390 protein-coding genes and 3 tRNA genes are annotated in these 417,235 nt (G+C 69.6%); 165 read left to right on the top strand and 228 right to left on the bottom strand.

The features are described 5' to 3' along the window. Positions 1-259 precede the first annotated feature (259 nt). The 14 genes from VO99_RS02520 to VO99_RS30725 all read left to right on the top strand — a co-directional run bounded on the left by VO99_RS02520 (position 260) and on the right by VO99_RS30725 (position 13,229). Positions 260-853 carry a YqiA/YcfP family alpha/beta fold hydrolase gene (locus VO99_RS02520; protein ID WP_046111179.1) on the top strand — a complete coding sequence of 198 codons (594 nt, stop codon included), beginning with the start codon at positions 260-262 and terminating at the stop codon, positions 851-853. A gap of 7 nt (positions 854-860) precedes the next feature. Further along, positions 861-1,601: a 3-oxoacyl-[acyl-carrier-protein] reductase gene (fabG, locus tag VO99_RS02515; RefSeq protein ID WP_046111178.1), complete on the top strand. Its 741-nt coding sequence runs from the start codon at positions 861-863 to the stop codon at positions 1,599-1,601. 122 nt (positions 1,602-1,723) lie between these two features. After that, positions 1,724-3,778, top strand: coding sequence for a ribonuclease catalytic domain-containing protein (locus tag VO99_RS02510; RefSeq protein WP_046111177.1), 2,055 nt, complete (start codon positions 1,724-1,726; stop codon positions 3,776-3,778). A 5-nt stretch (positions 3,779-3,783) separates the two neighbouring features. After that, positions 3,784-4,713 carry an energy transducer TonB gene (locus VO99_RS02505; protein WP_083440290.1) on the top strand — a complete coding sequence of 310 codons (930 nt, stop codon included), beginning with the start codon at positions 3,784-3,786 and terminating at the stop codon, positions 4,711-4,713. Next, positions 4,710-5,573 carry a shikimate dehydrogenase gene (gene aroE / locus VO99_RS02500; RefSeq protein WP_046111176.1) on the top strand — a complete coding sequence of 288 codons (864 nt, stop codon included), beginning with the start codon at positions 4,710-4,712 and terminating at the stop codon, positions 5,571-5,573. The genes VO99_RS02505 and aroE overlap by 4 nt, the downstream gene beginning before the upstream one ends. Continuing rightward, positions 5,570-6,340, top strand: coding sequence for a transglycosylase domain-containing protein (locus VO99_RS02495; RefSeq protein WP_046111175.1), 771 nt, complete (start codon positions 5,570-5,572; stop codon positions 6,338-6,340). The genes aroE and VO99_RS02495 overlap by 4 nt, the downstream gene beginning before the upstream one ends. 29 nt (positions 6,341-6,369) lie before the next feature. After that, positions 6,370-6,978: a hypothetical protein gene (locus tag VO99_RS02490; protein ID WP_232315240.1), complete on the top strand. Its 609-nt coding sequence runs from the start codon at positions 6,370-6,372 to the stop codon at positions 6,976-6,978. Next, complete coding sequence (locus VO99_RS02485) at positions 6,975-7,499, top strand: TlpA family protein disulfide reductase (protein WP_046111173.1); 525 nt, start codon at positions 6,975-6,977, stop codon at positions 7,497-7,499. Before VO99_RS02490 ends, VO99_RS02485 begins: the two co-directional genes overlap by 4 nt. Before the next feature lie 221 nt (positions 7,500-7,720). Beyond that, a complete protein-coding gene (gene accB, locus VO99_RS02480) occupies positions 7,721-8,182 on the top strand; it encodes an acetyl-CoA carboxylase biotin carboxyl carrier protein (RefSeq protein WP_046111172.1) in 462 nt (153 codons plus the stop codon). 10 nt (positions 8,183-8,192) lie between these two features. Next, positions 8,193-9,542, top strand: coding sequence for an acetyl-CoA carboxylase biotin carboxylase subunit (gene accC / locus VO99_RS02475; protein ID WP_046111171.1), 1,350 nt, complete (start codon positions 8,193-8,195; stop codon positions 9,540-9,542). Positions 9,543-9,617: 75 nt separating this feature from the next. Beyond that, entirely contained in the window at positions 9,618-10,520 is a 903-nt protein-coding gene (gene prmA, locus VO99_RS02470) for a 50S ribosomal protein L11 methyltransferase (protein WP_046111170.1), read from the top strand. Continuing rightward, positions 10,517-11,620, top strand: a complete 1,104-nt coding sequence (locus VO99_RS02465; RefSeq protein ID WP_046111169.1) for a zinc-ribbon and DUF3426 domain-containing protein — start codon at positions 10,517-10,519, stop codon at positions 11,618-11,620. Before prmA ends, VO99_RS02465 begins: the two co-directional genes overlap by 4 nt. Before the next feature lie 31 nt (positions 11,621-11,651). After that, positions 11,652-12,557, top strand: a complete 906-nt coding sequence (locus VO99_RS02460) for a carbohydrate kinase family protein (RefSeq protein ID WP_046111168.1) — start codon at positions 11,652-11,654, stop codon at positions 12,555-12,557. Positions 12,558-12,599: 42 nt separating this feature from the next. Beyond that, a complete protein-coding gene (locus VO99_RS30725) occupies positions 12,600-13,229 on the top strand; it encodes a hypothetical protein (protein ID WP_198156837.1) in 630 nt (209 codons plus the stop codon). Positions 13,230-13,334: 105 nt separating this feature from the next. Here VO99_RS30725 and VO99_RS02450 read toward each other — a convergent pair whose 3' ends face one another. From VO99_RS02450 to VO99_RS02420, 7 genes are all read right to left on the bottom strand, one after another. Beyond that, the gene (locus tag VO99_RS02450) at positions 13,335-14,561 is read right to left on the bottom strand and encodes a ribonucleotide-diphosphate reductase subunit beta (RefSeq protein ID WP_232315239.1); all 1,227 of its coding nucleotides are present in this window, start codon (positions 14,559-14,561) and stop codon (positions 13,335-13,337) included. Between the two features lie 122 nt (positions 14,562-14,683). Beyond that, positions 14,684-17,614: a ribonucleoside-diphosphate reductase subunit alpha gene (locus tag VO99_RS02445; RefSeq protein ID WP_083440288.1), complete on the bottom strand. Its 2,931-nt coding sequence runs from the start codon at positions 17,612-17,614 to the stop codon at positions 14,684-14,686. Positions 17,615-17,844: 230 nt separating this feature from the next. After that, positions 17,845-18,468, bottom strand: coding sequence for a 1,6-anhydro-N-acetylmuramyl-L-alanine amidase AmpD (gene ampD / locus VO99_RS02440; protein WP_046111165.1), 624 nt, complete (start codon positions 18,466-18,468; stop codon positions 17,845-17,847). After that, positions 18,461-20,059, bottom strand: a complete 1,599-nt coding sequence (locus tag VO99_RS02435) for a sigma-54-dependent transcriptional regulator (protein ID WP_046111164.1) — start codon at positions 20,057-20,059, stop codon at positions 18,461-18,463. Before VO99_RS02435 ends, ampD begins: the two co-directional genes overlap by 8 nt. Further along, positions 20,056-21,915 carry a sensor histidine kinase gene (locus tag VO99_RS02430; protein ID WP_046111163.1) on the bottom strand — a complete coding sequence of 620 codons (1,860 nt, stop codon included), beginning with the start codon at positions 21,913-21,915 and terminating at the stop codon, positions 20,056-20,058. Before VO99_RS02430 ends, VO99_RS02435 begins: the two co-directional genes overlap by 4 nt. After that, the gene (locus VO99_RS02425; protein ID WP_046111162.1) at positions 21,912-22,145 is read right to left on the bottom strand and encodes a PP0621 family protein; all 234 of its coding nucleotides are present in this window, start codon (positions 22,143-22,145) and stop codon (positions 21,912-21,914) included. Before VO99_RS02425 ends, VO99_RS02430 begins: the two co-directional genes overlap by 4 nt. Continuing rightward, the gene (locus tag VO99_RS02420) at positions 22,142-22,996 is read right to left on the bottom strand and encodes a cytochrome C assembly family protein (RefSeq protein ID WP_046111161.1); all 855 of its coding nucleotides are present in this window, start codon (positions 22,994-22,996) and stop codon (positions 22,142-22,144) included. Before VO99_RS02420 ends, VO99_RS02425 begins: the two co-directional genes overlap by 4 nt. Before the next feature lie 128 nt (positions 22,997-23,124). On the opposite strand from VO99_RS02420, the gene ffh reads away from it, so the two are divergent. After that, positions 23,125-24,519: a signal recognition particle protein gene (ffh, locus tag VO99_RS02415; RefSeq protein WP_046111160.1), complete on the top strand. Its 1,395-nt coding sequence runs from the start codon at positions 23,125-23,127 to the stop codon at positions 24,517-24,519. An 82-nt stretch (positions 24,520-24,601) separates the two neighbouring features. Continuing rightward, the gene (locus tag VO99_RS02410; protein WP_046111159.1) at positions 24,602-25,354 is read left to right on the top strand and encodes a DUF2726 domain-containing protein; all 753 of its coding nucleotides are present in this window, start codon (positions 24,602-24,604) and stop codon (positions 25,352-25,354) included. Here the strand turns inward: VO99_RS02410 and ftsY are convergent. After that, the gene (ftsY, locus tag VO99_RS02405) at positions 25,351-26,718 is read right to left on the bottom strand and encodes a signal recognition particle-docking protein FtsY (protein WP_046111158.1); all 1,368 of its coding nucleotides are present in this window, start codon (positions 26,716-26,718) and stop codon (positions 25,351-25,353) included. The two genes, VO99_RS02410 and ftsY, sit on opposite strands and share 4 nt — an antisense overlap. A gap of 65 nt (positions 26,719-26,783) precedes the next feature. Between ftsY and VO99_RS02400 the strand changes: the two genes are divergently transcribed. The 3 genes from VO99_RS02400 (at position 26,784) to miaB (ending at position 28,748) form a co-directional block, all read left to right on the top strand. Continuing rightward, positions 26,784-26,860 (top strand) — tRNA-Met (locus VO99_RS02400). Positions 26,861-26,994: 134 nt separating this feature from the next. Then, entirely contained in the window at positions 26,995-27,378 is a 384-nt protein-coding gene (locus tag VO99_RS02395; RefSeq protein WP_046111157.1) for a hypothetical protein, read from the top strand. Next, positions 27,375-28,748, top strand: a complete 1,374-nt coding sequence (gene miaB / locus VO99_RS02390; RefSeq protein ID WP_046111156.1) for a tRNA (N6-isopentenyl adenosine(37)-C2)-methylthiotransferase MiaB — start codon at positions 27,375-27,377, stop codon at positions 28,746-28,748. The genes VO99_RS02395 and miaB overlap by 4 nt, the downstream gene beginning before the upstream one ends. A 9-nt stretch (positions 28,749-28,757) precedes the next feature. Here the strand turns inward: miaB and VO99_RS02385 are convergent, their stop codons facing one another. Next, the gene (locus tag VO99_RS02385; RefSeq protein WP_046111155.1) at positions 28,758-29,036 is read right to left on the bottom strand and encodes a hypothetical protein; all 279 of its coding nucleotides are present in this window, start codon (positions 29,034-29,036) and stop codon (positions 28,758-28,760) included. 117 nt (positions 29,037-29,153) lie between these two features. On the opposite strand from VO99_RS02385, the gene hemA reads away from it, so the two are divergent. The 6 genes from hemA to VO99_RS02355 all read left to right on the top strand — a co-directional run bounded on the left by hemA (position 29,154) and on the right by VO99_RS02355 (position 34,158). Beyond that, entirely contained in the window at positions 29,154-30,452 is a 1,299-nt protein-coding gene (hemA, locus tag VO99_RS02380) for a glutamyl-tRNA reductase (RefSeq protein WP_046111154.1), read from the top strand. An 88-nt stretch (positions 30,453-30,540) separates the two neighbouring features. Further along, the gene (gene prfA / locus VO99_RS02375) at positions 30,541-31,635 is read left to right on the top strand and encodes a peptide chain release factor 1 (protein WP_046111153.1); all 1,095 of its coding nucleotides are present in this window, start codon (positions 30,541-30,543) and stop codon (positions 31,633-31,635) included. Further along, complete coding sequence (gene prmC, locus VO99_RS02370; protein WP_046111152.1) at positions 31,628-32,473, top strand: peptide chain release factor N(5)-glutamine methyltransferase; 846 nt, start codon at positions 31,628-31,630, stop codon at positions 32,471-32,473. Before prfA ends, prmC begins: the two co-directional genes overlap by 8 nt. A 93-nt stretch (positions 32,474-32,566) precedes the next feature. After that, the gene (locus VO99_RS02365) at positions 32,567-33,151 is read left to right on the top strand and encodes a hypothetical protein (RefSeq protein ID WP_046111151.1); all 585 of its coding nucleotides are present in this window, start codon (positions 32,567-32,569) and stop codon (positions 33,149-33,151) included. A 102-nt stretch (positions 33,152-33,253) separates the two neighbouring features. Next, entirely contained in the window at positions 33,254-33,571 is a 318-nt protein-coding gene (gene grxD / locus VO99_RS02360) for a Grx4 family monothiol glutaredoxin (protein WP_046111150.1), read from the top strand. Continuing rightward, positions 33,571-34,158 carry a UbiX family flavin prenyltransferase gene (locus tag VO99_RS02355; RefSeq protein ID WP_046111149.1) on the top strand — a complete coding sequence of 196 codons (588 nt, stop codon included), beginning with the start codon at positions 33,571-33,573 and terminating at the stop codon, positions 34,156-34,158. Before grxD ends, VO99_RS02355 begins: the two co-directional genes overlap by 1 nt. Positions 34,159-34,179: 21 nt before the next feature. Here VO99_RS02355 and VO99_RS02350 read toward each other — a convergent pair whose 3' ends face one another. From VO99_RS02350 to VO99_RS02340, 3 genes are read right to left on the bottom strand one after another with little or no spacing between them, the layout of a single operon-like run. Next, entirely contained in the window at positions 34,180-34,821 is a 642-nt protein-coding gene (locus VO99_RS02350; RefSeq protein WP_046111148.1) for a lytic transglycosylase domain-containing protein, read from the bottom strand. After that, complete coding sequence (locus VO99_RS02345; protein WP_046111147.1) at positions 34,818-35,912, bottom strand: DUF418 domain-containing protein; 1,095 nt, start codon at positions 35,910-35,912, stop codon at positions 34,818-34,820. The genes VO99_RS02350 and VO99_RS02345 overlap by 4 nt, the downstream gene beginning before the upstream one ends. Beyond that, on the bottom strand, positions 35,909-37,669 hold the full coding sequence (locus VO99_RS02340; RefSeq protein ID WP_046111146.1) for a proline--tRNA ligase: 1,761 nt from the start codon (positions 37,667-37,669) through the stop codon (positions 35,909-35,911). The genes VO99_RS02345 and VO99_RS02340 overlap by 4 nt, the downstream gene beginning before the upstream one ends. 138 nt (positions 37,670-37,807) lie before the next feature. On the opposite strand from VO99_RS02340, the gene VO99_RS02335 reads away from it, so the two are divergent. Continuing rightward, positions 37,808-38,398, top strand: a complete 591-nt coding sequence (locus VO99_RS02335) for an RNA pyrophosphohydrolase (RefSeq protein ID WP_046111145.1) — start codon at positions 37,808-37,810, stop codon at positions 38,396-38,398. Positions 38,399-38,429: 31 nt separating this feature from the next. Here the strand turns inward: VO99_RS02335 and proB are convergent, their stop codons facing one another. From proB to rplU, 4 genes are all read right to left on the bottom strand, one after another. Beyond that, positions 38,430-39,548 (bottom strand): glutamate 5-kinase, encoded by a 1,119-nt coding sequence (gene proB / locus VO99_RS02330; RefSeq protein ID WP_046111144.1) that lies wholly within the window; start codon positions 39,546-39,548, stop codon positions 38,430-38,432. Next, positions 39,541-40,611: an Obg family GTPase CgtA gene (gene cgtA / locus VO99_RS02325; RefSeq protein WP_046111143.1), complete on the bottom strand. Its 1,071-nt coding sequence runs from the start codon at positions 40,609-40,611 to the stop codon at positions 39,541-39,543. Before cgtA ends, proB begins: the two co-directional genes overlap by 8 nt. A gap of 86 nt (positions 40,612-40,697) precedes the next feature. Continuing rightward, positions 40,698-40,955 (bottom strand): 50S ribosomal protein L27, encoded by a 258-nt coding sequence (gene rpmA, locus VO99_RS02320; RefSeq protein WP_046111142.1) that lies wholly within the window; start codon positions 40,953-40,955, stop codon positions 40,698-40,700. Between the two features lie 29 nt (positions 40,956-40,984). Beyond that, positions 40,985-41,296 (bottom strand): 50S ribosomal protein L21, encoded by a 312-nt coding sequence (gene rplU / locus VO99_RS02315; protein ID WP_046111141.1) that lies wholly within the window; start codon positions 41,294-41,296, stop codon positions 40,985-40,987. Positions 41,297-41,442: 146 nt separating this feature from the next. On the opposite strand from rplU, the gene ispB reads away from it, so the two are divergent. From ispB to VO99_RS02275, 8 genes are all read left to right on the top strand, one after another. Beyond that, complete coding sequence (gene ispB / locus VO99_RS02310) at positions 41,443-42,453, top strand: octaprenyl diphosphate synthase (RefSeq protein ID WP_083440286.1); 1,011 nt, start codon at positions 41,443-41,445, stop codon at positions 42,451-42,453. Positions 42,454-42,478: 25 nt separating this feature from the next. Next, positions 42,479-42,555: transfer RNA gene (locus VO99_RS02305), tRNA-Pro, on the top strand. Between the two features lie 139 nt (positions 42,556-42,694). Then, positions 42,695-44,413: a type IV-A pilus assembly ATPase PilB gene (gene pilB / locus VO99_RS02300; protein ID WP_046111139.1), complete on the top strand. Its 1,719-nt coding sequence runs from the start codon at positions 42,695-42,697 to the stop codon at positions 44,411-44,413. A gap of 20 nt (positions 44,414-44,433) precedes the next feature. Further along, positions 44,434-45,654 carry a type II secretion system F family protein gene (locus VO99_RS02295; RefSeq protein ID WP_046111138.1) on the top strand — a complete coding sequence of 407 codons (1,221 nt, stop codon included), beginning with the start codon at positions 44,434-44,436 and terminating at the stop codon, positions 45,652-45,654. Positions 45,655-45,658: 4 nt separating this feature from the next. Beyond that, entirely contained in the window at positions 45,659-46,594 is a 936-nt protein-coding gene (locus VO99_RS02290; RefSeq protein ID WP_046111137.1) for a prepilin peptidase, read from the top strand. Positions 46,595-46,601: 7 nt separating this feature from the next. Next, on the top strand, positions 46,602-47,216 hold the full coding sequence (gene coaE / locus VO99_RS02285) for a dephospho-CoA kinase (RefSeq protein WP_046111136.1): 615 nt from the start codon (positions 46,602-46,604) through the stop codon (positions 47,214-47,216). A 27-nt stretch (positions 47,217-47,243) separates the two neighbouring features. After that, the gene (gene zapD, locus VO99_RS02280; protein ID WP_046111135.1) at positions 47,244-47,999 is read left to right on the top strand and encodes a cell division protein ZapD; all 756 of its coding nucleotides are present in this window, start codon (positions 47,244-47,246) and stop codon (positions 47,997-47,999) included. 22 nt (positions 48,000-48,021) lie between these two features. Continuing rightward, entirely contained in the window at positions 48,022-48,249 is a 228-nt protein-coding gene (locus tag VO99_RS02275; protein ID WP_046111134.1) for a DNA gyrase inhibitor YacG, read from the top strand. A 28-nt stretch (positions 48,250-48,277) separates the two neighbouring features. Here the strand turns inward: VO99_RS02275 and rpoN are convergent, their stop codons facing one another. Beyond that, on the bottom strand, positions 48,278-49,711 hold the full coding sequence (gene rpoN, locus VO99_RS02270; RefSeq protein ID WP_046111133.1) for an RNA polymerase factor sigma-54: 1,434 nt from the start codon (positions 49,709-49,711) through the stop codon (positions 48,278-48,280). Positions 49,712-49,962: 251 nt separating this feature from the next. Between rpoN and VO99_RS02265 the strand changes: the two genes are divergently transcribed. Next, positions 49,963-51,078: a DNA topoisomerase IB gene (locus VO99_RS02265; protein WP_046111132.1), complete on the top strand. Its 1,116-nt coding sequence runs from the start codon at positions 49,963-49,965 to the stop codon at positions 51,076-51,078. Here VO99_RS02265 and VO99_RS02260 read toward each other — a convergent pair. Then, positions 51,008-51,439 (bottom strand): PRC-barrel domain-containing protein, encoded by a 432-nt coding sequence (locus VO99_RS02260; RefSeq protein ID WP_046111131.1) that lies wholly within the window; start codon positions 51,437-51,439, stop codon positions 51,008-51,010. The two genes, VO99_RS02265 and VO99_RS02260, sit on opposite strands and share 71 nt — an antisense overlap. Before the next feature lie 125 nt (positions 51,440-51,564). Between VO99_RS02260 and VO99_RS02255 the strand changes: the two genes are divergently transcribed. Next, on the top strand, positions 51,565-52,932 hold the full coding sequence (locus VO99_RS02255; protein ID WP_046111130.1) for a sigma-54-dependent transcriptional regulator: 1,368 nt from the start codon (positions 51,565-51,567) through the stop codon (positions 52,930-52,932). On the opposite strand, the gene VO99_RS02250 is transcribed toward VO99_RS02255, so the two are convergent. Continuing rightward, a complete protein-coding gene (locus VO99_RS02250) occupies positions 52,910-53,830 on the bottom strand; it encodes a LysR family transcriptional regulator (RefSeq protein WP_046111129.1) in 921 nt (306 codons plus the stop codon). The two genes, VO99_RS02255 and VO99_RS02250, sit on opposite strands and share 23 nt — an antisense overlap. A gap of 94 nt (positions 53,831-53,924) precedes the next feature. On the opposite strand from VO99_RS02250, the gene VO99_RS02245 reads away from it, so the two are divergent. Beyond that, positions 53,925-54,953 carry a bile acid:sodium symporter family protein gene (locus tag VO99_RS02245; RefSeq protein WP_046111248.1) on the top strand — a complete coding sequence of 343 codons (1,029 nt, stop codon included), beginning with the start codon at positions 53,925-53,927 and terminating at the stop codon, positions 54,951-54,953. Between the two features lie 9 nt (positions 54,954-54,962). Here VO99_RS02245 and VO99_RS30060 read toward each other — a convergent pair whose 3' ends face one another. The 7 genes from VO99_RS30060 to VO99_RS02215 all read right to left on the bottom strand — a co-directional run bounded on the left by VO99_RS30060 (position 54,963) and on the right by VO99_RS02215 (position 60,064). Continuing rightward, on the bottom strand, positions 54,963-55,112 hold the full coding sequence (locus VO99_RS30060) for a hypothetical protein (RefSeq protein ID WP_157039401.1): 150 nt from the start codon (positions 55,110-55,112) through the stop codon (positions 54,963-54,965). A 62-nt stretch (positions 55,113-55,174) separates the two neighbouring features. After that, positions 55,175-55,516: a hypothetical protein gene (locus VO99_RS02240; protein ID WP_046111128.1), complete on the bottom strand. Its 342-nt coding sequence runs from the start codon at positions 55,514-55,516 to the stop codon at positions 55,175-55,177. Between the two features lie 36 nt (positions 55,517-55,552). Beyond that, a complete protein-coding gene (locus VO99_RS02235) occupies positions 55,553-56,797 on the bottom strand; it encodes an ROK family transcriptional regulator (RefSeq protein ID WP_046111127.1) in 1,245 nt (414 codons plus the stop codon). Next, a complete protein-coding gene (locus VO99_RS02230; RefSeq protein WP_046111126.1) occupies positions 56,797-57,252 on the bottom strand; it encodes an RbsD/FucU family protein in 456 nt (151 codons plus the stop codon). Before VO99_RS02230 ends, VO99_RS02235 begins: the two co-directional genes overlap by 1 nt. A gap of 16 nt (positions 57,253-57,268) precedes the next feature. After that, entirely contained in the window at positions 57,269-58,075 is an 807-nt protein-coding gene (locus VO99_RS02225) for an ATP-binding cassette domain-containing protein (RefSeq protein WP_232315238.1), read from the bottom strand. A 16-nt stretch (positions 58,076-58,091) separates the two neighbouring features. Continuing rightward, positions 58,092-59,045, bottom strand: a complete 954-nt coding sequence (locus VO99_RS02220; protein ID WP_046111125.1) for an ABC transporter permease — start codon at positions 59,043-59,045, stop codon at positions 58,092-58,094. Further along, the gene (locus tag VO99_RS02215; protein WP_046111124.1) at positions 59,045-60,064 is read right to left on the bottom strand and encodes a sugar ABC transporter substrate-binding protein; all 1,020 of its coding nucleotides are present in this window, start codon (positions 60,062-60,064) and stop codon (positions 59,045-59,047) included. Before VO99_RS02215 ends, VO99_RS02220 begins: the two co-directional genes overlap by 1 nt. 166 nt (positions 60,065-60,230) lie before the next feature. On the opposite strand from VO99_RS02215, the gene VO99_RS02210 reads away from it, so the two are divergent. From VO99_RS02210 to VO99_RS02190, 5 genes are all read left to right on the top strand, one after another. Continuing rightward, positions 60,231-61,160, top strand: coding sequence for a carbohydrate kinase family protein (locus VO99_RS02210; protein WP_046111123.1), 930 nt, complete (start codon positions 60,231-60,233; stop codon positions 61,158-61,160). A gap of 138 nt (positions 61,161-61,298) precedes the next feature. Next, entirely contained in the window at positions 61,299-61,943 is a 645-nt protein-coding gene (locus tag VO99_RS28550) for a biliverdin-producing heme oxygenase (RefSeq protein ID WP_052736037.1), read from the top strand. After that, positions 61,940-64,156 carry an ATP-binding protein gene (locus VO99_RS02200; RefSeq protein WP_198156836.1) on the top strand — a complete coding sequence of 739 codons (2,217 nt, stop codon included), beginning with the start codon at positions 61,940-61,942 and terminating at the stop codon, positions 64,154-64,156. Before VO99_RS28550 ends, VO99_RS02200 begins: the two co-directional genes overlap by 4 nt. Continuing rightward, on the top strand, positions 64,153-64,689 hold the full coding sequence (locus VO99_RS02195; RefSeq protein WP_083440285.1) for a response regulator: 537 nt from the start codon (positions 64,153-64,155) through the stop codon (positions 64,687-64,689). Before VO99_RS02200 ends, VO99_RS02195 begins: the two co-directional genes overlap by 4 nt. Then, on the top strand, positions 64,686-67,145 hold the full coding sequence (locus VO99_RS02190) for a response regulator (protein ID WP_046111121.1): 2,460 nt from the start codon (positions 64,686-64,688) through the stop codon (positions 67,143-67,145). Before VO99_RS02195 ends, VO99_RS02190 begins: the two co-directional genes overlap by 4 nt. A gap of 85 nt (positions 67,146-67,230) precedes the next feature. Here VO99_RS02190 and VO99_RS02185 read toward each other — a convergent pair whose 3' ends face one another. Continuing rightward, the gene (locus tag VO99_RS02185; protein WP_046111120.1) at positions 67,231-68,898 is read right to left on the bottom strand and encodes a Na/Pi cotransporter family protein; all 1,668 of its coding nucleotides are present in this window, start codon (positions 68,896-68,898) and stop codon (positions 67,231-67,233) included. A 248-nt stretch (positions 68,899-69,146) separates the two neighbouring features. Here VO99_RS02185 and VO99_RS02180 point away from each other — a divergent pair, with 248 nt between their 5' ends. Beyond that, positions 69,147-69,872 carry a gamma-glutamyl-gamma-aminobutyrate hydrolase family protein gene (locus tag VO99_RS02180; RefSeq protein WP_232315237.1) on the top strand — a complete coding sequence of 242 codons (726 nt, stop codon included), beginning with the start codon at positions 69,147-69,149 and terminating at the stop codon, positions 69,870-69,872. Positions 69,873-69,932: 60 nt separating this feature from the next. After that, positions 69,933-71,348: a CoA transferase gene (locus tag VO99_RS02175; protein WP_046111118.1), complete on the top strand. Its 1,416-nt coding sequence runs from the start codon at positions 69,933-69,935 to the stop codon at positions 71,346-71,348. Positions 71,349-71,361: 13 nt separating this feature from the next. On the opposite strand, the gene VO99_RS02170 is transcribed toward VO99_RS02175, so the two are convergent. The 3 genes from VO99_RS02170 to VO99_RS02160 are packed head-to-tail and all read right to left on the bottom strand — an operon-like array spanning position 71,362 to position 75,002. Next, entirely contained in the window at positions 71,362-73,071 is a 1,710-nt protein-coding gene (locus VO99_RS02170) for an ATP-dependent DNA ligase (protein ID WP_046111117.1), read from the bottom strand. 46 nt (positions 73,072-73,117) lie between these two features. Then, complete coding sequence (locus VO99_RS02165) at positions 73,118-73,894, bottom strand: hypothetical protein (protein WP_046111116.1); 777 nt, start codon at positions 73,892-73,894, stop codon at positions 73,118-73,120. Positions 73,895-73,910: 16 nt separating this feature from the next. Then, positions 73,911-75,002 (bottom strand): ligase-associated DNA damage response exonuclease, encoded by a 1,092-nt coding sequence (locus tag VO99_RS02160; RefSeq protein ID WP_046111115.1) that lies wholly within the window; start codon positions 75,000-75,002, stop codon positions 73,911-73,913. Between the two features lie 72 nt (positions 75,003-75,074). On the opposite strand from VO99_RS02160, the gene VO99_RS02155 reads away from it, so the two are divergent. Further along, positions 75,075-75,476, top strand: coding sequence for a DUF805 domain-containing protein (locus VO99_RS02155; protein ID WP_052736036.1), 402 nt, complete (start codon positions 75,075-75,077; stop codon positions 75,474-75,476). Positions 75,477-75,503: 27 nt separating this feature from the next. On the opposite strand, the gene clsB is transcribed toward VO99_RS02155, so the two are convergent. From clsB to VO99_RS02115, 8 genes are all read right to left on the bottom strand, one after another. Then, on the bottom strand, positions 75,504-76,793 hold the full coding sequence (clsB, locus tag VO99_RS02150; RefSeq protein WP_052736035.1) for a cardiolipin synthase ClsB: 1,290 nt from the start codon (positions 76,791-76,793) through the stop codon (positions 75,504-75,506). Next, positions 76,786-77,592, bottom strand: coding sequence for an endonuclease/exonuclease/phosphatase family protein (locus tag VO99_RS02145; protein ID WP_046111113.1), 807 nt, complete (start codon positions 77,590-77,592; stop codon positions 76,786-76,788). Before VO99_RS02145 ends, clsB begins: the two co-directional genes overlap by 8 nt. 3 nt (positions 77,593-77,595) lie before the next feature. Beyond that, a complete protein-coding gene (gene nudB, locus VO99_RS02140; RefSeq protein WP_046111112.1) occupies positions 77,596-78,078 on the bottom strand; it encodes a dihydroneopterin triphosphate diphosphatase in 483 nt (160 codons plus the stop codon). A 58-nt stretch (positions 78,079-78,136) separates the two neighbouring features. Then, entirely contained in the window at positions 78,137-79,930 is a 1,794-nt protein-coding gene (gene aspS, locus VO99_RS02135; protein ID WP_046111111.1) for an aspartate--tRNA ligase, read from the bottom strand. A gap of 110 nt (positions 79,931-80,040) precedes the next feature. After that, a complete protein-coding gene (locus VO99_RS02130) occupies positions 80,041-80,769 on the bottom strand; it encodes a DUF502 domain-containing protein (RefSeq protein WP_083440284.1) in 729 nt (242 codons plus the stop codon). Between the two features lie 23 nt (positions 80,770-80,792). Further along, complete coding sequence (locus tag VO99_RS02125; protein WP_046111110.1) at positions 80,793-81,137, bottom strand: FmdB family zinc ribbon protein; 345 nt, start codon at positions 81,135-81,137, stop codon at positions 80,793-80,795. Between the two features lie 75 nt (positions 81,138-81,212). After that, on the bottom strand, positions 81,213-82,760 hold the full coding sequence (gene ubiB, locus VO99_RS02120; protein WP_046111109.1) for a ubiquinone biosynthesis regulatory protein kinase UbiB: 1,548 nt from the start codon (positions 82,758-82,760) through the stop codon (positions 81,213-81,215). A 13-nt stretch (positions 82,761-82,773) separates the two neighbouring features. Continuing rightward, positions 82,774-83,307 (bottom strand): hypothetical protein, encoded by a 534-nt coding sequence (locus tag VO99_RS02115; RefSeq protein ID WP_046111108.1) that lies wholly within the window; start codon positions 83,305-83,307, stop codon positions 82,774-82,776. A 186-nt stretch (positions 83,308-83,493) separates the two neighbouring features. Here VO99_RS02115 and VO99_RS02110 point away from each other — a divergent pair, with 186 nt between their 5' ends. The 4 genes from VO99_RS02110 to VO99_RS02095 are packed head-to-tail and all read left to right on the top strand — an operon-like array spanning position 83,494 to position 88,618. Beyond that, positions 83,494-84,888 (top strand): undecaprenyl-phosphate glucose phosphotransferase, encoded by a 1,395-nt coding sequence (locus VO99_RS02110; RefSeq protein WP_083440283.1) that lies wholly within the window; start codon positions 83,494-83,496, stop codon positions 84,886-84,888. 34 nt (positions 84,889-84,922) lie between these two features. Beyond that, a complete protein-coding gene (locus VO99_RS02105) occupies positions 84,923-86,116 on the top strand; it encodes a porin family protein (protein WP_046111107.1) in 1,194 nt (397 codons plus the stop codon). A 16-nt stretch (positions 86,117-86,132) separates the two neighbouring features. Continuing rightward, entirely contained in the window at positions 86,133-87,164 is a 1,032-nt protein-coding gene (gene galE, locus VO99_RS02100) for a UDP-glucose 4-epimerase GalE (RefSeq protein WP_046111106.1), read from the top strand. Beyond that, positions 87,161-88,618: a mannose-1-phosphate guanylyltransferase/mannose-6-phosphate isomerase gene (locus tag VO99_RS02095; RefSeq protein WP_232315236.1), complete on the top strand. Its 1,458-nt coding sequence runs from the start codon at positions 87,161-87,163 to the stop codon at positions 88,616-88,618. The genes galE and VO99_RS02095 overlap by 4 nt, the downstream gene beginning before the upstream one ends. Positions 88,619-88,633: 15 nt before the next feature. Here VO99_RS02095 and VO99_RS02090 read toward each other — a convergent pair whose 3' ends face one another. From VO99_RS02090 to VO99_RS01985, 22 genes are all read right to left on the bottom strand, one after another. Further along, positions 88,634-90,070, bottom strand: coding sequence for a DUF1501 domain-containing protein (locus VO99_RS02090; RefSeq protein WP_046111105.1), 1,437 nt, complete (start codon positions 90,068-90,070; stop codon positions 88,634-88,636). After that, positions 90,067-92,187 (bottom strand): DUF1800 family protein, encoded by a 2,121-nt coding sequence (locus tag VO99_RS02085; RefSeq protein WP_052736032.1) that lies wholly within the window; start codon positions 92,185-92,187, stop codon positions 90,067-90,069. The genes VO99_RS02090 and VO99_RS02085 overlap by 4 nt, the downstream gene beginning before the upstream one ends. A 244-nt stretch (positions 92,188-92,431) precedes the next feature. Beyond that, entirely contained in the window at positions 92,432-92,905 is a 474-nt protein-coding gene (locus tag VO99_RS02080; RefSeq protein WP_046111104.1) for a glycosyltransferase, read from the bottom strand. After that, on the bottom strand, positions 92,902-93,351 hold the full coding sequence (locus VO99_RS02075; RefSeq protein ID WP_046111103.1) for a glycosyltransferase family protein: 450 nt from the start codon (positions 93,349-93,351) through the stop codon (positions 92,902-92,904). The genes VO99_RS02080 and VO99_RS02075 overlap by 4 nt, the downstream gene beginning before the upstream one ends. Continuing rightward, the gene (locus tag VO99_RS30055) at positions 93,348-94,421 is read right to left on the bottom strand and encodes a glycosyltransferase family 4 protein (RefSeq protein ID WP_198156835.1); all 1,074 of its coding nucleotides are present in this window, start codon (positions 94,419-94,421) and stop codon (positions 93,348-93,350) included. Before VO99_RS30055 ends, VO99_RS02075 begins: the two co-directional genes overlap by 4 nt. After that, entirely contained in the window at positions 94,418-95,953 is a 1,536-nt protein-coding gene (locus VO99_RS30050) for a hypothetical protein (RefSeq protein ID WP_046111101.1), read from the bottom strand. The genes VO99_RS30055 and VO99_RS30050 overlap by 4 nt, the downstream gene beginning before the upstream one ends. 13 nt (positions 95,954-95,966) lie before the next feature. Next, positions 95,967-96,764, bottom strand: a complete 798-nt coding sequence (locus tag VO99_RS02060) for a heparin lyase I family protein (protein WP_083440281.1) — start codon at positions 96,762-96,764, stop codon at positions 95,967-95,969. Next, positions 96,761-97,381: an LbetaH domain-containing protein gene (locus tag VO99_RS02055; protein ID WP_052736030.1), complete on the bottom strand. Its 621-nt coding sequence runs from the start codon at positions 97,379-97,381 to the stop codon at positions 96,761-96,763. The genes VO99_RS02060 and VO99_RS02055 overlap by 4 nt, the downstream gene beginning before the upstream one ends. Next, complete coding sequence (locus VO99_RS02050; protein WP_046111099.1) at positions 97,378-98,379, bottom strand: glycosyltransferase family 2 protein; 1,002 nt, start codon at positions 98,377-98,379, stop codon at positions 97,378-97,380. Before VO99_RS02050 ends, VO99_RS02055 begins: the two co-directional genes overlap by 4 nt. A gap of 13 nt (positions 98,380-98,392) precedes the next feature. Next, the gene (locus VO99_RS02045; RefSeq protein ID WP_046111098.1) at positions 98,393-99,622 is read right to left on the bottom strand and encodes a polysaccharide pyruvyl transferase family protein; all 1,230 of its coding nucleotides are present in this window, start codon (positions 99,620-99,622) and stop codon (positions 98,393-98,395) included. A 31-nt stretch (positions 99,623-99,653) separates the two neighbouring features. Beyond that, the gene (locus tag VO99_RS02040) at positions 99,654-101,087 is read right to left on the bottom strand and encodes a Coenzyme F420 hydrogenase/dehydrogenase, beta subunit C-terminal domain (RefSeq protein ID WP_046111097.1); all 1,434 of its coding nucleotides are present in this window, start codon (positions 101,085-101,087) and stop codon (positions 99,654-99,656) included. Then, positions 101,071-102,576, bottom strand: coding sequence for a lipopolysaccharide biosynthesis protein (locus VO99_RS30045; RefSeq protein WP_046111096.1), 1,506 nt, complete (start codon positions 102,574-102,576; stop codon positions 101,071-101,073). Before VO99_RS30045 ends, VO99_RS02040 begins: the two co-directional genes overlap by 17 nt. A 52-nt stretch (positions 102,577-102,628) precedes the next feature. Next, positions 102,629-103,312 (bottom strand): exosortase-associated protein EpsI, B-type, encoded by a 684-nt coding sequence (gene epsI, locus VO99_RS02030; RefSeq protein ID WP_198156834.1) that lies wholly within the window; start codon positions 103,310-103,312, stop codon positions 102,629-102,631. Beyond that, complete coding sequence (gene xrtB, locus VO99_RS02025) at positions 103,309-104,208, bottom strand: exosortase B (RefSeq protein ID WP_232315235.1); 900 nt, start codon at positions 104,206-104,208, stop codon at positions 103,309-103,311. The genes epsI and xrtB overlap by 4 nt, the downstream gene beginning before the upstream one ends. Positions 104,209-104,224: 16 nt before the next feature. Then, on the bottom strand, positions 104,225-105,121 hold the full coding sequence (locus VO99_RS02020) for a polysaccharide biosynthesis tyrosine autokinase (protein WP_046111095.1): 897 nt from the start codon (positions 105,119-105,121) through the stop codon (positions 104,225-104,227). A 13-nt stretch (positions 105,122-105,134) separates the two neighbouring features. Then, complete coding sequence (gene epsF, locus VO99_RS02015; RefSeq protein ID WP_046111094.1) at positions 105,135-106,562, bottom strand: chain length determinant protein EpsF; 1,428 nt, start codon at positions 106,560-106,562, stop codon at positions 105,135-105,137. Positions 106,563-106,596: 34 nt separating this feature from the next. Then, positions 106,597-107,457: a polysaccharide export protein EpsE gene (gene epsE, locus VO99_RS02010; RefSeq protein ID WP_310733639.1), complete on the bottom strand. Its 861-nt coding sequence runs from the start codon at positions 107,455-107,457 to the stop codon at positions 106,597-106,599. Continuing rightward, positions 107,457-108,443 (bottom strand): EpsD family peptidyl-prolyl cis-trans isomerase, encoded by a 987-nt coding sequence (locus tag VO99_RS02005; RefSeq protein ID WP_052736028.1) that lies wholly within the window; start codon positions 108,441-108,443, stop codon positions 107,457-107,459. The genes epsE and VO99_RS02005 overlap by 1 nt, the downstream gene beginning before the upstream one ends. Before the next feature lie 200 nt (positions 108,444-108,643). Beyond that, positions 108,644-109,375, bottom strand: coding sequence for a bifunctional demethylmenaquinone methyltransferase/2-methoxy-6-polyprenyl-1,4-benzoquinol methylase UbiE (ubiE, locus tag VO99_RS02000; protein WP_046111092.1), 732 nt, complete (start codon positions 109,373-109,375; stop codon positions 108,644-108,646). A 16-nt stretch (positions 109,376-109,391) separates the two neighbouring features. After that, the gene (locus VO99_RS01995; RefSeq protein WP_046111091.1) at positions 109,392-109,793 is read right to left on the bottom strand and encodes a gamma-butyrobetaine hydroxylase family protein; all 402 of its coding nucleotides are present in this window, start codon (positions 109,791-109,793) and stop codon (positions 109,392-109,394) included. Then, positions 109,790-110,233 carry an HIT family protein gene (locus VO99_RS01990; RefSeq protein ID WP_046111090.1) on the bottom strand — a complete coding sequence of 148 codons (444 nt, stop codon included), beginning with the start codon at positions 110,231-110,233 and terminating at the stop codon, positions 109,790-109,792. Before VO99_RS01990 ends, VO99_RS01995 begins: the two co-directional genes overlap by 4 nt. Then, on the bottom strand, positions 110,230-114,165 hold the full coding sequence (locus VO99_RS01985; RefSeq protein WP_046111089.1) for a DUF3683 domain-containing protein: 3,936 nt from the start codon (positions 114,163-114,165) through the stop codon (positions 110,230-110,232). The genes VO99_RS01990 and VO99_RS01985 overlap by 4 nt, the downstream gene beginning before the upstream one ends. Before the next feature lie 216 nt (positions 114,166-114,381). Here VO99_RS01985 and ugpB point away from each other — a divergent pair, with 216 nt between their 5' ends. The 5 genes from ugpB to ugpQ all read left to right on the top strand — a co-directional run bounded on the left by ugpB (position 114,382) and on the right by ugpQ (position 119,407). Beyond that, entirely contained in the window at positions 114,382-115,689 is a 1,308-nt protein-coding gene (gene ugpB, locus VO99_RS01980; RefSeq protein ID WP_046111088.1) for a sn-glycerol-3-phosphate ABC transporter substrate-binding protein UgpB, read from the top strand. A gap of 98 nt (positions 115,690-115,787) precedes the next feature. Continuing rightward, positions 115,788-116,669 (top strand): sn-glycerol-3-phosphate ABC transporter permease UgpA, encoded by an 882-nt coding sequence (gene ugpA / locus VO99_RS01975; RefSeq protein ID WP_046111087.1) that lies wholly within the window; start codon positions 115,788-115,790, stop codon positions 116,667-116,669. Continuing rightward, positions 116,669-117,520, top strand: coding sequence for a sn-glycerol-3-phosphate ABC transporter permease UgpE (gene ugpE, locus VO99_RS01970; RefSeq protein ID WP_046111086.1), 852 nt, complete (start codon positions 116,669-116,671; stop codon positions 117,518-117,520). Before ugpA ends, ugpE begins: the two co-directional genes overlap by 1 nt. A 9-nt stretch (positions 117,521-117,529) precedes the next feature. After that, complete coding sequence (ugpC, locus tag VO99_RS01965) at positions 117,530-118,618, top strand: sn-glycerol-3-phosphate ABC transporter ATP-binding protein UgpC (protein ID WP_046111085.1); 1,089 nt, start codon at positions 117,530-117,532, stop codon at positions 118,616-118,618. Positions 118,619-118,630: 12 nt separating this feature from the next. Then, entirely contained in the window at positions 118,631-119,407 is a 777-nt protein-coding gene (gene ugpQ, locus VO99_RS01960; protein ID WP_046111084.1) for a glycerophosphodiester phosphodiesterase, read from the top strand. Positions 119,408-119,450: 43 nt separating this feature from the next. Here ugpQ and VO99_RS01955 read toward each other — a convergent pair whose 3' ends face one another. From VO99_RS01955 to secA, 3 genes are all read right to left on the bottom strand, one after another. Next, a complete protein-coding gene (locus VO99_RS01955) occupies positions 119,451-120,791 on the bottom strand; it encodes an MFS transporter (RefSeq protein ID WP_046111083.1) in 1,341 nt (446 codons plus the stop codon). A 111-nt stretch (positions 120,792-120,902) separates the two neighbouring features. After that, positions 120,903-122,132: a bifunctional glutamate N-acetyltransferase/amino-acid acetyltransferase ArgJ gene (argJ, locus tag VO99_RS01950; protein ID WP_046111082.1), complete on the bottom strand. Its 1,230-nt coding sequence runs from the start codon at positions 122,130-122,132 to the stop codon at positions 120,903-120,905. Positions 122,133-122,182: 50 nt separating this feature from the next. Continuing rightward, positions 122,183-124,927 carry a preprotein translocase subunit SecA gene (secA, locus tag VO99_RS01945; RefSeq protein WP_046111081.1) on the bottom strand — a complete coding sequence of 915 codons (2,745 nt, stop codon included), beginning with the start codon at positions 124,925-124,927 and terminating at the stop codon, positions 122,183-122,185. 214 nt (positions 124,928-125,141) lie between these two features. On the opposite strand from secA, the gene VO99_RS01940 reads away from it, so the two are divergent. Continuing rightward, entirely contained in the window at positions 125,142-125,462 is a 321-nt protein-coding gene (locus tag VO99_RS01940) for a DciA family protein (protein ID WP_052736027.1), read from the top strand. Positions 125,463-125,481: 19 nt separating this feature from the next. Here the strand turns inward: VO99_RS01940 and VO99_RS01935 are convergent. The 6 genes from VO99_RS01935 to petA form a co-directional block, all read right to left on the bottom strand. Continuing rightward, a tRNA-Thr gene (locus tag VO99_RS01935) sits at positions 125,482-125,557 on the bottom strand. A gap of 30 nt (positions 125,558-125,587) precedes the next feature. Beyond that, positions 125,588-126,136, bottom strand: a complete 549-nt coding sequence (locus tag VO99_RS01930) for a ClpXP protease specificity-enhancing factor (RefSeq protein ID WP_046111079.1) — start codon at positions 126,134-126,136, stop codon at positions 125,588-125,590. A 6-nt stretch (positions 126,137-126,142) separates the two neighbouring features. Then, on the bottom strand, positions 126,143-126,754 hold the full coding sequence (locus VO99_RS01925; protein WP_046111078.1) for a glutathione S-transferase N-terminal domain-containing protein: 612 nt from the start codon (positions 126,752-126,754) through the stop codon (positions 126,143-126,145). Between the two features lie 132 nt (positions 126,755-126,886). Then, entirely contained in the window at positions 126,887-127,657 is a 771-nt protein-coding gene (locus tag VO99_RS01920) for a cytochrome c1 (RefSeq protein ID WP_046111077.1), read from the bottom strand. 25 nt (positions 127,658-127,682) lie between these two features. Further along, complete coding sequence (locus tag VO99_RS01915) at positions 127,683-129,083, bottom strand: cytochrome b (protein WP_046111076.1); 1,401 nt, start codon at positions 129,081-129,083, stop codon at positions 127,683-127,685. A gap of 27 nt (positions 129,084-129,110) precedes the next feature. Continuing rightward, positions 129,111-129,713: a ubiquinol-cytochrome c reductase iron-sulfur subunit gene (petA, locus tag VO99_RS01910; RefSeq protein WP_046111075.1), complete on the bottom strand. Its 603-nt coding sequence runs from the start codon at positions 129,711-129,713 to the stop codon at positions 129,111-129,113. A 192-nt stretch (positions 129,714-129,905) separates the two neighbouring features. Between petA and mscL the strand changes: the two genes are divergently transcribed. Together mscL and VO99_RS01900 are read left to right on the top strand one after the other, a co-directional pair. Next, the gene (mscL, locus tag VO99_RS01905; RefSeq protein WP_046111074.1) at positions 129,906-130,340 is read left to right on the top strand and encodes a large conductance mechanosensitive channel protein MscL; all 435 of its coding nucleotides are present in this window, start codon (positions 129,906-129,908) and stop codon (positions 130,338-130,340) included. A gap of 104 nt (positions 130,341-130,444) precedes the next feature. Continuing rightward, entirely contained in the window at positions 130,445-132,796 is a 2,352-nt protein-coding gene (locus VO99_RS01900) for a DUF1631 family protein (RefSeq protein WP_046111235.1), read from the top strand. A gap of 12 nt (positions 132,797-132,808) precedes the next feature. Here VO99_RS01900 and pdxA read toward each other — a convergent pair whose 3' ends face one another. Beyond that, positions 132,809-133,819, bottom strand: coding sequence for a 4-hydroxythreonine-4-phosphate dehydrogenase PdxA (pdxA, locus tag VO99_RS01895; RefSeq protein ID WP_046111073.1), 1,011 nt, complete (start codon positions 133,817-133,819; stop codon positions 132,809-132,811). Between the two features lie 123 nt (positions 133,820-133,942). Between pdxA and VO99_RS01890 the strand changes: the two genes are divergently transcribed. Beyond that, the gene (locus VO99_RS01890) at positions 133,943-134,479 is read left to right on the top strand and encodes an outer membrane beta-barrel protein (RefSeq protein WP_046111072.1); all 537 of its coding nucleotides are present in this window, start codon (positions 133,943-133,945) and stop codon (positions 134,477-134,479) included. Positions 134,480-134,500: 21 nt separating this feature from the next. Here VO99_RS01890 and VO99_RS01885 read toward each other — a convergent pair whose 3' ends face one another. Beyond that, complete coding sequence (locus VO99_RS01885; RefSeq protein ID WP_046111071.1) at positions 134,501-135,250, bottom strand: Nif3-like dinuclear metal center hexameric protein; 750 nt, start codon at positions 135,248-135,250, stop codon at positions 134,501-134,503. A 29-nt stretch (positions 135,251-135,279) separates the two neighbouring features. Here VO99_RS01885 and VO99_RS01880 point away from each other — a divergent pair, with 29 nt between their 5' ends. Further along, complete coding sequence (locus tag VO99_RS01880) at positions 135,280-136,449, top strand: trypsin-like peptidase domain-containing protein (RefSeq protein ID WP_046111070.1); 1,170 nt, start codon at positions 135,280-135,282, stop codon at positions 136,447-136,449. A gap of 24 nt (positions 136,450-136,473) precedes the next feature. On the opposite strand, the gene tatC is transcribed toward VO99_RS01880, so the two are convergent. The 15 genes from tatC to VO99_RS01805 all read right to left on the bottom strand — a co-directional run bounded on the left by tatC (position 136,474) and on the right by VO99_RS01805 (position 145,165). Next, complete coding sequence (gene tatC, locus VO99_RS01875; RefSeq protein ID WP_046111069.1) at positions 136,474-137,265, bottom strand: twin-arginine translocase subunit TatC; 792 nt, start codon at positions 137,263-137,265, stop codon at positions 136,474-136,476. After that, a complete protein-coding gene (gene tatB / locus VO99_RS01870) occupies positions 137,262-137,744 on the bottom strand; it encodes a Sec-independent protein translocase protein TatB (protein WP_046111068.1) in 483 nt (160 codons plus the stop codon). The genes tatC and tatB overlap by 4 nt, the downstream gene beginning before the upstream one ends. A gap of 37 nt (positions 137,745-137,781) precedes the next feature. Beyond that, positions 137,782-138,024 (bottom strand): Sec-independent protein translocase subunit TatA, encoded by a 243-nt coding sequence (gene tatA / locus VO99_RS01865; RefSeq protein WP_046111067.1) that lies wholly within the window; start codon positions 138,022-138,024, stop codon positions 137,782-137,784. 66 nt (positions 138,025-138,090) lie between these two features. Next, positions 138,091-138,438, bottom strand: a complete 348-nt coding sequence (locus VO99_RS01860; RefSeq protein WP_046111066.1) for a histidine triad nucleotide-binding protein — start codon at positions 138,436-138,438, stop codon at positions 138,091-138,093. Between the two features lie 31 nt (positions 138,439-138,469). After that, complete coding sequence (locus VO99_RS01855; protein WP_232315234.1) at positions 138,470-138,856, bottom strand: DUF4870 family protein; 387 nt, start codon at positions 138,854-138,856, stop codon at positions 138,470-138,472. 21 nt (positions 138,857-138,877) lie between these two features. Next, complete coding sequence (locus VO99_RS01850; protein ID WP_046111065.1) at positions 138,878-139,225, bottom strand: phosphoribosyl-ATP diphosphatase; 348 nt, start codon at positions 139,223-139,225, stop codon at positions 138,878-138,880. Next, positions 139,222-139,611 carry a phosphoribosyl-AMP cyclohydrolase gene (gene hisI / locus VO99_RS01845; RefSeq protein ID WP_046111064.1) on the bottom strand — a complete coding sequence of 130 codons (390 nt, stop codon included), beginning with the start codon at positions 139,609-139,611 and terminating at the stop codon, positions 139,222-139,224. The genes VO99_RS01850 and hisI overlap by 4 nt, the downstream gene beginning before the upstream one ends. 9 nt (positions 139,612-139,620) lie before the next feature. After that, complete coding sequence (locus tag VO99_RS01840; protein WP_046111063.1) at positions 139,621-140,070, bottom strand: NUDIX domain-containing protein; 450 nt, start codon at positions 140,068-140,070, stop codon at positions 139,621-139,623. Beyond that, a complete protein-coding gene (locus VO99_RS01835) occupies positions 140,063-140,932 on the bottom strand; it encodes an ATP-binding protein (RefSeq protein WP_046111062.1) in 870 nt (289 codons plus the stop codon). Before VO99_RS01835 ends, VO99_RS01840 begins: the two co-directional genes overlap by 8 nt. Positions 140,933-140,975: 43 nt before the next feature. Beyond that, on the bottom strand, positions 140,976-141,641 hold the full coding sequence (pdeM, locus tag VO99_RS01830) for a ligase-associated DNA damage response endonuclease PdeM (protein WP_046111061.1): 666 nt from the start codon (positions 141,639-141,641) through the stop codon (positions 140,976-140,978). A gap of 34 nt (positions 141,642-141,675) precedes the next feature. After that, entirely contained in the window at positions 141,676-142,320 is a 645-nt protein-coding gene (gene slmA / locus VO99_RS01825) for a nucleoid occlusion factor SlmA (protein WP_046111060.1), read from the bottom strand. 75 nt (positions 142,321-142,395) lie between these two features. Further along, a complete protein-coding gene (locus VO99_RS01820; RefSeq protein ID WP_046111059.1) occupies positions 142,396-143,118 on the bottom strand; it encodes a pyrimidine 5'-nucleotidase in 723 nt (240 codons plus the stop codon). 52 nt (positions 143,119-143,170) lie between these two features. Beyond that, positions 143,171-143,557: a hypothetical protein gene (locus tag VO99_RS01815; protein ID WP_046111058.1), complete on the bottom strand. Its 387-nt coding sequence runs from the start codon at positions 143,555-143,557 to the stop codon at positions 143,171-143,173. Between the two features lie 207 nt (positions 143,558-143,764). Beyond that, positions 143,765-144,670, bottom strand: a complete 906-nt coding sequence (gene argB, locus VO99_RS01810; protein ID WP_046111057.1) for an acetylglutamate kinase — start codon at positions 144,668-144,670, stop codon at positions 143,765-143,767. Between the two features lie 60 nt (positions 144,671-144,730). Beyond that, positions 144,731-145,165, bottom strand: a complete 435-nt coding sequence (locus tag VO99_RS01805) for a Cd(II)/Pb(II)-responsive transcriptional regulator (RefSeq protein ID WP_046111056.1) — start codon at positions 145,163-145,165, stop codon at positions 144,731-144,733. A gap of 72 nt (positions 145,166-145,237) precedes the next feature. Between VO99_RS01805 and VO99_RS01800 the strand changes: the two genes are divergently transcribed. After that, positions 145,238-147,547, top strand: coding sequence for a heavy metal translocating P-type ATPase (locus VO99_RS01800; RefSeq protein ID WP_083440278.1), 2,310 nt, complete (start codon positions 145,238-145,240; stop codon positions 147,545-147,547). A gap of 22 nt (positions 147,548-147,569) precedes the next feature. Here VO99_RS01800 and VO99_RS01795 read toward each other — a convergent pair whose 3' ends face one another. Continuing rightward, on the bottom strand, positions 147,570-149,063 hold the full coding sequence (locus VO99_RS01795) for a carboxypeptidase M32 (RefSeq protein WP_046111055.1): 1,494 nt from the start codon (positions 149,061-149,063) through the stop codon (positions 147,570-147,572). A gap of 20 nt (positions 149,064-149,083) precedes the next feature. After that, complete coding sequence (locus VO99_RS01790) at positions 149,084-149,578, bottom strand: YqaA family protein (protein WP_046111054.1); 495 nt, start codon at positions 149,576-149,578, stop codon at positions 149,084-149,086. Positions 149,579-149,685: 107 nt separating this feature from the next. On the opposite strand from VO99_RS01790, the gene dusB reads away from it, so the two are divergent. The 7 genes from dusB to VO99_RS01755 are packed head-to-tail and all read left to right on the top strand — an operon-like array spanning position 149,686 to position 155,211. After that, the gene (gene dusB, locus VO99_RS01785) at positions 149,686-150,711 is read left to right on the top strand and encodes a tRNA dihydrouridine synthase DusB (protein ID WP_046111053.1); all 1,026 of its coding nucleotides are present in this window, start codon (positions 149,686-149,688) and stop codon (positions 150,709-150,711) included. 18 nt (positions 150,712-150,729) lie between these two features. Further along, positions 150,730-150,966, top strand: a complete 237-nt coding sequence (locus tag VO99_RS01780) for a Fis family transcriptional regulator (protein WP_046111052.1) — start codon at positions 150,730-150,732, stop codon at positions 150,964-150,966. Positions 150,967-150,974: 8 nt separating this feature from the next. Then, on the top strand, positions 150,975-152,546 hold the full coding sequence (gene purH / locus VO99_RS01775) for a bifunctional phosphoribosylaminoimidazolecarboxamide formyltransferase/IMP cyclohydrolase (RefSeq protein WP_046111051.1): 1,572 nt from the start codon (positions 150,975-150,977) through the stop codon (positions 152,544-152,546). Further along, entirely contained in the window at positions 152,543-153,169 is a 627-nt protein-coding gene (locus VO99_RS01770) for a lysophospholipid acyltransferase family protein (RefSeq protein ID WP_046111050.1), read from the top strand. Before purH ends, VO99_RS01770 begins: the two co-directional genes overlap by 4 nt. Before the next feature lie 10 nt (positions 153,170-153,179). Continuing rightward, positions 153,180-154,145: a phosphatidate cytidylyltransferase gene (locus tag VO99_RS01765; RefSeq protein WP_046111049.1), complete on the top strand. Its 966-nt coding sequence runs from the start codon at positions 153,180-153,182 to the stop codon at positions 154,143-154,145. Then, a complete protein-coding gene (ruvC, locus tag VO99_RS01760) occupies positions 154,142-154,696 on the top strand; it encodes a crossover junction endodeoxyribonuclease RuvC (RefSeq protein WP_046111048.1) in 555 nt (184 codons plus the stop codon). The genes VO99_RS01765 and ruvC overlap by 4 nt, the downstream gene beginning before the upstream one ends. Positions 154,697-154,722: 26 nt before the next feature. Beyond that, the gene (locus tag VO99_RS01755) at positions 154,723-155,211 is read left to right on the top strand and encodes an MgtC/SapB family protein (protein WP_046111047.1); all 489 of its coding nucleotides are present in this window, start codon (positions 154,723-154,725) and stop codon (positions 155,209-155,211) included. A gap of 15 nt (positions 155,212-155,226) precedes the next feature. Here VO99_RS01755 and VO99_RS01750 read toward each other — a convergent pair whose 3' ends face one another. Continuing rightward, a complete protein-coding gene (locus tag VO99_RS01750) occupies positions 155,227-156,213 on the bottom strand; it encodes a tripartite tricarboxylate transporter substrate binding protein (protein ID WP_046111046.1) in 987 nt (328 codons plus the stop codon). Between the two features lie 238 nt (positions 156,214-156,451). Here VO99_RS01750 and aqpZ point away from each other — a divergent pair, with 238 nt between their 5' ends. Beyond that, positions 156,452-157,138 (top strand): aquaporin Z, encoded by a 687-nt coding sequence (gene aqpZ / locus VO99_RS01745; RefSeq protein WP_046111045.1) that lies wholly within the window; start codon positions 156,452-156,454, stop codon positions 157,136-157,138. Here aqpZ and VO99_RS01740 read toward each other — a convergent pair. The 19 genes from VO99_RS01740 to VO99_RS01650 form a co-directional block, all read right to left on the bottom strand. After that, positions 157,108-157,335: a hypothetical protein gene (locus VO99_RS01740; protein ID WP_046111044.1), complete on the bottom strand. Its 228-nt coding sequence runs from the start codon at positions 157,333-157,335 to the stop codon at positions 157,108-157,110. The genes aqpZ and VO99_RS01740 overlap by 31 nt on opposite strands. Before the next feature lie 17 nt (positions 157,336-157,352). Next, positions 157,353-158,288, bottom strand: coding sequence for a UDP-3-O-acyl-N-acetylglucosamine deacetylase (gene lpxC, locus VO99_RS01735; protein WP_046111232.1), 936 nt, complete (start codon positions 158,286-158,288; stop codon positions 157,353-157,355). Between the two features lie 62 nt (positions 158,289-158,350). After that, complete coding sequence (locus VO99_RS01730) at positions 158,351-159,586, bottom strand: cystathionine gamma-synthase family protein (protein ID WP_046111043.1); 1,236 nt, start codon at positions 159,584-159,586, stop codon at positions 158,351-158,353. 149 nt (positions 159,587-159,735) lie between these two features. Next, complete coding sequence (ftsZ, locus tag VO99_RS01725) at positions 159,736-160,959, bottom strand: cell division protein FtsZ (protein ID WP_046111042.1); 1,224 nt, start codon at positions 160,957-160,959, stop codon at positions 159,736-159,738. An 89-nt stretch (positions 160,960-161,048) separates the two neighbouring features. After that, on the bottom strand, positions 161,049-162,278 hold the full coding sequence (gene ftsA / locus VO99_RS01720) for a cell division protein FtsA (RefSeq protein ID WP_046111041.1): 1,230 nt from the start codon (positions 162,276-162,278) through the stop codon (positions 161,049-161,051). Between the two features lie 18 nt (positions 162,279-162,296). Continuing rightward, entirely contained in the window at positions 162,297-163,112 is an 816-nt protein-coding gene (locus tag VO99_RS01715; protein ID WP_046111040.1) for a cell division protein FtsQ/DivIB, read from the bottom strand. Positions 163,113-163,116: 4 nt separating this feature from the next. Further along, positions 163,117-164,103 (bottom strand): D-alanine--D-alanine ligase, encoded by a 987-nt coding sequence (locus VO99_RS01710; RefSeq protein WP_046111039.1) that lies wholly within the window; start codon positions 164,101-164,103, stop codon positions 163,117-163,119. Further along, the gene (gene murC, locus VO99_RS01705; RefSeq protein WP_046111038.1) at positions 164,100-165,509 is read right to left on the bottom strand and encodes a UDP-N-acetylmuramate--L-alanine ligase; all 1,410 of its coding nucleotides are present in this window, start codon (positions 165,507-165,509) and stop codon (positions 164,100-164,102) included. The genes VO99_RS01710 and murC overlap by 4 nt, the downstream gene beginning before the upstream one ends. Further along, a complete protein-coding gene (gene murG / locus VO99_RS01700) occupies positions 165,506-166,579 on the bottom strand; it encodes an undecaprenyldiphospho-muramoylpentapeptide beta-N-acetylglucosaminyltransferase (RefSeq protein WP_046111037.1) in 1,074 nt (357 codons plus the stop codon). The genes murC and murG overlap by 4 nt, the downstream gene beginning before the upstream one ends. Continuing rightward, a complete protein-coding gene (ftsW, locus tag VO99_RS01695) occupies positions 166,576-167,835 on the bottom strand; it encodes a putative lipid II flippase FtsW (protein ID WP_375136376.1) in 1,260 nt (419 codons plus the stop codon). Before ftsW ends, murG begins: the two co-directional genes overlap by 4 nt. A 26-nt stretch (positions 167,836-167,861) precedes the next feature. Then, the gene (locus VO99_RS01690; RefSeq protein WP_046111230.1) at positions 167,862-169,667 is read right to left on the bottom strand and encodes a Mur ligase family protein; all 1,806 of its coding nucleotides are present in this window, start codon (positions 169,665-169,667) and stop codon (positions 167,862-167,864) included. Positions 169,668-169,675: 8 nt separating this feature from the next. Continuing rightward, positions 169,676-170,857: a phospho-N-acetylmuramoyl-pentapeptide-transferase gene (gene mraY, locus VO99_RS01685; RefSeq protein ID WP_046111036.1), complete on the bottom strand. Its 1,182-nt coding sequence runs from the start codon at positions 170,855-170,857 to the stop codon at positions 169,676-169,678. Further along, a complete protein-coding gene (locus tag VO99_RS01680) occupies positions 170,847-172,247 on the bottom strand; it encodes a UDP-N-acetylmuramoyl-tripeptide--D-alanyl-D-alanine ligase (RefSeq protein ID WP_046111035.1) in 1,401 nt (466 codons plus the stop codon). Before VO99_RS01680 ends, mraY begins: the two co-directional genes overlap by 11 nt. Beyond that, complete coding sequence (locus tag VO99_RS01675) at positions 172,244-173,821, bottom strand: UDP-N-acetylmuramoyl-L-alanyl-D-glutamate--2,6-diaminopimelate ligase (RefSeq protein ID WP_046111034.1); 1,578 nt, start codon at positions 173,819-173,821, stop codon at positions 172,244-172,246. The genes VO99_RS01680 and VO99_RS01675 overlap by 4 nt, the downstream gene beginning before the upstream one ends. After that, positions 173,822-175,570, bottom strand: a complete 1,749-nt coding sequence (locus VO99_RS01670) for a peptidoglycan D,D-transpeptidase FtsI family protein (RefSeq protein WP_046111229.1) — start codon at positions 175,568-175,570, stop codon at positions 173,822-173,824. 89 nt (positions 175,571-175,659) lie between these two features. Further along, the gene (ftsL, locus tag VO99_RS01665; RefSeq protein ID WP_046111033.1) at positions 175,660-175,971 is read right to left on the bottom strand and encodes a cell division protein FtsL; all 312 of its coding nucleotides are present in this window, start codon (positions 175,969-175,971) and stop codon (positions 175,660-175,662) included. Next, positions 175,968-176,945: a 16S rRNA (cytosine(1402)-N(4))-methyltransferase RsmH gene (gene rsmH / locus VO99_RS01660; protein WP_046111032.1), complete on the bottom strand. Its 978-nt coding sequence runs from the start codon at positions 176,943-176,945 to the stop codon at positions 175,968-175,970. Before rsmH ends, ftsL begins: the two co-directional genes overlap by 4 nt. After that, on the bottom strand, positions 176,945-177,376 hold the full coding sequence (mraZ, locus tag VO99_RS01655; RefSeq protein ID WP_046111031.1) for a division/cell wall cluster transcriptional repressor MraZ: 432 nt from the start codon (positions 177,374-177,376) through the stop codon (positions 176,945-176,947). Before mraZ ends, rsmH begins: the two co-directional genes overlap by 1 nt. Before the next feature lie 251 nt (positions 177,377-177,627). After that, a complete protein-coding gene (locus VO99_RS01650) occupies positions 177,628-178,533 on the bottom strand; it encodes a LysR family transcriptional regulator (RefSeq protein ID WP_046111030.1) in 906 nt (301 codons plus the stop codon). 99 nt (positions 178,534-178,632) lie between these two features. Between VO99_RS01650 and VO99_RS01645 the strand changes: the two genes are divergently transcribed. Continuing rightward, positions 178,633-179,814, top strand: coding sequence for an MFS transporter (locus VO99_RS01645; protein ID WP_046111029.1), 1,182 nt, complete (start codon positions 178,633-178,635; stop codon positions 179,812-179,814). 23 nt (positions 179,815-179,837) lie between these two features. Continuing rightward, positions 179,838-180,653 (top strand): 2,5-didehydrogluconate reductase DkgB, encoded by an 816-nt coding sequence (gene dkgB / locus VO99_RS01640; RefSeq protein ID WP_046111228.1) that lies wholly within the window; start codon positions 179,838-179,840, stop codon positions 180,651-180,653. Here dkgB and VO99_RS01635 read toward each other — a convergent pair. The 19 genes from VO99_RS01635 to VO99_RS01545 form a co-directional block, all read right to left on the bottom strand. Continuing rightward, positions 180,650-181,624 carry a PDR/VanB family oxidoreductase gene (locus tag VO99_RS01635; RefSeq protein WP_046111028.1) on the bottom strand — a complete coding sequence of 325 codons (975 nt, stop codon included), beginning with the start codon at positions 181,622-181,624 and terminating at the stop codon, positions 180,650-180,652. The two genes, dkgB and VO99_RS01635, sit on opposite strands and share 4 nt — an antisense overlap. Before the next feature lie 48 nt (positions 181,625-181,672). Next, the gene (locus VO99_RS01630; protein WP_232315232.1) at positions 181,673-182,152 is read right to left on the bottom strand and encodes a Rid family hydrolase; all 480 of its coding nucleotides are present in this window, start codon (positions 182,150-182,152) and stop codon (positions 181,673-181,675) included. A gap of 2 nt (positions 182,153-182,154) precedes the next feature. Next, on the bottom strand, positions 182,155-183,201 hold the full coding sequence (locus tag VO99_RS01625) for a Rieske 2Fe-2S domain-containing protein (RefSeq protein ID WP_046111027.1): 1,047 nt from the start codon (positions 183,199-183,201) through the stop codon (positions 182,155-182,157). A gap of 32 nt (positions 183,202-183,233) precedes the next feature. Beyond that, the gene (locus VO99_RS01620) at positions 183,234-183,458 is read right to left on the bottom strand and encodes a recombinase-like helix-turn-helix domain-containing protein (protein ID WP_046111026.1); all 225 of its coding nucleotides are present in this window, start codon (positions 183,456-183,458) and stop codon (positions 183,234-183,236) included. Positions 183,459-183,500: 42 nt separating this feature from the next. After that, positions 183,501-183,827, bottom strand: coding sequence for a hypothetical protein (locus tag VO99_RS01615; RefSeq protein ID WP_046111025.1), 327 nt, complete (start codon positions 183,825-183,827; stop codon positions 183,501-183,503). 8 nt (positions 183,828-183,835) lie between these two features. Beyond that, the gene (locus tag VO99_RS01610) at positions 183,836-184,822 is read right to left on the bottom strand and encodes a Bug family tripartite tricarboxylate transporter substrate binding protein (protein ID WP_046111226.1); all 987 of its coding nucleotides are present in this window, start codon (positions 184,820-184,822) and stop codon (positions 183,836-183,838) included. Positions 184,823-184,827: 5 nt separating this feature from the next. After that, positions 184,828-185,799: a VOC family protein gene (locus tag VO99_RS01605; RefSeq protein WP_046111024.1), complete on the bottom strand. Its 972-nt coding sequence runs from the start codon at positions 185,797-185,799 to the stop codon at positions 184,828-184,830. A 26-nt stretch (positions 185,800-185,825) separates the two neighbouring features. Then, positions 185,826-187,301, bottom strand: coding sequence for an aldehyde dehydrogenase (locus VO99_RS01600; protein ID WP_046111023.1), 1,476 nt, complete (start codon positions 187,299-187,301; stop codon positions 185,826-185,828). 32 nt (positions 187,302-187,333) lie between these two features. Next, positions 187,334-188,140, bottom strand: coding sequence for an aspartate dehydrogenase (locus VO99_RS01595; protein ID WP_046111022.1), 807 nt, complete (start codon positions 188,138-188,140; stop codon positions 187,334-187,336). A 3-nt stretch (positions 188,141-188,143) separates the two neighbouring features. After that, the gene (locus VO99_RS01590; RefSeq protein WP_046111021.1) at positions 188,144-189,838 is read right to left on the bottom strand and encodes a thiamine pyrophosphate-binding protein; all 1,695 of its coding nucleotides are present in this window, start codon (positions 189,836-189,838) and stop codon (positions 188,144-188,146) included. Beyond that, positions 189,831-190,655 (bottom strand): SDR family oxidoreductase, encoded by an 825-nt coding sequence (locus VO99_RS01585; RefSeq protein ID WP_046111020.1) that lies wholly within the window; start codon positions 190,653-190,655, stop codon positions 189,831-189,833. The genes VO99_RS01590 and VO99_RS01585 overlap by 8 nt, the downstream gene beginning before the upstream one ends. After that, positions 190,652-191,485: an IclR family transcriptional regulator gene (locus VO99_RS01580; RefSeq protein WP_046111019.1), complete on the bottom strand. Its 834-nt coding sequence runs from the start codon at positions 191,483-191,485 to the stop codon at positions 190,652-190,654. Before VO99_RS01580 ends, VO99_RS01585 begins: the two co-directional genes overlap by 4 nt. 18 nt (positions 191,486-191,503) lie before the next feature. Next, the gene (locus VO99_RS01575; protein ID WP_046111018.1) at positions 191,504-192,379 is read right to left on the bottom strand and encodes an alpha/beta fold hydrolase; all 876 of its coding nucleotides are present in this window, start codon (positions 192,377-192,379) and stop codon (positions 191,504-191,506) included. Between the two features lie 75 nt (positions 192,380-192,454). After that, positions 192,455-193,000, bottom strand: coding sequence for a cupin domain-containing protein (locus VO99_RS01570; protein WP_046111017.1), 546 nt, complete (start codon positions 192,998-193,000; stop codon positions 192,455-192,457). Positions 193,001-193,009: 9 nt separating this feature from the next. Then, positions 193,010-193,756: an SDR family oxidoreductase gene (locus VO99_RS01565; RefSeq protein WP_232315244.1), complete on the bottom strand. Its 747-nt coding sequence runs from the start codon at positions 193,754-193,756 to the stop codon at positions 193,010-193,012. A gap of 82 nt (positions 193,757-193,838) precedes the next feature. After that, positions 193,839-194,615, bottom strand: coding sequence for an ABC transporter permease (locus tag VO99_RS01560; RefSeq protein ID WP_046111015.1), 777 nt, complete (start codon positions 194,613-194,615; stop codon positions 193,839-193,841). 19 nt (positions 194,616-194,634) lie between these two features. Beyond that, on the bottom strand, positions 194,635-195,651 hold the full coding sequence (locus VO99_RS01555; protein WP_046111014.1) for an ABC transporter substrate-binding protein: 1,017 nt from the start codon (positions 195,649-195,651) through the stop codon (positions 194,635-194,637). Between the two features lie 56 nt (positions 195,652-195,707). Beyond that, positions 195,708-196,490, bottom strand: coding sequence for an ABC transporter ATP-binding protein (locus tag VO99_RS01550; protein WP_046111013.1), 783 nt, complete (start codon positions 196,488-196,490; stop codon positions 195,708-195,710). A 114-nt stretch (positions 196,491-196,604) separates the two neighbouring features. After that, complete coding sequence (locus tag VO99_RS01545) at positions 196,605-197,636, bottom strand: porin (protein WP_046111225.1); 1,032 nt, start codon at positions 197,634-197,636, stop codon at positions 196,605-196,607. Positions 197,637-197,933: 297 nt separating this feature from the next. Between VO99_RS01545 and VO99_RS01540 the strand changes: the two genes are divergently transcribed. Beyond that, positions 197,934-198,989, top strand: coding sequence for an MBL fold metallo-hydrolase (locus tag VO99_RS01540; RefSeq protein ID WP_052736025.1), 1,056 nt, complete (start codon positions 197,934-197,936; stop codon positions 198,987-198,989). Here the strand turns inward: VO99_RS01540 and VO99_RS01535 are convergent. From VO99_RS01535 to VO99_RS01515, 5 genes are all read right to left on the bottom strand, one after another. Next, positions 198,980-199,672 carry a GntR family transcriptional regulator gene (locus VO99_RS01535; RefSeq protein ID WP_232315231.1) on the bottom strand — a complete coding sequence of 231 codons (693 nt, stop codon included), beginning with the start codon at positions 199,670-199,672 and terminating at the stop codon, positions 198,980-198,982. The genes VO99_RS01540 and VO99_RS01535 overlap by 10 nt on opposite strands. A gap of 8 nt (positions 199,673-199,680) precedes the next feature. Beyond that, positions 199,681-200,559 carry an ABC transporter permease gene (locus tag VO99_RS01530; protein ID WP_046111011.1) on the bottom strand — a complete coding sequence of 293 codons (879 nt, stop codon included), beginning with the start codon at positions 200,557-200,559 and terminating at the stop codon, positions 199,681-199,683. Continuing rightward, entirely contained in the window at positions 200,559-201,443 is an 885-nt protein-coding gene (locus VO99_RS01525) for an ABC transporter permease (protein WP_375136375.1), read from the bottom strand. Before VO99_RS01525 ends, VO99_RS01530 begins: the two co-directional genes overlap by 1 nt. Positions 201,444-201,460: 17 nt before the next feature. Next, complete coding sequence (locus tag VO99_RS01520; RefSeq protein WP_046111010.1) at positions 201,461-202,741, bottom strand: ABC transporter substrate-binding protein; 1,281 nt, start codon at positions 202,739-202,741, stop codon at positions 201,461-201,463. Between the two features lie 82 nt (positions 202,742-202,823). Further along, a complete protein-coding gene (locus VO99_RS01515; RefSeq protein ID WP_046111009.1) occupies positions 202,824-203,837 on the bottom strand; it encodes an ABC transporter ATP-binding protein in 1,014 nt (337 codons plus the stop codon). A gap of 164 nt (positions 203,838-204,001) precedes the next feature. Between VO99_RS01515 and VO99_RS01510 the strand changes: the two genes are divergently transcribed. Then, the gene (locus VO99_RS01510) at positions 204,002-204,736 is read left to right on the top strand and encodes an aspartate/glutamate racemase family protein (RefSeq protein WP_046111008.1); all 735 of its coding nucleotides are present in this window, start codon (positions 204,002-204,004) and stop codon (positions 204,734-204,736) included. A 58-nt stretch (positions 204,737-204,794) separates the two neighbouring features. Here VO99_RS01510 and VO99_RS31140 read toward each other — a convergent pair whose 3' ends face one another. From VO99_RS31140 to VO99_RS01445, 13 genes are all read right to left on the bottom strand, one after another. Further along, positions 204,795-205,430 carry a PEP-CTERM sorting domain-containing protein gene (locus VO99_RS31140; protein WP_046111007.1) on the bottom strand — a complete coding sequence of 212 codons (636 nt, stop codon included), beginning with the start codon at positions 205,428-205,430 and terminating at the stop codon, positions 204,795-204,797. A 90-nt stretch (positions 205,431-205,520) separates the two neighbouring features. Continuing rightward, positions 205,521-209,870 (bottom strand): SdrD B-like domain-containing protein, encoded by a 4,350-nt coding sequence (locus VO99_RS28545; protein WP_052736024.1) that lies wholly within the window; start codon positions 209,868-209,870, stop codon positions 205,521-205,523. A gap of 324 nt (positions 209,871-210,194) precedes the next feature. After that, on the bottom strand, positions 210,195-211,640 hold the full coding sequence (locus VO99_RS01495; RefSeq protein ID WP_046111006.1) for a TolC family protein: 1,446 nt from the start codon (positions 211,638-211,640) through the stop codon (positions 210,195-210,197). Next, positions 211,640-212,953, bottom strand: coding sequence for an HlyD family type I secretion periplasmic adaptor subunit (locus VO99_RS01490; RefSeq protein WP_046111005.1), 1,314 nt, complete (start codon positions 212,951-212,953; stop codon positions 211,640-211,642). The genes VO99_RS01495 and VO99_RS01490 overlap by 1 nt, the downstream gene beginning before the upstream one ends. Then, positions 212,950-215,127 (bottom strand): type I secretion system permease/ATPase, encoded by a 2,178-nt coding sequence (locus tag VO99_RS01485; protein WP_083440275.1) that lies wholly within the window; start codon positions 215,125-215,127, stop codon positions 212,950-212,952. Before VO99_RS01485 ends, VO99_RS01490 begins: the two co-directional genes overlap by 4 nt. Positions 215,128-215,225: 98 nt before the next feature. After that, entirely contained in the window at positions 215,226-220,928 is a 5,703-nt protein-coding gene (locus tag VO99_RS01480; protein ID WP_046111004.1) for an SdrD B-like domain-containing protein, read from the bottom strand. A gap of 251 nt (positions 220,929-221,179) precedes the next feature. After that, positions 221,180-222,019 (bottom strand): M48 family metallopeptidase, encoded by an 840-nt coding sequence (locus tag VO99_RS01475; RefSeq protein ID WP_046111003.1) that lies wholly within the window; start codon positions 222,017-222,019, stop codon positions 221,180-221,182. Continuing rightward, positions 222,016-222,768, bottom strand: coding sequence for a lysophospholipid acyltransferase family protein (locus VO99_RS01470; RefSeq protein WP_157039403.1), 753 nt, complete (start codon positions 222,766-222,768; stop codon positions 222,016-222,018). The genes VO99_RS01475 and VO99_RS01470 overlap by 4 nt, the downstream gene beginning before the upstream one ends. 2 nt (positions 222,769-222,770) lie before the next feature. Then, positions 222,771-223,376: a D-glycero-beta-D-manno-heptose 1,7-bisphosphate 7-phosphatase gene (gene gmhB, locus VO99_RS01465; protein ID WP_046111001.1), complete on the bottom strand. Its 606-nt coding sequence runs from the start codon at positions 223,374-223,376 to the stop codon at positions 222,771-222,773. Between the two features lie 46 nt (positions 223,377-223,422). Further along, positions 223,423-225,567 carry a glycine--tRNA ligase subunit beta gene (gene glyS / locus VO99_RS01460; RefSeq protein WP_046111000.1) on the bottom strand — a complete coding sequence of 715 codons (2,145 nt, stop codon included), beginning with the start codon at positions 225,565-225,567 and terminating at the stop codon, positions 223,423-223,425. Then, entirely contained in the window at positions 225,567-226,502 is a 936-nt protein-coding gene (gene glyQ, locus VO99_RS01455; RefSeq protein ID WP_046110999.1) for a glycine--tRNA ligase subunit alpha, read from the bottom strand. Before glyQ ends, glyS begins: the two co-directional genes overlap by 1 nt. Before the next feature lie 32 nt (positions 226,503-226,534). Continuing rightward, the gene (gene lnt, locus VO99_RS01450; RefSeq protein WP_232315230.1) at positions 226,535-228,097 is read right to left on the bottom strand and encodes an apolipoprotein N-acyltransferase; all 1,563 of its coding nucleotides are present in this window, start codon (positions 228,095-228,097) and stop codon (positions 226,535-226,537) included. Next, complete coding sequence (locus tag VO99_RS01445; RefSeq protein WP_046110998.1) at positions 228,094-228,945, bottom strand: CorC family transporter; 852 nt, start codon at positions 228,943-228,945, stop codon at positions 228,094-228,096. Before VO99_RS01445 ends, lnt begins: the two co-directional genes overlap by 4 nt. Positions 228,946-229,096: 151 nt before the next feature. On the opposite strand from VO99_RS01445, the gene VO99_RS01440 reads away from it, so the two are divergent. The 5 genes from VO99_RS01440 to hslU all read left to right on the top strand — a co-directional run bounded on the left by VO99_RS01440 (position 229,097) and on the right by hslU (position 234,698). Beyond that, a complete protein-coding gene (locus VO99_RS01440) occupies positions 229,097-230,140 on the top strand; it encodes a CobW family GTP-binding protein (protein WP_046110997.1) in 1,044 nt (347 codons plus the stop codon). A gap of 110 nt (positions 230,141-230,250) precedes the next feature. After that, entirely contained in the window at positions 230,251-230,910 is a 660-nt protein-coding gene (gene dksA, locus VO99_RS01435; RefSeq protein WP_232315229.1) for an RNA polymerase-binding protein DksA, read from the top strand. 23 nt (positions 230,911-230,933) lie between these two features. Next, positions 230,934-232,736: an STAS domain-containing protein gene (locus VO99_RS01430; protein ID WP_046110995.1), complete on the top strand. Its 1,803-nt coding sequence runs from the start codon at positions 230,934-230,936 to the stop codon at positions 232,734-232,736. A gap of 73 nt (positions 232,737-232,809) precedes the next feature. After that, entirely contained in the window at positions 232,810-233,358 is a 549-nt protein-coding gene (hslV, locus tag VO99_RS01425) for an ATP-dependent protease subunit HslV (protein WP_046110994.1), read from the top strand. After that, positions 233,355-234,698, top strand: a complete 1,344-nt coding sequence (gene hslU, locus VO99_RS01420; RefSeq protein ID WP_083440273.1) for an ATP-dependent protease ATPase subunit HslU — start codon at positions 233,355-233,357, stop codon at positions 234,696-234,698. The genes hslV and hslU overlap by 4 nt, the downstream gene beginning before the upstream one ends. Positions 234,699-234,713: 15 nt before the next feature. On the opposite strand, the gene VO99_RS01415 is transcribed toward hslU, so the two are convergent. Together VO99_RS01415 and VO99_RS01410 are read right to left on the bottom strand one after the other, a co-directional pair. Next, positions 234,714-235,481, bottom strand: a complete 768-nt coding sequence (locus VO99_RS01415; protein WP_046110992.1) for a type III pantothenate kinase — start codon at positions 235,479-235,481, stop codon at positions 234,714-234,716. A 70-nt stretch (positions 235,482-235,551) separates the two neighbouring features. Further along, positions 235,552-237,432: an ABCB family ABC transporter ATP-binding protein/permease gene (locus VO99_RS01410; RefSeq protein ID WP_046110991.1), complete on the bottom strand. Its 1,881-nt coding sequence runs from the start codon at positions 237,430-237,432 to the stop codon at positions 235,552-235,554. A 40-nt stretch (positions 237,433-237,472) separates the two neighbouring features. Between VO99_RS01410 and VO99_RS01405 the strand changes: the two genes are divergently transcribed. Both VO99_RS01405 and VO99_RS01400 read left to right on the top strand, forming a co-directional pair. Then, the gene (locus VO99_RS01405) at positions 237,473-237,910 is read left to right on the top strand and encodes an acyl-CoA thioesterase (RefSeq protein WP_046111219.1); all 438 of its coding nucleotides are present in this window, start codon (positions 237,473-237,475) and stop codon (positions 237,908-237,910) included. A gap of 17 nt (positions 237,911-237,927) precedes the next feature. Beyond that, positions 237,928-239,004: a hypothetical protein gene (locus tag VO99_RS01400; protein WP_046110990.1), complete on the top strand. Its 1,077-nt coding sequence runs from the start codon at positions 237,928-237,930 to the stop codon at positions 239,002-239,004. On the opposite strand, the gene otsA is transcribed toward VO99_RS01400, so the two are convergent. The 12 genes from otsA to VO99_RS01340 all read right to left on the bottom strand — a co-directional run bounded on the left by otsA (position 239,005) and on the right by VO99_RS01340 (position 254,124). After that, entirely contained in the window at positions 239,005-240,399 is a 1,395-nt protein-coding gene (gene otsA / locus VO99_RS01395) for an alpha,alpha-trehalose-phosphate synthase (UDP-forming) (protein ID WP_046110989.1), read from the bottom strand. A 21-nt stretch (positions 240,400-240,420) separates the two neighbouring features. Further along, entirely contained in the window at positions 240,421-242,217 is a 1,797-nt protein-coding gene (locus VO99_RS01390; protein WP_046110988.1) for a glycoside hydrolase family 15 protein, read from the bottom strand. After that, positions 242,214-243,029: a trehalose-phosphatase gene (gene otsB / locus VO99_RS01385; RefSeq protein WP_046110987.1), complete on the bottom strand. Its 816-nt coding sequence runs from the start codon at positions 243,027-243,029 to the stop codon at positions 242,214-242,216. The genes VO99_RS01390 and otsB overlap by 4 nt, the downstream gene beginning before the upstream one ends. Continuing rightward, positions 243,026-244,156: a mechanosensitive ion channel family protein gene (locus tag VO99_RS01380; RefSeq protein WP_046110986.1), complete on the bottom strand. Its 1,131-nt coding sequence runs from the start codon at positions 244,154-244,156 to the stop codon at positions 243,026-243,028. Before VO99_RS01380 ends, otsB begins: the two co-directional genes overlap by 4 nt. Before the next feature lie 99 nt (positions 244,157-244,255). Then, positions 244,256-245,017 carry an enoyl-CoA hydratase gene (locus VO99_RS01375; RefSeq protein WP_046110985.1) on the bottom strand — a complete coding sequence of 254 codons (762 nt, stop codon included), beginning with the start codon at positions 245,015-245,017 and terminating at the stop codon, positions 244,256-244,258. Positions 245,018-245,028: 11 nt separating this feature from the next. Beyond that, positions 245,029-246,228, bottom strand: a complete 1,200-nt coding sequence (locus tag VO99_RS01370) for an acetyl-CoA C-acyltransferase (protein ID WP_046110984.1) — start codon at positions 246,226-246,228, stop codon at positions 245,029-245,031. A 15-nt stretch (positions 246,229-246,243) separates the two neighbouring features. Continuing rightward, positions 246,244-248,637, bottom strand: coding sequence for a 3-hydroxyacyl-CoA dehydrogenase NAD-binding domain-containing protein (locus VO99_RS01365; protein WP_046110983.1), 2,394 nt, complete (start codon positions 248,635-248,637; stop codon positions 246,244-246,246). Between the two features lie 15 nt (positions 248,638-248,652). Then, positions 248,653-249,090, bottom strand: coding sequence for a DUF2147 domain-containing protein (locus VO99_RS01360; RefSeq protein ID WP_046110982.1), 438 nt, complete (start codon positions 249,088-249,090; stop codon positions 248,653-248,655). An 11-nt stretch (positions 249,091-249,101) separates the two neighbouring features. Continuing rightward, on the bottom strand, positions 249,102-250,892 hold the full coding sequence (locus VO99_RS01355) for an acyl-CoA dehydrogenase C-terminal domain-containing protein (RefSeq protein ID WP_046110981.1): 1,791 nt from the start codon (positions 250,890-250,892) through the stop codon (positions 249,102-249,104). Between the two features lie 82 nt (positions 250,893-250,974). Further along, a complete protein-coding gene (locus VO99_RS01350; RefSeq protein WP_046111218.1) occupies positions 250,975-251,646 on the bottom strand; it encodes a TetR/AcrR family transcriptional regulator in 672 nt (223 codons plus the stop codon). A gap of 124 nt (positions 251,647-251,770) precedes the next feature. Next, positions 251,771-252,787 (bottom strand): FHA domain-containing protein, encoded by a 1,017-nt coding sequence (locus VO99_RS01345; protein ID WP_046110980.1) that lies wholly within the window; start codon positions 252,785-252,787, stop codon positions 251,771-251,773. After that, the gene (locus VO99_RS01340; protein ID WP_046110979.1) at positions 252,757-254,124 is read right to left on the bottom strand and encodes a S1 family peptidase; all 1,368 of its coding nucleotides are present in this window, start codon (positions 254,122-254,124) and stop codon (positions 252,757-252,759) included. Before VO99_RS01340 ends, VO99_RS01345 begins: the two co-directional genes overlap by 31 nt. 128 nt (positions 254,125-254,252) lie before the next feature. Here VO99_RS01340 and VO99_RS01335 point away from each other — a divergent pair, with 128 nt between their 5' ends. The 4 genes from VO99_RS01335 to VO99_RS01320 all read left to right on the top strand — a co-directional run bounded on the left by VO99_RS01335 (position 254,253) and on the right by VO99_RS01320 (position 257,611). Further along, positions 254,253-254,810 (top strand): HNH endonuclease, encoded by a 558-nt coding sequence (locus tag VO99_RS01335; protein WP_046110978.1) that lies wholly within the window; start codon positions 254,253-254,255, stop codon positions 254,808-254,810. 103 nt (positions 254,811-254,913) lie between these two features. Beyond that, complete coding sequence (locus VO99_RS01330; protein WP_232315228.1) at positions 254,914-255,525, top strand: outer membrane lipoprotein; 612 nt, start codon at positions 254,914-254,916, stop codon at positions 255,523-255,525. 59 nt (positions 255,526-255,584) lie between these two features. Further along, complete coding sequence (locus VO99_RS01325; RefSeq protein WP_046110977.1) at positions 255,585-256,304, top strand: c-type cytochrome; 720 nt, start codon at positions 255,585-255,587, stop codon at positions 256,302-256,304. Continuing rightward, a complete protein-coding gene (locus VO99_RS01320) occupies positions 256,301-257,611 on the top strand; it encodes a c-type cytochrome (protein WP_046110976.1) in 1,311 nt (436 codons plus the stop codon). Before VO99_RS01325 ends, VO99_RS01320 begins: the two co-directional genes overlap by 4 nt. A 10-nt stretch (positions 257,612-257,621) precedes the next feature. Here VO99_RS01320 and VO99_RS01315 read toward each other — a convergent pair whose 3' ends face one another. Beyond that, positions 257,622-257,861: a hypothetical protein gene (locus tag VO99_RS01315; RefSeq protein ID WP_046110975.1), complete on the bottom strand. Its 240-nt coding sequence runs from the start codon at positions 257,859-257,861 to the stop codon at positions 257,622-257,624. 152 nt (positions 257,862-258,013) lie between these two features. Between VO99_RS01315 and VO99_RS01310 the strand changes: the two genes are divergently transcribed. The 3 genes from VO99_RS01310 to VO99_RS01300 all read left to right on the top strand — a co-directional run bounded on the left by VO99_RS01310 (position 258,014) and on the right by VO99_RS01300 (position 262,505). Then, a complete protein-coding gene (locus VO99_RS01310) occupies positions 258,014-259,546 on the top strand; it encodes a methyl-accepting chemotaxis protein (RefSeq protein ID WP_046110974.1) in 1,533 nt (510 codons plus the stop codon). A gap of 92 nt (positions 259,547-259,638) precedes the next feature. Beyond that, the gene (locus VO99_RS01305; protein ID WP_046110973.1) at positions 259,639-261,171 is read left to right on the top strand and encodes a methyl-accepting chemotaxis protein; all 1,533 of its coding nucleotides are present in this window, start codon (positions 259,639-259,641) and stop codon (positions 261,169-261,171) included. Positions 261,172-261,350: 179 nt separating this feature from the next. Next, a complete protein-coding gene (locus tag VO99_RS01300; protein WP_046110972.1) occupies positions 261,351-262,505 on the top strand; it encodes a hypothetical protein in 1,155 nt (384 codons plus the stop codon). Here the strand turns inward: VO99_RS01300 and VO99_RS01295 are convergent, their stop codons facing one another. Further along, positions 262,506-263,180, bottom strand: coding sequence for a DUF4197 domain-containing protein (locus VO99_RS01295; protein WP_052736020.1), 675 nt, complete (start codon positions 263,178-263,180; stop codon positions 262,506-262,508). 10 nt (positions 263,181-263,190) lie between these two features. Between VO99_RS01295 and VO99_RS01290 the strand changes: the two genes are divergently transcribed. The 10 genes from VO99_RS01290 to VO99_RS29325 all read left to right on the top strand — a co-directional run bounded on the left by VO99_RS01290 (position 263,191) and on the right by VO99_RS29325 (position 275,688). Continuing rightward, entirely contained in the window at positions 263,191-263,703 is a 513-nt protein-coding gene (locus VO99_RS01290; protein WP_046110970.1) for a TlpA family protein disulfide reductase, read from the top strand. A gap of 120 nt (positions 263,704-263,823) precedes the next feature. Then, a complete protein-coding gene (locus tag VO99_RS01285; RefSeq protein ID WP_046110969.1) occupies positions 263,824-265,131 on the top strand; it encodes an MdtA/MuxA family multidrug efflux RND transporter periplasmic adaptor subunit in 1,308 nt (435 codons plus the stop codon). Between the two features lie 16 nt (positions 265,132-265,147). Beyond that, on the top strand, positions 265,148-268,351 hold the full coding sequence (locus tag VO99_RS01280) for an efflux RND transporter permease subunit (protein ID WP_046111216.1): 3,204 nt from the start codon (positions 265,148-265,150) through the stop codon (positions 268,349-268,351). Further along, positions 268,348-271,584, top strand: a complete 3,237-nt coding sequence (locus tag VO99_RS01275; RefSeq protein WP_046110968.1) for an efflux RND transporter permease subunit — start codon at positions 268,348-268,350, stop codon at positions 271,582-271,584. The genes VO99_RS01280 and VO99_RS01275 overlap by 4 nt, the downstream gene beginning before the upstream one ends. Then, a complete protein-coding gene (locus tag VO99_RS01270; protein ID WP_046110967.1) occupies positions 271,581-273,017 on the top strand; it encodes an efflux transporter outer membrane subunit in 1,437 nt (478 codons plus the stop codon). Before VO99_RS01275 ends, VO99_RS01270 begins: the two co-directional genes overlap by 4 nt. A gap of 22 nt (positions 273,018-273,039) precedes the next feature. After that, positions 273,040-273,888, top strand: coding sequence for an archaetidylserine decarboxylase (gene asd, locus VO99_RS01265; protein WP_046110966.1), 849 nt, complete (start codon positions 273,040-273,042; stop codon positions 273,886-273,888). Beyond that, positions 273,885-274,631: a class II aldolase/adducin family protein gene (locus tag VO99_RS01260; RefSeq protein WP_046110965.1), complete on the top strand. Its 747-nt coding sequence runs from the start codon at positions 273,885-273,887 to the stop codon at positions 274,629-274,631. The genes asd and VO99_RS01260 overlap by 4 nt, the downstream gene beginning before the upstream one ends. Before the next feature lie 32 nt (positions 274,632-274,663). Then, a complete protein-coding gene (locus VO99_RS01255; protein ID WP_046110964.1) occupies positions 274,664-274,894 on the top strand; it encodes a 4-oxalocrotonate tautomerase in 231 nt (76 codons plus the stop codon). 24 nt (positions 274,895-274,918) lie between these two features. Further along, entirely contained in the window at positions 274,919-275,176 is a 258-nt protein-coding gene (locus tag VO99_RS01250; protein ID WP_046110963.1) for a hypothetical protein, read from the top strand. Beyond that, entirely contained in the window at positions 275,173-275,688 is a 516-nt protein-coding gene (locus tag VO99_RS29325) for a putative toxin-antitoxin system toxin component, PIN family (RefSeq protein ID WP_198156832.1), read from the top strand. The genes VO99_RS01250 and VO99_RS29325 overlap by 4 nt, the downstream gene beginning before the upstream one ends. On the opposite strand, the gene lipA is transcribed toward VO99_RS29325, so the two are convergent. Both lipA and lipB read right to left on the bottom strand, forming a co-directional pair. Further along, entirely contained in the window at positions 275,634-276,629 is a 996-nt protein-coding gene (gene lipA / locus VO99_RS01240; protein WP_046110961.1) for a lipoyl synthase, read from the bottom strand. The two genes, VO99_RS29325 and lipA, sit on opposite strands and share 55 nt — an antisense overlap. Then, complete coding sequence (lipB, locus tag VO99_RS01235) at positions 276,626-277,294, bottom strand: lipoyl(octanoyl) transferase LipB (protein WP_157039398.1); 669 nt, start codon at positions 277,292-277,294, stop codon at positions 276,626-276,628. Before lipB ends, lipA begins: the two co-directional genes overlap by 4 nt. A gap of 38 nt (positions 277,295-277,332) precedes the next feature. Between lipB and VO99_RS01230 the strand changes: the two genes are divergently transcribed. Further along, entirely contained in the window at positions 277,333-278,049 is a 717-nt protein-coding gene (locus tag VO99_RS01230; RefSeq protein WP_052736019.1) for a tetratricopeptide repeat protein, read from the top strand. Here VO99_RS01230 and VO99_RS01225 read toward each other — a convergent pair. Genes VO99_RS01225 through VO99_RS01205 form a run of 5 tightly spaced genes read right to left on the bottom strand, consistent with a single transcriptional unit; the run spans position 278,033 to position 281,383 of the window. Beyond that, positions 278,033-278,308 (bottom strand): DUF493 family protein, encoded by a 276-nt coding sequence (locus VO99_RS01225; protein WP_046111213.1) that lies wholly within the window; start codon positions 278,306-278,308, stop codon positions 278,033-278,035. The genes VO99_RS01230 and VO99_RS01225 overlap by 17 nt on opposite strands. Before the next feature lie 17 nt (positions 278,309-278,325). Further along, positions 278,326-279,201 (bottom strand): D-amino acid aminotransferase, encoded by an 876-nt coding sequence (locus VO99_RS01220; protein ID WP_046110960.1) that lies wholly within the window; start codon positions 279,199-279,201, stop codon positions 278,326-278,328. A gap of 32 nt (positions 279,202-279,233) precedes the next feature. Next, the gene (locus VO99_RS01215; RefSeq protein ID WP_046110959.1) at positions 279,234-280,382 is read right to left on the bottom strand and encodes a D-alanyl-D-alanine carboxypeptidase family protein; all 1,149 of its coding nucleotides are present in this window, start codon (positions 280,380-280,382) and stop codon (positions 279,234-279,236) included. 40 nt (positions 280,383-280,422) lie between these two features. Beyond that, a complete protein-coding gene (locus VO99_RS01210; RefSeq protein WP_046110958.1) occupies positions 280,423-281,040 on the bottom strand; it encodes an alpha/beta hydrolase in 618 nt (205 codons plus the stop codon). Between the two features lie 16 nt (positions 281,041-281,056). Beyond that, positions 281,057-281,383, bottom strand: coding sequence for a (2Fe-2S) ferredoxin domain-containing protein (locus VO99_RS01205; RefSeq protein WP_046110957.1), 327 nt, complete (start codon positions 281,381-281,383; stop codon positions 281,057-281,059). Between the two features lie 71 nt (positions 281,384-281,454). Here VO99_RS01205 and VO99_RS01200 point away from each other — a divergent pair, with 71 nt between their 5' ends. The 8 genes from VO99_RS01200 (at position 281,455) to VO99_RS01170 (ending at position 287,977) form a co-directional block, all read left to right on the top strand. After that, entirely contained in the window at positions 281,455-282,630 is a 1,176-nt protein-coding gene (locus VO99_RS01200; RefSeq protein ID WP_046110956.1) for an imelysin family protein, read from the top strand. Further along, positions 282,627-284,066, top strand: a complete 1,440-nt coding sequence (locus tag VO99_RS01195) for a di-heme oxidoreductase family protein (RefSeq protein WP_046110955.1) — start codon at positions 282,627-282,629, stop codon at positions 284,064-284,066. The genes VO99_RS01200 and VO99_RS01195 overlap by 4 nt, the downstream gene beginning before the upstream one ends. A 77-nt stretch (positions 284,067-284,143) precedes the next feature. Beyond that, positions 284,144-285,121, top strand: coding sequence for an imelysin family protein (locus VO99_RS01190; protein WP_083440295.1), 978 nt, complete (start codon positions 284,144-284,146; stop codon positions 285,119-285,121). After that, positions 285,105-286,238 carry a DUF1513 domain-containing protein gene (locus VO99_RS01185; RefSeq protein WP_052736018.1) on the top strand — a complete coding sequence of 378 codons (1,134 nt, stop codon included), beginning with the start codon at positions 285,105-285,107 and terminating at the stop codon, positions 286,236-286,238. The genes VO99_RS01190 and VO99_RS01185 overlap by 17 nt, the downstream gene beginning before the upstream one ends. A 73-nt stretch (positions 286,239-286,311) precedes the next feature. After that, positions 286,312-286,518, top strand: coding sequence for a hemin uptake protein HemP (hemP, locus tag VO99_RS01180; RefSeq protein ID WP_046110953.1), 207 nt, complete (start codon positions 286,312-286,314; stop codon positions 286,516-286,518). A gap of 77 nt (positions 286,519-286,595) precedes the next feature. Continuing rightward, on the top strand, positions 286,596-286,901 hold the full coding sequence (locus tag VO99_RS01175) for a hypothetical protein (protein WP_046110952.1): 306 nt from the start codon (positions 286,596-286,598) through the stop codon (positions 286,899-286,901). A 54-nt stretch (positions 286,902-286,955) separates the two neighbouring features. After that, a complete protein-coding gene (locus tag VO99_RS30040; RefSeq protein WP_157039396.1) occupies positions 286,956-287,123 on the top strand; it encodes an ATP-binding cassette domain-containing protein in 168 nt (55 codons plus the stop codon). After that, a complete protein-coding gene (locus tag VO99_RS01170) occupies positions 287,120-287,977 on the top strand; it encodes a ChaN family lipoprotein (RefSeq protein ID WP_046110951.1) in 858 nt (285 codons plus the stop codon). The genes VO99_RS30040 and VO99_RS01170 overlap by 4 nt, the downstream gene beginning before the upstream one ends. 9 nt (positions 287,978-287,986) lie before the next feature. Here VO99_RS01170 and VO99_RS01165 read toward each other — a convergent pair whose 3' ends face one another. The 4 genes from VO99_RS01165 to VO99_RS01150 form a co-directional block, all read right to left on the bottom strand. Beyond that, positions 287,987-291,244: a response regulator gene (locus VO99_RS01165; protein ID WP_198156830.1), complete on the bottom strand. Its 3,258-nt coding sequence runs from the start codon at positions 291,242-291,244 to the stop codon at positions 287,987-287,989. 202 nt (positions 291,245-291,446) lie between these two features. Then, on the bottom strand, positions 291,447-292,823 hold the full coding sequence (locus tag VO99_RS01160; RefSeq protein WP_046110950.1) for a class II fumarate hydratase: 1,377 nt from the start codon (positions 292,821-292,823) through the stop codon (positions 291,447-291,449). A gap of 68 nt (positions 292,824-292,891) precedes the next feature. Beyond that, complete coding sequence (locus VO99_RS01155) at positions 292,892-294,013, bottom strand: VanZ family protein (protein ID WP_046110949.1); 1,122 nt, start codon at positions 294,011-294,013, stop codon at positions 292,892-292,894. A 4-nt stretch (positions 294,014-294,017) separates the two neighbouring features. After that, positions 294,018-294,446, bottom strand: coding sequence for a CopD family protein (locus VO99_RS01150; protein WP_046110948.1), 429 nt, complete (start codon positions 294,444-294,446; stop codon positions 294,018-294,020). Between the two features lie 370 nt (positions 294,447-294,816). Here VO99_RS01150 and hemB point away from each other — a divergent pair, with 370 nt between their 5' ends. Beyond that, the gene (gene hemB / locus VO99_RS01145; protein ID WP_375136374.1) at positions 294,817-295,836 is read left to right on the top strand and encodes a porphobilinogen synthase; all 1,020 of its coding nucleotides are present in this window, start codon (positions 294,817-294,819) and stop codon (positions 295,834-295,836) included. A 27-nt stretch (positions 295,837-295,863) separates the two neighbouring features. Here hemB and ybeY read toward each other — a convergent pair whose 3' ends face one another. Then, on the bottom strand, positions 295,864-296,307 hold the full coding sequence (gene ybeY, locus VO99_RS01140; protein ID WP_046111209.1) for an rRNA maturation RNase YbeY: 444 nt from the start codon (positions 296,305-296,307) through the stop codon (positions 295,864-295,866). A 2-nt stretch (positions 296,308-296,309) separates the two neighbouring features. Continuing rightward, positions 296,310-297,329 (bottom strand): PhoH family protein, encoded by a 1,020-nt coding sequence (locus tag VO99_RS01135; protein ID WP_046110947.1) that lies wholly within the window; start codon positions 297,327-297,329, stop codon positions 296,310-296,312. A gap of 94 nt (positions 297,330-297,423) precedes the next feature. Here VO99_RS01135 and VO99_RS01130 point away from each other — a divergent pair, with 94 nt between their 5' ends. From VO99_RS01130 to ruvA, 3 genes are all read left to right on the top strand, one after another. Continuing rightward, positions 297,424-299,331 carry a sensor histidine kinase gene (locus VO99_RS01130; RefSeq protein WP_046110946.1) on the top strand — a complete coding sequence of 636 codons (1,908 nt, stop codon included), beginning with the start codon at positions 297,424-297,426 and terminating at the stop codon, positions 299,329-299,331. A gap of 45 nt (positions 299,332-299,376) precedes the next feature. Next, complete coding sequence (gene embR / locus VO99_RS01125; RefSeq protein ID WP_046110945.1) at positions 299,377-300,027, top strand: response regulator transcription factor EmbR; 651 nt, start codon at positions 299,377-299,379, stop codon at positions 300,025-300,027. A 112-nt stretch (positions 300,028-300,139) separates the two neighbouring features. Continuing rightward, positions 300,140-300,712, top strand: coding sequence for a Holliday junction branch migration protein RuvA (gene ruvA, locus VO99_RS01120; RefSeq protein ID WP_046110944.1), 573 nt, complete (start codon positions 300,140-300,142; stop codon positions 300,710-300,712). On the opposite strand, the gene VO99_RS01115 is transcribed toward ruvA, so the two are convergent. Then, a complete protein-coding gene (locus VO99_RS01115) occupies positions 300,684-301,595 on the bottom strand; it encodes a LysR family transcriptional regulator (RefSeq protein ID WP_046110943.1) in 912 nt (303 codons plus the stop codon). The two genes, ruvA and VO99_RS01115, sit on opposite strands and share 29 nt — an antisense overlap. Before the next feature lie 66 nt (positions 301,596-301,661). Here VO99_RS01115 and VO99_RS01110 point away from each other — a divergent pair, with 66 nt between their 5' ends. Continuing rightward, on the top strand, positions 301,662-302,108 hold the full coding sequence (locus VO99_RS01110; protein WP_046111208.1) for a PACE efflux transporter: 447 nt from the start codon (positions 301,662-301,664) through the stop codon (positions 302,106-302,108). Between the two features lie 15 nt (positions 302,109-302,123). Here VO99_RS01110 and VO99_RS01105 read toward each other — a convergent pair whose 3' ends face one another. The 4 genes from VO99_RS01105 to VO99_RS01090 form a co-directional block, all read right to left on the bottom strand. Then, positions 302,124-302,600: a copper chaperone PCu(A)C gene (locus tag VO99_RS01105; RefSeq protein ID WP_046110942.1), complete on the bottom strand. Its 477-nt coding sequence runs from the start codon at positions 302,598-302,600 to the stop codon at positions 302,124-302,126. A 37-nt stretch (positions 302,601-302,637) separates the two neighbouring features. Further along, positions 302,638-303,165, bottom strand: a complete 528-nt coding sequence (locus tag VO99_RS01100) for a YcnI family copper-binding membrane protein (RefSeq protein ID WP_052736016.1) — start codon at positions 303,163-303,165, stop codon at positions 302,638-302,640. 10 nt (positions 303,166-303,175) lie between these two features. Further along, positions 303,176-305,431, bottom strand: coding sequence for a TonB-dependent receptor (locus VO99_RS01095; RefSeq protein WP_232315227.1), 2,256 nt, complete (start codon positions 305,429-305,431; stop codon positions 303,176-303,178). A gap of 115 nt (positions 305,432-305,546) precedes the next feature. Further along, entirely contained in the window at positions 305,547-305,927 is a 381-nt protein-coding gene (locus VO99_RS01090) for a DUF2946 domain-containing protein (RefSeq protein WP_052736015.1), read from the bottom strand. A gap of 42 nt (positions 305,928-305,969) precedes the next feature. Here VO99_RS01090 and ruvB point away from each other — a divergent pair, with 42 nt between their 5' ends. The 7 genes from ruvB to VO99_RS01055 all read left to right on the top strand — a co-directional run bounded on the left by ruvB (position 305,970) and on the right by VO99_RS01055 (position 313,555). Then, positions 305,970-307,040, top strand: a complete 1,071-nt coding sequence (gene ruvB / locus VO99_RS01085) for a Holliday junction branch migration DNA helicase RuvB (RefSeq protein WP_046110941.1) — start codon at positions 305,970-305,972, stop codon at positions 307,038-307,040. Between the two features lie 216 nt (positions 307,041-307,256). Then, the gene (locus VO99_RS01080) at positions 307,257-307,679 is read left to right on the top strand and encodes a type IV pilin protein (protein WP_046110940.1); all 423 of its coding nucleotides are present in this window, start codon (positions 307,257-307,259) and stop codon (positions 307,677-307,679) included. Then, entirely contained in the window at positions 307,667-308,173 is a 507-nt protein-coding gene (locus VO99_RS01075) for a GspH/FimT family pseudopilin (protein ID WP_046110939.1), read from the top strand. Before VO99_RS01080 ends, VO99_RS01075 begins: the two co-directional genes overlap by 13 nt. After that, positions 308,143-308,628, top strand: coding sequence for a type IV pilus modification PilV family protein (locus tag VO99_RS28540; RefSeq protein ID WP_157039395.1), 486 nt, complete (start codon positions 308,143-308,145; stop codon positions 308,626-308,628). The genes VO99_RS01075 and VO99_RS28540 overlap by 31 nt, the downstream gene beginning before the upstream one ends. After that, positions 308,606-309,712, top strand: coding sequence for a PilW family protein (locus VO99_RS01065; protein ID WP_046110938.1), 1,107 nt, complete (start codon positions 308,606-308,608; stop codon positions 309,710-309,712). The genes VO99_RS28540 and VO99_RS01065 overlap by 23 nt, the downstream gene beginning before the upstream one ends. Then, positions 309,709-310,299 carry a PilX N-terminal domain-containing pilus assembly protein gene (locus VO99_RS01060; RefSeq protein ID WP_046110937.1) on the top strand — a complete coding sequence of 197 codons (591 nt, stop codon included), beginning with the start codon at positions 309,709-309,711 and terminating at the stop codon, positions 310,297-310,299. Before VO99_RS01065 ends, VO99_RS01060 begins: the two co-directional genes overlap by 4 nt. A gap of 7 nt (positions 310,300-310,306) precedes the next feature. After that, complete coding sequence (locus tag VO99_RS01055; protein ID WP_046110936.1) at positions 310,307-313,555, top strand: pilus assembly protein; 3,249 nt, start codon at positions 310,307-310,309, stop codon at positions 313,553-313,555. On the opposite strand, the gene VO99_RS01050 is transcribed toward VO99_RS01055, so the two are convergent. The 7 genes from VO99_RS01050 to VO99_RS01020 form a co-directional block, all read right to left on the bottom strand. Continuing rightward, positions 313,552-314,193, bottom strand: a complete 642-nt coding sequence (locus tag VO99_RS01050) for a histidine phosphatase family protein (protein WP_046110935.1) — start codon at positions 314,191-314,193, stop codon at positions 313,552-313,554. The two genes, VO99_RS01055 and VO99_RS01050, sit on opposite strands and share 4 nt — an antisense overlap. Further along, positions 314,190-314,822 (bottom strand): YbhB/YbcL family Raf kinase inhibitor-like protein, encoded by a 633-nt coding sequence (locus VO99_RS01045; RefSeq protein ID WP_046110934.1) that lies wholly within the window; start codon positions 314,820-314,822, stop codon positions 314,190-314,192. The genes VO99_RS01050 and VO99_RS01045 overlap by 4 nt, the downstream gene beginning before the upstream one ends. A gap of 28 nt (positions 314,823-314,850) precedes the next feature. Further along, positions 314,851-315,180 carry a DUF1840 domain-containing protein gene (locus VO99_RS01040; RefSeq protein ID WP_046110933.1) on the bottom strand — a complete coding sequence of 110 codons (330 nt, stop codon included), beginning with the start codon at positions 315,178-315,180 and terminating at the stop codon, positions 314,851-314,853. After that, positions 315,177-316,433, bottom strand: a complete 1,257-nt coding sequence (locus VO99_RS01035) for a class I SAM-dependent methyltransferase (RefSeq protein ID WP_046110932.1) — start codon at positions 316,431-316,433, stop codon at positions 315,177-315,179. Before VO99_RS01035 ends, VO99_RS01040 begins: the two co-directional genes overlap by 4 nt. Positions 316,434-316,521: 88 nt before the next feature. Then, entirely contained in the window at positions 316,522-318,585 is a 2,064-nt protein-coding gene (locus tag VO99_RS01030) for a putative bifunctional diguanylate cyclase/phosphodiesterase (protein WP_046111203.1), read from the bottom strand. Positions 318,586-318,602: 17 nt separating this feature from the next. Continuing rightward, the gene (locus VO99_RS01025; protein WP_046110931.1) at positions 318,603-319,901 is read right to left on the bottom strand and encodes a cyclic di-GMP phosphodiesterase; all 1,299 of its coding nucleotides are present in this window, start codon (positions 319,899-319,901) and stop codon (positions 318,603-318,605) included. A 74-nt stretch (positions 319,902-319,975) separates the two neighbouring features. Then, positions 319,976-320,419 carry an Lrp/AsnC family transcriptional regulator gene (locus tag VO99_RS01020; protein ID WP_046110930.1) on the bottom strand — a complete coding sequence of 148 codons (444 nt, stop codon included), beginning with the start codon at positions 320,417-320,419 and terminating at the stop codon, positions 319,976-319,978. Between the two features lie 117 nt (positions 320,420-320,536). Here VO99_RS01020 and VO99_RS01015 point away from each other — a divergent pair, with 117 nt between their 5' ends. The 9 genes from VO99_RS01015 to VO99_RS00975 all read left to right on the top strand — a co-directional run bounded on the left by VO99_RS01015 (position 320,537) and on the right by VO99_RS00975 (position 329,072). Further along, positions 320,537-321,649 carry a saccharopine dehydrogenase family protein gene (locus tag VO99_RS01015; protein WP_046110929.1) on the top strand — a complete coding sequence of 371 codons (1,113 nt, stop codon included), beginning with the start codon at positions 320,537-320,539 and terminating at the stop codon, positions 321,647-321,649. A gap of 149 nt (positions 321,650-321,798) precedes the next feature. Further along, positions 321,799-322,500: a 3-oxoacid CoA-transferase subunit A gene (locus VO99_RS01010; RefSeq protein ID WP_046110928.1), complete on the top strand. Its 702-nt coding sequence runs from the start codon at positions 321,799-321,801 to the stop codon at positions 322,498-322,500. Beyond that, complete coding sequence (locus VO99_RS01005) at positions 322,500-323,492, top strand: Bug family tripartite tricarboxylate transporter substrate binding protein (protein ID WP_046110927.1); 993 nt, start codon at positions 322,500-322,502, stop codon at positions 323,490-323,492. Before VO99_RS01010 ends, VO99_RS01005 begins: the two co-directional genes overlap by 1 nt. Positions 323,493-323,520: 28 nt before the next feature. Continuing rightward, positions 323,521-324,180: a 3-oxoacid CoA-transferase subunit B gene (locus VO99_RS01000; RefSeq protein WP_046110926.1), complete on the top strand. Its 660-nt coding sequence runs from the start codon at positions 323,521-323,523 to the stop codon at positions 324,178-324,180. A gap of 27 nt (positions 324,181-324,207) precedes the next feature. Next, positions 324,208-325,209: a Bug family tripartite tricarboxylate transporter substrate binding protein gene (locus VO99_RS00995; protein ID WP_046110925.1), complete on the top strand. Its 1,002-nt coding sequence runs from the start codon at positions 324,208-324,210 to the stop codon at positions 325,207-325,209. 41 nt (positions 325,210-325,250) lie between these two features. After that, positions 325,251-326,459 carry a 3-oxoadipyl-CoA thiolase gene (gene pcaF, locus VO99_RS00990; RefSeq protein ID WP_046110924.1) on the top strand — a complete coding sequence of 403 codons (1,209 nt, stop codon included), beginning with the start codon at positions 325,251-325,253 and terminating at the stop codon, positions 326,457-326,459. A 199-nt stretch (positions 326,460-326,658) separates the two neighbouring features. Then, the gene (locus VO99_RS00985) at positions 326,659-327,486 is read left to right on the top strand and encodes an IclR family transcriptional regulator domain-containing protein (protein WP_083440269.1); all 828 of its coding nucleotides are present in this window, start codon (positions 326,659-326,661) and stop codon (positions 327,484-327,486) included. Positions 327,487-327,522: 36 nt separating this feature from the next. Next, positions 327,523-328,704, top strand: coding sequence for a 4-hydroxybenzoate 3-monooxygenase (gene pobA, locus VO99_RS00980; RefSeq protein WP_046110923.1), 1,182 nt, complete (start codon positions 327,523-327,525; stop codon positions 328,702-328,704). Positions 328,705-328,760: 56 nt separating this feature from the next. Then, complete coding sequence (locus VO99_RS00975; protein ID WP_046110922.1) at positions 328,761-329,072, top strand: antibiotic biosynthesis monooxygenase family protein; 312 nt, start codon at positions 328,761-328,763, stop codon at positions 329,070-329,072. A 34-nt stretch (positions 329,073-329,106) separates the two neighbouring features. Here the strand turns inward: VO99_RS00975 and VO99_RS00970 are convergent, their stop codons facing one another. Both VO99_RS00970 and VO99_RS00965 read right to left on the bottom strand, forming a co-directional pair. Then, positions 329,107-329,991, bottom strand: coding sequence for a ferritin family protein (locus VO99_RS00970; RefSeq protein ID WP_046110921.1), 885 nt, complete (start codon positions 329,989-329,991; stop codon positions 329,107-329,109). An 8-nt stretch (positions 329,992-329,999) separates the two neighbouring features. Then, on the bottom strand, positions 330,000-330,977 hold the full coding sequence (locus VO99_RS00965; RefSeq protein ID WP_046110920.1) for a MerR family transcriptional regulator: 978 nt from the start codon (positions 330,975-330,977) through the stop codon (positions 330,000-330,002). An 80-nt stretch (positions 330,978-331,057) separates the two neighbouring features. Here VO99_RS00965 and VO99_RS00960 point away from each other — a divergent pair, with 80 nt between their 5' ends. From VO99_RS00960 to VO99_RS00945, 4 genes are all read left to right on the top strand, one after another. Beyond that, positions 331,058-331,639 (top strand): glutathione peroxidase, encoded by a 582-nt coding sequence (locus VO99_RS00960; RefSeq protein WP_046110919.1) that lies wholly within the window; start codon positions 331,058-331,060, stop codon positions 331,637-331,639. 266 nt (positions 331,640-331,905) lie between these two features. Beyond that, positions 331,906-333,207 (top strand): NAD(P)/FAD-dependent oxidoreductase, encoded by a 1,302-nt coding sequence (locus VO99_RS00955; RefSeq protein ID WP_046110918.1) that lies wholly within the window; start codon positions 331,906-331,908, stop codon positions 333,205-333,207. After that, the gene (locus VO99_RS00950) at positions 333,204-333,998 is read left to right on the top strand and encodes a DUF1365 domain-containing protein (protein ID WP_046110917.1); all 795 of its coding nucleotides are present in this window, start codon (positions 333,204-333,206) and stop codon (positions 333,996-333,998) included. The genes VO99_RS00955 and VO99_RS00950 overlap by 4 nt, the downstream gene beginning before the upstream one ends. 5 nt (positions 333,999-334,003) lie before the next feature. Beyond that, positions 334,004-335,242, top strand: coding sequence for an SAM-dependent methyltransferase (locus VO99_RS00945; RefSeq protein WP_046110916.1), 1,239 nt, complete (start codon positions 334,004-334,006; stop codon positions 335,240-335,242). A 3-nt stretch (positions 335,243-335,245) separates the two neighbouring features. Here VO99_RS00945 and corA read toward each other — a convergent pair whose 3' ends face one another. Then, positions 335,246-336,208 carry a magnesium/cobalt transporter CorA gene (gene corA / locus VO99_RS00940; RefSeq protein WP_046110915.1) on the bottom strand — a complete coding sequence of 321 codons (963 nt, stop codon included), beginning with the start codon at positions 336,206-336,208 and terminating at the stop codon, positions 335,246-335,248. 402 nt (positions 336,209-336,610) lie between these two features. On the opposite strand from corA, the gene hpf reads away from it, so the two are divergent. The 3 genes from hpf to hprK all read left to right on the top strand — a co-directional run bounded on the left by hpf (position 336,611) and on the right by hprK (position 338,594). Next, the gene (gene hpf, locus VO99_RS00935) at positions 336,611-336,949 is read left to right on the top strand and encodes a ribosome hibernation-promoting factor, HPF/YfiA family (RefSeq protein WP_046110914.1); all 339 of its coding nucleotides are present in this window, start codon (positions 336,611-336,613) and stop codon (positions 336,947-336,949) included. Between the two features lie 207 nt (positions 336,950-337,156). Further along, positions 337,157-337,627 (top strand): PTS sugar transporter subunit IIA, encoded by a 471-nt coding sequence (locus VO99_RS00930; protein ID WP_046110913.1) that lies wholly within the window; start codon positions 337,157-337,159, stop codon positions 337,625-337,627. Positions 337,628-337,637: 10 nt separating this feature from the next. Next, positions 337,638-338,594: an HPr(Ser) kinase/phosphatase gene (gene hprK / locus VO99_RS00925; RefSeq protein ID WP_046110912.1), complete on the top strand. Its 957-nt coding sequence runs from the start codon at positions 337,638-337,640 to the stop codon at positions 338,592-338,594. Positions 338,595-338,600: 6 nt separating this feature from the next. Here hprK and fur read toward each other — a convergent pair whose 3' ends face one another. Further along, positions 338,601-339,029 (bottom strand): ferric iron uptake transcriptional regulator, encoded by a 429-nt coding sequence (gene fur, locus VO99_RS00920; protein ID WP_046110911.1) that lies wholly within the window; start codon positions 339,027-339,029, stop codon positions 338,601-338,603. 64 nt (positions 339,030-339,093) lie between these two features. Between fur and VO99_RS00915 the strand changes: the two genes are divergently transcribed. The 7 genes from VO99_RS00915 to holA are packed head-to-tail and all read left to right on the top strand — an operon-like array spanning position 339,094 to position 345,800. Further along, on the top strand, positions 339,094-339,636 hold the full coding sequence (locus tag VO99_RS00915; RefSeq protein ID WP_046110910.1) for an outer membrane protein assembly factor BamE: 543 nt from the start codon (positions 339,094-339,096) through the stop codon (positions 339,634-339,636). Then, the gene (gene dapB / locus VO99_RS00910; RefSeq protein WP_046110909.1) at positions 339,633-340,445 is read left to right on the top strand and encodes a 4-hydroxy-tetrahydrodipicolinate reductase; all 813 of its coding nucleotides are present in this window, start codon (positions 339,633-339,635) and stop codon (positions 340,443-340,445) included. Before VO99_RS00915 ends, dapB begins: the two co-directional genes overlap by 4 nt. 8 nt (positions 340,446-340,453) lie before the next feature. Continuing rightward, positions 340,454-341,113: a MotA/TolQ/ExbB proton channel family protein gene (locus VO99_RS00905; RefSeq protein WP_046110908.1), complete on the top strand. Its 660-nt coding sequence runs from the start codon at positions 340,454-340,456 to the stop codon at positions 341,111-341,113. Positions 341,114-341,125: 12 nt separating this feature from the next. After that, entirely contained in the window at positions 341,126-341,545 is a 420-nt protein-coding gene (locus tag VO99_RS00900) for an ExbD/TolR family protein (protein WP_046110907.1), read from the top strand. 40 nt (positions 341,546-341,585) lie between these two features. Beyond that, entirely contained in the window at positions 341,586-344,210 is a 2,625-nt protein-coding gene (leuS, locus tag VO99_RS00895) for a leucine--tRNA ligase (RefSeq protein ID WP_046110906.1), read from the top strand. Next, a complete protein-coding gene (locus VO99_RS00890; protein WP_046110905.1) occupies positions 344,210-344,707 on the top strand; it encodes an LPS-assembly lipoprotein LptE in 498 nt (165 codons plus the stop codon). The genes leuS and VO99_RS00890 overlap by 1 nt, the downstream gene beginning before the upstream one ends. 7 nt (positions 344,708-344,714) lie before the next feature. Then, positions 344,715-345,800 carry a DNA polymerase III subunit delta gene (gene holA / locus VO99_RS00885; RefSeq protein WP_046110904.1) on the top strand — a complete coding sequence of 362 codons (1,086 nt, stop codon included), beginning with the start codon at positions 344,715-344,717 and terminating at the stop codon, positions 345,798-345,800. A 25-nt stretch (positions 345,801-345,825) separates the two neighbouring features. Here holA and VO99_RS00880 read toward each other — a convergent pair whose 3' ends face one another. The 6 genes from VO99_RS00880 to VO99_RS00855 are packed head-to-tail and all read right to left on the bottom strand — an operon-like array spanning position 345,826 to position 351,619. Continuing rightward, positions 345,826-346,731 carry a 2-hydroxyacid dehydrogenase gene (locus VO99_RS00880; protein WP_046111201.1) on the bottom strand — a complete coding sequence of 302 codons (906 nt, stop codon included), beginning with the start codon at positions 346,729-346,731 and terminating at the stop codon, positions 345,826-345,828. A 53-nt stretch (positions 346,732-346,784) separates the two neighbouring features. Then, on the bottom strand, positions 346,785-347,276 hold the full coding sequence (locus tag VO99_RS00875; protein WP_046110903.1) for a CinA family protein: 492 nt from the start codon (positions 347,274-347,276) through the stop codon (positions 346,785-346,787). Further along, entirely contained in the window at positions 347,267-347,833 is a 567-nt protein-coding gene (locus tag VO99_RS00870) for a phosphatidylglycerophosphatase A family protein (RefSeq protein ID WP_046110902.1), read from the bottom strand. Before VO99_RS00870 ends, VO99_RS00875 begins: the two co-directional genes overlap by 10 nt. Further along, a complete protein-coding gene (thiL, locus tag VO99_RS00865) occupies positions 347,830-348,789 on the bottom strand; it encodes a thiamine-phosphate kinase (RefSeq protein ID WP_046110901.1) in 960 nt (319 codons plus the stop codon). The genes VO99_RS00870 and thiL overlap by 4 nt, the downstream gene beginning before the upstream one ends. 6 nt (positions 348,790-348,795) lie before the next feature. Further along, entirely contained in the window at positions 348,796-349,488 is a 693-nt protein-coding gene (locus VO99_RS00860) for a response regulator transcription factor (protein WP_046110900.1), read from the bottom strand. A gap of 55 nt (positions 349,489-349,543) precedes the next feature. Next, a complete protein-coding gene (locus tag VO99_RS00855; protein WP_046110899.1) occupies positions 349,544-351,619 on the bottom strand; it encodes a PAS domain-containing sensor histidine kinase in 2,076 nt (691 codons plus the stop codon). A gap of 140 nt (positions 351,620-351,759) precedes the next feature. Here VO99_RS00855 and VO99_RS00850 point away from each other — a divergent pair, with 140 nt between their 5' ends. From VO99_RS00850 to VO99_RS30035, 4 genes are all read left to right on the top strand, one after another. Continuing rightward, the gene (locus tag VO99_RS00850; RefSeq protein WP_046110898.1) at positions 351,760-354,054 is read left to right on the top strand and encodes an NADP-dependent malic enzyme; all 2,295 of its coding nucleotides are present in this window, start codon (positions 351,760-351,762) and stop codon (positions 354,052-354,054) included. 283 nt (positions 354,055-354,337) lie between these two features. Next, complete coding sequence (locus tag VO99_RS00845) at positions 354,338-354,667, top strand: guanyl-specific ribonuclease (protein ID WP_232315226.1); 330 nt, start codon at positions 354,338-354,340, stop codon at positions 354,665-354,667. Positions 354,668-354,706: 39 nt separating this feature from the next. After that, a complete protein-coding gene (locus VO99_RS00840) occupies positions 354,707-355,102 on the top strand; it encodes a barstar family protein (RefSeq protein WP_046110896.1) in 396 nt (131 codons plus the stop codon). Continuing rightward, positions 355,081-355,272, top strand: a complete 192-nt coding sequence (locus tag VO99_RS30035; RefSeq protein ID WP_157039394.1) for a hypothetical protein — start codon at positions 355,081-355,083, stop codon at positions 355,270-355,272. The genes VO99_RS00840 and VO99_RS30035 overlap by 22 nt, the downstream gene beginning before the upstream one ends. 67 nt (positions 355,273-355,339) lie before the next feature. On the opposite strand, the gene rsmA is transcribed toward VO99_RS30035, so the two are convergent. From rsmA to VO99_RS00825, 3 genes are read right to left on the bottom strand one after another with little or no spacing between them, the layout of a single operon-like run. After that, positions 355,340-356,098 carry a 16S rRNA (adenine(1518)-N(6)/adenine(1519)-N(6))-dimethyltransferase RsmA gene (rsmA, locus tag VO99_RS00835; RefSeq protein ID WP_046110895.1) on the bottom strand — a complete coding sequence of 253 codons (759 nt, stop codon included), beginning with the start codon at positions 356,096-356,098 and terminating at the stop codon, positions 355,340-355,342. Next, entirely contained in the window at positions 356,095-357,426 is a 1,332-nt protein-coding gene (locus VO99_RS00830) for a peptidylprolyl isomerase (protein ID WP_046110894.1), read from the bottom strand. The genes rsmA and VO99_RS00830 overlap by 4 nt, the downstream gene beginning before the upstream one ends. 35 nt (positions 357,427-357,461) lie before the next feature. Then, positions 357,462-359,819: an LPS-assembly protein LptD gene (locus VO99_RS00825; protein WP_046110893.1), complete on the bottom strand. Its 2,358-nt coding sequence runs from the start codon at positions 359,817-359,819 to the stop codon at positions 357,462-357,464. A 158-nt stretch (positions 359,820-359,977) separates the two neighbouring features. On the opposite strand from VO99_RS00825, the gene VO99_RS00820 reads away from it, so the two are divergent. Next, a complete protein-coding gene (locus tag VO99_RS00820) occupies positions 359,978-361,033 on the top strand; it encodes an aminoglycoside phosphotransferase family protein (RefSeq protein WP_046110892.1) in 1,056 nt (351 codons plus the stop codon). On the opposite strand, the gene VO99_RS00815 is transcribed toward VO99_RS00820, so the two are convergent. The 11 genes from VO99_RS00815 to VO99_RS00765 form a co-directional block, all read right to left on the bottom strand. Further along, on the bottom strand, positions 360,995-362,011 hold the full coding sequence (locus tag VO99_RS00815) for a LysR family transcriptional regulator (protein ID WP_046110891.1): 1,017 nt from the start codon (positions 362,009-362,011) through the stop codon (positions 360,995-360,997). The genes VO99_RS00820 and VO99_RS00815 overlap by 39 nt on opposite strands. 85 nt (positions 362,012-362,096) lie before the next feature. Then, entirely contained in the window at positions 362,097-363,134 is a 1,038-nt protein-coding gene (locus VO99_RS00810) for a glycerophosphodiester phosphodiesterase family protein (RefSeq protein ID WP_052736013.1), read from the bottom strand. Positions 363,135-363,210: 76 nt separating this feature from the next. Further along, on the bottom strand, positions 363,211-364,248 hold the full coding sequence (locus tag VO99_RS00805; protein ID WP_046110890.1) for a DctP family TRAP transporter solute-binding subunit: 1,038 nt from the start codon (positions 364,246-364,248) through the stop codon (positions 363,211-363,213). Between the two features lie 31 nt (positions 364,249-364,279). Then, the gene (locus tag VO99_RS00800) at positions 364,280-365,578 is read right to left on the bottom strand and encodes a TRAP transporter large permease (RefSeq protein ID WP_046110889.1); all 1,299 of its coding nucleotides are present in this window, start codon (positions 365,576-365,578) and stop codon (positions 364,280-364,282) included. Further along, entirely contained in the window at positions 365,575-366,081 is a 507-nt protein-coding gene (locus tag VO99_RS00795; RefSeq protein ID WP_046110888.1) for a TRAP transporter small permease, read from the bottom strand. Before VO99_RS00795 ends, VO99_RS00800 begins: the two co-directional genes overlap by 4 nt. A gap of 164 nt (positions 366,082-366,245) precedes the next feature. Next, a complete protein-coding gene (locus tag VO99_RS00790) occupies positions 366,246-367,721 on the bottom strand; it encodes a M20 family metallopeptidase (protein WP_046110887.1) in 1,476 nt (491 codons plus the stop codon). Positions 367,722-367,767: 46 nt separating this feature from the next. Then, positions 367,768-368,640, bottom strand: a complete 873-nt coding sequence (locus VO99_RS00785; RefSeq protein ID WP_083440266.1) for an alpha/beta hydrolase — start codon at positions 368,638-368,640, stop codon at positions 367,768-367,770. Between the two features lie 71 nt (positions 368,641-368,711). Continuing rightward, positions 368,712-370,346 (bottom strand): diguanylate cyclase domain-containing protein, encoded by a 1,635-nt coding sequence (locus VO99_RS00780; protein ID WP_052736012.1) that lies wholly within the window; start codon positions 370,344-370,346, stop codon positions 368,712-368,714. Then, a complete protein-coding gene (locus tag VO99_RS00775; RefSeq protein WP_052736011.1) occupies positions 370,343-370,801 on the bottom strand; it encodes a type 2 periplasmic-binding domain-containing protein in 459 nt (152 codons plus the stop codon). Before VO99_RS00775 ends, VO99_RS00780 begins: the two co-directional genes overlap by 4 nt. Before the next feature lie 13 nt (positions 370,802-370,814). Continuing rightward, complete coding sequence (locus VO99_RS00770; RefSeq protein ID WP_046110886.1) at positions 370,815-372,104, bottom strand: hypothetical protein; 1,290 nt, start codon at positions 372,102-372,104, stop codon at positions 370,815-370,817. Positions 372,105-372,176: 72 nt separating this feature from the next. Beyond that, entirely contained in the window at positions 372,177-373,622 is a 1,446-nt protein-coding gene (locus VO99_RS00765; protein ID WP_046110885.1) for a short-chain fatty acyl-CoA regulator family protein, read from the bottom strand. Between the two features lie 144 nt (positions 373,623-373,766). On the opposite strand from VO99_RS00765, the gene VO99_RS00760 reads away from it, so the two are divergent. Genes VO99_RS00760 through mmsB form a run of 5 tightly spaced genes read left to right on the top strand, consistent with a single transcriptional unit; the run spans position 373,767 to position 379,348 of the window. Beyond that, complete coding sequence (locus VO99_RS00760) at positions 373,767-375,284, top strand: CoA-acylating methylmalonate-semialdehyde dehydrogenase (RefSeq protein ID WP_046110884.1); 1,518 nt, start codon at positions 373,767-373,769, stop codon at positions 375,282-375,284. A 16-nt stretch (positions 375,285-375,300) separates the two neighbouring features. Beyond that, positions 375,301-376,461 (top strand): acyl-CoA dehydrogenase family protein, encoded by a 1,161-nt coding sequence (locus VO99_RS00755; RefSeq protein ID WP_046110883.1) that lies wholly within the window; start codon positions 375,301-375,303, stop codon positions 376,459-376,461. Between the two features lie 15 nt (positions 376,462-376,476). Beyond that, positions 376,477-377,265 (top strand): enoyl-CoA hydratase, encoded by a 789-nt coding sequence (locus VO99_RS00750; protein WP_232315225.1) that lies wholly within the window; start codon positions 376,477-376,479, stop codon positions 377,263-377,265. Next, the gene (locus VO99_RS00745; RefSeq protein WP_232315224.1) at positions 377,258-378,406 is read left to right on the top strand and encodes an enoyl-CoA hydratase/isomerase family protein; all 1,149 of its coding nucleotides are present in this window, start codon (positions 377,258-377,260) and stop codon (positions 378,404-378,406) included. Before VO99_RS00750 ends, VO99_RS00745 begins: the two co-directional genes overlap by 8 nt. Positions 378,407-378,436: 30 nt before the next feature. Next, positions 378,437-379,348, top strand: a complete 912-nt coding sequence (mmsB, locus tag VO99_RS00740; RefSeq protein ID WP_046110880.1) for a 3-hydroxyisobutyrate dehydrogenase — start codon at positions 378,437-378,439, stop codon at positions 379,346-379,348. Here the strand turns inward: mmsB and VO99_RS00735 are convergent. Both VO99_RS00735 and VO99_RS00730 read right to left on the bottom strand, forming a co-directional pair. Next, on the bottom strand, positions 379,345-380,052 hold the full coding sequence (locus VO99_RS00735) for a hypothetical protein (RefSeq protein ID WP_046110879.1): 708 nt from the start codon (positions 380,050-380,052) through the stop codon (positions 379,345-379,347). The two genes, mmsB and VO99_RS00735, sit on opposite strands and share 4 nt — an antisense overlap. Positions 380,053-380,119: 67 nt before the next feature. After that, a complete protein-coding gene (locus tag VO99_RS00730) occupies positions 380,120-381,100 on the bottom strand; it encodes a GlxA family transcriptional regulator (RefSeq protein ID WP_046110878.1) in 981 nt (326 codons plus the stop codon). An 81-nt stretch (positions 381,101-381,181) separates the two neighbouring features. On the opposite strand from VO99_RS00730, the gene VO99_RS00725 reads away from it, so the two are divergent. Beyond that, complete coding sequence (locus tag VO99_RS00725; protein WP_046110877.1) at positions 381,182-382,405, top strand: MFS transporter; 1,224 nt, start codon at positions 381,182-381,184, stop codon at positions 382,403-382,405. Positions 382,406-382,421: 16 nt separating this feature from the next. Here the strand turns inward: VO99_RS00725 and VO99_RS00720 are convergent, their stop codons facing one another. Continuing rightward, positions 382,422-383,135 (bottom strand): head GIN domain-containing protein, encoded by a 714-nt coding sequence (locus tag VO99_RS00720; protein ID WP_046110876.1) that lies wholly within the window; start codon positions 383,133-383,135, stop codon positions 382,422-382,424. Positions 383,136-383,148: 13 nt separating this feature from the next. Continuing rightward, positions 383,149-384,843, bottom strand: a complete 1,695-nt coding sequence (locus tag VO99_RS00715) for a putative bifunctional diguanylate cyclase/phosphodiesterase (RefSeq protein WP_046110875.1) — start codon at positions 384,841-384,843, stop codon at positions 383,149-383,151. A 251-nt stretch (positions 384,844-385,094) separates the two neighbouring features. Between VO99_RS00715 and VO99_RS00710 the strand changes: the two genes are divergently transcribed. Next, on the top strand, positions 385,095-386,270 hold the full coding sequence (locus VO99_RS00710) for a sensor domain-containing diguanylate cyclase (protein ID WP_198156829.1): 1,176 nt from the start codon (positions 385,095-385,097) through the stop codon (positions 386,268-386,270). Here the strand turns inward: VO99_RS00710 and VO99_RS00705 are convergent. Together VO99_RS00705 and VO99_RS00700 are read right to left on the bottom strand one after the other, a co-directional pair. Next, positions 386,216-387,946 carry a cation acetate symporter gene (locus VO99_RS00705; protein WP_046110874.1) on the bottom strand — a complete coding sequence of 577 codons (1,731 nt, stop codon included), beginning with the start codon at positions 387,944-387,946 and terminating at the stop codon, positions 386,216-386,218. The two genes, VO99_RS00710 and VO99_RS00705, sit on opposite strands and share 55 nt — an antisense overlap. After that, positions 387,943-388,251: a DUF485 domain-containing protein gene (locus VO99_RS00700; RefSeq protein ID WP_046110873.1), complete on the bottom strand. Its 309-nt coding sequence runs from the start codon at positions 388,249-388,251 to the stop codon at positions 387,943-387,945. Before VO99_RS00700 ends, VO99_RS00705 begins: the two co-directional genes overlap by 4 nt. Before the next feature lie 113 nt (positions 388,252-388,364). On the opposite strand from VO99_RS00700, the gene VO99_RS00695 reads away from it, so the two are divergent. Beyond that, positions 388,365-389,366 (top strand): 2-hydroxyacid dehydrogenase, encoded by a 1,002-nt coding sequence (locus VO99_RS00695; RefSeq protein ID WP_046110872.1) that lies wholly within the window; start codon positions 388,365-388,367, stop codon positions 389,364-389,366. A 158-nt stretch (positions 389,367-389,524) separates the two neighbouring features. Here VO99_RS00695 and VO99_RS00690 read toward each other — a convergent pair whose 3' ends face one another. Together VO99_RS00690 and VO99_RS00685 are read right to left on the bottom strand one after the other, a co-directional pair. After that, the gene (locus VO99_RS00690) at positions 389,525-390,292 is read right to left on the bottom strand and encodes a hypothetical protein (protein ID WP_046110871.1); all 768 of its coding nucleotides are present in this window, start codon (positions 390,290-390,292) and stop codon (positions 389,525-389,527) included. A 7-nt stretch (positions 390,293-390,299) separates the two neighbouring features. Continuing rightward, positions 390,300-390,857 (bottom strand): DUF924 family protein, encoded by a 558-nt coding sequence (locus tag VO99_RS00685; RefSeq protein ID WP_046110870.1) that lies wholly within the window; start codon positions 390,855-390,857, stop codon positions 390,300-390,302. Positions 390,858-390,983: 126 nt separating this feature from the next. On the opposite strand from VO99_RS00685, the gene VO99_RS00680 reads away from it, so the two are divergent. The 4 genes from VO99_RS00680 to VO99_RS00665 all read left to right on the top strand — a co-directional run bounded on the left by VO99_RS00680 (position 390,984) and on the right by VO99_RS00665 (position 394,982). Then, positions 390,984-391,805 carry a DUF2189 domain-containing protein gene (locus VO99_RS00680; RefSeq protein WP_046110869.1) on the top strand — a complete coding sequence of 274 codons (822 nt, stop codon included), beginning with the start codon at positions 390,984-390,986 and terminating at the stop codon, positions 391,803-391,805. Between the two features lie 80 nt (positions 391,806-391,885). Further along, positions 391,886-394,072, top strand: coding sequence for a 3-hydroxybutyrate oligomer hydrolase family protein (locus tag VO99_RS00675; protein ID WP_046110868.1), 2,187 nt, complete (start codon positions 391,886-391,888; stop codon positions 394,070-394,072). 101 nt (positions 394,073-394,173) lie between these two features. Further along, the gene (locus VO99_RS00670; protein ID WP_046111195.1) at positions 394,174-394,443 is read left to right on the top strand and encodes a PepSY domain-containing protein; all 270 of its coding nucleotides are present in this window, start codon (positions 394,174-394,176) and stop codon (positions 394,441-394,443) included. Continuing rightward, the gene (locus VO99_RS00665) at positions 394,440-394,982 is read left to right on the top strand and encodes a cytochrome b/b6 domain-containing protein (protein ID WP_232315223.1); all 543 of its coding nucleotides are present in this window, start codon (positions 394,440-394,442) and stop codon (positions 394,980-394,982) included. Before VO99_RS00670 ends, VO99_RS00665 begins: the two co-directional genes overlap by 4 nt. Here VO99_RS00665 and VO99_RS00660 read toward each other — a convergent pair. Next, positions 394,966-396,861 (bottom strand): diguanylate cyclase, encoded by a 1,896-nt coding sequence (locus VO99_RS00660; RefSeq protein WP_052736009.1) that lies wholly within the window; start codon positions 396,859-396,861, stop codon positions 394,966-394,968. The two genes, VO99_RS00665 and VO99_RS00660, sit on opposite strands and share 17 nt — an antisense overlap. Before the next feature lie 231 nt (positions 396,862-397,092). Here VO99_RS00660 and VO99_RS00655 point away from each other — a divergent pair, with 231 nt between their 5' ends. The 5 genes from VO99_RS00655 to VO99_RS00635 all read left to right on the top strand — a co-directional run bounded on the left by VO99_RS00655 (position 397,093) and on the right by VO99_RS00635 (position 401,309). Beyond that, entirely contained in the window at positions 397,093-398,172 is a 1,080-nt protein-coding gene (locus VO99_RS00655) for a flavodoxin family protein (RefSeq protein ID WP_046110867.1), read from the top strand. Positions 398,173-398,207: 35 nt separating this feature from the next. Then, entirely contained in the window at positions 398,208-398,675 is a 468-nt protein-coding gene (locus VO99_RS00650) for an OsmC family protein (protein ID WP_046110866.1), read from the top strand. 69 nt (positions 398,676-398,744) lie between these two features. Beyond that, complete coding sequence (locus VO99_RS00645; protein WP_046110865.1) at positions 398,745-399,644, top strand: aldo/keto reductase; 900 nt, start codon at positions 398,745-398,747, stop codon at positions 399,642-399,644. Beyond that, a complete protein-coding gene (locus VO99_RS00640; RefSeq protein ID WP_052736008.1) occupies positions 399,644-400,795 on the top strand; it encodes a serine/threonine-protein kinase in 1,152 nt (383 codons plus the stop codon). The genes VO99_RS00645 and VO99_RS00640 overlap by 1 nt, the downstream gene beginning before the upstream one ends. A gap of 43 nt (positions 400,796-400,838) precedes the next feature. Further along, positions 400,839-401,309, top strand: a complete 471-nt coding sequence (locus VO99_RS00635; protein WP_046110864.1) for a CopD family protein — start codon at positions 400,839-400,841, stop codon at positions 401,307-401,309. Here VO99_RS00635 and VO99_RS00630 read toward each other — a convergent pair. The 3 genes from VO99_RS00630 to VO99_RS00620 all read right to left on the bottom strand — a co-directional run bounded on the left by VO99_RS00630 (position 401,306) and on the right by VO99_RS00620 (position 402,675). Continuing rightward, positions 401,306-401,674: a VOC family protein gene (locus VO99_RS00630; RefSeq protein WP_046110863.1), complete on the bottom strand. Its 369-nt coding sequence runs from the start codon at positions 401,672-401,674 to the stop codon at positions 401,306-401,308. The two genes, VO99_RS00635 and VO99_RS00630, sit on opposite strands and share 4 nt — an antisense overlap. Positions 401,675-401,765: 91 nt before the next feature. Beyond that, on the bottom strand, positions 401,766-402,461 hold the full coding sequence (locus tag VO99_RS00625) for a helix-turn-helix transcriptional regulator (protein ID WP_046110862.1): 696 nt from the start codon (positions 402,459-402,461) through the stop codon (positions 401,766-401,768). A 7-nt stretch (positions 402,462-402,468) separates the two neighbouring features. Further along, positions 402,469-402,675: a hypothetical protein gene (locus tag VO99_RS00620; RefSeq protein ID WP_046110861.1), complete on the bottom strand. Its 207-nt coding sequence runs from the start codon at positions 402,673-402,675 to the stop codon at positions 402,469-402,471. 150 nt (positions 402,676-402,825) lie between these two features. On the opposite strand from VO99_RS00620, the gene VO99_RS00615 reads away from it, so the two are divergent. Then, entirely contained in the window at positions 402,826-403,446 is a 621-nt protein-coding gene (locus VO99_RS00615; RefSeq protein ID WP_046110860.1) for a GAF domain-containing protein, read from the top strand. Positions 403,447-403,528: 82 nt separating this feature from the next. Here VO99_RS00615 and VO99_RS29320 read toward each other — a convergent pair whose 3' ends face one another. The 5 genes from VO99_RS29320 to VO99_RS00595 form a co-directional block, all read right to left on the bottom strand. Next, on the bottom strand, positions 403,529-405,103 hold the full coding sequence (locus tag VO99_RS29320) for a TnsD family Tn7-like transposition protein (protein WP_198156828.1): 1,575 nt from the start codon (positions 405,101-405,103) through the stop codon (positions 403,529-403,531). Positions 405,104-406,723: 1,620 nt separating this feature from the next. After that, a complete protein-coding gene (locus VO99_RS00610) occupies positions 406,724-408,196 on the bottom strand; it encodes a hypothetical protein (RefSeq protein WP_046110859.1) in 1,473 nt (490 codons plus the stop codon). A 102-nt stretch (positions 408,197-408,298) separates the two neighbouring features. Beyond that, complete coding sequence (locus VO99_RS00605) at positions 408,299-410,584, bottom strand: TnsB C-terminal domain-containing protein (protein ID WP_046110858.1); 2,286 nt, start codon at positions 410,582-410,584, stop codon at positions 408,299-408,301. Position 410,585: 1 nt separating this feature from the next. Continuing rightward, entirely contained in the window at positions 410,586-411,332 is a 747-nt protein-coding gene (locus tag VO99_RS00600; protein ID WP_232315222.1) for a PDDEXK family nuclease, read from the bottom strand. 1,515 nt (positions 411,333-412,847) lie between these two features. Next, positions 412,848-413,806 (bottom strand): IS5 family transposase gene (locus VO99_RS00595; RefSeq protein WP_157039391.1). Its coding sequence is split into 2 segments (ribosomal slippage): positions 412,848-412,906 and positions 412,906-413,806, totalling 960 coding nucleotides; the frame shifts between segments, so codons are not numbered across the junction. A 655-nt stretch (positions 413,807-414,461) separates the two neighbouring features. Between VO99_RS00595 and VO99_RS00590 the strand changes: the two genes are divergently transcribed. Beyond that, on the top strand, positions 414,462-415,046 hold the full coding sequence (locus VO99_RS00590) for a hypothetical protein (protein WP_046110856.1): 585 nt from the start codon (positions 414,462-414,464) through the stop codon (positions 415,044-415,046). A 263-nt stretch (positions 415,047-415,309) separates the two neighbouring features. Next, positions 415,310-416,386 (top strand): CAP domain-containing protein, encoded by a 1,077-nt coding sequence (locus VO99_RS00585; protein WP_157039390.1) that lies wholly within the window; start codon positions 415,310-415,312, stop codon positions 416,384-416,386. A 384-nt stretch (positions 416,387-416,770) separates the two neighbouring features. Here VO99_RS00585 and VO99_RS00580 read toward each other — a convergent pair whose 3' ends face one another. Next, a complete protein-coding gene (locus tag VO99_RS00580) occupies positions 416,771-417,052 on the bottom strand; it encodes a hypothetical protein (RefSeq protein WP_046110854.1) in 282 nt (93 codons plus the stop codon). Positions 417,053-417,235: the final 183 nt, after the last annotated feature.

Here is a 417,235-nt window from a genome sequence, read left to right as displayed (position 1 = left end):
CGGCCATGGTGGCGGCACCGCCGCCCACGGCGGCAGGCGGCCTGGCCGGCGCGGGGCTGCCGGACGCGGCAGCCGGGCCGGCGGCCGGCCGCTGCAGCGCGGCGCAGCCGGACAGGATCAACAAGGCCGCTGCAACGGCACTCAGGCGGACGGGTCGGACGGATGAACGCATGTCGGCTTTCAACGGGTTCGCAGCAGGAGCGCCTATGTTCCCACGCTGCGCAAGCCAGCGTTCAGGGGTGGCCGATAGACTGGCTGCGTGAACCAAGCGCCCACCCACCTGCTGTACCTGCACGGCTTCCGGTCGTCACCGCAATCCTTCAAGGCCCGCCACATGGGCGCCTGGATCCAGGCCCACCGGCCCGGTGTGCAGTGGTGGTGCCCCCAGCTGCCGCCCTCGCCCCGCGCGGCGATGCAGCTGCTGACCGAAGGCATCGCCGGCTGGCCGGCCGATCACATGGCGGTGGTGGGCAGCTCGCTGGGTGGCTTCTACGCCACCGCGGTGGCCGAGCGCACCGGCTGCCCCGCCGTGCTGCTGAACCCGGCGGTGAACCCGGCGCGCGACCTGGAAAAGTACATCGGCGAGCAGACCGCCTTCCACGACCCCGGGCAGCACTTCTTCTTCCGGCCCGAGTTCATCGACGAGCTGCGGGCGCTGACGGTGCCGGCGATCACCCGGCCCGAGCGGTATGCCGCCGTCATCTGCCAGGGCGACGAGGTGCTGGACTGGCGCGAGATGAGCGGCCGCTATGCCGGCGCCAATGTGCGCCTGCTGGAAGGCGGCGACCACGCCATCTCCGATTTCGACGTGCACCTGCCCTTCGTGCTCGATTTCCTCCACCTGACACCCTGAAGCAACCATGAGATTGAAAGACAAGATCTGCATCGTCACCGGCGCGGCCCAGGGCATCGGCCTGGCCACCGCCGCCAAGTTCGCGGCCGAGGGCGCGGTGGTGATCGTGTGCGACGTGAAGCCCGCGGCCATCGATGCCGCGGTGACGCACTGCGTGCAGGCCGGTGGCCGCGCCGAAGGCCATGTGGTGGACGTGACCGACCGCGCCCAGGTGGATGCGATGGTGGCCGCGGTGAAGGCCCGCCACGGCCGCATCGACGTGCTGGTGAACAACGCCGGCATCACCAAGGACGCCCGCCTGGTGAAGATGACCGAGGCGCAGTTCGACGCCGTGATCGACGTCAACCTGCGCGGCGTGTTCCATTGCGCGCAGGCGGTGGCCGAGACCATGAGCGCGCAGGGCGGCGGCGTGATCCTGAACGCATCGTCGGTGGTGGGCATCTACGGCAACTTCGGCCAGACCAACTACGCGGCCAGCAAGTTCGGCGTCATCGGCTTCACCAAGACCTGGAGCCGCGAGCTGGGCCCCAAGGGCGTGCGGGTGAACGCGGTGGCGCCCGGCTTCGTTGAAACGCCCATCCTGTCCACCATTCCCGAGAAGGTGCTGGACCACATGCGCGAGCAGGTGCCGCTGCATCGGCTTGGCAAGGCGGAAGAGATCGCCAACGTGTATGCGTTCCTGGCCAGCGACGAGGCGAGCTATGTGAACGGCGCCGTGATCGAGGTGTCTGGCGGCATGACCGTCTGAATCGCGCACCCGGTGCGGTGAGTACACGGCCCCACCCGCCAAGCGGTTAACGCGGCCGCCTTCGGGGCGGCCGGGCGGCGGCCGCGAGAGGCTCCGCTTGATCAGGGTGTGACAATTGGCCGATGTATGCACTGTTCGATGAATCCGGCAAGTTCCTGGCCGGCCGCGTGATGTCCGAGGCCGAGAGCTCGATGCAGATCGAGCTCGACTCGGGCAAGCGCGTCAAGGTCAAGGCGGCCAACGTCCTGCTCAAGTTCGACAAGCCCGCCCCGGCGGAGCTGATCGCCGAAGGGCAGCGCCTGGCACCCGAGATCGACCTCGACCTGGCTTGGGAATTCGCCCCCGAAGGGGAGTTCGGCTTCGCCGACCTGGCGCGCGACTACTTCGATGCCAAGGCCGGGCTGGCGCAGCAGGCCGCCGCCCTCTTCCGCCTCTACGAAGCACCGCATTACTTCCGCCGCGTCGGCAAGGGCCTGTTCAAGAAGGCGCCGGAGGAGACCGTCAAGGCCGCGCTGCTGGGCATCGAGCGCAAGAAGCAGCAGGCCGCGCAGATCGAGTCCTGGGCCACCGAGCTGGCCGAGGGTCGCTGCCCCGAGCCGGTGCAGGAGCAGCTCTACAAGATCCTGTTCAAGCCCGACAAGAACGCGCCCGAGTACAAGGCCGTGGTGGAGGCGGCCAAGCGCTCGCAGCGCGCGCCGCTGGACCTGCTGAAGGCCGCGGGCGCCATCCGCAGCCCGTACCAGTTCCACTGGAAGCGCTTCCTGTTCGAGCAGTTCCCGAAGGGCACGGGCTTTCCGGCGCTGCAGGCGCCCGACATTGCCGAGCCGCTGCCGCTGGCGCCGGTGCAGGCCTTCTCGATCGACGATTCGCAGACCACCGAGATCGACGATGCGCTGTCGGTGCAGGGCCTGGGCACCGGCACCGTGGTGTTCGGCATCCACATCGCCGCGCCCGGCCTGGCCTTTGCGCCGGGCAGCGCCATCGACAAGGTGGCCGGCGAGCGCCTGTCCACCGTCTACATGCCCGGCTGGAAGCTGACGATGCTGCCCGACGAGGTGGTGCAGCGCTACACGCTGGCCGAAGGCCAGGACTGCCCGGCCGTCAGCCTGTACGTGACGATGGACGAGGCCACGCTGGAAGTGCGCGCCAGCGAGACGAAGCTGGAGCGTGTGCCCATCGCCGCCAACCTGCGCCACGACCGGCTGGACGACGTGGTGACCGAGGCCACGCTCACCGGCGCGGCGCCGGCGGACTATGCCTTCGCGCCCGAGCTGGCCTTTGCCTTCCGGCTGGCGCAGCACCTGAAGGCCCGGCGCGAGGTGGTGCGCGGCAAGCCGGAGAACTTCAATCGGCCCGACTACAACTTCCGGCTGGAAGGGAATACCGGCGTGCCCGAGGGCGACGAGACGGTGCAGATCAGCACCCGCCGCCGCGGCGCACCGCTGGACCTGATCGTGGCCGAGGCGATGATCCTGGCCAACAGCACCTGGGGCGGCTGGCTGGCCGAATGCGGCCTGCCCGGCATCTACCGCAGCCAGGCCAGCCTGGCACCCGGCATCAAGGTGCGCATGGGCACCAAGGCGCTGCCGCATGCGGGCATGGGCGTGGCGCAGTACACCTGGGCCACCTCGCCGCTGCGCCGCTACGTCGACCTGGTCAACCAGTGGCAGATCATCGCCTGCGCGCGCCACGGCCGCACCGCCGCGCTGGCCGCGCCCTTCAAGCCGAAGGATGCGCAGCTGTTCTCCATCATCTCGGCCTTCGACGCCGCCTACGGCGCCTACAACGACTTCCAGCACGGCATCGAGCGCTACTGGACGCTGCGCTGGCTGGAGCAGAACGGCGTGACCGAGCTGGAAGCCGCGGTGATGAAGGACGGCCTGGTGCGCGCCGACACGCTGCCGCTGGTGTTCCGTGCCAACGGCTGCGAGCAGCTGCCGCGCGGCGCGCACGTGCGCGTGCGCATCACCGGCATGGACCTGCTGACGCTGGACCTGCATGCGCAGCTCGTCACCCGCCTGGACGACGCGGTGGCCGAGGTGGCTGCCGAGACCGATGCCGAGGTGGACGAGGAGGTGCAGGAAGCCGCGCCGCTGTCGCTGGCCATCGACCTGGGCGATGCGCCCGAGGCGGGCGCCGCCGCACCGCAGGAGGGTGCCGCCCCCGCGGCGGCCTGACGCCGATGGCCGCGGCGCAGCGCCTGGCACGCGGTGGCGGGGGCCGGCCGGCCGGCCGCCCCGCCCTGCTGCGGCGCCTGCGCGGCTGGGGCACGCTGCAGTGGGCGCTGCTGGCCTCGGTGGGCGTGCATGCCGGCCTGTTGACGATGCAGGTGGCCTCGCCTGCCGGGCTGCTGCAGCGCATGGGCGAATCGCCGCTGGAAGTCATCCTGGTGAACGCCCGCGGCGCGGAGCCGCCACCGCAGGCCCAGGCGCTGGCCCAGGCCGCGCTGGCTGGTGGCGGCGAAGCCACGCAGGGCCGCGCCACCTCACCGCTGCCGCCCACGCTGGAAGTGCGCAGCGGCGAGGACGCCGACAGCCGCCAGCGCCGCATCGAGCAGATGCAGACCCAGCAGCAGCAGTTGCTGGCCCAGGTGCGGCGCGAGCTGGCGCTGCTGCCGCCGCCCGATCCCCGGCGCGACACCGGCGCGGCCGACGGCGACGCGCAGGAGGAAAAGCGCCGCCAGATGCTGCGCCTGCTGGCCGAGATCGAAACCCGCATCAACCAGCAGAACGCCGAGCCGCGGCGCCGCTACATCAGCCCGGCCACCCGCGAGGTGACCTACGCCACCTACTACGACCGCCTGCGCCGCCGCATCGAGGAACGCGGCACCCGCGACTTTCCGCGCTTCCAGGGCCGCAAGCTGTACGGCGAGCTGACGATGAACGTCACCGTGGATGCGCTCGGCCAGGTGGTGGAGGCCGAGGTGCTGCGCTCCTCCGGCAACCGCCACCTGGACCAGCGCGCCGTGGCCATCGTGCATGCGGCCTCGCCCTTCGGCCGCTTCAATGCGGCCATGCAACAGGAGGCCGACCAGATCGTGGTCACCTCCCGCTTCAGATTCACCCGCGACGACGGGCTGGAAACCAGCCTGTCCGCCACCTCCCGACGATGAGCACCTCCGCAACCGCCTCCGCGCCCGCCGACGAGCTGTATGCCGTGATCGGCAACCCGATCCAGCACAGCCAGTCGCCTTTCATCCACGCCGCCTTCGCCCGCCAGACCGGCGAGCCGGTGCGCTACAGCCGGGTGCTCAGCCCCTTCGACGGCTTTGCCGACACGCTGCGGCAGTTCATCGCCGAAGGCGGCAAGGGCTGCAACGTCACCGTGCCCTTCAAGCTCGAAGCCCCCGGCCTGGCCGCCCGCGTCAGCGAGCGCGCCGCGCTGGCCGGCGCGGCCAATGTGCTGGACCTGCGGCCCGACGGCTGGGTGGCCGACAACACCGACGGCATCGGCCTGGCGCGCGACATCGCCAACGCCGGCGTGCCGCTGGACGGCACCCGGGTGCTGCTGGTGGGCGCAGGCGGGGCGGCCGCCGGCGCACTGGGGCCGCTGATCGAAGGCCGGCCGCGTGAGATCGTGGTGGCCAACCGCACGCCAGCCAAGGCCCAGGCCCTGGTGGACCGCCACGCCGACTGGGCCCGGCGCCACGGCGTGCGGCTGCAGGCCGGCGGGCTGGACCTGCCCGAAGGCCCGTTCGACGTGGTGCTCAACAGCAGCGCCACCAGCCTGCAAGGCGCGGCCGTGCCCGTGCCGGCCTCGGTGCTGCGGCCGGGCACGCTGGCCATCGACCTGATGTACGGCCCGGCGGCCGAGCCCTTCCTGCAGTGGGCGCGGGCCCATGGCGCCGTGGCCCGCGACGGCCTGGGCATGCTGGTGGAGCAGGCGGCCGAGGCCTTCTTCCTCTGGCGCGGCGTGCGGCCGCAGACGGCGCCGGTGCTGGCTGCGCTGCGCGAGGCGCTGGCCCGGCCATGAAGCAGCTGGGCCGTTGGATCGCTCTGGCGGTGCTGTGCTTCCTGGCACTGCAGCTGTACTTCGGCCTGCGCGTGGCGCTGATGGTGGTGGTCGACCCGCAATCCACCGCCTTCCAGCGCAGCGAGGCGCGGCGGCTGCTGGGCAGCCAGGCCGGGCGCCAGGCCGGCTGGAGCCAGCAGTGGGTGCCCTATGAGCGCATCGCGCCCAGCCTGAAGCGCGCGGTGATCGCCAGCGAGGACGCCAGCTTCGTGGACCACGGCGGCGTGGACTGGGAAGCCATCGAGAAGGCCTGGGACCGCAACCTGCGCGCCGAGGCCCAGGCCGAGAAACGCAACCAGCTGCTGGCCCAGCGCCAGGGCAAGGCCGCGGCCAAGGCACCGCCCGTGCCGGCGCAGCCGCGCATCGTGGGCGGCTCCACCATCACCCAGCAGCTGGCCAAGAACCTGTTTCTCTCGTCCGAGCGCACCACGGTGCGCAAGGGGCAGGAACTGGTCATCACCTACATGCTGGAGACCCTGCTGGGCAAGCAGCGCATCCTGGAGATCTACCTGAACAACGTGGAATGGGGCGAAGGCGTGTTCGGCGCCCAGGCCGCCGCGCGGCACTACTTCCGGGTCGATGCGGCGCAGCTCGGCACGGCGCAGGCCGCCCGGCTGGCGGTGATGCTGCCGGCGCCCAAGCGCTTCGAGCGGCGGCCGGGCTCGCCCTACATCGTGGGCCGCGCCGGCACCGTCGCCGCCCGCATGGGCGCGGTGGAACTGCCCTGATCCGTATCATCCCCGGCATGAGTGAATCGATGAGTGCCGACATCGCCGCCACCGCCGCCCGCCTGGTAGTGGAAGAAGGCATGGAGTACGGCCCGGCCAAGCGCAAGGCCGCCCGTTCGCTCGGCCGCTCGCGCCCGGCCGACCTGCCTGGCAACGACGCGGTGGAGGACGCGGTGCGCGAGTACATCAGCGTGTTCTGCGCCGATACCCAGCCGGCCGAACTGGCCGCGCTGCGCGGCCTGGCGCTGCGCTGGATGGAGCGGCTGGCCGAGTTCCGGCCGCACCTGTCGGGCGCCGCCTGGCGCGGCACCGCCACCCGGCTGTCGGCCCTGCACCTGGACCTGTATTGCGACGACACCAAGTCGGCCGAGATCGAGCTGATCAACCAGGGCGTCGACTACGACGTCGGCAGCCTGCCGTCCCCGCGCGGCGGCGAGCCGGTGGACATGCTCTCGCTGGCCAGCTGGTGCCCCGAGCTGGACGATCACGTGACGCTGTTCCTCGCCATCCGCGACCTGGACGACCTGCGCGGCGCCCTCAAGCCCGATGCCACCGGCCGCACCCTGCGCGGCGACCTGGGCGCCTTGCGGCGCCGCATGGCCGAGGATGCGGCCGACCCCGAGGCTTCCGACACATGAAAAGACGCAGCACCTTGTTCGCCGGCGTGGGCGCCCTGGCCGCGGTAGCTGGCGCCGGCCTGGCGTGGTGGCGGCTGTCGCCCGGCCCGGTGGATGACGAGGCCGCGGCGGCGCTGTGGTCGCTCAGCTTCACCCAGCCGGACGGCGGCGAGCTCCAGATGGCCGGCCTGCGCGGCCAGCCGCTGGTGCTCAACTTCTGGGCCACCTGGTGCCCGCCATGCGTGAAGGAGCTGCCGCAGATCGACCGCTTCCACACCGACTTCCGGGTCGCCGGCTGGCGCGTGGTGGGCCTGGCGGTGGATGGGCCCACCCCCGTGCGCGAGTTCCTGCGCAAGCAGCCGCTGGGGTTCCCCATCGGACTGGCGGGGCTGGAAGGCACCGACCTGTCCAAGCGGCTGGGCAACACGGCCGGTGCGCTGCCGTTCACCGTGGTGTTCGGCCGCGATGGCCGGCCGCTTCATCGCAAGCTGGGCGAGACGAGCTACGAGGAATTGGCCTCCTGGGCCCGCTCCGCGGGCTGAAGCCCTAACAGCCTTCTAATTTTTGTCAACACCGGGTAACGGCGGATAAACCGCGTAGAGTTCGCTCCCCGCGCCCTGCTCGCAATTATTCGCGGACCTGTTGTTCCGCTGCGACGCCAGGGTGGACGAAACGCCGGTGATGCCGGCCACTTCGCCGCAAAACTTGACTTGATCGCGCGTGATGCCGGGTGCTGCCCGCTTCGTGTGCAGGAGAACGAACAATGGATCTGCGCAAGCTCAAAACGCTCATCGACCTCGTGTCGGAATCGAACATCTCCGAGCTCGAGATCACCGAGGCCGATGGCAAGGTGCGCATCGTCAAGGCCGATCCGCAGGCCGCGCCGCAGGCCTATGCACCGGCTCCCGCGCCGCTGCAGCAGGCACCGGCGCCGCTGGCCGCTGCCGCCCCGGCAGCCGCGCCGGCGGTGGAGGCACCGGCCGAGCCCAGCGGCCACATCGTCAAGTCGCCGATGGTGGGCACGTTCTATGCGGCGTCCAGCCCGGGTGCCAAGCCGCTGGCCGAGGTGGGCCAGGCCGTCAAGGAAGGCGAGCCGCTGTGCATCATCGAGGCGATGAAGATCATGAACGAGATCGAAGCCGACAAGAGCGGCACCGTCACCAAGATCCTGGTGGACAACGGCCAGGCGGTCGAATTCGGCCAGCCGCTGTTCATCATCGAGTGAGGCCGGCCTCGTGTTCAAGAAACTGCTGATCGCCAACCGCGGCGAGATCGCCCTGCGCATCCAGCGCGCCTGCCGCGAGATGGGCGTCAAGTCGGTCGTGGTGTATTCCGAGGCCGACCGCGACGCCAAGTACGTGAAGCTGGCCGACGAGGCGGTGTGCATCGGCCCGGCGCCGTCGGCGCAGAGCTACCTCAACATGCCGGCCATCATCTCCACCGCGGAGGTGACCGACGCCGAGGCCATCCACCCCGGCTACGGCTTCCTGTCCGAGAACGCCGACTTCGCCGAGCGCGTGGAGAAGAGCGGCTTCGTCTTCATCGGGCCGACGCCCGAATCCATCCGCATCATGGGCGACAAGGTCTCGGCCAAGCAGGCCATGATCAAGTCGGGCGTGCCCTGCGTGCCGGGCTCGGAGGGCGCGCTGCCCGACGACCCGAAGGAGATCATCCGCACCGCCCGCGCCATCGGCTACCCGGTGATCATCAAGGCCGCCGGCGGCGGCGGTGGCCGCGGCATGCGCGTGGTGCACACCGAGGCAGCGCTGCTGCATGCGGTGCAGACCACCAAGGCCGAGGCCGGTGCCGCCTTCGGCAACCCGGCGGTGTACATGGAGAAGTTCCTCCAGAACCCGCGCCACATCGAGATCCAGGTGATGGCCGACTCGCACCGCAATGCGGTGTGGCTGGGCGAGCGCGACTGCTCCATGCAGCGCCGCCACCAGAAGATCATCGAGGAAGCGCCGGCGCCGGGCATCCCGCGCCGGGTGATCGAACGCATCGGCGACCGCTGCGCCGCCGCCTGCAAGAAGATCGGCTACCGCGGTGCCGGCACCTTCGAGTTCCTGTACGAGAACGGCGAGTTCTACTTCATCGAGATGAACACCCGGGTGCAGGTGGAGCATCCGGTGACCGAGATGGTCAGCGGCATCGACATCGTGCAGATGCAGATCCGCGTGGCCGCCGGCGAGAAGCTGCCCTTCGCGCAGCGCCAGATCCAGCAGCGCGGCCATGCGATCGAGGTGCGGGTGAATGCCGAGAACCCGTACACCTTCGTGCCCTCGCCGGGCCGCATCACGATGTGGCATCCGCCGGGCGGCCCGGGCGTGCGGGTGGACTCGCACATCTACTCGAACTACTTCGTGCCGCCGAACTACGACTCGATGGTGGGCAAGATCATCGTGCACGGTGACACCCGCGAGCAGGCCCTGGCCCGCATGCGCACCGCGCTGGACGAGACGGTGGTCGAAGGCATCCAGACCAACATCCCGCTGCACCGCGAGCTGATGGTGGACGCCAAGTTCATCGAAGGCGGCACCAGCATCCATTACCTCGAAGGCTGGCTCGCCCAACACAAGAGATGATGTCCGCCCCCACGCTCACGGCTTCGCCGCTTCGCTGCCCCGCGAGGCGGCTCGGCATCGGCTGCGGAGGCCCGCATGTTTGAGCTGGTGCTGCGCGCGCCGGAGCCGCTGGTCGAGGCGGTGTCCGATGCCTTGATGCTCGAGCTGGACGCGCTGTCGGTCTCGGTGGAAGACGCCGACGCAGACAGCGACGCCGAGCAGGCGCTGTTCGGCGAACCGGGCATGCCGGCTCCCAAGGCCGGCTGGCAGCGCTCCACGCTGCGCGCGCTGTTCGCCGAAGAGGCACAGGCCACCGAGGCCGCCACGCTGCTGCTGGCCCAGGACTGGGCCGCCGACGTGGCGATGCAGGGCCTGCAGCTGGTGCCGGAGCAGGACTGGGTGCGGCTGACGCAATCGCAGTTCGCGCCGGTGGAGATCACGCCCGACTTCTGGATCGTGCCCACCTGGCATGAGCCGCCCGCCGCCGCCCGGCAGGTCATCCGGCTCGACCCTGGCCTGGCCTTCGGCACCGGCACGCATCCCACCACCCGCATGTGCCTGCGCTGGATCGCCCGCCAGGCGGCCGGGCGCGGCGCCGGCTGGTCGCGGGTGCTGGACTACGGCTGCGGCTCCGGCATCCTGGCCATCGGCGCGGCGCTGCACGGCGGCCGGGCCATCGACGCGGTGGACATCGACCCCGCGGCCGTCACTTCCACCCTGGCCAATGCCCAGGCCAACGGCGTCACGCTGCACGCTGGGCTGCCCGACGCGGCCGGCGGGCACTACCCGCTGGTGCTGGCCAACATCCTGGCCACGCCGCTGAAGCTGCTGGCGCCGCTGCTGTGCGGCCATGTGGCCCCGGGCGGCGACCTGGTGCTGGCCGGCATCCTGGAACGCCAGGCCGAGGAACTGACGGCCGCCTACGCACCCTGGTGCGAGCTGGCGGTGCACGACCGCGAGGACGGCTGGGTGCTCATGACCGCCCGCTTCGCACCATGAGCCTGGCCACCCGCTGCGCCCAGTGCGGCACGGTGTTCCGCGTGGTCGAGGATCAGCTCAAGGTCTCCGAGGGCTGGGTGCGCTGCGGCCGCTGCGAGGCGGTGTTCAATGCGCTGGAGTCGCTGTTCGACCTCGAACAGGAGACGCCCCCGCCCTGGCCGGGCGCGCCCGATGGTGAACCGCCTGCCCCGCAGGCGCCGCAAGAGCCCCTGCCGGCGCCGCGTGCCGGCGCGCTGGGCCCCCTGGAGCCGCCGCCCTTCGAGCCGTCCGACCTGCCCGGCGACGACCTGCCCGCTTCCGCCCGGCTGGACCACCGTCCGCTGCTGCACCAGCCCGACGACGAACCCGACGACGGCCACCGCCTGGACCCGCGCTTCCAGCCCACGCAGGCGCCGCAGGAATTCTCGGACGACGAGCCGGACGACGAGCCCTTCCGTGCCCGCTCGGCCCCGCTGCCGATGCGCGAATCGCCGCCCGACCTGGTGCCGCCGCCGCCGGCCGCCCGACCCGCCGCCGCCTGGGCCGATCCGGCGCCGGTGCCGCCGGCGGCCGCCGCCGCGGCCCCGGCCCGGCCTGCCACGCCCGAGTTCATGCGCCGCCCATCGCCGCGACAGGCCGGCCTGTGGCAGCGCCCCGGCGTGCGCGGGCTGCTGGTGCTGGCCGCGGTGCTGCTGGCGCTGCTGCTGCTGGCCCAGATCGGCCTGCGCTGGCGCGATGCGCTGGCCGCCCGCTGGCCGGAATCGGCGCCGGTGCTGCACGCACTGTGCGGCCTGGCCGGCTGCCAGGTGGAGCCGCTGCGCCGGGTGGACAGCCTGGCCGTGGACAGCAGCGGCCTGGTCAAGCTGGAAGGCCATGCCAACAGCTACGAGTTCAACGCCACGCTGCGCAACAACGACCGCGTGCCGGTGATGCTGCCCGCCTTCGAGCTCACGCTCACCGATGCGCAGGGCCAGGTGGTCAGCCGCAAGGTGCTGAGCGCTGCCGCCATGGGCGCCAGCGGCAACACCCTGGCGGCCGGCGGCACGCTCAAGCTGCAGGGCGTGCTGGCTGGCGGCGAACGCAAGCTCACCGGCTACACCGTCGAGATCTTCTACCCCTGATCCCTTCGCCCTCTCTTCTCCAGGAGCCTCCATGGCCGCCCTCATCTGCGGATCGCTTGCGTTCGACACGATCACCAACTTCCCGGGCCGCTTTGCGCAGCAGATCCTGCCGGAGCAGGTCCACATCCTGAACGTCAGCTTCCTGGTGCCCACGCTGCGCAAGGAGTACGGCGGCTGCGCCGGCAACATCGGCTACACCCTGCGGGCGCTGGGTGGCGACGCTGTGGTGATGGCCGCGGTGGGCAGCGACGGCAAGGACTATGTGGAGCGGCTGCAAGGCCTGGGCATCGACGTGTCCTGCATCCACACCGACGCCGGCAGCTACACCGCGCAGGGCATGTGCATCACCGACCAGGACAACAACCAGATCTGGGCCTTTCACCCCGGTGCGATGAGCCTGGCCCACCTGACCGAAGTGCCTGCGCGCAGCGACCTGAAGATCGGCATCATCGCCCCCGACGGCCGCGACGCCATGTTGGTGCATGCGCAGCAGATGCATGCGGCCGGCATCCCCTTCGTGTTCGACCCGGGCCAGGGCCTGCCGATGTTCGACGGCGCCGAGCTGCGCCGCTTCGTCGAGCAGGCCACCTGGGTGACCGTCAACGACTATGAAGCCCGCATGCTGTGCGAACGCATGGGCACCGACATCGAGGCGCTCTCGCGCTCGCACCTGAAGGGCGTGGTGGTCACGCTGGCCGACCAGGGCTGCGAGGTGTGGCAGCAGGGCCAGCGCACGCTGGTGCCCGGCGTGAAGGCCAGCGACGTGCTCGACCCCACCGGCTGCGGCGACGCCTTCCGCGGCGGCCTGCTGTACGGCCTGGAACGAGGCTGGGAGCTGTCCCGCTGCGCGGCGCTGGGCAACCGCCTGGGTGCGCTGAAGATCGCCAGCCGCGGCGGCCAGAACCACCAGGTGGATCCGGCCATCCTGGAGGGCTGAAGCGCCCCACAAAAAGAAAAGCCCGGCACCAGGCCGGGCTTCATGTCGTCAGAAGACGATCAGGGCTTGTTGCCGGTCGGGAAGGGCCAGGCTGCCGCCGGGCTCAACGCCGTCTTCGCCGCAGGGGCCGCAGGGGCACTGGGGGTCGGCGCCTTCTTCGCGGCCTTCTTCGCAGCAGCCTTCTTGGCCGGGGCAGCGGCCGCCTTCTTGGCCGGCGTGGACGACGAGGTCTTCTTCGCAGCCGCCTTCTTGGCCGGTGCGGAAGCCTTCTTCGCCGGCGCGGCGGCCTTCTTGGCAGCCGCCTTCTTCGCCGGAGCCGCCGCCTTCTTGGCCGGTGCCGCCGACTTCTTCGCCGCGGCCTTCTTCGCCGGAGCTGCCGCCTTCTTGGCCGGCGCCGCTGCCTTCTTGGCGGCAGCCTTCTTCGCCGGTGCAGCGGCCTTCTTCGCCGGCGCCGCCTTCTTGGCCGGTGCCGCCTTCTTCGCGGGCGCCGCCTTCTTGGCCGGTGCCGCGGCCTTCTTCGCCGGGGCCTTCTTGGCCGGTGCGGCCTTCTTCGCAGTTGCCATTTCAATCTCCTTGATCAAGTTGCAAACAGCACCCTGCCGCTCGAGTTACAGCAAGGTGGCCCACCGTCCGTGGTCTTCCGGCGTAGCGCCGGCTGCCTCGGTACGGTGAACGGGGTGGCGACCCGGGAGCCCGGCTTCTATGGCCTGGCTTCTCGTGCCGCGGATCTTGATCTCTTCACACCAGGGAGCTGTCTGCTGCTCGTCAAAGCGGCGTTCAGTCCCAGCTCAGTGCGCCACCGGATTGGTACTCGATGACGCGGGTTTCGAAAAAGTTGCGCTCCTTCTTCAGGTCGATCATCTCGCTCATCCACGGGAACGGGTTCTCCTCGTTCGGGAAGAGCGGGTCGAGGCCGATCTGCGTGGCCCGCCGGTTGGCGATGTAGCGCAGGTAGCCCTTGAACATGGACGCGTTCAGACCCAGCACGCCACGCGGCATGGTGTCTTCGGCATAGCGGTATTCGAGGTCGACGGCCTTCAGGAACAGCGCCGTGATCTCGGCCTTGAACTCCGCCGTCCAGAGGTGCGGGTTCTCGAGCTTGAGCTGGTTGATGAGGTCGATGCCGAAGTTGCAGTGCATCGACTCGTCGCGAAGGATGTACTGGTACTGCTCGGCCGCGCCCGTCATCTTGTTCTGCCGGCCCAGCGCAAGGATCTGCGTGAAGCCGACGTAGAAGAACAGGCCCTCCATCAGGCAGGCGAAGACGATCAGGCTCTTGAGCAGGGTCTGGTCGTCCTCGGGCGTGCCGGTGTGGAAGTTGGGGTCCATGATCGCGCCGATGAAGGGGATCAGGAACTCGTCCTTGTCGCGGATCGACTTCACCTCGTTGTAGGCGTTGAAGATCTCGCTCTCGTCGAGCCCGAGCGACTCGACGATGTACTGATAGGCGTGCGTGTGGATCGCTTCCTCGAACGCCTGGCGCAGCAGGAACTGGCGGCACTCGGGCGCCGTGATATGGCGATAGGTGCCCAGCACGATGTTGTTGGCGGCCAGCGAATCGGCCGTCACGAAGAAGCCGAGGTTGCGCTTGATGATGCGGCGCTCGTCGTCCGTCAGGCCGTTGGGGTCCTTCCAGGTCGCGATGTCGCGCGACATGTTCACCTCTTGCGGCATCCAGTGGTTGGCACAGGTGGCGAGGTACTTCTCCCAAGCCCACTTGTACTTGAACGGGACGAGCTGGTTGACATCCGTCTGGCCATTGATGATCCGCTTGTCGGCCACGTTGACGCGGCGCGTGTTGTGTTGAACAGCGGCGGCAATCGATGTGCCTGCGGGGACGGTGGCAGCCGCGACGGCGGGGGCTGCAGCGGGCATGGACTGCGCGGTTTGCAGGGCCGGTGAAGCCGTCGTCGCGCGAGTCGTTTGGGGCTTCGCGTCAACAGTGTGGGGGGCTCTTTCAGGAGCCTTGGCTTCGACCGGTTTGTCTTCTTCCCAGACCAGCATGTATGTACATCCTCAGGTGTTGAAATTATCCGAGTGTTGTGTTCAAACACCAAGCACTTATTGACATCAATGCGATGTCGATGTTGCCGCATTGCATCGACAACATCGCATCGCAGACGGCATCACTGGCAGGCTTCGCAGCCGGGGTCGTCGATGCTGCAGAACTTGATGTCGGTGGCCGGCTCGGCGGCCGCTTGTGCGGCACGGGCCTGGGCTGCAGCGGCATCGATGGCCGACATGCCGCCACCGCTCACATGCGCACCATGCGAGCTGTTGGCACCCGAGCTCACCGAGTTCATCGCACCGGCCTTGACCGTCGACTTCTCCGCATGCGTGGCACCCATGGTGCGCAGGTAGTAGGTGGTCTTGAGGCCGCGGATCCAAGCGAGCTTGTAGGTCTCGTCGAGCTTCTTGCCCGAGGCACCGGCCATGTAGATGTTGAGGCTCTGCGCCTGGTCGATCCACTTCTGGCGGCGGGCCGCGGCTTCCACCAGCCACTGCGTCTCCACCTCGAAGGCGGTGGCGTACAGCTGCTTCAGGTCTTCAGGCACGCGGTCGATGCGGCGCAGCGAACCATCGAAGTGCTTGAGGTCCATCACCATCACGTCGTCCCACAGGCCCAGCTTCTTCAGGTCCTGCACGAGGTACTCGTTGATGACGGTGAACTCGCCCGACAGGTTGGACTTGACCGACAGGTTGCCGAAGCAGGGCTCGATCGATGCATCCACGCCCACGATGTTGGAGATGGTGGCCGTGGGCGCGATGGCCACGCAGTTGCTGTTGCGCATGCCGTGCTCGGCGATGCGGGCACGCAGCGCGTCCCAGTCCAGCGTGGCGGCGGTGTCGGCTTCCACGTAGCCGCCACGCTCCTCGGCCAGCAGCTTCAGCGAATCGAGCGGCAGCACGCCACGGTCCCACAGCGAGCCGCGGTAGCTGGAGTAGCGGCCGCGCTCGGCGGCCAGGTCGGTCGAGGCCCAGTAGGCGTGGTAGCACACGGCTTCCATCGAACGGTCGGCGAACTCCACCGCGGCCTGGCTGGCGTAGGGCGTGCGCAGCTGGTACAGCGCGTCCTGGAAGCCCATGATGCCCAGGCCCACCGGACGATGCCGCAGGTTGGAGTCACGCGCCTTCTTGACGGCGTAGTAGTTGATGTCGATCACGTTGTCGAGCATGCGCATCGCGGTGGACACGGTGCGCTTCAACTTGTCGTGGTCGATCGCGCCGTCCTTCAGGTGCTGCGCCAGGTTCACCGAGCCGAGGTTGCACACGGCGATCTCGGAGTCGCTGGTGTTCAGCGTGATCTCGGTGCACAGGTTGGACGAGTGCACCACGCCCACGTGCTGCTGCGGCGAGCGCACGTTGCAGGCGTCCTTGAAGGTGATCCAGGGGTGGCCGGTCTCGAACAGCATCGAGAGCATCTTGCGCCACAGGTCCTTGGCGGGCATGCGGCGGAACAGCTTGATCTCGCCGCGGTCGGCCTTGGCCTCGTAGGCGACATAGGCCTCCTCGAACGCCTTGCCGATCTTGTCGTGCAGGTCGGGGCAGGTGGAGGGCGAGAACAGCGTCCACTCGCCGCCTTCCATCACGCGCTTCATGAACAGGTCGGGAATCCAGTTCGCCGTGTTCATGTCGTGGGTGCGGCGGCGGTCGTCGCCGGTGTTCTTGCGCAGCTCCAGGAATTCCTCGATGTCGAGGTGCCAGGTCTCCAGGTAGGCGCACACCGCGCCCTTGCGCTTGCCGCCCTGGTTCACCGCCACCGCGGTGTCGTTGACCACCTTCAGGAACGGCACCACGCCCTGGCTCTTGCCGTTGGTGCCCTTGATGTAGGAGCCCAGCGCACGCACGTTGGTCCAGTCGTTGCCCAGGCCGCCGGCGAACTTGCTCAGCAACGCGTTTTCCTTCAGCGCCTCGTAGATGCCGTCGAGGTCGTCGGCCACGGTCGTGAGGTAGCAACTCGACAGCTGCGAGCGGCGGGTGCCGGCATTGAACAGCGTGGGCGTGCTCGACATGAAGTCGAAGGTCGACAGCACGTTGTAGAACTCGATCGCACGCGCCTCGCGGTCGATCTCGCCCAGCGACAGGCCCATGGCCACGCGCATGAAGAAGGCCTGCGGCAGCTCGATGCGGGTCTCGTTGACATGCAGGAAGTAGCGGTCGTACAGCGTCTGCAGGCCGAGGTAGTCGAACTGCAGGTCGCGGTCGGCGTTCAGCGCCGCACCCAGGCGGGCCAGGTCGAACTGCATCAGCTTCTCGTCCAGCAGCTCGGCCTGCACGCCCTTCTTGATGAAGGTGGGGAAGTACTCGGCGTACTGCGTGGCCATGTCGGCATGCATCGCCTCGAAGCCCAGCACTTCCTTGCGGATGGTGTGCAGCAGCAGGCGGGCGGTGGCGCGGGTGTAGCCGGGGTCCTTCTCGATCAGCGTGCGGGCGGCCAGGATGGCGGCCTTGTGCACCTCTTCGATCGGCACGCCGTCGTACAGGTTGCGGCGCGTCTCGGCCAGGATGGGCTCGGGGCGGATGTCAGCGCCCAGGTTGGCGCAGGCCGATTCGATCAGCAGCTGCAGGCGGGCATCGTCCAGCGGCGTGCGCACGCCGTTCTCGGTCACGAAGAACTGGTGCGGCGAGGCGGCCTCGGCCGGCGCCACCTGGCGCGCACGCTCCTGCGAACGGCGCTCGCGGTACAGCACGTAGGCCCGCGCCACTTCATGGTGGCCGCCGCGCATCAGGCCCAGCTCGACCTGGTCCTGCACGTCCTCGATGTGGAAGGTGCCGCCACCCGGACGCGAGCGCAGCAGCGCGCGCACCACGTTCTCGGTCAGGCCGTCGACCGTCTCGCGCACGCTGGCCGAGGCTGCGCCCTGGGTGCCGTGCACGGCCAGGAAGGCCTTCATCAGCGCCACCGCGATCTTGTTGGGCTCGAAGGACACGACGGCGCCGTTGCGCCGCAGGATCTGGTAGCCCTGGTAGGCCGGCGCGGCGGCGCTGGCGGCGGTGGGGCGGGAGGTCGTCGGCAACACCGGGGACGACGCCGGAGTACTGGCTGTAGCGTGCATGGAGCGCTTCTCCTGACTGGGTGTTAGAAAGAATCGGTGCAGAAAAATCGGGCAAAAAGGCTGCCGGGCCAGGCGCTGGAAGAGCCTTGCCGGCGGACCGTTGTGCGGAGGAAATAGCTGCTGGAAAGAGGCTGCGCGAAGCGGCGACCGGGCGGCTTGACGGGCCGCGGATCAACCGTGCAGTGGCTCTAGGATAGCACTAGATCTAGTGTTTGCCAGCGCCGCGAACACTAGCCGTGGGGCTGTTGCATCTCGAGCGAAAGTGGGGGTGGCCAGTGGAGTTTCACCCCTTGACTGCGCACCGTTTCCTCGGCCAGGGTCCAGTCGAAGGCGGCGCCGGGGTCGTGCTTGCGGCCCGGGGCCACGTGCTCATGGCCGGCCACGTCCACCAGCGGATAGGCCGCGGCCAGCGCCGCCACCAGCGGCCCCAGCGCCGCGTACTGCGCGGGCTCGAACGCCGTGCCTTCCAGGCCTTCGAACTCGATGCCGATGGAGAAGTCGTTGCAGTTGGCCCGGCCGCGCCAGGCCGATTGGCCGGCATGCCACGCGCGCCGGTCGCAGGACACGAACTGCAGCACCTCGCCACCGCGCCGGATGACGAAATGCGCCGAAACCTGTGCCCCGCGGATCTGCTCGAAGTACGGATGCGCGGCCCAATCCAGGGTGTTGGTGAACAGGCGCTCGATCTCGTCGCCGCCATACACCCCCGGCGGCAGGCTGATGGAATGCAGCACCAGCAGCGTGACGGCCGCCCCATCCGGCCGCGGCCCGTGGTTGGGCGACGCCACGGGCCGGGCGGCGGGCCACCAGCCGGCGGCCAGCGGCTGCCGGTCGACAGGCAGGGGCTCAGGCATCGGCCGTGGCATCGCCGCTGCCATCGCCCACATGCACGCCCAGCCGCGCCATGCGGTAGCGCATCTGCCGCAGCGACAGGCCCAGGCTGGCGCCCGCGGCGGTGCGGTTGTAGCGGTGGCGCTCCAGCGCACGGGCCAGGATGTCGCGCTCTATGTCGTCCAGGTAGGCGGCCAGGTCGGTGGGCAGCGGCGCATCGGTGCGCAGGCCGCCGGCCGGCGCGGCCGGCGCGGCCGGCGGGCCGTCGAGCGAATGGTCGGCCGATTCGGTCTCGGCGAAGGCGGCATCGGGCAGGCCGAGGTCCAGCCGGCCGATGAGGTCGCTGCCCGACATGGCCACCGCACGCTGCAGCAGGTTCTCCAGCTCCCGCACGTTGCCGGGGAAGGCATAGCGCGCCAGGTGCTCGAAGGCATCGTCGCTGAGCTGCGGCGGTGGCGTCACGCCCGCATCGCGCGCGATGCGCTCCAGCACCGCGGCGCAGATGGGACGCAGGTCGTCCAGCCGCTCGCGCAGCGGCGGCACGCGGATCTGGATCACGTTCAGGCGATAGAACAGGTCCTGGCGGAAGCGGCCGCCCTGCACCTCGGCCGCCAGGTCCTTGTGGGTGGCGCTGACGATGCGCACGTTGACCTGTGCCTCGTTCACCGCACCCACCGGCCGCACCGCACGCTCCTGGATCACGCGCAGCAGCTTGCTCTGCATCGACAGCGGCAGGTCGCCGATCTCGTCGAGGAACAGCGTGCCGCCATGCGCGGCCTGGAAGAAGCCTTCGCGGTCCTCGGCGGCGCCGGTGAACGCGCCCTTGCGGTAGCCGAAGAACTCGGCCTCCAGCAGTTGCTCCGGGATGGCGCCGCAGTTCACCGCGATGAACGGGCCCTCGGCACGCGAGCTCACCTTGTGGATGGCCCGGGCCACCAGTTCCTTGCCGGTGCCCGACTCGCCCTGCACCAGCACCGGCGCCATGCTGCGCGACACCTTCTCGATCAGCGAGCGCACCTGCTGCATCGCGCCCGAGGTGCCCACCAGCCGTGCCAGCGCGGCCGACACCGGTGCCGGCTCGGCCGGCGGTATCGGCATGACCGCCCCACGCGCGGACATCGGCGCCGACGAAGGCGCGGGCGCGGGGGCTGGCCGCAACCGCGGCGGCGCACTGGCGGCCGGCGGCTCGAACGCGGCCGAGGGCAGGCTGGAAGGCACCACCGTGGGCAGCGGCTGGCCGCTGCGGCCCAGCGCCGAGGCCACCACGGCACGGAACTGCCGCAGGTCCACCGGCTTGGTCAGGTAGTCGTAGGCGCCGGCCTTCAGGGCCTCCACCGCGTTCTCGGCGGAACCATAGGCGGTGATCACGATGGCCTTCTCCGGCCGGCCCTGCTGCTCGATGTGGCGCAGCAGATCGAGCCCGCTGCCGTCGGGCAGCCGCATGTCGGTGATCACCGCGCTGTAGCGGCGGCCGGCCAGCAGGGCCAGCGCGTCGTCGACCGAACCGGCGGTCTCCACGTCGTAGCCCTCGCGGATGAGCGTGAGCTCGTACAGCGTGCGCAGGTCGGGCTCGTCATCGACGACGAGCAGGCTGAAAGGCGTAGCGGTCGTCATGGCAGCGGCGCGGTGGGGGTGACGGCAGCGAGCGGGATGGTCACCGAGAACTCGTTGCGCAAGGGCTGGTCGGCGGGCCGCAGCTGGTAGTCGATGCTGGCGCCGTACCGCTCGCACAGCTCGCGGCAAATATACAAGCCGAGGCCGGTGCCCCGGCTGCGGGTGGAGAAGAAGGGCTCGAAGAGATGGCGCTCCACGTCCGGCGGGATGGGCGGGCCGTCGCTGGCCACGTGCAGCCGCGCGTGGCCGGATGCTTCGCGGGCCAGCACCACGCGGATGGCGCCCGGCGCGGCGCTGGCATGGCGGTGCGCGTTGTCCAGCAGGTTGACCAGCACGCGGCGCAGGTGGTCGGGGTCGAAGCGCACGAACATCGGCTCCGGCGTGTCCAGCATCGGCGCGGCCAGCTGCACCTGCAGCCGGCTGCTGGGGCCGAACTCCAGCTGCTCTGCACGCGCCCATTCGGCGATCACCGAGGCCACCTCGCCGCCGAGGTCGATCAGCCGGGCGCTCGGTGCGGCGCCGGGGGCCACCTCCAGCACGTCGTCCACGATGCGCTTGAGCCGCTCCACGTTGTCGGACACGATGCGTGTGAGCCGCTGCTGGTCGGGCGCCTCGGCATCCTCCTCCATCAGCGCATTGGCCTGCGCGATGGCCGCCAGCGGATTGCGGATCTCGTGTGCGATGCCGGCCGACACCCGGCCCATCGCGGCCAGCTTCTCCTGCCGGGTGCGGGCCTGCACGCTGCGCAGGTCTTCCAGGAACAGCACGCACAGTTCCTCGCCGGCGCCGCGGCCGGGGACGGCCAGGCGGTCCTCGGCGCGGCGGCCGGTGAAGCGCGCGCGCAGGCGCAGCTGGCGCTGGCCGCCAGGGCCGAAGTCGAGGACGGCCTCGCGCTGCCCGTCGCCCCAGCCCCCGGCCTCGAAGGCGTCGGACACCGCTGCCGCCAGCGCCTGCCAGGCCGGCACCTGCAGCAGCTCGAACGGCGCAGCCGGTGCCAGGCCTTCGTCGGCCAGCAGCCGGCGCGCGGCCGGGTTGGCGGCACGCACCCGCATGCGGCGGTCGATCACCAGCACGCCATCGGCCATCTGCTCGATCACCAGCCGGTTGAGCTGCGCCTGCTGGCGCGCCAGCTCCAGGCTGCCGCGGGCGGCGGCTTCCTCGCGCGCCAGGCGGCTGGCCAGTTCGCCGGCCAGCAGCGCGATGACGAACAGGCCGATGCCGGCCAGGCCGGCCTGCATCATCAGCACCGCCAGGTCGCCGCCGGCCAGCGTGCCGCGCCAGGCACCGGCCAGCAGCACCAGGGCCGCGGCCGCAGCGGTGGCCAGCGAGGTGAGCCGCGGCGTGAGCACCGCGGCCATCAGCACCGGCAGCACCAGCAGGGCCACGTAGTTGAAGCCCGACGCCGGGTCCAGCAGGTGCAGGCTGGAGAACACCACCACGTCCACCACGATGGTGGCCGCCACCGCCGGCGTGGACAGCGACGGCCCGGCGCCCGCATCGCGGAAGCGCGGCAGCAGCCACAGCAGCAGCGCCTGCGCGGCATAGGCCAGCGCCAGGCTCAGGGCCGGCAGCAGCGCCCGCAGGCCCAGCACGCTGCCGGCGCCCTGCGCCAGCAGCAGCGCCAGCCCGATGACCGCACGCGCGCCCAGGAACAGGCGGTAGAAGCGCTGGAACGCAGGCTGCGCGGTGCCGGCGTCGGCACGGCGTCCCGGGCCGCTGCGCGCAGCGGGTTCGGGCGCCGCAGCAAAGCTGCCCAGCCAGGCCTGGGTGGGCTCGGCGCCGCGGTCGGTCACGCGGCGGCCGCTGCGCCTGCGCTCGGCGGCCTGCGGCTCGGCGTGGCCGGGCGCCGGCGTCACCCGGGCGGTCCCGCGTCGCGGTGCGCGGGGCTGCAGAACAGCTCGCCGCCGGGCCCGGGCAGGGCCTCGCTGCGCGGCAGGTGCAGGCCGCAGCGCTCGCAGGCCACGATGCCTTCGATGCGCGGCGCCGGCGGCGGCTTGGCAGGCGGCGGCGGTGGCGGCGCGGCGCGCTTGCGCGACATCACATAGAGCACCAGCGCCACGATGAGCAACAGCACCACGTACTTCATGACAGCCGGCCCAGCAGCACTTCCAGCACGAAGCGCGATCCGATGTAGGCCAGCAGCAGCAGCGCCGCGCCCACGTAGAGCCAGCGGGTGGCGTGTCGGCCGCGCCAGCCGCGCAGGTGGCGGCCGACCATCAGCACCGCCACCGTGCCCCAGCCCAGCAGCGAGAACACTGTCTTGTGGTCCCAGCGCCAGGGCGCCGGGCCCTGCAGCGTGCTGCCGATGCCCAGCAGCAGCGCGGCACTGAGCACCACGAAGCCGGCATCGACGAAGCGGAAGGTCAGCCGCTCCAGCCGCATCAACGGCAGGCCCAGCGGCGCCGGCAGCACGCCGCCCGGGGCCGGCGGCGGGCGGCCGGCACGCGGGCGCATCTGGCGCTCGGCCGCGTCCAGCAGCGTGGCATGCAGCACCGCCGCACCGAACAGGCCGTACGAGGCCACGCCCAGCAGCCAGTGCAGCGGCACCCAGGGCGAGCCCACATGCACCTGCACGTCGCCCGGGAACACCAGCGTCAGCAGCACCACCGCGCTGCCGGCCACCGCCAACAGGCGCCGCACGCCCGGCAGCGGCACGAAGCGGCTCTCCACCGCATGCATGGCCAGCACCAGCCACACCGTCACCGAGAGTGCGGGCGCGAAGCCGAAGCGGGTGCCGCGCTGAGCCTCGCCCAGGCCGCCGATGTCCACCACCAGCGCCAGGCCGTGCGCCACCCAGGCCGCGGCCAGGGCACCGGCAGGCCAGCGCGAGCGGGCTTCGATGGGCCAGGTGGCCGCCGCATAGCCCACGAGCGCCAGCAGCCCGAGCACCCATGCGACCAGGGTCGCCATGTCGGTGGAACCTGACAGGGAATTCATGATGGAAAGTGTACGTTCGCCCCACGGCACCGCCGGGCGGGGCGCTCCAGGCGCGCGTACACCGCCTGCTAGGATTTGCGCCCCCTTGCCGCGCCCGCGGCCCTGCCTCCTTCGACCCCGGAATTTCCATGGCCTCCACACTCGCCGATCGCCTGTCACAGCTCGTCAAGACGATGCGCGGCCAGGCCCGCATCACCGAAGACAACGTGAAGGACATGCTGCGCGAGGTGCGCATGGCCCTGCTGGAAGCCGACGTGGCGCTGCCCGTGGTGCGCGACTTCATCGAGCGGGTGAAGACCAAGGCGCTGGGGGCCGAGGTGGCCGGCTCGCTGAACCCGGGGCAGACGCTGGTGGGCATCGTCCACAAGGAGCTGGCCGCGACGATGGGCGAAGGCGTGTCCGACCTGGACCTGGCCACGCAGCCGCCCGCCATCATCCTGATGGCCGGCCTGCAGGGCGCCGGCAAGACCACCACCACCGCCAAGCTGGCCAAGCACCTGATCGAGAAGCGCAAGAAGAAGGTGCTGACCGTCTCCGCCGACGTGTACCGCCCTGCGGCCATCGAGCAGCTGAAGACGGTGACGCGCCAGGCCGGCGCCGAGTGGTTCGCCAGCACGCCCGACCAGAAGCCGCACGACATCGCGCTGGCCGCGCTGGACTACGCCCGCAAGCACTACTTCGACGTGCTGCTGGTGGACACCGCCGGCCGGCTGGCCATCGACGAGGCCTTGATGGCCGAGATCCGCGACCTGCATGCCACGCTCAAGCCCGTGGAGACGCTGTTCGTGGTGGACGCGATGCAGGGCCAGGACGCGATCAACACCGCCAAGGCCTTCAAGGAAGCGCTGCCGCTGACCGGCATCGTGCTGACCAAGCTGGACGGCGATTCGCGCGGCGGCGCGGCGCTGTCGGTGCGGCAGATCACCGGCGCGCCGATCAAGTTCGCCGGCGTGTCCGAGAAGATCGACGGGCTGGAGGTGTTCGACGCCGAACGCCATGCCGGCCGCGTGCTGGGCATGGGCGACATCGTCGCGCTGGTCGAGGAAGTGCAGAAGGGCGTGGACATCCAGGCCGCCCAGAAGCTGGCCACCAAGCTCAAGAGCGGCGACAACTTCGACCTCAACGACTTCCTGTCGCAGATCACCCAGATGAAGAAGATGGGCGGCCTGTCCAGCCTGATGGACAAGCTGCCCGCTCAGATGACCGCCAAGGCCGGCCAGCCCGACATGGACAAGGCCGAGCGCGAGGTGCGCCGCATGGAAGGCATCATCAACTCGATGACGCCGCTGGAGCGCCGCAAGCCCGAGCTGCTCAAGGCGAGCCGCAAGCGCCGCATCGCCGCCGGCTCGGGCGTGCACGTCCAGGAGGTCAACCGCCTGCTCAACCAGTTCGAGCAGATGCAGGGGATGATGAAGAAGATGAAGGGCGGCGGCCTCATGAAGATGATGAAGCGCATGGGCGGCATGAAGGGCATGGGCGGCCTGGGCGGCGGCGGCTTCGGGGGGCTGGGCGGCCCCCGGTGAAACGCTTGGTCACCTTTGCGCGGTTGCCCCTGGCGGGAGGGGGCGCTACGGTCCCGCCCTGTTGTAGTGGCTGCGCGAAGGCATGGACGACCCCTGGATCTGGCTGGCTGTTGGCATCGCGGGCACCCTTGCCGCTCTGGCGCCGCTGTGGCTGCGCGCGCGGCAGCGTTCCAAGGCGGCGCGCGCGCTGGACCAGCTCGACACCCTGAGCACCTGGCCGCCCGAGCCGATGCGGGTGCTGGACGTGCATGAGCGGCTGGCGCTGCAGGCGCTGAACCGTGCGCTGCCGCACCACCTGATCCTGGCGGCGGTGCCGCTGGCCGGTTTCCTCAACGTGCCGCGCCGCCACTCGTACACCGAATGGCTCAAGCGCGTGGGCCACCTCGCCGTGGACCTGATGGTGTGCGACAGCTCGTCGCAGGTGGTGGCCGTGGTGTTGCTGCGCAAGCCGAACGACACGGCCAAGCGGCTGCGCCGGGCCGAGCGCATCGTGCGGGTGCTGGAAGCGGCCCGCGTGCGGGTGCTGGTGTGGCCGGCGGCCGCCCTGCCCTCGCCGGACGAGATCCGCGAATCGCTGCGGCCGGCGCCGCGGGCCGCCCCGCTGCCGGGCAGCCCGGCCAGCGCCCCCCCGGAGAGCTCGGCGGGGCGGGACATCACGCTCAACACCCCCACCCGCCACGGCCCCGCGCATGGGCTGGGCCTGCCGGTGCCGCTGGTGGTGGAGCGCCATCCCAACACCACGCCCACCCCGGGCCGCGAGACGCCGCCGTCGACCTGGTTCGACGACCTGGACCCGGCGCAGGATGGCGGGCCGCTGCGGCCCGGTTCGGTCTAGTTCAGCAGCGCCTGCGCGAACTCGCGGGCATTGAAGGTCTCCAGGTCGGCGAGCTGCTCGCCCACGCCGATGAAGTACACCACCAGCGGCCGCAGCGCCGGCTGCTTGGCGCTGCGCTCGCGCGCCCACAGCGCGATGGCCGCCAGCACGCCGCCCTTGGCCGTGCCGTCGAGCTTGGTGATGATGAGGCCGCTGACCTGCAGCGCCTCGTCGAACGCCTTGACCTGGGCCAGCGCGTTCTGGCCTGTGTTGCCGTCCACCACCAGCAGCACCTCGTGCGGCGCATCGGGCTGGGCCTTGGCGATCACGCGGCGGATCTTCTTCAGCTCCTCCATCAGGTGCAGCTGCGTGGGCAGGCGGCCGGCGGTGTCGGCGATGACCACGTCGCATTCACGCGCACGGCCGGCCACCACGGCGTCGAAGGTGACGGCGGCCGGGTCGCCGCCTTCCTGGCTGACCACCTCCACCCGGTTGCGGCCGGCCCACACCGTGAGCTGCTCGCGCGCGGCGGCGCGGAAGGTGTCGGCCGCGGCCAGCAGCACCTTCTGGTCGGCATCGGCCAGGTGGCGGGTGAGCTTGCCGATGCTGGTCGTCTTGCCGGCGCCATTGACGCCCACCACCATCATCACCGTGGGCGTGGCCTCGCCGATGACGAGCGGACGCTCCAGCGGCTGCAGCAGCGCGGTGATGGCGTCGGCCAGCAGCGCCTTCACGGCCGAGGGCTCGGTGACCCCCGCTTCCTTCACCCGGCGCTTGAGATCGTCCAGCAGCCACTGCGTGGCCTTGACGCCTGCATCGGCCATCAGCAGCGCGCTTTCCAGTTCCTCGTACAGCGCATCGTCGATCTTGGTGCCCGAGAACACCATCGCGATGCTGGAGCCGGTCTTGCGCAGGCCCTGGCTGAGCTTGCTGACCCACTCGGTGCGCTCCATCGGCGCGTCGATGTTCGCCATCGCGCCGCGCAGGTCGGCATACACCGGCGGCGCACCGGCCGGTGCCGGAGCCGGGCCCGGCCGCGGCGGTGCCACGGGTGCGGCCGGCGGCGTGGCAGTGAAGGCGCTGGCGGCCGGCGCGGCAGGGACCTGCGGGACGACCGCAGGCCGCGGGGCGGGTGCAGGCACCGGTGCCGGCGGCGGCCGCAGCGTGCGGATGTCCACGCCCGGGGGTGCCCACACGGGCGGTGCGGCGGGCGCCGGAGCGGGCGGCGCGGGCCGCGGGGCCGGGGCAGCCACCGGTGATGCGGCCGGCGCGGGGAGCGGGGCCGGCGCCTGCACGGGCGCGGGGGCCGGAGGCAGCGTTCGCAGGTCGACCGCGGGCGGCCCGGGCGGCGGCGGCGGCGGCTTTTTCTTGAAGAAACTGAACATCCGCAGATTGTGGCGCGGGATGCTGGACACCCCAGAAATTTTGTCGCTATACTGCGCGGCTCTGAGGCGCTTTAGCTCAGCCGGTTAGAGCGACGGAATCATAATCCGCAGGTCCGGGGTTCGAATCCCTGAAGCGCCACCAAACTCGAGAAGCCCGCTACCGCAAGGTCAGCGGGCTTTTTCTTGACCTCGCCGCCTTCGGCCCGCAGGCGATAATCGCGGGCTCCACGCACGGCGCGCAATCCCGCCCGCCGGCACAGCCCCTGGATCCACACCATGACCCGCTGTGTTGCCGTCGGCCTGCTGGCCGCGGCCTTGGCACTGCCCGCCTTCGGCCAGGCGGTGCAGCGCAAGTTCCCCGCCAATGCGCTGCGTGGCGAGCTGCAGATCACGCAGCCGCCCGAGGTGCTGCTGAACGGCCGCGCTGCCACGCTGGCGCCGGGCGCCCGCATCCGCGGCGACAACAACATGATCCAGCTCTCGGGCAGCCTGATCGGCCCGAAGTACATCGTGAACTACACGCGCGACGGCCTGGGCATGGTCAAGGACGTGTGGATCCTCACCGCCGAAGAACGCGCGATGAAGCCGTGGCCGGTCAACGACCAGCAACTGGCCACCTGGTTCTTCAATCCCGACGCGCAAACCTGGACCAAGTCATGACGACCGACAACCCCTCGGACAGCACTGCCGCCAAGAAGAAAGTGTTCATCCGCACCTTCGGCTGCCAGATGAACGAGTACGACTCCGACAAGATGGCCGACGTGCTGCAGGCCGCGCAGGGCTACGAGCCCACGCAGGACGTGGAGCAGGCCGACCTGATCCTGTTCAACACCTGCTCCATCCGCGAGAAGGCGCAGGAGAAGGTGTTCAGCGACCTCGGCCGCGTGAAGCACCTGAAGAGCAAGGGCGTGCTGATCGGCGTGGGCGGCTGCGTGGCCAGCCAGGAAGGCGCGGCCATCATCGAGCGCGCGCCCTACGTCGACATGGTCTTCGGCCCGCAGACGCTGCACCGCCTGCCGCAGATGATCGAGGCCCGCACTCGCGAGCGCCGGCCACAGGTGGACATCAGCTTCCCCGAGATCGAGAAGTTCGACCACCTGCCGCCCGCGCGCACCGAAGGCGCCACCGCCTTCGTCTCGATCATGGAAGGCTGCTCCAAGTACTGCAGCTACTGCGTGGTGCCGTACACCCGCGGCGAGGAGGTGAGCCGCCCCTTCGACGACGTGCTGACCGAAGTGGCGGAGCTGGCCGCGCAGGGCGTGAAGGAAGTGACGCTGCTGGGCCAGAACGTCAATGCCTACCGCGGCCGCATGGGCGACACGGCGGAGATCGCGGACTTCGCGCTGCTGATCGAGTACGTGGCCGAGATGCCTGGCATCGAGCGCATCCGCTACACCACCAGCCACCCGAACGAGTTCACCCAGCGGCTGGTCGACGTCTATGCCCGCGTGCCGCAGCTGGTCAACCACCTGCATCTGCCGGTGCAGCACGGCAGCGACCGCATCCTGGGCGCGATGAAGCGCGGCTACACGGTGCTGGAGTACAAGAGCACGATCCGCAAGCTGCGCGCCATCCGGCCCGACATCAGCCTGTCGACCGACTTCATCGTAGGCTTTCCGGGCGAGACGGACGAGGACCACGCCAGGACCATGAAGCTGGTGGACGACATCGGCTACGACGCATCCTTCAGCTTCATCTTCAGCGCCCGCCCGGGCACGCCGGCCGCCGCGCTGCATGACGACACGGCGCATGCCGTCAAGCTGCAGCGGCTGCAGCAGCTGCAGGCCGCGCTGGAAGCCAACGTGCGCCGCATCAGCGACAGCCGCGTGGGCACGGTGCAGCGCATCCTGGTGGAAGGGCCGTCACGGCGCGACGCCAACGAACTGATGGGCCGCACCGAGTGCAACCGCATCGTCAACTTCGCCGGCCCGCAGCGGCTGGCCGGCCAGTTGATCGACGTACGCATCACCGAGGCCTATCCGCACTCGCTGCGCGCCGAGGTGGTCACCGCCGAAGCGACGGTGGCCTGAGCGGCCGCTTCAGCGGGCGCGGCCGAAGCCGGCCCACCACAGCGCGCTGGCGCAGGCCAGCACCATCGCGCCGTAGGTGAGCATGCGGCCGTCCTGCCCCAGCACCACCAGCCCCGCCAGCAGCACCGCGGCCCCGGCCACGAAGCTCCACAGCACCAACCGCAGGTAGCTGGCCTTGGCGAGCTCCTTGCGCCACAGCAGCTTGGCGGCGGCCGCCGCGATCAGGCCCACGCCCAGCGCTGGCGCAAAGAGGTTCAACACATGCCAGAAGGCGTCGAGGAAATCCATCGGCGAGGGCGTGAAGGCGCAAAGGTTGATGCAGCGCAAGCGCGATGCAGTGGGACGAGGGTGGCGATGCACCTTGCGGGACGCCGGGATAGCTGGTCAATTTTATAATTCCCCCTTATGAGCGTGTTTGCCCTCGGCCTGAACCACAACACCGCCCCGCTGGACCTGCGTGGCCGGTTTGCGTTCGCGCCCGAGCAGCTGCCGCCCGCGCTGCGTGGTTTCCGCGAGCGGGTGCAGCGCAGCGGGGCCGAGGCGGCGCTGCTGTCCACCTGCAATCGCACCGAGCTGTACGTGGCCGCCGAGCCCGCCGGCGTGCGCGAGCTGGTGCGCCCGGCGATCGACTGGCTGGCGTCGCAGGGTGGCGTCAGCGGGGCCGATCTGATGTCGCACACCTACGTCGAGGAAGACCGCGCCGCCGCGCGCCATGCGTTCCGCGTGGCTTCGGGGCTCGACTCCATGGTGCTCGGCGAGCCGCAGATCCTCGGCCAGATGAAGCAGGCTGTGCGCGAGGCGGATGCCGCCGGCACGCTGGGCACCACGCTGCACCAGCTGTTCCAGCGCTCATTCTCCGTGGCCAAGGAAGTGCGCAGCTCCACCGAGATCGGCTCGCACTCCATCAGCATGGCCGCCGCCTCGGTGCGGCTGGCGGCGCAGCTGTTCGAGGACCTGAAGGACATCCGCGTGCTCTTTGTCGGTGCGGGCGAGATGATCGAGCTGGTCGCCACGCACTTCGCTGCCCGCACCCCGCGCGCGATGGCGCTGGCTAACCGCACGCTGGAGCGTGGCGAGAAGCTGGCCTCGCGCTTCGGCGCCCAGGCCCTGCGCCTGGCCGACCTGCCGCAATGCCTGCACGAGTTTGATGCGGTGATCTCGTGCACCGCCAGCTCGCTGCCCATCATCGGCCTGGGCGCGGTGGAGCGGGCGGTCAAGCAGCGCAAGCACCGCCCGATGTTCATGGTCGACCTGGCCGTGCCGCGCGACATTGAGCCCGAGGTGGCGCGGCTGGACGACGTCTACCTTTACACCGTGGACGACCTGTCGGCTCTGGTGCAGACCGCCGGCGAAAAGCGCCAGGCCGCGGTGCAGCAGGCCGAGGTCATCATCGACGCCGGCGTGCAGAGCTTCGCCCACTGGCTGGACCAGCGCGCCAGCGTGCCGCTGATCCAGGCGCTCAACCGCCAGGCCGACGACTGGCGCGCCGCCGAGCTGGCCCGCGCCCGCAAGCTGCTGGCGCGGGGCGAGGACGTGGAGGCGGTGATGGACGCCCTGTCCCGCGGCCTGACGCAGAAGATGTTGCACGGCGCGCTGGCCGAGCTGAATGCGTCCGACACCGACCAGCGCGAGCAGACGGCGCAGACCATCTCGCGCCTGTTCCTGCGCCAGAGCGCCCGCACCCCCGGCGGCAGCGCGCGTTAGCGGCGCTCACCGCCCGCTTCGCCCTTCCGACGCGCCGTCCTGGCGCGCCCGCCGGCTCCCCGCCGGCCGCCCAGTTCCCCGCCCCCCGATGAAAGACACGCTCCGTCACTCGCTCGACCGTCTCGTGATGCGCCTGGCCGAGCTCGATGCCAACCTGGCCGACCCGCGCGTGGCGTCGGACATGAAGCGCTACCGCACGCTGTCGCGCGAGCAGGCCGAAGTCGCCGGCGTGGTGGCCCGCTTCCAGCAGTACCAGCAGCGCGAGCGCGACCTGGCCGCCGCGCAGGAGATGCTGGCCGATGCCGAGATGGCCGAGATGGCCCGCGAAGAGATCACCGGCGCGCAGGCCGACCTCGAACGCCTGCTGACCGAGCTGCAGACCGCCCTGCTGCCGCGCGACCCCGACGACGCGCGCAACGCCTTCCTGGAGATCCGCGCCGGCACCGGCGGCGACGAGTCGGCGCTGTTCGCCGGCGACCTGGCGCGCATGTACCTGCGCTGGTGCGAGCGCCAGGGCCTGCGCACCGAGCTGATGAGCGAGAGTGAATCCGAGCTGGGCGGCTACAAGGAAGTGGTCATCCGCGTGGAAGGCGAGCGGGTGTACGAGCGGCTGAAGTTCGAATCCGGCGGCCACCGCGTGCAGCGCGTGCCCGTGACCGAAAGCCAGGGCCGCATCCACACCAGCGCCTGCACCGTGGCCGTGATGCCCGAGCCCGACGAAGCCGAGGAAGTGCAGCTCAACCCGGCCGACCTGCGCATCGACACCTTCCGCGCCAGCGGCGCGGGCGGCCAGCACATCAACAAGACCGACAGCGCCATCCGCATCACCCACCTGCCCACCGGGATCGTGGCGGAATGCCAGGACGACCGCTCGCAGCACCGCAACAAGGCCAAGGCGATGGCGGTGCTGGTGGCGCGCCTGCGCGACAAGGAACAGGGCGAACGCGCCGCCAAGGAAGCCGCCACGCGCAAGAGCCTGGTGGGCACCGGCGACCGCTCCGACCGCATCCGCACCTACAACTTCCCGCAGGGTCGCATCACCGACCACCGCATCAACCTCACGCTGTACAAGCTGGGTGCCGTGATGGACGGCGACCTGGACGACGTGATCGCCGCGCTGCAGGCCGCGCAGGCCGCCGAGCAGCTGGCCGCGCTGGAAAGCGGCCAGGCCGCGCATGGCTGACGACACCGGCCGCACGGTGGCCCAGGCCCTGGCCGACGCCCGCGCCGACGGCATCGACCGGCTGGACGCCCAGCTGCTGCTGGCGCATCGCCTGGGTCAGCCGCGCACCTGGCTGCTGTCGCACGACACCGATGCGCTGCCGGCCGCCATCGACGCCGCCTTCGCCGCCGACTGTCGGGCCCGGGTCGACGCGGTGCCGCTGGCCTACCTCACCGGCCAGCATGAGTTCCATGGCCTGCTGCTGGAAGTAACGCCCGACGTGCTGGACCCGCGGCCCGACACCGAGACCCTGGTGGACTGGGCGCTGGCGGTGCTGGCCGGCCGCCCGGCCGATGCCCCGCCGCCCCGGGTGATCGACCTGGGCACCGGCTCCGGCGCCATCGCGCTGGCGCTGCGGCACGGCTGGCCGGCGGCCGAGGTGTGGGCGCTGGACGCCAGCCCGGCGGCCCTGGCCGTGGCGCAACGCAATGCCCGCCGCCTGGGCCTGCCGGTCCGCTTCGCGGCGTCCGACTGGTGGGCGCACTGCCCTCCCGGCCGCTTCCACCTGGTGGTGAGCAACCCGCCCTACATCGCGGGCGACGATCCGCACCTGCCCGCGCTGCGGCACGAGCCGCGCATCGCCCTGACACCGGAGGGCGACGGCCTGGCCGCGCTGCGACAGATCGTGGCCGGTGCGCCGCCGCGGCTGCATGCGGGTGGCTGGCTGCTGCTGGAGCACGGCCATGACCAGGCCGGCGACGTGGCCGCCTTGCTGCAGGCGTCTGGTTTTGACCACATCCAGCACCGACCCGACCTGGCCGGCCACCTGCGCTGCACCGGCGGCCGCTGGCCCAGCTGACGAACAGGCCAGGCTCCGCCGGCTGATCGCCGTGCACGCAAGGCGCTGGGGCAGTAGCATCAACTCACTTTCAGGGCAGGAAGGGAGCACACGATGACCCGGACCATCCCCCTCCAGCACGGCTTGGCGCTGTGCCTGGCACTGGCCACGACGGCCGCCGCAGCCGACCAGGGCCTGCGGGTGAGCGACGCGGAGGACACCTGGCCGCGCTGGCATGCCCGCATCGGCATCAACGCGCCCTCCACCCGCACCGATCTGTCCCTGGCCGCCGCGCTGCCGCGCACCCACGGCGCCCAGGTGCTGGGCGACTACTACTTCGCCGGCACCGGCTTCGAGGCCCACCGCATCACCGGCGGATTCCGCGCCACCAGCGGCCTGCTGCTGGGCAGCCGCAGCGCCGCGCTCAGCACCACGGCGATGCCTTCGGCCGGCGGGCTGTCCTTCACCCGCTCGACGCTGGACGCCTCGGGCGAAGCGGCGAGCACCGTTCCGTACCTGGGCGTGGGCTACACCGGGCTGTCGGTGCGGGGCGGCTGGGGCTTCACCGCCGACGTCGGCCTGATGGCACTCGGCGGCGGCCTGCGGGTGGGTCGCTCCCTCGGTCCGAGCCCCGACGACCTGGCGCGCGACCTGCGCCTGATGCCGGTGCTGCAACTCGGCGTGTCGTACTCGTTCTAAGCAGGTGCGGCACGGGCTTGCCCGCGCCGCCCGGCAGCACGCCGGCCGATGCCGTATAACCCCGGCTTCGTCAATCCAAACTGCCTCCTGCGGAACCACACCATGAGCGACGTCCAACAACGCATCGACAGCCTCGTCAAGGGCAACCGCGTCGTGCTCTTCATGAAAGGCACGTCCCAGTTCCCGATGTGCGGCTTCTCGGGCCGCGCCATCCAGATCCTCAAGGCCTGCGGTGTCACCGACCTGACCACCGTCAACGTGCTGGAAGACGAGCAGGTGCGCCAGGGCATCAAGGAATACGCCAACTGGCCCACCATCCCGCAGCTCTACGTCAACGGTGAATTCGTCGGGGGCTCGGACATCATGATGGAGATGTACCAGAGCGGCGAGCTGCAGCAGACGCTGACGGCCTCGGCCTGATGTCCACCCCGGCCACCCCAGGCCGCCTGCCGCGGCTGGTGGTCGGCATCACCGGCGCCAGCGGCGCCGTCTATGGCGTGCGACTGCTGCAGCGCGCCCGCGCCCTCGGCATCGAGACGCACCTGGTCGCCACACCGGCCGGCGTGCTGAATGTGCACCACGAGCTCGGCCTCGGCCGCCAGGCGCTGGAAGCGCTGGCTTCCCATGCCCATGCGCCCGGCGACATCGGCGCCTGCATTGCCAGCGGCAGCTTCGACACCGCGGCCATGGCCGTGGCGCCCTGCTCCATGAAGACACTGGCCGCCATCGCCCACGGCTTCGGCGACAACCTGCTCACGCGCGCGGCCGACGTCACGCTGAAGGAGCGCCGCCGCCTGCTGCTGATGGTGCGCGAGACGCCTTTCAACCTGGCGCACCTGCGCAACATGACGGCCGCCACCGAGATGGGCGCCATCATCTACCCGCCGCTGCCGGCCTTCTACCACCGGCCCGAGACCATCGACGCGCTGGTGGACGACACGGTGGAACGGGCCCTGGCCCTGCTGGGACTGGATGCGGCACGCCCGCGGGAGTGGACCGGGCTCTAGGCCCAGCCGGCCCGCCGGCGCTCAGGCTGCGGGCGAGGCCGTGAACTGCCAGCGCCGACGCGCGGCGAACACCGCATTCGGATATTCCGCCCGGCCGCGGCTGCCGTTGTAGCGGCCCAGCGCCAGGAACAGGTCGCCCCGCTCCCGGTCCAGGTAGTGCCGCAGGATCACGCAGCCGAAGCGCAGGTTGGTCTGCATGTGGAACAGCTGGCTGGGGTCGCCGTCACCGATCAGCCGCGACCAGAACGGCATCACCTGCATGTAGCCGCGCGCACCGGCCGAGCTGATGGCGTACTTGCGGAAAGCGCTTTCCACCTGGATCAGGCCCAGCACCAGCGCCGGCTCCAGGCCGGCGCGCGTGCTCTCGTACCAGGTGGCCTCGAGGAACTCCAACCGCGTGCGGCGTTCGGTCTTCTGCCGTTGCAGTCGCTCGCTCATGGCGCCCAGCCAGCGCAGGTAGGCCAGGCGGGCCTCCACCGTCGGGAAGCTCGGCTGCGGAGGCGCCTCGGCGGCGATGGCGGCCGACATCGCCGACCGCACGGCGTTGGCCAGCGGCTCCTCCGCCTGCGTGCCCGCGCGCGCGCCCACGCCGGGCAGGCCCCAGAGCGCACCCGCACCCAGCGCCAGGCAGGCACGCCGACGCAACATCCCGGGGCGTTTCATCGGCGGCCCATCCACGCCTCGAACGGGCCGCGCCAGCCCTGCCGCGCCATCGCCCGGGCGGCCGGTATCGCCAGCCACCACAGGCCCATTGCCCACGTCCAGGCGGCCAGCGGCGGCAGCGGCCAGCCCAGCCCCGCGCCGCTGAACAGCGCCAGGCAACCCAGCGAATGCAGCAGGTACAGGCTCAGCGTGCGCTGGCCCAGCGGCGCCAGGGCCTGCGGCCAGCGGCGGGCATGCAGCACCACCAGACCGACCAGTGGCACGGTCAGCATCCAGCCGATGCCGGGGGCCACGGCCGTCCACAGCGACAAGGCGCTGTCACCGCGTGCCGCGGCATCGGTGATGCTGAAGGCATAAGCCGCATTGGCCAGCAACCCCACCGGCAGCAGCCGGCGCACCCAGCGCTGCCACACCGGCCGCCAACGGCGGTGGGTGAGCAGGCGCAGCCGCGCCGCCAGCATGCCGGCGAGCATCGCCGCCCGCAGCACCGGCAGGAACAACACCAGCCCCAGCACCTGCAGCATCAGGTAGGCATTCAGGTTGAGCACGAACTGGTCGCGCCAGGAGGCGGTGGCGCCGAAGCCCTCGGACGCATCGGCCTGCGCGCTGCCGCCGGCCAGCAGCGTCAGCATCACGCTGAGCGCCACCGAGCCCAGCGCCCAGCCGCAAGCACGCAACCAGCGGGCATGCAGGCGCGACAGACGCTCACGCGCATGCGCCACCACGGTGAAGCCGCACAGCGCATACATCGTCAGGATGTCGCCGGCATAGACCAGGGCGCCGTGCAGCACGCCCAGGCCCAACAGGCGCCACAGCCGGCGGCGCCGGTCCTGCAGCGTGGCGCGGCGGCTGGCCAGCACCAGACCAGCGCCAAAGAGGAAGGCCAGCATCGGATAGGCCTTGCCATGCAGCAGCAGCGCAGTGAGCGACTGCAGCCCCAGGGACAGCATGCTGGCCGGATCGGCCTCGCCCAACGGCGCACCCCAGGGCCCCACGGTGTACGAGATGGCGTTGACCACCAGCACACCCACCATCGCCAGCGCCCGCAGCGCATCCAGCAGCGGGTCTCGGCGATGCGTGGGCGAGGTCACTCGGCGGCAGCCGGGGCCTTCAGGCGGGCCTGCAGATGCGAGACCAGCTCGGCCAGCGCCAGCTTGGTGGCGGCGGCGTCACGCCGACCCTGGTACTCGACCTGGCCTTCCTTCAAGCCGCGGTCCGACAGCACGACGCGGTGGGGCACGCCGATCAGCTCCCAGTCAGCGAACATGGCGCCCGGGCGTTCGCCGCGATCGTCCAGCATCACGTCGATGCCCAGCCGCTGCAGGTCATCGTGCAGCTGGTCGGCCGCCGCCTTGACCTCGGCGCTGCGGTCGTAGCCGATGGGGCACAGCACCACGGTGAAGGGTGCGATGCTGTCCGGCCAGACGATGCCGCGCTCGTCATGGCTTTGCTCGATGGCCGCGCCCAAGATGCGCGTGACGCCGATGCCGTAGCAGCCCATCTCGAAGAACTGCGGCTTGCCCGCCTCGTCCAGGAAGGTGGCGTTCATCGCCTTCGAGTACTTGGTGCCGAGGTAGAACACATGGCCCACCTCGATGCCGCGCTGGATGGCCAGCACGCCCCGGCCGTCAGGCGAAGGATCGCCGGCCTGCGCATTGCGGATGTCAGCCACCTCGTCGGGCTCGGGCAGATCGCGGCCCCAGTTCACGCCGGTGAAGTGGAAATCGGCCTCGTTGGCGCCGCAGACGAAGTCGCTCATGTTCGCCACGGTGCGGTCGGCAATCACCTTCACCGGCTTCTTCAGGCCGATGGGACCGAGGTAGCCCGGCTTGCAGCCGAAGTGCTCCTCGATCTCGGCCACGGTCGCGAAGCGGTAGCCATTCTTCAGCCCGGCCAGCTTGCCGGCTTTGATCTCGTTGAGCGCATGGTCGCCGCGCACCAGCAGCAGCCACACCGTGGCCTTGACGATGTCGCCGGCTTCGTTGCGCTCGTCGGTGGCCAGCACCAGCGACTTCACCGTGCGCTCCAGCGGCAGGCCCAGCAGCGCGGCCACGTCCTCGCAGGTGGCCTTGCCGGGCGTGGGCGTCTTCTCCAGCGCCTGTGCCGGCGCGGCACGCTCGGCGAGCAGCGCGACGGATTCGGCCAGCTCGATGTTGGCGGCGTAGTCGCTGGTCGGGCAGTACACCAGCGCATCCTCCCCGGTGTCGGCGATCACCTGAAACTCATGCGAACGGTCGCCGCCGATGGCGCCGGTGTCGGCCGCCACCGCGCGGTACTGCAGGCCCAGGCGGTCGAACACCGCGCAATAGGCGGCATACATTGCGTCGTAGCTCTTGCCGGCGGCGGCCACGTCGCGGTCGAAGGAATAGGCGTCCTTCATCGTGAACTCGCGCCCGCGCATCACGCCGAAGCGCGGCCGGCGCTCGTCGCGGAACTTGGTCTGAATGTGGTAGAAATTTTTCGGCAGCTGCTTGTAGCTGCGCAGCTCCTGGCGGGCGATGTCGGTCACCGCCTCCTCGCTGGTGGGCTGGATGATGAAGTCCCGTTCATGCCGGTCCTTGACCCGCAGCAGCTCCGGGCCCATCTTGTCGAAGCGGCCGGTCTCCTGCCACAGCTCGGCCGGCTGCACCACCGGCATCAGCAGCTCGACGGCGCCGGCGCGGTTCATCTCCTCGCGGATGATGGCTTCCACCTTGCGGATGACCCGCAGCCCCATCGGCATGTAGTTGTAGATGCCAGCGCCCAGGCGCTTGATGAATCCGGCGCGAAGCATCAGCTTGTGGCTGACGATCTCGGCGTCCGCGGGCGCTTCCTTCAGCGTCGAAATGAAGAACTGGCTGCTTTTCATGGGAGGTCTGAATCATGCAAGGCGAGCGCGGGGAGCGCTGCCATGTCCAGGGCGCTGACGATGCGGGAAAGCGAGACATCGCATGCCGCACCGGCCCGGTGCAATAATGATTTCAACTTATAGATTCGAGGTTTGATTATGCTCGACCGTGAAGGCTTCAGGCCGAACGTCGGCATCATCCTGCTCAACGCCCGGAACCAGGTCTTCTGGGGCAAGCGTCTGCGGACGCACTCCTGGCAATTTCCCCAGGGGGGCATCAAGCATGGCGAGACGCCCGAACAGGCCATGTTCCGCGAGCTTCACGAGGAAGTGGGGCTGCATCCGGAGCAGGTGAGGATACTGGCGCGCACCCGCGATTGGCTTCGATACGAGGTACCCGAGCACTACATCCGCCGCGATGCGCGGGGCCACTACCGCGGCCAGAAGCAGATCTGGTTCCTGTTGCGGCTCATGGGCCGCGACAGCGACATGAACCTGCGTGCCACCGACCACCCGGAGTTCGACGCCTGGCGCTGGAACGAGTATTGGGTGCCGCTGGATGTGGTGATCGAGTTCAAGCGCGACGTCTACCAGATGGCGCTCACCGAGCTCGCGCGCTTCCTGCCGCGCCCCAACCACCACAACCGCTACCTGCGCTCGGGCATGCGCCCGCATCGGCAGGACGACGGCGGCCAGCGGTCGTCGGCCCTGTCGCTGGACGGTAACCCGCAGACGACGACACCTGAATGACAGCCCGGGCCTCGCGGCCCAGGCGCTGTCATCAGGTCAGCACGAGGTTCGTGCGGTGGATCATCTCGGGCTCGTTCATGTAGCCCAACAGGCCTTCGATCTGCGATGACGGCTTGCGCACGATGAGCCGGGCCTCGGCGCTGGAGTAGTTGGCCAGGCCGCGCGCGATCTCGCGCCCTTCCTGCGTGCGCACCGCGATCACGTCACCGCGGTGGAACTCGCCCTGCACCTCGCTCATGCCAATGGGCAGCAGGCTCTTGCCGTCGCCCAGCAGCGCCTGCGCCGCACCCGCGTCCACCACCACCGCGCCGCGCAGCTGCAGGTGGTCAGCCATCCACTGCTTGCGCGCCGCGCGCTTGGCGGTGCTGGCCACCAGCAGCGTGCCGATCGCCTCGCCCTGCACCAGGCGCAGCAGCACGTCGGCTTCGCGACCCCAGGCGATTACGGTGCTGGCGCCGCTGCGGGCGGCCCGCGTGGCGGCCAGGATCTTCGTGATCATGCCGCCGCGGCCGATGCTGGAACCGGCGCCACCGGCCATGCGCTCCAGCTCCGGATCGCCGGCCTGGGCCACATCGACGAAGCGGGCGTCGGGGTTGTTGCGCGGGTCGGCGGTGTACAGGCCCCGCTGGTCCGTCAAGATCACCAATGCATCGGCTTCCACCAGGTTGGCCACCAGGGCGCCCAGGGTGTCGTTGTCGCCAAACTTGATCTCGTCGTTGACGACGGTGTCGTTCTCGTTGATGACCGGAATGACCTTCAGGCCCAGCAGCGTCAGCAGCGTGGAGCGGGCGTTCAGGTAACGCTCGCGGTCCGCCAGGTCGGCATGCGTGAGCAGCACCTGCGCACTGCCCATGCCGTGCTCCGACAGCTTGCTCTCGTACATCTGCGCCAAGCCCATCTGGCCGACGGCCGCGGCGGCCTGCAGCTCGTGCAGCTCCTTCGGCCGCGTGGTCCAGCCCAGGCGCTTCATGCCCTCGGCAATGGCGCCACTGGACACCATCACCACCTCGCGGCCGCCCTCGGCCAGGGCCGCGAGCTGGCGGCACCAGTTGCCGATGGCCTCGGCATCGACGCCGCGGCCTTCGTTGGTGACCAGGCTGGAACCGACCTTGACGACGATGCGCCGGGCGGTCTTCAGTTCGTCATTCATCTTGCGCAACAGGGGCGTCGAAACGCGGGTCCGGGTCGGGCATCGGCGCGTTCTTCTCGGCGGCCACATGGTCGTACACCGCATGGATGAGCGGCTCCAGGCCCTCCCGGGTGAGCGCGGAGATCTCGAAGACCGGGCCCTTCCACTTCATGCGCTTGACGAAGTCCTTGATGCGCGCGGCCCGCTCCTCGGCCGGCACCATGTCCAGCTTGTTGAGCACCAGCCAGCGCGGCTTGTCGTGCAGGGATTCGTCGTAGCGCTTGAGCTCCTTGATGATGCCCTTGGCCTGCGCCACCGGGTCCACGGCCTCGTCGAACGGCGCCATGTCCACGAGATGCAGCAGCAGGCGGGTGCGCTGAAGGTGCCGCAGGAAGCGGTGGCCGAGGCCGGCGCCATCGGCCGCACCTTCGATCAGGCCCGGCACGTCGGCGACGACGAAGCTCTTTTCCGGCGCTACGCGCACCACGCCTAGGTTGGGATGCAGCGTGGTGAACGGGTAGTCGGCGATCTTCGGCCGGGCATTCGAGATGGCCGCGATCAGCGTGCTCTTGCCGGCGTTGGGCATGCCCAGCAGGCCCACGTCGGCCAGCACGCGCAGCTCGAGCTTGAGCTTCTTCGCCTCGCCGGGCCAGCCGGGCGTCTTCTGCCGCGGCGCGCGGTTGGTGCTGCTCTTGAAATGCAGGTTGCCGAAGCCGCCGTCGCCGCCCTTGCAGATCAGCACCGGCTCGCCGGGCACCAGCAGCTCGGCGATGACTTCGTTCTTGTCGATGTCGGTGATGATGGTGCCCACCGGCATGCGCAGCACGATGTCCTCGGCGGCCGCCCCGAACTGGTCGGAGCCGCGACCGGCCTCGCCGTTCTTTGCCTCGTGGCGGCGCGCGTAGCGGTAGTCGATCAGCGTGTTGAGGTTGCGGTCGGCCACCGCGTACACGCTGCCGCCGCGCCCGCCGTCACCGCCGTTGGGGCCGCCGAAGGGGATGAACTTCTCTCGCCGGAAGCTCGCGCAGCCGGCGCCGCCGTCACCGGCGGCTGCATCAATGGTGGCTTCGTCAACGAACTTCATGGTCGGGAGATCTTAGAAGCAAAAAGACAAAGGCCCCGGCAAGCCGGGGCCTCGCAGCGGTGCCGGCTGCCTGGGCAGCCGGACCGTCACACGGGGGTGACGAACACCGTCTGGCGGTTGCGCTCGCCCTTGATGGCGAACGAGACCTGGCCATCGACCAGCGCGAACAGCGTGTGGTCCTTGCCGATGCCGACGTTGGTGCCGGCATGGAACTTGGTGCCACGCTGGCGCACGATGATCGAGCCGGCCGAGACGGCCTGACCACCGAACGCCTTCACGCCCAGCATCTTCGGTTTGGAGTCGCGGCCGTTCCGGGTGGAACCGCCGCCTTTTTTCTGTGCCATGGATCAATGCTCCTGAATTAGCGACGACGTCAGAGCGTCACGGCACCGATCTCGAGCTCGGTGTAGGTCTGACGATGACCACCGTGCTTCTGATAGTGCTTGCGACGGCGCATCTTGAAGATGCGGACCTTGTCGTGCTTGCCTTGCGCCACAACGGTGGCCTTCACGCTGGCGCCGGCAACCAGGGGCGTGCCGACCGTGAGCTCTGCGCCGTTTCCGACGGCGAGCACCTGGTCAATCACGATTTCCTGGCCAACGTCCGCAGCAATCTGTTCTACCTTGATCTTCTCGCCGGAAGCAACCTTGTATTGCTTGCCACCGGTTTTTATGACCGCGTACATGTCAACCCTTTCAATCATCCGCACCCCAAGGACGACCCTTGGCGCGCGGAACCCGGCATTATAGCCTGATCCGCGGGCTTGGCAACAAGCGGGGCAGCCAGCCGGCGGAGCGTCACGGCGATGTTCCTATAATCGCGGGCTACCCAATGTCGTCCACTTCCCCTAACGCCAACGTGACTTCGCCTGCCCCCTCCACCCCTCTCGCCGTCGATCCGATGGCGCACGAGATGCAGGCAGTGGACGCCGCCATCACCGAGCGCCTGCGCTCCGAAGTGGTGCTGATCAACCAGATCTCGCACTACATCGTCAGCGCCGGCGGCAAGCGCATCCGCCCGCGGCTGGTGCTGCTGTTTGCCAATGCCCTCGGTTTCACCGGCCCGGAGCGCTTCACGCTGGCCGCCACGGTGGAATTCATCCACACCGCCACGCTGCTGCACGACGACGTGGTGGACGAGTCGTCACTGCGCCGCGGTCGCCAGACGGCCAATGCCATGTTCGGCAACGCCGCCAGCGTGCTGGTGGGCGACTTCCTGTACTCCCGTGCCTTCCAGCTGATGGTGTCGGTCGACCGCATGCGCGTGCTCGACGTGCTGGCCGACGCCACCAACGTCATCGCCGAGGGCGAGGTGCTGCAGCTGATGAACATGCACGACCCCGACCTGGCGGTCGACGACTACCTGCGCGTGATCCGCTACAAGACGGCCAAGCTGTTCGAGGCCAGCGCGCGCCTGGGCGCAGTGCTGGCCGATGCGCCGCGCGAGCTGGAAGACCGTTGCGCCGACTATGGCCGCTCGCTGGGTACCGCCTTCCAGCTGGTGGACGACCTGCTGGACTACCAGGGTGCCACCGCCGAGCTGGGCAAGAACGTAGGCGACGACCTGCGCGAGGGCAAGCCCACGCTGCCGCTGCTGGTGGCGATGGAGCGCGGTACCGCCGCGCAGCGCCAGCTGATCCGCCACGCCATCGAGCAGGGCGAGGTCGAGCGGCTGGACGAGATCGTGCAGATCGTGCGCAGCACCGGTGCGCTGGAAGCCACGCGGGAGGCCGCACGCCAAGAGGCCGACAAGGCGCGTGACTGCCTCAGCGCGATACCCCCTTCCCAATTCAAGGAAGCGCTGCTAGACTTATGCGTTCAGTCAGTTGATCGCTCGTACTAGCTAGTTGGGCACAACAAAAAGAAATCGGGGTGTAGCTTAGCCTGGTAGAGCGCTACGTTCGGGACGTAGAGGCCGGAGGTTCGAATCCTCTCACCCCGACCAGGACACACGAAAAAGGCCGCAGCAATGCGGCCTTTTTCATTGGCGCCACGATTTGAATGTAGGTGCTACAGCGGCCCCTGTTCCGGGGCTTGCGGCTGCCGGCGCGAACTACACTGCGGCCGAAGTCAAAAGTTGCCCTGTGGATACTGTCGCCGACGCCGCCCAATCGAGCCTGTCCGGAGTCGCCCGTGTGCTGGTGCATGCGGGCCGGTTGCAGCCGCGCCAGGCGGAAGCACTGGCGGCCCAGGCGCGTGAAAGACGGGTGAGCTTCGTCTCGGCGCTGGTGGCCGCCGGCACGGTGTCCGCCTCGGACCTGGCGCACACGCTGTCCAATGCCCTGGCGGTGCCGCTGCTGGACCTGAAGGCGGTGGACGTGGAGCGGCTGCCGCGCAACGTCATTGACAACAAGCTGGCCAGCCAGTACCAGGTGGTGGTACTGGGCCGGCGCGGCAACCGCCTGTTCATCGGCGGCGCCGATCCCACCGACCAGGAAGCGATCGAGCGCATCAAGTTCGCCACCCAGCTGTCGCCCGAGTGGGTGCTGGTGGAGTACGACAAGCTGGCCGCGCTGATGGAGGCGCTGGGCGCCACCGTCAACGAGGCACTGGAAAGCCTCGCCGGCGGGGACTTCGACTTCGACGTCAACGACGAGGCCGCTGCCGACGAACAGGCCAACGAGGTGGTGTCGGAGGTGGAAGACGCGCCGGTGGTGCGCTTCCTGCAGAAGATGCTGATCGACGCCATCAACGCACGTGCGTCCGACCTGCACTTCGAGCCCTACGAGTACCACTACCGCGTGCGCTTCCGCATCGACGGCGAGCTGCGCGAGATCACGCAGCCGCCGGTGGCCATCAAGGACAAGCTGGCCTCGCGCATCAAGGTCATCAGCCGGCTGGACATCTCCGAGAAGCGCGTGCCGCAGGACGGCCGCATGAAGCTGAAGTTCGGCAACAAGGCGATCGACTTCCGCGTGAGCACGCTGCCGACCCTGTTCGGCGAGAAGATCGTGATCCGGATCCTGGATCCGTCGTCGGCCAAGCTGGGCATCGAGGCACTGGGCTACGAGAAGATCGAGAAGGATCGGCTGATGGCCGCGATCCAGCGGCCCTACGGGATGATCCTGGTCACCGGACCCACCGGCTCGGGCAAGACGGTGTCGCTGTACACCTGCCTGAACATGCTCAACCAGCCGGGCGTCAACATCGCCACGGTGGAAGACCCGGCGGAAATCAACCTGCCCGGCATCAACCAGGTGAACGTGAACGACAAGGCCGGCATGACCTTCGCGGTCGCGCTGAAGTCGTTCCTGCGGCAGGACCCGGACATCATCATGGTGGGCGAGATCCGCGACCTGGACACCGCCGACATCGCGATCAAGGCCGCGCAGACCGGCCACCTGGTGATGTCCACGCTGCACACCAACGACGCGCCCACCACCCTCACCCGCCTGATGAACATGGGCGTGGCACCGTTCAACATCGCGGCCAGCGTGCTGCTGATCACCGCCCAGCGGCTGGCGCGCCGGCTGTGCGAGAACTGCAAGGCGCCGGCCGAATACCCGCGCGAAGCCCTCAAGCGCGCGGGCTTTCGTGACGAAGACCTGGATGGCACCTGGAAGCCGTACCGGGCGATCGGGTGCTCGGCCTGCAACAACGGCTACAAGGGCCGCGTGGGTCTGTACCAGGTGATGCCGATCACCGAGGCCATCCAGCGCATCATCCTGTCGGAGGGCACGGCCCTGGACATCGCCAAGCAGGCGCAGATCGAGGGCGTGCGAGACCTTCGGCAGTCGGGCCTGGTGAAGGTGCGGGCAGGCGTGACCACGCTGGAAGAAGTGATCACGGTCACCAACGAATAGACGTTCGGGGAAGGTCTGGAATGGCGACTGCTGCAGCCGCGAAGAACATCAAGGAATTTGTCTTCGAGTGGGAAGGCAAGGACAAGAACGGCAAGACCGTTCGTGGTGAGATCCGCTCCGGTGGCGAGGCCGCGGTGAGCGCCATGCTGCGCCGCCAGGGCGTGATGATCACCAAGGTGAAGAAGCGCCGGATGTCGGGTGGCAAGTCCATCAAGCAGAAGGACATCGCCATCTTCACCCGCCAGCTGGCCACGATGATGAAGGCCGGCGTGCCGCTGCTGCAGTCCTTCGACATCGTGGCGCGCGGCAGCACCAACCCCAAGCTCACCCGGCTGCTCAACGACATCCGCTCCGACGTGGAGACCGGCACCAGCCTGTCGGCCGCCTTCCGCAAGCATCCGCTGCACTTCAATGCGCTGTACGCCAACCTGGTGGAAGCCGGCGAGGCGGGCGGCATCCTGGAGCAGCTGCTGGAACGGCTGGCGCTGTACGAGGAAAAGACGCTGGCGCTGAAGTCGAAGATCAAGTCGGCGCTGATGTACCCGGTGGCGGTGATGGTGGTGGCCTTCGTGGTGCTGACGGTGATCATGCTGTTCGTGATCCCGGCCTTCAAGGATGTGTTCAGCTCCTTCGGCGCCGACCTGCCGGCGCCCACGCTGTTCGTGATCGCGCTGTCGGAGTTCTTCGTCGGCTACTGGTGGGTGATCTTCGGCGTGCTGTTCGGCGGCGGCTACTTCTTCATGCAAAGCTGGCGCCGCTCCGAGAAGATGCAGATCGCGATGGACCGGCTGCTGCTGCGCATCCCGGTGTTCGGCGAGCTGATCAACAAGAGCGTGATCGCACGCTGGACGCGCACCCTGTCCACGATGTTTGCCGCCGGCGTGCCGCTGGTGGAGGCGCTGGATTCGGTGGGCGGGGCTTCCGGCAACGCGGTGTACGCGATGGCCACCGAGAAGATCCAGAAGGACGTGTCCACCGGCTCGGCGCTGACCACCGCGATGCAGTCCACCGGCGTGTTCCCCACGATGGTGCTGCAGATGGCCTCCATCGGCGAGGAATCCGGCTCCCTGGACCACATGCTGGGCAAGGCGGCCGAGTTCTACGAGGACGAGGTGGACGAGATGGTCAAGGGCCTGTCCAGCCTGATGGAGCCGTTCATCATCGTCATCCTGGGCACGCTGATCGGCGGCATCGTGGTGTCGATGTACCTGCCCATCTTCAAGCTCGGCTCGGTCGTCTAGACAAGTGCCGGCCGACCTACCGCTCGACCTGCTGCTGTCGCCCTGGGTCCTGGCCCTGGTGGGCCTGTGCATCGGCAGCTTCCTCAACGTGGTGATCCACCGCCTGCCGCTGATGATCGAGCGGCAGTGGTGGGGCGACGTGTCGCACCAGCTGGGCGATGGCGACTCCTGGCGGCGCGTGTTCGCGGACAAGGGCGAGATGCCCGGCGCCCAGCAGCAGACCGCCCGCCAGCTGAGCACCGCGCTGGAAGCCCTGCCGCACCTGGGCATCGCCGCGCCGCGCTCCCGCTGCCCTTCCTGCGGCCATGCGATCCGCTGGCACGAGAACCTGCCGCTGCTGGGCTGGCTGCGGCTCAAGGGCCGCTGCTCGGCCTGCGGCAGCCGCATCTCGGCGCGCTATCCGCTGATCGAGCTGGCCACGGCGGTGCTGTTCGGGGCCATCGGCTGGCGCTTCGGTGCGCAGCCGGTGACCGTACTGTGGTGTGCGGTGGCCGCGGTGCTGGTGGCGCTGGCCGCCATCGACTGGGACACCACGGTGCTGCCCGACGCCCTGAACTTCCCGCTGCTGTGGGGCGGCCTGGTGGCCGCGGCGCTCGGCTGGACGCTGCCGCTGTCCACAGCGCTGTGGGGCGCGGTGGCGGGCTACCTGTCGCTGTGGTCGGTGTACTGGCTGTTCAAGCTGACCACCGGCAAGGAAGGCATGGGCTATGGCGACTTCAAGCTGCTGGCCGCGCTGGGGGCGTGGCTGGGCTGGCAGGCCATCGTGCCCATCCTGCTGATGTCGTCGGTGATCGGTGCGGTGGTGGGCATCGGCATGAAGATGCGCTCGTCGCTGCGCGAAGGCCGCTATGTGCCCTTCGGCCCCTTCCTGGCGGGCGCCGGGCTGGTGGTGATGCTGGCCGGCACGTCCACGGTGCTGGGCTGGATCGGCTGGGCCTGACGCGACGATGGACCGCGGCCTGCACATCGGCCTGACCGGCGGCATCGGCAGCGGCAAGAGCACCGTGGCCGCACGGCTAGTGGCCCGCGGCGCGGTGCTGGTGGACACCGATGCGATCTCGCGCGCCCTCACCGCCAGCGGCGGCGCGGCGCTGCCGGCCATCGCCGCGGCCTTCGGCGATGCGGCCATCGCCGCCGATGGCGCACTGGACCGCGACCACATGCGCCAGCGGGTGTTCGCCGACCCCGCGGCGCGCCACCGGCTGGAAGCCATCCTGCATCCGATGATCGGCGCCGAGACGCAGCGCCAGGCCGCGCTGGCCGCGGGCCGCACCATCGTCTTCGACGTGCCGCTGCTGACCGAGTCGGCCCACTGGCGCGCGCGGGTGCACAAGGTGCTGGTGGTGGACTGCAGCGAGGCCACCCAGGTGGCCCGCGTGATGCGCCGCTCGGGCTGGACGCAGGCCACGGTGGAGCGTGTGATCGGCCAGCAGGCCACGCGCCAGGCACGCCGGGCCATCGCCGATGCGGTGCTGTTCAACGAGGGGCTGACCTTGGAACAGCTCGATACCCAGGTACAGCGCCTGTGGCAGTACTGGAGCGTGGACCCTGTGAAACAATAAGCAGAGCCATCCTTACGGGCCTGCATCTTGGTTCTCTACGAATACCCGTTCAACGAAGGCATCCGCACGATGCTGCGGCTGGAGCATCTGTTCAACAGGCTCGGCCAACTGGTGGCGCGTGACGCAACCGTGGACCACCACTTCGCGCTGGCCACCCTGTTCGAGATCATGGACGTCGCCTCGCGCGCCGATCTCAAGTCCGACCTGCTGAAGGAGCTGGACCGCCACCGTGCGCAGCTCGAAGCCTACCGGGGCAACCCGGCCATCTCCGAAGCTGCGCTCAACGTCGTCACCTCGCGGCTGGACCATGCGTTCAACGGCCTGAACGAGATGGACGGCAAGGCCGGCCACCAGCTCAATGGCAACGAATGGCTGATGAGCATCCGCAGCCGCATCGGCATCCCGGGTGGCACCTGCGAATTCGACCTGCCTGCCTACCACGCCTGGCAGCAGCACGGGGCGGAGCGTCGGCGTGCCGACCTGATGGGCTGGATCGGCAGCATGAGCCCACTGGCCGACGCGCTGCATGTGCTGCTGGGCCTGCTGCGCGACAGCGGCGTGCCGCACAAGGTGGTGGCCACCGGCGGCCAGTTCCAGCGCAGCCTGCCGCAGGGCAAGACCTACCACCTGCTGCGTGTGAAGCTGCCCGACGATCCCGAACTGGTGCCGGAGATCACCGGCCATCGGCTGATGGTGTCGGTGCGGCTGATGCGCAGCGATGCGGAAGGCCGCGTGCGGCCGGTGACCGAGGACTGCAGCTTCGAGCTGACCCTCTGCGCCTGAATTCCCAAGCTGCCTGACGACGATGACACGCACCGTGAAGTGCCCGGGCTGTGGAGGTTCCAGCCTGTATGCGCCGGAGAACCGCTGGCGCCCCTTCTGCAGCGAGCGCTGCCGCACCGCCGACCTGGGCGCCTGGGCCGAGGATCGTTACCGGTTGCCGGCGGAATCGCAGGAGGCCGACGGCCTGCCGGGCGACACGCCCGCGCCCGCAGCGCCCGACGACGGCGGGCGCCCGCGCGGCGACTTCTGAACCGCCGGCCCGCCCGGGCCGGCTGCCGTCACACCCGTGCTTCGGCGGCGGCCGAGGCGGTGGCACCCACCGGCGGACGCTGGCGGCGCATTTCCACCGCGGGCAGCTTGAGCTGCTGGCGGTACTTGGTGACGGTGCGCCGGGCCACGTGGAATCCCTGGCGCTTGAGCATGGCGGCCAGTTGCACGTCCGACAGCGGCTCGCCCGGCGCCTCTTCCTCGATCAGCTCGCGGATCACGCCGCGGATGGCGGTGGTGGAGGCCTGGCCGCCGCTGTGCGTGGGCAAGGAGCGCGAGAAGAAGTACTTCAGCTCGAACACGCCCGATGGCGTGGCCATGTACTTGTTGTTGGTCACGCGACAGACGGTGGACTCGTGCAGGCCCACCTCCTGCGCGATGTCGCGCAGTGCCAGCGGCTTCATCGCCATGGGGCCGTACTCGAAGAAGTGGTGCTGGTGGCGCACGATGGCATTGGCCACGTCCAGGATGGTGGCAAAGCGCTGCTCCACGTTGCGCAGCGTCCAGCGGGCTTCGCGCAGGTGAGCGGCCAGGTCGGTCTGTCCGGTGTCGCGGTGGCGCTGGAACAGGTCGGCATACAGCCGGTTCAGGCGCACGCGGGGCACCACCTCGGGGTTCAGCGTGGTGATCCAGTTCGAGCCACGGCCGCGGCGCACGATGACGTCGGGCGTGACATAGGGTGTGCGCGCCGAATCGAAGCGCGAGCCCGGACGCGGGTTGAACTGGCGGATGCGCTCGCACACGGCTTCCACCTCGGCGGGCGTGGCATCCACCAGGGCGGCCAGCTTGTGGAACTCGCGCATGGCCAGGCGCTGCAGCGGCTGCGCCAGCACCTTGCGGGCCAGCGCGCGCTGCTTCTCGTCCTCGATCAGCACCGTCTGCAGGTGCAGGCATTCGGCCAGGTCGCGGGCGCCGATGCCCAGCGGGTCCAGGCCCTGCACACGGCACAGGGCCACGCGCACTTCGTCCAGGCCGGTGGGCGGGTCCAGCTCGGCCAGCGTGCACAGCTCCTCCAGCGGCTGGCGCAGGTAGCCGTCGTCGTCCAGCGACTCGATCACCATCGCGCCCAGTGCGCGGTCGCGCTCGGTCAGCGGCATCACGTTGAGCTGGGTGTGCAGGTGCTGGCGCAGCGAGATGCTCTGCGGCAGCAGGTCGATCAGCGATACGTCGCCGTCGGACGCCGGACCGTGGCCACCGCCGGCCGACATCGTCCAGGCCTGGGCCTCCCAGGGCGCTGCGGACACATCGGCGCCATCGTCCAGATCGGTGCTGCCCGCGGTGTCGTCGCCCTCTTCCTCCAGGAAGGGGTTGCCGTCGAGGGCTTGCTGCACCTCCTGGGCGAAATCCATCGACGACAGCTGGAGCAGGCGCACCGCATGCTGGAGGCGGGGCGTGACGGTCTGGGTCTGGCGGCGCTCGATGCGCATGTGCAGTGCGGCGGTCATGCAATCTCCTGGGGCCGGGGTAGGCGTTGCAAACAGTGTCGCGGCCGCTCTTCGCCTCGCGCCTAGGCGGATGCGGGCGCTTCATGTAGGCATGCTCCGACAGTGATCTCCAGTACCCGGACGGCCCCCTCGGCATACCGCGGCCTACCCGCCACAGGCAGGCGCTTGCCGCAAAAAATTCTGCGCCGCAGCCCCGCGCGGCCGCGGTGCCCGCGCCGCCCCGGGCACGCCGGCTGCGAAGGTGCCGCACCATGCCCACCACACCCCCCGACGCCCTGCCGCCCGCCCTGGTCTATGTGAGCGACGAGATGCCGGGTTGGCGCCGCGTCAAGCGCGGGCGCAGCTTCGGTTATGTCGACGAGCAGGGGCAGCCGGTGAAGGACGAATCCGCGCTGGCCCGCATCCGCTCGCTGGCCATTCCGCCGGCCTACACCGACGTGTGGATCTGCCCCCGCGCCACTGGCCACCTGCAGGCCACCGGCCGCGACGCACGCGGGCGCAAGCAGTACCGCTACCACGCGCTGTGGCATGAGCACCAGGGCCAGTCGAAGTTCGAGCGGCTGCAGCAGTTTGGCCGCGTGCTGCCGGCCATCCGCCGGCGGGTGCAGCGGGACCTGGACCAGCCCGGCCTGCCCCGCACCAAGGTGCTGGCGGCGCTGGTGCGGCTGCTGGACACCACCTACCTGCGCATCGGCAATGACGAGTACGCCAAGCAGAACGGCTCCTTCGGCCTGACCACGCTGCGGCGCAAGCATGCGGCGGTGCGCGGCAGCGTGCTCAAGCTGTCCTTCCGCGGCAAGAGCGGCGTGGAGCAGGAGGTGGCGGTGGAGGACGCCCGGCTGGCGCGCATCGTGCGCCGCTGCCAGGAGCTGCCGGGCCAGGCGCTGTTCCATTACCTGGACGACGACGGCCAGGTGCACGGCATCGATTCCACCGACGTCAACGAATACCTGCGTGCAGTGGCCGGCGACGACTTCAGCGCCAAGGACTTCCGCACCTGGCATGCCAGCGCGCTGGCGCTGGAGCGGCTGCTGCCCTGCGAGCTGCCGCATACCAAGCGCGAGCTGACGGTGCTCACCCGGCAGGTGATCGGCGAGGTGGCGCAACACCTGGGCCACACCATCGCGGTGTGCCGCAAGTCGTATGTGCACCATGCGGTGCTGCGCAGCTTCGAGCGCGGCTGCCTTGAGCAGCTGTGCCGCGTGAAGGAGCGCGGCGCACGCGGCCTGCTGGCGCGTGAACGCAGCCTGCTGGCGCTGATGGCCGCGGAGCAGGCGGCCGAACGCAAGGCAGGCGCTACTTCTCCCAGTACACGGGCGTCTGGTAGTAGTCGTGCACGTCCCGGTGCCAGGCCTCGCCCCCATTGAGCTGCGTGGGCCAGTGGGTGGACTCGAAGCCCGGCGCATTGTCGAAGTGGGACTTCTGCACATCCAGCACGAAGGCGCGGCGCTCGCTGTCCAGCCGCAGCGCCCGCCACGGGATGGCGAACAGCTTCTCGCCAATGCCCAGGAAGCCACCGCTGGACATCACCGCATAGGCCACGGTGCCATGCGCCAGGTCGATCATGAGTTCCTCGACGTCGCCCAGCGTCTCGCCGGCGAGGTTGACGATGTTGAAGCCCGTGAGGGTGGAGGCGCTCATCAGCGCGGCACCGGGCCCCGTGGCTTCGGTGAGCGACTGAACGCTGTCGATGCGGGTGGCGGTGTCGTCGGCAGGCAGGGTGGCCATGATCAGTCTCCTGGCGAGGGCAAAGCCCGATGGTGGAGCCAGAAGGCAACGCCTGTGCCTGACTGCAGCCGCGCCGACCCATAATCAGCCTTTTGCAGCGCGGCCAGGTCGCGCGTCGGGTAGTTATGGGACATGCTTTGATCGTCGAGGACGACCCGGACGTCGCCGAGACCATGGCGGCTCTGATCGCCGCCGAAGGGTTCACGGCCGTGACGGCACGTACGTTGAAGGACGCGCGCAGGCAACTGGCCACGCGGGCGCCCGATCTCGTCCTGCTCGATCTGCAGCTGCCGGACGGCCAGGGGCTGGACCTGCTGAAGGACACCGACCAGCTGGCCAACACCGAGGTGGTGCTGGTCACCGGCCACGCGAGCATCGAGACCTCCATCCAGGCACTGCGGCTGGGCGTGGCCGACTACCTGGTCAAGCCCTTCAACATCAAGCAGCTGCAGGGCATCCTGTCGCGCCTGATGCAGCCCTCCACGCTGAAGGCCGAGCTGGAGGACCTGCGCGCCGAGCTGGACCGCACCGGCCGCTTCGGCCACATGGTGGGCCGCTCCGCGCCGATGCGCCAGGTGTACGAGCAGATCGCGAGGGTGGCCGGCTCGGCCGTCACCGTGCTCATCACGGGTGAGAGCGGCAGCGGCAAGGAAGTGGCGGCGCGCACCATCCACGACCTTAGCCGCCGGCGCCACCAGCCCTTCCTGGCGGTGAACTGCGGCGCCATCTCGCCGCACCTGATCGAAAGCGAGATCTTCGGCCACGAGAAGGGCAGCTTCACCGGCGCCGACCGCCAGCACCTGGGCTTCTTCGAACGGGCGCACGGCGGCACGCTGTTCCTGGATGAAGTGACCGAGATGCCGCCGGAGCTGCAGGTCAAGCTGCTGCGCGTGCTGGAGACCGGCAGCTTCATGCGCGTGGGCAGCACCACGCCGGTGGAAACCGACGTGCGCGTGATCGCCGCCACCAACCGCGTGCCCACCGAGGCGGTGGCCAGCGGCAAGCTGCGCGAAGACCTGATGTACCGGCTGGACGTGTTCCCGATCCGCATGCCTTCGCTGCACGAGCGGCCGGACGACATCCCGATGCTGGCCGAGCACTTCCTGCAGGACATCGGCCGCCGCGAGGGCGTGAACAAGCGCTTCCTGCCCACCGCCATCGCGGCGCTGTGCCGCCACCGCTGGCAGGGCAACGTGCGCGACCTGCGCAACGCGGTGCAGCGCATCTACCTGATGGCCGACGGCCGCGACATCGACGACGAATGGCTGCAGCCCGGCCTGGGCGCCGGCACCAAGGCCCGCCCGCCGACGGTGACCGTGGACGACCCCGACACGCTGACGGTGCGCATCGGCCAGCCGCTGGCAGAGATCGAGCGGGCGGTGATCCTGGCCACGCTCAAGCGCTTCGACCACCACAAGGAACGCACCGCCGCGGCCCTGGGCGTGAGCCTGAAGACGCTCTACAACCGCCTCAAGGAATACGCGGAGAAGTAGCCGCCGGGCGCGTGGCCGACGCCAGTTCGGCCACCAGCGCCCAGATGTGCTGGGCCACCGGCGACAGCGAGCGGTTGCGCCGCCGCACCAGCACGATGCGCCGGCGCAGCGGGGGCTTCAGTGCCACCGCGCGCAGCGCCTGTCCATCCGGCAGCGGCAGCGACAGCGCCGGCAGGATGGACAGGCCCAGCCCCTCGGCCACCATGCGGAAGGCGGTGGTGGCATTGCCCACGTCCTGCACCACGCGGGCGCGCGGGCCGTGCCGGCGCAAGGCCTCGTCGATCAACGGCCGGCTGCCCGAGGTGTGGTCCAGCAGCACCAGCGGCTGGTCGGCCAGCGCGGCCAGCGACACGCTGCTGCGCCGGGCGAAGGCATGGCCGGCCGGGCACACCAGCACGAAGGCCTCCTCGAACACCGGCTGCTGCTCCAGGTCGTCCATGCGGTCGCCGCCCACCACCACCGCGAAATCCACCGCGCCGGCGCGCACGCTTTCCAGTGCCAGGCGCTGGGCCTGGTCGGTCAGCAGCACCTGGATGTCCGGGTGGCGCTGCTGGGCAGCCGACAGGCAGCGCGGCATCAAGCCGGCCGAGACGGTGGGCGCGCTGGCCACCCGCACCACCCCGCGCGCCTGGGCGCCCAGCGCCTGGGTGCGGGCCAGCAACTCCTGCAACTCGCCCAGCACGCGGCGCAGCGGGCCCACCAGCGTCTGGCCGGCGGGGGTGAGCAGCACCTCCCGCGTGGTGCGGTCCAGCAGCTTCAGGCCGAGCTCCGATTCCAGCGCCCGCATGCTCTGGCTGACCGCCGGCTGCGACAGGCCGATGGCCGCGCCGGCGCGGGCAAAGCCGCCCTCGTCGGCGATGGCCAGCAGCACCTGCAGCTGACGCAGGCTGACATTCATAAGCGCAGCGAATCAACCGATCCCATCAATCCATTTTACAAACGGGGCTGCGGCCCGTGTAATCACGGCCCTGCCCTTGCCCATCGAGCCTGCCATGCGACGACCTGCCTTCCTGCCCGACAACTTCGTGCTGCTGCTGCTGGCCGTGCTGGGCGTGGCCACGGTGCTGCCGGTGCACGGGGTGGGTGCCCAGGGCGTGAAGTGGCTCACCAATGCCTGCGTGGCGGGCCTGTTCTTCCTGCACGGGGCCAAGCTGTCGCGGGAGGCGGTGGTGGCGGGCCTGCTGCACTGGCGGCTGCACCTCACGGTGATCAGCGCCACCTTCATCCTGTTTCCGATCCTCGGCCTGGCGCTGCGGCCCCTCTTCGAGCCGCTGATCGGCCCCACGCTGTACCTGGGCGTGCTGTTCGTGTGCGCGCTGCCTTCCACGGTGCAGTCGTCCATCGCCTTCACCTCCATCGGCAAGGGCAACGTGCCGGCGGCCATGTGCAGCGCCAGCACCTCCAACATCGCCGGCATCGCGCTCACGCCGCTGCTGATCGCGGCCATGGCCTCCACCAGCTCGGCCAGCAGCGGCGCGGCGGGGGTGATGAGCTGGCAGTCGGCGGCCGGCATCGTGGGCCTGCTGCTGCTGCCCTTCGTGGCCGGGCAGATCGCGCAGCGCTGGATCGGCGCCTGGGTGGCGCGCCACCGCGGCATGCTGAAGTGGTTCGACCAGGGCTCCATCCTGCTGGTGGTGTATTCCGCCTTCAGCGAGGCCACGGTGCAGGGCCTCTACCAACAGGTCAGCCTGGGCACCCTGGGCATCCTGGTGGGCATCAGCGCGCTGCTGCTGTTCGTGGTGATGGGGCTGCTGGTGCTGTTCAGCCGGCGCATGGGCTTCAGCCGCGAGGACGAGGTGGCCATCGTGTTCTGCGGCTCCAAGAAGACGCTGGCCAGCGGCGTGCCGATGGCACAGATCCTGTTCGCCGGGCAGGCCGTGGGCCTGATCGTGCTGCCCATCATGGTGTTCCACCAGCTGCAGCTGATGGTGTGCGCCTCCATTGCCCAGCGCTATGCCCGGCGGGCGGCGCAGGAGCAGGCCGCACCCGCGGTGGCCGTGGCCCCCGCGGCGCGGCGCTGAACGCACCGCCTACTGGAGCGTCTCGTCCGGCCGCGGCTGGTGCGGCAGGTCGGGCTCGCGCACCGGCGGCGTGGTGCTGGGCGGGTCGCCGTCGGGGGTGACCGGCAGCACGTCGGGCGGGGGCGGCGGAGGTGGCTGGGGCACGCTGTGCAGGTTCATCGGCATCTCCTTTTCAAGAGCGACCGATGCGGCACGTGGCGTGCCCGGCGCACGCCCCGGTGTCAGCGCTTGCCGGTCTTCTTGGCCGCGGCGGCGCGAGCGCTGTCGGTGAACAGCTTGGCGGCGCGGCCCTTCAGCTCCAGCAGCTCGCTGGCGGTGACCGAGTACTTGCGGCCGGCGGCGTCCACTTCCACGCGGAACTCCACCTCGTGGCCGTTGTTGGACAGCATGCCGCTGGTGAAGTCGTAGTCGGGGTCCTCGGCAGGCAGGCCGCGCTGGGCCACGTCGTAGTCGATGTACTTCACCTCGCGGATCTCGCCGCTGGCCAGGTCGAGCATGCCGGTGGACTCGATCACCTCCTCGAGGAGTTCGTCGAAGATCTTGATCGGTACTTGCAGGTCCACGGGCGTCCTTGTTTACGAAGTCGAAGGGCAGGCATTCTAGAGAGGCCGCTCGAGCTTGAGGAACAAGTCCCGGTCGGGCGCGAAGTTGGCATGCAGCGGCAGCAGCGCGCCGCCCAGTGCCCGGGCATCGGGGCCGATGGTGCCGGGCATCAGCAGCGGCCGGCGCACGCCTTCCCAGCTGAGGTCGGCGCAGGCGGCTTCCACCGCCTCCAGCAGCGCGGCCAGCAGCTCGCGGCTGAACTGTCCATCCACGATTACCCCTTCCAGGTCGAGCAGGCAGGCTGCGTCATGCAGGGCCAGGGCAATCGCCGGGCCGGCCTCGGCCAGCCAGGCGTCGGTGCAGGCGCGCCAGGGCGGCTGCAGTGCGCGGGCGTCGGTGGTGGCGCCCAGGTCCAGGCCCGCGGCGGCATACAGCGTTTCCAGCGTGAACAGCGAGGCGATGCTCAGCAGCTGCGGCGGATGCGCCTCGCCGCGCCGGCCGCGGCCCATGGCCAGCGAGCCCACCGCGCCGGCATTGCCGCTGAGGCCGCCGCGCAGGTGGCTGTCCAGCACCAGGCCGCCGCCGATGAAGGTATCGACGAACACGTACAGGAAGCTGCGCACGCTGCGGCCGCGGCCGGCCACCAGCTCGGCCACGCAGGCCGCGGCGGTGTCCTTGACGAAGGTGACCGGCAGGCCGCTCATGCCGGCCACGCGGTCGGGCAGGTCGATGCGGTCCCAGGCGCGCGCACGTTCGCTGTCCACGCCCAGCAGCGTCTGCCACCCGCCCAGCGACAGCGGCGCGGCGATGCCGATGCCCTGCAGCCGCTCGCGCCGGCCGGGGCCCAGCCATTCGCGCATGCCCTGCAGGTGCTGGTCGATGGCGGCGCACACCGCCTCCGGCTCGGGATAGTCGTAGCTGACCGACGAGCGCTGGCAGGCCGCACCGGTGAAGTCCACCAGCAGCACGTCCAGGCTGCGCCGGCCCACCTTCACGCCGATGGCATAGGCGCCATCGGGCGCCAGCGCCAGCGGCACCGAGGGCTGGCCCACCTTGCCGCGCAGCGGCGTGCCCTTGACCAGCAGGCCATCGTCCAGCAGCCGCTTGGTGATCTGCGAGACCGTCTGCGCGGTGAGCTGCGTCAGCCGCGCGATTTCCGCCGCCGGCAGCGCGCCGTTCAGGCGGATGGCCTGCAGCACCACCCGTTCGTTGTACTGCCGCAGGCCACCCTGGCTGGAGCCGCGCGGGCGCAGCCGCCCGGCTTCGGGCGGGTGGGAGGCGGCGGGTGCGGCGGATGGCATCAGGGCTCCAGCGGCTGGGCGATCACGCCCTTCTTGAACAGGAAGTTGGCATACGGCTGCAGCTCGCCGGTCTGCACGATGGCGAAGGCCTGGCGGGCCCGATCGTAGAAGGCGAAGCGCTCGGTGGCCTGGCACTGCGCCGGCCGGGCGTCGCCGCGATCGGCCAGCGCCTGCACCACGCGGCGCTGCAGCGCCGAAAGATAGCCCGGCGCGCTGCCGCCCACCTGCATGCAGGCCACCGGCTGGGCCACCGCCTCGTCCAGCGGCAGCACCGAGAGCACTGCCTCGCAGGCTTCTTCCATCGACACGCCCGGCCAGTGCAGCACCGGCCGCCGCGTGGCCAGCGTGTGGGCGGTGAAGTTGGCGTCGGCCAGCACGATCTCGTCGCCGTGGCCCATTTCGGCCAGCACCTTCAGCAGCTCGGGCGTCAGCAGCGGATGGATGTGCTTGAGCATCTGGAGCCGCCCCGCTTCAGGCCAGGCACTCGGCCGGGATGTCCTGCGGCTGCATGGCGCCGGTCATCACCGCCACGGTGTCGCTCATGGTGATCTTCTTCGGGTCGAGCACCGCGGCACGGCGGCCCAGGCGGGCCACGTGGATGCGGTCGGCCACCTCGAACACATGCGGCATGTTGTGCGAGATGAGCACCACCGACAGGCCCTTGTCACGCACCCGGCGGATCAGCTCCAGCACCATGTTGCCCTCCTTCACGCCGAGGGCGGCTGTGGGCTCGTCCATGATGACCACATGCCGCGCGAAGGCTGCGGCGCGGCCCACGGCCACGCACTGCCGCTGGCCGCCGGACAGCGTCTCCACTGCCTGCGTCATCGAGCGGATGCCGACCTTCAGGTCGTTCATGCGGGCGATGCTCTCTTCCAGCATGCGCTTCTTGTCCAGCATGCGGAACACGCTGCCCAGCACGCCGGGCCGGCGCACCTCGCGGCCGAGGAACAGGTTCTCGGCGATGGACATGGCGGGCGCCACCGCCAGGTCCTGGTACACCGTCTCGATGCCGGCGCGGCGGGCATCGATGGGGCTCTTGAAGTGGATGGGCTGGCCGTCGAGCTGGATCTCGCCGGCATCGGGCACGGTGGCGCCCGACAGCGCCTTGATCAGCGACGACTTGCCCGCGCCGTTGTCGCCGATCACCGCCAGGATCTCGCCGGCGCGCAGCTCGAAGTCGGCGCCGTCCAGGGCGGTCACCTGGCCATAGCGCTTCACCAGGCCGGTGGCCTTCATCACGATTGGCGGCCGGGCCGCGAGGTTGTGCATGCTCATGGAGGTTCCTTCCGGCTCAGCGGGCCGACTTGCGCGACATCTGGTCGGCCGCCACCGCCAGGATGACGAGGATGCCGGTGACCAGCACCTGGTAGACCGACGACACGCCCATCAGCGTCAGCCCGTTGCGGAAGACGCCGACGATCAGCGCGCCCACCAGGGTGCCGAGGATCACGCCGCGGCCGCCGAACAGGCTGGTGCCGCCCAGCACCACCGCGGTGATGGCGTCCAGGTTCTCGGTCTGGCCGGCATTGGGGTCGCCCACCCCGGTGCGCGAGACGGACAGCAGCGAGGCAATGCCGTAGAACACGCCCGCCATCACGTACACGCCCAGCAGCACCCGCTGCGTCGGAATGCCGGTCAGCCGCGTGGCCTCGGGGTTGTTGCCCACCGCGTACACATGGCGGCCCGACTGGGTTTCACGCAGCGCGAACCAGGCCGCGAAGTACAGCAGCAGCATCAGCACCGCGCCATAGGCCACGTTGGTGCCGCCCAGGCCGAAGGTGCTGCCCAGCCAGGTCATGGCGTCGGGCAGGTCGGTGACGGTCTGCGACTGCGAGTACAGCTGCGTGATCGCAAAGGCGATGTTCAGCGTGCCCAGCGTGACGATGAAGGGCGGCAGCTTCAGCCGCGTGACCAGCAGGCCGTTGACCAGCCCGAACAGCGTGGTCACGCCGATGCCGCAGGCGATGGCCACCGGCGTGGGCAGGCCGAGGTCGGCGGCGAACTTGGTCATCACGATGCTGCCCAGCGCCATCACCATGCCGCAGGACAGGTCGATGCCGGCGGTGAGGATGATCAGCGTCTGCCCGATGGCGATCACGCCCACCACCATCACCTGCTGCAGGATCAGCGAGAAGTTCTCGCCGCTGAGGAAGCGGTCGGTCTGCGTGGCGAAGAACAGGCACGCCACCAGCAAGGCGATGAACGGCCCCAGCACGCCCAGCGGCGGCAGCTTGTCCTTCCACATCACTTCTTCCCCCAGCACAGCTCGGTGCCGGCCTGCACGTCCTTGCTGTCGATGCCGGGCAGCGGCTTGTCGGTGATCAGCGTCACGCCGGTATCCACGTAGCCGCTGGCCTTCTTGCCGCTGGTGGCGTATTCGATCGCCGCGTCCACGCCCATCGAGGCCATCTTCAGCGGGTACTGCTGGGAGGTGGCGGCGATCTTGCCGGCCTTGACGTCGCGGATGCCCTGGCAGCCGCCGTCCACCGACACGATGACCACGCCCTTCTCCTTGCCGGCCTTCTTCAGCGCGTTGTAGGCACCGGCGGCGGCGGGCTCGTTGATGGTGTAGACGACGTTGACGTCGGGGCTCTTCTGCAGGCAGTTCTCCATCGCCGTCTGGCCCTTGGCCTGGTCGCCGTAGCTGTCGGCCTGGCAGACGATGGCGGGGTCGCTGCCCAGCTCGTTGCTCTTGGCCTCCGGCGCCGGCAGCCCGAAGCCCTTCAGGAAGCCGTTGTGCCGCTGCGCGCCCACCGGGTGGCCCGGGAACAGGTCCAGCGTGACGATCCTGGCCGGCTTGCCGCCCAGCGCGGCCTTGGCGTACTGGCCGATCAGCACGCCGGCGGTGTAGTTGTTGGTAGCGAACAGCGCATCGGTGGCGTCGGCCGGGTCGGCCGGGCTGTCCAGCGCGATCACCATCACGCCGCGATCGCGGGCCTTCTTGATGGCCGGCACGATGGCCTTGGCGTCACTCGGCGTGATGAGGATGGTCTTGGCGCCGGCCGCGATCATGTTCTCCATCGCCGTCACCTGGCCGGCGTTGTCGCCGTCGGCCTTGCCGGCACCGGCGATCAGGCGGGCCTTCTTGGCCTTGGCCGCCTCGGTGGCGCCCTCCTTCATCTTCACGAAGAAGGGATTGGTGTCGGTCTTGGTGATCAGGCCGATGACCGGCTCGGCCGCATTTGCCGTGGCGGCTGCACCCAGCATGGCGGCAGCGGCCAGGGCGGTGGCGGCGATGGAAAGGACGGGGCGCTGTGCGGGCATGGGGGTTGTCTCCGGTGTTGGTCTGAAAACGACATCGGGGTGATCCGATGGATGTACTTTGGTAGAGTCCGGTTAATAAATCAAGCTGATTGATTAATGGAAAACCCGATGTTCGCAGCAGCATGCGCGGGGCATGCTGCGCACCTGTAACTCCCTGGAGAAACCCATGTTTGTGGTCTGCGGCGAAGCGCTGTTCGATGTATTTGCAGCTGGCGATACCTCTACCGGCCTGATGCTCGACGCGCGCGTCGGCGGCTCCCCTTTCAATGTGGCCGTGGGCCTGGCGCGGCTGGGCCAACCGGTCGGCTTCTTCGGCGGCGTGTCCACCGGCTTCCTCGGCGAGCGGCTGATGCGCGCGCTGACCGACGAAGGCGTGGACACCCGCTGCACGCCGCGCAGCCCGGCCCGTACCACGCTCAGCCTGGTGGGCGTGGACACCGCCGGCGTGCCCTCCTATTCCTTCTATGGCGAAGGCGCGGCCGACCGCGGCGTGGCCCAGGTGTCGCTGGGCGCCATTCCGCCGGAGGCGCGCGCCTTTCACGTGGGCTCCTATGCCACGGTGGTGGAGCCGGTGGCCGCCACGCAGCGGGCGCTGATCGAGCGCGAGCACCGCCGCAGCCTGATCAGCTACGACCCCAACATCCGCCTGAACGTGGAGCCCGACCTGGGCCGCTGGCATGCGCTGCTGGACTGGATGCTGCCGCGCACCCACCTGCTGAAAGTGAGCGACGAGGACCTGGGCCTGCTGTTCCCCGGCAAGTCGCCCGACGTGCTGGCCGCGCAGTGGCTGGCCCGTGGCGTGGCCATGGTGGTGGTGACACGCGGCGGCGAAGGCGCGCTGGCCTGGACCGCTGCGGCACAGGCCCAGGCCGCGCCGGTGAAGGTGGACGTGGTGGACACCGTGGGCGCCGGCGACACCTTCCAGGCCGCGCTGCTCACCTGGCTGGCCGAGCACGACGCACTGTCGCCGATGGCGCTGCGCACGCTGCCGGCCACGCAGCTCAAGGCGGCGCTGGATTTCGCGGCGCAGGCCGCCGCCATCACCTGCTCGCGCCGCGGCGCCGACCTGCCGCGCCGGGCCGAACTGCCGGTGTGAGGACAGTGCCTATCAGCCTCCGCTGACAAGCCGCCCGGCACGACGGTGTTAAAACATGCACCCGTGCCCGGTTTGGCCCTTGCATCGCCCGCTGACAGCAAGCGCCGCCGGACTGCAGTCCACCTTCCGGCCTTGTCCATGCTGTCCACGCCCGCCGCTTCCCTCTCGCTCCACGCACGGCTGCGCGAGGCCACGGCCGATGCACATGCGCAGCTGGAATCCCTGCTGGGGCTGCTCGACAGCCCGATGAGCTACACGCGCTTCGTGGCGGTGCTGATGCGCTTCCACGGCTTCCACCGCGCGTGGGAACCGGCACTGGCCCGTGCGCTGCAGGACGAAGCCTTCACTGCGCCGCGCCAGCGGCTGGCGCTGATCGAGCACGACCTGCGCGCACTGGACATCGACGACCTGGACATCGAGGCGCTGCCCGTGGTGCCCGAAGCCGCGCAGCTGTGCCGCACGCTGGAAGGCGCGCTCGGCTCGCTGTACGTGATGGAGGGCTCCACCCTCGGCGGCCGCGTGATCACCCGCCGCCTGCTGGCCGATGCCGACTGGTGCCCGGCCGAGGGGCTGCTGTATTTCCATCCCTATGGCGACCTGACCGGCGAGCGCTGGCGGCAGACGCTGGCCCTGCTGTCCACCGTGCCGCCGCAACGCCAGCAGGCGGTGGTGGACGGCGCGCTGGCCACCTTCGCGCTGCTGCTGCAGTGGCTGGAGCCGGCGGTGGTGGTGCCGGACCATGGCGAGGACGATCCTTCCAGCGAATGGGGGGTGGCGCTGTGAACGCCGCCGCCGCCGACGCCTGCGCCCGCGAACCCATCCACATTCCCGGGAGCATCCAGCCGCATGGCGCATTGCTGGTGGTGGCCCCCGACGGCCGCCGGGTGCTGCAGGCCAGCGGCAATGCCGCCGCGCTGCTGGGCCTGCCCGAGGCACCCACCAGCACCGCGCAGATCGACGGCGCCCTGCCGGCGCTGCTGCAGTCCTGGGCCGAAGCCAGCGACGGCGTGCTGCAGCAGGCCCAGGCCTGCGGGGCCCGGCTGCTGCAGATGACGGTGCATGCCACGCCGCAGGGCCTGATCGTCGAGCTGGAGCCGCTGGACGCCACCGAGCTGCAGACGCTGGATTCGCTCTACCCGCGCCTGCGCAGCTTCCTCGACGACGTGGAGGGCGAGGACGACATGGCCGTGCTGGGTGAGCATGCCGCGCGCGAGGTGCGCCAGCTCACCGGCTTCGACCGCGTGATGGTCTACCGCTTCGACGAGGAATGGCACGGCACCGTGATCGCGGAGGACGGCAACGGCCGCCTGCCCAGCTACCTGGACCTGCGCTTCCCGGCTTCCGACATCCCGGCCCAGGCGCGCGAGCTGTACCGCCGCCACCGGCTGCGGCTGATCCCTGACGCGATGTACACCCCGGTGCCGGTGCTGCCTGCGGCCAGCCCGCTGGACGGCCAGCCGCTGGACCTCTCCGGTGCCGCGCTGCGCAGCGTCTCGCCGGTGCATCTGCAGTACATGATGAACATGGGCACCGCGGCGTCGATGTCGGTGTCCATCGTGATCGACGGCCAGCTGTGGGGCCTGATCGCCTGCCACCATGCGCAGCCGCTGCGGGTGGGCGCCCCCACCCGCGCGGCCTGCGACTTCCTCGGCCAGATCCTGGCGCTGAAGATCGGCGCGCGGGAACGCGGCCAGGAAGCCGCGCTGCGCTGGGCCGCCAAGGAGCTGGAACACGACCTGGTGGCCCGCATGGCCGAGGCCGGGGACGCGCCCGATGCCGTGACCGGCCGCCTGGCCAAGAGCCCCGAGGCCTGGCTGCGACTGACGCGCGCCAGCGGTGCCGCGGTGCTGCGCGGCGACACGGTGCACAGCGTGGGCCAGGCGCCGTCCCCGGCCCAGCTCAAGGCCCTGGCCACCTGGCTGCACCAGCGGCAGGACCGCGGCGAGCTGTTCGCCACCCATGCCCTGCCGGCCGTCTACCCGCCGGCCGCCGAGTTCGCCGACACCGCCTGCGGCCTGATCGCCGCGCCCATCTCGGTCATCCATCCGCACTACGTGATGTGGTTCCGCCCCGAGCGCATCCACACCGTCACCTGGGGCGGCCGGCCGGAGAAGGCCACCACGGCGGACGGCAGCCTCACGCCGCGGGCCTCCTTCGCCGCCTGGACGCAGGAGGTGCGCGGCACCGCCCAGCGCTGGACGCCGGTGGAAGTGGATGCCGCACGCTCCTTCTGCCAGGCCATGGTCACGCTGGTGCTCAAGCAGGCCGAGCAGCGCGCCGCGCTGACCGACCGGCTGGAGACCAGCAACCGCGAGCTGGAGGCGTTCTCGTACTCCGTCTCGCACGACCTGCGCGCGCCGTTCCGCCACATCGTCGGCTTCGCCCAGCTGCTGGGCGAAAGCGAGCCGCAGCTCGCCAGCCGCTCGCGCCACTACCTGGACACCATCATCGAGTCGGCGCTGTCGGCCGGCCGCCTGGTCGACGACCTGCTGAACTTCTCCCAGCTCGGCCGGGCCAGCCTGGAGATGGCGCCGGTGGACATGGCCAAGCTGGTGGAGGAGGTGCGCCGCTCCATGCGCATCGACCAGGGCACCCGCCAGGTCACCTGGGAGATCGGTCCGCTGCCGCCGGCCTGGGGCGATGCCTCGCTGCTGCGCCAGGCCTGGGCCAACCTGGTGGACAACGCCATCAAGTACACCCGCCGCAAGCCGGTGGCCGTGATCCGCATCAGCGGCGAACAACGCGCGCACGAGACCGTGTACACCGTCTCCGACAACGGGGTCGGCTTCGACATGGCCTACCAGGGCAAGCTGTTCGGCGTGTTCCAGCGCCTGCACCGTGTCGAGGATTTCGAGGGCAGCGGCATTGGCCTGGCACTCACCCGCCGCATCATCGACCGCCACGGCGGTTGGATCGCGGCCGAAGGCGCACCCGACGAGGGCGCCACCTTCCGATTCGGCGTACCGCGCCCGGCCCAGAAACAAGGCGAATCATGACGAAGATTCCTCACGCGGAAGGCGGTCCGAGCCCGGACGCCTCCCTGCACAAGACCATCGAGCTGCTGGCTTCGGCCAGCCGTTCGGCCGAGCTGCGGCCCATCCTGCTGGTGGAGGACAGCCCCAACGACCTGGAGCTGGCCCTGGCCGCGCTGGAACGCTGCCAGCTGGCCAACCCGGTGCATGTGGCCCGTGACGGCGTGGAAGCACTGGACTACCTGCATGCCCGCGGCGCCTGGGCCGGCCGCGACAGCGGCGACCCCGCGGTGGTGCTGCTGGACCTGAAGCTGCCCCGGCTGGACGGCCTGGAAGTGCTGGAGCGGGTGAAGAAGGACCCGCTGCTGCGCGCCGTGCCCATCGTGATGCTCACCTCCTCCCGCGAGGAACGCGACCTGGTGCGCAGCTACGAACTGGGCGTGAATGCCTTCGTCGTCAAGCCGGTGGATTTCCGCGCCTTCCTGCAGGCGATCCAGGAACTGGGCATGTTCTGGGCCGTGCTGAACCAACCGCCGCCCCGCCTGCCGATCCGATGAACGGCCCCGCTCGCGTCCTGCTCCTCGAAGACAGCGACATCGACACCGAGCTGATCTGCACCTACCTCCAGCGGGCCCAGATGCCCATCGAGGTGGTGCGGGCGGCGCGCCGCAGCGAGTTCCTGGCTGCGCTGCAGCGCAGCGACATCGACCTGGTGCTGGCCGACTACTCGCTGCCCGACTTCGACGGCATTGCCGCGCTGCGGCAGGCGCTGGAGAAGCTGCCGGACGTGCCCTTTGTCTTCGTGTCCGGCGTAGTGGGCGAGGACGTGGCCACCGACGCGCTGCGCCAGGGCGCCACCGACTACGTGCTCAAGCGCAACCTGGCGCGGCTGCCCAAGGCGGTGGAACGGGCGCTGGCCGAGGCCCGCGAGCGCATGCGCCGCCGCGACGCCGAAGCGGCGCTGGGCGCCAGCGAGGCCACCGCCCGGCTCGCGCTGGAGCGCCAGCGCCAGGCCGAGGTGCTGTTCCGCCTGGCGGCCGAGGCGGCCAACATCGGCGTCTGGGAGTTCGATCCCACCGGCCCGCGGCTGTGGATCGACGACGGCCTGCGCCGCATCGCCGACATCCTGCCCGGCGCGCAGGTCGATTACGCGTACTTCGTGTCGCAGGTGGTGCACCCGGACGACCGCGTGCTGTTCGAGCAGTCGCTGGCCGCCGCGCTGGTGCCCGACGGCCGGCCGGAGCTGGAGTTCGAGCACCGCGTGATCACCCTGTCCGACCAGCGGGTGCGCTGGCTGGCCATCGCCGGCCGCCGCTTCGACAGCGACGACGGCGGCCCGCGGCTGGTGGGCACCGCGCGGGACGTGACCGGCCAGCGCCGCAAGGGCGAGGCCCTGCGCCGGCTGAACGAAGCGCTGGGCGAGCGGGTGGAGCAGCGCACCCGCGAGCGCGACCGCATCTGGAACCTGTCGGCCGACCTGATGGCGGTGTGGCGGCCCGACGGCACGCCCGAGGCGCTCAATCCCGCCTGGGAAAGCCTGCTGGGCTGGCCGGCCGCCGAGGTGATGAGCCAGGCCATCGTGGAGCTGCTGCACCCGGCCGACGTGGCGGTGACCCGCACCGCAATGGACACCCTGGGCGCCGGCGCCGGCACCGCGCGCTTCGACAGCCGCGTGCGCACGCGCTACGGCAGCTACCGCTGGATCCGCTGGGCGGTGCGGCCCGATGCCGGTTACTTCTACGCCATCGGCCGCGACGTGACCGAGGAGCGGGCTGCCGCCGACGAACTGGCCGCCACCAACCAGGAGCTGAAGGAACAGATCGCCGAACGCGGCCGGGTGGAAGCCACGCTGCAGCAGATGCAGCGGCTGGAGGCCGTGGGCCAGCTCACCTCGGGCGTGGCGCACGACTTCAACAACCTGCTCACGGTGGTGCTGTCCAACATCAGCCTGATCCGCCGGCTGCTCAACCAGGGCGGCGCGCCGGACGAACGGGTGCTCAAGCGGCTCGATTCGATGCAGAGCGCGGCCGAACGCGGCGCCAAGCTCACCGCGCAGATGCTGGCCTTCTCGCGCCGGCAGCGGCTGGAGCCGCAGGTCATCGACCTGAACGACACCGTGCTGGCGCTGCGCGACCTGCTGCAGTCCACCATGGGCGGCAGCGTGCGCCTGGCCACCGAGCTGACCAAGCCGCTGTGGCCCGCGCTGGTGGACGTGACGCAGATGGAACTCATCGTGCTCAACCTGGCCATCAACGCCCGCGACGCGATGGAGGTGGGCGGCAGCCTGACCGTGCGCACCGCCAACGTCACGCTGGGCCCGCCGCAGCGGCCGGAAGAACCCGAGGCCGGCGACTATGTGCGGCTCACAGTCAGCGACACCGGCAGCGGCATGACCCCCGAGGTGCTGGCCAAGGCCTTCGAGCCCTTCTTCACCACCAAGGAGGTGGGCAAGGGGTCGGGCCTGGGGCTGGCGCAGGTGTACGGCTTCGCCAAGCAGTCGGGCGGCGGCGTGCGCATCGACACCCAGCCGGGCAAGGGCACCTCGGTGCATGTGTTCATGCCACGCGCGATGGGCGAGGTGCGCCAGCGCGAGCCGGAGGTGACCCAGCACGGCCTGCTGGACGGCAGCGAGCCCAGCCACACGCTGCTGCTGGTGGACGACGACCCGGCGGTGCGCGATGCCACCTCGTCGATGCTGCGCGCCATCGGCTACCGCGTGATCGAGGCAGGCAGCGGCGGTGCCGCGCTGGAGCTGCTGGCGCGGCGCAAGGACATCGAGCTGGTGCTGGCCGACTTCGCGATGCCGGGCATGAACGGCGCGGAGCTGGTGCGGCTGCTCAAGCTGTCGCATCCGCACCTGAAGACGATGTTCCTCACCGGTTTCGTCGACCTGGCGGCGCTGAAGGACATTCCGGAAGAGCAGGTGCTGCAGAAGCCGCTGCGCGACGAGGAGCTGGCCCGCCGGCTGCGCCGTGCGCTGCGCGGCGGCAGTGGCAGCCGCACGCTGAACTAGCTGAGATCACCCGCCCGCCGGGCCGCCCCAAGGGCGGGTGCGCCCCCTCGGGGGGCAGCGAGCGCCAGCGAGCTTGGGGGCTCCATCAGCTTTCGTCGGTAAGCGGCGCGAGCTGCGAGTGCCGGATGCGGGTGCTGGCCAACGCGCCGGCCGATTCCAGGATCGGGTAGGCGATCGAGCACAGGTGCGAGTTGATGCGCTTGAGGTCGCTGATCAGGTCCAGGTGCAGCGAGCTGGTCTCGATGCTCTGCGCCGTGTTGTCGCGCAACCGGGTGATGTGGCTGGCGGCGTACTCGTGCTCCAGGTCGCGGAAGCGGGCCTTCTCCTCCAGCAGCCGCTGCGCGTCGCGCACATGGCCGTCGAGGAAGACGCTCATCGCCAGCCGCAGGTTGGCCAGCAGGCGCTCATGCAGGTGGCAGATCTCGGCCATGCCGGCGTCGGAGAAGCTGCGGTTCTTGCGGATCTTCTTGTCCTCCACGTCCTGCAGCACCCGCTCGATGATGTCGCCGATCTGCTCCATGTTGATGGTGAAGCTGACGATGTCGGTCCAGCGCCGGCCCTCCCGCTCGGACAGCGCCTCGCGCGAGATCTGCGTCAGGTAGAACTTGATGGCCGAGTACAGCTCGTCCACCGTGTCGTCCATCTTGCGCAGCTGCTCGGCCAGGCGCAGGTCGTTGTGGCGGATCACCGGCAGGATGCCGCGCAGCATGGTCTCCACCACGTCGGCCTGGTGCAGCGCCTCGCGTGCGGCGCAGCTGATGGCCAGCGAAGGCGTGGCCAGCGCCACGGGATCGAGGTGCCGCGGGCGCTCGCCCGGGCCGCCGCGGGTGGGGTCGGGCAGCCAGCTGACCACCCAGCGGCCCACCACACCGGTGAAGCCGATGAACAGCAGCGCCAGCGTGATGTTGAAGCCGAGGTGGAACAGCACGATCTGCTGGTGCACCACCGGTATCTGCTGCTGCAGCAGCACATGCACATGGCCCAGCAGCGGCATCGCCAGCACCGCACCGGTGGCCTTGAAGATGAAGTTGCCGATGGGCAGGCGGCGCACCTGCGGCGCGGCGCCGCTGGTGGCGAGGATGGCCAGCACGCCGCTGCCCAGGTTGGCGCCGATCACCAGCCCCAGCGCCACGTTCGTGGGCAGCAGGCCCTGCGAGGCCAGCGTGGCGGTGAGCAGCACGATGGCCAGGCTGGAATAGGCCGCCACCGTGAGCACCGCGCCCACCAGCACGTCCAGCAGGATCTCGTTGGGCAGCGACACCAGCAGCGTGCGCACCACCGGCGACCGGGTCATCGGCTCGGTGGCCTGCACGATGAGCTGCAGCGCCAGCGTGATGAGCCCCAGCCCGATGAGCACTCGCCCCACCCGGCCACCCACGGTGTTCTGGCGCGAGACGAACATCACCACGCCGACGAAGATCAGCAGCGGCGACAGCCACGACAGGTCGAAGGAAAACACCACCGCCATCAGCGCCGTGCCCATGTCCGCGCCCAGCATCACCGCCAGCGCGGCGCTGGTGCTCACCAGCCCCTTGCCCACGAACGAGGCCACGATCAGGCAGGTGGCGGTGCTCGACTGCACGAGGCTGGTGACGCCCAGCCCCGCCAGCATCGCCGGCACCCGCCGGCTGAAGCTGGAGGCCAGCACCGTACGGAGGTTTTCACCGAACACCTGCAGCACGCCGGTACGAACGATGTGGGTGCCCCAGACCAGCAGGGCGATGGCGGCCAGCAGATTCAGCAGGTGGATCATCGAATGCAGCTTACGTAGTTTTTTGACGGCCGGTGCGGCGCAGGGCCCGGGTGCGCCGATACAGTGGGCGCATCACGCAGGACCCGGGCCAGGGCATGGCGATTGCCTTTCACCCGCCTGCCCCAACGCGCTTCACGCCTTCCATGCCTGACGTCCCCTCCGCCCCGGTTGCCAGCACCAAGCCCCTGCTTATCGGGCTTTCCGCGCGCATCTACCATCCGACGACACCCGTCCCCAGCCTGGGTGGCGTGTTTACCCGCACGCTGCATTACCTGGAGCAGTCGGTGGCGCACTGGGTGATGTCGCGCGAGGTGCTGGGCGTGATGATTCCCGCGGTGGAAAGCGAGAGCCTGGTCCGGCGCAGCGACATGAGCCTGCGCCACTACGCCGACATGCTGGACGGCCTGGTGCTGCAAGGCGGCACCGACGTCTCACCCGAGACCTATGGCGAAACCCCGATGAAGCCGGCCTGGGCCGGCGACCGGGTGCGCGACCTCTATGAGATGGAACTGCTGGACGCCTTCATCTCCGCCGGCAAGCCGGTGCTGGGCATCTGCCGCGGCTGCCAGCTGCTGAACGTGGCCTTCGGCGGCTCGCTGTACCAGGACATTCCCACCCAGCTGCCCGGCGCGCTGCGCCACCACGACGAGAACACCTACGAACGCCAGTTCCACCGCGTGAGCCTGGTGCGCGGCACCCGGCTGGCCGGGCTGTACCCCGACCGCAGCACCGGCGCCATCAACTCCATCCACCACCAGTCGGTGAAGACGCTGGGCCACGACCTGGAGGTGGAGGCGCTGGCCATCCCCGACGGCGTGGTGGAAGCCATCCGCTGGAAAGGCCCGAGCTATGTGTTCGGCATGCAGTGGCACCCCGAGTTCATGGCACTGAACCGCTGGCATGACGACCAGCTCGACGGCTCGCCCATCCTCGACGACTTCCTATCGGCGGTGCGCGCCCGCAAGGCGCAGTAGCACGCGCCGCCATCCACCGCAGGCCCGGCCGTGCGCGCAGAACCCGCTTCCGCCCCGCCCATGACGGCCGCCGACGCGCTGGCCGCGTTGTGGCAGCAGGCCGGCCTGCCGGCGGCGGCCCTGGCCCAGGCCACGCTGGCCGGCGACGCGCCGGTGCTGCCCTCCTCCTTCGCGGTGGCCACCGCGGCCCAGGCCTCGCTCGGCGCCGCGGCGCTGGCCGCGGCCGAGCTGTGGCACTGGCGCGGCGGCGGGCAGGCACGCCAGCAGGTCGACGTGGACCGGGTGCATGCCGCGCTGGACAGCTGCGCGCACTTCCTGGTCGATGGCGTGCAGCCACCGCTGTGGGACAAGATCTCCGGCCTGTATGCCTGTGGCCCCGATGGCGAAGCCGGCTGGGTCCGCATCCATGCCAACTTCGCGCACCACCGCGACGGCGCGCTGCGACTGCTGGGCCTGCCGCCGGGCGAGGCCACCGGCCGCGAGGCAGTGCAGCAGGCGCTGCGCCACTGGAATGCAGAAGGCTTCGAGGCCGCAGCGGCCGATGCCGGACTGGTGGTGGCCGCGGCGCGCAGCTTCGAGCAATGGGACAGCCATCCGCAAGGCGTGGCGGTGGCCGCGCAGCCGGTGGTGCGCATCAACCGCATCGAGCCGGCCGGCCAGGCGGGCGGGCCGCTGGCCTGGCCGGCCCTGGCCAGCGACGACGCGCCGCCGCTGTCCGGGCTGCGGGTGCTGGACCTCACCCGCATCCTCGCCGGGCCGGTGGCCGGCCGCACGCTGGCCGCGTATGGCGCGGACGTGATGCTGGTGAACTCGCCCTCGCTGCCCAACATCGCCGCCATCGCCGACACCAGCCGCGGCAAGCGCTCGGTGCTGATCGACCTGATGGACGAGCCCGGCCGGGCCACCTTGCGCGGCCTGGCGGCGCAGGCCCATGTGTTCCTGCAGGGTTACCGGCCGGGTGCGCTGGCCGGCTTCGGCTTCTCGGCCGAGGCGCTGGCGCGGCTGCGGCCGGGCATCGTGGTGGTGTCGCTCAGCGCCTATGGCGCCGAAGGCCCGTGGGCCGGCCGCCGCGGCTTCGATTCCCTGGTGCAGACGGCCACCGGCTTCAACCTGGCCGAAGCCCTGGCCGCCGGCAGCCACACGCCGCGCGCCCTGCCGCTGCAGATCCTGGACTACGCCGCCGGCTACCTGCTGGCCTTCGGCGCGCAGGCCGCGCTGTGGCGCCAGCAGCACGAAGGCGGCAGCTGGCATGTGCAGGTGTCGCTGGCCGGCGTGGGCGCCTGGCTGCGCAGCCTGGGGCGGCTGCCGGGCGGGCTGCAGGTGGTGCCGCCTTCTTTCGACCCGTACCTGGTGCAGGAAGCCAGCGGCTTCGGGGCGCTGACGGTGCTGCGCCATCCGGTGCGCTTTTCCCGAACGCCGCCGGCCTGGCAGCGGCCTTCGATGCCGCCGGGCAGCCATCCGCCGCGCTGGGACTGAAGGCTGCCGCGCCTCAGCCGTGGATCAGCGCTTCCAGCGTCTGCAGCGTGTCGGCTTCCCACAGCGGCTTGTCGTGCCGGATGCGCAGCATGCGCGGAAAACGGGTGGCGATGCCGCTCTTGTGCCGCGGGCTGCGCTGGATGCCCTCGAAGCCCAGCTCGAACACCAGCGTGGGCTTGACGCTGCGCACCGGGCCGAACTTCTCCAGCGTGTTGGCGCGGATCACGCGGTCCACCTCGGCGAACTCGGCATCCGTCAGGCCCGAGTACGCCTTGGCGAACGGCACCAGCTGCAGCGCGCCGGGCTGGGCCGGCTCGCGCCGGGCGATGGCATCGAGCACCGCCTGCGCCTCGGCGGCATCGGCCGGCTGGCGGTTCCACACCGCGAAGGTGTAGTCGGTGTAGACGCTGGCCCGCCGGCCGTGGCCGCGCTGGGCATACACCAGCACGCCATCGGCGGTCATCGGCTCGATCTTCCACTTCCACCAGGTGCCGCTGGACTTGGTGCGGCCGGTGCCATAGGCGGCATCGCGCTGCTTGAGCATGAAGCCCTCCACGCCCCGCTCGCGCGACTCGATGCGCAGCTCGGCCAGGGCCGGCCAGTCCGCCGCCTGCACCATGGGCGAGAGCTGCATGCGGCTGTCGGCCAGCACCTGCTCCAGCTGCTGGCGGCGCGCGGTATGCGGCTGGGCCCGCCAGTCCACGCCCTGCCACTCCAGCAGGTCGTAGGCGATGAAGTTGACCGGCGCGTCGCCCAGCACCTTCTTGGTGAGCTTGAGGCGGCCGATGCGCTGCTGCAGCAGCGCGAACGGCGCCGGCCGCTCGTCCTGCCACACCACCAGCTCGCCATCCAGCACCGTGCCGTCGGGCAGCGGCTGCGCCAGCGCGACGATCTCGGGAAAGCGTTCGGTGATCAGGTCCTCGCCGCGCGACCAGATCCACACCCGCCCGGCGCGCTTGACGATCTGCGCCCGGATGCCGTCGAACTTCCACTCCACCAGCCAGCGCTCGGGCGGGCCGAGGCGGGCTTCGAAATCGGCGGCATCGCCTTCCAGCTGGTGCGCGAGGAAGAAGGGATAGGGCTGGCCGGCATCGTCCGGCGCGCGCTGCTCGCCTTCCTGGGCTGGCGCGGCCGGCGCCAGCAGGGCCAGGTAGCGCGCGGCGCTGGGCGTGGAGCGGCCGTCGGTGTAGCCCATCATGCGCTGGGCCACGCGCTTGGCATCCAGCTCGGCATGCTCGGCCAGCGCCCGCTGCACCAGCAGCTTGCTGACGCCCACGCGGAAGCCGCCGCCGATCAGCTTGGTGAGCAGGAAGCGGCCGGTGGTGTCCAGCTCGCGCCAGTAGCTGGCCACGCGGCGTGCCTGTTCTTCCGGCGGCAGGCCGCGCAGCGGCAGCAGCCGGTGCTCGATCCATTCGGCCAGGCCCAGCGGCTCGCCCAGCTGCCCGGCCGGCGGCAGCACATGGGCGATGGTCTCCGCCAGGTCGCCCACCGCCTGGTAGCTCTCTTCGAACAGCCATTCGGGAACGCCGGCCTCGGCACAGGCCAGCGCGCGCAGCACGCCGGTGGGCACCACCTGCCGGGGCTTGCCGCCGGCCAGGAAGTACACGGCCCAGGCGGCGTCCTCCGGCCGGGCCTGGGCGAAATAGCGGCGCAATGCGGCCACCTTGTCGCTGGTGGCGGTGCTGGCATCCAGCGCGGTGAACAGGGTGGCAAAAGCGTGCATCGCCGGGGTGCAGCAGGCAGCGGGCCCGCACGGGCCGCGGGCCTGCTCAGTGCTGCTCGACGGGCTGACCGGCGGCCGGGCGGTGGTAGCCGTCGTTCAGGCGGCTGAACTGCGCCTCGCGTTCGGCATCGACGAAGGCCTGCAGCGCCTCGAAGCTCTTGCCCTGCACGCTGGTGTCGTGCAGCAGCACGATCTGGCCGATCAGGCCCCAGTCGGCGGCCTCGCCGACACACCAGACGCTGGCCTGCGCCGGCAGCGGGGCCAGCAGCGCTTCCGGCAGCCGCTCGGGCTCCACCGCCTGCAGCAGGGCGCGTTGCGGCCAGCGGTCCAGCGGCGCACCGGCCTCGGCTGGCGGCCACCAGGCCAGCAGCCGCAGCGCGCCGAAGGTTTCCACCACCGGGCCGGAAGGGCCGTCGCGCACCTCGGTGCTGGCCGCCGCCACCTGCTTGACGGCCGCCACCCAGGCCCCGGGCTGCCACTGCGCCAACAGCCGCGGGTGGGTGACCACCGGAGCCACCTGCGGCGCGGGCTGCCAGTCCAGCTCGACATCCGTGACCTCGGTCGCGGCCCAGCGGGCGGCCCGGCGCGCCACCTTGCGGCCGACGGCATCCAGCTCGACCGCGGCGACGGGCGCGTCCAGCACCGGCTGCAGGCGCGGCAGTCGCAGCGAGGGCGGCTCCTGCGCGGCGCCGCGGCCCGGCACACCGCCCGGCTGCCACCCGTCCAGCAGGCGCATCAGCTCGGCATCGGTGGGGCGGTTGCCGCGGTCGGCGCGCCAGCCGTCCAGCACGCGGGTCGGGTCCAGGTCGTCGTCGCGGTCCATGGCTTGCAAGAGTGGATCAGGCTTCGGCCGGTGTGTCGGCCGTGGCCGGGGTGGGCTGCTCGGTGGCGGCGCCCGGCTCCTCCAGCGCATCGTCGCCGTATTCGGTGCGGAAGGCGCCGGCGTCCAGGCCCTGCTCCTGCAGCCAGCGCACCATCACCGCCTCGTAGCCATGGGTGACGATCACGCGCTGGGCGCCGGTGGCGGCGATGGCGCGCTGCAGGCCCGGCCAGTCGGCATGGTCGCTGAGCACGAAGCCGCGGTCCACCGAGCGACGACGCCGCGCGCCGCGCAACTGCATCCATCCGCTGGCAAAGGCATCGCTGTAGTCGCCAAAGCGGCGCAGCCAGGGCGAGCCCTGCACCGAAGGCGGCACGATGACCAGCGCCCGGCGCATCTCTGCCTTGGGCAGCTCGGTGGCCGCAAAGGTGGCTGGCAGCGGCACGCCGGCGGCGCGGTAGGCGACGTTGAGCGTCTCCACCGCGCCATGCACCACGATGGGCCCGATGGACGGATCGACCCCCGCCAGCATGCGCTGGGCCTTGCCGAAGCTGTAGCCCATCAGCAGGCTCGCGCGGCCGGCCTCGGCATTCGCGGCCCACCAGCGGTTGATGTCGTCGAACAGGCTCACCTGCGTGGGCCAGCGGTAGATCGGCAGGCCGAAGGTGGATTCGGTGATGAAGCAGTCGCAGCGCACCGGCTCGAACGGCGCGCAGGTGGCGTTCAGGTCGCCGGGGCCCTGGCCGTGCATCGTGGTGTCGCCAGCGACGAAGTAGTCGCCCGAGGCCACCCAGACGCGGCCGCGGTGCTCCAGCCGCACTTGGGCCGAACCCAGCACATGCCCGGCCGGGTGCAGGCTGATGCGCACGCCGCGGTGTTCCACCGCCTCGCCCCAGCCCAGCGTCTGGAGGTCGATGTCCTCGCCCAGGCGGGAGCGCAGCACGCCGGCGCTGTCGTGCGAGGCCAGGTAGTGAGCGTGGCCACGGCGCGCATGGTCGGCATGGGCATGGGTGACGATGGCGTGCGACACCGGCCGCCAGGGGTCGATGTGGAAGTCCCCCGGCGGGCAATACAGGCCATCGGGCGTGGCCACCACCAAGTCGTCGTGCATCGTCGCATTGTGACGACGAAGCAGCCGCCGCTTGGTGACGATGGGATACTGAAACCGCTCGTTGACGCCCCGATGACCACTTTGGAACCCACATTGCCGACCCCGCTGCGCCTTGGCGAGGAGCCGATGACGCCGCTGCAGATCCTGTTCAGCCTGCGCGGGCGCGTGCCGCGCAAGGTCTGGTGGCTGTATGGCGTGCTGGCGCCCATCGGCATGGGTGCGCTGGCCACGGTGCTGCTGCGCATCGTGGGAATGGGCGCGCAGCAGACGGACGAGCTGGTGAACCTGCTGCTGCTGTGGCCGGTGGTGGCGGTGTCGGTCAAGCGCTGGCACGACCGCGACAAGTCCGGCTGGTGGGTCTTCATCACCCTGGTGCCGCTGATCGGCTGGCTGTGGGCGCTGATCGACAACGGACTGCGCCGCGGCACCCGCGGCGCCAACCGCTTCGGCGACGACCTGACCGAGCGCTTCTGACGCCGGCCCCGGCCGGGCCGACTCGGGTCAGTACAGCCCGGTGATGCCGCCCACACGCAGGTACAGCCGCGCGCAGCCGGCCACGAAACCGCGCTGCACATTGGCCCACACGCCGCGGCGCACCGATGGCGCGGTCACCTCCCGCGAGGCGGCCACGGCCTCGTCGAACTGCGCCGCCAGCCCGCTGGCAAAGGCCCGGTCGTGCACCACGACGTTGGCTTCCAGGTTGAGCAGCAGCGACAGCGGATCGATGTTAGAGCTGCCGACCGTCGCCCAGTGGTCGTCCACCACCGCCACCTTGGCATGCAGGAAGGCCGGCATGTATTCGTAGATGCGCACGCCCTGGGCCAGCAGCTCCGCATACAGCACGCTGGCGGCCAGCGCGGCAAAACGGTAGTCGGGCCGGCCCTGCAGCAGCAGCCGCACCTTCACGCCGCGGCGCGCCGCATTGCGCAGCGTGCGCCGGAACTGCAGGCCGGGGTAGAAGTACGGCGACACCAGGTCGATGCGCTCGCGCGCCTGGCGGAAGGCGTCGATGTACGCGCGTTCGATGGCCCGGCGCTGGCGCAGGTTGTCCCGCACGACGAAGGCCGCGCGCACCGGCGGCAGGCTGTGCAGCGGCGGCACGGCCGAGGCCCGCACCGGCGGCCCGAGCCGCATGCGGCGCACGATCTCGCGCACCCGCTGCACCGGCTGGGGGCTGCGCGCGGCGGCCATGGCTTCGTCGCGCCAGTCACGGCCGAAGGCGGCGCGTGTCCACACCGCGCGCACCGTGTGCTCGATGGGCAGCACCACCGGGCCCTGCACCCGGACGGCAAAGTCCAGCCGCGGCGCATCCAACGTGCCGTGGCCCAGGTCGTGGCGATCGTCCAGCACGTTGATGCCGCCGACGTAGCCCACGCCGGAATCCACGACGCACAGCTTCTGGTGCAGCCGGCGGAACTGGTCGGGCTGCATCCAGGAGCGCCAGCCCGCCATCGGCCGGTATACCACCAGCCCGACGCCGGCCGATTCCAGCCGCTGGCGCAGCACCGGCAGCGCGGCGGCGGAGCCGAAGCCGTCCACCACCACCCGCACCCGCACGCCGCGCCGGGCGGCGGCCTCCAGCGCCTCCATCACGCACTGGCCGGCGCTGTCGTCATGGAAGATGTAGGTGGCGAGCCACACCTCGTGCATCGCGCGGCCGATGGCCTCGCACATGGCCGGGAAAAGCATGTCGCCACCGCGCAACAGTTCCACCTCGTTGCCGCCGGTGAACAGGGCCCGCGGCAGGCTGTACCAGTGCAGCGGGTCTTCGTGGGGGCGGGGATCAGGCAAGGTCGAACTCGGCCACCAGCGGCAGATGATCCGACATGCGGGCCCAGCCGCCACCACGCGGCACGAAGGTGGAACGGCAGGCCAGCCCGCGGGTGTAGAAGCGGTCGAGCGCGAACACCGGCACCCGCGACGGGAAGGTGAGGCACTTGGCCTCGCGCGCGCCGGCCTCGCGGGCGCGCAGCAGGCCGCAGTCGGCCATCGGGCCGTCGAGCTTCTCGCCCCAGTCGTTGAAGTCGCCAGCCACCACCACCGGCGCATCGGCCGGCACCGCGGCCGCGATGTACTCGGCCAGCCGCCGCGCCTGGCGCACCCGGCTGGCATGCATCAGGCCCAGGTGCACGGTGATGGTGTGCACCGTCAGGCCGTTCCAGTGCACCGGCACATGCAGCAGGCCGCGCTGCTCGAAGCGGTGATCGCTGACGTCGTGGTGGCCGATGTCGCCGATGGGCCAGCGCGACAGGAGCGCATTGCCATGCTCGCCGTCGCGCGTGATGGCGTTGGTGCGGTAGGCCACCTCGTAGCCCTGCGGCGCCAGGAAGTCGGCCTGGCCGCCTTCCGGCCAGCCGAAGGAGGTGCGGGCAAAGGCGCGGGCCTCGCGGTGGTTGAACAGCCGCACTTCCTGCAGGAACACCATGTCGGCGTCCAGCGCCTCCACGCCCTGGCCCAGGTTGTGGATCTCCAGCCGCTTCAGCGGGCCGACGCCACGCACGCCCTTGTGGATGTTGTAGGTGGCCGTCCGCAGCCGGCCGAGCGAGCTGGCCGGTGGCAACAGCGTGGACTGCAGCGGTTTGAGCGTCATCCTTCAGGCAAAACGCGGCAGTTGCAGGATGGCCTCGGCATTGCTGGGCGAGAAGCAGCGATCGGCCGCTTCCTGCCAGGGCAGCCAGGCCAGCGCGGTGTGCTCACGCGGGCTCAGGGTGATGGGTATGCCCGCGGGCACGCGCAGGCCGAAGACATGCTCGGTGTTCTGCGTCACGCCCGGTGCATAGCGGTGCCGCCACACCGGGTAGATCTCGTACAGGTTGGCCAGCTGCCAGTCGCGCAGCGCGCTCAGCGGCACGCTGTCGCTGCCGATGACGATGCCGGTTTCCTCGAACACCTCGCGCACCGCGGTCTCGGCCAGCGGCTCGTCCAGCGTGTCCTTGGAGCCGGTGACGCTTTGCCAGAAGCCGGGCTTGTCGGCCCGCTCGATCAGCAGCACCTCCAGCGCCGGCGTGTGGATCACCACCAGCACCGATTCGGGGATCTTGAACGGACGCGGTGTCTCGGCGGCAGTGGGAGGCATCGGCGTGGAGAGGCGGGCGGAGCGGCCAGTCTAGCCACTCCGCCGCCGGGCGGGACGCTCAGGCCTGCGCCGGCTGGTTGTTGCGCAGGCGGATGTGCAGCTCGCGCAGCTGCTTCTCGTCCACCGGGCCGGGGGCACCGGTCAGCAGGTCCTGGGCACGCTGGGTCTTGGGGAAGGCGATCACGTCGCGGATCGACTCGGCCTTGGTCATCAGCGTGATCAGGCGGTCCAGGCCAAAGGCCAGGCCACCGTGCGGCGGCGCGCCGTACTGCAGCGCGTCCAGCAGGAAGCCAAACTTCAGCTGCGCTTCCTCGGGCCCGATCTTCAGCGCGTTGAACACCTTGCTCTGCACCTCGGCGCGGTGGATACGCACCGAGCCGCCACCCAGCTCCCAGCCGTTGAGCACCATGTCGTAGGCCTTGGCGATGCACTGATCGGGCGCCGTGTCCATCAGGTCTTCATGGCCGTCCTTCGGCGCAGTGAACGGGTGGTGCACCGCCACCCAGCGGTCGCCTTCCTCGTCGTGCTCGAACATCGGGAAGTCGACCACCCACAGCGGCGCCCAGCGGTCCTCGAACAGGCCCTTGGCGCGGCCGAACTCGCTGTGGCCGATCTTCACGCGCAGCGCGCCGATGGCGTCGTTCACCACCTTGGCCTTGTCGGCGCCGAAGAACAGCAGGTCGCCGTTCTGCGCGCCGGTGCGCTTGAGCACCTCGGCCAGCGCGGCATCGTGCAGGTTCTTCACCACCGGGCTCTGCAGGCCTTCACGGCCCTTCGCCAGGTCGTTGACCTTGATCCAGGCCAGCCCCTTGGCGCCGTAGATCTTCACGAACTCGGTGTAGCCGTCGATCTCGCCGCGGCTCATCTCGCCGCCGCCCGGCACGCGCAGGGCCACCACGCGGCCGCCCTTGGTGGTGGCGGGGGTGGAGAACACCTTGAAGTCGACGTCCTTCATCACCTCGGTCAGCTCGGTGAATTCCAGGCCCACGCGCAGGTCGGGCTTGTCGGAGCCGAAGCGGTGCATCGCCTCGGCATACGTCATCACCGGGTACTCGGGCAGCTCGATGCCGATGGTCTTCCTGAACACCTGGCGGATCATGTTCTCGGTGATCGTGCGGATCTCGCCTTCGGTCAGGAAGGAGGTCTCCAGGTCGATCTGCGTGAACTCGGGCTGGCGGTCGGCGCGCAGGTCCTCGTCGCGGAAGCACTTGGTGATCTGGTAGTAGCGGTCGAAGCCGGCCACCATCAGCAGCTGCTTGAACAGTTGCGGGCTCTGCGGCAGCGCGAAGAACATGCCGTCGTTGACGCGGCTGGGCACCAGGTAGTCGCGCGCGCCCTCGGGCGTGCTCTTGGTGAGCATCGGCGTCTCGATGTCGATGAAGCCGTTTTCGTCCAGGTACTTGCGCACCTCCATCGCCACGCGGTAGCGCAGGATGAGGTTGTTCTGCATCAGCGGGCGGCGCAGGTCCAGCACGCGGTGCGTCAGGCGGGTGGTCTCGGACAGGTTCTCGTCGTCCAGCGGGAACGGCGGCGTCACGCTGGGGTTCAGCACCTCCAGCTCATGGCACAGCACCTCGATCTTGCCGCTGGTGAGGTTGGCGTTCTCGGTGCCGGCCGGGCGCGGGCGCACCAGGCCCACCACCTTCAGGCAGAACTCGCTGCGCACGCCCTCGGCCGTCTTGAACATGTCGGCGCGGTCGGGGTCGCACACCACCTGCACCACGCCCTCGCGGTCGCGCAGGTCGATGAAGATGACGCCGCCATGGTCGCGGCGGCGGTGGGCCCAGCCCATGAGGGTCACGGTCTGGCCCATCAGGCCTTCGCTGACGAGGCCGCAGTAGGTGGTTCTCATAAAGATCTCTCCGGAATGCTTGGCGGTTCTGGCGGGCGCGTCGGCGCCCAAAGGCAGGAAGTGAGGCTCTGGCGGCGGTGGACCGCAGGGGCTGGGCGCTTGCCAGGCGCTCAGCCCGCCAGATTTCGCTCCACCTCGGGCGCGGGCGGCTCGGCCGGCGTGGACGACAGCACCGCCACCGGCGGCACGGGGGGCACCGGCGGCACCACCGGCAGCGCGGAGGCCGACAGCGGCGGCGCCACCACGCCCATCGAGATGATGTATTTCAGCGCCTCGTCCACGCTCATGCGCAGGGCGATGACCTCGCTGCGCGGCACCATCAGGAAGAAGCCCGACGTGGGATTGGGCGTGGTGGGCACGTACAGGCTCACATGCTCGCCCGACAGCCGCGCGGCCACCTCGCCGCCCGGGCGGCCGGTGATGAAGGCGATGGTCCAGGCGCCGGCGCGCGGGTACTGCACCAGCACGGCTTCGCGGAAGGCATTGCCGTTGCTGGAGAACAGCGTGTCGGAGACCTGCTTGACCGAGCTGTAGATCGACTTGACGATGGGGATGCGGTGCAGCACCCGGCTGCCCTGGCGCAGCGCCCACTGGCCGGCGAAGTTGGTGGCGAACACGCCGGTCAGCAGCAGCAGCACCACCACCACGAACAGGCCGAGGAAGGGAATGTCGCGCAGCGTCTCGATCGGGCCGTGCAGCCCGGTCGGCAGCACCGCCTGCGTGGTGCTGAGGATCCAGCCGAACACGCCGTCCATCAGGCCGAGCACGGCGTGCAGCACCCACACGGTGACCGCCATCGGCAGCCACACCAGGAGGCCGGCGAGCAGGTACTTTTTCAAGGCAGGCTTTCGGGACGCGACGCTCAGCTGGCGTCGCTGCCGCCACCGCCGGTGCTGCCACCGGACGAGGACGGCGCGGCCGCGGCGGGCGCGGCGGCCGGCTTGGCGGCCTCAGCGGCAGGCGCAGCGGCGGCGGCGGGAGCACCCTCGCCCGCCGACACGGCCGGCTTCGTGGTGCCGCTCGAGCCGTTGCGGAAATCGGTGACGTACCAGCCCGAACCCTTCAGCTGGAAACCGGCAGCCGTGACCTGCTTTTCGAACGCCTGCGCGCCGCAGGCGGGGCAAGTGGTCAGCGGCGGGTCGGACAGCTTGCGCAGCACGTCTTTCGTATGGCCGCATTCGGCACAGCGATAGGCGTAGATCGGCATGACAAACCCTTGAAATGAGCGCTTCGACGCAAAAAACGGAACCCGCGATTCTAACGGTCGAGCAGCCCCCGGCGCCTACAGCTGGTGTGCGAGCTGCACCCCCAGCGCGCCGATGCCGAAGCCGATGCCGCCCCAGATGACGGCCAGCAGCAGCCGATTGGTGCGCCGCTGCTCGGCCACCAGGTCGCGCAGCGCACGCGCCTCGTCGGCATGGGCGGTGGCCTTCAGACTCTGGTGCAGCAGCCGCGGCAGCTCGGGCAGCAGCTGCGCATAACGCGGCGCCTCGTTCTTCACCCGCTCCACCAAGCCGCGCCAGCCGATCTGCTCGTTCATCCACCGCTCGAGGAAGGGCTTGGCGGTAGCCCACAGGTCGAGGTCGGGGTCGAGCTGGCGCCCAAGGCCTTCCACGTTCAGCAGCGTCTTCTGCAGCAGCACCAGCTGCGGCTGGATTTCCACATTGAAGCGGCGCGAGGTCTGGAACAGCCGCATCAGCACCTGGCCCAGCGAAATGTCCTTCAGCGGGCGGTCGAAGTGCGGCTCGCACACCGCGCGGATCGCGCTTTCCAACGCGTCGATGCGGGTATCCGCCGGCACCCAGCCGCTTTCCACATGCAACTCGGCCACGCGCTTGTAGTCGCGGCGGAAGAAGGCGATGAAGTTCTGCGCCAGGTATTCCTTGTCGTTCTCGGTGAGCGTGCCGATGATCCCGAAATCGAGCGCGATGTAGTTGCCGAAAGTCATCGGCGCCAGGCTCACCTGGATGTTGCCGGGGTGCATGTCGGCGTGGAAGAAGCCGTCGCGGAACACCTGGGTGAAGAAGATGGTGACGCCGTCGCGCGCCAGCTTCTTGATGTCCACGCCGGCGTCGCGCAGACGCTCCACCTGGCTGATGGGCACGCCGTGCATGCGCTGCATCACCATCACCGTGGGGGTGCACAGGTCCCACACCATCTCCGGCACCATGCACAGGCCCAGATCCTGCATGTTGCGCCGCAGCTGGGCCGCATTCGCGGCCTCGCGGATCAGGTCCAGCTCGTCATGCAGGTAGATGTCGAATTCCGCCACCACTTCCCGGGGCTTCAGCCGCTTGCCGTCCACGCTGACGCGTTCCACCCAGCGCGCGAGGCGGTGCAGCAGGGCCAGGTCGTCCTCGATCACGTCGAGCATGCCCGGGCGCAGCACCTTCACCGCCACCTCGCGGCCGGATAGCAGCGTGGCGAAGTGCACCTGCGCAATCGACGCGCTGGCCACCGGCTCGGGATCGAAGTGCAAGAATGCGGCAGACAGCGGCTTGCGCAGCGCCCGCTCCACCAGCGACATCGCCAGTTCGCCAGGAAACGGCGGTACGTCGTCCTGCAGCTTGGCCAGCTCGTCGGCCACGTCGCGCGGCAGCAGGTCGCGGCGGGTCGACAGCACCTGCCCGAACTTCACGAAGATCGGCCCCAGGCGTTCCAGCGCCATGCGCAGCCGCGCGCCGCGTGGCGCGTCGAAGCGGCGCCCCAGCGTCACGATGCGCGCGATCCAGCGCACCCAGCCCTGCCGGAAGCCCGACAGGGCGATGTCGTCCACCCCGAAGCGCAGCAGCGTGACGACGATCAGCAGCAGCCTGGCCAGGCGCCTCATCGGGCGGCCGCGCTCACAGGCGCCCCGCGCGCCAGCGCGCGGCCCACTGGGCGCCGGTGCCCACGGCCAGTTTCAGGCCGCGCGCCAGGCCGCGGCCGACGGTGGCCACCTCGTGCGCCAGGCGCGGGTCGATCACGCGGGCCAGGTCCGCCTCGATGTCCCAACGCACGTTGTCCACCAGCCAGTTGACGTCGGCCGCCAGGGCGGCGTCGCCCTGCACTTCCATCGGCACCCGGCCGCCCTGCGCCAGCTGGCCCAGCAGCTCCAGCGGTCGGCTGGCGTCCACGCACACCGTCAGGTCGGCCAGCTCCGGCGCGCCGGCATCAGGCGTCCACTCCAGCAGGCCGGCGGCACTGATGTGAAACAAAAGTACGGGCGGAGCGGGCATGAAACGCGGCCACTCGCGCCACTGCACGCCAATCGTGCGCCCCACGTGCTGGCGCAGGCGCTCGGTGGCCACCGGCTCGGCGGACAGCACATGGTTGAGCATCAGCACGACACGTTCAACCAGCGCCGGGGCAAGAAGGGCTTGAAGGCTCTGAAACATCCTTCGATTGTAGGGAGCGCCGCGGTCAACCCCCGGCTACAGGTGGAGGCAGAACCGTCAAGGAATTGAGCGAGAATGTTTTTTGGCCGGTGAAGGACGAAGAGCGAGTCGTCACCCACTCGCACCGGTAGAGCGGCAAGCGCGCAGCGCGCGTGCCTTGAGCCGCCCCCCCCAGACCATCCCAACATGTTCGAAGACCGCAGCTACACGAGAAGGTTCTACAGCGCACCGCAGTCCGTCACCTCGTTCATCGCGGCCTTCATGGAGCCGGTGATCACGGTGCTGGTGCTGCTGATTGCCACCACTGCGTTCGACGTGGACGTTGGTCGCGCCGACCTGGTGCTGTGCCTGCTGGTGTTCGCGCTCACCTTCCCGGGCCGCAACCGTTTCAAGGACGCCGGCATCGCCGCGGCCACCGACATCTTCAGCTCGTGGATCACGCTGCTGGCCATCCTGGCGCTGTGCGGCTACGCCACCAAGAGCTTCGGCTACTTCGAGGAGCGGGTGCTGATCGCCTGGGCCGTCATCACGCCGGTGGTGCAGTGGCTGGCGGTGGTGGCGGGGCGCAACGTGCTGCGCCGCCATGCCGCGCAACCCGAAGCCCGGCGCAAGGCGGTGGTGGTGGGCGCCGGCCCGCTGGGCGTGAAGGTGGCGCGCGCCCTGATGGAAAACCGGGACCAGGGCAGCGACTTCGTCGGTTATTTCGACGACCGTGCCGACGAGCGTGTGGACGGCGGTGCCGCCGGCCAGTTGCTCGGCCGCCTGGCCGCGCTGGCGCCCTATGTGCACGAGCACGGCATCAAGGAGGTCTACATCACGCTGCCGTTGGGCTCGCAGCCGCGCATCCTGCAGCTGCTGGAGAGCGTGCAAGGCACCACCGCTTCCATCTTCTTCGTGCCCGACGTGTTCGGCATCAGCATCATCCAGGGGCGCCTGCAGGACATGAACGGCATTCCGGTGGTGGGCATCTGCGAGACGCCCTTCACCGGCACCAACGAGCTGGTCAAGCGCATCAGCGACATCGTGCTGGCGTCCATCATCCTGGTGCTGATCTCGCCGATCCTCATCGGCCTGGCCATCGGCGTGAAACTCAGTTCCCCCGGCCCGGTGATCTTCAAGCAGCGCCGCAACGGCCTGGATGGCGAGGAGATCATCGTCTACAAGTTCCGCTCGATGCGGGCGATGGACAACGGCACGGTGGTCAAGCAGGCCCAGCGCGGCGACCCACGCATTACGCCGTTCGGCGCGTTCATCCGCAAGACCTCGCTCGATGAACTGCCGCAGTTCATCAACGTGCTGCAGGGCCGCATGAGCATCGTCGGGCCGCGCCCGCATGCGGTGGCCCACAACGAGGAATACCGCAAGCTGATCAAGGCCTACATGGTGCGCCACAAGGTCAAGCCGGGCATCACCGGCTGGGCCCAGGTCAACGGCCTGCGCGGCGAGACCGAGACGATCGAGAAGATGCAGCAGCGGGTGGAGTACGACCTGGAATACCTGCGCAACTGGACGCTGGGCCTGGACCTGCAGATCATCGTGCGCACCGTGCGGGTCATGCTGTTCGACCGCAATGCGTACTGAACCCAAGAACGACGACATCAGAAGGAGAACCGCCATGGTGCTGCGGCCCCAGAGATTGCTCCCCCTCGCCGCCGCGCTCTGCGCCGCGGGCAGCGTGCATGCACAGAGCACGCCGTACTACATTGGCGTGTCGCAGACGTTCACCCATGAGTCGAACGTCTACCGATCGCGAGACAACAAGGTGTCGGACACGATCTCGTCGACGGCCTTGTTCGGCGGCGTCGACCAGATGATCGGCCGGCAGCGGGTGTACGGCAACGCGACGGTCAGCGCCAACCGGTTTGCCGACACCAGCAGCCTCAACAACACGGGCTACGGTCTTCGGGCCGGCGTTGACTGGGCCACGATCGAGCGGATCTCGGGCAACGTCGAGCTGAACGGCAACCAGAGCCTGGCCCGGTACGACAACGGTGTCAGCAGCGAGAAGAACACCTTGCGCGATTGGAAGTTCTCTTCTGCCGTGCGCGTGGGCGTAGTGACGCGGTTGACCGCCGAGGCGATCTACACGCATCGGACGGTCGACTATTCTCTGGCAGCCTACGAGGGCCGCAACTTCAGTCAGAACGCAGTGTCGCTCGGTGGCCGATATCGCTTCAGTGGCGCGCTGAGCGCCGGCGTCGCCGCCCGTTTCACCAAGGGGAGTTACGAAGACCGCGCCACGCCGGACGACTACGATCGCCGCGACATCGACTTCACCGCCACTTGGACGCCCAGCGGCGCCAGCCAGGTAAAGGGCCGCATCAGCCTCAGCGACACCAGCCACTCTGCGGTATCGACGGCCGATTTCAGCGGCGTCACCGGCCAGATCGACTGGGATTGGCGCCCCACCGGCAAGCTGCGCTTCGTCAGCAGCATCGCGCGCGACACCGGCGAGGAAATCAGCCTCGTCACGAGCGTTGCAGACCAACAACTGGTGAACAGCCGGATCAGCACCTCGGCGTCCATCAAGGCGTTCTACGAGGTGTCATCGAAAGTGACAGCGGATGCGGGCGTGCGCTTCGTGCGGCGCAATCTGGATCGCAGGGCTGCCGAAAACTCGCCGCTCGTTGTCGACGACGGGCGCGATCGCACCACGTTTGTCTCTGCGGGCCTGAAGTGGATGCCGACGCGCTCCGTCACGCTCGGCTGTGACCTGGGGCGGGAGTCTCGGTCGGCATCCGGTGGCGGGACCTTTTCCTACGACAGCAACAGCTTCGGCTGCTTCGGGCAGTTCGCCCTTCAACTCTGATCCGGATCTCTGTTCGATGCCCACCGTTCTGCTCACCGGCGCCACGGGATACATTGCCTCGCACACTTGGCTGGCGTTGCGCGCTGGCGGATTCAGCGTCGTAGGCGTCGATGATTTCTCCAACAGTTCGTTCGTCGTGCTCGACAGGCTGCGTGAGTTGTCGGGCGAGCCACCTACATTCGAGCAGGGCAGCGTCACCGACGCGCAGTTCGTCGACGGCGTGTTTTCGCGTCATCGCATTGACGCCGTCATGCACTTCGCTGCTTTCAAGGCCGTCGGCGAATCCACAGCCCGGCCGGTTGCCTACTACGCCAACAACCTGGGCGGCCTGCTGACGGTGTGCGACGCCATGCGCCGCAGCGGCACGCACCGGTTCGTTTTCAGCAGCAGCGCGACTGTCTACGGGGACCCGGAGTCCTTGCCCATCGGCGAAGGCGCGCGCCTGCAGGCCACCAACCCGTACGGCCAGACGAAGTTGATGGGTGAACAGATCCTTTCGGACGTCGGTGCTGCCGAACCGGCATGGCAGACCGCAGTGCTGCGCTACTTCAACCCGGTCGGCGCGCACGAGAGCGGCCGCATCGGAGAGGACCCACGAGGTACTCCCAACAACTTGATGCCCTTTGTTGCCCAGGTCGCAGTGGGAAAGCGCGCCGCGCTGCAGGTGTTCGGCAACGACTACCCAACGCCCGACGGCACGGGTGTGCGCGACTACATTCACGTCAGCGACTTGGCCGAAGGGCACGTTGCGGCACTCGCCCGCCTTTTCGAGCGCACTGGCTCGTTCACGGTCAACCTGGGCACCGGGCGCGGCTACAGTGTGCTCGAACTCGTCGCCGCTTACGAGAAGGCCAGCGGCCGGCCCGTTCCGTACGAGCTTGTCGCGCGCCGGCCCGGCGACATTGCCGCTTGCTACGCCGATCCGGCCCTCGCCCATGAACTGCTCGGCTGGACGGCCAAGCACGATTTGGCGCGCATGTGCGAAGACAGCTGGCGCTGGCAGCGACTCAATCCCAACGGCTTCGCGCCCGACCACCCGACTGCATGAACCACCCCGATACCACTGCCACCCTCAGCTTCACCCCCGTCGTCATGGCGGGCGGCTCAGGCACGCGGCTATGGCCGCTGTCGCGCACCGGCTATCCCAAGCAGTTTCTGGTGTTGTCGGGCAATTCGAGCTTGTTCCAGCAGGCCGTCTCGCGCCTCGAAGCACTCGCGGGCAATGGCCTGACCGTGAACCCGCTGCTGGTGGTCGGCAACGAAGAACACCGCTTCCTCGTGCTCGACCAACTGCGGGAACTGAAGACAAAGGCCGGCGCGGTGGTGCTCGAACCCGCCGGGCGCAACACGGCACCGGCGCTGACGCTGGCGGCACTGAAGGCGCTCGAGGCGGGTGACGACCCGGTCCTGGTCGTCACGCCCGCCGACCAGACCGTAATCGATGGCGCTGCGTTCCGCGCAGCATTGCAGCAGGCGGTGGAAGCGGCTGCCGACGGAACCATCGTCATCCTCGGCGTCACGCCCGACCGGGCCGAGACCGGCTACGGCTACATCAAGGCAAGCGGCCCAGAAGCGGTCACGGCCGTAGAGCGCTTCGTGGAGAAGCCCGATCTCGAGACCGCGCAGCGCTACATCGCCGAGGGCGGTTACTACTGGAACAGCGGCATGTTCGTGCTGCGTGCGTCGGCGTGGATGGCGGCGCTCGACCGCTTTCGCCCCGACATCGCCGACGCGACGCGCTCCGCGTGGGCCGCGCGGACGACCGACGACCTGTTCGTGCGCCCCGGCGCGGCCGAGTTCGCAACCGTGCCTGCCGAGTCGGTGGACTTTGCCGTGATGGAGAAATGCCCGGGCAGCGCCGCGGGCATCAGCATGGTGCCACTCGACGCTGGCTGGAACGATCTCGGCGCCTGGGACGCCGTCTGGCAGGTCGGCCACAAAGATGACGCAGGCAACTGCTGCGTAGGCGACGCCGTGCTGGCCGACAGCCGCAATGTCCTCGTGCACGCCACCAGCCGGCTTGTGGGCGTGGTCGGTCTGGATGACATCGTGGTCGTCGAGACACCCGACGCCGTGCTGGTGGCCGACCGCTCCCGCAGCCAGGACGTCAAGAAGATCGTAGCCCGCCTTACCACCGAGCAGCGTGCCGAGCACACCGCTCATCGCAAGGTGCACAGGCCGTGGGGCTGGTACGACAGCATCGATCAGGGCCCGCGCTTCCAGGTCAAGCGCATCATGGTCAAGCCTGGCGCTAGCCTCAGCCTGCAGATGCACCACCATCGCGCGGAACACTGGATCGTGGTGACGGGTACAGCCGAAGTCACGAACGGCGACAAGGTGATCATCCTGACCGAGAACCAGAGCACGTACATCCCGCTTGGCGAGACGCATCGGCTCGCCAATCCCGGTAAGGTACCGCTGGAGATCATCGAGGTGCAGTCGGGCAGCTACCTTGGCGAGGACGACATCGTTCGATTCGAGGATACCTACGGGCGCGGCTGAGCCGCGCCGCACTGTTCAGATAAAGGCTGGGCCTGCCGCGAAGTTCTCTAGGCCGGGCAACACCGTCGCCAGGTCGCTGCTCGACAAGCCCATCCAGCGGCCCAATGTGGCTGCGTACTGCGTGACGGAGATGCCGGGCAACAAACGTCCTGAGCCCACTTCGTCCTCGGTGCCGAATGCGGTCTGGGGCATGCGTCCGTAGATGTTGCCGCCCTTCACAGCGCCGCCCACCACGAAGTGGTGGCTGCCCCACCCATGGTCGCAGCCGGATCCATTGCTGCGCAGCGCCCGTCCGAAATCGGACGCGGTGAACAGCGTAACGTTGTCTGACAAGCCTGCCATCCTCATTGCACGCGTGAAGTAGTCAATGGCGCCGGCCACACGCTGCATCAGCGCCGGGTGGTAGCGGAGCTGATTGGCGTGCGTGTCGAAGCCGCCGATTGAAACCATGAAAACCTGCCGTCGCATACCCAGTGCCGACTGGGCCATGATGATGCGGCCGACGATCTGCAGCTGCTGGGCAAGGCCGTCTTGGTCAAGCGTGCTGGCGGGCCCGCTGCCCGCCGAAATGGCAGTCCGGGGAATTGGGATCGCAGGCGTGGACGCCAGGGCACTTGCCATCGATGAGTACGTATCCATTGAGCGCTGCACGATCCGGCTGTACTCGGCCTGGATGCGCCCAGAGCCTGGATCGGTCAACAAGCGGCGCAGACTTGCGCCGGCCGTCATCGAAGCCATCGGCGCCTTGTAGTCCAGGGATTTGACCTTCACTGCGCCGTCGACGCTGACCTCGTAAGGCGTAGTCGAGTTGCCCGCCAGGAAGACGGCGTTGCCGCTCGCGGAGATTGCAGTGAACACCGGGTGCGCGTTGCCGGAAGCGAACAGATCTCCCATGCGACCACCCCAGCCCGAACGTGCCCCTTCAGGCGACAACGATTGCCACGTGGACATCTGGTCGTTGTGCGAAAAAAGCTTCGCAGGCAACCCCGCACCGGCAACGAATTGGGCCTTCGTCGTTGGCCTGACCAGCGTGCCGACATTTGCAACTATTGCCGCCTCCCCAGCGTCGTACAGCGAACGCAGGGGCGCCAAGGCGCTGGGCATACCGAACTCGCGCCCGGACCCCTGGGACGTCTTCAGGCCGATAGGCTGCAGCCCTGATCGCGCCAGCGCTATGGAAGACCGCGCCGCTGCGTACTCCGCATAGCCATCCGCGTCGACAGGAACCACCCAGTTGTGCGAGTCGTTGCCCCCATGCATGTAGAGGCAGACCAGGGCCTTGTACCCGGTGCCGTCATCGGCATGCGCCGAATTGTGCGCGGCCAGAGCGCCCAATGATCCAAGGCTCAGTGCGAAGGCGTTGCCACCGGTTGCCCCCGTGCGCGCGGCAATGGTCGAAATCCCGGCTGCCGCAGCGACGAACTTGCGGCGAGAAGCGTTGAACGAGTTCATTTTTGCACCAGATATTCAGGAGAAACCATGGCCAGGAAAACGGCAAGCCGGGCGCGATCCAGATTCTTGTTGCTCGACGAGGCGCTGACGCCTTGAACGGCTTCCAAAATCGTGTTTCGCAGGTTGCCCGACATGCGGCCGGCGTAAAGCAGCAAACTGACATGCTCGACGAGCTGCGTTGGATCGGCAGCGGCCAGCTTCAACTCGGCTTGATAGCCCGTGGTGACGTCGCGCCCGTTGCCATACCAGCCGGCACCCACACTCATCAGTTGTTCGACCTGGTTGATCCAGGCTGCGACGGTGGTTTCGTTGACGATCTGCAGTTCGGGCGAGGTCAGTCCGTCGCGGGCGAACGCACCGGTCGGCGGCACATAGCCAGGTCGGTAGAAGCTGAATACGCTCGGTGAATACAGCGGGCGCTGGCCCAGGCGTTGCAGCTCGTTGGTGATGGTGAATTCACCCGAAACAGAGTTCGCATTGAACGCCCGGATCCAGTTCGTCATCCGGAGCACCGGCTCACGCAGTTTGCCGCCATCGGCGGTCGGCAGTTGCCGCGCTTCGGCGTCGAGCAGGATCGCTCGCACGACTGCCGCCATGTCCCCGCGTACGCCCTTTCCGTTGTTGTTGAAAACCTTGGCGACCCGCGCAACGTAGGCTGGGCTCGGGTTGCTGGTGACCAGCTTCTGGATCAGCTGACGCCCGATGAACGGCCCGACGTTCGGATGCATGAACAGCGCATCCAATGCCATCTTCAAACCCTCGGCGGCGCCGGCTCCCTCGGGGATGGTGACTGCGTTCGGCTTTCCTGCAAACAGCGTCTTGGCCGCCGTCGATGTCATGCCCGGATAGGGCTTCATCCGTTGCAGGTCGCTGGTGTCGCCAGCTGCATAGTTCGGGATTCCGTACTTGAAGTTGGCGAGAGTAAGCTGACTGTCGTCGAAACCCCAGGACCAACCCGTGAAAACCTTGGCCAAGGCCATCACGTCGTCGTTGTTGTAGGTTTCGATCGGCTTGCCGCCATAGAGCTTGCGGCTCCCATCCACGTTCAGCTCGTACAGCCCGATGGTGAAGAGCTGCATCAGTTCGCGTGCGAAGTTCTCGTCGGGCAACCGCCCCAGCGCAGGATCCTCCTTCAGGTTGCGGATATGCGACAGGTAGTAGCCCATGGCAGGGCTGAGCGCAATCTCCTCGATCATCGTCCGGAAATTTCCAAACGCCAGGCGGTTCAGCATGTCGCAATAATTTGCGAACGCCCTGGGATGCGCCAAGCCACCCGAATCCATGAGAGAGGTGACAAAAATCTGGTGCAGCGAATAGGCAACCCGGCGGCGCAGTTGGTCGGGCGACTTTGCTGCAGTTCGCCAAAACGTGTACTCGTTCCACTCATGGCTGAACTTCTTGCCGCCGGGCAGATAGTCTTCGCCCTTGTCGAATTTCGCCTGGATGCCCTTCACGAATTCCGGCGACGACGGCATGCGCATCTGCTCATCGAGCCACGTCGAATAGGAAATACCGCTCAGCCGCTTGATCTCAGCGGCCGTCGGTCCGAAGGTCGCCTGACTGAGGAATCTGGCTGCATCGTAAGACGCGCTTTGCGCAGCCACGCTCTTGGCTTCCGCGCTGGGCCATGACAGGCGCAACGCGCCGTTCCAGGCCATGTTCTCGCGCCCTGCCACGACGTCGACGCCGTCGAACGCGAGCAGTCCCTTACCCTTGTCGTAGCGGACGATAGGGGCGCTGGCCTGCACCGTCGTCATGCCGTCATCGATCGACGCCACATAGAGGTTGCGGTCCTCCGTGGATGTCGAGCCGTCATTGGTGAAGACGATGTCGACTTCGGCACCCGCCGGCAGTGACGTCACCGGGAAGCGGTAACTGGCCAGCGTCTGCGAGCGAACTTCCACCACACCCACGCTTTCGCCATTCACGCGGACCTCCATCCGGGGGCCGACGTTGACGGCCAGCGTGCCGCTGGCTCGCACCGTCAAGGTGGTGCCTGCGGCCGCTTCCTGCGCCTGGACGTGAAGCGGCTGGGTGGCGGTGGCTGCCATCAGCAGCACCGGCAGCGTCGCGCGTCCGAGCAGGCGGGACGCGGCGTTTGATTGATGGCTGGTCATGTTTGGACAGGTAGGTGAACTAGGTTGCAGCGAGAGACTGCAGCTAGCTTTCTTATCGGGTCTACCTCGATCCGCTTGAGCACGCCAACGAACTCAAACCATTACAGTAAGTACCTCTATGTATCCAAGTGTGTAAGATGTATCTTACGCGCAGCGGTATTTTTTCCGCGGTTTGGCGCCAGCGGCGAGCGCCTATATCTCGCCGCTTGGAATATCGCTTGCTCCATACCGCGAACAAAGGCCGTCATTCAGAAATCCATTTTCTGAGCCGCGCCACGAACTCCGGCTGGGCAAACTGCGGCAAATCGATGTCCGTTTGCGACGCGCCACCTGCTTCGAGCAGTTCCAGAGCCTCTTGCGGCTCCCAGGCGACCCGCACACCGGGCCGGTTCTGCATCCAGCGCGCGGTGGCCAACTGGTGCTCGTTGCGGTGCTCGCCCAAGGATGCCTTGCGCGGCACGATGATGATGGGCTTGCGATGCTTGAGCGCGCTCAGGATGGACCCCATGCCCGCATGCGCCACGACGATCCGTGCCCGCGAGAACAAGGCTTCCATCTCCGATGCGGAAACGAAGGGCTGCGCCTTGAGGTGTTTGATGTCCAATTGGCTGGGCCCGACTTGCGCCACCACTTCTTCCGACTGGCCAGCCGACCAGTCGTCAATGGCACCGACGAGACGATCGAACGCCAGCTGCGTTCCGACGGTCACCAGGATCACAGCACACCTCCCCAATGCGACGGCCCACCCGGCTCGGCCAGATGCTCCCACTGCGTCAGACACAAGGACGAGATCCGCCTGGCGAGCTTGCCCGAGCCGGACAGTTCCTCGCTGTTGGCGATGCTGTCGATCCATACGGTACGGGCGCCCACCAAACGCCCGGCGGCGATCGCGGCCAGCCCGGGAGCCGCGCCCGTCGTGATGACCACGTCGGGGCGCTCGCGCAGAACGATCACCAGCACCTGCAGGAACATCTTGACTAGCTTCAGCTTGTCCCAGCGATTGGCATCGGCCACCCTCAGCACGGGCCCGCCGTCGACCGATTGCGCACCCTCCGCCGTGGTGATGTAGAAGACGCGCGCGCCCTCCCACGCCGGCGTGAGCCGAAGCAACTGCACCCAATGGCCGCCTGCGGAAGCCACTGCGGCCACCTTCAAGTTCTTCATCCACGCCCTTCCGTGAGCTCTTGGTACACCGCCTCCAAGCGTGGCACCACGGCCACCTCGGAGAACTCGCTCGACACACGCTGCCAGCCGCGTGCAGCCACGTCGGCACGCAAGGTCGCGTCGCTTGCCAGCGTGGCGAGCACACGCGCCAGCGCGGCCACATCGCCAGGTTCGATCAGCCATCCGTCGACCCCGCTGTTGATCAGGTCCGGAATGCCCCCAACCGTGGTCGACACCACCGGCAGGCTCTCGGCCATCGCTTCGAGCAGACTCATCGGCAGCCCCTCGTTAAACGACGGCAGCACGTAGGCATCGGCCTCGCGCAGCAGGCGCAGCTTGGTTTCGCCGCCGACCCAGCCTTCGAAACGAACCAGCGCTTCGACGCCGAAACGGCGTGCATGCTCGCGCGCCTGTTCGATCTCGCCGTCGCCGCCGACGACGAGTTCGAACTTCAGTCCGGTGATACGGGCGGCTTCGGCCACGGCTTCGATGAGCGGATAGATGCCCTTGCGCGTGCCGACCGCACCCAGGAACAGCAAACGAAAGGTGCCGTCCGGCGCACGCGGGGCGCGGTAAGGTGGCACACGCACATAGTTCGCGAGCACCTCGATGCGCGCCCGCGGCGCCACCGTCGCGATGTAGCTGCGCCAACGCGGAGACAGAACTACCACGCGCGAAGCGGCCTCCAGGTTGGCGCGGATCAGCCTGCGCACCGGCTTGCGCTGACCGTCCATGAACTTGACCGTCTCGGAGCCATGCAGGTGCAGGATGACCGGAATGGCGGCCAGCCGGGCGATCCAGACGAAGACGCTCTTGCGCCAGAAGCTGCCGCGCATCGCGGCGTGCACATGCATCAGCGCGACCTGCCTGCGGGCGACGAGCTGCACGCAACGACGGTAGGCCGTCAGCGCCATGCGCAGCCGCTGCGACAACGAACCCTCCGCATGCGGCTCGATCCGTTCGACCGCCCAGCGGTCGAAGATGCCGCTTTCACGGTAACCGTCGACCACGGAGCGCATCCCACCCTTGGCGCCGGTGCAAATCATGAGCAGGCGTTGACCGGGCTTCACGCGTGCTGCCCTTGCGACTGCCGCGCCTGCGCTTTGACCTTGGCCTCGTACATGTGGGCCATGCCCAGCATCATCAGTGCGAAAGCGCTCATATCGGGGTCGGAGTAGATGGGCGAGGTGAGCGACACCATCAGGGGCAGGAACTGCCCGCAGAACGCGTAGCCCCAGAACACCTTCACCTGTATCGTCGGCGCCTTGATCATGCGGTAGAGGCTCAGGATCATGGCCAGCACAGGGATCGCGGCCAGCAGCAGGAAGCCGATCCAGCCGAACTCGGCGATGAAATTCGGCCAATAAGTGTCCAGCAGGAAGATGTCCATCCGGTACCACCAGAACGTGCCGTAGCCGAGCGCCGAAAACAGCTCTCGATTGAACATCTGGGCGCCGACGCCGCCGAAGGTCCCCAAGCCGCTGCCCAGCGGCCAGAAGTCGTTGGCCACCTTGAACGAATCGGCATAAAGCACCGGTCGCGCCGAGACGATCGACTTCACCCCGGTGACCAGGCCCCACTCCGACGCCACGTCGTACAGACGGTCCGGTCCTACGAAGGTGAGGATCACGACGGCCGCAAGCAGCGTGGCCACCGTCAGCCAGCCTGCGATGCCCCACAGGCTGCGGGCGCGGAAGGACAGCACTACCAGGCCGATGCCGAGCACCGTGGCAAGTGCCTCCTGCATCTGGCCGCTGGCCATGACCAGCAGCCACAAGGGCATGCCGAAGACCACCATACGCCACAGGCTGATCACGCCGCCACGCCACTGCACGGCCAGGAGCAGCAGGAAGAAGCCCGAGAAGTAGGCCAGCACGCTGCTGTGCACGAACGGCCCCGTCATGCGCCATCCCAGGCCACCGAGCAGCGGGTTGGAGGTGTGCTGAAACTCCGTGACATTGCGCGCCAGCGATCTGAACAGCCCGGGCGCACCCAGCTCGAGCAGCAGGAACGAAGCCGCCAGCGCCGCATACACCAGCGAAAGCCAGCGCAGCCTGGCGTGGTCGGCTTGCTGCCAGCACACGCGGAAGCCCAGCGCGAGCATCAAGGGCCATTTCAGGTTATAGGCGAACTGGTATGCAGCCGCCTTCGAATGCCGGTAAGGCGACAGCGCCGTCCCGAGCACGGCCACCACGGCGGCGAGCACGAACAGCAGCGCCATCCAACGCAGCGCCGGCGAACTGCGCAGCGCCTGCGGCAGTGCCATCAGAATCAGCGGCACCATACACAACAGCCACAGCTCCATCAGGCCGTTCAGGCGAACCGGCGCGAACGTGGTCATGAAGTTGACCGCCCCGGCCAGCATGATCGCCGTCCAGAAGGCCCCGTTGGCGCCATGCCTGAAGCTTGCAAGACCCGAGTTGGCCAGGAAGACGATGATGCCGGCCACCAGTGCGACCAAAATCACCAGGTAGATGCCCAGGCCGATGGCCGTGCCGAGGCCCAGCACCAGGCCCAGCAACACGACGACGACGGCGATGGCCACCACGCCCAGGACGTGCGCGATGCCGCCTCCGGGCAGGCGCAAGATGGCTGCGTTCATTCGGGCAGTCCTGTCAGCGTTTGGCCAATTCGCCGCATGGCGTCTTGGCGAACATGTCGTCGAAGTTCGACTCGTCGCGGCCGACACGGATGGCATCGGCGTACATCTCTCGGCTGGCCGCTGCCACGCCTCCAGGTGCGTAAAGACCGACCTTCGGGTAGTTGCCAGGCCGCGTCAGGTAGCTGTTGGCCGCGGGCCCAGAGTCGTAGACCTGTTGCCGGCCATCCCAAACGGTCAAGCGGCGATCGTCGGCGTTCTTGGACCATTGGCTACGCAACACCCAGCAAACCCACCGGTCCAGCGGCAGCTTGCCCAGCGCGACCCGGCGGGTGTTCAGCTGGTCCTGCGTCAGCGGCTGGTCCGGCGCCTGCCGCTGGTCTTCGCGCAGCAGCAGCGCCAGGTCGTCGCCCCGCACCACGAACCCGATCGGCGGCGGCACGGGCACGCCCATGCGACTGGTGTGCACCTGCGCCAGCGAGATCGGCAGGCGCGCCGGCGTCCAGGGCGCAGGCACGTACACGCTGAGCGCGAACCAGCGCACGCCCTCGGCCGTCGCGGCGTCCCGCGTGAAGACCTCGGTGCGCTGTCCGTTGGCCACCTTGCGGTCGGCGGCATCCAGCCGCATGTGGAACACCTGGCGGCCACCGCCCGCCGGGTCCCGCTCGGTCTTCAGGCGCTGCGGCTCGGCGGCTTGAAGACCGTGACGCTGTGCAGTCAACGCCTCGTCATCCTTGGGCGAGGCATGGGCAACCGAAACCCCCAGATTGCTAAGCAGAATGCAGCTGACCAACTGCACTGTTCGATTTCTCATTTGCCGATCCTTTCCAGCGGCGCCGGATAAGGCGTGCGTGCAGCCTTGTCTTCACCGATTACGCTCGCAGGATTGCCTGCCACGATGGCGCGGTCAGGGACGGACTTGGTGACCATCGCGGCCGCGCCGACCGTGCTGCCGCGCCCGATCGTGATCCCGCCGATGATGATGGCCCCGGCGGCCACGGTGGAGCCGTCCAGCAATTTAGGAACACCGTTGCGCGATCCGCCAATGGTGATGTGATGCAGCAGGGTTACGTTCGCACCAATCACCGCACCTCCGTTGACGATGAGACCGTACGAGTGCTTGAGCAGCAACCCAGGCCCGATCCGACAAGTCAGAGGCAACTGCATGCATCGGCGCGCTGTCATGCCACGATGCATGAGCTTCAGGACACCCTTGCAAGGTGCCCTCAAACACCTCGGCAGCGCCTCTGCAGCGTGGAACAGGCGATGGGTGAGCAGCGGCCGGAAGAACGGCTTGGTGACCGCGGCCTTCATGAGCAGCTTTGCCGAATACCCGCCGTACAGCCGCCAGACGTCAGCCTTCAGCGCGGACACCGGGCTGAAGGACTGCACGGGCGAGGGAGCGGCCTCGTTAACAACGTTCTCGGTCACTGCAGCCTCGAAAAGGACACCGGCTGCGTGGGCGACGCGGCCGTGCCTCGAACCGTGCCCGCCACCAGGCCGGCCGCGAACACCACCCACGCCGACACCGCGTATACGGCCCTCGACAGCGAGCGCTTGCGCACCGTCATCAGCAGCACCGGCGCAACCCCGAGCACCCCCGCCGCCAGCAGCCAGCCGAGCGTCTGCGTCCACGCCGCCAGCACCAGCATCAGGAGCACCACGAGCATCCACAGCAGCACTGCGCCATACAGTCGGTAGACGTGCAATCGGGAGATCACAAAGCCGCAGTGCGCCTGGCCCCATGCCTGCCGCAGCAGTTCGCCACAGCCCCATGCGTACCGGCTGCGCCACCGCTTGCCCAGGAGCTTGAAGCTCGACTCGGTGTGGCCATAATGCTTGACGCCCGGAATGGCAAGACGCTCGAGCCGCCAGCCTGCCGTCTGCAGTCGCGCCGCCAGCTCGAATTCCTCGTAAGCGTGCAGATTGCGGTTGGTGAAATAGCCGACGGCCTGCAACGCAGAACGCCGGTACAGGCCACCCATGTCGAGCCGGTCGACAGGCCCCTGCCGCATGTGGCGCAGTCCGCGCTGCGAGCGGTTGAGGAACTCCTGGTTGTCCAGGTTCATTTCGCGCACCATGCCGCCGACACCGGCCAGCCGCGGATTGGCATCCAGCGCCTTCGAGGCCTCGTTCAAGAAATCCGCCTCGAACTCCATGTCGCCGTCTAGGATGTAGACGTACTCCCCTTGCGCGATCTGGTAACCCAGTTGCGCACCCACGCCGCAGCAGCGATCCGACGGATCGACCAATTGAACGATCTTCACCGGAAACCGCGCCGCGATCTTCACGGTGTCATCGGTGGACAGCGAGTCGGCCACGATCACCTCGCCACCGCCGGCCTCGTCCACTGCGAGCAGGGCCGAGCGAACGGCGCGCTCGATGTTTCGCTGCTCGTTCAGCGTCTTGATGATCACGCTCAGGCGCATGCGGGTCGTCCTTTCAACGTATCAAGGTCGCCAGCATCTGAGCCGGCACAGCGGCCTTGTCGCGCCACACCGGAATGCGCTCGGCCAGCAGATGACGGATCTCGCCCTCGCTGCGCTCCAACGAGCGCAAGCCTTCGGCCAGCGTCTCGGCGCTGACCTTGGGCGTGTCGAGCACCACAGGCAGATCACCGAACAGGTCGCGGTTGATGCCCTTGGCCTTGACGCTGTAGGCGATCGACAAGGTGGGCACGCCCGTGGAGAAGGCGCCGATGGTCGCGTGGGTGCGCGCACCGATGAAGAACCGGAAGTGCGAAATCAGGTACTTCAGCTGCGCAGCGTTAAGGTTCGCCGGCGCGAGCACGACCTTGGGCCCACCCAGCTGGTACTTCTCCATCAAGCCTTGCATGTACGCATGGTCGGAGTTGTAGGTACCACCGTCGAGCGGGCCGACGTGCGGCAGCAGCACCACGGCATAACCCGATTTCTCGTGCAGGTTGCGAACGAAGGTTGCGACTTCCCGGTCCAACTCGTCGCGGGAGGCTTCCGGATCACGGAACTTGCGAATGAGCGGGCTGACGTTCAGGCCGACGATGCCCTCGGGCGCTTGCGGCAGCAGCCCGGCCAGGTCGAATGCTTCCGGCATCATTGTGAAGGCCGGATCGGTCACCTGCACGACGGTCGACAGCCCCAGGCCCTGCAGATACGCGTAAGTCGCCGACTCGCGGACCGTGATCTGGTCGTACTGCGACAAGTGGCGCTTCATCAGCTGCTCGACGTGCGGCTTCTTGCTGAAGGGCCCCACCGATGCAGCCCAGAGCGCCGTCTTCTTGCCCATGCGGCGCGCGTTGTCGATGTAGCCGGCATGGTCGTAGAGCGAAGGCAGGTCGTAGTCGAGCGAGATGGTGTCGCCGCCCGTCATCACCACGACGTCGGAGCCGGCCATCGCATGGGCCAAGGGCCCGCCGAGCCGGTGCGACGGTCTGCCGAGCTGCTCCACCGCCGGAAGCAGGCGCCGGCTCCAGTGCCACAGCCGAAGCTTCTTCGGGAAGGGCGCCGCCTCGACGAACTGCACACCGGCGCTGCGGTAACCGGGCCACTGCCGCGCGTCGAGGTCCTGCCTTTGCGAGGGCACCACGAACTGCGCCCCTGGCACCTGCGTGCTGACCAGTTGCGTGACGGACCGGATCAGCGCCTCGCAGCCACGATTTCCGAAGTTGTTATGGCCCGCGAAGAACACTTTCATATGAAGAATCCGATGAGTGGTTGTAGACGCATCACTTGCCGCTCGCTGCATGAAACCAACGCCGCAGCCGCGCGGCGACACGGCGCGCCAGCGTGCGGTTCAAGTCACGGTACTGCTCGACGAGGGGTGTCATGCGCTTGAAGAAGATGCGGAGTTGGCCGGCGTCGCGCGCTTCCGCAAAGGCGCGGTGACTCTCGCGGGCAACGGCGGCCCGAAGCTCATGCTTGCGCCTGAAGCTGCGGTCATGCTCGAAAGCCGCAGGCTCGACACGCTTGCGGGGCGCCCATTCACCACGCTTGCGCGTCATCCAGAGCCGGTAAGCCAAGCCTTCGCGGCGATGCGAAAAACCGGACGCCTGGGACTTGACCACGTCAGCGGCCGACAGCGCATCGAGCGCCAGGCGGCCTTCGACGGCGGCCCTCTCCACCAAGGTGCGTACGACCGGATTGCGCACGATGACCACGTTCGTGCCCTTGCTGTCCTTCACGTACTGGGGCAACCATGCATCGCCGATGGTGACGTCGGCCAGTTCCGCCACGACGTCGTCGCAGAAGTCGCAGGGCTTGGGCTTGAAGAAGCCAAGCCCCCAGTCGTACCCGAACAGCTCCCGTACCGGTGAAATGACCGACTGCGTGCTGCCCCCCGCAGCCGGCGCCTGGGTGGCGGCGACCCCGTATTGGTTGGCCTGCGCACCGGGCAGCTTGTGCCGGAAGTCGAACGCTAGCAGTTCTTGCGGCGGCACGCCCATCTGCCATGCCAGCAGCTCGGCGAACCGGCGCGTCTTCAGGTGGCCGCATACCAAGCCGATGCAAAGCGCAATCCGGGATCTGATGACTTCGTCCTTCATCGCGACCAGCCGCAGCGCCTTCAGGACGCAAGGGATCCCGACGAAGACGTATCGACCCTCGGTGGTCCTGACTTCCGCCAGCACCTGGGTCAGCGTGATCGGGTAGTACCGGGACTTTGAGCGCGACAGCACGTCACGCTCGCTTCTCGATATGGCGTATTCAAACAGCGTCTCGCCGGCCTGCGCACCAGTGATGGCGCCGACATGCACCACCGCGTCCGCCAGGCCCGCTCGCAGGAATTCGACTGCCAGCCAGCTACCCATGCCGCCCGAACTACCGTTTTCGCGAAAGGCGCCTTCGACGACCTGTGCCGCGTGCGTGCTCACCACGCGGCCCAATTCTTCGTGCATCGGAACTGCAGCGCCGAACAACTGCTCACCCAGCGACGTTTCATCCTCGGTTGGCGTGCCGAATGGGCAGACGCTGGTAGCGAGCGCCCTGTGAGCCGGCGTCGCCTCGGCACGGATCCTCGCCACGGGCATGCCGTACTTGCTTTCGACCATCTCGACGGCCGCTGGCGCCGCGTAGGCGCAGGCCCCGCACCCGATGCAGTAGCCACCCTCCACCACGCGGACGATGTCGTCGGTCGCGCTTGCTTCGTTACCAGCAGAAGACATTTCGCTTAAGGATCCCATTGATCAACTCGCGCTCGCCCGGTTGAAAGGGGCGCCACAGACGGCAAAGCGCCAAGTAAACGACGACGCACACGCAAGCCCCGACCAGCACCTCGCCAGCGGGCGGAAGCGCAGTGGCCGCCGAAACCGCAAACGCTGCAGCCAGCGAGGCGACGCAAGCAACCAACACGATCCGTGCCATGCCCCCGGCGTCGAAGGGGAACCGGACACCACGGCCACGCATGGCGACGATCTGGCAGGCCACGAACAAGGCTTCGCTGAGCACAAGCCCAAGACACAGCGCCGCCAATCCGACCACGGGCGTCAACAGCGCACCGGCCCCCAGACCAAGTGTCCCTGCGGCGGCACCGATGAGCGATGCCCTGCCAAGCTCGAGCGCCTGCGAAAGCAAGCTCACCACCCCCCGCAGGCTTTGCAGCAGCAGCACGATGACGAAAAAGACTAGGTAGCTCCCTGCTTCGGGCAGCTTCCCCCCGGTAAGAAGGTCTGTCAGCGGTCGGTTGGTGACGATCAGCACGGCTCCGATCGGTGCCAGGGCGAATGCATTCAGTTTGAAAATCAGGCCGGCCATGAATGCAAGGCGCTGCTGATAGTCCTCGCGGTTGCGCGCGGCCACGAACAATGGCCGTATCAGGTTCATCAACAAAAATGTCGGCAGGTACCGCTGCAGCATGGCGCTGAACGCAGCCGCAAAACCAAAAGCTGCAACCTGGGTTGCGCCGACAAGGCGCGCGGCGACCAGCTTCACCGAATCCGGACCCCAGCTGGTGTAAAGCAACTGGGCAAGAAAAGCGGGCGCAACATAACTGAATATGCGCTTTCCCTCGGACTTGCTTGTCTCGTCGGCCGCCTGCGGCAACCTTGAGACGAACCGCACCAGGCTTGCAGCGCCGTAAGCACATCCGGCAACGCTGGCCGTCAGGTCGATCCACAACCAATGTACGAGCGCGACCACGCCATCATCGGACGAAAAATACATCGCCGCCAACAGCAGAAGCCTCATGCTGGTGCGCAGCAGCACAGCCAGCTGCGAAGACTTCTGCCGCAGCAGCGAATCCTGGCAAACCTCGATATACCTCGCCAATCCTTCGAAAAAGATGATGAACAGATAGATGAGAATAATCTGGGGCTGCGCAGCCACCCCAAAAAAGCCGGCGATATAGTCAGACGCGAAAAAGCAGGCCAGCAGCACCACCGCCAAGGTCACGGCGCGTAACGCCAACAGTTTTGCGACGATGGCGCGCAGTGCTGCGTTCCGGTCGGCCGCACGCAACTCAGGGATATACCGCTGCGCTGCGAGGATCAAGCCAAAGCTGGAGGCGATTTGCACGACCTCCAACAGCGACAGCAGTGTGATATAGAAGCCGTAATCCGCCCCCGAGAGCGCTCGCACGAGGATCAAGAGCAGGCACAGCGCCACAACCGCAGCGGCGGACCTCCCAAAAAGAAAATGCAGGAGGCTGGCACGCACAGCGTGCTTGGAATAATGCCCAGAGCGCATAGGGGAAGCGAATCGCCGCTGCTCAGCGGCCAAATACCCGGCTCTTATAGCCGGCTGAGAATTCCGCTTCCATGTCAGTCAGGAATTGCTGCTGCGCGGTGAACGCGACATCGCTTTGCGCATCGATGCTCGAAACGCGAACGAGCATGCCGTCGGGAACGTAACCACGGGTCGTATAGGCGAGCTGAGCGAGCTTCTGCTCCGTGCCACTGGTAGCCACGCGCTCACCGACCATCACCCAGTAAGTCACAGGCTCCACTCGCCCGCCCATTTTGGTGACGAGTTGGCACACGGGCTCCTGATGAGAGCCGATGGACAAGGTATCGCGGCGCTGGTCCATCAATTGAAACCCCTGCGCCGGGTAACACACTTCCGGCCGATGCGCACGGGTGGCATCGGACTGGTCTCCGCCGTAGGCCACCGACAGCATGATGCGGTAGCCCTGGCGATTGACATAGGTGCGGCTGAGCGTTTGACTGTAGATCTTCGTCAGCACTGCGGCTTGGTCGGGCGATACCAACTGTACTGGCATGCGGTCGTCTACGACCCAACCTGCGAACTGCTTGGGGAAAAGATCCTCTAGGTCCACCCGGGGCCGGGTGTCGATGAGGTTCTGGCTGGGCCGCCATGCAGACGCAGCAAAGGCCGCGAGCAGCATCAACAGCAGGACGACCACGCTGCGGACGCGCGTTGTACTGAACATCATTGCGCCGCCCTCCGCTGCGCAGGCAGGAACAGCCCCAGGATCTTGTCGAGCACTAGCATCAGTATCAGGGCGACCATAAACAGCACCATACCCGCAAAACCATGGACGAACCCCTGACCGGCCTCGTCTCCGAAGTGGTACGTCACCAGCACCAGAATCATCACGCGCACGATGTTGGCCACGAACGCGGTGGGCACCAGCAGCAGCGCAAGCGCGATGTTTCGCTTGGCGTTGGTGTAGTTCATCAGATTCATATACAGCATGCCCAACGCCTCGAGCGTGAACATGCTGTTGAGGCCGGCACATGCATCGGCCACGAGAAGCTGGTACGGCCCCACGGTCATGACGACCCCGCTGCGTCCCACGGGATAGCCCAACGAATAGAGCAGGTTGCTTGCCACGGCGGACACGGCACTCTTGAGCGGACCGGTGACGGCAGCCACAAGCGCTTCAGGCAGCGGGATCATGAAGATCATGAAGAACAACGGGAACCACAGGATCCGCAATGCGCGCCAGCCCCTGAACAGGAGGAACAGGCTCGCGATGACGCCGATCTGCGAGCTGATCGAGAACATGATGATGTCCTGCGACAGGCCAACCACGCAGAGAAACAGCGACAACACCAGCAACGACCAGCCCGCGAACTGGGCCGGCACGCCAGGCAGCGCGGCAACGTCGTGCCGCTTTCGGAAGATCAACCAAGCGCTGACGGCAAGGATGATCGGACCGTGGCCCTGCTCGTCGGTGGCCCAAACCGTACGCGCCAGCTCTATGTAGGCAGGCCCATATAGCATGACGAGGCCAGCGGCCACGATGCAGAACGCCAGCCAGTCGAATCCCGACGGGACCAAGGGCTGGTGCTCTCCACGCACCGCGGGTCGTTGAGCGTCGGTCACTGTTGTCACATTTTCCTCAGAACTCGTTGAAGACTACACCGGCCAGCTTGGCAGGCGTCTCCGCCAAGTTCGCCACGAGATCCTGCAGCGCCGCCACGCGGCCCTTGTCCTTGCGGGCCACCACGAGCGCCGCACCGCAACGCGCCGCGATGACGGCACTGTCGCTGCCATAGCGCGCCGCCGGCGTGTCCACCACTACATGATCGAACTTGGTCACGAGCTCGCGCATGAGCAGTCCGAACGCGGGACGCTCGACCAGCTCGAGCGGGTTCGGCGGTGTCGTGCCCACGGGCAGGACGAACAGGCTTGGCACGCCGATCACCTGCTGTATCACCTTGGTGCCGGAGCGGCCGCCCAGGATGCCCGACAGGCCGACCTTGTTGTCGACGTTGAAGACCTCGTGCTGGCGCGGATGCCGAAGGTCGGCATCGACCAGCAGCGTGCGGCCGCTGAGCTGCGCCAGCACGACAGCCAGGTTCGCCGTAAAGAAGGTCTTGCCATCGCCGGACTCGGGGCTGACCACTGCCAGTGCACGCCGCTCCTGCCCCTCGTTGAACAGGCGCATCATCACCTGGCTGCGGATGGCCCGGAAGCTCTCGGCCTGGACGCCGAAAGGCTGGTTGAGCGCAGCGAGCTCGGGACTCGCCTTCCGCCGCTCTTCGGGTGCGTAGGGATAGTGAAACTGCTGGCTCAGCGCGAAGAGAACATCGTCGTTGCTAGCGTAGCCGAGCGTGACAGCGGCCTCGCCAAATCGGACGCCCTTCTCTCGTTGATGCCGGACGATTGTTTCGACCTGCTCGGCCGACAGCTCGCGCAGATCGGCAAGGATGCTGCCAATGGACCGGTCGGCCACGGCAGGTTCGTTGTTATCGGCTTGCAAGTGGCTCGTCTCGGGGTTGCGGGGGGAAAGCATCGCTGCGCTTGCGTTAATGATGGCCCGGGCCAGGCAGCGCGAGTGAACGCTGCGCCAGGCCGAGGGCTGCCGGGCGGGCCGGATTGAAGCGCTTGGCGCTCGGCGTGGGCAGAGAGCCGATGACAGGCAGACCAAGGTACGCCACCGCATCTTCGGAGCTGCGCACGCGCCGGTCAGAGAGCTCCATCAGCAGGGCAACACCGATGGCGAGGATCAGCCCGAGCACGATGGCCAAGGCAGTGTTCAACAACAGCTTGGGGCTTGCGTGCTCGACTGGCGGCTGCGCCACCGTCAGCACATTGACGTAGCTCTGCGTGTTCTGCGCTTCCAGGCCCGCCTGATTCAGGCGCGTCATCAGATTGTCATAGATGCGCTGCGCATTCTCGACCTCACGCAACAGCACGGACCCCTCGTCCCGCACTGCCTTCATCTGCAGCACCGACGCACGCTGCGCATCCAGCGCAGCACGCAGTTGCGCCTCGCGGGACTTGTTGATGTCATTGCTTACGCCGACGCCGCTGCTGACACGCGCAATCTCCGCATTCATGCGCGAGCGCAACTCGGTGATGTTCGCGCGAGCCTCGACCACTTGCGGATGCCGGTCGCCGAGCCGCTGGGTCAGCTCTTGCAGCTTGGCCTCGTTCCGCGCGAGGTCAGCCCTCAGGCCGCTGATCAACGGATTGTTCAGCACCTCCTGCAGTCTGTCGGCCTGGTTGCCACGCGCCTGAGCTTGGCGGCTTGAGCTCTCGGCCGAGATAGCCTGGAGCTGCGTGAGCTGGCTGCTCAGTTCATTCAAGCGGGCATTCTCGACGTCCAACCGCTCGTCCGTCGCGATGATGCCGTTCGATTGCTGGTACTGCGACAGGCGCTGCTGAGCCTTCTCCAGCGCATCGCGTGCATCGTTCGTTTGCGCACGGAAAAAGCTGGTGAACTGCCTTGCCGGATCGACCTTCAGCTCAAGCGTGGTCGCAATGTAGGCCTGTGCAAATGCATTCGCGATGCCGGCTGCGAATCGTGCGTCCGGGCTCTTGTAACCGATCGAGATCACATTGCTGTCTCGCGATGGCCGGACGTCGAGAGACTTGTGCAGGATGTCGACCAAGTACTGCTCGAAGGTACCTTCGCCGTTGGTCTCGGCCTGCCACTGCTCGCGGATGGCGGCGTTCTCGGAGAGTTTGAGGTCGCGAATGACGCGCAGCGCCACGCGGTCACTGCTCAGCACATCGACCTGCGTCGACATGAAGGTCGGCAAGGCCACACTGGGAAAGCCCATGGCCGACACCGGATCTGGCTTGACGTCGACCATCACGCTCGAAACACCCAGGTACTGCTTCGGGAGCACGAGACTTACGACGACCGTTACGGCCACTACCAGCGAAAAGACGGCTAGCGCGACCCACTTGCGCGCCTGCAAGATCGACAAGAATTGTCCGAATGTCATGTCACACCCTCGAATATGCCAAGCACAGCCGTCATCAGAACAGACTCTCGCGCACGTAGATCACGTCGCCGTCGCGCATGCGGTCGTCCATGCCGGGCGTGATGACTTCCACCTTGCCATCTGCCGACTTGCGATGCACGCGGATGCCCTTCTCGGTCCCGCGCTGCGTCAGGCCACCACCGGTGGCGAGCGACTGCATCAGCGTCATCCCACGCTCCAGACGCATCGGGCCCGGGCGCTGGACTTCACCATAGATGTAGACCGTCGGCTGGCGATCCACCCAGATCACGTCGCCGTTCTGGATAAGGATGTCTTCGGTGCGGACCTGCGCGCCGAAGATGGTCGGCACGTCGACTTCTGCACGGAACGGGCCGCCCGCCCGTGTACCCGTCACGATAACCACATCGGCGCCGTTGACTGCCGTACCCCCAGCCATCGCCAGCAAATCCGTCAGCCTCATTTCCGCAACTTCCAGCGGGTACCGGCCGGGCCGGTTCACCTGGCCCAGCACGTTGGCTTGGTTGCCGCGCACCTGCAGCACCGCGATGGTGACCTGAGGCTGCTTGACAAAGTTGCCGTTACGCAGGGCGTCGGAGATGGCCTTCTCGGCCGCCGAGATGCTCTGGCCGCCCAGGCGCACCTGGCCGATCAGCGGGTACGACACCACGCCTGATTCGCTGACGCGGGTTTCGAGCGTCAAATCGGGGTTCTGGTAGACGGTGATGCGGATGACGTCACCCGAGCCGAGCCGGTACTCCGGTGTGGACGAAGCCGGCATCGGCGCATTGCCGGCAGGGGCCTGAGCCTGGACGGCCGGCACCAGCGCCATGGACATCGACACCGCGACCAGCGCCGCACAATACCGAGCGAACCTTCGCTGCATCACGCTCTTCATCACTTGAGTCCCATTCCTTTGCTGATCGACGACGCATCCAGGCCACTGGCCGCCGGGGCCGGTGTCGGCGCCGGGGCGGGTGAGGTGGTCGAAGATGCGGCCGGCGCGCTGGCGGCGCCTTCCGCAAACTTGCCGACGTACTCGATCTGCGCACTACCGCGCATCTGCTTCACGTTCTCTTCCACCAACTTCCGCTTCCGGTCATTCAGCAGAAACTGCTCGATCGCCGGCGTGGCCTGCTCCAGCGTGACCGGCTGGCTGCGCGAATTGGCCAGCACGATGACCTGGGCGCCGGTGGGGGACGGCGTGAGCACGGCCTGGCCGTCCTGCATGCGGGCGAAGTTGTCCAGGCTGGCCAGCGGCAGCTGCTCGGCGGCGCGCACGGCCTGGTTGCCGGCAAACTTGAATTCGTTGGCCTTCAGGTACTCGACGAATTCGTTGATGTTCTTCGCTTCGGCCAGCTTGGCGCGAAGGCCGTCGATCTGCTCGGGCTTGGCTTCGATGGCCAGCTCCTGCAGGCTGTAGACGCGGCGCTCCTTGAACAGCGCCGGCTTCTCGTCGTAGTACTTGCGCACTTCGTCGGGGGTGGGCTTGCTCGCGGTCTCGCCGATCTTGTCGACGTAGGCGCGGGCGATGATCTCGCGCTTGGCGGCTTCAATCTGCTGCACCACGCGCGGGTCCCGGTCCATCTTCTGGTCCACGGCCTTCTGAACGGCCAGTTCCTGGTCGATCAGTCGCTCCAGGATCTGCTTGCTCGCCGCATCCGCCTGCTCGGGCCGCAAACCGCGCTGCTGCTGCAGCACGAAGTTGATCTGGTGAACCGTGATCTCTTCCTTGTTCACCTTGGCCGCGGTCTGGCTGGCCACCTTGCCGTCTTTCTTCTCGCCGCACCCCGCTGCCAGCAGCACCGCTGCCGAAGCCGCGGCAATGCAGGCCACCCGCCATGTGCGATGGGCCTGGGGATAGTGGTCGGATCGGGTCGTCACGCTGGAATCTCCCACCTTGCAGTGCAAGGGCTTGTCTCAGTGATGTGGGCTCGCAGGATGCGGACCAGCCTGGCGCCGGCCGTCAATCGCCCAGACGGCGGAGTGTATAGGGCTGTCCGTGGCAGATCCGTGTAAGCACTGACAGACAAGGTATCCATCCCCACGTATTCAGGGGAGGTCGTGCCGTCAGGCACGGCGGCTCAGCACTTGATGCCGACGTGCAGGGCCACGACCCCGCCTGTGAGATTGTGCACATCCACATGGCCGAAGCCAGCGCCCTTCATCAGGGCCTTGAGCGCCTGCTGGTCGGGGTGCATGCGGATCGATTCCGCCAGGTACTGGTAGCTCTGGGCGTCTCCCGCCACCCACTGGCCCAGGCGCGGCAGCACCTTGAAGGAGTACCAGTCGTAGGCTTTCTGCAACGGCGCGGCCACCTTGGAGAACTCCAGCACCAGCAGCCGGCCGCCCGGGCGCAACACGCGGTTCATCTCCTTGAGCGCACCGTCCTTGTGCGTCATGTTGCGCAGGCCGAAGGCGACGCTCACCAGGTCGAAGCTGGCGTCGCGGAACGGCAGCCGCTCGGCGTCGCAGATGGTGGTGGGCAGGACCAGTCCCTCGTCCAGCAGCCGGTCGCGACCGGTGCGCAGCATCGCCTCGTTGATGTCGGTGTGCACCACCAGGCCGCTGCTGCCCACCTTCTTGCTGAACGCCCGGGCAAGATCGCCGGTGCCGCCGGCGATGTCCAGCACGCGGCGGCCTTCGCGCAGGTCGGCCACGGCCAGGGTGTAGGCCTTCCAGGCGCGGTGCAGGCCCATCGACATCAGGTCGTTCATGACGTCGTACTTGGTGGCCACCGAGTCGAACACGCCGCGCACGCGCTGCGCCTTCTCGTTCTCGTCGACCGTCTGGAAACCGAAATGCGTCTGGGTCATCGAGGGTCCGCTTTCTTCAATGGTTGCCGCAGGCATGGCCGCCGGCTTGGGGCATGGGCGCGTCGCGGTCGATGCCGGCCTGCTGCAGCCGCGCCTCGTACTGGCGCCACAGGTCGGGCTGCTCGCTGCCGAGGAAGTACAGGTACTCCCAGGTGAAGATGCCGGATTCGTGCCCGTCGCTGAACTTGGGCTGCACCGCATAGTGGCCCACCTGCACGATGTCGACGATGCCGACGTCGCGCTTGCCGTGCTGCAGCACCTCCTGCCCCGGGCCGTGGCCCTGCACCTCGGCCGACGGCGAATACACGCGCATCAGCTCGAACGGGATCTGGAAGCGCCGGCCATCGTCGAAGCTGACCTCCAGCTGCTTCGATTGCTGGTGGACCGTGAGGCCCGTGGGCTGCGGCTTGGTCGTCATGCGGCTTCCAGGGCGGCGGCCACGGCCGCGTCAAGTTGTTCGAGCGTGCAGGCCAGGCGCTGCAAGGCGGGCGGCTCCACCACGCGCTGCGCCGTGCCCCACACCGGCTGCGGGAAATGGCTGTCCCAGTCGAAGCGGGCGATCACATGCCAGTGCAAGTGCGGCACCACGTTGCCCAGCGAGGCGATGTTGATCTTGGTCGGCCGCAGCGCCTGGCGCAGCGCCTGCTCCAGCGCGGCCACACGCTCCATGCAGCAGGTGCGTTCCTCGGGCGACAGATCGGTGAACTCGGCCACGTGGCGATTGCAGATCAACCGGTAGAACGCCGGGAACGATGCATCGGCCGCGCGGATGGCGCGCCAGCCCTCGCCCCGCCACACCACGTGGCCGCCGGGCGTGCTGCACAGCTCGCAGGTCGCGGTGCTTGCCACCGTGCTCATACCAGCACCCGCTCGATGCCGCCCTGGTTGGCGCGGGCGACGTACTCGGGCATCCAGTTCTCGCCCAGGATCTTGCGGGCCATCTCCACCACGATGTAGTCGGCTTCCAGCAGGCCGTTGTTCAGGTCGTTGCCATAGCGGCTCAGGCCCTGCAGGCAGCTGGGGCAGCTGGTGAGGATCTTCACGTCCTCGCCCGCCGCCACCGCGCCGCTGTCGCGCAGCGCGGCTTCGCCCTTGCGCAGCTCTTCTTCCTTGCGGAACCGGATCTGCGTGGAGATGTCGGGCCGTGTCACACCCAGCGTGCCGCTCTCGCCGCAGCAGCGGTCGTTCTTCAGCACGCTGTCGCCCACCAGCGCCTTCACCGTCTTCATCGGCTCCTGCAGCTTCATGGGGCTGTGGCAGGGGTCGTGGTACAGGTAGGCGCCCTGCTGCGCGGCGGGCAGGGTGATGCCGCGCTCGAGCAGGTATTCGTGGATGTCGACGATGCGGCAGCCGGGGAAGATCTTGTCGAATTCGTAGCCCTGCAGCTGGTCGTAGCAGGTGCCGCAGCTCACCACCACGGTCTTGATGTCCAGGTAGTTCAGCGTGTTGGCCACGCGGTGGAACAGCACCCGGTTGTCGGTGATGATCTGGTCGGCCTTGTCGAACTGGCCCGAGCCGCGCTGCGGATAGCCGCAGCACAGGTAACCCGGCGGCAGCACCGTCTGCACGCCCGCATGCCACAGCATCGCCTGCGTGGCCAGGCCCACCTGGCTGAACAGCCGCTCCGAGCCGCAGCCGGGGAAATAAAACACCGCCTCCGTCTCGGCCGTGGTGGCCTGCGGGTTGCGGATGATCGGCACGTAGGCCTTGTCCTCGATGTCCAGCAGCGCGCGTGCGGTGCGCTTGGGCAGGCCGCCCGGCAGCTTCTTGTTGATGAAGTGGACCACCTGCTCCTTCAGCGGCGCGCTGCCCACGGTGGCGGGCGGCGCGGCAGTTTGCTTGCGCGCGGCCAGCTTCATCACGTCGTGCGCCAGGCGCTGGGCCTTGAAGCCCACGTCCACCATCGCGCTGCGCACGAACTTGATGGTCTGCGGGTTGGTGGCGTTGAGCATCAGCATCGCCGCGGCATTGCCGGGGCGGAAGCTCTTCTGGCCCATCTTGCGCAGCAGGTTGCGCATGTTCATCGACACGTCGCCGAAGTCGATCTTCACCGGGCAAGGGCTGGCGCACTTGTGGCACACGGTGCAGTGGTCGGCCACGTCTTCGAACTCTTCCCAGTGCGCGATGCTCACGCCGCGGCGCGTCTGCTCTTCGTACAGGAAGGCCTCCACCAGCAGCGAGGTGGCCAGGATCTTGTTGCGCGGGCTGTACAGCAGGTTGGCGCGCGGCACATGGGTGGCGCACACCGGCTTGCACTTGCCGCAGCGCAGGCAGTCCTTGATGGAGTCGCTGATGGCGCCGATGTCGCTGCGCTGCATGATCAGCGACTCATGGCCCATCAGGCCGAAGCTGGGCGTGTAGGCATGGCGCAGGTCGGCGGCATGCACGTCGGCCCACTCGGGCGCGGTGCCCGGGCGCAGCAGCTTGCCGCGGTTGAAGCGGCCTTCGGGGTCCACGCGCTGCTTGTAGTCGGCGAACGGCTGCAGTTCCTCGTCGGTCAGGAACTCGAGCTTGGTGATGCCGATGCCGTGCTCGCCCGAGATCACGCCGTTTAGGCTGCGGGCCAGCGCCATGATGCGGTCCACCGCCTCATGCGCGGTCTGCAGCATCTCGTAGTTGTCACTGTTGACCGGGATGTTGGTGTGCACGTTGCCGTCGCCGGCATGCATGTGCAGCGCCACCCACACGCGGCCGCGCAGCACTTCCTTGTGGATGCGGTTGCACTCCTCCACGATGGGCGACAGCGCCGCACCCGAGAAGATGGACTGCAGCGGCTTGCGCACCTGCGTCTTCCACGAGGCGCGCAGCGTGGTGTCCTGGATCAGCTCGAAGAAGCTGCGCGCATCCGGGCCTTCGGCGATGCTGTCCAGCCCCTGCAACCAGCCGCTCCACAGCATGCGCACCTCGCGCAGCAGCTGCAGCGCCTGCTGTACCCGGTCTTCCAGCAGCTCGGCGCTGGCGATCTCGCCGGCATCGTCGCTCTTGCCCAGCGGCAGGTTGCCCCGCAGGAAGAAGGCCTCCAGCGCATCCACCAGCTGCAGCTTGTTGCGCAGGCTCAGCTCGATGTTGATGCGCTCGATGCCGTTGGTGTACTCGCCCATGCGCTCCAGCGGAATCACCACGTCCTCGTTGATCTTGAAGGCGTTGGTGTGGCGGGCGATGGCGGCGGTGCGCTTGCGGTCGAGCCAGAACTTCTTGCGCGCATCGGCGCTCACGGCCACGAACCCTTCACCGGCGCGGCTGTTGGCGATGCGCACCACCTCGCTGGTGGCGCGGGCCACGGCGGCTTCGTCGTCGCCCACGATGTCGCCGACCAGCACCATCTTCGGCAGGCCGCTGGCGCTGGTGCTGCCGCGCTTGCTCTTGGTGGCGTAGCCCACGGCCTTCAGGTAGCGGTCGTCCAGGTGCTCCAGCCCCGCCAGGATGGCGCCGCCGGGCTTGCGCGCCTCGGCGAACATGAAGTCCTTGATCTCGACGATGCTGGGCACCGCGTCCTTCGCGTTGCCGAAGAACTCCAGGCACACGGTGCGGGTGTGGGCCGGCATGCGGTGCACCACCCAGCGGGCGCTGGTGATCAGGCCGTCGCAGCCTTCCTTCTGGATGCCGGGCAGGCCGGCCAGGAACTTGTCGGTGACGTCCTTGCCCAGGCCTTCCTTGCGGAACACGCGGCCGGGGATCTCCAGCGTCTCGGTGCGCTCCAGCACCTTGCCCGAGGCATCGAAGTAACGCAGCTCGAAGCGCGCCGCGTCCACGTCGTGGATCTTGCCCAGGTTGTGGTCCAGGCGCGTGACCTCCAGCCACTTGGCCTCGGGCGTGACCATGCGCCAGGAGGCCAGGTTGTCCAGCGCGGTGCCCCACAGCACGGCCTTCTTGCCGCCGGCGTTCATCGCGATGTTGCCGCCGATGCAGCTGGCCTCGGCCGAGGTGGGATCGACCGCGAACACGTAACCGGCACGCTCGGCCGCATCGGCCACCCGCTGGGTCACCACGCCAGCCTCGGTGAACACCGTGGCCACCGGCTGCGCATGGCCGGGCAGCGCCACCAGCTCCACCTCGGTCATGCGCTCGAGCTTCTCGGTGTTGATGACCGCGCTCTTCCAGGTCAGCGGGATGGCGCCGCCGGTGTAACCGGTGCCGCCGCCGCGCGGGATGATGGTCAGGCCCAGCTCGACGCAGGCCTGCACCAGGCCGGCCATCTCCGCCTCGGTGTCGGGCGTGAGCACGACGAAGGGGTATTCCACCCGCCAGTCGGTGGCGTCGGTGACGTGCGAGACACGCGAGAGCCCGTCGAACTTGATGTTGTCCTTGGCGGTGATGCGGCCCAGCGTGCGGCGGGCCTTGCGGCGCAGCTCGCCGAGCGCGTCGAACGAGGCGGCGAAGCCGGCCACCGCCGATTCGGCCAGCACCAGCAGCTCGCCCACCAGCGCGTCGCGCTGCGGGTCGGCCTGCGGGTCGCGGCGCTTGGCGATCTCGCCCAGCCGGTGGCGCAAAGCGTCCACCAGCAGGCCGCGGCGCTTGGGGTTGTCGAGCAGGTCGTCCTGCAGGTACGGGTTGCGCTGCACCACCCAGATGTCACCCAGCACCTCGTACAGCATGCGCGCGGAACGGCCGGTGCGGCGCTCGCCGCGCAGGCGGTCCAGCAGCTGCCAGGCACGCTCGCCCAGCAGCCGCATCACGATCTCGCGGTCAGAGAACGAGGTGTAGTTGTAGGGAATCTCGCGCAGGCGGCGTGCCTGCTCGTCTGCAAGGCCGGGGGCGGCCAGGGTGTTCACAGCAAGCGGTGCATTCATGTCGATTAACCGCCGCCGCGTCCCGGGCGACGGCACCGGGCGGGGTTGACGCAAGGGGGCCGGATGTTAACGCACGGCCCTCCGGCGCCCGGGCGGCGGCCCGACGGTCGGCGGGTTATCCCCGTTGCCCCTGCCAGCGCTTCATGACAGAAACGCGACTGTCATAAAACTTCAAAATACTGGCGGGCTTCAAACCCCTCCCACGGAGTCTCCTGCATGCATTTCAAGTCTTTCGCGCTGGCCTCGGCCGTGCTGGCCGCGTCCTTCGGGGCCCAGGCCCAGGTCGAGATCCAGTGGTGGCATTCGATGACCGCCGTGAACAACGAGTGGGTCAACGACCTGGCCAAGGATTTCAACGCAAGCCAGAAGGACTACCGCATCGTGCCCACGTACAAGGGCGCCTACGATGAATCGATGACCGCGGCCATCGCCGCCTTCCGTGCCGGCAACGCGCCGCACATCCTGCAGGTGTTCGAGGTGGGCACCGCCACCATGATGGCCAGCAAGGGCGCCATCGTGCCCGCCGGCAAGGTGATGAAGGACGCCGGCTTCAAGTTCGACCCGGCCGCCTACATCCCGGCCGTGGCCGGCTACTACACCGCGCCCAGTGGCGAGATGCTGAGCTTCCCGTTCAACAGCTCCACCACCATCTTCTACTTCAACAAGGACGCCTTCAAGGCCGCCGGCCTGCCCACCGACAAGGCACCGGCCACCTGGCCGGAAGTGGTGTCGGCCGCGGCCAAGCTGAAGGCCAGCGGGCACAAGTGCCCGATCACCTTGGCATGGCAGAACTGGACCCAGCTGGAAAGCTTCTCGGCCTGGCACAACGTCGAGTTCGCCACCAAGCGCAACGGCCTCGCCGGCCTGGACGCGCGCCTGGCGGTCAACTCACCGCTGCATGTACGGCACATCGAGAACCTGGCCAACATGGCCAAGCAGGGGCTGTTCGTCTACAAAGGCCGCAGCGCCACGCCGCAGGCGTCGTTCACCTCGGGTGAGTGCGCCATGATCACCACGTCGTCGGGCTTCTATGGCGACGTGGCCAAGAACGCCAAGTTCGCCTACGGCCTGGCCCCCCTGCCCTACTACCCCGACGTGGAAGGTGCACCGCAGAACACCGTGATCGGCGGCGCCAGCCTGTGGGTGATGTCGGGCAAGAAGCCCGAGGAATACAAGGGCATCGCCACCTTCTTCAACTACCTGTCCAAGCCGGAAGTGCAGTCCGCCAGCCACAAGCGCACCGGCTACCTGCCGATCACCATGGCCTCGTTCAAGCTAACCGAGGAATCGGGCTTCTACAAGGAGAAGCCGGGCACCGACGTGGCGGTGAACCAGATGATCCGCAAGGTGACCGACAAGTCGCGCGGCATCCGCCTGGGCAACTACCTGCAGATCCGCGCCATCGAGGACGAGGAACTGGAACAGGTGTGGGCCGGCAAGAAGACGGCCAAGGAAGCGCTGGACTCCATCGTCAAGCGCGGCAACGAGCAGCTCGAGCGGTTCCAGAAGGCCAACACGCGCTGAAGCCGGCTGAACGCCCGCAGCGCCGCACGAGGAGGACGCGGCGCTGCAGGGCGCGACAATGACAACAACAACTACAAGCCGGCACCGCCGCCGCGCCCATGGAAAAAAGAGTCGTCTTCCGTTCACGCTGGCTGCCTTGGGCCCTGCTGGCCCCGCAGCTGGCGGTCATCCTGATCTTCTTCTTCTGGCCCGCGGGGCAGGCGCTCGTCCAGTCGTTCCAGCAATCGGATGCCTTCGGCACCTCGGTGGAATGGGTGGGCCTGGAGAACTTCCAGCGCCTGTGGGACGACCCCACCTACCTTGAATCCTTCAGCACCACGGCCGTGTTCTCGGTGCTGGTGGCCTCGCTGGGCATCATCATCTCGCTGGTGCTGGCGGTGTTCGCCGACCGCGTGGTGCGCGGCACCACCTTCTATCGCACGCTGTTGATCTGGCCGTATGCGGTGGCGCCCGCGGTGGCCGGCGTGCTGTGGCTCTTCATGTTCGCGCCCAGCATCGGCGTGGTGTCGTATGCGCTGGGCGCGCTGGGCTTCGACTGGAACCACCTGCTCAACAGCGGCCATGCGATGACGCTGATCGTCATGGCGGCGGTGTGGAAGCAGCTCTCGTACAACTTCCTGTTCTTCGTGGCGGGGTTGCAGAGCATCCCCAAGTCGCTGATCGAGGCGGCCGCCATCGACGGTGCACGCCCGTGGCGCCGGTTCTGGACGATCCAGTTCCCGCTGCTGTCGCCCACCACGTTCTTCCTGCTGGTGATCAATGTGGTGTACGCCTTCTTCGACACCTTCGCCATCGTGGACGCAGCCACCCAGGGTGGCCCGGGCAAGGACACCGCGATCCTGGTCTACAAGGTGTACTACGACGGCTTCAAGGCGCTGGACCTGGGCGGCTCGGCCGCGCAGTCGGTGGTGCTGATGGTGATCGTCATCGCGCTGACGGTGGTGCAGTTCAAGTTCGTCGAGAAGAAAGTGAACTACTGATGGTCGAGCGCCGTAGCACCTGGGGCATCCTGGCCCACGTGATCCTGTTGCTGGGCGTGGCGATCGTCGCGTTCCCGGTGTATCTCACCTTCGTCGCCTCCACCCACACCTCGCAGGACGTGGTGCAGCAGCCGATGCCGCTGCTGCCGGGCGCGCACCTGATCGACAACTACCGCACCGCGCTGTTCGGCACCGGCTCGGGCGGCGGCTCCAATGCCGCCGTGGGCCGCATGATGATGGTGAGCCTGATCAGCGCGCTGGTCATCGCCATCGGCAAGATCGCCATCTCGCTGCTGTCCGCCTTTGCGCTGGTGTACTTCCAGTTCCCGTTCCGCAAGCTGTTCTTCTGGGCCATCTTCGTCACGCTGATGCTGCCGGTGGAAGTGCGCATCGGGCCCACCTACAAGGTGGTGAGCGACCTGGGCATGCTCAACACCTATGCCGGTCTGACGGTGCCGCTGATCGCCTCGGCCACGGCCACGTTCCTGTTCCGGCAGTTCTTCATGACGGTGCCGGACGAGCTGGTGGAGGCCGCGCGCATCGACGGCGCCGGGCCGCTGCGCTTCTTCAAGGATGTGCTGGTGCCGCTGTCCACCACCAGCATCGCGGCGCTGTTCGTCATCCAGTTCATCTACGGCTGGAACCAGTACCTGTGGCCGCTGCTGGTCACCACCCAGGAAGACATGTACCCGGTGGTGATCGGCATCAAGCGGATGATTGCCGGCGGCGAAGCCGGCAACGAGTGGAACCTCATCATGGCCACCGCAATGCTGGCGATGATTCCGCCCGCGCTGGTGGTCATGCTGATGCAGAAGTGGTTCGTCAAGGGCCTGGTCGATACCGAGAAATAGGACAACACAGTGGGAGCCATTTCGATCCGCAACGTGGTCAAGCGCTATGGCACGGGTGCCAGTGCGCTGCAGGTGATCCACGGCGTGAATGCGGAGATCACGGACGGCGAGTTCGTCGTCATCGTCGGGCCTTCGGGCTGCGGCAAGAGCACGCTGCTGCGCATGGTGGCCGGGCTGGAGGAGATCAGCGGCGGCGAGATCGGCATCGGGGGCCGGGTGGTCAACGACATCGAGCCGTCGGAGCGCGACATCGCGATGGTCTTCCAGAACTACGCGCTGTATCCGCACATGACGGTCTACGCCAACATGGCCTATGGCCTGAAGATCGCCAAGGTGCCGCCGGCCGAGATCGAGGCGCGGGTTCAGAAGGCCGCCAAGATCCTGGAGCTGGGTGCGCTGCTGCAGCGCAAGCCGCGGCAGCTGTCGGGCGGCCAGCGCCAGCGGGTGGCCATGGGCCGGGCCATCGTGCGGCAGCCGCAGGTGTTCCTGTTCGACGAGCCGCTGTCCAACCTGGATGCCAAGCTGCGCGCGCAGACCCGGCTGGAGATCCAGAAGCTGCACCGGGAGCTGGGCGTCACCTCGTTGTTCGTCACCCACGACCAGGTCGAGGCGATGACGCTGGCGCAGCGCATGATCGTGATGAACGCCGGCCGCATGGAGCAGATCGGCACGCCCGACGAGGTGTACACGCGCCCGGCCACCACCTTCGTGGCCGGCTTCATCGGCTCGCCGCCGATGAACCTGGTGCCGGGCACGGCGGACGGCTCGCGCTTCACGGTGGGGGGCGTGTCGCTGTCGCTGCCGGCCACCGCGCCGCGCGCTGGCGAGCTGATCCTGGGCGTGCGGCCGGAGCACCTCACCATCGCCGAAGGCCCTAACGGCCACAGCGGCTGGCCGCTGACGGTGGAGATGATCGAGACGTTGGGCGCGGAACGGTTGATCTATGGCCGCATGGCCCCCGGTGCCGACCTGGTGACGGTGAGGGTGGACAGCGGCGATCGCGCGCCCGCGCTCGGCCAGACGGTGCAGCTGGTGGTCCAGGCCAAGCACCTGCACTGGTTCGATGCCGGCACGCACCACCGCGTGGCCGGCACCTGAGGTAGTCGCGCCGTGCTGCCGTTTGACGCCGGCGCCGCCTGGCCCTACCCGCGCTGGATCGCTCACCGCGGTGCCGGCAAGCTGGCGCCGGAGAACACCCTGGCCGCGTTCCGCCATGGCGCCTCGTACGGCTACCGCGCGTTTGAATGCGACGTGAAGCTCAGCGCCGACGGCGTGCCCTTCCTGCTGCATGACGCCACGCTGGAACGCACCACCAACGGCGCAGGCACTGCCGGCGATCTCAGGTGGGAAGACCTCTCACGGCTGGACGCCGGCAGCTGGCATTCACGGCACTTCGCCGGCGAACCCCTGCCGCGGCTGGACGCCATCGCCGCCTATGTGATGCGCAACGGCTTTGCGCTGAACATCGAGATCAAGCCCACGCCGGGCACCGAACGCCGTACCGGCGAGGTCGTGGGCCAGCAGGTGCTGCGCCTGTGGGCGTCGCGGCACCAAGCCCCGCCGCCGCTCTTCAGCTCCTTCCAGCCCGCGGCCCTGGCCGGGGCGCGCGACACCGCGCCGGAGGTGCCGCGCGCGCTGCTGCTGGACAGCCTGCGTGAAGGCTGGCTGGACGAAGCGCTGGCGCTCGGCTGCGTGGCCGTGGTGGCCAACCACCGGGCGCTGGACGCCGCGGTGATCGCCCGCATCCATGGTGCCGGCCTGCGGGCGCTGTGCTACACGGTGAACGACGGCGACGCCGCGCGGCAGCTCGAGGCCGCCGGCATCGACGGCGTAATCACCGATGCGGTGGACCGCTTCGCGCCGGTGGCGCACGGCACGGCCGATTGACCACCGCTCGGCCGATGGACGACCACCGCACACGCCGCGCCTGCTAGGCCTTCAGCGGCATGGCATCGGCCGCGGCTTCGGCGCCCGTGGCCGGTGGCGCGGCCTGGGCCGGCAGGCTGCGCACCGAGCGGATCACCGGATGGCGCGCGGCCACCACCGCCAGCAGCAGGGCACACAGGCCGGCGAACAGCAACGCGGCGCGCAGCGCCACATGCTCGCCCAGCCAGCCGCCCAACAACGCCCCCGGCCCGGCCGGCAGGATGATCAACCAGCGCATGGTGCTGGTCATGCGGCCCAGCATGGGCTCGGGCGTCACCGCCTGCCGCAGCGCCAGGAAGTTGATGAAGATGAGCACCGCGCCGGTGCCGAACAGCATCAGCATCAGCACGAACGCGGCCACGCCGGCCGAGCCCGGCGGCACCAGCGCCGCCAGCAGCCAACCGATGCTGCAGGAGCCGATGCCCAGCGTCAGGCAGGGCCCCGGCCCCACATGCTGGCTGATGCGGTGGCCCAGCGTGCTGGCCAGCACCGTGCCGGCGCCCATCGCCACGTAGGCCAGGCCGATCGCGCGCTCCGACATGCCCAGCTCGCGCGTGGCGTACAGGATCTGCACCACCAGGGCCGCGTGGTGGCACATCTGCCAGCCGCCCACGGCCAGGGCCAGCGCCACCAGCAACCGGTGATGCGCGACGAAGCGCAGGCCGTCCTTCAGCTCCGGCCAGAACCGGGCGCCGGAGCGCGGCTGGCGTTGCTCCGCCACGCGCACGCCGCGCAGGATGCCCACCGACAGCAGCAGCAGCACCGCATCAATCAGCAACGCCATCGGCGCGCCCACCATCTTGATCAATGCGCCGGCCAGGCCGGGCCCGGCCACCTCGGCGCCCGACGTGGCCAGCGCATTCTTGGCATGCGCCTCCACCAGCCGCTCGCGCGGCACCACCTGGGTGAGCACGATCTGCGCGGCGGTGCCGGCCACGGTGTACACCGTGCCGATCATGAAGCCCACCACGTAGAGCCATTCGATGCTGAGCCAGCCCAGCGCCCAGGCCGCCGGCACGGTGAGCACCGCCAGCGCCAGCGAGAACTCGCCCGCCACGTACACCGGCAGCTTGCGCACGCGATCCAGCCACACGCCGGAGGGCAGCGAGAACAGCACGAAGGGCAGCACCTCCATCGCCGTGAGCCAGCCCATCTGCGTGGGCGTGGCATGCAGCAGCAGCGCAGCGGTGAGCGGCAGGGCCAGCATCGTCACCTGCCCGCCCAGGGAGCTGGCCAGGATGGAGATGAACAGCCGCCGGTACGCTGCGTTGCGCAGCAGGTCGGTGGGCGGCAATTGCAGCCGGCGCAGCCAGGCGGCCGGCAGGCGCGGAAGCAGCAGCTTCATGGGCTCGGGTCTCGCGGAAGGAGCGGCGGCGCGCCTCGTGGGCGCTGCCATGCCAATCCCCCACGCTAACAGCGCCATGCGAGGCGCTGCAAGCCGCCAGCCTGGCGAATATCAGCTGCGGTAGTCGGCGTTGATGCTGACGTAGTCGTGCGAGAGATCGCAGGTCCATACCGTGGCCTGGGCATCGCCGCGGTGCAGGTCCACCCGCACGGTGATCTCGCTCTGCTTCATCACACGCTGGCCATCGGCTTCCTGGTAGCCGGGGTGACGGCCGCCGGCGCGGGCCACATGCACATCGTCCAGGAAAAGGTCGATCCTCGACTGGTCCAGGTCGTCGATGCCGGCATAACCCACGGCGGCCAAAATGCGGCCGAGATTCGGGTCGCTGGCGAAGAAGGCCGTCTTGACCAGCGGCGAATGCGCGATGGCATAGGCCGCCAGCTTGCACTCGTCCGCCGTGCGGCCGCCGTCCACCTGCACGGTGATGAACTTGGTGGCGCCCTCGCCATCGCGCACGATGGCCTGCGCCAGCTCGGTGGCCACGGCCACCACGGCGTCGCGCAGCGCACGGCCGTCGGCGCCGTCCAGCGAAGTCACCGGCGCATGGCCGGCCTGGCCGGTGGCGATGAGCACGAAGGAATCGTTGGTCGAGGTGTCGCCGTCGATGGTGATGCGGTTGAAGCTCAGGTCGGCCGCCTCGCGCACCAGCGGCTGCACCAGCGCGGGATCGACCACGGCATCGGTGGCGACGTAGCTCAGCATCGTGGCCATGTTCGGGCGGATCATGCCCGCGCCCTTGGCGATGCCGGTCACCGTGACGGTGCGCCCCCCCACCTGCACCTGGCGCGACGCGGCCTTGGGCAGCGTGTCGGTGGTCATGATGCCTTGCGCCGCGTCGGCCCAGCCGTCGGCGCGCAGGTCGGCCACAGCAGCGGGCAGGCCAGCCTCGATGCGATCCACCGGCAGGGTTTCCATGATCACGCCGGTGGAGAACGGCAGCACCTGCTCGGGCGCGAGCTGCATCAGCCGAGCAGCGGCAGTGCAGGTGGCGCGGGCACGCTGCAGGCCGTCGTCACCCGTGCCGGCGTTGGCATTGCCGGTGTTGATCACCAGCGCGCGAATGCCCTGGCCGGCCGCCAGGTGCGCCTGGCCCACCTGCACCGGCGCGGCGCAGAAGCGGTTGCGGGTGAACACGCCGGCCACCTGCGTGCCTTCATCCAGCGCGAAGACCACCAAGTCCTTGCGGTTGGCCTTGCGGATGCCGGCCATGGCGATGCCGATCTTCACGCCCGCCACGGGTTTCAGGTCGGCGGGGTTGGGCGCTTGCAGGTTCACGGGCATCGGCGGCCTCCGTTCGGGTCAGTGCGGGTGCGGGATCAGGCGGCGGCGGATCAGCTCAGCCGGCCGTGGCACTGCTTGTATTTCTTGCCGCTGCCGCAGGGGCAGGGGTCGTTGCGGCCGACGCGCGGCAGGTTGTCCGCGAGGTTGCCGCCTTCGGTTTCCTGCGACACCGAGCCGTCCTCGTTCGGATGGGTGTAGGTCACCTGGCCCAGCTCGCTGGCGCTCTGCTCGATGGCCTCGGCGGCCTGGGCCACCTGGTCCTGCGACTGGATGCGCACCGTCAGCAGCACGCGGGTGACTTCCATCTTCACCAGGTCCAGCATCTGCGAGAACAGCTCGAAGGCCTCGCGCTTGTATTCCTGCTTCGGGTTCTTCTGCGCATAGCCGCGCAGGTGGATGCCCTGGCGCAGGTAGTCCAGCGAAGCCAGGTGCTCACGCCAGTGGCTGTCGATGGACTGCAGCAGCACCATGCGCATGAACGGCGTGAACTGCTCCTTGCCGACGATGGCCACCTTGGCGTCGAAGACCTCGTCGGCCGCCTTGACCACGCGCTCCTCGATGTCCTCGTCGGTGGCGCTGTCGCTGGACTCCACCATCGCCTTCAGCGACACCTCGAGCTGCCACTCGTCGCGCAGCGTCTTCTCCAGGCCTTCCAGGTCCCACTGCTCTTCCAGGCTGCCCTCGGGCACGTAGGTGCGAACCACCGAAGCCAGCGCGCTGCGACGCAGGTTGACGATCTGCTCCTCCACCGAGGAGGCTTCCAGGATCTCGTTGCGCTGCTGGTAGATGACCTTGCGCTGGTCGTTCGCGACGTCGTCGTATTCCAGCAGTTGCTTGCGCACGTCGAAGTTGCGCGCTTCCACCTTGCGCTGCGCGCCTTCGATGCTGCGCGAGACGATGCCGGCCTCGATGGCCTCGCCCTCGGGCATCTTCAGCCGGTCCATGATGGCGCGCACACGGTCGCCGGCGAAGATGCGCATCAGCGGATCTTCCAGCGACAGGTAGAAGCGCGACGACCCCGGATCGCCCTGGCGGCCGGCGCGGCCGCGCAGCTGGTTGTCGATGCGGCGCGACTCATGCCGCTCGGTGGCGATGATGCGCAGGCCGCCCTCGCCCTTCACCTTGTCGTGCAGGCTTTGCCACTCGGCCTTCAGCTGCTCGATGCGGCGCGCCTTCTCGTCGGCGGGCACGCTCTCGTCCGCCTCCAGGATCTGCACCTGCTTCTCGACGTTGCCGCCCAGCACGATGTCGGTGCCGCGGCCTGCCATGTTGGTGGCGATGGTGATGACACCCGGCCGGCCCGCCTGCGCCACGATCTCCGCTTCCTTGGCGTGCTGCTTGGCGTTCAGCACCTGGTGCGGCAGCTTGGCAGCCGCCAGCAGGTTGGAGATGAGCTCGGAGTTCTCGATCGAGGTGGTGCCCACCAGCACCGGCTGGCCGCGGGTGTGCGCGTCGCGGATGTCCTCGATCACCGCGTTGAACTTCTCCTTGTTGGTCTTGTAGACCAGGTCCAGTTCGTCCTTGCGGATGGTGGGCTTGTTCGGCGGGATGACCACCGTTTCCAGGCCATAGATCTCCTGGAACTCGTAGGCCTCGGTGTCGGCCGTGCCGGTCATGCCGGACAGCTTGGCGTACATCCGGAAGTAGTTCTGGAAGGTGATCGAGGCGAGCGTCTGGTTCTCGCTCTGGATCTTCACGCCTTCCTTGGCTTCCACCGCCTGGTGCAGGCCGTCGCTCCAGCGGCGGCCGGTCATCAGGCGGCCGGTAAATTCGTCGACGATCACCACCTCGCCGTTCTGCACCACGTAGTGCTGGTCGCGGTTGTAGAGGTGGCGTGCACGCAGCGCGGCGTACACATGGTGCATCAGCGTGATGTTGGCCGGGTCGTACAGGCTGGCACCTTCGGCCAGCAGGCCGGCTTCAGCCAGGATGCGCTCGGCGTTCTCGTGCCCGTCTTCGGTCAGGAACACCTGGTGGCTCTTCTCGTCCACCGTGAAGTCGCCGGGCTCGATCACGCCCTCGCCGGTGCGTGGATCGGCCTCGCCGATCTGCTTCTTCAGCAGCGGCACCACGGCATTGATGCGCACATACAGCTCGGTGTGGTCCTCCGCCTGGCCGCTGATGATCAGCGGCGTGCGGGCCTCGTCGATCAGGATGGAGTCCACCTCGTCGACGATGGCGTAGTTGAGCTTTCGCTGCACCCGGTCGGCCACCTCGTAGACCATGTTGTCGCGCAACACGTCGAAGCCGAACTCGTTGTTGGTGCCGTAGGTGACGTCGGCGTTGTAGGCGGCCTGCTTCTCCTCGCGGCTCATGCCGGGCACGTTCACGCCCACGGTCAGGCCGAGGAAGTTGTACAGCCGGCCCATCCACTCCGCGTCGCGGCGGGCGAGGTAGTCGTTGACCGTCACCACGTGCACGCCCTTGCCGGCGAGCGCATTCAGGTAAACGGGCAACGTGGCCATCAGCGTCTTGCCCTCGCCAGTGCGCATTTCGGCGATCTTGCCCTGGTGCAACGTCATGCCGCCGATCAGCTGCACGTCGAAGTGGCGCATCTTCAGGCTGCGCTTGCTGCCTTCACGCACGGTGGCGAAGGCCTCGGGCAGCAGGGCGTCGAGCGTCTCGCCCTTGGCCAGCCGGTCACGGAACTCGTCGGTCTTGGCGCGCAGGCCCGCGTCGTCGAGTTGTTCGAACTGCGGCTCCAGTGCATTGATCTGCTGCACCACCGCCCGGAACTGCTTGATCAGCCGATCGTTGCGACTACCGAAAATCGAAGTGAGAAGCTTAGGCAACATGCGCTGAACGAGCTGGAAGGAGAGAAGCCGGCCGACCCGTACAGGGCCTGTTGACCGGAGGGGCCGACGCGGCGCGAGCGCTGCACCTGGGGGTGCAGGCCGGATTTGCAACGCCCGGCTGCCTTGCGGCGCAAGGCGGACAGCAGCTTGCCGGTCACGACAAACGCTGGGGCGCAAAGCCGAACGAGTCTATCACCGGGGCTAGACTGCACCGATGGCACAGCAACCCCGCGGCGGCATGCCGCTGACACGCCCGATCAGCGAGGCCCTGGAGGGCAGCGCGCCCCTGGCGCGCCTGGTGGAACGGGTGCAGGCATCGAACGAGCGCTTCCGCGCCATCGAGCCGGCCTTGCCGCCCGCACTGCGCCGCCACGTGCGCCCGGGCCCGGTGGATGAAGAGGGCTGGGCGCTGCTGGTGAGCAACACCGCCGTCGGCGCCAAGCTGCGCCAGATGCTGCCGCGCTTCGACGACCTGTTGCGCGAAGCCGGCCTGCCCACGCCGGCCATCCGCATCCGCGTGATGAACGGGGACTGACGCAGGCTTGGCAGGCGGGTGGTGCCGGCTTTCGGAATCGAACCGAAGACCTTCCGCTTACAAGGCGGGTGCTCTACCAACTGAGCTAAGCCGGCACGGCTTGCAACAAATTCTAGGCGCGGCGCTTACTTGATGCGCTTGAGCGAAGGCCGGCTGCCACCGGCGGGCGGCTCGGGCGGTTCGTCGTCGCGTGGCTCTGCATCACCCTCGGATTCGGACGCCAGGCGCAGTCCGCGCACCCCGCCTGCACCGGGCAGCGGGGTCGGACTGGGCGGCTCGTTCTGTTCGGGTGGGAGGGTCACCGCCTCGTCGGCCGCCAGCGGCCCGGTCGTGCTTTCAGTGGGCATCGGGAAGGCCATGCCCTGGCCGTTCTCGCGCGCATAGATCGCCACCACATGATCGATCGGCACCACGATGTCGCGCGGCTGCCCGCCGAAGCGGGCGCGGAACTCGATGAACTCGTTGCCGAGCTTCAGGCCGCTGGTCGCCTCGAAACCGACGTTCAGAACGATCTCGTTGTTCTTCACGTACTCCATCGGCACCTGCACGCTGCGGTCGACGAAGACCGCGACATAGGGCGTGAAGCCGTTGTCGGTGCACCAGTCGTGCAACGCACGAACCAGGTACGGGCGGGTGGAGGTGCCCTGCCCTTCGGGAGCGATCGGCGACGTCATGCGGATTTACTTGCGCATCACTTTTTCAGATGGCGTCAGCGCCTCGATGTAGGCCGGGCGCGAGAAGATGCGCTCGGCGTACTTCAGCAGCGGCAGGGCGTTCTTCGACAGTTCGATGCCGTAGTAGTCCAGGCGCCACAGCAGCGGGGCGATGGCCACGTCCAGCATCGAGAAGTCGTCACCCAGCATGTACTTGTTCTTCTGGAAGATCGGCGCGAGCTGGGTCAGCCGGTCGCGGATCTGCGCGCGGGCCTTTTCCAGCTGCTTCTCGGTGGCCTTCACGCCGCGGCTTTCCAGCAGGTTGACGTTGGAGAACAGCTCCTTCTCGAAGTTGAGCAGGAACAGGCGCACGCGCGCACGGGCCACCGGGTCGCCGGGCATCAGCTGCGGATGGGGGAAGCGCTCGTCGATGTACTCGTTGATGATGTGCGACTCATACAGGATGAGGTCGCGCTCCACGAGGATGGGCACCTCGTTGTACGGGTTCATCAGCGCGATGTCTTCGGGCTTCGCGAAGAGATCCACGTCGCGGATCTCGAAGTCCATTCCCTTTTCGAACAGCACGAAGCGGCAGCGGTGCGAATAAGGATCGGTGGTTCCAGAGTAAAGCACCATCATGGCAGCGGGCCCCTTCTTCTAACAATTCGAACGGCGAGCCTCTCAGCTCAGAAAACACGAAGCGCAGTGGGCCCTGCGGCACCACTGCGCTGACGACCCAGGCCGCTCTCGGCCCCGGGTCGCGCGGAACGACTACCTGATGTCTTTCCAGTAGGCGGCGTTCAGGCGCCAGGCGATCACGGTGAACAAGCCCAGGAAGATCAGCACCCACACGCCCAGGCGCACCCGGTAGTTCTGCTGCGGCTCACCCATCCACTGCATGTAGGCCACGAGGTCGGCCACCGCGCTGTCGAACTCGGTCGGGCTCATGGTGCCCGGCGTGAGCTGTTGGAAACCCTTGAACACGTGCACCGTCTTGGACGCATCGTGCGGGTCCCGCTCGTCGACGAACTGGGCGGCGCGTTGACCTTGCAGTTCCCACAGCGGATTGGGCATGCCCACGCTGGGGAAAGCGAGGTTGTTCCAGCCGGTGGCCTTGGTGTCGTCGCGGTAGTAGGTGCGCAGGTAGGTGTAGAGGTAATCCGCACCGCTGCCGGCGTGGCTGGCACGCGAGCGGGCGATCACCGTCAGGTCGGGCGGCGTGGCGCCGAACCATTCCTTGGCCTGCTTTGGATCGATGGCCGACTTCATCATGTCGCCGACGTTTTGCGTCGGGAACGCGAGCTTGGTCTTGATCTGGTCGTCCGTCAGGCCGATGTCGCGCAACCGGTTGTAGCGCATGAACGAAGCCGAGTGGCAGTTCAGGCAGTAGTTGACGAACAGCTTGGCGCCGTTCTGCAGCGCGGCCACGTCGGTCATGCGCTCGGTGGGGAAGCGGTCGAGTGCATGGCCGCCTTCCGCAGCCTGCGCACCGCCCGACAACATCGCCAACGATGCCAGCAAGGAGAGAAGGATCTTTTTCATGGTGTTTCGGTGCTCCTGCGGCGCGTCAGTGGGCGTTGAAGACCACGCGGTCGGGCACCGGCTTGAACTTGCCGATCTGGCTCCACCAGGGCATCAGCAGGAAGAAGCCGAAGTAGAACAGCGTACCCACCTGCGACACGATGGTGCCGATGGTGGACGGCGGCTGGATGCCGAGGTAGCCGAGCACGAAGAAGAACACGACGAAGATGCCGTACAGGTACTTGTGCCAGTCGGGGCGGTAGCGGATCGACTTGACCGGGCTGTAGTCCAGCCAGGGCAGGAAGAACAGGATGATCACGGCGCCGCCCATCACGACCACGCCCCAGAACTTGGCGTCGAAGGTCTTGAGCAGCACGATGGCGATGACCGCAGCCACCAGCACCGCACCCTTGATCAGCATGCTGGCGCGCAGCTTGACGAACGACAGCACCGCCGCCAGGCCGATGATGATGCACAGCACGTTGACGAGGTCGTCGGTGGTGGCGCGCAGCATCGAGTAGAACGGCGTGAAGTACCAGACCGGCGCGATGTGCGGCGGCGTCTTCAGCGGGTCGGCGGGGATGAAGTTGTTGTACTCGAGGAAGTAGCCACCCAGCTCCGGCGCGAAGAAGATGATCGCGCTGAAGGCCATCAGGAAGACGCTGACGCCCAGGATGTCGTGCACCGTGTAGTACGGGTGGAACGGGATGCCGTCCAGCGGGCGGCCCTGCGCATCCTTCTTGGCCTTGATCTCCACGCCGTCGGGGTTGTTGGAGCCCACTTCATGCAGCGCGATGATGTGCGCCACCACCAGGCCCAGCAGCACCAGCGGCACCGCGATGACGTGGAAGCTGAAGAAGCGGTTGAGCGTGGCGTCGCTCACCACGTAGTCGCCACGGATCAGCAGCGCCAGGTCCGGACCGACGAACGGCACGGCGGCGAACAGGTTCACGATCACCTGCGCGCCCCAGTACGACATCTGGCCCCAGGGCAGCAGGTAGCCCATGAAGGCCTCGGCCATCAGGCACAGGAAGATGGCGCAGCCAAACACCCACACCAGCTCACGCGGCTTGCGGTAGCTGCCGTAGATCAGGCCGCGGAACATGTGCAGGTACACGACCACGAAGAAGGCCGAGGCGCCGGTGGAGTGCATGTAGCGCACCAGCCAGCCCCAGGGCACGTCCCGCATGATGTATTCGACCGAGGCGAACGCCAGGTTCGCATCGGGCTTGTAGTGCATCACCAGGAAGATGCCGGTGACGATCTGGATGACCAGCACCAGCAGCGCCAGCGAGCCGAAGAAGTACCAGAAGTTGAAGTTCTTCGGAGCGTAGTACTCGGACAGGTGCTCCTTGTACAGCTTGCTGGCTGGGAACCGGTTGTCGACCCACGTCAGCAGTTGCTGCGACAAGGGCGCGCCGGCCGGGGCTTGCTTGAATTCCGCCATATGTTGTGCCTCGGGATGTTCGGGGTGTCAGGCCTTCTTGTCCTCGCCGATCAGCAGGCGCGTGTCGGACAAGTACATGTGCGGCGGCACCTCGAGGTTGTCCGGCGCGGGCTTGTTCTTGAAGACGCGGCCGGCCATGTCGAACGTGGAACCGTGGCACGGGCAGAGGAAGCCGCCCTGCCAGTCCGAGGGCAGCGAGGGCTGGGGACCGGCGACGAACTTGTCGGTGGGCGAGCAGCCCAGGTGCGTGCAGATGCCCACCACCACCAGGTATTCGGGCTTGATGGAGCGCCACTCGTTGCGGCAGCTTTCCATCGGCGTGATCTCGGCCGGGTTGCGGGCCGAATTGGGGTCGGCGAGCTGGCCGCCGAGGGCCTTCAGCGCCTCGATCTGCTCGGGCGTGCGGCGGACGATCCACACGGGCTTGCCGCGCCATTCGACCGTCACCTTCTCGCCCGGCTGCAGGCTGCCGATGTCCACTTCCACCGGCGCACCGGCCGCTTTGGCACGCTCGGACGGGGTGAACGTCGAGACAAACGGCACGGCGACGGCGATGCCGCCTACGGCACCCGCACATCCGGATGCGACGAGCCACGTGCGTTTGGCTTTGTCGACTTGCTGGTCACTCATGGAGTCCTCTGGTGGCATTCGCTGGAAGACGCGACAAGAAACACACGTGGGTTTCCGTCAGGGGCAACCCAGGATTCTAACGGACGCGGTAGGCCTTTCCCGACGGTCCGCACAGCAATCGCCTTGGGCAATACTCCGGCCGCATCCCATAGCGCCGGGTACAGGCGCGCAACACACCCAGGAGAGAACCCCATGAGTTTCGTCAGCGAGTTCAAGGCTTTTGCAGTCAAGGGCAACGTGGTCGATCTGGCCGTGGGCGTGATCATCGGGGCCGCCTTCAGCAAGATCGTCGATTCCCTGGTCAAGGACGTCATCATGCCTGTGGTCGGCCGGCTGGTCGGCGGACTCGACTTTTCCAACTACTTCCTGATGCTGGCCAGCCCACCTGCGGGCTACACCGGACCGATGACCTACGAGGCGCTCACCAAGGCCGGCGTGCCGCTGCTGGGCTACGGCAACTTCCTGACGGTGGCACTGAACTTCCTCATCCTGGCCTTCGTCATCTTCATCATGGTCAAGCAGATCAACCGGCTGCGGCTGGCGGAGCCGCCCGCCCCCACCGAGCCGGCGCCGGAACCCGAGGACGTGAAGCTGCTGCGCGAGATCCGCGACAGCCTCAAGCGCTGAACGGCGGGCGCTGAATTTGCGCCCATACTTGTCGATAACCGGGGCATGGGGCGCCCGACCGAAGCGGTCGCTGCCGCCCCTCCAACCCGGTCGCCGTGCGCATCATGAATTCGCCACTCCCGCGTCCCGACGCCGCGCTCCAGGCCGCGGCACTCCGCATCAAGCACGCCGCCCGCGAGGCGGCGCAGCGCTGCGTGGACAGCCTTGGGCTGGCCGCGCTGTCCAGCCTGAAGATCCATGAGCGGGACGACTTCCTGGCCGCCCAGTTCGAGCTGAACCGCCGCCAGGCCGCCTTCGTGCATGCGTTCAACGAATCGCTGGACCAGCAGGTGCAGCGCAAGACCGCGCCGCGTCATGCGGCCCCGCGCAGCTCCACCAACACACCCTGGGAGGCGCTGAGCCTGGTCGACGACCACGAGGTGGAGGCCAGCATCAACGCCGACCGCTTCGGCCTGGTGATCCAGCACGCCTGCGAGTGGGAGCTGCGGGAGCTGGATGCCTACGTCGGCTCGCTGCTGCAGCTGGGCCGCCCGGACCACGAACGCAACCCCCTGCGGCCCGAGCTGGTGGGCAAGGCGCTGCTGGCCGGGGTGGAGGCCATCTCCGAGCGGCCCGAAGTGCGCAAGCTGCTGGGCATCGAGCTGGGACGCAGCCTGGCCGACCTGATGCCCCGCGTGTACGGCGACATCGTGAGCGCCATGCGCGACGCCGGCGTGCAGCCGGTGAGCCTGGCCGTGCGCAGCACGCAGGGTCCGGGCAACGACATGGGCTTCAACACCTCGGGCTACGACGGCGGCGCCAGCCGCGGCGCGCCGCTGGCCGAGACGCCTGCGCCAGCGGGTGCCGCCATGGGTGGCAGGCCGGCGGCCCCGGCGCAGCGGCCCGGCACGCCGTTCGGGCATGTGGACGTGCAGCTGATGTCGCTGATCCGCCAGCTGGCGTCCTCCGGCGGTGGCGGTGGCGGTGGCGGTGGAGGCCTGCCGCTGCACGAGGAGGTCGCCGCGCGGCGGGGCGGCCACGCTTCCGGCTTCGCCAGCTCCGGCAGCGGCCCGGCACCCAACCTGATCTACGCCCACCGGGACGAGCTGCGGCAGGCCTCCACCGGCCGCCTCGACCACATGGTGATCGACGTGGTGGGCAGCCTGTTCGAGCAGATCCTGTCGGACCCCAAGGTGCCACCGCAGATGGCCCGCCAGATCGCACGGCTGCAGCTGCCGGTGCTGCGCGTGGCCCTGGGCGACCCCAGCTTCTTCTCCTCGCGCCGGCATCCGGTGTGCCGCTTCGTCAACCGCATCGCGTCGCTGGCCTGCGCCTTCGACGACCTGGCCGGCGGCCCCGGGCAGGAGTTCCTGGGCCTGGTGCGCGCGCTGGTGCAGGAGATCGTCGACGGCGACTTCGACCAGATGGAGGTCTACGAGCAGAAGCTGGGCGCGCTGGAAGCCTTCATCGCCAGCCAGGCCCGGCAGGAAGTGCAGGACCAGGGCAGCAATGCCCCGCAGCTGGTGGAGGCCAAGGAACAGGACCTGCGGGTGCAGCAGCAGTACATGCGGCAGCTGCAGACGGCGCTGGCGGTGGTGGAGATGCCCGCCTTCCTGCGCGACTTCCTGGCCCAGGTGTGGAGCCAGGCGCTGGTGCAGGCCGCCCGCCGCGGCGGCGAGGCCGGCGAGCTGGCGCAGCGGCTGAAGCGTGCCGCGCGCGACGTGGTGATGAGCGTGCAGCCCAAGGGCACGCCCGGCGACCGCAAGAACTTCCTGATGACGCTGCCGCAGCTGATGAAGGACCTGAACCATGGCCTGGCGATGATCGGCTGGCCGGAGCCGGCCAAGAAGTCCTTCTTCTCAGAGCTGCTGCCGGCGCATGCCGAATCCCTCAAGGGCCAGTCGCTCCGCCCGCTGGACTACAACCTGATGGTCAAGCAGCTGGATGCGGTGTTTGCCATGCCGCTGCCGCGCCTGGCCGCGGGCAGCACGCTGCCGGTGCTGAACGACGCGGTGGACCAGGTGCATTTCAGCGAGGACGAGGCGGCGCAGATCGGCCTGGTGCAGGAACATGCCGTCAACTGGCAGCGCAGCGTCGACATCGACCTCAACGTCGAGCCGGAGATCAGCGCGGTGGATATCCGCCTGGACGGCCTGCCGCCGCCCGAGCCAGTGGAGCCCAGCCGCGGCGCTTCACTGGCCGACCATGTGCAGCTGGGCTTCGCCTACCAGATGCTGGTGGACGAGCAGTGGCAGAAGGTCAAGCTGAACTACGTGAGCCCGGGCCGGGCGTTCTTCGTGTTCACCAGCGGCGGCAAGCACCACAAGACGGTGTCGCTCACATCGCGCATGCTGCACCGGCTGTGCGAGGCGGGCCGCTTCCGGGCGTTCGAGAACGCCTTCCTGATCGAGCGCGCCACCGCCCGCGCGCGCAAGCAGCTGGCCGCGCTGCGGCCGGCCCCCACGCTGCGGCACTGACGCCGCCCGCACTCAGCCGCCCGCACTGAGCTGGCGCGCCATGCGCACCGCCGTCACCAGGCTGGAGGCATCGGCCAGGCCGCGGCCGGCGATGTCGAAGGCGGTGCCGTGGTCCGGGCTGGTGCGCACGAAGGGCAGGCCCAGCGTGACGTTGACGCCCTCCTCCACGCCCAGATACTTCACCGGGATCAGGCCATGGTCGTGGGTCATCGCCACCACCAGGTCGAAGGCGCCCTGGCGCGCCCGCATGAAGACCGTGTCGGGCGGGAACGGCCCCTGCGCGTCGATGCCCTCGGCCCGCGCCGCCTGCACGGCGGGGCCGATGTAGCGCAGCTCCTCGTCGCCGAACAGGCCGCCCTCTCCGGCGTGCGGATTGAGCCCGGCCACCGCGATGCGAGGCGCCGGCTGGCCCCAGGCCGCCGCAGCCCGGTGGGCGATGCGCACGGTGGACAGCACCGCGTCGAAATCCAGCAGCTCCAGCGCCCGCCGCAAGGCCACGTGGATGGTGACCAGCACCACCTTCAGCTCCGGGTTGGCCAGCATCATGCGCACCGGCGGCAGGCTGCCGTCGGGGCCGGCCGCCAGCGCCTGCAGCATCTCGGTGTGGCCCGGGTAGGGCACGCCGGCGGCGCTCAGCGCTTCCTTGTGGATGGGCGCGGTGACCACGGCCCGTGCCTGGCCCTGCTGCACCGCTCGCACCGCCTGCTCGATCCAACGCGCCGCGGCCGCGCCGGCGCGGGGGTCGATGGTGCCCCAGGGCAGCGCGGCCAGCGCCGCATCGCCGCCGCCAGCCAGCAGCGGCAGGCAGCCCGGCGGGCAGTGCGCATGGTCCAGTGGCGATTGCAGCAGCGCCAGCGGCGCCGGGCGGCCCAGCGCGGCCAGCGCCCGGCGCAGCACGCCGGCATCGCCCACCACCACCGCATCGTGCAGTTCGCCTTGCAAGAAGGCCTTGGCGACGATCTCGGGGCCGATGCCGCAGGCATCACCCAGGGTGACGAGCAGAGGAAGCGAGGGCGCAAACATGGTCGGGATTGTGGCCGGCCCGCAACAACATTTCACGCTTGGAACGGCACCTCCTTCACCCGCGGCTTCCAGCATGGGGTCACGCCGGCATCCGCCGGCCCTGGCTGAAGAGGAAACAAGAGCATGAAGTCGAAGCTGAACAACCCCGCCCGCCTGGCCCTGGTGGCCGCCCTGGCCAGTGCTGCGGCGCTGCCCGCCATGGCCGAAGGCCTGTACGTCGGCGGCTCGGTGGCCAAGCCGGACTGGAACGCCAACAGCATCAATGGCGTGTCCGGCGATTCTTCCGGCACCGGCCTGAAGGTGTATGGCGGCTGGCAGCTGCATCCCAACTTCGCGGTGGAAGCCAGCGCCTTCCGCCTGGGCCGCCTGAGCGGCAGCAACGGCGACGCCAAGGCGGACGGCGTGGGCCTGGATGCGGTGGGCATGCTGCCGTTTGCCACCGACTGGACGGCCCTCGCCAAGCTGGGCGTGGCCAGCGTCAAGACCCGCGCCGGCGGCGACGACGACCGCAGCACCGTGCCGAAGGTGGGCCTGGGCGTGCAGTACAACCTGTCGCAGACCATGGCCATCCGCGGCGAGTGGGAGCGCTACCGCCTGGATGCGTTCGACCGCAAGAGCAACACCGACCAGTACTCCATCGGCCTGAACGTCTCGTTCTGACGCCGCGCCGGCCGGCGGCCTTCAGGCCGGGTTGTCGATCTCGATGAATCGGTGCTGCAGGCCGTAGGTCTGCGCCAGGTGCGCGGCCACCGCGGGCGCGCCGAAGCGCTCGGTGGCATGGTGGCCGCAGGCCAGGAAGGCCACGCCCGTCTCGCGCGAGATATGGGCCTGCGGCTCCGAGATCTCCCCGGTGACGAAGGCATCGGCACCGGCGGCGATGGCCGCCTCGAAGTAGCCCTGCGCCCCGCCGGTGCACCAGGCCACGCGCGCCAGCGGGCGGCCGTCGCCCGGCAGCAGCACCGGCCGGCGGCCCAGCGCCGCCTCGGCACGCAGGGCCAGCGCCTGCGCGCTGTCCAGGCCGTTGGCGGTGCCGATGAAGCCCAGATCCTGCTCGCCGAAGCGCGCGTCGGCCACCAGGCCCAGCTGCAGCCCGAGCTGCGCGTTGTTGCCCAGCTCGGCATGGGCATCCAGGGGCAGGTGGTAGGCGAACAGGTTGATGCCGTGCGCCATCAGCCGCTGTACCCGGGCCTTCAGCCAGCCGGTGAGCCGGCCATCCTGGCCACGCCAGAACAGGCCGTGGTGCACCAGGATCGTGTCGGCTCCGTCCTCGATCGCGGCGTCGATCAGCGCCAGGCTGGCCGTGACGCCGGAGACGATGCGGCGCACCTCGCCGGCGCCCTCGACCTGCAGACCGTTCGGCCCATAATCCTTGAAGCGGTCCACGGCCAGCAGACGGCCCAGATAGGCTTCGACCTCAACGCGCTGGACCATCTCTCGCCCCTTTTCCTGTTGCATCTTGCATGCGTAGAACCTGGCTGATTTTCTCGCAGGCGGTGACGGTGTCGCTGGCCATGCTGTTCGTGGTGGCCACGCTCAAGCCTGATTGGCTCTCGCGCCGCCCCGGCCAGCCGTTGCTGCCGGAGATCGTGTCCATCGTCAGCGCGCCGGTGGCCTCGGCCCTGCCCGCCAGCGCGCCGATGGCCGGCTACAGCACCGCCGCGCGCAAGGCGTCGCCCTCGGTGGTCAGTGTCACCGCCATGCGCGCGCCGCAGCGCAATCCGCACGCCGACGACCCCTGGTTCCGCTTCTTCTTTCGCGAGGGCAACGGCCCCCAGCGGCCTGAACCGCAGCGCGGCCTCGGCTCGGGCGTCATCGTGTCGCCGGAGGGCTACCTGCTCACCAACAACCACGTGATCGACGGCGCCAGCGAGATCGAGGTGCAGCTGGCCGACGGCCGCCAGGCCTCGGCCCAGGTCATCGGTGCCGACCCGGAGACCGACGTGGCGGTGCTCAAGATCACGCTGGACAAGCTGCCCGCGGTCACCTTCGGCCGCGTGGACGAATTGCAGGTGGGCGACATCGTGCTGGCCATCGGCAATCCGTTCGCGGTCGGGCAGACGGTCACCTCCGGCATCGTGAGCGCACTGGGCCGCAGCCGGCTCGGCATCAACACCTTCGAGAACTTCATCCAGACCGATGCGGCCATCAACCCCGGCAATTCCGGCGGCGCGCTGGTGGACGTCAACGGCAATCTGGTGGGCATCAACACCGCCATCTTCTCGCGCAGCGGCGGCAGCCTGGGCATCGGCTTCGCCATCCCGGCCGACTCCGCCCGACAGGTGATGGAAAGCCTGATCCGCGACGGCAGCGTGACCCGCGGCTGGATCGGCGTGGAGCCGCGCGACCTCACCCCGGAAATCGCCGAGACCTTCCAGCTGCCGGTGACCGAAGGCGTGCTGATCACCGGCGTGCTGCAGGACGGCCCGGCCAGCCAGGGTGGCATCCGCCCCGGCGACGTGGTGGTGAGCGTGGACGGCCGGGCCGTCACCAACACCCAGCAGCTGCTGGGCGCGGTGGCGTCGCTGAAGCCCGACACCCTGGTGGGCATCGGCGTGCAGCGCGGCAGGCAGTCGGTGGATGTGAACGTGCGCGTGGCCCAGCGTCCACGCGCGCGGCCGGCCGGGCGCTGAGCCCGTCGGCGCACGCCCCACGCGTCAGCTCGCGGAGGTCTTGCTCTCGGCGTCGGCGTCCGGCGCCTGGGTGTGCTTGATGAACACCTGCGCCGCCCAGATGCCCAGCTCGTACAGCAGGCACATCGGCACGGCCAGCGCCAGCTGCGACACCACGTCGGGCGGCGTGATCACCGCGGCGATGATGAAGGCCAGCACGATGAAGTAGCCGCGGAAGGCCTTCAGCTTCTCGATGCTGACCAGGCCCATCCGCGCCAGCACGATGACCACGATCGGCACCTCGAACGCGGTGCCGAAGGCGATGAACATCGTCAGCACGAAGCTGAGGTAGGCCTCGATGTCAGGCGCGGCGGTGATGCTCTTGGGTGCGAAGCTCTGGATGAACTTGAACACCTGGCCGAACACGAAGAAGTAGCAGAAGGCCACGCCCACGAAGAACAGCAGCGTGCTCGACACCACCAGCGGCAGCACCAGCTTCTTTTCGTGCGAGTACAGGCCGGGCGCGACGAAGGCCCACACCTGCCACAGCACCACCGGCAGCGCGATCAGGAAGGCCGCCATCAGCGTGATCTTCAGCGGCACCACGAACGGCGAGATCACGTTGGTGGCGATCAGCGTGGCGCCCACTGGCAGGGTGGACACCAACGGCGCGGCCAGCAGGTCGTAGAGGCCGCCGGGCCCGGGCCACAGGCACAGCGCGCCGAACACCACGCCCACCGCGATCAGCGCCCGGATCAGGCGGTCGCGCAGCTCGACCAGATGCGACACGAAGGGCTGTTCGGTGCCTTCGAGTTCGTCTTTCTCTTCAGCGCTCATGACCAGCGTTTCGGCCGGTGGCGGGCCACCCGGGCCGCGCCCGACTGCGCCTTGGTGCGGATGCCGGCCTTCTGCTTGTACCACTGGGGCACCGCACCCCGCTTGAGCCGCCAGTTCTTGCGCGGATGCCGGTACTCGGGCACCGGCGTGCTCAGCGGCTCGGTGCCCACCGCGGGCGCCAGGCCGGCGGTGGCGGCATCGTCCCAGTCGCGCTGAAGGTCGGTCGTGTGCTGGTTGAACTCGGTGTGCACCGTCTGCTCGACGTTGCGCGCCGCGTCCTCGAACTGCGTCTTCATCTTCTTCAGCTCATCGAGCTCGATCGACCGGTTGACCTCGGCCTTCACCTCGGCCACGTAGCGCTGCGCCTTGCCGACGAAGTGGCCCACGGTGCGGGCCACCTTCGGCAGGCGCTCGGGGCCGATGACGATCAAGGCCACCGCGCCGATCAACGCGAGCTTGTCGAAACCGAAATCGATCATGCAGCGCTCATGCAGGCAACTTCAAGGCGACGCCGCCTCAGGACTTGCGCTTGGCTTCGACGTCGACCGTGTGCGGGTCGGCCGCGCTGCGCTGCGTGCCCACCTGCTGCGGCGGCACGTCGGTGCCGTCGACGCCTTCGGAGCCACCGCGCACGCCGTCCTTGAAACCCTTGACCGCACCGCCGAGGTCGGAGCCCATGTTCTTCAGCTTCTTGGTACCGAAGATCAACACGACCACCAACAACACGATCAGCCAATGCCAGATGCTGAACGAACCCATATCAATCTCCTTCGAGGGAATCCAACGATTCTAGGGGGCGGCCATGACAGCCTTGGCGTGGGGGGTTCAGCCCTTGTTCCAAGGGCGCGGACCGCCCATTGCATGCAGGTGCAGGTGCGGCACTTCCTGGCCGCCGTCCGCACCGGTGTTGATCACGTGGCGGTAACCGTTGGTCACGCCCAATTCGCGCATCAGCTTCACGCTGAGCACCATCATCCGGCCCAGCAGCGCCTCGTGTGCTTCCGTCACCTCCATCATCGAGCCGATGTGCTCCTTGGGCACGATGAGCACATGCACCGGCGCCCACGGCGCAATGTCATGGAAGGCGATCAGCTCGTCGTCCTCATGGACCTTGCGGGCCGGGATCTGTCCGGCGGCGATCTTGCAGAAGATGCAGTTCGGGTCGCTGTGCATGCGCGGGGCTCGGCGTTGCGGGAAGTAGGGGTCAGTTCGGCATCGGCCGGCCATCGGCCAGCGCCAGCCAGCCGCGGATGACGCGGTACAGGAACCAGATGGAGATCAGGCCCCAGGCAATCCACCCGGGCACGAAGAACAGCAGCCACAGCGGTGCCGTGACGAGGTACAGGCCGGCAGCCCACAGCACGCTGCGGATGCGCCAGCGGAAGTGCGACTCCTGCCAGGTGCCGTCGGCGTCGTTGCGCTTGACCAGGTCGAGGATGAAGGCCGCCACCAGCAACAGCACCGTCGGCTGGAAGGCCGGCAGCACCGCGCCCACCGCGACGATGGCATGCAGCGCGTAGCTGATGTGGCCGATGTTGCGCAGCGAACGCTCGCGCTGCAGATCGGGCATGACGTCGACGATCGGGCTCACGGGACTACCTCCTGCAAAGGGCTATTCGCCGGTGTTCTCGCGCTGCTGCACCTTGCGCAGCGCGAACTCTTCCAAGCCTGAGAGCCCTTCGCGCCGTTCGAGTTCGGCCAGCACGTCGGCCGGCTTCAAATCGAAGGCCGCCAGCGCCACCATGGAGTGGAACCACAGGTCGGCCACCTCATAGACGATCTTCGGGCGGTCGCCGTCCTTGGCCGCCATCACGGTTTCGGTGGCTTCTTCGCCGATCTTCTTCAGGATGGCGTCGGTGCCCTTGTGGAACAGGCGCGCCACGTAGCTGGTGTCGGGACAGGCGCCCTTGCGCGATTCGATGACTTCGGCCAGCCGCGCCAACGTGTCGTTACCGCTCATTTGTAGATGCTTTCGGGGTCTTTCAAGACCGGATCGACGCTTTTCCACTCGCCGTCCTCCAGCCGCTGGAAGAAGCAGGAGTGGCGCCCGGTGTGGCAGGCGATGCCGGGAGTGTGGCCCTGCTGGGTCACTTCCATCAGCACTACGTCGTTGTCGCAGTCCAGCCGTAGGGCGTGCACCTTCTGGATGTGGCCGGATTCCTCGCCCTTGTGCCACAGGCGCTGGCGGGAGCGGCTCCAGTACACCGCCTCGCCCAGCGCCGCCGTGCGGGCCAGCGCCTCCCGGTTCATGAAGGCGAACATCAGCACGTCCTTGGTGCCGTGCTCCTGCGCGATGACGGGCACCAGCCCGTCGCGGTCCCACTTGATGCTGTCCAGCCAGTCCATGACTGCAGTTTACGGCGCGGGGTGGGTGGGCCCGGTGAAGCCGCGCTCCTGCGCGAACCATTGCAGCACCGGCACCGTGCCCGGCAGCACCGGCTGCACCTGCACCGGCAGCTGGTTCCAGGCCATCTGCTGCGCCTCGCGCATCTCGAACTCGCCGCGCCAGTCGAACACCTTGCAGAAATGCAGTCGCACGCGGGCATGTTCGTAGTCGACGATCTCCACCCGCCAGGGGTGCACCGGGCCGATGGTGATGCCCAGTTCCTCGATCAGCTCGCGCCGCAGCGCCTGCTCGACCGACTCGCCCGCCTCCAGCTTGCCGCCCGGGAATTCCCAGTACCCGGCGTACACCTTGCCCTGCGGGCGCGAGGTGAGCAGGAAGCGCCCGTCGGCGTCGATCAGCACGCCCACGGCCACGTCCACCGGCGTGCGGTCGACACCCTGCTGCGGCTCGTCAGGCATCGTCACGCCCCGAGAAGTCGCGGGCGAACTGGTAGGCCACCCGGCCGGAGCGGGAGCCGCGTTCCAGGGCCCACACCAGCGCCTGCGGCCGCGCGGCCTCGATGCGCTCGGGCGCGATGCCGAAGTGCTGCAGCCACTGGCCGACGATGGCCAGGTATTCGGCCTGGCTGAACGGATAGAAGCTGACCCACAGGCCGAAACGCTCGGACAGGGAGATCTTCTCTTCGACCACCTCGCCGGGATGTACCTCGCCGTCCTCGGTGTGGGTGTAGCTGAGGTTCTCCTTCATGTACTCGGGCAGCAGGTGGCGGCGGTTGCTGGTGGCATAGATCAGCACGTTGTCGCTGGCCTGGGCCACCGAGCCGTCGAGCATGGACTTCAGCGCCTTGTAGCCCGGTTCGCCCTCGTCGAAGCTGAGATCGTCGCAGAAGACGATGAAGCGCTCGGGGCGATCGCCCACCAGGTCCACCAGGTCGGGCAGGTCGACCATGTCGGCCTTGTCCACCTCGATCAGGCGCAAGCCGCGGCCGGAGAACTCGTTCAGGCAGGCCTTCACCAGCGAGCTCTTGCCGGTGCCCCGGGCTCCGGTCAGCAGCACGTTGTTCGCCGCCCGGCCTTCGACGAACTGACGGGTGTTGCGCACGAGCCGCTCCTTCTGCCCGTCGATTTCCTGCAGGTCCGACAGGCGGATGGTGGAGACATGCCGCACCGGCTCCAGCACACCGGCGCCACGCCGCTTGCGGTAGCGCCAGGCGACGGCTGCTGACCAGTCGGGGGTGGCGGGCGGCAGCGGCAGCACCGCTTCCAGGCGGGCCAGCAGCGCATCGGCGCGCTGCATCAGTCGTTCGAGGTCGGTGGACATGGGCGGGAAAGGCAACAGCCGGCGCGCGGCCAAGCCGGCCAGTTTAGCGAGCAGGCACCAGGCGATCGGGCACGTCGAACAGCTGCCCGTCGGCCACTGCCACCAGCCGGTCGCCCGGCTGGCGTTCCACCGGATGCAGCCCGGTGAAGCTGCCGAACGCCGGCATCACCGCCACGCCAGCGCGGAAGTGGAAACATGGCACGCGCACCCGGTCCAGGCCGCGGCCCAGCCGGGCGCCAGGATGCAGGTGGCCGGCCACCACCTGCCGGCCCGGCCGCGGCTGCGGGTGATGGCACAAAGCCAGGCCGCCCAGCGGCAGCGGCTCGTCCACGCAGCGGATGCCCAGCCACGGCGGCGGATCGCCGGCGCGGTCGTCGTGGTTGCCCCGCACCAGGGTGATCTCGAGCCGGGCGTGCCGCTCGCGCCAGGCGCCGAAGGCAGCCAGCGTGGGCGCGGCATGGGCATGCGCCGAATGCAGCAGGTCGCCCAGGAACACGACGTGGGCCACCGGGTGCAGGCCCAGCAGTTCGTCCAGCCGCTGCAGGTTGTCGGTGGTGGTGCCTCGCGGCACCGGCACGCCCAGGCGGCGGAAGCTCACCGCCTTGCCGATGTGGGCATCGGCGATGAGCAGCATGTGGTGGTCGGGAAGGAAGGCCGCCTTTTGCGGCAGCAGGCGCAGCGTTTCGCCGCCCCAGGTGAGGTCCAGCATGGCCGCTACGGTAGCAGCCCGGCCGGACGTGGCCTCAGCAGGCCAGCATCTGCAGCGAAGCTTCCAGGTGCTCGGTGGGCTGGCGCTTGAAGCCCGAGCGCGCATACCGATGCAGCCGGCCGATGGCGAACGCGGTGAGCACCGAGGCACGCACCTGCCCGTCCACCGTGGGCGTGTTGGAGCCGGCGTTTTCGGCCGCGCCGCGCAGGCTCTGGCGCAGCATGGACTCCAGCCGGTCGAAGAACTGGTTCATGCGGGTGGCCAGGCGTTCGTTCTCGAACACCAGCGCATCGCCCACCATCACGCGGACCATGCCGGGGTTCTTCTCGGCGAACTGCAGCAGCACGGCGACGCTGCGGTGCGCCTGCACCTGGCCTTGCGGCTCGCGCTCGACGATCTGTGTGACCAGGGTGAACACGCTGCTTTCGATGAAGTCGATCAGCGCCTCGAACATCTGCGCCTTGCTGGCGAAGTGACGGTAGAGGGCGGCTTCGCTCACCTCAAGCCGCGACGCGAGCGCCGCCGTGGTCACACGCTCGGCGCCTGGCTGCTCCAGCATCTGGGCGAGGGTTTCAAGGATCTGCACCCGGCGCTCACCAGGCTTGGGTCGCTTGCGCGCCGGCGAGCCGCCGTTGGACTCCAGCCGGTCGTTCTCCGGGATCGACGAAAAATCTGACATCGCGAAGTGCGAAAGAGTCAACGGTTCCGTCGATTCTTGCATGCAGAAACAATTACTCACCCTCCCCAGAAGCACTCACTTCAATGGGTTGCCAAGTGACGTCGGCCAGTGTTTTCCAGCCGGCAGCAGCTGCGCCAGGCGGCCGATGGTGCGGTCCACGTAGGCCGGTTGCATGGTCCAGCGCTGGCGGCGGGCACGCACCGGCGAGCCCCGCCGGCCGAAGCGCTGCATCCACACCGTGTGCATGCCGATGCTGCGCGCGGCCTTCTGATGCTGCAGCGTGTCTTCCACCAGGATGCAGCGCGACGGCGGCACCCGCAGCCGGGCGGCCAGCGCCCGCAGCATGCGCGCATCGGGCTTGGGGCGCAGGTGGCCGAACATGGCCATGTCCTCGATCGTGACCACCCCGTCGAACCAACGCGCAATGCCCAGCGCCTGCAGCACCCGCATGGCATAGGCGCGCGGCGCATTGGTGAGGATGATCTTGCGTCCGGGCAGGCGGCGCAGCACCGCAAGGTCATGGCGGTGCCCATTGATGCGCTGCTCCAGGTCGGGCAGCAGGTGCGTCTCGTGCAGGAAGTGCGCGGGCTTGACGCCGTGGTGCTTCACCAGCCCCAGCAGCGTGGCGCCGTAGCGCAGCCAATAGAGGCGGCGCAGGCGGTCGGCCTCCTCGGGCGGCACGCGCAACTCCCGTTGCACGTAGGCACCCATGGATTCATGCAGGGCGCCAAAGACGAAGGCGCCTGCGTCGTGAAGCGTGTCGTCGAGATCAAAAAGCCAGAGGCAGCGGGCGGTCATGCGGCAGATCGTCGCATGAGGCCCGCCGGCCCTCCGGCGCAGCGGGGACGCCTTAGCTGTTGGTGTCGCCGTCGACGATCTGGTCGTTGCGCATGGCGCTGATGGCCTCGGCACGCACCTGGTCGCGGCTCTTGGTGCCGGCCACCTGGTTCAGCTCGGGCTGCTGGAAGCGCTGGCCCAGTTGCTGGCCATAGGTGTCGCCGATGGCGAAGCGGTCGCCGGCGGCCATGGCGGCGCGGGTCTGCGCCACCACTTCGCTGCGGCTGACGGCGTTGCTGTAGCTTGCCGGCTCCTTGTTGCCGTTGGTGTCACCGTTGTTCCAGGCCGAAGTGGTATTGCGGCCGGTGATGTCGACACGGGAGACGTCGGACTGGGCGAATGCGCCACCCGAGGCCAGGAGGGCAGCCAGCGAAGCAGCAGCGATGAAACGGGTCTTCATGTCAGTTCCTTCCATAAACGTTGTCGATGGGAAGGACTGTAGGGAGCAACCCTGGATGAGAAAAACCCGAATGCCGGCAACGACGCATTGCGCCGACGCGAACAATGCGGGCACGAGGCTGGTGTCAGCGCCAATTTTGCGGAAAGAAGCCAGCCGCCTGCGTAAAGTTGGACGACGTTGTCGGCGGATGCCTACGCAGGCGTCGGATCAATGCGAGCGGATCATGGTGCCGTAGGCCTGGTCCGACAAAATCTCGAGCAGCATCGCATGCGGCACGCGGCCATCGATGATGTGCACCGCGTTCACGCCGCCCTTGGCCGCGTCCAAGGCCCCCGAGATCTTGGGCAGCATGCCGCCGCTGATGGTGCCGTCGGCAAACAGCTCGTCGATCTGGCGCGCCGACAGGTCGGTGAGCAGGTTGCCCGCCTTGTCCAGCACGCCGGGCGTGTTGGTCAGCAGCACCAGCTTCTCGGCGCGCAGCACCTCGGCCAGCTTGCCGGCCACCACGTCGGCATTGATGTTGTAGTTCTCGTTCTCGGAGCCGAAGCCCAGCGGCGAAATCACCGGGATGAACTGGTCGTCCTGCAGCGCCTTCACTACGCTGGGGTCGATGGACTCGATCTCGCCCACCTGGCCGACGTCGTGCTCGATGGACGGGTCATTCTTGTCCACCATCTTCAGCTTGCGGGCGCGGATCAGGCCGCCGTCGCGGCCGGTCAGGCCCACGGCCTTGCCGCCGGCGGCATTGATCAGGCCGACGATGTCCTGCTGCACCTGGCCGGCCAGCACCCATTCGACGACTTCCATCGTCTCTTCATCGGTGACGCGCATGCCCTGGATGAAGGTGCCCTTCTTGCCCAGGCGGCTCAGCGCCTCGTCAATTTGCGGGCCGCCGCCGTGCACCACCACCGGGTTCATGCCCACAAGCTTGAGCAGCACCACGTCTTCGGCGAAGTCCTGCTGCAGCACCGGGTCGATCATCGCGTTGCCGCCGTACTTGATGACGATGGTCTTGCCGTGGAACTTGCGGATGTACGGCAGGGCCTGCGCCAGGATCTCGGCCTGCTCACGCGGCGCGATGTGCTGGAGGTCGGGAACGGTCGGTGCAGTCATGGCGGTTGGTGCAACGCAGCAAAGTGATCGCCGATTGTAGGGACGCCCCCCGGGCAGAGGCTACCGGCTGTGCACGCCGCGGGCCGGTGGCAGTTCGGTGTCGCGGGCCTCGCCCAGCGCCAGGACGATGCCGCACAGCTCGCCCGGCTGCGCCTGCTGGCAGGAGCGCTGCAGCATTGCCAGCTGCCGCTCCAGCACCTGCAGCGCGGCGATGCGCTCCCGCACGTGGCCCAGGTGCTCGGCCACCACCTGGTCCACCACCGAGCAATCCGCGTCGGGCGCGTCCAGGTGGGCCAGCAGCACGCGGATCTCGTCCAGGCTCATGTCCAGCGCGCGGCAGTTGGCGATGAACCGCAGGCGCTGCAGCGCGGCGTGGTCGTAGCGCCGGTAGTTGTTGTCGCCGCGGGCCGGCGCGGGCAGCAGACCCGACTTCTCATAGAAGCGCACCGTGTCCACGTCCATGCCGGCGGCGGCCGCCAGTTCCCCGATGCGCATGCGCTGCTCCTGTTGCCCAAGGCCACTGTAGCGGCTTGACTCTGGAGTGGCTCCGGGGTTTGCAATGCGCCCATGGCCCATGGACACATTCCGATCGCGCGTGCCGCGGCAGCCCGCCCCGAGGGCTCGCACCCTGACTTTCATGCACACACGCATCCGCACAGCCACGCGCACGACCATGCGCATGGGCATGGGCATGCACACGAGCCCGCCGCCGATGCCGCGTGCAGCCCGCAGGCCGGCTGCTGCGGCCCGGCGTCCGCCGCGGCCGCCAGTGCGCCACCAGCCGGCCGCGGCACCCGCCTGCATGTGCCGCAGATGGACTGTGCCGCCGAGGAATCCGACATCCGCCGCGCGCTCGAGCCGCTGGCCGGCATCCGCGCGCTCAGCTTCCACCTCGGCAGCCGCACGCTGACGGTGGACGCGGAGCCGCCCGTGGTCGCCGCGGCGGCCCAGGCCATTCGCCAGGCCGGCTACAGCGCCACGCCGCTGGCGGCGGAGGCCGACGTGCATGCTCCGGCCGGCAACACCCCGCGGCTGGTGGCCGCCCTGCTGCTGGCCGCCGCTGCCGAAGGGCTGCACTTCCTGGCACCCGACACCCTGCCCTGGCGCATCGGCGGCATGGCCGTGGCGGCGGTGGCCATCCTGCTGGCCGGGCTGGAGACCTACGCCAAGGGCTTGCAGGCCCTGCGCCATGGCCGGCTGAACATCAATGCGCTGATGGCCGTGGCCGTCACCGGCGCCTTCGCCATCGGCCAGTGGCCGGAAGCGGCGATGGTGATGGCGCTGTATGCGCTGGCCGAGGCCATCGAGGCGCGCGCCGTCGACCGCTCCCGCCGGGCGGTGCAGGGGCTGCTGTCGCTGACGCCGCAGACCGCCCAGGTGCGGCAGCCCGACGGCCGCTGGGCCGAGCAGCCGGCCACCGGCGTGCCGGTGGGCGCAGTGCTGCGCGTGCGGCCCGGCGAGCGCATACCGCTCGACGGCACGGTGGTGGCCGGGCGCAGCGCGGTCGACCAGTCGGCCGTCACCGGCGAGAGCATTCCGGTGGACAAGACCGAAGGCGACCCGGTGTTCGCCGGCACGGTGAACCAGGCCGGTGCCCTGGAACTGCGGGTGAGCAGCGCCTTCGACCACAGCACCTTGGCCCGCATCGTCCAGGCGGTGGAACAGGCGCAGGGCGCGCGAGCGCCCACCCAGCGCTTCGTGGACCGCTTCGCCGCGGTGTACACGCCGGCCGTGTTCGCCATCGCGCTGGCAGTGGCGCTGCTCGGTCCCTGGCTGGCCGGCTGGGCCTGGCCCGAGTCCATCTACAAGGCCCTGGTGTTGCTGGTGATCGCCTGCCCGTGCGCGCTGGTCATCTCCACGCCGGTGACCGTGGTCAGCGGCCTGGCCGCGGCGGCGCGCCGGGGCATCCTCATCAAGGGCGGCGCCTTCCTGGAGCAGGCGCGCCTGCTGAAGGCGGTGGCCTTCGACAAGACCGGCACCATCACCCACGGCCAGCCGGTGCTGGTGGCCTGGCAGGCGCTGGCGGGCCAGCCGGCCGAGGCCACCGCGCGGCTGGCCGCCAGCCTGGCGCATGCGTCGCAGCACCCGGTGTCGCGCGCCATCGCGGCCGGGCTGCCGGCCGACCACGCGCCGGTGGACCACAGCGATGCGCTGGGCGGCCGCGGCATGTCCGGCCGCGTGGACGGTCGCCAGCTGGTGCTGGGCAACCACCGGCTGATCGAGGAACGCGGCCAGTGCAGCCCGGCGCTGGAAGCGGCGCTGCGCGAGCAGGAAGCGGCCGGCCGCAGCGTCACCGTGCTGGCCGACGAGCACCAGGCGCTGGCCTGGTTCGCGGTGGCCGACACGGTCAAGCCGCATGCCGCCCAGGCCGTGGCCGCCCTGCGCGCGCTGGGCCTGCAGCCGGTGATGCTGAGCGGGGACAACGCCGCCACCGTGCGCGCCGTGGCCGCGCAGGCGGGCATCGAGCAGGCCGAGGGCGACCTGCTGCCGGCCGACAAGCTGGCCCGCATCGAAGCGCTGCAGAAGCGCCACGGCCCCACCGCGATGGCCGGCGACGGCATCAACGACGCGCCGGCGCTGGCCCGCTCGGACATCGGCATTGCCATGGGCGCGGCCGGTACCGACATCGCGGCCGAGGCCGCCGACATTGTGGTGATGAACGACGATCTGGGCCGCATCGCCGAGACGGTGCGCCTGTCGCGCCGCACGCATGCGGTGCTGTGGCAGAACATCAGCCTGGCCCTGGGCATCAAGGCCGCCTTCCTGCTGGCCGCAGTGCTGGGCGGCGCCACCATGTGGATGGCGGTGTTCGCCGACATGGGTGCCAGCCTGCTGGTGGTGGCCAACGGGCTGCGGCTGCTGCGGCACAAGCCCTGAGGCGGCCCGCCGCCCGGGCGACTCAGTCGTTCAGGTAGCGCGCCTCGAGGTGGGCCTTGAAGTGCGCCGGGTTCAGCGGCTCGCCGCTGGCGCGCAAGGCCAGCTCGTCCGTGGGCCAGCGCGAGCCCTGCGACCAGATGTGCGCCTGCAGCCAGCCGAACACCGGCGTGAAGTCGCCCTGCGCGATGCGGGCATCGGTGTCGGGCACGGCGCGGCGCATCGCGGCGAACCACTGCGCCGCGTACATCGCGCCCAGCGAGTAACACGGGAAGTAGCCGAACAGCGCCTCGGGCCAGTGAACGTCCTGCAACGGACCGTTGGTGAAGTCGCCGCGGGTGTCGATGCCCAGCAGCGCCTGCATCTTCGCGTTCCACAACGCGGGGATGTCCTCGGCCTCGATCTCGCCTTCGATCAGCGGTCGCTCGATCTCGTAGCGCAGGATCACGTGGGCCGGGTAGGTCACCTCGTCCGCATCGACGCGGATGCGCCCCGGCATCACCTGCGTCAGCAGGCGCCAGAGGTTGTCCGGCTCGAAGGCCGGCTGCAGGCCCAGGTGCTGCACCACCAGTGGCGCCAGCCGCTCGACGAAGGCGCGGCTGCGGCCCAGCTGCATCTCGAAGCTGAGCGACTGGCTTTCATGGATGGCCATCGAGCGCGCCTGCGCCACCGGCTGGCCCAGCAGCGCACGCGGCAGGTTCTGCTCGTAGCGGCCGTGGCCGGTCTCGTGGATGGTGCCCATCAGGCTGATGAGGAACTCGTCGGTGCTGTAGCGGGTGGTCAGCCGCACGTCCTCCGGCACGCCGCCGGAAAACGGATGGGTGCTCACGTCCAGCCGGCCGGCGTTGAAGTCGAAGCCCAGCAGCCGCATCGCCGCCTCGCACAGCGCGCGCTGGCGGTCCACCGGGAACGGGCCCACCGGCTGCGCCAGCGGCCGGCCGCGCTGGCGTTCGGTGGCCTGGGCGATGAGCCCCGGCAGCCACTGCCGCACCTCGCCGAACACGCGGTCCACCGTGGCGCAGCGCATGCCGGGCTCATACCGGTCCATCAGGGCGTCGTACTTCGACAGGCCCGATTGCTCGGCCAACAGCCGTGCTTCCTCGCGGCCCACGCGCAGCACCTCGCGGAAGTTCTCGACGAAGCCGGCCCAGTCGTTGGCCGGCCGCTGGGTGCGCCAGGCATGTTCGCAGCGCGAGGTGGCGATCTGCCGCGCCTGCACCAGCGCCTCGGGCAGCGCATTGGCATTGAACCAGTCGCGCCGGATCTCGCGCAGGTTGGCGCGCTGGGCATCGTCCAGCGGCTCCTGCTCGGCTTGCTGCAGTCGCTCGGGCAGGCTGGCGTCGGTGCGCAGGCGGTGGGTCAGGCCGGCCAGTTCGGCCAGGGCCTCGCTGCGCGCCTGGTTGCCCTGCGGCGGCATGTTGGCGGCCTGGTCCCAGCCGCAGATGGCGGCCAGGTGGTCGAAGCGGTGCAGGCGCTGGCAGTGGCGGGTCAGCTCGTCGTAGGCGGGGGTCGGGCTCATCGGGCACTCCGGAGTGCGGGTCAAGGTGTGAAGCGGCCGGGGAAGAACCACAGCAGGCCGGCGGTCATCGTCACATAGCGCAGGAACTTGCCGACGGCCATGTAGCCCACGCAGGGCCAGAAGGGCAGGCGCAGCCAGCCGGCCACGGCGCACAGCGGATCGCCCACCACCGGCAGCCACGACAGCAGGCAGGCCTTGGGGCCGAAGCGCTGCAGCCAGCGCAGCGCGCGGTTGTCCGCCGGATGGTGCGTGGCCTTCTCGTAGGCCAGCTCGGCGCCGTAGCCCATCCACCAGCTGATGGCGCCGCCCACCGTGTTGCCGGCGGTGGCCACCAGCACCGCGGGCCAGAACATCGCCGGGTCCAGCTTGACCAGCCCGAACACCGCCGGCTCCGAGCCCAGCGGCAGCAGCGTGGCCGACACCAGCGACACCAGGAACACCGCACCCAGGCCCACTTCAGGCAGGGCCAGCGCATTCATCACCGTGGCCAGGGCGGCCTGCAACCAGCTTTCCATCGGGCGGCATTATCACGACGGCACCGGCCCTGCCACGCACCCGGGCGCGGCGGTGGGCGCCGCTATACTCCTGCCTCCTTTTTCAGCACCACCCCCACCCCCGCCCCATGAAGATCGGCCACGTCGAGCTGCCGAACAGGCTGTTTGTCGCCCCGATGGCAGGGGTGACCGACCGGCCTTTCCGCATGCTGTGCAAGCAGCTGGGCGCCGGTTATGCGGTCAGCGAGATGGTCACGTCCAAGCGCGAGCTGTGGAAGAGCCTGAAGACCTCCCGCCGCGCCGACCACACCGGCGAGAGCGCGCCCATCGCGGTGCAGGTGGCCGGTGTCGATCCGGCCGAGATGGCCGATGCCGCGCGATACAACATCGACCGTGGCGCGCAGGTCATCGACATCAACATGGGCTGCCCGGCCAAGAAGGTGTGCAACGTGTGGGCCGGCTCGGCGCTGATGCGCAACGAGCCGCTGGCCCTGCGCATCGTCGAGGCGGTGGTGGCCGCCTGCGCGCCGCGCAACGTGCCGGTGACGCTGAAGATGCGCACCGGCTGGTGCGACACCGAGCGCAATGCGGTGACCATGGCCCGCGCGGCCGAGGCAGCCGGCGTGGCCATGGTGACGGTGCATGGCCGCACGCGCGAGCAGGGCTACAGCGGGCAGGCCGAGTACGACATCATCGCGGCCGTGAAGACAGCGCTGTCCATTCCCGTGGTGGCCAACGGCGACATCGATTCCCCCGAGAAGGCGCGCGCCGTACTTGCCTATACAGGTGCCGACGCGCTGATGGTGGGCCGCGCGGCACAGGGCCGGCCTTGGATCTTCCGCGAGATCGCCCACTACCTGGCCACCGGCACACTGCTGCTGCCGCCGCCGGTGGCCGACGTGCGCGGCTGGCTGGTGGCCCACCTGCTGAACCACTACGGCCTGTACGGCGAGCAGTCGGGCGTGCGCAGCGCGCGCAAGCACATCGGCTGGGCGGTGCATGCGCTGCCCGGCGGGGCCGAGTTCCGAGCCCGCATGAACCTGATCGACGACTGCGAACAGCAGCTGCGTGCGGTGGCCGACTGGTTCGACCGCCTGGCCGAGCAGCACGAGCGGCTGCCCGCCAACGACAGCCGGCTGGCGCTGTCGGCCTGACCTCCTTCCTGTGAGTCCATGACCAAAAAACACCTCGAAGCCTGCGTGCGCGAGAGCCTGGAGCAGTACTTCCGCGACCTGCGTGGCGTGGAACCGCACTCGGTGCACGAGATGATCCTCAATGCCGTCGAGAAGCCCATGCTCGACGTGGTGATGCAGCACGCGCAAGGCAACCAGAGCAAGGCCGCCGAGTGGCTGGGCATCAACCGCAACACCCTGCGGCGCAAGCTGCTCGAACACAAGCTCATCAAGTAAGGCCCGCCATGACCACCGCACTGATTTCCGTCTCCGACAAGACCGGCATCGTCGACTTCGCCCGCGAGCTGCATGCCGCCGGCGTCAAGCTGCTGTCCACCGGCGGCACCGCGAAGCTGCTGGCCGAATCGGGCCTGCCCGTGACCGAGGTGTCGGAAGTCACCGGCTTTCCGGAGATGCTGGACGGCCGCGTGAAGACCCTGCACCCGCGCATCCACGGCGGCCTGCTGGCCCGGCGCGACGTGCCGGCCCACATGGCCGCGCTGGCCGAGCACGGCATCAACACCATCGACCTGCTGGTGATCAACCTCTATCCCTTCGCGCAGGCCACGGCCAAGGCCGACTGCACGCTGGAAGACGCCATCGAGAACATCGACATCGGCGGCCCGGCCATGCTGCGTGCAGCCGCCAAGAACTGGCAGGACGTGGCAGTGGTGATCGACCCCGCCGACTATCCGCGCGTGCTGGTGGAACTGAAGGACGGCCAGATCGACCGCACCACCAAGTTCACCCTGGCGCGCAAGGTGTTTGCGCACACCGCGGCCTACGACGGCATGATCGCCAGCTACCTGAGCGGCCTGCAGGCCGGCGCCGAGCTGGCCACCGCCGCCACGCCCACGCGGCTGGACTACCCCGCCGTGCTCAACCTGCAGCTGCACAAGGTGCAGGACATGCGCTACGGCGAGAACCCGCACCAGAGCGCCGCCTTCTACCGCGATGCGCAGCCGGCCGAAGGCACGCTGGCCGGCTGGCGGCAGCTGCAGGGCAAGGAACTTTCGTACAACAACATCGCCGATGCCGATGCGGCCTGGGAATGCGTCAAGACCTTCGACGCGCCGGCCTGCGTCATCGTCAAGCATGCCAACCCCTGCGGCGTGGCGGTGGCGGCCACGCCGGCCGAGGCCTATGCCAAGGCCTTCAAGACCGACCCCACCTCGGCCTTCGGCGGCATCATCGCCTTCAACCGCCCGCTGGACGTGGAAGCGGCGCAGCTGGTGGTCAAGCAGTTCGTGGAGGTGCTGATCGCCCCGGCCATCAGCGCCGAGGCGCGTGACGTGTTCGCCGGCAAGCAGAACGTGCGGCTGCTGGAAGTGCCGCTGGCCCCGTCGATGAACACGCTGGACTTCAAGCGCGTGGGCGGCGGGCTGCTGGTGCAGTCGGCCGATGCCAAGAACGTGCAGCCGGCCGAGCTACGCGTGGTGACGAAGAAGCAGCTCACCGCGCAGCAGATGGAAGACCTGCTGTTTGCGTGGAAGGTGGCCAAGTTCGTCAAGAGCAATGCCATCGTGTTCTGCGCCGACGGCATGACCATGGGCGTGGGCGCCGGGCAGATGAGCCGCATCGACTCGGCCCGCATCGCATCGATCAAGGCCGGCAATGCCGGCCTCACGCTGGCCGGCACCGCGGTGGCCAGCGACGCCTTCTTCCCGTTCCGCGACGGCCTGGACGTGGTGTGCGACGCGGGTGCCACCTGCGTGATCCAGCCCGGCGGCAGCATGCGCGACGACGAGGTGATCGCCGCCGCCGACGAGCGCGGCATCGCCATGGTGCTGACCGGCGTGAGGCATTTCAGACATTGAGCTTTGCAGTCGAAGCCGCCGGCCTCACGCTGGCGTTCGTGGCCCGGCTGGTCACGGGGGCGCAGGGGCATTGGAAGGGCTGCCCGCCCAAGGCGGAGCAGCGCATCTACTTCGCCAACCACCAGAGCCACCTCGACTGGGTGCTGATCTGGGCGGCGCTGCCGCGTGACCTGCGGGCCAGCACCCGGCCCATCGCGGCGCGCGACTACTGGACGACCGGCAAGCTCAAGCACTGGATCACCCGCGAGGTGTTCCATGCGGTGTACGTGGACCGCAAGCGCGTCGACGACCAGGACCCGCTGGAGCCCCTCGCCGCGGCGCTGGAGCAAGGCGACTCGCTGGTGATCTTCCCGGAAGGCACCCGCGGTGCGCACGCCGAGCCGGCCGGCTTCAAGAGCGGCCTGTACCACCTGGCCATGCGCTTTCCCGAGGCGCGGCTGATTCCCACCTGGATCGACAACGTGCAGCGCGTGATGCCCAAGGGCGAAGTGGTGCCGGTGCCGGTGCTGTGCACCGTGACCTTCGGCGCGCCGGTGGCGCCCACGCTCGGCGAAGACAAGGCCGCCTTCCTGGCCCGTGCCCGCGACGCCGTGATCGCACTGCGTCCCAGGCCGGCCGCATGAGGGCCTGCCCATGAGCGCACTGCGCCAGCTCGGCGTCGACCAGCAGGTGGGCCTGCTGTTCGTCATCCTCTTTGGCGTGCTGCTGGCGGCCACGGCCACGGCGGTGGGCTGGTCGCTGCGCCATCCGGAGGCCGCCAGCACCACCTCCCACCGCCACATGAAGCGCGACCTGCTGGCGCTGTGGAATGGCGCGGTGCTGTTCTGGCTGGCCTGGATCTGGGGTGCGGTGGGCGCCACGCTGCTGTTCGGCATCGTGTCCTTCCTGGCGCTGCGCGAGTTCATCACGCTGCAGCACACCCGACGCAGCGACCACCGCAGCCTGATCCTGGCCTTCTTCGTGGTGCTGCCGCTGCAGTACGTGATCGTGGGCACGCGACATTTCGACCTGTTCACCGTGTTCATCCCGGTCTACGTGTTCTTCGCGCTGCCGGTGGTGAGCGCGCTGGCCGGCGACCCGGAACGCTTCCTGGAGCGCAATGCCAAGATCCAGTGGGGCATCGTGGTGTGCGTGTACGGCCTCAGCCACGCCCCGGCGCTGCTGCTGCTCGATTTTCCGAACTACGAGGGCCGCGGCGCCTTCCTGCTGTTCTTCCTGGTGTTCGTGGTGGTCATCGCGCAGCTGGCGCAGGAAGGCGCCAGCCGCTGGCTGCGGCGCCGGCCCGTGGCACGGCAGATCAGCCGCAGCTTCTCGCTGCAGGCCTGGGTGCTGGGCGCGCTGGCCGCGGCGCTGGCCGGGGCGCTGCTGTACTGGGCCACGCCATTCAAGGCCGGGCAGGCGCTGGCCATGGCCTTCATCGCGGCCGGCAGCGGCACCTTCGGTGAGTTCGTGATGAAGGCCCTCAAGCGGGACGCCGGGGTGCACCATTGGGGCAACCGCAGCGCCGTCACCGGCGCCGTCGGCCTGCTGGACCGCGTGGCGCCGCTCTGCTTCGCCGCACCGGTCTTCTTCCATTTCGTCCGCTGGTATTTCCTGTGACGTCCCGCATCCTTGGCATCGACCCCGGCCTGCAGACCACCGGCTTTGGCGTGATCGACGTCGACGGGCCGCGTCTGGCCTATGTGGCCAGCGGCACCATCAAGACCGCGGGCGCCGAGCGCGGCAACCTGCCGGCGCGGCTGAAGATCATCTTCGAGGGCGTTTCCGAGGTGGTGGGCCGCTACACGCCCGACCATGCCTCGGTGGAGATCGTGTTCGTCAACGTCAACCCGCAGAGCACGCTGCTGCTGGGCCAGGCCCGCGGTGCGGCGCTGGCGGCGCTGGTGTCGCGCGGGCTGCCGGTGGCCGAGCACACCGCGCTGCAGATGAAGAAGGCCGTCGTCGGCCACGGCGGCGCCCGCAAGGAGCAGGTGCAGGCGATGGTGATGCGCCTGCTGGCCCTGCCCGGCCTGCCCGGCAAGGACGCGGCCGACGCGCTGGGCCTGGCAATTGCCCAAGCCCATGCAGGCCACTCGCTGGCCGCACTGGCCCAGGCCACGACGCTGGCGCGCAAGACCCACGCCACCTACCGCCGCGGCCGCGTGTACTGACCACACAGCCGAAGGAGGCGAGGAAGATGGACGGGGTTTGGCAATCGGTGCTGTCTGCGCTGCAGCAGGAGTTCTCCGATGTGCCCGACGTGGAGCAGGCCACCCGCATCGTGGTGCGGCTGGTCATCGCCGCGCTGCTGGGCGGCATGCTGGGCTGGGAACGCGAGCGCACCGGCAAGGCCGCCGGCGTGCGCACCCACATGCTGGTGGCGCTGGGCGCCGCGCTGTTCGTGCTGATACCGCAGCAGGCGGGCGTGTCGGACACCGACATGAGCCGCGTGATCCAGGGCGTGGTGGCTGGCATCGGCTTCCTGTGCGCGGGCACCATCATCAAGGGCCGCGACGAGGAGAACGTGCAAGGCCTGACCACCGCCGCCGGCATCTGGCTCACCGCGGCCATCGGCGTGGGCGTCGGCCTGGGGCGGGAGGCCTCGGCCATGCTCAGCACACTGCTGGCGCTGGCCATCCTGCACTGGCTGCCGCGGCTGATCAATCGCGTGAGCCCCAACCGCTGAGCGCGGGGGCGCCGCCTACTCGGCGGTCACCTTGGCATCGCGGATCACCTTGCCCCACTTGGCGGTCTCGGTGTCGATGAAGGACTGGAATTCCTCCGGCGTGCCGCCCACCGGGATGGTGCCCATCTGCTCCAGCCGGCTCTTCACGTCGTCCAGGCGCACGATGCGCGCCACCTCGTCGGACACCCGCTTGGCGATGTCCTTCGGCGTGCCGGCCGGCGCCAGCAGCCCGGCCCAGGTGCTGCCGGTGAAGCCGGCCACGCCCTGCTCGATGAAGGTGGGCACCTCGGGCAATGCGGGCAGGCGCTTGTCGCTGGCCACGCCGATCAGCCGCACCTTGCCGGCCTTGCCCGGCGCGATCAGGCCGGAGGCTGCGTCGAGGAACAGCTGGATCTGCCCACCCATCAGGTCGGTCAGCGCCGCCGCCGCGCCGCGGTAGGGGATGTGCACCATGTACGAGCCGGTCAGTGCCTTCAGGTACTCGGTGGTGAGGTGCGCCGCCGAGCCGCTGCCGCTGGAGCCGAAGCTCACCTTGCCTGGATGGCGCTTGGCATAGGCCACCAGCTCGGCCGCGGTCTTGAACGGTGCCTCGTTGTTGACGGCGGCCACCAGCGGCGACAAGCCGATCAGCGACACCGCGGCGATGTCCTTGCGCGGGTCGTAGGGCAGCTTGGGATACAGCGTGGTGTTGGCCGCATAGGCCGCGATCACCACGCCCATGGTGTAGCCGTCGGGCGCGGCCTTGGCCACCGCATCGGTGCCGATGATGCCGTTGGCGCCGGCCTTGTTGTCCACCAGCACCGTCTGGCCCAGGCGCTCCTGCAGCTTTTGCGCGACCAGGCGGGCGGTGACGTCGGTGAAGCCGCCCGGCGGATAGGGCACGACGATGCGGATCGGCTTGGACGGCCAGGCGGCGCCCTGCGCCCACACGGCGGGCGTGGCCACCAGGGCGCTGGCGCCCAGCAGCTGTCGGTGGAACTGGCGGCGGGAGGGATTGCGCATGCGGATCAACTTCCAGAAGGCTTCGGTCGAGACCATCTTCCCCGCCGCGCGAAGCGGCCGCCAGATGAAGAACCCGCCCAGCTTGTCGCGCAGGTGACGCAGCTGGCACGGGAAGCCGGCATCAGTTCACGAAATAGGGAGAGACGCTCATCACTTCTCACCAAGCCTGTCACAGTTCGCCGCCGCCTGTAACAGCGGCAGGGTCCGCGCAGGCTTCGACAACAAGAGGAGTGATCTGATGAAAGCAACCACCGCCGAATTCCTCGGCACTTTCTGGCTGGTGCTGGGCGGCTGCGGCAGCGCCGTGCTGGCCGCAGCGTTACCTGAAGTGGGCATCGGCCTGCACGGCGTCTCGCTGGCCTTCGGCCTCACGGTGCTGACCATGGCCTATGCCATCGGCCACATCTCGGGCTGCCACCTGAACCCGGCCGTGTCCGTGGGCTTATGGGCCGGCGGCCGCTTCGACGGCGGCAAGCTGGTGCCCTACATCCTGGCCCAGGTGGCCGGGGCGGTGGCCGCGGGCGCCGTGCTGTACCTCATCGCCAGCGGCAAGCCCGGCTTCGTGGCTGGCGGCTTCGCATCCAACGGCTTCGGCGAGCATTCGCCCGGCCAGTACGGCATGGCCGCCGCGCTGGTGTGCGAGGTGGTGCTCACGGCCTTCTTCCTGTTCGTGATCCTGGGCGCCACCGACGGCCGTGCGCCGGCGGGCTTCGCGCCCATCGCCATCGGCCTGTGCCTGACGCTGATCCACCTGGTCAGCATCCCGGTGACCAACACCTCGGTCAACCCGGCCCGCTCCACCGGCGTGGCGCTGTTCGCCGATGCCTGGGCGCTGCAGCAGCTGTGGCTGTTCTGGCTGGCGCCGATCGCCGGCGGCGTGATCGGCGCGCTGGCCTACCGCGTGGTGGGCGGCGGCAGGGACTGAGCGGGCAAGGACTGCGGCGGCCAGAACAGCCGCTCCGCGATCAGCACCGCGAAGAAGCCCACGGACGCGATGAGCGTCCACTTCATGATGAGCCAGCCACGCCGGCGCCAGCGGGCGTCGCGCGTGGCGGCGTACATCACGAAGCACACCACGCTGGCCAGTGCCAGCAGTCCGATCAGCACCCGGAAGAAAACCATCGGCCGTCAGCCCCCGCTCACCAGGCGGGGGCCAGCTCGGCGAAGCCGGCCGGCGCGTCGCGCTCGTCGTCGAAGCTGACGATCTCCCAGGCGCTGCGGTCGGCCATCAGCTTGCGCAGCAGCTTGTTATTGAGCGCATGGCCGCCCTTGAACGAGGTGTAGCTGGCCAGCATGGGTTTGCCGGCCATGTAGAGGTCGCCGATGGCATCCAGGATCTTGTGCTTGGCGATCTCGTCGTCGTAGCGCAGGCCATCGGCATTGAGCAGCTCGCGGTCGCCGAAGACGATGGCGTTGTCCATGTTGCCGCCCAGCGTGAGGCCGCGGGCGCGCATCACGTCCACGTCCTTGGCGAAGCCGATGGTGCGGGCGCGCGCGATCTCGCGCTTGTACTGGCCGCTGCCCATCTCGAACACCACGCGCTGGCCGGTGGCATCCACCGCCGGATGGTTGAACTCGATCTCGAAGGTGAGGCGGTAGCCGTGGTGCGGCTCCAGCCGCGCCCACTTGAGCGCAGCGCCCTCGCCTTCGCGCAGCTCCACCGGCTTGAGCACGCGGATGAAGCGCTTGGGCGCGTCCTGCAACACGATGCCGGCGCTCTGCAGCAGGAACACGAAGCTGGCGGCCGAGCCGTCGAGGATGGGCACCTCGTCGGCGGTGATGTCGATCTGCAGGTTGTCCAGGCCCAGGCCGCAGCAGGCCGACATCAGGTGCTCCACCGTCTGCACCTTGGGTGCGCCAGGGTCGCCGCCGGCGGAGATGGTCGAGGCCATGCGGGTGTCGCTCACCGCCTCGGCCGAGACCGGGATGTCCACCGGCTGCGGCAGGTCGATGCGACGGAACACGATGCCGTGGTCCGGCGGCGCCGGCCGCAGCGTCAGCTCGACCTTGCGGCCGCTGTGCACGCCCACGCCCACGGCGCGGGTGAGGGACTGGAGGGTTCGTTGGCGCAGCATGGCCGCATTGTCGGCCATGCCCCCCGGCCGCGCACCGCGGCGGGGCTTGCGCGCCCGCGGCTTCAGCCGGCCAGGGCCTGCTCGAAGTCGGCGATCAGGTCGCGCTCGTCCTCCAGGCCCACCGACAGCCGGATCATGCCGTCGGCGATGCCCATGTCGGCGCGCACCTCGGCGCCCGCTTCCCAGAAGATGGTGGGCGCCACCGGGATGATGAGCGTGCGGGTGTCGGCCAGGCCAGTGGCGCTGACCGGCAGGCGCAGCCGGTCGATCACCGGCACGAGCCGGGCCGGGTCGGCCAGCTCGAAGCTCAGCAGCCAGGAGCCGGACTTGAAGTGCTTCTTCGCCGCCGCATGCTGCGGATGGTTCTCCAGCATCGGGTAGTGCACGCGGGCGACGGCGGGATGGGCCTGCAGCCACTTCGCCAGCGCGAAGGCCGTGGCGCTGGTGCGGTCGCAGCGCAGCTCCAGCGTCTCCGCGCCCACCATGATGCGGTGCGCATGGTCCGACGACAGCGCCCCGCCCATGTCACGCAGGCCCTTCTTGCGGATCTGGGTCAGGCCCCACTGCTTCGCATCGCCGCTGCGGTAGTTGGCGAAGATGTTGGGATAGCCCTGCCAGTCGAACAGGCCGGTGTCGGTCACCGTGCCGCCCAGTGCATCGCCATGGCCGGCGATCGACTTGGTCAGCGCATTGATCACCAGGCTGGCGCCCACGCTGCGCGGCTGGAACAGGTAGGGCGAGGTGACGGTGTTGTCCACCACGTACAGCAGCCCGCGCTCGCGGCACAGCCGGCCGATGGCTTCCAGGTCGGGGATGCGGGTGCCGGGGTTGGAGATGGTCTCGACGAACACCAGCCGCGTGCTGGGGCGCAAGGCCGCTTCCACGTTGGCGACGTCGCCGGTGTCCACCCGGGTGGTGGCGATGCCCAGGTCGGCCAGCGTGCCGTACAGGCTGTTGGTGTTGCCGAAGATGAACTTGCTGGACACCACATGGTCGCCCGCACGCAGCAGCGTGAGGAAGGTGGCCGTGATGGCCGCCATGCCGGTGGCGAAGCTGATGCTGCCCAGGCCGCCTTCCATGCGGGTGACCAGCGCTTCCAATGCGGCGGTGGTGGGCGTGCCCTGGCGGGCGTAGTTGAAGCCGCCCTTGATGCGGCCCTGGAACACGCCGATCAGGTCCTCCACCTTCTGGAAGCCGTACTGCACCGAGGTGTGGATCGGCATGTGCACCGCCCCATGCTCGGCGCCAGCGTCCTGGGCCGCGTGCACGGTGCGGGTGGTGAATCCGTAGTCGCTCATGTCATGTTCTCGCGGGCGCCGACGCGGCGCCCTCGATCACATTTTCACAGACGACAAGGCCCCCCGCGGCCGCCGCCCGGCCGCCCGAAGGCGGCCGCGCAACCCGCTTGGCGGGTGGCGTCATGTACTCATGACGCCGGGTGCCCCATTCAATCGGCCTGCTTGCGGAGAAAGGCGGGGATCTCGATCTCGTCCATGCCGTTGCTGGCCAGCGCGTCCACCTTGGCAGCCGCCTGCGTGCGGCCGTTGCGCCAGACGCTGGGGGTGCTGAGCTGGCTGTAGTCGTGCTGCATCGGCGCGCCGCCCAGGCCGTTCACGTTCATCGGCTGCGCCACCTGGTTCAGGATGGGCAGGTTGTCCGTGCCGGTGCGCAGCATCGGGGCGCTGTGCACCACGCTGATCGGAGCCTGCGCGCGGCGGGCCGGCGACAGGCCGGTGGCGATCACCGTCACGCGCAGCTGGTCGCCCAGGCTGTCGTCGTAGGCGGTGCCGTAGATCACGTGCGCATCGTCCGCGGCATAGCGGCGGATGGTGTTCATCGCATTGCGGCTCTCGGCCAGCTTGAAGGTGTTCTTGCTCGCCGCAATCAGCACCAGCACGCCCTTGGCGCCCGACAGGTCGATGCCTTCCAGCAGCGGGCAGGCCACGGCCTGTTCCGCGGCCTTGGTGGCGCGGTCCGGGCCGCCGGCCTGCGCCGTGCCCATCATCGCCTTGCCCGGCTCGCTCATCACGGTCTTCACGTCCTCGAAGTCGACGTTGACCAGGCCCGGCACATGGATGATGTCGCTGATGCCGCCGACCGCGTTGCGCAGCACGTCGTTGGCATGGGCGAAGGCTTCTTCCTGGGTGATGTCGTCGCCCAGCACTTCCAGCAGCTTCTCGTTGAGCACCACGATCAGCGAGTCGACGTTGGCCTCCAGCTCGGCGATGCCTTCGTCGGCGGCCTTCAGGCGGCGGTTGCCTTCGAACTCGAAGGGCTTGGTCACCACGCCCACGGTCAGGATGCCCATCTCCTTGGCCACGCGCGCGATCACCGGCGCGGCGCCGGTGCCGGTGCCGCCGCCCATGCCGGCGGTGATGAACAGCATGTGGGCGCCGTCGATCGACGCCTTGATGCGGTCCACCGCCTCCTCGGCCGCGGCGCGGCCGGCAGCCGGCTTGGCACCGGCGCCCAGGCCGGTGGTTCCCAGCTGGATGACGCTGTTCGCGCTGCTGCGGCTGAGCGCCTGCGCGTCCGTGTTGGCGCAGACGAAGTCCACGCCCTGAACGCCCTTGGCGATCATGTGATCGACAGCGTTGCCGCCGCCACCACCGACGCCGATCACGCGGATCTGAGTGCCTTGGTCGAATTCCTCGATCATTTCGATGGCCATTGTTGACTCCTTGCCTAGCAGTTGCCGTTGATTCATATCGACGCTCATCGCGTCCCGCCTGTACGAAGCCTCATGACGGGCTTCTTCTACTAAAACACCCCAAAAAACCAATCCTTGACGCGGCCGAACAGCGTCTCCACCGAGCCCGCCTGCGCGGCGGCCTTGTGGCCCCGCGCCCGCCCCAGCCGCGCCTCCTCCAGCAAACCCATCACCGTGGCCGAGCGCGGATTGGCCACCATGTCGTGCAGCGCACCGCTGTACGTGGGCAGTCCCTTGCGCACCGGCTTGAGGAAGATGTCCTCGCCCAGCTCCACCATGCCCGGCATCACCGCCGAGCCGCCCGTGATCACGATGCCGCTGGACAGCAGCTCCTCGTAGCCGCTGTCGCGGATGACCTGGTGCACCAGCGAGAAGATCTCCTCCACCCGCGGCTCGATCACGCCCGACAGCGCCTGTCTGGACAACATGCGCGGCGCGCGGTCGCCCAGGCCGGGTACTTCCAGGTTCTCGCTCGGGTCGGCCAGCAGCTGCTTGGCCACGCCGTACTCCACCTTGATCTCTTCCGCGTCCTTGGTGGGCGTGCGCAGCGCCATCGCGATGTCGCTGGTGATCAGGTCGCCGGCAATCGGGATCACGGCCGTGTGGCGGATCGCGCCGTCGGTGAAGATGGCCACGTCGGTGGTGCCGGCGCCGATGTCCACCAGCGCCACGCCCAGGTCCTTCTCGTCCTCGGTCAGCACCGCATGGCTGGAGGCGCTGGGATTGAGCACCAGCAGATTCACTTCCAGCCCGCAGCGGCGCACGCACTTGATGATGTTCTCGGCCGCGCTCTGCGCGCCGGTGGCGATGTGCACCTTGACCTCGAGCCGGCCGCCGCTCATGCCGATCGGCTCCTTCACCTCGTGGCCGTCGATGACGAATTCCTGCGGCTCCACAAGCAGCAGACGCTGGTCGTTGGGGATGTTGATGGCCTTGGCCGTCTCCACCACGCGGGTGACGTCCACCGGCGTCACCTCCTTGTCGCGCACGATGACCATGCCGGTGGAGTTCTGGCCGCGGATGTGGCTGCCGGTGATGCCGGTGTAGACGCTGGTGATCTTGCAGTCGGCCATCATCTCGGCCTCCTTCAAGGCCTGCTGGATGCTCTGCACCGTGGCGTCGATGTTGACCACCACGCCGCGCTTGAGGCCGTGCGACGAGGCCACCCCCAGGCCCGCCACCCGCAGCTCCCCGCTGGGCAGCACTTCAGCCACCACGGCCATCACCTTGGCGGTGCCGATGTCGAGCCCGACGACGAGATCCTTGTATTCCTTGGCCATCTGTGTGTCCTGATGTCTTTAGCGTTGCCGTGCCGCGGGGCGCGGCGCGGGCTTGGGTCGCACCGGCGGGGGCGGCGCGACCAGCGTGCTCACGCCCTCGATGCGCAGCGCATAGGCATCGTTGTGCCGGAGATCGGCGTACTGCAGCGCACGGCCGGGGTACTGCGCCAGTACCTGCGGCAGCGTGCGCACGAAACGTTCGGTGCGCTCGGCCAGGGCGTCCTCGGTGCCGCGGCCGATCTCGAGGGTGGCGCCGCCCTCCAGCTCGGCGCGGATGGAGCCGCGACGCGACTGGCGCAGCGCCGTCACATCGGCCTGCAGCGGTGCCAGCAGCGGCTGCAGCCGGCGGTACAGCGAGAGCATCTGCGCGGCGCTGCCGTCCGGGCCGGACAGGCGCGGCAGGCCCTCGTCCTCCACGTCGCCCAGGTTGGCCTCGAACACGTCGCCCTGCACGTTCACCAGGCGCTCGTCGCCTTCCTCGTTCTCCCAGAACGCGGCGGCCTCGTGCTCGGTGAGGGTGACCGCCAGCCGGTTGGGCCACACCCGGCGCACGATGGCCTGGCGCACCCAGGGCACCGTCTCGAAGGCCGCGCGGGCGGCCGCCAGGTTGATGGTGAAGAAGTTGCCCTGCAGCTGCGGCGCGGCATTGGCGCGGATGGTGGCCACGCTGCTGCGCGACAACTCGCCATCCACCACGATGCCGCGCAGCGCGAACATCGGCAGCCGGGCCACCCAGGCCACCAGCGCCGCGGCCAGCACCAGACCGGCGAGCACGAACACGGTGTTGGCCACCGCGTTGGTCAGGCGCACGTCGTTGGGCAGGGCCATGTTCATGCGTTCACGCATCCTGGTTCGGGCGGGCGCTGTCCAACCGGGCGTCCGCCAGCAGGTTCAGGCACAGCTGCTCGTAGCTGATGCCGGCGGCGCGGGCCGACATCGGCACCAGCGAGTGGCCGGTCATGCCCGGCGAGGTGTTCATCTCCAGCAGGAAGGGCTTGCGGTCGCTGGCGCGCACCATCAGGTCGGCCCGGCCCCAGCCGCGGCAGCCCAGCGCGCGATAGGCCTGCAGCACGATGCGCTGGATCTCGCGCTCCTCGGCCTCGGGCAGGCCGCTGGGCACCAGGTAGTGCACGTCGTCGGTGAAGTACTTGTTCTGGTAGTCGTAGGCCCCTTCGGGCGCCACGATGCGGATCACCGGCAGCGCATGCGCATCGGCACCTTCGCCCAGCACCGGGCAGGTCACTTCCTCGCCGTCGATGAATTCCTCGCACAGCACCTCGGGGTCGTAGCCCGCGGCCAGCTGCACGGCTTCCTGCATCTGCGAGTAGCCCGCCACCTTGGTCACGCCGATGGACGAGCCCTCGTGCGGCGGCTTGACGATCAACGGCAGGCCGAGGTCGTCGGGCACGGTGCGGATGCGCTCGTGCGTCTGTTCGGCGGGCGTGAGGCAGGCATAACGCGGCGTGGGCAGGCCCTCGGCCAGCCAGATGCGCTTGGTCATCACCTTGTCCATCGCCACCGCCGAGGCCATCACGCCCGAGCCGGTGTACGGGATGCCCAGCAGCTCCAGCGCGCCTTGGACCGTGCCGTCCTCGCCATGGCGGCCGTGCAGCGCGATGAACACGCGCTGGAAGCCTTCGTGCTTCAGCGCCGCCAGCTCGCGCTGCGCGGGGTCGAAGGCATAGGCGTCCACGCCCATGGCCTTGAGCGCATTCAGCACGCCGGTGCCCGACATCAGCGACACCTCGCGCTCGGCCGAGCTGCCGCCCATCAGCACGGCGGTCTTGCCCAGGGCCTTCGGATCGATCGTCGGCGCACTGCTCATGCCGCCACTCCCAGCAGATCCACCACCTTGGCCGGCACCGCACCGATGCTGCCAGCCCCCATCGAGATCACCACGTCGCCGGCACGCGCCTGCTTGGCGATGGTGGCGGGCAGTTCGTTGATGTCGTCAACGAACACCGGGTCCACCTGGCCGGCCACGCGCAGCGCGCGGGCCAGCGCCCGGCCGTCGGCGGCCACGATGGGCTGCTCGCCGGCGGCATACACCTCGGTCAGCAGCACCGCGTCGGCGGTGCCCAGCACCTTCACGAAGTCCTCGAAGCAGTCGCGCGTGCGGGTGAAGCGGTGCGGCTGGAAGGCCAGCACCAGCCGGCGGCCCGGGAAGGCGCCGCGTGCGGCTGCCACCACCGCGGCCATCTCCACCGGGTGGTGGCCGTAGTCGTCGATCAGCGTGAACTCGCCACCTTCGGACGCCGGCAGCTCGCCGTAGCGCTGGAAGCGCCGGCCCACGCCGCCGAAGGCCGCCAGGGCGCTGACGATGGGCGCATCGGGCAGCTCCAACTCGGTGGCCACGGCCACCGCGGCCAGCGCGTTGCGCACGTTGTGCTCGCCGGGCAGGTTCAGCGTGATGTCCAGGTCGGGCATGCGCACGCCGTTGCGGCGCTGCGCAGTGAAGCGCATCTGGCCGCCGGGCAGCGCCTGCACGTTGACGGCGCGGATCTGCACGTCCTCGTTGAAGCCGTAGGTCACCACCGGGCGCGACACCATCGGGATCACCGAGCGCACGCCGGGATCGTCCGCACACACGATGGCCGCGCCGTAGAACGGCATGCGGTGCAGGAAGTCCACGAAGGCCGCCTTCAGCCTGGCGAAGTCGTGGCCGTAGGTGTCCATGTGGTCGGCATCGATGTTGGTGATGACCGACAGGATGGGCGACAGGTTGAGGAAGGAGGCGTCCGACTCGTCGGCCTCCACCACGATGTACTCGCCCGAGCCCAGCCGCGAGTTGGCGCCGGCGCTGTTGAGGCGGCCGCCGATCACGAAGGTGGGGTCGATGCCGGCCTCGGCCAGCACGCTGGTGACCAGCGAGGTGGTGGTCGTCTTGCCGTGGGTGCCGGCGATGGCGATGCCCTTGCGCAGGCGCATCAGCTCGGCCAGCATCACCGCGCGCGGCACCACCGGCACGCGGCGGCTGCGCGCGGCGATCACCTCGGGGTTGTCGCCATGCACCGCGGTGCTGATGACCACGGCCTCGGCACCGGCGATGTTGGCCGCGTCATGCCCCACCGCCACGCGGATGCCCAGCCCGGCCAGGCGGCGCACCACGACGCTGTCGCTCTGGTCGGAGCCCGAGATGACGTAGCCCAGGTTGTGCAGCACCTCGGCGATGCCGCTCATGCCGGAGCCGCCGATCCCTACGAAGTGAATATGTTTAACGGCGTGCTTCACGGCTTGACCAGCCTTTCAATCTCATCCGCCACACGGGCCGCGGCGCGGGGGCGGGCCAGGGTGTGGGCTTTCTCGGCCATGGCCAGCAGGGCCGTGCGGTCGGTGGCCTGGAACAGCTCGGCCAGTTTCTGCGGGCTCAGCTCGGCCTGCGGCAGGTGCAGCGCGGCCCCGTGCTGGGCCATGAACAGCGCGTTGTCGCGCTGGTGGGAGGTGGTGCTGACGATCAGCGGCACCAGCACGCTGGGCACGCCGGCGGCGCACAGCTCGCTCACCGTCACCGCGCCGGCGCGGCACACCACCAGGTCGCATTCGGCCAGGCGGCGCGACATGTCCTCGATGAAGGGCAGCACCTCGGCCTGCACCCGCACCTCGGCATAGGCCGCGCGCACCGATTCCACATGCGCGGCGCCGGTCTGGTGGATGACGATGGGCCGCTGGTCGGCCTCGATCAGCGCCAGCGCGGCGGGCAGCGCCTGGTTGAGCACGCGTGCGCCCAGGCTGCCGCCCAGCACCAGCACCCGCAGCGGGCCGCTGCGGCCGGCAAAGCGCTGGGCCGGCACCGGCAGCGCCTCGATCTCGGCGCGCACCGGGTTGCCGGTGACCACCGAGTGGCGCGTGCGCGCCGCATCGGCGCCGTCGAAGCCGAAGGCCACGCGGTCGGCGAAAGGCAGCAAGCCCTTGTTGGACAGCAGCAGCGCCGCATCGGCATTGACCAGCACCAGCGGCTTGCGCATCAGGCCGGCCATCAGCCCGCCCGGGAAGCACACGTAGCCGCCCATGCCCAGCACCGCGTCGGCACTGCGGCGGCGCAGGATGTTCAGGCTTTCGGCGAAGGAGCCGACGAGCTTGAATGCTCCCTTGACCGCATGCAGCAGCCCCTTGCCGCGCAGGCCGGCGAAGCCCAGGCGGTCGATGGGAATGCCCGCCGCGGGCACCAGCGTGTTCTCCATGCCGGCGGGCGTGCCCATCCAGCTCACGGTCCAGCCGCGGGCCTGCATCTCGCGCGCCACCGCGATGCCGGGAATGATGTGGCCGCCGGTGCCCGCCGCCATGATGATCAGATGGCTCATGCTCTGCCGCCCCGCATCAGCGCGCGGTTTTCCATGTCGGTGCGCAGCACGATGGCCAGGGCCACCAGGTTCATCACGATGGCGCTGCCGCCGTAGCTCATCAGCGGCAGCGTGAGGCCCTTGGTGGGCAGCACGCCCAGGTTCACGCCCATGTTGATGAAGGACTGGCCGCCCATCCAGATGCCGATGCCCTGCACCATCAGGCCGGCGAACACGCGGTCCAGCGCGATGGCCTGGCGGCCGATGTGGAAGATGCGGCGGGTGAGCCAGAAGAAGGCGGCCACCACCGCCAGCACGCCGATCAGGCCCAGCTCCTCGCCGACCACGGCAAGCAGGAAGTCGGTGTGCGCCTCGGGCAGGTAGTGCAGCTTCTCCAGGCTGCCGCCCAGGCCCTGGCCGAAGATCTCGCCGCGGCCGAAGGCGATCAGCGAATGGGTGAGCTGGTAGGCCTTGCCCTGGGCATAGTCGGGATTCCAGGGGTCCAGGTACGCGAAGATGCGCTGGCGGCGGAACTCGCTGAAGACGATCATCAGCACGAAGGCACCCACCAGCACCGCCACGCTCAGGAAGAACATGCGGCCGTTGACGCCACCCAGGAACAGGATGCCCAGCGCCATCGCGGCGATGACCATGAAGGCGCCCATGTCCGGCTCGGCCAGCAGCAGGATGCCGATGACGCCCAGCGCCACCGCCATCGGCGTGACGGCGCGGAAGAAGTTCTCCCGCGCATCCATCTTGCGCACCATGTAGCTGGCCGCGTACATCGCGATGCCCAGCTTGGCCAGCTCGCTGGGCTGGAAGTTCATGATGCCCAGCGGAATCCAGCGCCGCGCGCCGTTCACGCCCTTGCCCACGCCGGGGATGAGCACCGCCACCAGCAGCACCAGCGCGATGACGAAGATCCAAGGCGCCCACTTCTCCCATTCGCTCATCGGGATCTGCAAGACCAGCACCACCACCACGCAGGCCAGGAAGATGGACAGCATGTGCCGAGTGAGGAAGTGCGTGGAGGCGTAGCGCGCGAACTTCGGGTTGTCGGGCAGGGCCACCGAGGCCGAATACACCATCACCAGGCCCAGGGCCAGCAAGGCCACCACCACCCAGATGAAGGTGCGGTCGATGCCCTGCACCGCCGTGGGCCGGGAGGAGCTGGGCACCCAGTCGCGCACCGGCACGCGGTGGCTGCCGTCGTCGTCGGGCTTGCGCGCAAAGGGCGCGCGCAGGTTGGCCAGCCGCTCGCGCAGGCCGGCCAGCATCGAAGGCATCTGCAGGCTGCGGGCCATCAGACGTGCTCCCCGTGTTCGGCCGCATGGGCCTGCACCGCCTGCACGAACACCTCGGCGCGGTGGGCGTAGTTGCGGAACATGTCGAGGCTGGCGCAGGCGGGACTGAGCAGCACTGCATCACCCGGCTGCGCCTGCTCGAAGCACCAGGCCACGGCCTGCGGCAGCGTCTCGTGGCGGCGCAGCGCGATGTGCTGCAAGGCCAGGCCGCTGCGCTCGGCCTCGGCGGCCAGTGCATCGGCAATGGCGTCGGCATCGCGGCCGATCAGCGCCACGGCCCGTGCATGGCGGGCCAGCGGCGCAGCCAGCGGCGCGAAGTCCTGGCCCTTGCCGTCGCCGCCCAGGATGGCCACCAGCTTGCCCGGGGCCTTGTCGGCGCCCAGGCCCAGCAGCGCGGCCACGGTGGCGCCCACGTTGGTGCCCTTGCTGTCGTCGAAGGCTTCCACGCCTTCCACGCTGGCGACGAACTCCACCCGGTGCGGCTCGCCGCGGTATTCGCGCAGGCCGTGCAGCATCGGCGCCAGCGGGCATCCGACGGCACTGGCCAGTGCCAGCGCGGCCAGTGCATTGGCGGCGTTGTGGCGGCCGCGGATGCGCAGCGCATCGGCGGGCATCAGCCGCTGCAGGTGGATCTCGGGTTCGTCACCCGCGCGGCGCTTCTCGGTGGGGTCGGCTTCCAGCGCCCGCACCAGCCAGGCGATGCCGTTCTCGGTCACCAGGCCGAAGTCGCCAGGTGCCCGCGGTGCATCCAGCCCGAAGCGCAGCGCACGGCGGGCCACGGTGCGCGGCAGCTTGCCCTTGGCCGGCTTGAAGGGCTTGCCGGTGGCGGCATTGATCACCGGCACCGGCGCGGGCACCAGGGCTTCCACCGCGGGATCGTCGCGGTTGACCACCAGCACCGCCTGCTCGCCCCAGACGCGGGCCTTGGCCTCGCCATAGGCGCGCATGTCGCCGTGCCAGTCCAGGTGGTCCTGGCTGAGGTTGAGGATGGTGGCCGCGCTGGGCTCGAAGCCGCGCACGCCGTGCAGCTGGAAGCTGGACAGCTCCAGCACCCAGACCTCGGGCAGCGCCTGGAACAGCGGCGCGGCCGGGGGCGGCGGCGCCAGCACCAGCGGTGCGTCGTCGGGGAGCGATGCGGCTTCGTTGGCGGCGGCCTCGGGCTCGTCGCCGTCGATGCCCGCCTCGGCCTCGGGGTCAAGGGCGTCGGTGCCTTCGGACTCGGGCGCCGTTTGGGCGGCCGCGGGCACGGCTGCCAGCTCCGCCACGGGGGCGGCAGGCTCGGCCTCCGGCTCCTGCGCCAGCAGCGCGGCCAGGGTGTCCAGCATCGTCGGGCCGATGTTGCCGGCCACGGCCACGCGCTTGTCGCAGCGCTCCACCAGCAGCGCGGTCAGCGCGGTGGTGGTGGTCTTGCCATTGGTGCCGGTGATGGCCAGCACCTGCGGCGCATAACCACGCGTGGCCTTCAGCTCGGCCAACGCGCGGACAAACAGGTCCAGCTCGCCCTGCACCGGGATGCCGGCGGCAGCGGCTTCCTCCAGCAGCGGGCGGATGCGCTCGTCCAGCGGCGACAGGCCCGGGCTCTTCAGCACCAGCTCCACGCCCTGCAGCGCCTCGGCCGGCTGCAGCGGGCCGCTGGACAACTGCACCTGCGGCAGCTCGGCGCGCAACGTGGCAGCCTGCGGCGGCTGCTCGCGCGAATCCCACACGCGCACCGTGGCGCCGCCGGCCACGCACCAGCGCACCATCGCCAGCCCGGAATCGCCCAGGCCCAGCACCAGCAGGTGGCGGTCAATCAGGTGGTCCATGGTCGTCATCAGCGCAGCTTGAGGCTGGCCAGGCCGATGAGGCACAGCAGCATGGTGATGATCCAGAAGCGCACGACGACCTGCGTCTCGCGCCATCCGCTCTTTTCGAAGTGATGGTGCAGCGGCGCCATCTTCAGGATGCGCCGGCCCTCGCCGTACTTCTTCTTGGTGTACTTGAACCAGGTGACCTGGGCCATGACCGACAGCGCCTCGGCCACGAACACGCCGCCCATGATGGCCAGCACGATCTCCTGGCGGGTGATGACGGCGATGGTGCCCAGTGCGCCGCCCAGCGCCAGCGCGCCCACGTCGCCCATGAACACCTGCGCCGGATGGGTGTTGAACCACAGGAAGGCCAGGCCGGCGCCGGCCAGCGCCGAGCAGAAGATCAGCAGCTCGCCCGAGCCGGGGATGTACGGGAACAGCAGGTAGCGCGAGTACACCGAGCTGCCCACCACGTACGAGAACACGCCCAGCGCCGAGCCCACCAGCACCACCGGCATGATGGCCAGGCCGTCCAGGCCGTCGGTGAGGTTGACCGCATTGCTGCTGCCCACGATCACCAGGTAGGTGAGGATGATGAAGCCCCACACGCCCAGCGGATAGCTCACCGTCTTGAAGAACGGCACCATCAGGTCGGCGCTGGGCGGCAGCTCGTTGCTGAAGCCGCTCTGCACCCATTGCACGAACAGCTCCAGCACCCGCAGGTTGGAGGTCTCGGACACGCTGAAGGCCAGGTACAGCGCGGCCACCAGGCCGATCAGCGACTGCCAGAAGTACTTCTCGCGCGAGGGCATGCCCTCGGGGTTCTTCTGCACCACCTTGCGCCAGTCGTCGGCCCAGCCGATGGCGCCGAAGCCGAAGGTGACCAGCATCACGATCCAGACGAAGCGGTTGCTCCAGTCGAACCACAGCAGCGTGGACACGCCGATGCCGATGAGGATGAGCACGCCGCCCATGGTGGGCGTGCCGCTCTTGGCCAGGTGCGTCTGCATGCCGTAGCCGCGGATCGGCTGGCCAATCTTCAGCGCCGTCAACCGGCGGATCACCCAGGGCCCGAAGGCCAGGCCGATCAGCAGCGAGGTCATCGCGGCCAGCACCGCCCGGAAGGTGAGGTACTGGAACACCCGCAGGAAGCCCAGCTCCTCCGGATACAGCGTCTGCAGCCACTGCGCCAGGCTAAGCAGCATCGGTGCCTCCGGCGTTCTGCAGGGCGGCGACCACACGCTCCATGCGCATGAAGCGCGATCCCTTGACCACCACCGAGCCGCCGGCCGGCAGCTCGGGCAGCGCGGCGATCAGTGCTTCCACCGTGGCGAAGTGGCGGCCGGCCGCATGCGCGGCCGTGGCCTCGGCGCTGGCGGCACCGGCGGCCCACAGCAGCTCGATGCCGCAGGCCTGCGCATGCGCGCCGACCTCGGCATGGAACTCGGGGCCACGGTCGCCCACCTCGCCCATGTCGCCCATCAGCAGCGCGCGCGGCGCCGGCAGCGTGGCCAGCACATCGATGGCGGCGCGCATGGAATCGGGGTTGGCGTTGTAGCTGTCGTCGATGAGCACCAGCGGCTGGCCGCGGTGGCTCAGGGTCTGCAGCTGCGAGCGGCCCTTGACCGGGGCGAAGCCCTGCAGCCCCTGCACGATGGCCGACAGCGGCGCACCGGCAGCCAGCGCGCAGGCGGCGGCGGCCAGCGCATTGCGCAGGTTGTGCTCGCCGGCCACCGCCAGCGTCAGGCTGGCCGGGCCGGCCGGCGTGTGCAGCGTGATGGCCCAGTGGGCGCCCATCCACATCGCCTCGCAGGTGAGGTCGGCCTCGCCCTGGCGGGCGAAGGTCAGGTGCGGGCGGCTGCCGGCCAGCTGCAGCCACAGCGGCGCATAGGTGTCGTCGGCCGGGAACACGGCCACGCCGGTGGGGCCCAGGGCCTCGATCACGCTGCCGTTCTCGCGGGCCACGGCTTCCACCGTGGCCATGAACTCCTGGTGCTCGCGCTGGGCGTTGTTCACCAGCGCCACCGTGGGCGCGGCGATGCGCGCCAGCAGCGCGATCTCGCCCGGGTGGTTCATGCCCAGCTCGACCACCGCGGCACGGTGCCAGCGCTGCGCATCCTGCCGCAGGCGCAGCAGCGTCAGCGGCACGCCGATGTGGTTGTTGTAGTTGCCTTCGGTGGCCAGCGCGCCGTCGGCCAGCCAGGCGCGCAGGATGGCCGCGGTCATCTGGGTGACGGTGGTCTTGCCGTTGCTGCCGGTGACGGCGATCAGCGGCAGCTCATGCTTGCGGCGCCAGGCCGCGGCCAGGAATTCCAGCGCCCGCTGCACGTCGGGCACCTGCAGGCCGGGCAGGCCGGCGGCTTGCAGGCCATGTTCGGCCAGCGCGGCCACGGCGCCGGCCTCGCGGGCCTGGGGCAGGAAGTCGTGGGCATCGAAGCGCTCGCCGCGCAGCGCGACGAACAGGTCGCCGGGCTGCAGCGTGCGGGTGTCGCTGTGCACGCGGTGCACCGGCGTGGCGGCGTCGCCCACCAGCACGGTGTCGGGCAGCAGCATGGCCAGCTCGCCCAGCGTGGTCATCGGCAGCACGGTGCTCATTGCGCCTGCCCTCCACCCGCAGCGATCTGCTGTGCCTGGCGCGCGGCCAGCGCGGCCAGGGCCTCGGCGGCGTCGGAGAACGGGTGCTTCACGCCCTGGATCTCCTGGTAGTCCTCATGGCCCTTGCCGGCCAGCAGGATGACGTCGTTCGGGCCGGCACTGTTCACCGCCTCGGCGATGGCGGCGCGGCGGTCGGCGATGACGGTGGCATCCACATGGCCGCGCTCGATGCCGGCCGCGATCTGCGCCAGGATGGCCTCGGGGTCCTCGCCGCGCGGGTTGTCGCTGGTCAGCAGCACGCGCTGCGCCAGCCGCGCCGCGATGGCGCCCATCTGCGGCCGCTTGGTGGCGTCGCGGTTGCCGCCGCAGCCGAACACGCAGATCAGCCGACCGCCGCGTGCCTGCGCGAACGGGCGCAGCGCCAGCAGCGCCTTTTCCAGCGCGTCGGGCGTGTGGGCATAGTCGACCACCAGCTCGGGCAGCGGCGCTTGCGAGTTGAGCTGCACACGCTGCATGCGGCCGGGCACGGGGGTGAAGAAGGGCACCACGCTGGCGGCGTCGTGCAGCGAGACGCCCAGCGCCCGCAGCCCGCCGATCACCACCAGCAGGTTGTGCACGTTGAAGTCGCCGATCAGCGTGCTGCGCACCAGCGCGCCGCGGTCGCCTTCGATCACCTCGAAGGCCAGGCCGCCGTCGGCATAGCCGATGTTCTGCGCGCGCAGCCGGGCGGTCTGCTGGGCCGAGACGGTCCAGCGCTCGGCCGCGAAGGGCTCGCGGGCCAGCGCCTCGCCCTGCGGATCGTCGATGTTGATGACCGCGGACTTCAGGCCCGGCCAGTCGAACAGCGCCCGCTTGGCGGCCCAGTAGGCCTCCATCGAGCCGTGGTAGTCCAGGTGGTCCTGCGTGAAGTTGGTGAACAGCGCCACCCGCACGCGCAGCCCGTCCAGCCGGTGCTCGGCGATGCCGATGGACGAGGCCTCGATGGCGCAGGCATGGATGCCGCCGTCGTGGAAGTCGCGCAGCGCGCGGTGCAGCGTCACCGGGTCCGGCGTGGTCAGGCCGGTGAAGGTGATGCTGCCCGGCTGGGCATCGCTGGGCTGGCCGTCCGTGGTGGATGCAGCGGTCGCGGGGATGGCCAGCGGCGGCTCGCCGATGCCCAGCGTGCCGATGACGCCGCAGCGCCGGCCCAGCATGGCCAGGGCCTGCGCCGTCCACCAGGCGGTGGAGGTCTTGCCGTTGGTGCCGGTGGTGGCCACCACGTCCATCTGGGCGCTGGGGTGGCCGAAGAAGGCATCGGCGATGGGGCCGGTGGCCGCCTTCAGCTGGGGCAGCGAGGCGATGCGGGCATTGTCGAAGGCGAAGCTCTCCACGCCCTCGTGCTCCACCAGGCAGGTGGCGGCACCGGCCACCAGGGCCGAGCGCGCGAACTGGCGTCCATCGGTGGCATAGCCGGGCCAGGCGATGAAGGCATCACCCGGCTGCACCTGGCGGCTGTCGGCACGCAAGGTGCCGGTGACCCACTCGCGCAGCCAGCGGGCTGCGGCGTCGGGGGATTTGAGGCGGGTCAGGGACACTTAGAAACTTTCCTGCGCGGCCGGGATGTCACGGGTGACGATCTGCGGCTGCACCTCGATGTCGGGCGGCACGCCCAGCATGCGCAGCGTGTTCTGCACCACCTGGCTGAACACGGGCGCGGCCACGGTGCCGCCGAAATATTGGCCATTGGTCGGTTCGTCGACCATCACGGCGACGACGATGCGCGGGTCGCTGATCGGCGCGATGCCGACGAACCATGCGCGGTACTTGTTGCCGGCGTACGAACGGCCTTCCTGCTTGTGGGCGGTACCCGTCTTGCCGCCCACCGAATAACCCACCGCTTGCGACTGCGGCGCGGTGCCGCCCTTCTGCGAGACGCTGTGCAGCATCTCGCGCATGGCCTTGGCCACCTCGGGGCGGAACACCTGCACGCCCTGCACCGGCTGGTTCTGCTTGAGCATGGTCACGGGGATGACCTCGCCGTCGCGCGCGAACACGGTGTAGGCCCGCGCCAGCTGGAACAGCGAGGCCGACAGGCCGTAGCCGTAGCTCATGGTGGCCTGCTCGATGGGCCGCCAGGTCTTCCACGGGCGCAGCCGGCCGGTGACGGCGCCGGGAAAGCGCAGCTGCGGCTTCTGCCCCAGGCCCACCGCGGCGAACACGTCGTACATCTCCTTGCGGTCCATCTGCATCGCCATCTTCACGGTGCCGACGTTGCTGGACTTCTGGATCACCTCGCTGACCGACAGCACGCCATAGGCATGCGAGTCGCTGATGGTGCTGCCGGTGATGGTGATGCGGCCCGGCGCCACGTTGATGGGCGTGTTGGGCGTGACGCGGCGGGTTTCCAGCGCCCATGACACGATCAGCGGCTTCATCGTGGAGCCGGGCTCGAAGGTGTCGGTCAGCGCGCGGTTGCGCAGCTGCGCACCGGTGAGGCGGCGGCGGTTGCCGGGGTCGAAGCTGGGGTAGTTCGCCAGCGCCAGCACCTCGCCGGTCTTGGCATCCAGCACCACCACGCTGCCGGCCTTGGCCTTGTGCTCGGCCACCGCGTCGCGGATGCGCTGGTAGGCGAAGAACTGCACCTTGGAATCCACCGACAGCTGGATGTCCTGGCCATTGGCCGCGTCCACCTGCGGGCCCATGTCCTCCACCACGCGGCCCAGGCGGTCCTTGACCACCTCGCGCGAGCCGTTGCGCCCGCGCAGCTCCTGCTCGAAGGCCAGCTCGATGCCTTCCTGGCCCACGTCTTCCAGGTTGGTGAAGCCCACCAGGTGCGCCGCCGCCTCGCCCTCGGGGTACTTGCGGCGGTACTCGTTGACCTCGTACACGCCTTCGATCTTCAGCGCGCGGATCTTCTTCCACAGCTCGTCGTCCACCTGGCGCTTGAGCCAGGCGAAGCGGCTGCCGTTGTCCAGCGTCTTGTCGAGCTCGGGAAGCGGCATCTCCAGCAGGCGGGCCAGTTCGCGGCGCTGCTCGGGCGTGGCCTTCACGTCGCGCGGGATCGCCCAGATGGACGGCACCGACACGCTGGTGGCCAGCAGCAGGCCGTTGCGGTCGAGGATGCGGCCGCGGCTGGCGCGCAGCTCCAGCGTGTGCGCATAGCGCTTCTCGCCTTCGCTCAGGTAGAACTCGGTGCCGATGGCCTGGATGTAGACCGCGCGGCCCACCAGCAGGCAGAAGCCCAGGCCCACCAGGCCGACGATGAACTTGCTGCGGCCCGGCGGCGTCTTGGCGGCCAGCAGCGGGCTCTGCGCATACGACAGGCTGCGCACGCTGGCGGCCATGCGGCGGCGGCCGTCGTTGTCCTTCGGCGGGCGCGGGCGCTTGGTCATGGTGGCGCCGCCGCTCGCGGGCTTCTTGCGGAACAGGCCCATCACCGCACCTCCGGCGCGCTGGCGGCCGCAGCCGCGGTGGCGGCATGGCCGGTATCGGTCACGTACTGGGTCACGGCGGCATTGGCCGTGCGCATCTGCAGCCGGTCGCGCGCCACCTTCTCCACGCGCAGGTGGGTGGCCTGGGCCTGGCGCTCGGCCTCCAGGCGCTTGTAGTCCACTTCCAGCCGGGCGTGCAGGGTCTTGGCGCGTTCAATCTCGTTGAACAGCCGGCGCGTGTCGTAGGTGGTCTTCACCAGGAACAGGCAGCTGGCCAGCAGCGCGGCCAGCAGCAGGATGTTGAGCCGCGTCACAGCGCCTGCCCTTCCACCGGGGCGGCCTTGCGCTCGGCCACGCGCAGGATGGCCGAGCGAGAACGTGCATTGGCGGCCACCTCGTCGGCCGAGGGCTTCACCCGGCCGAGCGAATGCAGCCGCGTGGGCGCGGGCTCGGCGAAGGGCGCGCGGCGGTCGTACACCTGCTTGCTCTCGCGCGCGATGAAGGTCTTGACGATGCGGTCTTCCAGCGAATGGAAGCTGATGACGGCCAGCCGGCCGCCCGGGGCCAGCAGGTCGACGGTGTCGCTCAGGACCTGTTTGAGCTCTTCAAGCTCGGCGTTGACGAAAATCCGAAGAGCCTGAAAGGTGCGCGTGGCGGGGTTCTGCCCCGGCTCGCGGGTCTTGACCGCACGAGCCACGACCTCGGACAGCTGGCCTGTGGTTCGAACGGGGTTCCCGCCCTCGCGCCGAGCAACAAGCGCCTTTGCAATCTGCACAGCAAACCGTTCTTCGCCATAGTCTCGTACCACCTGTGCAATCTGGCGCTCGTCGGCGCGGGCCAGGAAATCCGCGGCGCTTTCGCCCCGGGTCGGGTCCATGCGCATGTCCAGCGGGCCGTCGAAGCGGAAGCTGAAGCCCCGCTGCGGGTCGTCGATCTGCGGCGACGACACGCCCAGGTCCAGCAGGATGCCGTCGACCCGGTGCACGCCGATGCCGGCCAGGCGCTCCCGCATGTCGCGGAAGCTGGCATGGAAGATGGCGAAACGCGGGTCTGAAACCCGCGTCGGCGCTGACTCGTCGGTGGCAGCGGCAATGGCGGCCGGGTCCTTGTCGAAGGCGATCAGCCGGCCATGCGGCGACAGCCGCCTGAGCAGTTCGCGCGAGTGGCCGCCGCGGCCGAAGGTGCCGTCCACGTAGATGCCGTCGGCGCGGTGGAACCAGCCTTCGACGGCTTCTTCCAGCATCACGCTGATGTGCTGCAGGGGGGCGGCGGCGGGCGTGCTGCTCATCACAGGCCCATGTCGATGAACGATTGGGCGACGTCGCCCTTGGCCAGCTGCTCTTCCTCGTAGGCAGCCAGGCGGGCGGCGTCCCACAGCTCGAAGCGCTGGCCGGTGCCCAGCAGCATCACGTCCTTGTCCAGGCCGGCCCAGGTGCGCAGCTCCGGCGCGATGAGCACGCGCGAGCCGCTGTCGATCTCCACGTCCACCGCGCTGCCGACGAACAGCCGGCGCATCACATCCCCGCCGGCGCCCATGGCCAGGATGCGGTCGCGAAAATGCTCCCAGGCGGGACGGGGAAACACCAGCAGGCAGCGGTTGGGATGCTTGGTGATGGTGAGCTTGTCCTGTGCCACGGCAGCCAGCACGTCGCGATGGCGGGCCGGGACGGTCATCCGCCCTTTTCCGTCCAGCGACAACGCTGAGCCCCCCTGAAACACAAAACTCACCCTTTTCCCCCACAAACCGCCACTATCCCCCACTGTAGCTGACGCACCGGTGTGGGTCAACGCGCGCTGTCAGAAAAATCAATGAAATCAACTACTTACAGCCGCCTCGCGAAGTAAGTACACGAAAAAATGGCTTCAAAAATAAGGACTTGCAGGGGGCACTGAAAGTGATGGGTGAGATGCAGCAACGTTGGGGGTGCCCGTCGGGCGCTGCGCGTCGGAGTCGGGCGCAGTCCCACCCGTCATCCCCACCCGGCTTCGCCGATCTGCTGCGCCAGGAAGTCCAGGAAGCAGCCGACGCGGGACGCCAGCTCGGTGTTCCGGTAGAACACGGCGTGGATCGGCTGCAGCAGCTCCACCGTGTCGCGCGGCAGCAGCTGCACCAGGGCGCCGGCGCGGCGGTCCTCCGCGGTCATGAAGTCGGACAGGCAGACGACGCCGGCCCCTTCCAGCGCCAGCCGGCGCAGCGTCTCGCCGCTGCTGGCCTTGATCGCAGGCTGCACCCTCAGCCGGTCGCCCTGCGGCCCGCGCAACGGCCACAGGTTCAGTGACTCGGGCTGGTTGAAGCCCAGCAGCCGGTGACCCGGGCCGGTGAGCTCCGCCACCGTCTTGGGCCGGCCGCGCGCCTTCAGGTAGCCGGGGCTGGCCAGCACCCGCACCGCGCTGTGGCCCAGCGGCCGCGCGCGCAGGGTCGAATCGACCAGCGGCCCGATGCGGATGGCGACGTCGGTGTCCTGCTGCAGCAGGTCGATCGGCAGGTCGTCGGTGTTCAGCTCCAGCTCGATCAGCGGGTACAGCGCCTGGAAGGCGGCCACCCGCGGCGCCACCGCATGCAGCATGAAGGGCACCGCGGCATTCACCCGCAGCCGGCCGGCGGGCTGCTGGCGGCGGGCGGCCATCTGCTCCTCGGCCTCGTCCACCGCGGCCAGGATGTCGCGGGCCCGTGCCAGGAAGGCGCGGCCCTCGTCGGTGAGCGACAGCCGGCGCGTGGTGCGGTTCAGCAACGTGGTGCCCAGCTTCTGCTCCAGCCGCCGCAGCGCCCGGCTGATGCCGGAGACCGTCTGGCCCAGCTGCTCGGCCGCGGCGGTGATGGAGCCGGTGTCCACCACCGTGCGCAGCGCCAGCAGCTCGTCCAGCGTCGTCTTCATTCTTGACTCCAATTCAAGGGTCTTGTGCCCAGCACCTGATTTTTCCGCAAGAGCCGCGCACCCACACTCCGCCCCGACCTGCACAACCCGGAGTACCCCATGCCGCTTGCCTTGTTCGCGCTGACGCTCAGCGCCTTCGCCATCGGAACCACCGAATTCGTCATCGTCGGCCTGCTGCCCACGGTGGCGGCCGACCTGGGCGTGAGCCTGCCCTCGGCGGGCCTGCTGGTCAGCCTGTACGCGCTGGGCGTGGCCGTGGGCGCGCCGGTGCTCACCGCCCTCACCGGCCGCGTGCCGCGCAAGCTGCTGCTGCTGTCGCTGATGGCCCTGTTCACCGCCGGCAACCTGCTGGCCTGGCAGGCGCCGGGCTACGAGTCGCTGATCGCCGCCCGGGTGCTCACCGGCCTGGCGCACGGCGTGTTCTTCTCGATCGGCTCCACCATCGCCACCAGCCTGGTGCCGAAGGACAAGGCGGCGAGCGCGATCGCCATCATGTTCACCGGGCTGACGGTGGCGCTGGTGACCGGCGTGCCACTGGGCACCTTCATCGGTCAGCACTTCGGCTGGCGCGAGACCTTCCTGGCGGTGGCCGGCCTGGGCGCGGTGGCCTTCGTCGGCAGCCTGCTGCTGGTGCCACGCCGCATCGCCCACACGCCGCCGGCCTCGCTGGCGCAGCAGGCCCGTGTGCTGGCCGAGCCGCGGCTGCTGCTGGTGTACGCCACCACCGCGGTGGGCTATGGCGGCAGCTTCATCCCCTTCACCTTCCTGGCGCCCATCCTCACCGAGGTGGCCGGCTTCAGCACCGGCGCGGTGGCTTGGGTGATGGCGGTGTACGGCGTGTCGGTGGCCGTGGGCAACCTGTGGGGCGGCCGGCTGGCCGACCGCCGCGGCCCGATCCCGGCGCTGAAGCTGGTCTTCGCGCTGCTGGCCGCGGTGCTGTTCGCCCTGACCTTCACCGCGCACCACCCCTGGCTGGCCGTGCTGACGGTGCTGGCCTGGGGCGCGGTGGCCTTCGGCAACGTGCCGGGCCTGCAGGTGTACGTGGTGCGCCAGGCCGAGCACCACACGCCCGACGCGGTGGACGTCGCCTCGGGCCTGAACATCGCCGCCTTCAACCTGGGCATCGCCGGCGCGGCCTGGGCCGGCGGGCTCATCGTCACCCACCTGGGGCTAATGCACACGCCCTGGATCGGCGCACTGGTGGTACTGGTGGCGCTGGCCCTCACGGCCTGCAGCGGTGCGCTTGACCGCCGCGGCGCCCGCCGCTTCGCAGCTGCCTAGACAACTTCACCAAGGACATGACCATGACCGTGCACCCCATTCCCCCGTTCGGCCTCGGCACCTTCCGCCTGAAGGGCCAGACCGTCATCGACTCGGTGACCACCGCACTCGAACTCGGCTACCGCGCGATCGACACCGCGCAGATCTACGGCAACGAAGCCGAGGTGGGCCAGGCCATCGAACGCAGCGGCGTGCCGCGCGACGAGCTGTTCGTCACCACCAAGGTCTGGACCGAGCACCTGGCCGGCGACCGGTTGCTGCCCAGCCTGCGCGAGAGCCTGGACAAGCTGCGCATGGACGCGGTGGACCTGACACTGATCCACTGGCCCTCGCCCGGCGGCGCGATGCCGTTGGCCGAATCCATCGAGGCGCTGCTGGCCGCCCGCCAGCAGGGGCTGACGCGGCAGATCGGCGTCTCCAACTTCACCGTCGCGCTGCTGCAGGAGGCCATCGACGCGGCCGGCGCCGGCCAGATCGCCACCAACCAGGTGGAGCTGCACCCCTACCTGCAGAACCGCACGCTGGCCGGGTTCGCGCGCAGCCAGGGCGTGCCGCTCACCTCGTACATGACGCTGGGCTACGGCAAGGTGCTGGCCGACGAGGTGCTGGCCGGCATCGCCGCGGCGCATGGCGTGGCCCCCGCCCAGGTGGCGCTGGCGTGGGCGATGCAGTTGGGGCATGCGGTGATCCCGTCGTCGACGAAGCGGGCGAACCTGCAGGCCAACCTGGCGGCGCAGGACCTGAAGCTGACCGACGACGAGATGGCCCGCATCGCTACGCTGGACCGCGGTGAGCGGCTGGTGAACCCGGCCGGGCTGGCGCCGGCGTGGGATGTCTAGACATCCAGCACCAGCCGCTTCCCCTTGCAGCTGGACACGCAGATCATCATCGTGCGGCCGGATTCGCGCTCGATCTTGGTGAGGATGCCGTCGCGGTGGTCGAGTTCGCCGTCGAATTCGAGCACCGCGGTCTCGCAGGCGCCGCACACGCCTTCCTTGCAGCTGTGGTCGGGGTTGAGGCCGGCGTCGATCAGGCTGTCGAGCACCGACTTGCCGGGCGGCACCTCCACCACCTTGCCGCTGCGGGCGCACTCCACCACGAAGCTCTGCGTGGCCGCGGGCGCCTCCACCGGCGCGGCGGCAAAGCGCTCGATGTGGGCGGCGGGGTAGTTGAGCTTCTCGCAGGCGCGCTCGAAGGCGTCGAGCATCGGGCCCGGGCCGCAGCAGTAGAAGTGGCTGTCGGCCTTGCGGCCGGCCAGCAGTGCGGCCAGGTCGGGCGGGCCGCCGGCCGACTCGTCGAAGTGCCAGGTCACCGGCACGTCATGCTGCCGGGCCAGCGCCTCGATCTCGGTCACGAAGGCCGCTTCCTCGCGCTTGCGCGCGCAGTAGATCAGCTCCACCGGCCGGCCGATGGCCACCAGCCGCTGCAGCATGCACCAGATGGGCGTGACGCCGATGCCGCCGGCCACCAGCACCGAACGCGGCGCGTCCTCATGCAGCTTGAAGTTGTTGCGCGGCGCCGAGATGCTGATGCGGCTGCCCACCCGCAGCTGCTCGTGCACGTAGCGCGAGCCGCCGCGGCTCTTGCGGTCGTGCAGGATGCCGACCACGTAGCGTCCGCTGTCGCTGGCCGGGTTGCACAGCGAGTAGCTGCGCACCAGGCCGTTGGGCAGGTGCAGGTCGATGTGCGAGCCGGCCTCGAACACCGGGAACGCCACGTCCCTGGAAGCGGGGCGGAACTCGACGCTGACGATGCCTTCCGCCTCGTGGCGCATCGCGTAGACCAGGGCGTTCAGGGTCGGGGAAGACATGGCACTCAGCCTCAGGTGGCAGGGGTTCGGTCGGGGTTCAGGCGGGCTTCAGGCGGTGGCGAGCACGACCTGCCGCAGATCGGCATCCAGGCGGGCGATGGCGTCCACCTCCACCCGCAGTTCGGGCTGCACCAGCGCACTCACGGCCACCAGGGTGGAGGCGGGAAACAGCGCGCCGGGCAGCACCTCGGCAAAGAAGTCGCGGCGGGCACGGCCCACGGCCTCGCGGTCGGCGATGTCGGTCAGGTACAGCGTGAGCTTGACGAGGTTGTGCACGCCGCCGCCGGCCGCCTCCACCAGCGCCTGCAGCCTGCGCAGGCACACCAGCGCCTGCTGGTACGCGTCCATCGGCGTGCCGGCGGCCGCGGCCTGCTGCGCGGCGGCGCCGGCCGTCTGGCCGGACATCACCACCTCGGCGCCCAGCACCAGGGCTTGCGACCAGGTGGCATGGGGCACGTCGGGCACGGCGGCGCAGGCCACCTTTCGCACGGGCGTGGCCAGGGCCGGGGTCACGGGCAGGGCGGCCACCGTCAGGCCTTGGCCGGGGCCGCGGCGGCCGCCGCCAGCTGCGCCTGCGCCAGGCCCTTCAGGTGCCGGCGCAGCCGCACGATGCCGAGGTCGTGCTGGTACAGCTGCTCATGCTGGTTGGCGTCGGGCTCCATGTTCTCGATCAGCACGCGGTCCTGTTCCAGCACGTGCCAGTGGCGTGCCTCCAGCCGGTTCTTGTAGAGGAAGCGCCAGGTGTCGCGCTGCCAGCCCGGTGGCAGCTTGCGCACGCGCCAGTGGAAGGCACAGCTCAGCGTGGGGCTGACCGGCGTGTAGCTGCCGATGATGATGAAGTTGCCGCCGGGGCCGCCGGTCTTCGGGTAAGGGATCTCCAGCCGCATCCAGTGGATGCCGGTGTCGGCCCACTCGGTCCAGTCGAAGTTGACGTTGCGCTGGCCTTCCTTCTCGAACACGAAGCCGGTGTCGGTGGGCCGGATGCCGAACTTGGCCGTGGATTCGCCCTCGGCCATCGAATGCGACTGCTTGTGCAGGAAGGTGCCGTGCATCGGGTCCATCACGTTGTCCAGCACGTAGCGGTAGTCACCCTTCCATTCGGCGTAGCAGAGGAAGGACGAGAACTGGCTGTCGTCGGTCAGCTGCTCGGGCAGCTGCAGAGGCGGCGGCGTGTCCACCGGCTCCTTCGAGTTGTACATGAACACCGCGCCCGCGGCTTCGCGCACATGGAAGTGGCGGGTGGCCTGGCTGCCTTCCAGCTTGCAGCCGGGGCTGCCGGGCACCTTGGTCACCACGCCGTCGCAGCGCACTTCCACGCCGTGGTACGGGCAGGCGATGCGGTCGCCCAGCACCACGCCCTGCGACAGCGGCGCGCCGCGGTGCGGGCAGCGGTCTTCCAGCGCATGCAGCACGCCTTGCGTGTCGCGCCAGAACACGAGCTTGCGGCCCAGCCGGCGCAGCGACACCGGCCGGTCCTGGATGAAGCCCGACGGGCAGATGGGATACCAGAGGTCCTTCAGGCCGATCTCGAGCAACTGGTCGACCGGATCGGCGGCAACGGCGATGGGGATGTTCATGGTGCTTCCTCGGATGCGTGGATGCCGCGCGCTCAGGCGCCCAGGCGCGCCATCTCGGCGCGGTAGTTCTCTTCCGTCCAGGGCGTGCCGCTGGGCGTGCTCATGTGGCTGCGGTTCAGGTGCGCCACCAGGGCGGGCAGCTCGGTCACGCCGGCGGCGAAGGCGCGCTCGATGGCGTCGCCCAGCAGGTCTTCATACGGGGTGGGCGGGCGCTGGCGCGCCTGGTGTGCGTCGAGATAGCGGTCGGTGGATTGCATCGTCGGCCTCCTGCGGGGCAAGGGATGGGGAGTGGCGGTGGCTCACTGGCCGCCGTTGCGCACGCGCTCGCGGATGCGTTCGCGCACGGGGATGAAGTCGTAGGTGGGATGGCACTCGGTGGTGAACACGCCCCAGGCGCGGCGTTCCAGCTCCACGTTCACCAGCGGCAGCTTGTCGGGCGGCAGCTCCAGCGTGAGGATCTGGCCCAGGCCCATCGCCACCGTCCAGGAGACGATGCGCGTGCCCTCGGGCGGGAACTGCTCCCACCAGTCGGCCGCCTTCATGCGCTGCTGCACGTCGTCCAGCGTCAGGCCGGGGTGGTGCTTGAGCACCACCGTCAGCAGCATCAGGTTGGCTTGTTCGCTCATGCGCTGCCTCACTCGGCCACGATGCCGCGCGACTTGATGATGGGCGCCCACACCGCGGTTTCCTTGCGGATGTGGGCGGCGAAGTCGGCCGGCGTCATCGTGGCGTCGGAAAGGCCCTGGGCCGCCAGCTTGTCGCGCATCGCCGGCTCGGCCAGCAGCGCATGGGCATCCTTGGCCAGTTGCTCGACCACCGCGGCCGGCGTGCCGGCCGGCGCCAGCAGGCCGTACCACGAGGTGACCACCACGCCCGGAATGCCCTGCTCGGCCAGCGTGGGGATGTCGGGCGCCACCGGGCTGCGCGCGGCCTCGGTGATGCCCAGCGCCACCAGCTTGCCTTCCTTGATGAAGGGCAGCGTGGCCGGCAGGTTGCTGAACATCAGCGGCACCACGCCACCCAGCACGTCGTTCAACGCCGGGCCGGTGCCCTTGTAGGGCACGTGGGTGATGTCCACCTCGGCCTGCTGCTTGAACAGCTCACCCGCCAGGTGCAGGCCGCTGCCCACACCCGGCGAGGCGTAGAACAGCGTGGCCGGCTTCGCCTTGGCCAGCGCCACCAGCTCCCTGGCCGTCTTGATCTTCAGCGCAGGGCTGGCCACCAGCACGTTGGGCGCCTTGGCCAGCATCGTCACCGGCACGAAGTCCCGCTCGATGTTGAACGGGAAGTTCGGCATCAAGGTCGGGTTGATCGTGAGGTTGCCGGCCGGCACCACCAGCAGCGTATGGCCGTCGGGCCTGGCGCGCTTGACGCGGTCGATGCCCAGGTTGCCGGCCGCACCGGCCACGTTGTCCACCACGGCCGCCTGGCCATAGCGCTTGCCCAGGGCCTCGGCCAGCAGGCGGGCCAGCGTGTCCACCGGCCCGCCGGGCGGGAACGGCGCCACGATGGTGAAGCGGCCTTCGGCCAGCTGCTTCTCGGCGGGCGACTGTGCCTGCGCGGCCAGCGGCAGGGCCAGCGCGAGGCCGGCGGCCAGCAGCACTCGTCTAGACAGGTTCATGCGGTTCACTTCTTCTCCGTCAGGAACTTGCCCTGGGGCGCATCGGCGTTCTTCTGCCGGCGGGTGTGGCCATCCAGGCCGCCATCCACCGCCCATTCGGCGAACACCGTGGGGCCCGGCTCGAACTCGCGCGGCTGCCAGTCGCCGGTGAGCTGGTCCTCGTCGGCGTAGTACTCGATCAGGCCGCCGGCCGGATTCTTGAAGTACCAGAAATAGGCCGACGAGATTGGGTGCCGGCCCGGGCCGAGCTGGGTTTCCCAGCCGCAGCGCGAGAAGTGCAGGCCGCCGCCGAACACCTCGTGGATGTCGCGCACGGTGAAGGCGACGTGGTTCAGCCCGCGTTTGCCCGAGGGCAGCTGCAGCAGGAAGATGTCGTGGTGCCCGCCCTCCGGCGCGCAGCGCAGGAAGGCGCCGCGGTTGGGGTAGCTGTCCGAAGCGACGAAGCCCAGCTTGTCGCGGTAGAAGGCGCTGGTGGCATTCACGTCGGAAGCGAAGAACACCACGTGCCCCACCTCGATCGGCGTGGCGCGGTCGTAGATCGGGCTGGGCTGGTTGACGCGCAGCTTGTCGTTCCAGGTGTTGCTGGGGCCGCATTCGATCTGCACCGCATGCTTGCGGGTGCGCTGCAGGCGCACGGCCACGCCGTTGGGGTCGGTGCAGCCGATGCGGCGGGCGCCGTCGGCCTGCGTGTCGACAAAGCCGGGCTGGTCGGCGATGGCCGCGGCATAGCGGTCGAGGTCGGCGTCGCTCTCCACGCCCCACACCACCTCGCACAGCGTCGGACCGTCTTCCGGGCCAGGCGGCAGGCCGGGCAGGCCCAGCCGGGCCACCACCACACGGCAGCCGTTCAGGCTCTCGAACACCAGCGCATCGGCCGACTCGCTGGCCAGCGCCAGGCCCCAGTCGGCGAAGAAGCGCTTGCAGGTGGGCAGGTCGTCTGCCACGTAGGTGATCTGGTCGATTCCGAGAACGCTCATTGCGGATTCCTTCTGGCCGCCGGGGCTCAATTTGCCCAGGGGATGGGGTGTTCGTTGGTGCCCCAGTACATGCTCTTCTGCTCCATGTACTGGAAGATGCCTTCGCGGCCCTTCTCGCGGCCCAGGCCACTGTCGCGCCAGCCGCCGAAGGGCGTGGAGATCGAGAACTGCTTGTAGGTGTTGACCCAGACGGTGCCGGCCTGCACCGCCCGGCCCAGGCGCCAGGCCCGCTTGAAGTCGCGGCTCCACACGCCGGCCGCCAGCGCATAGATGCTGTCGTTGGCCTGCTCGATCAAGCGTTCTTCGGTGTCAAAAGGCATCGCGACCAGCACCGGGCCGAAGATCTCTTCCTGCGCCGTGCGGGCCTGGTTGCCCAGGCCTTCCAGGATGGTGGGCGCGTAGAAGTAGCCGGCTTCCAGCGCGCGCCCGTGCGGCCGCACGCCGCCGGTGCGGATGCGGCCGCCCTCGCTCACGCCCAGCGCCACGTAGCGCTCGATGCCTTCGCGGTGGCGGGCGGTGATCAGCGGGCCCATCTGCGTGCGCTCGTCGGCCGGGTTGCCCACGCGCAGCGCGGCGGCGCGCTCGGTCAGCCGGGTCATGAACTCGTCGTAGATCGGCTGCGCGACGAAGAGACGCGAGCCCGCGATGCACGACTCGCCCGAGCTGCTGAAGATGCCGTACAGCACGCCGTTGACCGCATGGTCGAGGTCGGCGTCTTCCAGCACCATGGTGGGCGACTTGCCGCCCAGCTCCAGCGACACCGGCATCATCTTGTCGGCCGCGATGTGCGCGATGTGCTTGCCGGTGGTGGTGCCGCCGGTGAAGGACACCCGCTTGACGAGCGGATGCTTCGTGATGGCGTCGCCGATCACCGAGCCCTTGCCCGGCAGCACGCTGACGATGCCGCGCGGCACGCCGGCCTGCTCGCACAGCCGGGCCAGTTCCAGCGCCATCAGCGGCGTGACCTCGGCCGGCTTGACGACGACCGCGTTGCCCGCGGCCAGTGCCGGCGCCAGCTTCTGCGCCTCGCTGGCGATCGGCGAATTCCACGGCGTGATGGCGGCCACCACGCCCATCGGCTCATGCACGCTCATCGTGACGAAGGGCCCGCGCGAGGGCGTGATGGTTTCTTCCAGCGTCTCGCAGGCCGCGGCGAAGAACTGGAAGGTGCCGGCCGCACTGGCCACCAGCGCACGCGTCTCGCTGATCGGCTTGCCGTTGTCCAGCCGCTGCTGCTGGGCCAGGCCTTCCGCGTTTTCGCGGATCAGCTGCGCCACCCGGTACAGCACCGCGGCGCGCTCGTGCGGCAGCTTCTGCGCCCAGCCGCTGGTGCGGAAGGCGTGGTCGGCGCCGCGGATGGCCTCGTCCACGTCGGCCAGGCTGGCGGCGCGCAGGCGGGCGATGGGCTCGCCGGTGGCGGGGTAGAGGCTTTCGTACTCCTCGCCGCCGCCCAGGCGCCATTCGCCGGCCACGTTGATCTTCAGCAGGTCCAGTTGCGGCATCTCAGTTCTCAGCTCAGTTCACGCGTGGGGGTTCAAACAGCCAGCGGCGCCACGCGGTGGCGCAAAGCCCGCACCGCGCTGTAGACCGTCAGGGCCGAGGTCTTGGGATTGGCCGCCAGCGGCTGGTTGCGCATCGTCAGCTCGAAGCTGCCGAAGGCACCTTCGGCTTCCACCGTGTGCACGTTCTCGCTCACGCCGGGGTCGGCGATGAGCCGCACCTGCGTCTCGTCCAGGCCCAGCCCGGCCAGCGACACGGTGGCCGCGACGTTGGCGTTCTTGGGGTACAGCCGCGCCGCTTCACGCGCGCTGCCTTCGAAGATCACCGTCGCCTCGGCCAGCGCATCGAGCTGCCGGCCCTCCTCGGCCGGCGTGCCGGCCCAGGCCCGCGGCGGCTTGCGGCCGGTGTAGCGCACGCGGGCCAGGCCGCCGATGCGGGCCGCGGCCAGCGCGTCGATGCCGCCGATCGCGCCGGGAATCAGCTGCACCTGGGTGCCGCCCTCGGCGGCCGCGGCTTCCAGCGCCTCGGCCAGGCCCGGCGCCGACAGCGCACCCACCGAGGCCACGATGCAGGGCACGCCGCGGCGCAGCGCCGGCAGCACATGGTGCTCGATGGCGGCGTGGCCGGCGGCCTCCAGCAGCAGCTCGATACCCTGGGACGGCACGGCCTCGGTCACCTCGGCGCCGGGTGCCAGCCGCTGTGCCACCGCACGGGCGCCAGCCAGCGAAGAGCCCGGCACCACGATGGCGGCCACCCGCAGGCCGGCATCGGCGCGCAGCAGCTCCAGCACCGCGGTGCCAATGGCGCCGCAGCCGACGAGGGCGATGTTCAGAACCGGCATGGCTCAGGCCTTCGCGATCGCGGGGATCTGCTGCACGGTGTTGGTCGGCGGGCCGGCGAAGGCGCTCTTGAAGGCGCCGATGCGCAGCATGTCGATCTCCAGCAGGAAGGGGCCCTGCCGGTCCACCGCCTGCGCCAGCACCGCGGGCAGGTCGGCCAGGTCGCTCACCCGCGCATGCGGCAGCGCGAGCGAGGCGCACAGCTGCGCATAGTCCGGCGTGTGCAGGTCGACGTAGCAACGGCGGCCGCCGTACTGCGCGTCCTGGATGTTCTTGATGACGCCGTAGCCCTGGTCGTTCATCAGCACCACCACCAGGTTGCAGCGCTCCTGCACCATGGTGGCCAGCTCGCCCAGGTTGAGGATGAAGCCGCCGTCGCCGGCCAGGCAGAAGGTCTTGCGGCCGGAGCCGGTGGCCTCGGCGCCGATGGCCGCGCCGATGGCCATCGGCATGCCCTGTCCGATGCCGCCGCCGGTGGCGTGCACGCCGGCGCTGGGCTCGAAGATGCGCAGCTCGCGGTTGCCCCAGGTGCTGTTGGACACGGTCACATCGCGCACCCAGTTGAACTGGCGGCCGGCGATCTTCTGCAGCTCGGCCACCAGGCGCGCATAGGGGCCCAGGCCGTCGTGCAGCGTGGCGACCACACGCTCGTGCACGGCGCGCAAATCAGCCAGCAACGCCGGATCGGCGCGGAAGCCGCGGGCCTCCAGCCGGTCGGCCAGGCCCTGCAGCACGAGCCTGCTGTCGCCGCACACGAAGGCGTCGCTGGCGTAGCAGCGGCCTTCGGCGGCGGGATCGGCATCGGCGCGGTACAGCGGGCGCGGCAGCTGGAGTTCGTACTTCAGCGTCTCGTTGCCGCGCAGGCGCGAGCCCACCACCAGCATCGCGTCGCAGGTTTGGTAGAAGGCTTCCACCGGCTTGTGGATGTTGTAGGCGCCCAGCGAGCCGGCATCGTCCTCGGCCACGATGCCGCGGCCCTGCACGGTGGTGACCACGCCGAAGCCCAGCGCCTGCAGCCGCTTGACGGCCGCGCCGGCATGGCGCGCCCCGCCGCCCAGCCACAGCATCGGCCGGCGTGCCGCGGCCAGCTTGTCGGCCAGCGCATCGAGCGCGGCTTCGCTGGGCACCGCGGTGGCCACCGGCAGCGGGCTCAGGTCGGCCGGCATGGCGATCAGCGCCGACTGGATGTCGATGGGGATCTCGATGCTCACCGGGCCGGTGGGCGCGGTCAGCGCGCACTGCACCGCCTGCTTCAGCGTGCCCAGCGCCGTCTCCACGCTGCGCACGCGGAAAGCGGCCTTGCTCACCGCCTTCAGCATCGTCAGCTGGTCGGGCGCCTCATGGATGTACGACATGCCCTTGTCCAGGTAGGGCGTCTCGATCTGGCCGGTGATGTGCAGCAGCGGCGAGCCGGCGGTGAGCGCTTCCACCAGGCTGCCGGCGATGTTGCCGGCGGCCGGGCCGGTGCTGGTGAGGCACACGCCCAGGCTGGCGGTGGAGCGGGCATAGGCATCGGCCATGTTGCCGGCGCCGGCCTCGCCCCGCGCGGGCACGAAGCGCACCGCGCCCCGCTGCGCGAAGGCATCGAGGATGGGCATGTTGTGGATCGAGATGACGCCGAAGGCCGTCTTGACGCCGCACTGCTCGAGGAAGGCCGCGACGACGGCGCCGACGGTCACGGGGGTGTTGGTTTCAGGCATGGCGCGAATGGCCTCCGGAGATGTCGATGTGGCCGCCGGTGGTGTAGGAGGCCAGCGGGGATGCGAGGAACACCAGGGCGCGCGCGGCTTCCGCGGGCAGGCCCAGGCGGCCCAGGGGAATGTGCTTGGTCTTGGCGAGCTGGCTGCTCCAGGCGGCCCAGTCCTGCGACTTGTCTTCGCGCGCCTCGAAGCGGCGGCGCCATTGGCCCGACTCCACCAGCCCGATCAGGATGCCGTTGACGCGCACGCCCTGCTGGGCGAACTCGGTGGCCATCGAGCGCACCAGGTTCAACAGGCCGGCGCGGGCGGCCGAGGTGGCCACCATGTGCGGCTCGGGCTGGCGCGCCAGCAGCGAATTGGCGCAGGTGACCGAGGCATCGCCCAGCGCCTGGCGCTGCTGCACCAGTTGCGGCAGGAAGGCGCGCGTGGGGTGGATCACCGAGAAGAACTTGAGCTGCAGCTCTTGCGTCCAGGCTTCGTCGGTGGTGTCGGCGAAGGTGGACACGCGGCCCTGGCCCGCGTTGTTGATCAGCATCGAGGCCGGGCCCAGCGCGGCCTGGCTGGCGTCGGCGAAGGCCTGCACCGCGGCCTTGTCCAGCACGTCGCAGGGCTGCGGGAAGAGCCGGGCCTGCGGATGCTTTTCACGCAGGCCGGCCACGGCGCTGTCCAGCCGCTGGGCGTCGCGGCCGCACAGCGCCACCGCGGCGCCGCAGGACAGCAGCAGCTCGACCGTGGCCAGGCCGATGCCGGACGATCCGCCGGTGACCACGGCCACACGGCCCGCCAGCGCGTCGGGGGCGAAGAAGTTGCTGTTCATCGCAGCGGCACCACGTTGCGCTGGGCCGAGGCCGGCGCGTAGTTCAAAAGAGCCGACAGCTCACCGGCCGCGTCACGCACGCGGCGCACCATGTCGTCCATGCGGCTGCCGTCGATATGCGCCGAGGTGATGGTGGCGCCCAGCGCGGCCACCACGCGGCCGCTGTGGTCGCGCACCGGCGCGGCGATGGTGGAGATGTTCGATTCGAAGAAGCCCTCGCCCTGCACGTAGCCGCGCTCGCGGTCGGCCTGCACCATGTTGAACAGCTCGATCACCGTGCGCGGCGTGCTGGGCGAGAAGTTCTCCAGCCGGTCTTCCGGGTACATGGCACGCAGCTCCGGCAGCGTGAGGTCTTCCAGCAGCACGCGGCCCAGCACCGTGGCATGCGCCGGCAGCCGCGTGCCCACCGTCACCGAGCTGGCGAAGGGCGTGGGCGCCGTCACCTTGGCCACGTAGACGATGGAGCGGCCATCGCGCACGACCAGGTTGCAGGGGTAGCCGATGGCATCGCTCAAGCGGTTGAGGATGGGCAGGCCCAGCTCGGTGAGTTCCAGCGAAGCCAGGTACTCGAAGCCCAGCCGCAGCACCGCCAGCCCCAGCCGGTATTCGCGGCCGCCTTCGGTCTTCTCGATGAAGCCCATGCTTTCCAGCGTGGCCAGCAGGCGGAAGACCGTGGAGCGCGGCAGGCCGAAGCGGCGGGCCAGCTCAGGCGCGCCCAGCGTGCGGTTCTCGCGGGTGAATTCGCCCAGGATGCGCAGGCCGCGCTCCAGGGCCGGCACGATGTAGCGGTCGTTGCCGTCGTCGGCCAGGTCGGCCTCGGTCGTGCTCATTCGGTGTCTCCCTCGCTCTCAGGCTGCTGGTGCCGCAGCCTTGTCCAGACAAGCTGCCAGCAGCGCGGCCACGGCCTGCGGCCGCTCCACGTAGCTGGCATGGCCTGCTTCCTCGATGTGCTGCAGCGGCACGCCGCAGGCTTGCGCCACCTCGGCACAGGCTTCGGGCGGCGTGATGACGTCCAGCGCGCCCACCGCCACATCCACCGCCAAGGCCGGCGGCAGGTAGCGCAGCAGGTCGTCGCCGCACAGCAGGGCCACCGCCTGGCGGTAGCCGTGTTCGTTCAGTCGCGCCATGTTCCAGCGCACGCGTCGTTGCGCGGCCTCGTCCGCATGGGCCGACAGCAGCCGGCCGCTGCGCTGGCGCGCGCTGCCTTCGATGCCCAATTGCGCGAGCGTGGCCAGCCGTTCTTCGCGCACCTTTGCGCCCTGCGCGGCGCGGTCGGGCGCGCCGTAACCGCGGGCCGGGCTGATGAGCACCAGCCGCGCCACGCGCCCTGCCAGCACACCGCCGGCCTGCGTGGCCGCGGCGGCGGTGAGCGCGCCCAGCGAATGGCCCACGAGCATGCAGCGATCGATGCCCAGCGCGTCCAGCAGCTCGCGCAGGCGCTGCGCATAGTCGGTCGCCCTCGGCTCGGCCATCGGCAGTGGCGTCGATTCGCCGTAGCCCGGGGCGTCCCAGGCGATGACCTCGGCGCGGTCGCCCAGCAGCAGTGCCACGTCCACCCACGAGGCCGACCCCGAGCCGATGCCGTGCAGGCACACCACCGGCAGGCCCTGCCCGCAGCGGCGCACCGCCACCACGTTGCCACCGCCCACGTCGATGCGCTGCACGCCGAACAGGGCATGCAGCCGGTCGAGCTCGGCGGTGGGAAGGGACAGGTCGTCAGGCATGGTGTGTGTTCTCAAGCAGGCCAACGCGGAACCGGCTTGGCCGGGCCGCTGTTGGCGCCCCCTGGGGGGCCGCCGTCAGGCGGTACGGGGGGTATCTCTTTTGATCTTGGCGAGCGGGTGATCGGGCGGGTAGGTCGGCGTGATCGGCTTCTTGGCGCCCAGCATCACGCACATCAGCGCGTCTTCCTCGCCAATGTTGATCTCCTCGCGGTACACGCCTGGCGGCACCGAGATCAGGTCACGCTCGCCGAGGATGGCCTCGAAGCGCTCGCCGTCCTTCTCCAGCACCACCTTGATCTTGCCGCGCAGCACGAAGAACACCTCTTCCACGTCGGTGTGCAGGTGCGACGGGCCGATGTGGCCGGCCGGGATCAGCATGGTGGAGAAGGTGAAGTGCTCGTTGGGCACGGTGTTGTTGTCGGCCGAGACGCCGGTGCCGCCGGTGCCCAGGTAGCGCATCTGCGCGCGGCGGTACTTGGGGTCGTAGTCGGCCTGGAACTTCAGTGCGTCCCAGTCGTAGCGGCGGGTCTGGAAGCGCGCCACGCGGCTGTTCATCCAGTCGTCGAAGCTGGCGCCCTCGGGGCGGTCCCAGCTCTTCTTGTCTTGGGTCGGGTCGTTCATGGTTTCTCCTCAATGCATCACAAAGCCGCCATTGACGGCGAGCAGCTGGCCGGTGACGAAGCGCGACAGCCCCGACAGCGCGAACAGCACCGCGCCGCACACGTCGGCGGCCTGCTGCTCGCGCGGGATGGCGCGGCCTTCCAGGTACTTCTCGTGCCGGGCCTTGGGCACGTATTCGGTGGCCTCCACCAGCGTGAGGCCGGGCGCCACCGCATTCACGGTGATGCCGTCGCCGCCCCACTCCCGGGCCAGCGAATGCGTCATCGAGATGACGGCGCCCTTGCTGGCCACGTAGGCCAGCAGCTTGGGCGCGCCCCACAGCGCGGTGTCGGAGGCCAGGTTGACGATGGCGCCCTGCCCGCTGGCCTTGAGCGCCGCATGGCAGGCGCGGCTCATCAGCCAGGTGCCGCGCACGTTGACGTCCATCACCCGGTCCCACATCTCCACCTCCAGCGCATGCGGGTCGCGGCCGCCGGAGTTGGTGATGGCGGCGTTGTTGACCAGGCCGTCCAGCCCGCCCAGCGCAGCGACAGCCGCGGCGGCACAGGCCTCGATGCTGGCCGGATCGCTCAGGTCGGCCACCACCGCATGCACGTCGGCACCCGCATCGCGCAGCGCCTGCACCTCGGTGTGCAGCAGGTCGGCCAGGATGTCGGCCAGCACCACGCGGGCGCCGGCCTGGGCGATGCACTTGGCAAACGCCAGCCCCAGGCCGCGCGCGGCGCCGGTCACCAGCACGCGGCGGCCGGCCAGCATCTGCGGCGGCACCTGGGCCAGCAGGGCGGCCAGCGCGGCGGCGTCGGGGGTTCCGGTGACGGTGGTCATGTCGGCAGCCTCTTCAGACGGTGGTGACGTTGGCCCGCGGGATGTAGTGCAGCAGCCGGCGCTCGGCCCACACCACCGCCGCATAGGCCAGGATGCCGATGAGCGTGAGCGCCACGATGGCCACGAACACGCCGGCGGTGTTGCCCTGCCCTTCGGAATCCACCAGCAGGTAGCCCAGGCCCAGGTTGCCGCCGACCAGCTCGCCCACCGTCACGCCGATGACGGCCAGCGTGGCGGCGATGCGCAGGCCGCTGAACAGGGCCGGCATGGCCGAAGGAAACTCCACCAGGCGGAAGATCTGCAGGCGGCCTGCGTTGAGCGTGCGCACCAGGTTCACCATGTCGGGGTCGACGGTGCGCACGGCCGACAGCACGTTGATCATCACCGGGAAGAAGACGATCAGCACCGCCACCAGGATCTTCGGGTACACGGTATAGCCCAGCCACATCACGAACAGCGGCGCAAAGGCCACCTTGGGCGCGATCTGCAGCGCCAGGATGTAGGGCGACAGGATGGCCTCGGTGCGTGGCGACAGGCCCAGCGCCACGCCGAACATCACGCCCAGCAGCGAGCCGAGGGCAAAGCCCACCACCACTTCCAGCGCGGTGATGGAAAAGTGCTTGAGCAGCTCGCTACCCTGCCACATGCGGCCGGCCTCCTCCACCACGCGGGTGAACTTGGGCAGCACGAACTCGGGCATGCCGAGCGCACCGGGCGCCCACTGCCACGCGGCCAGGAACACCAGCAGCACGGCCAGGCTGCCCAGCGGCGTCGAGAGGTTGGATCGCATCGCGCTTGGGTCCTGAAGCTCAGCGGGCGACGCCGGTGAACTGGTTGGTGTACAGGTCGGCCAGCGGCTGCGCCTTGGCGACGATGCCTTCGTCGACGTAGAACTTCTGCACCGCGTCCAGTCGCTTCTCGTCCATCTGGCCCAGCACCTTCTGGTTGGCGTAGACGTACTGGTTGTACAGCGCGAACACCCGCTCGATCTGCGCTTCCTTGCCGGCGTAGGCGGGCACCGCCTTCACGTAGGTGGCGGCCGCGGCCTTGGGGTCCTTCATGATGTCCTGCATGCCGCGCAGCGTGGCGCGCACCAGGCGCTTGATCAGCTCGGGGTTCTTCTTGATGACGTCGTCCGAAGCCAGGATGGCCTGCGCCATGCTCTGGAAGTGCTGCTCGCGCGGCAGCAGCTTGACCTTCACGCCTGCGTCCTCGGCATTCACCACCCAGTCGGGCACGCCGGCCATGGCCTCGGACTTCTTCCCCGCGAACAGCTGCCACACGCCGGTGGGGCCGGCCGCCTGGGCCTGCACGTCGGTCTTGGTGAGGCCGGCCTTGCGCAGCGAGCCGAGCAGCGCGTAGTAGGTGGTGTCGGTATAGGCCATGACGGTCATCGTCTTGCCCTTCAGGTCGGCCACCGAGTTGATGCCGCTGCCTTCGTAGGTGCTGATCATCGTCAGCGAGCCGGCGCCCAGCACCGCCACCGCCTTCACCGGCACGCCGTTGGCGCGCACGATGATGGGCGTGTCGCCGATGGCGCCGCCGATCACCGCGTTGCCGGCGCCGATCTGCTTGGCCACGTCCACCCCGCCGCGGGCGGTGACGAAGGTGACCTTGATGTTCTCGTCGGCGTAGTAGCCGTTCTGCTGCGCCAGCATCCAGGGCGCGAAGGCCGGCGAGTTGGGCGGCGCGGGCAGGAGGTAGGTGACTTCCTCGGGCGCGGCCTGGGCAGCCAGCGGCAGCAGCGCGGCGGCGCTGCATGCCAGCACCGAGGCCCGCACGGCGGCCAGCGAACGGGCGAGGACGGAAGTGACGAAGCGGGTCATGGTGTTCCTTGCGTTGGGGGCAGGCGAAGCGGTACAGGCTTCAGGGCGGGTGGCGTTCAATGCAGGGCCTCCTGCTTGCCCACCTTCAGCAGCTCCATCAGGCGGCCCTGCAGCGGGCCGATGGCGGGCAGCTTGCGGCGCTCCAGCGGGTTGTCGCGCAGCGGCAGGTCGACGACGATCTCCTCGATGATGGTGCCGGGGCGCTCGCTCATCACCAGCACGCGGTCCGACAGCGCGATGGCCTCGATCAAGTCGTGGGTGATGAACAACGCCGTCTTCTTCTGCTCGTACAGCGTCTTGGCGAGGTCCTGCTGCAGCACCATCTTGGTCTGCGCGTCCAGCGCGCTGAAGGGCTCGTCCAGCAGCAGCACCTGCGGATCGACCGCCAGCGTGCGGGCCAGCGCAGCGCGCTGGCGCATGCCGCCCGAGAGCTGGTACGGATAGTGGTCGCCGAAGCCCGCGAGGTGGCACTTGGCCAGCAGGTGGTCGGCGGTCTCTTGGCGCCGGGACTTGTCCACGCCGTCGATCTCCATGCCCAGCTCCACGTTCTGGCGGATGGTGCGCCAGGGCATCAGCAGGTCCTTCTGCAGCATGAAGGCCACCTGCCGCACCGGGCCGGTGACGCGCTGGCCGCAGACCTTGACCTCGCCTTCGGTAGGCAGGTACAGGCCCGAGCCCATGTTCAACAACGTGCTCTTGCCGCAGCCCGAGGGACCGATGATGGACACCACCTCGCCGGTGCGAATGGCCAGGCTGAGGTCGGTGACCGCATTGGCCGGATTCGGGTTGCGCGCGGTCGGAAACCGCTTTGCCACGCCGCAGAACTCGATCTCGTACATCGTGAGGCCTGTTGATTCGCCTGTAAAACAGCGATCCATTAATGAAACCAGCCACTACCTTAGTGGATGACTGGCCGGCAACCACCCGGGTTTACCCCAGGTGGCCGGCCGGCATCAGAAGTTGTGGCGCACACCGAGCGCGGTGGTGGCAGCGCGGTCCTGGCCCTTCAGCTTGTCGAACATCACCACGGCATACACGTCGGTGCGCTTGGACAGCTGGTGGTCATAGGCGAGCGTGGTGAAGGACCGCTTGCTGTCGCGCGCACCGGTGGTCTTGGCCTCGCCATAGGACGCCAGCACCTTGCCCACCGCGCCCACCGGCAGCGAGAAGCCGGCCTGCAGCGTGCGGTCGCGGGTGTCGCTGCCGGCGGCCACGGCGCTGCCGGTGCGGGTGTCGTCCTCCTCGATGCGGCCCACCTGGCCGAACACCTTCACCGGCCCGAAGTCGTAGGAAGCGCCCAGCTGCCAGGCGGTTTCCTCGCCGGCGCTGAAGGCGGTCTGCACCTTCTGCGCGGCCAGGCCGACGGCCAGCGCGCCGCCGGCGTACTGCAGGCTGCCGCCCACGTTGGGGCCCTCGCCGGCACCTTCGCCGGCCGACACCAGCACATGGCCGGTAAAGGCGCCCAGCCTGGGCGTGCTGTAGCCCACGGCATTGTTCCAGCCGCTGTCGCCGGCCAGCTTGCCGATGCCACCCTGGTAGATGGTGCGGATGGCGGGCGAGAAGCCGAACGAGTCGAGGAACGGGTTGTACGACAGCGTATTGACGAAAAACGGCGTGCCGATGCGGCCCAGCCGGATCAGGCCGAAGCTGCCGCGCAGGCCGACGTTGGCATTGCGCGACCAGAAGGCGTCGCCGGCAAAGCGCCCGGCCTCGCCACTGTCCATGCGCATGAAGTGCTCCAGCGTCACGATGGCCTGCAGGCCGCCGCCCAGGTCTTCCGTCGCGCGGAAGCCCAGGTAGCTGGTGGCCATGCGGCCGGAGGCCATCTGCTCGGTGCGCTTGCCGCCGCTCTCCTTGAAGCTGCCCACGCTGACGTCGGCCAGGCCGTAGACCTGGGCCGTCTGTGCCAGGGCGCTGCCGAGGCTGCAGGCGGCCAGGGCAGCCAGCGCGGTGGCGCGGAAAAAGGGGCGGGAGGCGATTTGCACGATGAACAACTCCTGAGGGATCGACGGCGGGAACGGCCATGCCATGTCAAAGGCATGTTTCATAGATGAACAACGGATCTATCTATGAAACGGCAGTTTGCACGGAGCGTGCCAGGGGCTGCATGGGGGTTTGTGCGGGTCCGCTGCCCGCGGGCTGTGCGGCGCGCCCCGCATCGGCGCGGCGGCCGCCCCGGGGCTGTGCGTCGGCTTGCGCAACACATTGATGCGGGCCGTCGAATCACTTCTCTCATTGATGCGGATTAGCATGCAGCCGCCCTTCACTTCGGATCGACTGCCATGCCGCTCGCCTTCACCCACTCCCGCCCCATGCTGGCTGCCGCGGCGCTGCTGCTGGCCACCGCCGCCGGCGCGCAGGCGCCTCTGCCGCCGCCTGCTTCCACCACCGGCGCCCGGTACGTGGAGCCTTCCACCACCACGCTGCCGCAGCCCGACGAGCGCGTGGGCTCGCTGCTCACGCGCAGCCTGGGCGACGCGGCCATCGTGCAGAAGCTGGGGCCGCGCACCTGGTGGGCGCACAAAACCTTCTACAACGCACTCTTCTATGTGGGCGACCAGGGCGTGCTGGTGTTCGATGCGCCCCAGTACCGCACCGAGGCCATCCTCAAGGGCATCCGCACGGTGACGGACAAGCCGATCACCGCCATCGTCTACTCCCACTTCCACGCGGACCACATCGCCGACGTGCAGCTGCTGCTCGACGACGCCAGGCGTTCGGGCGTCAAGCCGCGGCTGATCGCCACCACGCAGACGGCCAGCAAGATGAAGCGGCTGGGCAGCACGCTGCCACTGCCCACCGAAACCGTGCGCTGGCCCGACGGCAGCTTCCGCTTCGAGAACCTGCAGGTGCAGGTGCACGGCTTCACCCATGCCTTCCACACCGACGACCATTCGGCCTGGCTCTTGAAGGGCCAGGGCGTGCTCCATGCACCCGACCTGCTCAACGGCGACCAGCTGCCCTTCCTCGGCTTCGCCATCTCGGAAACCGCGGTGAACCTGCCGGCCAACCTGCGGCAGGTGGGCGCCATGAAGTGGGACTGGCTGTCCGGCGGCCACGGCAACGTGGCCACGCGGGCCGACCTGGACCTGTACCTGCGCTACTTCGCCGACCTGCGCGCCGCCCTGAAGAAGGCGTCCGAGGAGATCGACTACTTCGGCTTCGTGGACCCGGCCAAGGCCAACAACCACGCCGAGTTCACCGCCGGCTGGCAGGCCGCGGTGGTGGACGCGGCGGTGGAAGCCCTGCGCCCGCAGTACGGCAGCTTCTATGGCTACACCGCCAACACCCGGGCCAACGCCCGCTTCGTGCTGCAGGTGCTGGACTCCTACCTCTGACGGTAGGCCGCGAACAGGTCGCGCAGCACGGGCGTGTCGGCCGCCACCGGCGGGCCGACCACCGACTGCTCGATCTCCCGCAGGTGGCGCCGCATTTCGGCCGCAGCGGCGGCGCCGCTGCCCTGGCGCAGCACCGCGATCAGCTCCTGGTGCCGATGGGCCACGCAGGCCGGCTGGCCGGCCCGTTCATGCAGCGCCAGCAGCAAGGAGGTGGTGGGCAGCAGCTCGTCCAGCATGCGGACGAACAGCGGGTTGCCGGCCAGCCGCGCCAGCTCCCGATGGAACTCGCCGGAATGGCGGATGGCGGACGACCGGTCGCCGCGCGCCAGCGCCTGCGATTCGGCATCCACCACCGCGGCCAGCCGCTCCAGCGCCGCTTCGTCCAGCCGGCCGGCCAGCCGGCGCATCACCTCGCACTCCACCACCCGGCGGGCATCGAAGACTTGCGCGGCTTCCGCCGGCCCGGGCTGCGGCACCGTGGCGCCGCGGTGGTGCTGCAGCGCCACCACCCGGTCCTGCGCCAGCCGGTGCAACGCCTGGCGCACCACGGTGCGCGAGACGGCGAAGGACTCGGCCAGTTCCTCCTCGCGCAGCCGGGTGCCCGGCGCCAGCCGGTGCTCCAGGATGGCGGCGTAGATGGCGTCGTAGATGCGCTGGGTGCTGGGCGCGGAGGCCGGCGGCACCGGCGCCTTCATCCGCGGCGCCGGCTTTGCCACAGCCACACCACGGCCAGCGTGACCGCCATCACCGCGAACGACACCACGGTGGTGACGGTGCCCAGCGCATAGATCACCGGCGTGGTGACGGTGGTGGTCAGGCCCTGCAGCTCCAGCGGCAGGGTGTTGAGGTCGCCCATGGCCTGCGAGGAGCGCGCGATCTCGTCCCAGCTGAGCGTGAAGCCGAACATGCCCACGCCGACGAGGCTGGGCCCGATCAACGGCAGCACCACGTGCACGAAGCGCTGCCAGGGCGTGGCGCCCAGGTCGCGCGCGGCTTCCTCATACGCCGGGTTGAAGCGGTTGAAGATGGCGAACATGATCAGCAGGCCGAAGGGCAGTGTCCAGGTGAGCTGCGCGCCCAGGCCCGAGGTGAACATGCCCAGCGCGGTGGCGTAGGTCTCGAACAGGCTGGGGAACCACGCCTCCAGCATCGCCTTGATGCCGCCGTCCAGCAGCCGGAACAGCAGGCCAATGCCCAGCGACACGATGATGGACGGCATGATCAGGCTGGCCACCACGGCATAGAACAGCGGCGTGCCGCCCGGCAGCTTCTTGCGGTAGGCCAGCCCCGCCAGCAGCGACAGCGCGACCGTGAGCACCATCACCACCAAGCCCAGCAGCAGCGAGCGGCGGAAGGCGGCGCCGATGTCGATGACGCCGATGCCCTCCCACAGCGTTCGGAACCAGTGCAGCGACCAGCCGCGCATCGGGAAGGTGAGCCCGCCTTCGGGCCCCTGGAAGCTGAGCACGAAGATGGCCAGCATCGGCCCGTAGAGGAACAGCACGAACAGCACGAACACGAAGGCCAGCGGCCAGAAGCCGGGCGCCCGCTTGTCTCGGGTGCCGGCCATCACAGCTCCTTGCGCAGGTTCACCAGCCGCATCAGGGCGACGATCATCATCAGCACCACCACCAGCAGGATGACCGCATTGGCCGCGGCCGCGGGAAACTGCAGGTAGCTGGCCTGCACCTGGATGACCTTGCCCACCGAGGCGATCTGCTGGCCGCCCATCACGCCCACGGTGACGAAGTCGCCCATCACCAGCGCGATGACGAAGATAGAGCCGATGATCAGCCCGGTGCGGGTGAGCGGCAGCACGACGTGCACCACCGTCTGCCACGGCGTGGCACCGTTGTCGCGCGCGGCCTCGATCAGCGCGCGGTCGATGCGCATCATCGAGTTGAAGATCGGCACGATCATGAACATCGTGTACAGGTGCACGAAGGCCAGGATCACCGCGAAGTCGGAGAACAGCAGCCAATCCAGCGGCTGCTCGATCAGGCCCATGCCCAGCAGCGTCTGGTTGACCAGCCCGTTGCGGCCCAGCAGCGGCACCCACGAGATCATGCGGATGACGTTGCTGGTCCAGAAGGGCACGGTGCAGATGATGAAGAGCACCGTCTGCACCAGCGTGCTCTTCACATGGAAGGCCATGAAGTAGGCCAGCGCGAAGCCCAGCAGCGCGGTGACGAGCCACACCACGAAGCTGAACTTGAGCGTGGACCCGTAGGTCTTGAGGGTGACGCACAGGTCACCCCCGCCGCCAATGCCGCAGCCCTTGAAGATGTCGGCATAACTCTGCAGCGTGAACGCCGGGATCAGCTCGTAGTCCGTCGCCTGCCAGAAGCTCACCATCACGATGAGCGCCAGCGGCACGACGAAGAACACGAGGAACACCGCCGCCAGCGGCCCGGCCTGCAGCCAGGCCACGAGGTTCTTGCGCGCCGACATCATCGCGGTCTACCTCGGGCTCAAGCAGCTACGAATTCATTCCACTTCTGGACCATGTAGGTGTTCTCGTCCATCAGCGCGTTCCAACAGGCGATGCCGCCCATGCGCTGTTCGTACGAGCCGCCGTCGCGCTTGCTGCCGGCCTTGGCCAGCAGCTCGCCATTGGGCGCCTTGATGTCCTTTTCGGCGGCCTTGCCTTCCATCCAGTAGGCCCACTCGTAGGGCTCCATCTTGGCCTTGGCCGTCTCCAGCACCGCGCTGTAGTAGCCCTGGCGGTTGAGGTAGGCGCCGGCCCAGCCGTCGAGGAACCAGTTGATGAACTCGTAGGCGCCGTCGAGCTTGCGGCCCGACAGCGTGGCCGGCAGCCCGAAGCCCGCGGCCCAGGCCCGATAGCCTTCCTTCAGCGGCTGGAACACGCAGTCGATGCCCTTGGTGCGCACCGCCGTCACGGCCGGGCTCCACATCGACTGGATCACCACCTCGCCCGAGGCCATCAGGTTCACGCTCTCGTTGAAGTCCTTCCACAGGCTGCGGAACTGGCCGGCCTTCTTGGCCTCGATCAGCGTCTTGATCGTCAGGTCGATCTCGGCCTTGGTCATGTTGCCCTTGTCAGGGTACTTGTACAGGCCCATCGCCTCCACCACCATCGCCGCGTCCATGATGCCGATGGACGGGATGTTGAGGATGGCGGCCTTGCCCTTGAACTCCGGGTTCAGCAGCTCCTTCCAGCTCTCGATCGGGCGCTTGATCAGGTCGGGCCGGATGCCCAGCGTGTCGGCGTTGTAGGTGGTCGGGATCAGCGACATGAACTGCGTGGGCGCCTTGGCGAACACCTTGCTCTTCTCGCCTTCCAGGTAGATCACCTTCTTCGGCGCCGTACCCTGGTCGCCCACCGCCTTGCCGGCCACCATGCCGGTGGTGAACAGCGAGGTGATCTTGTCGGCGTTCTTGATCTTCCTGGTATCGATGCCCTTCAGGTTGCCGGTGGGCACGATCTTCTTCAGCGAGAAGTACTCGGTGTCGATCAGGTCGAACGAGTTGGGCGAGGTGACGGCGCGCTGCGTCACCACGTCGGTGTTGACCGGGATGTACTGGATCTTGATGCCGGTGTCGGCCTCGAATTTCTCGGCAATCTTCTTGTCCTGGTTCACCGCGGTGCCCAGGTAGCGCAGCGTGATCTTCTCCTGCGCCTGCACGAACGGGAAGCCGGTGAGTCCGGTGGCGGCCACGCCCACGCCGGCAGCGGCCTTGAGCAGGCGGCGGCGCGGCAGGCCGGCGGTGGTCGGGTGGTCGGTCGTCATATCGCAGGTCTCCTGAAAGGCAGGGAGTGAAAGCCGGCGTACCGCTGCATGCGGACACCGTGCGGCGGATCTCGAGAAAAGCTCAGCCTTCCAGCACGTGGGCGTCGGCCTCGTGCCAGCTCATGGCCACGCGCTGGCCGGGCTCCAGCGGGTTGGCATGGAATTGCGCATCGGGCACCAGCGCCACCCAGCCTGGGCCGGCGACCGCGTCGTCGGCGGCATCGTGCTCATCCAGCCGCGTGGCCAGGTGCACCTGCACATGGCTGCCCTGGTATTCCACGGCCTTGACGCTGACGGCCATGCCGGGGCCGCCCGTGGGCGCCAGCAGCGTGCGGTCGCTGCGCACCGCCACCGCGCCGGAAGGCGTGTCCACCACGTTGTGCGCACCGATGAAGCGGGCAATGAAGGCGGTGCGCGGCCGCTCGAACACGTCGCGCGCAGTGCCCGACTGCTCGATGCGGCCCTGGTTCATCACCACCACCAGGTCGGCCAGCGCCATCGCCTCTTCCTGCGAGTGGGTGACGTGCACGAAGGTCATGCCCAGCTCACGGTGCCAGCGCTGCAGTTCCGCCCGCATCTTGATGCGCAGGAAGGGATCGAGCGCCGACAGCGGCTCATCCAGCAGCAACACGCGCGGCTGCGTCATCAGCGCGCGGGCCAGCGCCACGCGCTGCTGCTGGCCGCCCGACAACGCGGCCGGCAGGCGGTGGGCATAGGGCGTCATCGCCACCAGGTCGAGCAGCTCGCGGGCACGCTTCTCGCGCGTCGGCTTGTCCACGCCCTTCATGCGGGCGCTGAAGGCCACGTTGTCGAGCACGCTGAGGTGGGGGAACAGCGCATAGCTCTGGAACATCATCGCGGTGCCGCGCTGGGCCGGCTCCAGGTGCGTGATCTCTCGGCCCGAGAGCAGCACATGGCCTTCGGTCGGCTCCTCATGGCCGGCCACCATGCGCAGCGTGGAGGTCTTGCCACAGCCCGAAGGCCCGAGCAGGCAGCAGTAGCTGCCGCCCTTGATCTTCAGGTCGATGCCGGCCACGGCCACCGCGTCGCCGTAATGCTTGGCCAGCGAAACCAGTTCCAGGTCGGTGCGTTCCATCGTGGGCAGCTTTGTATGCAATGCATGTGCCAATGGCGCGCGTCCGCCGGTGCACCGAAGCGGGCGCGGCACTTGCGGTGCCTTGTGCGGCCTGCACTGACAGGGCGCGCGGCGCCCTCTTTGTATGCAATGCCGCCCCGCCACGCACCACGACCGGTCCTGCCATGAAGCTGCTCGTCATCAACCCCAACACCTCCGCGCCGATGACGGCGCAGATCGCCGCCGCCGCCCGCACGGTGGCCGCGCCGGGCACGGAGATCGTGGCCATGCAGCCCGACTTCGGACCGGCGTCCATCGAGGGCCACTACGACGACGCCTTCGCCGCCGCCGGCGTGGCGCAGCAGGTGCGGCTGCACGGCGCGGCGGTGGACGGCGTGGTCATCGCCTGCTTCGGCGACCCCGGCCTGGACGCCGCGCGGGAGGCCACGGCCGCACCGGTGATCGGCATCGCCGAAGCGGCCTTCCATGCCGCCTCGTTCCTCGCCACGGGTTTCTCGGTGGTGACGACGATGACGCGCACCTGCGTGATCGCCGAGCACCTGCTGCACAAGTACGGCTTCGAGCGGCGCTGCCGGGGCGTGCACGGCACCGACATCCCGGTGCTGGAGCTGGAAGCCGCCGGCCCGGCGCTGGTGGCCCGCATTGAGGCTGCGGCGCGGCAGGCGTTGTTGCAGGACCGCAGCGGCGCCATCGTGCTGGGCTGCGCCGGCATGGCCGACCTGGCCACGCAGCTGCAGCAGCGCCTGGGCGTGCCGGTGATCGACGGCGTGGGCGCGGCGGTGAAGTTCGCCGAAAGTCTGGCGGCCCTCGGCCTGCACACCAGCAAGGCCGGCGACTACGCCACGCCGCTGCCCAAGACCTATGCCGGCTGGACGGCGCCGCTGGGCTTCCAGCCATGAAAAAGGCGCCCGGAGGGCGCCTGTCACCACGGGGCCGCAGCGGCGGCCCGCTTGACGTTCAGCGAGCCTGGGTGCCGCGGCGGCGGGCCATCAGACCCACGGCGCCGAGGCCGGCCAGCATCAGCGCATAGGTCTCGGGCTCCGGCACCGGGGTGGCCTGCAGCACGTCCTGGTATGTCGCGTTCGACCACTGGGTCAGCGTGTACTTCTGGGCGAACGGATCGTTGTCCGCACGCACGGTGGTCAGCCAGTCCAGCGCGGTGGTCTTCGCGCCGGCCACGCTGACGAAGGTGAAGTCCGCCACCTCGGTACCACCGGTCAGCTCCCACAGCGCCAGCTGGAAAGCGACGGCGCCTGCTTGCGTCAGGATGGAGGTGTCGAAGAAGCGGTCATACAGCTCCTGCACTTCTGCGGGGCCGCTGAAGGCGCTGGCCACATAGCTGTGGACAGCGCTCGTGGCGCCCTGGCTCTGCTCCACGCAGTAGGCCAGGAACGAGGTGCCGGTGGTCAGGTTCTGGCTTTCGAACAGCCCCGGGCCTTCTGTGCCAGCCGGCGAGATAGCCAGGCCGCCCGCCAGCTTGCCATCGGGCGTGTAGTAGGCGCGGTTGACCGAAAGATCGTCGGCGTGGGCGGCCGAAACGGCCAGCAGGGCTGCGGCGGCAAGGCCGGACAGGCGGAAATGACGTTGGTTCATGGGTGGGTTCCTCTCCCTTCGGGTGGTTCAATCCAGTTGCCGGGCGGCGGCCAGCCGCCGCCCGACTCCCTCCTGCAAGGCCTTGCGGCCTTACGCAACCGCAGCGATGGCGCTGAGGTCCGCGTTCTTCATCGCGGCAATCACCTGCCGCATCAGTGCTGCGCTGTCGTCGCCGCAGCCGGCCGTGGCCAGGCCGCAGGCGTCCGCGCCGCCGCTGCAGCCGCCGGCAAAGGCACGGTCCAGCAACGCGTCGTCGGCAGACAGCAAGTTGTCCAGCGCGGGCAGCGCGGCCGCCTGTGCGGCGGCGGCGTCGTCGGCGTAGACGTTGAAATACACATCCACCATCTCCACCGCGCTGCCGTCCAGGCGGGTGGCGCTGCCGGCTTCGCCCAGCACGTTGCCCAGCTGGTCGATGCTCTGGTCGAGGTAGGCGGTGTTCAGGCTGGCGATGCCGGCTTCGGCCAGCGTGCGCAGCTCGCCGGCGTCGGTGGCGTGGTTGCCATTGGCGTCCTGCCACACCTTGAGCTCGGCAAAGCGGGCATCGGCGCTGTCCACCACGCCGTCGCCGTTGCTGTCGAAGCTGGCCAGCTTGGCAAAACCGACACCGCGCTCGGCGCCGCCGAACAGCTCGCCGATGTCGTCGATGCGGCCATTGCCATCGAGGTCCACCGCCAGGAAGGCGTCACCGCCGGAGATCCAGCCCGACTGCACGGCGTGCCCGGTGCCGAACAGGTCGAAGCTGCCGCCCGCGTCGATCAGCGCGGTGGTCTGGATGCCGTTGCCGTCCAGGTCCAGCACGATCGGGCTGTAGGTGTAGTAGGTGCTGGTATCGCCGATGGACACGGTCTTGGTCGGCTCGCAGAACTCGGTGAAGGCATTGCCGCCGCTGAGCTGCAGCTGGAAGCTCTCCCAGGCGGCTTCCTTGTAGTTGCTGCCCACGAAGTCCAGGTCGGCGTAGACCTTTTCCTTCCAGGCATCGACGTTGAAGGCGGCCGAGGTGGTCTGGCCGGCGCGGATGGTGACCGCGAAGCCCGCGGTGCTGGCCGGCACCCAGTTGCCGGCGAGGTCGCGCACGCTGAAGTCCCAGTTCTGCGCGGCCGGCCCGGTGGCGGTGTTGTAGCGGGTGCCGTAGACGGGGTCGAAGTACTGGTTGGCGAAGAACTGGCCGTTGACTTCGGTGTAGCCACCGCCGGCCGTGATGACCTGATTGGACTGCGGGCCGGTGACCATCTGCGCGCTGCCGTTGACGATGCTCACGAAAACAGTGGTGTCCACCGCCAGCGCACGGTCCAGCTGCAGTGCGTAGCTGGCACTGCTGCCCTCGTAGATGCAGTCGGCGCCCACCAGCGTGACACAGGCCTGCTGGGTCAGGCCGGCGTCGATGGTGAGGTTGTCGTTGCAATCGGCCAGCGTGAAGGCGGCGCTTTCGTAGGCCACCGACGGCGTGGCCATCAGGCGCACGTTGTCGATGATGCCGCCCACGCTGTCGTCGTCACCATGCTGCTCGCGGAACGACAGGCGATCCGTGCCGCCGGTGCCGGTGACGTTGAAGCTGTAGGTGCTCAGCGTGGTGCTGGTGGGGTCGATCTGCGCCAGGCGCGTGCCGTTCCACCACACCTCCACGGTGTTGGTCCAGCTGGCATAACCGGCGCGCGCGGCCAGGTCCACCGACAAGGTGTAGCTTTGGCCGGCGGCGGTCTGCACGTCCTGGTACAGGCCGGTGCCGTAGGTCCAGGTGCGGTTGGCATCCAGCTCGGCCACGAAGCTGCCGGTGGCGCCGTTGACGCCGAAGTTGTACGCGGCCTGCACCTCGATGCTGTCACCCAGGCCGCACCAGCCGGCGGACGACTGCTCGAAGCTGCCGTTGACGATCAGGTTCGGGCCGGCGGCCACGTTCACTGCGCGGAAGTCCGAATCCAGCGCGTCGTTGTTGCCGACGTCGGCCGCGGTGAGCTGGTAGCCGGTCGGCAGGCCGATGGCCACCTTGTAGCTGCCCCAGGCCACGTCGGTGAAGCGGTAGGTGCCTGCGGCGTCGGTGGTGGTGCTGCGCACGCTGTCGTCGGCGGTGCCGAGCTGGCCGTCGTGGCCGGCGCCGATCAGCTTGACGGCCACGCCCGCGACGCCGGCTTCGCCTGCGTCCTGCAGGCCATTGCCGTTGGCATCCAGCCAGACGCAGTCGCCCACGTCCACCAGGCAGGGCTTGAGGCCGGCGTCCAGGCTGCGGTTGTTTTCACCGGCGGCCAGCGTCACCAAGGCGCTGGTGGCGGTATTGCCGGTGCCGGACCACAGCACGTCGCTGTCGATGCCGTCGTTGCTGCCCGCGTTGGCCAGCGTGAACTCCTGGCCCTGCGGGGCCACCACCTGCACCGCGTACTGGCCGGGCGGCAGGCCGGTGAACAGGTAGGCGCCGGTGGCATCGGTGGTGGTGGTGCCCAGCACCTGGCCGGCCGGGTTCAGCAGCCGCACCGTCACACCGGCGGCGCCGGCCTCGGTGCTGTCCTGCAGGCCGTTGCCATTGGCATCGAACCACACGCGATCGCCCAGGCTGGCCGGGTGGGTCAGCACCAGGCCGGCGTCCAGCGTGAGGTTGTCATTGCAGCTGGCCACGGCGAAGCCCGCTTCGTACACCGTGCTGCTGGTGGTGCCGATCAGGCGCACGTTGTCGATGATGCCGCCGACGCAGTCGTCGTCGCCCGCCTGCTCGCGCAGCGCGAGCCGGTCCAGGCCGCCGGTGCCGGTGACGGTGAAGCTGTAGGTCTTGAGCGCGGTGGAGGTGGGCTCGATGCAGGCGATGCGCACGCCGTTCCACCACACTTCCACCGTGTTGGTGGAGGCGAGCGTGCCGGAGCGCGCCGCGACGTCCAGCGACAGGGTGTAGCTCTGGCCGGCGACGGTCTGCACATCCTGCCCGAGGCCGGTGTTGTTGCTGTAGGTGCGGTTGGCGTCCAGCTCCACCACCCGTGCGCCGGTGGCGCCAGTGACGCCGTAGGAAGCGGCGGTGTTGGTTTCGATGGTGTCGCCCAGGCCCACCCAGCCGGTGGGCTGCGTGCCGCTCAGCAGCTCGAAGCTGCCGTTGGTGATGAGGTTGACGGTGCTGGTCGTGGTGATGGCGCGGAAGTCGGAGTCCAGCGCATCGTTGGTGCCCACGTCGGCGGCGGTGAGTCCGTAACCCGCGGGCAGGCCGCCCAGCGACAGCTTGTACTGGCCCCAGGCCACGCCGTCGAACAGGTACTTGCCGCTGGCGTCGGTGGTGGTGTTGCGCACCACGTCGTCGGCGGTGCCGAAGGCGCCGTCGGCACCGGCGCCGGTCAGCTTGACGGCCACACCCGCGATGCCGCGTTCACCGGCGTCCTGCACGCCATTGGCATTGGCGTCCCACCAGACGGTGTCGCCCACCTTGACCAGGCACACCTTCACGCCGGCATCGAGCGTGCGGTTGGTCTCGCCGGCCGCCAGGGTCACCAGGCCGCTGGTGCCGGTGTTGGTGCCGGTGCCGTTCCACACCACGTCGCTGTCCAGCGCGTCGTTGGCGCCGGCATTGGCGGTGGTGAACTGGTAGCCGTTGGGCGATACCACCTGCACCTTGTACTGCCCGGGCAGCAGGCCGGTGAACAGGTACTGGCCGGTCGCATCGGTGGTGGTGGTGGCCACCACCTGGTTGCTGCCGTTCAGCAGGCGCACGGTGACGCCGGCAAAACCTGCCTCGCCGCTGTCCTGCAGGCCGTTGCCGTTGCCGTCCAGCCAGACGCGGTCGCCCAGCGAGGCCAGCACCGGCAGCTTGAAGGTCAGGATGTTGCAGGTGGGGTCGAGGTCGGTTGCGTTGCAGCCGACGGTGCCGCCGTCGTCACGCACCTGGAAGGACAGGCCGACGATGCCGGTCGTGCCCTGGGCCGGCAGGTAGGTCAGGCGGCCGGCGCGGATGTCGCTGGCCAGCACTTCGGTGCCGGGGCTGATGGCCACGCCGTTGAGCAGCATCTGGCCGGTGGCGGGCAGCGCGCTGATGAGCACCGACTTGAACGCGTTGCCGTCAACGTCGGTGAAGCCGAAATTGGCCTCGCTGAGCACGTAGGCGCCGGCACTGGTCAGGGCCACCACGCTGTCGGTGCCGCTGGGGGCGTCGTTCACCGAGTCGATGATGACCTTGAGCGTGAGGTTGATCCGGTCCGCACCGACGTCGACGATGACGCTCAGTGTGTCGAAACTGCCGAAGTAGTTGGGTATGGCGGCGGCGGACACCCGCACTGTGTCGTCGTCCACCTGGCTGAACAGCAGCGTGGGGGCGGGCACGTAGCCGCCCTGGCCATCGGCCACCAGCAGGGTGTCGATGGTCAGCGCGCCGTTGGCTGTGTAGCCCACCTGCGCCAGCAAGGCCGCCACATCGAAGTCCTCGTTGGTGTCCTCGCAGACATTCACCACGGTCGAATAATTGAATACGGTCATCGGGTTCCTCCTGGGGTCATGCGCTGTACGGATCAGGGCGTGTCACCTGCCAGGGGTGCCCAGCCGGCCAAGCGTCGCGGATTGTCAGGATGTTTTGATCATTTTTGAAGTGCGCACTAACAGCCCGTCAAACCCATAACGACCCGACTTGAGGGTTGGAATCGTACGTTTTTGCCGTTTATGCCGTGCCGCCCAGCACATAGGAACGCTGTTTCGTTGGTGCACCGCAACAAAACAAGCTGAAGATGTCACTTCGGTCAAAGTCGCAACTGTTGGAAACAGGCCAGCAAACCCCTAACCCTGGGGGCTGCCGGGCGGTGGTTTTCAACGCGGCAACAACCATTCGGGGGTCGGCTCAGTGCTTCGCTCGGGTATTGCCGAGCCTTCGGCGGTGGCCAGCCCCCACTGCGCGGCCAGGCTGCCGGTGAGCACGCCCAGCCGCAGCTGAGCCTGGGTCAGGCGCAGCCGGGTGTCGGCCGCCCGCTGCTCGGCGTTGAAGCGGCGGTCGCGCTGGTCGATGAGTTGCAGCAGGCTGCGCCGGCCGGCCTGGTACTGCAGCTCGCTGGCCTGCACCACCGCCTCCAGGTGGCCGCGCTGGCGCTCCAGCGCCGGCAGTGCATCGGCCGCCTGCAGCGCCTGCTGGCGCACCACGGCCAGCTCGCCGCGCAGCGCCTGCAGGCTGCGCCAGGCCTCGGCCTCGGCCGCTTCGGCACGCGCCACGTTGTCGTCGCGCCGCGCCGTGGCGGCACCGCCCAGCGGTACCTCATAGGTCAGCGACAGCGTCCAGCTCCGGCGGTGGCGGCTCGACTCGGTCGGGGCCGTGCGTTCGGAGAGCGTCTTGCGCAGGTCCAGGTCGGCGCGCGGCAGGTACTCGGGCGCAATCAGCGGCACACGGGCCTGGGCCGCCGCACGCCGTGCCGCAGCCGCCTGGCTGGCCGCATGGCCTTCCACCGCCAGCGCCCACCAGTCGTCCAGCGCCGTGGCCAGCGCCAGCCCGGTGGGCGCGGCCCAGGGCAACGCCGCCGGCTCCACCGCCTGCACGCCGGGCAGGCCGGTGATGACGGAAAACTGGGCGCGGGCGGCTGCCAGGTCGGCCGCACTGCCCTGCAGCGCCAGTTCGGCGTCGATCAGCGCCGACTGCGCCAGTTGCCCATCGGCATCGGCCGACTTGCCGGCCGCCACCTGCCGCGCCACACGCTTGGCCAGGCCCCGCACTTCGGCATGGCGCTGCAGGGCGTGCTGGTGCAGCGCCTGCTGCTTCTGCAGCTCCGCCCACGCTTTGCCCACCCGCTCGCAGGCTTCTTCCAATTCGTGCCGGGCGTCGGCCTCGGCAGCGGCCAGATCGAACTCGGCTGCCGCCAGCGCACTGCGGTCAGCGCCGCCGTTGTAGAGGTTCCAGCGCACAAAACCCTCACTGCGGCGCACATGGCGTTCGACCGGGCTCTGCAGCTCGTCCACCACCTGCCGGCCCTGCCGCGCTTCCACACCCGCTGTGGGGAAAAAGCGCGAGCGCAGCTGGGCCTGCTGGGCACGGGCCGCCACCACGTTGGCGCGGGCTGCACGCAGCGCGCCATCCTGCAGCAGCGCCTGCTGCAGCGCCACGGAGAACGTGAGCGGGCTGGCCGGCGCCGCTTCGACAGGCACCGCCACGGCGGGCGTCGGCTGGGCGGGCGTGTGGTCGGCGGTATCGGCAGCCGACGCCGGCCCCACCGCCGGCAGCGCCAGGCCGGCGGCCAGCAGCGTAGAAGACATCCAGGCATGCCAGCCCATCACCGCTCCTGCATCGCTGAATCCAGCGTCTTCAGCACCGGCTTCAGCAGGTACTGCATCACCGTGCGGCGGCCGGTGAGGATGCTGGCTTCCACCGGCATGCCGGGGCCAATGGCCAGCTGCCGGCCGTGGTGCGTGAGGTGGTCGCGCGCGGTCTGCAGCTGCACCTCGAAGTAGGGTTGCTTGTCCTGCTCGTCCAGCAGCGCGTCGGCACCCACCCGCTGCACGGTGGCGTCCAGCGTGCCGTAGATGGAGCTGTCGAACGAGGTGACCCGCAGCGTGGCCTGCTGGCCCGCATGCAGGAAGCCGATGTCGGCCGGCTTGACGCGCACCGTGACGGTGAGCGTCTTGTCGCGCGGCACGATTTCCAGGATGGCCGCGCCCGGCGCCGCCACGCCGCCCACGGTGTTGACCAGCACCCGGTTGACCACGCCGTCCATCGGCGAGCTGAGCACCCGACGGGCGAGCTTGTCCTCCCGCCCGCGCACGGTGGCCACCATCGCCTGCAGCTTGCCTTCGATCTCGGTGCGCTGGGCGCCCCACTGCGCACGCAGCCTGGCCGACTGCTCGGCCGCCTGCGCACGTGCCTCGGCCAGGCCGGCGGCCAGCCGCGGCAGCGACTGGCGCAGCGCGGTCAGCTCGGCCTGCTGCTGCAGGAAGCGCTGCTGCGCCACCAGCAGGTCGGCCCGGGCGCCGGCGCCCTCGCGGCCCAGCCGCTCCTCGATCTGCAAGGCTTCGCGGGCCGAGGCGACCAGCGGCTCCAGCACCGGGATGCGGCCTTCGGCCTCGGCCAGTTCGGCGGCGCGGCGGCGCACCGCCTCGGCCGCGGCACTGGCATTGGCGTCGAATTCGTGCCGCGCCGATTCCCACAGCCGGCGCTCCTCGCGCACCAGCGCCGGGGCATCGGCTTCCAGCGTGCCGAAGCTGGGCGCGCGGCCATCCAGCAGCGCCTGCACGCGGATGCGGGCGGCCTGCAACGCCCGCAGCGATTCGCGGCTCTCGCCCACCTCCACCTCGGCCTGCACCTCGTCCAGCTCCACCAGCGGCTGGCCCTTGTGCACGCTGTCGCCGGCGCGCACGTTCAGCGCCCGCACGATGCCGCCTTCCAGGCTTTGCACCTCCTGCAGCCGGCTGGGCGCCAGCACGGTGCCGCGCGCATTCACCGCCACGTCCACCTGCGCCCAGGTGGCCCAGGCCAGCACCACCAGGCCGAACAGGGCGAGCATCGCCACCATCACCAGCACAAGCCGGCGCGGGCCGGCGTCCAGGTCGGCCGCGGCGGCGTCGGCGGCTCCGAACAGGCCGGCGCTCACGATGCGCCCCCCGTCTGGCTGGCCGGAGCCGGCGGCTGGGCCAGCGCTCGCAGCACCTCGTCGCGCGGGCCGTCGGCCACCACGCGGCCGCGGTCCAGCACCACCAGGCGGTCGACCAGCGGCAGCATCGCCATGCGGTGGGTGACCAGCAGCAGCGTGCAGCCCTGCAGCGCCCGCAGCTCGCGGATCAGGCGCTGCTCGGTGGCCGGGTCCATCATGCTGCTGGGCTCATCCAGCAGCAGCAGCCGGGGCCCGCCCAGCAACGCACGGGCGATGGCCACCGCCTGGCGCTGCCCGCCGGACAGCAGCTCGCCGCGTTCACCCACGGGCGTGGCCGGGCCCGAAGGCAGCTGCGACAGCGTCTCCTCCAGGCAGGCGCTGCGCGCCGCGGCCAGCAGCGCGGCATCGCCGCCTTCGGTGCGGCCCAGCTCGATGTTGTCGCGGATGCTGCCGTGGAACAGCGTCACGTCCTGCGGCACGTAGCCCACCTGCCTGCGCAGGCTTTGCGCATCCAGCTGGGTGGTGGCCAGGTCGTCCAGCAGCACGGTGCCGCTGGCCGGTGCGTAAAGGTTCACCAGCAGCCGCAGCAGCGTGCTCTTGCCCGAGCCCAGCTTGCCGATGAAGCCGACCCGCTCGCCCGGGCGGATGCGCAGGTTCAAGCCATCCAGCAGCGGTGGCCGGTTGGGATAGGCGAAGGACACGTCGCGGAACTCGATGCGGCCCGACAGCGGCGGCGCCTGCAGCGTGGCCTGCTCGTCGTCGGTGGGCGCGTTCATCACCTGCTCCAGCGCCGTCATCGACAGCCGGGTCTGCTGCCAGCGCAGCACCAGCGAGGCGATCTGCGAAGCCGGCGCCATCGCACGGCCGGCCAGCAGCGTGACGCCGATCAGCTGCCCGGTGGTCAGCGCCTGCTCGCCGATGAGCACGGCGCCGATGGCCACCAGCAGCACGTTGCTCAGCGTGAGCATCGACGCCGCGGCATAACCGCCGAAGGCCACCAGCTCACGCGTCTGCAGCCCGTGCTGGGCGATGGCCACGGTGAGCTGCTCCCAGCGGCGGCGGCTCCAGGCGGAGGCGCCCAGAGCCTTGAGGGTGTCGAGTGCATTCATGCTCTCGAACAGGTGCGCCGTGCGCTGCGCGCTCTGCTGCGACGAGGCCGACACGCTGCGCATCAGCGGCCGCTGCAGCGCCCAGGCCACCAGCAGCATCAGCGGAATGACCAGCAGCGGCACCGCCACCAGCCAGCCACCGATGAGCGCGATCATGCCCAGGAACAGCAGCATGAACGGCAGGTCGCCGAGCACGGTGAGCGTGCCGGAGGCGAAGAACTCGCGCACCGACTCGAAGTCGCGCACCACGTTGGCCAGCACGCCGCCCGAGGCCGGCCGCCGCGCCGCCCGCAGCTGCAGGCAGCGCGCGAAGATGGCCGAGGACAGCGCGACGTCGATGCGGCGGGCGGCGCTTTCCAGCAGCGCACCGCGCAGCACCTTCATCGCCAGCTCGAAGCCCACCAGCAGCACCGCCGCCACGGTGAGCACCCACAGACTGCCCAGCGCATTGTTGGGTACCACGCGGTCGTACACCGCCATGGTGTAGAACGGGATCAGCGCCCCAATGAGGTTGAGGCCGAGCGTGCCCACCAGCGCCCAACCGAAGATCCAGCGGTTGCGGCCGAACACATCCCAGAACCAGCGCCGGGCCTGCGGCAGCGTGTACAGCAGGCTGCGCTGGTCGAAGAACAGCGCGGCACGCACCGCCTGCCAGCGTGCGCCGGGGCATGCGGCCTCGATCTCGGCCAGTGACATCCAGCGGGTGCCGGCGACGCCGGGCGCATGCACCTCGAAGCGCGCGGCCTCGCCCTGCCCGGTTCCTTGCGCATGCAGCACCACCAGTGCGGCACCGCCCTCGCCGCACAGCAGTGCCGGCAGCATGGTGGCGCGCACATCGGCGCCTGCCGGCAAGGGCGACAGCACCAGCCCGGCGCGTGCGCACCAGCCGGCCAGTGCCTCGGTGGCATCGGCCTGCAGGTGGCCATCGGCCAGCAGCGCTTCACGCTGCACCGGGGCGCCGAAGAAGCGCGCCAGAAACAGCACGGCGTCCAGCAGCCGGTGGTCTGCCGGCGGCGTGCCGGTGGCCGCCGCATCGGGCACGGCGAGGGAAATGTCACTGCTCATGGTCCACGCTCGGTGGTGAGGGGGCAGCGCGGCGCGCTGCCACCCGGGGGCCCGGCCCGGCAACCCGGGCCGGCGGTACGTCGACAACAGCCGGCCGGTCAGCCCACGCTGGCCAGCAAGCCGCTCTCGGCCAGGCGCATCGAGGCGATGAGCTGGCGCGTGGCCTCGCCGGCTTCGGCCCAGGCCTCGCAACCCGCAGCCTCGGCGCCGGCCGCGGCGGCCGGCTCGCCGATGCCGCACAGGGCCGCGTCCAGCAGGGTGTCGTCCGCCGACAGCAGCGTGTCCAGCGCAGGTGCGCCGGCCGCGATGGCCAGGCCTTCGGCCGTGTCCGGTGCCACGTTGAAGTACACGTCCACCATCTCGATGGAAGAGCCATCGGTGCGGGTGGCGGTGCTGGCCTCGCCCAGCAGGTTGCCCCACTGCTCGACGGCCTGGTCCACGTAGGCGGTGTTCAGGCTGGCGATGCCGGCCTCGGCCAGCGTGCGCAGCTCGCCGGCGTCGGTGGCATGGTTGCCGTCCGCGTCCTGCCACAGCAGCAGCTGCGAGAAGGCCGTGTCCTGCGCATCCACCAGGCCGTCGGCATTGCTGTCGAAGCTGGCCAGCTTGGCGAAACCCTGCCCCTTGGTGCCGCCGAACAACTCGCTGATGTCGTCGATGCGGCCGTTGCCGTTGATGTCTACCGCCAGGAAGGCGTCACCCGACGAGATCCAGCCGGAATGCAGCGCACGGCCGGTGCCCAGCAGGTCGAAGGTGCCGGTGGACTCGGCCAGCAGCGTGGTCTGGATGCCGTTGCCGTCCATGTCCAAGACGATGGGGCTGTAGCGGTAATAGCTCGACGTGTCGGTGATGCACACCGACAGCGCCGGCTCGCAGACTTCCACCGCGCCGGTGTTCACGCCGGTCAGGTTGAGCTGGAACCACTCGACGGCGGCCTCCTGGTAGTCGGTGCGGCCGACGTTGCACCAGTCGTCGAAGCCGTAGCCGCCGTAGAGGAAGTCGCCATCGACGTACACCTTCTCGCGCCAGGCTTCGACGCTGAAGGCGGCCGACATGGTCTGGCCCGCCTTGACCGTGACGTAGAAGCCGCCCGCAACACCGGCGATGGCACCTGCCGGGTTGTACAGGGCGTAGTCCCAGCTCATGTCGGCCGGCCCGGTGGCGGTGCACAGGTTGCCGTATTCGTCGAAATACTGGTTGTGGTAGTACTGCTTGTAGTGGTGGTAGCCGCCCGCGTCGGTGCCACCGCCGGCGGCGATGCGCTGGTCGCCGGCCCAGCCCAGCGTGCGGCCGGCGGTGCCGCCTGCGGCGCTGACGTAGTACACCGTGTCGTAGGCCATCGCGGTGTTCAGCTGCACGCGGTAGCTGCCGACCGAGCCTTCGTGGAGCTGGCTGTCGCCCACCAGGCTGGCGCACGGCGGGGGGATCAAGCCGGCGTCGATGTCGGTGCGGACCTGGCCGAGGCCCAGGGTGAACACGGCGGTGTTGCCTTGGGCGTCGATGTCGGAATCGAGCGTGTCGCTGGTGTTGCCGTTGGCATTGGCGACGGTCACCTCGTAGCCCGGGCGGCTGAAGTTCAGCGTGTACTGGCCTGCGGCCAGCTCGGTGAAGGCATAGCTGCCGTCCGCGCCGCTGACGGTCGTCGCGGAAACGTCGTCGGCGGTGCCGAAGACGTTGTCGAAGCCCGCGCCACGCAGCACCACGGTCACGCCTTCCTGGCCCGCCTCGTCGACATCCTGCAGGCCGTTGCGGTTGCTGTCCGCCCACACGCGGTCGCCGACCGAGGCGGTCTTGATCTGCTGCAGGCCGATGTCCACGCTGTGGTCGGCCACGCCGGGGCGCAGGGTGAAGGTGGCCACACCGGCGCTGTTGGCGTCGGAGTCGAGGAGGTCGTCGCCCGCATTGGCCAGCGTCGCCTTGAAGCCGGCGGCCTGCACCTGCACCCGGTAGCTGCCGGATTCCAGCGTGTCGAAGCGGTAGGCGCCGCTGGCGTCGGTGGCGGTGGTGCGGATCACGTCATCGGCCGTGCCCAGCACGCCGTCGGCGCCGCGGGCGGTCAGCCTGACCTGCAGGCCGGCCAGCCCGACCTCGCCGGCGTCCTGCAGGCCGTTGCCATTGGCATCCAGCCACACCCGGTCGCCGACGCTGCTGCCCGGCACCTCATTGAAGCCGGCGGACACATTGGCCGCCGTGGCCCCGGTGCCCACGGTGAACACGCCGGTGGTGCCGGTGGTGGTGTCCACGTCGGAGTCGCGGTCGTCCTGCGTGTTGCCCAGCGCGTCGCGCTGGGTGTAGACGAAGCTGTTGGGCGCCGCCACGGTGACGGTATGGGCGCCAGCGGCCAGGCCGGTGAAGCTGTAGCTGCCGTCGGCCCGGGTGGTGGTGCTGCGCAGCACGTCGTCGGCGGTGCCGAACACACCATCCCAGCCGGCGCCCTTCAGCGTGACCTGCACGCCGGCCAGGCCCACTTCGCCGGCATCGCTCAGGCCGTTGCCGTTGCGGTCGCTCCAGGCCTGGCCGGAGACGACCGAGGTCTTGACCTGCTGCAGGCCTGCATCCACGCCGCCCGCCTGGCCCGGCGCCAGGGTGACCGTGGCCGCGCCGGTGGCATCCACGTCCGAGTCGATGGCGTCGTTGCCGGCATTGGCCGTCGTGAACTGCAGCCCGGTGGGCGCGGTGAAGGTGGTGGTGTAGGTGCCGCTCTTGAGCCCGCTGATCAGGTAGGCGCCGTCGGCATTGGTGGTGGTGGTGCGCACCACGTCGTCGGCCGTGCCGAGCATGCCATCGGCACCGGCGCCGGTCAGGCGCACCTGCACGCCGGCCACGCCCACCTCACCCGCGTCCTGCAGGCCGTTGCCGTTGGCATCGAGCCAGACACGGTCGCCGACGCTGGCGGCGGCGCGCTCGCTCAGGCCTGCCGCGATGTCGGTGCGGGTGGTGGAGCTGCCCAGGGTGAACACATCGGTGCGGCCGGTCGCGGCATTGACATCGCTGTCGTCGGTGTCGCGGGTGTTGGACAAGGCATCCTTGACCGTGAACTCGTAGGCCGCAGGCGCTTCCACACCCAACACGTAGTTGCCGCCCGCCAGGTTTTCGAAGCTGTAGTTGCCGTAACTGTTCGTGGTGGTGACCTGGCTCACGTCGTCGGCCGTGCCGAAGACGCCATCGAAGCCGGCGCCGTTCAGGCGCACCTGCACACCGGGCATGGAGGCTTCGCTGACTTCATACAGGCCGTCGCTGTTGAGGTCGTTCCAGACCCTGCCGAACAGCACCGAATCCTTCACCTGCTGGTAGCCCGCATCCACATCGGCGGCCTGGCCGGTGGCCAGGGTGACGTTGGCCAGGCCGTAGCCGCTGATGTCGGAGTCGACGTTGTCCGGGGCGGCGTCGGCGCCGGTGATGCGCAGGCCGGCCGGTGTATCGAAGCGCAGCGTGTAGCTGCCGGCGGCCAGTTGGTTGAAGCGGTAGGCGCCGTTCGCATCGCTGACGGTGGTGACGGCCACGTCGTCGGCGGTGCCGCTCATGCCGTCCGCGCCGGCGCCGCTCAGCTGGATGCGCACACCGGCCACGCCGGCTTCACCCGCGTCCTGACGGCCATTGCCATTGGCGTCCAGCCACACGCGGTCGCCGATGGAGGCGGTGCGGATGGCGGCCAGGCCCGCGTCAATGCTGGTGAGCTTCTGGCCGGCATTCAGCGAAAAGACGTCGGTCTGGCCGGTGACCGCGTCGGCGTCGGAGTCCAGCGCGGCATTGGTGCCTGCACGCTGCGTGGTGTAGGTGAAACCGGCGGTGGTGCCGAAGCTCAGCGTGTAACGACCGGCGGCCAGCGCCGAGAAGCTGTAGTTGCCGTAGACGTCGGTGGTGGTGCTGGCGGCCACGTCGTCGGCGGTGCCGAAGACGTTGTCCAGGCCGGCGCCGCGCAATTGCACCGACACGCCGGCCATGCCGGCCTCGGTGCTCTGCTGCACGCCGTCGTAGTTGCCGTCGCGCCAGACCTTGTCGCCGATGGAGGCGGTCATCACCTGCTTGTAGCCTGCATCGACCGACACGTTCGTCTGGTTCGCGGCCAGCGTGACGACCTGCGAGATGCCGGTGGTGACGTTGGCGTCGGAGTCGATGCTGTCGTTGGTGCCCACGTCACGCGTGGTGAACACCAGTCCGGCCTGCTTGCCGAACACCACCTGGTAACGGCCCGCCGCCAGCCCGTTGAAGCCATAGGCCCCGCTGGCGCCGCTGGTGGTGGTGGCGGTGGTGTCGTCGGCGGTGCCGAACAGGTTGTCCTGGCCCGCGCCCTGCAGCGTGATGGCGATGCCGCCGATGCCGGCTTCGCCGGCGTCCTGCACGCCGTTGCCATTGGCGTCGTGCCACACGCGGTCGCCGATGTGGCCGGTGTTCAGCGGGCGCAGCCCGGCGTCCACCACGGCGCCCTGGCCGATGCCCAGCGTCACCACGGCGGACTGGCCGCTCGCGTTCACGTCGGAATCCACCGCGTCGTTGCCGCCCACGTCCTGCCCGGTGAAGCCGTAGCCGGCCGGGGCACCGAAGCCCACCTGGTACTGGCCATTGGCCAGGTTGCCCAGGCTGTAGCCGCCGCCCGGCCCGGTGACGGTGGTGGCCACGGTGTCGTCGGCGGTGTTGAACTGGCCGTCCAGGCCGGCGCCGCGCACCGTCACCGTCACGCCGGCCTGCCCGGTCTCGCCGGCGTCGCGCACGCCGTTGCCGTTGGCATCCACCCAGCTGCTGCCGCTGAGGGTGGAGGCCTTGACCGCGCGCACGCCGGCGTCCAGCGTCAGGTTGGTCTGGCCGGCGGTGAGGGTGAACACCTGCGTGCTGCCGTTGCCGTCCACATCGGAATCCAGCGCGTCGTTGCCGCCCAGGTCGCGCCCGGTGAAGACGTATGCGGCGGCCGAACCCACGCTCAGCTGGTAGCGCCCGGCCTGCAGGCCGGTGAACTGGTAGTTGCCGTTGGCATTGGTGACGGTGCTGGCGCTGGTGTCGTCCGCAGTGCCGAAGGTGCCGTCGGCGCCCGCGCCGCGCACGGTCACGGCCACACCGGCCAGGCCCGCCTCGCCCAAGTCCTGCACGCCGTTGCCGTTGGCGTCCAGCCAGACACGGTCACCCAGCACCGCGTTCGGGATGCAGAAGCTGATGTAGTTGGGCGTCGGGTCCAGGTCCACCGAACCATTGCCGGCGGTGCCGCCGTCATCACGCACCTGGAAGCCGAACACCGCGGTGCCCGAGACATTGGCCGACGGCACATAGGTCAGCAGGCCGGCGCGCACGTCCTCGATGCGCACTTCGGTGCCGGCGACCACGCGCACGCCGTTCAGGCGCAGCTCACCCACCGCGGGCGGGTCGCTGATCAGCACACTCTTGAAGGCGTGGCCGTCGGCGGCGTCGCTGAAGCCGAAGTCGGCTTCCTTCAGCACATAGGGACTGCCGTCGGGCAGGTTGATGCCGCGGTCGGTGCCGGATGGGGCGTCGTTCACCGGGTCGATCACCACCTGCAACTGCATCAGCACGACGGTGGTGCCGTTGTCCACGGCCAGGGTAAACGAGTTGACGCTGCCGAACCAGTCCGCCCAGCCGGTGGCGGAGATGCGCAGCGTGTCGCCGTCCACCATCTGCATCAGCTCGGTGGGCACGGTGACCAGCTGGCCGCTGCGGTCCAGGTAGCTGACGCTGCTGACCACCACCGTGCCGGTCGGCGTGTAGCCGGCCTGCTGCAGCAACGCGGGGATCTCGAACTGCCGGACGGTGTCCTCGTCCAGGTGAACGGCGGTGGCGTACGTGGGGGTGGTCATGCGGGGCTCCTGAAGTTCTTCTGGGCGCCGCATCGGGGTGCGCGCCTCAGGCCGTGGTCTGCGGGCGCGGATTCTCAGTGATCAAAACGATTGTTTTGATATATCCAGACAGATTGCTTGGGCGCAGCTGTCACAGCGTGAACATATAAACGTCACTTTTCACGGCCGTTCGTGAAAATTTGCACCGGAGGAGGCTTGCCAAGGCGGCAGAACGCCACGCAGACACCCCCGAACGGGGGTGGCGCCACCCGTCAATCCCAGGCGGGCAGCACGGCCTGGCGCAGCGGTGCGCGGGCCTGCTCGAAACCGGGCAGCGTGTTGCGCACCACCTGCCAGAAGGCCGGCGAGTGGTTCATCTCGATGAGGTGCGCCAGCTCATGCACCACCACGTAGTCGATGGTGGCTTCGGAAAAGTGGATCAGCCGCCAGTTCAGGCGGATGGCGCCGCTGGCGCTGGCGCTGCCCCAGCGGGTGGCGGCGCTGCTGAGCGACAGCCGCTTGACGGCCACGCCCATGGCCGGCGCGAAGTGCTGGCAGCGCGCCTCGAACACCCGGCGCGCCTGGCGTTGCAGCCAGGACTGCACCGCATCACGCACCTGCGCCGCGCCGGCGGCCGGCGGCAGTCCCAGGCGCAGCTGCATCGGCTGGCCGGCCGCCGCGTCGGCCGCCACCAGCTGGGCGCCGGTGGTGGTCGCGTCCAGCCGCACCTGCACCGGTGCGCCCAGGAAGGGGAACTCGGCCCCGTCGCCCCATTCCACGCGGGCGGCCAGCTGGCGGTGCTGCCGCTCCCGCTGCTCCTGCAGCTTGCGCAGCACCCAGGCCCCCTTGCTGCGCAGCGCGTCCTCGATGTCGCCCATGCGCACCCAGCGCGGCGCGCTGACGGCCAGGCCATCGGTACCCACCACGAAGCCGATGCTGCGCCGGCGCGCGCGCCGCAAGGCATAGGCCACGCGGTGGCCGTCCAGCAGCAGTTCGTGCGTGGCTTGCGGGTGGCGGAACTCGGGCGGCTGGGGCGTGGCCGGCGCCGCGCTGGCAGCGGCGCGGTCGAACAGCGCCAACTGCTGCGCCGCTGCCGTGCCGCCGTCGTTCATCGGCCGGCGCTCCGGTAGGCCTCGGGGTCCAGGCGCTGCATCTCGGACTCGATCCAGGCTTCCACCTGGCGCATCAGCTCTTCCGGCTTGCGGCCCTCGGAAGGGATCGGCGTGCCGATGGACACGTCGATCACGCCCGGCCGCAGCACGAAGCTCTTGCGCGGCCAGCAGCGCGCCGAGGTGACGGCGATGGGCACCACCGGCGCGCCGGTGGTCACGGCCAGCCGGGCGGCGCCGCTCTTGTATTCGCCGCGCTGGCCGCGCGGTATGCGCGTGCCCTCCGGAAACATGATGACCCACACCCCGCGCGACAGCAGCTCGCGGCCCTGCGAAGCCACCTTGGCCCAGGCCTGGGTGCGGCGGCCGCGGTCGATGTGGATCATGTCCAGCCGAGCCATCGACCAGCCGAAGAACGGGATGTAGAGCAGCTCCCGCTTGAACACATAGGCCAGCGGATGCGACATCAGCGTCGGGAACGCAAACGTCTCCCAGGTGGACTGGTGCTTGGGGCAGAGGATCAGCGGGGCCAGCTTGTCCTCGCCGCTGGGCAGCCGTTCCATGCCCTGCACCCGGTAGTGCACGCCGCAGATGTGCTTGGCGCCCAGGATGCACAGCCGCAGGAAGAACATGCACACGCGGTACACCGGCTCGCCGCGCACGAAGATCGACAGGGTCATCGCGACGATGGCGATGGGGATGACGGTGACCACCATCCACAGGAAGAACAGCGCGGAACGCAGTACAGGCAGCATCAGGCAAGGCCCATCGGGCCGGAGTCGAGGTCGGCAGCGTCGGCGGTGCCGCGCAGCATGTGGTCCGCGAAGGCCGCCAGGTCGGCATGCACGCGGGTTTCGGGGGCCACCGCCAGCCACTCGGCCAGCGAGGCGTCGTCCAGCGCCGCCGCCCGGCCGGAGCGCACCAGGTGCGGCTGGCAGCCGGCGGCATGGGCGGCTTCCAGGTCGCGCGGGTTGTCGCACACCATCGGCACCTCGGCCAGCGGGGCGCCGTAGCGCTGGCCGATCTGCTTCATCAGCCCGGGCAGCGGTTTGCGGCAGTCACAGTGGTCCTCGGGCACGTGCGGGCAGAAGAACACCGCGTCGATGCGGCCGCCATGCGCGCCCAGCAGCTTCATCATGTGGGCATGCACCGCGTTCAGCGAGGCCATGTCGATCATGCCGCGGCCGATGCCCGACTGGTTGGTGGCCACCACCGCATGCCAGCCGGCATGGTTGAGGCGGGCCACCGCGTCCAGCGCACCGGGAATGGGCGACCACTCCTCGGGCGCCTTCACATGGTCGTCGCGGAAGTGGTTGAGGATGCCGTCGCGGCCGAGGATGATGAGCTTGGGCGGTGTCATGGCCCGCAGTATCGGGACAGCCGCCCGCGCTTGCCAGCCGCCGGCGTCATTGCGCCAGCTTCGACAGGTCGGCCACGCGGTTCATCGCGGCATGCAGCGCCGCCAGCAGCGCCAGCCGGTTGGCGCGCAGCGCGGCATCGTCGGCATTGACCATCACGCCGTCGAAGAAGGCGTCGACCGGGGCCTTCAGCGCCGCCAGCGCCTGCAGCGAGCCGGTGTAGTCCTGCTGCTCGAACAGGCGGTCGGACTGCGGCTGCACCGCCGCCAGCGCCGCCGCCAGCTGCTGCTCGGCCGGCTCCTTCAGCAGCTCGGCCCGGGTTTCCGTGGGCAGCGCGCCCTCCACCTTCTTGAGGATGTTGCCCACGCGCTTGTTGGCCGCGGCCAGCGAAGCGGCCTCGGGCAGCGCGGCGAAGGCGCGCACCGCTTCCAGGCGGCGCGGCACGTCGCCCAGGCGGGCGGGGGCCAGGGCCAGCACCGCGTCCACCTCCTGGGCGCTGTAGCCCTGGTCGCGCAGGTTCACGGCCAGGCGGTCGGCGAAGAAGCCCAGCAGCGCGGCGCTGGGATCGGTGATCAGCGCGCCGAAGGCCGGCACCGCCGCCTTCAGCAGCTCGGGCAGGTCCAGCGGCAGGTTCTTCTCGACCAGGATGCGGATCACGCCCAGCGCATGGCGGCGCAGGGCGAACGGGTCCTTGTCGCCGGTGGGCAGCTGGCCGATGCCGAACAGGCCCACCAGCGTCTCGAGCTTGTCGGCCAGCGCGACCACGGTGCCGGTGTGGTTGCGCGGCAGCGCGTCGCCGGCAAAGCGCGGCTTGTAGTGGTCTTCGATGGCGATGGCCACACCGTCGCGCAGGCCCTCGTGGCGGGCGTAGTAGCCGCCCATGATGCCCTGCAGTTCGGGGAACTCGCCCACCATGTCGGTCAGCAGGTCGGTCTTGGCCAGCAGCGCGGCCTGGTCGGCCTTGTGGCCCAGCATCTGCAGCTCGTCGTGCGACTGCACCGAAGCCGGCTGGTGATCGCCCAGCTGGTGGACGATGGCGCGGGCGATGAAGCGCACGCGCTCGGTCCGATCACCCTGGCTGCCCAGCTTGCCGTGGTACACCACCTTGCCCAGGCCTTCGACCCGGCTGGCCAGCGTCTTCTTGCGGTCCTGGTCGAAGAAGAACTTGGCGTCGGCCAGCCGCGGGCGCACCACGCGCTCGTTGCCCTGGATCACCGCGCTGGCGTCGTCGGGGCGGATGTTGCTCACCACCAGGAAGCGGTCGGTCAGCTTGCCCTGCGCGTCCAGCAGCGGGAAGTACTTCTGGTTGGCCTTCATCGTGAGGATGAGGCACTCCTGCGGCACGTCGAGGAACTCGGGCTCGAAGCGGCATACCAGCACGTTGGGCCGCTCCACCAGCGCGGTCACCTCGTCCAGCAGCGCCTCGTCGTCGATGGGCGTCAGGCCCTCGCGGCCGGCGGCGGCCTGCAGCTGGCGCAGCAGCTCGGCGCGGCGGGCGTCGAAGCTGGCGATGACCGCGCCGTCGCGCAGCAGCGCGTCGGCATAGGCATCGGCATCCGGCAGCTCGATGACCGGCAGCGCCGCCTCGAAACGGTGACCCTGCGTGCTGCGGCCGGCCTGCAGGCCCAGCGTGGCGATCGGCACCACCTGGCTGCCGTGCAGCGCCACCAGGCCGTGCGCCGGGCGCACGAACTTCACGTTCTGCCAGCCGTCGGCCAGCTGGTAGGTCATCACCTTGGGGATGGGCAGGCGGGCCAGCGCCTCGTCGAAGGCCTTTTGCAGGCCTTCCGCCAGCGCGACGCCGGGCACCACGGTGTCCAGGAACAAGGCCTCGGCCTTGCCGTCGACCCGCCGCTGCAGCGAAGGCACGGCCGACGCATCGGCGCCCACCGCGGCCAGCTTCTTCAGCAGCGCCGGCGTGGGCTGGCCATCGGCCGTCAGCGCCACGGCCACCGGCATCAGCTTCTGCTGCACCGGCTTGTCGGCCGCTTGCGCGGCCACGCCGGTGACGTGCACCGCCAGCCGGCGCGGCGAGGCATAGGGCGTCACCACCGCATCGGCGCCGGCCAGGCCCTGCACGCGCAGCGAATCGGCCAGCGTGCCGGCAAAGCTCTCGCCCAGCTTCTTCAGCGCCTTGGGCGGCAGTTCCTCGACGAACAGCTCCACCAGCAGGTTCTTCACGTCGGCGCCCATCACGCGGCCTTCTTCTGTGCTTGTTGTTCGATCTGCGCGATGACCTCGTCGGCCCACTCGCGCGGCGCCATCGGAAAGCCCATGCGCGCCCGGCTGGCCAGGTAGCTGGCCGCCACCGCCCGCGCCAGGTTGCGGATGCGGCCGATGTAGGCGGCGCGCTCGGTCACGCTGATGGCGCCGCGGGCGTCCAGCAAATTGAAGGTGTGCGCGGCCTTGAGCACCTGTTCATAAGCCGGCAGCGCCAGCTGCTGCGTCATCAGGTGCTGGGCATTGCCCTCGTGCGCGCCGAAGGCCTGCAGCAGGAACTCGACATTGCTGTGCTCGAAGTTGTAGGTGCTCTGCTCCACCTCGTTCTGGTGGAACACGTCGCCGTAGCTGATGCCGGGCGCGTACACCAGGTCGTACACGTTCTCCACGCCCTGCAGGTACATCGCCAGCCGTTCCAGGCCGTAGGTGATCTCGCCGGTGATGGGCCGGCAGTCGATGCCGCCCACCTGCTGGAAGTAGGTGAACTGCGTCACCTCCATGCCGTTGAGCCACACCTCCCAGCCCAGGCCCCAGGCGCCCAGCGTGGGGTTCTCCCAGTCGTCCTCGACGAAGCGCACGTCGTTCTTCTTCAGGTCGAAGCCCAGCGCTTCCAGCGAGCCCAGGTACAGCTCCAGGATGTTGGCCGGCGCCGGCTTGAGCACCACCTGGTACTGGTAGTAGTGCTGCAGGCGGTTGGGGTTCTGGCCGTAGCGGCCGTCCTTGGGGCGGCGGCTGGGCTGCACGTAGGCGGCCTTCCAGGGCTCCGGGCCCAGTGCGCGCAGGAAGGTGGCGGTGTGGCTGGTGCCGGCACCCACCTCCATGTCATACGGTTGCAGCAGCGCGCAGCCCTGGGCGTCCCAGTAGCTTTGCAGGCGAAGGATGATCTGCTGGAACGTCAGCGTCGTCATGAGGGTGCTCGGTGCGCGGAAAGGCCGCGAGTTTACGGGGCGGTGGCGCGGCGCCGGCCCAGCGCCGCGGCGGCCAGCACGGCCAGCGCCAGCACCAGCGGCGGCCACAGGCCGAAGCGCGAGGCCCAGCGCACGAAGGGCGTCAGGCCTTCGCGGCCCTCCACCTCCGCCGCCAGCGTGCCGCGGGTGAAGGGCGCCATCTGCGCCAGCACCTGGCCGCGGTGGTCGATCACGGCGGTGGCGCCGGTGTTGGTGGCGCGCAGCATCGGCCGCTGCAGCTCCAGCGTGCGCATGCGCGAGATGTGCAGGTGCTGCTCGATGGCGATGGTGTTGCCGAACCAGCCGATGTTGCTGACGTTGGCGAAGATCGTCGGCGCCTCGGCTGCGCGGCCGAAGCGCTGCGCCAGCTCTTCGCCGAACAGGTCTTCGTAGCAGATGTTGGGCGCCACCCGCTCGCCGCGCACGCTGAACGACGGCGCGGCCAGCGGCCCGCGATTGAAATCGCCCAGCGGGATGTTCATCAGCTCGGTGAACCAGCGGAAGCCGGTGGGGATGAACTCGCCGAAGGGCACCAGGTGGTGCTTGTCGTAGCGGTAGAAGCCGTCCGTGCTGCCCACCGTCGCGGCCGACACGCCGGCTACCGAATTGGTGTAGCCGGCCTCGTAGCTGCCCAGCGGCAGGCCGATGAGGCCCGCCCGCTGGCCACCGGCAAAGGGCGCGGCGAAGGCCTGCCAGTTCTCCGGCCCGAGCTGCGCCGGCAGCAGCGGAATGGCGGTCTCCGGCGCGATCACCAGATCGCCGCTCGCACCGCGCAGCGAGGCCAGCAGCCAGTCCAGCGCCTCGGGCATGCGGTCGGCGGCGAACTTCTCGTCCTGTGCCACGTTGGTCTGTATCAGCGTGACGGCCAGCCGCTGGGTGGGCCGGCTCCAGTCGCGCGCGGCCAGCGGCGCCAGGGCCAGCGCGGCGGCCAGTGCCACCAGGCCGCCCAGCCGGCGCGGCGCCGGTCCGCTGCCTGCGGCCAGGCTGGCCAGCAGCGAGGCCGCCAGCGCCGCCGCTGCGCCGATGCCATACACCCCCACCCACGGCGCCAGCCCGGCCAGCGGCCCGTCCACCTGCGCATAGCCGGTGGCGATCCAGGGGAAACCGGTGAACAGCACGCCGCGCGCCAGTTCCGCCAGCAGCCAGCAGGCGGCGAACAGCGCCGCATCGGGCAGCACCCGGCCGCGGCGCAGTCGGGCGAACACCGCCAGCGCCAGGCCCAGGTACAGCGACAGGCCGGCCGACAGCGCCAGCACCGCGGCCACCGCCAGCGCCGCCGGCAGCCCGCCGTAGACATGCAGGCTGATGAACAACCACCAGGTACCGGCCGCCAGCCAGCCGGTGCCGAAGGCCCAGCCCGCCAGCGCCGCGGCGCCCGGCCTCAGCCGCTGTGCGGCGCCGGCCAGCAGCGCCAGCAGCAGCAGCGACGCCCACCAGGCCCCGGTATGCACGAACGGCAGGCTGAACAGCGCCCCGCCGGTGGCCGCCAGCAGCACCGCCGCCGCGCCGCGCAGCGCGGGCGACCGGGAGGCCGCGCCAGTCACCGCGGCCGTCACCGCGGGGCGGCGTCCGGCGCGCGGGTGACCTTGAACCAGCGCACCGCACCGCCGCGCGTCAGCATCACCTCGAAGCGCAGGCCGCCCACCTCCACCGCCTCGCCGCGGCGCGGCACCCGGCCCAGTTCATGGGCCACCAGGCCGCCGATGGTGTCGAACTCGTCGTCGGGCAGCATCACCGCGAAGGCTTCGTTGACCTGCTCGATCTCGACGTCGCCCGCCACCCGCTGGGCGCCGTCGGCCAGGGTGTAGATGCCGGATTCGGCGTCTTCCTCGTCGAATTCGTCCTCGATCTCGCCGACGATCTCCTCCAGCACGTCCTCGATCGTCAGCAGGCCGGCCACGTTGCCGAACTCGTCGATGACGATGGCCAGGTGGTTGCGGTTGCTGCGGAAGTCGCGCAGCAGCTCGTTCAGGCCCTTGCTCTCGGGCACGAACACCGGCGGCCGCAGCAGGGTGCGCAGGTTCAGCTCGGGCGCGCGCTGCAGCTTGAGCAGGTCCTTGGCCAGCAGGATGCCGATGATGTTGTCCCGCTCGCCCTCGTACACCGGGAAACGCGAATGGCCGGTGTCGATCACCTGGGCCAGCAGCTCGTCGTAGTCGGCGTCGATGTCCAGGCGGTCGATGTGGAAGGCGGCCACCATCACGTCGCCCGCGCTCATGTCGGCCATGCGGATCACGCCCTCGAGCATGCCGCGGCTCTGCGGGTCGATGAGTTCACGCTCTTCGGCGTCCGCCAGCGATTCGATCAGTTCGGCCTTGGAGTCGGGGCCGGGCGAAATGAACTCGACGAGGCGATCGAACAGGCTGCGTCGCTCCTGGGCGTCGCGGTCTACCGGTTTGTGCACTGGATGGACATGCGGATCGGAAGCCACAGGATACCGCAAGGCAGAAACTCACACCGGCCCGACTCGTGCTTGACACACCCGCCCACTTGCAGGACAGTCGCCCGCCCCCATTTGAGGCGGTTGTCGTACATCCAGCCACCGAGCGCCTGCCATGTCCAAAGGTCTGATCCCCGCCACCATCCTCACCGGCTTCCTCGGCAGCGGGAAGACCACGCTGCTCAAGCGTGTGCTCACCGAAGCCCACGGCCAGAAGATCGCCGTGATCGAGAACGAGTTCGGTGAAGAGAACATCGACAACGACATCCTCGTGTCCAACGAGGGCGAGCAGATCATCCAGATGAACAACGGCTGCGTCTGCTGCACGATCCGCGAGGACCTGCGCTCCACGCTCGCCGACCTGGCCGAGAAGCGCCGCAAGGGCGAGCTGCAGTTCGACCGCGTGGTGATCGAGACCACCGGCCTGGCCGACCCCGGCCCGGTGGCGCAGACCTTCTTCATGGACGACGAGGTGGCCGAGAGCTACCTGCTCGACTCCGTGCTGACGCTGGTGGATGCCAAGCATGCCGACCAGCAGCTGAACGACCGCCAGGAGGCGCGTCGCCAGATCGGCTTCGCCGACCAGATCTTCATCAGCAAGACCGACCTGGTGGACGAGGCCTCGGCCGACGCGCTGGCCCATCGCATCAAGCACATGAACCCGCGCGCGCCGCAGAGCCGGGTGCATTTCGGCGAGGTGTCGCTCGACAGGATCTTCGATCTGAAGGGCTTCAATCTGAATACGAAGCTGGAAATCGACCCTGATTTCCTGACGGCGGACGACGGCCATGCGCACCATCATCACGACCACGATCATGAGCACGGCGAGCACTGCGACCATCCGCACCACCATGCCCATGACGACGATGTGAAGTCGTTCGTGTTCCGCTCCGACCGTGCCTTCAGCCCGACCAAGCTCGAGGATTTCCTCGGCTCCATCGTGCAGGTGTACGGGCCGAAGCTGCTTCGCTACAAGGGAGTGCTGTTCATGAAGGGCAGCGACCGCAAGGTGATCTTCCAGGGCGTGCACCAGCTGATGGGCAGCGACCTGGGCCCGAAGTGGATGCCGGGCGAGAAGCGTCAGAACAAGATGGTCTTCATCGGCATCGACCTGCCGCGCGAGATCCTCGAGCAAGGGCTGTCGCAGTGCCTCGTGTGAAGGACGATTGACCCCCCAGGGGCGTGGCTACAATCCGCGCGCCCCGAGGAGGCGATCCCTCGCACCTCGGCCTGCGCAGCGGATACAAATACCGTGAAGAGGAGTGCGAAGTGAGCAAGACACCGGCCAAGAGCGAGCGCCGCGAGGCCTCCGCCAAGCCCGCGACCCGGGCCAGCAAGGCAGCTGCTGCTGCCCCCGTGGCCGCCCCGCTGCCCAATGACAGCGCCAGCCGCTTCGCAGACCGCTTCGCGCCAGCGAAGCCGCCCGCCCGAACGTATTCAGATCAGGACATGGACACCGTCAAAGCCCCCGTCAAGCACGACCCCAAACTGGCCAATGCCTGGAAGACCAAGAGCGGGCGTGAACTCACCGAGCCGGAGCTGCTGGCGATGCCGGACGATGAGTACATGAACGACAAGCAGCTGGAGTTCTTCCGCGCCCGCCTGGTGGGCCTGAAGGACGACCTGCTGAGCAATGCCGGTGAAACCACCGAGCACCTGCGCGAAGACACCTCCATCGTCCCCGACCCGGCCGACCGCGCCACCATCGAGGAAGAACATGCGCTGGAGCTGCGCACCCGCGACCGCGAGCGCAAGCTGCTGAAGAAGATCTCGCAGTCGCTCGCCCGCATCGATTCCGGCGAATACGGCTTCTGCGACGAGACGGGCGAGCCCATCGGCCTGGGCCGGCTGCTGGCGCGGCCCACCGCCACGCTGTCTCTCGAGGCGCAGCAGCGCCGAGAGATGAAGCAGAAGATGTTCGGCGACTGACCGACCGACCCGAAGGCAGGTTCATGGCGGACCCCAAGGACGAAAGCTTCTTCCGCAAGGTGGTTCGCTTCGTGGCCAATCCGGCCACCGACTGGTCCGACCTCAATTCACGCCAGCCCGAGGACGGCGCGCTCGAGATCGAGCGCTCCGAGCTGAAGGCGATGGTGGAGCGCAAGCGCCGCAACGACTTCGTGCGCAAGCGCGAGTTCGACATGCTGCGCAAGCTGCGCCGCGAGGGCCTGTCGCCCGAGCAGCTGGCCGCCCTGGGCGGCTCGTCGCGGCTCGACGATTCCGACGCGCGGGTGTCCGAGCACCATGCCTCGGCACGGCCGGAAGGCGGCGTCAAGGCGAAGATCGACGAGATCGAGCAGCAGATGGTGGGCAGCGGCCGCATGGGCGCCAGCACCCGCCCCGGCACCGTGGGCGACACCCGTGCCGGACCGCTGTCCGCCCGCACCACGATGCCAGCGGTGATGGACAACCTGCCGCACCCCGGCCGCACCCGACCCGGCGCGCTGCCGCCGGCCGAGCCGCCGCTGCCCCGCCTGGAACCCGAGCGCCCGGCGGGCGTGCCCAGCCATGCGGTGATGGCCCCGGGCCTGCCGCCGCTGTCCGGCTCACAGCCGGTGCCTGCCGAGTGGCCGCCGCGCACGCCGGTGCCGGCCAGCCCGCCGGCGGCCCACGCTCCCGGCGGCCCGCAGACCGACTTCGGCGGCGCCTTTGCCGTGGAAGTGAGCGAGGCGGTGCACGACCCCGAACTGGACGAGGCCGTCATCGCCTTCGCCAATGCCGACTTCGCGCAGTGCGAGGACTCGCTCGCCCAGCTCACCGGCAGCCAGGGCAGCCGGCTGGAGCATGGCGAGACCTGGCTGGTGCTGTTCGACCTCTACCGCGCCACTGGCCAGCAGAACAAGTTCGAGCAGCTGGCGGTGGAATATGCCCAGCGCTTCGGCTGGTCGGCGCCGCAGTGGTTCTCGATGCCGCGCCTGGTGGCCGAGGCCGCCGCCGCCAACGACCGCCCGGCCACGCTGCGCAGCGCCACGCCCGCCGTCGGCTGGACTGCCCCGGCGCTACTGGATGCCGAGGCCGTGGTGCGCCTGCGCGCGCAGACGCTGCAGATGCCGCTGCCCTGGGTGTTCGACTGGGCACCGCTGCAGCAGGTGGATGCCGAGGCCGCGGTGCTGCTGTCGGGCATGTTTCGCCAGTGGGCCGAGGAGCCGCTGGACATGCGCTGGATGGGTGGCGACCGCCTGCTGCAGGTGCTGGCCGAAGCCGCACCCACCGGCGTGCGCGATGCCGACCCGGCCTACTGGGTGGCCCGGCTGGACGCGCTGCGCCTGGCCAACCGCGCCGACCAGTTCGACGAGGTCGCCATCGACTACTGCGTGACCTACGAGGTGTCCCCGCCGTCGTGGGAGCGCGTGCGCTGCAAGCTGCGGCTGCGCAGCAGCGGCCACAGCACCCAGGCGCCGTCGATGTCGCAGGTCAGCGAGGTGTCCACCAGCTTCCTCGAATCGGGCCTGCTGGACGATGCACATGGCGTGCAGATGGCCACGGTGGAGCTGTCGGGCCAGCTGGTGAGCGACATCGGCCCCACGCTGCGGGTGCTGGACCAGCAGCTGGGCAGCGCCGCGGTGGTGACGGTGAACTGCAACCGCCTGATCCGGGTCGACTTCATCGCGGCCGGCGACCTGCTGAACTGGGTGCTCGCCAAGCGCAGCGAGAACCGCGAAGTGGTGTTCGCCGATGCGCACCGCCTGGTGGCGCTGTTCTTCGGTGCCATGGGCATCAACGAGCACGCCCGGGTCAAGGTCCGCAACAACTAGACAGGCGCGTCCCCCCGGCGCGCTTTACCCGGCCGGCGCTTGAATGCCGGCCCCGCAACGCCAGATGCACTCCATGGACTCACAAACCCCGGTGTTTCACGGCACCACCATCGTCAGCGTGCGACGTGGCAACCTGGTCGCGCTCGGCGGCGACGGGCAGGTCACGCTCGGCAACATCGTCGTCAAATCCACCGCCCGCAAGGTGCGCAAGCTCTACCGCGACCAGGTGCTGGCCGGTTTTGCCGGCGCCACGGCCGATGCGTTCACGCTGTTCGAGCGTTTCGAAGCCAAGCTGGAGAAGCACCAGGGCCACCTGGTGCGCGCCGCCATCGAGCTGACCAAGGACTGGCGCACCGACCGCGTGCTGCGCCGCCTGGAAGCCATGCTGGCGGTGGCTGACCGCCAGGCCTCGCTCATCATCACCGGCAACGGCGACGTGCTGGAGCCCGAGAACGGCATCATTTCCATCGGCTCCGGCGGCCCGTATGCACAGGCCGCGGCCAAGGCGCTGCTGGAGCACACCGAACTGCCGCCGCAGGACGTGGTCAAGCAGGCGCTGGTGATCGCCGGCGACCTGTGCATCTACACCAACCAGAGCCACACCATCGAGGTGCTCGGATGAGCATGACCCCGCAAGAGATCGTTTCCGAGCTGGACCGCCACATCGTCGGCCAGGGCAATGCCAAGCGGGCCGTGGCCATCGCGCTGCGCAACCGCTGGCGCCGCCAGCAGGTGGACGAGAAGCTGCGCGCCGAGATCACGCCGAAGAACATCCTGATGATCGGCCCCACCGGCGTGGGCAAGACCGAGATCGCGCGCCGCCTGGCCAAGCTGGCCGACGCGCCCTTCATCAAGGTGGAAGCCACCAAGTTCACCGAGGTGGGCTACGTGGGCAAGGACGTGGACAGCATCATCCGCGACCTGGTGGACATGGCCGTCAAGCAGGAACGCGAACTGCAAGTACGGCGCAAGCGCAGCGCCGCCGAAGACGCGGCGGAGGACCGCATCCTCGACATCCTGGTGCCGCTGGCACGCACGCCGGCCGTGGGCTTCGACACCACCGCCGCCGCGCCGCCGGCCGACAACACCGCGCGGCAGGTGATGCGCAAGCGCCTGCGCGAGGGCACGCTGGACGACAAGGAGATCGAGATCGACCTGGCCGAGGCCAAGCCGCAGCTCGAGATCATGGGTCCGCAGGGCATGGAGGAGATGGCCGAGCAGCTCAAGGGCCTGTTCTCCCAGATGGGCGCGGGCAAGCGCAAGACGCGCAAGGTGAAGATCGGCGAGGCGCGCAAGCTGCTGGTCGACGAGGAAGCCGCCAAGCTGGTCAACGAGGACGACATCAAGACCGCCGCGCTGCACAACGCCGAGCAGAACGGCATCGTCTTCATCGACGAGATCGACAAGGTGGCTTCGCGCAGCGAGCACGGCGGCGGTGCCGAGGTCTCGCGCCAGGGCGTGCAGCGCGACCTGCTGCCGCTGGTCGAAGGCACCACCGTCAACACCAAGTACGGCATGGTGAAGACGGACCACATCCTGTTCATCGCCTCGGGCGCGTTCCATCTCACCAAGCCCAGCGACCTGATCCCGGAGCTGCAGGGCCGCTTCCCGATCCGGGTGGAGCTGGGCTCGCTGTCGGTGGACGACTTCGAGTCCATCCTCACCAGCACGCATGCCAGCCTGGTCAAGCAGTACGAGGCCCTGCTGGCGACCGAGGGCGTGAAGCTCGACATCACCGCCGACGGCATCCGCCGCCTGGCGCAGATCGCCTTCGACGTGAACGAGCGCACCGAGAACATCGGCGCGCGGCGCCTGTCCACCGTGATGGAGCGGCTGCTGGACGAGGTGAGCTTCGACGCGCCCAACCGCAGCGGCCAGACCGTCACGCTCGATGGCGCGGCGGTGGACGGCAAGCTGTCGGAGCTGTCGCAGAACGAGGACCTGTCGCGCTACATCCTGTAGCGCGCAGATTGCACCCTACAACGCCAGGCGATGGGACTGCATCACCAGCAGTCCGTCGAAGATCAGGGACTCGACCAGCTCATGGTCGACGTCCAGGTCGGGCGCCACCTTCCAGCCGGCACCGCCGGTCACCAGCACGATGGGCGTCTTGCCCGTGCGGGTGCGCAGGTGCCTGTGCATGCGCTCGATGGCGCCGGTGATGGCGAAGGTGCCGCCGCTCGTGAGCGCGTCGGAGGTATTGGTCGGGAACTCGCGCACCTCGCCGGTGGGCACGCGCAGGCCGGCGGTGCCGCTCTCCAGCGCGCGCAGCATGATGCCGTGGCCCGGCAGGATGATGCCGCCGAGGAAGCGGCCGTCCGGGGTGAGCGCATCCACCGTCACCGCGGTGCCCATCATCACCACCAGCACCGGCCGGTGCGAGCCGCGCGAGCGCATGTGCCAGTGCGCGCCGATCAATGAAGTCCAGCGGTCGGCGCCCAGCCGGCTGGGATGGTCGTAGCCATTGACGATGCCGCCCTCGTGCGCGCCGGGCACCACCCAGCGCGGCGTGAAGTCCCACAGCTCCAGCTGCTCCTCCACGCGGCGGCGCACCGCGTCACCGGCCACGTTGCAGCCCAGCATGCTGGTGGGATGTGGCAGCCTGGCCCATGCGCCCTCGGCCAGCTCGTCGATGGTTTCAAGAAAGGCCGCGCCGTGTTCCAGCAAGGCGGCGCCCGGCGCGGGCGATGCGTACAGCGCCCACTTCAAGCGGGTATTGCCGATGTCGATGGCGAGGAAGCTCATGGCGCAAGGGGAAAGGGACGCGCGATTGTGCCGAATGGTCCGATGCCGCCCGCCTCCGGCAACCCCGGGCTTACGCGGGGGTGGTCTGGCCCGGTGCCTCGGTGGCCGCCTGGCTGTGCTGCAGCCGCCACATGCGGGCATACACGCCGTCCAGCGCCAGCAGCGCCGCATGCGGGCCACGTTCCACCACGCGTCCCTGCTCCATCACCACGATCTCGTGCGCATCCACCACGGTGGACAGCCGGTGCGCGATCACCAGCGCCGTCTTGCCACGCGCGGCGCTTTGCAGCTCGGCCTGGATGGCGCGCTCGTTGGCTGAATCCAGCGCCGAGGTGGCCTCGTCGAAGATCAGGATCGGCGGGTTCTTCAGCAGCGTGCGGGCGATGGCCACGCGCTGCTTCTCGCCGCCGGACAGTTTCAGGCCGCGTTCGCCGACGATGGTGTCGTAGCCCTTGGGCGTGCTGGCGATGAAGTCGTGGATGTGCGCCGCGCGGGCCGCGCCCTCGATCTCGGCCTGCGAGGCCTCCGGCCGGCCGTAGCCGATGTTGTAGGCCACGGTGTCGTTGAACAGCACGGTGTCCTGCGGCACGATGCCGATGGCCGCGCGCAGGCTGGCCTGCGTCACCTGGCGGATGTCCTGCCCGTCGATGGTGATGCGGCCGGCGCCGGCGTCCACGTCGTAGAAGCGGTACAGCAGCCGGGCCAGCGTGCTCTTGCCCGCGCCCGACGGGCCCACCACCGCCACCGTCTTGCCGGGCGGAATCTCGAAGCTCACGTCGTGCAGGATGGGCCGGTGCGCCGCCGCGCCCTGCGGGCCGGCCACGCCGTCGTAGGCGAAGTTCACCTGTTCGAAGCACACGCGGCCCTCGGTGACCTGCAGCGGCGGCGCGCCGGGCACGTCGGCCACCTCGCGCTCGCGCTCCAGCAGCAGGAACATCTTGTCCAGGTCGGCCAGGCCCTGCTTGATCTCGCGGTAGATCACGCCCAGGAAGTTCAGCGGCACGTACAGCTGGATCATGAAGGCGTTGACCATCACCAGGTCGCCCAGCGTCATGCGGCCGGCCACCACGCCCTCGGTGGCGCGCCACAGCATGGCGATCAGCGCGGCGGCGATGATGAGCTGCTGGCCGGTGTTGAGCAGCGACAGGGTGCGCTGGCTCTTCACCGCGGCCCGGCGCAGGTTGTTCAGGCTCTCGTCGTAGCGGCGGGCTTCGAACTGCTCGTTGTTGAAGTACTTGACCGTCTCGTAGTTCAGCAGCGAGTCGATGGCCCGGCTGTGCGCCTTGGAGTCCAGCTCGTTCATCTGCTTGCGGAACTGCGTGCGCCATTCGGTCACCGCCACGGTGAAGCCGATGTACAGCAGCAGCGCCACCAGCGTGATGCCGGCAAACCAGGCATCGAACTTGACGCCCAGCAGCGTCAGCACCATCACCATCTCGATCAGCGTGGGCAGGATGCTGTAGAGCGAGTACGAGAACAGCGACTGCACCGCCCGCGTGCCGCGCTCGATGTCGCGCGTCATGCCGCCGGTCTGGCGCTCCAGGTGGAAGCGCAGGCTCAGTGCATGCAGGTGCTGGAACACCTGCAGCGCGATGCTGCGGGTGGTGCCTTCGGTGGCCTTGGCGAACACCAGCTCGCGCAGCTCGGTGAACAGGGAGGTGGACAGCCGCAGCAGCCCGTAGGCCACCAGCAGCCCCACCGGCACCACCAGCATCGACTGCACCGAGCCGGGCTGGATGGACAGCCGGTCCACCAGCTCCTTCAGCAGCAGCGGCACGCCCACGTTGGCCACCTTGGCCAGGATCAGGAACGACAGCGCCAGCCCCACCCGCCAGCGGTACTGCCACAGGTAGGGCAGCAGGCGGGCCAGGGTGCCCCAATCGGAGCGGCGCTGCGTGGGATCGGCAGCGGCCGAAGGCGGCATGTGGGACGAGCTGGCGGCGGCGCGCATCGTGTGAGAATGATTTTTCGAAGAACAGAAGAGCCCGATGATGCCCAACTCCACCGATTCCAGTGCGCCGCCGGCCGCCACGCCCTTGCAGTTGCCCGACGACAAGGAGCTGGTGCTGCGTGTCATCCCGATGCCGGCCGACGTCAACGGCAACGGCGACATCTTCGGCGGCTGGGTGATGGCCCAGGTCGACCTGGCCGGTGCGGTCCTGCCTTCGCGCATTGCCCAGGGCCGGCTGGCCACTGTCGCGGTGAAGGAGTTCGTGTTCAAGCAGCCGGTGCGCGTGGGCGACCTGCTGAGCTTCTATGCCGAGATCGTGCGCATCGGCCACACCAGCATCACCGTGGACGTGGAGGTGTATGCCCAGCGCCTGCGGCCGCAGGAAGAGGTGGTGAAGGTCACCGAGGCCACGCTGACCTACGTGGCCACGGATGCCGAAGGCAAGCCTCGGCCGGTGCCGCGCCCGCCCGCGGCCTGATGGCGGCCTGAGCACCGATGTTCAAGGCCCTGCGAGTGCCGGAACGGCTGTTCCGGCTGGTGATGTGGCTGGTGTCGCTGGCCTTCGCCGGCTTCCTGGTAGGGCTGGGCGGCAACCTGGTGGCCGACCTGCCCAAGGTCGAGACGCAGATCACCGTCGAGGACTTCGTGGCCGACAAGGCCGCGCTGCAGCAAGCCCGCACTGGCCAGCAGCAGCTGGACCGCCGCAGCACCGAGCTGCGGGAGCAGCGCGAGCAGGCCCAGCTAGCGCTGCAGGCCGCCACCAATGCCTACCAGTCGGCCCGCTCGGCCTACGGCAACTGGCTGGCCACCCGCACCGCCACCACCGATCCGCAGCAGGACCCGCAGGTCATCCAGCGCACCCGCGAGCTGGACACGCTGAAGACCCGGGAACGCCAGGCCCAGGCCGCGGTGGAGGCACTGGACAAGGCACTGCTGGACACCCGCCAGGCGCGCCTGGCCAGCGAGGCCACGGAAAGCGCGCTGCTGGCCGATGCGCAGGAAGCGTGGCGCAGCGCGATGCGGGCGCAGGAGCTGCGCGTATTCGGCCTGCGGCTCGCGCTCACCCTGCCGCTGCTGCTGATCGCCGGCTGGCTGCTGGCCCGCCAGCGCGGCAGCGACTACTGGCCGTTGATGCGCGGCTTCGTGCTGTTCGCGGCCTTCACCTTCTTCTTCGAACTGGTGCCCTACCTGCCCAGCTACGGCAGTTACGTGCGCTACGGCGTGGGCGTGCTGCTGACCGGCGTGGCCGGCCATTACCTGGTCAAGGCGATGCGCCGCTACTTGGCGCGCCGGGCGGAGGTGGAGCAGCAGAGCGAGCAGCAGCGCCGCCAGGCCCTGGGCACCGAAGCCGCGCTCAAGCGCCTGGCTGGTGGCGTGTGCCCGGCCTGCGAACGCGCGGTGCTGACCACCGGCGACGTTCAACCCGACTTCTGCGTGCACTGCGGGCTGGGCCTGTTCGACCGCTGCGGCACCTGCAGCACGCGCAAGAACGCGTTCTTCCATTACTGCCCGAAGTGCGGCACGCGGGCCGAGGGCGGGTCGCTGCCGCCAGCGGGGGCGGCGGCAGCCTGATCACACCACCGGCGGCGGCGGTGCGGCTTCGGCCAGCACGCCGAGGAAGTCCTTCCGCCACGCATGCACGTCGTACTCGCGGATGCGCTTGAGCAGCGCGGCATGCCGCTCGCGCCGCTCCGCCAGCGGCATCTGCAGCGCGCGCTGGATGGTCTGGGCGGTGGCGGGGATGTCGTAGGGGTTGACCAGCAGCGCCTCGCGCATCTGCTCGGCGGCACCGGCGAAGCGCGACAGCACCAGCACGCCGGGGTCGTCCTCGTCCTGCATGGCCACGTACTCCTTGGCCACCAGGTTCATGCCGTCGCGCAGCGGCGTGACCAGCGCCACCTTGGCGGCGCGGTACAGGCCGGGCAGGCGCTTGCGGGCCCAGGTGCGGTGCATGTAGCGGATCGGCATCCAGGCCAGCTCGCCGTAGGTGCCGTTGATCTCGCCGGCCAGGCCTTCCAGCTCGTGGCGGATGTCGGCATACGCGTCCACGCTTTCACGCGTGGGGCTGGCAATCTGGATCAGCGTGGCGCTGTTGCGGTTCTCGGGGTAGTTGTCCAGCAGCTCGCGGAAGGCGCGCAGCCGGCGCGGCAGGCCCTTGGAATAGTCCAGCCGGTCGATGCCCACCAGCAGCCTTCGGTGCGCGTATTGCTGCTTGAGCGTGGCCTCGGTCTCGCGGGATTCGGCAGACTCGGCCAGGCCCTGGAACTCGTCCACGTCGATGCCGATGGGGAAAGCCTGCGCCCGCATCGTGCGGCCGTAGGCGCTGAAGCGGCCGTCGGGCAGGCGCTCGGCATGGGCCTCGCCCACCAGGAAGCGTGCGAAGTGATCGGCGTCCTCATGCGTCTGCAGGCCCACCAGGTCGTAGGCGAAGAAGGAGCGCATCAGCCACTCGTGCCCCGGGATGGCGGCCAGGATGGGCGGTGGCGGCAGCGGGATGTGCAGGAAGAAGCCGATGCGCTGCCTGCAGCCCAGCGAGCGCAGCTCCGAGGCCAGCGGGATCAGGTGGTAGTCGTGCACCCAGATCACGTCGTCGTCGCGCAGCAGCGGCGCCAGCTTGCGCGCGAAGAGGCGGTTGACGCGTTGGTAACCGGCGAAGAAGCCGCTGCCGAAGTCGGCCAGGTCCAGCCGGTAATGGAAGGCCGGCCACAGCGCCTGGTTGGAGTAGCCGGTGTAGTAGGTGTCGTGGTCCTCGCGGGAGAGGTCGATGGTCACCAGCTCCACATTGCCGGCACGCTGCTGGTGCAGCTCGCCTTCGCCGGAGGCGCCCCCTTCGACGATCTTGCCGCTCCAGCCAAACCACAGGCCGCCGCTGGTGGCCAGCGCATCGCCCAGGGCCACGGCCAGGCCGCCGGCGGCCACCTTGCGCGGGTCGCTCACGCGGTTGGATATCACTACGAGACGGGACACGGTACTTCCTCCTCCAAAGCTTCAGATCCGCGAATCCCACGGCGCCGACAGGCGCACCGCGGCATTCACGATGCCTACCATCGAGTAGGTCTGCGGGAAGTTGCCCCACAGCTCGCCCGTGGCGGGATGGGTGTCCTCGGACAGCAGGCCCAGCGGGTTGCGGCTGACCAGCAGCGCTTCGAAGATCTCGCGCGCCTGCGCGGTGCGGCCGATGCGGGCCAGTGCATTGATGCGCCAGAAGGCGCAGATGTTGAACGCCGTCTCCGGGCGGCCGAAGTCGTCGGGTGCCTCGTAGCGGCGCATGAAGGGGCCTTCGCACAGCGCGGCCTCCAGCGCATCCACCGTCGAGACGAAGCGTGGGTCGGTCGGATCGAGGATGCCCACCTCGGCCATCAGCAGCACGCTGGCGTCCAGCTCATGGCCGCCGAAGGTGGCGGCATACGCCTGGCGCTTGTCGCTCCAGGCATGGCGCAGGATCTTGTCGCGGATGATGTCGGCCCGCTCGTGCCACAGCGCGGCGCGGTCGTGCAGGCCGAACACCACGGCGATCTTGGCCAGCCGGTCGCAGGCGGCCCAGTTCATCAGCACGGAGGAGGTGTGCACCTCGCTGCGCGTGCGCAGCTCCCACATGCCGGCGTCGGGCTGGTCGTGGATGGCGAAGGCGCGCTCGCCCACCGCTTCCATCAGGTTGAATTCCTGCAGCGTGCCGCGGCGCAGCAGCCGCGTGTCGTGGAAGGCCTGGGCCGCGCCCAGCACGATGTTGCCGTACACGTCGAACTGGAAGTGCTCGTACGCCTGGTTGCCCACCCGCACCGGCCGGTGGCCGCGATAGCCCGAGAGATGCGGCAGCTCGCGCTCCACCAGCTCATGCTCCAGCCCGATGCCGTACAACGGCTGCACATGGCCGCCGGCCATGTCGCCGATGGCGTCGCGCAGCCAGCGCAGGTAGTCCTCCATCGTGTCCACTTCGGACAGGCTGTTGAGCGCCCGCACCACGAAGAAGGCGTCGCGGATCCAGCAGAAGCGGTAGTCCCAGTTGCGCTGGCTGCCCGGCGCCTCGGGGATGCTGGTGGTCATCGCGGCGACGATGGCGCCGGTGTCCTCATAGAGGCACATCTTCAGCGTGATGGCGGCGCGGATCACCGCCGATTGCCATTCCAGCGGCACCGCCAGCGCGCGCGCCCAGGCGCGCCAGTAGGCGATGGTGTGCTCCTCCAGCAGCCGGGCGGTGTCCTCGATGGCGGCATGCACCGCCTCGTCGGGGCCCAGGATCATGCTGATCGGCTGCGTGAGCGTGAACGGCGTCTCGTCGATCACGTAGGTGATCGGCGCATTGGTGGTCAGCCGCAGCGTTGATTCGCTGCCGACGTAGCGGATGTGGTCGCTGCCGCGGGTGACCTGCGGCGCCTCGGCGCCATAGTCGCTGCGTGGCCGCAGCACGATGCGCACCCGCGGTGCGCCCTGCAGCGCCCGCACCCGGCGTACCAGCGTCAACGGCCGGAAGGGCCGGCCGTGCAGCATGTAGCGGGGCGCGAAGTCGGTGATCTCCACCGCGCCGCCATCGGCGTCGAACAGCCGGGTGCGCAGCACGCCGGTGTTGTCCTCGTAGGCCTGCTCGCTGCGCGCCTGGCCCTCCAGGCACACCTGCCAGCTGCCGTCGGGCTGCAGGCCCTGGGCCGAATCCAGCAGCGCATGGAACACCGGGTCGCCGTCGTAGCGCGGGTAGCAGCACCAGACGATGCGCGCCTGGTCGTCGATCAGCGCGCTGATCGAGCAATTGCCGATGATGCCGAGGTTCAGCGTGGCCGGTGGTGTCATGCGAGGGGCTGGGGTGGCGGGCTGCCGCCACCCGGCGCGGGCAAACGGCGCACCGCCTCCCCCAGCCACCGCGAGACGGCATCGATGTCTTCCAGCCAATAGCGTGCCTGCGTAGCCCCGGGGCCCACCCGCACGCCGAAGCCGCCGGCCGCCTGCGCGGCGGCGATGCCGTCCTCGTCGGTCACGTCGTCGCCCACGTACACCGGCAGCCGGCCGGTGAAGCGTTCGTCGGCCTGCAGCGCCACCAGCGCCACGCCCTTGGACACCTTGCGCTGCTTGATCTCGTACACGCAGTGGCCGGCCATGATCTGCCAGGTGAGCGCCTGCGGCAGCGCACCCAGCGCCGCCTGCAAGGTGTCGTGGCACAGCTCGCCCAGCAGCGGTCGCGAGCGGTAGTGCAGCGCAAAGCCGCCGGTCTTGGGCTCGAACAGCAGGCCGGGGTGCTGCGCCACCAGCGCCTGCGCCGCGGCCACCAGCGGCGCGGGCGGCTCGGCCGCCTCCACCCGCAGCAGGCCGTCGCTGCCGCGCCGTTCCACCCCGTGCACGCCGGCGGCCGGCAGCACCAGCGGTGCCAGGAAGCCGTCGATCTGCGCCACCGGTCGGCCGCTGACCACCGCGACCGCGCCGTCCAGCGCGCCGTGCAGGTGCTGCAGCGTGGGCAGCACCCAGCCGGGCACCTGCACGTCCTGCGGCCGCGGCGCCAGCGGGGCCAGCGTGCCGTCGAAGTCGATGAACAGCGCGGCATGCGGCGGCAGCGGTGGCGGCGCGATGCGCTCGGATTGGGCAGGCGGTGGGGTCTGGTCAGGGGTCATGGCGCGGGCGAAACGGTGGCAGGCACCGCTTCTCCGGGCGATTGACGTGCCCGGAAGGCTTCGTCGCCGTGCGGCACCACTTCCGGCTCCAGCCGCTGGCTGCGCCATTGCGGCAGATGCCGCGGATGGTGGCGCTGGATGAAGGTGAGCAGGCCTTCGCGCACCTCGCAGCGCAGGTCCCAGGCCTTGCCGGAATCGGTGGCGGTGACCAGCACGCGCAACTGCATGGTGCGCTCGCCGGCCTCCGTCACCTGCAGCAGGCACAGCCGGCCGTCCCAGTGCGGCGAGGCCTCGCACAGTCGCTGCGCCTCGGCCCGCAGCGGCGCCAGCGGCATCGCATAGTCCACATGCAGGAACACGGTGCCGATGATCTGCGAGGTGCTGCGCGTCCAGTTCTGGAACGGGTGCTCGATGAACCACTGCAGCGGGATGATGAGCCGGCGCTGGTCCCAGATGGCCAGCACCACGTAGGTGCCGGTGATCTCCTCCACCCGGCCCCATTCGCCTTCCACGATCAGCACGTCGTCGATGCGGATGGGCTGCGCCAGCGCGATCTGCAGCCCGGCGATCATGTTGCTGAACAGCGGCCGCGCCGCGATGCCGACCACCAGGCCCGCCACGCCGGCCGAGGCCAGCAGGCTGGCGCCCAGCTGCCGCGCGCCGGGAAAGGTCATCAGGATCATCGCCAGGCCGGCCAGCATCACCGCCACCATCACGGTGCGGGCGAGCACCCGGGCCTGGGTGTGGATGCGGCGGGCATGCAGGTTGTCCTGCACGTCGGCCGGATAGAGGTCGATGACGCCCAGCGCCACGCCCCGCACCGCGCGCGACAGCAGCCAGGTGATGGCCGCGATCAGCAGCACGCCATTGAGGTGCCGCAGCGAGCCCACCAGCGGCAGCGCATCCGGCGCGCCCTGCCACACCACCTGCAGTGCGGCCAGCGGCAGCACCCATTGCGCCGGCGCATCGATCTGCCGCACGACGGCGGAGGCCACCGGCAGGGAGCGGGTGATCCGACGCAACACCATCCGGCCCAGCCGGTGCACCGCCAGGGCCGCCAGCACCACCACGCTGGCCGCCAGCAGCGGCTGCAGCCAGGGCCGCCACAAGATCGGCAAAAATTCCATCCGACACCCTCCATTGTTGCAATGCAGCAAGGTGCGACCGGATGGGGTGGCCGGGGTTCCCCGGCCTTTGTAAAGCGGCGCAAGGTGCGCCGCCGCAGGTCAGAACTTCGAGAAGTCCGGCTTGCGCTTCTGGAAGAACGCCTGGAAGGCCTCGGTGGCTTCGGGGCTGCGCAGGCGCTTGCTGAAGAGCTCGGCTTCCACGCTGATGGCTTCCATCACCGCGGCCTGGTTGGCCCGGCGCAGCAGCTGCTTGCTCTCACGCACCGCGCCGGGCGGCAGGGTGTTGAAGCGCTCGGCGATCCGGCGGGCATGCTTGAGCACCTCGCCGGCCGGCAGCACCGCGTTGGCGATGCCGGCTTCCACCGCCTGCTCGCCGGTGAAGGGGTCGCCCAGCAGCAGCTTCTCGGCGGCGCCGCGCGGGCCCATCAACTGCGGCACCAGCAGGCTGGAAGCGAACTCGGGCACCAGTCCCAGGCCCACGAAGGGCATGGCCAGGCGCGCGTCGTCGGCCACGTAGACGAAGTCGCAGTGCAGCAGCATCGTGGTGCCGATGCCGATGGCGCCGCCCGTCACCGCGGCGATCACCGGCTTGTCGCAGCCCACCAGCGCCTTCATGAAGCGGAACACCGCCGACTCCTCGCCCGCGGGCGGGCGCTGCATGAAGTCCTCCAGGTCGTTGCCCGAGGTGAAGATGCCCGGCTGGCCGGTGATCAGCACCGCGCGCACCGCGTTGTCGGCCTGTGCGTCGCGCAGCGCCTGCGCCATCGCGTCGTACATCGCCTGCGTCAGCGCGTTCTTCTTCTCGGGCCGTGCGATCTCGATAGTGGCCACGCCGTCGACGATGGCGGTCTTGATGGTCATGCGGTTCTCCTTCAGACGCGTTCGAAGATGCCTGCGGCGCCCTGGCCGGTGCCCACGCACATCGTGACCATGCCGTACTTGAGGTTGTGGCGGCGCAGCGCATGCACCACCGTGGCGGCGCGGATGGCGCCGGTGGCACCCAGCGGATGGCCCAGCGCGATGGCGCCGCCCATCGGGTTGACCTTGCTCGCATCCAGCCCCACGCTGCCGATGACGGCCAACGCCTGCGCGGCGAAGGCCTCGTTCAGCTCGATCCAGTCCATCGCATCCAGCGACAGGCCGGCCGACTTCAGCGCCGCGGGAATGGCCTCGATCGGGCCGATGCCCATGATCTCCGGCGCCACGCCCTTGGATGCGAAGCTGACGAAGCGCGCCAGCGGCTGCAGGTTGAACTGCTTGACCGCCTTCTCCGACGCGATGATCAGGCAGCCCGCGCCGTCGCTGGTCTGCGAGCTGTTGCCGGCGGTCACGCTGCCCTTGGCGGCGAACACCGCGCGCAGCTTGGCCAGGCCTTCGATGGAGGTGTCGGGCCGCGGACCTTCGTCCAGCGAGACGGTGCGGGTGCTGGTGCGCACCTCGCCGGTGGCCAGGTCGGGCAGGCGGTCCAGCACCTCCACCGGCACGATCTCGTCGTTGAACTCACCCGCCTGCTGCGCCTTCAGCGCCTTCAGGTGCGACTGCAGCGCGAACTCGTCCTGCCGCTCGCGCGAGACCTTCCACTGCTGCGCCACCTTCTCGGCCGTCAGGCCCATGCCGTAGGCGATGCCGATGTTCTCGTCACGCTCGAAGATGGCCGGGTTGAACGAGGGCTTGTTGCCGCTCATCGGCACCATGCTCATGCTCTCGGCGCCGGCGGCGATCATCACGTCGGCCTCGCCCACGCGGATGCGGTCGGCCGCCATCTGCACCGCGGTCAGGCCCGAGGCGCAGAAGCGGTTGACGGTGACGCCGCCCACCGTGTTGGGTAGGCCGGCCAGCAGCGCGCCGATGCGCGCCACGTTCAGGCCCTGCTCGCCCTCGGGCATCGCGCAGCCGACGATGGCGTCCTCGATGGCCTTGGGGTCGAGGCCCGGCACCTGGGCCATGGCGCCGCGGATGGCGGCCACCAGCAGGTCGTCGGGGCGGGTGTGGCGGAACACGCCGCGGCCCGACTTGCCGATGGGCGTGCGGCTGGCCGCGACGATGTACGCGTCTTGAAGTTGTCGGCTCATGTCGTCGGTCCTCGTTCAGTTGCGGACGGGCTTGCCGGTCTGCAGCATGCCCATGATGCGTTCCTGCGTCTTCGGGTGGTCCAGCAGCGCACAGAAGTGCTTGCGCTCCAGCGCCATCAGGTAGTCCTCGCTGACCATCGCGCCCGCATCCACTTCGCCGCCGCACACCACCTCGGCGATCAGGCTGCCGATGTGGAAGTCGTGCTGGCTGATGAAGCCGCCGTCGCGCATGCCCACCAGCTGCGCCTTGATGGTGGCGATGGCCGAGCGGCCGGCCACCGGGAACAGCTTCTTCATCGGCGCGCGCCAGCCGCTGGCGGCCATCGCCTTGACCTGCTGGCTGGCGACGAACAGCAGCTCGTCCTTGTTCGGCACCACGATGTCGTCTTCCAGCAGCCAGCCCAGCTTGCGGGCCTCCAGCGCGCTGGTGGCCACGCGTGCCGTGGCGGCCGCGGTGAAGCCTTCCTTGGCAAAGGCCAAAATGTCCACGCCCGGTGCCTTCTCGGCCATCTCGGCCGCGCGGCGGGCGATGTAGGCCAGGCCGCCACCGCCCGGGATCAGGCCCACGCCCACTTCCACCAGGCCGACGTAGCTTTCCATCGCGGCCACGCGGCGGGCGCAATGCACCGCCAGCTCGCAGCCGCCGCCCAGCGCCAGGCCACGCACCGCGGCCACCACCGGCACTGCGGCATAGCGGATGCGCAGCATCGCGTCCTGCAGCTTCTTCTCCTCAGGCGCGATGCCCTTGCCGCCACTCTTCATGAAGACCGGCATCAGCGCTTCGAGGTTGGCACCGGCCGAGAACACGTCGTCGGGCGACCAGATCACCAGGCCCTGGTACTTCGCCTCGGCGATCTCCACCGCCTTCAGCAGGCCTTCGGTCACCAGCGGGCTGATCAGGTGCAGCTTGGCGGTGATGCTGGCGATCAGCACCTCGCCATCCAGCGACCAGACGCGGATCTCGTCGTTGCGGAATTCCTCGGTGCCGCTCTTCAGCGCCTCCACCGCGCCGGCGCCCAGCACCGCCTCCGGGAAGGGCTGGCGCTGGTACACCGGCAGCGTGCTGCGCGGCACGAAGCGCGCATGGCGGGCGCTCCAGGAGCCGTCGGGCTGGTGCACGCCGCCCAGGCGCGCCACCGGGCCGTCGGTCACCCACGGCGGCAGCGGCGCATTCGACAGCGTCTTGCCGGCGGCGATGTCCTCGTTGATCCACTCGGCCACCTGCAGCCAGCCGGCGGCCTGCCACAGCTCGAACGGGCCCTGGCTCATGCCGAAGCCCCAGCGCATCGCGAAGTCGATGTCGCGCGCCGAGTCGGCGATGTCGGCCAGGTGCACCGCCACGTAGTGGAAGCTGTCGCGCAGGATGGACCACAGGAACTGCGCCTGCGGGTTCTTCGATTCACGCAGCAGCTTCAGCCGCTCGGCCGCGGGCTTCTTGAGCATGCGGGCCACGATCTCGTCGGCCTTGCCGCCGGCCGGCACATACGTGCCCTGCGCCGCGTCCAGCCGCAGGATGTTCTTGCCTTCCTTCTTGAAGAAGCCGGCGCCGGTCTTCTGGCCCAGCGCGCCCTGCTCGATCAGCTTGGCCAGCACCGGCGGCGTGGCATAGGTGGAGAAGAACGGGTCGTCGGCCAGGTTGTCCTGCAGCGTCTTGATGACGTGGGCCATGGTGTCCAGGCCCACCACGTCGGCGGTGCGGAAGGTGCCCGAGCTGGCGCGGCCCAGCTTCTTGCCCGTCAGGTCGTCCACCACGTCGTAGCCCAGGCCGAACTTCTCGGCCTCGATCATCGTGGCCAGCATGCCGGCGATGCCCACGCGGTTGGCGATGAAGTTGGGCGTGTCGATGGCACGCACCACGCCCTTGCCCAGCGCGCTGGTGACGAAGGTTTCGAGCTGGTCGAGGATCTCCGGCTGCGTGGTGGGCGTGGGAATCAGCTCCACCAGGCTCATGTAGCGCGGCGGGTTGAAGAAGTGGATGCCGCAAAAGCGCGGCTTGATCTCCTCGGGCAACACCTCGCTCAGCTTGGTGATCGACAGGCCCGAGGTGTTCGAAGCGACGATCGCATGCGGCGCCAGGAAGGGCGCGATCTTCTGGTACAGGTCCAGCTTCCAGTCCATGCGCTCGGCGATCGCCTCGATCACCAGGTCGCAGTCGCGCAGCAGCTCGCTGTGTTCCTCGTAGTTGGCCTGCTGGATCAGCACCGCATCTTCCGGCACGCCCAGCGGCGCGGGCTTGAGCTTCTTGAGGTTGTCGACCGCCTTGGTGACGATGCCGTTCTTCGGCCCGGTCTTGGCCGGCAGGTCGAACAGCACCACCGGCACCTTGACGTTGACGAGATGGGCGGCGATCTGCGCGCCCATCACGCCGGCGCCGAGCACGGCCACCTTGCGAACGTTGAATCGGTTCATGAGTCGCTTCTCCGGTTATTCCACGCGCAGCCAGGTCTGCGAACGGCCGAACATCGGCGATCCGATGTAGCCGCGCACCTCCAGCTTCTTGCCGCCTTCGATGGGCTTGAGCAGCGCCTTGTAGGTCTTGCCCTTGTTGGGGTCCAGGATCTCGCCACCGTCCCACACCGTGCCGTCCTTGGCGTTGGCCTTGATGTTGCGCACGATGGCCAGGCCGAGGATCGGCTTGCCCTTGTCGTCACCCTCGCACTTGTCGCACACCGCGTCCTGCTTGGTGGGGTCGAGCAGCTTCTCCACCCGTGCGGTGAACACGCCGCCGTTGTCGGTGATGCGCACCAGCGACTTCTCCTGCTGCGTCTCGTCGTCGATCGTCTTCCACAAGCCGGCCGGCGTCGCCTGGGCCCAGGCCGCTCCGGCGGCGCACAGCAGCGCTGCGATGGCGAATCGTTTCATCGTCCGTCTCCTCAGAACAGGGCTTCGTCCATGGCCATCAGCGGCTCCAGGCCGCTGCGGCAGCTGCGGATCAGGCCGGCCGTCTCGGGCAGCAGCTTGGTGAAGTAGAAGCGCGCGGTGTGCAGCTTGGCGGTGTAGAACGGGTCGCCCGAGTCCTTCTTGGCCAGCGCGGCCTTGGCCATGCGGGCCCAGAAGTAGGCGAACACCAGGTGGCCGGTCACGCGCAGGTAATCCACCGCGGCGGCGCCCACCTCGTCGGGATTGCGCATGGCCTTCATGCCGATCTCGGTGGTCAGCTTGGTCACCTTGTCGCCCAGGTCGGCCAGCGGGTTGATGAACTCCTGCATGTCCTCGTTGACGCCCTCTTCTTCCACGAAGGCGGCCACCTTCTTGCCGAAGGCCTTGAGCTTCTTGCCGCCGTCGGCCAGCACCTTGCGGCCCAGCAGGTCCAGCGACTGGATGGTGTTGGTGCCCTCGTAGATCATGTTGATGCGCGAATCACGCACCAGCTGCTCCATGCCCCACTCGGCGATGTAGCCGTGACCGCCGAACACCTGCATGCAGTGCGAAGTGGCGATCCAGGCGTTGTCGGTGATGAACGCCTTGATGATGGGCGTCAGCAGCGCCACCTCGTCGGCCGCGGCCTGGCGCTCGGCTTCATCCTCGCTGGCCAGCTCGATGTCGAGCTGCAGCGAGGTGTAGGCGCCCATGGCGCGGCCGCCTTCGGCATAGGCGCGGGCGGTGAGCAGCATCTTGCGCACGTCGGGGTGCACGATGATGGGGTCCGCCGCCAGCTCGGGCCGCTTGGGGCCCGACAGGGCGCGCATCTGCACCCGGTCCTTGGCATAGGCCACGGCGTTCTGGTAGGCCACCTCGGTCAGGCCCAGGCTCTGGTTGCCCACGCCCAGGCGGGCGGCGTTCATCATCACGAACATCGCGGCCAGGCCCTTGTGCGGCTGGCCCACCATCCAGCCGCGCGCGCCTTCCAGCGTGATCTGCGCGGTGGCGTTGCCATGGATGCCCATCTTGTGTTCCAGGCCCGTGCAGTACACCGGGTTGCGCTCGCCCAGCGAGCCGTCCGCGTTGGGGATGAACTTGGGCACCACGAACAGCGAGATGCCCTTGCTGCCGGCCGGTGCGTCCGGCAGGCGCGCCAGCACCAGGTGCACGATGTTGGCGGCAAGGTCGTGCTCGCCGGCGGAGATGAAAATCTTGCTGCCGCTGATCTTGTAGCTGCCGTCCTGCTGCGGCTCGGCCTTGCTGCGCAGCAGGCCCAGGTCGGTGCCGCAATGCGGCTCGGTCAGGCACATGGTGCCGGTCCATTCGCCGCTGGTGAGCTTGGGCAGGTAGCGCTGCTGCAGCTCGGGCGAGCCGTGGGCATGCAGCGCCTCGTAGGCGCCGTGCGACAGGCCGGGGTACATCGTCCAGGCCTGGTTGGCCGAGTTCAGCATCTCGTACACGCACTGGTTGAGCGTGACCGGCAGGCCCTGGCCGCCGAAGGCGGGGTCGCAACTCAGCGAAGGCCAGCCGCCTTCCACGTACTGCGCATAGGCTTCCTTGAAGCCGGTGGGCGCCTTCACCTCGTGGGTGGTCTTGTCGAGCACGCAGCCTTCGCGATCACCCGCCTGGTTCAGCGGAAACAGCACCTGCGACGCGAACTTGCCGGCTTCTTCCAGCACCGCGTTGATCGTGTCCGCATCCACCTCGGCATGCTTGGGCAGCGCCTTCAGCGTGCCGGTGGCGTCGAGCAGCTCATGCAGCACGAATTGCATGTCGCGCAGCGGGGGCGTGTATTGGGGCATGGTCGGGTCTCCTCGACAGGTGGCTACGGTTGAACTGGAAACGAAGGAAGGCGGGCCCAGGCGGAAATCGCCGCCGCGTGCTTCAACGAGCCGCTGGTGCCTGGGCGCCGGGCTCGGCGTAGAACTGGACGATGCGCTCGAAGGCATGGCGCGCCCGGTCGCAGGCGCCGGGAATGCGCAGGAACCGTGCGTCGTGATGCAGCGCCAGGATCAGTCCGTGTACTTCAAACAGCACCTGCAGTGCATCGGTATCGGCACGCAGATGGCCGACTTGGATCGCCAGGCGGATGGCGCGGTCCAGTGCGCCCTGCCACGAACGCACCATGTCCGCCAGCGCGTCGCGCACCGGGCCGGGCCGGTCGTCGAACTCCACCGCGCCGCTGATGTAGATGCAGCCGGAATCCACTTCCACCGACACGCGGCGCACCCAGTTGGCGAACAGCGCACGCAGCCGCGGCAGGCCACGCGGCTCGCGGATGGCGGGGAAGAACACCTCTTCCTCGAAACGGTTGTGGTACTCGCGGATGACGGAGATCTGCAGTTCCTCGCGCGAGCCGAAGTGGGCGAAGACGCCCGACTTGCTCATCTGCATGACCTCGGCCAGCACGCCGATGGACAGGCCCTCCAGGCCGGCGCTGGAGGCCAGGCCCAGCGCGGCGTCCAGGATGGCGGCGCGGGTCTGCTGGCCCTTCTGCAGCGGCGGCCGGCCGGCCTTGGCGGCAGCCGGTGGTGCAACGGTGGCGGTGGACTGCAAGGACGACACGGTGCCCAAAAAGAAACGAACGATCGTTCTATTTTGCAGGCATCCACCCCTTTTGGCGCAAGCCCCGCGAGAAATTTTTCTCGGGGCCGCGCCGCCGGCTCCCCCGCGAGGGGGTTTACTGGCCGTCGACTTCCAGGCCGTCGGCGTCCTCGGCTTCCTCGGCGTCGGACTGCGCACGTGCATCCAGCGTGGCGCGCAGGCCGTCGGCCTGCTCCACGAAACGCTCGGGCGCCACCGGGCGGGCGATGCGGAAGCCGGGCTGCGGCAGCACGCTCATGTAGAGCGGGCCGATGAGCGGCTGCTCGTTCTGGTGGCGCAGCGTCATGCCCACCGCGCCAGCGGCGGCCAGCATGCCCACGGCCATGGCGGTGAGCGTCTTGCGCCGCTGCGGCACCACCAGCGCCGCATGGCGCACCAGCCACCACACGCTGCCGGCGGCCATCAGCGGCTCGATGATGCGGAACAGCCCCGGCCAGGCCAGCGCGGCGGCCAGCAGCGGCAGCACGCTGCCCAGCAGCGTGAGGCCGAAGGCAAAGCGCACGGCCACCGCCCAATGCGCCTCGAACTCGAAGCGGTGGCGGAACAGCTTGGACACCGCCGCCCACAGCGCGGCCCACAGCGCCAGCGCCAGCGGCGGCCCGAACACCACCGTCAGCCAGTCGGAGGGGCGGCTGCCCGGGTCCAGCTGCACCCAGTGCTCGGCCAGCAGCATGGCCCACAGCGCCAGCGCCAGGCCCCAGGTGGCCAGCGAGCGGCGGCGGCCGGCGGTGCCGCCCAGCGGCACTTCGGCGGCCAGCACCTCGCCGGGCAGGCGCAGGCGCAGGCGGGTGAGGCCGACCTGCCAGTCCTCGGCGGCCGCCTGCTCCAGCGGCAGGCGTTGCCCGGCCTGCAGCAGCCGACGGCCGACCCGCACGCCGTTGACCGACGGCCCCGCCTGCAGCTGCAGCTCGCCCTGCTCGTCGGGCTGTATCAGCGCATGGCAGGCGGCGATGTGGGGGTCGTCCAGCACCAGGTCGCATTCCAGCCCGCGGCCGATGCGCACCGGCCAGGCCATCACGTCGAACTGCCGCGGCAGGCGCCCGTCGCGCTCGAAGACCTCGATCAGTGCGACGCGGGCTTGTTCGGCAGCCATGCAAATCCCTTCAGGTAGTGGTCGGCCAGGCGCATCGCGTTGTCCCAGCTCACGCCGTGGGCGTCGAAGCGGCCCTGCGCGCCCACGGTGCGCGCGTCCAGCGTGGCGGCCAGCACGCTCATGTCGTACAGGCCCGGCAGCTTGCGGTAGGCCCGCAGGCAGATGACGGAGCGCAGCGGCAGCGCATCAGGGCCTTCCTTCACCTCACCCTCGTGGCAGGCTGGCGCGGTGAGCTGGCGTGTCTTGCCGCCGAAGCCCTCGTTCTGGAAGCTGCCGCTGTAGCGCTCGGCAAAGCGCAGCGCGCCCAGCGCCCGGCCGTCATAAGCCTCGTGGCGCACGCTGAAGTGGCCGGTGAGCAGGCTGCCGTCGATGTAGATGCGGCTGTCCATCGCGCAGTCGGAGCGCTCGAACTCCAGCCCGCGGCTGCCCGGCGGCGTGCTGCCGCCCCAGCAGCGCATGAAGTCCTCCTGCGGCACCGGGATGGCATAGCGCGCATGGCCGGCCTGGCGCCACGGCTGCGCCATGAAGGCGTCGGTCAGCCGCTGCTGGTGTGCCAGCAGCTGGCGCGCGATCTCGCCTTCCATCGGCTGGGTGACCGGCGGCGCGCCGCGGTGCGCCTCGAACAGCGCCTGTGCCGGCGCGGCCGGCACCAGGAAGCTCACCTGCTCGCCGTCGCGGCGGGAGGCCACGTTGACGCCGATGACCCGGCCGCGGTCGTCCAGCGCCGGGCCGCCGCTCATGCCCGAGCTGAGCGAGCCGCCGAAGAAGATGGTGGGCACGAAGCTGCGCTCCACCATGCCGTTGAAGGCGCCCTCCACCACCGCGAAGCCCACGTCCAGCGGATTGCCCAGCGAGAAGATGCGCTCGCCCCGGCCCAGCGGCTGCTGCGCCGGCCGGAACTGCAGCAGCCCGCGCGCGGCCAGCGGCGCGGGCTCCGCCGCCCTCAGCAGCGCCAGGTCGTTGACCACGTCCACCGCCAGCAGCTGCAGCGCGCCGCGCTGGCCGTCGTCGGTGCTGTACACCAGCCGGTAGCGCTGTGGCTGCATGGCCATCATGCTGACCACGTGGTAGTTGGTGATGAAGTGGCCCTCGGTGCTCACCAGGAAGCCAGAGCCCACGGAGGCCTGGCTGTCCTGCGAGCGCAGCAGCGTGCGCACCTGCACCAGCCGCTGGCGGGCACTGTCGTACACCCGCTGGCCGCCGGCCGAGGGCGGCAACACGGCCGAAGCGGCCGGCGCGGCCGGCAAGGCACCGGCCGGCGGGCCGGGCTGGGCTGGCGCACCCAGGGAAAACGCCGTCAGCGCCGCGGCCAGGGCAGCGCGTTGTGATGCATGCATCCGTGCATTCTCGTCCCGTCGCCCCGGCAGGCTGCCGGTGTGGTAGGGATGTTTCACAGCGTGTTGAGTCCTGTCATGTTGACGCGCTATCCTGCGCCAGGGCCCGATCAGGTTCGAAAGTCGCACCCATGGACGTGTTGCAGCTCGATGTGTCAGGACGGCCGCAAGCCTGGATCACCGCGCGCGAAGCGGCGGTGATCTACGCCAGCGACGGCGTCGCCTGGACGCTCGGCGACCCGATGCAGGTGCTGCGTGGCGGCATCCAGCGCACCACCGGCCGGCAATCCACCATCACCGTGCACTCCATCATCGCCGTGCGCGGGGCCGTGCCCAGTCGGGCGTGGCGCCAGGCGCCGGCGCTGTCCAACCACAAGCTCTTCGTGCGCGACCGGCAGGTCTGTGCCTATTGCGGCGGCCACTTCCACGTGGACGACCTGACGCGCGAGCACATCGTGCCCACGTCCCGCGGCGGGGCGGACACCTGGATGAACTGCATCACCGCCTGCAAGTCCTGCAACGGGCGCAAGGGCAACCGCCTGCCCGAGGAAGCCCGCATGACGCTGATGTACCTGCCCTACGTGCCCAGCCTGCACGAGGACATGATCCTTCGCGGCCGCCGCATCCTGGCCGACCAGATGGAATTCCTGCTGGCCAGCGTGCCGCGCTCCAGCCGGCTGCATACCTAGCGTCGCCACAAAACGTTACCTGGCCGACACGAACGGCCCGCGCCGCCGCGGGTCAACTCCCGTGCCCGCTCGCCCGTTTGGATCGGCAGCTCCGGAGACCACGATGAACCGCTCACCCGCCCCGCGCCCCCTGGCCGGGCCGCTCGCCCTGCTGCTGGCCGCCAGCGTGGCCGCCTTCACCACGGCCTGCACCACCACCAGCCCCGACATGGTCCAGCGCGGCGATGCCCAGCGGCTGTCCAGCGTGCAGGACGCCACCGTGCTGTCGGTGCGCCCGGTCACCGTGGATGGCAGCCAGAGCGGCGGCGGCGGCGTCACCGGCGCGTTGGTGGGCGGCGCCCTGGGCGCCAGCCGCAGCCACGGTACCGAGTCGGCGATCATCGGCGTGATCGGCGCGGTGGCCGGCGCGGTCATCGGCAATGCGGTGGAACGCACCGCTACCAAGGAAGACGCCTACGAGATCCTGCTGCAGCTGCCCAGCGGCGAGCGCCGTGCCGTGGTGCAGGCCAAGGGCAACGAGAACTGGCAGCCGGGCGAGCCCGTGATCCTGGTCACCAGCGGCGGCAAGACCCGCGTGACCCGTGCGCCGGCCGGCAGCCAGCCGGTGCGCAGCGCGCCGGCGCCGGTGTATTCGCCGCAGGCACCCGGCTCCAGCGCACCGGCCACGTCACCCACCACCCCGGTGTATTCCCCGGCCGGCCCCACGCGCAGCTGACGGGCGGGGTCGCGGCCCTGCTGGCAGCTGGCCGGCCACCGGGCAGTTAACCTCGGCCCATGGCATCCCGTTTCCTTGCGCTCACGGCGCTCTGGCTGGCCGTCGCCGCGGCATCCGCGCCGGCCGCCGCCCAGGCCACCGCCCCGGTGGTCGATTCCATGGCCCAGCGCATGCAGGCCTGCACCGCCTGCCACGGCAAGGAGGGCCGCGCCGCGCGCGACGGCTACTACCCCCGCATCGCCGGCAAGCCGGCCGGCTACCTGTACAACCAGCTGCTCAACTTCCGCGACGGCCGCCGCCACTACGCGCTGATGGGCGAACTGCTGGTGCCGCTGACCGACACCTACCTGCAGGAAATCGCCGACCACTTCGCTGCCCTGGACCTGCCCTATCCGCCACCGCAGGCGCCTACGGGCAGCGCGGAGGAGCGGGCTCGCGGCCAGCGGCTGGTGACGCAGGGCGACCCCGGCCGCCGCATCCCCGCCTGCGCCAGCTGCCACGGCGCGGCGCTCACCGGCATCGCCCCCGCCGTGCCCGGCCTGCTGGGCCTGCCGCGCGACTACCTGAATGCGCAGCTGGGCGCCTGGCGCACCGGGCAGCGCAAGGCGCATGAGCCGGACTGCATGGGCCAGATCGCCCGTGCGCTGGCACCAGAGGACATCGGCGCCGTCTCGCACTTCCTGGCCGCCCAGCCGCTGCCGGCCAACTCGCATCCGGTGGCCGATGCGCCTGCCGCCTGGCCGATGCGCTGCGGCGGCCTGCCGGAGGCCGCGCGATGAGCCGCCTGCGCAAGACACTGCTCGGCCTGCTGGCGCTGCTGGCCGTGGCCGCCGTGCTCTTCGGCGCGCGGGTGCTGATGGAGCTGCACGATGGCCGCGACGCCGGCCGCCCCGCCGCACCCCGGGCAGCCGCCAACGCCCAGCTGGTGGCCCAGGGCGAATACCTGGCGCGCGCCGGCAACTGCATGGCCTGCCACACCGCACGCGGCGGCGCGCCGGGCGCCGGCGGCGCCAGCATCCCCACGCCCTTCGGCACCGTCTACACCTCCAACATCACGCCCGACGTCGCCACCGGCATCGGCGCCTGGTCGGCGGACGATTTCTGGCTGGCCATGCACGAGGGCCGCTCGCGCGACGGACGGCTGCTGTATCCCGCCTTCCCCTACCCCAACACCACCCATGTGGCACGTGCCGATGCGGATGCGCTGTTCGCCTACCTGCAAAGCCTGCCGCCGGTGGCCTACACGCCGCCGCCGCATGCGCTGCGCTTTCCGGTGAACACCCAGCTGGCGCTGGCCGCCTGGCGCACGCTGTACTTCCGCCCCGGCGAGTTGCGGCCCGATCCGCAGCAATCGGCCGAATGGAACCGCGGCGCCTACCTGGTGCAGGGCCTGGGCCACTGCAATGCCTGCCATGCCACGCGCAACGTGCTGGGCGCCACCCGCAACACGCTGGACCTGGGCGGCGGCCTGATCCCGATGCAGAACTGGTACGCGCCGGCGCTCAATTCGCCGCACGAGGCCGGCGTGGCCGAATGGCCGCAGGCCGACGTGGTGAGCCTGCTGAAGAACGGCATCGCGCCGCAGGGCTCGGTCATCGGCCCGATGGCCGAGGTGGTGCTGCAGAGTACCCAGCACCTCAACGACACCGACCTGCATGCCATGGCCACCTACCTGCGCGCGCTGCCGCAGCAAGGCAGTGCGCCCAAGCCGCGACGCGAAGCCGCCGACTTCGGCGGCGACCGCCTGGTGCGCGGTCAGGCGCTGTACGGCACCCACTGCGCCAGCTGCCATGGCCAGGGCGGCCAGGGCGCCCCGGGCATCTATCCGCGGCTGGCCGGCAACCGCACGGTGACGATGGAGCCGCCCGCCAACCTGGTGCGGGTGGTGCTGGCCGGCGGCTTTCCGCCCGCCACCGCGGGCAACCCGCGGCCGTACGGCATGCCGCCCTTCGCCACCGTCCTCACGGACGACGAGGTGGCCGTGCTGCTGAGCTATGTGCGCAATGCCTGGGGCCACCAGGCCAGCCCGCTCACCACCTACGAGGTCAACCGCTACCGCACCGGCTCCACCGCCGGCAGCTACTGACGCGGCCGGCCTAGATGTCCAGCGTGTAGACCTCGGCCGCGGCGCGCTCCTCACGGCTGTGGCCGCGCAGCGCCGCGTCCCATTCGCTGCCGGTCGCGCCGCGCACGGGCGTGAGCGAGGCCGTCATCACCACCACTTCCTCGGTGGAAGCGTCGATCTCGGTGACCAGGCTGCGCGCCTCGTCGAACAAGCGGGCCACCATGCCGCCGCCGGCGTCGATGATGACCAGGAAACGGGCCGGCTTTTGCATGGCGTGGGGCTGACAGCTACTGCGATGGGCCGACGATACACCGGCCGCCCGATGCGCCCGGCGCAAGGCGCTGATGCATTTTTGTCATTTCGGCTGCACAGTGTTGCCAGATCGGCCGATAGCCAAGGTGTGTCCATCGCCCGGCCTGCACCATGTTCCGATCCCTTCGCTGGTCCCTACTTTCCACCGGTCTGGCCGGCGTGCTGGCCGCGGTGTGCGTGTTGCTGCAGGCGCTGAGCAACTTCCAGCAGCTGGACCAGGCTGCCGAAGCCGCGATGAACGGCAAGGACCTGGTGGCCGACGTGCTGCCGCCGCCCATGTACCTGATCGAGCTGCGGCTGGTGCTGTCGCAGGCGATCGAAGGCACCTTGCCGGTGCCGCGGGCGCAGGCCCGCGCGGAAGCGCTGGCCACGGAATATGCGCAGCGCGCCCGCCACTGGCACGGCCGGCTGCCGGCCGACATCGACGGCGCCCTGCTCGGCCAGCAGGGCCCGGGCGCAGATGCCTTCCTGCAGGCCGCGCGGGCCGAGGTGCTGCAGCCGCTGGCCCGTGGCGACACCGCCGCCGCGCGCGCCGGCCTGGCCCGTGCCGACAGGCTCTACCAACAGCACCGCGAGCAGGTGGACGCCACCGTGCGCCTGGCGGCCGGCTATGCGGACAGTCGGCTCGCCGCATTCGATGCCACGCGCCGCAGCGGCAGCCGCACCATGATCGGCATGACGGTGTTGATGGCGCTGCTGGCCGCCGGCTGCTACCTGGGCGCGCGGCGCGGCATCCTGCGGCCCCTGGCGCAGTGCACCGAACAGGCCCACCGCGTGGCCGCCGGCGACCTCTCGCGCGAGGTGCGCGTCACGCGGCGCGACGAGTTCGGCCTCTTGCAGTCTTCCCTGGGTGGCATGACCGACCGCCTGGCCACGATGCTGGGCGACCTGCGCCACGGCATCCAGGCCATCCACGGTGCCTCGGTGGAGATTGCCCAGGGCAACCACGACCTGAGCGACCGCAATGAACGCCAGGCCGGCCGGCTGCAGCAGGCCGCCGCCTCCATGGAGGAAATGGCCGCCACGGTGCGCGCCAACGTCGGCCGGGCGCGCGACGCCAGCACGCTGGCGCAGGGTGCGGCCGAGGTGGCGGTGCAGGCGGGCGACGCGGTCGAACGGGTGGTGCACACCATGGGTGACATCCGCGAATCCAGCCGCCGCATCGCCGACATCACCGGCGTGATCGACGGCCTGGCCTTCCAGACCAACATCCTGGCCCTGAACGCAGCGGTGGAGGCCGCGCGCGCCGGCGAGCAGGGTCGCGGTTTCGCGGTGGTGGCCGGCGAGGTGCGCACACTGGCGCAGCGTTCGGCCGCGGCTTCGCGCGAGATCAAGGCCTTGATCGACGCCAGCGTGCACAGCGCCCAGGCGGGGCACGAGCGCGTGGGCGAAGCCGGCCAGACCATGCGCGAGGTGGTGAGCCGCGTCAACGGCATGGCCACGCTGGTGGCGGCCATCGCCGAGTCCAGCGCGCAGCAGGACGAGGGCGTGCAGCAGATGGCCGGCACCGTGGTGGACCTGGACGCCGCCACCCAGCACAACGCCGCCCTGGTCCAGCAGACGGCCGCCGCCGCCAGCAGCCTTCAGGCGCAAGCCGACCGGCTGGCGCAAGCCGTGACCGTGTTCCAGCTGCAGCCCGCGTGAGGCCGGTTTTAACGAATCTGCGGATTGGCCCCTACCGTTTTTGCCAGTGACGCCGATAGAGCCATCGTCTGAAGCGTCGTGATGGTGGTCCCATGTTCCGATCGTTGCGCTGGTCGTTGCTGTCCATCGGCCTGGCCGGCCTGCTCGCCGCGATGTGCGTGCTCCTGCAGGCCCTCAGCACCAACAGCCACCTGGCGCAGTCGGCGGCGGCCGCCAACGACGGCAAGGACCTGGTGGCCGACGTGCTGCCGCCGCCCATGTACCTGATCGAGCTGCGGCTGGTGCTGTCGCAGGCGGTGGAAGGCACCCTCACCGCCGAGCAGGCCCGCACCCGCGCCGACGCGCTGGCCGCCGACTACGCCACACGCGCCACCCACTGGCAAGGCCGCCTGCCCGCCAACCTGGACACCGCGCTGCTGAAGGAACAGGAAGTCGGCGCCCGCGCCTTCATCGCCGCCGCGCGCGAGCAGGTGCTGCAGCCGCTGGCCGCCGGCCAGCCCACGCAGGCCCGCGCCGGGCTGGCGCAGGCCGATGCGCTGTACCGCCAGCACCGCCAGCAGGTGGACGCCACCGTGCGCCTGGCCGCCGCCTATGCCGAGCAGCGGCTGGCCGAGTTCGACCACAGCCGGCGCCAGGGTGCACGCACCATGGTGGCGGTGACGGTGCTGATGGCGCTGCTGACCGCCACCTGCTTCCTGCTGTCGCGGCGCGGCATCCTGCGGCCGCTCGGCCAGTGCACCGAACAAGCGCACCGCGTGGCCAGCGGCGACCTGTCGATGGCGTTACGCGCCACGCGCAGCGACGAATTCGGCCTGCTGCAGTCCTCGCTCGGCGGCATGACCGAGCGACTGGCCACGATGGTGGGGGGCCTGCGCGCCAGCGTGGACGTGATCCACGGCAGCTCCCGCGACATCGCCGCCGGCAACCAGGACCTCGCCCAGCGCAATGCGCAGCAGGCGGACCGCCTGCAGCAGGCCGCGACCGCCATGCAGCACATGGCGGCCACGGTGCGGACCAACGGAGAGCGCGCCCGCGATGCCAACCGGCTGGCGCAAGGCGCGGCCGATGTGGCGGCGCAGGCGGTGGCTGCGGTGGGCCGCGTGGTCGACACCATGGGCGAGATCGGCGAGTCCAGCCGCCGCATCGCCGACATCACCGGCGTGATCGACAGCCTGGCCTTCCAGACCAACATCCTGGCGCTGAACGCCGCGGTGGAAGCCGCCCGCGCTGGCGAGCAGGGCCGCGGCTTTGCCGTCGTGGCAGGCGAGGTGCGCTCGTTGGCGCAGCGCTCGGCGGCCGCCTCCCGCCAGATCAAGGCCCTGATCGACGCCAGCGTGCACAGCACCCGGCTTGGCCATGAGCGCGTCGGCGAGGCCGGCCACACCATGCGCGAGGTGGTCACCCGGGTGGACGGCATGGCCGCGCTGATGGCGGAGATCGTCACATCCAGCCGCCAGCAGGACGAAGGCGTGCAGCAGATGGCGGGGGCCGTGGTCGAGCTGGACGCCGCCACGCAGCAGAACGCCGCCCTGGTGCAGCAGACAGCCGCCGCCGCCAGCAGCCTGCAGCTGCAGGCCGACCGGCTGGCGGCGGCGGTCACGGTGTTCAGGTTGCAGGCCGCCTGAGCGGCGTCCCGCGACCGCGCGGTCGCAAACTTGAGACGGCCTCTGTGATGCATTTCACGAAGCACGGGCCAGCCGTGGCGCGCCAGCCCCAGGCTGCGGGGAGACGATGCAGCCCGTGAGCGGCGAGCATGCGCCCGCGCCTGGATGCAAATGGTTGCAACCAGGGTCAGAAGGACCCCATGGACCACCCCGAACCCGCCCGCCCCGCCGAGGCTCCGCCCACCGCCGCCGGGAGCACTGCCGATGCCGTGGCCTGGTCGCGTGTGCTCGGCGATGCCGGCGCCGAGATCGCCGGCCCCTTGACCCGCGTGGCCGCCCGGTTGGAGGCGTTGCTGCAGGCCGGCCGGCTGGAGGCCCACGACGCCGCCCCGCTGCGCGAAGCGGTGGAGGAGGCCCGCGCCGCCGCGATGGCCACCCAGCAGCTGGCCCGCCTGGCGGGCGGCAAGCTGCGCCAGAGCCACGAGCGCGTGGACCTCACCACCTTGCTGGGCGAGGTGCTGCAGCAGCATGCCGGCGTGCTCGCCGCCCGCGGCCTGAATGCGCGGGCGCAACTCAAGCCGGCCGAGGTGCTGGTCGATCCCTCGCTGCTGTTCGGCCTGCTGCACACCCTGCTGGACTGGGCAGGCCGCGGCGCCTGCGCGCCGATCCAGCTGACGCTCGATCACCAGGCCTGGCCGCCGCATGCGCTGCTGAGCTGCCGCTTCGCCCACTGCCCGCCCGACCGCGTGCCCGACCCCGCCGCACCGCATCCCGCGCCCGCGCTGGACACCCTGCGCTGGCGCGTGCTGCAGCAGACGGCGCGCGCCATGGGCCTGCGCATGGACCGCGCCGACACCGCCAGCCAGACGCTGCTCACCATCGAGTTCCCGCGCACCGTCAATGCCCAGGGCCAGGGCGTCAGCGCGGTGGAGCCGGAGCCGTTGCCCCCCGCGGCGATGCATGCCAGCTCCACCCGGCCGCTGGCCGGCGCCAGCCTGCTGGTGATCGAGCCGCGGCGTGACCGCCGCATGCAGGTGCGCGAGGCGGTGCAGCACCTCGGGCTGATCCTGGACTTTGCAGGCTCGGTGGAAGAGGCGCGCGACTTCTGCCACGGCGGCCTGCCGCACACCATCGCCTATGCCGCGCTGGTGCGCGGCCTGCGGCTGGACATCCTGAAGTCGGAGATCCTGACCAGCGTGCCCGACTTCCCGTTCATCGAGATCGAGGAACAGGGCACGGTGCTGGAGATCTCCGACGGCGCCGGCCGGCCGATCGCCAAGGTGGGCCGGGATGCGCTGGCCCGCACGCTGCCCGCCGCGCTGGTGCACGAGCTGGGCAAGCGCCTGGGCGGCTGATCAGCCGCCGAACACCTTCTTCAGGATGGCGCTGCCGGTACCCACCGGGTCGCGGCGCATCTCGCGCTCCTGCTCGCCGATCACCAGGTACAGGCCGTCCAGCGCGCGGGCGGTGACGTAGCCGCGCAGGTCGGCGTCGCGCTCCTTCAGCAGGCCCAGCTTCGCGGCGCGGCCGGCCACCGCGTCGTACCTGGCGGCCAGCGACACCTTCTCGGTGGCCTGGCCGACGATGGGCAGGAACTGCTGCGTCAGCGGCTGGCGGGTCTTGCCCTCGAAGAACTGGGTGACGGAGGTGTCGCCGCCGCGCACGATGCGCAAGGCGTCGTCTACCGACATCGACTTGGCCGCATTCACCAGCAGCGTGCGCGCCTGCGGCACCGCGGCTTCGGCGGCGCGGTTCATCGCCGTCACCAGTTCGTCCAGCCGTGCGCCCTGGCCGGTGCTGCGCAGCAAGGTGGCCGCCTGCCTCAGCGGGCCAGGCAGCTCGATGCGCACCTTCGGGTTGCCGAGGAAACCATCGGTGCGGCCCAGCAGTCCCACCGCCGCCACGGCACCGCGCTCGATGGCGGCACGCACGCCCACCGCGGCATCGCTCTCCGTCAAAGCCCAGGCCGGGCCGCTCCACCCGGCCACTGCGGTGGGCAATGCCACCGCCATAAAATCACGCCGCCTCATCGGAACCCCCATGAAATCTGCCAAACACACTGCCGCTGCCGTCGCCGTCGCCCTGCTCGTGGGGGCCGCGGGCTACCTGGGCTGGCAGGCCTTCGGCGCGCGCGAGCCGGCGCCTGCAGTGTCGTACACGCTGCTGGACGGCACCAAGGGCAGCACCGAGGCCCTGCGCGGCAAGGTGGTGCTGGTCAACTTCTGGGCCACCAGCTGCGTCACCTGCGTGGCCGAGATGCCGCAGATCGTCGCCACGCACGACAAGTACAAGGCGCAGGGCTACGAGACCGTGGCCGTGGCCATGAAGTACGACCCGCCGGCCTACGTGGCGCGCTTTGCCGAGACCCGCAAGCTGCCCTTCGGCGTGGCCATCGACAACACCGGCGAGATCGCGCAGCGCTTCGGCGACGTGCAGCTCACGCCCACCACCTACCTCATCAACAAGCGCGGCGAGATCGTCAAGCGCTACGTGGGCGCACCCGACTTCGCGGCCCTGCACAAGTTGGTGGAGCAGCTGCTGGCCGAAGCCTGACCGGGCTGCCGCGCGGCCCAGCAACACGCCCGCAAAGCGCGGCTGTTGTCATCGCGCCCGGCACCGGCCGGGCTTGAAGGCATCATCGTCCCCGCCCGCCCGGGCCACGAGGGATGTTGAATGCAAGAAGAATCGCGCCCCAGCCGCCGCAGCCGCTGGATCGGACGGATCGTCGCGCTGCTGGCGTTGCTGGCCCTGGGCGGCCTGGCCTGGTACCTCACCCACCGACCGGCGGCCGGCGGCGCGCCTCCCGGCGCTTCCAGCGGCGGCCCGCCGGGTCCGGGCGGCCCCGGCGGCATGGCCGCCGGCCGCGGCGGGCCGGCCACCACCGTGGGCATTGCCCGCGCGGAGCGGGCCGACATCCCCATCGTGATCGAGGCGCTGGGCACCGTCACGCCGTCGGCCACCGTCACCGTGCGGCCGCAAGTCTCGGGCGTGCTCACCGAGGTGCGCTTCAAGGAAGGCCAGATGGTCAAGGCCGGCGAGGTGCTGGCCGTGATCGACCCGCGCCCCTTGGAGCTGGCGCTGATGCAGGCCCAGGGCCAGCGCCAGCGCGACGAGGCGCAGCTGCAGCTGGCGCGGCTGACGCTGGAGCGCTACCAGACGCTGCTGCAACAGGACTCCATCGCCCGCCAGGACGTGGACACCCAGGCCGCCGCCGTCAAGCAGCTGGAAGGCACGGTGTTGTCCAACCGTGCTGCCGAGGGCACTGCGCGGCTGAACCTGGGCTACACCCGCATCACCGCGCCGGTGTCGGGCCGCGTCGGCCTGCGGGTGGTGGACGTGGGCAACGTGGTGTCGTCCGGCGACGCCAACGGCATCGTCGTCATCACGCAGCTGGCGCCGATCGACGTGCAGTTCGCGGTGCCGCAGGACCGGGTGCCCGACATCGAGCGCCGCACCGCCCAGGGCGCCACGCTGCCGGTGACCGCGCTGGACCGCAGCCGCGCCACCACGCTGGACGAGGGCCGCTTCTCCACGCTGAACAACGAGATCGACACCACCACCGGCACGGTGCAGGCGAAGGCCCGCTTCGCCAATGCGGGGCGCACGCTGTTCCCGAACCAGTTCGTCAACGTGCGGCTGCAGCTGGACACGCTGCGCGACGCGGTGGTGATCCCGGTGGCGGCGCTGCGCCACAGCAACGACGGCGACTTCGTCTACGTGCTGAACGACGACCGCACCGTCAGCCAGCGCATGGTGCAGCGCGGCCAGGCGACGAACGACCGGGTGCAGATCACCCGCGGCCTGGCGGTGGGCGAGCCGGTGGTGACCGAAGGCGCCGACCGGCTGAAGGACGGCGCCCGGGTGCAGGTGCCGGGCGACCGGCCGGCGCGCGGCGCCAGTGCGCCGGCGGGCGGGGCTTCCGCGCCTGGCCGGGGGGCGTCGGCGCCGCGCCGGGCGGCCTCGGCCCCGGTCGCCCGCTGATGCGCAGGACCTGGCCGTGAACCCGTCGCGCCCCTTCATCCAGCGGCCGGTCGCCACCTCGCTGCTGATGCTGGCCATCCTGCTCGCCGGGCTGGTGGGCTTCCGCTTCCTGCCGCTGTCGGCGCTGCCGCAGGTGGACTATCCGACCATCCAGGTGCAGACGCTGTACCCCGGCGCCAGCCCGGAGGTGATGAGCCAGACCGTCACCGCGCCGCTGGAGCGCCAACTGGGCCAGATGTCGGGCCTGGCCCGCATGAGCTCCACCAGCGCGGCGGGTGTGTCGGTCATCACGCTGCAGTTCGGGCTCGACCTGTCGCTGGACGCGGCCGAGCAGGAGGTGCAGGCCGCCATCAATGCCGGCAGCTCGCTGCTGCCGGCCGACCTGCCGGCGCCGCCGGTCTATGCCAAGGTCAACCCGGCCGATGCGCCGGTGCTGACGCTGGCCGTCACCTCCGACAGCCTGCCGCTGACCGAGGTGCAGAACCTGGTGAACACGCGGCTGGCGCAGAAGATCTCGCAGGTCAGCGGCGTGGGCCTGGTGACGCTGTCGGGCGGGCAACGGCCGGCGGTGCGCATCCAGGCCGACACGCAGTCGCTGGCCTCCTACGGCATCGCCATCGACACGCTGCGCAGCGCCATCAGCGCGGCCAATGCCAACGGCGCCAAGGGCAGCTTCGACGGCGCCACGCGCAGCTACTCGATCAATGCCAACGACCAGCTGCTGACGGCCGACGAGTACAAGAACCTGATCGTCGCCTGGCGCAACGGCGCGCCGGTGCGCATGAAGGACGTGGCCCGCGTGGTGGACAGCGCCGAGAACGTGCGACTGGGCGCCTGGGCCGGCCGCGGCGGCGGTGCGCTGCAGCCGGCCATCATCATCAACGTGCAGCGCCAGCCGGGCGCCAACGTGATCCAGACGGTGGACGCCATCCGCGCGCGGCTGCCGCAGCTCACGGCCGGCATGCCGGCGTCGGTGGAGGTGCAGGTGCTGGCCGACCGCACGCGCGGCATCCGCGCGTCGGTGGAGCATGTGCAGTTCGAGCTGGTGCTGGCGGTGGTGCTGGTGGTGCTGGTGATCTTCGCGTTCCTGCACAGCCTGCGCGCCACGGTGATCGCCAGCCTGGCGGTGCCCATCTCGCTGGTGGGCACCTTCGGCGTGATGTACCTGCTGGGCTACAGCCTGAACAACCTGAGCCTGATGGCGCTGACCATCGCGACCGGGTTCGTGGTGGACGACGCGATCGTGATGATCGAAAACATCTCCCGCCATCTTGAGATGGCGGGAGATGTTTCGGCGCAGGCTGACGCCGGCGAAGCCGGGGTCAAGGGCGCGACAGCGCCCGGCCGCAGCCAAAACATGGCCTTGCAGGCGGCGATGAAGGGCGCGTCGGAGATCGGCTTCACCATCATCTCGCTGACCGTCTCGCTCATCGCGGTGCTGATCCCGCTGCTGTTCATGGGCGACGTGGTGGGCCGGCTGTTCCGCGAGTTCGCCATCACGCTGGCCATCACCATCCTGATCTCGGCGGTGGTCTCGCTGACGCTGGTGCCGATGATGTCGGCGCGCTGGCTGAAGCCGCACGATGCCGCGGCCAAGACGCATGGCGTGGGCGGCGCCGTCCAGCGCTTCTTCGACCGCGTGGTGGCGCAGTACGACCGCGGCCTGCAGCGGGTACTGGCCCACCAGGGGTTGACGCTCATCGTCGCGCTGGCCACGCTGGTGCTCACCGCGCTGCTGTACCTGCTGATCCCCAAGGGCCTGTTCCCGGTACAGGACACGGGGCAGCTCCAGGCCCGCATCGAGGCCGCGCCGTCGGTCAGCTACCAGCGCATGGCCGCGCTGCAGCGCCAGGCCGCCGAAGCGCTGCTGCAGGACGCCGACGTCGAGAGCATCACCTCCTTCGTGGGCGTGGACGCGGCCAACAGCACCATGCTGCACACCGGCCGCCTCTACATCAACCTGAAGCCCGAGCGCAGCGGCGGCAGCCAGGCCGACACCATGGCCCGCCTGCGGCAGCGCGTGGCTGGCGTGGCTGGCGTGACGATCTCGCTGCAGCCCACGCAGGACCTCACCATCGACGCCGAGACCGGCCCTACGCCCTACCGCGTGTCCATCGAAGGCGCCGACACCGCCACCGTCAACCAGTGGACGCTGAAGCTGGCCGAGCGGCTGCGCGCCAACGCCAGCATCAGCCAGGTGAGCACCGATGCCGGTGCGCAAGGCCGCGCGGTGCAGGTGACGCTGGATCGGGACACCGCCTCGCGCCTGGGCATCACCGCCACCGCGCTGGACGAAGCGCTGTACAGCGCCTTCGGCCAGCGCATCGTGTCCACCATCTTCACTGAGACCAACCAGTACCGCGTGATCCTGGAGGCCGACCCGAACCTGCTCACCACGCCCGATGCGCTGAAGCTGCTGCACCTGCCCACCAGCTCGGGCACGGCCACGCCACTGTCGGCGTTCGCGCGCATCGAGGAAGTGGCCGCCCCGCTGCAGGTGACGCATGTGGCGCAGTACCCGTCGGCCACGCTGGGCTTCGACACCGCGCCGGGCGTCTCGCTGGGCAAGGCGGTGGACGAGATCCGCGCCGCGGCGCAGGACATCGGCCTGCCGGCCAGCCTGACGATGCACTTCCTGGGCGCGGCCGGCGCCTACGAGAACTCGCTGACCAACCAGCTCTGGCTGATCCTGGCCGCGGTGGTGTGCGTGTACATCGTGCTGGGCGTGCTCTACGAGAGCACGGTGCATCCGCTGACCATCCTGTCCACCCTGCCCTCGGCCGGCGTGGGCGCGCTGCTGGCGCTGATGGTGGCCGGCCACGACCTGGGCGTGATCGGGATCATCGGCATCATCCTGCTCATCGGCATCGTGAAGAAGAACGCGATCATGATGATCGACTTCGCCATCGACGCCGAGCGCCACCAGGGCAAGTCGCCGGGCGAGGCCATCCACCAGGCGGCGCTGCTGCGGCTGCGGCCCATCCTGATGACGACGATGGCCGCGCTGTTCGCGGCGCTGCCGCTGATGTTCAGCTTCGGTGATGGCGCCGAACTGCGGCGGCCGCTGGGCCTGGCGATCTTCGGCGGGCTGGTGGTGAGCCAGGTGCTTACCTTGTTCACCACGCCGGTCATCTACCTCGCCTTCGACCGGCTGGGCCGGCGGCTGCAGGGCCGCGGCCCTTCGGCCCCGTCGGCCGGCCCGGCCGCAGAAGCGCCATGAACCTGAGCGAGCCCTTCGTCCGCCGGCCCATCGCCACGATGCTGCTCACGCTGGGCATCGCGCTGGCGGGGCTCGCCGCGTTCTTCGTGCTGCCGGTGGCGCCGCTGCCGCAGGTGGACTTCCCGGCCATCTCGGTGAGCGCCAGCGTGCCCGGCGCCAGCCCCGACACCATGGCCAGCAGCGTGGCCACGCCGCTGGAACGCAGGCTGGGCAGCATCCCGGGCGTCAACGAGATGACCTCGCGCAGCGGCAGCGGCTCCACCCGCATCACGCTGCAGTTCGACCTCAACCGCAAGATCGACGCCGCGGCGCGCGAGGTGCAGGCCGCCATCAATGCCGCCCGCGCCGACCTGCCGGCCACGCTGCGCAGCAACCCGACCTACCGCAAGATGAACCCGTCGGATGCGCCGGTGATCATCCTCGCGCTCACCTCGCCCAGCCGCACGCCGCAGCAGATCTACGACGAGGTGAGCAACCTGGTGCAGCAGAAGGTGGCGCAGGTGCAGGGCGTGGGCGACGTGGAGGTGGGCGGCGGATCGCTGCCCGCGGTGCGCGTGGCGCTCAATCCGCTGGCGCTGTCGCGCTACGGCATCGCGCTGGACGACGTGCGCGCGGCCATCCAGTCGGCCAGCGCCAACCGGCCCAAGGGCGCGATCGAGAGCGACGGCCTGCGCATGCAGGTCTACACGGCACAGCTGGGCCGCGTGGCGGAGGACTACCGCCGGCTGGTGATCGCCTGGCGCAACGACGCCGCGGTGCGGCTGGCCGACGTGGCCACGGTGAGCGACGGCCCCGAGGACCGGCGCACGCTGGGCCTGTACAACGGCAGCCCGGCGGTCATCGTGCTGATCACGCGGCAGCCGGGCGCCAACGTGATCGAGACGGTGGACAGCGTGCGTGCGCTGGTGCCGCAGCTGCAGGCCCAGCTGCCGGCCGACGTCACGCTGCACGTGGCCTCGGACGCCACCAGCTCCATCCGCGCGTCGCTGCGCGAGATCGAGCTGACGCTGCTGATCTCCATCGCGCTGGTGGTGCTGGTGGTCAGCCTGTTCCTGCGCAGCGTGCGCGCCACCGTCATTCCGGCGGTGGCCACGGTGGTGTCGCTGCTGGGCACCTTCGGGGTGATGTACTTCCTGGGCTTCAGCCTGAACAACCTGAGCCTGATGGCGCTGACCGTGGCCACCGGCTTCGTGGTGGACGACGCCATCGTCGTGCTGGAGAACATCAGCCGCCACATCGAAGCGGGGCGCAACCGCTTCGAGGCCGCGCTGCTCGGCGCGCGCGAGGTCGGCTTCACCGTGGTGTCGATCAGCCTGTCGCTGGTGGCGGTGTTCATCCCGCTGCTGTTCATGGACGGGCTGGTGGGCCGCATCTTCCGGGAGTTCGCGGTCACGCTCAGCGTGGCCGTGCTGATCTCGCTGGTCATCTCGCTGACCACCACGCCGATGATGTGCGCCTGGCTGCTCAAGCCCGGCGCGGTGCAGCGCCAGCCCGGTCGGCTCGCCAGGTGGGCCGAGGCGGGCTTCAACCGGCTGCAGCGCAGCTATGCCCACAGCCTGGACTGGGCGCTGCATGCGCCCGGGCTGGTGATGTTCATCCTGGCCGCGGTGATCGGCCTGAACGTGTGGCTGTTCGCGGCGGTGCCCAAGGGCTTCTTCCCGCAGCAGGACACGGGGCAGATCAACGGGGGCCTGCGCACCGACCAGAGCATCTCCTTCCAGGCGCTGCAGGCCAAGCTCAAGCAGCTGGTGGACATCATCGGCGCCGACCCGGCGGTGGCCTCGGTGGTGGGCTTCACCGGCGGCTCGCGGGCCGGCAGCGGCTTCCTGTTCGTCAACCTCAAGCCGCTGGAAGAACGCGGCGTGGGCGGGCAGGCGGTGATCGCGCGGCTGCGGCCGCAGCTGGCGCAGGTCAGCGGCGTGAGCCTGTTCCTCAACACCGTGCAGGACCTGCGCGCAGGCGGCCGGCAGAGCAACTCCACCTTCCAGTACACGCTCAAGAGCGACAACGCCGCCGACCTGCGCGACTGGGCGCTGAAGCTGGCCGCGCAGATGCGGCTGCAGCCGCAGCTCACCGACATCGACACCGACCAGCAGGAAGACGGCGTGGAGACCTTCGTGCACATCGACAAGGACAGCGCCGCCCGCCTGGGCCTGAGCGCGCGCGACGTGGACACCGCGCTCTACAACGCCTTCGGCCAGCGCCAGGTGGCCACCATCTACGACGAGCTGAACCAGTACCGCGTGGTGATGGAGGTGGCGCCGCGTTATGCCCAGAGCCCGCTGGCGCTGAACGACGTGAACGTGGCCGCTGGCCGGGTGGCGGGCAGCACCACCACCCGCTCGGCCACCGGCACCGATGCGGCCGCCCTGGCCAGCAGCACCAGCGCCAATGCCTCGCTGCGCGATAGCTCCACCGGCGCGGCGCTGAGCACCAGTGCACGCAACATGGTGCCGCTGCCGGCCATCGCCCGCTTCAGCGAGGAAAGCACGCCCTCGTCCGTCAGCCACCAGGACGGCGAGCTGGCCACCACCATCAGCTACAACCTGGCCGAAGGCGCCACGCTGTCGGATGCGCAGGCCGCCATCGCGCAGGCCGAGGCCGAGATCGGCCTGCCGATCAACGTGCGCGGCAGCGTGCAGGGCACCGGGGCCATCTTCCAGCAATCGCAGGGGCAGCAGCCGCTGCTGGTGCTGGCGGCGCTGGTGGTCATCTACATCGTGCTGGGCGTGTTGTACGAAAGCCTGGTGCATCCGATCACCGTGCTGTCCACCCTGCCCTCGGCCGGCGTGGGCGCGGTGCTGGCGCTGCTGATGTTCCGCATGGAGTTCTCTCTGATCGCGCTGATCGGCGTGTTCCTGCTGATCGGCATCGTGAAGAAGAACGCCATCCTCATCATCGACTTCGCGCTCGATGCCGAGCGTGCCCGCGGCCTGAGCGCCTTCGAGGCGGTGCGCGAAGCCTGCCTGCTGCGCTTCCGCCCCATCCTGATGACCACGCTGGCCGCCGCGCTGGGGGCACTGCCGCTGGCCATCGGCTTCGGCGAAGGCTCCGAGCTGCGCCGGCCGCTGGGCGTGGCCATCATCGGCGGGCTGGTCGCCAGCCAGCTGCTGACCCTGCTGACCACGCCGGTGGTGTACCTGCTGCTGGACAAGCTGCGCCGCCGCAAGCCCGACGAACACCACCTGAGCCGCCAGATCGACGCGGCGCCGGTGCCTGAATTGCCGCGATGAGCCCGAAATCGACCGCCCTGCTTTCCCCGCTCGCCCTGGCGCTGCTGCTGGCCGGCTGCGCCAGCACGCCGCTGCCCGAAGCCGGTCCGCCGCCGCCGCCGGCGCAGTTCAAGCAGTTGCCGCCCGCCGGCTGGCAGGCCGCCGTGCCCGCCGATGCGCTGGCGCGCGGCCCGTGGTGGCAGCTCTTCAACGACCCCGAGCTGGACCGCTGGGTGCAGCAGGTGGAGGTGTCCAACCAGAACGTGGCGGCGTCTGCGGCGGCCTTCCGACAGGCCCGCGCGCTGGTGCGCGAGGCGCGCGCGGCCCGCTGGCCGGCCATCGACCTTTCGGGCGGCGCCACCCGCAGCGGCGGCGATGCGTCCACCTCTGCGTCGCGCGAGCGCTACCAGCTGGCCCTGGGTGCCAGCTGGGAGGCCGACGTGTGGGGCCGGGTGTCCGGCAACGTGGCCGCCGCGGGCGCCCGGGCGCAAGCCACCGAGGCCGACCTGGCCGCGGCCACGCTGTCGGCCCAGGGCGAGCTGGCGATCAACTACTTCAACCTGCGCGAGACCGATGCCGAGATGGCGCTGCTGCGCGACACGCTGGCCGCCTACCAGCGCGCCGCGCAGATCGCCCAGAACCGCTATGCGGCCGGCCTGGCGCTCAAGAGCGACGTGCTGCAGGCGCAGACGCAGCTGGCCAACACCGAGGCCGACCTGGTGGGCCTGGAGCGCACCCGCGCCCAGCTCGAACATGCCATCGCGGTGCTGGCCGGCCGCGCCCCGGCCGAGCTCGACCTGCCGGTGACCGACGGCGGCGACACGCTGCGGGCCGAGCCGCCGGCGGTGCCCACCGGCCTGCCTTCGGCGCTGCTGCAGCGGCGGCCCGACATCGCCGCCGCCGAACGGCGCGTGGCTGCCGCCAATGCCGACGTGGGCGTGCAGCAGACGGCGCTCTATCCCAGCTTCGTGCTCACCGGGCAGTACGGGCTGAACAGCACGCGGGTGTCCGACCTGTTCAGCGCCTCGGCGGCGGCCTGGTCGCTGGGCCTGTCGCTGGCGCAGACGGTGTTCGACGCCGGCGCCAACCGGGCGCGCATCGAGCAGTCGCGTGCCGCCTGGGAGCAGACGGTGGCCAGCTACCGGCAGACGGTGCTGCTGGCCTTCCAGGACGTGGAAGACCAGCTGGCCGCGCTGCGCACGCTGGAGCGTCAGCTGCAGCTGCGACGCATCGCGGCCGAGGCGGCCGACCAGACGGAGCAACAGGTGCTCAACCGCTACCGCGCCGGGCAGGTCGGCTTCACCGAGGTGGTGACGGCGCAGGTCTCGGCGCTGTCGGCGCGGCGCAGCGTGCTGCAGCTCATCGGCCAGCGGCAGACGGCCACGGTGGGGCTGATCCAGGCCCTGGGCGGCGGCTGGCAGGCCGGTGCGCTGTCGTCCGGCATGGCCCGCTGACACCCGCTTCTAGAATCGTCGCGTGTCTGAACGCCTCGATGTCCTCCCCCAGTACCTGCTGCCCAAGCAGGCCCTCACCCGCTTCGCCGGCCTGGTGGCGTCCGCCAAGGCGGGCGGCACCACCACCGCACTGATCCGCTGGTTCATCGGGAAGTACGGCGTGGACATGAGCGAGGCGGCCGACCCCGATCCGGCGCACTACGCGAGCTTCAACGAGTTCTTCACCCGCGCGCTGCGGCCCGGCGTGCGCCCGCTGGCACCGGCCGAGTGGGTGTGCCCGGTGGACGGCGCGATCAGCCAGTTCGGCGCCATCGAGCGCGACCAGATCTTCCAGGCCAAGGGCCATGCCTACAGCACCACCGCGCTGGTGGGCGGCGACGCGGCGCTGGCCGCGCAATTCCAGGACGGCCACTTCGCCACCATCTACCTGAGCCCGAAGGACTACCACCGCATCCACATGCCGTGTGCCGGCCGGCTGCGGCGGATGATCCATGTGCCGGGCGACCTTTTCTCGGTCAACCCGACCACTGCCCGCGGCGTGCCGGGGCTGTTCGCTCGCAACGAACGCGTGGTGTGCGTGTTCGATACCGCGCACGGCCCCTTCGTGCAGGTGCTGGTGGGCGCCACCATCGTCGGCAGCATGGCCACGGTGTGGCACGGCGTGGTCAACCCGCCGCGCCCGGGCAACTTGCGCGAGTGGACCTATGCCGACGGCCAGGTGACGCTGGAGCGCGGCGCCGAGATGGGCCGCTTCCTGCTGGGCAGCACCGTGGTGCTGCTATGGCCGCGTGGCACGCTGCGTTTCAATCCGCACTGGGCGCCGGCCGGGCCGGTGCGCATGGGCGAGGCCATGGCCGAGAAGGCCGCGTGAACCTGCGCCCGCCGCGCACCGAACAGCAGGTGCGCATCGACCTTGCGGCCGCCTTCCGGCTGGCTGCGTTGAACGGTTGGGACGACACCGTCTACACCCACCTGTCAGCCACCGTGCCCGGCGAGCCCGGCCACTACCTGATCAACCCCTTCGGCCTGCTGTTCGAGGAGATCACCGCCAGCAGCCTGGTGAAGGTGAACCAGCACGGCCAGGTGGTCGATGGCAGCGGTCGGCCGGTCAACCCCACCGGCTTCACCATCCACGGCGCGGTGCATGCCGCCCGGCCCGAGGTGGAATGCGTGATCCACCTGCACACGCCCTGGGGCGTGGCGCTGAGCATGCTGCCGGAGGGACTGCTGCCCACCAGCCAGTACGCGATGCGGCTGCACGGCCGGCTGGGCCGCCATGCGTACGAAGGCCTGGCGCTGGGCACCGACGAGCAGCGCCGCCTGGTGGCCAACCTGGGCAGCCTGGACGGCCTGATCCTGGACAACCACGGCACCATGGTCGTCGGCCGCACCGTGGCCGAAGCCTGGATGCTGATGCACTTGCTGGAACGCGCCGCGCAGGCGCAGCTGCGCGCCCAGGCCGGCGCGCGCGCCGGCATCCAGGTGGTGACGGAGGAACTGGCCGCCCGCACCCACCGGCAATGGGTGGGCGACGGCAGCGAATGGGACGGCGACGTGGAATGGCCCGCGCTGCTGCGCCGGCTGGACCGGCTGAGCCCCGGCTACGCCGACTGAACCGACCGAACGATCAACCGAAGGAGCACCCCATGCCCACCATCCGAGTCGAACTCTTCGAAGGCCGCACGCTGGACCAGAAGCGCGCCCTGGCGCAGGCCCTGACCGAAGCCACCGTGCGCAGCATCGGCGCCAGCCCCGAATCGGTGGACGTGGTGTTCACCGAAGTGGCCCGCCACAACTGGGCCACCGGCGGGCAGCTGTGGAGCGACAAGGCCGCCGGCGCCCCGCCCGCGCCGGAGGCGGCGCCGCTGGCGGATTGAGTGGCGTCGCCGTACGCTAGCGCGATGAGCACACGCGAACTCAAGCTCGACCTGCCCGAGCGCCTGGCCAAGGACGCCGAAGCCGCCGGCCTGTTGACGCCGAAGACGATGACGCGGCTGCTGAAGCAGGAAATGCGTCGGCAGGCTGCCCAACAGTTGCTGGCGGGCGCGGCACGCGCCACCGCGGGCGGCAGCCGCCCGCGATCGCTTCAGCAGGTGCAGGCAAAGGTCGATGCCGTACGCGACGCCAGCCGGCAAGACACACCCGGCGCGGGGCGGTGATCCGGGCCAGCGCATTACTGGACACTAACGTCGTCGTATCCGCCCTGCTGTGGCGGGGCCTGCCCGGCCGCCTCATCGAACTGGCCGGTGAGGGCGAGCTCAAGCTCTTCACCAGTGCCATATTGCTGAAGGAACTGGCAGCCACGCTGTCGAAGCCGAAACTGGCCAAGGCGGTCGCCGCCACCCGCCTGGATGCGAGCACGATGCTGCGCTTGTATGGCCGCATCGCCCACCGCGTACATCCCCTTGCGCTGCCCCGGCCGGTATCACGCGACTGGGACGATGACGCCGTGCTGACCTGCGCAGCAGCTAGCCGCGCGGACATGATCGTGACCGGTGACGACGACCTGCTGGTGCTCAAACGGCGACTGCCGGATCTTCAAGCCGCAGGAGGCGCTGCGCGCGCTGTTGTCGCCCGAGTAACCGCGGGGCCCGGAAGCGGGCCCCTGCCTCCGCCTCACGCCACCGCGTCCGCCACCCCGGCCGCGTGCGCCTGCTGGTCGGCGTGGTAGCTGCTGCGCACCATCGCACCCACGGCGGCGTGCGTAAAGCCCATCTTGTAGGCCTCGTCCTCGAACATCTTGAAGGTGTCGGGGTGCACATAGCGGCGCACCGGCAGGTGGTGGCCGCTGGGGGCCAGGTACTGGCCGATGGTCAGCATGTCGATGTCGTGCGCGCGCATGTCGCGCATCACCTGCAGGATCTCTTCGTCCGTCTCGCCCAGGCCGACCATGATGCCGCTCTTGGTCGGCACGTCGGGCGCGAATTCCTTGAAGCGCTTGAGCAGGTTCAGGCTGTACTGGTAGTCCGAGCCCGGGCGCGCTTCCTTGTACAGGCGGGGCGCGGTCTCCAGGTTGTGGTTCATCACGTCGGGCGGCGTGGCCTTCAGGATGTCCAGCGCGCGGTCCATGCGGCCGCGGAAGTCGGGCGTCAGGATCTCGATGCGGGTCTCGGGCGAGAGCTCGCGGGTGCGGGTGATGCACTCCACGAAGTGCGCCGCGCCGCCGTCGCGCAGGTCGTCGCGGTCCACGCTGGTGATGACCACGTACTTCAGCCGCAGCGCGGCGATGGTCTTGGCCAGGTTCAGCGGCTCGTCCGCGTCCAGCGGGTCGGGCCGGCCGTGGCCCACGTCGCAGAACGGGCAGCGGCGGGTGCACTTGTCGCCCATGATCATGAAGGTGGCCGTGCCCTTGCCGAAGCATTCGCCGATGTTGGGGCAGCTGGCTTCCTCGCACACCGTGTGCAGCTTGTGCTCGCGCAGGATCTGCTTGATCTCGTAGAAGCGCGTGGTGGGCGATCCGGCCTTGACGCGGATCCAGTCGGGCTTCTTCAGCACCTCGGCCGGCACGATCTTGATGGGGATGCGCGCCGTCTTGGCCTGGGCCTTTTGCTTGGCAGTGGGGTCGTAGGCGACGGGGGAGGCAGGTGCAGCGGCGGGCGTGGGCTGGGTCATGGGGTCAGTTGGGCCGCAAGGCGCGCTCCAAAGCGCGCGGCGGCCTCGCTCCAGTCGGTAGAGATGCCGAGTCTAGCGAGATCGATCGTCTGCAGCCCTGCGTAACCGCAAGGGTCGATGCCGAGGAAGGGTTGCAGGTCCATCGCCACGTTCAGCGCCACGCCGTGGTACGTGCGGTGCTGGCTCACCTTGATGCCCAGCGCGGCGATCTTGCCCAGCCCACGGAACGGGTCGCCGCCGGGCGCCGGACCGGTGAGCGCGGCATGGCCGAAGGGATCGGCCAGCTTGACGTAGATGCCCGGGGCGCCGGCCACGCGGTGGCCGGTGACGCCGTAGCCCTCCAGCGTCTTGAGCACCGCGTTTTCCAGCCGGTAGACGTATTCCTTGACGTAGATGCCGAGCCGGCGCAGGTCCACCAGCGGATAGGCCACCACCTGGCCGGGCCCGTGGTACGTGACTTGCCCGCCGCGGTTGGTGCGCACCACGGGAATGCCCTCGGGGCTGAGCACATGCTCGGCGCGGCCGGCAATGCCCTGGGTGTACACGGGGTCGTGCTCGCACAGCCACAGTTCATCGGGCGTGTCGGGCGTGCGCTGTTCGGTGAAAGCACGCATCGCCGCCTCGGTGGCGGCATAGTCGACACGGCCGAGGGTCTTGACGATCATCGTGCGCACCATTCCTTGGCAGTCATCGTGAGGTCAGCATGCAGGCTCGCTCCACTCTTCGCTTCGCCCTTGCCGCGGCCGCCTGGGCGCTGCTGGCGGCCGGCGCCCAGGCCGCCGAGCCCACGCCGGCGCAGAAGGAGGCGCTGCAGGCGCGGCTGGAAGACGCGGTGCGAGACCATGACCAGGGCCGGCTGGAGCAGGCCCGCGAGGCCTTCGAGGGCCTGGCCCGTGCCGGCGTGCCGGCCGCCGGCTACAACCTGGCGGTGATGCACCTCAAGCGCGAGCTGCCAGGCGCCAGCAACAGCGAGGCGCTGCGGCTGATGACCCGCGCTGCCGAGCAGGGCTTCGTCACCGCCACCTACGGCGTGGCGCGCCTGTACGAGACCGGCGATGCCGGCCGGCGCGACCTGGACGAGGCCGGCCGCTGGTACTTGCGGGCGGCGCAGCAGGGCAGCGTGGACGGGCAGGTGGAGATCGCCACCGCCTATTACCTGGGCCGCGGCGCGGCCAAGGACCTGCCGGCGGCCGCCCACTGGTACCGCGAGGCGGCCAAGGGCGGCGACGTGGGGGCGCAGTACATCATCGCGTCGATGTACGAATCGGGCGTGGGCGTGGCGCACGATCTGCGGCTGGCGCGCTACTGGTATGCGGCGGCGGCCCGTGGCGGCGACGAGGTGGCCCCGGCCAAGCTGCGCGAGATCGACGCGCGGCTGGGCACCGGGAGCGCCCCGGCGCCGCTCACAACACGACCTTGACCATCGGGTGCGTGGTCAGGGTGCGGTAGAGCTCGTCCAGCTGTTCGCGGCTGGTGGCCGTGACGGTGATGGTCACGCCCATGTACTTGCCGCCCTTGCTGGGGCGCAGCTCCACGGTGGCGGCATCGAAGGTGGGGTCGAAGTGCAGGGCCACCTGGGTGACCGCATGCACGAAGCCGTCCACGTTCTCGCCCATCACCTTGATGGGAAAGGCGCTGGGGTACTCGATCAGCGACTGTTCGGGCGGGATGTTCTGCATGGTGGCGGGTGCGGTCATCAGATCGACTGCAGCTTCTTGGCGTTCTGGTAGGCCTCGTAGAGGCGGGCGTAGACCGGCCCGGGCTTGCCGCGCAGCGCGCCATGGCCCACCTCGGCGCCGTCGATGCGGGTGACGGGCAGCACCTCCTTGGTGGCGGAGCTGAGCAGCACCTCGTCGGCGGCCAGCACGTCGGCCTCGGCGATGGGGCGCAGGTTGTAGGCGATGCCCATGTCCTCGCACAGCTCGCGCAGCAGCTCGTAGCGGATGCCTTCGAGCAGGTGCTCGCTCTTGGGCGGGCCCAGCAGCGCGCCTTCCTGCACCACCCAGACGTTGCTGCTGCTGGCCTCGGTCAGCCAGCCGTCGCGGAACAGGATGGTCTCGGTGGCGCCCTGGTCGGCCGACACCATGCGCGCCAGCACGCTGCCCAGCAGCGAGGTGCTCTTGATGTCGCCACGCTCCCAGCGGAAATCGCGCGCGGTGATGCAGGCCACGCCCTGGTGGCGCTGCTCGGCGCTGGCCTGCTTCAGCTCGTTGGTCATGACGAACACGGTGGGCACCGGATCGGCCGGCGGCACGTGGTCGCGCATCGCCACGCCGCGCGTGACCTGGATGTAGACCAGCTGCGTCCCGGCCGGGTGGTCGGCCACCAGCCGGCGCATCACCGACAGCCAGCGTGCCTCGTCCATCGGGTTGGGAATGCGCAGCTTGGCCAGGCTGCGGCCCAGGCGGGCGATGTGCTCGTCGAAGCGGAACAGCCGGCGGTCGTAGACCGGGATGGCCTCGTACACGCCGTCGCCGAAGATGAAGCCGCGGTCGAGCACCGACACCTTGGCGTCGCACAGGCGGGTGTACTCGCCGTTCAGGTAGCACGGGGTTTCGGGCAGCGCGATCATGCAATCCTCCGCGGCAACTTCAGGGCCTGACCTTACTTGATCCACAGGCGCAGCGCGTCCCATGCGCGGCCCAGCAGGCCGGCCTGGTCCACCGGCTCCAGCACCACCAGCGGCACCTCGGCCAGCGGCGCGCCGGCGGCGGTGCTCACCTTCAGCGTGCCCACGCGCTGGTTCTTGGTCAGCGGGGCCACCAGCGGGTCGGTGCGTTCCACCTTGGTCTGCAGCTTGTCGCCCTCGCCCTTGGGCAGGGTGACGTAGACGGCGCCGGCCGCGCCGAGCTTGGCCTCGCGCGTCGTGCCCTTCCAGACCTCCGGCGTGGCGATGGGCTTGCCTTCCTCGAACAGGCGTACCGCGTCCCAGGCGCTGTAGCCCCAGTTCAGCAGCTTCTGGCTCTCGGTGGCCCGCGCGTCGCGCGAGTTGGTGCCCATCACCACGCTGAGCAGGCGGCGCTTGCCGTTGGGCATGTCGCGCGCGGCGCTGGCCACCAGGCAGTAGCCGGCGGCATCGGTGTAGCCGGTCTTCATGCCGTCCACGCTGGGGTCGCGGCCCAGCAGCAGGTTGCGGTTGTCCTGCTTGATCTTGTTGTAGGTGTAGCTGCGCACCGAGTAGTACGGGTAGTACTCGGGGAAGTCGCGGATGACGTGCGAGGCCACCACCGCGATGTCGCGGGCGCTGGTGCGGTGGCCGGGCTCGGTCATGCCGGTCACGTTCTTGAAGCTGGTGTTCTTCAGGCCCCAGGCCTGGGCCTGGCGGTTCATCATGCCGACGAAGCTCTCCACCGAGCCGGCCACGCCTTCGGCCAGCGCCACCGAGGCGTCGTTGCCGGACTGGATGATCATGCCGCGCAGCAGCTCGTCGACCTTGGGCGTCATCGTGGTGTCGATGAACATCAGCGACGGGTCGCCCTTGCGCTCCTCCCAGGCGCGCTTGCTGACGTTGAGCGTCTGCTCCAGCGTCAGCTTCTTCTCGCGCAGCGCGGTGAACACCACGTAGGCGGTCATCAGCTTGGTGAGCGAGGCCGGGTCGGTGGCCACGTCGGCCTCGCGCTCGGCCAGCACCTGGTTGCTGGTCAGGTCCATCAGGATGTAGTGGCGCGCCGCGATCTCGGGCGCCTGCGGGGCCTGGGCCCAGGCGGAAACGGTGCCGGCAGCCACCAGCACGTAGGCAAACAGTTTTTTCATTCGGGAATCAAGACAGAGGAGGCGTCGACCGGTGGGGGCGTCAGGCGGCGGCGAGGTGCCGCGCCACCAGCGACTTGAGCAAGGGCAGTTGCCCGTGGAAAAAATGGCCGACTCCGGGCACCACCACCACCGGCAGCGCCTGCGGGCGCGCCCAGTCGAGCGTGGCCTGGAGCGGCACGACGTCGTCGGCCTCGCCATGGATGACGAGGGTGTCTTCAGGCACCTGTGCCACCGGGAAGTTCCGTGTGGCCGGGCCCACCAGCACCAGGCCGGCGGCCGGCGCCTCGGCGGCCAGGCGGGCCGCCGCCTGCGAGGCCACGTAGCCGCCGAACGAAAAGCCGGCCAGCCACAGCGGCAGCGCGGCGTCGCGGAAGGCGGCGATCACCGCCATCGCGTCGTCCACCTCGCCGCGGCCTTCGTCCCAGGCACCGGCCGATTCGCCGATGCCGCGGAAATTGAAGCGCACGGTGCGCAGGCCACGCTGCAGGCCGGCGCGCGCCACCGTCTGCACCACCTTGTTGTCCATGGTGCCGCCATGCAGCGGGTGCGGATGGCACACCACCATCACGCCGCGGGCGGCCTCGGCGGGTTCGTCGATCGCGCACTGCAGCGCACCGGCCGGGCCGGCAATGGGCTGTCGCAGGGTCTGGGAGTTCACGGTGCGGCGTGCCCGGTCAGCGGCCGACGCTGGGCGGCAGCACCAGGCGCTCGACCACCTGGCCGCCCTTGAGGTGCTGCTCGACGATCTCGTCGATGTCTTCCTCGTCGACGAAGGTGTACCAGGTGCCCTCGGGGTACACCACGGCCACCGGGCCACCGGCGCAGCGGTCCAGGCAGCCGGCCTTGTTCACCCGCACACCGCCCGGGCCGGCCAGGCCGGCGGCCTTGACCTTGGACTTGCAGCGGTCGAAGCCGGCTTGCGCCGCATGCTGCGCACAACTGTCTTCGCCGTTTTCCCGCTTGTTCAGGCAGAAGAAGATGTGGTGCTGGTAATAGTTCATGGTTTCGATTGTAGGCAGGGGCTTGTATCGGGCTCGAATGCAAATGCGAACCGTTCGCATAAGATTCGCCGATGAACAAGCGTCGCTTCCTTGCGCTGGCCGCCACGGCCGCAGTCCTTCCCTCGTGGCCCCTCACCCTGCTGGCGCAGGCCGCAACGCCCGCCAGCTTCGCCAGCGTGAGCAAGCACTATGCGGTGCTGGTGAGCGCCGCCTACGACGACACCCTGGCCGCGGCCCAGGCACTGCAGGCGGCGGTGGGTGCCTTCACCCGCCAGCCCACGGCCGAAAGCCTGGCCGCCGCGCGGCAGGCCTGGCTGGACGCCCGCGAGTGGTACGGGCAGACGGAGGCCTTCCGCTTCTACGGCGGCCCCATCGACGACGACAAGGGCCCGGAAGGCCGCATCAATGCCTGGCCGATGGACGAAAGCTTCGTCGACGGCACCCGCGACCGGCCCACTGCCGGCCTGATCAACGACCGCAAGGCGCCGATCACCAAGGCGCACCTGTCGAAGATGAACGAGCGCGGCGGCGAGGAGAACATCGCCACCGGCTGGCATGCCATCGAGTTCCTGCTGTGGGGCCAGGACTCCAGCGACAACGGCCCGGGCGACCGCAGCTTCGAGGACTTCGTCGACGGCAAGCGGCCGCAGGCCGACCGCCGCCGCCGCTACCTGACGGTGGTGACGGAGCTGCTGATCGACGACCTGCGCTTCCTGGCCACCGCCTGGAAGCCAGGCGTGCGGGGCAACTACCGGGCACGCTTCGAGGCCGGCGGCCAGGAATCGGTGCGCAAGATCATCGTGGGCCTGGGCTCGCTGTCGCGCGGCGAACTGGCCGGCGAGCGGCTGGAGGTGGCGCTGAACACGCAGGACCAGGAGGACGAGCACTCCTGCTTCTCCGACAACACGCATCGGGACGCGGTCAACAACGCGCTGGGCATCGAGAACGTGTGGCTGGGCCAGTACCGCCGGCGCGACGGCAGCACGGTGCAGGGCGCCTCGCTGCGCGAGCTGGTGCAGGCGCGCGACCCCGCGGTGGCCGAGCGCACCACGCGGCAGATCTCGCAATCGGTGGCCGCCGCGCGGGAGATCCGCGCGCCCTTCGACCAGGAGATCCTGGGCGACGACAACGCGCCCGGCCGCCGGCGCATCAAGACGGTGATCGACAGCCTGGTGCAGCAGTCCAAGGACCTGGTGGACGCGGCCTCGGCCATCGGCATCACGCAGCTCACGCTGGTGAACCCGTGACCCCACGCCGCCTGACCGCGGCGGCCGCGGCGCTGGCCGCCGCGGTGCTGCTGCTGGGCGCGGCCGGCATGGCGGTGTCGGCCGACGAATCCGCCCTCACCGCCGGCGCCGCCACGGTGCATGCCACCGGGCGCAATGCCTTCAGCTTTCCGGCCGCCAACCTGGGCGACGAGGAGCGCACGCGCTTCGTCATCGGCAACTCGTTCTTCCGCCGCAACTGGGTCGAGGCGCCTGCGTCCACCCAGGCGCGCGACGGCCTGGGGCCGCACTTCATCGCACGCTCCTGCGGCGGCTGCCATGTGCAGGACGGCCGCGGTGCGCCGCCGGACTTCCGCCAGGGGCTGAGCACCGAGCAGCCGGTGTCGCTGCTGATACGGCTGTCGGTACCCGGCGTGGGCGAGCATGGCGCGCCCCATCCGCACCCGGTGTATGGCGACCAGCTCAACAACGCCGCCATCCGCGGCGTGAAGCCGGAAGGCCAGGTCCGCATCCGCCAGACGGTGGTGCGCGGCCGCTTTGCCGACGGCACGCCGTACGAGCTGCTGAAGCCGCACTACCGCATCGACCAACTGGCCTACGGGCCGCTGGGCGACGACGTGATGCTGAGCCCGCGGATCGCGCCGCAGGTCATCGGCATGGGGCTGCTGGAGGCCATTCCGGAGGCCGAGATCCGCGCCAATGCGCAGCAGCAGGCCGCCACGCCAGGCCCGATCAAGGGCCGGCCCAACGAGGTGTGGGACGCCTTCGCGCAGCGCACGATGCTGGGCCGCTTCGGCTGGAAGGCCAACGTGGCCACCGTGGCCCACCAGACGGCCGGCGCCTTCATCGGCGACATGGGCATCACCTCCACCGTGTTCCCTACCGAGGCCTGCAGCACCACGCAGTCCGACTGCAGCGCGGCCCCGCACGGCGGCAACGGCGACGGCATCGAGATCGACGACGAGACGCTGGCGCAGGTGGTGTTCTACACCGCCACCCTGGCACCGCCGGCGCGCCGGCAGGCCGCCGATGCGCAGGTGCTGCGCGGCGGCCGGCTGTTCGAGTCGCTGCAGTGCGCCGCCTGCCACCGGCCCAGCTACACCACCGGCGACGCGGCGCTGGCCGAGCGCTTTCCGCGCCTGTCCAGCCCGGCGCTCAAGGGCCTGGTGATCAAGCCCTACACCGACCTGCTGCTGCACGACATGGGCCCCGAGCTGGCCGACGGCCGGCCCGACTACCTGGCCAGCGGCAGCCAGTGGCGCACGCCGCCGCTGTGGGGCATCGGCCTCATCCAGGACGTCAACGGCCACATGCGGCTGCTGCACGACGGCCGCGCCCGCGGCGTGCTGGAAGCGGTGCTGTGGCACGGCGGCGAGGCCCAGGCCAGCCGCGACGGCGTGCTGAAGTTGAACAAGCAGGACCGGGAAGCGCTGGTCAAGTTCGTGGAGTCGTTGTGAAGCCCTTGTTCCTGTCCGCCGCCCTGGCCGCGGCGTTGTGCCTGGCGACCGCGGGGCCCGCCGCGGCGCAGCCCCCCATGCAGCCCGATGTCGCGGTGCCCTTCTACACGCCGGTGCAGGCGCTGGAGGCGCTGTACCGGCTGCACTACCAGCCGCAGTCGCAGGCCTTTGCGCAGGCCTCGGCGGCGCTGGGCCCGGCGCTGGCAGCCGGCTGCACCGCCGGCGGCACGCTGGACGAGGCCCGCGCCCGCTGGCGGGAGGCGCTGTTGGCCTGGGAACGCCTGGCCGCGGTGCAGGTGGGGCCGCTGGTGGAGCGCCGCTCGCTGCGGCGACTGGACTTCCAGCCGGCGCGGCCGGAGCTGATCGCCCGCGCGGTGAAGGCGGCCCCGGCCGACGCCGCCGGCATGGCCCGCGTGGGCACGCCGGCCAAGGGCCTGCCCGCGCTGGAATACCTGCTGTGGACGAAGCCGGCCGCGCCAGGCAGCGCCGAATGCCGCTTCGCCCAGGCGGTGGCTACCGACCTGCAGGCCGAGGCCGCCGCGATCGCGGCCGACTTCCAGGCGCTGGCCGCACGCGAGTTCGATGACGAAGGCGAGGCCGCGTCGAACGCCTTCGGCGAATTTATCAACCAGTGGCTGGGCGGCATCGAGCGGCTGCGCTGGGCGGACATCGACAAGCCGATCCAGTCCGCCGACGGCCGCCCGCCGGCCTACCCGCGCCTGGCCTCGGACAGCACCGCCGCCGCCTGGCAGGCGCGCTGGCAATCGCTGCGTCAGCTCACCGCCGGCCCGGCCCGGCCGCTGGGCGAAGGCCTGGTGCCGGTGGAGGCCTACCTGCGCGGCCGCGGCCAGAACCCGCTGGCCGATGCGCTGGCCGCCCAGGTGGCTGCCACCACGCAGGCCTTCGAGCGCCTGGGCGGTGCCGGCGCGCCCGCCAGGCCAGAGGCCGCCCAGGCGGCAGCGCGGGCCCTGGGCACGCTCAAGTCATTGATCGAGAAGCAGGTGGCGCCGGCGCTGGAAGTGGCGCTGGGCTTCACCGATGCCGATGGCGACTGAGCGCAGCGCCGGCCTGCCGCGGCGCCGCCTGCTGCAAGCCGGCCTGGCCGCTGCCACGGCGGCCGGCCTGCCCCGGCTGGCCGTGGCCGCCCAGGGCCCGTCCGGCCGCGTGTTCGCCGCCTGGGACCTGGCCGACGGCCGCCACCAGATCGGCTGCCTGCGCCTGCCGACCAGCGACGGCGCCGCCTGCCAGGTGATCGGCCTGCTGGACGTGCCCACCCGCGCCCATGGCCTGCTGCCGCTGCCCGATGGCGGCGTGCTGGTGGCCGCCCGGCGGCCGGGTGAATGGCTGCTGCGCTGGCATCCGGCGCAGCCGCAGGCCGCGCAATGGCACTGGATCGACGGCGACCGCGCCTTCAGCGGCCATGTGCAGCCCTGGGGCGGCCATCTGTACACCACGGAGGCCGACCTGGAGACCGGCGACGGCCTGCTGGTGCGCCGGGACGCGCGCACGCTGGAGCGGCTGGCCGAGTGGCCCACCGGCGGCGTGGACAACCATGCGCTGCTGCCCGACGGCCGCGGCGGCCTGTTCGTGGCCAACGGCGGGGTGGCCACCCGGCCCGAAACCGGCCGGCTGAAGCTCGACCTGGCCGGCATGGACTCGTCCATCGTGCGCATCGACGCAGCCAGCGGCGCCATCACCCACCAATGGCGGCTGGCCGACCGCCGCCTGAGCCTGCGCCACCTGGCCTGGCGCGGCGACGACCTGGGCATCGCGCTGCAGGCCCAGCACGACGACGCCGACAGCCAGCAGCAGGCACCGGTGCTGGCGCTGCTGCGCGGCGCCCGCGGCACACCGGCCGCCGCCACGCTGGTGGCGCTGTCCACGCCGCAGCCGCTGGGCGGATATGGCGGCGACATCTGCGCCACGCCGGCCGGCTGGTTCGTCAGCTGCCCGCGGGTGGACACGGTGGCCGGCTGGTCGGCCGGGGGCCGCTGGCAGGGCGTGCAGTCGCATACGCAGGCCTATGCGCTGGTGGCTGCGGGCAACACGCCCTGGGTGGCCGGGCCCGGCGGCTGGCGCGCGCTGGACGGTGGAGCGTTGGCCCTGCACCCGTGGCAGGCCGCGCGGGAGCCGGACAACCATGCCGCGTGGTCCGGCACCGTGGCCACCTGAAGCCGGACGGTAAAAAACCGCAACCACCGCATAGCCTCTTTAAATGCGAACGATTCGCGTTTATAGTGGACTCATGCAACACCACCTGACCCCGGTTCCTACGCCCTTCCGTGCCGACACCGGGTCGGCCGCCCACCACCTGGCGCCCCAGTCGCCGCCGCCCCGCACGCTCACCAGCCGCACGCTGCTGGATGGCGCGAACGAGGTGCAGATCGAGCACTACGGCGCCGTCTACCGCCTGCGCCTGACGGCGCTGGGCAAGCTCATCCTCACCAAGTAAGCCGGCGGCGGGCAGCGCCCCGCCTGCCATTCCATTGCAAGGGCTGGCCGCCGCGCGCCCGAACGACGCCGCTGTCCATGTCCGCCCATCCTTCCCATGCCGACGACGACCTGGCCGTCCTGGCTTCGTCTCCCCTGTGCCAGGTCAGCGCCTGTCCCGGCTGCGGCGTGGTGCACCTGCACCTGCCGTCCATGACCCTGCGCTTCGAGCCCGCCGCCTTCCACGAAGTGGCGCGGCTGGTGGCGCAGGCGTCCCTTGCGCTGGAAGGCAGCCGCACCGATACCGCCGTGCCGGCCCCGATGGGCGCCGTGCATCCACCGGCGGCGCCCGAAAGCCTGGAGTCCGCGCCGGCCGCCGCCCCGCCCCGCCGCCGCTGGCACTGAGCGCCGCGCACCGAGCGACTGCGCCGCGGCCCTCCAGGCCGGAGGCCCGGTGCCGTGCTGCTGGACAAGCCCACCGCCCCGCTGAAGCTGCAGCACCCGCATGCGATGCTTGCGCAGGTGCGCCGTTGCGCGATGGAGTCCGGCATGGGAGTGATCATCGTTCTGCACGACTTGAACTCGGCGCGGCGTCATGCCGGCGACGTGCCGGTGCTACTGGCATGACCGCCGGCCGCCGACGCATGCTGCAGGCGCTGGCCGGCCTGCCCGCGGCACTGCTGGCCGGCTGCACCACCGGCCCCGACCGCACGGACACCGGCAGCGACCTCGACCGCCTGCAAGCCGCGCTGCGGGCGCAGCCGCTGGTGCTGCTGGGCGAGGTGCACGACCACCCGGCGCAGCATGCGCTGCGCGCCCGTGCGCTGCAGCGGCTGCTGGCCGAAGGCGCCCGCCCGGCGCTGTTGATGGAGCAGTTCGACCGCGAGCAGCAGCCCGCCATCGACCGCCTGCTGGCCACCCCCGGCGCCGATGCCGACGCGCTGATCGCCGCCGCCTGGCCGCAGGGCAACGCCGGCTGGCAGTGGCCGCTGTACCGGCCCTTCATCACGCTGGCGCTGCAACACCGGCTGCGGCTGGTGGCGGCCAACGTGTCGCGCGCCGACACCCGCCGCGTGATCTCGGGTGGCCTGGCGGCGGCCGGCTTCGATGCCGCGGTGCCGGCCGACATCGCCGACGCGCAGGCCGCCGCCATCGTGGCCAGCCACTGCGGCCAGGTGGACGAGCCGCTGGCCCGCAAGATGATGCTGGCCCAGGTGGCACGCGACCAGTTCATGGCGCGCCAGCTGGTGGCCCATGCGGACGGTGGTGCGCTGCTGCTGGCCGGCAATGGCCATGTGCGGCGCGACATCGGCGTGCCGCGATGGCTGCCCGCGGCCTGGCAGCCGCGCAGCCTCGTCATCGGCCTGCTGGAGCCCGGCGAGGCACCGGCGCAGGCCTTCGACCTGGTGCTGCGCACCGCGGCCGTCGAGCGCCCCGACCCCTGCGCCGGCATGCCGGCCATGCGCCCGGCCGGCCGCTGAGCGGCCGCGCTACGGCACGGCGGCCACCCGCTCCAGCTCGTCCATCACCGGCGACAGCTGCTGCATCACCGCGGCCAGCGCGGCATGCGGATCGGCATCACCGCCGATGGCGTCCTCCAGCCGGCGTGCCGCCTGCGACAGCGCCCGCATGCCCAGCGAGCCGGACACGCTGTGCAGGTCGTGCGCCAGCCGCCGCGCATGCGCGCGGTCGGCGTCCAGCGCCTGCACCAGCTGCTGCGCAAAGCCGCGCTGCGATTCGCGGAAGCGCACCAGCAGCCGGCGGTACAGCTGCTCGTTGCCACCCGCGGCGCTGCGGCCGGCCGCCACGTCGATGCCGGCCAGCGTACGCAGCGGATCGGGCGCGCCGCCCACCACCGGCACCGTCTGCACCGGCAGCGGCGCAGCGCCGGGCAGCATCCAGCGCTTGAGCACCTCGAACATGCGGCCCACCTCCACCGGCTTGGCGATGTGGTCGTTCATGCCGGCGGCGAAGGCGCGGTCGCGGTCGCTGGTCATCGCGTTGGCCGTCATCGCGATCACCGGCAGCGCTTCCCAGCAGGGCTGCGCACGGATGGCGCGGGTGGCCTCGTAGCCGTCCATCACCGGCATCTGGCAGTCCATCAGCACCGCGTCGAAGCGCTGGCGGCCCAGGCGTTCCAGCGCCTCCTGCCCGTTGTCGGCCACCGTCACGCGGATGCCGGCCGCCGTGAGCAGCTCCACCGCCAGCTCCTGGTTGATGAGGTTGTCCTCCACCAGCAGCACGCTGCGGCCGGCGAGCACGCGGGCGTCCGCAGGCACGCCGTGCTCGGCCTGGCGGTCGGCCGGCCGCGCCTGGGTGGCATGGCCCAGCACCGCCAGGCAGGCGCGCCGCAGCGCGGCCGGCGTCACCGGCTTGACCAGCACCTCGCGCCGCGCCTGGCCCTCGGCTTCCAGCCGCTGCCGCAGCTCATCGGCATTCAGCGCCGTGGCCAGCAGCACCACCGGCATCGCCGGGCCGATCTGGCGTGCGCACTGCAGGCCGTCCAGGCCGGGCATCTTCCAGTCCAGCACCGCCAGCTCGAAGGGCGTGCCCGCCTGCGCGGCCAGGGTCATGCGGCGCAGCACGTCCCAGCCGTCGCGCGGGGTCTCGGGCTCCAGGCCCAGGCCGGCGGCCATCTCGGCCAGCAGGCCCTGCACGCCAGGGTGGTCGTCCAGCACCAGCGTGCGGCGGCCGGCCAGCTCGGGCGGCGCCGGGGCGGGCTGCCCGTCCTGCAGGCCGAAGCGCGCGGTGAAGCGGAATTCGCTGCCCCGCCCCGGCTGCGAGGTGACGGTGAGATGGCCGCCCATCTGCCGCACCAGGTGGCTGGAGATGGCCAGGCCCAGGCCGGTGCCGCCATGCCGGCGCGAGGTGGAGCTGTCCACCTGCTCGAAGGGGCGGAACAGCCGCTCGCACTGCGAGGCTTCCATGCCCACGCCGGTGTCGCGCACCGCGAAGCCCAGCTCCAGGTCGCTGCCGAAGGACACCACCGACACGCTCACCACGATCTCGCCACGCTCGGTGAACTTCACCGCATTGCTGCCCAAGTTCACCAGCACCTGGCCCAGCCGCAACGCGTCGCCCACCAGCGCGGTGGGCACCTCGGGCGGCATGCGGAACATCAGCTCCAGGCCTTTTTCCTCTGCCTGCAGGCCCACCACGGCCGCCAGGCTGTCCAGCACCTCCTCCAGGTCGAAGGGCGCGCTTTCCATGCCGAGCTTGCCGGCCTCGATCTTCGAGAAGTCCAGGATGTCATTGATGATGCCCAGCAGCGACTTGGCCGCCCGCTCCACCTTCTGCACGTAGTTGCGCTGCCGGGCGTCCAGCCCACTGGCCAGCGCCAGCCGCGCCATGCCCAGGATGGCATTCATCGGCGTGCGGATCTCGTGGCTCATGTTGGCCAGGAAGGTGCTCTTGGCATGGGCCGCGTCGCGGGCCACCTGCTGGGCCTCGGCCAGCTCGGTGATGTCGCGCCAGGCGCCGGTGAACACGGTGGAGCCGTCGGCCTGGCGGCTGGCGGTGGTCAGCGACTCCACCCAGCGCACCCGGCCGCCGGTGCGCACCCGGAACTGGAAGCTGCCGCCGAGGCCATCGCGCATCACCTCGTCCACCCGCGCGCGCGACCAGGCCAGGTCGTCCTCGTGCACGCAGCGCCAGCGCAGCTCGGGATCGCGCATCAGCTCCTCGGCGGTGCAGCCCAGCAGCTCGCGCACGCCGCGGCCGACGAAGGTGTAGTAGTTGCGCTGCGGGCCCGACACCCGCTGGAAGACCACCACCGGCAGCGCATTGGCCATGTCGTCCAGCTGCTGGCGCGCGGCCTGCGCGGCGTGCTCGGCCTCGCGGCGCTGCCGCACCTCGCGGCGCAGGCGCTGGTTCCAGATGAACAGCAGCACGCCGGCGCCGGCCAGGCTCAGCAGGTAGGGCCAGATGGTGCGCAGCAGGTCGCGCGCATTCACCTCCGGCGGCGAGGCCACCCAGCGCGAGCGGATGGCCTGGTGCTCGTCGGCGCTGACATCCGCCAGCGCCCGGTTCACCAGGCCCAGCAGCTCGGGCTGGCCGGGCGAGACGGCGAAGGTCAGCGCCTCCGGCGGCATGTCGATCTCGCCGCGGATGGCCAGGTGCGACACGTCCAGCTGCGACAGCAGGTAGCGGATGACCACGCCGCTGCCGATGCAGGCGTCGGCCTGGCCGGCAAACACGGCGCGCACCGCGGCCTCGGGGCTCTCCACGTCGAGGAAGCGCACCCCGGGCACGCGCTGCTCCAGCATCTCGCGCTGGGCATAGCCGCGCGGCGCGGCCACCAGCCGGCCGGGCAGGTCCTCGGCGCCGCGGATGTCGTGGTCGCGCTCGCGCACCACCAGGTAGTGGCGGCCGCGCAGGTAGCTGTCGGACAGGTGCATGCCCAGCTGGCGCGCGGGCGTGGCCACCACGCTCGGCACGAGGTCGATCTCGTCGCGCGCCAGCGCGGCCAGCACCTCCGGCCAGCTGGTGAAGCCCACCAGCTCCACCTGCAGGCCCAGCCGGCTGGCCACGCGCTGCAGGTATTCGGCGCTGATGCCGCGGTAGCCGGCGGGGCCGCCGAACAGCTCGATCGGCGGGTAGTCGACCATGTCGGTACCCACCCGCAGCACCTGCTTGCGCTGCAGGAGCGCCTGCTCCTGCGGGCTGAGCATCAGGTTGCCGTCCGGCGTGGAAGCCGCGCCATTGGCATGGGCCTGCGCCCCTGCGGGCGCCAGCAGCAGTCCGCCCATCGCCAGGCAGGCAGCCAGCGCAGCGACGACGGCGAGCGCGGGGAGCGCCGCAAGAGGCCAAATGGTGGACGGCAGCAGCGGGCGGCGGAACCAGGGCACGGGCATGCGATCTCTTCCGCCCGCCTGCGCGGCGGGCCGGGGCGATTGTGCCCAATTGCAAGCGGGCGGCCGTCCGGAACAGCCCGCTGCCGCGGGCCCGGCGCTACACCCCGCCTTCGGTCAGCCGGGTGGGGTCCAGCAGCTCGGCCAGGCGCTCGCGCGGCAGGTCGGTGCGCTCCAGCGCCACGTCGAGGATGGGCCGGCCGTCGCGGTAGGCCTCCTTGGCGATCTCGGCGGCCCGGGCGTAGCCGATCACCGGGTTCAGCGCCGTCACCAGGATGGGATTGCGGTCCAGCGCCTCCTTCAGCCGCGCCTCGTTCACCCGGAAGCCGGCGATGGCACGGTCGGCCAGCAGCCGGCTGGCGCTGGCCAGCAGGCCGATGCTTTCCAGCAGGTTGCGCGCCACCAGCGGCAGCATCACGTTCAGCTCGAAGTTGCCCGACTGGCCGGCCAGCATGATGGCGGTGTCGTTGCCGATGACCTGCGCAGCCACCATCGCCACCGATTCCGGGATCACCGGGTTCACCTTGCCCGGCATGATCGAAGAGCCCGGCTGCAGGGCTTCGAGCTCGATCTCGCCCAGGCCGGCCAGCGGGCCGGAGTTCATCCAGCGCAGGTCGTTGGCGATCTTGGTCAGCGCCACCGCCAGCGTCTTCAGCGCGCCGGACATCGCCACCGCCGCGTCCTGCGAGCCCATGGCCGCGAAGAAGCTGGGCGCGCGGGTGAAGCGCAGGCCGGTCAGCTCGGCCAGCTCCGCATGGAAGGCCGCGACGAATTGCGGATGGGCATTGACGCCGGTGCCCACTGCGGTGCCACCCTGCGCCAGCTTCAGCAGCGACTGCTGCGCATGCGCCACCTGCTGCGCCGCATGGCTCACCTGCTCGGCCCAGCCGTCCAGCACCTGGCTCATGCGCACCGGCATCGCGTCCATCAGGTGGGTGCGGCCGGTCTTCACGCTGCCGTGCAGCGATTCGCCCTTGCGGCGGGTGACGCTGGCCAGGTGCTGCAGCGCGGGCAGCAGCTCGCGCTCCACCGACAGCGCCGCCGCCACATGCAGCGCGGTGGGGATGGTGTCGTTGCTGCTCTGGCCGGCGTTCACGTGGTCGTTCGGGTTCACCGGCTGGCCCAGCGCGCGCGTGGCCAGCGTGGCCACCACCTCGTTGGCGTTCATGTTGCTGCTGGTGCCCGAGCCGGTCTGGAACACGTCGATTGGGAACTGCTGCATGAAGTCGCCCTCGGCGGCACGGGTGCAGGCGGCGTCGATGGCCTGGCCCAGGTCGGCCGGCAGCTGGCCGATCTTCACGTTGGCGCGCGCCGCGGCGGCCTTGACGGTAAGCAGCGCCCGCACGAAGCCCGGTGGCATGCGCAGCCCGCTCACCGGGAAGTTCTGCACCGCGCGCTGGGTCTGCGCGCCGTAGAGGGCCTCGGCCGGAACGGCCACCTCGCCCATGCTGTCGCGTTCGATGCGGGTGTCGGTCATGTGTTGTCCTCCTGCGTTCTGGGCCGGCCAGTGTCGGCCAGTGCCCAACGCCTGCACCGTCGGTGGGGCTATGCCGGGTCGGCCTCGCGGGCGGTCAGCCGCGACAGCAGCCACAGCATCGCCAGGTAGGGCCACAGCCAGCCGATCCAGCGCGCCAGCCCATGGAAGCGGATGAAGCGCCCCTGCTCCCAGGCCTGCAGGCTGGCTGCGAAGTAGGGATCGGACGGTGCCTGCGCCACCAGCGCCACCAGCGCGGTAAGCGCCATCAGCCCGAGCGCCGCAGCCAGCCGGCGGCCGGCCAGGGAGCACAGCAACGCCAGGCCCAGGCCCCAGCCCAGCGCCGCTAGGCTGGTGGGCGTGAGCCAGGTGAGTGCATGGTCAGGCCCGAAGTTCAGCGTGGTGGACAGCGTGGTGGCGCTGAAGGCCAGCGCAGTGGCGCCCAGCGCCAGCACCACCCGCCGCCACCCGCGCGCGGTGATGGCATAGGCCACCAGGCATGGCCCCAGCAAGCCCAGCGCGATGGCACTGCCTTCGTGCAGCGGCGACAGCGGCGCCTGTGCCGCGGACGTGGTCTCCAGCCAGTCGGCGGCCTCCGGCTCCCAGGGCGTGTCGGCCAGCGCGGCCAGCGCGAACTGGCGCAGCTCGTCCCCCACCTGGCCCACGCCCAGCGGCAGCGGCTGCGGAAACAGCAGGCCCACCGGCCACAGCAGCAGCAGCGCGATGGCACCGGCGCTTTGCTGCACGAACCAGCGCTGGCGGGTGCGCTGCCAGCGCCGGTCCAGCCCCAGCCGCTGGCCCAGTGCGCCCAGCGCCACGCCGATGGCGCCGCCGCCGGCATTCAGCACCCAGTCGCGCAGCGAGGGCACGCGGCTGGCCAGGAAGTTCTGCGTCAGCTCCATGCCGAAGGACAGGCCCGCCGGCAGCATCAGGCCCAGCAGCGCGGCCAGCCAGGCGCGGGCGCCGCTGCGCACCGCGGCGCCGTACACCAGCAGGCCCAGCGGCAGGTAGCCCAGCAGGTTGGCCACCTCGTCGAAGCGGTCCCGCCAGCGCGGCCAGGGCAGCTGCATCAGGTCGGTCAGTTCCACGCCGGGCGGCCAGCGCCAGGGACCGAACGGGTACAGGCTGGCGTAGCCGATCAGCAGTGCATAGGCCCATGCCAGCGGCACGGCCGAACTGCGCTGGCCGGGCATGGCGTCAGAACGGCTTGACGATGACCAGCACCACGATGGCGATGAACAGGATCACCGCGCTTTCGTTGAATACGCGGAACCAGCGCTCGGAGTGCTTGTTGGCGAACGCCTCGAACTTGCCCAGCAGCAGGCCGCACGCGTGGTGGTAGCCCAGCACCAGCAGCACCAGCGCCAGCTTGGCATGCAGCCAGCCGCCCTGGATGCCGTACCCCAGCCACAACCACAGGCCCAGCACCAGCGCCGGCACGGCCAGCACCGTCATGAAGCGGTAGAGCCGGCGCGCCATCACCAGCAGGCGCTCGCGCTCGGCATGGCTGTCGGCGCTCACCTGGGCCAGGTTGACAAAGATGCGCGGCAGGTAGAACAGGCCGGCGAACCAGCTGGCCACGAACACGAGATGGAAGGCCTTGATCCAGAGGTATGCGGAACTCATCGGGCCATTATGGACAGCACCGCCCGCAGGGCCGCCCCAAGGGCGGGGACGCCCCTCGGGGGCCGCAAGCGCAGCGACCTGGGGGCACCGTGCACCGCCCGCAGGGCCGCCCCAAGGGCGGGGACGCAGCCGGGGGCCGCAAGCGCAGCGAGCTGGGGGCTCTACAAAAAGAAGCGCCCCGGACCGGCCGGGGCTGCAAAACCCTGCTGAACTGGTCAACAAGGCACCTGCTCAGGGAGGAAAAGCAGGGAATGACAACCTTGCGGCTACCATTCATCCGTGATTTTAGCCTCTTAAACAGCTTTTGTTACAGCCTGAGTACAAGGGCAAACCAGCAGCCCCGGCCGCCGCGGCTGCAGAAAGAACTGCCGTGAGCGCCTTCCATCTGCCGCCCCTGCCGCCCTACCCCGCCAGCCGCCCGCGCCGGCTGCGCCGCGATGCCTTCACCCGCGCGATGGTGCGCGAGCACCAGCTGACGACGTCGGACCTGATCCTGCCGGTGTTCGTGCTGGACGGGCAGAACCAGGTGCAGGACGTGGCCAGCATGCCCGGCGTGCAGCGGCTGTCGCTCGACAAGCTGTATCCGCTGGCCGAGGAATGCGTGAAGCTGGGCGTGCCGGTGATGGCGCTGTTCCCGGTGATCGACGTCGGCCTGAAGACGCCCGACGGCCGCGAGGCCACCAACCCCGACGGCCTGGTGCCGCGGGTGGTGCGGGCGCTGAAGGACCGCTTCCCCGAGCTGGGCCTGCTGACCGACGTGGCGCTGGACCCCTTCACCACGCACGGCCAGGACGGTCTGCTCGACGACACCGGCTACATCCTGAACGACGAGACACTGGCGGTGCTGACGCAGCAGGCGCTGGTGCAGGCGCAGGCGGGCGTGGACATCGTGGCGCCCAGCGACATGATGGACGGCCGTATCGGCGCCATCCGCAGCACGCTGGAGGAACAGCGGCTGATCCACACGCGGATCATGGCCTACAGCGCCAAGTACGCCAGCGCCTTCTACGGCCCCTTCCGCGACGCGGTGGGCAGCAAGGCCAACCTGGGCAAGAGCAACAAGCAGGTCTACCAGATGGACCCCGGCAACAGCGACGAGGCCCTGCGCGAGGTGGCGCTGGACATCGCCGAGGGCGCCGACATGGTGATGGTGAAGCCCGGCATGCCGTACCTGGACATCGTGCGCCGGGTGAAGGACCAGTTCCGCGTGCCCACCTTCGCCTACCAGGTCAGCGGCGAATACGCGATGCTGAAGGCCGCCGCGCAGAACGGCTGGCTGGACGGCGAGGCCGCGATGATGGAAGCGCTGCTCGCCTTCAAGCGCGCGGGTGCCGACGGCGTGCTGACCTACTTCGCGCTGGAAGCGGCGCGGCTGCTGAAGCAGCGCTGAAGCCGCATCGGTCCGGCCTGGGCCGCATCACCCCACGGGGTAGGGGTCGTGCAGCCCCAGCCCCTTCAGGATCTCGCGCTCGCGCGATTCCATGGCCTCGGCCTCGTCGTCTTGCTCGTGGTCGTGGCCCTGCGCATGCAGGGCGCCGTGCACCAGCAGGTGGGCATAGTGGTCGGCCACCGGCAGGCCCATCTCCTGCGCCTCGCGTTCCACCACCGGCGCGCACAGCACCAGGTCGGCCACCACCACCGGCTCATGCTGGTAGTCGAACGTGAGCACGTTGGTGGCGTAGTCGCGCTGGCGGTACTCGCGGTTCAGCGCCTGGCCTTCCTCGGCATCGACGATGCGCACGGTGATCTCGGCCGGCCCGTCGAGCGCGGCCTTCAGCCAGCGCATCACGCGGCGGCGCGGCAGGTGGGCGCGGTGGCGCGCGTCGGGCTGCTGCAGCGACAGGCTCAGTTCGTCCGCCACGCTCACACCCCGCCGCGCACGCCTTCGGCCTCGTAGGCCTCCACGATGCGCGCCACCAGCGGATGGCGCACCACGTCGGCCGCGGTGAAGCGCGTGATGGCGATGCCCTTGACCCGGCGCAGCACCCGCTCGGCCTCGATCAGGCCGCTGAGCGTGCCCTTGGGCAGGTCGATCTGGCTCACGTCCCCCGTCACCACCGCCTTGGCGCCGAAGCCGATGCGGGTGAGGAACATCTTCATCTGCTCGCTGGTGGTGTTCTGCGCCTCGTCCAGGATGACGAAGGCATGGTTGAGCGTGCGGCCGCGCATGAAGGCCAGCGGCGCGATCTCGATCGTGCCCTTCTCGAAGGCCTTGGTCACGCGGTCGAAGCCCATCAGGTCATAGAGCGCGTCGTACAGCGGGCGCAGGTAGGGGTCCACCTTCTGTGTCAAGTCGCCGGGCAGGAAGCCCAGGCGCTCGCCCGCCTCCACCGCCGGGCGGGTGAGCACGATGCGCTGCACCTGGCTGCGCTCCAGGGCATCCACCGCGCAGGCCACCGCCAGGAAGGTCTTGCCCGTGCCGGCCGGGCCGATGCCGAAGGTGATGTCGTGGTCGAGGATGTTGCGCAGGTACACCTGCTGGTTGGGCGTGCGGCCCTGCAGGTCGGCACGGCGCGTCTGCAGCACCACCTCGCCCGCACCGGGCACGGGCTCGCCGGCCTCGCCATCGGCGCCGCTGCCATTGGCCGCGGCACGCGAGCTGCGCTTCTTCGCCGCGGGCGCGGCTTCCTGCGCCGCCTGGGCCAGCGCCAGCTGGAAGTTCTCCGGCGGAATGGGCCGGCGCGCCCGGTCGTACAGGTTCTGCAGCAGCAGCACCGCCCGCTCGGCCGGCGCCCTGGCGCCCTCCACCCGGAACGACTCGTTGCGGCGGGCGATGCGCACGTCGAACGCGGCCTCGATGGCGCGCAGGTGCTCGTCCAGGTTGCCGCACAGGTTGGCCAGCCGTTGGTTGTCGGGCGGAATGAAGGCGTGGCGAAGGATCAAGAGGGGGGACCTGCTGTTTCGAGAATGTCTTCACATTGTCGCGCCGCTTGCGGTACCCGGGACCGGGGGATGGCTCCTGCACAATCCGCGCTCCATGCCCCAAGCCCCTTCCTTCGCGCTGAAGTACCTGGCGGGCCTGCGGCTCGTGCTGCTGGCCTGGCTGGCCGGCGGCCTGCTCGCCGCCGCCGCGGCGCCCACCGCACCAGCGGCGGCCGGCGGGCTGGACACGGTCATCCTCAAGCAGGCGCTGACGGCCGAATCCGATTCGCTGGTGTTTCCGGTCAGCGTGCCCAGCTGGCCGGTGACCTTGCCCGACGACTGGGCCGAGACCCGCCCCGGCCACCTGGGGCCGGTGTGGTACCGCACCGCCTTCGACGCGCCCGGCCTGCGCGACAGCGGCGCGCTGCTGGGCCTGATGATCGAGCGGGTGTGCTCCAACGCGGAGGTGTACCTCAACGGGCAGCTGCTGCACGTGGCCGGCCGCATGCGAGAGCCCATCACCCACAACTGCCAGCATCCGCAGCTGGTGGCGCTGCCGGCCACGCTGCTGCGCGACCGCGACAACCTGCTGGACATCAAGGTGGCCGGCCATCCGCTGGAGCGGGTGGCTTCCTGGCAACGCGCGGGCGGGCTCTCGGCGCTGCAGGTCGGCCCCTACGACCGCATCGCGCAGTTGCATGCCACCGAATACGCCATCGACGTCTCGCTGCCGCAGGCGGTGAGCGCCACCCTGGCCCTGCTGGGCGGCATGCTCCTGCTGCTGGGCGTGGTGAATGCGCGGGAGCGCCACCTGGCGTATTTCGGCGCGCTGTCGCTGGGCTGGGCGGCGGTGACGGCCCGGCTCTGGTGGCGCAACGTGCCGCTGCCCAACTACGACGCCGAGCTGCTGGTGGTGAGCTGCATGCCGCTGGTGACGCTGGCTGCCGTGCAGTTCGTGCTGCGCTACTCCGGCACGCGCTCGCGCAGCGTCACCGCCGCGCTGTATGCGCAGTGCGCGGTGGTGCCGGCCACGCTGCTGATCGGCGGTGCCAACCGGCTGCACACGCTGGCCACGCTCTGGTATGCGCTGCTGCTGCTGGAAGTGGCGGCCGCGGTGGGCTGGCTGCTGTGGAACGCCTGGCACACGCGCCGCCAGCGCATGCTGGCCGCCGGCATCGCGCTGGTGGGCGCGGCGGTGCTGGCCGCGCTGGAGATAGCGCAGCAGCGCGGCCCGCTGCCCACCGTGTGGCAGCTCATCTCGCACATGGCGATTCCCATCGTGTTCGTGGCCACCGGCCTGCGGCTCACCTCCCAGCACGGCCGCGCGCTGCAGGTGGCCGAGGAAGGCCGCGAGACGCTGGCGCAGAAGGTGAAGGAGGCCACCGCCGAGATCGAACGCAACTTCGCCCAGCTGGCCGAGCTGCGGGTGGAGCAGGTGACCGAGCGCGAGCGCAAGCGCATCGCCGCCGACCTGCACGACGACCTGGGCGCCAAGCTGCTGACCATCGTGCACACCAGCGACAACGAGCGCATCTCCACCCTGGCGCGCGAGGCGCTGGAGGAAATGCGGCTGTCGGTGCGCGGCCTCACCGGCAAGGCGGTACGCCTGATCGACGCACTGGGCGACTGGCGGGCCGAGGTGGTCTCGCGCCTGGGCCAGGCCGGCATGGAGGGCGAATGGAGCTCGCCCACCGACGACATTCCGCAGATGCTGTCGGCCCGCGCCTATGTGCAGACGACCCGCATCCTGCGCGAGGCGGTGAGCAACATCATCAAGCACAGCGGCGCCAGCCAGTGCAAGGTGCGCTGCACCATCGCCGAGGGCGACTTCCAGTTCGTCATCCAGGACAACGGCAAGGGCATACCGTTGGAGCTGGATGGCCGGCTGGACCGAGGACACGGCATGTCGAGCATGAAACACCGCGCGAAACAACTGCAGGGCCAATGCCTGGTGGAATCCGGGCCGGGCTATGGCACGGTGATCCGCCTGACGCTGCCGCTGGAGCCGCACAGCTCAAGTTAGCCGGCTGCGCGTTCGATAACTTTTCATTTCATTCAAGGCCCCGCCATGAAGACGATCCTGCTGCTCGAAGACCTGCCGGAGATCCGCGCCTGGCTCAAGGCCCTGGTGATGCAGGTTTTTCCCACCGCGCAGATCTCCGAGAGCGCGCGGGTGCACGACGCCATCGCGCTGGTGCAGGCGGTGCAGTTCGACCTGGCGCTGATCGACCTCGGCCTGCCCGACGGCTCCGGCCGCGACGTGGTGGAGAAGCTGCGCGAGCTGCAGCCCGAGGCGCAGTCGGTGGTGGTGACCATCCACGACGACGACGAGCACCTGTTCCCCGCGCTGCAGGCCGGCGCCTACGGCTACATCCTGAAGGAGCAGCCGCGCGAGTTGATCACCGAGCAGCTGCAGCGCATCAGCCAGGGCGAGCCGCCGCTGTCGCCGTCGATCGCGCGGCGCGTCATCTCGCACTTCGCGCAGCAGGCCAAGCCGCAGGCCGACCTGATGCCGCATGTGTCGCTCACAGAGCGCGAGACCGAGGTGCTGCTGCGCGTGGCCAAGGGCTTCACGCTGCCGGAGATCGGTGTGCAGCTGAACCTGTCGCGCCACACGATCGCCGACTACGTGAAGCAGATCTACCGCAAGCTGAACGTGAGCTCGCGCGCCGAAGCCGCACTCGAGGCCCAGCGCCTGGGCCTCTTCCGCAGATCGTGATGTCAGCCCCCGCATGCCGGGTACGGCAGGCCGCCCCCCCGTGGGGGCCTCGCCCGGCTTCGGGCGGCCGTGCGCCGGGCTCGTGCCCCGACATGGCCGGGATAATCCGGCCATGATCGGAAGACTCACCGGCGTCATCGCCGAAAAAACGCCGCCGCAGGTGCTGGTGGACGTGCACGGCGTCGGCTATGAGGTGGACGTGCCGATGAGCACGTTCTTCAACCTGCCCGGGCTGGGCGAGAAGGTGAGCCTGCTCACCCACTTCGTCGTGCGCGAGGACGCGCAGATCCTGTTCGGCTTCCTCACCGCCGAGGAGCGCACCAGCTTCCGCCAACTGGTGAAGATCACCGGCGTGGGGCCGCGCATGGCGTTGTCCGTGCTGTCGGGCCTGTCGGTCAATGAACTGGCGCAGGCCGTGAGCCAGCAGCAGGCGGGCCGGCTGGTGAAGGTGCCGGGCATCGGCAAGAAGACGGCCGAGCGACTGCTGCTGGAGCTCAAGGGCAAGCTGGGCCCCGACCTCTCGCTGCCCGCGGCCGCGCCGCAGAACGATGCGCAGGTCGACATCCAGCAGGCGCTGGTGGCCCTGGGCTACAACGAGCGCGAGGCCGCCGCCGCGCTGAAGAAGCTGCCAGCCGAGGTGGGCGTGAGCGAAGGCATCAAGCTGGCGCTGAAGTCGCTGTCCTAGGCGCGCGCATCCGCTCCACGAAGCGGCGCGCGGCCGGGCCCATCGGCCGCTCCTTCGACCACACCAGGTCCACCCACAGCGTGTTGCCGTTCGACAGGTTCTCGAACGACATCTCCACCAGCCGCCCCGCCGTCACGTGCGGCTGCACCAGGCTGCGCGGCAGCCAGCCGAAGCCCACGCCCGACAGGATGAGGCTGAGCGCGGCCAACGCATTGTCGGTGCGCCAGCGGTGGCGCGCGAACTCGAAGCGGCTGTCGCCCTGGCCCGGGTCGCGGCCGCTGACCACGATCTGCCGGGTGTCGATCAGGTGGTGCTCGCACAGCTTCTCGCCCGGTGCCATGGCCTTGAGCACCGGATGGCCGGGCGCCATCACCAGCACCATGGTCTCGGCGTCGATCTCCTCGAAGCCCTCGCGGCCGTCCAGGCTGGGCCGCTCGAACACCAGCGCCAGCTGCGCGCGGCCGCTGTGCAGCATCGCCAGCGCGTCGGCCTGCGGCGCCGCCAGCACTTCCACTTCCAGCAGCGGATAGTCCTGCGCCAGGCCCTGCAGCGCGCGACTCCACGGCGCGGTGAGCAGCTCCGGCGCGATGGCCAGCGTGAGCCGGGTCTCCAAGCCCTGCGACAGCGCCAGCGCATGCGCCTGCAACTGCCGCGTCTGCGCCGCCAGCGCGCGGGCCTGCGGCGCGAGCGAGCGGGCGGCCTCGGTCGGCCGCGGCTCGCGTCCGCTGCGGTCGAACAGCACCAGGCCCAGCTCCGCCTCCAGGTTGGCCATGGCCATGCTCACCGCCGACGGCACGCGGCCGAGCGAGCGGGCGGCCGCGGAGAAGGAGCCATGGTCCAGCACCGCCAGGAAGACGGGCACGTTGTCGGCGTTGAAAGCCATGATCTATCAGCCAAGCTGAAGGAAGTTGACTTTAAGTGTCAGCGGTTCACACGTAAAGTGCCGCGCATGCAAGGAATCAAACGCCGGATCGTGTTCATCACACTGTATGAACTCATCGCCATCGCCATCGTCACCGGCGCGGTGGCCCTCATCTTCGAGCAAGGCCTGGGCCACTCCGGCGCACTGGCGGTCATCAGCTCCGCCATCGCGGTGGTGTGGAACCTCACCTTCACCCACCTGTTCGAGATGTGGGAGGCCCGGCAGGCCGTGAAGGGCCGCAGCCTGAAGCGCCGGGTGGCCCATGCCATCGGCTTCGAAGGCGGCCTGGTGGCGCTGCTGGTGCCCGCCTTCGCCTGGTGGCTGGACATCAGCCTGTGGGAGGCCCTGGTGGCCGACCTGGGCTTCGTGCTGTTCTTCCTGGTCTACACCTTCGTTTTCAACTGGGGCTTCGACCGGGTCTTCGGCCTGCCGGCTTCGGCGGCACCGGCGCCGCAGGCCGCCACGCAGGGCTGACGGGCCTGGCGGCTGTCAGTGCTTGTGCACGCCACCCGCCGGGGTGGCCGCACCGCCCGGCGCCTGGGTGCGCACCTGCACCTCCACCTGCAGCTCACCCGCCTTCTCGAACTTCAACGTCAGCGGGAAGCGGTCGCCGTTCTTCAGCGGCGACTTCAGCTCCATCAGCATCAGGTGCAGGCCGCCGGGCTGCAGCGCCACCGGCTGGCCCGCGGGCAGCTCGATGGCCTCCACCTCGCGCATGCGCATCACGTCGCCTTCCATCTTCATGCTGTGCAGCTCCACCCGGCCGGCCACCGGCGTGCTGCCGCCCAGCAGGCGGTCGGCGGCGGGGCTGTCGATGCGCAGGAAGCCGCCGCCGGCCTTCTGGCCCTGCACGGTGGGCCGGGCCCAGGCGTCCTGCACCTTCGGCACCTTCGGCACCTGGGCCCAGGCGGTGGCGGTGGTGGCCACGAGCAGGGCGGCAGCGGCGAGTCGGGTCTTGAGGTTCATGAGGTGTTCTCCTGAGGATTGGCGGGGTGTGATCGGTTCAGTGCTGGTGGCCGCTACCGTCGCCGGGTAGCACCTCCAGCACCGGGGCGGGTGAGCGCGGCGGCTTGTCGCCGGGCACGGCGATGTCGAACCACTCGTGCCGGCCTTCGCTGCCGCACTGCTGCAGCACCTTGATCGGCAGCGGGCCGGGCTGGCTGGGCAGCTGGGCGACGAACGAGAACTCGTCGGCCCAGGCGTCGGGCAGCGGGCCGCCCTCCCAGGTGATCTCGCGCACGCCTTCGGTGATGCGCTTGCCGTGGCTGTCGTAGGGCTGGGCCAGCGGCACCTTGGGTGCCTGCAAGGTCCAGCCGGCCTTGGGCATCGGCCGCGCGCCGCGCATCGCCTCGGGCACGAACACCCGCACCAGCGTGGTGGCGCGGCCATCGCAGCCGTGGCCGATGCGCAGCGTGGCCTTGTAGGTGCTGCCGGCCAGCGCGGCGGGCTGGTCCAGCACCACATGGGCGTGGGCGGCGGTGGTGCTCAGCAGGGCGGCGGCGGCCAGCAGCAGGGTGGTCTTCATCGTCATGGGGCGGCTTTCAAAGGTCGAACTTCAGCTCGGCGCTGTAGGTGCGTTGCGGATAGGGATGGAAATTCCAGTACTCGGCGTTGTTCAGGTTGTCGATGCCGATGGCCGCCGACCACTGCTTGCTGATCGCATAGCGCAGCCGCAGGTCGGTGGTGAAGTAGCGCGAGAAGCCCTGGTAGGCCATGCCGTGGCCGTCGCTGTTGTCCAGCGTGCCGTACTGGGTGCTGCCGTAGCGCGCGCCCAGGCTGGTGGACCAGCGCTCGCCTGGCCGCCAGGTGGCCAGCAGGCTGCCGCGCCAGCGTGGCACCCGCGGCTGCAGCTTGCCCACGCTGGCGGCGAAGCCGTCGTTGCGCAGGATGCGAGAGTCGGCGAAGGTCAGGCTGGCCAGCAGGTCGAAACCCTTGGCCAGAACGTCGGTGCCCTCGAACACGGCTTCGACGCCGCGGGTGCGGATGCGGCCGACGTTCTGCGTGCTGCTGACCAGCGGCTGCGTGCCGGCGATGGCCTGCGAATACAGCGCATCGCGCGTGCTTTCATGGAACACCGAGGCGCGCACCCGGTGCAGGCCCAGGCTCCAGGTGGAGGCCAGCTCGGTGGTCCAGGAGCGCTCGGGTTTCAGGTCGGGGTTGTTGACGGCCGGTGTGTCGGCTGGCGTGCCCTGGAACAGCTCGCCCACGGTCGGAAAGCGCACCGCGCGGCCGGTGGCCAGCCGGAGCGACCAGTCGGCCGAAGGCTGCCAGCCCAGCGCCAGCTTGGGCGAGGTGGCGTCTTCGCTGCGCTCGTCGAAGTGCACCGGCGCGCCGCTGCCCACGGTCTTCTCGCCGCCCCAGGCCCGCCAGTGCTCGAAGCGGGCGCCGACCAAGGCCTTCCACTGCGGCGCGATCGTCCATGCGTCCTGCAGGTAGGCACTGCGCAGCCGGGTGTTGCCGGCAAAGCCGCTGGACGGAGTGGTGGCGCCGCCGTCGATCCAGTCCTCGGTGTTGTCGATCGCCTGGCGCCAGCGGTGCTGCGCCTGCTGCAGCCCGAATTCCCACTGGTGCGCGCCGCCCGGCCGCCAGATGGCATCGAGCGACAGCGTGTCCCAGCCGGTGCCTTGCAGGTCGGTAAGGCGGCCGGCACCACCCGCATCGGCCGCGGGCTTGGCGACGGTGGGCGCGCGCTGCCGGTCCTGCTGGTAGGCATACCCGCTGGCGGCCAGCCGCCAGTCGAAGGCGCCGCCGGTGCGCTGCTGCAGCGTCAGGCCCTGCATCAGGTGCTGCAGGCGGTCGCGGCTCTGGTTGAAGTCGCTGGCGGCCAGCGTGTAGCTGCGGCCATCGATGGCCACGGTGCCGGCGTACACCGGGTTGCCCGCGGCGTCGCGCAGGTCACTCTGCGACTGGCCCACCGCCTGGTTGCGCCACAGCCCGGCCACGTAGGTGGCCCGGAGGCCGGGCGCGACGTCGTAGGCCAGCTTGAGCTTGGCCTGGTCCTGCTGGGTGCGGTATTGCGTGGCGCTGCCCAGAAGCCACCAGGGCTGGCCGCTCTTGTCGCGGCCGGCCACCGCGCCGGTCACCGGCATGGCGGTGGCGGTGCTGCCGCCCTGCAAGAGCAGCCGGGTCGGGAAGGTGAGCGGCTGGCCTTCGCTGTCCATCCGGCTGGCCGACAGCCACCACGACCAGGCGCCGCTGCGGCTGCCCACCGAGGCACTGGTCTGCCAGCCGGTGTAGGTCTCGTGCGTGCCGTACAGGTCGAAGGGCTGGCTGAAGAAGCCGACCTTGGCATGCGCCTCGAACTCCTTCGGCATGCGGGTGACGTAGTCGACCACCGCGCCCACCGAGTTGCCCGGATAGGCAGCCGAGAACGGGCCGTAGAGCACGTCCACCCGTTCGATCTCCTCCGGCTGCACCAGGCCCCAGCGCGGCGTGAACTGCGCGCCGTTGCCCAGGTAGTTGGACAGCAGGATGCCGTCGGCGAACACCATCGAGCGCGCGCTGTTGCCGGTGCCCGAGGCGCGGCTGGACAACACCGCATGGTTGTAGTCGCCGATGTAGCGCTTGCGCACCAGCAGGCTAGGCAGGTACTTCAGCGCATCCTCGCTGTCGGTGGCGTTGATCTTCTCGGCGATCTCGGCCGCGGTGATGCCCTCGATGGTGGTGGGCAGGTGGGTGGGCAGCGAGCTGGGACGGCCGCCCACCACTTCCACGATGGCGGCCTCCGCCGCCTGGCCCCAGGCGGGGCACGACAAGGCCAGCGCACCCAGCGCGGCCCTTTGCATCTTCTTCTTCACGAAAGCGGACTCCTGAACGCATGCCAGGCGCCGCGGCAAGGCGCACGCGGGCTGGCGCAAACGCGGGCCGGCAGCGCGCACTCAGGCGCGGCGGCGGCTCACGGGCGGTGCGGGTTCAGGCGAAGGAAGGTGGGCCGCGCGACAGCGCATGCCGCCACGCATGCAGCGTGTGCGGCGCCTGCAGGAACAGGCGCGGCAGCTCGTGCGCGCGCTCGTCCGGCAGGAAGACGGCCACCGGCGGCGCCGGCGGCAGGGCATGGCCGAGCTGCGACAGCGCGCAGAACGGGCAATGCGCCATCAGGTGGTCGGCCGCCTCGGAAGGGCTGCCCGGCGCGGCCTTGAAGCCGCTGGCCGAGCAGATCTGCGTCCACGGCTGCGGGCCCTGCACTGCGGCCACCGCCTGCGACACCGTGGGCACCAGCGACAGCCACAGCATCGCGGCAAGCGCGAGCCAGGCCGAGCGGCGCAGCAGGTGGAGGCGGAAGGCGGTGATCACGGGGCCGCGATGTTAGATCAAGGCCGCTGGGGATAATGGGCCATGAGCATCCAGACCGACGACTTCGGCGCCGCCGCCCTGCCCTCGCGCCGCGTGGTGAGCGCCGCGCCGTCGTCGCCGAACGAGGAGGCGATCGAGCGGGCGCTGCGGCCCAAGGGCCTGGCCGAATACGTGGGCCAGGCCAAGGCCCGCGAGCAGCTGGAGATCTTCATCGGCGCGGCCAAGAAGCGCTCGGAGGCGCTGGACCATGTGCTGCTGTTCGGCCCGCCCGGCCTGGGCAAGACCACGCTCAGCCACATCATCGCGGCCGAGCTCGGCGTGAACCTGCGCCAGACCTCCGGCCCGGTGCTGGAAAAGCCCAAGGACCTGGCGGCCATCCTCACCAACCTCGAGAAGAACGACGTCCTGTTCATCGACGAGATCCACCGCCTGTCGCCGGTGGTGGAGGAAATCCTGTATCCCGCGCTGGAGGACTACCAGATCGACATCATGATCGGCGAGGGCCCGGCCGCCCGCTCGATCAAGCTCGACCTGCAGCCCTTCACGCTGGTGGGCGCCACCACCCGCGCCGGCATGCTCACCAACCCGCTGCGCGACCGCTTCGGCATCGTGGCGCGGCTGGAGTTCTACACGCCGGAGGAGCTCGCGCGCATCGTGCACCGCTCGGCCGGGCTGCTGAATGCGCCGATCGACGCGGCCGGCGCCGCCGAGATCGCCCGCCGCTCGCGCGGCACGCCGCGCATCGCCAACCGGCTGCTGCGCCGGGTGCGCGACTATGCCGACGTGAAGGGCAGCGGCCGCATCGACAAGCCCATCGCCGACCTGGCGCTGGCCATGCTGGACGTCGACCCGCACGGCCTGGACGTGATGGACCGCAAGCTGCTGGAAGCCGTGGTGCACCGCTTCGACGGCGGCCCGGTGGGCCTGGACAACGTGGCCGCGGCCATCGGCGAGGAAAGCGGCACGATCGAGGACGTGATCGAGCCCTACCTCATCCAGCAGGGCTACCTGCAGCGCACGCCGCGCGGGCGCATCGCCACGCTGGCCGCCTACCGCCACCTGGGCGTGGCCCCGCCGGCCAACGGCGGCGCCGACCTGTTCAGCGGCACCTGAGCGCCGGCTGAGAACAGCGGGCGCCCGGCCCGCCTGTTCCATCGACTGCGGACCGCCGCCTCGCGCGAGGATGGCGGCGTGCCGCTCGTCGGCCGTCCGCTGCCGTTGATCCGCGCTGCCCGACCGCCCGCTCAAGTTGCGGCAGGGCGCACCGAAACCTGGATCGAACGCGGCGAGAGCCGCACCGGCGTCCACGCCCACTCCAGGAACTTCCGCATGCCTTCGCACCGCCAGCACGGCTTCACCCTGATCGAACTGATGGTGGCCGTGGCCATCGTGGCCATCCTGTCGGCCGTGGCCTTGCCCGCCTACAACAGCTACGTGATGCGCTCGCGCGTGCCGCCGGCGCTGGATGCGCTGTCCGCCCTGCAGGTGCGGCTGGAGCAGCGCTTCCAGGACACCGGCAGCTACGCCGGTGCGCCGGGCGTCTGCGGGGCGACGAATCCGACGATCGCCAACTTCACCGTCACCTGCGCACTGAACGGCACCAACGGCTTCACCGCCACCGCCACCGGCACCGGCCCGATGGCTGGCTACACCTACACCGTCAACCAGGCCGGCACGCGCGCCACCACCGCCCACCCCAAGGGCGCCAACACCACCTGCTGGACCACCAAGGGCACCACATGCGACAGCTGACTCACTGCAGCGCAGCCCAGCGCGGGCTGACGCTGGTCGAGTTGATGGTCACCGTGGCCATCAGCGGCATCCTGATGATGGCCGGCCTGCCCTTCCTGGGCGACTACCTGAACAACTCGCGCCTGCGCGAAGCGGGCAACACCGCTCTCAGCAGCGCGCTGTATGCGCAGAGCGAAGCCATCAAGCGCAACGGCCGCGTGCGGCTGGTGATCGACGGCAGCGCCGTGCAGGTGATCGACCGCGTGGGCCTGGCCGCCGCGGCCGAAGGCACCGTGCTGCGCACGACGATCCTGCCCGACGGCATACGGCTGGCCAGCGTCACCATGGTGGACTTCGGCAGCGAAGGCCGCACCTGGCCCACTGGCACCAGGCAGACCTTCAACTTCGGCAAGAGCGGCCTCACCTGCTCGGCGGACGTCCGCTGCCCGGGCCTGGTGGTCGAGGCCGGCGGCTCGGTGCGGTTATGCGCAGACCAGACCAACTGCGGCAACTGAGCCCGCGGCGCCGGCAGGCGCGCGGCTTCGGCATGCTGGAGGCGCTCATCGCCATGGTGGTGCTGGTGTTCGGCCTGCTCGGCATGTCGCGCTTCCAGGCCAAGGTGGTGAAGGCCGGCACCGACGGGCAGGTGCGGCTGCAGGCCCTGGCCATGGCCGACCAGCTGGCCAACCTGGCGCAGATCGACACCGCCGCCAATGCCCCCTGCTACACGCTGCCCGCCGTGGGCGCCTGCGGCAGCCCGACCGGCCGGCAGTCCGCCACCAACTGGCGCACCCGCGCGCTGGCCACGTTGCCGGGCGCGCCCACGGCCACGTCGGTCTACGACGCGAACACCGGCCGGCTGACCATCCGCCTGACCTGGACCGGCAAGCTGCAGCAGGAGCTGGGTGAGGCCGATTCCGTTTCCCCTGCCGTGGAGGTGGTGACCGATGTTCGCCCGACGCCGCTCTGATCGCCGCGCCGCCCAGCGCGGCCTGTCCATCGTCGAGCTGATGATCGGCATCGTCATCTCGCTGCTGGTCGGCCTGGCCGCCAGCAGCAGCGCGATGGTGTTCGGCGCCATGCAGCGCCAGGGCCTGAATGCCGGCAGCGCCGTGGTCAGCAGTGCCACCACGCTGGCCTCGCTGAAGGAGGACGCGGCCCAGGCCGGCCTCGGCTTCTTCGGCAACGGCACCTACATGTGCAACGGCCTGAACCTGCGCGTGGGCACCACGGTGCTGGACCAGGCGGTGTTCTCGCCGGTGTCCATCACCCGCGCCAACGGCAACGACCAGTTCGACTTCCTGTACGCCACTGCCGTGGCCGGCGGCGCCAACGTGGCGCTGCAGACGGCCTCCAACCTCGGCGCGGCCGAGCTGCAGAGCTACCTGCCGGCGGCCGTGAACGATGCGGTGCTGCTGGCCCCGAAGGAGCCCGGCGCGCCCTGCACCGTGCGCACCGTCACCGCCGTGGCCAATTCCACGGCCACCACGCCGCAGCGGCTGACCTTCGGTGCCGACGCCACCCACAACCAGGGTCCCGCCATCACCAATCCCGCGCTGTATCCGATCGGCTCGCGGGCATCGTTGCTGGGCGGCGTGCAATGGCACCGGTACCGCGTGGTCAACGGCAACCTGCAGCTCGAGCTGCCGATGCGGACCGGCGACGACGCCACCGCCGTGCTGGTGCGCAACGTGGTGGCCCTGCGGGTGCGCATCGGCATCGTGGGCACCACACTCACCGACAAGGCGATCACCGACTGGGTGGCGCCCACCGCCGCCGCCCCCGGCGGGGGCACCTGGGGCCAGCCGCGAGCGACGGACCTGGCGCGCGTGCGTGCGCTGCGCGTGACGCTGGTCACCCGCAGCCCGCAACCGGAGATGCCCAAGGGCAGCGGTGGCTGCGAGGCCACCACGACCAACTCGCTTCGGCTGTTCGAAGACGACGCGGACACGTTCACGCCGGCCAACGTCGGCACCACCTCCTGGCAGTGCTATCGCTACCGCAGCAGCGACCTGGTGATCCCGCTGCGCAACTACATCGTGGGGCTGCCATGAGGCGCGCACCTTCCGCCGGCCACCGGCCGCGGCGCCAGCAGGGCGTCACGCTGATCGTGGTGCTGGTGCTGCTGCTGGTGATGCTGCTGGGCGGCCTGTCGATGGCGCGGATGAGCGAGGTGGGCACGCTGGTGGCGGGCAACATCTCCTTCAAGGAACGCGCGGTGCAGGCTTCCGAGGTGGGCATCAACACCGCCTTCCAGCGGGTGGCGGCCCTGGCCAATACCGATGCCGACATCGGCACCTGGTATGCGGCGCAGCTGCGTGCCACCGACGCCGACGGCGTGCCGCTGGACATCGACTGGGCCGCCGCGCCCGAGGTGCGCGTGGGGGCCAACAACGAGTTCAGCGTGCGCTACTTCGTGGACCGCCAGTGCAGCACCACCGCCATCACCGAACCACAGCGCCAATGCCTGCTGCGGCAGGCCGACGCACCGCAAAGCGCTGCTGCCTCCAAACAGGAGGACACCGGCTACGACCCGCCGGCCGGCCGCCAATTCCGCATCACCACCCGCGTGACCTTCCTGGGCCGCGATGGCCGGGACGACGTGGCCACCTTCGTGCAAGCGCTGGTCACCAAGAAGTGAGACTTCCATGAAGCCCCTTGCCCGTTTTGCCGTCGCCTGCACCGCGCTGGCCGGCCTGCTCCTTGGCGTGGCCTCGCATGCCACCGACGTGGCCAAGCGCCCGCTCAAGGCGGACCTGAACGTCAAGCCCAACGTCATGTTCGGCATGGACGATTCCGGCTCGATGGACTGGGAGATCCTGATCAGTGCCTACAACGGCATCCTGAACTGGAACCTGGGCAACAAGACCTACTGGAGCAGCGGCGCCTTCCTGGCCAAGGGCGACTACTACATGAGCTACCTGTTCCCGAACGGAACGGGCATCGGTGCCAAGCAGTTCTACGACGACGAATCCCTGGGCCGCGCCGTGCCGCCTTCGCCGCAGTTCGCGGTGATGCGCTCCAGCGCCTTCAACCCGCTGTACTACAACCCGGCCATCACCTACGAGCCGTGGAAGCCGGCCTACCACGACGGCGCGCTACAGACCTACGCAAACGCCTCGCCCACGGCCGCCAAGTCGCATCCTGCGCTGGCCGCCTCGGTGACGATGGACCTCACCGCCGACCAGACGGCCACGATCTACTACCGCACCGGCATGCTGCGGCCGAACGGCACGGTGGGCAACAACTCGGCCAACGTCGCCACCACCTACTACCCCGCCACCTACTGGGTGGTGGACCCCAGCTGCCCCGGAACCACTCCCGCCTGGAATGCGGTGACGGACTGGAACGCCAGCTGCGTGAAGGCACCCGACGACCGCATGCTGCGCAAGGTGGAGATCAAGCGCGCCAACTACGCGGACGACGCCAGCCATGCCGCCGCGCTGCAGAACTTCGCCAACTGGTGGAGCTACTACCGCAAGCGCAAGCTGATGCTGGCCGGCGCCATGGGCAGCGTGCTGGACAACCTGACCGGCATGCGCGTGGGCGTGATGGCCTTCAACCGGCGCAGCGGCAACGTGTCCATGTACGACAGCGACGCCACCGACGACGCGGCCAACCGCCGCCGCGTGGCGGGCAGCTTCTACACCAACCCGGCGGACAGCGGCACGCCCACGGCCACGGCGCTGAAATACATCGGCGAGCAGTACAAGACCAGCCCCAACGCCATCCAGTACTCCTGCCAGCGCAACAACGCCTTCGTGGTGACCGACGGCTTTGCCAACGACACCGCCGCGCCCCCGGCCTACGACAAGGCCACCTACGGCACCGGCTTCCCGTTCGCGCCCACCAAGGCCAACTCCATCGCCGACGTGGCGCTGGCCTACTACACGCTGGACCTGCGCAACAACCGCCCCACCTCCGGCGCCGGCTACCCGTTGTCCAGCGGCCGCGTGCCGCTGGCCAACCAGGCGGTGGCCAACCCCGACCGCAATCCCAACCTGCACATGAACACCTACGTCATCACGCTGGGTGTGAAGGGCACGGTCTGGCCCAGCATCACCGATCCGTTCACCACCACCTTCACCTGGCCCGATCCGCAGCCGGACACGCCCAGCGCCATCGACGACCTGTGGCACGCCACCATCAACGGCCGCGGCCAGATGTACAAGGCCGACGACCCGACGCAGGCGGCGCGCGCCATCCAGCAGGGCCTGAACGACATGCTGAACCAGCTGGGCGCGCAGTCCGACGTGTCGGTGAACACAGTGAACCTGGCGCGTGGCGACGGCAAGGCCTACCTGGGCAAGTACACCTCGTCCATCTGGACCGGCGACATCACCGCCAATGCCATCAACACCAACACCGGCTCCATCACCGCCACGCCGACCTGGTCCGCCGCGCAGCGCCTGGCCGTGCGGCCGGCCGACCGGCCACGCGTGATCGCGACCAGCGTGGGCGGCGTGCGCAAGGCATTCACGGCAGACAACGTGGGCGCCACGCTGTCGGCCACCGATGGCGCCGGCCTGACCGCCTACCTGCGCGGCGACCGCACCGGCGAAGGCACCAAGTACCGCACGCGGGGCGCGCTGATCGGCCCGGTGCTGTCGGCCAAGCCGGTGGTCTCCACCGCGCCGAAGGTGGTGTTCGCCGCCTCGGGCGAAGGGATGATGCATGCCTTCGACAGCGAGACCGGCGACGAGCTGTGGGCCTACGTGCCCGGCAGCGTGCTGCCCAACATGGCCAGGACGGCCCGGCTCAACTACTACTTCGAGACGCTGCTGGACGGCACGCCCACCATCCGCACCGTGGCCGGCAAGCGCTACCTGGTGGCCGGCCTGGGCTCAGGCGGCGCGGGCTACTACGCCATCGACGTGAGCGAGCCGCGCGACCTGACGGAGACGGGCCTGGCCAGCAAGGTGCTGTGGGACATCGGCCATGGTGGCGACTTCGTGCTGGGCCAGTCGCTGGGCCGACCGCTGCTGGTGGAAACCAGGTCGTACGGCACCGTGGTGCTCTTCACGCAGGGCTACAACGGCAGCACCGACGGCAAGGGCCGCATGTACATGGTCAATGCCGACAACGGTGCCCTGCTGCACACCTTCGTCGCCGATGGCGGCGGCACGGGCGATCTGGGCCTGGCCCAGATCAATGCCGCAGTGGAAGGCGACGGCAAGTCCGTCCATGTGTATGGCGGCGATCTGCAGGGCAACCTGTGGCACTTCGACCTGGAGGCCAAGACCACCGTGCGGCTGGCCAAGCTGCTGAAGAACAGCACCGCCCAGCCGGTGACCACCGCGCCGGAGATCATGTTCAACGGCAGCGACCGCATCGTGCTGGTGGGCACCGGCCGCATGCTCGGCTCCAGCGACTTCGGCCGCGCGTCGGCCGAGACCTTCTACGCCATCAAGGAAGGCGCCGAGCTGGCCGACGCACGCGCCGGCCTCACCCAGCGCACGCTGCAGACGCAGTCCGACGGCACGGTGGACGCGGTGGGCAGCAGCTTCACCTGGACATCGTCACGCGGCTGGTACGTGGACATCCCCGGCAACCTCCAGGTGACCACCGATCCCACCATCGCCTTCGGCGCGGTGAGCTTCGTGGCCAACAAGACGCTGGTGTCGGAGTGCTCGGGCAACTCCACCCTGTTCGTGCTGGACGTGCTGACCGGCCTGAACGTCAAGGGCATGAACTTCGCGGCGATGAGCCTGGGCCAGACCTCGTCTTCCGGCGTGACGCTGTTGCGCACCAGCGGCGACCTGGGCGACCGCATCGTGGCGCAGTTCCAGCGCGGCGACGGCACCTCGCCCGAGCCGCCTCAGGAAGTGCCGCTGAACTTCGGCGTGGACAACCGCAAGAACGCCTGGCGGCAGATCCGCCGCGGCGACAACAACTAGGCCAGCGGCTGGGCCACCCCGTCGAGGTGGCCGGTGTCGCTCCAGCCCACCAGGGTGAGGCCGCCTTCGGTGTGCAGCAGGCGGTTGATGCTGGCATTGCCCACCTGCCAGGTGCGCGGCGCATCCAGCGCCAGCCGCGTGGCGGCGCGGTACAGGCAATCCAGCACGCCGCCGTGCGACACCAGCGCGATGCTCTGGCCGGCATGTCGCAGCGCCAGCCGCTGCACCGTCTGCACGATGCGGCCATAGAACTGTTCCAGCGTCTCGCCGCCCTCGGGCCCGAACCCCGGCTCGCGCCTGCGCCAGCGGCGCGCCTCGTCGGGCCAGCGCTGCTCGATCTCGTCGAAGCTGAGGCCTTCGAAGCAGCCGAACTGCCGCTCGCGCAGGCCGCTGTCGGCCACCACCGGCAGGCCCTTGGGCTCGGCAAAGGCCAGCGCGGTGTCGAAGGCGCGGCCCAGGTCGCTGGCATACACCGCATCCAGCGGTTCGTCGGCCAGCGCCTGCGCCAGCTGCGCCGCCTGCCAGCGGCCCTTGTCGTTCAGCGCGATGTCGGTGTGGCCCTGGATGCGGGCACCGACGTTCCAGTCGGTCTCGCCATGCCGGATGGCGATCAGCCGCGTGGCCCGCTGCTCGGTCACTGTCCGGCCAGCCGCTTGTTGAGCGTGTAGGTGCCCGAATGCATCACCTCGCCCAGCACGTGCGGCGCCATGGCTTCGCGCACCTGCTGGCCGGTGAAGGCGCCTTCCACCGGCAGCCGCTCCACGTCCAGCGCATACAGCGTGAACACGTAGTGGTGCACCAGCGAATCATTGAACGGCGGGAACGGGCCGTCGTAGCCGAAGTACTGGCCGGCCATCTCGGCGTTATCGGCAAACCAGCCGGTGTAGTCGTTCAGGCCGTGGCGCGCGCCGTGGAGCGTGGCCGGGCCCGGCTTGCCGCGGGCGGTGAAGCCGTTGCTGAACTCGCCCTCGGCGATCTGCGTGAGCGAAGGCGGCAGGTCCACCAGCACCCAGTGGAAGAAGTCCACGCGCGGCAGGTCGGCGGGCACCTCGCGGTCGGCCTGGTTCACGTCCTCGCCGCTGCTGGGCACGTCGAAGTCGTGGCACACCAGCGCCAGCGACAGCGTGCCGTCCGGCAGGTCGCTCCAGGCCAGGTGCGGATTGACGTTGTCGGAAAAACCGACGCCACCGGTGGCCTCGAGCCGGCCCGCGGCATGGCGCGGCGGAATCGGTTCACCGTTGGACCAGCTGTCGCTCCAGATCTTCATGTGCTCGCTTCCTTTGCTGTGGCTGTGTTCATTGGCCCCACACCACCGGCACGTCGGCCCGCTGGCTGCGCTCGATCATCTCGATCAGCGGCCACGCGCGCTGGCGCAGCGTGACCACGCCCTCGCGGCTGCCACGCGGCGTGTCATCGGCCTCGGCGTCGGGCTCGGCGGCGGCCTGCCGGCGGGCGTCCTCCTCCTCCACCGCGGCGCGCAGCGCGGCCACGGCGGCGGGCATGTCCGCCACTTCCAGGATGCCCTTGGCCGACGGCTCGCGGCCGATGAGGCGAAGCACCTGGTCCCCGTTCGGGCCCATCATGATCACGTCGCTGGCCGCCTTGGACTTGAACTTGTAGATCATCGGTAGATGTACTCACGATTGAACGGGAACGCCGATTGTGCCCCGCGCATCGTGCCCGTCTCCATCTGCCCGTCGGGGCGCGCGGCCAGCATCTGGTGCAGCGACAACCAGCCGCGCTCGAAGGCCATCGCGCTGCCCGCCAGGTACAGCCGGTAGGCGCGCACGATGCGCTCGTCGGTCAGGCGGCGGGCCTCGGGCAGGTGCTGCTCCAGCGCGTCCGACCAGGCCCACAGCGTGCGCGCGTAGTGCGGCCGCAGGTTTTCCACATCCACCATCTCCAGCCCGCTGTCGGCCATCACCTTCAGCACATGCGAGACGTGCTGCAGCTCGCCACCGGGGAAGATGTAGCGCTCCACGAACTCGCCGATGCCCGCGCCCAGCTGGTGGTTGCGGGTGCCGCCGGCGGTGATGCCGTGGTTCATCAGCAGGCCGCCCGGGCGCAGCAGCCGCCACAGCTTGTCGAAGTACGCCGGCAGCTGCGCATGGCCCACATGCTCGAACATGCCCACCGAGGAGATCTTGTCGAAGGGCTGTGCCTCCGGCAGCTCGCGGTAGTCCATCAGCTGCATGTGCACCTGGCCCTGCAGGCCGCGCTGCTCGATCAGCCGGTTGACGTGCGCATGCTGGTCGCGCGACAGCGTGATGCCGGTGGCCTGCACGCCATAGTGCTCGGCCGCCCACAGCAGCAGGCCGCCCCAGCCGGCGCCGATGTCGAGGAAGCGCTCGCCGGGCTGCAGCATCAGCTTGCGGCAGATGTGGTCCAGCTTGGCTTCCTGCGCCTGCGCCAGCGTCATGCCGGCTTCGCGGTAGTACGCGCAGGAGTACACGCGCCGCTCGTCCAGCCACAGCGCATAGAAGTCGTCGCAGACGTCGTAGTGGAACTCGATCTGGCGGGCATCGGCCTGCGGCGTGTGGCGCGCCAGCGAGCGGCTGCGTCGCAGCAAGCCATGCCACCAGCCCAGCGGGCCGGGCGGCGGGGCGCCGGCGCGCCGGGGGTCGGTGTCCAGCAGCTCGGCGGCCGCGGCCATCACGTCGCGCGGGCGGCCTTCGATCTCCAGCCGCCCTTTCACGTGGTCCTCGGCCACGCGGCCGATCTCGCCGCTGGCCAGGTGCTTCAGCGGCCCCAGCTCCTTCAGCCGCAGGATGAGGGCGGCCTGCCCGGGCCCCAGGCGGCGCCCGCCCGGCAGGTGGACCGCCAGCGGCACCGGCAGGCGGGCCAGCTTGGCTTCGACGACGTTCTCCAGAGGATTCATCGCGGTGCTTCAGAAAAACTGCACGTGTGCAGACTTTATGAAGAAATACCGCGGCCTGCAGCAGCGGCCCGCGACTGCCGCGACCGGTTCAGGGCGTTGGCGGCAGCCGCTCCAGCAGCGCCTGCGGTTCCAGCGCCGGCGCGAACAGGAAGCCCTGGTACATGTTGCAGCCGATGCCGGCCAGGAAGTCCCGCTGGGCGGGCAGCTCCACACCCTCGGCCACCACGCGCAGGCCCAGGGCATGGGCCATCTGCACGATGGCGCGCACGATGGCGGCATCGCTTTCGTCGTCGGGCAGGCCGCGCACGAAGCGGCGGTCGATCTTCAGCGCATCGATCGGGAAGCGCTTGAGGTAGGCCAGGCTGGAGTAGCCGGTGCCGAAGTCGTCGATGGCCAGCCGCACGCCGAGGGCGGCCAGGGCCTGCAGCCGCTCCAGCGCCTCGGCGGCGTCGCGCACCAGGATGCTCTCCGTCAGCTCCAGCTCCAGCAGTGCCGGCGGTAGCTGGGCCTGCGCCAGCGCGCGCGACACGCGGGTGACGAAGCCCGACTGCTGGAACTGCAGCGCCGACACGTTGATGGACACCGGCAGCACCCGCCCGGCACGGTGCCACTGCGCGGCCTGAGCCACCGCCTCGCCCAGCACCCAGTCGCCGATCTGCACGATGAAGCCGCTGGCCTCGGCCACCGGGATGAACTCGCCGGGGGAGATGTCGCCGTAGTGCGCGTCCTTCCAGCGGATCAGTGCCTCGGTGCCCACCACGCGGCCGCTGGCCAGGTCCAGCTGCGGCTGGTAGTGCAGCCGGAAGCGCTGCTGCGCCAGCGCCTGGCGCATGGCGTGGTCCAGCCGCACGCGCTTGCGCACTTCGTCGTCATGCGTGTTGGCGTGATGAAAGCGGAAGCCGGCGCGCCCGCCGGCCTTGGCCGCCTGCATCGCGGTCTCGGCGCGGCGCAGCAGGTCGTGCGCGCTGTCGGCGGCGTCGGGGAACAGCGCCACGCCGATGCTGCAGGTGAGCGTGAACTGCGCGCCTTCGATCTCGTAGGGCGCCTCGGTGGCGCGCAGCACGCGGCGGGCCGCATGCTCGGCCGCCTCGGCGCCGGCATGGTGCACCAGCACCGCGAACTGGTCGCCGCCGACGCGGCCCACCAGGTCGCCGCCGCGCAGCGCGTGCCGGATGCGCTGCGACACCTCCACCAGCACGCGGTCGCCGATGCCCTGGCCCAGGCTGTCGTTGATCTGCTTGAACGCATCCACGTCCAGCAGCAGCAGCGCCAGCCGGCCGTGGCGGCGCTGCGCCTCGGCGATGGCGGCGGCCAGCTTCTGCGTCAGCTGGCGCCGGTTGGGCACGCCGGTCAGGGTGTCGATGGTGGACAGCGTCTCGATGCGCTGGTCGGCGGCCAGGCGCTCGCTGAGGTCGCGGAACGACCAGACGCGGCCGATGGGCCGGCCGCGGCTCCATTGCGTGTGCATCACCCGCTCCAGCACCTGGCCGCTGCGCAGCACGATGCGGTCGGTGGCGGGCACCAGCGCGCCGCGCTCGATGGCCTGCAGCTGCCGCTGGTAGGGCTCGGGCTCCTGCACGTTGTCCAGCATCCAGGCGTACACCGCCTCGTCCTGGCCGCCCGCCAGGTGGTCGGGCAGGCGCCACAGCTGGGTGAAGCGGCGGTTGAAGGCGCGGATGCGGCCGTCCAGGTCGGTGACCAGCAAGCCGTCGGCGGTGGATTCCAGCGTGGCGCGCAGCTCGGCGATCAGCGTGTCGCGCTCGTCCAGCGCGCGGCGCTCGGGCGTCATGTCGCGCAGCGAGACCACCAGCAGCCCCGGCTCGCCGGGCAGGTCCACCCGGTGGATGCGACGCTCCACGTGCAGCGGCTGGCCGTCGGCCTGCAGCAGCAGGGTGCGCGAGAGCAGCTCGGTGTCGCCGCCGGGGCCCTGCAGGCCGGCCCAGAAGGCCAGGTCCTCCGGCGTGTCCAGCAGGGCTTCCGCCAGCTGGCCCACCACGTCGGCCCGCGTGCGGCCCAGCAACGCCAGCGCCGGCGCATTGATGGCCAGCACGCGCAGCGTGTGCGCGTCCACCAGCCAGGCTGGCTCCCACAGCGCGTCCACCAGCGCGAGCGTCTGGCGCGACAGCGGGCCTTCGCCGGGAGCCGCTTGCATGGCCAGCGCCCGCATGCTCACTCGGCCGACCCTTGGTCGGCGAGTTCGTCTTCCCGCTCGGGAAACTCCATCTCCGACTGGGGCACGGGCTCGAAGTAGTAGGTGATGCGCTGGCGCGGCGCCAGGTATTCCATCGCCGCGGCCGGCAGCTGGCCGGCCTTCAGGCTGCGGCGGATGCCCAGCGCGGGCTCCGCCTCCAGGTTGATGTGCAGTGCCTCGTCGCGCGGGGTGCCGCTGTCGTGCACCAGCACCCGCGGCTTGAGCGGCCGCGCCGAGTTCACCGCCACCACGATGGCGTAACGCTCGTCGGTCAGCTGCACTACCGAGCCCGGCGGGTACACGCCCATCATGCGGATGAAGGCATTGAGCATCGTCGCGTCGAACTTGTGCTTGCCCTGCGCGAACATCAGCGACAGCGCCTCGTGCGGCGTCAGCGCCCGCGCCGGGGAGACCGGGTTGCACAGGTTGTCGTAGCGGTTGACCAGCGACACGATGCGCGCCGCGGTGGTCATGCGGTCCATGTTCAGCCGCTGCGGAAAGCCGCTGCCGTCGGCCTGCTCATGGTGCTGGGCGATGGCCAGCAGCGCGCCGGGCGTCAGGCCCATCTTGCGGCCGATGGTCACGCCGTGCGACACATGCTCCCGGTACACCTGCGTCTCGGCGCTGGTGAAGTGGTCCTCCAGGTGGCGCACGCGCGAGGGCAGCTCCACCTTGCCGATGTCGTGCAGCAGCGCGCCCATGCCCAGGTCGTGCATGTCCACCTCCGACAGGCCGAACAGCTTGCCCATCAGCAGCGCGATCACGCTGACATTGAGCGAATGGGCGGCGGCGCGGTCGCCGGCCGTCTCCGTCAGCAGGCGGATCGACAGCTCGCGGTTGGCCAGCATCTTCTGTACCAGCGCCTGGGTGAAGGCCTCGGCCCGCTCGCGCGCGCCCGTGGGGTCGCTGAGCACCATGCCGGTGGCGGTGCGCCAGGACTTCAGGGCCTCGGCGTACTGGCGCTCGCACTGCAGCATGGCTTCACGCTGCAGGGCCAGCGCCAGCCGGCGGCGCCGGCGCTCGGCCTGCTCGGGGCTCTCGGCCTGGGTGACGTCGGCCTCGCCGGCCTGGGAGTCCAGCGGCGCGGATTGCGCGGGGTCGCTGCGCTCGGGGCTCCAGCGCACGCGCGTGAGGCCCAGGCTGCGGATGGTGGCGATCTGCTCGTTGTCCCCGATGCGGAAGCTGCTCAGGGGAAAGGGGTGCGACATCCAGCCGAGGTCGAGGTGCACGAACATCCCGATGCGCAGTTCACTAACGTCGATGGTGGCGGCGGACATGGGCTACGGCACTGACAGAGTTGTTACCGTTGTCGGCGCTTGCGGCGCGGAACTTGATGGTGGCGCACCCCGGCTCAGCGCTGTATGCGGGTTGACAGCACGATCGCCGAGGTGGTGCGCTCCACGCCCTCCAGCGCGCCGATGCGGTCGATCAGCGCATCCAGCTCGCCGATGGAGGCGGCCGCCACCACCGCGATCAGGTCGTACGGGCCGCTGACCGACAGCAGCGTGCGCACTTCCGGAATGCGCCGCAGCGCCGCGGTGATGCCGGCGCCCTGCTTCGGTCCCGCGATCACCATCACATGGGCGCGTACCAGCGCGGCTTCCGCCTCGTCGGGCACCACCACGGTGTAGCCCGCGATGGCGCCGGCGCGCTCCAGCCGCTGCAGCCGGCTCTGCACGGTGGTGCGGGCAATGCCCAGGCGCCGGGCCAGGTCGGCCGCGGGCAGGCGGGCGTTCTCGCGCAGCAGCGCCAGCAGCGCGCGGTCGGTGTCGTCGAGCAGGGGCGGGGCAGGCATTGCGCCAATATATGCCGGCGATGTGACCAGATGGCAGGCGCAAGTCGTCGGTCTGGTGGCTGCATCCGGGCGCAGGCTGGTCGAACATGCCGCCATCATCGAACCCGGGAGAAACCCATGAAGGACGTGCTCGTGATCGGCGCCGGCAAGATCGGCCAGGTGATTGCCGGCCTGCTGGCGGACAGCGGCGACTACCGCGTGACGCTGGCCGACCGCTCCCCCGCCGCCCTGGCGGACGCCGTACCCAGCGGCCCCCGCCTGCAGGCGCTGGCGCTGGACGTGGCCGACACCGCCGCCCTCCAGCAGGCGCTGCAGGGCCGCTTCGCGGTGCTGAGCGCCGCGCCCTGGCAGATGACGGTGCGCATCGCCGAGGCCGCGCGCGCCGTGGGCGTGCACTACTTCGACCTCACCGAGGACGTGGCCAGCACCCGCCGCATCCAGGCGCTGGCCCAGGGCGCCGGGCATGCCTTCGTGCCGCAATGCGGCCTGGCGCCGGGCTTCATCTCCATCGCCGCGGCCGACCTGATGCGCCGCTTCGAGCGGCTCGACACCGTGCGCTTGCGGGTGGGCGCCCTGCCCGTCTACCCCAGCAATGCGCTGAACTACAACCTCACCTGGAGCACCGACGGCGTCATCAACGAATACATCCAGCCCTGCGACGCCATCGTCGACGGCCGCCGCACCGAAGTGCCGGCACTGGAGGAGCGGGAGGAGTTCTCGCTGGACGGCGTGCTCTACGAGGCCTTCAACACCAGTGGCGGCCTGGGCACGCTGTGCGAGACGCTGGAAGGCCGGGTGCGCACGCTCAATTACCGCAGCATCCGCTACCCCGGGCACGCCGCGCTGATGAAGGCGCTGCTGCACGACCTGCGCCTGAAGGACCGTCGCGAGGTGCTGAAGGACATCCTGGAGAACGCGCTGCCCGCCACGCTGCAGGACGTGGTGATCGTCTTCGTCACCGTCACCGGCTGGCGCGAGGGTCGCCTGCAGCAGGACACCTACGCCCACAAGATCTACGGCGCCGAGGTGGCCGGGCAAATGCGCAGCGCCATCCAGCTCACCACCGCCAGCAGCCTGTGCGCGATGCTGGACCTGCTGGCCGAAGGCCGGCTGCCGCAGCAGGGCTTCGTACGGCAGGAAGACGTGGCCCTGGCCGACTTCCTGTCCAACCGCTTCGGTGCCGCCTACGCCCCGCCGGCCGGCGTACCGGCAATGGCCCGCGCGGCCTGACGTTCCGGCGGTCGAGCAGCCTCCCGATCAACCCTGATGCCGCCTCGCCTTGCTGGCGCGGCGGCTTTTCCGTGCCTAGAATGTTCATTAAAAGAACGTTGGTTCTTATAACGAACTTTACGCGCATCCTGAGTGCTGGAGACCACGCCTTGATCAACAAGATCTCGCCTTCCGTCGAAGCCGCCTTGGCCGACGTGCCCGACGGCGCCACCGTGATGATTGGCGGCTTCGGCACTGCCGGCCTGCCCAACGAGCTGATCGATGCCCTGATTGCCCAGGGCGCGAAGGAGCTCACCATCGTCAACAACAACGCAGGCAACGGCGACACCGGCCTGGCCGCGTTGCTGGCGGCCCGGCGGGTGCGCAAGATCATCTGCAGCTTTCCGCGCCAGGCCGACAGCCACCACTTCGATGCGCTGTACCGTGCCGGCCAGATCGAGCTGGAACTGGTGCCGCAGGGCAACCTGGCCGAGCGCATCCGCGCCGCGGGCGCCGGCATCGGCGGCTTCTTCACGCCCACCGGCTACGGCACCCAGCTGGCCGAGGGCAAGGAAACCCGCGAGATCGACGGCCGCATGTACGTGTTCGAGTCGCCCATCCATGCCGACTTCGCGCTGATCCGCGCCGAACGCGGCGACCGCTGGGGCAACCTGACCTACCGCATGACCGCGCGCAACTTCGGGCCGGTGATGGCGATGGCCGCCAAGGTCACCGTGGCCACGGTGCATGAGATCGTCGAGCTGGGCAGCCTGGACCCGGAAGCGGTGGTCACGCCCGGCATCTTCGTGCAGCGCGTGGTGAAGGTGGACCGCGTGGCCACCAGCGGCGGCGGCTTCAAGCAGGCGGCCTGATGCGGTCGCCCGCCGGTTCCCGGCGCGCGGCCGTGCTGGTCGCCGCCTCCGCCGCGCTGGCCGCGGCCCTGCCGCTGCCCGCCACCGCACAGGCCTGGCCGGCCAAGCCGGTGCGCATCATCGTGCCCTTCGCCCCCGGTGGCGGCAACGACGTCTTCGCCCGCCAGCTCGCCACGCAGCTGGGCACGCTGCTCGGCGTGCAGGTGCTGGTGGACAACCGCCCCGGCGCCGGCGGCACGGTGGGCACCGACGCCGCGGCCAAGTCGCCGGCCGATGGCTACACCTTGCTGCTGGGCCACACCGGCACGCTGGCCATCAATCCGGTGCTGTACCCCAAGCTGCCCTACGACGCGCGCAGCAGCTTCGTGCCGGTGGCGCCGCTGGCCAGTGCGCCGCTGGTGCTGGTGGTGCCGTCGTCCAGCCCGATCCGCTCCTTTGCCGACCTGCTGGCCCGGGCCAAGGCCGCGCCCGGCAAGCTGGCCTTCGCCTCCAGCGGCAACGGCACCGGCGGCCACCTGGCCGGCGAACTGCTGGAGGAAGTGGCCGGCGTGAAGATGCTGCACGTGCCGTACAAGGGCACCGCGCCCGCGCTCACCGACGTGCTGGGCGGCCAGGTGGACCTGATGTTCAGCGTCATCCCCCCGGCGCTGCCGCATGTCGACGCCGGCAAGCTGCGCGCGATCGGCATCACCGGCGCACGCCGCAGCCCGCGGCTGCCCGACGTGGCCACGGTGGCCGAGGCGGGCCTGAAGGGCTACGAAAGCTCGCTGGCCTATGGCCTGGTGGCGCCGCGCGGCACGCCCGATGCCGTGCTGAAGACGCTGGGCGACGCCGTGGCCAAGGCCGTGGAGACGCCGGCACTGCGCGATGCCTTCAAGGCCGAGGGCGCCGAGCCGCTGCCCGGCACGGCGGCCGACTTCCAGGCGCTGATGCAGAGCGAATCCGACAAGTGGGGCCGCGTGATCCGGCAGGCCGGCATCAAGCCCGAGTGAACCCGACAGACAGCAGGAGACACACGACATGCCAGGAAAGTGGACCCGCGACCAGATGGCGCGGCGCGTGGCGCAGGACATCCCCGACGGCGCCGTCGTCAACCTCGGCATCGGCCTGCCGACCGCCGTGGCCAACCACCTGCCCGAAGGGCGCGAGGTGGTGCTGCACAGCGAGAACGGCGTGATCGGCATGGGCCCGGCGCCCGCGGCCGGCCAGGAGGACTACGACCTCATCAACGCCGGCAAGCAGCCGGTGACGCTGCTGCCGGGCGGCTGCTTCTTCCACCATGCGGACAGCTTCGCGATGATGCGCGGCGGCCACCTCGACGTGTGCGTGCTGGGAGCCTTCCAGGTGTCCGCCAGCGGCGACCTGGCCAACTGGCACACCGGCGCCAAGGACGCGATTCCCGCCGTGGGCGGCGCGATGGACCTGGCCATCGGCGCGAAGAAGACCTTCGTGATGATGGAGCACACCACCAAGTCCGGCGACAGCAAGATCGTCCCGGCCTGCACCTATCCGCTGACCGGCATTGGCTGCGTCAGCCGCATCTACACCGACCTAGCCGTGCTCGACATCACGCCCGACGGCGTGGCCGTGGTGGAGATGGCCGAGGGACTGAGCTTCGACGAGCTGCAGAAGGTCACCGCCGTGCCGCTGCGGCCCGCCACATCCACCGCCACCGCCTGATCCGACCGCCCCCCCAGGAACCGCCCCATGACCGCCGTTTTCTCGCGCCGTACCTTTGCCGCCCTGGCCGGCCTGGCCACGCTGGCCGCCGCCACCCTGCCCGCCGCACCCGCCTGGGCGGCCGACGACTTTCCCAACAGGCCGGTGCGCATCCTCACGCCGTTCCCGGCCGGCTCCGGCCCGGAAACCGTCACCCGCATGGTGGCCGAGAAGCTGCAGAAGATGTGGGGCAAGCCGGTGATCGTGGAAAACAAGCCGGGCGCCAACGGCTTCATCGCGATCGACACCTTCAAGCGTGGCGACAAGCAGGGCTATGACCTGATCCAGCTGGACAACGTGCATCTCTCGGCCTACCCGCACCTGTTCAAGAAGCTGCCGTACGACCCGCAGAAGGACTTCGACACCCTGCTGCCGCTGTTCAAGACCAACTTCTTCTTCGCGGTGGCGGCCGACAGCAAGTACAAGACCGTCGCCGACATCGTCAAGGACGCCAAGGCCAACCCCGGCAAGCTGAACTACGGCTCCTGGTCCGTGGGCAACCCGGTGCACCTGGGCTCGGAGCTGTTCGAAACCGTCACCGGCACCGAGATGGAACATGTGATCTACAAGGAGACCTCGCTGCTGTACACCGGCGTGGCCACCGGCGAGCTGGCCTTCGCGCTGGGCACCAGCGCCAGCTCCGGCTCCCTGCAGCGGGCGGGCAAGCTGCGCTACATCGCCGTGGCGGCGCCCAAGCGCGTGCCGGCCTTCGCCGACGTGCCGACGGTGGCCGAGTCGGGCGGCCCGGCCAACTTCGAGGTGATCGGCTGGACCACCATCGCCGCACCCAAGGGCATTCCGGCCGAGCGCGCCGAGAAGATCCGCCGCGACATCGAGAAGGCGCTCGCCGAGCCCGACGTGAAGCAGCGCTACGACACCTTCGGCTACGAGCTGTTCCCGCAGACACGCGAGCAATTCGTGCAGTTCATCGGCAGTGAATCGGCACGCTTCGCCGACGTGGTCAAGAAGGCCAACGTCGCGCTCGACTGACGCCCGCCCCACACTGCACCCACCGCATCAGGAGACACCGCATGAGCAGCACCCACGCCTTCATCTGCGACGCCGTTCGCACCCCCTTCGGCCGCTATGGCGGCGCGCTGTCGATGGTGCGCGCCGACGACCTGGGCGCCGTGCCGCTGCGGGCGCTGATGGCGCGCAACAAGGAGGTGGACTGGGCGCAGGTGGCCGACGTGCTGTACGGCTGCGCCAACCAGGCCGGCGAGGACAACCGCAACGTGGCCCGCATGAGCGCGCTGCTGGCCGGCCTGCCGCTGGACGTGCCGGGCGCCACCATCAACCGCCTGTGCGGCTCGGGCCTGGACGCCGTGGGCAGCGCCGCCCGCGCCATCAAGGCGGGCGAGGCCGGCCTGATGATCGCCGGCGGCGTGGAGAGCATGAGCCGCGCGCCCTTCGTGATGCCCAAGGCCGAGAGCGCCTTCTCGCGTGCCAATGCGGTGTACGACACCACCATCGGCTGGCGCTTCGTCAACAAGCTGATGAAGGAGCAGTACGGCGTCGACTCCATGCCCGAGACCGCCGAGAACGTCGCCACCGACTACAGGATCGAGCGCGAGGCGCAGGACCGCATGGCGCTGGCCAGCCAGCTCAAGGCGGTGGCGGCGCAGAAGAGCGGCTTCTTCGATGCCGAGATCGTGCCGGTGACCATTGCTCAGAAGAAAGGCGACCCGGTGGTGGTGAGCAAGGACGAGCATCCGCGCGAGACCTCGCTGGAAGCGCTGGCCAAGCTGCGCGGCGTCGTGCGGGCCGACGGCACGGTGACGGCCGGCAATGCCTCGGGCGTGAACGACGGTGCGGCGGCGCTGCTGCTGGCCAGCGAAGCCGCCGCGGCGAAGAACGGCCTGACCCCGCGTGCCCGTGTGGTGGGCATGGCCACCGCCGGCGTGCCGCCGCGCATCATGGGCATGGGCCCCGCGCCCGCCACGCGCAAGGTGCTGGCGCTCACGGGGCTGACGCTGGACCAGATCGACGTGATCGAGCTGAACGAGGCCTTCGCCGCCCAGGGCCTGGCCGTGCTGCGCGACCTCGGCCTGCAGGACGACGACCCGCGTGTGAACCCCAACGGCGGCGCCATCGCGCTGGGCCATCCGCTGGGCGCCAGCGGCGCGCGGCTGGCCACCACGGCGGTGAACCAACTGCACCAGAGCGGCGGCCGTTATGCGCTGTGCACGATGTGCATCGGCGTCGGACAGGGCATCGCCGTGGTCCTCGAACGGGTGTAAGCCGCCGCGCACGCGCCACGCCGGCCCCCGCAAGGTGGCCGGTTTTTTTTCGTCCCGTTCCCGTGCGCGCCGATGCAGTTTGTGCGCAGCGCGCCCAACCCACCCCTCGACCCCCTGGTGAGCAGCGGCGCGCGTGCCTAGAGTGGCCGCATTGCAGTAGCGACACCGGCGCCGGGCGATCAACGCACAAGAGCATGTCATGAGCGATGACGACTTCAGCCCCGACGATGTCCTGGCCACGCGCCTGGCGCCCGGCAGCGCGGCTGGCGCAGAGCCGGCCCAGCGCGACCTGGTCGCCGGGCTGGAAAAGGGCCTGCAGGTGATCGAGGCCTTCGACCAGGACCGCCCGCGCCTGACCATCGCCGAAGTGGCCCAGCGCACCGGCCTGACCCGCGCCGCCGCGCGCCGCTACCTCATCACGCTGACGCACCTGGGCTTCGTCAGCCAGGACAGGCGGCTGTTCGCGCTCACGCCCAAGGTGCTGCGGCTGGCGCAGAGCTACATGCATTCGGCCCGGCTGCCGCGCATCGTGCAGCCGGAGCTGCACAAGCTGGCCTACGCGATGAAGGAGGCCTCCTCGGCCGGCACGCTGGACGGCGACGACGTGATCTGCATCGCCGCCACCAGCGCCGGGCGCGTGATCTCGGCCACGCTGCAGCCCGGCACCCGCGTGCCGGCGCACTGCACCTCCAACGGCCGCGTGCTGCTGGCCGCGCTGCCGCAGGCGGAGGTCGACGCCTGGATCGCCCGCCAGTCGCTGCGCGCCTTCACGCCGCACACCGTCACGCTGCCCGAGCGGCTGCGCATCGAGATCGCCCATGCGCGCGCCCAGGGCTACGCCTGCGTCGACCAGGAACTGGAGCTGGGCCTGCGCACCATCGCCGTGCCGCTGAAGAACTACCGCGGCGACACCGTGGCCGCCCTCAACTTCAGCGTGCATGCCCAGCGCATGACGATGGACCAGCTCGTCGAACACTGCCTGCCGCCGCTGCGGCAATCCCAGGCCACGCTGCGGCAGCTGCTGTAGCGCACCGCCTTCCCACACCCGCCGAAAGAAGTACCCATGAGTTTCTCCCGCACCCAGGTCGCCATCGTCGGCGCCGGTCCGTCCGGCCTGTTGCTCGGGGCCCTGCTCGCCCGCGCCGGCATCGACGCCGTGGTGGTGGAGCAGCGCAGCGCCGACTATGTGCTTGGCCGCATCCGCGCCGGGGTGCTGGAACAGGTGACGGTGGACCTGCTGGACGAAGCCGGGGTGAGCGAGCGCCTGCATGCCGAAGGGCTGCCGCATGACGGCGTGAACCTGAGCTTCGATGGCGTGCTGCACCGCATCGACCTGAAGGCGCTGACGAACAAGCATGTGGTGGTCTACGGCCAGACCGAGGTCACGCGCGACCTGATGCAAGCCCGCGCCGCCGCCGGCCTGAAGACCGTGTACGAGGCGCAGGACGTGGCGGTGCATGGCTTCGACGGCGCCCAGCCGAGCGTCACCTACACAGTGAATGGCGAGGCGCACACGCTGCACTGCGACTTCATTGCCGGCTGCGACGGCTACCACGGCGTGTGCCGCGCCAGCGTGCCGGCCGATGCGCTGCAGACGCACGAGAAGGTCTATCCCTTCGGCTGGCTGGGCATCCTGGCCGACGTGCCGCCGGTGGCGCACGAACTGATCTACGCCCACAGCGAGCGCGGCTTCGCGCTGTGCAGCATGCGCTCGGCCACCCGCAGTCGCTACTACGTGCAGTGCTCGCTCGACGACCATGCCGATCGCTGGAGCGACGACGCCTTCTGGGCCGAACTGGCCCGGCGCCTGCCGCCGCAGGTGGCGGCGCAGCTGGTCACCGGCCCGTCCATCGAGAAGAGCATCGCGCCGCTGCGCAGCTTCGTCACCGAGCCGATGCGCTTCGGCCGACTCTTCCTGGCGGGCGACGCCGCCCACATCGTGCCGCCCACCGGCGCCAAGGGCCTGAACCTGGCCGCCGGCGACGTCGGCCTGCTGGCACGTGCGCTGGACGAGCACTACCGCGGCAGCAACCGCGGCATCGACACCTACTCGCAGCGCTGCCTGCAGCGGGTGTGGAAGGCCGAGCGCTTCTCGTGGTGGTTCACCTCGTTGATGCACCAGTTCCCGGAGACGGGCAGCTTCGGCCAGCGCATGCAGCAGGCCGAGCTGGCCTACCTGACGTCGTCGCAGGCGGCCAGCACCGCCCTGGCGGAGAACTACGTCGGCCTGCCGCTGCCGCTGTGAAGCGGCACCGGCTGCGGTAACGTCGCCGGCCCGAAACACGTTCCACGGAGCCGACGATGATCCTCGAACACGCCGACATCACCATTCCCCCCGGCCAGCAGGCTGCCTTCGACGAGGCCATCGTGCGCGGCATCGAGACGGTGATCAGCCAGGCCAAGGGCTTCCTGGGCTGGCGCGTGCAGCGCGGCGTCGAGTCGCCCGAGCGCTACGTGCTGACGATCTACTGGGCGCGGCTGGAAAACCACACGGTGGATTTCCGCGAAGGGCCGCTGTTCGCGCAATGGCGCGCCATCGTCGGGCCCTTCTTTGCGAAGCCTCCGGTGGTGGAGCACTTCACGCTGGTCGGAGAGCAGCCGCTCTCCGCCTGAGGCATCGGACCGGCAGGGCACCGGCCCCGCCCAATCAGGCCGGCTGGGTGCCGGCCTGGCCGCCCTGGGCGCGCTTGGCGGCCGCCGCGGCCACCGCCTGGGTGATTTCCTTGCGATAGCGGTTCAGCTCCTGCACGCTGGCGAAGCTGCGTTCGAACAGCAGGCTCAGGTTGTGCAGGATGCGGTCGCCGACCTTGTTTTCCCACACCGCGTCGAACTGGATCTGCTTGTCCAGCCAGGCTTCCAGCCAGCCGGGATCGGGCAGCCGGCTCTGCACCGTGTCGCGAGGGAACAGCTTCTCGTTCACGTGCAGGTTGGTGGGGTGCAGCGCCTGCGCGGTGCGGCGGGCGCTGGCCATCAGCACGCCCACCTTGGCGAAGGCGGCGCGCGCCTCGTCGCCGAATTTGTTCATCGCCCGCTTCATGTAGCGCAGGTAGGCGCCGCCGTGACGGGCCTCGTCCTTGGCCAGCGTCTCGTAGATCTTGCGGATCACCGGCTCGGTGTGCCATTCGGCCGCGCGGCGGTACCAATGGTTCAGCCGCACCTCGCCGCAGAAATGCAGCATCAGCGTCTCCAGCGCGGGCGCCGGGTCGAACTCGAAGCGCACTTCGTGCAGTTCCTGCTCGGTGGGCACCAGGTCGGGCCGGAAGCGGCGCAGGTACTCCATCAGCACCAGCGAGTGCTTCTGCTCCTCGAAGAACCACACGCTCATGAACGCGGAGAAGTCGCTGTCGTCGCGGTTGTCGCGCAGGAACATCTCGGTGGCCGGCAGGGCCGCCCACTCGGTGATGGCGTTCATCTTGATGGTCTGCGCCTGCTCCTCGGTGAGCAGGTCAGGTTGGAACTGGTCCCACGGGATGTCCGTGTCCATGTTCCAGCGGACGGCTTCCAGTTGCTTGAAGAGTTCAGGGTAGAGCATCGCGGTTCCTAGGCAGCCGGCAATTCTAGGCGGCCATCCAAGGCCTCGTGCCGCCAAGCCCTTACCGCCGGTGCCACCGCCTCCAGCGAGGTGAAGGCGGACACCCCCGCGAGGCGCCGGCGCCACGATGCCATGCCCGCACCGCCGGACCACACTTGCGTGGCCGCGGGCAGCGACTCGCGCAGCTGCTGGAGCCCGCGGCCCACCTGCGCCGGCTTCTGGCAGCCGGTGAAGCTCAGCGCCACGACGTCGGCGCGGAAGGCGGTGGCCGCGGCCGCGATGTCCGGCACCGGCGTCTGCACCCCCAGCGACACGCAGCGGCAGCCCTCCACCGCCAGCAGCGCCTCCACCATCAGCAGGCCCATGGCGTGCGGCTCGCCCGGCAGCGTGGTCAGCAGCACGCACGGCCGGCCGCGCGCATCGGGCGCCTGCAGCCGGCCCAGCGCCTGGCGCAGCAGCATGGTCACCGCCTCGGTGTACGCATGCTCCTCGTACACCGCCAGTTCGCCGCGCATCCACGCATCGCCGACCTGCGTATTGGTGGGCACCAGCATTTCCAGGACGAAGCGCGCCAGCCCCAGGCGGGTGAGCGCTTCCGACAAGCCATGCCGCACACCGTCCAGATCGTGTTCGCGCAGACGCTGCAGGCAGCCGTCCGGCGCAGCGCCGCCCTCGGCAGTGGGCGCGGCGGGCACCTCCCGCGGGCCGGCGATGTCGCCGAGCATCTGCAGCAGCGCCGGCGCGGGCAGCGCCACCACACGGCCGGGCCGGTGGCCGGCGTCCAGCAGGCGCTTGATGGTGCGCAGCCGCTCCAGCTGCTCATGGGGATAGGCGCGCTCGCCGGTGGCTTCCCGCCGTGGCGCGGGAAAGCCGTAGCGCCGCTCCCACATGCGCAAGGTTTCCTTGCTGAGGCCGGTGTCGCGCTCTACTGCGGCAATCGACCACACCGGTGCCGCCGTGTCCACGATCTTCAGGTCGCGACTCATTTGTATTAGACAAACTCCGGTTCGTTGCGCATCATAGGTACATACGCCGCCGATTGGCAGTGTTTGTGTAGGACAAAAACATGTTCTTCTCTTTCCGCTCCAAAGCCTCGCAGGCCCTGTTCGGGCTGTGCGCCGTGGCGCTGGCCCCGGCCGTGCAAGCAGCCTGCCCGGCCTTGCTCGACCACACGCTGCCGCGCCTGCAGGACGAAAAACCGGTCAACCTGTGCAGCTACGCCGGCAAGGTGGTGGTGGTGGTCAACACGGCCAGCTACTGCGGCTTCACGCCGCAATACAAGTCCCTGGAAGCGCTGTACAGCCGCTACCAGCAGCGCGGCGTCGTGGTGCTCGGCTTTCCCAGCAACGACTTCGGCTCGCAGGAGCCGGGCAGCAATGCCGAGGTGGCGGCGTTCTGCGAGAACACCTTCGGGGTCAAGTTCCCGATGTTCGCCAAGTCCAAGGTCAAGGGCGGCAGCGACGTCAACCCGCTGTTCCAGCAACTGGCCCAGGCCAGCGGCAAGACACCCACCTGGAACTTCCACAAGTACGTTATCGGGCGCGACGGCCGCTTCGCCTTCAGCGCCGGCAGCCTGACTGATCCGCTGAGCAAGGGCTTCGTGGCGGACATCGAGCGGCTGCTCCAGCAACCCGTGGCAGCCCCGTGACCATGCGCGCAGGCTCGCTTTCGCAAAGCTTTGTTTCTGCCTCGGCGGCCGTGGAACTCGCCGCCGGCACGGCCGTCTATGCCAGAGGATGCGGCATCAACACCGCCTCCGAACGGTTTTGTCTGCGGCGTGGCCTTCCTGTTGATCAGGCTGCAATCCCGAAGCGTCTCTCCTCCTCCTCCCTCCCTCCCTCCTTCGCTTCGGGGCGCCACGCAGCAGCTTTTGTACACGGGCCGGCGGCACATGCCGGCCTGGGAGCCTGAGCCATGCGGCGCGTCGCCGTCATCGGCTCCGGCATCGCCGGATTGGCCGCCGCCCGTGCGCTGGCCCCGCATGCTGCGGTCACGCTGCTGGAAGCGGGTCCCTGGTTCGGCGGCCATGCCCACACGGTCGACGTCACGCTGGACGGCGTGACGCATGGCGTGGACACCGGCTTCCTGGTGTTCAACCTGCGCACCTACCCACGCCTGATCGCGCTGTTCAAGGAACTGGACGTGGCCACCGCGCCGTCCGAGATGTCGTTCTCGGTGCAGGCGCCGAGCCGTGGGCTGGTGTGGAGCGGCAGCGGCCTGGACGGGGTGTTCGCCCAACGGCGCAACCTGTTGCGCCCGGCCTTCTGGGGCATGCTGGCCGACATCCTGCGTTTCAACCGCGTGTGCACCGGCATCGCCCGCCGCAATGCCGACGCGGAGCTGGCCGAGCCGCTCGGCCGCTTCCTCCAACGCCTGCGCTTCGGCAGCCTGTTCCAGGAGGGTTACCTGCTGCCGATGATCGGCAGCATCTGGTCCTGCCCAACCGACCAGATGCTGCAGTTCCCGGTCGGCACGCTGATCCGCTTCTGCCACAACCACGGCCTGCTGCAGGCCACCGGCCAGCCGCCGTGGCGCACGGTGCGTGGCGGCTCTCGCGAATACGTGCGCCGCATGGTGCTGGAGGTCCCCGACGCGCGGCTGGACACGCCGGTGCTGCGCGTGCAGCGGCTGCCGCCGGCCGAGGGCCATGCGGGCGTGCTGGTCACCACCCGGCATGGCACGGAGCGATTCGACGACGTGGTGATGGCCACTCACAGCGACACCAGCCTGTCCCTGCTGGCCGATGCCACCGCGCCCGAGCGGGCGGTGCTGTCCGCCATCCGCTACCACGACAACCGCGCGGTGCTGCACACCGACGCCTCGGTGCTGCCGGCCACGCAGCGGGCCTGGGCCGCCTGGAACTACGAGCGCGCGCCGGACGCCGGCACGGAGCAGGCGGCCGTGTGCCTGCACTACCTGATCAACCGGCTGCAGCCGCTGCCGTGGCAACGGCCGGTGGTGGTGTCGCTAAACCCGGTGCGCGAGGTGGACCCCTCCACCGTGCTGGGTGAATGGCAGTACGCGCACCCGGTGTTCGACCAGGCCGCCATCGAGGCCCAGCGGCGGCTGCCCACGCTGCAGGGAAGCGCCGGCGTGTGGTTCTGCGGCGCATGGACACGCTACGGCTTCCATGAGGACGGCCTGATGTCCGGCCTGGCGGTGGCCCAGGATTGGCTGCTGCGTCACCGCGACGCGCCCGTGCGCGTGGCGGCATGAGTGCCGAACCGGCGGCAGCGCCCTCCCCGGTCTGGCTCGGCGTGGGCAGCGTGCGCCACCAGCGCTTGCGCCCGCAGCCGCACGGCTTTGCCTACGGCACCTACTTCGTGATGCTGGCGCTGCGGCAGTGGCGACGCCAGCCCGGTGGCCCCCTGCCGCGCGGGCGCTTCGGCCTCGTGAGCTTCGACGACCGTGACCACGGCGACGGCCGCGCCGACTGCCTGCAGTGGATCGAATCGGTGCTGGCCGCCGAAGGCATCAGCGACGCCAGCGGCGAAATCTGGCTGCACTGCTTCCCGCGGGTGCTGGGCCACACCTTCAAGCCGGTGAGCTTCTGGTACTGCCACCGGGCGGACGACTCGCTGGCCGCCATCCTGGTGGAGGTGAACAACACCTTCGGCGAACGCCACTGCTACCTGCTGGCCGGCGAGGAGCTGGCCTACGGCCGCGAGCTGCAGGCGCGCAAGGTGTTCCACGTCTCGCCCTTCTGCCGCACCGAAGGCGACTACCGCTTCCGCTTCATGCGCACGCCCGCGGCGTCGGCGGCGCGTCCGCCGCGCACCGTCGTGCGTATCGAGCACCACGATGCCACCGGCCCGCTGATCGTCACCAGCGTGGCGGGCACGCTGGCGCCGGCCACCGCCGCGCGGCTGCGTGCCGCCTTCTTCGGCCAGCCCCTGATGACGCTCGGCGTGGTGGCACGCATCCACTGGCAGGCCTGGAAGCTGTGGCGCAAGCGGGTGCCCTTCTTCCGCAAGCCGAATCCGCCCGAACAGTTCGTGACCCGATGAGCCCGATGACCACCAGCACCCACCTCCTGACCCCGTCCCTGGCCCTGCCCACCGGCGCGCCGGCCGCGGCCCGGGCCGTGTTCAAGCTGCTGAGCCGGCTGCAGCACGGCACGCTGGACGTGCAGTGGCCCGATGGCACGCAGACGCATTTCGGCCAGCCCGCCGGCCTCGACACCGGGCCCCGTGCCGCCATGCGGCTGCACGACTGGCGACCCTGCGCGGCCGCCCTGCGCTCCGGCGACATCGGCTTCGCCGAGACCTACATCGACGGCGGCTGGGACACGCCCGACCTGGCGGGGCTGCTCAAGCTGCTGCTGGCCAACCGCAACGCCATCGAGACCGTGGTGTATGGCCGCTGGTGGGGTCGGCTGGCCTACCGCCTGAAGCACCTGCTGAACCGCAACTCGCGCCGGGGCAGCCGCCGCAACATCCACGCCCACTACGACCTCGGCAATCCGTTCTACCGGGAGTGGCTGGACGAGACGATGAACTACTCCAGCGCCTGGTTCGAAGGCGATACGCAGCGGCCGCTGGCCGAGGCGCAGCGGGCCAAGGTGCGGCGCGCGATCCGCGAATGCGGTCTGCGGCCCGGCCAACGCCTGCTGGAGATCGGCTGCGGCTGGGGTGCGGTGGCCGAGGCGGCGGCGGTGGAATTCGGCGCGCAGGTCACCGGCGTCACGCTGTCCACCGAACAGCTGGCGCATGCACAGGAGCGCATGGCCCGCGCCGGCGCCGCCGAGCGCTGCGACCTGCGCCTGCAGGACTACCGCGACATCGACGACGGCCCGTTCGACGCGGTGGTGTCCATCGAGATGTTCGAGGCGGTGGGCCGCGAGTACTGGCCGGCCTTCTTCCAATCGTTGCGCCGACAGCTCAAGCCGGGCGGCCGCGCCTGCATCCAGAGCATCACCATCCGCGACGACCTGTTCGAGCGCTACGTCAAGGGCACCGACTTCATCCAGCAGTACGTGTTCCCGGGCGGGCTGCTGCCCAGCCCGTCGCGCTTTCGCGAGCAGGCCGACGCGGCCGGCCTGCTGGTGGTGGGCGAGCTGGACTTCGGCCCTGACTATGCGGAGACGCTGGCCCGCTGGCGCACCGCCTTCCTGTCGCGCGAAGGCCCGATCCGCCAGCTCGGCTACGACGCGCCCTTCATCCGGCTGTGGACCTTCTACCTCGCCTACTGCGAGGCGGCCTTCGCCACCGGCAACACCAGCGTCATGCAGTTCACGCTGGAAAAGCGCTGAGCTTCAGCGCAGCCAGCCCTTGCGTTTAAAGAACAGGAACGGCGCCGCCACCGAGGCGGCCATCAGCACCAGCACGTAGGGGTAGCCCCAGGCCCAGTCCAGCTCGGGCATGAACTTGAAGTTCATGCCGTAGATGCTGGCGATCAGCGTGGGCGGCAGCAGCGCGACGCTGGCCACCGAGAAGATCTTGATGATCTTGTTCTGGTTGATGTTGATGAAGCCGACCGTGGCGTCCATCAGGAAGTTGATCTTGTCGAACAGGAAGGCGGTGTGCGAGTCGAGCGAATCGATGTCGCGCAGGATCTGCCGCGCCTCCTCGAACTGCTCGGCATTCAGCATGCGGCTGCGCATCATGAAGCTCACCGCGCGGCGGGTGTCCATCACGTTGCGGCGGATGCGGCCGTTCAGGTCTTCCTCCTTGGCCACCGCGGCCAGCACCTCGCCGGCGGCGCGGTCGTCCACCTCCTGCTTCAGCACCCGCGCGCTCACGCGCTCCAGCGCGTCGTAGATGCCTTCGAGCGCATCGGCGCTGTACTCGGCGTCGGCGTCGTAGAGCTTGAGCAGCACGTCCTTCGCGTCCTCGATCAACGCCGGCGTGCGGCGCGCGCGCAGGCGCAGCAGGCGGAACACCGGCAGGTCCTCGGCATGCACCGAGAACAGCACGTTGTCCTTCAGGATGAAGGCCACGCGGACGTTGCGCGGGGTGACGTCGTCGTCGATCAGGAAGTCGGAGCGGATGTGCAACTCGCCGTTGTCTTCCTCGTAGAAGCGGGCGGACTCTTCCAGGTCGTCGTCGACGGCGTCCTCGGGAATGGTCAGGCCGAAGCGGCTGGCGATCCAGCCCTTTTCCTGCGGCGTGGGCGCGTCGAGGTCGACCCAGACCGGACGCAGGTCCACCAGGGCCTCGGCACTTTCGATCTCTTCCTGGAACAGCCGCCCATTGGCGAGCCTGAAGACGTTCAGCATGCGGTACTCCGGCGCTCTGGGGCGCCCTGCGGGGTGCAACGGTTCGGAATGGCCCGCCCACCCCCGGCATGCCGGTGCGGGCGGTCACCTAGGGTGACTCTGGTCCACGGATCTCTCCAGTCGGTAAGCCCACGATTATGCCCATGAGATCCGACGCTTTCGGTGCCTCGCCCGGGTCGGTTCCGGGCCTTTGCGCCACCCTTGCCGGACCGTCACATCTGCAGAGAACTGCACTGCTTCCATCGGCTTGTCATGCCGCGAATTAGGGGGCACACTGTTTTCGACCGCCCCCGCAAAACCCCGCCTCCGCCGCCCCCAGCTGCCCCGCATCCCTCCCCCCGACCCGAGCCGTTCCCGGGCCTTTCGTCTTCTCCCCCCAACCCTTCCCCAAAGGAGGATCTGATGAACCTGACGATCAGCGGACACCATCTCGAAGTCACCCCTGCGCTTCGCGAATACGTGCTCACCAAGCTGGACCGGGTGACGCGACATTTCGACCAGGTGGTCGACATCAACGTGCTGCTGAAGGTGGAAAAGATCCGGGAGAAGGAGCGCCGACAAATGGCGGAGATCACGGTGCACGTCAAGGGACGCGACATCTTCGTCGAGCAGAGCCACGAGGACCTGTACGCGGCCATCGACCAGCTGGTCGACAAGCTGGACCGCCAGGTGTGCCGCCACAAGGACAAGGTGCAGGACCATCACCACGCCTCGGCCAAGCGCCTGGACGCGAGCGTCTGAACACGCCGCGCCGCGGCGCGTAGCACGAGCGGCCCGCCGGGCCGCTTTTTTCCTTCCGGCGACCATGGCGCAGCGCAGCAAAACAGCAACACCCGAACCCCGGGTCTCCTCTGCGGGTAGCGGGGTACAGGCCGATTTCTATAATCAACGCCCTATTTGCCACAGTTCCTGCGGTTGTCGCTGCCGCCGCAACGTCGGGGAACCTACATGAACCGTCTCGCCGCCATCCTGCCTGCCACCAACGTGTTGGTGAATGTGGAAGCCACCAGCAAGAAGCGCGCGTTCGAACAGGCTGGCCTGCTGTTCGAGAACCAGCACGCAATTGCTCGGGCCACGGTCAGCGACAACCTGTTCGCGCGGGAGCGCCTCGGTTCCACCGGCCTCGGCCACGGCGTGGCCATTCCCCATGGTCGCATCAAGGGCTTGAAGAACCCGCTGGCAGCGGTCATCCGTGTTCAGCAGCCGATTCCGTTCGACGCGCCTGACGACGAACCCGTGGGCCTGCTGATCTTCCTGCTGGTCCCCGAGGCCGCCACGCAGCGGCACCTGGAGATCCTGTCCGAGATCGCGGAACTGCTGTCCGACCGCGAACTGCGCGAACGCCTGAAGACCGAGCCGGATGCCGCCGGCCTGCACAAGCTAATCGCTGACTGGGCACCGCTGAAGTCGGTCGCCTGACGACCGGGCCGTGAAGCCTTCGTCCATCAGCGCGGAGGCGCTCTTCGAGGAGCACCGCACCGCGCTGCGCTGGGAATGGGTGGCCGGTCATGCCCATCCGGAACGCCGCTTCGACGACGCCGCCGTGCGCGACGCACGCTCGGCCGCCGACCTGGTGGGCTACCTGAACTACATCCATCCTTACCGGGTGCAGATCGTCGGCCGCCGCGAGGTGGCCTACCTGAGCCAGAGCGCCGACGAGACCCTGGAGCGGCGCATCTCCCGCATCGTCACGCTGGAGCCACCGGTGATCATCGTGGCGGACGACCAGGTGCCGCCCGACCGCCTGACTGCGATGTGCGACCGGGCGGAAATTCCGCTGTTCGTCACCGCCGAATCGGCCGGCCACGTGATCGACGTGGTGCGCGGTTACCTGAGCCAGCTGTTCGCCGAACGCACCACCCGCCACGGCGTGTTCATGGACATCCTGGGCCTGGGCGTGCTGCTCACCGGCGAATCGGGCCTGGGCAAGAGCGAACTGGGCCTGGAGCTGATTTCCCACGGCCACGGGCTGGTGGCCGACGATGCGGTGGATCTTTACCGGGTGTCACAGACCGCGATCGAAGGCCGCTGCCCCGAGCTGCTGATCAACCTGCTGGAAGTGCGCGGGATCGGCCTGCTGGACATCAAGGCCATCTTCGGCGAGACGGCCGTGCGCCGGAAGATGCGGCTCAAGCTCATCGTGCACCTGGTGCGCAAGGAAACGATGGAGCGCGAATTCGAGCGCCTGCCCTACGAGCCGATGTACGAGGAGATCCTGGGCGTGCCGGTGCGCAAGGTCATCATCGCGGTGGACGCCGGCCGCAACCTGGCCGTGCTAGTGGAAGCCGCGGTGCGCAACACCATCCTGCAGCTGCGCGGCATCGACACCTACCAGGAGTTCATCCAGCGCCACCAGAAGGCGATGGACAACGGCGGCGAGGGCTGAGGCCGCTCAGCTCGGCCGGTGCGGGCACTGCGGCTTGACGCAGGCCGCATACAGCGCCAGGGAATGGTCGTGCAGCTCGAAGCCACGCGTCTGGGCCACGGAGCGCTGGCGCTTCTCGATCTCGGGGTCGAAGAACTCTTCCACCCGACCGCAGGTCAGGCACACGAGGTGGTCGTGGTGCTGGCCCTCGTTCAGCTCGAACACCGACTTGCCGGATTCGAAGTGGCTGCGCGACAGCAGGCCGGCCTGCTCGAACTGCATGAGCACGCGGTACACGGTGGCCAGGCCGATGTCCGCGCCCTCGGCCAGCAGGGCCTTGAACACGTCTTCGGCCGTCATGTGCCGCTGGTTGGCGCGCTGGAAGACCTCGAGGATCTTGATGCGCGGGAGCGTCGCCTTCAGGCCGCTGCTCTTGAGTTCGTCTACGTGGTTCATGGCCGACCCCTGGAATTGGGGACCTTAGAATCCCGGCATGATAGCCAGCCCGCTCCGGCGCACCATGTTTCGAATCGAATACCTCGGCCTCCTGGGGGCACTGCTGACGCTTGGCGGTTGCGCGTCGTGGCAGGAATCGCTGAAGACCAGCGACAGCATCCTCGGCGTCATCACGCCGTATCGCGTGGAGGTGGTGCAGGGCAACGTGGTCACCAAGGAGCAGATGGCCGCCGTGCGCCCCGGCATGAGCCGCGCGCAGGTGCGCAACATCCTGGGCTCGCCGCTGCTGACCGACGTGTTCCATGAGAACCGCTGGGACTACATCTTCACCATCAAGCGCCAGGGCACCGAGCCGCAGCGCCGCAGCGTCGTGCTCACCTTCGACGGCGACCTGCTCAAGACCATCGATGCGCCGGACCTGCCGGGCGAGCAGGACTTCGTGGCCTCGATCAGCCCGGTCAGGGTCAGCAAGAACGAACCCAAGCTCGAACTGACGGAAGAGCAGCGCAAGGCCCTGCCGGTGCCGCCCAAGCCCGAGGCCACGCCCACCGCGCCCGAGCCCACCGGTGCCACCCGCACCTACCCGCCGCTGGAGGCCGCCAAGTGACGGCGCCGCTGCGCATCGCCATCGCCGGGTCGTCCGGCCGCATGGGCCGCATGCTGATCGAGGCGGTGAGCAACGCCGACGACTGCGTGCTGGCCGGCGCACTCGACCAGCCCGGCAGCCCCGCGCTGGGCGCCGATGCCACCGGCTGGCTGGGCCGCGAGAGCGGCGTGAAGGTCACCGACGACCTGCGCACGGCCCTGGCCGGTGCGCAGGTGCTGATCGACTTCACCCGCCCCGAAGGCACGATGGCCCACCTGGCCGTCTGCCGCGAACTGGGCGTGCGCGTGGTGATCGGCACCACCGGCTTCAGCGACGAGCAGAAGGCGCAGATCGCCGAGCACGGCCAGCACATCGGCATCGTGATGGCGCCCAACATGAGCGTGGGCGTGAACGTGGTGCTCAAGCTGCTGGACATGGCCGCCCGCGCGCTGAGCGAGGGCTACGACATCGAGATCATCGAGGCCCACCACCGCCACAAGATCGACGCGCCCAGCGGCACCGCGCTGAAGATGGGCGAGGTGGTGGCCTCCGCCCTGGGCCGCGACCTGAAGGAATGCGCGGTGTACGGCCGCGAGGGCGTCACCGGCGAGCGCGACCCCAGCACCATCGGCTTTGCCACGGTGCGCGGCGGCGACATCGTCGGCGACCATACCGTGCTGTTCGCCGGCACGGGCGAGCGCATCGAGATCACGCACAAGAGTTCCAGCCGCGTGACCTACGCACAGGGCAGCCTGCGGGCGGCCCGCTTCCTCGCCGACAAGCCGCAAGGCGTGTTCGGCATGGAAGACGTGCTGCGCCTGAACGCCTGACCGCCGCGATGGACAGCGGCTTCGGGGCGTTCTGGCACGCCAGCGACGGCGTGGGCCGCACAGTGGCGGCGCTGCTGCTGCTGATGTCGGTCAGCGCCTGGGTGGTGATCGTCTGGAAGGCCTGGGTACTGCGCCGCGCGGCCACCGACATCCAGCGCGCGGTACCCGCCTTCTGGGCGGCGCGGCAGCTGGATTCCGGCCGTGAACGCCTCGCGGCGTTGGACCGTGAGGGCCTGCTGGCGCCGCTGGTGGATGCGGCCACCGCGCCTTCGCAGCCGGGCACGCTGGCCACCGACGCGCACCTGTCATCCCAGCTCACGCGGCGGCTGCGCGATGCACTGCACCGCGGCCTGGCGCACCTGCAGTTCGGCCAGGTACTGCTGGCCTCCATCGGCAGCACGGCGCCCTTCATTGGCCTGTTCGGCACGGTCTGGGGCATTTACCACGCGCTGGCCGGCATGGCGGCCGAGGGCGGCGTGACCATCGAGCGCATCTCCGGCCCGGTGGGCGAGGCGCTGGTGATGACGGCTGCCGGCCTGGCCGTGGCCATCCCCGCAGTGCTGGCCTACAACCTGTTCGGCAAGTGGGTGAGCGGCTGCGAGGCCGAGCTGGAAGGCTTCGCGCACGATCTGCGCGAGATGATGCTGGCGCGCAGCGCCGATTCCTGAAGCCACGCCGCCATGGCTTTCGGCCGCCTCGAACGCAACCCCGGCGCACGGCCGATGAGCGACATCAACATGACGCCGCTGATCGACGTGATGCTGGTGCTGCTGGTGATCTTCATGATCACCGCGCCGCTGATGACCAGCAGCCTGAAGCTCGACCTGCCGAAGAGCGACGCCGGCCAGCCGAGCGAGTCGCCGGCCTTCGTCACCGTGGCCATCGACGAGCACGGCCGGCTGTTCCTCGACGAGCAGCCGCTGCCGCCCGACGGCCTGGCCCAGCGGCTGGCCGATGCGGCGCGCGGCAACCCGCAGCTGGAAGTGCAGTTGCGCGCCGACCGCCGCGTGCCCTACGGCGAGGTGGCCACCCTCATTGGCATGATGCAGAAGGCCGGGCTGACGCGCATCGGCTTCGTGACCGAGCCCACCACGCCCTGAGCAACGGCTTGGGACGTGACCCGTCCCTACAATCGGCCGCATGAACGACAAGTACATGCCCGCCGACGTCGAATCCGCGGCACAGAACCACTGGAACGCACGCGACGCCTACCGCGTGACCGAAGACGCGAGCAAGCCCAAGTTCTACGCCTGCTCGATGCTGCCCTACCCCAGCGGCAAGCTGCACATGGGGCATGTGCGCAACTACACCATCAACGACATGCTCGCCCGCCAGCTGCGGATGAAGGGCATGAACGTGCTGATGCCGATGGGCTGGGACGCCTTCGGCCTGCCCGCCGAAAACGCGGCGATGAAGAACAAGGTGCCACCCGCGCAGTGGACCTATTCCAACATCGCCTACATGAAGAAGCAGATGCAGGCGATGGGCTTGGCCATCGACTGGAGCCGCGAGGTAGCGACCTGCTCGCCCGCCTACTACAAGTGGAACCAGTGGCTGTTCCTGCAGATGCTGCAGGCCGGCATCGCCGAGCGCCGCACGCAGGTGGTGAACTGGGACCCGGTGGACCAGACGGTGCTGGCCAACGAGCAGGTGGTCGATGGCCGCGGCTGGCGCTCGGGCGCGCTGGTGGAAAAGCGCGAGATCCCCGGCTATTACCTGAACATCACCAGGTACGCCGACGAGCTGCTGGAGCATGTGCAGCAGCACCTGCCCGGCTGGCCCGAGCGGGTGAAGCTGATGCAGGAGAACTGGATCGGCAAGAGCGAAGGCGTGCGCTTCGCCTTCCCGCACGACATCCGCGGTGAAGACGGCCAGCCGATCCAGGGCGGCCGCATGTACGTGTTCACCACGCGCGCCGACACCATCATGGGCGTGACCTTCTGCGCCGTGGCGCCGGAGCACCCGCTGGCCACGCATGCCGCGCGCGGCAATCCGGCGCTGGCCGCCTTCATCGAGCACTGCCAGCAGGGCGGCACCACCGAGGCGGAGCTGGCCACCAAGGACAAGGAAGGCATGGCCACCGGCCTCTTCGTGCAGCACCCGCTGACGGGTGATGCGGTGGAGGTGTGGGTCGGCAACTACGTGCTGATGAGCTATGGCGACGGCGCGGTGATGGGCGTGCCGGCGCACGACGAGCGCGACTTCGCCTTCGCCAAGAAGTACGGCCTGCCGATCACCCAGGTGGTGGCGGTGGACGGCGAGCACTACAGCTACGACGCCTGGGCCGACTGGTACGGCGACAAGCAGCGCGGCGTGGTCATCAACTCGGGCAACTACAGCGGCCTGCGCTACAAGGAAGCGGTGGACGCCATCGCGCACGACCTGGCCGCCAAGGGCCTGGGCGAGAAGAAGACCACCTGGCGCCTGCGCGACTGGGGCATCAGCCGCCAGCGCTACTGGGGCACGCCGATCCCCATCATCCACTGCGCCGATTGCGGCCCGGTGCCGGTGCCCGAAAGCGACCTGCCGGTGGTGCTGCCCGAGGACCTGATCCCCGACGGCAGCGGCAATCCGCTGAACAAGTGCGAATCGTTCCTCAACGTCGCGTGCCCCAAGTGCGGCAAGCCCGCCAAGCGCGAGACGGACACGATGGACACCTTCGTCGATTCGTCCTGGTACTTCATGCGCTACTGCGATCCGGCCAACACCCGGCGCATGGTGGCCGAGGGCACCGCGTACTGGATGCCGATGGACCAGTACATCGGCGGCATCGAGCACGCGATCCTGCACCTGCTGTACGCCCGCTTCTGGACCAAGGTGATGCGCGACCTGGGCCTGGTGAAGATCGACGAGCCCTTCAAGCGGCTGCTCACCCAGGGCATGGTGCTCAACCATATCTACAGCCGGCGCAGTGCCCAGGGCGGCGTGGAGTACTTCTGGCCACACGAGGTGGAGAACACCTTCGACGCCGCCGGCAAGATCACCGGCGCCAAGCTCAAGAGCGACGGCTCGGCAGTGGATTACCAAGGCGTGGGCACGATGTCGAAGTCGAAGAACAACGGCGTCGACCCGCAGGAGCTGATCGACCGCTATGGCGCCGACACCGCGCGGCTGTTCGTGATGTTCGCCTCGCCGCCCGAGCAGACGCTGGAGTGGAACGACGCCGGCGTGGAAGGCGCGCACCGCTTCCTCAAGCGCGTGTGGGGCTTCGGCGCGAAGAACGCGGCGGCGATCACCGCGGCGGGCGACGTGGCGGGCGAGCTGTCGCCGGCCGCCAAGGCGCTGCGCCGCGAGGTGCACACCGTGCTCAAGCAGATCAGCTACGACTACGAGCGCATGCAGTACAACACCGTGGTCTCCGGCGCGATGAAGCTGCTGAATGCGCTGGAAGACTTCAAGCCCGCGCCGGGCGACGAGCCGGCGCTGCGCGAAGGCTTCTCGGTGCTGCTGCGCGGCCTGTACCCGGCCTGCCCGCACATCACCCACGGCCTGTGGCAGCAGCTGGGCTACGCCGACCGCCTGGGCGACCTGCTGGATGCGCCCTGGCCCGAGGTGGACGACGACGCGCTGGTGCAGGACAGCATCGAGCTCGTGCTGCAGGTCAACGGCAAGCTGCGCGGCGCGGTGACGGTGCCGGCCGGTGCCGACAAGTCCGCCATCGAGGCCGCCGCCCTGGCGCACCCGGAATTCATTCGCTTTGCCGAAGGCAAGTCCGCGAAGAAGGTCATCGTGGTGCCGGGCCGTCTGGTGAACGTGGTGGTGTGATGCACAGACGCCATCTGCTGCACTCCTCGCTGGCCCTGCTGGGCGGCGGCCTGCTGGCCGGCTGCGGCTTCAAGCTGCAGCAGCCGCCGGTGCTGCCGTTCCGCAGCATCGCGCTCACTGGCTTCAACCCGCGATCGCCGTTGCTGGCCGAGCTGCGCAGCCGGCTGGGCGCCACGCAGGTGACCGAGATCCCCGCCCAGGCCGACGTGGTGCTGCATGCGCTGGCCGACGCCCGCGAACGCAGCGTGGTGGCCACCACCGCCGCCGGCCAGGTGCGCGAGGTGCAGCTGCGCACGCGCTTCAACTTCCGCGTGAACGCCAAGGGCGGCCGGGTGATGCTGCCGCCGTCGGAACTGCTGCTGACGCGGGACATGAGCTACAACGAGACCGCCGCGCTGGCCAAGGAGCAGGAGGAAGCCCAGCTCTACCGCGCGATGGAAGCCGACGTCGCCCAGCAGGTGCTGCGCCGCCTGGCCGCCGTGCAGCCGGGCGCCTGAAGCCACGATGCAGGTACGCACAGAACAGCTCGCCGGCCACCTGGCCAAGGGCCTGAAGCCGCTGTACGTGGTGCACGGCGACGAGCCGCTGCTGGCCCAGGAGGCCGCCGACACGGTGCGCGCTGCGGCCCGCGCCGCCGGCTACACCGAGCGCAAGGTGTTCACCGTCAGCGGCCAGCACTTCGACTGGAGCGGGCTGCTGGGCAGCTCGCAGGCGATGAGCCTGTTCTCCGACCGCCAGCTGATCGAGATCCGCATCCCCGGCGGCAAGCCGGGCAAGGAAGGCTCCGAGGCCCTGCAGCGTTATTGCCAGACGCTGTCGGACGACGTGCTGACCCTGATCCACCTGCCGCGGCTGGATGGCCAGCAGCTCAAGAGCAGCTGGTTCGGCGCGCTCGACGGTGCCGGCGTCACCGTGCGCGTGGAGCCGGTGGAACGGCGGGACCTGCCCACCTGGATCGCGCGCCGTCTGGCTGCCCAAGGCCAGCAGGTGGCGGCGGGCGAGGAAGGCCAGCGGACGCTGGCATTCTTTGCCGACCGCGTGGAAGGCAACCTGCTGGCCGCCCACCAGGAGCTGCAGAAGCTCGCGCTGCTGTATCCGCAGCGGGCGCTGGCCTATGCCGAGGTGGAAGCCGCGGTGCTCAACGTGGCGCGGTACGACGTCTTCAAGCTGGGCGAGGCGGTGCTCGCCGGCCAGGTGGCGCGTGCACTGCGCATGCTGGACGGCCTGCGTGCGGAGGGCGAGGCCGCGGTGCTGGTGCACTGGACGCTGGCCGAGGACATCCGCGCCATCAAGCGGGTGCATGACGCCATGGCCGATGGCAAGCCGCTGCCGATGGCATTGCGCGAGCAGCGGGTGTGGGGCGTGAAGGAACGGCTGTTCGAGCGGGTGCTGCCCGCCCTGAGCCCCACCGACGTGGCGCTGCTGGTGGAAGGCGCCAGCGTGTGCGACGGCATCGTCAAGGGCCTGAAGCACCCCGACTGGCCCACCGACGCCTGGGATGCGCTGCGCCGCCTGGCGCTGATGCTGATGCAGCGGGTGCTGCCGCTGCCGCCGGGCGCCTCGGCCTGCGGGCTGCGGCTGGTGCTGTAAGGCTTGTCGCTGCGGCGGCGTGGGTTCAGTACCCGCGCTGCCGGTCCACCAGATTCGACAGCGGCTGCCCTTGCTGCAGCGCCACCAGGTTGCGCACGGCGATCGCGGCCGCGCTGCGGGCATCCGTCTGCGCGGCCACATGCGGCAGCACCGTGATGCGCGGATGCGCCCAGAACGCATGGCCGTCCGGCAGCGGCTCGGTGGCAAACACGTCCAGCACCGCATGGCCGATCTGGCCGCTGTCCAGCGCCGCCAGCAGGTCGGCCTCCACCAGGTGCGCACCACGCGCGAGGTTGACGATGGCGGCGCCTGGCGGCAACTGGCTGAACAGCGCAGCGTTCAGCACGCCGGTGGTCTGCGGCGTCAGCGGCAGCAGGTTGATGAGCACGCCGCTGCGCGCCAGCAGCGGCGGCAGCGCGGCCTCGCCGTCGGAGCGGCGCCAGCCCGCAGCGTCATAGCCGTGCTGGCGCAGCAGCCGCAACGCGGCGCCGCCCATCTCGCCCAGGCCGAGCACCGTCACCCTCACTTCGCCGGCACGCCGCAGCGGATGTGGCTGCCAGCGGCGTTCGGCCTGCTGGCGTGCGTAATCGAAGAAGCCACGGTGCAGCGACAGCACGGCCCACAGCGCGGTCTCGGCCATGGTCTCGTTCATCGCCGGGTCCACCATGCGGGCGATGGGCACGCCGGCGGGCAGCGTGTCGTCGCGCAGCAGCCGGTCGACGCCCGCCCACAGGGACTGGATCAGGCGCAGCCGCGGCAGTCCCTGCAGCCGGCCCGGCGCCGGGTTGGCCACCACGGCGGCTTCGATCTCGGCCGCAGGAAAGGCCTCGTCGTCCAGCCACCAGCGGGCGCCGGGCAGCGCGGCTTGCAGGTGGCCGCGCCACTCGTCGCGCTCCTGCGCGCTGAAGCTGCCGGTGAGCAGCAACTGCATCGCGTCGCTCCGATGCGGCAAAGCGTCGCCTTCGGGGGGCCGGCCGGCGCCGCTCATGCCGCGGCCGCTTGCTGCAGGCGCTGCAGCGCTGCCGACACCGTCTGCGCCCGGATCGCCGCGCGGTCGCCCGACAGCTGCAGCAACTCAGCCTGCGCCGCCGCGCCGCGCCGGCCGATGGCCAGCCATACCGTGCCCACCGGCTTGCCCGGCACTGCGCCACCCGGGCCGGCGATGCCGGTGACCGCCACCGACAGCTCGGCCGGCGAATGCGCCAGCGCGCCTTCGGCCATGGCGCAGGCCACCTCGCGGCTGACGGCGCCGTGCCGGACGATCAGCCCCGCATCCACGCCCAGCAGCTCGGTCTTGGCCTGGTTGCTGTAGGTGACGAAGCCGCGCTCGAACCAGTCGCTGCTGCCGGCCATTGCGGTGCAGGCCGCGGCGATCAGGCCGCCGGTGCAGCTCTCGGCGGTGGCCAGGCGCCAGCCACGTGCACGCAGTGCATCGGCCAGCGCCGGCACCTGCGCCTCGAAGGAAGTCAGATCCATGACGCCACGGCCCTCCACAAGGCAATGACCAGCAGCGTGCACAGCGCCGCCACCAGGTCGTCGAACATGATGCCGAAGCCCGCGCGCCAGCCCGGCACCGCACCGGCGATGGACTTGAAGCGGCGATCGGCCCAGCGCACCGGGCCCGGCTTGGCGGCATCGAAGAAGCGGAACAGTGCGAAGGCCACCGCCTGCCCCAGCAGGCCCGCCGGCATGATCAGCCACAGCACGCACCAGAAGGCGATGACCTCGTCCCACACGATGGCGCCGGGGTCGGCGGTGCGCAGGTCGCGCGCGGTTCGGGTGCAGGCCCACCATCCCACCAGGAAGCCGATGCCGATGGCCCAGCCCCATTGCGACTCGGTGAGCCACAGGTTCAGCACCAGGAAGGCCAGCCAGGCCCACAGCGTGCCCACGGTACCCGGTGCCACCGGCGACAGCCCGCTGCCGAAGCCCAGCGCGATCCAGGCATGCGGACGCGGCAGCATGAAACGCGCGGTCGCGCGCTGGGGGCCGGCGGCTGGCGCCGCCGGCAGGTCGATCACATCGTCATTCATGTCTTGAAATGGTCGAACGAAGCCAGGCCATGGGCAACGGGCGCGCCCTGGGCGTCTACCACCCGCAGGCCGGGCTCGGCCTGGATGCGGCCCACGCAGGTCACCGCCACGCCGGCGGCGCGGCCCGCGGCCTGCACGGCGGCGGCCTGGTCGGCCGGTGCGATGAACACCAGCTCGTAGTCGTCGCCACCGGCCAGCGTGCACTGCTGCTGCACCGCCACCGGCTGCTGTGCCAGTACCGCGCTGCGCGGCAGCGCATCCGCATGCAGCACGGCGCCCACACGGGAGCGCGCGAGGATGTGGCCCAGGTCGCCCAGCAGGCCGTCACTGACGTCGGCCGCGGCGGTGGCCACGCCCTGCAGCGCCTGGCCCAACGCCACGCGCGGCTGCGGCTGCTCCATCGCGCGGCGCACCTGCTGGAACTGCTCGCCCGGCAGCGCCACGCTGCCGCGGAAGCACTCCAGCGCCAGCCGCGCATCGCCCAGCGTGCCGCTGACCCACAGCGCATCGCCCGGCCGCGCGCCGGAGCGCAGCAGCGCCCGGCCCGGCGGCACTTCGCCCAACACGGTGATGCTGATGTTCAGCGGCCCGGCGGTGGTGTCGCCGCCCACCAGCTCGATGGCATGCGCGTCGGCCAGCGCGAACAGCCCGCGCGAGAAGCCTTCCAGGAAGGCCTCGTCCACCCGCGGCAGCGCCAGCGACAGCGTGAAGGCCAGCGGCCGTGCGCCGCAGGCGGCCAGGTCCGACAGGTTCACCGCCAGCGCCTTGTGGCCCAGCCACTGCGGCGCCACGGTGCTGAGGAAGTGGCGGCCCTCCACCAGCATGTCGGTGGAGATGGCGAGCTGCATGCCGGGCGTGGGCGCCACCAGCGCGCAGTCGTCGCCGATGCCGAGTACCGCCTGGCCGCCGGGCCGCTGGAAATAGCGGGCAATGAGATCGAACTCGCCGAGCGCCATGGCGTCTCAGCGCGCGGCAGGCGGCGGGGGTGGCGTGTCGATGGCCGCGTCGCGCAGCCGGTTGGCCAGTTCCACCGCCGACTTCACATCCATCTTCTCGAACACCCGGGCGCGGTGAACTTCCACCGTGCGCACGCTGATGTTCAGCGCATCGGCGATCAGCTTGTTGGGCCGGCCTTCGATCACCAGCCGCATCACCTCGCGCTCGCGCTCGGTGAGGTCCGCCAGCGCCTTGCGCAGGGTGTCGCTGGCCCGCCGCTGCTCGATGGCTGCCGCGCTCAGCTCGAGCGCATGCACGATGCGGTCGACCAGCGCGTTGTCGGAGAACGGCTTCTCCACGAAGTCGAAGGCGCCGCGCTTGACGGCGGCCACCGCGGTGGGCACGTCGCCATGGCCGGTGAGGAACACCACCGGCAGCGCCACCAGCCGCCCGGCCTCGGACAGGCGCTCGAACAGCGCCAGCCCGCTTTCGCCGGGCATGCGCACGTCCAGCAGCAGGCACGAAGGCGAGGTGGGCCAGGCACCGCCATGCTGGCGCCACTGGCCGTCGAGGAAGGCGTCGAAGGCCTCGGCGCTGGCAAAGCCTTCGGACAGCAGCCGACGGGAGCGCAGCAGCCAGGCCAGGGCATCGCGCACGACGTCCTCGTCATCGACGAGGTAGACCATCGGCAGGCCGAGCGAGGCAGGCAGGGGCAACATGGGGATCACGGGCAGTTGCCGCGATGCTAACCCCGCCGGGCGGGTGGCCGGCCGGCTAGGAAGCGGCGGTCTCGGTGCCTGGCGCGCTGGCCTCGCTGCGCATGCGCGACGGGTCGGTGGCCGGCAGCGTGAACAGGAACTCGGTGCCCTGCAGCGGGCTGCCGTCGGCGGCGGTGCGGGCATGGAAGTCCAGCGCGCCGCCGTGCTGCTCGATCACCGTGCGGCACAAGCTCAGGCCCAGGCCCATGCCTTCGCTGCGGGTGGTGAAGAAGGGCGTGAACAGCCGGCCCGCCACCTCGGGCGCGATGCCCGGGCCGGCGTCCAGCACGCTGAAGCTCACCCACCGGCCCTGCGCCTGCCGCACGCGGATGGTCAGCACCCGCTGCGCCAGCGGCGTGCTGCTCTCCATCGCCTGGATGCCGTTGCGGGTGAGGTTCAGCAGCACCTGCTCCACCATCGTGCGGTCGGCCAGCACACGCGGCGGCGGCGTGGGAATGTCCAGCTCGATGCGGGTGCCGCTCTTGCGGGCCTGCAGCCGCACCAGCGGCATCACCGCATCGATGAGCTGCGAGGCGGAGATGGCTTCGCGCGCCTGCTCGCGCCGGCGCACGAAGTCATGCACGCTCTTGATCACGCGGCCGGCGCGCTCGGCCTGCTCCGCGATGCGCGACAGGCCCTGCTTGAGCATGCCCAGCGTCTGCTCGTCGGGCTCTTCCATCAGGTTGAGCGAGCCGGTGGCATAGCTGGCGATGGCGCTCAGCGGCTGGTTCAGCTCATGGCTCAGCAGCGAGGCCATCTCGCCCACCGTGGCCAGGCGGGCGGTGGCCTGCAGCCGGTCCTGTTGCTGGCGCGAGAGCTCCTCCACCCGGCGCTGTGCGCTCATGTCCAGCACCGCGCTCATCCAGCCCTTCTGCTTGCCCAGGGTGTCCACCAGCGGCGCCTCGTAGATCATCACCGGGAAGCGCTCGCCGTTCTTGCGCATGAACTCGGTCTCGAAGCCCTGCTGGATCTCGCCGCGGTCGCGCACCGCGCCCAGCCGTGCCTGCTGCCGCACGCGGTATTCCTCGACACGGTCGGTCGGCCAGTAGGCCGGCGGGTTGGTGTGCATCAGCTCGTCGGGGCCGAAGCCCACCATCGCGCAGAAGGCCGGGTTGACGTAGGTGATGCGGCCCTCCAGGTCACGCGCCCGCAGGCCGGTGATCAGCGAATCCTCCATCGCCTTGCGGAAGGCCAGCGCCTCTGCCAGTGCCGACTCGGCCCGCGCGCGCTTGCGCACGTCGCGCAGCAGCAGCAGCACCACGCCGAACAGCGCCAGCGACAGGCCCAGCACCAGTGCCGTGGCCAGGTTGGGAATCAGGCGCGGGCTGCCCTCGGCGCTGTCCACCCGCACCACCAGGGAGCTGCCAGGCAGGTCCAGCACCCGCTGCGCCTGGTACACGCCGGCGCCGCGCGGCACGCCGGCACGCGCCAGCCGCGTGCCGTCGCCTTCCACGAACGACACCTCGTGTACCCGGCCCTGCTCCGGCGACATCGCCTCCTCCAGCAGGCCGCCCAGTGCCAGCGTGGCCACCAGGTACTGCGGGGCGCGTGTGGCATTGGCGATCGGGATGCACAGGTCCAGCACCTCCAGCCCGGTGCCGCCCACCTGCGGCACGAAGTAGGTGCGGGAGAACATCGGCGTGCCGGCACGGCGGGCACCGGTGCAGGCGAGCTCGGCCTCGATGCCCATCGACGTGCGCGGCAGCTGGTTGAAGATGGGCGTTCGGTAGGGCGAGTCCATCGCCTCGTCCACCTCGAACTGGCTGTTGCGGCGCTCCACCCGCAGCAGCTCATGGCGGCCGCGCAGCAGGTCGCCGGCTTCGGCCCGCCAGCGCTCGGGCGAAGGCTCGTGCCAGGCCAGGGCCTGCAGCGTCTGAACGCTGCGCTGCATGTTGCGGCGCAACTGGGCCGTCACCTCGCCGGCCAGGTCTTCCACCCGCTCCTGCGCGCGCACGCTCTCGTAGTTCAGCGTCAGCAGCACCAGCAGGGTCTGCGCCACCAGCAGCAGTGCCACCAGCGTGGCCCACAGCAGCGCACGCCTGACGCGGCGCGGCGGCCGGCGCAGGCGGAGCGGAATGCTGCTGGTGCTCATCGCCAACGAGTATGGGTCAACGCCCGGGCAAAGCTGCTACGCAGTTTTGCGCATCAATCGGGAACGTCGCCGGCGCGACACTCGGCGCCCCGAGGGGGCAAAATCGCTGCCCCTTTTGCCGCAACCACGGACCATACGCCATGCCCAGCCAGGAAGAGAAACGCGCAGAACTTCGCCGTGCAGCACTCGAGTACCACGAGTTCCCCACGCCCGGGAAGATCGCCGTCGTTCCGACCAAGCAGTTGGTGAACCAGCACGATCTGGCATTGGCGTATTCGCCTGGCGTGGCTGCGGCCTGCGAGGAGATCGTGGCCGACCCGGCGAACGCCTTCCGCTACACCTCGCGCGGCAACCTGGTGGCCGTGGTCACCAATGGCACGGCAGTGCTGGGGCTGGGCAACATCGGCCCGCTGGCCGCCAAGCCGGTGATGGAAGGCAAGGGCGTGCTGTTCAAGAAGTTCGCCGGCATCGATGTCTTTGACATCGAGCTGAACTGCGACAGCCTGGACAAGCTGGTGGATGCGATCGCGGCGCTGGAGCCCACCTTCGGCGGCATCAACCTCGAGGACATCAAGGCACCGGACTGCTTCTACGTCGAGCGCAAGCTGCGCGAGCGCATGAAGATCCCCGTCTTCCACGACGACCAGCACGGCACGGCCATCGTGGTGGGCGCCGCGCTGATGAACGGCCTGAAGGTGGCCGGCAAGAAGATCGACGAGGTCAAGCTGGTGACCTCCGGCGCCGGCGCGGCCGCACTCGCCTGCCTGAGCCTGCTGGTGAAGCTGGGGGTGCCGCGCAAGAACATCTGGGTGACCGACCTGGCCGGCGTGGTGTACCAGGGGCGCACCGAGCTGATGGACCCGGACAAGGCCGAATTCGCGCAGGAGACCGCGCACCGCACGCTGGCCGACGTGATCGCCGGCGCCGACGTGTTCCTGGGCCTGTCGGCCGCCGGCGTGCTGAAGCCGGCGATGGTGCAGACCATGGCACCCAACCCGGTGATCTTCGCGCTGGCCAATCCCACGCCGGAAATCCTGCCGGAGGAAGTGAAGGCGGTGCGGCAGGACGCGATCATCGCCACCGGCCGCAGCGACTATCCGAACCAGGTCAACAACGTCCTGTGCTTCCCGTACATCTTCCGCGGCGCCCTGGACTGCGGCGCCACCACCATCACCAGCGAGATGGAGATCGCGACGGTGCATGCCATCGCCGAGCTGGCCCAGGCCGAGCAGAGCGAGGTGGTGGCCGCGGCCTATGCCGGCGCCACGCTGAGCTTCGGTCGTGAGTACCTGATTCCCAAGCCCTTCGATCCGCGGCTGATGATGAAGATCGCCGCTGCCGTGGCACGCGCCGCGGCGGAATCCGGCGTGGCCACCCGGCCCATCACCGACTTCGACGCCTACACCGACAAGCTGCAGGCCTTCGTCTATGCCTCGGGCACCACCATGCGCCCGATCTTCAACGTGGCCAAGCGCGCCCAGCACAAGCGCGTGGCCTATGCCGAGGGCGAGGAAGAACGCGTGCTGCGCGCGGTGCAGATCGTCGTCGACGAAGGCCTGGCCCGCCCGACGCTGATCGGCCGCCCGGCCATCATCGCGCAGCGCATCGACAAGTTCGGCCTGCGCCTGGAGGCCGGGCGCGACTACGACGTGGTCAACACCGACCATGACGAGCGCTACACCGGCTACTGGCAGAGCTACCACCAGATGATGGAGCGCAAGGGCGTCACCAAGCAGCTGGCCAAGATCGAGATGCGCCGGCGGCTGACGTTGATCGGCACCATGCTGCTGCACAACGGCGAAGTGGACGGCCTGATCTGCGGTACCTGGGGCGGCACGTCGCACCACCTGGTGTACATCGACCAGGTGATCGGCCGCCGCCCGGGCGTGAACACCTATGCCTGCATGAACAGCCTGATCCTGCCGGGCCGCCAGGTGTTCCTGGTCGACACGCACGTCAACTACGACCCCACCGCCGAGCAGCTGGCCGAGATCACCGTGCTGGCGGCCGAGGAGCTGCGCCGCTTTGGCGTGGTGCCCAAGGCGGCGCTGCTGTCGCATTCCAACTTCGGCTCCAGCAACCAGCCTTCGGCCATCAAGATGCGCGACACACTGGCACTGGTGCAGCATCAGGCCCCGTGGCTGGAGATCGATGGCGAGATGCACGGCGACACCGCGCTCGACGCCGCCCACCGCGCCGAGGTGATGCCGCGCAGCACCCTGAGCGGCGAGGCCAACCTGCTGGTGCTGCCCAACATCGACGCCGCCAACATCGCCTACAACCTGCTGAAGACAGCGGCCGGCGGCGGCATTGCCATCGGGCCGGTGCTGCTCGGCGCGTCCAAACCGGTGCACATCCTGACACCGTCGGCCACCGTGCGGCGTATCGTGAACATGACGGCGCTGACCGTCGCGGACGCCAATGCTGCACGCTGAACGGCTTGCTGGAATGTAAATCGCTTGACAGTTGCCAGGTGCGCCCTCCTGCGTGGCAACCTGCGGCCCACACCGATAGTTAGCGCGCACTCATACCCTGCCGCCGCTGCCCGAAACTGAGGCAGCGGCTTGAGCTTTTGCACCCGAGTCGGTACCATTTGCGCTTTCAGGATTCAGGGTTAACCCCGTGACTCAGGTCCAACGGTCCTCTTTGGTGCAGTCTCTTCGCAAGTTGGGGCTCACGCTGGGGGCCGCGGTGTGGTTGGCAGGCGCGGCTCCGGCCGTGTTCGCCAAGCCCTCACCGGCGGAGCCAGGCGTAGTCGGCAGCACGGTGACTTTGTCGCAGTTGCCTGTGGAAGCGCAGCGCACGGAACGACTCATCCGGTCAGGTGGCCCATTCCCGTACGAGAAGGACGGCAGCGTGTTCGGCAACCGCGAACGCCTGCTGCCCCGGCAGTCGAGAGGCTATTACCGCGAGTACACGGTGAAGACACCGGGCGTCCGCCACCGCGGTGCCCGGCGCATTGTGTGCGGCGGCCAGCCACCCACCCAGCCGGAAGCCTGTTACTACACCGACGACCACTACGCGAGCTTCCGCCGCATCGTGCAGTGAGCGACGTTTCCAGCCCTTGAACCCAGGAGGATCGCGACCATGCTCTTGCAGACCGTCCGTCCGAACATCGTCCAGGCCATCCGCGCCTATCGCGTCGATGACCTCATGAAGTCCGCCCAGGAGGTCGGGCAGCATTTCTTGTACGCGAACTTGGCCAACGCCCAGTCGAAGCAGGAAGTGCTGGAGGCCATCGCCGAGTCGTTCCTCTTCCCGGCGCATTTCGGCAAGAACCTGGATGCGCTCTACGATTGCATGACGGACCTGGTGCACAAGTCGGGCATGCAGCCCGGCTTCGTGGTGGTGCTCGAGCAACTGCCCGACAACGCACGCTTCGACCGCGAGGCCCGCGAGCAGTTGCTCGACGTGTTCCGGGACGCGGCGGACTTCTGGGCCGATCGGAAGGTGCCCTTCCGATGTTTCTATTCTTTTCAGTAGCCCGCTCCCAGGAAAACGGGTCATGGGAGCGGGCTGCTGAGACGGCCCAAGAGACGACGACTGCCAAGCCGAAGAGCACTTCCAAGGCAGCTGCGAACAGCAACTTCGGCATGAACATGCCGATGATGAGCAGCGCCTTCGATACCGCGATGTGGCTGAACGCTGCCTGAGGCAGCGCTCCTTTCGGTTCTCAGTCTTGACGACGGCGGCCTTCGGGCCGCCGTCGTGCTTTGTGCGTCAGCTGATGGCGGCGGCGAGCGCCACGAACTCCGCCACCGGCACTTCCTCGGCGCGGCGTTGCAGGTCGAATTCGCCGGCAAATCCGCGCTCCTCCAGCCATTTGCCCAGCGTGTTGCGCAGCACCTTGCGCCGCTGCGAAAAGGCCACCGCCACCATGTCCTCCAGCAGCTCGAAACGCACGTCTGCCGGCGTGGGCCAGGGCAGCATGCGCACCACGGCCGAATCCACCCGCGGTGGCGGGTCGAAGGATTCGGGCGGCACGTCCAGCACCGACTCCATGTGGTAGCGCCACTGCAGCATCACCGACAGCCGGCCGTAGGCCTTGCTGCCGGGTGCGGCCACCATGCGCTCGACCACTTCCTTCTGCAGCATGAAGTGCTGGTCCTGCACCGCGTGCACCGAGTCCAGCAGGTGGAACAGGATGGGTGTGGAGATGTTGTAGGGCAGGTTGCCCACCACCCGCAGCGGCTGGCCGCGCTGCGCGCCCAGCGCGCCGAAGTCGACCTTCAGCACGTCGGCTTCCACCACGGTCAGGCCGTCCTGCTTGCGCAGCCGCGCGGCTAGGTCGCGGTCCAGCTCCACCACGGTGAGCTCGCCGCAGCGCGCCTTCAGCGGCTGGGTGATGGCGCCCAGGCCGGGGCCGATCTCGACCAGGGCCTGGCCGGGCTGCGGATCGATGGCATCGACGATGGCCTCGATCACGTAGCCGTCGGACAGGAAGTGCTGCCCGAAGCGCTTGCGCGCGATGTGCTTCAAGGCTGCTGCGGCGCTTCGCGCAGCTCGACGTAGGCGCGGGCGCGCAGCTCACGCACCCACTCGTTGTAGGCATCGTCGAACTTCTGCTCGCGCAGGGCATTGCGGGCCTGTTCGCGCAGCTGCTTGGGCTCGACGTTGACCACGCGGCGCTCCAGCACCTGGATGAGGTGCACGCCGAAGCGCGAGGTGATGGGCGGCGACATGCCACCCAGCGGCAGCCGGTTCATGGCTTCCTCGAATTCCGGCACGAAGCTGCCCGGCGAGGTCCAGCCGAGGTCGCCGCCCTGCGGCGCGCTGCCGTCCTCGGAGTTGGCGCGCGCCAGGGCCTCGAAGCTGGCGCTGCCGGCCTCGATCTGGCGGCGGAATTCCTCCAGGCGGCGCACGGCCACCTCGGCCGGCACCTGCGCGGAAGGCCGCAGCAGGATGTGGCGGGCGCGGGTCTGCGTGACCTGCAGCGCACCGCCGTCCTTGCGGTCGACCACCTTCAGCACGTGAAAGCCGGCGCCGGTGCGCAGCAGCTCGGGCGCCACCTCGCCGGCCTTCAGCGCGCCCACCGCCTGCACGAACACGTCCGGCAGGCGACTGGCCGGGCGCAGGCCGATCTCGCCGCCCTTGTCACGGTTGGCGTCCTCCGACAGCTCCCGCGCCACGGTGGCAAAGGCCTCGCCGGCCTTCACCCGGGCCATTGCGGCCTCGGCACGGGCGCGTCGCTCGGCCACGGTGGCGACGGAAGCACCTTCGGGCACGGTGACCAGGATCTGCGCGATGTTCAGCTCCGGCTGCGCGGCGGCGGCCTGGCGCTGCTGCTCGATCAGGCGGTCGATCTCCACGTCGGTGATCTTGATGCGCGACTGAACTTCACGCTCACGCACCCGCTCGATCATCATCTGGTCGCGCAGGTTGTTGCGAAAGCGCGAGTACTCGATGCCTTCGCGGCGCAGACGCTCACGCAGCTGCGTGAGCGTGAGCTGGTTCTGCGCGGCCACGCCTGCCACCGCGCGGTCCAGCTCGGGGTCCTCGATGCGCACGCCGCTGTCGCGCGCGAAGCTGAGGATGGCGCGCTCCTCGATCAGCATTTCCAGCACCTGCTTGCGCAGCTCCGGCTCGTCGGGCAGCGACTGGCGGGCCCGGGCGGCCTCTTCGCGCACACGGGCCAGGCGCTGCTCCACCTCGAAGGCGGTGACCAGCTCCTGGTTGACGATGGCGGCGATGTGGTCGGCGGCGCGCACGCTCACGCGGCCCGGGGCAGTGGCCTGGGCCGAGGCGGCCAGGGTGACCCCGCAGCACAGGGTGAAGGCCAGCGCCTTCGAAAGCAAAGCTTGTTTCATCGAACGAGAGGCGGGTTCAGGCAGGGGCGGCGGGATCAGAAGGCGGCCGAGGAGGCCGCGTCGGCGCCTGCATCACGGTCTTCGCGCAGCAGGCGGTAGCCGGGCACATTGTCCTTCAAGACCTTGAGCGGGTTGGAACCGAGACGTGACAGGCCGACCAGCTCCAGTTGCAGCAGCAGACGGGTGGTGGCTTCGCTGCGGCCGGTGGACAGTCGCTCGGCCACCACGCGGCCGATCCAGCAGCCGGCGTCGTACTCCAGGCCGACGATGGAATCGGTGACACGGCTGTCGCGCAGGCTGTAGTTGAGGCGGCCCACGCCATACAGCGTGCCGCTGCAGGCACCTGCGGCCTGCGCGCGTGCGGCGGCGGCATCGCGCTGGTACAGCGGCCATTGCCAGCCCACCTCCAGCTGCTCGCTCAGGCCGCGGGTGAGGCGGTAGCTGGCGCTGAGGGTGCGGAAGGGCCCTGGCGTAAAGCGCGTGGACAGCAGCGAGCGCACGGTGCGCCGGCTGTCGGGGTCGTACTGGATGGCGCCGTCCACCATCCAGCGCGGCGACAGCGTGGCGGTGCCGAACAGCAGCAGGTCGGAGAAGCGCTGCGTGGAGCCCTCGCCTTCCGGCGTGGAATCGATGTTGGGCGTGCCGTCGGGGTTGGCTACCAGCTTCTGGTCGCGGAACTGCACGCGCTGGGCCAGGCCCAGGCGCAGGCGTTCGATGCCGGTGTTCTCGTCCAGCAGCCGGGTGGTGATGCCGGCGGTCAGCGTGTTGGTGTCGGAGACGCGGTCGACGCCGGAGAACTCGTTGTCGCTGTAGACGCTGACGGCATTGAAATCCTTGCCATAGGCATCGAAATTAGGCGTGCCGCGCTGCTCCCGGTAGGGCGTGTTGACGTACAGCACACGCGGCTCCAGCGTCTGCCGCAGGGTCTCACCGAACCAGCTGGCCCGGCGCTCGAACACCATGCCGCCGTCCACGCTCACGGTGGGGATGGTGCGCGATTCGTTGTCATACCGGCCACCGGCCGAATGGTCGATCTGGTACTGCGCGGCATTGAAGGAGAACTTCGGGACCACCCACCAGCCCGGCGCGCGCCAGGGCCGGCTGATGCTGCCCAGCGCATGCAGCCGCGTGCCGGTGGGCAGCGGATCGAGCTGGCCGTTGCTGGGCCGCGTGAAGTGGTTGACCTCGGTCTCGAACGCGGTCTCGAAGCCGCCGGCCAGCAGGCTGCTGCCGCGCAGCCCCAGCTGCGGGCTGCGCTGGTAGGGCGCCACGATGCGGGCGTCATCCTGCTGCAGCACCTGCCATTGCTGCACGCGGGCATAGGCGGTGGCGTCGATGCCGTTCCAGCGGAAGCTGCGGTCGGCCTGCAGGTCGGTGGCCAGCAGCCGCGGCGTCCACGAGCTGGCCTGGGAGGAGAAGTCCTTCCAGTACTCGTCGTCGGACACCCGCAGGCCGCGGATGCGGTAGTGGATGCCCTGCGGCGCATCGCCTTCATGGAACAGCCGCAGCGCATGGCGCGAGGTGTCGGTCACGCGGTCGTCAGGCAGCGCATGCACGTCGATCTCGCCGCGGAAGCTGGGCTCCAGGTAGCGGAACTGCAGGTCGGCCGAGAAGCCGCGCCGCGTCATCACCGTGGGCGTGATGGTGGCGTCGCGGTTGGGCGCGATGTTCCAGTAGTACGGCACGCCGATGCCGACGCCGCTCTTGTTGTCCACGTCCAGCGAGGGCGGCAGCCAGCCGGACTTGCGCTCGTCGGTCAGCGGGAAGCTCAGGCGCGGCGCCGCAAGGATGGGCACGCCGTAGAAGCGCAGCACCGCGCCCTCGGCCACGCCTTCGTTGGCCTGCCGGTCCAGCCGGATGCGGTCGGCGCCCAGCAGCCACGCGGGCGTGCCGCTGCCGTCGGCGCCGCAGGAGGAATAGGTGCCGCCCCACAGCTGGGAGCGCTGGTCGTCGATGAAGTCGATGCGGTCGGCCTTGCCGCCGGCGCCGGTGGAGGGGAAGTAGTACTCCGGCTGCAGGAAGAAACCTTCGAAGCGCTGCAGTTGCAATTGCACCTCGGGGCCGGTGAAGCGGTCGCCGTCGCGGCTGATGCGCACATTGCCCTGGGCCTTGGCCAGGTCGCCCACGCTGTCGTAGCTGAGCTTGTCGGCGCGGATCACCAAGGGGCCGCGCTGCAGCTCGGCATTGCCCTCGGCCTGCGCGTCGATGTCGGGCCGGCCGCTGATGCGGTCGGCCTGCAGGATGACGGCGGGGCCTGCGGCTGTGGAAGCGGCCGGTGCCGGGGCGGAAGCGGCCGGTGCCGGTGGTGCGGCGGCCGGCACGCGCGCCGGGGCGGTCTGGGCGCCGGCCTGCGCGCAGCACAGTGCGGCGGCCAGGGCCAGCGGGGTGGGCATGCAGGCGCGCAGCCAGGCAAGGTGCGATGGATTCGGGCGCGTCAAGAGCAACTCGGGCAGCAGCGGGAAACGTCCGGCGGGCAAGGGGGCCACAGCCGGCCCCGGCGGGGCGGCACGCGGCCGCATCGGCGACACCGGGGCGATTTGTAGAATCGATTATGACCGCCACTTCCCCGTCCGCCATCGCCTGGCCCAGCGCCACGCGGCAGGCCGCTTTCCAGCAATGGCTGGCCCCGCTGGCCGTGCAGCACGGCCTGGACGTGGCCAGCCTGCGGCCGGCTTCGGCCGATGCCAGCTTCCGCAGGTATTTTCGAATCGACGGCGCATCGCACCGCAGCTTCGTGCTGATGGACGCGCCACCGCCGCAGGAGGACGTGCGCCCCTTCGTGAAGGTGGCCGCCCTGATCGCCGGCGCGGGCCTGCATGCGCCGCAGGTACTGGCGGCCGACGAGGCACAGGGCTTCCTGCTGCTGACCGACCTGGGCCGGCAGCTCTACCTCGATGCGCTGTCCGAAGCCACCGCGGGCCAGGCCGATGCGCTGATGCGCGACGCCATCAAGGCCCTGGTGCACTGGCAGGTGCATGTGGACGCCAGCAGCCTGCCGCCTTTCGACGAGGCGCTGCTGCAGCGGGAGATGGCGCTGTTCCCCGAATGGTGCGTGGGCCGGGAATTCGGCGTCACCTGGGGCGAGACCGAACTGAAGCACTGGGCGCATGTGACGCGCCGGCTGGCCGACAGCGCCCTGGCGCAGCCGCAGGTGGCCGTGCACCGCGACTGGATGCCGCGCAACCTGATGGTGTGCGACCCCAACCCCGGCATCCTCGACTTCCAGGATGCGGTGCGCGGCCCGCTGACCTACGACGTGGCCTCGATGCTGCGCGACGCCTTCCTGTCGTGGGAGGAGGAACGCGAGATCGACTGGGCCGCCCGCTACTGGGAGCAGGCGCGCAAGGCCGGCCTGCCGGTGCCGCTGGACTTCGGCGAGTTCTGGCGGCAGGTGGAATGGATGGGCCTGCAGCGCCACCTGAAGGTGCTGGGCATCTTCAGCCGCCTGAAGCACCGCGACGGCAAGCCGAAGTACGCCGAGGACCTGCCGCGCTTCTTCGCCTATGCCACCAAGGTGGCACGGCGCTACCGCGAGCTGGGCCCGCTGCTGCCGCTGATCGAGCCGCTGTCAGGCATGCGCGGCGAGATCGCCTATTCGCTGCGCTGAAGCGGCCGAGCCCTCGCAATCCAGCGTCGGGCAGCCGGCGGCTTCCAGCCAGGGGTCGCGGTCCTCGCCGCCGAAGCTGCTGACCAGGAACTCCAGCAGCGCCCGCGTGCGCGCCGGCACATGCTTGCGCGAAGGCATGCAGGCCCACAGCGTGAAGGTGAACAGCTGCCACTCGGGCAGCACGCGCTCCAGCGCCTGCTCCACCAGTGCATCGCCAGCGATGAAGGACGGCAGGCCGGCGATGCCCAGCCCGGCCAGCGCACCGGCATAGTTGACATCGGTGTTGAGCGAGCTCATCGGCGACGGGCCGGGCCGCACCAGCGACACCGCCTCGGCCTCGGGCTCGCCTTCGCTCCACACGCCGCGGTAGAAGGTCAGGCCGTTCTGCATCTCCGACACCGGCGGGATCAGGATCTTGTGCGTGCTCAGCTCGCGCGGATGGCTGGGCCGGCCGTGCAGGTCGAGGTACTCGGGCGCGGCGCACAGCACCACCTCGCTGCGCGCCAGGCGCCGGGCCACGAACTCGCCGTCCAGCGGGCCGCGCTTCCACAGGATGGTGATGTCCTGCGAGTCGTCGATGTCGTCCACCGCGCCGAAGGCATTGATCTCCACCGTGACATGCGGATAGAGCTTGTGGAAGGCCGGCAGCAGCTGCGCCACCCGGTGCACCGCGAAGGCCGGCGGCACCCGCAGCCGCACGATGCCGCGGGCCTCGCGCTGGGCGCTGCTGGCCAGGGCCTCGGCCTCTTCCACCTCGGCCAGGATCAGCCGCGACCGCTCCAGGTATTGCTCGCCGATCTCGGTGAGCGCAATGCGGCGCGTGGTGCGGTTGATGAGCCGGGTGCCCAGGTGGGCTTCCAGCTCGGCCACCACGCGGGTGACGACGGCCGGGGCCACATCGAGGGAACGCGCGGCGCCGGCGAAGCTGCCTTCATCGATGACGCGCACGAAGGTGCGCATGGCTTTGAACTGGTCCATAGGCGCGCATTGTTGGCCCAAGCGCAATGAACCGCCAGCCGCAGGGGCCAATCGGCCCCCGGGCCGTGCCGGCGTTACAGCGCTGTTACGCGGCGGCCTGCTGGCGGCGGCGTGCAAACACCGCCAGGCCGGCGATGCCCAGGCCGAACATCGCCCAGGTGCCGGGCTCGGGCACTTGCGCGGCCAGGAACTCGGTGCGCGCGGCCAGGGCCTTGTCGGTGTAGTTGCTGAATACACCGTCGATGCCGTAGCCATACCACTCGAGGTACTGGGCATTGGCCGTGTCGTCGAACTTGCTGAAGGTGTAGCCGTGCACCTTCAGGTTGGCTGCATGCGCGGCGGCGATGAAGCTCTCACCCATGCCGGCGCTGCCGATGGACACGCCCACGCCGTCGGCGTACTGGGCGATGTTGGCCAGGCCCAGCGTGCCGATGGCATTTGCGCTGCCCAGCACCACCAGCTGGAAGTCGTAGCCCAGCTGCGTCTGGCGGGTGTTGATGTTCTGGATGGACGAGGCATTGAACGACTGGATGAACACCTTGTCGCCGGTCTTGTAGCCATTGGCCACCAGGGTGTCGAGCACCTTGGTCTCGATCTCGAGGCCCGCGGTCTTCACTTCCGGATAGATGCCGATCTCGCGCCCGGCCAGCGCGCTCTGCTGCTTGGTGAAGTCGATCACCTCCTGGAAGGTGGGCACGCGGTACGGCTCGGCGGCGCTGGGATTGAAGCCGGGGTAGGTGGTGCTGGACAAGCCGCCCGACGGGTTGACCGTCAGCGTCTTGATCTCGGCCAGCGTGTAGTCGCCCACGCGGTAGCCGCCGTTGCGCTGGCCGAGCACCTGTTCCACGTTGGTGGTGCGCGCCAGCGAGGTGTCGTGCATGGCCACCAGCTGGCCGTCCTTGGTGAGCTGCAGGTCGGGCTCGATGTAGTCGGCGCCCATCTTGATGGCGAGTTCGTAGCCGCCGAGCGTGTGCTCGGGCAGGTAGCCGCTGGCGCCACGGTGGGCGATGACCAGCGGCGCCTTGCCGTCCAGCGTCTTCAGCGCGGCCTGGGCCGCGAAGGGTGCGGCCAGCGAGGCGGCGGCGGCCAGGGCCAGCACGGCCCCCTTCAAGTTCATCGACATCGGTACTCCTGTGATGTGTGGTTCTTCGAAGGGGCGCACTGTGCCGGGCGCCTGTGACGCAGCCGTTAAACGGCCGTCACTTCCTGCGCGCGGCGATCGCCTGCTCGGCCTTGGTCACCAGCGGCGCGCCGATGCTGTTCTTCCACTTGTCGTACACCGGGCGCGTGGCGGCCACGAAGGCCTCGCGCTCGGCTGCGCTCAGGCGGGTGACGGACACGCCCAGGCCACTCATGTCCTTGAGCAGCGGCTGGTCGGCTTCGGCGAGGCCCTTGCGGGCGATCTCGATCTCCTGCTTGCCGGCGTCGATGGCGGCCTGCTTGACGATCTCGCGGTCGGCCGGCGTCCAGCTCTGCCACACGTCGCGGTTGACGACGAAGATCAGCGGGTCGGCCACATAGCCCCACATCGTCACGTGCTTCTGGCCCACCGTCTGCAGCTTGGCCGCGGTGAAGATGGACATGGGGTTCTCCTGCCCGTCCACCGCGCCGCTGGCCAGCGCGGGCTGGGCGTCGGCCCAGCTCATCTGCGTGGGGTTGGCGCCCAGCGCGGTGAAGGTGTCGATGAACAGCGGCGAGCCCACCACGCGGATCTTCAGGCCCTTGAGGTCCTCGGGCCGCTTGATGTCGCGCTTGCTGTTGCTGATCTCGCGGTAGCCGTTCTCGCCCCAGGCCAGCGGCACCACGCCGGCCTTTTCCACCAGGGCGAAGATGTCCTGCCCCACCGGGCCCTGCGTGATGGCGTCCATGGCCGCGTAGTCGGGCAGCAGGAAGGGCAGCGAGAACAGGTTCAGCTCGCGGATCTGCGGCGACCAGTTGATGGTGCTGCCGATGGCCATGTCGATGACGCCCTGGCGGATGGCGGTGAACTCGCGCGTCTGGTCGCCCTGCACCAGCGACGTGCCGGGATACAGCTTGATGTTGATGCGGCCGTTGGTGCGCTGCTTGACCAGCTCCGCCCACAGCTCGCCGCCCTTGCCCCAGGGGAAGGCCGGGCCCAGCACCGTGGACAGCTTGTATTCGGCCTTGTAGTTCTGCGCCTGCGCGGCACCGCCGGCCAGGCCCATCACGGCCGCGGCCAGGGCCGACAGCGCCACACCCAACAGTCGTCGTTTCATGTTTCGTCTCCTCCGGTTGATCGGTTGAACTTCAGTAACCCAGCACCCGCGGCAGCCACAGCGCCAGTTGCGGGAACACGATGACGAGCAGCATCACGCTGCCCATCGCGGCCAGCAGCCAGCCCACCCAGGGGATGGTGGCTTCCATGCGCACACGGGCGATGCGGCACGACACCATCAGGTTGACGGCCATCGGCGGCGTGAACTGGCCCAGCGCCACCTTCAGCGTGAGCAGCACGCCGAACCACACCAGGTCCCACTGGTAGTGCTGCGCGATGGGCAGCAGCAGCGGCACGAAGATCAGGAAGATGGACACGCCGTCCAGGAACATGCCCGCGACGATCATCACCACGATCAGCAGCGCCAGCACGCCGTATTCGCCCAGGCCCGAGTTGACGATGGCCCGCGTGACCGGATCGATGATGGACAGCGTGGACAGCGAATACGCGAAGATGCCTGCCAAGGACACCACCATCAGGATGACGGCCGACAGCTCGGCGCCTTCACGCAGGATGGGGAACAGGTCGCGCACGCCGATCGTGCGGTGCACCACCATGCCCACGAACAGGCCGTACACCACCGCCACCACCGCGGCTTCCGTGGGCGTGAACCAGCCCAGCCGCATGCCGCCCAGGATGAGCACCGGCGCCGCCAGGCCCCACGAGGCCTGCACCAGGCTGGGCCAGAAAGGCGGGCGCGGCATGTCGGCTTCCAATGCGCCCATGCGGTGGCGGCGCGCCAGCCACACCGCCGGCACCACCAGCGCGATGCCGGCCATGATGCCCGGCACCATGCCGGCCGCGAACAGCGCCGGCACCGAGGCGCCGGGCACCATCACCGAATAGACGATGAAGGCGATGGACGGCGGGATGAGGATGTCGGTGGCTGCGGCCGCCCCCACCACCGAGGCCGAGTAAGCCGGCGGATAGCCGGCGCGGTTCATCGCCGCGATCATCACCGCGCCCACCGCGGCCGCATTGGCCGGGCCGGAGCCGGAGATGCCGCCAAGGAACATCGCCACCGCGATGGCCACCAGCGGCAGCATGCCGGGCCCGCGGCCCACGATGGCTACCGCGAAGTTCACCAGCCGCTGCGCCACGCCCGAGCGGTCGAAGATCGAGCCCACCAGCACGAACATCGGGATGGCCAGCAGCGGGTACTTGGCCAGGCCCGCGTAGAAGTTCTGCGGCACCGCCAGCAGGCCGAACATCATCGTGTCGGGGTTGGCCAGCGCGATGGCCAGCGAACCGCCCAGCGCCAGCGCCACGCCGATGGGCACGCCCAGCAGCATCAGGCCGATGAACAGCAGGAACAGCGTGGCGGCAATCATGCTTCGGTCGGGCGCAGGCGCCGGTACAGCCCGAAGGCCCGGCCGGCGATGGCCAGCGACAGCAGCGGCAGCCACACCGAGAACCACCAGGCCGGCAGGCCGATGGCGGGCGTGGTCTCGTCGTAGCGGAACTCGTCCCACACCATGCGCACGCTCAGGCCCGCCAGCAGCAGGAAGAAGCCCGCGGTGCACAGCGCACCGAAGCGCCGCAGGCGGCGCCGGCGCTGGCTGCTGCCCACGTCCAGCAGGTACTCGATCTTGATGTGCATGTCCCGCGCGACGGCGGCGCAGCCGCCCACCAGCGTCATCACGATCATCAGGAAGACCGAGATCTCCTCGGTCCACGCGAAGGACTGGTTGCTGAAGTAGCGCACCAGCACGTTGGCGAAGGTGATGAGCACCAGCGCGGCCATGATGAGCACGGCCAGCCAGTCTTCAATGGCCAGTGGCACCTTCACTGGCGGCGGAGCCTCGTCGGGCGGCAAGCCCTGCGGCTCATTCACGGTCGGCTTTCACGAACGGGTCCTGCTGGAAATTGGCGGCCCCGTTTATAGCCGCAGCCCCCGCGCCACCGACGCGGGTTATCACTATCAAGCCCGCCGGGCCGCCCCAAGGGCTTGGGCACCCCCTCGGGGGGCCGCGAGCGCAGCGAGCCTGGGCGCCGACGTCAAGGGCAGGCAGCCATCACCTGCGCCACCGCGGCGGTGAGCTTCTTGCCGTAGGGCACGTGCAGGAACTCGTTCGGCCCGTGGGCGTTGCTCTTGGGGCCCAGCACGCCGCACACCATCATCTGGGCCTTCGGGAAGCCCTGCTGCAGCATGCTCATCAGCGGGATGGTGCCGCCCTGCCCCACGAAGCCCACCGGCGCGTCGAACTGCGCCAGCGAAGCGTTGTTCAGCGCCTCGTACAGCCAGGGCGACAGCTCAGGCGCATTCCAGCCGTTGGCGCCGAACGCCCCGGCGCGGCCGTCGGGCTGGAAGGTGACCTTGGCGTTGTAGGGCGCGTTGTCTTCCAGCAGCGCCTTGAGCTTGAGCGCGGCTTCATTGCCGTCGATCAGCGGCGGCAGCCGCAGGCTGAGCTTGAAAGCGGTGTACGGCCGCAGCACATTGCCGGCGTTCTTCAGCTCGGGGAAGCCGTCGACGCCCACCACCGACAGCGTGGGCTTCCAGGTGCGGTTGAGCAGCGCCTGCACCGGCTCGGTCGTCGTCGGCAGCGTGGGGCTGCCTTCGGCACCGCAGGCCCAGGGGAAGCGCTTCCACACCTCGTCCTTCAGGATCGCAGCGGTGGCGCGGGCCTGCTCGATGCGCGAGGCCGGCACCTCGCAATGGAAGCTCTGCGGCAACAGCTCGCCGGTGCGGCTGTCCTCCAGCCGGTCGAGCACCTGGCGCAGGATGCGGAAGCTCGACGGCACCAGGCCGCTGGCATCACCCGAGTGCACGCCTTCGGTCAGCACCTCCACCTTCAGCACGCCGCTGACCATGCCGCGCAGGCTGGTGGTGAGCCACAGCTGCTCGTAGTTGCCGGCGCCCGAATCCAGGCACACCACCAGGCTGACGTTGCCCAGCCGCGGGCGCAGCAGATCAAGGTAGGCGGGCAGGTCGAAGGAGCCGCTTTCCTCGCAGGCCTCGATGATGCCCACGCAGCGCGGGCGCGGGATGCCCTGCCGGTCCAGCGCCATGATGGCGGTGAGCGAGGCATACACCGCATAGCCGTCGTCGGCGCCGCCGCGGCCATAGAGCAGGCCGTCCTCGTACTTGGGCGTCCAGGGGCCGAGGTCGTTGCGCCAGCCGCTGAACTCCGGCTGCTTGTCCAGGTGGCCGTACAGCACGATGGTGTCGTCGCTGCCGGCCTTGGTGGCGGGCACCTCGAAGAAGATGACCGGCGTGCGGCCTTCCAGGCGCACGATCTCCAGCTTCAGGCCCTCGACCTTGCGGCTTTCCACCCACTCGGCGGCCTCGCGCATCACCTGCTCGATGTGGCCGTTCTTCTGCCAGTCGGCATCGAACATCGGGCTCTTGCACGGGATGCCGATGTAGCGGGTGACCGCGGGCACGATCTCCTCGTCCCACACCTGGGCAGCGAAGCTGGCGATGGCCGAGGTTTCATCCGGTTGCAGGGGCAGGCTGGGGTCGCGGGCATTCATCGTGGCGGTCCTTTCGGCATGGGCTGGATCAGGCGTGCGGGCCAGTTTAGGCCTGCCGCAGGGCATCGACCGGCGGCTCGGCCAATGCCTGCAATGCCTTGTGCACCGCCTGCAGCGCCTGCGTGCGCGCCGGCGGCGGTTCATTGAACAGCTCGTGGAAGCAGCCATCGAAGCACTGCGCATGCACCCAGCGCCGCGGGGCGCGGGCGGCAAAGGCGGCGCTGCCTTCGGGGTCCACGCAGCGGTCGGCGCCGGCATACAGCAGCAGCGTGGGCAGGCTCCAGCGCGGCGCCTGCGCACGCACCAGCACGCCGGCGTCGACGATGAAGCGCAGCAGCCGCGGCGTGATGCGGTCGTGCACCAGGGGGTCGCCACGGTAGGCCTGCACCGCGGCCGGGTCGCGGCTCAGCCACTCGGCCTTGAGCCCGCTGGGCAGCGCCTGCTCGGGCTTGAGCGACATCATCATGCGCAGCAGCCCGCGCTGCAGGCCGTTCAGCCCCGCGTCCAGCGCGGGGGAGGACAGCAGCAGGCCTTCCACCGGCCGGCACCAGGCATGCGGCTGGGCGTTCAGTGCCTCGGCCACGTAGCGCGCGGCCACCAGGCCGCCCAGGCTGTGGCCCAGCAGCACCAGCGGCCCGGGTGACTGGGCGCGGCAGTGGGCCACCATCTTGCCGAGGTCGGACAGCAGGCTGTACGGGCCGGCCACATGGCCGCGGGCACCGCCGGAGGCCCCGTGGCCACGCTGGTCGTAGCCGGCCACGTGCCAGCCCTGCCGGTTCAGCTCGTCGGCCAGCGCGGCATGGCGGCCGATGTGCTCGCCCAGGCCGTGCACCAGCAGCACGGTGCCGCGGGCCGCGCCCGGTGCGGACCAGCGTCGCAGGTGCAGCGGCAGTCCGTCGTCGGTGCGCAATGCAAACATGTGGCCGCAGTGTAGGCAGCCCGCTTGCGCGCGCAGCCCCTACCTTGGCAACCTGGTCGGCAGGCGGGTGTCTAGGCCGGCGGCGCGCGCCAGGCGGTGGCGAAGCTGTTCTTGCCGGTGCGCTTGACCTCGTACATTGCCGCATCGGCGGCTTCGGCCAGGGCCTGCAGCGTGGCGCCGTGGCGCGGCGCGGTGGCGATGCCGATGCTGGCACCCACCTGGGCAGTGCGGCCGTCCACCAGCTTGATGGGCTCGCACAGCGCCGCCAGCAGGTGGGCGGCCATGCGCGCCACCACCTCCTCATGCCCACCGGCATGCTGCAGCACCACCGCGAACTCGTCGCCGCCCAGCCGCGCCACGCTGTCGGTGCCGCGGCGCACCGCATGCTTCATGCGCAGCGCGCAGGCACGCAGCACCTCGTCGCCGGCGGCATGGCCCAGCTCGTCGTTCACGCGCTTGAAGCCGTCCAGGTCGATGTAGAGCAGGCACAGCGCCGGATGCTGGGGCGCGGCCAGCATGCGCTCGACCCGCGCCTCGAAGCCCACGCGGTTGCGCAGGCCGGTGAGCATGTCGTGCTCGGCCTGGTAGCGCACATGGTGCTCGGTGCGGATGCGCTCGGTCACGTCGTACATCACCGCCTCGATCAGCCGCTGCGCACCGGGCCGGCCGCCCTCCGCGGCGTCGTGGCCCTGCACGGAGATGAGGCAGTGCACCCACTGCAGGCCCTGGTCGCGCCGGCGCAGCTCCAGGTCGCCGGAGACGGTGTGGCCGGTGCGCAGGGCCTCGCGGATCATGGCTTCCACCCGCTCGGGCCAGGCGAACACCTCGCGCAGGAAGTCGGTCTCGCGCAGGTCGCGCATCTCGCGCAGCGGCATGCCCACCACGCGCAGCGCGGTGGGATTGCTGTTGAGCAGCCGGCCGGACGGCGTGAGCACGAAGATGCCCGCGCTGGTGGAGTCGAAGATCTCGCGGTACTGCGCCTCCATCGCCTCGATCTCGGCGCGCAGCGCCCGCTCGCGCTGCAGCGTCAGCTGGTTGGCCTGCAGCAGGGCGTTGGCGCCGGCGATGAGCTCGCCGATCTCGTCGTGCTGGTGCAGCGGCGGCGTGGGCAGGCGCTCGCCGGTGCCGGGCTGCATGCGGCGCAGTGCGCCGGCGGTGTGCACGATGGGCGCGGATACCAGCCGGGCAGCCACCGCGTACACGAGCAGCGCCACCAGCAGCGTCTGCGCCACCAGCGGCAGCGCCAGCGTGCGGGCTTCGGCCCGGGCGCTGCGGCGCTGCTCATCGGCGTCGGGCAGCAGCTCCAGCATGCCGATGCGTTCACGCGCATCGAAGGGCGACAGCACCGGCCGCAGCAGCGACCAGTCCGCCGGCGGCCGCGCGGCGGTGCCGGTGTCGACCAGCACGCGGCCCGCGGCATCGCGGATCACGGCGCGCAGGAGCAGCGGATGGCCGACCAGCCCGCCGGCCACCTCGCCCAGCAGCACGGTGTCGCTGCTGAAGGTGCCGATCTGCACCGTCTTCTCGACGGCCGTGGCCAGGTCGTCCAGCGTGCGGCGGGCGTCGGCCTGGCTGCGCTGGGCGCCCAGGGCATAGGCCGCGGCCGCGGCCAGCAGCGCGAAAGCCACCGCGCCGCCGGCCACCGTCAGCAGCAGCCGCGCCTGCAGCCGGCCCAGCGCGCGCCAGCGCCGGCGGCGTGGCTTCAACGCGGCTCCCGCAACACGAGCACGGTGCGGATGCCGCGGTCGGCGGGCTCGGTGGCCACGTAGCCGATGGCATTCGGATTGCGGCGCACGATGGCCAGCATCTCCGCCTCGCCGGGCAGCGGCAGCGGCGGCATGCTCTGGCCGGTGAACATCAGTCGCGACCAGTAACTGTTGACCTGCGACAGGCCCATGCCGGCCAACGCCTGGTAGAAGCGCTCGCGCCCGCTGCTGTCGCGCGGCAGGTCGAAGGGCAGGGCCACGTCGCCATGGGCGAAGACGCGGCTGCGGCCCATGTACAGGTCGAGCACTTCCTTCTGCGTCATCGAACGGCTGGGGTTGTCGGCATGCACCACCACGTAGAGGTCGGCCCGGGCGGGCGCGGCGGCGGCCACGGCCAGCACGCAGGCCAGCAGCCAGCGGGCGGCAAGGAAGAAGCAACGGCTCGGCTGATTCATGCGCGGTGGTCGATCAGAAGATGAAATCGAGCACCACGCTGCCCACCACGGGCCGCGCGGACCGGGCTTCCCCGGTGGTCCAGAACAGGCTGCCGGTGCGCTCCACGCTGAAGCGGTCCAGCTGCAGCTTGAGGGCGGCGCGCGGATGCAGGTCCCAGCGCAGGCCGACCGATACCGAATGCTGGTGGGTGGCCCCGCCGTGCACTTCCCGGTGCACGACGGCGCCGGCGTTGCCCACGGCGCGGGCCACCTCCGGCCCGGCCAGCGGTGCCAGGGCATCGGTCCAGTCGGACAGGGTCTGCCAGCCGGTGCCGAAGCGCCCCACCCCGGCCGTGCCGTACACCGTCACCGGCCCGATGCGCCGGCCCAGGCTGGCATAGCCGAAGCGGCCGCTGATGTACCGCTCCTCGGACAGCGCGCGCATCACCTCCACGGTGGCGATCCAGGGGCCGCCGTCGTCGAAGGCCAGGCCCGCGCCCACGTAGGTGACCCGCCGCGAATCCAGCAGGCCGCCCAGCACCTCGCGCAGCTCGGCTGCCTCGGCCGCCACCGTGGGCAGCGGCAGCGCCGCCACCTGCCCCAGCGTCTGCAGGGCCCGGGTGGCCACCGCGGTGCGCCCCAGGGCCGCGCGCACCGCAGCCACCGTGCCCCGCAGGTGCAGCCCGCCCTGGTCGCGGGAGACGGTGAGGCCCGCCAGCCGCTGGATGTCGTAGCGCTGGCTGCGCTGGCCGGTGGCACCGTCCACGGTGGTGGAGCCGCGGCCGGCGAAGGCATGCACCTTCCAGTGGGCGCCGCCGCCCTGGTGCTGCCAGGTGGCGTCGATGCCGTCCAGCAGATAGATGGGCAGCGGGCCATAGGCGTCGTGGTTGGGGCGCACCCACAGGTAGCTGAAGCCGATGTTGCGCGACTCGGACAGCAGCACCACGTCGTTGTTCGTGCGGCCCAGCCTCAGCGTCAGGTCCGGCCGCGGCCGCCAGGCGACGAAGGCCAGTTCCACCGGCTGCACCTGCACCTGCGGCTGCAGCACCGCCTGGCCCACCATCTCCACCTCGTCGCCCAGGGCGTAGTTGGCCTGCAGCCCCAGGCGGCTGTCGACGTCCATGCGCAGCCCGCCGTCATTGCGCCGCTGCTTGTGCGAGCGGCGCATGCCCCAGTCGTCGGGCGCATTGATGGCGGTCACGCCCACCGTGCCGAAGCCGTGGATGCGCAGGCCCGTGTCGGCCTGGGCATGGGCGGTGGCGTGCGTCAGCGCCAGCAAGGCGCAGCCGATGGTCAGCCCGGCCAGCAGGAAGGGAAAGCGCATGTAGATCTGGTGGATTTGATCCGCCCAGATGATATCTACATGCAATCCCTCGATTGAGGGCCTATATTTCCATCATTGATCGAAGCGGTAGGACACCAGCGATTCGCTGTCCGTCTCGACCACCAGCGGCTTGCCGGCCGGCGGAAAGGCCCGCTGCACGCAGTCCGCGCGCGGGCACACGCGGCAGCCGGGGCCGATGGGCACCACCGGCTGCGGCGCGGCCAGGTTCAGGCCATCGGCGTACACCAGTTCGTGCGCATGCACCAGCTCGCAGCCCAGGCCGACGGCGAACAGCTTGCGACGCGCCAGGTAGCCGCCGCCGCCGCGCTCGATGGTGCGGGCGATGCCGAAGAAGCGCGTGCCGTCGGGCATCTCGGCCACCTGGGTGAGGATGCGGCCGGGCTGGGTAAAGGCCTCGTGCACCTGCCACAGCGGGCAGGCGCCCCCGTGGCGGGCGAAGTGGAAGGCGGTGGCGCTTTGCCGCTTGCTGATGTTGCCGGCCTGGTCCACCCGCACGAAGTACACCGGCACGCCACGCTCACCGGGCCGCTGCAGGGTGCTCAGGCGGTGGCACACCGTCTCGAAGCTGACCTGGAAGCGCTGCGCCAGCAGCTCGATGTCGTAGCGCACCGTGCGCGCCGCGGCCAGAAAGGTGCGGTAAGGCAGCATCAGTGCGCCGGCGAAGTAGTGCGCTAGGCCCTGGTGGGCCAGCGCGCGGGTGTCGGCATCGGCGAAGCCGGCGGCGCCCACCACCGCGTCGATGGCCTCGCGGCAGGCCAGCAGCGCGTACTGCGTGGCCATCTGGTAGGCCTGCTGGGCGTCGCTCAGGTGCGCCGGCACATGCAGCCGCCGGCGGGCGCGCTCGTAGCGGCGAAGGCTGCCGTCGGCGCCCATGCCGGCGGCGGCCACCACCTCCACGCCGCAGGCCTGCTGCAGCAGCGCCCGCAGCGCTGCGGCACGGCGGCCGGGCCGCACCTGGTGCTGCGCCGCGATGAGCTCGGCCTCACGGTCCAGCACGTCGACGTAGTTCTCCAGCTTGTTGAAGTGCTCGCGCACCGCCTCGTGCGGCGGCGGCGCGATGGGGCCGCGCAGGTGGTCGCCGCCCAGCTCGCCGTAGAAGCGGTCGATGGTCTGCGCATGCTCCTCCTGCAGCCGCAGGTGGCGCTGGTGCAGCGCCAGGAAGGCCTGCACCAGTTCGGGCGCCTGCGCCACCATGCGCGCCAGCTGCGGCGCAGGCACCGGCGCGGCGGACAGCGTGCGGTCGTTCAGCGCCGCATCCAGCTCGGCCAGCAGGCGCTGGTGCTCGTGCTCGGGGAACTGCGCCGCATCCCCGCCGAACACCTCGGCCAGCTTGAGCTGCACCGCGGCCGTGACCGGGCGCTGGTCATTTTCGATCTGGCTCACGTAGCTGAGCGACAGGCCCAGCCGCTGCGCCAGCAGCTGCTGGCTCAGGCCACGCTGCTCCCGCAGGCGGCGCACGCGGGCGCCGACGAACAGCTTACGGCCGGCCGGCGGCATGGCTGTCGACTTCACAGGCTTCACAAGAACCAGGCCTCCGGGCGCACTAGGGTTTGCACTTTTCTGCTCTGCAACGCTTGAGGCTTGTGAAGTTGGTGGATAGATTCTGTGTGAAGACCTGCCCCTTCACAACGGAGACATTCCATGGCCCCCAGCTTCACCCCCACCGCCAAGACCGTGCCGCTGCTGATCGGCGGCCAGCTCGTCGAATCGCAGAGCACGCAGTGGAAGGACATCGTCAACCCTGCCACGCAGCAGGTGCTGGCGCGGGTGCCGCTGGCCACGGTGGCCGAGGTGGATGCGGCGGTACAGGCCGCGGCCGAAGCCTTCAAGACCTGGCGCAAGACGCCCATCGGCCAGCGCTCGCGCATCTTCCTGAAGTACCAGCAGCTGATCCGCGACAACATGAAGGAGCTGGCGGCCATCCTCACCGCCGAGCAGGGCAAGACCCTGGCCGACGCTGAAGGCGACGTGTTCCGCGGGCTGGAGGTGGTGGAGCATGCGGCCGGCATCGGCAACCTGCAGCTGGGCGAGCTGGCCAACAACGTGGCCGGCGGGGTGGACACGTACACCCTGCTGCAGCCGCTGGGCGTGTGCGCCGGCATCACGCCGTTCAACTTCCCCGCGATGATCCCGCTGTGGATGTTCCCGATGGCCATCGCCACCGGCAATACCTTCGTGCTCAAGCCCTCGGAGCAGGACCCGATGGTCACCATGCGCCTGTGCGAGCTGGCGATGGAAGCCGGCGTGCCGCCCGGCGTGCTGAACGTGGTGCACGGCGCGGAAGAAGTGGTCAACGCCATCTGCGACCACCCGGTGATCAAGGCCATCAGCTTCGTCGGCTCCACCCGCGTGGGCACCCATGTGTACCAGCGCGCGTCGCTGGCCGGCAAGCGGGTGCAATGCATGATGGGCGCGAAGAACCACGCGGTGGTGCTGCCCGATGCCCACAAGGAGCAGACGATCAACGCGCTGCTCGGCGCCTCCTTCGGCGCGGCCGGCCAGCGCTGCATGGCGGTGTCGGTGGCGGTGCTGGTGGGCGCGGCGCGCGAGTGGGTGCCCGACCTGGTGGCCAAGGCCCGCACGATGAAGGTGGGCGCAGGCGATGCCGCGGGCACCGACGTCGGCCCGCTAATCTCCTGCGCCGCCAAGGACCGTGTCACGCGGCTCATCGGCCAGGGCATCGAGGAAGGCGCGCAACTGGCGCTGGACGGCCGCCAGCCGGCACTGGCCAGCGGCACGGCCGAAGGCAACTACGTGGGCCCCACCGTGCTGGCCGGCGTGAAGCCGGGCATGAAGGTGTACGACGAGGAGATCTTCGGCCCCGTGCTGTGCCTGGCCGAGGCCGAGACGCTGGACGACGCCATCGCGCTGATCAACGCCAACCCCAACGGCAACGGCACTGCGCTGTTCACCCAGTCGGGCGCGGCGGCGCGCAAGTTCCAGGAGGAGATCGACGTCGGCCAGGTGGGCATCAACGTGCCCATCCCAGTGCCGGTGCCGCTGTTCTCCTTCAGCGGCTCGCGCGCCTCCAAGCTGGGCGACCTGGGCCCCTACGGCAAGCAGGTGGTGCTGTTCTACACGCAGACCAAGACCGTCACCGCCCGCTGGTTCGACGACGACGTGAGCGCCGGCGTCAACACCACCATCAGCCTGAAGTGACGGCGCGCCGCGGCCCATGGACTTCGAACTGAACGACGACCAGCGCGCCTTCCAGCAGACCGCACGCGAATTTGCGCAGAGCGCGATGGCGCCGCATGCAGCGCAGTGGGACGCCGAGGCCTTCTTCCCGATCGACACGCTGCGCCAGGCCGGCGAGCTGGGCTTCATGGGCCTCTACACGTCCGAGGCCGCGGGCGGGCTGGGCCTGTCGCGGCTCGACGCCACGCTGGTGTTCGAGGAACTGGCCGCGGCCTGCCCCTCCACCGCGGCCTACATCACCATCCACAACATGGTGACCTGGATGGTGGGCAGCTTCGCGCGGCCCGAGGTGGCCGAGCGCTTTGCGCAGCCGCTGGCGCGTGGCGAATGGCTGGGCTCCTACTGCCTGACCGAGCCCGGCGCCGGATCGGACGCCGCCTCCTTGCGCACCACCGCGCGGCTGGATGGCGAGCATTACGTGCTCAACGGCGGCAAGGCCTTCATCTCCGGCGCCGGCGCCACCGACGTGCTGGTGGTGATGGCGCGCACCGGCGGCCCGGGCGCGGCCGGCATCTCGGCCTTCGTGCTGGATGCGAAGAGCGAAGGCATCCGCTATGGCCGCAAGGAAGACAAGATGGGCTGGAACAGCCAGCCCACGCGCCAGATCGCCTTCGACGACGTGCGCGTGCCCGCGTTGCAGCGGCTGGGCGAAGAAGGCGAAGGCTTCAAGATCGCGATGAAGGGCCTGGACGGCGGCCGCATCAACATCGCCACCTGCTCGGTGGGCGCCGGCCAGGGCGCACTCAACGCCGCGCAGCGCTACCTGCATGAGCGCAAGCAGTTCGGCAAGCCGCTGGCCGAGTTCCAGGCGCTGCAGTTCAAGCTGGCCGACATGGCCACCGAGCTGGTGGCCGCGCGCCAGATGGTGCGGCTGGCCGCCAGCAAGCTGGACGCAGCCCATGCCGACGCCACCACCTACTGCGCGATGGCCAAGCGCCTGGCCACCGACCTGGGCTTCCGCGTGTGCAACGAGGCGCTGCAGCTGCATGGCGGCTACGGCTACATCCGCGAATACCCGCTGGAGCGGCTGCTGCGCGATGCCCGGGTGCACCAGATCCTGGAAGGCACCAACGAAATCATGCGGGTGATCATCGCCCGCCGCATGCTGCAGGACAACGCGACCGATACCCTCCGCTGAACTTGTATGGACAACTTGAACAACGCTGAATTCACGGGCCTGCGGCTCGAGCGCCGCGGCCACACCGCCGTGGTGACGCTGGACAACCCGCCGGCCCACACCTGGACCGAGGCCAGCCTGGGCGCCCTCACCCGGCTGGTGGCCCAGCTCAATGCCGAGCGCGAGATCTACAGCCTGGTGATCACCGGCAGCGGCGAAAAGTTCTTTTCCGCCGGCGCCGACCTGAAGCTGTTCGCCGATGGCGACAAGGGCCGCGCCGCCACCATGGCGCGCCGCTTCGGCGAAGCCTTCGAGGCGCTGGCCGCCTTCCGCGGCGTGAGCATCGCGGCCATCAACGGCTATGCGATGGGCGGCGGCCTGGAATGCGCGCTGGCCTGCGACCTGCGCGTGGCCGAGGAACATGCGCAGATGGCCCTGCCCGAAGCCACCGTCGGCCTGCTGCCCTGTGCCGGCGGCACCCAGTGGCTGGCCTGGACGGTGGGCGAGAGCTGGGCCAAGCGCATGGTGTTGCTGGGCGAGCGGGTGGACGCGCCTACCGCGCTGCGCATCGGCCTGGTGGATGACGTGGTGCCGCGCGGCGGCGCGCTGCAGCGTGCGCTGGCCATGGCCGCGATGGTGGAAAGGCAGAGCCCCACCAGCGTCACCGCGTGCAAGAAGCTCATCCAGGGCGCGCGCCACCAGCCGGCGCACCAGGTGCTGGTGGCCGAGCGCGAGGCCTTCGTGGCCCTCTTCGACAGCGAAGACCAGCGCGAAGGCGTCAATGCCTTCCTGGCCAAGCGCCAACCGGAGTGGCGCAATGCTTGACCTCGACCAGATGACCACCGACGGCGTGGCGGTGCGCGAACTCGCCACCACCAGCGGCCACCGCATCGGCCATGTCACGCTCAACAGCACCGCCACGCTGAATGCGCTGAACCTGCCGATGGTCAAGCGCCTGGCCTCCGCCTTCGACACCTGGGCCGACGACGAGGGCATCGTGGCCGTGGTGCTGGACGCGGCCGGCGACAAGGCCTTCTGCGCCGGTGGCGACGTGGCCTCGCTGGCGCGCGAGATCCTGTCGCTGCGCACCGAATCGCCGGGCACGGTGTCGCCGCTGGCCGAGGCCTTCTTCGAGCACGAGTACCGGCTGGACCACCGGCTGCACACCTACCCCAAGCCCATCGTCGGCTGGGGCCACGGCATCGTGATGGGCGGCGGCATCGGGCTGCTGGCCGGCTGCTCGCACCGGGTGGTGACGCCGCGCACGCGGCTGGCGATGCCCGAGGTGGCGATCGGCCTGTACCCCGACGTGGCGGGCAGCTGGTTCCTGCCGCGCATGCCGGGCAAGACCGGGCTGTTCCTGGCGCTCACCGGTGCCTCGGTGCATGCGGCCGACGCGCTGTTCCTGGGTCTGGCCGACTTCGTGGCCCGCCATGAGGACAAGGCCGCGCTGCTGGCCGCCATGGCCGAAGCGCCCTGGCGCGGCGACGCCGAGCGCGACGGTGCCCGGCTCAGCCACCTGATCGAGGCGCTGGGCACGCCGGATGAGCTGCCCGCGGCCCCGGTGCGCACCCACCTCGACCTCATCAACAAGACCATGGGCCACGACCGGCTGGCCGACATTGCGCCGCGGCTGCGCGGCCTGGCCGACCATGCCGAGCCCTGGCTGGCGCAGGCGGCGCAGGGCTTCATCAAGGGCTCGCCCAGCTCGGCGGCGGTGTCGTACGAGCTGCTGCGCCGCGCGCGCACGCTGTCGCTGGCCGATGCGCTGCGGCTGGAGTACCAGGTGTCGCTGGGCTGCTGCCTGGCCAACGATTTCGCCGAGGGCGTGCGTGCCCTGCTCATCGACAAGGACAAGAACCCGCGCTGGGACCCGCCGACGCTGGACGCGGTGACCCAGGCCCATGTGGATGCGCATTTCCAGCCCCGGCACGACGGACCGCATCCGCTGGCGGATCTTGTCTAGACAAGCTGACACGGACACCGAGGAGACAACATGGACGACAAGCAACGCATCGCCTTCATCGGCCTGGGCCACATGGGCGGCCCGATGGCGCTCAACCTGAAGAAGGCCGGGCATGAGGTGGCCGGCTTCGACCTCAGCGCCGAGGCCTGCAGCCGCCACGCGGCCGAAGGCCTGCGCATCGCGCCCAGCGCCGCCGCCGCGGTGGAGGGCGCGCAGGTGGTGGTGACCATGCTGCCGGCCAGCCGGCATGTGGAATCGCTGTACCTGCCGCAGGGCGAGCAGGCCGGCCTGCTGGCCGCGCTGCCCGCCGGCACGCTGGTGATCGACAGCAGCACCATCGCGCCGGCCAGCGCCCGCAAGGTGGCCGAGGCCGCCCAGGCGCGCGGCCTGGCCTTTCTCGACGCACCCGTGTCGGGCGGCACCGCGGGCGCGGCGGCCGGCACCCTCACCTTCATGATCGGCGGCGAGGCGGCCACGGTGGAACGGGCCACGCCAGTGTTGAAGCACATGGGCGCCAACCTGTTCCATTGCGGCGAGGCCGGCGCCGGCCAGGCCACCAAGCTGTGCAACAACATGCTGCTGGCGGTGCTGATGATCGGCACCAGCGAGGCGCTGTCGCTGGGCCAGGCGCTGGGGCTGGACGCCAAGGTGCTGTCGGAGGTGATGCGCCGCAGCTCCGGCGGCAACTGGGCGCTGGAAAAATACAACCCGATGCCCGGCGTGATGGAGGCGGCCCCCGCCTCGCGCGGCTACACCGGCGGCTTCGGCACCGACCTGATGCTCAAGGACCTGGGCCTGGCGCTGGAAGCCGCCCTCGGCGCCAACGCCTCGGTGCCGCTGGGCGGCCTGGCGCGCCAGCTGTACGCGGCGCACAGCAAGGCCGGGCATGGCGGGGAAGACTTCTCGAGCATCCTGAAGATGCTGACCGGCAACGCTTCCTAGCCGCCCCGGCGCAACGCCTGCCAGCGCTCCGCGCTGATGAAGACGAACGAGTCCTCCAGGAACACGCGCGGCTGAAGGGGCGACGCCTGGTCACCGAAGGTGATCTTCCCGACGTTGCCCGGGTTCTGCTCCATGGCAGACATCACCTTGGCACCGAGCGCTGCCGCATAGCCCATGTTGTAGCCCTCGGGGGCGGCTTGCAGCGTTGCCTGGGCCTTGCGTGGTCGACCGGTCGGATTCAGTGGTGTGCAGACCGTCGGCTTCGGGCCAGCCAGCGAGTCCTGTTCCTTCCTGCGAAGCTGCTCGTAGCTGAGCATCGCGAGCGTTTCGCTGTCGCCTTCGCCCACGACCGACATGCCCAGGTAGGTAGGCAGGAAGTTGCCCGCGGAGTCAGGCACCCGCTGCGTGATCCGCCTGATCAACACACCCTGGGCGCCACGGGCAAAGCGCGCTTCGATCTCATCACTCAGCGCCAAGACATGGCGGGAATCCTCCTGCGCCGCCAGCTTGTCGTACAGGAAGTCGGCCAGATCGGCGACGCGCTTGGCAACGCCCTGGGCGAATTCACCCGCCGCTGCCTGGAATCCGGCGCGGTCACCCATCGCCTTGTCGAACCGCGCGGTCTGGCGTTCACCCAGGCGCTGCTGTCGTTGCGACCAGCGAAGTCGTTCGCCCGCGGAAGGTGGCTTGGCGTAGGTCGGCATGGTGCTGCTGATTGACAGGGAGATCCACGGGCCCTGAACTTAGCGGCGTCGCCGCATGCCGTCATCCTCAAACGGTGCGAGTGCCGCCCCGCGCCGCACGCCGCACCGCCTGCGGCGCTTGTCCATACAGGCGGATGAAGGCGCGGCGCATGCGTTCCTCGTCGCCGAAGCCGCTGGCGCGGGCCACCGCGGCCACGCTGCCGTCGCCGGCCTCGATGCGCAAGCGGGCCGCCTCGGCGCGGATGCGCTCCACCGCCTTGGCCGGCGTCTGGCCGGTCTCCGCACGGAAGGCACGGGCGAACTGCCGCGGGCTCAGGCAGGCCACCGCCGCCAGGTCGTCCACCGTCAGGGCGGCGGTCAGGTGCTCGCGGATGTGGGCCAGCACCGCGCGCATGCGCTCGCTGCCCGGCGACATCGCCAGCAGCGACGAGAACTGCGACTGGCCGCCCGCGCGGCGGTGGTAGACCACCATCTCGCCGGCCACCGCCTGGGCCAGCGCGGTGCCGTGGTCTTCCTCCACCAGCGCCAGTGCCAGGTCGATGCCGGCGCTGATGCCGGCCGAGGTCCACACCGGGCCGTCGTGGATGAAGATGCGGTCGCTGTCCACCCGCACCGCCGGATGCAGCTGCTGCAGCGTGGCCGCATGTCGCCAGTGGGTGGTGGCGCGGCGGCCGTCCAGCAGGCCGGCGTCGGCCAGCGCGAAGGCGCCGGTGCACACGCTGGTGATGCGCCGCCGGCTGCGCGCCAGCGACTGCAGCCAGGGCGTGAGCGCCTGCAGCGCCGGCCCGCAGCGCTGCTCGCGCAGCGGCGCGCCGCCCGGCACGACGACGGTGCCCGGTGCGGCCCCGGACCAGGCGACGGTGTCGATCGACACCCCGGTGACGCTGGCCACCGACCCGCCCCGCCAGGAGACCGCCTGCACCGCATAGGCCGGCCGCCCGCGCCGTGCCGGCGACAGCGTGGCCGCCATCTGGAACACGGTCATCGGCCCGGCCAGGTCGAGCAGCTCGAAGCCTTCGAAGGCCACGATGGCCACCTGGCGCGTCATGGCAGAAAAAGCGGGAAGTTTGGCATTTCTGCCGCAGTGTGGCGGCCACCATGGGCACACGTCAATCCGCCTGCCGTGCCCATGTCCACCCTCGACCCTGCCCTGCCCCGCCTTGCCGCCACCAGCCGCCGCGATGCGCTGGTGCTGGCCGCCTGCCAGGCGCTGTACATCGCCGCCATCTCCATCGACCTGACGCTCACCGGCCTCACCGGCCAGCAGCTGGCGCCGGTGCCGGCGCTGGCCACGCTGCCGTTTGCGTTGATCACCGTGGCCGGCGCGGTGGTCACCTGGTTCGCGGCGCAGCTCATCGCGCGCATCGGCCGCCGCCGCGCCTTCGTGCTGGGCGCGGCCAGCGGTGCGGCGGGCGGCCTGGTGTCGGTGCTGGCGGTGATGCAGCAGCACTTCTGGCTGTTCTGTGCCGGCACCGCGGCCGTGGGCGTGTTCCAGGCCTTCGCCCAGTACTACCGGCTTGCCGCCGCCGACGCCGTGCCCGAGGCGCTGAAGGCCCGCGCCGTCTCGCGCGTGATGACCGGCGGCGTGCTGGCCGCGCTGGCCGGCCCCGCACTGGCCGCCTGGAGCCGCGACTGGCTGTCCCCGTCCGCCTTTGCCGGCGCCTACCTGATGGTGGCGCTGCTCGGCGGCCTGTCGGTGTTGCTGCTGGCCGGGCTGTACCGCGGTGGCGACGCGCCGGTGGCCGCGGCCGCCGCGCCCCCGCCGGCCCTGCCCGCCCGGCCGCTGCGCGAGGTGATGCGCCAGCCGGTCTTCTGCGCGGCGGTCGCCAACAACGTGGTGGCCGCCATGGCGATGATGTTCGTGATGACGGCCGCGCCGCTGGCCGCCGTGGCCTGCGGCCATGCCATCGACGACGGCGCGCGCATCATGCAGTGGCACCTGGTGGGCATGTACGGGCCGGCCTTCTTCGCCGGGGCGCTGATCGCGCGCTGGGGCCTGCCGCGGGTGCTGGCGCTGGGCATGGCGCTGTGCGCGCTGTGCTGCCTGGTCGCGCTGGGCAGCGCCTCGCTGCGGGCCTTCGAGCTGGCGCTGCTGCTGCTGGGCATCGGCTGGAACTTCATGTTCGTGGGCGGCACCACGCTGCTGGCCCGCAGCTACCGGCCGGCCGAACGTGCGCGGGTGCAGGGTGCAGCCGAGCTGCTGCGCTATGCGGCCACCGCCGTGGCCACGCTGGCCGCAGGCCCGGTGCTGCAGGGCGTGGGCTGGGCCACGCTCAACGCAGCCACGCTGCCGCTGCTGGTGCTGGCCGCCGGCATGACGGCCTGGTGGGTGCGCGCCGAGCGGCGCCCCTGACGCGGGGACGGCCGCGTCAGCGCAGGGCCGGCATCGGGCCCAGCGCCTTCAGCGTGGCCGTGCCGCCGATGGCCACCGTGGGCTTGACCATGCCGTAGTAGCCCACGCTGGCCGCGCCGCCGATGGCCACGTTGAGCGACGAGCGCACGCACACCGTGGCCCGGGCACTGCCACCGCCCTGCACCATCGCCGCGCCGGCATCCAGCCGGCCGGCGTCCAGCCCGGCGCTGCCGCCCAGCTGCGCGGTGAGCTCCCGCGCGCTGCCGTCCAGCACCAGCCGGCTGCTGCCGCCCAGGGCCACGCGCAGCCGTCCCACCTCCAGCCGCTGCAGCCGCATGGCGCTGCCGCCGCCGCCGGTGATGCTGAGCTCGCCGCCCGACAGGCCGCTGGCCGACACCTGCGTCAGCCCCGACGTGCTGAGCCCGCGCAGCTGCCGCAGCGTGACGGTGACGCGGGCGGCCTGCGGCTCGAAGGTCTGTTCGTCCTGGATGTGCAGCGTGCGGTTGTCCACCCGCGTGCCGATGAGCGGCAGCACCTCGGGCCCGGCCTCGATCTCGATGCCCTCGGGCATGCCCTGCCGGATGACGATGCGTGCGCCGGTGCGCAGCTCCAGCCGGTCGAAGCCGGACAGCTCCCGGGTCTCGTGCTCGGCCCGCGAAGGCGGTGCGGTGATGGCCAGCAGGGCGGCCAGGAACCCGATGGCGGCGATGCGAGGTGCTCGTACGGCCATGGCAACTCCCTCGTCAGCAAACCCCGATGGTGACACCTTCCGGAGGCATCGACAGCAGCGCCTCGATGAACTGCGGCCGCGCGAACAGGTAGCCCTGCACCAGGCCGATGCCGGTGTGCTGGCGCAGGTAGGCCAGCTCCTGCGCGGTTTCCACGCCCTCGGCCACCACCTCGATGCCCAGCGCGGTGCACAGCGATTCGATGGCCCGCAGGATGCCCTGGCTGCGCGGCCGCTCATGGATGGCGGTGATGAAGGCGCGGTCCACCTTCACCTCGTCGGCGGTGAGGTCGGCCAGCGTGGCCAGCGAGGAATAGCCGGTGCCGAAATCGTCGATCGACACCCGCACGCCCACCTCGCGCAGCTGCGGCAGCGCCTCCTGCTGGAAGCGCTGGGTGGCCAGCAGGGCATCCTCGGTCAGCTCGATAACCACATGCCGCGCGATGCCGGCCACGGCCAGCTGGTCGCACAGGCCCTGGATGAAGGCCGCATCCGCCGCCTGGCGGGCGGACACGTTGATGCTCACCGACACCTGCGCACCGAAATGCGCCTGCAGCGCCGGCAGGTGCAGCGCCACCTCGTCCACCATCAGGCGCGTGAGTTCGTCCAGCAGCCCCAGCTGGCCGGCCAGCGCGATGAAGGCGCCGGGCGCATGCACGGTGCCGTCGGGCTCCACCCAGCGCACCAGCGCCTCGAAGCCCACCACCTGCCCGCTGCGCAGCGACACCTTGGGCTGGAAGGCGGCGCGGAAGTGCCGCTCGCGCACCGCGGTGCGCAGCCGCTGCTCGGTGTCCATGCGGCGGTCGATGGCGCGGCCCATGGCTTCGTCGAACACCGCGGCGCTCCCGCGCCGGCCTTCGCGCGCACGGCCCATCGCGGCATCCGCGCAGCGGCGCAGCGAGTCGTAGCTGTCGCCATGCAGCGGGAACAGGCTGGCCCCCAGCGAGGCGGAGGTGAGCAGCTGGCGGCCGTCGATGTCGAACGGCTGCTTCAGCGCCTGCAGCAGGCGGTCCAGCAGCGGCGGCAGATGCTCGGGGTCGCCCAGCGGGTCCAGCAGCAGCAGGAACTCGTCGCCGTTCAGCCGGGCCAGGGTGTCGCCGCCGCGGATGCACTGGCCGATGCGGCCGGCCACCGCCTTGAGCAGGCTGTCGCCCACCGCATGGCCGTAGGAATCGTTGATCTGCTTGAAGTTGTCCAGGTCCACCACCACCAGCGCGAAGTGCCCGCCGCGCTGGTGCTGGCGCACGGCGGCGCCCACGATTTCCTGCATCAGCCCGCGGTGGGGCAGGCCGGTCAGCTCGTCATGGAAGGCGCGGCGGGTGAGGTCCAGCTCCACCCGCTTGCGTTCCGTGACGTCCACCGCGGTGGACAGCATCAGCGTCTGGCCCAGCAGCTGCACCCGCCGGCTGTTGACCACCAGCGTGCGCACGCGGAGGCCATCGGGCACGGTCAGCTCGCGCTCGCGCAGGCCGCCGGCCTCGAACTGCTGCAGGAACTCGCGCCGCAGCCGCTGCGCATGGCTGGGCGAGCGGCCCAGCAGCTCGAAGGGCACCTGGCCCAGCAGCGCGGGCAGCGGCCGGCCCAGCAGCTCGGCCATCACGCGGTTCATCAGCCGCACGCGGCCGTCGGCCTGCTGCAGGCACACGCCCACGGGCAGCTCGTCCAGCATCGCATCCAGCAGCGCGGCTTCTGGCGGGGTCGGCAACGGCATCGGTGCGGCAGCGCGGCGTCAGGCGGCGGGCCGCGCCGGGCGCGGGCGGACAAGCCATTGGCCGGCCGGGCGGCCGCGGCACTCATGGAAGGCGATCGGTGCGGTCATCGGGTACTGCTTCGGCCCACCGGGGCCCAGCAGGGCGTATCGGCTGCCGCGCGCCCGGCTTGAGGCGGGGCGGTGGCGTCAAGCACCGCCGCTGCCGGCCGATAAACAGGCAGCCCGACGGCCCCTGCCGCGGGATGCAGACCATGTCGACCTCACTTCCCGGGCCCCTCGAAGACGCCGCCGTCCAGCACGGCCGGCGGCTGGGCTTTGCACGCGCCAGCTACCGCGGGCGCATGGTGGGCCTGGCGCTGGGCTTCCTCACACTGGGCTGCGCCATGTGGCAGCAGGCGGCGCCCTGGTGGTTCTGGCTGGGGCCGGCGCTGCACGGCTTCCTCTGGCCGCACATTGGCTGGCGGCTGGCCCGCCGCGCGGCCGACCCGCATGCGGCCGAGCGCCGCAACATGGTGCTGGACCACCTGGCCGGCGGCGCATGGACGGTGGCCATCGGCTTCAGCGCCCTGCCCAGCCTGCTGATGCTGTCGATGATGAGCATGGACAGCGCCATCGCCGCCGGTGCCCGCCAGCTGCTGCGCGGCATGGCCGCCCATGCGGCCGGCATCGGCCTGGGCGTGCTGGCCTTCGGCTGGCGCTGGCACCCGGCCAGCACCATGCTGGACGTGCTGGCCTGCGCCCCGCTGCTGCTGCTGCATCCGGCCGCGGTGGGCATCACCGCCCACCGCCTGCTGGCCAAGCTGCAGGCGCAGCGGGAACACCTGGCCCGGCTGGGCCGCCACGATGCGCTGTCGGGCCTGTTCAACCGCGCGCACTGGATGGCGCTGGTGGAGACGGAGTTCCGGCGCTTCGGCCGCGGCGGCCCGGTGGCCACGCTGGTGCTGGTGGACATCGACCACTTCAAGCGCATCAACGACAGCCGGGGCCATGCCGCCGGCGACCAGGCCATCCAGCGCTTCGCGGCGCTGCTGCGGCTGGGGCTGCGCGGCATCGACATGCCGGCCCGCTACGGCGGCGAGGAATTCGGCGTGCTGCTGCCCGGCACCAATGCGGCCCAGGCGCGCGAGGTGATGGAGCGGCTGCGCCTGTCGCTGCACCGCCATCCGCTGCTGGACGACCAGCCGGTGACGGCCAGCTTCGGCGTGGTGGCGCTGGACCGCCACGTGCGCGATGCGGCCGACTGGATACAGCGCGCCGACCGCCTGCTGTATCGCGCCAAGCACCTGGGCCGCGACCGCGTGGTGGTGGCCGGCGAGCCGATGGACCACGGGGCCGAAGCCCCGTCTTCGTCCTTCCTCGCCTCGCGCTTCGGTCAGTGGCCGGAGGCGGTGGCCGCGCCCAGGCCGGTTTCCGAGCGCACCCGCTGAGCCGGGAAGGCATCGCGCTCCCGCGCGGCCTGGGCGCTGCGGTCCAGCAGCGAGAACAGCCAGATGCCGACGAAGCCGATGGTCATGGAGAACAGCGCCGGCGAGGCGTAGGGGAACAGCGCCGAGCCCTTGGGATTGCCCAGCGTCACCTCCCACACCGAAGGCGACACCACCGTCAGGCCCACCGAGGACACCAGCCCCAGGAAGCCGCCGATCACCGCGCCGCGGGTGGTGCAGTCCTTCCACAGCACGCTCATGAACAGCACCGGGAAGTTGGCCGAGGCCGCGATGGCGAAGGCCAGCGACACCATGAAGGCGATGTTCTGCTTCTCGAACGCGATGCCCAGCACCACCGCCACCACGCCCAGCGCCAGCGTGGTGATGCGCGAGACGCGCAGCTCCGCCTTGCTGTCGGCATTGCCCTTCTTGAACACGGTGGCATACAGGTCGTGCGACACCGCCGACGCACCCGACAGCGTCAGCCCGGCCACCACCGCCAGGATGGTGGCGAAGGCCACCGCCGAGATGAAGCCGTAGAACACATTGCCGCCCACCGCCTTGGCCACCAGCACCGCCGCCATGTTGGAAGCACCGGCCCCTCCGTGGATCACGCCGGTGGCGACGTCCGCGAACTCGGGGTTGGTCAGCACCAGGGTGATGGCGCCGAAGCCGATGATGAAGATCAGCACGTAGAAGTAGCCGATCCAGGTGGTGGCCCAGAACACGCTCTTGCGGGCCTCCTTGGCATCGGGCACGGTGAAGAAGCGCATTAGGATGTGCGGCAGGCCGGCGGTGCCGAACATCAGCGCCATGCCGAAGCTGATGGCGCTGATCGGGTCCTTCACGAAGCCGCCCGGGCCCATGATGGCCTCGCCGATGGTGGCGGCCTCCTGCGGCGCCTTGCCGGCGTTGGTGGCGAAGGTGGTGCGGATGTCCACCGCCCGCGAGAACAGCCGCTCCGGGCTGAAGCCGAACTGGCTCAGCACCATGAAGGCCATGAAGGTGACGCCCGACAGCAGCAGCACCGCCTTGATGATCTGCACCCAGGTGGTGGCCGTCATGCCACCGAACAGCACGTACAGCATCATCAGCGCGCCGACGATGACCACCGCCATCCAGTAGTCCAGCCCGAACAGCAGCTTGATGAGCTGCCCCGCGCCCACCATCTGCGCGATCAGGTAGAAGGCCACCACCACCAGCGTGCCCGAGGCCGCGAAGGCGCGGATGGGCGTCTGCTGGAAGCGGTAGCCGGCCACGTCGGCGAAGGTGAACTTGCCCAGGTTGCGCAGCCGCTCGGCCATCAGGAAGGTGAGGATGGGCCAGCCCACCAGGAAGCCGATGGAATAGATGAGGCCGTCGTAGCCGGTGGCCATCACCGCGGCCGAGATACCCAGGAACGAGGCCGCCGACATGTAGTCGCCTGCGATGGCCAGGCCGTTCTGGAAGCCGGTGATGCCGCCGCCGGCGGTGTAGAAGTCGGCCGCCGAATGGGTGCGCGAAGCAGCCCACTTGGTGATCCACAGCGTGCCCATCACGAACACCGAGAACATGCCGATGGCGATCCAGTTGGTGGGCTGCTTGGCGGCCTGGCCCACGTCGCCCCCGGCGGCCAGGGCGGCCGGCACGCACAGCGCCAGCAGCAGCGCCGCCAGGGCGCGGGAGGTGCTGCGGTTCATCGTGCCACCTCCTTCATCAGCTCGGCGGTGAGCCGGTCGTACACGTTGTTGGCGCGGCGCACGTACAGGCCGGTGATGACGATGGTGAAGACGATGACGCCCATGCCGATGGGAATGCCCAGCGTGGTGACGCCCGCGCCCAGCGGCTGCGCCAGGAAGGGCTTGTTGAAGGCGATGAGCGCGATGTAGCCGTAGTACACGGCCAGCATCACCAGGGTGAGTATCCAGCCCAGGCCGCCGCGCTTGCGGCGCAGCTCGTGGTACTTGGGATGCGCCTCGATGCGCGCGACGAGCGGGTCGGTCATGGCTGTCTCCTTGTCTGCTGGAGTCCACTGTGCGCGCCCACGTTGACCGCCACCTTACGATGGCCGCAGGGCCGGCTTGAGCCAGGTCAAACCGATGTGAAAGAGGCTTGCCGATGAAGGTGGCCGTGTTCAGCACCCAGCGCTACGACCGCACGTTCCTGCAGCAGGCCAATGACGCGCTGCCGCGGCCGCATGCACTCACCTTCTTCGAAGCGCCGCTGGAACGCGAGACCGCAGCGCTGGCCGCGGGCTTCGGCGCGGTGTGCATCTTCGTCAACGACCATGCCGACGCGGCCGTGCTGCAGCAGCTGGCGCACGGTGGCACGCGGCTGCTGGCGCTGCGCTGCACCGGATTCAACAACGTGGACATCGATGCCGCGGCGGCCGCCGGCCTGCGCGTGGTGCGGGTGGCCGAGTACTCGCCGCATTCGGTGGCCGAGCATGCGGTGGCCCTGATCCTGGCGCTGGACCGCAAGATCCACCGCGCCTACAACCGCACCCGCGATGCCAACTTCGCGCTCGACGGCCTGATGGGCTTCGACCTGCATGGCAAGACGGTGGGCGTGATCGGCACCGGCAAGATAGGCCGGGTGTTCGGCCGCATCATGGCCGGCTTCGGCTGCACGGTGCTGGGCCACGATCCCTGCCAGTCGCCCGACTTCATCGCGCAAGGCGGGCACTACGTCGCGCTGCACGAGCTGGTGGCGCGGTCGGACGTGATCAGCCTGCACTGCCCGCTGACACCCGACACCCACCATGTGATGGACGAGGCGCTGCTGGGCCGCATCAAGCACGGCGCGCTGCTGGTGAACACCAGCCGCGGCGGCCTGGTGGACACCGAGGCCGCCATCGAGGCGTTGAAGACCGGCCGCCTGGGCGGCCTGGGCATCGACGTCTACGAGCAGGAGGCGGGGCTGTTCTTCCGCGACCTGTCCAGCACCATCATCCCGGACGACGTGATCCAGCGGCTGACTTCCTTCCCCAACGTGATCGTCACCGGCCACCAGGCCTTCTTCACGCGGGAAGCGATGGGCACCATCTGCGCCACCACCATGGCCAGCATCAGCGCCTTCGAGGCCGGCCTGCCGCTGGCCGACGAGGTGCTGCCGCCTTAGAACCTGTGAATGAACCGGTCGCGACCGAGCGGCGCGACAGGGCGGCCTGGGTCTAGGCGCAAAGCGCAGCCATAGCTCGGGCTATGGCGAGCATTTGCAACGACGAACCGGGTCGTCAGGGCGCGACGAGCGGGCGTGAGTGGTTCGTTCACAGGTTCTCAGCCCTGAAGCGTGAGCCGCACCGCCGGCAGGCCGGCGATGTCGCCCAGCACCAGCGCGCCCTGCGCAGGCACCGGCACCAGGCCCACGTAGGAGCCGGTGGTCACCACCGTGCCCGCCGGCAGCCGCAGGCCGCGCCGCGCCACGTGGCGCACCAGCCAGGGCAGCAGCCGCAGCGGATTGCCCGCCGGGTTGTGGCCGGGCAGGCCCGGCAGCGGCCGGCCGTCCAGGCTGAGGGACAGCACCGGATCGGTGAGCGAGCGGCCGCGGTCGAAGGCCACCGGCTCGGCCACCACCAGCGCTCCATGGAACATCAGGTCGGCGTGGGCCAGCAGCGGCGGCGGCACCACGCCTTCGGCAAAGCGGCTGGCCACCACCTCGATGCTGGCGGCCATGCGGTCGATGGCCGACAGCACCTCGGCATCGGCCAGCGACTCGTCGCCCGGCCCCATGTCGCGGGCGAAGAAGAAGGCCAGCTCCAGCTCCAGCCCCAGCAGGCGGCCGCCCGGCACGCAGCCGTCATGCAGCGGCAGCACCGCCGCCCCGTGGTGCACCGCATCCGCCGGCAGCGGCGCCCCGGCGATGGGGCCGTCATGCGCCTTGGCACCCACCTTCCAGCCGCCCACGCCCTGGCCCAGCCGCGCCAGCAGCGCATGCTGCAGGTCGCAGGCCTGGGCCTCGTCGGCCGGCAGCGCGCCGGCGGGCAGCGTATCGAGCACGCGGCCCTGCATGCGGGCGTCGGCCAGCAGTTCGATCAGCGGCTGCATGGGCAGCTCAGCCCTTGAAGCCGCCATCGGCCAGGAAGGCCAGCTCTTCCGGCGTGCTCTCGCGGCCCAGCAGCCGGTTGCGGTGCGGGAAGCGGCCGAAGCGCTGCACGATGTCGTGGTGGCCCTGGCCATGGCGCGCATAGGGGTCGCCGAGCGCGCGGTTGAGGTCCAGCGACTGGCGCTGGTCGGGCATGTGCTCGGAGTGCATCAGCGGCAGGTAGCAGAACACCCGCAGCTCCGGCTCGATGTGGTGGTCGAAGCTGCGCTCCAGCAGACCGCGCACGAAGTGGCGGGCCAGCGGATCGGTGGCATACATGTGGGCGCTGCCGCGGAAGCAGTTGCGCGGGAACTGGTCCAGCAGCAGCATCAGCGCCAGCGCGCCTTGCGGCGTGTCGGCCCAGGCGTCCAGCTCGCGGCGCGCGGCGGCGAAGTGCGCCTCGGTGAAGCGCTCGCGGAACTGCTGGTCGAAGGCATCGTTCTTGGCGAACCAGCGGTCGGCGCCGGCTTCACGCCAGAAGCGGATCACATCGTCGGGCACGACAGCGGGCAGGGAGGCAATCGTCATGGCAGGTCTCGCAACGGGCTCGGCCCGAGTATCGGCGCTGCGCACGCCAGGGAATGTCTGGGGGAATCCACCGCGCGCTTGCGCTTATGTTGCGCGGACGTACGCCTTGCCTGCGCACCCCGCCCGATGACACCCGACCCCACCGCTCCCTCCCCCGCGCCGCATGGCGGCAGCCCGTTCGAGATACCGCTGCATCCGCTGCGCTTGACCGACCCGCCGCAGTGGCTGCTGCGCGGCCTGCAGGACTTCCTGCGGGCGCCGGCCATCGGCCTGTTCTTCGGCGGCTGCTTCGTGGCCATGGGCTGGGCGCTGATGAAGGTCTTCCAGTCCGCGCCGGCCTACGTGCTGGCGCTGTCGGCCGGCTTCCTGCTGATGGGGCCGCTGCTGTGCATGGGCCTGTACCGCGTGAGCCAGGCGCTGGAGCGCGGCGAGCAGCCCGACTTCGGCGATGCCCTGCTGGCCTGGACGGCCAAGCCCGGCGCGCTGGCGATCTTCGGCTTCGTGCTGCTGGTGCTGGAGATGCTGTGGGGCCGCGCGGCCCTGGTGATCTTCGCGGTGAGCTTCGACGGCATGCCCGACTTCCAGGGCTCGCTGGCCAAGCTGGTGGAGCCGGAGAACCTGGGCTTCATCGTCACCTATTGCGGCGTGGGCGCGGTGTTCGCGGGCCTGATCTATGCGGTCAGCGTGGTGGCCATCCCGATGATCCTGGACCGCCAGGTGGATGCCATCACCGCCGGCCTCACCAGCCTGCGGCTGGTGCTCACCCAGACCGGCGTGATGCTGTGGTGGGGCGCGCTCATCACCCTGCTGGTGGGCCTGGCGCTGCTGCCGTGGTTCCTGGGCCTGCTGGTGGTGGGCCCGGTGGTGGGCCATGCCACCTGGCATGCCTACCGCGCCGCCGTGGGCACCGCCCCGGACGCCGGCACAACAGGGATTGCCCGAACGTAGTTTCACCAACTGTCGCGCAGGCACGCTGCATCCCTACGCTTGCGGCCTCATAGCAGCACCTGCAGTCGAGGAGACAAGCGATGAACAAGACCCTGGGCACCGCCGTGGCGGTCACCCTGATCGGCGGCCTGGCCGGTTGCGGCAGCGACGACGGCCCCGAGCTGAACAAGCTGCCCGCCGGCTTCACGCAGCACAGCGTGACCGACTTCACCGCCACCACGCCGGGCACCGGCAGCACCGCGGCCACGCAGGACCTGCTGACCGGCGGCCTCGGCAAGGCCGGCCTGATGGTGGCCGCCCCGGCCTACGCCGACCCCGCCGCGCCCACTGCCGCAGAGCTGCGCCGCAATGCGCTGCACTCCAACTACCGCGGCCTGGTGGACTTCACCGCCAACGGCGGCTACGGCCGCTTCTACGGGCCCAACATCGATGCCAACGGCAACGACACCCTCGGTGCCGGCATGGTGCCGGGGCGCGAGTACGTGGCCTCGCTGGACGACGGCAGGGGCAACAAGCGCACCGTGGTGGCGGTGCAGGTGCCCGCCAGCTTCAACCCCGAGGCGCCCTGCCTGGTGCTGGCGCCGTCGTCGGGCTCGCGCGGCGTGTACGGCGCCATCGGCACGGCCGGCGAATGGGGCCTCAAGCGCGGCTGCGCCGTGGCGCTGACCGACGCCGGCAAGGGCATGGGCCTGTACGACCCCACCGACGACAGCGTGCACCAGGTGGACGGCACCCGCGCCAGCCGCAGCGTGGCCGGTGCGTTGTCGCACTTCGCCGCCGCGCTCAGCGACACGGCGCGCGCCGCCTTCAACAGCGCCTTTCCCAACCGGCTGGCGCTCAAGCATGCGCATTCGCAGCAAAACCCCGAGAAGGACTGGGGCAACGACACCCTGGCCGCCGGTCGCTATGCGATGTACGTGCTGAACGAGCAGTTCGGCCGCGCCGCCTGGGACGGCAGCGGCAAGGAGGTGCGCTTCACCCGCGACAACACGCTGGTGATCGCCGCTTCCGTGTCCAACGGCGGCGCCGCGGTACTGCGCGCGGCCGAGCAGGACGCCGACGGCCTGATCGACGGCGTGGTGGCCGGCGAGCCCAGCGCGCAGCCGTCCAGCACCACCGGCTATGGCGTCAGCGTAGGCGGCGTGGCGGTGCCCACCTTCGGCCGCCCGCTGTTCGACTACTTCACCCATGCCAACCTGTACCAGCCCTGCGCCTCGCTGGCGCCGGCTGCGGTGCTGGCCGAAGCCTCCACCTACAACACCATGGGTTCGCCCGCCTTCCGCGCGCTGGCGGCCAACCGCTGCAATGCACTGGCCGCACGCGGCCTGCTCACCGGCGCCACCACCGCCGAACAGGCGGCCGACGCGCTGGCCCGCCTGCGGGCCTACGGCTTCACCGCCGAGCACGACACGATGCACAACGCCCACTATGGGCTGGGCAACGCGGCCATCATCACCATGATGTATGCCAACGCCTACGGCCGCTTCTCGGTGGCCGACAACGTGTGCGGCCTGAGCGTGGCGGCCACCAGCCCCACCACCGGCGAGGTGGTGCCCGTGGCGGCCAACACCAAGGCCGCCAGCTATGCCGCGGGCAACGGCACCGCCAATAGCTCGCCGGCCAGCGTGGTCTACAACAACTCGGTGGGCGGGGCGCGGCAGTGGTCGTTCGGCGTATCGCCCACCAGCGGCACGGCCGACCTGTCGCTCGACTCCGCGCTGTGCCTGCGCTCGCTGGCGCTGGGCACCGACGCGGTGACCGGCGCTGCACTCACTGCCAGCAGCACGCCCACGCTGGCGCAGAGCCAGGCGGTGCGTGCCGGCGTGAACGAGGTGCTGCTGAACGGCAACCTGCGCGGCAAGCCCACGCTGATGGTGGGCGGGCGCAGCGATGCGCTGATCCCGGTCAACCACTCCGAGCGGGCCTACCTGGCCTTCAACCGGCTGACCGAAGGCGCCGGCAGCCCGCTGCGCTACATCGAGGTGACCAACGCCCAGCACTTCGACGGCTTCCTGCCCTTCCCCGGCTTCGACAACCGCTTCGTGCCGCTGCATGTGTACTTCATCGCGGCGATGGATGCGATGTGGGCCAAGCTGAAGAACGGCACCGAGCTGCCGCCCAGCCAGGTGGTGCGTGCCACGCCGCGCGGCGGCCTGCCCGGCGCAGCACCGGCGCTGACCGCGGCCAACCTGCCGGCCATTGCCACCACGCCAGCGGCGGCCGATGCCATCGGCTTTGCCGGCAGCACGGTGAACATCCCCCAGTAGCGCCTCCGGGGCCGCCGGCTTAAGGTGGCCTTCAGGTAGGGCGGCTTCAATGCGTCGGCGGCCATTTCCGGCCGCCGATGCCTTCCAAGGAGCCACCCACCATGTTCAAGCTCACCGCCTCCACCCTGCTGGCCCTGGCCCTGCCGCTGCTCGGCGGCAACGCCACCGCCGGCCCCACTTGCCAGGCGCCGAAGGCGCAGTGGATGAAGGAAGCCGACTTCAAGGCCAAGCTGCAGGCCGAGGGCTACCGCATCAAGACCTTCAAGGTGACCAAGGGCCAGTGCTACGAGATCTACGGCCACGACAAGGCCGGCAAGAAGGTGGAGATCTACTTCGACCCGGTGACCGCCGCGGTGCTGGAAAGCAAGTGAACCTGTCGCCGCCCGACGCTGCCGGCGCGGTGCGGGTCTGGGACCGCTTCGTGCGGTGCTTCCACTGGTCGCTGGTGGCCTGCGTGCTGCTGAACCTGTGGGTGCTGGAAGAAGGCGAGACCGCCCACCGCTGGGCCGGCCACCTGGCCACCGGCCTGGTGATCGCGCGCATCGCCTGGGGCTTCGTGGGCAGCACCCATGCACGCTTCGCCAGCTTCTGGCCCACGCCGCGCCGGCTGGCCGAGCACCTGCGCGACTTGCGGGCAGGCCGCCCGCCGGTGCATGCCGGCCACAACCCGCTGGGCGCGCTGATGATGCTGGCGCTGATGGCGCTGGTGCTGGCGCTGGGCGTCACCGGCTGGTTGCAGGGCACCGATGCCTTCTGGGGCGACGAGACCGTGGCCGAATGGCATGAGGTCCTGGCCGACATGCTGATGGTGCTGGCCGGCGTGCATGCCGCGGCCGCGCTGGTGATGGGCCGCATCGAGCGCGTGCGGCTGGTGCGTGCGATGGTCACCGGCGTCAAGGTGCGCTGGTGACGGTGGCCGGTGCCGCGCCCCGGCGCGCGCCGGCCGGCAACGCCAGTGCCACGCGATTGCGGCCGTCGCGCTTGGCGGCGTAGAGCTGCTCGTCCACGGTGCGCAGCAGGGTTTCCAGGTCGGTGCCCGGCTGGGCCGGCTCGCAGTCGGCCACGCCGAAGCTGGCCGTCAGCCGCAGGGCCACGCTGCCCGCCATCACCGGCTGCGATTCCACCCGCTGGCGCATGCGCTCGGCCAGCGCATGCGCATGGGCCAGGCCGGTGTCGGGCAGCAGCAGCACGAACTCCTCGCCGCCCCAGCGGGCCAGCACGTCGCCCAGCCGGCAGGAGGACGCCAGCAGGGCCGACAGCGCCACCAGCGCGCAATCGCCGGCCGCATGGCCGTGGCGGTCGTTCACCTGCTTGAAGTGGTCCAGGTCCAGCATCACCACCGACAGCCGCACCCCGGACTTGGCCGCGGCCTGCTGCCAGCGCACCTGGGCCTGCTGGATGAAGCCGCGGCGGTTGTTCAGGCCGGTGAGCGGATCCCGCCGCGCGAGGTCGCGCGCCTGCACGCTGTCGCGCTGGTGGCGGCGCAGCCGCAGGGCCAGCATCAGCGCCCAGATGGTGGCCTCCATCACCACGCCCAGCGCCACCGCGTGGTAGGTGAAGTGGTTGAAGGGCAGCCAGCCCAGCACCGCCGCGGTGGTGACGAAGGCCCCGGCAGCGCTGAAGGTCACCGCCGCCAGGAAGCTGCGGCCGGCCGCGATGCGCCGGCGCACCGCCAGCAGCCCCAGCAGCAGCATGCCCACCGAGAACAGCGTGGTGAAGCCGAAGGCCAGCCGCAAGGCCGCCAGCTGCTGGCCGGTGACGATGAACAGCAGCATGCCGGCCGCACCGGCCAGCTGCGCGGCCCGCAGCAGCCGGTCCACCCGCGGCGCGCGGCGCCCGAGGTCCAGCAGGTTGCGGGCGAACATCAGGCCGATGCAGCAGAAGCCCACCATCGTCACCAGGATCACGTAGCGGCCCACGCCTGGCGAGGAGGGCCACAGCCAGGCCTGGCCCAGACCGGTGTGGCACAGGTTGAGCACCAGGAAGCCGGCCACGTACACCACGTAGTCGAAGTAGCTGCGCTCGCGCAGCACCAGCCACAGCAGGCCGTAGCTGGTGATCAGCGCCAGCAGGAACCCGGCGAGCAGGCCCTGCGTGAGCGAGACCACGCGCTCGCGGTGCAGCACCGCCTCGGCCGGCAGCAGCTCGATGGGCAGCACCGAGGGGTCGGTGCTCTGCAGGCGCAGCAGCAGCATGCTGGGCCCGGGAGGCAGCACCAGCTCGAAGGCCAGGCCCTGCACCGGCACCAGGAAGCCGATGTTGCTGCGCTCGTCGCCCGCCTGCCATTGCTGCACCGGCTGGCCATGCTGCAGCAGGTGCACGTCGAGCCGGTCCAGCCAGCTGGTGCCGGTGAGCAGGCGGAAGGTCACCGGCTGGCTGCGCGGGTTGTGCAGCGGCAGCTGCACCCACACCGGCGGCGCACCCAGGCCATGGCTGAGCACCCGCTGCGTGGAATGCCGGAAATCGCCCGCCGCCAGCCGGGCCAGGGCCTGCTGCAGCGTCAGGCCGTTGGTGGCCTCGGCCGGCTCGGCCAGCACCTGGGTGTGCAGGCCCAGGGGGCCGGCGGGCAATGCATCGAGCATGACCGGCGCCGGCATCGTCGGCGGCGTCGCTGCGGCGGCCGGGGCGCCGTGCAGCATGCAGGCCAGCCCAAGCACCCGCACCAGCCAGCGCATCCACAGCGCGCCGTGCAGCGGCAGCCGCTGCATCAGGCTGCCGAGGCCGCCACCGGCCGGCAGCCAGCCCGGCCATCGCCCTTGCCATCGCAGGTCGCCACTGTCACCCCACACGCCCGCGCGCCTTTCGCAGGCATCGCCGGCGGCCCCGTGCCGCGCTCGCCGCGATGCTGGGCGCGGATTGTGGCGTGAGAGCCACGGTTGGTGAATGCTGACCTGGCACGTCGCGGAGGGCACGCGGCGCTTGCCTGTCGGCGCCCACCGACACCCGGCCGCGCCGCCTTCCCACGCGGTGGGGGCGGGCCACCGCCGACCATCGTCTGCCCTGCTGTGCCGCCGCCAACCATGAGCCAACCCATCCACGTCCGTACGGGCCAGGCGCCCGACAAGCTCGACCGCGTGACCTTCCATCAGCGCTTCACGCGGCGCTTCTACGACCCTGCCTTCGCGCCGGAGCAGGAAGCCATCGCGCGGCTGGAGGAGATCGCCTGGCAGGCTTTCCAGGAGGGGCGCAAGGCGCCGATCAGCCGCCCGGCGGGCGAAGGCTTCAAGCACCCCGACTACGACACCTCGGTGGAATGGCTGGAAACACGCGACAAGCTGCAGCAGGCCGAGCGCCGCTGGCGCGACCCGGCCACGCGCGGCCGCGTGCTGCTCATCAACGCCAGCTCGCGCAACGACGGCACCTGCCCGGGCGAGATGTCCAAGACCTGGCGCCTGACCCAGCTGGCGCGCGAGGTCATCGAGCAGGCATCGATGGACACGGACGTGCTGGACCTGAGCCTGCTTACCTCGGAATACGGCCGCAGCATCCATCCCTGCAAGGGCTGCGTGGGCACCGCCATGCCGCTGTGCCACTGGCCCTGCAGCTGCTACCCCAACCACTCGCTGGACCAGGCCGACGACTGGATGAACGAGATCTACGAGCGCTGGACGCTGGCGCACGGCGTGATGATCCTGACGCCCACCTACTGGTACCAGTCGCCCAGCCCGTTGAAGCTGATGATCGACCGCATGGTGTGCGCCGACGGCGGCAACCCCGACGTGACCAGCACCCACGGCAAGAAGGCCGAGGAAGCCAAGGCCATCGAGCAGGCCGGCTGGCACTATCCCAAGCACCTGGCCGGCCGCGCCTACGGCGTGGTGGTGCATGGCGACGTGGCCGGCGTGGAGGCCCAGCGCCGCAACCTCACCGACTGGCTGGACTGGATGGGCCTGGTGGATGCCGGCAGCAAGGCCAGGCTGGACCGCTACATCGGCTACTACGAGCCCTACTGGAACAGCCACGACACGCTGGACGCGGACGAAGCCGTGCAGGAGGAAGTGCGCAATGCAGCGCGGGCCGTGGCCCGCGCCGTGACCGGCCTGCGCGATGGCTCGCTGCAGCCCGCCGACGCCGGGCTGCAGCAGCCGCGCGCCAAGTGACCGACCCGAACCCACATCAACGCAAGGAGACCTGAATGTCCGAGAAAACCGCGAGCGTGCACTGGGAAGGTGGGGGCCAGAAGGGCCAGGGCCGCATCAGCACCCAGACCGGCGCGCTGAACAACTATCCCTACGGCTTTTCCAGCCGCTTCGAGGACGACCGCCGCGGCACCAATCCCGAGGAGATCGTGGCGGCCGCCCATGCCGCCTGCTTCACCATGGCGTTTTCCTTCGCGTGCGACAAGGCCGGCTTCGCCACCGAGCAGGTGGACACCCGCGCCAACGTGCGGCTGGTCAAGGACGGCGACGGCTTCAAGATCGACCGCATCGCCCTGCAGCTCAGCGCCAGCGTGCCGGGCATCGACGAAGCGAAGTTCCAGGAGATCGCCGCCACCGCCAAGCGCGACTGCCCGCTGTCCAAGGCCCTGGCCAGCGTGCCCGAGATCACCCTGGAAGCCACGCTGCTGCAAGGCGGCGGCAGCGGGGGCGGGCAGCAGCGCTGAGCAGGCGGCCGCCGGGCGCGGCGCCGCACGCACTATGCTGCGGCGCTCTGCCACCGCCCTGCCCGGCCCATGACGTCCACCACAGCCCTGACGCCCCCCAACCTGCCCCTGTCCCCCATCGTGGCCGGCGCCTGGCGCATGGCCGACTGGGGCTTCGGGGTGCAGCAGCGGCTGGCCTGGATCGAGCAGTGCATCGAGCTGGGCATCACCAGCTTCGACCATGCCGACATCTACGGCAGCTACACGGTGGAGGCGCTGTTCGGCCAGGCCCTGGCCGCTTCGCCCGGGCTGCGCGAGCGCCTGCAGATCGTGGGCAAGTGCGGCATCAAGCTGGTGTCCGCGCAGCGGCCCGGCCATGCCGTCAAGTCGTACGACAGCTCGCGGGCCCACGTGGTGGCGTCGGTGGACGCCTCGCTGCAGGCGCTGCACACCGACCGGCTGGACCTGCTGCTGATCCACCGCCCCGACCTGCTGATGGACCCCGACGAGCTGGCTGACACCTTCCGCAGCCTGCAGGCCGCGGGCAAGGTGCTGCAGTTCGGCGTGAGCAACCACAGCCCCGCCGAGCTGGCGATGCTGCACCGGCGCTTTCCGCTGGCCACGCACCAGGTGGAGCTGTCCGCCTTGCAGATGGGCGCGCTGGCCGACGGCACGCTGGCGCAGTGCACCGACCTCGGCCTGCGGCCGATGGTCTGGTCGCCGCTGGGCGGCGGCCGCCTGTTCACCGGGCAGGATGCCCAGGCCCAGCGCGTGCGCGGCGTGCTGCAGGCGCTGGCGGAGCAGCATGGCGTGGGCATGGCCACCATCGCCCATGCCTGGATCCTGCGGCATCCGTCGCGGCCGCTGCCGATCGCCGGCTCCAGCCGCATTGCCGCCATGCAGGAAGCCGTGGCCGCGCTGTCGCTGCGCCTGAGTGCCGAGGACTGGTACCGCGTGTGGCAGGCCAGCATGGGCCACGAGGTGCCCTGATGCCGCAGCCGCCCGACGACCAGCGCACGCAGCTCATCCCGCGGCGGGATGCGGATGCGGCGCTGCCGCCGGGCACGCGGCTGGACGAGCTGCGCATCGACGGCGTGATGGGCCAGGGCGGCTACAGCATCGTCTACCGCGCCACCGACCTGCGGCTGGGCCACGCCTGGGCGGTGAAGGAGTACATGCCGGCCACCGTGGCCCAGCGCGATGCCAACGGCGTGGTGCATGCGCGCTCGGCCCGGCACCTGCCCACCTTCCGGCACGGCCTGCGCAGCTTCTTCGACGAGGCGCGCATGCTGGCGGCGTTCGACCATCCCGCGCTCATCAAGATCCACCGCGTGTGGGCCGACAACGGCACCGCCTACATGCTGATGCCGCTGGTGCAGGGCATCACGCTGCATGACGCGCTGCGCCGTGCACCCGCCGGCCCGCCCGAGCCCTGGCTGCGCCGGCTGGCCACCGAGCTGGCCCAGGCGCTGGCCGTGCTGCACGAGCGGCAGTGCCTGCACCGCGACGTGGCGCCCGACAACATCCTGCTGCAGCACGATGCCGCGGCCGGCAGCCCGTTCGATGGGCTGCCGCGCCCGCTGCTGCTGGACTTCGGATCAGCCCGCCGCGTGGTGGGCGATGCCACGCAGGCCCTGACCGCGCTGCTGAAGACGGGGTACTCGCCGGTGGAACAGTACGAAGGCGAGGCTTCGCGCCGCCAGGGCCCGTGGACCGACGTGTATGCCCTGAGCGCGGTGCTATGGAGCTGCATCGCGCTGCGTGCGCCGCCTTCGGCCGTAGCCCGCGCGGTGAAGGACGAGATGGAGCCGGCCAGCCGCGCCGGCGCCGGCCGCTATGCCAACGAGTTGCTGGCAGCCATCGACGCCGGCCTGGCCGTGCGCCCCGAGGACCGACCGCAGGACATGGCCGCACTGCAGCAGCGCCTGAGCGGCAGCTTCCCGAAGACGGTCATGGTGGCGCGCAAGCCGGCACCGCCTCGCGCCGCCGCGGCCTCGCCAGCCACCGCGCAGCAGCCGGAGCGGCCGCCTGCGCCTGCGCCTGCGCCCCCGCCCGCGGCGCGACCACGGCTGCTGCCGCTGGGTGCGGCACTGGCCGCGCTCGGCGCGCTGCTGGCGGCCGGGTTCTACTGGTGGCGTTGAGCGGCCCGCCTGCCCCTTTGTTCACGCCCGTCCTGGAGCCCCGATGGAAGCCCTTCTGAAGACCCTGCATGTGTTGTCCATCGTGGTGTGGGTGGGGGGCATGGTGTTCGCGCACTTCTTCCTGCGCCCGGCCGTGGCCACGCTGGAACCGCCGCTGCGGCTGAAGCTGATGCACGAGGTGCTGGGCCGCTTCTTCGCGGCGGTGCTGGTGGCCTCGCTGCTGGCCTGGGCCAGCGGCGTGTGGCTGCTCGGCCGCATCGCCAGGCGGGTGGTGCAGGCTGGAGGCAACTTCGACATGCCGTGGCACTGGTGGCTGATGGCGGTGGGCGGCACGCTGATGGTGGCCATCTTCCTGCACGTGCGCTTCGCGCTCTTCCAGCGCCTGCGCCGCGCGGTCACGGCGCAGGACTGGCCGGCCGGCGGTGCCGCCATGGCCCAGGTGCGGCAATGGGTGGCCGTCAACCTGGCTATCGGCCTCGCCATCGTGGTGGCGGTGCTGCTGGGCGGAAGCTAGGCGCCGGGCGCATACACGCGCAGCCGGTGGCCATCGGCATCGCAGGCGGTGAAGGTGTAGCCGAAGTCCACCGCGGTGAGCGGCTGCAGCACGCGGATGCCTTGCGCCTGCCATTGCGCATGCACCGCGTCCACCTCGGCCCGCCCGCCCGCCACCGCGAAGCCCAGCTCGAAGCCGCCAGGCGGCGTGGCCGCGGGTTGCACGCCGGCGGCGCCCCACAGGCCGAGCATCACGCCCGAAGGCAGGCGGAACATGCAGAAGGTGTCCTGCGCCTCCACCGGCTGCAGGCCGAGCAGCGCGCCATAGAAGCTGCAGCTGCGGCGGGCATCGGCCACGTAGAGAAGGATGTGGTTGGCTTCGAGCATGGGATCTCCTGGGAAGGATGGTGGGCGCCGCGGGCTGCGGCAGGCCTCCATGCTCTGCGGGCGGCCTGACAGTTCCTGTCAGCAGCGCACCTCACTGCGGCGGTATGCCTTCGCGCTCCCGCCAGGCCTGCAGCAGCGCTTCGCGGCGCCGCGGATAGCGCTCGGCCAGCGGCGCCACCGAGGCGATGCGGTCGCAGCGGAAATGCCGGATGTCGCCGCGCAGCTCGCACCAGGCCACCACCACCTGGGCGCGGTCGAAGTAGCCGAGCGCGAACGGCCACACGGTGCGCTGCGTGCTGCGGCCGCTGCCGTCGCGGTAGCCGATGCACAGCTTGTGCTGCTGGCGGATGGCGTGGCGCACGGTGGGCGTGTGGTCCGTGGCCGCTGCAGCGCCCGCGGGCGGCAGGCGCGCCACCAGCAGCGTGCTGGCCTGCATCTCGGCCTGCAGCGCGGGCGGCAGCACGGCGTTGATCTTGGCGAGCGCATCGCGCGCGGCATCGGCCAGCCGGCTGTCGGCCCGCTGCACCACCCAGCGCATGCCCAGCACCAGCGCCTCCAGTTCCTCGGCCGAGAACATCAGCGGCGGCAGCACGAAGCCTTCGCGAAGCACGTAGCCCAGGCCCGGCGCACCGTCGATGGCCGCGCCCTGTGCCTGCAGCGTGCCGATGTCGCGGTACAGCGTGCGCAGGCTGATGCCGAGTTCGGCGGCGATGGCCGCACCGCTCACCGGATGGCGGTGGCGGCGCAGCAACTGGACGAGGTCGAGCAGGCGGGCGGCACGGGACATCCGGCGCTTATACCGGCCCCACCTCGATGTCGGTGGCGGTGCTGTTGGCCAGCGTGATGCCGTAGTCGTGGCCAAACAGCCCTGCGGTAGCGCCGAGCGGGCTGGCGCCGAACGAACCGAAGGCGGCCAGCGAGGCGTCGATGCGGTCGCCGGTCTGCGTGAACAAGCCGCTGTCGCTCGAGTTGGGAGCGCCGCCAAAGGTGCCGAACTCCACGCCGCCTTGCGTGGCGCCGCCGCTGGGCGCAGGTCGAACTGAAATCAAATGAATTGAGCTGAATCGCATCCAGGGTGCACGCAGCTCTCGGCGGCGCGGTGGGCATGCGGTCTGCAGGACACAATGGGCCCTCGGCAACAGGATCATCGAATGAGCAAGCTGGACAGCTACGAAGATGCGTTGCAGGCGCTTCGCCGCGCCGTGGAAGCGGCCCGGACCGCACGCCCGGCCGGCGACGCGCCGCTGGGGCGGCCGGCGGTGAGCGATGGCGGGCAGATCGACCCCACCGCGGTGGCCTTCAATGTGTTCTCGCGGCTGCTGGACAGCGACGGCCTGCGCGCGGCGCTGTATTCGCTGCTGCGGCGCAGTGATTACCGCTTCGTCAGCATCTTCCGCTTCAAGGATGGCAAGGCCACCTCGGTGGTGCACGTGGACCGCGAGAACCTCGCCGTCACCCAGGCCGCCGAGGTGCCCGACACCGCCACCTACTGCAGCTTCGTGCGCGAGACGGGCCAGCCCTTCGTCACCGCCGACGCCAGCCAGGACAGCCGCACGGCCAGCCACCCCGCCAAGGACGTGGTGCTGGCTTACTGCGGGGTGCCCGTCCTGCAGCCGGATGATGGCCAGCTCATTGGCACCCTGTGCTTCTACGACCTCATCCCGCGCGACCCGCAGCAGCTGGACCTGGAGCTGCTGCTGCAGGTCAGCAGCGCCATCGCGCAGTCGGGGAAGGTGCCGGCGTATCCCAGGTTCCTTCTAACATCAAGTTGACACCGGGGATCCAAGAATCAAGCACTTACGCTGCGTTCTTTGTCCCGCCGTTCGCGCAATAACTTGACATCCCGATCCCCGCTCACGCAACCGCTGGGGGGATACGGTCATGACCTGCCGTCGGGTGTCTAGCGGCCTCCCGTCGACCGGTAGCGTAGTTTAAGAAGGGCAAGCTCTCCATGAGCCATTGCCGGTCATGCCGGAAGAGCCAGGCGTACCCGCAACCCGGGATGGCTCTGATCTCCTTGAGCGGGCGACCGGGCATGGTTGCTAGGGCCTTCGCAAACTGCTTACGATTGACCTCACGTGCTCGTTCATGCCGGGCCGCCCGCCATTCCGAAGCCAGCGCAGGCTCCGAAGAGATCAAACGATCCACCGAGCCAACCGAAAGGCCCAGAAGTTCCCCGACCTGAGCCTTCGGCGCTCCCTGCCGCAACAATCCGCGGGCTCGCTCAAGACGCTCTTGCGTATAGGTCTTGGTGCGAGCCGTGTAGCCCAGGCCGAGCAGCTTCGCCCAACGAACTGCTGTTGTCGCGGTGATCCCGACATGGCGGCCAGCCGCCGAGATGGAAAGGCCTTGACGCCCTACCAGCTCAACAAAGCCACTTCGGGCCGCCTCCGCCTCCGGCAGGTAGACGGACTCCGGAGCAGGTTCAGCCTCTTCGATTGGCTCTGCCTCGTAGGCCGCAACGAATTCAGCCCACGTCGAAAACAGTGTGGAGATCAGCAATAAATGCTTGAGCGGATGGCAAGGGCGAGGTGCACGGCGAGTCGCCGCGCCAATGAGCGTCGACCAGCTTGCGTCACTGCTGCGAATCGCACGCAGCTCTGGGAACCTCTCGAAGCCCTGGAAGTGCTGTCGCACCAGTCGCACGATTTCGGCAAGGCGCAGGCTTCCTCTCGGTGTTAGCAGGGCTTGCTCCCGCAGGACCGCTCGATAGACAAGCGCCAATCGCTCAGCGACGAAGGACGACGGCTGCAGTTGTGCCCACCGCATTGAGAAGTTCGCAAGCCGCTTGAGTCGCTGGAATTGCACTTCGCTAACTGGCGGATAGAGCCGCCACTCCCTGGCCAATCCCCCGAGAGGAAGAATCCAACCGCGGCGGTGCACTGGCGTTGTCGGGTCCCAGGCGATCTCCAGCATCTTGTCATGCTCCACGCAGCAGACCACTGATGGCAACTGATGGGAAACCCGCCAATACGCCCGACCATGCCTCGTCAATTGGTCTTCAAAGCATCTTCGGCAACCTTTGAGCGGGTGGTGACCGCCAACTCGACTGGCCGCGATTCCAAGCTGGAACTTCAGGCTACTGACGGCCCCGCCCTCAGCAGCGCAAAGGACTTGCGCAGAACTTTCACGGGGCCGCGCGGGTAGGAAGTAGCCCAGCAAAGAATGGCGTAGCGCCAACACGCTCGGCGCTGCCAGTTGATCGCCAACGTTCCTTCTGAGAGCGGACAGGTGCGACGGGAAGTCGTGCATCAGCGCCGCGAACGGCTCACCGTATAGTCTTCTGCTCGTCTCGCGTGCGTCGGGCGTCGGATTGAAAACGTGAACCGTTCCCGCCCAACTGTAGAGTGTTTCATCTCTTTCAAGGATGGGCAGGTTCGCAAGGAACCGCAGGCCTTCACTGCTGAAGAGATGATTTTCTGGAGCCATGTCAGGTCGCACTAGACGCATCTACACTGGGCTTTCGCCTTCCCACACCCCGCGCCGGTATTACGCTGTCCAGCCAATCCGAGTCGTGCTCGAGCGCCCAGCGATAGGCTCGGAGCCTCCGCTTTTGGAGTAGGGTACGCGTGCACGCACCACCCTTGATGGTGGCAACCAGGATCTTGCGAATCTCAAGCGGGTCCGCTTTGCTCCACGATCGATGCTCTACTTTCTTCGGAGCTGGTATGACGTGATCTAGCCAGGCTGAATCGTATCGAAGGCACCAACGGTAGACAGCTTGATCGGCGAGCAACAACTGCCCCCTTGTCCTACACCCTGACCGCAATGCGCTGGCGACTCTCTCCCTAATGACCTCTCGATCGGTAGTCGGCGTCAAACGAGTGCGGCGTCCATTTCGCCGGAAGAGACAATCTCTGTACCGGGCCCGAATTGCATCCGGGAACGAGCTCAGAAAACGATTGGTGGTGTTCGGAGCAGCCAGCCCCTCATTCGATAATTTGCGTGCTGAGGCTCCTGCAGCAAGCGCCCTGGCACCTTCGATGGGGTAACCAACCTCAGCCGCCCTCCGACAAAAGTCGCGCATGAGAAGGAGATCCGCCTTATCCATGCGCCGATCCATGAACAGATCTCCATGGTCGTCGGATGCACTCGCGGCCATCATGCACGCGTCTAGGTCTGCAGTTGTCGCGTGCCGGAGAGCAAATGCAAGCACCGCCGCCTGAAGGTACCGCGAGCAACCTGCGTCGATTCCTCGGAACAGGCCGAGTAGCAGTCGCTCGGAGACTTTGCAGGCAAGCGTTGGCCCCAGATCTGCCGCACTGTCCACCTGCCACGAGGCGAGGAAATGCAGCATTGCCTCCCGAATGCCGTGCTCACCAAGCCGCCGAAAGATGATGCGATCGACCAATCGCATTCGAACCAGAGGTCGCAGTTCAGGCGCCTCGCCAACGGTAGCTCTGACGATCAGAGCCTCCAGAGCTTCATAGCCACGGCTGTCGCGATGTAGTGGAACCCTGCTGGTTTCTCCCGAACCACATCTCCGGCATGGGTCTCCTGGCAAGCGATTCGACCTAGTTCCACCCAACGTAGCACCGCATGCCCCGCATTGATCATGCAGGACCGCCTTATGCCACGGACACCGTGTCAGCCCTGGGACCTGATGCAAGACATGCCAGTGACCAACTCCAAAATGACGTTGGTCATAGTTCAAGCACTCCCTGCACACTCGAGGCGTCGACGCCACCAATCGTCCAGCGCTCGCGGAGGGTGAGAACGTGCGCGTCGCTTCTTGATCGCGAGCGATCAACGCGGACAACCATGCCGACTCGTCATCGGCGCTCAGGAAGCTGGCAAAGAACGTGAAAGGCGTGCGTCGCCGAACGATCAACTCGGGATCGACATGTTCGCCGAAGGCTCGGTCGCTAAAAGCGCCTGCGCCCGACGCAAAGATGTTCCCCTGGAACATAGAGACGTCGAGGTACTTCCGAACGTGATCGCTCAAGGTCGATCCCGAATACCGCGCGGAGGCAAGGATCTCCGATGCATATGTGGCATCGCTCGGAACAGTGGGCCAGGCTGAAGGACCGGCGGGTACCGTGGAGGGCCTCATCTCCCAGCTAACGCCGCATGATTCTCCAACTCGGCCAGGAGCTTCGCTCTGAAGTCGTCGCCCAGATAGCCAGCCACACCTCCCGTTGGTGTGCCCTTATTGCGTCCTTCTCGCGCCTTCTTCGACCTGCTTGGTGAAGGCTTCTTGGTGCTCTCGCTCAGCGGTGACGCGGTGCTTTTGGGTTGCGCACTGGGCTGACCGCCAGCGCCTGCATCCTCTGGCACGGAATCACCGGCTAACCAGGCCCTTTGGATCCATGCTGTTGGCAGGTCACCCCAATTTGCGAGTGCAGCGAGGTCGCGCTCCGCGAACACGCCGATCTGTCTCTGCACGCCATGCATCTCCGGTGATTCCGCCGCCGACAAGATCAAGTCCTTTGTGACACGCCGAGCCCCAGTCCGAAGGCCCAGTGCCAGTGTCACTCGCCGCAGACGTGCGACATATCTCAGGACGCCGCCTGTTTTGTCGAAGATCAACTGCGCAATCCCCTCGACCTCATCGTCTCGGTCATCTAGCAACTGGGCGGCTTTCCAAACTCCGTTCACAACGTCCACGGACCATTCTTCGCTGCTCACGTCCGTGATCGGCATGAAGTCAAACCATCCGTACTCGGTCAGCCGCGCTTCGGTTTGCGCTGAGCCTGTCAGCTCGTCAAAAGCCAGTGGGTTGCCAAGTACCGCCACGCCCATACCGGCGTTCAAGAGTCGCAGAAAGAACTGAACGAACTCAGTGCCGAACCTTGATGTAGCCGCAAGGTTTCTGTCTTGGCATTCTTCGATGACCACCAGCCCGCACCGGTGCACGAGCAGGATGTAGATCACAACGACAAGCAACTTCTCGACGGTCCAACCTTTCCCCAGATACTGCTTCGCATAGTCGGTCTCAAGTACCTTGTCAATCTGCTTCAGCATCTCGACCAAAAGACCACCGCGGCTGCCGTCCGAGGGCATGTGAACCTTGAGCCACACAAGCTGCCTCAGGGTGGTCCAACCGTACTCCGGGTTTGCTTCGTGAATGACAACCTGGGGTACAAGCTCAAGGAACCGTTCAACGGTGCGTGACTTGCCATTGCCCGTCCACCCAGCGAACACCAACCCACCGCCAAACTCGGGGGCCCAGGGCAAGTCCTTGAGGGGTTTGCCTACGCTTTCGAAGAACGCAAAGACGCGCCGGCGGTTGTTGGGATTCAGTGGGTTCTGTCGATCAAGACTGGAAAACAGCGCGTTGTGCAGACCTCGTGCACCAGCGAGCATCGTCGGCGTGACCGACACCAGTGATACGACTTCATCAACGAGTTGAAGCCGGCGGCTGTAGCAGACGCCAGGCGCGCCGCCGGCGAATGGATTGCGCCTCAATGCCTTGGCCAAGTCGAGGTCGTCGTCGTAGCGCTGCAGAGACCGAGTCAGCGGGTTTCGCTCGATGAGTTCGAGCCGCGTCAAGAGGGACAGCTGTTCGGTCGGAATCGACATCAGGGTTCCTTTCTGGTCCATGCTGTCACGAAGCACGGGGGCAATGAATCGTCGCTCGCGGGGCGTTTCCGCTAGTCCAGTTGCCAAGAGCCTATGTCACCCTCAATCCGCCTCCTGCCTCAGCTTGGCCATTGCCGCCGCCACTGAATTTCCGACAGGCGCAGCACGGTCAGCGGCCTTCGATTGCTGCGGCTGATCGTGAGGACCGGGGATGTAGTGTTCACTCGTCGCCCTTCTTTCGCGCCGTGTTCGCTCGTCCATGTCTTTAACTAGGGATGCCTTGGAGGGCTTGACCGGCTGGTTCGCAATCTCTTTGCGCTTCTTGGCGCGCCCGGCCCTGTTCGTGGCATCGAGTGACGCGAGCCGGGATGCGCCGTTGTCCAACTCCACGGCACCATGCTCCGTGCGAAAGACTCGATCGCCCGCGTCGATGTGCAGCCACTCCGCGAGGGTGAGCTCTCTCCGCAAAGGGTCGTCCGTCTGAAGGTTCAGCTCCTTCATACCGTCGTCGCCGAACTCCACAAAGACACTCTTCGGCCGGGACGGATTGATCCGCGCGTCGACCCGTTTCGTCCGTCCACCGGCTCTGGCGAGGTGGCCCGAGCTTTTCAGCCAGTTGCTGCTGAAGACCACACCCTGGATCAGGCGCTTGTGAGAGGAAGTGGGATCAAAGAGGTGAACGCCGTTCGAATGCAGGCTGGCCTCTATCGCTGGTAAGCACCGTGCGCGAAGCGCAGTGAGGTCCATCGCCTCCTCGGCCACGTAGCCCTTCTTCAAACACCACCGGTAGATCTCACCGCGGAAGGGCAGAACACCTCCATTTCGCATCTCGACCGTGAGCAGGTGAGGCACAAGCTCTTCGTTGTTCTTCCACAGGATGTGCTTGATGAGTTGCTGCATGAACGCATACAAGGTCACTGCAGCGTCTTGCTTTGGATCCGATGCACCACGGTCCGTGCGCTTGCCCTGGTCCGTTCCTGCGACCTGGTGCTCGACGGCGGCTTGGCGAGTACGGTGCCGCGACTCCTGGAGGGCCTTGTCCTCCCAGGCATAAGCTCGACAGTACTCGCCCGTTTGTTCCATTTCTCCCAGAGCCTTGAAGGCACTCTGGGCCTTCATCTCTCCGTTGTCGGCTTTGACTCGCCGGAACGGGCGAGAGTGCCACTGCCATGGTTCTATGTGTATGCCGTAGAGGGCACAGAACCCGACATGGTCCTCGGCAGCATTCAGGATCGCCAACAGAGAGGTACAGGTGGAGACGTGCTCGAAGCCAACGTAGAGACCAAAGGTATAGCCAAGCTCCTCATCGGTGAGCTCAGTGCGCCACGGTTTGCACAGTGCATGTAGGCTCGACGCAGCGGAGCATGGATAGAAGTCGGCAGGTGACGAGTCGATTTGAGCGACAAGTCCAATCCTGTCCGGTCTCATTGAGCGCGCTTTTGCGCGCCGCTTGTGCGCTGGGCGGCTTTCGGTGTCTCCCCTGTTGACTGCGGACGCCGACAGGTTGCCCTGGCCGCGCGGCCCGTGCCTTCGCAGTTGTCCGATCGACCACAGCTGCCCCTCCGGCTTCAACGTCACGTCGACGTTGGGCCCCTCCTGGCTGAGGCTTTCTGCTCTGTACTCGGTAAGCCCGCGCTCTCGCGCCTTTTCGACCGACATTCCCTTCTTCTTGTGCTTCTTCCAGACGTCCTGCATCTCCTTCCGGTCTCCCGCCGTGGCGGCGAAGCCTCGGCTGCCATCGCTGCGCACGGAATCGGTTTTTCTGCCGGTGGGCACCTTGCTGAACTTCTCTACCCCTGGTGCGCCTCGCTGGTCGAAGGCAGGCATCAACGCCCCAAGCTGCCCGAGCGACAGCATGTAGAGACGGCAAGCCCGCACGACATGGCGCGAGTCGACTCCAAGCTCCTTCGCCCGTTTGCTTGGCCACGTCCGGTAGAGGCCAAGCTCTAGGACGTCGGCAATCGAGAACTCCTTGAACAACGGCTCGACGAACGACCAAGCCCTGTCCCGCTCCGCGATCCACAGGTCGATGTTTCGTCGATCGCCCCGGGTCCCAAGTCCTTTGTCCACTTCGTCCTCGCCATCGCATTCGACGCGAGCCTTCATGTTGGCCAGATCCTGGTCCGTCCAGTACCAGCGCGAGGGTCCGCGGTAGTCCATCAGCCTCAGGCCGCGCTCTCGCATCTCCTCCTGAACCTTCTTGACGGTGAGCCTTTTGGGGCCCGGCACGTACCAATCCGCCACACCGTCTTGACCGCGGCGGGGGAACTTCATGATGAACGCCCAACGTCCCCTGACACGTAGCAGCCGAGCCCACGGCTCCGGATTCGCCTGATCGTCGAACACGACGAGCGCTTTGCCCGGCAGGAGTGCGAGATCGGTCGTCACGCTACTTCAGCAGTTTGGCAAGGCACGCGTTGACGATACGCTCGCCGCCACGGGCCAAAGGCCTGGATCGGACGATGGGCTGCGTCAGGTCCGCGTCGATCCGGCGAGTCCACAGGCAGGCCCGGAGCAACGCCTCAGGATCCTCCTTGCAGCCGACCCGCGCGGCGGCCACGTTGCGCGCTTCGACGACGGGAAGGTCGCCTGCGCAGCAGAGGAATTCGCCGCTGAAATCATTGAGGATGCTGGTCCGCTGAAGACGCTGCAGCTCACTGTAGCGCGGCACGATCCATTGGAGGTTTTCAATGAGTCTCTCGTCGAATGTCTTCTCGTGCACGATCGAGTGGACGCCGTCGCATGCCTGCGCGTAGAGCCGCTCAAGTTCCAGGCGTTCTAACGCGCGTTGATCTGCGAGCAGTGCTGAGGATGGCTTGCAACCCACGAACAATAATTTGCGAAGCGGCAACTGGGGTAGTACCGCGACGATGTCGATCGTCGCGACGAATGGAACTCGCGTACCGGGATACACCCCATGGTCGATGCCTGCGTCGCGGGCGATCTCAAGCAGGCCAGGAACCGTGTCGAGTCTCGCATCGAGATCTGGATCCCAGCCGGCAGCCGGACTTGGGTGTGAGATAGGCCAGGCCGGCAACGCTTCTCGAATCTCTTTGGCGCCGAGCCATCCAAGCAACAGCGCCGTGTTCTCTTCGATCGTGCTAAGAAAGTGGAGCGAGCGAGGTCGGAGCGGCAAGTGGGCCAACACGTGGTGCGAGGCTCTTGCTGGAAGGCGGCGCCGGATGTGGATCCATGGCTTGTATCCCTCCCGGCGGCCTTGGCCGTGTCGAGCTCGCATCTGCCGGTCAAGGCGCCGCAAGACCCATCGTGTGTATTCAGTAAGCCGGTTGATCGCCTGTTTGCAACAGGCACCGGGCACTGCCGCTGGTTCGTTCAAGTTCATAACCTTAGTGGCTAAGCCTAACATTTGCGACACCGTCGGCCTCACGGTCCATCGCAAGATGCCGAGAAAACCGCCAGAGGGCTTGACTGAAGATTCTTGGATGAGGAAACTCAGGCAGAGCTGATGCTTGAATCGTTCAGGCTTCGCCGGAAAGTCAACCTCTTCAAAGGTTGGCCTTCTTCTTTTGTGGCTCGGAAAGAAGACTCAGTTCCCCTTTCTCGAGTTATCCCTGGTTGCGGCACTATCTGTGGAATCTTGCGACCCGGGCTTAAGGCCCAGAGCTACCGCGATCCGATAGGCTTCGCCTCGCATACCCTTGGTTCAGCCCGAGAGAACGCCATACACGAGGGCCAGCGAGAAGCCGTGCTTGGTCGCCCCGCCTGAGATCTCCTCACCATTTGCGACTAAGCACTGCTTCTTCGTGCGGCGAGCGTTAAGGTCGACAACGAAATCGTCCAATTCGATTCAACTTGTTTATATATCATCCACGAGTGGATTCGATAAAACAAGGCAAATAAACCTAGCGGAAACCCTTGCAAGCACAAAGGAAGCGGGCATTTACACTTAGCAGTACTTCTCGGAAGAATTATTGCTACATGTTATGCATTAAAAAGATTCCAAATAACATCGACGAGTAGCTCACGATGAAAATGAGCTATTGATGAATAACTCATCAGTATTGCTTTCAATACTTATCAGGTTTGACACAACCTGACGCCGCGAAACTTCTGGCGCCGTCTCGAATTCACAACACCTATGGGTGTTGGATTCGCCGTAGCACGGTATTCCGCGTGGAACCCTCCGCGGGGTCGCCTGACGAGTTCGATGTGACATCAACAAGCTCCGAGGTTCCGCAGCGCGGCCTGCAGCTGCGAATGGGCGCACAGCCAGCGCTCAACCTTCTCGGCAAGGTGGTCGCTAGGCCCGTCACGCGTCAGCGGCGAGAGCGTCGCACCTGCTAGTACGGCGCGGATCAGCGTCTCGCCTCGACGCCTGGAGACCGTGAACGGGCCGATCGCTCGACCATGGCGCGCGACCTCGCTCTCGATCCGTGCCCAAGCGCTCGTTGGAGCATTTCGCCGGCGGCATGCCCAGCCACAGGATGCGGCCTCGGCCACAACTTCGTCTTTCCCGACCGACCAATGAGTTAGGGAAGGTCTGCACAACGCGCTGCGAAGTGGCGTTTAAGGTGAACTGATGCCGCGGATGCGCCAGGATGCCAGTCATTTGTTGTCTCAGCGCTGCTTTTTGACGCGTTGCGATGCGCTCAGCGCGTACCGCACGGCCGCGAGGCCGCTGCGGACGCACTCATCCCACATCTCCCGTCAACCGCCGCCGTGCCATCCACAGATTGCTCAGCGCGAACAGGTGACGATCTGAGCAGTGTTTTTCTTGAGCCCTCGGTAGCGCACCTTGGTGTAGCCGAACTGCCTTTTGAGGACCCGGAACGGGTGCTCGACCTTGGCGCGGATGGTGGCCTTGGCCCGCTCGATCTGCTCGGCGATGAACTGCGGTTCGATAAACGGGTTGAGCTGGCGCCGCAAGCCGGGCCGCATCGCGACATGCCAGGCAGGGCCCTGGGCCTTGGGCCGCTTGTGCACGCCTTGGTAGCCAGCGTCGCCGAAGGCCGCTTCCTCCTGGCCGTGCAGAAGCGCCCCGGCCTGCGTCACATCGTTGACGCTGGCTGCTGTGCCGACCACGCTGTGCACCAGCCCGGAGTCCACATCCACGCCGATGTGGGCCTTCATGCCGAAGTACCACTGGTTGCCCTTCTTGGCCTGTTTCATCTCGGAGTCACGCTCGCCCTCGGCGTTCTTTGCCGAGCTGGGCGCGGCGATCAGTGTGGCGTCCACCACCGTGCCCTTCTTCATCATCAGGCCCTTGGCCTGCAGGATGTCGTTGACCACCCGCAGCAATTCGGTGGCCAGGTCGTGCTTCTCCAGCAGATGGCGGAACCGCAGGATGGTGGTCTCGTCGGGCAGCCGCGTCACACCGTCATCGAGCATGGCGAACTCCCTGAACACCGGCATGTCATGCAGCGCCTCCTCCATCGCCGGGTCCGACAGCGCGAACCACTGCTGCAGATAGTGGATGCGCAGCATCGTCTCGATGCCGAACGGCGGGCGGCCCGTCTTTGCCTTGGGGTAGTGCGGCTGCACCACCTGCACCAGCGCCGCCCATGGCACCACGCGCCCCATCTCGTCGAGGAACTCGCGCTTACGAGTTCGTTTGGTTGAAAGGTCCAGGCCAAGTCCGAGCTGCTTCATGGGCCACATCGTCGCCGAGCTCGAACGACAAAGCTATGCCTAGTACCCCGTGGTTTTACGAACGTTGCATGACAGTTGGTGTGTGTGGCAGCGAAGTCGCGACTTACAGCGACAACGGGAGCTACCATCGCATGATGGACCGTCAATACAAGTGGTTTGCCTGGCTGCTCCTCGTAGTTGGCGCCGGAGCCTTCTTGGCTAGCGCCAACATGATCTTCGCACTCGATCCTTCCCTCCCGCAGGGACTTGGCTGCCGAGTATTTTGCGGACTGGCACTCATCGCAGCTGAGTTGTTCGGCATTGCCGCTGGGCATGCGCTGCTAGCCACCTTCTATGGTGCATGCGGCCTTGGGTGTCTATGGCTAGCCTCACGGTTGCTACGTTCCATCTGAGCCACGCATCCAAGTTTCATTCGGCCATCGAGAGCGAGTCGCCGCTGAGTTTTGCAGACCTTCCTTAGGAGACAACGGGAGGAAATTTGTCCAACTTCGGCGCATAGCTCAAGTCGTTTCTACAGTCGCGGAGCGTCGATCGCGCCGAAGGTCGAACGCTCTTTGGCTAGCGGCTAAAGGTCGGGGCAAACATCGTCGCCTTCCTACTCATAACCCCGCCTTTAGCCTCGTAGCTGGCCTGCGCTTCAACCAAGTACTCCCGCATGAACAACCTTGCTCGCCTTGTCCCCGTCCTCGCCGCCAGCTGTGTCCTCACGGGCTGCCTGGTGCCCGAAAAGTTCGAGACGGCAGTGCGCTTCAAGCCCGATGGGGGCTACACCTTCACCTACGATGGCACCGCCGTGAACGCGCTGGCTGCGATGGAAATCAAGGGCAAGGGATCGTTGACGGCCAAGGACGACGAATCGCTCAAGGCCGACGGCGAGAAATCGGCCAAGTTGCCAGGTTTCAAGAAGGTCAGCTACAGCGGGCAGGGCCGATACGAGCTTCGGATCGACGAGGAGGTCCCGCCCGGCCAGCAGGTCCGCACGTTCAAGGTCTTCTACGTGGCGCGTGACAAGGCGGGCGTTTACACGCTCGGGGCGCCGGCCATGAAGGAGAAGGACCGCGAGGAGATGCGCTCGCTCGGCATCAAGCTCAATGGCACCGCTGAGGTGAGCCTGCCGAGCAATGCGACGGTCATCGAGCACAACGCGGACCGCACACCAGGCCTGCTGAGCAAGAGCTACGCTTGGAAAGTTGGCGCCGCTGGCGCGCAGCCGATGATCAAGTTCACTTTGGGGCGCTGAACCTGGCCGGCGGGCGCTCGGCAAGCCGACGATCAAGGTAGCCGCCGGTACGGCCGATCAACAACTTGCTCACCCATGCGCGAGCGCTGCTTGACCTTGTGAAGCAACAGCGCATCACGATGCAGGCCCTGGAGCAGTACGCCGACGCTGTGTCGGACGAGCCGGGCGTTGGTCGATGCGTTGCCAGGAAATCGGTCACAAACAAGAGTGGGCAAAGCGAATCGGTCGATACATAACGCGTCGCAATAAAATAGAGTGCGTGCATGCAAGCCCCCATCCGTTTCGCGTCTCACACGACGTTCGCCCTCCTCGTCGTAGCTGCTGCGGCCCTTTCCGCTTGCGGTGGTGGCGGTGGTGGCGGCGACAGCACCTCGACCAGCCCGCTGTCCCCACGACCCCCGACCGTTCCTGAAGTGCCGAGCGTTCCGGTTCCTCCGGTGGTGGCGCCCGCGCCTTCCAAGCCGGTGACGGTGGACCCGGTGACGACGGTTCCTGCTCCAACCTACATGCCTGGCTCTGTGGCTGCTGTAGCCTTCGACCTGTTGAACAGCGAGCGCTCGCGCTGCGGCTTCGGCAAGGTGGCTCAAAACGCGAAGCTGGACACGGCGGCTGGCTGGCACGCTGAATACCAACGTCTGCGTTTCATGGATGGGGAGGCCGGCGGGCACCTTGAGGACGCCAACAAGAGCGGCTTTCAGGCGATAACTCCGAACGAGCGGGGCACGAAAGCCGGCTATGTAGGTGGCTCCGGCGAGTTCATCAGCTATCGGGGCATCGGCACGGCGTCGAACATGGGTGACGCCCTTGTGCGCTCACTGCTGGGCAGCGTCTACCACTTGGCCGGCAGCTTCGACGGCTACCGCGATGCAGGCGTGGGGGTGTCGTTTGCCGAAGGTGGCTTAAACCCGGTTGCGACCCTGAACTGGACTGTTGGGCAGCCTACAGACGTCCCTAGGCAAGAGCCGGCCGATGTGGTGACCTATCCCTGCGAAGGTACGACAGGCGTGCAGCCCAGCATGCGGGGTGAGGCACCGGACCCATTCGCTGGCCTGGGCTTCGCGGCAGACGAGCACGTGGGGCAACCCATCTATGTCCGTGCACCAGCAGGCAAGGAGATCGACTTGCTGAGCGCAACCATCACCAGCAGCACCGGCGACTCGATCCCGGTGTTCCTGTACCACGCCAGCCAGGACCCGCACAAGGTGCTGACCGGCAATCAAGCGTTCGTCATCCCGCGTCAGGGCCTTGCTCAAGAGACGACCTACACCGTGCAAGTGCAGGGCACCACTGACGGCATCGGCTTCGCTCGTACCTTCAGCTTCACCACCATGAAGTGGTGAGCCAGGACTGACCTCAATCCGGACTAGATGATGATGGCCAGCTACAGGCACGCCCGAATGTTACGTTCGAGATGAAGCCTTAGCGCCCCCGCAAAGCGGCGCGTCCCAAGGCTCGCGTCCCACACAGCCCGCGCGCTTGACTTCGGTCGGCCGCGGGTTTTCTATTGCGCTCCTGCCGAACCGCACGTCGTGGTCGGCACGATGGACCATCGCTCATTTCGCTTAACGAACTCTGGCGATCGGCCCGCGGCGTTGCCGAGAACAATGTAGGTGGGTGCCCGGGTTCATGCACAACAATGGGTTTATCGGAGGTACGCATAGCTTCAACGCGGCGCTCGCTGTAGCCCGCACGGCATTGGACGCTACATCAACGGCCGCCGCCGGTCAGAAGGCGTAGTCCTCGGTGAAGTAGAGGGAGGAGCCGCAATTGATAAACGCCCTGGTGCCCCGATGACGGAGGTCACGACCAGCGGTCCGCACGACGCCCGACACCTTGCCGAGTCTCGTCCGTAGGGACTTAAGTCCGATGACGTGTTCCGTGATCGTTTGCTGTCCTTCGTCGAGCGGCAACGTGACCGGACCAGGAATCGGCACGCCAAAGAGGCTGCTCAGGTAGGGAAGAGCGACCGCGGTGGCTTCGGCCTCGGCCTCGCTGAGCTGACTCAACAGGGTTCGAATGAGCTCCTGGTGCGCGGCGAGATTCCTTCTGGCGGCGTGGCTTGCACCAAGTCGCTGCGCAGCCGATACGCGCAAAGCGTCCCGGACCTCCGCTGGTAGTGGGTGACCAAGTTGGTCAATGTCGCGGCGCGCTGCCCGGTATCGCTAAACAGCCGCTTGCACCGACGCCAC

Source organism: Aquincola tertiaricarbonis (assembly GCF_000969605.1).
GTDB lineage: Bacteria > Pseudomonadota > Gammaproteobacteria > Burkholderiales > Burkholderiaceae_C > Aquincola > Aquincola tertiaricarbonis.
Note: the sequence above shows the minus strand (reverse complement) of the source record. Positions and strands in the feature narration are given on the sequence as shown.

Excerpts from the sequence above, each read along its gene's own strand:
- fabG (WP_046111178.1), top strand. The coding sequence starts at position 861 with ATGAGATTGAAAGACAAGATCTGCATCGTCACCGGCGCGGCCCAGGGC.
- VO99_RS02510 (WP_046111177.1), top strand. The coding sequence starts at position 1,724 with ATGTATGCACTGTTCGATGAATCCGGCAAGTTCCTGGCCGGCCGCGTG.
- VO99_RS02505 (WP_083440290.1), top strand. The coding sequence starts at position 3,784 with ATGGCCGCGGCGCAGCGCCTGGCACGCGGTGGCGGGGGCCGGCCGGCC.
- aroE (WP_046111176.1), top strand. The coding sequence starts at position 4,710 with ATGAGCACCTCCGCAACCGCCTCCGCGCCCGCCGACGAGCTGTATGCC.
- VO99_RS02495 (WP_046111175.1), top strand. The coding sequence starts at position 5,570 with ATGAAGCAGCTGGGCCGTTGGATCGCTCTGGCGGTGCTGTGCTTCCTG.
- VO99_RS02490 (WP_232315240.1), top strand. The coding sequence starts at position 6,370 with ATGAGTGCCGACATCGCCGCCACCGCCGCCCGCCTGGTAGTGGAAGAA.
- VO99_RS02485 (WP_046111173.1), top strand. The coding sequence starts at position 6,975 with ATGAAAAGACGCAGCACCTTGTTCGCCGGCGTGGGCGCCCTGGCCGCG.
- accB (WP_046111172.1), top strand. The coding sequence starts at position 7,721 with ATGGATCTGCGCAAGCTCAAAACGCTCATCGACCTCGTGTCGGAATCG.
- prmA (WP_046111170.1), top strand. The coding sequence starts at position 9,618 with ATGTTTGAGCTGGTGCTGCGCGCGCCGGAGCCGCTGGTCGAGGCGGTG.
- VO99_RS02465 (WP_046111169.1), top strand. The coding sequence starts at position 10,517 with ATGAGCCTGGCCACCCGCTGCGCCCAGTGCGGCACGGTGTTCCGCGTG.
- VO99_RS02460 (WP_046111168.1), top strand. The coding sequence starts at position 11,652 with ATGGCCGCCCTCATCTGCGGATCGCTTGCGTTCGACACGATCACCAAC.
- VO99_RS30725 (WP_198156837.1), top strand. The coding sequence starts at position 12,600 with ATGTCGTCAGAAGACGATCAGGGCTTGTTGCCGGTCGGGAAGGGCCAG.
- VO99_RS02450 (WP_232315239.1), bottom strand. The coding sequence starts at position 14,561 with ATGCTGGTCTGGGAAGAAGACAAACCGGTCGAAGCCAAGGCTCCTGAA.
- VO99_RS02445 (WP_083440288.1), bottom strand. The coding sequence starts at position 17,614 with ATGCACGCTACAGCCAGTACTCCGGCGTCGTCCCCGGTGTTGCCGACG.
- ampD (WP_046111165.1), bottom strand. The coding sequence starts at position 18,468 with ATGCCTGAGCCCCTGCCTGTCGACCGGCAGCCGCTGGCCGCCGGCTGG.
- VO99_RS02435 (WP_046111164.1), bottom strand. The coding sequence starts at position 20,059 with ATGACGACCGCTACGCCTTTCAGCCTGCTCGTCGTCGATGACGAGCCC.
- VO99_RS02425 (WP_046111162.1), bottom strand. The coding sequence starts at position 22,145 with ATGAAGTACGTGGTGCTGTTGCTCATCGTGGCGCTGGTGCTCTATGTG.
- VO99_RS02420 (WP_046111161.1), bottom strand. The coding sequence starts at position 22,996 with ATGAATTCCCTGTCAGGTTCCACCGACATGGCGACCCTGGTCGCATGG.
- ffh (WP_046111160.1), top strand. The coding sequence starts at position 23,125 with ATGGCCTCCACACTCGCCGATCGCCTGTCACAGCTCGTCAAGACGATG.
- VO99_RS02410 (WP_046111159.1), top strand. The coding sequence starts at position 24,602 with ATGGACGACCCCTGGATCTGGCTGGCTGTTGGCATCGCGGGCACCCTT.
- ftsY (WP_046111158.1), bottom strand. The coding sequence starts at position 26,718 with ATGTTCAGTTTCTTCAAGAAAAAGCCGCCGCCGCCGCCGCCCGGGCCG.
- VO99_RS02395 (WP_046111157.1), top strand. The coding sequence starts at position 26,995 with ATGACCCGCTGTGTTGCCGTCGGCCTGCTGGCCGCGGCCTTGGCACTG.
- miaB (WP_046111156.1), top strand. The coding sequence starts at position 27,375 with ATGACGACCGACAACCCCTCGGACAGCACTGCCGCCAAGAAGAAAGTG.
- VO99_RS02385 (WP_046111155.1), bottom strand. The coding sequence starts at position 29,036 with ATGGATTTCCTCGACGCCTTCTGGCATGTGTTGAACCTCTTTGCGCCA.
- hemA (WP_046111154.1), top strand. The coding sequence starts at position 29,154 with ATGAGCGTGTTTGCCCTCGGCCTGAACCACAACACCGCCCCGCTGGAC.
- prfA (WP_046111153.1), top strand. The coding sequence starts at position 30,541 with ATGAAAGACACGCTCCGTCACTCGCTCGACCGTCTCGTGATGCGCCTG.
- prmC (WP_046111152.1), top strand. The coding sequence starts at position 31,628 with ATGGCTGACGACACCGGCCGCACGGTGGCCCAGGCCCTGGCCGACGCC.
- VO99_RS02365 (WP_046111151.1), top strand. The coding sequence starts at position 32,567 with ATGACCCGGACCATCCCCCTCCAGCACGGCTTGGCGCTGTGCCTGGCA.
- grxD (WP_046111150.1), top strand. The coding sequence starts at position 33,254 with ATGAGCGACGTCCAACAACGCATCGACAGCCTCGTCAAGGGCAACCGC.
- VO99_RS02355 (WP_046111149.1), top strand. The coding sequence starts at position 33,571 with ATGTCCACCCCGGCCACCCCAGGCCGCCTGCCGCGGCTGGTGGTCGGC.
- VO99_RS02350 (WP_046111148.1), bottom strand. The coding sequence starts at position 34,821 with ATGAAACGCCCCGGGATGTTGCGTCGGCGTGCCTGCCTGGCGCTGGGT.
- VO99_RS02340 (WP_046111146.1), bottom strand. The coding sequence starts at position 37,669 with ATGAAAAGCAGCCAGTTCTTCATTTCGACGCTGAAGGAAGCGCCCGCG.
- VO99_RS02335 (WP_046111145.1), top strand. The coding sequence starts at position 37,808 with ATGCTCGACCGTGAAGGCTTCAGGCCGAACGTCGGCATCATCCTGCTC.
- proB (WP_046111144.1), bottom strand. The coding sequence starts at position 39,548 with ATGAATGACGAACTGAAGACCGCCCGGCGCATCGTCGTCAAGGTCGGT.
- cgtA (WP_046111143.1), bottom strand. The coding sequence starts at position 40,611 with ATGAAGTTCGTTGACGAAGCCACCATTGATGCAGCCGCCGGTGACGGC.
- rpmA (WP_046111142.1), bottom strand. The coding sequence starts at position 40,955 with ATGGCACAGAAAAAAGGCGGCGGTTCCACCCGGAACGGCCGCGACTCC.
- rplU (WP_046111141.1), bottom strand. The coding sequence starts at position 41,296 with ATGTACGCGGTCATAAAAACCGGTGGCAAGCAATACAAGGTTGCTTCC.
- ispB (WP_083440286.1), top strand. The coding sequence starts at position 41,443 with ATGTCGTCCACTTCCCCTAACGCCAACGTGACTTCGCCTGCCCCCTCC.
- VO99_RS02295 (WP_046111138.1), top strand. The coding sequence starts at position 44,434 with ATGGCGACTGCTGCAGCCGCGAAGAACATCAAGGAATTTGTCTTCGAG.
- coaE (WP_046111136.1), top strand. The coding sequence starts at position 46,602 with ATGGACCGCGGCCTGCACATCGGCCTGACCGGCGGCATCGGCAGCGGC.
- VO99_RS02275 (WP_046111134.1), top strand. The coding sequence starts at position 48,022 with ATGACACGCACCGTGAAGTGCCCGGGCTGTGGAGGTTCCAGCCTGTAT.
- rpoN (WP_046111133.1), bottom strand. The coding sequence starts at position 49,711 with ATGACCGCCGCACTGCACATGCGCATCGAGCGCCGCCAGACCCAGACC.
- VO99_RS02265 (WP_046111132.1), top strand. The coding sequence starts at position 49,963 with ATGCCCACCACACCCCCCGACGCCCTGCCGCCCGCCCTGGTCTATGTG.
- VO99_RS02260 (WP_046111131.1), bottom strand. The coding sequence starts at position 51,439 with ATGGCCACCCTGCCTGCCGACGACACCGCCACCCGCATCGACAGCGTT.
- VO99_RS02255 (WP_046111130.1), top strand. The coding sequence starts at position 51,565 with ATGGGACATGCTTTGATCGTCGAGGACGACCCGGACGTCGCCGAGACC.
- VO99_RS02250 (WP_046111129.1), bottom strand. The coding sequence starts at position 53,830 with ATGAATGTCAGCCTGCGTCAGCTGCAGGTGCTGCTGGCCATCGCCGAC.
- VO99_RS02245 (WP_046111248.1), top strand. The coding sequence starts at position 53,925 with ATGCGACGACCTGCCTTCCTGCCCGACAACTTCGTGCTGCTGCTGCTG.
- VO99_RS30060 (WP_157039401.1), bottom strand. The coding sequence starts at position 55,112 with ATGAACCTGCACAGCGTGCCCCAGCCACCTCCGCCGCCCCCGCCCGAC.
- VO99_RS02235 (WP_046111127.1), bottom strand. The coding sequence starts at position 56,797 with ATGCCATCCGCCGCACCCGCCGCCTCCCACCCGCCCGAAGCCGGGCGG.
- VO99_RS02230 (WP_046111126.1), bottom strand. The coding sequence starts at position 57,252 with ATGCTCAAGCACATCCATCCGCTGCTGACGCCCGAGCTGCTGAAGGTG.
- VO99_RS02225 (WP_232315238.1), bottom strand. The coding sequence starts at position 58,075 with ATGAGCATGCACAACCTCGCGGCCCGGCCGCCAATCGTGATGAAGGCC.
- VO99_RS02220 (WP_046111125.1), bottom strand. The coding sequence starts at position 59,045 with ATGTGGAAGGACAAGCTGCCGCCGCTGGGCGTGCTGGGGCCGTTCATC.
- VO99_RS02215 (WP_046111124.1), bottom strand. The coding sequence starts at position 60,064 with ATGCCCGCACAGCGCCCCGTCCTTTCCATCGCCGCCACCGCCCTGGCC.
- VO99_RS02210 (WP_046111123.1), top strand. The coding sequence starts at position 60,231 with ATGTTTGTGGTCTGCGGCGAAGCGCTGTTCGATGTATTTGCAGCTGGC.
- VO99_RS28550 (WP_052736037.1), top strand. The coding sequence starts at position 61,299 with ATGCTGTCCACGCCCGCCGCTTCCCTCTCGCTCCACGCACGGCTGCGC.
- VO99_RS02195 (WP_083440285.1), top strand. The coding sequence starts at position 64,153 with ATGACGAAGATTCCTCACGCGGAAGGCGGTCCGAGCCCGGACGCCTCC.
- VO99_RS02190 (WP_046111121.1), top strand. The coding sequence starts at position 64,686 with ATGAACGGCCCCGCTCGCGTCCTGCTCCTCGAAGACAGCGACATCGAC.
- VO99_RS02185 (WP_046111120.1), bottom strand. The coding sequence starts at position 68,898 with ATGATCCACCTGCTGAATCTGCTGGCCGCCATCGCCCTGCTGGTCTGG.
- VO99_RS02175 (WP_046111118.1), top strand. The coding sequence starts at position 69,933 with ATGACGGCCGCCGACGCGCTGGCCGCGTTGTGGCAGCAGGCCGGCCTG.
- VO99_RS02170 (WP_046111117.1), bottom strand. The coding sequence starts at position 73,071 with ATGCACGCTTTTGCCACCCTGTTCACCGCGCTGGATGCCAGCACCGCC.
- VO99_RS02165 (WP_046111116.1), bottom strand. The coding sequence starts at position 73,894 with ATGGACCGCGACGACGACCTGGACCCGACCCGCGTGCTGGACGGCTGG.
- VO99_RS02160 (WP_046111115.1), bottom strand. The coding sequence starts at position 75,002 with ATGCACGACGACTTGGTGGTGGCCACGCCCGATGGCCTGTATTGCCCG.
- VO99_RS02155 (WP_052736036.1), top strand. The coding sequence starts at position 75,075 with ATGACCACTTTGGAACCCACATTGCCGACCCCGCTGCGCCTTGGCGAG.
- VO99_RS02145 (WP_046111113.1), bottom strand. The coding sequence starts at position 77,592 with ATGACGCTCAAACCGCTGCAGTCCACGCTGTTGCCACCGGCCAGCTCG.
- nudB (WP_046111112.1), bottom strand. The coding sequence starts at position 78,078 with ATGCCTCCCACTGCCGCCGAGACACCGCGTCCGTTCAAGATCCCCGAA.
- aspS (WP_046111111.1), bottom strand. The coding sequence starts at position 79,930 with ATGAGAACCACCTACTGCGGCCTCGTCAGCGAAGGCCTGATGGGCCAG.
- VO99_RS02125 (WP_046111110.1), bottom strand. The coding sequence starts at position 81,137 with ATGCCGATCTACGCCTATCGCTGTGCCGAATGCGGCCATACGAAAGAC.
- ubiB (WP_046111109.1), bottom strand. The coding sequence starts at position 82,760 with ATGAGGCGCCTGGCCAGGCTGCTGCTGATCGTCGTCACGCTGCTGCGC.
- VO99_RS02115 (WP_046111108.1), bottom strand. The coding sequence starts at position 83,307 with ATGTTTCAGAGCCTTCAAGCCCTTCTTGCCCCGGCGCTGGTTGAACGT.
- VO99_RS02110 (WP_083440283.1), top strand. The coding sequence starts at position 83,494 with ATGTTCGAAGACCGCAGCTACACGAGAAGGTTCTACAGCGCACCGCAG.
- VO99_RS02105 (WP_046111107.1), top strand. The coding sequence starts at position 84,923 with ATGGTGCTGCGGCCCCAGAGATTGCTCCCCCTCGCCGCCGCGCTCTGC.
- galE (WP_046111106.1), top strand. The coding sequence starts at position 86,133 with ATGCCCACCGTTCTGCTCACCGGCGCCACGGGATACATTGCCTCGCAC.
- VO99_RS02095 (WP_232315236.1), top strand. The coding sequence starts at position 87,161 with ATGAACCACCCCGATACCACTGCCACCCTCAGCTTCACCCCCGTCGTC.
- VO99_RS02090 (WP_046111105.1), bottom strand. The coding sequence starts at position 90,070 with ATGAACTCGTTCAACGCTTCTCGCCGCAAGTTCGTCGCTGCGGCAGCC.
- VO99_RS02085 (WP_052736032.1), bottom strand. The coding sequence starts at position 92,187 with ATGACCAGCCATCAATCAAACGCCGCGTCCCGCCTGCTCGGACGCGCG.
- VO99_RS02075 (WP_046111103.1), bottom strand. The coding sequence starts at position 93,351 with ATGAAGAACTTGAAGGTGGCCGCAGTGGCTTCCGCAGGCGGCCATTGG.
- VO99_RS30050 (WP_046111101.1), bottom strand. The coding sequence starts at position 95,953 with ATGAACGCAGCCATCTTGCGCCTGCCCGGAGGCGGCATCGCGCACGTC.
- VO99_RS02060 (WP_083440281.1), bottom strand. The coding sequence starts at position 96,764 with ATGAGAAATCGAACAGTGCAGTTGGTCAGCTGCATTCTGCTTAGCAAT.
- VO99_RS02050 (WP_046111099.1), bottom strand. The coding sequence starts at position 98,379 with ATGCGCCTGAGCGTGATCATCAAGACGCTGAACGAGCAGCGAAACATC.
- VO99_RS02045 (WP_046111098.1), bottom strand. The coding sequence starts at position 99,622 with ATGAAAGTGTTCTTCGCGGGCCATAACAACTTCGGAAATCGTGGCTGC.
- VO99_RS02040 (WP_046111097.1), bottom strand. The coding sequence starts at position 101,087 with ATGTCTTCTGCTGGTAACGAAGCAAGCGCGACCGACGACATCGTCCGC.
- epsI (WP_198156834.1), bottom strand. The coding sequence starts at position 103,312 with ATGATGTTCAGTACAACGCGCGTCCGCAGCGTGGTCGTCCTGCTGTTG.
- VO99_RS02020 (WP_046111095.1), bottom strand. The coding sequence starts at position 105,121 with ATGCTTTCCCCCCGCAACCCCGAGACGAGCCACTTGCAAGCCGATAAC.
- epsF (WP_046111094.1), bottom strand. The coding sequence starts at position 106,562 with ATGACATTCGGACAATTCTTGTCGATCTTGCAGGCGCGCAAGTGGGTC.
- epsE (WP_310733639.1), bottom strand. The coding sequence starts at position 107,457 with ATGAAGAGCGTGATGCAGCGAAGGTTCGCTCGGTATTGTGCGGCGCTG.
- ubiE (WP_046111092.1), bottom strand. The coding sequence starts at position 109,375 with ATGACCCAGACGCATTTCGGTTTCCAGACGGTCGACGAGAACGAGAAG.
- VO99_RS01995 (WP_046111091.1), bottom strand. The coding sequence starts at position 109,793 with ATGACGACCAAGCCGCAGCCCACGGGCCTCACGGTCCACCAGCAATCG.
- VO99_RS01990 (WP_046111090.1), bottom strand. The coding sequence starts at position 110,233 with ATGAGCACGGTGGCAAGCACCGCGACCTGCGAGCTGTGCAGCACGCCC.
- VO99_RS01985 (WP_046111089.1), bottom strand. The coding sequence starts at position 114,165 with ATGAATGCACCGCTTGCTGTGAACACCCTGGCCGCCCCCGGCCTTGCA.
- ugpB (WP_046111088.1), top strand. The coding sequence starts at position 114,382 with ATGCATTTCAAGTCTTTCGCGCTGGCCTCGGCCGTGCTGGCCGCGTCC.
- ugpA (WP_046111087.1), top strand. The coding sequence starts at position 115,788 with ATGGAAAAAAGAGTCGTCTTCCGTTCACGCTGGCTGCCTTGGGCCCTG.
- ugpE (WP_046111086.1), top strand. The coding sequence starts at position 116,669 with ATGGTCGAGCGCCGTAGCACCTGGGGCATCCTGGCCCACGTGATCCTG.
- VO99_RS01955 (WP_046111083.1), bottom strand. The coding sequence starts at position 120,791 with ATGAAGCTGCTGCTTCCGCGCCTGCCGGCCGCCTGGCTGCGCCGGCTG.
- argJ (WP_046111082.1), bottom strand. The coding sequence starts at position 122,132 with ATGCCCGTGAACCTGCAAGCGCCCAACCCCGCCGACCTGAAACCCGTG.
- secA (WP_046111081.1), bottom strand. The coding sequence starts at position 124,927 with ATGTTGCCTAAGCTTCTCACTTCGATTTTCGGTAGTCGCAACGATCGG.
- VO99_RS01940 (WP_052736027.1), top strand. The coding sequence starts at position 125,142 with ATGGCACAGCAACCCCGCGGCGGCATGCCGCTGACACGCCCGATCAGC.
- VO99_RS01930 (WP_046111079.1), bottom strand. The coding sequence starts at position 126,136 with ATGACGTCGCCGATCGCTCCCGAAGGGCAGGGCACCTCCACCCGCCCG.
- VO99_RS01925 (WP_046111078.1), bottom strand. The coding sequence starts at position 126,754 with ATGATGGTGCTTTACTCTGGAACCACCGATCCTTATTCGCACCGCTGC.
- VO99_RS01920 (WP_046111077.1), bottom strand. The coding sequence starts at position 127,657 with ATGAAAAAGATCCTTCTCTCCTTGCTGGCATCGTTGGCGATGTTGTCG.
- VO99_RS01915 (WP_046111076.1), bottom strand. The coding sequence starts at position 129,083 with ATGGCGGAATTCAAGCAAGCCCCGGCCGGCGCGCCCTTGTCGCAGCAA.
- petA (WP_046111075.1), bottom strand. The coding sequence starts at position 129,713 with ATGAGTGACCAGCAAGTCGACAAAGCCAAACGCACGTGGCTCGTCGCA.
- mscL (WP_046111074.1), top strand. The coding sequence starts at position 129,906 with ATGAGTTTCGTCAGCGAGTTCAAGGCTTTTGCAGTCAAGGGCAACGTG.
- VO99_RS01900 (WP_046111235.1), top strand. The coding sequence starts at position 130,445 with ATGAATTCGCCACTCCCGCGTCCCGACGCCGCGCTCCAGGCCGCGGCA.
- pdxA (WP_046111073.1), bottom strand. The coding sequence starts at position 133,819 with ATGTTTGCGCCCTCGCTTCCTCTGCTCGTCACCCTGGGTGATGCCTGC.
- VO99_RS01890 (WP_046111072.1), top strand. The coding sequence starts at position 133,943 with ATGAAGTCGAAGCTGAACAACCCCGCCCGCCTGGCCCTGGTGGCCGCC.
- VO99_RS01885 (WP_046111071.1), bottom strand. The coding sequence starts at position 135,250 with ATGGTCCAGCGCGTTGAGGTCGAAGCCTATCTGGGCCGTCTGCTGGCC.
- VO99_RS01880 (WP_046111070.1), top strand. The coding sequence starts at position 135,280 with ATGCGTAGAACCTGGCTGATTTTCTCGCAGGCGGTGACGGTGTCGCTG.
- tatC (WP_046111069.1), bottom strand. The coding sequence starts at position 137,265 with ATGAGCGCTGAAGAGAAAGACGAACTCGAAGGCACCGAACAGCCCTTC.
- tatB (WP_046111068.1), bottom strand. The coding sequence starts at position 137,744 with ATGATCGATTTCGGTTTCGACAAGCTCGCGTTGATCGGCGCGGTGGCC.
- tatA (WP_046111067.1), bottom strand. The coding sequence starts at position 138,024 with ATGGGTTCGTTCAGCATCTGGCATTGGCTGATCGTGTTGTTGGTGGTC.
- VO99_RS01860 (WP_046111066.1), bottom strand. The coding sequence starts at position 138,438 with ATGCACAGCGACCCGAACTGCATCTTCTGCAAGATCGCCGCCGGACAG.
- VO99_RS01850 (WP_046111065.1), bottom strand. The coding sequence starts at position 139,225 with ATGAGCGGTAACGACACGTTGGCGCGGCTGGCCGAAGTCATCGAATCG.
- hisI (WP_046111064.1), bottom strand. The coding sequence starts at position 139,611 with ATGGACTGGCTGGACAGCATCAAGTGGGACCGCGACGGGCTGGTGCCC.
- VO99_RS01840 (WP_046111063.1), bottom strand. The coding sequence starts at position 140,070 with ATGCCTGACGAGCCGCAGCAGGGTGTCGACCGCACGCCGGTGGACGTG.
- VO99_RS01835 (WP_046111062.1), bottom strand. The coding sequence starts at position 140,932 with ATGTCCACCGACCTCGAACGACTGATGCAGCGCGCCGATGCGCTGCTG.
- pdeM (WP_046111061.1), bottom strand. The coding sequence starts at position 141,641 with ATGCTGGACCTCACCTGGGGCGGCGAAACGCTGCGCCTGCTGCCGCAA.
- slmA (WP_046111060.1), bottom strand. The coding sequence starts at position 142,320 with ATGTCAGATTTTTCGTCGATCCCGGAGAACGACCGGCTGGAGTCCAAC.
- VO99_RS01820 (WP_046111059.1), bottom strand. The coding sequence starts at position 143,118 with ATGACCGCCCGCTGCCTCTGGCTTTTTGATCTCGACGACACGCTTCAC.
- VO99_RS01815 (WP_046111058.1), bottom strand. The coding sequence starts at position 143,557 with ATGAAGACCCGTTTCATCGCTGCTGCTTCGCTGGCTGCCCTCCTGGCC.
- argB (WP_046111057.1), bottom strand. The coding sequence starts at position 144,670 with ATGACTGCACCGACCGTTCCCGACCTCCAGCACATCGCGCCGCGTGAG.
- VO99_RS01805 (WP_046111056.1), bottom strand. The coding sequence starts at position 145,165 with ATGCGCATCGGGGAACTGGCGGCCGCCGCCGGCATGGACGTGGACACG.
- VO99_RS01800 (WP_083440278.1), top strand. The coding sequence starts at position 145,238 with ATGGCCCATGGACACATTCCGATCGCGCGTGCCGCGGCAGCCCGCCCC.
- VO99_RS01795 (WP_046111055.1), bottom strand. The coding sequence starts at position 149,063 with ATGAGCCCGACCCCCGCCTACGACGAGCTGACCCGCCACTGCCAGCGC.
- VO99_RS01790 (WP_046111054.1), bottom strand. The coding sequence starts at position 149,578 with ATGGAAAGCTGGTTGCAGGCCGCCCTGGCCACGGTGATGAATGCGCTG.
- dusB (WP_046111053.1), top strand. The coding sequence starts at position 149,686 with ATGAAGATCGGCCACGTCGAGCTGCCGAACAGGCTGTTTGTCGCCCCG.
- VO99_RS01780 (WP_046111052.1), top strand. The coding sequence starts at position 150,730 with ATGACCAAAAAACACCTCGAAGCCTGCGTGCGCGAGAGCCTGGAGCAG.
- purH (WP_046111051.1), top strand. The coding sequence starts at position 150,975 with ATGACCACCGCACTGATTTCCGTCTCCGACAAGACCGGCATCGTCGAC.
- VO99_RS01765 (WP_046111049.1), top strand. The coding sequence starts at position 153,180 with ATGAGCGCACTGCGCCAGCTCGGCGTCGACCAGCAGGTGGGCCTGCTG.
- VO99_RS01755 (WP_046111047.1), top strand. The coding sequence starts at position 154,723 with ATGGACGGGGTTTGGCAATCGGTGCTGTCTGCGCTGCAGCAGGAGTTC.
- VO99_RS01750 (WP_046111046.1), bottom strand. The coding sequence starts at position 156,213 with ATGCGCAATCCCTCCCGCCGCCAGTTCCACCGACAGCTGCTGGGCGCC.
- aqpZ (WP_046111045.1), top strand. The coding sequence starts at position 156,452 with ATGAAAGCAACCACCGCCGAATTCCTCGGCACTTTCTGGCTGGTGCTG.
- VO99_RS01740 (WP_046111044.1), bottom strand. The coding sequence starts at position 157,335 with ATGGTTTTCTTCCGGGTGCTGATCGGACTGCTGGCACTGGCCAGCGTG.
- lpxC (WP_046111232.1), bottom strand. The coding sequence starts at position 158,288 with ATGCTGCGCCAACGAACCCTCCAGTCCCTCACCCGCGCCGTGGGCGTG.
- VO99_RS01730 (WP_046111043.1), bottom strand. The coding sequence starts at position 159,586 with ATGAGCGACTACGGATTCACCACCCGCACCGTGCACGCGGCCCAGGAC.
- ftsZ (WP_046111042.1), bottom strand. The coding sequence starts at position 160,959 with ATGGCCATCGAAATGATCGAGGAATTCGACCAAGGCACTCAGATCCGC.
- ftsA (WP_046111041.1), bottom strand. The coding sequence starts at position 162,278 with ATGGCCAAGGAATACAAGGATCTCGTCGTCGGGCTCGACATCGGCACC.
- VO99_RS01715 (WP_046111040.1), bottom strand. The coding sequence starts at position 163,112 with ATGAACATGGCCCTGCCCAACGACGTGCGCCTGACCAACGCGGTGGCC.
- VO99_RS01710 (WP_046111039.1), bottom strand. The coding sequence starts at position 164,103 with ATGAGCAGTGCGCCGACGATCGATCCGAAGGCCCTGGGCAAGACCGCC.
- murG (WP_046111037.1), bottom strand. The coding sequence starts at position 166,579 with ATGAGCCATCTGATCATCATGGCGGCGGGCACCGGCGGCCACATCATT.
- ftsW (WP_375136376.1), bottom strand. The coding sequence starts at position 167,835 with ATGCTGGCCGGCCTGCGCGAGCGGCTGGCCAACCTGCGCGCGCCCTTT.
- VO99_RS01690 (WP_046111230.1), bottom strand. The coding sequence starts at position 169,667 with ATGGACCACCTGATTGACCGCCACCTGCTGGTGCTGGGCCTGGGCGAT.
- mraY (WP_046111036.1), bottom strand. The coding sequence starts at position 170,857 with ATGCTGCTTAGCCTGGCGCAGTGGCTGCAGACGCTGTATCCGGAGGAG.
- VO99_RS01680 (WP_046111035.1), bottom strand. The coding sequence starts at position 172,247 with ATGAGCACCGTGCTGCCGATGACCACGCTGGGCGAGCTGGCCATGCTG.
- VO99_RS01670 (WP_046111229.1), bottom strand. The coding sequence starts at position 175,570 with ATGGCCGCCAGCGTGCGCAGCCTGTCGTATGCGCAGAGCCCGCTGCTG.
- rsmH (WP_046111032.1), bottom strand. The coding sequence starts at position 176,945 with ATGAGCAGCACGCCCGCCGCCGCCCCCCTGCAGCACATCAGCGTGATG.
- VO99_RS01650 (WP_046111030.1), bottom strand. The coding sequence starts at position 178,533 with ATGAAGACGACGCTGGACGAGCTGCTGGCGCTGCGCACGGTGGTGGAC.
- VO99_RS01645 (WP_046111029.1), top strand. The coding sequence starts at position 178,633 with ATGCCGCTTGCCTTGTTCGCGCTGACGCTCAGCGCCTTCGCCATCGGA.
- dkgB (WP_046111228.1), top strand. The coding sequence starts at position 179,838 with ATGACCGTGCACCCCATTCCCCCGTTCGGCCTCGGCACCTTCCGCCTG.
- VO99_RS01635 (WP_046111028.1), bottom strand. The coding sequence starts at position 181,624 with ATGTCTTCCCCGACCCTGAACGCCCTGGTCTACGCGATGCGCCACGAG.
- VO99_RS01625 (WP_046111027.1), bottom strand. The coding sequence starts at position 183,201 with ATGAACATCCCCATCGCCGTTGCCGCCGATCCGGTCGACCAGTTGCTC.
- VO99_RS01620 (WP_046111026.1), bottom strand. The coding sequence starts at position 183,458 with ATGCAATCCACCGACCGCTATCTCGACGCACACCAGGCGCGCCAGCGC.
- VO99_RS01615 (WP_046111025.1), bottom strand. The coding sequence starts at position 183,827 with ATGAGCGAACAAGCCAACCTGATGCTGCTGACGGTGGTGCTCAAGCAC.
- VO99_RS01610 (WP_046111226.1), bottom strand. The coding sequence starts at position 184,822 with ATGAACCTGTCTAGACGAGTGCTGCTGGCCGCCGGCCTCGCGCTGGCC.
- VO99_RS01605 (WP_046111024.1), bottom strand. The coding sequence starts at position 185,799 with ATGAGCGTTCTCGGAATCGACCAGATCACCTACGTGGCAGACGACCTG.
- VO99_RS01600 (WP_046111023.1), bottom strand. The coding sequence starts at position 187,301 with ATGCCGCAACTGGACCTGCTGAAGATCAACGTGGCCGGCGAATGGCGC.
- VO99_RS01595 (WP_046111022.1), bottom strand. The coding sequence starts at position 188,140 with ATGCCGGTTCTGAACATCGCCCTCGTCGGCTGCGGCGCCATTGGCACC.
- VO99_RS01590 (WP_046111021.1), bottom strand. The coding sequence starts at position 189,838 with ATGCCTGAAACCAACACCCCCGTGACCGTCGGCGCCGTCGTCGCGGCC.
- VO99_RS01585 (WP_046111020.1), bottom strand. The coding sequence starts at position 190,655 with ATGAACAGCAACTTCTTCGCCCCCGACGCGCTGGCGGGCCGTGTGGCC.
- VO99_RS01580 (WP_046111019.1), bottom strand. The coding sequence starts at position 191,485 with ATGAGCACGACCGAGGCCGACCTGGCCGACGACGGCAACGACCGCTAC.
- VO99_RS01575 (WP_046111018.1), bottom strand. The coding sequence starts at position 192,379 with ATGCCTGACGACCTGTCCCTTCCCACCGCCGAGCTCGACCGGCTGCAT.
- VO99_RS01570 (WP_046111017.1), bottom strand. The coding sequence starts at position 193,000 with ATGAACGACCCGACCCAAGACAAGAAGAGCTGGGACCGCCCCGAGGGC.
- VO99_RS01565 (WP_232315244.1), bottom strand. The coding sequence starts at position 193,756 with ATGCTGGCCGGCCGCCGCGTGCTGGTGACCGGCGCCGCGCGCGGCCTG.
- VO99_RS01560 (WP_046111015.1), bottom strand. The coding sequence starts at position 194,615 with ATGCGATCCAACCTCTCGACGCCGCTGGGCAGCCTGGCCGTGCTGCTG.
- VO99_RS01555 (WP_046111014.1), bottom strand. The coding sequence starts at position 195,651 with ATGACCCGCTTCGTCACTTCCGTCCTCGCCCGTTCGCTGGCCGCCGTG.
- VO99_RS01550 (WP_046111013.1), bottom strand. The coding sequence starts at position 196,490 with ATGTACGAGATCGAGTTCTGCGGCGTGGCAAAGCGGTTTCCGACCGCG.
- VO99_RS01540 (WP_052736025.1), top strand. The coding sequence starts at position 197,934 with ATGCCGCTCGCCTTCACCCACTCCCGCCCCATGCTGGCTGCCGCGGCG.
- VO99_RS01530 (WP_046111011.1), bottom strand. The coding sequence starts at position 200,559 with ATGGCCGGCACCCGAGACAAGCGGGCGCCCGGCTTCTGGCCGCTGGCC.
- VO99_RS01525 (WP_375136375.1), bottom strand. The coding sequence starts at position 201,443 with ATGATGTCGGCGCGCAAGAACCTCGTGGCCTGGCTGCAGGCCGGGCCG.
- VO99_RS01520 (WP_046111010.1), bottom strand. The coding sequence starts at position 202,741 with ATGACGACCGACCACCCGACCACCGCCGGCCTGCCGCGCCGCCGCCTG.
- VO99_RS01515 (WP_046111009.1), bottom strand. The coding sequence starts at position 203,837 with ATGGAACGCACCGACCTGGAACTGGTTTCGCTGGCCAAGCATTACGGC.
- VO99_RS01510 (WP_046111008.1), top strand. The coding sequence starts at position 204,002 with ATGAAGCTGCTCGTCATCAACCCCAACACCTCCGCGCCGATGACGGCG.
- VO99_RS31140 (WP_046111007.1), bottom strand. The coding sequence starts at position 205,430 with ATGAACCAACGTCATTTCCGCCTGTCCGGCCTTGCCGCCGCAGCCCTG.
- VO99_RS28545 (WP_052736024.1), bottom strand. The coding sequence starts at position 209,870 with ATGACCGTATTCAATTATTCGACCGTGGTGAATGTCTGCGAGGACACC.
- VO99_RS01495 (WP_046111006.1), bottom strand. The coding sequence starts at position 211,640 with ATGGGCTGGCATGCCTGGATGTCTTCTACGCTGCTGGCCGCCGGCCTG.
- VO99_RS01485 (WP_083440275.1), bottom strand. The coding sequence starts at position 215,127 with ATGAGCAGTGACATTTCCCTCGCCGTGCCCGATGCGGCGGCCACCGGC.
- VO99_RS01480 (WP_046111004.1), bottom strand. The coding sequence starts at position 220,928 with ATGACCACCCCCACGTACGCCACCGCCGTTCACCTGGACGAGGACACC.
- VO99_RS01475 (WP_046111003.1), bottom strand. The coding sequence starts at position 222,019 with ATGAACGACGGCGGCACGGCAGCGGCGCAGCAGTTGGCGCTGTTCGAC.
- gmhB (WP_046111001.1), bottom strand. The coding sequence starts at position 223,376 with ATGACACCGCCCAAGCTCATCATCCTCGGCCGCGACGGCATCCTCAAC.
- glyS (WP_046111000.1), bottom strand. The coding sequence starts at position 225,567 with ATGGGCGCCGACGTGAAGAACCTGCTGGTGGAGCTGTTCGTCGAGGAA.
- glyQ (WP_046110999.1), bottom strand. The coding sequence starts at position 226,502 with ATGACGACGCTGACGTTCCAGCAGATCATCCTTCGCCTGCAAAGCTAC.
- VO99_RS01440 (WP_046110997.1), top strand. The coding sequence starts at position 229,097 with ATGTCCAAAGGTCTGATCCCCGCCACCATCCTCACCGGCTTCCTCGGC.
- VO99_RS01430 (WP_046110995.1), top strand. The coding sequence starts at position 230,934 with ATGGCGGACCCCAAGGACGAAAGCTTCTTCCGCAAGGTGGTTCGCTTC.
- hslV (WP_046110994.1), top strand. The coding sequence starts at position 232,810 with ATGGACTCACAAACCCCGGTGTTTCACGGCACCACCATCGTCAGCGTG.
- hslU (WP_083440273.1), top strand. The coding sequence starts at position 233,355 with ATGAGCATGACCCCGCAAGAGATCGTTTCCGAGCTGGACCGCCACATC.
- VO99_RS01415 (WP_046110992.1), bottom strand. The coding sequence starts at position 235,481 with ATGAGCTTCCTCGCCATCGACATCGGCAATACCCGCTTGAAGTGGGCG.
- VO99_RS01410 (WP_046110991.1), bottom strand. The coding sequence starts at position 237,432 with ATGCGCGCCGCCGCCAGCTCGTCCCACATGCCGCCTTCGGCCGCTGCC.
- VO99_RS01405 (WP_046111219.1), top strand. The coding sequence starts at position 237,473 with ATGCCCAACTCCACCGATTCCAGTGCGCCGCCGGCCGCCACGCCCTTG.
- VO99_RS01400 (WP_046110990.1), top strand. The coding sequence starts at position 237,928 with ATGTTCAAGGCCCTGCGAGTGCCGGAACGGCTGTTCCGGCTGGTGATG.
- VO99_RS01390 (WP_046110988.1), bottom strand. The coding sequence starts at position 242,217 with ATGACACCACCGGCCACGCTGAACCTCGGCATCATCGGCAATTGCTCG.
- otsB (WP_046110987.1), bottom strand. The coding sequence starts at position 243,029 with ATGACCCCTGACCAGACCCCACCGCCTGCCCAATCCGAGCGCATCGCG.
- VO99_RS01380 (WP_046110986.1), bottom strand. The coding sequence starts at position 244,156 with ATGGAATTTTTGCCGATCTTGTGGCGGCCCTGGCTGCAGCCGCTGCTG.
- VO99_RS01375 (WP_046110985.1), bottom strand. The coding sequence starts at position 245,017 with ATGACCATCAAGACCGCCATCGTCGACGGCGTGGCCACTATCGAGATC.
- VO99_RS01370 (WP_046110984.1), bottom strand. The coding sequence starts at position 246,228 with ATGAGCCGACAACTTCAAGACGCGTACATCGTCGCGGCCAGCCGCACG.
- VO99_RS01365 (WP_046110983.1), bottom strand. The coding sequence starts at position 248,637 with ATGAACCGATTCAACGTTCGCAAGGTGGCCGTGCTCGGCGCCGGCGTG.
- VO99_RS01360 (WP_046110982.1), bottom strand. The coding sequence starts at position 249,090 with ATGAAACGATTCGCCATCGCAGCGCTGCTGTGCGCCGCCGGAGCGGCC.
- VO99_RS01355 (WP_046110981.1), bottom strand. The coding sequence starts at position 250,892 with ATGCCCCAATACACGCCCCCGCTGCGCGACATGCAATTCGTGCTGCAT.
- VO99_RS01345 (WP_046110980.1), bottom strand. The coding sequence starts at position 252,787 with ATGGCTGCCGAACAAGCCCGCGTCGCACTGATCGAGGTCTTCGAGCGC.
- VO99_RS01340 (WP_046110979.1), bottom strand. The coding sequence starts at position 254,124 with ATGCATGCATCACAACGCGCTGCCCTGGCCGCGGCGCTGACGGCGTTT.
- VO99_RS01335 (WP_046110978.1), top strand. The coding sequence starts at position 254,253 with ATGGACGTGTTGCAGCTCGATGTGTCAGGACGGCCGCAAGCCTGGATC.
- VO99_RS01330 (WP_232315228.1), top strand. The coding sequence starts at position 254,914 with ATGAACCGCTCACCCGCCCCGCGCCCCCTGGCCGGGCCGCTCGCCCTG.
- VO99_RS01325 (WP_046110977.1), top strand. The coding sequence starts at position 255,585 with ATGGCATCCCGTTTCCTTGCGCTCACGGCGCTCTGGCTGGCCGTCGCC.
- VO99_RS01320 (WP_046110976.1), top strand. The coding sequence starts at position 256,301 with ATGAGCCGCCTGCGCAAGACACTGCTCGGCCTGCTGGCGCTGCTGGCC.
- VO99_RS01315 (WP_046110975.1), bottom strand. The coding sequence starts at position 257,861 with ATGCAAAAGCCGGCCCGTTTCCTGGTCATCATCGACGCCGGCGGCGGC.
- VO99_RS01310 (WP_046110974.1), top strand. The coding sequence starts at position 258,014 with ATGTTCCGATCCCTTCGCTGGTCCCTACTTTCCACCGGTCTGGCCGGC.
- VO99_RS01305 (WP_046110973.1), top strand. The coding sequence starts at position 259,639 with ATGTTCCGATCGTTGCGCTGGTCGTTGCTGTCCATCGGCCTGGCCGGC.
- VO99_RS01300 (WP_046110972.1), top strand. The coding sequence starts at position 261,351 with ATGGACCACCCCGAACCCGCCCGCCCCGCCGAGGCTCCGCCCACCGCC.
- VO99_RS01295 (WP_052736020.1), bottom strand. The coding sequence starts at position 263,180 with ATGAGGCGGCGTGATTTTATGGCGGTGGCATTGCCCACCGCAGTGGCC.
- VO99_RS01290 (WP_046110970.1), top strand. The coding sequence starts at position 263,191 with ATGAAATCTGCCAAACACACTGCCGCTGCCGTCGCCGTCGCCCTGCTC.
- VO99_RS01285 (WP_046110969.1), top strand. The coding sequence starts at position 263,824 with ATGCAAGAAGAATCGCGCCCCAGCCGCCGCAGCCGCTGGATCGGACGG.
- VO99_RS01275 (WP_046110968.1), top strand. The coding sequence starts at position 268,348 with ATGAACCTGAGCGAGCCCTTCGTCCGCCGGCCCATCGCCACGATGCTG.
- VO99_RS01270 (WP_046110967.1), top strand. The coding sequence starts at position 271,581 with ATGAGCCCGAAATCGACCGCCCTGCTTTCCCCGCTCGCCCTGGCGCTG.
- VO99_RS01255 (WP_046110964.1), top strand. The coding sequence starts at position 274,664 with ATGCCCACCATCCGAGTCGAACTCTTCGAAGGCCGCACGCTGGACCAG.
- VO99_RS01250 (WP_046110963.1), top strand. The coding sequence starts at position 274,919 with ATGAGCACACGCGAACTCAAGCTCGACCTGCCCGAGCGCCTGGCCAAG.
- lipA (WP_046110961.1), bottom strand. The coding sequence starts at position 276,629 with ATGACCCAGCCCACGCCCGCCGCTGCACCTGCCTCCCCCGTCGCCTAC.
- lipB (WP_157039398.1), bottom strand. The coding sequence starts at position 277,294 with ATGATCGTCAAGACCCTCGGCCGTGTCGACTATGCCGCCACCGAGGCG.
- VO99_RS01230 (WP_052736019.1), top strand. The coding sequence starts at position 277,333 with ATGCAGGCTCGCTCCACTCTTCGCTTCGCCCTTGCCGCGGCCGCCTGG.
- VO99_RS01225 (WP_046111213.1), bottom strand. The coding sequence starts at position 278,308 with ATGCAGAACATCCCGCCCGAACAGTCGCTGATCGAGTACCCCAGCGCC.
- VO99_RS01220 (WP_046110960.1), bottom strand. The coding sequence starts at position 279,201 with ATGATCGCGCTGCCCGAAACCCCGTGCTACCTGAACGGCGAGTACACC.
- VO99_RS01215 (WP_046110959.1), bottom strand. The coding sequence starts at position 280,382 with ATGAAAAAACTGTTTGCCTACGTGCTGGTGGCTGCCGGCACCGTTTCC.
- VO99_RS01205 (WP_046110957.1), bottom strand. The coding sequence starts at position 281,383 with ATGAACTATTACCAGCACCACATCTTCTTCTGCCTGAACAAGCGGGAA.
- VO99_RS01200 (WP_046110956.1), top strand. The coding sequence starts at position 281,455 with ATGAACAAGCGTCGCTTCCTTGCGCTGGCCGCCACGGCCGCAGTCCTT.
- VO99_RS01190 (WP_083440295.1), top strand. The coding sequence starts at position 284,144 with ATGCAGCCCGATGTCGCGGTGCCCTTCTACACGCCGGTGCAGGCGCTG.
- VO99_RS01185 (WP_052736018.1), top strand. The coding sequence starts at position 285,105 with ATGCCGATGGCGACTGAGCGCAGCGCCGGCCTGCCGCGGCGCCGCCTG.
- hemP (WP_046110953.1), top strand. The coding sequence starts at position 286,312 with ATGCAACACCACCTGACCCCGGTTCCTACGCCCTTCCGTGCCGACACC.
- VO99_RS01175 (WP_046110952.1), top strand. The coding sequence starts at position 286,596 with ATGTCCGCCCATCCTTCCCATGCCGACGACGACCTGGCCGTCCTGGCT.
- VO99_RS01170 (WP_046110951.1), top strand. The coding sequence starts at position 287,120 with ATGACCGCCGGCCGCCGACGCATGCTGCAGGCGCTGGCCGGCCTGCCC.
- VO99_RS01165 (WP_198156830.1), bottom strand. The coding sequence starts at position 291,244 with ATGGGCGGACTGCTGCTGGCGCCCGCAGGGGCGCAGGCCCATGCCAAT.
- VO99_RS01160 (WP_046110950.1), bottom strand. The coding sequence starts at position 292,823 with ATGACCGACACCCGCATCGAACGCGACAGCATGGGCGAGGTGGCCGTT.
- VO99_RS01155 (WP_046110949.1), bottom strand. The coding sequence starts at position 294,013 with ATGCCCGGCCAGCGCAGTTCGGCCGTGCCGCTGGCATGGGCCTATGCA.
- VO99_RS01150 (WP_046110948.1), bottom strand. The coding sequence starts at position 294,446 with ATGAGTTCCGCATACCTCTGGATCAAGGCCTTCCATCTCGTGTTCGTG.
- VO99_RS01130 (WP_046110946.1), top strand. The coding sequence starts at position 297,424 with ATGCCCCAAGCCCCTTCCTTCGCGCTGAAGTACCTGGCGGGCCTGCGG.
- embR (WP_046110945.1), top strand. The coding sequence starts at position 299,377 with ATGAAGACGATCCTGCTGCTCGAAGACCTGCCGGAGATCCGCGCCTGG.
- ruvA (WP_046110944.1), top strand. The coding sequence starts at position 300,140 with ATGATCGGAAGACTCACCGGCGTCATCGCCGAAAAAACGCCGCCGCAG.
- VO99_RS01115 (WP_046110943.1), bottom strand. The coding sequence starts at position 301,595 with ATGGCTTTCAACGCCGACAACGTGCCCGTCTTCCTGGCGGTGCTGGAC.
- VO99_RS01110 (WP_046111208.1), top strand. The coding sequence starts at position 301,662 with ATGCAAGGAATCAAACGCCGGATCGTGTTCATCACACTGTATGAACTC.
- VO99_RS01105 (WP_046110942.1), bottom strand. The coding sequence starts at position 302,600 with ATGAACCTCAAGACCCGACTCGCCGCTGCCGCCCTGCTCGTGGCCACC.
- VO99_RS01100 (WP_052736016.1), bottom strand. The coding sequence starts at position 303,165 with ATGACGATGAAGACCACCCTGCTGCTGGCCGCCGCCGCCCTGCTGAGC.
- ruvB (WP_046110941.1), top strand. The coding sequence starts at position 305,970 with ATGAGCATCCAGACCGACGACTTCGGCGCCGCCGCCCTGCCCTCGCGC.
- VO99_RS01080 (WP_046110940.1), top strand. The coding sequence starts at position 307,257 with ATGCCTTCGCACCGCCAGCACGGCTTCACCCTGATCGAACTGATGGTG.
- VO99_RS01075 (WP_046110939.1), top strand. The coding sequence starts at position 307,667 with ATGCGACAGCTGACTCACTGCAGCGCAGCCCAGCGCGGGCTGACGCTG.
- VO99_RS28540 (WP_157039395.1), top strand. The coding sequence starts at position 308,143 with ATGCGCAGACCAGACCAACTGCGGCAACTGAGCCCGCGGCGCCGGCAG.
- VO99_RS01065 (WP_046110938.1), top strand. The coding sequence starts at position 308,606 with ATGTTCGCCCGACGCCGCTCTGATCGCCGCGCCGCCCAGCGCGGCCTG.
- VO99_RS01060 (WP_046110937.1), top strand. The coding sequence starts at position 309,709 with ATGAGGCGCGCACCTTCCGCCGGCCACCGGCCGCGGCGCCAGCAGGGC.
- VO99_RS01055 (WP_046110936.1), top strand. The coding sequence starts at position 310,307 with ATGAAGCCCCTTGCCCGTTTTGCCGTCGCCTGCACCGCGCTGGCCGGC.
- VO99_RS01045 (WP_046110934.1), bottom strand. The coding sequence starts at position 314,822 with ATGAAGATCTGGAGCGACAGCTGGTCCAACGGTGAACCGATTCCGCCG.
- VO99_RS01040 (WP_046110933.1), bottom strand. The coding sequence starts at position 315,180 with ATGATCTACAAGTTCAAGTCCAAGGCGGCCAGCGACGTGATCATGATG.
- VO99_RS01035 (WP_046110932.1), bottom strand. The coding sequence starts at position 316,433 with ATGAATCCTCTGGAGAACGTCGTCGAAGCCAAGCTGGCCCGCCTGCCG.
- VO99_RS01030 (WP_046111203.1), bottom strand. The coding sequence starts at position 318,585 with ATGCAAGCGGCTCCCGGCGAAGGCCCGCTGTCGCGCCAGACGCTCGCG.
- VO99_RS01025 (WP_046110931.1), bottom strand. The coding sequence starts at position 319,901 with ATGTCCGCCGCCACCATCGACGTTAGTGAACTGCGCATCGGGATGTTC.
- VO99_RS01020 (WP_046110930.1), bottom strand. The coding sequence starts at position 320,419 with ATGCCTGCCCCGCCCCTGCTCGACGACACCGACCGCGCGCTGCTGGCG.
- VO99_RS01015 (WP_046110929.1), top strand. The coding sequence starts at position 320,537 with ATGAAGGACGTGCTCGTGATCGGCGCCGGCAAGATCGGCCAGGTGATT.
- VO99_RS01005 (WP_046110927.1), top strand. The coding sequence starts at position 322,500 with ATGCGGTCGCCCGCCGGTTCCCGGCGCGCGGCCGTGCTGGTCGCCGCC.
- VO99_RS01000 (WP_046110926.1), top strand. The coding sequence starts at position 323,521 with ATGCCAGGAAAGTGGACCCGCGACCAGATGGCGCGGCGCGTGGCGCAG.
- VO99_RS00995 (WP_046110925.1), top strand. The coding sequence starts at position 324,208 with ATGACCGCCGTTTTCTCGCGCCGTACCTTTGCCGCCCTGGCCGGCCTG.
- pcaF (WP_046110924.1), top strand. The coding sequence starts at position 325,251 with ATGAGCAGCACCCACGCCTTCATCTGCGACGCCGTTCGCACCCCCTTC.
- VO99_RS00985 (WP_083440269.1), top strand. The coding sequence starts at position 326,659 with ATGAGCGATGACGACTTCAGCCCCGACGATGTCCTGGCCACGCGCCTG.
- pobA (WP_046110923.1), top strand. The coding sequence starts at position 327,523 with ATGAGTTTCTCCCGCACCCAGGTCGCCATCGTCGGCGCCGGTCCGTCC.
- VO99_RS00975 (WP_046110922.1), top strand. The coding sequence starts at position 328,761 with ATGATCCTCGAACACGCCGACATCACCATTCCCCCCGGCCAGCAGGCT.
- VO99_RS00970 (WP_046110921.1), bottom strand. The coding sequence starts at position 329,991 with ATGCTCTACCCTGAACTCTTCAAGCAACTGGAAGCCGTCCGCTGGAAC.
- VO99_RS00965 (WP_046110920.1), bottom strand. The coding sequence starts at position 330,977 with ATGAGTCGCGACCTGAAGATCGTGGACACGGCGGCACCGGTGTGGTCG.
- VO99_RS00960 (WP_046110919.1), top strand. The coding sequence starts at position 331,058 with ATGTTCTTCTCTTTCCGCTCCAAAGCCTCGCAGGCCCTGTTCGGGCTG.
- VO99_RS00955 (WP_046110918.1), top strand. The coding sequence starts at position 331,906 with ATGCGGCGCGTCGCCGTCATCGGCTCCGGCATCGCCGGATTGGCCGCC.
- VO99_RS00950 (WP_046110917.1), top strand. The coding sequence starts at position 333,204 with ATGAGTGCCGAACCGGCGGCAGCGCCCTCCCCGGTCTGGCTCGGCGTG.
- VO99_RS00945 (WP_046110916.1), top strand. The coding sequence starts at position 334,004 with ATGACCACCAGCACCCACCTCCTGACCCCGTCCCTGGCCCTGCCCACC.
- corA (WP_046110915.1), bottom strand. The coding sequence starts at position 336,208 with ATGCTGAACGTCTTCAGGCTCGCCAATGGGCGGCTGTTCCAGGAAGAG.
- hpf (WP_046110914.1), top strand. The coding sequence starts at position 336,611 with ATGAACCTGACGATCAGCGGACACCATCTCGAAGTCACCCCTGCGCTT.
- VO99_RS00930 (WP_046110913.1), top strand. The coding sequence starts at position 337,157 with ATGAACCGTCTCGCCGCCATCCTGCCTGCCACCAACGTGTTGGTGAAT.
- fur (WP_046110911.1), bottom strand. The coding sequence starts at position 339,029 with ATGAACCACGTAGACGAACTCAAGAGCAGCGGCCTGAAGGCGACGCTC.
- VO99_RS00915 (WP_046110910.1), top strand. The coding sequence starts at position 339,094 with ATGTTTCGAATCGAATACCTCGGCCTCCTGGGGGCACTGCTGACGCTT.
- VO99_RS00905 (WP_046110908.1), top strand. The coding sequence starts at position 340,454 with ATGGACAGCGGCTTCGGGGCGTTCTGGCACGCCAGCGACGGCGTGGGC.
- VO99_RS00900 (WP_046110907.1), top strand. The coding sequence starts at position 341,126 with ATGGCTTTCGGCCGCCTCGAACGCAACCCCGGCGCACGGCCGATGAGC.
- leuS (WP_046110906.1), top strand. The coding sequence starts at position 341,586 with ATGAACGACAAGTACATGCCCGCCGACGTCGAATCCGCGGCACAGAAC.
- VO99_RS00890 (WP_046110905.1), top strand. The coding sequence starts at position 344,210 with ATGCACAGACGCCATCTGCTGCACTCCTCGCTGGCCCTGCTGGGCGGC.
- holA (WP_046110904.1), top strand. The coding sequence starts at position 344,715 with ATGCAGGTACGCACAGAACAGCTCGCCGGCCACCTGGCCAAGGGCCTG.
- VO99_RS00880 (WP_046111201.1), bottom strand. The coding sequence starts at position 346,731 with ATGCAGTTGCTGCTCACCGGCAGCTTCAGCGCGCAGGAGCGCGACGAG.
- VO99_RS00875 (WP_046110903.1), bottom strand. The coding sequence starts at position 347,276 with ATGGATCTGACTTCCTTCGAGGCGCAGGTGCCGGCGCTGGCCGATGCA.
- VO99_RS00870 (WP_046110902.1), bottom strand. The coding sequence starts at position 347,833 with ATGAATGACGATGTGATCGACCTGCCGGCGGCGCCAGCCGCCGGCCCC.
- thiL (WP_046110901.1), bottom strand. The coding sequence starts at position 348,789 with ATGGCGCTCGGCGAGTTCGATCTCATTGCCCGCTATTTCCAGCGGCCC.
- VO99_RS00860 (WP_046110900.1), bottom strand. The coding sequence starts at position 349,488 with ATGTTGCCCCTGCCTGCCTCGCTCGGCCTGCCGATGGTCTACCTCGTC.
- VO99_RS00855 (WP_046110899.1), bottom strand. The coding sequence starts at position 351,619 with ATGAGCACCAGCAGCATTCCGCTCCGCCTGCGCCGGCCGCCGCGCCGC.
- VO99_RS00850 (WP_046110898.1), top strand. The coding sequence starts at position 351,760 with ATGCCCAGCCAGGAAGAGAAACGCGCAGAACTTCGCCGTGCAGCACTC.
- VO99_RS00840 (WP_046110896.1), top strand. The coding sequence starts at position 354,707 with ATGCTCTTGCAGACCGTCCGTCCGAACATCGTCCAGGCCATCCGCGCC.
- VO99_RS30035 (WP_157039394.1), top strand. The coding sequence starts at position 355,081 with ATGTTTCTATTCTTTTCAGTAGCCCGCTCCCAGGAAAACGGGTCATGG.
- VO99_RS00830 (WP_046110894.1), bottom strand. The coding sequence starts at position 357,426 with ATGAAACAAGCTTTGCTTTCGAAGGCGCTGGCCTTCACCCTGTGCTGC.
- VO99_RS00825 (WP_046110893.1), bottom strand. The coding sequence starts at position 359,819 with ATGCCCACCCCGCTGGCCCTGGCCGCCGCACTGTGCTGCGCGCAGGCC.
- VO99_RS00820 (WP_046110892.1), top strand. The coding sequence starts at position 359,978 with ATGACCGCCACTTCCCCGTCCGCCATCGCCTGGCCCAGCGCCACGCGG.
- VO99_RS00815 (WP_046110891.1), bottom strand. The coding sequence starts at position 362,011 with ATGGACCAGTTCAAAGCCATGCGCACCTTCGTGCGCGTCATCGATGAA.
- VO99_RS00810 (WP_052736013.1), bottom strand. The coding sequence starts at position 363,134 with ATGTCGATGAACTTGAAGGGGGCCGTGCTGGCCCTGGCCGCCGCCGCC.
- VO99_RS00805 (WP_046110890.1), bottom strand. The coding sequence starts at position 364,248 with ATGAAACGACGACTGTTGGGTGTGGCGCTGTCGGCCCTGGCCGCGGCC.
- VO99_RS00800 (WP_046110889.1), bottom strand. The coding sequence starts at position 365,578 with ATGATTGCCGCCACGCTGTTCCTGCTGTTCATCGGCCTGATGCTGCTG.
- VO99_RS00790 (WP_046110887.1), bottom strand. The coding sequence starts at position 367,721 with ATGAATGCCCGCGACCCCAGCCTGCCCCTGCAACCGGATGAAACCTCG.
- VO99_RS00785 (WP_083440266.1), bottom strand. The coding sequence starts at position 368,640 with ATGTTTGCATTGCGCACCGACGACGGACTGCCGCTGCACCTGCGACGC.
- VO99_RS00775 (WP_052736011.1), bottom strand. The coding sequence starts at position 370,801 with ATGAATCAGCCGAGCCGTTGCTTCTTCCTTGCCGCCCGCTGGCTGCTG.
- VO99_RS00770 (WP_046110886.1), bottom strand. The coding sequence starts at position 372,104 with ATGCGCTTTCCCTTCCTGCTGGCCGGGCTGACCATCGGCTGCGCCTTG.
- VO99_RS00765 (WP_046110885.1), bottom strand. The coding sequence starts at position 373,622 with ATGCCGCCGGCCGGCCGTAAGCTGTTCGTCGGCGCCCGCGTGCGCCGC.
- VO99_RS00760 (WP_046110884.1), top strand. The coding sequence starts at position 373,767 with ATGGCCCCCAGCTTCACCCCCACCGCCAAGACCGTGCCGCTGCTGATC.
- VO99_RS00755 (WP_046110883.1), top strand. The coding sequence starts at position 375,301 with ATGGACTTCGAACTGAACGACGACCAGCGCGCCTTCCAGCAGACCGCA.
- VO99_RS00745 (WP_232315224.1), top strand. The coding sequence starts at position 377,258 with ATGCTTGACCTCGACCAGATGACCACCGACGGCGTGGCGGTGCGCGAA.
- mmsB (WP_046110880.1), top strand. The coding sequence starts at position 378,437 with ATGGACGACAAGCAACGCATCGCCTTCATCGGCCTGGGCCACATGGGC.
- VO99_RS00735 (WP_046110879.1), bottom strand. The coding sequence starts at position 380,052 with ATGCCGACCTACGCCAAGCCACCTTCCGCGGGCGAACGACTTCGCTGG.
- VO99_RS00730 (WP_046110878.1), bottom strand. The coding sequence starts at position 381,100 with ATGACGCGCCAGGTGGCCATCGTGGCCTTCGAAGGCTTCGAGCTGCTC.
- VO99_RS00725 (WP_046110877.1), top strand. The coding sequence starts at position 381,182 with ATGTCCACCCTCGACCCTGCCCTGCCCCGCCTTGCCGCCACCAGCCGC.
- VO99_RS00720 (WP_046110876.1), bottom strand. The coding sequence starts at position 383,135 with ATGGCCGTACGAGCACCTCGCATCGCCGCCATCGGGTTCCTGGCCGCC.
- VO99_RS00715 (WP_046110875.1), bottom strand. The coding sequence starts at position 384,843 with ATGCCGTTGCCGACCCCGCCAGAAGCCGCGCTGCTGGATGCGATGCTG.
- VO99_RS00710 (WP_198156829.1), top strand. The coding sequence starts at position 385,095 with ATGTCGACCTCACTTCCCGGGCCCCTCGAAGACGCCGCCGTCCAGCAC.
- VO99_RS00705 (WP_046110874.1), bottom strand. The coding sequence starts at position 387,946 with ATGAACCGCAGCACCTCCCGCGCCCTGGCGGCGCTGCTGCTGGCGCTG.
- VO99_RS00700 (WP_046110873.1), bottom strand. The coding sequence starts at position 388,251 with ATGACCGACCCGCTCGTCGCGCGCATCGAGGCGCATCCCAAGTACCAC.
- VO99_RS00695 (WP_046110872.1), top strand. The coding sequence starts at position 388,365 with ATGAAGGTGGCCGTGTTCAGCACCCAGCGCTACGACCGCACGTTCCTG.
- VO99_RS00690 (WP_046110871.1), bottom strand. The coding sequence starts at position 390,292 with ATGCAGCCGCTGATCGAACTGCTGGCCGACGCCCGCATGCAGGGCCGC.
- VO99_RS00685 (WP_046110870.1), bottom strand. The coding sequence starts at position 390,857 with ATGACGATTGCCTCCCTGCCCGCTGTCGTGCCCGACGATGTGATCCGC.
- VO99_RS00680 (WP_046110869.1), top strand. The coding sequence starts at position 390,984 with ATGACACCCGACCCCACCGCTCCCTCCCCCGCGCCGCATGGCGGCAGC.
- VO99_RS00675 (WP_046110868.1), top strand. The coding sequence starts at position 391,886 with ATGAACAAGACCCTGGGCACCGCCGTGGCGGTCACCCTGATCGGCGGC.
- VO99_RS00670 (WP_046111195.1), top strand. The coding sequence starts at position 394,174 with ATGTTCAAGCTCACCGCCTCCACCCTGCTGGCCCTGGCCCTGCCGCTG.
- VO99_RS00655 (WP_046110867.1), top strand. The coding sequence starts at position 397,093 with ATGAGCCAACCCATCCACGTCCGTACGGGCCAGGCGCCCGACAAGCTC.
- VO99_RS00650 (WP_046110866.1), top strand. The coding sequence starts at position 398,208 with ATGTCCGAGAAAACCGCGAGCGTGCACTGGGAAGGTGGGGGCCAGAAG.
- VO99_RS00645 (WP_046110865.1), top strand. The coding sequence starts at position 398,745 with ATGACGTCCACCACAGCCCTGACGCCCCCCAACCTGCCCCTGTCCCCC.
- VO99_RS00640 (WP_052736008.1), top strand. The coding sequence starts at position 399,644 with ATGCCGCAGCCGCCCGACGACCAGCGCACGCAGCTCATCCCGCGGCGG.
- VO99_RS00635 (WP_046110864.1), top strand. The coding sequence starts at position 400,839 with ATGGAAGCCCTTCTGAAGACCCTGCATGTGTTGTCCATCGTGGTGTGG.
- VO99_RS00630 (WP_046110863.1), bottom strand. The coding sequence starts at position 401,674 with ATGCTCGAAGCCAACCACATCCTTCTCTACGTGGCCGATGCCCGCCGC.
- VO99_RS00625 (WP_046110862.1), bottom strand. The coding sequence starts at position 402,461 with ATGTCCCGTGCCGCCCGCCTGCTCGACCTCGTCCAGTTGCTGCGCCGC.
- VO99_RS00615 (WP_046110860.1), top strand. The coding sequence starts at position 402,826 with ATGAGCAAGCTGGACAGCTACGAAGATGCGTTGCAGGCGCTTCGCCGC.
- VO99_RS29320 (WP_198156828.1), bottom strand. The coding sequence starts at position 405,103 with ATGGCTCCAGAAAATCATCTCTTCAGCAGTGAAGGCCTGCGGTTCCTT.
- VO99_RS00610 (WP_046110859.1), bottom strand. The coding sequence starts at position 408,196 with ATGTCGATTCCGACCGAACAGCTGTCCCTCTTGACGCGGCTCGAACTC.
- VO99_RS00590 (WP_046110856.1), top strand. The coding sequence starts at position 414,462 with ATGAACAACCTTGCTCGCCTTGTCCCCGTCCTCGCCGCCAGCTGTGTC.
- VO99_RS00585 (WP_157039390.1), top strand. The coding sequence starts at position 415,310 with ATGCAAGCCCCCATCCGTTTCGCGTCTCACACGACGTTCGCCCTCCTC.